Raw genomic sequence first — 455,206 nt, 5'->3', positions numbered from 1 at the left:
ACGTCGTTCAGGGCGTTATCAGGCTCGGCTGCGGGCTTGTCGACCTTGTTCAGCACGACGATGGGACGCAACCCAAGCGCCAAGGCCTTCGAGGTCACGAATTTCGTTTGCGGCATCGGGCCTTCGGCCGCGTCGACCAGCAGACAGACGCCGTCGACCATCGACAGGATGCGTTCCACCTCACCGCCGAAATCGGCGTGGCCGGGGGTGTCGACGATATTGATGCGCGTGCCCTTCCATTCGACCGAAGTCGCCTTCGCCAGAATGGTGATGCCGCGTTCGCGTTCGATGTCGTTGCTGTCCATCGCGCGTTCGGCCACGGCCTGATTTTCACGGAACGCGCCCGACTGACGCAACAACTGGTCAACCAGTGTCGTCTTGCCGTGGTCGACGTGAGCGATAATAGCGATATTCCGGATATCCATTGGGCGGCCCTTATACTTTCGCGGTCGCCCTAACGAAATCTCGACGGAATTGCCAGCGGCAATTCATGTTGCCCTCGCCGCCAGCGGGCTATTTCCCGCGAAAAATGCAAAACGGCGCCGCAAAAGGCGACGCCGCAAGCAATGCTGTCATTGCAGCCGGCACCTGAGATCTGGTCAGCGCAGCCCCAGGAAGGACAGGATGAACAGGACGATGACCACCAGGCCGACGATATAAATGATAGAGTTCATGTTGCCTTTTACTCCTTGCAGGTGTGCCTTGATGCCGGGCTGTTTGGCGGCCGCGGCAATATGGATGCCGTGTAACAAACGGCGACAGGCTGTGTTAGTTCCTTTGATTGAAAGCAAAAAATCAGGCGGTCGCGATCTTGGGCATCCAGCCAAGGCCAAGATCGGTTCGGGTCGCGGGGGTGTAACGTGCGCCGACCCAGCCTTGATAGCCGTATCTGTCCAGCTCCTCGAACAGGTTCGGAAAATTGATACTGCCGGCAAAGGGCTCGTCACGCTTGGGATAGCCCGCGATCTGAACGTGGCGTATCTGATCCGCATACCTGCGCCATGTGCCGATCACATCGCGGGTAAGGGACTGTGCGTGAAAGGTGTCGAACTGGATGCCAAGGTTCCCGGATCCAATTTCTGATATAATATCAGATGCCTGTTGATAGTTATTCAAAAAATTCTCGGCAAATGCGCCACTCGGTGATGACAATGGTTTGATGGCCAGATTCGCGTGGGGCGCACGCTCGGTCGCCCAGCGGAGATTTTCGATAAAGGTTTGGCGCGCCTGTTCACCTTTGGCTTTTCCGGCCAAGACATGAATATGACGAACGTTCAGCCTCTGCGCGACACGCAGCGCGTGGTCGAAATCCTTGCGAAACCGCGCTTCCAAACCCGGCACTGCGGCAAAACCGCGTGGACCGCCGCCCCAATTGGGCGGCGGGCAGTTCAGCAGGATCATGTCCATGTTAAACGCGCGGGCGGTCCTGGTCAGATCGCGCGGATCAATATCATAGGGGTAGGGTATCTCGACACCTTTGAACCCCGCTTCCGCTGCCGCTGCAAAGCGGTCGAGCATCGGCAGTTCGGTGAACAGATAGGTCAGATTGGCGGCAAAGCGCAGCATCTGTGACTAAGGCTCTAACGCAAAGAACTGGCCCGCAGATTGCACGCCGATCTTGCCAGCCACCGCATCGGCGGCAGCCGCCAGCCGATAAAAGGTCTTGCGGTCGATCAAAGCCTCTAGCCCCGCCCGAACATGCACATAGGGACGCGGTTCATGAATGTCTCCGCGAATGATGATCGGGTGGTCCGCATCGGCGACAACCTGATCGCCGACATTCGTGGTAAAGGTGATCTTGTCCGGCGCAATCTCTGCATCCGTTGCAACAAAGGGCGCATCCTGAACGCGGATGCCGACCTTTTCGACAGGCGTGACGAGGAAGAAATCGTCGCCCTCTCGTTTAAGGACCGTCGAAAACAGACGAACCATCGCTGGCCGCCCGATGGGTGTGCCCAGGTAAAACCACGTGCCATCGGCGCGGATTTCCATATCCAGATCGCCGCAGAATGGAGGATTCCATAAATGGACCGGCGGCAGGCCGCCCTTGGATGCCTTGCCCACGGCGGCGGCAATTCCGTCCGCACTCACGCTTTTGTCACTGTCCTGCGGCATTCCCTGTGGTCGCCTTTCCTCAAACTCCTTATGGTTAGCTCTAAAGCAGCAAAAGGACGTTGTCATGAGTTCGAATGAGAATCTGGTGCCAGAGGTCGAACAGCTAGGTCAGCTTTTGACTGATGCACGATCCAGCATCGAACGTCGCTTCGTCGGGCAACACGCTGTTGTTGAACAGGTTCTGGCCGCACTTCTGTCGGGGGGGCACGCGCTTCTGGTCGGCCAGCCGGGCTTGGGTAAAACAATGTTGGTCGATACGCTGGCCACGGTGATGGGGCTGGACAGTCAGCGCATTCAGTTCACGCCCGACCTGATGCCGGCCGATATTCTTGGCTCCGAAGTGCTGGACGTGTTGCCCGATGGCAGTCGTGCCTTTCGCTTTATCGAAGGGCCGGTGTTTACCCAGCTTCTGATGGCGGATGAGATCAACCGCGCCTCGCCCCGAACACAATCGGCGCTGTTGCAGGCGATGCAGGAGCGTGAAGTCACCGTCAGTGGTCAGCATCGCCCGCTGGGCCGCCCATTTCATGTGCTGGCCACCCAGAACCCGATCGAGCAAGAGGGAACCTATCCCTTGCCCGAGGCGCAGCTGGACCGTTTCCTGCTACAGATCAACGTCGACTATCCCGACCGCGACACGGAACGCGACATCCTGTTGGCGACGACGGGTGTTGAAGATGGTCGGGCGCATGCCGCCTTTACCGCCGAAGGCCTGATACAGGCACAGCAGCTGATTCGCCGCATGCCCGTGGGGGAAGCTGTGGTCGAAGCGATTCTGGATCTGGTGCGTGCCTTCCGTGCCGGTTCCCCCGAGGCGGAAAGCTTTGTGGCAGATACATTGGTCTGGGGGCCGGGACCGCGTGCGGCGCAGGCGTTGATGCTGGTGACACGGGCACGCGCCGTGCTGAATGGGCGGTTCGCACCCAGCCTTGACGATGTCGAGGCTTTGGCAGCCCCGGTTTTGCGTCATCGCATGGCGCTGTCTTTTGCGGCGCTGGCACGCGGGGAAACCGTCGAACAGGTGATCGCCCGCGTGCTGGATCGTCGCCTGTCGCGCAAGCAGGCGGCGTGAGGCTGTCTTGAGTTTAGGTCCCGCCGAGCTTCGCGCCCGAGCGCAGGATGCCAGCGCGCATTTGCCGGGGCTGATCCTGTCAGCCGACAGGTTGTCCCGTCTGGTCGCGCCCGGTGCACATGGTTTGCGTCGCGGCGGTCCGGGCGAAGATTTCTGGCAATATCGGCCCGCTGAACAAGGCGAGGCTGCCCGCAATATCGACTGGCGTCGCTCGGCGCGGTCCGACGGGCAGTTCGTTCGCGATCGCGAGGCGCAGACGGCCCAGACCCTCAGCCTATGGGTTTCGGGCGGGCAGGGAATGCGTTTCAGCGGCGATCCCGAACGCGCGACAAAGGGGCAGCGGGCGCAATTGCTGACCTTGGCGCTGGCGATGATTGCTGCACGTGGTGGGGAAAAGGTCGGCCTTCTTGGGCATCCGGCACGGGCGGGAAGGCGACAGATCGACCGGTTGGCGGAATCAATCAGCGCCGCTATCTGGTCCGAAGAAGATGGCGATGCGCCATCCCCGGATCTGCTGCGCCCGAACCAGCGGCTTGTGATCATGTCGGATTTCCTGACTGATCCGGCATGGGTGGATGCGCTGCTGTCGCGCGCGGGCAGTATCGGGGTCAAAGGCGTTCTGCTGCAGATACTGGACCCGGACGAGGAGCAGTTTCCCTATTCCGGCGCGGTCGAATTTCAGTCGCTTTCCGGTGGTTCTCGCCATGACAGCCGCGATGCCGCCGGCTTGCGCGATGCCTATCTGATGCGACTGGCGCAGCGACGGGACTGGTTGCAGGCAACGGCGCAAGGTGCGGGTTGGTATTTCGGGCATCATCGCACCGATACCCCGCCCGCCGTGGCGCTTGGCTGGTTGTATCAGGTTCTGGGGGGCTGATGCTTGTTCTTGGCCCCTTAGGCTTTGCCGTTCCATGGCTTCTGTCTGCATTGATCGTGCTGCCGGTTCTGTGGCTTATCTTGCGCGCCATGCCGCCATCGCCGCGCCGGATCAGTTTTCCGGGGGTCGAGCTGCTGAAGGGCCTTGCCGACAAAAGCCCGATTGCCCTGCGCACGCCGTGGTGGCTGCTATTGCTGCGCATGTTGGCGATCGCAGCATTGATCTTGGCGTTTTCCGGACCGCTGTGGCGACCAGTTGTTCAGTCACAAAGCACCGGGCCGTTGCTGGTGGTTCTGAATGCCGGATGGGCTGCCGCGCCGGAATGGGCCAGCCGCCAGACGCGGGCCGAGCGTGCCTTGACCAAGGCCGCCGCCGATGGTCGTCCGGCGGCGCTGCTGATCGCGGATGGGCGGGCGGCTCCGGGTCCGCTGGAATTCGCGGCGGCTGACACGTTGCTGGCCAGCCTGCGGGCGGCGGAACCGGTGTCATGGCGCTCGGTCTTTCCCGCCGATCCTGCCCAAACGCTGGCGAACGTGCCTGATGGGTCGTTGCAAACGCTGTGGCTTGATGATGGCCTGGACCATCCGCACCGCGTGGCATGGTTGGCCGAATTGACCGCACGCGGCCCGGTAACGGTTGTTGCGCCGTCCAAAGCCGCGCGCAGCCTGACCTTGCATGCCGGCGATACCCCGTCGCTGACGCTGACATCCGCCGATCAAGAGGTGCCCGCGATTTTGGCCATTGGCCCCGACCCGCAGGGGATCGAACGAGAGCTTGCCCGGCTGTCGCCCGGCGACGGCACAATCTCGGGCGGGGTGACAACCCGACCTGTCGCAATCGACCTGCCGCCGGAATTGCGCAATCGCGTGACACGCTTTCAGATCGAAGGTGAAACCCATGCGGGTGCCATTGTGCTGGCGGATGACCGGGTGAAGCGACGCAAGGTGGGGCTGGTTGGCGATGCCGACCGTCAGCTCGAAGGGCAGCAATTGTTGTCGCCGATGCATTACCTGCGTCGTGCGCTTGCACCGACATCCGACGTCGTCGAAGGCGGCCTGGGCGATGTGCTGGACAGTGCGCCGGATGTCATTATCGCTGTCGATCAGGTCAATATGCCCGAAATCGGCGAACTGGCCGAATGGGTCAACGCCGGTGGTTTGCTGATCCGTTTCGCCGGTCCGCATATGGCAGCGGATGAAGATTTGCTGGAAGAACCGCTGCTGCCCGTTGCGCTGCGTCAGGGCGGCCGCGACATCGGCGGTGCGCTAAGTTGGGGTGATCCGCGCGGTCTGGCACCGTTTCCCGCAGACGGTATTTTTGCGGGTTTGACAGCGCCGCAGGACGTGTCGATCCGCGCCCAGCTGATGGCACAGCCCGCACCCGATCTGGCTGCAAAAACCATCGCCTCGCTCAGCGACAATACGCCACTGGTCACACGCGACCGGCTTGGCGAAGGGCAGGTTGTGCTGTTTCACATCACTGCGAATGCCGAATGGTCGAATCTGCCGATCTCTGGCCTGTTCGTCGACATGCTGAACAGGCTGGTGGCGACGGCGCGGGTCACCGCCACCGAAGAACAGGCCGAAGATCGAGAGCAGCCGTTCTGGACGCCGGAAATCGTGCTGGACGGTTTCGGTCGCGAACAGGTGCCCGATGGCCTGTCGCCAGTTCCGGTCGAAGACCTGGCGCAAGGCCCCGGACCCGATCTTCCAGCGGGCATTTATGCCGCCGGTGAACGTCGTCAGGCCTTGAATGCCGGGGTGGAATACCGGCTTTCCAGGTGGCCCGGCGCGACGGTGGAGCTGGTGGACGCCCCTCAGGGGCGTGAGTTGAAGGGGCCGTTATTGGCGATTGCCGCCATGCTGATGGCGCTGGACGCGCTTGGCTCCAGCATCCTGGCGGGGCGCAAGCGGCGCGTCGGGGCGATCACGGGGCTGGCGTTGCTTGCGCTGATGCTGCCGGCGCCAAAGGTCGATGCCCAGGATCTGAATGCCGAAATAACCCGCGCGGCGAATGAGGTTGCACTGGCCTATGTCACGACCGGCGACGAAGAGATCGACGAGACCTCTCGGCAAGGGCTGGAAGGGCTGTCCTATATCCTGCGTGAACGCACGTCGGTTGAACCCGGCAAGCCGGTGGCGATTGATCTGGATCATGACGACCTGTCGGTCCTGACCTTGCTGTATTGGCCGATCACGGATCAACAGCCGTTGCCCTCACCTCAGGCATATCTGCGGCTGAACCACTATCTGCGGTCGGGCGGCATGATCCTGTTCGATACCCGCGACGGCGATCTGGCCGGTGTCGGCGGCCCGAACATGTCGCAGGCTCTGCGTGATCTGGCAGCGCCCTTGGATGTTCCGGCGCTGGCCCCGGTGCCGCAGGATCATGTGCTGACCCGCACCTTCTATCTGCTGCAGGATTTTCCGGGCCGCTGGCAGGGCGATACGGTCTGGATCGAAGCGCCCCCGGTTGGTGCCGAAGCCGCCGAGGGGATGCCATTCCGGCAATTGAATGACGGGGTAAGTCCGGTCGTGATCGGCGGCAATAGCTGGGCCGAGGCCTGGGCGGTCGATGATAATGGCTATCCCGTCTATCCCATCGGCGCAGGCTGGGAAGGCGAACGGCAGCGAGAGATGGCCTATCGCTTTGGCATCAATCTGGTCATGTATGTGCTGACCGGGAATTACAAATCGGATCAGGTGCATGTACCGGCCTTGCTGGATCGCCTGCGCACGGAAGAGGAGGTCGGGCGATGACCCAGATTCGCTTCGATCCCGCGCTGCCGTGGTGGGTAATCGCCGCTTTGACGGTTCTGGCGCTGCTGGTCGCGGGATTTGCCTTGTGGCGTGGGCTGCGCGGATGGGCTTGGCGTGGCTTTGCCGGATTGGCGGCAGCGTTGGCGTTGGCTGGACCTGCCCTGGAACTGGGCAGCAGGACCAGCTTGCGTGATATTGTCATCTTGCTGGATGATCGCTCGGCCAGTCAGACCTTGCCGGGACGCAGCGATCAGACCGATGCTGCTGTCGAACAACTGTCCCAACAGATCGCAGGCCTTCCAAATACGGAATTGCGCCGGATCACGGTCGGTGATGCCGAAGACGGCACGCTTTTGGCGACCAGCCTTAGCCGCGCCATCGCGGCCGAACCGGAAAGCCGTCTGGCAGGTGTCATTGCGATCAGCGACGGTCAAATCCATGACGCGCCGATGGTGCCGAAAACCGCACCCGCGCCGGTTCATCTGCTGCTGACTGGACGCCCGCAGGATTGGGATCGCCGTTTGGTGATCGAGGAAGCCCCGGCCTTTGGTCTGATCGACCAGCAGGTGATAATTCGTCTGCGGGTCGATGACGAAGGCGCAGTTCCCGAAGAATTGCGCGGGCAAGCCGTCAATCTGCGCCTGAGCCTTGACGGAGAGAATGAGCGGCTGGTCTCGGTGCCTGTGGGCGTGCCGCTGGAACTGCCGGTCACTTTGACCCATGCGGGTCGGAACGTTGTCCAGATCGGATTTGACGCCCCCGATGGCGACGAATTGACAGATCGCAACAACGCTGCCGCGATCAGCATCAACGGTGTGCGTGACCGCCTGCGAGTGCTGCTGATTTCGGGCAAGCCGCATGCCGGCGAACGGACATGGCGAAATCTGCTGAAATCCGATGCGGCTGTCGATCTGATCCATTTCACCATCCTGCGCCCCCCGGACAAGGGCGATGGCGTTCCCGTGAACGAAATGGCGCTGATCGCCTTTCCGACGCAGGAATTGTTCATGGAGCGGATCGACGATTTCGACCTGATCATTCTGGACCGCTATCATGTGCAGGGCATCCTGCCGCCGGGATATTACCAGAACATTGTTCGCTACGTTCGGGACGGCGGGGCAATCCTTGTGGCCGCCGGGCCGGAAATGTCGGGCGTCGAAAGCCTGAACCTGTCGCCACTGGGGACAATCCTGCCTGCGCGTCCGACGGGCCGGGTGATCGAAGAGCCGTTTGTTCCACAACTGACCGCAGAAGGGCGGCGCCACCCCGTCACGGCCCAACTGCCCGGCGCGCCGGTCGAGGGGGAGGGGGAGGACGAGGCCGATCACTGGGGACGCTGGCTGCGCATGTCGGACACGACGCCAGTCGGCGACGCGCAGATCGCGATGACTGGGCCGGATGAGGCCCCGTTGCTGCTGTTGGACCGGGTGGGCGAGGGCCGGGTGGCGATGCTGACATCGGATCAGGTCTGGTTATGGGGGCGCGGCTTTGAAGGCGGTGGGCCGCAACTGGAATTGCTGCGCCGCATCGCGCATTGGTCGATGAAAGAGCCGGAGCTGGAAGAGGAATCCCTGCAAGCCGATGTGACGGACGGGCTGGATATTCGCGTTACCCGTCGCACGTTGCTGGAACGCGCCGGTCCCCTGATCATCACCTTGCCGGATGGCACGGAACAATCTGTGACGCTGACGGAAACCGCGCCCGGTCGTTTCACCGCCGAATGGACTGCGCCCGAACCGGGGCTTTACCGGCTGCGCGACGGCGATCAGCGTGCCGTCATTGCTGTCGGACCCGCTGCGCCGAAAGAATTTGAACGGACCATCGCCAGCGACGAACACTTAACCCCGCTGATCGAAGCGACGCATGGCGGGGTGGTGCGCCTGTCCGATGGGGTGCCCGATATCCGCAACGTTGCCCAGGGACGCACAGCGCATGGGCGGAGTGTCGGATCGGACTGGATCGGCATAACGCCACGCGATGCCGCAACCGTCACCGGGCTGCAAAGGCGGTCGATTTTACCGGGTTGGGCATGGCTTCTGCTGATCGCCGGATTGATCCTGATGGGCTGGCTGTCCGAAGGCCGTCGCGGCGGCGGCCAAACGCCAAACAGGCCCGCCTGAGCCACGGAGCGGCGTGATACGCTTGCCAAGCCGAGGCGGCGTTGTTAACCCAAGATAAATCGCGTGAAGGAACAAGAATGGCCGAAGCTGAGCGCAACCCCGCACCCTATACCGAGGCTGATCTGTCGCTGATCAAGCGGATCATCCCACACCGCTATCCGTTCCTGTTCGTTGACAAGGTGCGCGATATCGTCCCCTTCGAGGGCGGCGTTGGCATCAAGAATGTCACCTGCAACGAGCCGCATTTTCAGGGGCATTTCCCCGATCAGCCCATCATGCCGGGCGTCACGATTGTCGAGGCGATGGCGCAGACCTCGGCCATTGTGGTGGGCATCAGCATGAACATCATCGACCAGCCGATGCTGACCTATTTCATGGGCATCGACAAATGCAAGTTCCGTCGCATGGTCGTTCCGGGCGATGTGCTGGAACTGCATTGCAAGGCCATTCGTGGCGGCGGCAAGATCTGGAAATTCGAGGGCAAGGCGATGGTCGATGGCCAGTTGTGCGCCTCGGCTGAATTTACCGCAATGATGGCGCGCGCGGATGATGCGTAAGCCGGGTATCCACCCTTCGGCCATCATCGAGGATGGCGCGCAGATCGGCGAAGGCGTCGAAGTCGGTCCCTTCTGCGTGGTCGGCCCGCAGGTCGATCTTGCCGACAGGGTGGTGCTGAAATCGCATGTCGTGGTGACGGGTGAAACCACGATCGGCGAGGAAACGACGATCTTTCCCTTCGCCTCGATCGGCGAGGTTCCACAGGATCTGAAATTTCGCGGGGAACGTGCACGGCTGGAAATCGGTGCGCGGAACCGGATCCGCGAATATGTGACCATGAACCCCGGCACAGAAGGGGGTGGCGGCGTCACCCGTGTCGGCAATGACGGGTTGTTCATGGCCGGGTCGCATGTCGCCCATGACTGCCAGATCGGTGACCGGGTCATTCTGGTTAACAACGCTTCGGTCGCGGGGCATTGCCATCTGGAAGATGATGTCATTATCGGCGGCTTGTCGGGCGTGCATCAATGGGTGCGCATCGGGCGCGGCGCCATGATTGGTGCCGTGACCATGGTGACGGCGGATGTCATTCCCTATGGATTGGTGCAGGGGCCGCGCGGCCATCTGGACGGGCTGAACCTCGTCGGGCTGAAACGTCGCGGTGCAACACGGGCCGATATTGCCGCATTGCGCGAAATGCTGACCGGACTGTCGCAGACATCCTTCCGCGAAGGCGCAAAGCAATATGCCCGGCAAGATGTCGGCCCAATGCAGCGTGACATGCTGGAGTTCATCCTTGGTCCGTCCGACCGTTCTTTCCTGACCATGAAATCATGACCCGAACCGCTGTAATTGCCGGACAGGGCGGGCTTTCCGCCGCTGTCGTCGAAAACCTGGATGATCCGCTGATCTATGCGCTGGAAGGGTATGAACCGGACTTTCCGGCAGAACCTTTTCGCATCGAACGGCTGGTGCCCTTTCTGGATGGCCTGATCGAAGCGGATGTCAGCCGCGTCGTTTTTGCTGGTGCCATCCGCCGCCCGCGTCTTGACCCGGAATTATTCGATCCGCGCACGGCCCAATTGGTGCCGCGCATCCTGATGGCGATGCAATCGGGCGATGATGCCGCGCTGCGTGCCGTTCTGGACGTATTCGAGGAACATGGCTTGACCATCTGGGGCATCGCCGATGCCGCGCCCGATCTTGTGCCAGCCGAAGGGCTGCTGGTGGGGACGCCCTCGGATGCGGACCGTCGCGATGCTGAACGTGGGGCCGAATTGCTGGCCGCTACGGGCGCATTGGATATCGGGCAGGGTGTGGTCGTGGCGCAGGGCCTGTGCCTTGCGCTAGAGACGCTGCCGGGAACCGAAGCGATGTTGGATTTCTCTGGCCGCTACGCATCGTTGCGGCCCGATCCGAATGGCGCCAAAGGCGTGTTCTACAAAGCGCCTAAAGCCAATCAGGATCGGCGCATCGATCTGCCGACCATTGGCCCCGATACTGTCAGTCAGGTCGCAAACGCCGGACTTGCCGGGATCGCATGGCTGGCTGGCAGCGTTATCCTGTTGGACCGTGACGAGTGTATCCGGCGTGCAAGCGAATCCGGGCTGTTCCTTTGGTCGCGAGGCTAGGCGATCTGTTACAGGCGGCGCGTGTCTATGCCGCGTATCAGGGCACAAAAACGGATGGATGACGCATGAAATTTTTTCTCATTGCGGGTGAACCGTCCGGCGACCAGCTTGGTGCGGCCTTGATGGCGGGCTTGAAGGAACTGGTGCCGGACGTGCAGTTTGTGGGTGTCGGTGGCCCGCTGATGCAAGCGCAAGGCATAAGCAGTCTGTTCCCGATGGATGAACTTAGCCTGATGGGCATTTGGGAGGTTCTGCCCAAATACCGGCATTTGAAACGGCGCATCAAAGAGACCGCAGATGCGGTGATCCAGGAAGCGCCCGATGCGCTGATCACCATCGACAGCCCCGATTTCTGCCTGCGCGTTGCGCGTGCGGTGCGGGATATCCAGCCAAAGATGCGCACAATCCACTATGTCGCCCCGTCTGTCTGGGCGTGGCGTCCGGGGCGTGCCGACAAGATGGCCAAGGTGATAGATCATGTTTTGGCGATCCTGCCGTTCGAGCCACCCTTGATGCGCGCGGCGGGGATGACGTGCGACTTTGTCGGACATCCGATCGCGACAGAGAAGGTTGCCAGCCCCGAAGAGGCATTTGCATTTCGCGCCAAACACGGGATCGACGCCGATGCGCCACTGGTCCTGTGTCTGCCGGGGTCGCGCAAATCCGAAGTCTCGCGGCTTGGCGGGCGTTTTGATGAGGCGTTGATGCGTCTGCGCGACCGCATTCCCGAAATTCGCGTCATTCTGCCGACTGTTCCGGGTGTGTCGCAGATGATCCGGGACATGACGAAACGTTGGCCCACCGACCCCATCGTGATCGAGGACAGCGACGAAAAACGTGCAGCCTTTGCTGCGGCCGATCTGGCGTTGGCGGCATCGGGCACGGTCAGTCTGGAACTGGCTGCCAACAGGGTGCCCATGGTCATCAGCTATGACATGGCGCCGCTGAGCCGCTGGATCATTGGAATGATGATCCGCACGGATACGGTGACGCTGGTCAATCTGGTCAGCGAAACCCGCACCATTCCCGAATATCTGGGCCGTGATTGCCAACCCACTCCTTTGGCCGAGGCTTTGCAGAACGTGCTGGAAGATGATTCCGTGCGCGATGCGCAATATGCCGCCATGGACCTGACCATGGAGCGGTTAGGCAGAGGAGGAGAGGCGCCGGGCCTTCGCGCGGCGCGCTCGGTCCTTGAGGCGATTAAAGAACCGCGGTCACGATGATCTCGACCAGATATTCCGGCGTCGCCAGTGCCGCTTCGCCGGTCGCGCGGGCGGGGGCATGGCCTGCGGGCACCCAGGCGTCCCAGACTTCGTTCATGGCGGCAAAGTCTTTCATGTCTGCCATCCAGATGATGGCCTGAACGATCCTGGTCTTGTCCGTGCCTGCTTCTGCCAGAAGACGATCAATCTCGGCCAGAATCTGACGGGTCTGATCGGCGACGGGCGCGCCCGCTTCGCCAACCTGACCGGCCAGCCAGACAGTGCCGTTGGCCACGACGGCCTGGCTCATCCGTTTGCCGGATTCGAGGCGGTTTATATCAGTCATTTTCAGTCTCCAAACTAAGGGATCGGGATTCGATTTCGTCGCGACGCTAACCAGACGCGCCGTTTGGGGCAAGCGGTGGTTGACTGACCCATCGTTCAGGGGCAATTCATGCCAAGCGCATGTCAAACACCCAAAGACAATGCGCGGACCGACAGGAATGGAGTGACGACGATGCAGACCCTAAGCGCCTTTGGCCCGGATTTTCCTTTCGCCTATGACGACTGGATCAAGCATCCCGCCGGGCTGGGCCAAATCCCCGCCGAGATGCAGGGCGAAAAAGTCGCCATTATCGGGGCAGGGGCGTCAGGCATCATCGCGGCGTTTGAATTGATGAAGATGGGGCTGTGTCCAATCATCTATGAGAGCGATAAATTCGGGGGCCGTCTGCGCTCGGCCACATTCGAGGGCACAAATGGCATTGTTGCGGAACTTGGCGGGATGCGGTTTCCCGTCTCGTCGCGGGGGTTCTTTCACTACCACGATCTTGTCGGTTGCAGGTCCGAACCTTTTCCCAATCCGCTCAGCGGGGCGGCGGGATCGACGGTGATCGACCTTGAGGGGGAAACCCTGTTCGCCCGCAAGCTGGATGATCTGCCCGCCCTGTATCGCGAAATCGCCACCGCCTATGATGCGGCGCTGGCGCAGCACGCCGCCTATCCCGAATTGCGAGAGGCAATTATCGCCCGTGATGCACACCGCGTGAAATCGCTGTGGAACCCGTTGGTGGCGGAATGGGACGAACGCACCTTCTATGACTTCGTGACGCGATCAGATGCGTTTCAGGCCCTTAGTTTCCGGCATCGCGAAGTCTTTGGGCAAGTTGGCTTTGGCACAGGGGGATGGGACAGCGATTTCCCCAACTCGATGCTGGAAATCCTGCGGGTCAATCTGTTGGGCTTTGACGATGATCAACGCTATGTCGTTGGTGGCGTGACCAATGTGCTGTGGCGGCTGTGGCATGCGACGCCTGCCTGCGCCTATTGGCGGGAAGGCACCAGCCTTGCCAGCCTGAACGGCAGTGCAACCCGGTCCCGCGCCACGGCGATTTCGCGCAAACCCGGTGGAGCGATTGTCGTAACCGATCAGTGGGGTAACGAAGATGACTACGCCGCCGTGCTGGCGACCTGTCAAAGCCATCTGTTGACCACAGCGATGGACGTGGACGAGGATTTGTTCGAACAGAAGCTGTGGATGGCGCTGGATCGCACCCGTTACATGCAGGCGGCCAAGACATTCATCATGGTGGATCGCCCCTTCTGGAGGGATGAGGATCCGGTCAGTGGTCGTCCCGCGATGTCTATGACACTGACCGACCGGCTGACGCGCGGCACCTATTTCTTTGATAATGGCGCTGACCAGCCGGGCGTGATCTGCCTGTCCTACAGCTGGATGACCGATGCGCTGAAGGTGCTGCCGCTTTCGGCTGAAAAGCGTGTGGATCTGGCGTTGAAGGCGCTGAAGAAGGTTTATCCCGATGTCGATATCGCCAGCCATATTCGCGGCAAGCCCCTGATCGTCAGCTGGGAAGCGGATGAAAACTTCCTTGGCGCCTTCAAGGGCGCGCTGCCAGGGCATTACCGCTATAACCATCGCGTTTACGGGCATTTCATGCAGGATCGTCTGCCGGAACATCAGCGCGGATTGTTCCTTGCGGGGGATGGCGTCAGCTGGACCCCGGCCTGGGTGGAAGGTGCCGTGCAGACAGGGTTGAACGCCGTCTGGGGAATCATGACCCATCTTGGCGGGACATCATCGGCGGCGAATCCGGGGCCGGGTGATCTTTATCCCGAACTCGGGCCGATTGCGCTGAAGGATTGATCAGGCGCGCAACTCGCCAAGTTGTGTCGACAAGGTATCATCGGCAAAGTCGGTGCGCTTGGGCAGGTCGGCGATCAGGATCGCCGGCGACCTGCCCGCACTGGCCAACGGACGGCCGTCTGGCCCAACGATGACCGAACCGCCTCCGAATGCCATATCGCCGTCCGGGCCGATGTAATTGGCATAGATGATGTTGACTGCATTTTCGCTGGCACGTGCGGGGATCAGATATTCCTGAACATGGTCGTAGCCAACGGGGTTCGCTGTCGGCACGACCAGAATTTCCGCCCCGTGCCGCGCCAATGACCGCGCGTGTTCGGGAAATTCGATGTCATAGCAAACCAGCATTCCGATCCTGTGACCGCGATACTCGAAGACGGGCGGGTCATCGCTGCCATGCTGGAAGCTTTGTCGCTCCATCGGGCCGAAAAGCTGAATCTTGCGGTAATGCCCGCGGATCGCGCCATCCGCACCAATGAAAGACGCGGCATTGTAAACCTGATCGCCGGCCCGCTCTGCCCAGCCAAAGGTGATCGCCAGATTGGCGTCGCGGGCGATACTGCTTATTTGCTGGACCCATCGGCCGCTCAGGGATTGCGACAGATCGCGATGCGCGTCGGGCCGATTATAGCCGGGCAGGATCAGTTCGGGCAGCACCAGAACATCGACGCCCAGATTGCCCAGATTGCGCGCGATAGGGGCCAGCCAGCCCGGATCGGCGCTGTCAGCGTCATCGAGGGGGTGCAACTGAAGAAGCGCAACTTTCATCTGGACCTCGCCGGATCATCGAGTGAAGCAATGGTGGCTAAGCTGGCCCGAAAACGCAACTATGGCTTGGGTCGCGGCCCACGGGGGCGGGCCGCGATGAACTTATGACTGGGCGGATGCCCGTGCGGCCTGACGGCTGGCCACGCGCGCACGAATGGCTTCGACATCGGTGACCGGGGTCGCGGCGAAAAGCTGGCGCGTGTAGGGGTGCTTGGGGTCGGCAAAAACTTCGTCCCGCGTTCCCTGTTCGACTGCCTCGCCCTTGTGCATCACCAGAACATCGTCGGCGATATAGCGCACCACCGACAGATCATGGCTGATGAACACATAGGCCAGATCGAATTCGGCCTGCAGGTCCGCCAACAGGTTCAACACCTGCGCCTGAACCGACAAGTCCAGCGCCGAGACAGGTTCGTCCAGCACCAAAAGTGTCGGGTTCAGCATCAGCGCCCGCGCAATCGCGATCCGCTGCCGCTGCCCGCCCGAGAACATGTGCGGATAGCGGTTATACACCTCGCGCGGCATGCCGACCTTTTCCAACATCTCCTCGGCCCGTTTACGACGTTCTGCCGCAGGCACATTGGTGTTCAGCGCCAAAGGTTCAGTCAGCACATCGCCGATCTTCTGGCGCGGATTCAGACTGCCATAGGGGTTCTGAAACACCATCTGCACCGTCGAACGCATGTCACGGGTGGGCTTTTGCCGAGCGATGTCAACGGGTTTCCCCTCGATCAGCAATTCGCCTTCGGTCGCCGGGTCGATCAGCGCGATGATCCGCGCCAGCGTGGATTTCCCGGAACCGGATTCGCCGACGATGGCCAGCGTCTTGCCCCGTTCGACCGAAAAGCTGATGCCTTTGACCGCACGAACCGATGATGATCCCCGAAAAATCGAGCCGGGGATTTCATAGTCGCGGATCAGGTTGCGGCCTTCTGCTGCAATGGTCATGCCTTGGCCTCCTCAGCCTCTGGGTTGAAGAAGTCCGAAACGGTCGGAAGCCGGTCGCCGGTCGCGTTTTCAGGCAAAGCCGACAGCAGCGCTCGCGTATAATTGCTTTGAGGATTTTCGAACAGCGACAGCACGTCCGCTTCCTCCATCTTCTTGCCCTTATACTGAACCGACACCCGATCAGCGGTTTCCGCGACCACGCCCATGTCATGCGTGATCATGATCAGGGCCATGCCGTAATCCTCTTGCAACTTCATCAGCAGGTCCAGAATTTGCTTCTGGATGGTCACGTCCAAGGCCGTGGTCGGCTCATCCGCGATCAGCAGGCGTGGATTGGTGGCAATCGCCATCGCGATCATCACGCGCTGGCTTTGTCCGCCCGACATCTGGTGGGGATAAACCTTCAGCTTCTGTTCCGGCTCGGGGATGCCGACTGCCGTGAACAGTTCGATCGCGCGGGCGCGGGCCGCGCGGCGGCCCATTCCCATCTTGAAGCGCAAGACCTCTTCGACCTGATAACCGACCGTGAAGGACGGATTCAGCGACGCAATCGGTTCCTGAAAGATCATCGTGATTTCATTGCCGATGATCTTGCGCCGCTGGTTTGGCGACAGGCGTTTCAGGTCCTGGCCGTCAAAGGTCATTTCGTCGGCGGTGATCGTTGCCGTATCGGGCAGAAGCCCCATCACCGCCAGCATGGACACCGACTTGCCCGAGCCGGATTCGCCCACGATGGCCAGGACTTCGCCCTTGTCCACGGTGACGTCGATGCTGTCCACGGCAGTGAAAGATCCGGTCGAGGTGGCAAAGCGGACGGTCAGGTTCTTGATTGTCAAAAGTGCCATGGTCCGCTCAGCTCCGCTTCAGTTTCGGGTCGAACGCGTCACGCAGCCCGTCGCCCATCAGGTTGATGGCAAGAACCGAGATCAGGATCGCCAGACCGGGGAAGGTCACGACCCAGGGTGCGCGGGTGATGAATTCACGCGCTTCTGCCAGCATGGTGCCCCATTCCGGCGCGGGCGGCTGTGCCCCCATGCCCAGAAAACCCAGGGCAGCGGCGTCAAGGATCGCCGAGGAAAACGACAAGGTCGCCTGCACGATCAGTGGCGCCAGACAGTTGGGCAGGATCGTCTTGAACATCAGGCGCAGATTGCCGGCCCCCGCGACACGCGCGGCGGTAACGTATTCGCGCCGTTTTTCGGACATGACTGCAGCGCGGGTCAACCGCGCGAAATGCGGCTGATAGACGATCGCGATGGCAATCATCGCGTTTGTCAGCCCCGGCCCCAGAACGGCGACCAGCACAAGTGCCAGCAGCAGCGACGGAAACGCCAGAATGACATCCATCACCCGCATGATGACCGTATCGACCCAGCCACCATAGAAGCCCGCGACAAGTCCGATGATGATCCCGCCAATCAGTGCCACGCCGACAACGACGATGCCGATGAACAGCGAATATTGCGCCCCATAGATCAGGCGCGACAGCAGGTCACGGCCAACCGCATCCGTGCCCAGCAGGAAACGGGAACTGCCACCATCCTGCCAGACTGGCGGGACAAGCAGCGCATCGCGGAACTGGGTTGCCGGGTTGTAAGGGGCCAGAACCGGGGCGAACACCGCCGTCAGCACCAGCAGGATAAAGACGAACAGCCCGATGACCGCGCCCTTGTTCCGGCTGAAATAGAACCAGAAATCTTTCAGCATCTGCCGACGGATTGCGCCGCTGGATACTTTTACAGTTGTGCTTGCATCGGTCATTTGTGACGAATCCTCGGGTTGATGAGACCGTAGGTCAGGTCAACGATCAGGTTTACGATCATCACGATCAGCGCGATCAACAGCAGACCGCTTTGAACGACCGGGTAGTCGCGACGGGAAATCGAATCGATCATCCATTTGCCAATTCCCGGCCACGAGAAGATCGTTTCGGTCAGGATCGCGCCCGCCATCAGGACTCCGACTTGCAGGCCGATCGTGGTGATGACCGGGATCATTGCGTTACGCAACGCATGGATGCCGACCACGCGGCGCGGCGACAGCCCCTTGGCGCGGGCGGTGCGAACGTAATCTTCGCCCATCACTTCCAGCATGGCCGAGCGGGTCTGTCGCGCAATCACCGCCAGCGGAATCGTCGCCAGCACGATGGACGGCAGGATCAGGTGCGACAGCGCGGATTTGAACGCGCCTTCCTGACCCGACAGCAGGCTATCGATCAGCATGAAGCCCGTCACCGGCTCGAAGTAATACATCAACGAGATGCGACCCGAGACCGGCGTCCAGCCCAGATAGCCCGAGAAGAAGATGATCAGCAGCAGGCCCCACCAGAAGATCGGCATGGAAAAGCCGACCAGCGCACCCGCCATCGAGATCTGGTCGAACCAGGATCCGCGCTTGATCGCTGCCAGAACACCGACGGGAATGCCGATGGCGGCGGCAATAATGATCGCCAGCAGCGCCAGTTCGACGGTTGCCGGGAAAAGCGCCATGAATTCGTCGAGAACAGGTTTTTTGGTGACCAGTGACGTCCCCAGATCACCTTGCAGCAAATTGCCCAGATATTGCAGATATTGCTGCCAGACGGGTTTGTCGAACCCCAGCTGTTCCGTAATGGCGGCATATCGTTCCGGCGAAACGCCGCGCTCACCTGCCATCAGCAGAACCGGATCCCCCGGCAACAAACGAATAAAGCCAAAGGCGACTATCGTGATCCCGATGAAGGTGGGGACCAGATAAAGCAGTTTAGAGATGATGAATTTGAACATCGCATCCTAGCCTGAAGGGCCGCGAAAGAGGTTTTCCAACCCCTCCGCGGCCCCTGCATTGTTACGTCGAGATGGCGACCGTTATTCGGTAATATCTACCGTAGCGAAGGTGTAATCACCAAGCGGCGATTGCACGAAACCGGTCACATTCTTGGACATCGGCACATATTGCGTCGAATGCGCCAGCGTGGCCCATGGTGCCTGATCCTTGAAGATCACCTGTGCTTCTTCATAAAGCTTGGTGCGCTCTGCGACATCGCTGCTGGCTTTCGCCTTGGCCAGCAGGTCCGAGAATTCTTCGTTGCACCAGAAAGCACGGTTTGCGCCGCCTTCGGTTGCGCTGGCACAGGACAGCAGAACCGACAGGAAGTTGTCCGGGTCGCCATTGTCGCCGGTCCAGCCCAGAATCACGGCGCCTTCACGACCGGGTTCCATCGACTTGGCCAGATATTCGCCCCATTCATAGGACACGATCTCGGCGTTGACGCCGACCTTGGCAAAGTCCGACTGCATCATTTCCGCCGCGCGACGCGCGTTGGGCATGTAGGGGCGCTGCACCGGCATTGCCCAGATCTGCATGTTAAGATCGGTCACGCCCGCTTCTTCCAGCATCTTCTTGGCTTCTTCGGGGTTGTATTCGTCGTCCTGAACCGCGTCGTTATAGCTCCACATGGTCGGTGGGATCGGGTTCTTGGCGACTTCGGCGCTGCCCTGATAAACGCCGTCGATCAAGGCGGTCTTGTCGATCGCCATGTTCAGCGCCTTGCGGACCTGCGGGTTGTCGAACGGGGCGATGGTGGTGTTATAGGCCAGATAGCCCACGTTCAGACCCGACTGCTCGTCCATCTTCAGATCCGGGTTGTTGCGGATCGTCTCGAGATCGGCGGGCGAGGGGTAGGGCATCAGGTGACATTCACCCGCGCTGAGCTTTTGCAGGCGGACCGAGCGTCGGGCGTGATCGCAAAGACCAGATCGTCGATTTTCGGCGCTTCGCCCCAGTAATCGGCGTTCTTCTTGTAACGGATCACCGCGTCTTTCTGATAGGCGACGAACTGGAACGGGCCGGTGCCGATGGGCGTGTTGTTCAGCCCTTCGCGCGTGCCTGCAGCGTCCAGCTGATCTGCATATTCCTTGGACGCGATGGACAGGAAGGGCATCGCGGTATTGGCGATAAAGGGTGCCTCGGGCGAGGTCAGCGTGATCTTGACGGTATAGTCGTCGATCTTCTCGATCTTCTCGATCAGCTTGTCCATCGACATCGAGCTGTAATATTCATAGGTGATACCCGGAATATACTGATGCCACGGGCTTTCCGTATCAGCCTGACGGGTATAGCTGAAAATCACGTCATCGGCGTTGAAGTCACGGGTCGGCGTGAACTGGTCGTTCGAGTGGAACTTGACGCCCTTGCGCAGGTGGAAGGTGTATTCCTTGCCATCTTCGGACACGTCCCAGCTTTCGGCCAGGCTAGGCTCGACTTCGGTCGTGCCGGGTTTGAATTCGGTCAGGCGGTTGTAAACGGTATGCGCGGCCGCGTCAAAGGTCGTGCCCGAGGTGTAGGGCGCCGGATCAAAGCCTTCGGGCGAGCCTTCCGAGCAATAAACAAAGGTCTTCGCCGAAAGCGGGGCAGCCGCAATCAAGGCAAAGGCTGATGCGGTCATCAGGGTGCGAATTTTCAACGTAACCTCCCAGAGATGTTTTTAGCGCCAATACAAAATGGCGCGAAGTGCGCAGAATTTGCGGCAAAGCCCATTACGGTGCAAGTGAAAATCTGACAGAAATACTGACTTAACTTGGTATTTTTGCCCGTCGATTGCGCAAACATCGATGCTACGACCACCACAATGCCAACGGATTCAACGCTTGACGCGAATATTTTGGTCCAGCTGGTTTTTCTTTGGCCAAGCGTCGTCACATCCAGAATACAGTGCGCGGAAACGCAGATGAATTCCGCTACAGGCAGGTGGTGTCGATAAAATCTGCGGCGCGCAGAACAAATATCCATCAAACAGGATAGGTTGTCGGCCTTGGCGGAGGCGGTGAAGTCCAAGGTCTGCCGTCATGCGACCTCGATAAGCATCAATTCCGTCATTCAACTTGCTGTAATTGATAAATTACTTCTGTCATTCGGCCTCAATCGGCTGCATGCGGATTTAGGCAAGCGCAGCACGCTTGGATACCCTTTCTCAGTCCGGGTAGCACCCAGAAGGAGAAGACGATGAACCTTACTGTCAAACAAGTCGAAGCCGCCAAGTTCGGCTTCAGCCAGGAACGCCTCAGCGATGGCAATGACCACTATCAGAGGCTCTATCCGTCGGGAAAGAAGGGCTTTCAGGTCCAGATCGCGGTCACCGACGGTCAGCGCCGGCGTGTCTGGATCAATCTCGATGATTTTCCGAAAGTCAGCCTCAGGCAGGCGCGTGACACCGCAGTCTGGGTTCGTATGCAGGCATCGCGCGGCTGGTCGGCAGAGCAGATCCGGGTAGCACTGCAGGGCGACATTGCCGACCCGCAATCGCCGTCGTTGGCAGAGCCTCCCGCTCTGAAACCCCATTCCGGGGCGTCGCGCGGGTCTGGTTCGACCGCAAGCGGGGCGGCCTGAAGAATGGCAAGCACATCGCCCAGAACTGGACGACGATCGAGACCTACGCGTTTCCTACTCTTGCCGAGCGGCCCATCGGGCAGATCGAGCGTCGAGAGGTTGTCGAGGCATTGCGACCGATCTGGCATGGCAAACACGAAACGGCAAAGCGCACGCTTGGCCGGATCCGCGAGATCTTTGAACTTGCCAAGTTGGACTATGACATCTCCGACAATCCTGCCGATTTCAATCCCGGCATCGCCTATGGTCGCTCCCGGCGCTGATACCGTTCGATGATCGCCGTTTCAAAGGTCTGTCGCCGCAGCTTCGGAACCTTCATGCGCATCTGACCGCAGCTTCTTGCGCCGGTTGTAAACCTGCCAGCACGTCGTGCCATCTCCGCAATCGTCGTCTTTGCGCCGATCAGAAGGACTTGGTCAGCGAGACCTTGAACGAGCGGCCCGGTGCCTTGCGGGTCGGCGAGGAAAGGTGGCCGACATAGTCTTTGTCGAAGGCGTTCTCCAGGCCGAAGCGGACGGCGGTGCCATCAAGCCAGCCCTGTGCCTCGGGCTTCCATGTGGCGCGAAGGTTGTGGATGGTGCTGTCCGGCAGATCGACGCCAAGCGCGTCGCGCTGGTCTGCGGTGTGCACGACCTCCCAGCTCAGATCAAGGCGGTCATCCCACTTCCTGCCCAAGGTGAGTTGTACCCGGTCGGCGGCGCCGTTGCGCCAGACCGCACTGGTTCCGTCGGGATTGTACTCGGTCCCTTCACCCAGATGACCGGCCAGATCGACATAGAAGCCGGTGGCCGAGCCATAAGAGGCTTCCAGTTCGAATCCACGTGTCTCGACGCTGTCGAGATCGGTCGATGTGGAACCGGCAACGGTGTAGCTGGTCACATCCCACAACTTGGTCTGGTAGAGGTTCCCGCGGATCGTGAACGTGTCGCCTTGGGCGAAGACCTCCTCACCCGAGTATTCCGCCCCGAGTTCGAAGGTCCGCGACTTTTCGGTCGTATCCAGCCGCGCTTGCGAGGTTGGGGTCGCGCCAAGATCGTCGATCAGTGGAAGCCCCTCGGTATAGGCGGCTGAGCCGAAGACCGACAGGCCGTTGCCAAAATCATAGGCCAAGGCCAGACCGCCCATCAACGCGTCTTTGTCATAGCTGTTGGGAAAGCCGGTCAGTGGCACGGCGCTTTCAATGGTTGATGTTTCATAGCGCAGCGCCGGTGTGATGGTCACATTGCTGACCGTCATTTTGTCGATGACATAGGCCGCGATCCGTCGGTCGGTGCCTCCCGGTGCTGCAGGCGCATCAAGCCGCTTTTTGCGGATCGCCTCGATCCCGGCCAGCATGTCGTGCTCGACCGCGCCGGTCGAGAACAACGCACGGTTCGACACGTTCAGCTTGGTCGTCTCATATTTGTTGTCGGCGCAGATCACTCCGAAGAACGGGTTGGCGCAGAAGACCGCGACCGGCTGCCCGGCCTGGAAGGGTGAACTGCCGTCGATATAGGTCGCGTCGATCTGCTGATCCGCGTAGGACAGGTTCGCGCGCAGGTCTATCAGGTCACTTGCGGGGTCAAATCGGTATTCCAGCGCGGTCTGCCGCGTGTCCGTTATCCGATCGACGCGGCCAAAGGATCCCGCCGTCGTGTCGAACTGGTCATAGGGCACGTCCTTGTCGTCAGCGACGGTGCGCGAATGGCTGAGGGTCAGCGAATGCGCATCATCCTGGCCAAAGGTGAAGCGGCCCTTTGCAAGATAGGAGGGCGTGTTGAACGCGCTGTTGCCGATCGTGGTCCCGTTGCCTGCTTCCAGATCATCGAAATCGCGCCAGGTGTAGTTCATCAGGAATTCGGCCTGTTCATTCGGCATCCAGGCAAGGTTGGTCGAACTGACCCGGCCATTGCCATTCGACGCAAACTCGAAGGTCTGAGATCCGCCAAAGCCCGGAACGCCACCGGTGAAGTCGCTGGCATCCTTGGTCTCCATCAGCACGACGCCGCCCACGATGCCAGAGCCATAGGCAAAGCTGCCAATGGTTCCCCGCAGCACCTCGACCTCTCGGTACAGCAGCGGGTCGGTGAAGAGTTGCGTGCCGATGCGGTAAAGCTCTTCCGAGCCGACGCTGGCGCCGTCGATCTGCACCGCGATTTTCTGGTCCGAGCCATAGGTCGTGTTGGCGCCAAAGCCGCGGATGTTGATGCCCGATCCCTGTGGCGTGGTGCCATTCACCAGGCTCACGCCGGGAACCGAATCGATCAGTTGCGCAACGGTGCTGGCCTGACGGTCCTGAATTTCCTCTTCGCCGACGACGGTGCGCGACAGCGCGGTGCCATATGTCAGATCGCGCTTGCCACCAGTCAGCACCAGCGTGCCAAGAAAGCCGGGATCGGTATCGTCCTGCGCAAAGGCCGGAAAAGCCATTGCCAGGCAGACAAGTGCGGTCGTGCCGCGCAGGAATTGGGTTGACATATTGCGCCGTCCTTCAGGGGTCAGGGCCGTTGCTTGCAGGGGCTGGCGCAGGGAATTGTTGTTGTTGTGGCGACAAGGCCTATCGCGACGGCTTGCAGCCCTATCTTAATCAGACTAAAACAGTCAAGATAAATTCGAGAGCCATGCGAGACCAGGTCACTGCGCAGCCATCGGAGGTTTGCAACCCAAGGATGAACATGTCAGATCAGGCCGCCACACACCCGCAGGATATTCGCGATTTTCTGGCCGGGAATCCAAAGCTTCGTGCCCGCGACGCCGCGAATGCGCTGAACATCTCTGAGGCGCAGCTTGTCGCGGCAGGTGTCGGGCAGGGCGCAACGCGGATCGCGGCGCATCCCGACCAGATCATCGCGGCGGCCGAGAGGCTGGGCGAGGTCATGGCACTGACGCGTGTCGAGGCCTGCGTGCATGAAAAGGTTGGCGAATACGGGAATTATCACCCCGGCGAACACGCGGCCATGACGCTAACCGAGAATATTGACCTGCGTATCTTTCCGTCGCATTGGGTGCATGCCTATGCGGTAGAGGCGGAAGCAGAGGCCGGCAAAGCCCCGCGCCGGTCGTTGCAGGTCTTCGACGCGGCGGGCGATGCGGTCCACAAGATCCATCTGCGCGAGGGGTCGAACCATGCCGAGTGGGGCGGAATCGTCGCCAGTCTCTCGCTGCCCGATCAGTCCGATGTGCTGGAAGTAGAGCCGCGCCGGCCGCTCGAGGGGGCGAAATCCCGTCCTGAAAAGGCCGATATCCTGCGTGACGAATGGAAGCGCCTGACCGACACCCATCAGTTCCTGCGGCTGTGTTCAAAGCTGAAGATGAACCGTCTTGGGGCCTATCGGGTTGCGGGCGAGCCATTCGTGCGGGCGCTGGAAGTCAGGGCCGTCGATGCCATGCTGAACGCCGTTCAGCGCGCGGGGATCGAGGTGATGGTCTTTGTCGGCAATCGCGGTTGCATCCAGATCCATACCGGCCCGATCAGGACGCTGACTCCGATGGGGCCGTGGCAGAACGTGATGGACCCCGGCTTCAACCTGCATCTGCGCTTGGACAAGGTGGCCGAGGTCTGGGCGGTGGATAAACCCACGCAACGCGGTCCGGCCGTATCGGTCGAGGCCTTCGATGCAGAGGGCGGGCTGATCTTTCAGGTCTTCGGCGTCGGCAAGGAGGGGCGCGATTCACGCGCCGAATGGGGCCACATCGTGAACGACCTGCCCTCGCTGACATCGGTGCCGGTATGATGCGGCGGCGACATATCATGGCCGGCCTGACGGCGATCGCAACCACGCTGGCATGGCCGGTCAGCGCCCAAGAGGCCGCGCAGACGGACCCGCAGCCGGACGTTCTGTCAATCGGCGGCTCGGTCACAGAGATTATCGTGGCGCTTGGGCAGGGTCACAGGCTGAAGGCGCGCGATACGACCTCGACCTATCCGCCCGAGGTGACGGAGCTTCCCGATGTCGGCTATATGCGGGCGCTTTCGCCTGAGGGTGTTTTGTCGGTCGGTCCCTCGCTGATCATCTCGGAAGAGGGCGCGGGTCCGCCCGAGGCGCTGGAGGTCATCCGCGCGGCGGATGTGGAGTTCATCGAGGTGCCCGAGGCGTTCACTGCCGACGGGATCTTGCAGAAAATCGATGTCGTCGGCGATGCCCTTGGCGTGCCGGACCGCGCCGATGAACTGGCCGCCGAGGTCAAGGCGGCGCTGGCGGCTGCAACGCAGGATGCGGAGCGACCGGAGGGATCGAAAAAGCGGGTTCTGTTCGTCATCTCCACGCAGGATGGCAAGATCAACGCCTCGGGGACAGGAACGTCTGCTGATGCGATCATCCGCATGGCGGGCGGGGTGAATGCGATCAGCGATTACGAGGGATACAAGCAGATCACTGACGAGGCCGTGGGCCTCGCCGCGCCTGATGTCATCCTGATGATGGACCGAGGTGACGACCATGGCGCAGCGGATGACCAGCTTTTCGCGATGCCAGCCATCAAACTGACCCCCGCCGCCGAAACACGGGCTTCGGTTCGCATCGACGGGCTGCTGCTTCTGGGCTTTGGCCCCCGGACGGCCGAAGCAGTTCGCCAGTTGAATGATGCGCTTTACGACGGCGGCGCGTAGGGGTGGCGACATTGGCCGATACCGCCGCACCTTCGCGCGACCGTTTTGCACGGGCCCGGACCCTGCATTGGCTTCTGGCCGGTGCGCTGATCCTGGCCAGTATCACAAGCCTGCAGGTGGGCGCGACGGATGTGACACTGTCGGCCATGCTTAGCAAGCTGGCGCAGGGAGAGGCGCTGAGCCATATGGAGCGGGTGGTCCTGATCGACATCCGCCTGCCGCGACTGGCCATGGGTGTGCTTGTGGGTGGGGCGTTGGCCGTCTCGGGCACGGTCATGCAAGGCCTGTTTCGCAACCCGCTGGCCGATCCCGGCATCGTCGGAATCAGCATGACCGCCGGTCTTGGCGCGATTGTTTCCATCGTGCTTGGGGGGCTGCTGCCAGTCTGGATCACCGGCCTGACCGGCAACTATCTAACTCCCATTGCTGCCTTTCTTTTTGCGCTTGGCACCACCATCCTGCTCTACCGTGTCTCGACGCGTCACGGGCGCACCTCGGTCGCCACGATGCTGCTGGCGGGGATTGCGCTGGGCGCCTTGTCGGGTGCGGCGTCCGGGGTGCTGGTCTATATGGCCGATGACCAGCAGCTTCGCGATCTGACCTTTTGGCAGATGGGATCGCTTGCGGGGGCAAGCTGGGCCAAGGTCTTGGCCGCCACGCCCCTCATCACGCTTGCCATCGGCGCGGCCATGATGTTGGGGCGTGGCCTGAACGGGCTGGCATTGGGCGAGGCCACCGCGGCCCATATCGGAAGCGACGTGCAACGGATGAAATCCATCGCCGTCCTTTCGGTCGCGGGGGCTACGGGCGCGGCGGTGGCGGTTTCGGGCGGGATCGGCTTTGTCGGCATCGTCGTGCCGCATCTGCTGCGCCTTGCCTCGGGGCCTGATCACCGGACCCTGCTACCGAATGCCGCCCTGCTCGGCGCGACCCTGTTGATCCTTGCCGATGTGATCGCGCGCGTCATCATCGCGCCGGCTGAGTTGCCTATCGGCATAGTCACCGCCATTCTGGGCGCGCCGGTGTTCCTGTGGATTCTGTTGACGCGTCGGGGGCTGGTCGAACAATGAGCCTGATCGCCGAAAGCATCCGCGTCTCCTATGGCCGCCAAGAGGTGCTGCGGGGCATAGACCTGACCGCGCAGCCCGGCAAGGTCACGGCCATCGTCGGCCCCAACGGTTCGGGCAAGTCGACATTGCTGGGCGCGATCACCGCCTCGCTGCCCTTCACCGGCCAAGTCAGCCTTAACGGCCGGGATATCGGCGGGATGAAGCCTTGGGAACTGGCGGCGCAACGCGCGGTTCTTCCGCAGCAGTCGCGCCTCGCCTTTCCTTTTACCGTCATAGAGGTTGTCCGTCTTGGCCTGCAATCCGGCACCGCCGGCGATTGCCCCACGGTGCCCATGCGGGCGCTGGCGCGGGTGGGCCTTGCACATTATGCCGAGCGGGAATTCCACGAATTGTCAGGGGGTGAGGCGCAGCGCGTCATGCTGGCGCGCGTGCTGGCGCAGGTCTGGGCCCCGGTCGAGGACGGGCTGCCGCGCTGGCTGTTGCTTGATGAGCCGGTCTCCAGCCTCGACATCGCGCACCAGTTGCAGGTCATGCAGATCGCCCGCGACTTCGCCCGCGCGGGCGGTGGTGTGATCGCCGTGATGCATGATTTGAACCTGACCGCGATCTATGCGGATCGGGTGGCGATTCTGGCCGAGGGCCGGATGCTTGCCTTCGGCACGCCCTGCGAGGTGCTAACCGACGACATATTGTCGCGCGCCTATGGCTGCGACTTGCGCGTCTCGGCCCCGCCGCAGGACGGTATCCCCTATATCCTGCCTCACGTGGCCTCTGCCTAAAGGAACTGACCATGCGCGTTGCCGCTTTGCTGCTTTGCCTTGCTGGGCCTGCTCTCGCAGAGACGCAGGCGGATATCGTGATCCTTGGCGAAGTTCACGATAATGCAGACGCCCATCTTGGGCAGGCAGAGGAACTGCGCGCGCTGAAACCGACCGCCGTCGTATTCGAGATGCTGACCGCCGATGAGGCCGCGAAAGCCGATGCAGATCGCAGCGTCATCGCCGAGGCTTGGGAGACCAGCGGATGGCGGGATTTCCCAATCTATCAGCCGATTATCGAAGCCCTTGGCGAGGCACGCATCATCGGCGCCGCCGCGCCGCGCGATACGATTTCTGCAGTTTACAGCGACGGCGCCGCCGCGCAGTTCGGGGCCGACGCGGCCCGGTTCGGCCTTGACCAGCCTCTGCCCGCCGATCAGCAATCGGCGCGCGAACAGCTTCAATTCCAGGCGCATTGCGAGGCGATGCCGCTGGAAACCATGGCAGGCATGGTGGTCGTCCAGCGCTATCGCGACGCGGTTTTCGCCCGGGCGGCACTAGAGGCGTTGCAGACCTATGGCCCGCCTGTTGCCGTGATCGCCGGCAACGGACATGCTCGCACCGATTGGGGCGTGCCAGCCGTGATCGCCAAGACCGCGCCCGGCGTGACCACTCACTCCATCGGCTTCGTCGAGGGCGAGCCCGACATGCCATTCGACGAAACGCGGATCGTCCCGACCGCGACGCGCGACGATCCCTGCGCATCACTGCAAAGCAATTGAGGAGAAACCCATGTATCTGGCCATGAACCGCTTTACCGTGCCGCTGGAAAACGCCGCCGCGTTCGAGCAGCTTTGGCTGTCCCGCGAAAGCCGGTTGCAGGACATGGACGGCTTTGTGTCGTTCCATATGCTCAAGGGGCCAGAAGCGGATGGCAATATTCTCTATGCCTCGCATACCGTCTGGCGGTCCGAGGGGCATTTCCGCGCCTGGACCACCAGCGAGGAATTCCGGGCCGCGCACGCACGCGCGGGCCAGACCCGAAAGCTGCATGAGGGTGCGCCGCGTTTCGAGGGCTTCACGGCGATCCAGCATATTGACGCAAAGGAACCGGCGTGACCATGCGGACCGTTCGCACGGCGCCGGTCTTTCGCAGCTTCGACGAAGGCCGGGCGCGGGCCTTTTATGTCGACTGGCTGGGGTTCGCCTGGGAAAATGAGCACCGCTTTCACCCCGGTGCACCCCTTTATGCGTTCTTGCGGCTGGATGCGTTTTACCTGCACCTGAGCGAACATCACGGCGATGCGACACCCGGCTCGACCGCGCTGGTCTATGTCGAGGGGTTGCGGGATTTTCACGCGGCTCTGCCAAGGAATCCGAATATGCGGCCGGGGTTGGAACCCCAGCCTTGGGGGCTTGAAATGACGGTGATCGACCCCTTCGGCAACCGGCTTCGATTTCTTGATCAGGGCGGTGACGCGGGCTGACGCCTCGGGCGGCGAGTTAAAATTTAGTGATTTAGTCGGGTATTGATCCCCGGCTTGTCGGATGATACCAAATTCCGGTCCAGCAAAGGCCGCAGCCTCCGCCAGATCTGCATCAGAACATCGGAGGCCAGGCAAAGATGCCGCGCAGAACCATCAATTATCGGCTTGCCGCCGCGCTTGCCGCAGGATTGTCCGCAAGCGCCGCCAACGCGCAGGACAATCCCGGCGCCCATGTTTCGATCGAACTCAACAGCCTTGAGCCCGTCGAAAATGCCTGCCGGATCAGCTTCCTCATCCAGAACGGACATGCCTTCGATATTGAAAGCGCCGTTTACGAAACCGTGCTGTTCGACACCGAAGGCCGTGTCGAGCGGCTGACCCTGTTCGATCTGGGCACGCTGCCCACCGAACGGCCAAGGGTGCGGCAGTTCCTTGTGCCTGACCTTGCCTGCGCATCGCTTGGTCGGATCCTGATAAACGGCGCCGAGACATGCTCGGGTCCCGGCGTGCCGACAGATGCCTGCACCCGCGACCTTGAACTGCTCAGCAAATCGGATGTGGAGGTGCTGGGATGATGTCCACGATCCAAGACGCCGTGTTGCGGATTTTCGAGCTTGGCGGACCAGTCGTCCTGCTGCTTGGTGTGCTGTCGATTCTGGTATCGAGCGTCGTTCTCTACAAGCTGTGGCAATTCTCGGTCGCGGGGGTCGGGCGGCACAAGGCCCTGCGCGCGGCAATTGACGCCTGGGATGCTGGCGATCGTGGCGCGGCGCGCCAGAATATCGATCAGTCGCGCAGCTATCTGGTGCCGGTCGTGACCATGGCCTTCGATGGCCAGACAGACGTCGCCCGACTGGAGGCCGAGGCCGAGACGCGATTTGCAAGGCTGGAACGCGGCTTTCGTCTGCTCGACTCAATCGGGCAACTTGCGCCGCTTCTGGGTCTTTTCGGGACCGTGCTTGGGATGATCACGGCCTTTCAGGCGCTGCAAGACGCCGGAGCACAGGTTGACCCGTCAATTCTTGCCGGCGGCATCTGGGTCGCGCTGCTGACCACGGCGGTCGGGCTGGCCGTGGCCATGCCGACGGTGGCCGTCCTAAGCTGGTTCGAAGCCCGCATCGACGCTGACCGCGTGCTTGCGCAAAAGGCGATTCATACCGTTCTGGCACCAGAATGCCACAAGCGGGCCGAAAAACCACAAGGCGTTCCGGTTCATGCGTAAACTCCGGCGCAGACGCAGTTTGTCGCTGACCTCGCTGATCGACGTTATCTTCCTGCTGCTGTTGTTCTTCATGTTGTCATCGACCTTCAGCCGCTTTGCCGAGGTCGAATTCGCCTCGGCCAGCGCCGGCGGCGCGGCATCCACCGCACCCCCGGTCTTCCTGTCGCTGGCAGCCGGATCGCTGCGACTGAACGGCGCCGAAGCGGCGATGGACAGTCTGTCAGACACGCTGACGCAGCACCGGACCGGCGATGACCCGCTGCGCGTCGTTGTCGCGGCGCAGGCCGATGTTACGGCCCAACAGCTGACCGATCTGCTGGTGGTGTTGCGTGCCATTCCCAATATCAGCGTCACCGTGCTGGAGGCATCATGATCCGCCGCCGCCGCAAATCGGAAAGCGAGCCGACCATCGCGCTGATCAACGTCGTATTTCTGATGCTGATCTTCTTTCTTGTCGCCGGCACGATTGCGCCTTCGCTGGACAAGGATCTGCAATTGGTCAGGACTGCAGATATCGAAGGTACCGCGCCAGCGGACGCGCTGGTCCTGCATCCTGACGGCCGGATGACCAATCGCGGTCGCGATATCGGCTCGGCCGCAGCTTTTGTCGGCTCGCTGCCCGAGGAGGCGCGGGCCGATATACGCATCATACCCGACCGTGACGTGCCGGCCTCTACGCTCGTCGCCCTGGGGCGGGAGCTGCGCGAGGCTGGGGCAGAGCGTGTCCTGATTGTGACCGAACGCGGGATGCCGTGATGGGGAACCCGGGCATTGCAAAACTCGTCGCCCTGTCGCTGGCACTTACTGTGCACGGCGCGCTTGCCGTGGCACTTGTTGCGCGGGAAGAGGTTCAGATCGAAGGCGGCAATGGCGCCGCCGAGGTCCGGCTTGGCAATGCCTTCGCGGATATGTCCGCCGGCACGCTAAGCGCAGAAGCCCCCGACGCGACCGATGTGACAGAAGCCGCGCGACCGCAGCGGATCGAAGCCGAAAATCCCGCCCCGGTTTCTCCGATCACGCCAACCGAACCGCTTCCCGCAATTCCTTCGCCCCCCGTGCAGGTGGCCACACTGGTGCCATCCGTCCGGCCAGAGCCAACGCTTCCACAGCCGATAGAGGCCCAAACCCCCTTTGAACGGTTGGTGAGCGAGGACCCGGACAGCACCGCCCTGACCCGTTCGGCCCGGCCAACGCCGCGCAGCAGGACAGTTGAACAAGCGTCCAGGCCGCAGGCTCAGGCGAAATCTGCGCCCAAGCCGCAGCAGGCCGCGCCAAGGTCGCAGGCTGCTGCGAAACCGGCACAGGGAAATGCACAGCGCAATGCGCGAGCTGGTGAGGCCACCGGCCAAGCCGATGCGACCGCGCGTCAACGTGGTAGTGGCGGACAGCAGCAGGCAGACGGCAATGCAGCGGCAAGCAACTATCCCGGCCTTGTCATGCAAAAGTTGGCCCGCGTGGGCAAGCCACGCGTCAATGCCCGCGGCGCGGCACTGGTCAGCTTCACGATAGCTGCCAATGGCGGTCTTGCATCGGTCTCGATTGCCCGCAGTTCAGGATCGTCCGCCTTGGATCAGGCCGCGCTGCGTCTGATCCAGCGAGCAAGCCCGTTCCCACGCCCCCCACAGGGCGCGAACCGCAATTTTTCCGTACGGATCGAAGGACGCTGACGCGGGCCCGCAGGAAGTGCTTTCACGCTGCTGCAACTGAATTTCTTCAATCGTCGTCATCTACGTTCCGACCATCCGGTGTCTCGTCAAACTTGATATACGGGGTCTGGCCATCTGTCGCGCTTTCGACGATGCGCCGGTTCTGAATTGTCTGCAGCAAGTTTCGTGTCATTGGCCTGTGCCCAAACTCTGACCGCTATGGCGCGGTGCCTTTGGCGCGGGGCGGGCGATGTCAAAATACTTTCATGCAGTTGCATGATAACGGGGGTTCTGGTAGCAGGCGCGGCAGCCAAGGGTGCCCATCCTCAGCCATTTAACCTGCTGGAGATTGACCATGGCCCCGAACCGTCTGTTTAAGGCAGCTTTGCTGCTTTCCGCGCTGCCGATCTGTATCATGCCCATGCCTGCCCTGACGCAGGGCGCGTCGGAGCAAGCGATCATGCTGGACCCCATCGTCATCCGCGCCCGTGACGATGACGGCAATGCCGCCGATCGGGGGACCAGCGAATACGTCGCCGACGCAGAGCTGGACCGTGCACGGATGGGGGATCTGAAGGATCTATTCAGCGGTATCGCGTCGGTGTCGGTGGGCGGTGGGATTCCGGTCGCGCAGAAGATCTTCGTCAACGGCGTCGATATGCTGAACCTTGCGGTAACGGTCGATGGCGCCGCGCAGAACAATCGCATCTTCCACCATGTTTCGGCCAATGCCTTCGATCCGGGTCTGATGAAATTCGTCCGCGTCGATGCCGGGATCGCCGCTGCGGATGCCGGCCCGAATGCAATGGCCGGTGCCGTAGTCATGGAAACGGTCGATGCAGGCGATGTCCTGATGGACGGGCAGGCGGTGGGCGGCAATGCGCGGCTTTCCTATGGCAGCAATGGCGGCACGCTGGCGGGATCGGTCACATTGGCGGGGCAGCATCAGGGTTTCGAGTGGCTGGCCTATATCAAACGCGCCACCGGCGACGATTATGAAACCGGCGCCGGCGATGTGGTCGAGGGAAGCGCCGCCGATTTGAACGCAGGCCTGCTGAAATTCGCCTATGAGGCGGATACAGGTCATCGGATCGAACTGTCGGGCCAGCGGATGGAGGATAACGCCCTGCGTCCCTATCGCGCCAACATAATCGGTGTCGGACGGCCATTCCCGCTGCGCCGCTATGATACGGAACGCAGCACCTATACGCTGTCCTATCGCAATATGCAGGCCGATGGCGTCTGGGATCCGCGCGTGACCATCGGCTGGTCCGAGGTCGATATCGGCGTTGATCAGCCGCTGGACACGGCTTACGGCGTCAGCCGCGGGTTGAACAAGACCTTCTCGGTCAAGGCCGAGAACCGCTTTCACCTGTCGGCGACCGACAGCATCAGTGCCGGGCTTGATTATTACGACCGCGAAAGCCGTTACAGCGACGCACTGACCAGTGGCATCAGCGAAAACGCGCAGAATATCGGTATCTTCGGGCAGGCCAGGATGGAGCCGTCCGACCCTCTGTCGCTCTCGTTTGGCGCCCGCTGGGACCGGCAGGATTTTGAAGGCACCAGCGGTTGGCAGGATAGCTTCTCGGGCTTCAGCGCCAATGGCTCGGCTTCCTATGCCGTGACCGATACACTCAGCCTGCGCGCAGGCGCCTCGACCGTCTTTGGGGGGCTGACGATGGAGGACAACTTTATCTTCAACCCGGCTTGGGACTATGGGGCGCTGCGCGCTTCGCGCTCGCGAAACTATGCACTCGGCTTCGACTACGACGCGGGCGATCTGCGGCTGGATGGCGAACTGTTCCTGACCCAGATCGACGATGTGCGCTTCAGCAGCTATGCTGCCAATGACAGCGCCGATATGGAAAGCCGCGGTTTCAATCTGGGGCTGGGCTATGGCTGGGCGGACGGGTTCCTGCGCGCGTCCTATTCGCGCAGCAAGGTGAAAGTCGACGGTGCCGGGACCGACAGCTATACCGCCGTCGATCTGGGCGCGCCATTGGGCGGTGTCTTTGCGATCGAGGCGCAACATACGTTGGCGCAATATGATCTGACCGTTGGCGGCAGCATCGAGGCCGCGCAGCGTTATAGCGATACCGAGGTTGATGCCGACCGGGAAATTCCGGGTTATGCGGTGCTGAACCTGTTTGCAGAATACACGCCCGCCGGCTTTGACGGGTTGGTGATCCGGGGTCAGATCGAGAATGTTCTGGACAAGGAATATGCCGACCGCGCGACCTATGGTCAGGATTTCTCATCGGTCGAACCGCTTAATGAGCCAGGTCGGAATATCTCGCTCGTCCTGACGAAACAGTTCTGATTTCAGTCGTAGAGACGGTTGAGCACGCGGACGAGGTCATAGGCTTCGTCCGTCGTCATTTTCGGACCGAGGGCGTCCTGGATATGGCGGACATATACCTGCCAGACCTCGTCCTGCAGCCCGGACGACGCATCGGTCAGATGCAGGCTTTTCGCACGGCCCGCACCGGGCAGCGGCTTGCTGCGGATCAGCCCGGCCTTTTCCATCCGGTCGACATGGCGCGAAAGCGAATATTGCGCGACCGCGAGGCGCTCCTGCAAGGTAAGCATCTGGACGCCATCGGGTCCGGCCTGTTCCACTGCGTATAGAATTTCATACCAGATCGGATGACGGATGCCGAAGCGGGCAAGGCTTTTCTCGATCCGCGGCATCAGGCAACGCTGGACGCGCAGAAGGGCAAAGAAAACCCGATTATAAGCGATGCGCGGGTCGCGGTCGTCGAATTGCGGCGCCCCGGTTTCCCGGGCGGGGTTCGGCTTGAGCGCAGACAAGTGAGATGGCTCCGTCGTAAATATGTCAATCCGGGCTTGACCGAACCTATTCCTGTGCGGCGCGAGATGCGAGTCCCCGCTGCAAGCTGCCATTAGCGTCAGCATAATCCGGACAGGGCAATATGTTTCCCGCCGCTTTTCGTGCCGGGGCGTATGTTGTTGTTCCCGGCTGCTGCTCACAGTCGTCAGTTGGCACGCCTGCATAGACCCCGTCCCTCAATACCGGTTCGTCATGCGAGCCCGGTTCCACTATCCGCTCTTCATGCATCACCACGATGCGATCTGCGTTGCGGATCGTGCCCAGGCGATGGGCGATGACCGGCGTCGTACGACCCTCTGACAACCGGTCCAGCGCCTGCTGAATTTCGCGTTCGGTCTGGCTGTCCAGTGCGCTGGTCGCCTCGTCCAGTATCATGATCGGCGGATTCTTCAGAAAGGCGCGGGCGATGGCAACGCGCTGGCGCTGCCCGCCGGACAGCATCACGCCGCGTTCGCAGACAACTGTATCAAGACCGTCCGGCAAGGCGTGGATCAGGGAAGACAACTGGGCCTGCGCGGCCGCTTGCGTGTTTTCGTCTTCGGACGCGCCAAGGCGAAATCGACGCCATGCTGAACTGGTTGCGGGCCTTCGGCGAGGGCCATTTCGGTGCGGACCCGGAGCGGCTGAACTGGAGCCATGTCGGCAGCCTCGAATATCAGGTGAACCTGCTGAAACAGATCTACGATTTTGCCTCCGTAGAAGCCGCCCGCGATTTGCGGCGGCAATGAACGGAGACCGCCAAGACCAAACTCACCGACACCCAGACCCTGATCTGACCCGCGCCAGCGCCCGGCCGGGCAATCTCGCCCTGCGGCTACCCAACGGGCTGCATGGCGCGGCGGCGAAGATGGCCATCGCCCGGATGATCAAGCTGGGCTTCATCGACGAAGTGGAAGCCAACATCCGGCGCGGCGAGCCGCTCTGGCGGGAAACCGGCGACGGGTAGGGCACTACGCTGATCGCCACCGACGCCGGGCTGGGCGCCATCGGCATCGATTCGTTGGTGGTCAAGGCCATGGCGGGGTTGCGGGACGCCAAGCCTGAGGCCATCGCCGCTGCGCAGCGTCACGGCTCGGAACAGGCGCAGCTGATCGCCATGGTGCAGGCACCGGAGGGCGCGACCATCGCAGAGATCGCAGGCAAACTGGAGTGGCGGTCGCACTCCATTCGGGGCGCGATCTCGGGATCGCTGAAAAAGAAGCTCGGTCTGCGGGTAATCTCCGAGAAAGAACCTGCTCGGGGCCCGGGTCTGCAGGATTTACCCCGCCGAGTAATTGTTCCGGCCACCGCGCTTCCAGGGTGTCGGGGCACGGCATCATCAGCTTATCTCCCGACGCCCAGAGTTCCTTCCTGTGCGTCGCGCCCGTTGGCCCTGCCTCTGATCGGGGACCGGTCGTCAAGGATGGAAGGGCTGTGCAGGGGCGGGTCAAGGGTTCGCGCAGATGGTGATTACATCTTGCAGGAGTGTCTCATGTTACTGATTTCTATCGCGTTTCGCGCCCGTCAGATTAGCCAGCCTGCGTGGCAGATCGGATCGGGTATGCAGAAAATCGATAATGATCACCCGATCGGCATCCTCGATGAAGATGACGAAATGCTGGCCAGCACGGGCGAAACGCAGGTCTGCCTGCAGATCCGGATCGATCAGCCGTCGGCAATCCTGCGTCATGGCTTCACCTGTGGCAATGTCGCGGCAGGTGGTGATCAGATCATCCTCATAGGCGGCGGCCTGCCGCGACCCGAAGGTTTCGACTGTCCATCGGGCAATGTCGATAAGTGAAGCTTCCGCAGCCCGCGTCAGACGCCAGGGTTTCGGCATCAGGACCTTTCACGTGCGACGGCAAAGGCGCGACGGATGGCGTCCTCGCCGCTGCCCTGCGCCAGATCGCCTCGTCGTGCCTGCTCCAGCCCTTCCACCAGCCGGGCGCGAAGGTCGTCAAATTCGGCTTCATCGCGCTCCAGCAGCCGCAGTCCGGCCCGCAACGCTTCGGAGGCATTCTGATAGCGACCGGTTGCGACCAGCCGGTCAACCAGATCGGATTGGGTATCGGTCAGAACGACGTTTCGCGTGGCCATGTCCATCTCCATTCATGCAATTGGCAATATATGCCAAGACAGACAGGGTGTCGATAGGCACACCTCATGCCTCGTTGTTCGCCAGTTTCGCTATCGTCGCCCACCATGCTGGCGGCGATCCGGGAGACCTGATCGGCCCCGTGCATCCTGGCGTTCCGGGCACCGGTCGCGCCGGCGCCCATATCGTCCAGATCGTTCCTCATGCAGCGGGCTTCTTTACTCCTGTACGATCAATGGCGGCGTCCGGAGCGATCTCGAGATCGTTCTGGGCGCGTCAATCTCACCCGCCCTGTAACAGTCGACGTCCCACAGGCAGTCGGTAACGAGGATACGCTCCCCTGACACATGCCGAGTGGTGACCCCCTGATCCTCGCGCAAGTGCGACCCACAAGGTGCGATCCCTGTCAGGCAAGGAGGCTTGTTCGCCCGCCGATCGGCAAGCCCCTGAACGCCCCGCGCCTTACAAACTATAGTCCACACGCGGCGCCTGAAACCCCGTCCCGCCCGGCGAAATGCTACCCCAAATGCTGCCTCGCCGGCCCGAAGACCAGAAAAACGCAACAAGACCATAAGGATGAAAAGGGGTAGTGGCGGAGGCGGTGAGATTCGAACTCACGGTGGGCTTCCACCCACGTCGGTTTTCAAGACCGGTGCATTAAACCACTCTGCCACGCCTCCGACGTGGGCGACTTAACCGCTTGCGCGGCGTCGCGCAACTCCCTTAGCGACGAATTGTGACGACGTTGCTGGCGCCGGTGATTTCGACCGCTGAAATGGGCGCAAGCTGAATGTGCGACAGCGACATCGATGCCGTGATCGTATCGGTCACCGGGTTGGCCGCCATACGGGCTTGCGGACTTTCAGGCAAGGGCGGGACACCGACCAAACGCAGGCGCAACACGCCATCGGCATCCGGGCTGATCCGGCCCGAAGGTTGTGCGCGGGTGGTAATCAGCGCGACCGAGGAATAGCCCTTGGTCGGTGCAAGGCCGGTTACGACAAGCAGACGGCCTTCGTTCAGCGGCTCCCATCGGGCCGACGTGATTTGGGCGATGGCGGGACGCAGGTCGCCGGAAGCCTCGTAACCGCCCTCTGGCTCAAGCGTGCTTGGGCCGCGGCTTCCGCCCGAACCCCACGCAAGCGGGTTCCAGCCGCTGTCACTGAAACGGCCTCCACAGCCAGCCAGTGTCAAGGCAGCGATCAGCAAGGGTGCGGTCAGTTTGTTCATGTCACCATCCCGTAGGCTTTTGACCAGAGTGTTAGGCGAAATCCGGGGCCGGATAAAGGCTCTTTGACCTTTGCTGTGCTACACACTAACTCAAAGACCAAGACAAAGGGAAAGATCATGGCCACCAAAGCCTTTGAAGATATCGCCGATACGTTTGATTTTCTTGATGACTGGGAAGATCGCTATCGTCATGTGATCGAGTTGGGCAGGGCGATGCCGCCAATGGATGATGCGCTGAAAGTGCCGGCAACGAAGGTTGACGGCTGTGCCAGCCAGGTCTGGATCATGCCTGTCATCCAGAACGGCAGCTTTGATTTTCAGGGTGATAGCGATGCCATGATTGTGCGCGGCCTGATTGCCATTCTGCACGCGCTGTATTCAGGCGTTCCGGTTCAGCAGATCAATGGAATCGACGCGCCCGTGGAACTGGCGCGCCTCGGGCTTGATGAACATCTGTCTTCGCAACGATCAAACGGCTTGCGCGCGATGGTCGAGCGGATCAGGCTGCTGGCCGCCGACGCAAGCTGATCCAGCCGCCGCCCAGAACGCGGGTGCCGTCCGTTTCATAGAACACGCAAGCCTGTCCGGGGCTGACGCCGTCTTCGGGGTCAAGCAATTCCACCTCTGCCCGGTTCGCGCCGGTCGGGCGCAGTATCGCCGGGCGCGGTGGTCGGGTTGACCTGATGCGTACCATGCAGGGAATTTCACCTTCGAACGGGATGTCGCCCAGCCAGTTCACTTCGGTAATGGCAACAACACTGGTCGCCAGCGCGGCTTTCGGGCCGACGATGACCTGACGCGTTTCGGGGTCCAGCCGCACCACATAAAGCGGATCGCCCAAACCGCCGATCCCAAGGCCGCGGCGCTGGCCGATGGTATAATGGATCACGCCCCGATGCTGGCCCAGAACATTCCCGTTCATATCGACGATCTCGCCCGGATCAGCCGCACCCGGTCGCAGCTTTTCGATGACCGAGGCGTAATCGCCGTTCGGAACGAAGCAGATGTCCTGACTGTCGGGCTTGTCGGCCACTGACAAACCATATTCTGCCGCCAAGGCACGGGTTTCTGCCTTGCTTTCCAGATGGCCCAGCGGGAAGCGCAGGAAATTCAGCTGCTCCTGCGTGGTCGAGAACAGGAAATAGCTTTGATCGCGATTTGCGTCGGCCGCCATATGCAGCTCGGCCCGGCTATCACCAGCCTTGCGCTGAATGTAATGGCCAGTTGCCATGCAATCGGCATCCAGATCACGCGCCGTTTCCAACAGGTCACGGAACTTGACGCGTTCATTGCAGCGGATACAGGGCACCGGCGTCGCGCCAGCAAGATAGGCATCGGCGAATTCATCGATCACGGATTCGCGGAACTTGTTTTCGTAATCCAGAACGTAATGCGGAAAGCCCATCCGTTCGGCCACACGGCGGGCGTCATGGATATCCTGGCCAGCGCAGCACGCACCTTTTTTGGCCAGGGCCGCTCCGTGGTCATAAAGTTGAAGGGTGACGCCAATGACGTCATAGCCTTCACTTTTCAGCTTTGCTGCGACAACGGAACTGTCAACGCCACCAGACATCGCGACCACCACGCGTGTCTGCGCCGGCGGTTTCGCGAAACCCAAGGAATTCAATTCGACACCACGCGCATCGGCGCGGGCAGGGGCGTGATAGGTCATGATGGGATCTCAACAAGCGCTGAATCCGTCGAAATATAAGCAAATGCTAAGTATTCTCAACCCGCCGAGGGTGGAAAATGTAATTTGGACTAACCGGGGATTAAATCTCGGGCGGTATCTGTTGCGATGAGGTAGCAAGGACAGGTGCCATGTACGTAAAGAAAACTTCTGCGCCGCGGACGGCGACCCTGGCCGATGGCAGCATCTTGACCATTGCCGACCTGCCGTCACGCGGGACCAGATGGGTCGCGCGCCGAAAGGAAATCGTTGTGAATGCGGTTGCTTACGGAATTCTCTCACGCGACGATGCCCTGCGCATGTATGACCTGACCGAGGAAGAGTTCGACAGTTGGTTGCGGGCGATTGCGAAATATGGACGCCCGGCACTGAAGGTCACCAGCTTGCAAAGATTTAGACAACCATAGGTTGAATTATTAAAACATATTCGCCATAAGTAAGGAGATATTAACCTTATCATTTGAAGTTCAGGCATTAGGACGAAGGCGAATCGGGGACGGAATACAATCATGCGAATTCTTCTGGTCGAGGATGATCCCAGCACGGCGCGTGCGATCGAACTCATGCTCTCAGCTGCCAATTTCAACGTCTTCCGCACGGATATGGGTGAGGAAGGGATCGATCTGGCAAAACTTTATGACTACGATCTGATACTGCTGGATCTGGATTTGCCAGATATGCACGGGATGGAGGTGCTGCGCCACCTGCGGATGGAGCGGATCAATACGCCCATCCTGATCCTGACCGGCTCGGACGATACCGAAAGCAAGCTAAAGGGTTTTGGCTTTGGTGCCGACGATTACATGACCAAGCCCTTCAATCGCGAAGAACTGCAGGCGCGTATTCAGGCGATTATCCGCCGCTCGAAAGGGCACAGCCACGCCATTATCCAAACTGGTGACATCGTCGTTAACCTTGATGCGCGTTCTGTGGCCGTTCGGGGTAATCCGGTGAACCTGACGGGCAAGGAATACCAGATACTGGAATTGCTGAGCCTGCGGAAAGGCACCACCCTTACAAAAGAAATGTTCTTAAATCACCTCTATGGTGGTATGGATGAACCGGAACTGAAGATTATCGACGTGTTCATTTGCAAATTGCGAAAAAAGCTGTCGGAAGCATTGGGCGGCGACAGCCACATCGAAACGGTTTGGGGGCGCGGCTATGTGCTGCGCGAGCCAAGCCAGACTGTGGGCAGGTTGGCTATCGGGGCCTAACCGACCTGCCTTTGCCAGGCGAACCGGGGGTCTGCGCCTCCGGTTCGTTTGTTTTCGAGGTCTTTTCGCCACCGGTTTATTGCCGCTGCCCTCTGTCAAAACAGGTTTCGCCCATCGTATAGATTGCACATGGGGCGCGATGCCCGGAGGTCAGGCAGGAAGACGTTGATGGCGCGCAATCACGAAGACGAAACGAATTTGGACAGCACGCAATCGCTGGACGGCCGTGCCGAGGTGCCGACCCTGACCGCAGAGCAAGCCGCCGATGAAATCATGGATTTGTCGACGCGCCTTGTTCAGGCCAACGAAGACTACCATACCCATGATGCACCTGTAATCTCTGACGCCGATTACGATGCGATGAAATTGCGCCTTCAGGCGTTGGAGCAAAGCTTTCCTCAATTGGCCAACCCCGACAGCCCGACGCAAAGGGTGGGCGGCGCAATAGCCGAGGGCTTTGGCAAGATCGTGCATGCACAACGCATGATGTCGCTGGCGAATGCGTTTACAGAAGAAGACGTGACCGATTTCGTTGCGCGCATTCGCAGCTTTCTGGGACTGGGGCCGAATACACCGCTGCAGTTCACCGCAGAGCCAAAGATAGACGGACTGTCCCTGTCCTTGCGCTATGAGAAGGGGAAGCTGGTTCAGGCCGCTACACGTGGCGACGGCAGCGTCGGCGAGAATGTCACAGCCAACGCCCGCACCATTCCCGATATCCCGCAGACGCTGAAGGGCGATTTCCCCGATATTCTGGAAGTTCGGGGCGAAATTTATATGAGCCATCAGGATTTTGACGCGTTGAACAGCGTGGATGGTGGGCGTGTCTTTGCCAATCCGCGCAATGCCGCCGCAGGCTCTCTTCGGCAGTTGGACGCGAAGATCACGGCATCGCGCCCGCTGCGCTATTTCGCCTATAGCTGGGGAGAGGTGTCTGAACCGCTGGCCGCAACCCAAATGCAAGCGGTGGAGCGATTGAACGAATTGGGGTTCCAGATCAATCCACTGACCCGGCTTTGCGATGATGCGCGGCAGATGATCGATGTGTGGAAAAGCATTGAACAACAGCGGGCAACCTTGGGGTATGATATTGATGGCGTCGTCTACAAGGTCAATGACTTGGCCTACCAATCGCGGTTGGGCTTTCGATCCACTACGCCGCGTTGGGCATTGGCGCATAAATTTCCGGCGGAAACTGCATGGACACGATTGGACCGCATTGAAATTCAGGTTGGGCGCACGGGCGCATTATCCCCCGTCGCGCGGTTGGAGCCGGTGACGGTCGGCGGGGTCGTGGTTTCGAATGCGACGCTTCACAACGAAGATTACATCGCCGGAATCGACAATACGGGTGCCCAGATCCGTGAAGGGCGCGATATTCGCGAGGGGGATTGGGTCAAGATTTACCGGGCCGGAGACGTTATTCCAAAAATTGCCGATGTGGATCTGACGCGCCGCCCGGATGACAGTGCGCCTTATGCCTTTCCAACGACTTGCCCTGAATGCGGCTCGGATGCGATCCGCGAGCCCGGGGATTCCGTGCGGCGCTGCACCGGCGGTTTGATCTGCCCGGCGCAGGCTGTTGAAAAGCTGAAGCATTTTGTCAGCCGTGCCGCGTTCGACATTGAAGGATTGGGCGCAAAGCAGATCGAAATGTTCTTTGCCGACGATGCCCTGCCGATCCGTGAACCCGCCGATATCTTTACCTTGCAGATGCGGGACGATGCCAATCTGGCCAAATTGAAGAACCGGGACGGGTTCGGCGAACGCTCGACCGAGAAACTATTCGCGGCAATCAATGAGAAACGTGACATTCCGCTGAAAAAGCTGATTTTTGCGCTTGGCATCCGACATGTGGGTGAGGTCGCCGCCGCGACGCTTGCCCGTCATTTTGGCAGCTGGGATGCGCTGGTCTCGGCAATCGATGCGGCCGCGCAGGAGCCTGCCTTTGCAGCCGCGGATGAAAAATCCCGTCGCGCGGCTTTGCCCGAAAGTCCGAATTGGGCGGATCTGACTGGTATTGACGGCATTGGCGCGGTTTTGGTCCGATCGCTGATCACGACATTTTCTCAATCTGCGGAACGTCAGGGTATCAACCGGCTGGTCGATGAATTGTCCCATATCCAGACCGATGACGGACCGCAGCAGGCGGACAGCGAAATCAGCGGCAAGACACTGGTTTTTACCGGGACGCTGGAAAAGATGTCGCGGGCCGAAGCCAAGGCGCGGGCCGAAGCGATGGGCGCAAAAGTCGCAGGTTCGGTCAGTGCCAAGACCGATCTGGTGATCGCCGGACCCGGTGCCGGATCAAAGGCGAAGAAGGCCGAAGATCTGGGGATCACCGTCATTGATGAGGATGAATGGCTGCGGATCGCCGCGCAATGAACCAGCCCAACGGGCGTCCTCCGGCGCTGTTTCCCCTGTTTGCTGCCATTGATACGCTGCGCGGGATTGGCCCTAAAGGGAGCGTGGCTTTGGCGCAGATGGGGATCGAGACGCCCCGGGATCTGGCGATGACGCTGCCGAACAGTGGCGTGACCCGCCGCCGTATCGAACGCCTTACCGATGCCTTGCCACCCGAAACGGTGACGGTGGCCGTGACGGTCGGACGGCATCATCCGCCAACCTCGCGTGGGCGACCGTGGCGCGTGCATTGCAGCGACGGGACAAGCGATCTGACGCTGGTTTTCTTTCACCCGCGCAAGGACTGGATCGAAAAGCAGTTACCCACAGGTGCGAAGCGCATCGTCAGTGGTAAATTGGAACTGTTCGATGGCGTGGCGCAGATGGTGCATCCCGACCACATCCTGCGCGAGGATGAGCTGCCGCCATCAGCGTTCGAGCCTGTTTATCCGCTGACTGCTGGTCTGACGCAAAAAATGATGACAAAAGCCGTGGATGCGGCACTGGCGCGAGTGCCATCTTTGGGTGAATGGATCGACCCGCAGGTATTGGCCCAACGCGGCTGGCCCACGTTCAATGATGCGCTGCGAATTGCCCATGAGCCGCAGGCCGTCAGGGATCTGTCACCTGACAGTCAGGCGCGGGCGCGGCTGGCCTATGACGAATTTCTGGCCCATCAGATGACGCTGGCCCTGGTCCGTCGAGAGCGTCGTCAAAAACGGGGCCGCGCCAGTCGGGGCGATGGCAAGTTGCGTCAGGCAGTTGTCGCCAGCCTGCCGTGGCCGCAGACGGGTGCGCAACAGCGCGCCGTCGCAGAAATTGCCGAGGATATGGCAAGCGACCGCCGCATGAACCGTCTATTGCAAGGTGATGTGGGCGCAGGCAAAACGCTGGTGGCCATGCTGTCGGCACTGATCGCGGTCGAGGCTGGTGGGCAAGCCGTTCTGATGGCGCCGACCGAAATTCTTGCCCGACAGCATGCGCGGGCGTTGGAACCTTTGGCCCGGGCGGCTGGCGTCCGCCTGGCCGCGCTGACCGGGCGCGACAAGGGGGAAACGCGGCAGCAGCTGCTGGATAATCTTGCGACAGGTCGGATCGATATTCTGGTCGGCACTCATGCTGTCTTTCAGAAAGACGTGCAGTTTCACGACCTGCGGCTGGCGATCATCGACGAGCAGCACCGTTTCGGCGTAGCGCAGCGGTTGGAATTGTCGGCCAAGGGCGACATCCCCCCGGACATGCTGATCATGACGGCGACACCGATTCCGCGGTCGCTTGCGTTGACGCAATATGGCGATCTGGACCTGTCGGTTCTTGATGAGAAACCGCCGGGGCGGCAGCCCATCACGACCGTGATGATCAGCGATCAGCGGTTGGACGAAATCACGGCACGGTTGCACAAGGTCATTGATCAGGGCGCGCGGGCCTATTGGGTCTGCCCCTTGGTCGAAGAAAGCGAGGTCAGCGACCTGACTGCGGCCGAGGCTCGCTTTCAGGCGTTGCGTGCGCAGTTCGGGGATAAGGTCAGGTTGGTTCACGGTCAGATGCCTGCCGAAGCGCGTGATGCGGCGATGTCTGATTTTTCTCAGGGGCGCGCCCAGATTCTGGTGGCGACAACGGTAATCGAGGTCGGCGTGGACGTTCCGGAAGCGACGATCATGGTTATCGAACGCGCAGAAAGCTTTGGACTGGCGCAGTTACACCAGTTGCGCGGTCGCGTGGGCAGGGGGCAGGGCGCGTCGACCTGTGTGTTGATGTATCACGCGCCGTTGGGCCAGTCGGGGGCGCAAAGGCTGACGACGCTGCGCGATACCGAAGATGGCTTCCGGATCGCCGAGGTGGATATGGAGATGCGGGGCGCGGGTGATGTGATTGGCACCGCGCAGTCGGGCTTACCCCGATTCCGCATCGCCGATCTGGAACATCAGGCCGGCCTTATGGCAACGGCCCGGCAAGACGCCCGTGTTCTTTTGGAACGAGAGCCGCAGCTTGATGGCCCGCGTGGAAGAGCCGTGCGACATCTGATGTGGTTAATGCAGCAAGATCAGGCGATTAAGCTGATTTCTGTCGGCTGATCGTTTCTGTCTTCACGAATGTTCCTAAAAAGTTCTTTACTTGTGGTTAAGAATATGAGAACAAAATAGCAACTTACAGGAGTTGCCATGATGTCTCGTGAATTCATCTCTGATCTGCTGAGTGTTTCTGCTTTGGCCGTCACGACTACGGTGGTGCTTTGGTTGCCAGCAATCCTGCAAGCCTGACCGTTATTCGCTTTCTCTGCCCCGCGTTGCTTTGATGGCGTCACCGCCTGTGCGCCAATCTGGTCCCCGCACGCGCAACTTGACCGGCCCCTTCGCGGGCCGGTTTTTTCATGTGGTTTCGACAGCTTTATCCCATGCTTCCAGCGTCGCATCCCATGCCAGCATGATCGAAGTGTGCCGGTTGGGATATTCACGCGCCGGAACCAATGTCTCCAACTCTGCAAAAGGCGGGGCAGGCGGATCCCCGGCCTGTTTAAGCATCGCGGACAATGCGTCGCGTGCTTGGGCGATTTCCTCACGGCTGCGGCCAATGACAGCGCCACCAAGCACGGCGGCTGATGCCTGACCAAGTGCGCAGGCGCGAACCTCTTGCGCGAAATCGGCTATTCTACCGTCTTTCAGGGTCAGAAAAACCGTGACCGACGATCCGCATTGCGGAGAGCGGCGCATAGACGTGCCGTCAAATACCTCTAGCCTGCCCAGATGCGGGATCGCGGTCGTCAGCGCCAGAATACGGCGCGAATAAAGCTGCATCAGATCGCTGTCGGACATCGGTCCTTTTCCCCATCAAGGCTAACCCCTAGATAGGAAGCCGAAACGTGAAAGGAAAGCCGATGTTTGATCCGGCCAAACTGACTTATGACGCCAACGGGTTGATTCCTGTAATCGCGCAGGATGCCGCGACCAACGAGGTTCTGATGATGGCCTGGATGAATGCCGAGGCTGTCGCGCGCACATTGGCCACCGGACACGTCACCTATTGGTCGCGGTCGCGGCAGTCGTTCTGGATCAAGGGCGAAACGTCGGGGCATGCGCAGGAGCTGGTCGAATTGCGGATTGATTGTGACAGTGACGCCCTGTTGGCTCTGGTGCGTCAGGCCGGCCCAGCCTGCCACACAAACCGGCGCAGTTGCTTCTATACTGCGGTTCGAAACGGCGAAGAGGTCGTGATCATGGAGCCGATGACCTAAAGACCAACCATGCGCCGAATGTCTGCGGGTGTCGCGCCGGCTTCCCGATAATAGCGGATGGCGCGGGAATCGTCACGTTTGGCCAAACGCTTTCCGGCGGTGTCGCGGATCAGATGGTGATGATGGTAAAGTGGCGTCGGCAGGCGTAGAAGTTTTTGAAGAAGAACGTGTATCCATGTGGAATCAAATAAATCTTGCCCGCGGGTAACAACTGAAATGTCTTGCGCCGCGTCATCAATGACAACGGCAAGATGATAGGATGTGCCCATCCCGCGACGTGACAGGATCACGTCGCCGATGCTGTCCAGAAATTGCGCGCGGCTCAGAACCTGCGTCTGGCCGGGCATGACAATCTCGTCGCGAAACTGAAGCTGGTCGATGCCAAGCGCGTCAAAGGCACGCGCCGCATCCAGTCGGATCACATCATCCGCCCCGATATCATCCATCGCGCGATCCCGGCATGTGCCGGGATAGATCAACCCATCAGGCCCGGACGGCAAAATCCCTTCCTGCGGGGCGGACAGGGCGGCCCGAATATCTCCGCGACGGCATCGGCAGGGATAGGTCAAAGGCGCAAGCTGAGTCAGCGCAGTGTCATAGGCCGCCATCCGATCAGACTGCCGCAGGACGGGCAAAGGCCAGCTTAACCCCAACCATTGCAAATCTTCGTAAATTGCGGCCTCGTATTCAGGTCTGCAGCGTTCGCGGTCGATATCCTCGATCCGTAGCAGAAACCCTTGCTGATCGGCCTGCTCAGCCGCCGTCAGCGCAGCAAACGCATGGCCCAGATGCAGCAGCCCTGTCGGAGAAGGGGCAAAGCGTGTTCGTCTTATTGTGCTGCCAGCCATGATGAGAAGTCATCCTTGGCGCGTTGCGTATAGGCCGGATAACGGTCTTTGCGACCGCGACGACCGCTGCGGACATCCTCTAGCGGGGGGAAAAGTCCGAAATTGACGTTCATTGGCTGAAAGGTCTTGGCCTCTGCGCCGCCGGTGATGTGATCGATCAGCGCACCCATTGCGGTGGTAAAGGGTGGTGGCGCCAGATCTTGCCCCTTGGCCTGCGCGGCGGCCATTCGCCCCGCCAACAGCCCCATCGAGGCGCTTTCGACATAACCTTCGACGCCAGTTACCTGACCTGCGAAACGCAGGTTGGGTTGCGGACGCAGCCGCATCCGATCATCCAGCAATGTGGGAGAGTTCAGGAATGAATTGCGGTGGATACCGCCCAGGCGTGCAAAACTGGCGTTTTCCAACCCAGGGATCATCCGGAAAACCTCGGTCTGCGCGCCGTATTTCATCTTGGTTTGGAATCCGACGATATTATACAGCGTTCCCAGTGCGTTATCCCGGCGAAGTTGAACAACCGCGTAGGCTTTTTCATCGGGTTTATGGGCGTTTGTCAGGCCGACCGGTTTCATCGGGCCAAAGCGCAAGGTTTCGCGGCCACGTTCGGCCATGACCTCGATCGGCAGGCATCCGTCGAAATAGCCTGCCGTCTCACCCTCGTGAAATTCGGTTTTGTCAGCGGCCAGAAGCGCGTCGATAAAGGCTTCATACTGATCGCGTGTCATCGGGCAGTTGATATAGGCGCGCTGTTCGGCCTCGGTCTCGCCCTTGTCATAGCGGCTCTGCTCCCATGCGACATCCATGTTGATGGTGTCGGCATGAACAATGGGGGCGATGGCGTCAAAGAAAGCCAGCGCATCGGTTCCCGTGACCTTGCGGATCGCCGCGGCAAGATTGTCCGACGTCAGTGGACCAGTCGCCACGATCCAATTGCCGTCGGTCGGGAGTTCCGTGATTTCCGTTGCGCGAATTTCAATCAGAGGATCGGCAGTCAGTGCAGCCGTGACACTTTCTGCGAAGGCTTCGCGATCCACGGCCAGCGCGCCACCTGCGGGCAGCCGGTGCTTGTCAGCCATGGACATGATCAACCCGCCAGCAGTGCGCATTTCCCAATGCAATTGCCCGACCGCATTCATCACGTCATCATCGGACCGGAACGAATTCGAGCAGACCATCTCGGCGCAATTGCCGGTTTTATGGGCGAAGGTTTCGACCTTTGGGCGCATCTCGTGAAGCACCACCGGTACGCCGGCGCGTGCAATTTGCCAGGCGGCCTCTGATCCGGCCAATCCGGCCCCGATGATATTGACGGGCTGCATGACGCCTCCTGCAATTGCGGTTCGGGCTGGCTGGCCCTTGGAAAAGGAAAGGGCGGCGCCAGATGGCACCGCCCGAAATCAGTCGAGAAGGCAGAAGATCACGCTTCTGCTTCTGCCTCATCAGCGGCGTCTTCTGCACCGGCGTCATCGCTGGAGCGCAGTGCCGACGGGGCCGCGATATTCGCGATCACGAAATTGCGGTCGATGGTCGGCTTGGTGCCAGCTGGCAGCTTCACATCCTCAATGTGGATGCTGTCGCCAACTTCATGGCCTTCCAGATCGACGGTGATGTGATCCGGAATATTGCCGGCAGTCACGATCAGCTCGACTTCGTTGCGAACCGTCACCAGCGTGCCGCCTTTTTTCAGGCCGGGGGCTTTGTCCTGATTGATGAATTCAACCGGGATGAACAGGTTCACTTTCGACGTGCGACGCAGGCGCATGAAGTCGATATGGATTGGCAGATCCTTGACGACATCTTTCTGAACGCCGCGGCAGATAACGCGAACGTCTTCCTGACCTTCGACTTTCAGGTTCCACAGCGTGGACATGAAGCGGCCAGCGCGCAGCGTGGTCAGCAGCTTGTTGAAGTCGAATTGAACAGCGACCGGATCTTTGTGGTCACCGTATACAATGCCGGGCACCTTGCCTTCACGGCGAGCTTGACGGGCGGCCCCCTTGCCTGACCCCGTGCGTGCCTCGGCCACCAGATCTGGGATCGTTTTGGCCATGGTATTATTCCTATCAGTTGTTAACGCCGTCACCCTCCAAGGGTGCGTGACAGCAAGTCGCGCCTATAACGCGGGCAGTGCCATTTGTGAAGGGCTAAATCGGGGCTATGCGCCGTATTCGGTCAGGAAACCTTCGGGAAGAAGCAGATTTTGCCGACCCAGGTCCTTTACGTTCCGTTCTCCGCACAAGGCCATGGTGGTGTCCAATTCCTTGTGAATCACCTCAAGCGCCCTGGTGACACCCACTTCGCCCATCGCGCCAAGCCCATGAATGAAAGCACGACCGATCCAGGTTGAATGGGCGCCAAGCGCCAAGGCCTTCAACACATCCTGACCGCTGCGAATACCGCTGTCCATCTGGACCTCGATTCTGTCGCCGACGGCTTCAACGATATGCGGCAGCATCCTGATTGACGACAACGCGCCATCCAGCTGGCGCCCGCCATGATTGGACACGATAATGGCATCCGCGCCGAAATCAGCAGCAATCCGGGCGTCGTCAGGGTCAAGAATTCCCTTCAGGATCAGCTTGCCGCCCCACATGTCGCGAATTTTGGCGATCTTGTCCCAGTCCAGTCGCTCATCAAATTGCTCTGCCGTCCAACTGGACAGGGACGACGTATCGCCAACACCCTTGGCATGCCCAACGATGTTGCCAAAATGACGCCGCTTGGTCTGCATCATGCCGATGCCCCATCTCCACCGCGTTGCCAGATCCAGAAGCGTGGGAAGGGTGAATTTCGGAGGAGCCGATAAACCGTTTTTCATATCCTTGTGGCGCTGACCCAGAATTTGCAGATCCAGTGTCAGAACCAGTGCGCTGCAATTCGCCTGCTTTGCCCGCTCGATGATCGAGGCCAGAAATTCCTGATCCTTCATCACATAAAGCTGAAACATGAAGGGTTTGGTCGTGTTTTCGGCCACATCCTCGATTGAACAGATCGACATGGTGGACAGACAGAAAGGCACGCCGAATTTTTCTGCCGCACGGGCTGCAAGGATTTCACCATCCGCATGCTGCATCCCGGTCAGTCCGACGGGGGCAAGTGCCACCGGCATGGTTGCGGGAAAACCAATGATGTCGGTCGCAGTGCTGCGGTTCGACATGTCGACCGCGACCTTCTGGCGCAGCTTGATCTTGGCGAAATCCGTCGTGTTTTCGTGGAATGTCTGTTCGGTGTAACTGCCCGATTCGGCGTAATCATAGAACATTTTCGGGGTCCGCGCCTTGTGCAGACGCTTGAGGTCTTCGATGCAGGTGATGACAGGCATGGGCACTTCTCCGAAAATTGGTCAAATTTAATTACCGATTTATCGTCAGTGTTTCAATCACTGGTTTTTCTGCATCCTGGCGCGGGTTTCCGCGTCGATTACCGGCTTTTTCAACGCTTGGGCACGGTCGCGTAAAGCATCTGCACGTGCCTTTGCCTGTGTATCGACGGATTCGGGCGATGTAATGGCATCGGTGCTGTGCGTTGGCAGGACAGGTTCGGCCAGCACTTGCGCGGTGGGCAGCAAGGCCGGATAGGTGTTTGCCTGTTTGTCGCAGGCGGTCAGTGCCAGAAGGCTGGCGGCCAGAAACAGAGTGTTTTTCATGCCGGCAGGTTACGGCGCAGCAGGCGCAACAGCAACGGGCTTTCCCCGGTGAAAATGCGTCGATACAATGAGGTATGGCCCGCACTCAAGGTTCCCGATCTGAAATCACCGGTCCGCTTATCCGCGATGTCGCGCGAAGTCTTTTCGCGCGAGAAGGCTATGCGGCCGTCTCCATGCGCCAGATTGCATCGGCCGTGGGGGTGCAGGCTGGCGCGCTTTACGCCTATATCCCCGACAAACAGGCGCTTTTGTTTGATCTTCTGGAAAGCCATATGCAGGATACACTTGCATCCTGGCACGATGATCCGGTCAATCCCCCACTGATTCGACTGGAAGCTTTTGTTCGCTATCACATCGGGTTCAGTCTGGATCGTACGGACGCGGTTTTCCTGTCCTATATGGAGCTGCGCAATCTGACGCCCGAAAATTTTGACCGGATCGCGCGTTTGCGTGGTCAATATGAAGCCGCGTTAGAGGTGATCTTGCGGGATGGTCAAAAAACCGGCGCGATGCAATTCGCAGATGCAAAACTGACGACGCTGGCGCTGATCGCGATGCTGACCGGGGTGACGAACTGGTATCGTGAGGGGGGGCGGCTTGATCGGCAGCGGATCGGCGATATCTATTGGAGTCTGGTGCGCGGCGCAGTCGGCGCGGATTGACCCCTGAGGCAATTGCCCCCACATAATCAAGGCTGACCCCATCATGACCTCGCATCAATAACCACCCATGAGTCTGCCACCCGGCTTCCTTGATGAATTGCGCAATCGTATTCCGATCAGTCGTGTGATCGGACGCAAGGTCGTGTGGGATCTGCGCAAGTCCAATCAGGCCAGGGGGGATTGGTGGGCGCCATGCCCGTTCCATCAGGAAAAATCGGCCAGCTTTCACTGCGACGATCAGAAGGGGTTCTACTATTGCTTTGGCTGCCACGCCAAGGGCGATGCCCTGACCTTTCTGAAGGAAGCTGACGGTTTGGAGTTCATGGAGGCCGTCAAGGTTCTGGCGACCGAGGCCGGGATGCAGGTGCCCGAACCCGACCCGCGTGCCCGAGAACGCACGGATCGCCGCACCCGCCTGTTCGACGTGACCGAGGCTGCCTGCCGATGGTTCCGCTTGCAGCTGCAGACCGGCGCTCGGCCGAGGCACGCGCCTATCTCCTGCGGCGCGGTCTGGACCAAGCGGCGGAGGAACGGTTCGAGATCGGATTCGCCCCGGATCAACGATATGCGCTGACGCAGGCGTTGAAGGATAAAGGCTTTGACGACGGCCTGATCGTGGAATCCGGCATGTCCGCGAAACCGGATGGTGGTGGCCAGATCTATGATCGCTTTCGCGGGCGCATCATTTTTCCGATCCGTGACGGGCAGGGGCGCTGCATCGGCTTTGGTGGCCGGTCAATGGACCCGAATGCCCGTGCGAAATACCTGAACAGCCCAGAGACACCTTTGTTCGACAAGGGGCGCAATCTGTATCATGTTGCCTCCGCCCGCGCGGCTGTCGCCAAAGGAAAGGCGCTGATTGTCGCCGAAGGTTACATGGATGTGATCGCACTGGTGCGTGCCGGATTTGACGGGGCGGTTGCACCGCTGGGCACAGCGATCACCGAGGATCAGCTTCGCCTGATGTGGCGGATCAGCCCCGAACCGGTCATCGCTCTGGACGGTGACGCGGCGGGTCAACGCGCAGCGCAGCGGTTGATCGATCTCGCCCTGCCCATGACCGGGCCCGGGCAGGCGCTGCGCTTTGTCGTGCTGCCCGCCGGGCAAGATCCCGATGATCTGATCAAAGCTGCCGGGGCAGGGGCGATGGGCGCATTGCTGGACAACGCCCGCCCGTTGGTCGATCTGCTATGGGCGCGGGAAATCGAAGGGCAGGTTTTCGATAGTCCCGAACGGAAGGCCGCGTTGGACAAGCGTCTGAATGATGCAATCGGCAAAATCCCCGACGAGGCGACGCGTCGCCATTACGACCGCGAGTTGGGCCAGAAAAAATGGGCCTTGTTTGGCGGCACGACAGGGCGGCGCGGTCAGAAGACTGGACCAAACGGGCGCAAGTCTGCATCAACCGCCGAAGTTAAACTGAACAGTCTCTTGCCCGCCGAAGGGCTGCTGGAGGGGGCAAGCCTGCTGATCTGCGCCCTGCGCCCTGAACTGATCGGCGCGGTTGAAACCCGGATCGAACGGCTGACACCGAAAGATCAAAACCGGGCCGCGCTGCTTTTTGATCTTTTGTCGCATAGCGAAAGCCCCGCTGGTCGTCAGGGCCTTGAAACGCTGCGGGCAGACGCCCATTTGGGCCTGACTCCCAGTGTGATCTGTTCGCAAGATGCTGACGCCGTGGCCGCAATCCTGAATAATCTTTTGGATCGACTGGAGGCGCAACGCGCAGCAGGTGCCGAGCTTGCCCGTGCCGAGGCGGAGATTCAGGGGGAGGCCGATGAGGGGCTGACATGGAGGATGCAGCAGATCGCACGTGCCCGGCACCGCGCCGAACGCCCCGAACTGGAAACCAGTGGCGACATGAATGAAGATCGTGACGCGCTTTCTGCGCAGCTGTCAGGCTGGGTGAATGAGCAGATCTGGCGCAAGCCGCCCAAGCGTTAACGCAAACGATAGAATCACCGCAAACGAATCACGTTGCTGTGGTTGCGAATCATTAAACGATGCTGTCCTTTGATCCGAAGGCAGAGCAGGTTAAAAAGCAAAAAATTCGCGCTGATTCGCATGATTCGCGAATCATCGCCCCGAGAAGGAGCCTTCGATGGCCGTGAAGGACGAAGATACCGACAAGACTGAAAAAGACGATAACGCGCATTCGCTGGATATGAGCCAGGCAGCGGTAAAGCGTATGATCGCCGAAGCGCGTGAGCGTGGTTATATCACCTATGATCAGCTGAACGCCGTCTTGCCGCCCGACCAGGTTGGTAGCGAACAGATCGAAGACGTCATGTCGATGCTGTCCGAAATGGGCATCAACGTCATCGAGGACGAAGAAGAAGCCGAAGACCAGGAAGGCGGTGCCGTTGCCACGACCGGCTCTGGCTCTCGTGAAGTTGCCATTGCATCCAGCGAAACCGAAAAGCTGGACCGCACCGATGACCCGGTGCGCATGTATCTGCGTGAGATGGGCAGCGTCGAGCTTTTGTCGCGCGAAGGCGAAATCGCGATTGCCAAGCGGATCGAAGCTGGTCGCAACACGATGATCGCCGGGCTGTGCGAAAGCCCGCTGACCTTCAAGGCCATCATCATGTGGCATCAGGAACTTCTGGAAGAAGAAATCCTGCTGCGTGACGTGATTGATCTGGAAACGACGTTCGGTCAATCGCTGGATGATGAGGTTGACGAAGAAGAACTGACGGAATCCTCGGAAACTTCCGAGACTTCGCAAAAGCGTGAAGAACTGGATGCCGACGGCAATCCAATGCGCAGCGACGACGACGAAGAAGATGACGAAGGCGCAAATCTTTCGCTGGCTGCGATGGAAGCAAGTCTGAAGCCGAAGGTTTTGGAAACGCTGGAAGAAATCGCGCGCGATTACGAACAGCTTGCCGATATGCAGGATCAGCGGATGTCGGCGACGCTGAACGAAGACAGCAGCTTCTCGGTCGCGGCGGAATCGGCCTATCAGCAACTTCGCAGCAAGATCGTGGCGCTGGTGAACGAACTTCATCTGAATAACAGCCGGATCGAAGCGTTGGTTGACCAACTTTATGGCATCAACCGCCGTATCGTGACCATCGACAGCGGCATGGTGAAACTGGCCGATGCTGCCCGCATCAATCGCCGGGAATTCATCGACGCCTATCGCGGCAGCGAACTTGACCCCGGTTGGGTCGATCGCATGTCCGACAATGCCGGGCGCGGTTGGCAGGCATTGTTCGAACGTTCGCGTGAGAAGGTTGAAGAACTGCGCGTCGAGATGGCTCAGGTCGGTCAATATGTCGGCGTCGACATTGAGGAATTCCGTCGCATCGTTTCCCAAGTGCAGCGCGGCGAAAAGGAAGCCCGTCAGGCCAAGAAGGAAATGGTCGAGGCGAACCTGCGGCTGGTGATCAGCATCGCCAAGAAATACACGAACAGAGGCCTGCAATTCCTTGATCTCATTCAGGAAGGCAATATCGGCCTGATGAAGGCCGTGGACAAGTTCGAATACCGTCGCGGCTACAAGTTCTCGACCTATGCGACCTGGTGGATCCGGCAGGCGATCACCCGCTCGATCGCCGATCAGGCCCGCACCATCCGCATCCCGGTCCACATGATCGAGACGATCAACAAGCTGGTCCGTACCGGCCGCCAGATGCTGCATGAAATCGGCCGCGAGCCGACGCCCGAGGAACTGGCCGAAAAGCTGCAGATGCCGCTGGAAAAGGTCCGCAAGGTGATGAAGATCGCCAAGGAGCCGATCAGCCTTGAAACCCCGATCGGGGACGAGGAAGACAGCCAGCTGGGCGATTTCATCGAGGACAAGAACGCGGTCCTGCCGCTGGACAGCGCCATTCAGGAAAACCTGAAGGAAACCACGACCCGGGTTCTGGCCAGCCTGACCCCGCGCGAGGAGCGCGTCCTGCGTATGCGTTTCGGCATCGGCATGAACACCGACCATACGCTGGAAGAGGTCGGCCAGCAGTTCAGCGTGACCCGTGAACGGATCCGCCAGATCGAGGCCAAGGCACTGCGCAAGCTGAAGCATCCGTCGCGGAGCAGAAAGCTGCGGTCCTTCCTTGACCAGTGATCTGACCCAAATCGACGGCCTTGCCTATCTGGTTTACCGAAGCTCGGCCGTCGACCATCTGAACGATGAAGATCTGCAGGATATTCTGACATCTGCCCGTGACCGTAATGAAGAAAACGCCGTAACTGGTTGTCTTCATTGCGAAGACGGTATGTTCTTTCAGTGGATCGAAGGGCCCGCCCAAGCCATCCATATGATCGGTAATCTGATCCTCAACGATCCGCGCCATTATGACGTGACCGTGCTTGGACAGGGGGCGTTGGATGCACGCCGGTTTCCTGATTGGCGGATGCGGTTTTCGGGCCGTAGTAATGGTTCACTGATGGATTGGTTCGCCAGCAGTGACATTTCGACCTTTGATCGCAAGGAATATGTCGGCGGCGTTGTGACGTTTCTGGCCTCGATCGATATCTGAATTGTTGGGCTTGCCAGTTGGGTACAAAAAGTGAACACTGATAGTCAGATTATGACTTGGAGTGTCTATGCAATCGACGATTAGTGCCATTCAGCGTGCGCTTGGCGATGTGCAAATGCTGCAAATAGCCCTGGGAATCGGCGTTATCATTATGATAGCCCTGATTTTTATGGTTTTTTCTGGTCGTCGCCTGCTGCGGGAAAACGCGGCGCAGCGGCAAGCCGCGCTTGAGCAGATCGGCAGTCTGCAACTGCATGAGAAAGAACTGACGGATCGGGCGCATACACTTGAGCTGCGTCTGAGTCAGCATGAAACTCGATTAGAGGGCCAGACGGCCCGCTTGTCCGAAGTTTCAGAAGAACGCGATGGCCTGACCGATGCCTTGCATCAAGCGCGACAGCATCAGTCGAGCCTTCAGATGCAATTGGCCGAAGCGCAATTGCGGGCTGAGAAGGATCAGGAAGCCGCAACCCGCGAAATCAAGACGCTGCGTGAGTTGCGCGAGGAAATGACCGGTCAATTCAAATTGTTGGCTGCTGAAACCTTGCGTGTTCAGCAGGGCGATATGCAAAAGGCGCAGGGCGAACATCTGTCCGCGCTTCTGAACCCGTTTCGCGATCAGGTGCATCGCTTCCAAACTGAATTACAGACCAGAAACAAGGTTTTGGACGAGGAAGGTGCAAGGCTGCGTGAACAAATCGCGTTTCTGCATCAACGGTCGGAAGATATCTCGCGCGAGGCGGTCAATCTGACCCGTGCGTTGAAAGGCGAAAAACAGCGTCAGGGTGCATGGGGGGAAATGGTCCTTGAACGTCTGCTGGAGGAATCCGGCCTGATTGTCGGCACGCATTATGACATGCAGGCCAGCTGGCGCGACGATGACGGCAAGATGTGGCGCCCGGACGTGGTCGTCCGGATGCCGCGTGAAAAAGTCATGGTGATCGACAGCAAGGTATCACTGAACGATTACGAAACCTCGGTCAATGTCGATGACCCGGCAGAGGCCGAAGCGGCGTTGCGCCGCCATGTTGCCGCTATCCGCAGCCACATCACCACATTGGGCGACAAAGGGTATCATCGGATGGATGATGCCTCGGTCGATTATGTGTTGATGTTCATACCAATCGAGGGCGCATTTTCCGAGGCTTTGCGCGCCGATCCGACGCTTGCCAGTTTTGCCATGGAGCGGCGCGTTGGTCTGACGACACCGACCACCTTGATGCTGACTTTGCGGACGGTCGAACATATCTGGGCCGTCGAACGTCGTGAAACCAATGCGCTGGAGATCGCGCGGCGGGCAGGGCAGCTTTACGACAAGGTCGCCGGCTTTGTTGATTCCATGGAAATTGTCGGCAAATCGCTTGACGCCGCTGCCCGCGCGCATGGTCAGGCTGTTGACCGGCTGTCGCGCGGCCCGGGCAACGTGATCCGGCAAGTCGAGATGCTGCGCGAATTGGGCGCGCGTGCGCAGAAGAAAATTTCACTGGATCATGACGGCGGCGATCTGCCCGTGTTGGACGGCCCCGAGGATCAAGATGGCCGCGAGGCCGCCGAGTGAATACGATCTTCACCATCCAGACCACAGGCCCGGCCTGTTATGAATTTACAGGTCAGGTCAACAAGTGGTTGCGGCGGGTTGCACCCGCAGAAGGACTGCTGACACTGATGGTGCGGCACACCTCTTGCAGTTTGTTGATCCAAGAGAACGCTGACCCCGATGTGCAGATTGATCTGCTGGACTGGCTGAATCGGATTGCGCCGCCGGCTGATCACCCTTCGATGCATTGGTTGCGTCACACAATGGAAGGGCCGGATGATATGCCGGCGCATCTGAAGGCCGCGATCCTACCTGTCAGCCTGCAACTTCCGATCGCTGATGGCCGGATGATGTTGGGAACATGGCAGGGTATCTATGTGGTGGAACATCGGAATGCGCCGCACACCCGTCAGGTAGCGGCGCTGTTTCAGGCGTCCTAGGATTCAGTCATCCAGGACAAAAGTGACCATCATATTGACGCGAAAGTAGGTCGGGGCGCCGTTCTCGCAATCTACCGACTGCTCTTTGATCCACGCGGATTTCACATTTCGCAGCGTCTCATTCGCGCGTTGAATGCCTTGACGAACGGCGTCTTCGAACCCTTTTTCCGACGTTGCCGAAATCTCGGTGACACGGGCTATACTCATTTTCTCCTCCTGTGCTGAAATGATATCAGAGTAGAACAAGGCTGCGCGAGAGATCAATCAAAGTGGGATTGCGAGGGGATTTTTTCTTTAACCCCCTCTAATAACACGACTATAAGGGTTTCCACCGTTCTAAGCGGCATTCGCGCCACAGAAAGTGCAAACTGGATATAGTGGCCTGTGGATAACACTACCCAACCCCTACCAAGCATCCTATACTTTCTGGGGATTGCGGGATAGGGGATCAATAAATGCGCTGTCCGTTTTGCGGAAATGTCGATACGCAGGTCAAGGATTCACGCCCGGCCGAGGATAATGTCGCCATCCGTCGCCGTCGTTTTTGTCCGGCCTGCGGTGGACGCTTTACCACCTATGAACGAGTTCAGCTTCGCGATCTGATCGTGGTCAAATCCAACGGCAAGCGTGAAGATTTCGATCGGGACAAGATGGCGCGATCCATCAGGATTGCGATGCAGAAACGGCCTGTCGAACCTGAACGGATCGAACAGATGATTTCAGGCATCGTGCGGCGTTTGGAAAGCACGGGCGAAACCGATATTCCGTCCAAGACGATTGGTGAAATCGTGATGGAGGCTTTGTCGCGCATCGACAATGTCGGCTATGTCCGCTTCGCCAGCGTTTACAAGAACTTTCAGGACGCGGACGACTTTGACAAATTCGTCGCTGAACTGCGTCCTGGTCAGGTTATCGACTAAGGCGTGAGCAAGGATGAAGACATTCGGCATATGGCCCATGCGCTGCGATTGTCGCAGCGCGGGCTTGGGAATGTCTGGCCGAACCCTGCTGTCGGATGCGTTATCGTTCGCGATGGCGTCATCGTGGGCCGCGGATGGACGCAGTCCGGCGGGCGTCCCCATGCCGAGCGGGTTGCCCTGGATCAGGCTGGGGTTCTTGCGCGTGACGCGACCGCCTATGTGACGCTGGAGCCTTGTGCCCATATTGGCAAGACACCGCCTTGTGCGGTTGGTTTGGTTGAGGCTGGCGTCAAGCGGGTAGTCAGCGCGATGACCGACCCAGACCCACGGGTGGCGGGCCGTGGTCATGCGATCTTGCGCGATGCCGGCGTCGAGGTTGTCGAAGGCGTATCAGAAGACCGCGCCCGTGCGCTGCAGGCGGGATTTTTGTCTCGTGTTACCCATGGTCGGCCTTTTGTAACGTTAAAACTTGCCAGCAGCTTTGATGGGCGCATCGCCACTGCCGATGGGGAAAGTCAGTGGATCACCGGGCCGCTGGCGCGACAGCACGTCCATGCCATGCGAATGACCCATGATGCGATTATGGTTGGGGGCGGAACGGCGCGTGCTGATCTGCCCGCGCTGAATGTGCGCGGATTTCATACGCCAACGCAGCCGGTCAGGATCATCGCCTCATCACGAGCGCTGCCGGATCTCGCGGCCGAGGGGGCAGAGCATGGTGCGATTTGGCAGGTTTCCGGGGCTGTGGACAACATCATGACGGATCTGGCCGCACGTGGGATAACGCGGCTGTTTTGCGAAGGCGGGGGCGTTTTGGCCGCCAGCCTGCTACGGGCCGATATGGTCGATCAGGTCATGGGATACACGGCGGGGGTTATGATCGGTGCCGATGGTCGCGCGTCGATCGGTTCGCTGGCCTTGCAACACTTGTCAGATGCACCGCGCTTCGATCTGGCCGAGACCTGTCCGATCGGCCCCGATCTTTTTCACCGTTGGGTGCGACGACAGGATTAGCGCCGCCATAGCCATGAATAACTGGCCAGCGCACCCTGTATTTTGGCCAATATGCGTAAATCAGGGCCTTGGCGTGTCGCCCCCTCGGTCAGTCTTTGCACCGCAATCTCTGCCGGACAGGGCAACCCGGTGACCGGGTCGCGATAACGCGGATACGCGATCAGGCAAGCGTGGGCCAAGGCCGCAAGCGTGGGCCGTGCGCGTCGCCGTTCAGGGGGGACGCCAAGATCGCGTGTCAGCCCCCAGCCTGCATAAAATGGTGCACCCAAAACCGTTACGGGCACGTTGCGCAAAAGCGCCTCGAACCCCAGGGTCGAGGTTATGGTCCAGACTTCATCGACATGTTTCAGAAGGCTGATTGGATTGCTGTCACGGGCAACATGATCTGCAAGATGTTTCAGGTCCTCCGCAGTGACAGAGCCGATGCGCAGCCCTGCTTCGACATCCGGGTGTGGCTTGTAGATCAGGTAAGCGTTCGGATTTTCCCTCCTGACACGCTGCAATAGCTGAAGGTTGGTTTTTTCTGCGCCGGCACCAAGAAGCACAGATGCATCATCTTCGACCTGTCCCGGCAGCAGAATACGGCGCCGACCGCCGCTGTCGGGTAAGGGCATCGTCGTCACGCTTAGATTGTATTTCGACAATCCGGTGGCATGAATTGTGTCCACCAAACGCCGGGCGCGTTGTTCCGCGCCCGGGGGCAATGGCGACGCGATGATACGCTCAAGACGGCTTTCCTTTGCCGGATCGTAGTAAATTCCCAGATCATCGGCGATCAAAGACAGCGGCGGTATCAGCGTGGCCCCCAAACCGCGAGAGCGCAGAAACCCGTCTTCGACCCGAGCCGCCTGCGGCACGTCGTCCGCTTTACTGGCCCATGCCAAGGTGACCCCCGCAGAAGGTTTTGCGGCGAAACGCAAACCTTTGCTGTCGCCAAAGGTTTGCGTGATGAACCGACGCTTCCAAAGCCGCATACCATAGGCAATGTGGCCATCACGGTCCTGTCGCCATGCTTTCACCTCGGCCTCAAGCTGGTCGACAGCACCGTTGAAATCCGTCAGCTGATCACGGCAGGGATCATACCACGTCGGCGCAAGCAAATGGCTGGCGGCGAAAAGATCTTCTTTGGTGGCCGGTGCGCGACGCCCTTCGGGGAAAGGGGTTTCATCGTCGCTCAGCCCCCATCCGGCATAGAATGGCAGGCCAAATATGCGCGGGCGATGGCCCGCAAGGATTGCCTCATATCCAAGTTGGGACGACATGGCATAGACGGCCTCTGCATTCTGCAGCAACCGCCAGGGCGAAACCTCGCTATCGTTGAACTCATCGCGGGACTGCATATCTGCGGGCGTGAAATGTCCGGGGCGCAATCCGCGGCTGGTTTCCGGGTGGGCACGAACAAGAATGCGTTTCCCCGGATTTTCATCCCGTGCCTTGTTGAGCATGGCCAGAAATTCATCCCGGCCCGCACCGATCAGGGATGCGTCGTTCCGGGTTTGGTCGACCACCAGAACATATCCGGGCATCGGCGCGGGCAAATCAGGCCGATGTGCGTTGTATTTTGACAGATCGAGCGCCTGTAGTCGCGCTATTCCATCGCTGGCCTGATCGCGCAATGTTGTCGTCGCGCCGGATGAAACGATCTTCTCAATCAACGATGGCCTGGACGGATCAGAGTGAAGGCCAGCCGGGTCAATCAACAGACCGATTGGGCCGCGTCTGGCGACGGCACCAGATCCCCGACCCGGCAGGACAGAGCGCAGGAACGCATCCTCGACCGTCAGCAACGATGCCCCGCAGCGTGCGGCGATGGCGCGTCCGCGCCATGCTGTCGGGCTAGCTCCCCACACCCCGACCGTATCGTCGGTGTGGGGCAGCCCAAAGGATGGCCGCCATCCTGCCAGACACATGATCCGATGGATGCGGGGCTTGGTCCAGAAGCCACCATTATAGACAAAAAGCCGCCGGGTCTCTGTCCCGGCGGCTTCAGAGGTCGTTGGCATGATGCGGATCAGTTGCCGATGCTGGTCAGCGAATCCGCAGAGACGGCCGTGCCGGTGATCGACTGCAGTCGTTTCCGCCACTGCACATAAGGTGCTTCGGTGACGTAAACCGTATCGCCATCGCGGATCATGAACTCTCGGGCAAGAAAAATGCCATTCGGGCGCGTCAGATCAAGGACATAGGCCATTCGTTGCGATCCAAAGACCGATTTACCCAACACACGCGAGGCGACCGATTCCGGTTCATCGCGCAGAACGAAAACACCTGTGGGGTCCGCAAGGTTCGAATCCAGGCCACCAACCATTGCAACACCTTCGACCGCGCTGATGACTTCGTTGCCCAGCGGCACGCGAGTTTGCCCCCCGAGTGCGCCAAGTGCGGTAAAGCTGCGCTGGTCCTCTTCCACCAGAACGATGTCGCCGGGGCGCAGGGCGATGTCATTCTGCCCCTTGTAAAGATCGGTCAGCCAGACCTTGCCCTGATCGTTGCCGCGCTTGACGGTCACCACGGCGATTTCAGGTTCGATGGCGACGCCGCCAGCACGGGCCAGCATGGCCGACAAAGTCCGGGTCGGACGCTCGATCGGGTAGACGCCTTGCGCGCCAACCTTGCCCATGACCGAAACGGTCGCACCATCACCGGCCACGCGCGCGACAGTCACCTGCGGATCGGGGGTCTGCGAGCTAAGGCGTTCGGTAATGATCTGGCGCAGACGATCAGGCGTGTTGCCGGCAGCGCGGACGCGCCCGGCATAGGGGACAAAGATATAGCCGTCGCTGTCGACCTGGATTTCCTGAAGATTGGTCGAGCTGCTGCCCAATGAGGTCAGCAGGCCATCATCGACGTTTTCCCAGATGGACAGGCCCAGAACGTCGCCCGCCCGGATTTCGTCAGCACCGACCGCGCCCGCACTGCGGAAACTGTTCGAGAACCCGTAGCTGGGCACAAAATTCGTCGCGCGGTTCACGTGGTCGTTGACATAGATCACATGCGCATTGCCGCCTTTTTCCACGGCGCCAGAGTAAATCTCATTCTTGCTGGGACCAGAACGTGGCAGCGCACACGCCGCCAATAAGGTCATCATCGCCAATAGGGCCAGACGGACCGCCGTAGGTCGGGAGGAAATCACTGTCACCTCAGGAAACTCCTGTCTTCTGAATCCGGTCTTTGTGACCGGTTTAGCCGTAATCTAGCGTCTGATGGCGCAGGATACCACAACTTCCTGTGATCTAATCAAGGCGATCGTCAATTTGCTGCCGATACATTGCCTGTCCTATTTCAAGTGCATGATAAGGATCATGGATTGACAGGATCATATCGGCAATCAACCGCAAAGCATGGGCCCGCGATCGTTTGGCATAGAAGCCGCCAGGAACCTGGCTGGTCTGCAGCAGATAATCGCGGAAGATTTTGTATAAAGCCGGGTCCGGAGGAGAGGGGGTCACGAAAAAATCGTCCAGCGATTGATCTGCGATAAGCCCCGGCTTGCTGTAGACCGCGCGGCCCATTGCCTTGACGGGCAATCCACGCCACATGGCCTGTTGGGCCGCCGTCGAGTTCACCGTGACAATCGAACGGGCGAAACCCAGCATATCGGCCAGCTTGCCGCCGCGGAAATAATGGACGCGATCCTGCAGCCCATGCGCAACCGCAGCATTTCGGATGGCATTGCGGTTATCCGCGCGGCCATCTTCTAACGGATGCGCTTTGAACAGCAGATGGTGATGTTTGGGGGCTGACCGTGCAAAGGCTGCGACCACTTCATCCACGAATTCGCGATTTCTGGTGTATTTGGAATGCCCCAGGAAACTGGAATCATGTTCCAGTTGCATCAAAACAAGTGAATAGGGGTTTCCGGACAGTTTGAATCTGTTCCATTGAAACGCCCGGACGATACTGACAGCAGGCGACATTAGCAGCCGTCGCAGGTTCAGGCGAAATTCCTCGACCACCGACAGGGCGCGATGACCGCGATAACCCGGATAATTGCGGTTCGCCGCGAAGATCAGGAAATGATACAATACGCCATAGAATTTGTGCTGCCGCATATCCCCCCAATGTGCAGGCGGCCGGCGGATCTCGACATCGGATTGTCGCAAGGTCGAGCGCATCTGGGAAAGATTGATGTTCACCAGTGCCGAATGCCCGTTAGAGCCTGCCCGCTCATACGTGATCCAGTAGGGGCGCAGATAACCTTCTTCAAAGACATGCAGCGTTATTCCTTTCTGCGCAGCAGCCATTCGTGCCGTTGCGTGGATCGGGCGGACATCACCGTAAAGGACGATATCTGTTACGCCCCTCTCCGTCAGGATCGCGTTCAGATGTTCAGGCCAATGGGCGGCAGCCCCATCGTGGCGAATGAAATGATCTTTGTCTGACCAGAAAAATTCGTCGCCTGCATTGAAACCACACCGCCAAACGGTCGCACCGGCAGCACGTAGCAGCCGCGCGAGCCCATCGAAGAACGGGCCATGCGGACCCTGCAACAGCAGAAATACCCGCTGTTTCACCGCGCTATCCTGGCCGGACCGGCTCGACGCCGCGACGGGTAGATCGACGGTCATATCCTTTGGCATCCGATAAGGGTCCATCCATGTCGCAATGAACGATGCGCTTTGGTTTACACAAATACGATACTGTTACCAGTATTAGTTAATTCCTAACATGGGATTACCGGGACAAAGCCCGACTTGAACCATCGTTCTGCATCACCTACCTGAAGATCAGCAAACGGGGGCGCACATGTTCACAGGAATCATTACGGATATCGGCAATGTTCGCGCAGTTGAAATGCGTGGAGACATGCGTGCGCGCATCGCCTGCGCCTATCGGATGGACGGCGTTGATCTGGGCGCCTCGATTGCCTGCGACGGTGTTTGCCTGACGGTCGTTGCCAAGGGCGATGATTGGTTCGATGTAGATATCTCGGCCGAGACCTTGTCGAAAACGAATATTGGCACGAACGGGTGGAGCGAGGGTCAGCGGCTTAATCTGGAACGTGCGCTGCGCGTCGGAGATGAGTTGGGCGGCCATATTGTCAGCGGTCATGTTGACGGTGTTGCGCGGGTCGTCGAAATGCATGATGACGGTGACAGTCTGCGCGTCACGTTTGAGGCCCCCAAAGAGCTGGCGCGTTATATCGCGCCCAAGGGGTCTGTCGCGCTGAACGGCACCTCGCTGACCGTGAATGAGGTGTCGGGCAATCGTTTTGGCATCAACCTGATCCCGCATACGCAGGATGTGACGACATGGGGCGATATTCGCGTCGGCGACGCGATCAATCTGGAGATTGATACCCTTGCACGTTATGTGGCGCGTCTGACCGAAGCGCAGGCGGAAATGGCATGACTGCCGGCCTGGGGCACAATGGTGGCCCGGTCCTGGATGGCGTGTCATGGCGGTCGCATTGCTGGCGTCAGGCCAGATCGTCACTGCTACCGGTTCTGCCGGTCGAGATTGTGCGCCTGCGGGTCAAACGGGCCAAGGCACTTGGCCTTGAATACAAAACCTATGCCGGAATTCGCGCCACGACGGGGCGTGATCTGATTGCCTTTCTGTTTTCTTCCAACGCGCTTGGCGTTTTTCGCACTGGCGGCCCATTGGGTCAGGGGCGTTCAGAGAAATTGAGCCAGATCGACCTGTCCCGGCATTTGGGAGCTGGGCCGGGGATTGACGCGAAAAGGCTTGCCGCGCGAATTTCGGCGGAATCGACTTTTGCCATTCCAGACTTCGGTTCCAGCTGGTCGCAGATGCGCGATCAGATGAAATCGTGGTTGCGGGCCCAAAACCTTTCGGGTGATGCTGTCCTGATGATTGGTGAAACGGCGCATGAACGCGAACTTATGACCGCTGGTGGTCTGGCGGGCTTTGTGGATGGCGCAACATATTTCGGTGATGCCGCGCGCGCGCTTTGATTGCAGGTTTGGCGTCGGCGGGGCTTGACGCCTTGAGCATTTCCAGCCATTCCAGCTGCCTTGTTTCAACCTGCCTGATGCGCTGCCAATTTGGTCATATGGCGCAGCGGTGTTGATTAATCTAAAAGCGAAGCAGGGCGTATCACGCCCAGAGAACAACACCATCTTGATTCCGGCCGGGCGTTGATGATGGGCAGATTGGACGGAAAGGGCCGGGCATGAATACCGCCGATGATAACGCCAAGGCAAAAGCGTCAAACCGCCGCGCGCTTAGCAGCGGCGCACGCCTTTATGCTGTGCAAGCCTTGTTTCAAATGGAAGCTGGCGGCCAGTCTGCGGACCGCGTTGCGAAAGAATTTCGGAACTGGCGCATTGGTGCCGAAGATGAAGACGGCCAGTATCTGGAAGCGGACGAAAAGCTGTTTGCACGTATCATCGACGACGTGGTGATGTGGCAGTCAAAGATAGACCAGGCCACGGATCGCGGCCTGGTTGCGAAATGGCCAATTGATCGCATTGATCCCGTGTTGCGCGCCTTGTTCCGTTGCGCAGGTGCAGAACTGGTTTCTCCGAAAGCACCGCCCAAGGTGGTCATCACTGAATATGTGCGGCTGGCCGAAGCGTTCTTTCCTGATGGCAAAGAACCAAAATTCGTCAACGCGGTTCTGGATCACGTCGCCAGAGAGTTGCGCCCGGACGCATTCTGAAAATCCTGACAGCTTGTGCAAAAGGTCCGGTTTATCCGGGCCTTTGTCTTTACACGCAAATCGGTTACATGATTTGAACGGAAGTGAACAGTTCAGCACATCGCGTGGTCCGGGATCAAATTTCCCGATTCGCATAAGCCGCCGGCCAGAGCTGTGTTCAATTTGTGAACGAACGAGATTTCAGCGTGTCGATTGTGCAACAATCCGCTTGCAGGACGGCTCGTTTGAAATGCTCATTTTTTGATCAGTAACATTAATGTTTCAGAAATTGGGCGCACAAAAAGAAAACCGTATTGTTTATAATTGTAAATTTTTTATGTATAATTAAAAGCTTCTAATTGGCGATGAAAAGTTCCTGCGATATCGCTCACAATCATATTTCGGCACTTTTTCGCTGATACCGCTACGCCGGCTTTCCTCTCACGAATTCGCGACTTTTTGCGTTTTTATCACCCCCTTTGAACCTCGGTCGCCTCGGTCTAGTTCATGTTCAGCAGAGATGCTCTGGTGCCCTTTGTGCCAGGACAACGAAACTCAGCTCGTGAGGATATAAAATGAAAAAAGTTACGCTGCTGACCGGCACCGCCGCTCTCGTGGTCGCACTGTCGGCTCCGGCATTTGCTCAAACCGAAATGTCTGCTGGCGCAAACGCCACCGGCGTCGGTGCGATTGATGAACAGATCACGGACGTTCAGGACGATGTTCAAGACGATTTCGATCGTGCGAACGACCCCGAGCGCTTTGGTCCGGCTGACCGTCGTCAGGGCCTGTTCGGCTCGATGTCGCTGACCTATGCAGGCAGCGATGGCAACGACAAGAGCCAGGATTTCGCTCTTGGTGGTCGCGTGTCGTACAACCAGGGTCCGTGGGCACAGACCGTAGGTATGCTGCTGGAATTCGGTGAAGACGAAAACGGCGACAAAGACAAAGAAGACGTCTCGGTCATCTATGATGCCCAGTACTACTTCAACGATCGCTTCTATGCCTTCGCTCTGGGCCGCTTCGAAATCGACGGTCTGGCTGATGGCGAGCCCAACAGCGACAGCGCGACCATCGACGATCTGGCCGAAGAACTGGGCGACTACCGTCGCGATGGCTTCATCGGCGTTGGTCCGGGTTACCGCGTGATCAACAACGACACGACCGCATGGCGCGTTCAGGCCGGTGTTGGCTATCGCTACACCCAGACCGGTGCTCAGCACGCTGGTTACGATCTGGTTGACAACGGTGCTGGTGGCTATGATCGCGTTTCGGTCGACGACTCGTCCAGCAACGGTATCGGCTACATCGTGTCGTCGCGCTTCTACCACCGCTTCAACGACATGATCTTCCTGACCAACGACACCGACTACCTGTCGTCGGACGATGCTGATGATGTGATCACCAACCAGTTGGGCGTCAACTTCCAGATGAACGAGCAGCTGGCAACCCGTGTGAGCTACACCACCGAGTATCAAGAAAACCGTCCGATCCGCACCGACAATACCCTTGGTGTTTCGATCGTGTACGGCTTCTGATCCATCCCTCGGATCAGTCTCTCTGGAAGGGCGGCCAAATTGGTCGCCCTTCTTTGTTTCATGGGCATGAACATGAAAAAACCGCCGCTACCAAAAAGCAGGGCGGTTTTCAGGTGACGGGAACCGCAGCAACCGCGGCGGCGCGAAATTTCCCGAAAGCCTGGATTACCAGGTGGGCGCCAGGTAACGAGACCAGGGTCACGTCAGAGCCAGCCCCCTCGGAAAAGTTATAGGCCAGTGGAAAAATGGCCACGCGCGGGAAGAGCAGAAACCCGTCAGACCCGCAGATAGGCAGCACAGCCCGCGCTTTCAAGTCGGAAGTTGCCGGCCACGGCAGGGTTGCGAAATGTTTTCATTTCGTTCTAATCTGTCTGGATGGACCAATCGCTGATGAATCTGCCACCAATGCCCGGTCAGCGCCTTGCGCGCGGCGTGGCGCGCATGCTGCGCAGTATGGATCATGCAGTGCTGACAGAATTCGTGCCCAGTCGCGGATTGCGTGTCGATGTGATCAGCCTGTCGCCCAAAGGGGAATTCTGGATCGTCGAATGCAAAAGCTGTCGGGCCGATTTCGCGATGGACAGGAAATGGCAGGGCTATCTGGATTGGTGCGACCGTTACTTTTGGGCAGTGGACTGCGATTTTCCGTCTGACCTGTTGCCCGCAGAAACCGGGCTGATCATGGCAGATGCTTATAGCGCCGAAATTCAGCGCATGGCCCCAGAGACACGATTGGCAGGCGCACGCAGAACCAAGGTGCTGCGCGATTTCGCAAGGGCAGGGGCGCAACGCCTGCAGGGCCTGACAGACCCCGAATCGATTAGCGTTTCGGCTTTTTAGGTCCGCCTTTTTTACCCATGCTTCTGACGGCTTCGACTGCGGCCATCAGCTCTTCGGCAATTTCCGTTGCTTCTTCAGGGTCGAAATCCAGCGGCAGATCGATTCCGTCACCTTCTACATAAATCCGCACCATGCCTTGATCTGTCGGCCCGACCTGCAAATTGGCACTGATATTGCTTTGGCTGTTGATGCTCACGGTGGTATCCTCGAATTGACTGTCGCTTTCTGTAACGCGACGACGATTTCACGGCAAGACGGGCTTGCAACTGCATCGAGGCAGCGTTAGAGAACGCATCCATGCCGCCTTAGCTCAGTTGGTTAGAGCGCTAGATTGTGGATCTAGAGGTCCCCCGTTCAAGCCGGGGAGGCGGTACCACTCTTCAAACAAAAATCAGTCGGAGTTTTTCAGGATTTTTAACGATCCTTGGAACAATGCCTTTTCCCGTGTGTTGGTGATATGAAAATCACATGACTTCCGGAAAGGACCCTATCATGGCTGATGCAAAACAATCCGCTGAAGATCTGGCAAAAGATGTCAAGCAGGCTGCAAGTGAAGCACGCGATGAGTTGCAACACGGCGCTCGTCGTGTTGCCGACGATGTGCGTGACACCGCAAGCCGGTTGACGGACAACAGCGGCGTCGATCGCCTGAAAGAACGTGGCACTGAATTTGCGAATACGGCGATTGAAACCGGTCGCGAATATGCAGAACGCGCCCGCCTTGCAGGGGAAGAATACGCCGGACGTGCCCGCGCCGAAGCGGAACATCTGTATGAGCGTGGCCAACAGGCCGCCAAAGAGGTCGGTCACTACGCGGAAGCGCAGTATGATGAAGTTTCCGAAATGGTCCGCCGTCATCCCGCCCAGGCACTGGGGATCGCCGCTGGCGTCGGTTTCCTTGTTGGCTTGATCCTGGCGCGTCGCTGAGGTCAGGATGTTTGATTATGCGCAAAGACTGCAACTTGCGCTGACCGATACGGCCCGCCGCACCGGAATGAAGGTCGCGGCGGGGCTTATCGCAGTCGTGGGTGCAGGGTTTTTGGTAGCCGCGCTTTGGTCTTGGCTGGCCTATCACCTTGACTGGGGCCCGATGCTTGCTTCCTTGGCGGTTGGCGGCGGCTTTCTTGTCCTGGCCCTGATTGTCTTTGCCACCAGCAACCGGACGCGGCACCGCATGCCGACCACCGACGACCTGAAGCAAGAGGTCGAAACGCGTCTGACGCTGGCTGCCGACGCTGCTGCAAATCGTGCGCGAAATGAAGCAAGTCGTGTGCTGGATATGGCCGGAAACAAGGTGACGTCGCTGATGGACGACGCCTCTTACCGAGCGAACAAACTGGCAAGCGATGCAGAGCAGCGAGTCTATGGCGTTGCACAATCGGTCGGTTTGACGTCAGAGAACATCGATCGCACCAAGGCAAAAGCCGCCGAGGTCAAGCAAAAGGTGGCCGAGGCGAGCAACAGCAATGCGGGTAGCATGTTGAAATTGCTGGGGGCATTTGCGATCGGCGTTACAATGGCAGCCAAACTGCGCGAAGCGCGGAACGATGATGACCATTACGACGAAGATGATTTCGTCTGATCGTCAAGATCATTGGCAGAACATGAAAAGGGCCTGCGGAAAGGTACATCCGCAGGCCCTTTTTCTGGCGTGAATTTACTGCAGGATCACGCGTTCGCTTCGCGGATTTTCTCTGCCGCTTCCTTGTTGTAGGCGATGTCCTTCTGCTCGAGCAGTTGATCCAGTTCGCCCGACAAGGTCATTTCGGTGATAATGTCGCATCCGCCGACGAACTCACCCTTGATGTAAAGCTGCGGGATTGTCGGCCAATCCGAAAAATCCTTGATGCCCTGACGAATGGCGTCATCGGCCAGCACGTTCACGTCGCGATAATCGACGCCCATATAATTCAGCACACCGGCGACGCGGCTGGAAAAGCCGCATTGCGGCATTTCCTTGGTGCCTTTCATGAACAGGACGACATCGCTGCCATCGACCATTTCCTGAATCTGTGCGTTTGCATCGCTCATTGCGTCAATCCTTGTCAGTGCTAGTCCACAAGCCGTGGCTCAGTTCCTAAATCTTGTCGACCGGGGCTTATTCGGGGGCTTTGGTGGTCAGCGCAAGCGCATGCAGCTCACCCGCCTTGCCGTCCATCCTACCCTGAAGCGCCGCGTAAACAGCCCGTTGTTGTTGAACACGATTCTGGCCGCGGAAGCTTTCGTCGATCACCTCGGCAGAGTAATGATTTCCGTCGCCGGCCAGATCGGTGATGGTGACCTGCGCGTTCGGGAATGCCGCACGAATGAGGGCTTCGATTTCATGGGCTTCCATTGCCATGGCTTTGTCCTTCTTGCCGTTACACGAAGATGTAGGGGATGCGAGGTTGGCTCGCAAGGCCATGCAAAGAAACGACCGCGCAAGTTTTACGCGGTCGTTTGCACTATTTACGCCAGTTTCGGCTTATTTCGTAGTCGCGGCACCGACCGTTGCACCGGCAACCGCACCAACCGGGCCCGCAACGACCAGACCGCCTACGCCGCCTGTCGCCGCCCGTTCGGTCGCATTATCGCCGCATGCAGCCAGGGTCAGCAGAAATCCGGCGACAATGGTTCCGCAAAGAACTCGCATGTCACGCTCCTTTATGAATGATACTGGTTGGTTATCTTACAGATATAAGACGCTTTTGCGGCGCGTATGGTTCCCCAAACTTCAGACGGGATGTTCTGGTCAGGCTGTCGTCATGTCCTGACGCCGCAAAATATAGCTGTCCATGATCCAGCCGTGACGCAGACGCGACGTTGCCCTCAGATCCACGATGGGTTGGGCGAAGGTCGCCAATGGACCTGCGGCCAGAACCTGTTCCGGCATTCCCAGAAATGCGCCCCACCAGATATGCAGACCGTCCGGGGGCAAATCGCGAAAGCTGCACTGGCTGTCCAGCATCACGGCAACGGTATCGGCCCCCTTTGGCCAGCCGTGATCGCGCAGACGGCGTCCTGTTGTAATGGTGACCGCGCCGTTGAGCGTATTGAACGGAATGGCATGCGCAGCGGTCAGGGCCTGTAAGGCGGTGATACCGGGAACGACCCGCACCCGTGGCGCGGGCTGCAGACGTGCCGCAATCCGCAAGGTCGAATCGTAAAGGCCGGGATCACCCCAGACCAGAAGTGCAACCGGACCCGACAGACCGGATTGCTTGATCGCCGTTGCCCAGATCGTCGCTATTTCGTCATGCCATTTTGTGACACGCTGAAGATAGGGCAGGGTGTCGTCACGCACCGGCATGTCAAATTCGATGATCGGCGCCGTGCTGTCGCAGTTGCGCAGAATCGTGTGACGAAGATCGGCAAGGTCCGCTTTGTCCCGCCCTTTGCGTGGTAACAGGATCAGTGCGGCGTTCCGAATGGCCTGAACCGCTTCAAGCGTGGCATGACGGGGATTTCCCGTACCGATACCGATCAGCCACAAGTCCGTCACGACACCATCCATATTTTGCAACCGGCCGCGTTGCTGCGACCGGTTATCAACAAGTGGTTCACGCCTGATACAGTCTGCGCGTCACCAGTGGCGAATGCGACGTCGGGCGCAATGCTTTGGCAAGGGCAAGTGCGGCGAGGTCGACCAAAGGTTCGATCAGGACCACCATCATATAGACCGCCCCGAAGCTTGCAATCGAGCCCAGGTTCTCGGCCCCCGAACCCTGACCGTAGAATGCCCAGAAGGCGACCCATGCAACCACGCCACCCTGGTAAGCAAGCGAAAGTTTCAGCACGTCCAGATATTTCAGATCAACATAGGCGGTGGTCGCCGGAATGACCCGTTTGGCCACCACATCAATCGCGAATAGCGGCCAAAGCAGGGTCGAGACATTGACGAAATACATCGGCAGATCGGTGGGCGCAAAGAACATGCCCTGCACCAAAAGCCCGGCAGCTAATCCGATTGCTGTGGGGGCTGCGCCAAGGATCAGGAACAGCGTGGTTCCCAGAATGAAATGAACTTCTGATATGCCGACGGGAAAATGAGGCAAGACCTCGAATGAAATGAAAACGCCGATGGCGGCGATCACGGTCCGCACCAGGAATGAACCGAGACTGTGGGTTTTCAGATCGTCGATTGTCAGTTTGACCGTATAGGCGGCGGCGGCCGCCGCTGTGCCATAGGCCAGCGCCATTTTGGGGCCGGCGACGATTCCGGGTTCGATATGCATCTTCTGTTCCTTCTATGACCGCCCCACCGGCGGCTGATTATGCCGCAAGAAGCGGCGTCAGGGTCGTCGGACGGCAGGTCTCCTGACTTGCGGATCACAGCTGATATCGGGCCTTCCCAGTCAATTCTGACCAGTGGCGTTCCGACAGGCTAACCGCTTACAGTTGCGGGGGCAGTCCGGGATTTTCACCCGGTTCCCTATTCACCGCGATATGTCGCGGCACCGTCGGTTTCAGTATCGGGCAGCGGTGTTCGTCATGCAAGCCGGATATGTATTTTCCATTGATTTGCTTGTTGTCTTTCAGGCTTCAGCGGCAATCAGATGAAAGAATGTGCCGGTCGTTTTACCACGCCGTGATCCGGTTTCAGGGACGATGCCGCCGTCTGCGTCAGTCACAACGGCAAGTGGTTCGTCAGGCTGTTCAAGAATTGTCGAATAGTGAAATTCGTGACCGCGCAACGCGGTCGCGGCAGCATGGCCGGGCATGGGCGCGCTCAGCGTGGCACGGCGGTAGCCAAGGTGCAGTCGCCGCGTCTCGTAGGAAGTCACCAACCCCAGCAGTCCGGCCATTCGATGGGCGATGCCATCCTTGTCGATCAATGACTGTCCCAACACCATATAGCCGCCACATTCCCCATGGACCGGTTTGACTTCGGCAAAGCGACGCAACCCCTGCAGGAAACGCGACGCAGCCGCCAAGCGACCTGCATGAAGTTCGGGATAGCCGCCCGGTAACCAAACCAGATCGGTTGACGGATCCGGCGGGTGATCAGAGAGGGGAGAGAAGGGAATGATCTCTGCCCCGCTGTCCCGCCAGCCCTTCAGCACATGAGGGTAGGTGAATGAAAATGCGGCATCCTGCGCCAATGCGATCCGCTGGGCCGGGGGGCGTGGCAGCGGGGCCTGCGCCGTCGGGGTCGTGCCGCTTGCCATCGCGCGGATTGCGGCCAGATCCACATGTTCACGCAGAAAGGCCGCATATCCGGCGATGGCGGCGTCCAGGTCGGGATGCTCTGCCGCCTGTATCAGGCCCAGATGTCGTTCGGGCAGCGTCAGATCACCGCGTCGGGGCAGGGCGCCCAGCACGGGCAGGCCTGCACGCTTCATCCCCAACCGGGTCAGACGTTCATGCCGCAGGCTTGCCACGCGGTTCAGGATCACCCCCGCGACTGTCAGTTCGGGATCATAGCTGGCAAATCCCAATGCCGTCGCGGCCGCAGATTGTGCCTGCCCGCTAACATCCAGAACAAGTATGACCGGCCATCCCATCATCCGCGCCGTTTCCGCGCTGGAGCCGAACCCGATAAACCCGTGTGTCGCCACCCCGTCGAAAAGCCCCATAGAACCTTCTGCCACGCAAATATCCGCGCCCTTTGCCTGCGATGCGATGGCCCCGAACACCCCTTTGTTCATCGCCCATGTGTCAAGGTTGAACGACGCGCGTCCGCATGCGGCGTGATGAAAAGCCGGATCAATGTAATCTGGCCCGGATTTGAATGGTTGAACGATCAGGCCATCATCGGCCAGCGCCCGCAAAAGCCCCAGCATGACCGTTGTTTTCCCGGTTCCCGATGATGGCGCGGAAACCATCAGCCCCGGCGGCCAGCTTCCCGCGCCCTCAGTCATCTGCCGGGCTCCATTCCACCCAAGGGCTGTCTGCGGATTGCGGGCGATAGCGGCGGTCGTAACCTGCGGCATAAAGACGGCTTTGCGAAAAGCCCGTGGCCGACAGCGCGCGCCCGACAAGGATCAGGGCTGTTCGTTCGATCCCTTCGGGCAACCGGGCTTGGATGCTGTCCAGTGTTCCCCGAATGATCCGCTGATCGGGCCAGCTTGCACGCCAGATCACGGCAACGGGGCAATCCGATCCGTAATAGGGTCGCAACTCCGCCGCGATCTGCGGCAGGTTCTGTATCGACAGATGTATCGCAAGGGTTGCGCCGGTTGCGGCAAATGCGGTCAGTGCCTCGCCTTCTGGCATGGCGGATGCGCGACCCTGTGTGCGGGTCAGAACCACCGATTGCGCGATGCCCGGCAAGGTCAGTTCGGTTCCCAATGCGGCCGCTGCGGCCGCAAAGGACGGAACGCCCGGCGTCACCGTATAGGGGATGCCCATGGCTTCCAGTCCTTGAAGCTGTTCGCCCATTGCAGACCATACCGACAGATCACCCGAATGCAGTCGCGCCACATCAAGACCTGCGTGATGGGCCTTGGAAATTTCGGCCATGATCGCGCTCAGGTCCATGGGCGCGGTGTTCACAATCCTTGCGCCGGGCGGGCAGTGCTGCAAGACGGCCTGTGGCACCAGCGATCCCGCATATAGGCAAACCGGGCACGCGGCGATCAAATCGCGACCACGCAGCGTCAACAGATCGGGTGCCCCCGGACCTGCGCCGATGAAATGGACCGTCATGGGTCTTTTCCTTCTGCAAGGGCGCAGGTTGCCAGCCTGTCAGATGAAATGGCGCGTGGTCCAAGCAGATGTGCGTGCGGCCCGGCGGCGGCCAGCGCAGTGGCTTCTGCCACACTTCCTGTGTTGCGGCAGGCCTGCGAGGCCGTCGAATGGGTTATTGTCGGCAGCAATGACAAGCTGTCCCCCTCGATCCCCTGAAGTGGAATATCAAGCTGTCGGGCAAGCTTCTGGAACACCGATGTTCCCGCTTTGTCGGTCACCGTTGCGATAAGGCCGATCGGTGCACCCGATCTGTTGGCTTGCGCCAAGGCATTCAGCAGACTTTCCAAACTGGCGCTTTCACGAAACCCGAAGCCTGCCACGATCACAGCGTCACCCGCCATTGCACAACGGGATAGGCTGATTTCCAGCCCCGCTTTGGTCCAAGGGGCGCGGCCTCAGACAGGGCGACACGCAGCAAATCTCCACCGATGCGCGCCGACCATTTGAACAGCACAGCCTCTGACTCAAGCGTCACGGCATGGCAGACCAGCCGCGTTCCCGTCGGCAGTCTGGTTGTCAGTTCATCCATCAGCGCATCTGACAGGCCGCCCCCGACAAAAACCGCCTGTGGCAAGGGCAGATCTTGCAGGGCGGGCGGCGCGGCCCCCGTGACCACCTGCAGCCGGTCGACGCCCAGCCTGTCGGCATTTGCCCTGATCCGTGCAGCACGATCCGATCGCGGCTCAATGCTGATGGCGTTGCATTTCGGATGCGCAAGGCACCATTCGATCGCGATCGAACCGGAGCCGCCGCCGATATCCCACAACAATTCGCTCGGTTTGGGTGCCAGCGCGGACAGGGCCAACGCCCGCATCGGCTGCTTGGTCATTTGCCCATCAGAATCGAAAAAACCATCACTAATCCCGCTGCAAGACGGCAGAACCAAACCGCTCCCTGCAAATTCCACTGCGGCCGCGACAGGATGCTGAAAGCCGGTATCGGGCAGCGTATCGGCACGGATCTGCGTCACCCGCTCTCGCGGTCCGTCAAGCGCTTCAAGCAGCCAAAGGCGGCTTTCGCCAAAACCGCAATTGCTTAGATAGCGGGCCAATTCGGTGACTGCGCCGCCATCGCGTAGCAGAACGATTGCACGCTGGCCCGGCGCCAAATGGGGGCGCAGGCGCGTCATGGGCGACGCATGCAGCCCGATGCACAAGACATGTTCCAAAGCCCAACCAAGGCGATTTGCCGCCAGTGAAAAGATCGAGGCCGCCGGAAATGATCGCCATTCATCCGCCGAGAATTCGCGTGCGATAATGCTGCCTGCGCCAAACCAGAATGGATCACCCGAGGCCAGGACGGCGACGCGACGCCCCCGCAAGTCTTTCAGGATCGGCAGGCCGTCTGCAAATGGCACCGGCCATCTGATCCGCTGGGCGCTGACATCGGGCAACAGCGACAGATGTCGCGCAGATCCCATGATGACCTCGGCATCTTGCAATGCACCAAGGCTTGCGCCGGACAGGCCAGCCGGTCCATCTTCGCCCAAGCCCACGACCGTCAACCACGGAACATCAGCCATGAACCAAAACCTTCTGATCCTTGGCGGAACCTCCGAGGCAGTTGCACTGGCAAAGGCGGTGGCTGAAATGAACATCGCGACAACCATATCGCTGGCCGGTCGGGTCATGCAGCCACGTCCGCAGCCGGTGCCAATGCGTGTTGGTGGATTTGGTGGTGCGCCTGGATTGGCGGAGTGGTTGCGGGCGCATGCAATCAGCCATGTGATCGACGCCACCCATCCCTTTGCGGCACAGATCAGCGCCAACGCCGTAACCGCCTGCGATCAGGCGGATGTTCCCTTGTTGGCGTTGACCCGACCTGCCTGGACCCCGGTTGCGGGCGACAGTTGGACGCATGTTGCCGACATCCGGGACGCCGCAACGGCGCTGTGTCAACCTGCGCTGCGTGTGATGCTGGCCATCGGCCGGATGCATCTGGGCCAATTCGCCATCAATCCGCAGCACTTCTACCTGCTTCGGCTTGTCGATACGCCAGATGCGGCGCTGCCGCTGCCAAGAACCGATGTCATCGTTGATCGCGGACCGTTTTCGGAAGCGGGTGATCGTGATTTGCTGATGAAGCATGACATCCAGCTTGTCGTGGCAAAGAATGCGGGGGGCGATGCGACCTATTCCAAGATCACCGCCGCACGGTCCTTGGGACTGCGGGTGTTGATGATTGATCGGCCTGCGATACCTGCTCGCCCCGAGGTTCATGATATCGCCGCAGCGCTGGATTGGATTGTTCATTCGGGCACGGATCGCGGGGTGTAGACGTAAGGTGTGCCATCGCGCTGAATGACACGGGTTGCGGATGATCCGACAAGAACGACCGTGCGCATATCCGCCATCTCGGGCGTCGCGTCCGACAGCGCGGCCACATGTATGTTTTCGTCAGGGGTGGAAACCGCGCGCGCAAAGATGAGGGGCCGAGCAGGCGCGCAGACCTGTCGCAGAACCGTCAGCGCATCGGCAAACCTTGCAGGTCGGGCGTTCGAGCGCGGATTATACAGGGCCATCGCGAAGTCCGCTTCGGCGGCAAGCCGCAACCTGCGGGTAATCAGATCCCAGGGCTTCATATTGTCCGAAAGATTGATGGCGCAAAAATCATGCCCGAGTGGCGCACCAATCCGCGCGGCTGCGGCCAGCATCGCCGTGACCCCGGGCAACACCTGAATATCCAGCCTGCGCCATTCCTGCGGCCCGTCTTCGACCGCCTCGAATATGGCGGCAGCCATGGCGAAAACACCCGGATCACCCGAACTGACGACAACGACGCGATGACCTTGCGCGGCCAATGCCAACGCATGGCGGGCGCGGGAAATTTCTTCGCGATTGTCAGTTTCGTGCCGGGTCAGGCCTGGCCGGTCAGCGACGCGACGCACATAGGGGATATAGCCAATCACATCGCTTGCCTGTGCCAGTGCCTGCGTCACCTGCGGTGTGACAAGGCTGTCGTCGCCCGGTCCCAGTCCGGCGATAACCAACCAGCCAGTCATGATGGCCTGCGCCCGTTGCCATGGATCACCACGGTCGAAAAATAGGGCGCCGATTGACCCTCGGCCTGCGCCAGCGGCATGACGCGCTGTTCGGTCATGCTGGCGCATTCAATCAACCATGCGCGGTCCAGTTTGCCCGCCTGGGCGACCGCGTCACGGACCTTTTGCAAATTGCGCCCGATTTTCATGATGACATGTGCGTCGGCGTCGCGCAGATGCCGTGTCAGATCATCCTGCGGCATGGTTCCCAACAGGACCGTCATCACATCATCGCCCCATGTGACAGGAATGCCGGTTGCCGTCCAGGCGGCTGACATTCCGGTGATTGCAGGGATAACGTTGATCGGCACATCATCTTTCAGCCGCGCATAAAGATGCATGAAAGACCCGTAGAAGAACGGATCGCCTTCACATAACACGACCACATCGCAGCCCCGGTTGCTGAGGTCGCGTAGCCGGGTCGTCACGTTCAAATAGAACTTTGACAGGCAATCGGAATAGGCCGGATCGTCAAAGCGGATCTCGGTTGTGACAGGGTATTCCATGGCAAATTCGACCGCGTCCGGTCGCAGCATACCCTCGACAATGGTGCGTGCGCGACCGCGACGCCCCACCTTGCGGAAGAAGGCCACATGTCTTGCGCTGCGCACCAGTCGATCGGCCCGGACACTCATCAACTCGGGATCGCCGGGGCCAAGTCCGACGCCGTAGATTGTCCCCGCACTCATTCCGAACGACTCGCGATGGCGTTGATGGCTGCGACGGTGATTGCGCTGCCGCCCAGACGTCCTTCGACGATCACGCAGGGAACGGGCTGCACCGCCCACAGCGCGGCTTTGGATTCGGCTGCGCCGACAAAACCGACCGGGCAACCGATAATCGCCGCCGGACGAGGGCAGGCGGGATCCTCTAACATCTCCAGCAGATGGAACAGCGCGGTTGGCGCATTCCCGATAGCCACGACCGCGCCGGACAAATGCGGCCGCCACAGTTCGACCGCGGCGGCCGAGCGTGTTGTGCCAAGCATGCGGGCCCGTTCGGGAATCGAGGGATCTTGTAACGTGCAGATCACCGGGTTGTTCGCGGGAAGGCGTGCGCGGGTGACCCCTTCGCTGACCATGCGGGCGTCGCACAGGATGGAAGCGCCCGTCGCCAAAGCGCGCCTTGCGGCACCGACAGCATCCGGTGAAAAGCGGATGTGATGTTCCAACCCGACCATTCCGGCCGCGTGGATCATCCGAACGGCGACCTGCTCCTCGTCGGGGGCAAAGTCGGCCAGTTGTGCTTCGGCTCGGATCGTGGCGAAACTTTCGGCATAGATTGCCGCGCCGTTGGTTTCATATGTATATGGCATAGCTACCTGTAGATAAAATCTGGCACCGTATCTGGAGCGATTGAGCAAACGTCGGGAATGTCCTTTGCGGTGCCATGGCGCACCAGATCAAAGCGACCATTGCGGCCCACCAATGTCACATCGGCAGGGCGCGACCGGGCGCAGCCCTTGCCACAGCCCGAGATGTGAAGTGTTTCCTGCGGCCGAAGAGATGGGGCAAGCTTTCTGGCAAGTGCGCGTGTTTCAACACTGGCCTGCGGGCAGGCGGGGGCACCGGGACAGGCATCCACCCGCAGCAACGGCTGCAGCGGATCGGCAATCAGAGTGCTGGCCCGGGGAAAACCCATTGGCAGCTCCACTATCGGCAGAAACATCATCCGCCACGGTGTGAGCCGCATCCAGGGCGCCCCGCAATCCGCCAGGAAATGCAGATCATCACTGGTTAACTGACCAAAGGCCGCGGCCACGCAATATCCGTTCTGGGTCGGGCCGGGAAGGGGGGGATCCGCAGCCGGGTTTGGGGGCAGGGTGCCCCGTAACGGTTCCGGCGGAACAGCGCCCGAAGCGATAAGATCGGCCATGCGGCCGCGCCCTTCCGCATTGACGCCGCCGGTTTCCAGAAACCAGCGCGTCAGCATCAGGGCGTTTGAAACGGCCTCAGTCACGCTATGGACCGGGCGGCCCATGCGACAGCCATCAGCGCGGACCAGAAGTGTATCGCGATGGGCTTCAATACGAATATCGCCGCTGATATGCCCAAGCCGCCGCGCGGCGCCAGTATCGACGACAAAGCCAAATTTGGCCGGCAGTGAGATCGGTTCCGGATCATGCAGGGCTTCGGACAGCGCAACAGCAATCTTTGCCTGCACATCATTCGACGGCGATGCGCGAAGCGGATCAAGTATAATATTCTGGGCATCGAGACGTGAGTCGTGAGGGACCAGATCCAGCGCGACAAGTCGGTCGAGCATTTTCGCATGATCACTTTCGGCAACCCCGCGAATTTGCAGGTTTGCACGATTGGTCATCTGGATGATCCCATGCCCGTATCGCCGCGCCAGATCGGCCAAACCAATCGCCTGCGATGACGAGAGTTCGCCAAGCGGGGGGCGGATACGCACCACCAGACCATCACCGGATGCCATGGGCCGGTATGCGCCAGGGCACCACCCGCGAAGGATTGGCGCGCTCATGTGACACGCTCCAGTTGGTCGATGATGGCGTTGCGCCGCGTCTGCCACAGGCCAGAAGCGTGCAAATCCGAAAAGCGCGTGCGCATTGCCGCCAACGCCTTGGGGTTTGCCGTTGCCATGAATGCCGTCACGTCGTCGTCGCCCAACGTGGCATCCCAGAACAGATCAAACAGATGCGGCGAAACGACGTCGGCCAGATACGCGAAAGCCGCCAGATTTTCCAATGTCGCGGCGATTTCGGCAGCCCCTCGGAACCCGTGTCGTTGCATCCCTGCAATCCAGCCGGGATGTGCGGCACGGGCATGAAACACGCGGGCGATTTCTTCGCTGAGCGCGCGTGCGCGCGGTTGGTCCGGGTTGGTATTGTCCAGATGATACAGCGCCGCATTGCCACCCGTTATGTGCTGGGCTGCAGCAAATCCGGCTTCGTGGCTGGCATAATCCTGGGCCAGCAGCAGATCGGTTTCGGGCAAGTCTTGTGGATGAACAAAGGCATCCGCATTGACAATGCGTGTGCGCAATCCATCGCGATCATGTGACGCGTGATCCCCGTCCAGCGCCCAATCCGAAGCTGCCAGCCATGCCTGACCGGCATCGTGCCGTGTGCTATCCGAATAATCGCCCCGGATTTGGCCCATTCCCAACCCAAAACTGCCCGGTTCGGGACCGTAAACCCGCGCCTCATCGCGACCGAAAAACGGGTTCCAATCCGGGGCCTCGTCACGTCCCGACAAGGCGCGAACGGCCTGTTGAAACAGCGTCGACAGTGTCGGAAATACATCGCGAAACAGTCCCGACACCCTTAGCGTCACATCGATACGTGGGCGGTCCAGCTCTGCGATGGGCAGGATTTCGATTCCCGAGACGCGCCCGGATCCATCATCCCACACCGGACTTACGCCCAACAGGGCCAGCGCCATGGCAAATTCTTCGCCAGCCGTTCGCATCGTTGCCGAGCCCCATAGATCAACGATGATCGCCCGTGGCCAGTCGCCTTCATCCTGCAGATGCCGCCGGATTAGTTCATCCGCCAGCTTTCGGCCCTGTCGCCATGCCGCACGGGTCGGCACGCTGCGGGGGTCCGTCGTGTAAAGGTTCCGGCCAGTAGGCAGGACATCGCTGCGACCGCGATAGGGCGATCCCGACGGGCCGGGGGGGATGCGTTTGCCTGCCAACGCATCGAGCAGTGATTGCTTTTCGGCGGCAACCGAATGCACGATTTCCAAAGCGTCGTTCGGTGCCGTTCGACCCCAGACATGCAGCCCGTCACCAAACTGGCTTTCCTTTACATCGCAAACGAAACGGTCAATTCGCGTGATCGCATCTGCGGGGCAAGAGGTGGCTTCGATCGCCAGATCACGCTCGACACCAACGGCCTGTGCTTCGTCGCGGATATCGGCAATCAGGCGGTCCCGGCGTTTGGGATCAAGACCATCGGCGTTGGAAAACTCATCCAGCAACGCCTCTAGGCGAGACAGTTTTTCGGGCAGCCCGGAGGTAGTAAGCGGGGGCGGAATATGCCCAAGCGTGACGGCGCCGATACGCCGTTTGGCCTGTGCCGCTTCGCCGGGATCATTGACGATGAACGGATAGATGACCGGCAGATCGCCGACCAATGCTTCGGGCCAACACTCGCCAGACAGGGCCACCGATTTTCCGGGAAGCCATTCCAGTGTGCCATGCGCCCCGACATGGATCAGGGCATCGGCCTGCTGCCGCAGCCAAAGATAGAACGCGACATAGGCATGACGCGGAACGCGGGACAGATCGTGATAATCGGCGTCACGAATGTTCGGATTGCCACGTTCGGGTTGCAGTGCAATCAGGGCGTTGCCGCGCCGGATCGCCGCGAAGGCAAAGCCGTCGGCCGATGCGTCGGGATCATCTTCGGGCGCACCCCAGGCGGATTGCAGATCCTGCTGCAATCGGATGGGCAACGAAGACAGGGCTTTGCGATAATCGCCCATGGGCCAGCGCATTTCATGCAAGGGCAGGGCGGCGTGCAGCGATGCCCCGCTCTGCACCCGATAGCCAGCACCTGCCAGGTCTTCCAGAATCGCCTCGGTCGAGGTCAACGCATCCAGCCCGACAGCATGCGCGATATTCCAGTCTCGACCAGGGTAGGTCGACAGAACCAACGCGACGCGCCGATTTTCAACAGAGGTGACGGTCAGACGATGCCATGCAGAAATCCGATCTGCGATGGCCTCGATACGATCGGGCACCGGGGTATGGGCCTGCGGAGCGAACTGCAAATGCGGATCGGTCCGGTCCGCCTGCTTGAAGGACGCGACGCCGGCAAACAGACGGCCATCAACCTCTGGCAGGACCACATGCATCGCCAGATCGGCGGGAGCAAGCCCGCGCGCCGATTCACGCCATGCTTCGCGGGGAGAGGTCGCCAGCGCGACCTGAAACACAGGCACATCCGCCACATCCAAGGGTGAATGGCCCGCATCGCCACGGCCCGAAAATGCGGTCGCGTTGAGGATCGCTGCCGGGCGTATCTCTGTCAGGCGCGTTTCCAGCCAGCGGGCGGCATCAGGGTCTTTCAGCGATGGCACGAACAGACCTGACACACGGAAATCGCGTTTGCGTAATGCGTTGAACAAGGCGGCAATCGGGGCAAGGTCCGATGCCACAAGAAAGGAACGGTAAAAGACGATGATGGCGCTCGGTTCATCCCGGGATGTGCTGGCAGCATCATCTGCGTTATCAAGAACACCGTCTTCCGGCGTCCAAGCACCAAATTGCGAAAACACATGAGGCGTTTCGACATTGTCGGCTGCCTCTTCGGCCGTCTGGCCTAGCCGCACCAGCACCTGTCGTGCGGCATCGATACCGCCCGCATCACACAGATCGGCAAGATCGCGCAGCAACGCGGCGGATACCGTCGATACGGCATCCAGCCGGGTATCCCTGCGACCATCGGCAGGTAAGACAGCCAATGCGATACCGCGCGAACGGGCAAGCCTTTCGATCTGCTGAATGCCGTAGGGCCAGTAAGCAATCCCGCCGATCAAGCGGATCAGGATGACCTTCGCATGACATAGCGTCCGTTCCAGATAGGTATCAACCGACAACGGATGCTGCAGCGCTCCGATATTGGCCAAACGCAGCGTGGGTAGCAGTCCTGCTGATCCTTGGCCCTCATGCCATGCCTGTGCAAACGCCATCAGGTCACTATCCGAAAATGACAGCACGACGATATCCGCCGGGCTTTGCCGCAGATCCGTGGGGGTGGCTGTTTCAGACAATCCCCGGCTTTCGCGGAAAATGACATGCATCGCCCTGTGCCTGGCTATTTTGCGATGACGAGGTCAGGGATGAGTGCAGCGCGGATGGCTGTTTCATCAATATCATCATGTTCCGCGATGATGACCAAACGACCGCGCCGACCTTCCTGTGGCTGCCATGGCCGGTCGTATTGGTGACGCACCCGCGTGCCGACCGCCTGCACCAACAGCCGCATCGGCTTTCCGGTGATTGCCGCATAACCCTTGATCCGCAGGATGTTCTGACGCTGTGCCAGTTCGGTGATGCGTGCGACCAGTTCCGCAGGGTCGGCCATTTCCGGAATCTCGATCACGACGCTTTCAAAGTCGTCATGCTCGTGATCGTCTGCACCATCGTGATGCGAGGGGCGGGCGTCGATATCTCCTCGGCGGCGGCGCCAAGACCAAGGATCACGCGGGGGTCTACAATCCCTTCGGCCACTTCGATGATCGGAACAGGGCGTGGGGCCTCGGCCTGAATGTATTCTTTGGCCCGCTGAACCCCATCTGCTCCAGCCAGATCCGGCTTTGTCAGCAAGATAAGGTCGGCGCAGGAAATCTGATCCTCGAACACTTCGGACAATGGCGTTTCGTGATCCAGACTGTCATCCGCCAGACGCTGACGGTCCACCGCAGCGACGTTCGGGGCAAAGCGACCCGCAGCAACTGCTTCTGCATCGGCCAGCGCGATAACGCCGTCTACGGTGATCTTTGCGCGAATATCGGGCCAGTCAAAGGCTTTCAGCAGCGGCTTTGGCAGCGCAAGTCCGGATGTTTCGATCACGATGTGATCAGGGCGCGGTTCCAGCGCCATAAGCGCCTCGATCGTTGGAATGAACTCGTCTGCGACCGTGCAGCAGATGCAGCCATTCGCCAGCTCGATGATGTTTTCAGCGGGACAGCCCGGGATGGTGCAACCTTTCAGGATTTCGCCATCGACACCGACATCGCCGAACTCATTGACAACGACTGCAAGACGTTTGCCGCTAGCGGCTTTTATCAGGTTTGCAATCAGGGTCGTTTTTCCAGACCCAAGAAAGCCGGTAACGACGGTGACAGGCACCTTTTGAAGATTGGTCATTCAGCTACGCTCCAAAGGGGGAATGCGGGCAATGCAGTTCTTGCGAAAGTGCTCGGGCCGCTGACGCCATGGCACAAGCCCGTCTGGCGTCGCCAGATAGGCCGTGATCCCGTCGCGGATGGTGTCGAGATGGCTGGCCGCATCAAGCGCGCCATAAATATAAGTCCAGCGACCGGGACCGCGCAGCGCAATGGTGCAGCCACGCGAACAGTTTGACAGGCATTCCACCGGAACAATGGTCACACCTTCAGGCGTGGTATCTGTCAACGCCTGCAGCAGCACCGTCCCTGGGCGGTCGGCGGTATCATTCGGCCCTTCGCTGCCGCAACAGCGAGTGCAGACAAGTAATTCCACCTGTGATTGCGCCTCGGTCACGCAAACTCCATCAATTTGGACAGGGGATGGCGGTGCGAAAACATGGCCAGAACGCCATGCGCCCGACACCCGGATCACCCCGTCCGGTTTCATTCGTCGCGCTGGCAGGTCTCCCGGCTTGCGGATATCAAGGCACTGCCTTGGCGGTCGTCCAGCCTTCCCAACCCGTTACCGGGTCAGTGGCTGCAGGACGACCTCTCCGGTCACGGTCGCGGGGGCGGCTGCGGTTCGGTCCCGGATTTGACCCCAGACCTCGCACATTCCCTTTTCACCTGTTAACACAGGCACCAGCTGTGCTGATATGGTCAGCCACCGCCAACCCTGTCAAGCCGAAAGGAATATGCCATGGATGAGGCAACGCTGCGCCACAACGAGAAGATGAAGCGTATCAAGATTGCGCGCGACAAGATGATGCAGACCAAGACCGAAGAAAAAGGTCTGATCATGGTGCATACCGGGGCAGGGAAGGGTAAATCGTCCTCTGGCTTCGGCATGATCCTGCGCTGCATCGCCCATGGAATGCCTTGCGCGGTGGTGCAATTCATCAAGGGAACCTGGCCCACGGGCGAAAGGCGTTTGCTGGAGGAAAAATTCTCTCAGGAATGCCGTTTTTTCGTTTCAGGAGAAGGGTTTACTTGGGAAACGCAGGATCGTGGCCGCGACATCGCCGCAGCCCGCCATGGCTGGGAAATTGCCAAGGCACAGATTCTGGATCCCGATATCCAATTCGTTCTGCTGGACGAAATTAATATCGCGCTTCGCTATGATTATCTGGACATCGATGAAGTCGTGAACTTCTTGCTGCACAACAAGCCGCACATGACCCATGTTTGCCTGACTGGGCGAAATGCACGGCCTGAGCTGATCGAGGTTGCGGATCTGGTGACAGAGATGACCTTGATCAAACACCCGTTCCGCGACGGCGTGAAGGCGCAGCAGGGTGTGGAATTCTGAGGTATCCAATATCCTGATAATCAGTATTATGGAACTTAAATTCGTGATGCCTCACACATGCTTGCACCGCTGACGTCTTTCCACGAAAGTCTTGCCACGAAAGTTTTGTCACGAAATCCAAGGAGCTTCGCGATGGCTGTTTCACCACCAGTTTGTGATTTTGGCGCGCCGTGGCACGAATTTTCGCTGCCCGGCACCGATGGTGAAATCTACACGCTGGATGATGTCAAAGGACCGAACGGAACGCTGGTTATGTTCATCTGCAATCACTGCCCATATGTTCAATCAATCATCGATCGCATCGTTCGAGACGTGAAAGCGATGCAGGTCGCCGGCATCGGTGTCGTGGCGATTTCAGCGAATGACGTGCGGGACTATCCCGAGGACGCACCAGAGCATATGAAAACCGAAGCTGCGCGTCATGGCTTTACCTTTCCATATCTGTATGACGAAACCCAGGATGTTGCCAAAGCGTATGGCGCGGAATGCACGCCCGATTTCTTTGGTTATAATGCAGATGGTCAGCTTCAGTATCGTGGTCGATTTGATGCATCGACCAGAAAAACCGGCCCCGATGACGCCAAACGTGAGCTGCTTGACGCCATGATTCAAATTTCAGAAACTGGCTTTGGTCCTGAAAATCAAATATCATCAATGGGTTGCTCTATAAAGTGGAAAACAGCATGAATGTTTGTGCAGCGCCCTGCCCGATAGCTTTTGACCTTGATGGAACATTGATCGACAGCGCACCGGATATTCATGCCAGCGTGAATGCGGCGCTGCGTGAACACCGGCAGCCGACGTTGACCCTGTCACAAGTGCGCGGTTTCGTTGGTGGTGGCGTCGATGTCTTGTGGCGTAACATAACGACAGCATTGGATATTTCACATCCGGACCTTCGACGCGATCTGATGGCATCGTTCATGTCCAGATACCACGACGCAACCAAATTGACGCGACTGTATCCCGGCGTGATCGAGGCGCTGAACATTTTGGCCGATCGTGGACATCCATTAGGAATTTGCACCAATAAGCCATTGATTCCAACAGAACATATCTTGAATCACTTCGAGATCAGAGAACTGTTCGGCACGGTCATCGGGGGCGATTCACTCCCTCAGAAAAAGCCGGACCCGACCCCGCTTCGTGTCACGTTTGCAAATCTTGGCAGTGATCCGGACCATCCGCGCGGCATATTCGTCGGTGACAGCGAATTTGATGCAGCCACAGCCGCCGCCGTTCCTGTCCCGCTGCTGCTGTTCACACAAGGCTATCGGCACAAACCGGTCGAAGAATTGCCCCATCATGCGGCATTCGACGATTTCGCGGCTTTGCCCGCACTGGTTGAAGGTGTTCTGATCAGCTGATTCGCGACCAAATGCAGCATGGGGCTGGTATCGCGGACCCGTGCATGACAAAGCTACCCATCAAATCCCAAACTCTCAAAAGGCCCGTCATGGATCTTCGTCAACTTAGCCCCGATCTTGCCGTTTCGCCCCAGATACTGCCCGAGGATCTTCCGCTGCTTTCTGAAGCCGGCTTCAAGACGCTGATCAACAACCGCCCCGATGATGAGGTTGATGCGACCATCGACAATCAGGCAATGGCGATTGCGGCGCAGAATGCGGGCATGGAATATCACTACCTTCCCTTCTCGCCCGGTCAGATTACACCCGATTTGGTAGAAGGTTACGCGAAGGCATTGACCGGCCCACGCCCCGCTGTGGCCTATTGCCGGTCGGGCAACCGTTCGACAATTTTGTGGGCTTTGGCAAATGCGGGCCGAATTCCGCAGGATGATCTGCTGAAAACGGCCGCAGAAGCTGGTTACGACCTGACACCCGTGCTGCCGTTGATACAGTCACTGGCCAATCGGTAATCAAGCCTAGGCTGGAACGCCCAAAGCGCGTTTGACATTCGCGGTCCAGCCCAGCAAGCGCTGATCATCGACGATGATCGCCGGGCGCTTCATCACACTTGGCTTTTCGCCCATCATCTCAACGGGGTCAGCGCTGCGTTCAGCCTCGCTCATCCCGCGCCAGGTCAAACTGGCGCGGTTGATGATCTTTTCGCCAAAATCATCGACAAGTTGCTGACGTTCAGGCTTTGACAAAGGCTGTTTCTGAACGTCGAGAAACTCAACTGTCCAACCATGTTCCGCCAGCGCAGCTTGCGCCTTCTGACAGGTCGAACAATGCGCAAGGCCGAACATTTTCAAAGTCTTTGCCATAATACCCTCGGATAGCTCGGTCAGATGAAGGGAACCAGCGGCACCCCGCAGGCAGACAAAGCCAAAATTGAGGAAAGGGCAAGGATCAGTCGCATGGTCCATCCTGTTGATAAATCAGAATGCGCTTATCGGAACCCCTGCCCGGTTTCACAAGTCAGAAATCATCGCCCGGCGCATGGCGATGCAGCCGCTTGCGAATTTGTCGCATTCCCCCCCAAACCGCCAGGACGACAAGCGGTGTCAGACCAGCAATCAGATAGGCCTTGTCTACCCCCAAATTAGAAGCCACGGGATACAGTGCATAAGACAGCAGCCCAACCGCATAATAGCTGATCGCGACCACGGACAGTCCTTCGACGGTGTGTTGCAGGCGCAATTGCAGATCTGCTCGGCGGTCCATACGGGTCATCAGTTCCTGATTTTGCGCAGATCGTTCCACATCGACCCGTGTCCGCAGCAACTCGGCCGCCCGCGTTGTCCGTTCCAGCATCGTCCGCAGCCGCCCCTCGGCCGAGGCGGTGGTGCGCATCGCAGGCAGATACCGGCGGCGCATGAATTCGGTCAGCATCTGGCGGCCCAGAAAGCGGGTTTCGCGCAATGCCTCGATCCGATCCATGACAATCGCCTGGTAGGCCGTGGTGGCACCAAAGCGGAAAGAATGCTGCATGGCCTGCGCCTCAAGCTCTGCCGAGATGGACAACAGATCCTGCAAGACAGCGTCAGCCGGACGGGAATCGTCATTCATGCTTTCGACGATGGCTGCCAGTTGCACCTCCAGCTCATTCAGTCGGCGGCTCAACTCACGCGCGCGACCAAGGCCCAGCATCGACATGGCGCGATAGGTTTCCAGCTCGACAAGCCGATGCACAAGACGGCCGGTGCGGGCTTCGCCGACATCGCGGCGGACGAACATCGCGAAACGCATCCAGCCATTCGCATCGATGCGGAAATCCGTGGCGATCATGGCGGCTTCTTCCAGCACCCAGACGGCCGTCAGGCTTTCCTGCGCAAACCAGTCGGAAATCTTGCCCAGCACCTCTTCGGGATTGTCGGGCAGAATATCGACCTGCACCATGACCGCCGCGACCCGTTTTCCGGGGGCATGAAGTTGCCACTCTTCAGGAAAGATCGCTGCGGCGCTTGGATCGAACGGACGGATTGGCAGTCCCGGCGTCGTGGCCATGTAGGTCACGAATTCCGTATGGCTTTCCCATTTCAGGGCATAGCGGCCCAACTGCCCCTGATAGTGGCTTTCCTCCGCGTCGGGACGCGGCCCGCCGTGCCGTGTCGTCAATTCTACCAGATGCGCCATGTCGCGATCATAGTCGCGATTGGCCGCATCATGGGGTTCTTTGAATGCCACAAATACGGATGTGGAAGGCGCGGCGAGCCGCGGCGAAGGCCGCGCATGCAGCTCATTCACCAGCGCATAGCGTAGCGGATGTTCAGTGGCTGGGCCCACGCCTTCCCCCTTGTCAGCGACGTTTCGTCAGCAGGATATACAGCACCCCGCCCAGAACCGCACCTATCAGCCAGCCAAAGCCGGACAAAGCCTGCAATGCAGGATGCCAGACGGTGCCGATGGAAAACAGCGCCGCGATGCCGACAGCGATGATCGCGCGCGTGTTCCAGCCATTGTCATAGTAATACGGACCGGATGGATCGGCGCTGAACAGGTGCTTCACCTGCAACTCGCGTTTCTGGACCACATAATAGTCAGCAATCAGAATGCCATAAAGCGGTGCAAGGATCGCGCCCAGCGTATCGACAAAGCCCGCTATCCCCATGGTCGAGATCAGCGACACCCACAGAGCGCCGATCACGAAGGCAATTGCCGCGGTGATCAGCCCGCCTTGCTTTGCGGTAATATTCGCCGGGGACAGGTTGCAAATGTCATAGGCGGCCGGGATGAAGTTCGCGACCAGATTGATCCCAACGGTTGCCGCAAAGAAGGTGACGGCGGCGATCAGCGTCAGGGCAAGGCTGTCGACGCGGGCCACGATCTCGGTCGGATCGGTCAGACGTTCGCCGAACAGAACTACTGCGCCTGCCGTGATGAACAGCGCGATGAAGGAAAAGAACGCCATCGACACCGGCAGTCCCCAGAAGTTGCCCGAACGCATCTGGCCTTCGGTTTTCACGAAGCGAGAGAAGTCGCCGAAGTTGATGACCACGGCCGCGAAATAGGCAACCATTGTTCCGACCACGGCGATGAATCCGGCGATGGTGCTGCGCTCGCTTTCACCGCCCTGAAAGATTGTCCCGATCTCGGTCCAGATCCCGTTTCCGGCTTTCCACCAGATCATCAGGGCCAGCGCAATCATCACGAGATAGACGAACGGACCGGCCCAGTTCAGGAATTTCCCGACCCATTCAATCCCCATCAGGAACAGGCCGATCTGAAATCCCGCGACAATGATATAGGCGACCCAGTCAACGCCGGTCAAACCCAGAAAGCCGCCTGTCCCACGCTCGATGCCGAACAATGCATAGATCGCCAAGGCCACGGCTGTTGACGCAAAATAGGTCTGAACCCCATACCAGAAAATCGCGACGATCCCCCGGACCAACGCTGGAAAACGCGCCCCCTTCACCCCCATCGACGCCCGCGCCATCACAGCATAGGGGATCCCATACCGGACCGAGGGGCGCCCCGACAGGTTCACCAGCCACATCACCAGCAGGCCAGACACGACGATTGCGGCAAAGGTCAGCCAACCGTTCAACCCGTAGGACAGAAACAAGGATGCCGCCAGCGTATAGCCAAACAGGCTTTGAATATCGTTGTTCCAGACGTTGAAAATCTCGAACGCGCCCCAGGTGCGTTTTTCACGCGGAATCGGGGCAAGATCCTCGTTGTAAAGCGAGGCGTCGCCCCCTGCGACATGAGTGGATTCGGTCGGCTGCATGGTTCTGTCCCATTTTGGTTGCCAGCGCATGACAGCCGATTCCGCCGCATGTGAACAGCTGCCGACAGATGCGGCATCTGACCTGCGATTCACTTATCAGCCTCTGCACATACAAGCATGGCTGATTGCTGCTTTTTCAGGCAAGCAAAAAATCAAACGGGACCGGATGGTTACGGCCCCGTTTTCAGTCACAGGCGATGTCGGCTCAGTCGATCATCGGCAGCAGCTTGTTGATCGAATCCTTGGCATCGCCATAGAACATCCGGGTGTTGTCCTTGAAGAACAGCGGGTTTTCGATCCCGGAATAACCGGTGCCCTGGCCGCGCTTCGATACAAACACCTGCTTGGCCTTCCACACTTCCAGAACCGGCATCCCGGCAATGGGACTATTCGGATCGTCCTGCGCGGCAGGGTTCACGATGTCATTGGACCCGATGATGATGACGACATCCGTATTCGGGAAATCGTCGTTGATCTCATCCATCTCAAGCACGATGTCATAGGGAACCTTGGCCTCGGCCAGAAGCACGTTCATGTGCCCCGGCAGCCGCCCCGCAACGGGGTGGATGGCAAAGCGGACCTCTTTGCCGGCCGCACGCAGTTTGCGGGTCAATTCGCTGACCGCGCCCTGAGCTTGCGCAACCGCCATACCATAGCCCGGAACGATCACGACACTGTCGGCATCGTTCAGCGCGGCTGCGACCCCCTCGGCATCAATGGCGATCTGTTCGCCTTCGATTTCCGCTGCCGGTCCTTGCTCACCTCCAAAACCGCCCAGAATGACGCTGACGAAATTCCGGTTCATCGCCTTGCACATAATGTAGGACAGAATGGCACCGGACGAGCCGACAAGCGCGCCGGTCACGATCAGCAGATCGTTCGACAGCGTAAAGCCGATCATCGCCGCCGCCCAGCCGGAATAGCTGTTCAGCATCGACACGACGACCGGCATATCCGCGCCGCCGATGCCCATGATCAGATGATAGCCGATGAAGAAGGCCAGCAGCGTGATCAGGATCAGCCACAGGATCGCAGGGCCGGTGCCCATGCAGTAAAGGATACCCAGCAGGATCGACAGCGCCAACGCAGCCGCATTCAACAGATGGCCGCCGGGCAGCTTTTTCGGCTTGCCATCGACCCGGCCCGACAACTTGCCGAACGCCACGACCGATCCGGTGAACGTCACCGCGCCGATGAAGATGCCCAGAAACACCTCGATCTTCAGCATCGCGATTTCGGCAGGTGTCTTGTGTGCCAGAATGGCCGCGAAACCATGAAATTCTTGGACGACACCTTCGGCCTTGGCACGCAGGACGCGTCCCAGTTCGATTTCCGCGTTGAAGCCCACGAAGACGGCCGCCAGACCGACAAGACTGTGCATGGCGGCGACAAGCTGCGGCATCTCGGTCATCTGGACGCGCTTGGCGACGACCCAACCGACGGCACCGCCAATGGCGATCATGATGACCGACAACAGCCAGTTATCGGCGCCCGGCCCGAACAGCGTCGCCAGCACGGCCAGCGCCATGCCCACGATGCCATACCAGATCGCGCGCTTGGCGCTTTCCTGTCCCGAAAGTCCACCCAGGGAAAGGATGAACAGAACGGATGCGACGACATAGGCCGCAGTGGTAAACCCGTATTCCATCAACCTCTCCTTACGACTTCTGGAACATTGCCAACATGCGACGCGTGACCATGAAGCCACCGAAGATGTTGACGCCGGCCATCAGCACCGCCAGCGCGGCCAGGGCCATGACCCAGATCGACCCTGATCCGATCTGCATCAATGCGCCGAGGATGATGATCGAACTGATCGCGTTGGTTATGGCCATCAGCGGCGTGTGCAGCGAATGGGCCACGTTCCAGATCACGCGGAAGCCGATAAAGCAGGCCAGCACGAACACAATGAAATGCGTCATGAAACTGGCGGGTGCGACCAATCCGATCAGGAGCAGCACGATACCACCACCACCCAGCAACATGATCTGGTTCTTGGTATCGGCGCGGAACGCAGCCGCCTCGGCAGCCTTGCGTTCTTCGGGCGTCAGTTCTTTCTTCTTTTCCTTGGGCTTCTGTGCCGCGATTGCAGCAATCTTTGGCGGCGGTGGCGGCCATGTGACGTCATGGGCATGGGTCACGGTTGCGCCACGGATCACATCGTCTTCCATGTTGTGATTGATGACGCCGTCTTTCTTGGGCGTCAGATCGGTCATGAAATGGCGGATGTTGTTACCGTAAAGCTCGGATGCTTGTGCACCCATGCGTGACGGGAAATCGGTATAGCCGATGATGATGACACCGTTTTCGGTAACGAAGCGTTCGTCCGGAATGGTCAGTTCGCAGTTGCCGCCCTTTTCGGCGGCAAGATCAACGATGACGCTGCCGGGTTTCATCGCCTCGACCATGTCCTTGGTCCACAGCTTTGGCGCATCGCGGCCCGGGATCAGCGCAGTCGTGATGACCACGTCCATCTGCGGGGCCAGCTCGCGGAATTTCTCAAGCTGTTTTTCGCGGAACTCGGGGCTGGACGGCGCCGCATAGCCACCCGTCGCCGCTCCGTCCTGCGCCTGTTCATTGAAGTCGAGGTAAACGAACTCGGCGCCCATCGATTCAATTTGCTCCGCCACTTCGGGACGCACGTCAAAGGCATAGACCTGCGCACCCAGACTGACGGCGGTGCCGATGGCCGCCAGACCCGCGACGCCCGCACCCACGACCAGAACCTTGGCCGGGGGAACCTTGCCCGCAGCCGTGACCTGACCGGTGAAGAAGCGACCAAAGTTATTCGCAGCCTCGATCACGGCGCGATAACCGGCGATGTTGGCCATCGACGACAATGCATCCATTTTCTGTGCGCGGCTGATGCGCGGCACCATGTCCATCGCAATGGCGGTAACACCCTGATCTTTTGCGATGTCCAAAAGCTCCGGGCTCTGCCCCGGATAAAAGAAGGAAATGATCGTCTGACCATCGCGCATCTGGCGCAACTCCGCCTCGGTCGGCTGGCGGACTTTGGCGACAACGTCTGTATCCGCGATCAGCTCTGCGGCAGTCGGTTCGATTGTGACGCCCGCCTTGCGGTAATCCTCATCGGAGAAGCCGGCCTTTTCACCTGCCCTGCTTTCGATGAAAACCTCATGCCCAAGCTTTTGCAGATGCCCGGCGGACGAAGGCGTAATCGCGACCCGCGCTTCGCCATCATAGCTTTCCCTTAACGCGCCAATCCTCATGGCTTCATCGCCCCCAATTCGATAGGTTAACCCGCAGGATGCATAGCATCGCGCAATAATCTTTCACAAGACCATGGGGAAAAAGAAACGGAACAATCGGCAAGTTTGCCGTGGTGAAATAAGAAAACCGCCCAGGACGAAAGCCTTGGGCGGTCGAACTGCGTCAAGAAGCTGCGGATCAGTTGGCCGGAGCGGTGTTTTCCTCACCCTCGACCGAAATCGCGTCGTCAACGGATTCTGCGGCGTCGTTGGTTGCCTCAGCAGCAGCGTCAGCCGCGCTGGATGCAGCATCCGAGGCCGCGTTGGCAGCGTCCGATGCAGCTTCGCCAGCGGCATCTGCGGCGTTGCCAGCAGCCGCAGCGGCGTCATCAACAGCCTCGCCCGTGGCGGTTGCAGCAGAATCAGCCGCACTTGCTGCAGCATCCTGCGCATCCGACGCGGCTTCCGCAGCGGTGTCGGCCGCGCTGTCAGCAGCAGCGGCAGCATCGTCAGCGGCTTCGGTGGTCGCATCGGCAGCCGAATCCATCGCGGCATCCGCTTCGGCAGCGGCATTGTCCGCGGCAGCTTCGGCTTCGGCAGCAGCGTCTTCGGCTGCAACTTCTGCGTCAGTCGCAGCGGCAGCGTCGCTGGCTTCTTCAGTGGTGGTGACTGTCGTGCTGTCGCCTTCAATGGCGGCTTGATCGTCGCCCATGAAGCGTGTCAGCGCGAAATAGGCCAAAGCCAACGCCAGCAGGATACCGATGATCAGCGGCAACGGCGACGAGCGACGCTCTACCGGTTCAACATATGTTTCTTTGGGTGCTGCCGGGTCTTGCTCCGCAGGCTTGGTGCGGGTCGGATCGTTCGGGTCATAGGTCATTTCTGGCCTCCAATTTCCTTTTACAGACACCGGTTTAGCATTGTTTCAACAGCAATCCAGCCCCGATACGGCCATTCTTGCCGCTAACATCAGATACTGAACCGCCCGACTTGCGACCCGGCTCTCAGGCGACTAACACACTGAGACAGTTCGGGTTCCTTGAAGCGAACAGCTTTTTTCTGTCAGAGGACGTCATGGCCCAAGAAAAGCGTCAAATTGTGCAATATCTTGCCGATTACCGCCCCTATCCATTCATCCTGTCCGAAACGCGACTGGATTTTACGCTGGTTCCCGATGCAACGCGCGTCAAAGCGATCCTGTCCTTCGCCCCGCGAGATTCCGGCCAGTCTCAGGATCTGGTCCTTGACGGCGGGGAAGAGGTGAAGCTGATCTCGTTGACCATCGACGGTCATGAACCAGATCCGGCCCATGTCACGCGGCAGGATGAAACCCTGACCATTGCCGCAACCGCCCTGCCCGATGCCCCCTTCACGGTCGAGACCGAGGTCGAGATCAACCCGATGGCGAACACAACCTTTGAAGGGCTTTACATGTCCGGCGGCATGTTCTGCACGCAGTGCGAAGCCCAGGGTTTTCGCCACATCACCTTCTATCCGGACCGCCCGGATGTCATGACGACGTTTCGGGTTGGCATTCACAGCGATCAGAATGTGCTGCTGTCCAACGGCAATCTGATCGGACAAAAGGAATGTGGAACCGAATGGTATGACCCGTGGCCGAAACCGTCCTATCTGTTCGCACTGGTCGCCGGAAATCTGGTCGCGATCAGCGACAGCTTTACCACGCTTTCCGGGCGCAAGGTCGATCTGAACGTCTGGGTCCGACCGGGCGATGAGGATCGCGCGGATTTCGCCATGGAATCGCTGATCCGGTCGATGAAATGGGATGAAGAAGCCTATGGCCGCGAATACGATCTGGAGGTGTTCAATATTGTTGCCGTTGACGACTTCAACATGGGCGCGATGGAAAACAAGGGTCTGAACATCTTCAACTCGAAACTGGTTCTGGCGTCCCCCGAAACCGCGACAGATGGCGACTATGAACGCATCGAGGGCGTGATCGGCCACGAATATTTCCACAACTGGACCGGTAACCGGATCACCTGTCGCGATTGGTTTCAGCTTTGCCTGAAAGAGGGTCTGACGGTCTTCCGCGACCAGCAATTCACCAGCGATATGCGCAGCGCACCGGTCAAACGGATCATGGACGTGCAAACTCTGCGGGCGCGCCAGTTCCGTGAAGACGCTGGACCGCTGGCCCATCCGCCGCGTCCCGACCACTATGAAGAAATCAACAATTTCTACACCGCGACCGTCTATGAAAAAGGTGCCGAGGTGATCGGCATGCTGAAACGCCTGATCGGCGACGACAGTTATCGTCAGGCATTGGATCTGTATTTCGACCGTCACGATGGCGACGCCGCAACCATCGAGGATTGGCTGAACGTGTTCCAGGATGCGACCGGGCGCGATCTGACCCAGTTCAAGCATTGGTATACAGATGCCGGCACCCCGCATCTGAACATGGTCGAGGAGTGGTCGGAAACCACGGCGGGCGGCACGTTGACGCTGACCTTCACGCAAAATACGCCACCGACGCCGGGGCAGCCCGACAAGCCGGCACGCGTCATTCCGATTGCGGTCGGATTGATTGGCCCGAACGGCGATGAGGTGCTGCCGACGCAAATTCTTGAAATGACGCAAGCGAGCCAAGGTTTCAGTTTTGAGGGGTTGGGCGCGCGGCCTGTCGTATCGGCATTGCGGGACTTTTCCGCGCCGGTCATTTTGACGCGAAACATCGACGACGATACCCGTGCTTTCCTGTTGGCGAACGACCCCAATCCCTTCGCCCGTTGGGAAGCAGGTCGTGAACTGGCAATCGCTGCGCTTGTCGCGCTGTCACAGGGACAGCCGGGCGGTGACAGCTATGTCAAAGCCATTGGTCAACTGATCGCCGATGACGATGCCGACCCTGCCTTCCGGGCGCTTTGCCTGAACCTGCCGGGCGACGAGGAAATCGCCACGCGGCTCTCCACGCTTGGGATCGAGCCCGACCCGGATGCAATCTATCAGGCGCGGCAGGATCTGGCCCGCAGGATTGCCGAAACGCATCAGGACCTTCTGGCCCGCATCTATGACAGCATGCAGGTATCGGGGGCCTATTCGCCGGATGCCGAACCCTCGGCCAAACGCGCCTTGCGGATCGCGGCATTAAGCCTGTTGAACAGGATCGACGGTGGGGAACGGGCCGAAATTCTGTTCGGCACGGCCACCAATATGACCGAGAGGATGGCCGCGCTGACTTGCCTGATCCGTCGCGGCCGTGGCCAGACGGCGTTGCAAATCCTGCTGGAGCAGTTTGGCGATAATCGGCTGGTCATGGATAAATGGTTTTCGGTCCAGCCGATGGCTGCGCCGCCGGAAAGCGCGGTTGCCACCGCCCGCGAACTGGCCCAGCGGTCCGATTTCGATTGGAAGAATCCGAACCGATATCGGGCGCTGATTGGGGGGCTGTCGGCCAACCATGCGGCTTTTCACGCCAGAGATGGATCGGGTTACAATTTTGTCGCCGAATGGATCATGAAGATGGACCCGGTCAACCCACAGATTGCAGCCCGGATGTCATCGGTCTTTGAAACCTGGCCGCGATACGACACCGTCAGACGGGCCAAGGCATTGGTGGCACTGGAACAAATCGCTGCTGTCGCGGGTTTGAGTCGCAACACCCGTGAGATGGTCTCGCGGATGATCGCCGCCGGCGCATAAGGCGCTTGTGGTTGTAAATCCGTCGAGGCAGGATGACCCGAATGAATGAACGATACGCTGATGCCCGGGCCGAAATGCAGGCCAGACTTGATCCGCTGATCGCAGAGCGGGCACCATGGCTGTTTTCCGACAAGCTGCATCACCGGATCGCGCGTCAGGCCATGCTGCGCCTGCTGCGCTATCCCCGCACGATCCAGTTGGGCGCCGAGGTCAAGGATCAGCCAACCTCGGAAATCATGCGCCGTGTGTCGGATCTGATGGTCCGTGATGTGCGGGTCGAGGGGATGGAAAATATCCCGGCCTCGGGTCCGGCACTGATCGTGTCGAACCACCCTACGGGCATCGCAGATGGCATTGTCATGCACACGCTGGTGTCGGAACTGCGCGACGATCTGTTCATTTATGCCAACCATGACATGATCCGCGTCCTGCCGCAGACGGCCGACCTGATCGCAGGCGTCGAATGGCGGATTGATAAGCGCAGTCATGCGAAAACCCGCGCGACGATGGATTACACCCGAGAGGCATTGCAGGCGGGACGCATCGGACTGATCTTTCCTTCGGGGCGGCTGGCAAAGCGACAAGGTCTGACCCTGCACGAACGCCCGTGGATGGCCAGTGCGGCGATGATTGCGCGCAAATTCAGCGTTCCGATCATTCCGCTGCATATCCGCGCCCGAAATTCGCTGTTGTTCTATGCCTTGGATGCGATCCATCCGACCTTGCGTGATGTGACGCTTTTCAACGAGGTGCTGAACAAGAAGCGTCAGCCGTATCGCATTACAATCGGATCTGCGATCGATCCGACGGACCTGCCCCGCGGCAGCGAAGAGGCGATCAGCATGCTGCGGGACACGGTGCTTGCGCTGCCAGCTCCGGGACCGGATGCCGCACGCTTGACCCGCGCCAAAACAGGTGCGCGACTGGTGTCAGGATCAAAAAAGATCGCCTAGGCGTGGTGCGCCCGCCGGGGGACTTCACGTCCCCCGGACCCCCTGTGGGATATTTGACGACCCAAGCAGGATGGGGAATTTACCGACTGTCCAGGTGGCCAAGTGCGCGTTCAGGATCGATCTGATCGCGGATGCGTTGCTTCAGCGTCCGGATATCTGGGAAGCCGCCGTCTTTCTTACGCTCCCATATCTGGGTCTGGTCAAGCGTGATGCGGAAAACGCCGCCTGAATCATCCGGGATGATGGTGACCCGGATATCGGTTCCGAAGGTTGACAAGCATTCCTGCGCATACCAGCCCGCACGCAAGAGCCAGTTGCAGCCGGTGCAATAGGTGATTTCCAGATGATGCGACATGTTCGCCCCTTTCAGACCGCCATATCGTCGCGATGGACCAGCGCCGCCCGGCCTGCATAGCCAAGGATGGTGGCAATCTCGGCCGAGTGGTGGCCGGATATTTGACGCGCTTCATCATCGGTATAGCGGGTCAGGCCGGTGGCCAGCGTCTCGCCCTGCGGACCGACGATGCCGACCGGATCGCCTCGGCCAAACTCACCGATCACGGCACGCACACCCGCAGGCAGCAGCGATTTGCCGCGACGCAACGCTGCCGCCGCGCCCTCATCGACGACAAAGGTTCCCTTGGGCTTCATCGCTGCGATCCAGCGTTTCCGCGCAGCCTGCGGATCACCCTCGGGCAAGAACCAACTGCAGCGGGCACCATTCGCGACCGCTGAAAGGGGGCGCATCACAAAGCCTTCGGTGATCGCCATGGCGCAACCGCCGGACACGGCCGTGCGCGCCGCCATCAGCTTGGTTTTCATGCCACCCTTGGACAGCCCGGATACCGGATCGCCACCCATGGCTTCGATTTCCGGCGTCAGATGTTCGATCACCGGCAAGTGACGTGCTGTCGGATCAGTCTTGGGATTGGCGGTATAAAGCCCGTCCACGTCCGAGAGGAGCAGCAGTTGATCTGCGCCGCAGGTCACCGCAATCTGTGCCGCCAGACGGTCATTGTCTCCATAGCGAATTTCGTCAGTTGCGACGGTGTCGTTTTCATTGACGATGGGGACCGCACCAAGACCGAGCAAGGTCTGCATGGTCGCGCGGCTGTTCAGGTAACGGCGGCGGTCTGCACTGTCTTCCAGTGTCAGCAGAACCTGTGCGGTGCGAACACCGTGTGGGGCCAAAGCCTCTTCGTAAGCGCGTGCCAACCGGATCTGACCTACCGCCGCCGAGGCCTGGGCCTGTTCAAGTGGCAGCGGGCCTGCGGGCAACTCCAGCACGCGGCGCCCAAGCGCGATCGAACCGGAAGACACCAGCACGACATCCGTGCCGTGCCGTCGCCATTCGGCCACATCATCGCATAAGGCCCGCAGCCAATCCTGACGCAGGCCGGCCGGGCCAACCAGCAGGGCCGAGCCGATCTTGATCACCAGACGCCGTGCTTTGATCAGCTCGGGTGCTATGGTCGCCATGGTGCGTCAACGTCGTCATTGCTGTCCTGATGGCGCGTCGGCTGGATCCTGGACCAGAGCGCGCGCAACACATCGGTGACGCCCTGCTTTGCCACCGCTGACATCAGCATGACAGGCGTGCCAATTTCGGCTTCCAGCTGAGCCTTGCGTTCAGCGATGGTTTCATCGTCCAGCGCGTCGATCTTGTTCAAGGCGGTCACCCGCGGCTTTGCCATCAGGACTGGGGAATAGGCTTCCAATTCGGTCAGGACGGTCCGCGCGTCGCCAGCGACATCCTCGGAGGTGCCGTCGACCAGATGCAGCAGGGTCGCGCTGCGTTCGATATGGCCAAGGAAGCGGTCGCCGATCCCCCTGCCCTCGCTTGCGCCCTCGATCAGGCCGGGGATATCGGCCATGACGAATTCATGCCCGTCAATGCCGACCACGCCCAGATTGGGGTGCAATGTGGTAAAGGGGTAATCCGCGATCTTGGGGCGGGCGTTGGAGACGGCAGCAAGGAAAGTCGATTTCCCGGCATTTGGCAGACCGACAAGTCCCGCATCGGCGATCAGTTTCAACCGCAGCCATAACGTGCGCTCGACTCCGGCCAGACCCGGATTGGCATTGCGCGGCGCACGGTTGGTCGAGGATTTGAAATGCAGGTTGCCGAAACCGCCATTGCCGCCTTTTGCCAGCAACACACGTTGACCGGGTTCGGTCAGGTCGGCAACGACGGTTTCTTCATCTTCTTCCAGAATTTCGGTGCCAACTGGCACCCGCAGCACGATATCGTCGCCCGATTTGCCGGTCATCTGGCTGCCCATGCCATGTTGGCCCGACTTGGCGAAGAAATGCTGCTGATAGCGGAAATCGATCAGCGTGTTCAGGCCTTCGACCGCCTCCGCCCAGACATCGCCGCCGCGGCCTCCGTCGCCGCCATCGGGGCCACCATATTCGATGAATTTCTCGCGCCGGAAGGACACGCAGCCCGCGCCGCCCCCGCCCGAGCGGATATAGACTTTGGCGAGGTCAAGAAATTTCATGTCGAGGCGCTCCTTTTGCAGGATGCGATACGCGCCAAAGCCCGATTTCGCAAGAGGCTGCCCGTTCAGCCGCGAAGTCAGATTGAAACCGGCGAAACGATGATTGCCGGTTTCGTGATGGCGGGAGTGTGTTCTATATCCAGCAAGGCGATGGCCGAATTCATCGGCACATTCGTTCTGGCACCGCGGGCCGGTGGCCTGCTGGCTGGCGTCCTGCTCGGCGCGGGAATGACCCGTTCGCCCATGTCAGGCCGCGGCGCTAAATGCCATCGGGCTGTGCCGTTCGGCGGCGCGGCCCTTTCACAATGCAACCCGCGCCCTTAAATGAAAAAGCAGGAGGCCGCGATGATTCACTTTGACAACAGCTATGCCCGCCTGCCCGAAGGTTTCTTTGTCCGCGTTGCACCGACACCTGTGGCCGAACCGCATCTGCTTGCATTGAACGATGCGCTGGCTGGCCGACTGGGTCTGGATGGCGATTGGCTACGCAGCCCAGAGGGGCTGGCCATGTTGTCAGGCAACGCCCTGCCCGAAGGTGCTGATCCGATTGCACAGGCCTATGCCGGCCATCAGTTCGGCGGCTTTGTTCCACAGCTTGGCGACGGCCGCGCGGTGCTGTTGGGCGAGGTGGTCACCCCCGACAAGGCGCGCTTTGACATCCAGTTGAAGGGCAGCGGCCCTACGCCGTTTTCCCGTCGCGGCGATGGCCGTGCGTGGATGGGGCCGGTCTTGCGCGAATATCTGGTCAGTGAATTCATGAATGCCATGGGCGTGCCCACGACACGCGCGTTGGCGGCGGTCTCGACCGGCGAAACAGTCTGGCGTGAAAACGGTCTGCCCGGCGCGGTTCTGACCCGTGTCGCCGCCAGCCATATCCGTGTCGGCACATTTCAGTTCTTTGCCGTCCGCGGGGATGAGGCATCATTGAAAGAATTGACGGAGCACGTCATCCAGCGCCACTACCCGACGGCGAACGGCCCCTTGTCGCTGCTGGATCATGTGGTCGCGCGACAGGCAGAAACAATTGCGCAATGGATGGCGCTTGGCTTCATCCATGGGGTGATGAACACCGACAACATGGCTGTGTCAGGGGAAACCATCGACTATGGACCCTGTGCGTTCATGGATGAATATAACCCGAACAAGGTGTTTTCATCCATCGACCGAACCGGCCGCTATGCCTGGGCGCAACAGCCGCAAATCGCGGTCTGGAACCTGGCTCAGCTTGCGACGTGCCTGATCCCGTTGATGGGTGAAAAGGACGCGGCGATAGAAGCGGCGACTAAGTCTGTTCACAGTTTCGCGCCATTGTATCAGGCCGCGTGGCTGCATCGTTTTGGCGAAAAACTGGGCCTGAGCGATCAGGCAAAGGTCCAGCCGCTGGCGGAAGGTTTGCTGACCATCATGGCGCAGCAGGATGCCGATTTTACGCGCGTCTTTGCGGGCCTCGCGACAGGCACGGCGCGGAACGAATTCGCCGATCCTTCAAAATTCGACGAATGGGCGACCGAATGGCGAAACGAAAACCCGGATGCGGCGTTGATGACGCATGCCAATCCTGTCCGCATTCCCCGCAATCACCGGATCGAGGAGATCATCGCGTCAGCGGTTGCGGGCGATCTTGCACCGTTCAACCGTCTGTTTGAGGCTGTCACGCATCCCCGCGAACAGCGGGCGGAATGGGATGACCTTGCCAACGCCCCGGAACCGGCACAGGTCGTGCGTCAGACCTTTTGTGGCACATGATGCCGGTTGCGGTGAATAATCCCTTGTCTAGTGTTGGATCATGACCCTTGTCGACCGCCTCGATGCTTAGAATTGCCAGCTACAATCTCCATAAATGCCGTGGCCTGACCGGCCCGCATGCACCCGAGCGGAACCTTGAGGTTATCGCGGCGCTTAAACCCGATATCATCGCCTTGCAGGAGGTCGATTTTCGCTATGGCGCACGCCCGGAAGCCCTGCCCCGCCGCCTGATCGCCGAAGCGACCGGCCTTGTCCCCGCCGAGATCGTCGGCACTGGCGAAAATTCACTTGGCTGGCATGGTCAAACCATTCTGATGCGTCCCGATCTGGCCCACTCCGCGAGATTGCGCCGGATGCCCCTGCCGGGGATAGAGCCGCGCGGTGCCATCGCGCTGCGCCTGCCCAAGCTGACGGTGATCGGGGTTCATCTGGGGCTGGCGCGGTCATCGCGGCGGGCGCAGCTGGCGCGGATTACGGCACAGGCGGCCCGGATTGCCGAAGACAACATCGTGCTGTTGGGCGATTTCAACGAATGGCGTGATGATCGTGGACTGGAATCATTGGCTGGGTTTCAGGTCATTGCCCCCGGCCCATCCTATCCCGCGCCGATGCCCCGGTTCGCGCTGGATCGGATTGCCATGTCCCGCAATCTGAACCTGATGAAGCACGGCGTGTTTTCTGGTGCCCGTGCGCGTGATGCCTCGGACCACCTGCCGATCTGGGCCGAAATCCGGGTGCCGTGAATTTTGTCGCTTTCGGCTGCGGCTTTCCCTAGGTAAAACAACCCTGACCTGTTTTAACGGAGGGGTTTTTATGACCGCCATCATCGACATTTACGCTCGTGAGATTCTGGACAGCCGTGGCAATCCGACCGTCGAGGTCGATGTCACGCTGGAAGACGGCACCATGGGCCGTGCGGCGGTCCCTTCGGGAGCATCGACCGGCGCACATGAAGCCGTGGAAAAGCGCGACGGCGACAAAGGCCGTTACATGGGAAAAGGCGTGCTGGAAGCCGTCGCCGCCGTGAATGGAGAGATTGCCGAAAACCTGATCGGCGAAGATGCCACCGACCAGCGCACCATCGACGAAATCATGATTGATCTGGACGGCACGCCCAACAAGGCCCGTCTGGGTGCCAACGCGATCCTTGGTGTTTCGCTGGCGACGGCCAAGGCTGCGGCGGATGCGTCCGCATTGCCGCTGTATCGCTATGTCGGCGGTGCGGCTGCACACATTCTGCCGGTGCCGATGATGAACATCATCAATGGCGGCGAACATGCCGATAACCCTATCGACATTCAGGAATTCATGATCATGCCGGTCAGCGCGGAAAACATCCGCGAAGCGGTCCGCATGGGGTCGGAAGTCTTTCACACGCTGAAAAAAGAACTGTCCTCGGCCGGGCTGGCGACGGGCGTTGGCGACGAAGGCGGTTTTGCCCCGAACCTGTCCAGCACCCGCGATGCGCTGGACTTCATCCTGCGTGCCGTTGAGAAAGCTGGCTACAAGCCCGGTGACGACATCATGCTGGCGCTGGATTGTGCCTCGACCGAGTATTTCAAGAACGGCAAATATGAGATGGTCGGCGAAGGCAAATCGCTGACGCCGGGCGAGAATGTCGAATATCTGGCGGCACTGTGCGGCGATTACCCGATCCTGTCGATCGAAGATGGCTGTGCCGAAGATGACTGGGACGGCTGGAAGCTGTTGACCGAACGGCTGGGCGACCGTGTGCAACTGGTCGGCGACGATCTGTTCGTGACCAACCCCGCCCGCCTGGAAGAAGGCATCAAGCGCGGTTGTGCCAACAGTCTGCTGGTCAAGGTGAACCAGATTGGCACCCTGTCCGAAACGCTGGACGCCGTGCGCATGGCTGACCGCGCCGGCTATACCGGCGTGATGTCACACCGTTCGGGCGAGACCGAGGATGCGACCATTGCCGATCTGGCGGTTGCCACGAATTGCGGTCAGATCAAGACCGGCTCGCTGGCGCGTTCCGACCGGTTGGCGAAATATAACCAACTGATCCGGATCGAAGAAATGCTGGGCGCTGCGGCCGTCTATGCAGGCCGTTCGATCCTGCGCTGAAATCAGCCCCGCCCGACACGTTCGGGCGGGGTTTTTCTTTGGGCATACGACCGCCAAAAGTGCAGTCTTTTCTACTTTCAAGTGTCGGAAAAGACGTTACTTCCCGTAAGGTCACATAGATGACGCAGGGGCAACTAAAATTATCCGCTATCGGGGCGGATTGCCCCCTCGACAGACAGCGGCCACTGGCTAAACTGCCCGCATCATGCAGGCCGGAAAGTCGTCGGAGTGATCGCTTTTCCTGGTCTGAGCGGAGGAGTTAAATGAAAGAATCCAAATCACTGGACCGCCGGTCCTTTCTGACCCGCGCATCTGTTGGCGGCGCTGCTGCGGCTGCTGGTGCGACGCTGGCGGCCCCTGCCATCGCGCAGGAAGCACCTGCCGTGACTTGGCGTATGGCCTCGTCCTTCCCGAAATCACTGGACACCATCTATGGTGGCGGGGACGAGCTTTCGACACGCCTGAAAGAAGCAACAGACGGCAAGTTCAACATCCAGGTATTCGCGGCGGGCGAGATCGTTCCCGGTCTGGACGCGATCAACGCGGCAACCGACGGCACCGTGGAATCGGCGCATTCGGTCGGTTATTACAACTGGGGCAAAGACCCGGCATTCGCGTGTGGTGCCGATCTGCCGTTCACTTTCTCGGCCCGTGCCAAAGCTGCCTATAACTATCAGGGCGGCGGCATCGAGAATTACAACGAATTCCTTGAGAAATATAATCTTGTCGGGTTCCCCGGCGGGAACACCGGCGTTCAGATGGGCGGCTGGTATCGGAAGGAAATCAACACCGTCGCCGACATGCAGGGCCTGAAGATGCGAATCTCGGGTCTGGCCGGTCGTGTCATGGAAAAATTGGGTGTTGTGCCGCAGCAGATTGCTGGCGGCGACATTTACCCGTCGCTTGAAAAAGGCACCATCGACGCAGCCGAATGGGTCGGCCCCTATGACGACAACAAGCTGGGCTTCCAGAAAGTCGCGCCCTACTACTACTATCCCGGTTTCTGGGAAGGCGGCCCGACGGTTGGCTTCTTCTTCAACAAGGGCAAATACGACGAACTGCCCGAGAATTATAAATCGCTACTGCGCACCTGCTGTCAGGCAACGGACCAGAACATGCTGGCGAAATATGACATAAAGAACCCGACCGCCCTGAAAGAGCTTGTCGGTTCGGGCGCACAACTGCGTCCGTTCAGCGAAGAAATCCTGACCGCAGCCTTCGCGGCGGCCAACGAAGTCTATGCTGAAATCTCGGCTGAAAATGAATCGTTCAAGAAGCAGTATGAAGCCATGCTGCCCTATCGTGATGACTGGTATCTGTATGCGCAAACTGCGGAATATACCTTTGATACCTTCATGATGATCCAGCAGCGCAACGGCGCGCTGGCTGTTGGCGGACCTGCTGCAGAAGGCGAAGCGCCTTCGCAATAAGCTGTCACACTGCTAAAATATCGAACCGCCGCGATTGATCGCGGCGGTTTTTTCATGGGCGCCCATCGGTGAACTGGATCAGATCCCACAGGTTGCCATACAGATCGCGAAACACTGCGACGATTCCGTAATCAGCTTCTTTCGGTTCACGCACGAATTCGACGCCGCGTGACAGGTATGCTTCATAATCTCGCCAGAAATCATCCGTGCGTAGAAACAGGAATACCCTGCCCCCGGCCTGATCGCCGATATAGCGGGATTGGTGATCGTCCGACGCGCGGGCCAAAAGGATAGAGCTGCCGCTACTCCCCGCCGGACGGACAACGACCCATCGTTTGTCCTGTTCCGGTTGATAGGTGTCATCAACCAGATCGAAGCCAAGCTTTCCTGTGAAAAAGCCGATCGCCTCATCATAGTCGCGAACGACCAGTGCGACATGCGCCAGCGTTTGTGCCATGCAACAATCCCTTCGCGAAGAAAAAAGGCCGGGTTGATACCCGGCCTTTCCAGATCAGTTGCTGCCGCCAAGTCCGGGCGGCGGGCCGCCAAGGCCCAGTCCGCCGGGGGCCGCAGGCTGCGTTTCCTGTGGCGTGGCGGGGGCTTGGGGCGCTGGTGCTGCGGGTGCCGGGGCATCAGGCGCAGGACCGCCGAAATTCGGCGGCGTGCCCAAACCGCCACCTTGTGGTGCGACCTGTCCACCCGCGGGTGCAGAGGGCTGGCCAAAGGGTGACCCCAAACCGCCAAGGCTGCCAAACCCGCCACCAAGCCCGCCGGAACCACCCGACGGAATCTCGATCCTGACGTTCGAGGTATCCACGACCGGTCCCTTGTAGTGCATCACCATCTGCGGAAAGGCGATCACGATGGCGATCATGATCAGCTGGATCGCAACGAAGGGCACTGCCCCCCAATAGATCTGGCTGGATTTGACCGGTGCCATCGTCTTGCCCGTCACCCGATCCGTATAGGGTAATTTGGGCGCGACCGAACGCAGATAGAACAGCGCAAAGCCAAACGGCGGGTGCATAAAGCTGGTCTGCATGTTGACGCCCAGAATGACGCCGAACCAGATCAGATCGATCCCAAGGCTTTCCGCGGCAGGTGCCAGAAGTGGCACGATGATGAAGGCCAGCTCGAAGAAGTCGAGGAAGAAGGCCAGCAGAAAGACCAGCACCGACACCGCGATCAGGAAGCCCAACTCGCCCCCCGGCAACGAGGTCAGCAGATGTTCGACCCAGATATGTCCGTTCACGCCATAGAAGGTCAGCGAGAAGATACGGGCACCGATCAGGATGAACATCACGAAGGCCGAAAGGCGCGTCGTGGCGGCAAGCGCCTGGCTGATGACGGTATAGTTCAGGCGTCCCTTTGCTCCGGCAAGGATCAGTGCGCCGACCGCGCCCATTGCGCCACCTTCGGTCGGAGTCGCGATGCCAAGGAAGATCGTTCCCAGAACAAGAAAGATAAGCGTCAGTGGTGGGATCAGCACGATGATGACCTGTTGGGCCAGTCGTGACATCAGGCCAATTTTGGCGCCCTTGTCGATGACAGCGACCAGATAGATCACCAGGACCGCAACGACCGCAGCCACCACGTCGGCGTTTTTGCCGTAGGTCGGGTGGAAGAAGTGATACAGGCCGTAGAAGATCGCCCCACCAATGGCCAGCGCCACGATCAGCGATGTGACGCCCGAGCCAAGCGTCCGCGCCTCTTTCGGCAATGCGGGCACCGTGTGCGGACGGAAGATCGACATCAGGAAGATGTAAAGCATGTAGATGCCGGTCAGAACCAGACCGGGGATCAACGCGCCTTTATACATGTCACCGACCGAGCGGCCCAATTGGTCAGCCAGCACGATCAGCACCAGCGACGGCGGGATGATCTGCGCCAATGTGCCTGATGCCGCAATCGTCCCTGCCGCGATCCTGCGATCATAACCATAGCGCAGCATGATCGGCAGAGAGATCAGGCCCATGGCGATCACCGATGCCGCAACGACACCTGTTGTTGCCGCAAGCAACGCACCCACGATGATCACCGCATAGGCCAGGCCACCGCGCACCGGTCCGAACAGCTGTCCGATCGTGTCCAGCAGATCCTCGGCCATGCCCGATTTCTCAAGCACGATTCCCATGAAGGTAAAGAATGGGACGGCAAGCAGGGTCTCATTCGCGACCACGCCTCCGAAGAAACGGTCAGGGATGGCGCGTAACAGCGGCCAGCTGAGGTTGATTGTCCCGCCTGACAGCGGAGCCAGTTCAACGCCGATGACAAAGAACAGCAGGCCGCAAGCCGATAGTGCGAATGCGACGGGGTAACCGTAAAGCAGGAAAATGATCAGTGACAGGAACATGATCGGTGCCATGTTCTGCGCAATAAATTCGAGAATCATTTGCGGTCCTCCGGGCGGCGCTTGTCGCCGGCGTCATGCAACATGTCGGCGCGGGCATCATCCTGGGCCACAAAGCCGGCTTGCTCCAGCAGCTCGTCGTCCATTTCCAACGGTGCGTGGTGGCCTGTCTGTGGATGCGGGTCTTCTATGATGCCGCGCATAACCGCGATTTTCTTGATGATTTCGGAAATCCCCTGAAAGAACAGAAGAACAAATCCAGCCACCAACAACGCCCGTGCCGGCCAAAGGACAAGGCCGCCGGCGTTCATTGATCGGTCGCCGCGTTCGATGCTGCCCAGCAACCATGGCCACATATACCACAGCGACACCAGAAGCATCGGCATCAGAAAGAACAGATGCCCCAGCAGGTCCAGCCAATGTTGAGTCCTGCGCGACCAGTTTCCATAGATGATGTCGATGCGGATATGTTCATTTTCCAGCAACGTATACGCCGCTGCCAGCAGGAATGCGCCGCCATACAGATACCACTGCAATTCCAGCCACGCATTGGATGAGATGCTGAAGACCTTGCGGACAATAGCGTTGCCCGCACTGACGAAAATCGCCACCAGGATCAGCCACGACGCAGCGCGTCCGATCGCGGTATTTATGCGGTCAATGCCGCGTGAAAGGGCCAAAAGGCCACCCATGGAAATATCCTCCCTCCCATCCGAGACCACTTGTGGGTCCTGGCCGTGTTTACGTTACGGCTTGTCCAGAATTGGCGGTATGCGCGATGCCCTCGAACCGGTCAAGGATTTCAGGCAATGGCCATACCTGCGAATATCGACAAAACCGCCAGAACGGCGGTTTCCGTTATGATTGACGCCGTGCCCAGCACGTCGCCCGTCTGCCCCCCAAGCCATTGCTTTGCCTTTCGGATCACCAGTCCAAGGGCGATCAGACCGGCAATCGCGGCTGCTATTCCGGGGCCTCCTAAAAATAGCATCGTCAGACCGCCGATCAGCGATGCAATGGCGATATTGGCAGCGTCGGCTCTGCCTGCCGATTTTCCCAGCCCATCGGACCGCGCTGGCGGCAGGATCGCCATGGCGATGACAACGGCCGTTCGGCCAGCGATGGCAGCCGCGATAACGGCCAAAGGCGTAAGCTGCGCGATGGCCGCAATCCGCATCGCGGTGCAAAGGATCAATGCCATGACCCCATAACTGCCTATCGCGGAGTCCCGCATGATACGCAAACGGTCGTGACGATCCTTGCCGCCCGCCGCATCGGCAAAATCGGCAAGCGCGTCTTCGTGCAACGCACCCGTGAACCAGACCGCCAGCGTGACGGAAAGCACTGCAGACAGAAGGCTTGAACCCAATGCCCACAGCGGCAACGCCGCGATCAGTCCGACCAGCAGTCCAGCCAGCGGAAAGGCCCACAGGCTTTGCGACAGCGGTAACATTCGGGCAGGCAAAAAACGTCCCAAAGGCAGGCGGGTCAAAAAGACCAGCGCCAGAACCAGTTGCTGCACCAGTTGCTGCGCCTTAACCAATTCCGGCCTCGGCAAAGGTTGCCATACCGCTGTGGCATGCAATTGCGCCACGCAGCACCATCAGGGCGACCGCCGCGCCCGACCCTTCGCCCAGACGCATGTCCAGCGACAGGATCGGGGACATTTCGAGGCCCGCGATCAGACGCTGATGGCCCGGCTCGGCGCTTTGATGACCGATCAGGCAATGTTCCAGCGCATCGGGATTATCCAATGTCAGAACGGCAGCAGCAGCGGTGCAGATGAACCCGTCCAGAATGACCGGCAGGCCAATCCGCCGAGCCTGCAAAATCGCCCCGCAGATCGCCGCCTGTTCGCGTCCGCCAAAGGCCGCCAAGGCATCGCGTGTGGTTTTCGGCCGGTGCAAGACCAGACCTTCGTCGATGGCGCGACGTTTGTTTGCCATCTCTTCGGGATTGGCGCCCGTCCCGGGGCCGACCCAATCCTTGCCACAGCCGCCAAAAACCAACGCAGATTGGGCAGCGGCGATGGTGGAATTGCCAATCCCCATTTCACCAAGGACCAGAACATCGGCTTTCGGATCCACTGCAGCCGCCCCCGCCGCCATGGTCTGGTCGACCTCGGAAACCGTCATCGCGGACGCTTTGGTGAAATCAGCCGTCGGATGGGCCAAATCAAGCGGCACGACCGATAGTTCAGCACCCGCAACCTTGCAAAGCTGGTTGATTGCCGCGCCGCCATTCCTGAAATTTTCAACCATCAGGGCGGTTACTTCCGGCGGAAAGGGGTTTACACCTTGCGCGACGATTCCGTGATTTCCGGCGAATACGACGACCTGTGCCACGTTCAATCGTGGGATCGCCCGCCCCTGCCAGCCCGCCATGAAGACCGCCAATTCCTCAAGCCTGCCCAGCGATCCTGGCGGTTTGGTCAGGCTGTCCTGACGTGCGCGGGCGCCATTGGCTGCGGCAATGTCAAAGGCTTTCATCAGGGTTCTCTCCCCTTGGCTTCAGACGCAGCGGCATTCCCGATACCGCCATCCAAACCTCATCCGCGATCGTGGCAACGGCTTGATTCATCCATCCGTGCTGATCGCGAAACATGCGGGCCAACTGGTTATCGGGCACGATGCCCTGGCCCAGTTCATTCGTCACCAGCACAACCGGAGAGGTTTGCCGACGCAGTGTTTCGCAAAGTGACGCCACGTCACAATTCCCGAAACTGTTCGACATCCACAGCGTCAGACAATCGACCAACCGCACGCCCTGCCCGTCTGTTTCGCCCAGCACACGAACCAGATCGACCGGTTCTTCCACCGTGGTCCATCCGGCACCGCGATTTTGTTGATGTTGCGCTATTCTTTCGGCCATCTCGCCATCGCCCGCCTGTGCCGTGGCGATATAGATGCGGGGTAAATCGTGCCGCTTTACCAGCCGTTCAGCCAATGCTGACTTGCCCGAGCGCGCGCCGCCCGTAACCATGGTGATATGCCCGAATCGCGTCATTGGTTGCATCTGTTTCACAGCACGCCAGACATGAAAAGCCGGAAATCTGCTTTACCTGAACGTGCGTTTAATTAATTTGCCGGGTTATTCCGGGTGCTACGCCACCCTACCGACATGGAGGACATCATATGACCAAGCTGTTTACGACAACGGCGCTGCTGGCCGCATTGGCCTTGCCCGCTTTTGCGCCCGCCTTGGCAGCACAGCCCGGCGAGGGAGAGACGCTGGCGGAAAATCAGGATCTGAAATTCTGGATTCTTGATGCATTCAAATCGCTTGACCCGCAATTGACATCGTCGCGGACCGACTCGGACATGATCCGTCAGCTGTTCGAAGGTCTGCTGAACGAGGACTCGACAGGTGCAATGGTTCCCGGCGTGGCCGAAACCTGGGATGTCAGCGAAGACGGCCTGACCTATACCTTTCATCTGCGCGATTCGAACTGGTCCAACGGCGAGCCCGTCACGGCAAATGATTTCGTCTATGCGTGGCGTCGCGCGGTGAACCCGGAAACCGCGTCCGAATACGCGTGGTTCATGGAGCTGATGAACCTTGTGAACGCGTCCGAGATCGTGAAGGGCGAAAAAGCCCCGGAAGAATTGGGCGTGACCGCGGTGGACGACAAGACGCTAGAGGTCAAACTGACCAAGCCGACGCCATATTTCCTGAAAACCCTGTCGCATTCGACCACCTATCCTGTGCCGCAAGCGGTGATCGAGGCCGAAGGCGATGCCTGGACGCAGCCCGGCAAGATGGTCGGCAACGGCGCCTATGTCCTGCAAAGCCATGACCTTGGGGTCGAGGCTGTGGCGGTCAAGAACGACCAGTATTGGGATGCCGAACACACCATCATGGATGAGGTGAAGTTCATTACCGTGAACGACCAGAACATCGGCCTGACCCGTTATCTGGCCGGCGAAATCGACTGGATGAACACGCTGCCCGCAGGTCGCCTGCCCCAGTTGCAGCAGGAATACCCGGACGAGGCGATCAGCGCCCCCTGGTCCTGCTCTTATGCCTATATCTTCAACCTGTCCGACAAAGGCCCCGAGGAACTGAAAGATGCGCGTGTCCGTCAGGCTTTGGCCTATGCCATCGACCGCGACATCATCGTGGATCGCGTTTTGCAGGGTGGCCAGCGTCCGGCCTTTAATTGGGTCCACTGGGCAACCGAAGGCTATACCATCCCCGAGGAGGATTGGGGTCAGTGGACGCAGGCCGAGCGTGTCGAAAAGGCCAAGGAATTGTTGGCCGAGGCGGGCTATGGCCCGGATAACCCGCTGAACCTGTCGATCCAGTATAATACCAGCGAAGACCACAAAAAGCTGGCCATCGCCGTTCAGCAGTTCTGGAAGGCCATTGGCGTGAATGTCACGCTGAACAATTACGAATGGAAGGTTCATATCGACCGCCTGAACAATCAGGACTTCGAGGTGGCCCGCTATGCGTGGTGTGGCGATTATAACGAGGCTTCGACCTATCTCGATTACTTCCGCAGCGGTGGTTACAATCAGGGCAAGTGGACCAATGCGGATTACGACAAGTTGCTGGCGGATTCCGCGACGGCCGAAAACCCCAATGACCTGTATCGTCAGGCGGAAGAAATCCTGATCGACGAGATGGCCTTGGCCCCCGTCTATCACTACGCCATGGCGCAGATGATCAAGCCTGACATCCGGGGCGTTCCGTTGGAAAACGTGATGTCGGCCTGGTATGCCAAGGACATGTATCGCGTCGCCGAATAACATCAGCCTTTGACCCGGACGAAAGGGCATGTCCCCTTTCGTCCCCCTCATTTCAACAACGACCGTTCCCGCAGGGAGGCACACCCGATGTTCGCATATATTCTGCGACGATTGGCGGTGGCGATACCTACATTGCTTCTGCTGATCATCTTTTCATTCATTCTGATGCATCTTGCACCGGGCGGCCCCTTTTCGCAGGAACGCGCCCTGCCGCCGCAGGTTCTGGCCAATCTGAACGCCAAATACGGGCTGGATGAACCACTGTGGCGACAGATCTGGAACTATGTCTATGGGATCGTCGTCCATTTCGATTTCGGACCCAGCTTTGTCTATCCCGATCGCACGGTGAACGACCTGATCGCGTCGGGCTTCCCGGTGACGCTGACCTATGGCACGCTGGCCTTTGTTGCCGCGATCATGGTGGGCGTCAGCCTGGGGGTGGTTGCGGCAATCTGGCACAACACCTGGCTGGACTACCTGGCGGTCGGCATTTCCATCGGCGCGCAGGTCCTGCCGAATTTCGTCATGGCCCCCATCCTCGTGCTGATCTTTACGCTGTGGTATCGCATGTTGCCCGGCGGCGGGTGGAGCTTCAACGACCCGTCTTTCTGGGTCATGCCAATCATCGCGCTTGCCACCAGCTATATGGCGTCAATCGCGCGGATCACACGATCCTCGATGCTGGAGGTGTTGGGCAGCAACCACATCCGAACCGCTCGCGCCAAGGGAATACCCGAACATCGCGTCATCCTGCGCCATGCGCTGAAACCTGCGATGTTGCCGGTGATCAGCTATCTTGGGCCGGTTTTCGTGTCGATGATCACCGGATCGGTCGTGATCGACATGTATTTCTCGACCGGGGGAATCGGCAAGGCATTCGTCGATTCCGCGCTGAACCGCGATTATGCGGTGATGATGGGCATTACCATTCTGGTCGGCACGCTGACCATCCTATTCAACCTTGTCGTCGATATCCTTTACGCGTGGATCGACCCGAAGATCCGGTATTGAGCCATGGTGATCGAGCAAAGCAAAATGCAATCGCTGGCCAGCACGATGGTCGAACACGAGGTCAAGGGCCGAAGCCCATGGGCCGACGCACGCAAGCGATTCGTGCGCAACAAGGCCGCGATGTTCGGGCTGTGCATCCTGATCTTCGTCGTGCTGTTTGCCATCTTCGGGAACTGGATCGCCGTCTGGTCGAACGAGGAACTTGACTTCAACGTCATGGGGCAAGTCGCCACGATGGGTCAGCCGTCGATCGAAAACGGTCATTATTTCGGCACTGATGATCTGGGCCGCGATCTGTTTTCACGGACGGTGCAAGGCACGCAGATCAGTCTGATGGTCGGCGTTGTCGGCGCGGCCATCGCTGTGATCGCGGGCACGCTTTATGGCGCAACGGCAGGTTATATCGGTGGCCGCACGGATCAGTTGATGATGCGCGCGGTCGATATCCTGATGTCGATCCCCTACATGTTCGTGCTGATCCTGTTGCTGGTCATGTTCGGCCGGTCCATCGCGATGCTGTTTCTGGGCATCGGGCTGATTTCATGGCTGGATATGTCGCGCATCGTGCGCGGCCAGACCCTGTCCCTGAAGAACCGCGAGTTCATCGAGGCCGCCCGCGCGACCGGCGTTTCCACCTGGAAAATCATCATTCGGCATATCGTCCCGAACCTGCTGGGCGTGGTCGCGGTCTATGCCACATTGCTGGTGCCACTTATGATCCTGACGGAAAGCTTCATCAGCTTTCTTGGCTTGGGCGTGCAGGAGCCGCTGACCTCATGGGGGGCCTTGATCTCGGAAGGGTCGAAAACCATGGCCTATGGCACGCTGTGGCAATTGGCCTTCCCACTGTTCTTCTTTGTCATCACCCTGTTCGGCTTTTTCTTTGTCGGCGACGGGCTGCGTGATGCGCTTGACCCGAAGGAGCGTTGAGCATGGCACTTCTTGAAATCAAGAACCTGAACGTCCGTTTCAAAACCAATGACGGCGCCGTTCACGCGGTCAACAATGTTGACCTATCAGTCGACGCGGGCGAACCTTTGGGCATCGTAGGCGAATCCGGCAGCGGCAAATCACAGCTTTCCTTTGCCATCATGGGCCTCTTGGCGCAGAACGGGCAGGCAACGGGCAGCGTGACATTCGATGGGCAGGAAATCCTGAACGCGCCGCCCAAGGTGCTGAACAGGATCCGCGCCGAAAAGATCGCGATGATCTTTCAGGATCCGATGACCTCGCTGAACCCCTATATGCGCGTCTCGGACCAGATGGCCGAGGTGCTGACCCTGCACAAGGGGCTGAGCAGACGCGATGCCCTGGCCGAGTCGGTCGCGATGCTGGATGCGGTCAAAATCCCCGATGCCAAAGGTCGGGTGCGCCTGTATCCGCACGAATTTTCGGGCGGCATGCGACAGCGCGTGATGATCGCCATGGCGCTGCTGTGCCGTCCGAAACTGCTCATCGCAGATGAACCCACGACCGCGCTGGACGTGACCGTTCAGGCCCAGATCATGACCCTGCTGGCAGATTTGCAGCGCGAATTTGGCATGGCGATGATCCTGATCACCCATGATCTGGGCGTTGTCGCCGGCGCTTGCGAGCGCGTTGCCGTCATGTATGGCGGGCGCATCCGCGAACTTGGGCCGGTCGGTCCATTGTTCAGGGAACCGGCGCATCCCTATACACAGGGGTTGCTGGCGGCGATCCCGCGCGTCGATCAAAATGACGACGAACTGGCCGCGATTCCCGGATCACCGCCCAACATGTCGCATCCGCCGCCCGGCTGCGCCTTTGAACCACGCTGCACCTATCGCCGCGATGGTTGCGCCCAACAGCGCCCCGCGCTTGAATACTTCACCGCAGACCGCGCCCGCGCCTGTTTCGCGCCGCTGAGGATGTTCAGGCAGGCCGCGAAACCATTGTGCTGCCAGATATTGATGCCGCCGCAGAAGAGGTAGCCCAGCCATGACCAGACCGCTTCTTGATGTCCGCGACCTGCACGTGATCTTTCGCATCCATTCGCAGGCCGCGATGCCATGGACCAAGCCGCGCAGCCTTTATGCAGTGAATGGCGTAAACTTTACCTTGAACCAGGGAGAGACCCTTGGGATTGTCGGTGAATCCGGCAGCGGAAAATCCACGCTGGCCCGTGCGTTGATCGGGCTGGCCGATGCGACGGGCAAGGCGGAATGGATCGACGGCAAGGATCTGATCGCCATGTCGCCACGCCAGATGATGAAATATCGCAGCGATATCCAGATGGTGTTTCAGGACCCGCTGGCGAGCCTGAACCCGCGCATGACCGTGGGCCAGATCATTGCCGAACCGCTGATCACGCATCGCCCTGGCCTCAGGAAGGCCGAGGTGAAGGAACGCGTCAAGGCGATGATGGAAAAGGTCGGCCTGCTGCCGAACCAGATCAATCGCTATCCGCATGAATTCAGCGGCGGCCAATGTCAGCGTATCGGCATCGCCCGCGCGTTGATTGTCGAACCAAAGCTGATCATCTGTGATGAGCCCGTTTCGGCGCTGGATGTTTCCATTCAGGCGCAGGTCATCAACCTGCTGATCCGACTGCAACGCGAACTGGGCCTGTCGCTGATCTTCATCGCTCATGATCTGTCGGTGGTGAAGCATATCAGCGACCGGGTGATGGTGCTGTATCTGGGCAAGGTTATGGAGATCGCATCTTCCACCGATCTCTATTCCGCCCCGCAGCATCCCTATACGCAGGCCCTGCTGTCGGCGGTGCCGGTTCCCGACCCCGATTTCGACCCGACAAACACTGTCGTGCCGCTGCATGGTGAGTTGCCATCCCCGTTCAACCCTCCGTCAGGTTGCGTCTTCCGCACGCGCTGCCCAAGGGCGCAGGCCCGGTGCGCATCCGAGGTGCCCCTCCTTCTGGGCAATGACCAACAGGTCGCCTGTCACTTCCCCGGTCCGCTGACCGCCGCGGAAATTGCCCGCGCCCGTCAGTCCGAGGTCGCCTGACATGGCAAAACCGGAACCTGCCAATCCGCAGGTTTACGCCGAACGCTGGGCGGCGCTGAAAAACATCCCGCCATTTCTGGCGATGATCTGGCGCGCCAGTCCGGGCCTGACCAGCGTGATGATCCTGCTGCGCCTGATCCGCGCCTTGACGCCGGTTGCGATGTTATGGGTCGGCAAGCTGATCATCGACGAAGTCGTCCGCCTGATCGCGCTGGAGGGTCACCCATCCCAACTGGGTGACTGGTGGATCACGGGCATGGCCAACCACCTGCTGTGGCTGGTGATTGCGGAATTGGCGCTTGCTCTTGGGTCCGACATCATCGGGCGTTTGGTGACCTATACCGACAGCCTGTTGCAGGAAAAGCTGGTCATCTCACTATCGGTGCGACTGATGGATCATGCCTCTGACCTGGACCTTGCCACGTTCGAAGATGCGGCATTTCAGGACCGGCTGGACCGCGCCCGGCGCCAGACGATGGGACGCATTCCCATCCTCGGCCAGGTCATGCAGCAATTGCAGGACAGTGTGACCGTCATCAGCTTCGGCGCGGGTCTGATCGCCTATAACCCCTGGCTGGTTCTGCTGCTTATGATCGCGCTGATCCCCGCGTTCTGGGGGGAAATGCATTTCAACAGCGAACTTTACATGCTGAACTGGCGACGCGCGGCGGACAGGCGGGAACGCGATTACCTGCGCATGATCGGCAGCGCCGCCGATTCCGCAAAAGAGGTCAAGATATTTGGTCTGAACAGCTTCCTGCGCGACCGCTATCACCTGCTGGCCCAACGCTTCTATCGTGAAAACCGCGCCATCTCTCGCCGCCAACTTGCCGTCATGGCGCTACTGACCTCGCTTGGAACACTGTGCTATTACAGCGCCTATCTGTGGATCATCGGCCGCACACTGACCGGCACACTCAGCCTTGGCGATCTGACCTTTCTGTCGGGGAGTTTCCTCCGCCTGCGTGGCTTGATCGAGGGACTGCTGATTTCCTTTTCCAACATGGCTGGCCAGGCGCTTTATCTGGACGATCTTTATAAATTCTTCGATGAGGAACCGCTGATCCAATCCGGCCCGAATGCCTTGCCCATCCCCAACCCGATCCGCCAAGGCTTCGCGTTCGAAAATGTCGGCTTCAAATATCCCGAGGCCGAACGCTGGGCGGTGCGCGGTCTGTCCTTTGAACTTCATGCCGGTGAAACGGTGGCGCTGGTTGGTGAAAACGGCGCGGGCAAAACGACCATCGTCAAGCTGCTTGCCCGCCTTTACGAGCCGACAGAGGGGCGCATCCTGCTGGATGGCCGCGACCTGCGCGATTACGATCTGGATGATCTGCGCGCCTCCATTGGCGTCATTTTTCAGGATTTTGTCCGCTACGCCATGACGGCGGCGGACAATATCGCCGCGGGCCGGATCGACGCGCGGGATGATCGCGGTCGCATCGAAAACGCCGCCGAACGCGCTTTGGCCGATCAGGTGATCGCCAAACTGCCCGCGGGCTATGATCAGATGGTCGGCAAGCGATTTGCCCGCGGTGTCGAACTCTCGGGTGGCGAATGGCAGAAACTGGCCATTGCCCGCGCCTATATGCGCGATGCACAGGTGCTGATCCTTGATGAGCCAACCGCCGCCCTTGACGCCCGCGCGGAATTCGAGGTGTTTCAGCGGTTCAAAGACCTTTCCTCGGCCAAAACCGCGCTGCTCATCTCGCACCGCTTCAGCAGCGTGCGCATGGCCGACCGCATCCTTGTTCTGGAAGATGGCAAAGTACAGGCTCAGGGCACGCATGAACAACTGCTGGTCCAGAACGGTCGTTATCGCGAACTGTTCGAGCTTCAGGCCCAAGGCTATCGCTAGCCTTTCTTCTTTGCCCAAATACCCCCGCCGGAGGCGAAATCCGCGTCACCGACAGCCGTCAGCGCACCACCAACTGGCCCGTGCCTTCGACGGCGCGGCCAATCACCGTCGCTTCGGCAAAACCGTGATCCGCGAAAATCGCCATCGCGCTTTCAACATCCTGTTCGGCAATCGCGACCAGCAGACCACCGCTTGTCTGCGGATCGGTCAGCACGGCGCGATCAATGTCGGTGATCGCCTCGGACAGCCGAACATCTCCGCCGTAGCTTGCCCAATTACGGCCCGATGCGCCCGTGATGTAGCCCGCCGAGGCAAGGTCGGATACGCCAGCCAAAAGCGGCACAGCCGCCCAATCCAGAACCAGATCGCAGCCCGATCCACGCGCCATTTCCAGCGCATGACCGCCAAGGCCGAAGCCTGTCACATCGGTCATCGCATGAGCGCCGGGCAGCCGCGCCAGATCGGGACCGGCCTTGTTCAGCCGTGTCGTCGCCGCGATCATCTGGGCATAGCCTGCATCGCCAAGCGCCCCTTTTTTCAGCGCAGCAGACATGATGCCCACGCCCAGCGGCTTGCCAAGGATCAGCACATCGCCGGGTCTGGCACCCGAATTCCGCTTCACATGGGCGGGATCCATGATACCAAGCGCAACCAGACCATAGATCGCCTCGACCGAGTCGATGGTGTGGCCCCCTGCTATCGGGATGCCTGCATCACGGCAGGCCATGGCACCGCCCTCGAGGATTTTCGCGATGGTTTCAGATGACAGCGTGTTGATGGGCATGCCCACCAGTGACAAAGCCATGATCGGGGTCGCGCCCATGGCATAGACATCGCTGATCGCATTGGTTGCGGCGATGCGGCCGAAATCCAGCGGGTCGTCCACGATGGGCATGAAAAAATCCGTGGTCGCGACCAACGCCTGATGGTCGTTCAATTGATAGACCGCAGCATCATCCGATGTCTCGATCCCCACCAGAAGCTCATCGGGCACGGGCAGCATTCTGGTTCCGCGCAGCAAACCGGTCAGCACGCCCGGGGCTATCTTGCAGCCGCAGCCGCCGCCATGGGAAAGCGAGGTCAGCCGGGGTTCGGTTGTGCGCGGATCATCCATCGGAACGCCTTTCCTGAATACATGCCGCGACGACTCGCGGCGTTTCAGACAGCATAGGCACAGCCATGCGGGCCAGCAACGTGGCGATCCGCCGCCCCGATCCGCGGCCCCGAACCGCCGCCCCGAACCGCAGCTTGCAAATCCCTGCCGAGATCATTCAACTGCGGCACACGCAGCGGAGGATGAACGATGGATAAATTCGAAGATGGCTTGCAGCGCCGCCCGGCCAACCATCAGCCGATGACACCGATTTCATTTCTTGAACGTGCCGCCCGCGTCTATCCCGATCATGTCGCCATCATTCACGGCAATCTGCGCAGCACCTATCGCGAAATGTGGAGGGATAGCCGCCGCCTGGCCTCGGCTTTTGCGGCTCAGGGGATCGGACGTAGCGATACGGTGGCGGTCATGCTGTCCAATACGCCGCCGATGATCCTGGCCCATTATGCGGTGCCGATGGCCAATGGTGCGGTGCTTTTGTCGCTGAATACGCGGCTTGATGCGGCGACGCTGGCCTTTCAGCTGGATCACGCGGAAACAAAATTTGTGATCGTCGACCGGGAATTTTCGACTGTCATGGCCGAAGCATTGAAACTTGCCACGGTCAAACCCATCATCATCGATTTCGACGATCCGGAATATCCAAGCGATGCACCCGCGCCAAAGGGCGACCGCATCGGCACGCTTGATTTCGCCGAGTTTCTGGCCAGCGGCGATCCTGATTACACCTATTCGCTGCCTCTGGACGAATGGGACGCGATCACGCTGAACTACACCTCGGGGACGACGGGCAACCCGAAAGGCGTGGTCTATCACCATCGTGGCGCGGCGCTGATGTGTCTGAACAACACGATCCACGCAGATATGGGCAAGCATCCGGTCTATCTGTGGACGCTGCCCATGTTCCATTGCAATGGCTGGTGCTTTCCATGGACCCTTTCGGTGCAGGCAGGCACGCATGTTTGCCTTCGGTGGGTCCGGGCCGGGGCGATCTATTCAGCGATTGCCGAACATGGCGTTACCCATTTGTGCGGTGCGCCCATCGTGATGTCCACCCTGCTGGCCGCGTCGCCTGACCAAAAGCGCCCCTTGCCGCATCAGGTGAATTTCAACACGGCCGCCGCGCCGCCGCCCGAATCCATCTTGCAGGCCATGGCCGAGGAAGGCTTTCACGTCACCCATGTTTATGGTCTGACCGAAACCTATGGCCCAAGCGTTGTGAATGACTGGAACGGTGCTTGGGACGATCTGCCCGCCGCCACCCAAGCGGCGTATAAGGCGCGCCAGGGGGTCAGATACCTGTCATTATCCGATCTGGCCGTTCTGGACCCCGAAACGATGCAGCCCGTTCCAGCCGATGGCGAAACGCTGGGCGAGGTGATGCAGCGCGGCAATATCGTGATGAAAGGCTATCTGAAAAATCACGACGCGACCGAGAAAGCTTTTGCAAAAGACTGGTTCCATTCCGGCGATCTGGGCGTGATGCACCCTGACGGCTACATCCAACTGAAAGACCGGTCCAAGGATATCATCATTTCCGGCGGCGAGAACATCTCGTCCATCGAGGTCGAAGAGGCGTTGTATCGCCACCCTGCAGTGGCGGCCTGTGCCGTCGTCGCGATGCCTGACCCAAAATGGGGCGAACGTCCCTGTGCTTTCGTTGAGATCCGGGATGGCAATAACACTGACGAAGCCGCCCTGATCGCGCATTGTCGCAGCCTGCTGGCGGGTTACAAAATACCTGCCCGGATCATGTTCGAGGAATTGCCCAAAACATCGACGGGAAAAATTCAGAAGTTCATGCTGCGCGTCAGGGCCGACGATATCGCCAAAGATCGCTGATCCGTGCCTGTGGTATAGCAAGCGGTAGAGATACTTTCACTTAGTTGCGAATTATTCGCATCTGTATTGACTTTATGAGAATCGTTCGCATTTACTGATCCGAACAACACAGATGCGACGGAAAAAATGCGACGAAGAAAGACCACGCTGATAAACGTGATGGCGATCACCATGCTGACTGCTGGAACGGCTCAGGCTCAGGATAAGCTGAAGGTTGTCACCACCTTCACTGTCTTGGCGGATATGACGCAAAACGTCGCGGGCGACGCGGCCGAGGTTGTGTCGATCACCAAACCGGGCGCGGAAATCCATGGCTATGAACCAACCCCGCAAGATCTGGTGCGTGCCCAGGGCGCTGATCTGATCCTGTGGAACGGGCTTAATCTGGAACGATGGTTCGAACAGTTTCTGGCCAATCTGCGCAACATTCCGGAAGTCACCGTAAGTGACGGGATCACGCCTATTGCGATTGCGGGCGGGGATTATGACGGCAAGCCCAATCCTCATGCATGGATGGGTCTGGAAAACGCTTTGATCTATGTCGACAATATTGAAAAAGCGCTAGCCGCCGCGGATCCGACGAACGCGCAGACCTATGCGTCCAATGCCGCGGCCTATAAGGAACAGCTGCAAGCCACCATCGAACCACTGCGCCAACAGATTGAACAAGTCCCTGCAGAGAAACGCTGGCTGGTTTCCTGCGAAGGGGCTTTCAGCTACCTGGCCCGCGATTTCGCGATGAAAGAGCTTTATCTATGGCCGATCAACGCAGATCAGATGGGCACGCCGCGTCAGATCCGCGAGGTGATCGACGGGATCAAGCAGCACGAGATCCCTGCGGTATTCTGCGAAAGCACGGTGAATACGGGCCCGGCCGAACAGGTCGCGCGGGAAACCGGGGCGCATTATGGGGGCGTGCTGTATGTCGACAGCCTGTCCGAACCCGACGGCCCCGTGCCCACCTATCTGGACCTGCTGAAACTTACCTCGCAAACGCTTGCGGATGGCTTGCAGAATGGCTTGAAACGGGTGGAATAAGATGATGACACGTCAGGCACAGACAGTCGATACAAACGATCCGGGCGGCGGCATCATGGCAGATGATGTCACCGTCACCTATCGCAATGGCCACACCGCATTGCGCCACGCCAGTTTTGAAATTCCGCGCGGCACGGTGACCGCTTTGGTCGGTGTCAATGGTTCTGGCAAATCGACGCTGTTCAAGGCGATCATGGGGTTCATTCCATCGGCCAAGGGCAATATCCGCCTGCTGGGCCTGACCGTCGACGAGGCTTTGAAGCGCAATCTTGTTGCCTATGTGCCGCAAGCCGAAGAAGTCGACTGGTCCTTTCCCGTCTTGGTCGAAGATGTCGTGATGATGGGGCGTTATGGCAAAATGGGCTTGCTGCGCCGTCCATCCGAAGCGGATCACGACGCCGTCGATGCTGCCTTGCGCCGTGTGAACATGCAGGATTACCGCCACCGCCAGATCGGAGAGTTGTCAGGCGGTCAGAAAAAGCGCGTCTTTCTGGCCCGTGCTTTGGCGCAGGATGGTCAGGTCATCCTGCTGGACGAACCGTTCACCGGCGTCGATGTCAAAACCGAAGAACAGATTATACACCTTTTGGGCGAATTGCGCGACGAAGGTCGGGTGATGTTGGTTTCGACCCATAACCTTGGCTCGGTTCCGGAATTTTGCGACCGCGTGGTGCTGGTCAAGGGAACCGTGCTGGCCTATGGCCCGACCGAGACAACCTTTACCCGCGCCAACCTGGAAAAGACCTTTGGCGGGGTCTTGCGTCACTTCACGTTGGGCGGTCAGGCGCTGCATGACGACGACGATCCGCGGCGCATCTCGATCATCAGCGACGACGAACGGCCGCTGGTTCAATATGGCGACAGAACGCATGTGCTGGACAGCGCAGAACACAGTCGCGCGGCGCGAGATCATATGAAATGAACCTGCTGCTGGAGCCATTCACCTATGGCTACATGACCAACGCAATGTGGGTGTCGGCCCTTGTCGGCGGGGTCTGTGCCTTTCTGTCGGCATATCTGATGCTGCGCGGCTGGTCGCTGATTGGTGACGCACTGTCCCATTCGGTCGTGCCGGGTGTGGCGGGCGCCTATATGCTGGGGTTACCCTTTGCGCTTGGTGCGTTCCTGTCAGGTGGACTGGCAGCGGCTGCGATGCTTTTTCTGTCGGATCGGTCGGGGCTAAAGGTCGATGTGGTGATAGGCCTGATCTTCACGGCATTCTTTGGTCTTGGCCTGTTCATGATCTCGATCAATCCGGTGTCGGTGTCGATCCAAAGCATCGTCATGGGCAACATTCTTGCCATCACGCCCGAAGATACGCTGCAACTGGCAATCATCGGTTTCGTGTCATTGGCGGTTCTGCTGCTGAAATGGAAAGACCTGATGGTCGTGTTTTTCGACGAAAACCACGCCCGCACCATCGGCTTGCGTCCACGACTTTTGAAGGGCATGTTTTTCGTCCTGCTGTCAGCCTGCGTCGTTGCGGCGATGCAGACGGTGGGCGCTTTTCTGGTCATAGCCATGGTCGTCACACCGGGCGCCACGGCCTATCTGTTGTGCGACCGCTTTCCGCGCCTGATCGTGATGTCGGTTCTGATCGGCACGCTGACCAGTTTTGTCGGTGCCTATCTCAGTTATTTCCTGGATGGTGCGACGGGCGGGATCATCGTCTGTCTGCAAACATTGATTTTCGTTCTGGTATTCATCTTTGCGCCCAAACACGGACTTCTGGCGGCGCGGGCAAAAGCCGCCGCAGCCTTGCGGGAAGGAGCGGCTGAATGATCGAGACCCTGCTGATGCCGTTCCAGTTTCCCTTCATGCAGAACGCCTTTCTGATCGGGGTGATCGTTGCAGTGCCGACGGCCCTGCTGTCTTGTTTTCTGGTCCTGAAAGGCTGGGCACTGATGGGCGATGCGGTCAGCCATGCGGTTCTGCCCGGCGTCGTTCTGGCCTATATCCTGAACTTCCCGCTGGTCATCGGGGCCTTTCTTGCGGGCATGTTCACCGCGCTTGCCACGGGCTTTCTGTCGGAAAACAGCCGGATCAAGCAGGATACGGTGATGGGCGTGGTCTTTTCGGGAATGTTCGGGTTGGGGATCGTGCTTTATACCTCGATCAACTCGGGCGTGGATCTGGATCATATCCTGTTCGGCAATATGCTGGGGGTCGGACTTCAGGATCTGTTGACGGCAGGGATCATCTCGGTCGCGGTGTCGGCACTGTTGCTGATCTTCTGGAAAGACCTGATGCTGTTCGCCTTTGATCCCATTCAGGCGCGGGCGTCCGGCTTGCGGGTTGGCCTGCTGCATTACGGCCTGCTGATGATCCTGTCGCTGACCATTGTCGCGACGCTGACCGCGACGGGGCTGATCCTTGCCGTCGGCCTGCTGATCGCACCGGGCGCAATTGCCTTTCTGCTGGTGCGCAGCTTTGGACGGATGCTGGTCGTCGCGGTCGCGGTCTGCACGATAGCGATGCTGACCGGAACCTATCTCAGCTTCTTTCTGGACAGCGCCCCTGCCCCGACCGTCATTCTGGTGCTGACGCTGATCTTTATCGTGGCATTCATCTGGCGCAGCGTGCAGGCGCGCAAGGCGACGCAGGCCTGACCCTCTGGTCGGCGCGGCGATTTATGCTTAGGTAACAGGCAAGCAAGCGGCCCAAGGGCCAAGGAAAGGCGATCCGATGCTGAAAACCCGCATCATTCCCTGTCTGGATGTGGCTGATGGCCGCGTCGTCAAGGGCGTCAATTTTGTCGATCTGGTCGATGCCGGCGATCCGGTTCAGGCGGCCCGGGCCTATGACGCAGCGGGGGCAGACGAAATCTGTTTCCTCGACATTCACGCGACCCATGAAAACCGTGGCACGATGTTCGATCTGGTGACGCGGACGGCGGAACAATGCTTCGTGCCCCTGACCGTTGGTGGTGGCGTGCGCAGTCACCATGACGTGCGCAATCTGTTGCTGGCTGGCGCTGACAAGGTCAGCTTCAATTCCGCCGCTGTGGCCAATCCCGATGTGGTGGCCGAAGCGGCAGATCGGTTTGGCAGCCAGTGCATCGTCGTGGCGATAGATGCGAAAACTGTGGCTCCGGGGGAGTGGCAAATATTCACGCATGGTGGGCGCCAACCGACCGGCATCGACGCGGTCGAGTTTGCCCGCACGGTCGCAGCCAGGGGCGCGGGCGAAATCCTGCTGACCTCGATGGACCGCGATGGCACGCGGGCTGGCTTCAACATCCCATTGACCCGCGCGATTGCTGATGCGGTAAACATCCCCGTTATCGCGTCGGGAGGCGTCGGAACGCTGGATCACTTTGTGGAGGGTGTGACCGAAGGCCATGCCTCGGCCGTTCTGGCCGCGTCGATCTTTCACTTCGGCACCTTCACCATTGCCGAAGCCAAGGCCCACATGGCCGCTGCAGGAATCCCGATGAGGTTGACATGACCACCGCCATCCAACGCCTTGCCACCACCATCGAGGCGCGCAAAACCGCCGATCCAGATTCCAGTTGGACCGCCAAGCTGCTGGCAAAAGGCCCGGAAAAATGCGCCGAAAAATTTGGCGAAGAAGCGGTGGAAGCCATTATCGAGGCGGTGAAGGGCGACCGCGATCGGCTGACATCCGAGGCGGCAGACGTGATCTTTCATCTGCTGGTCATGCTCACGTCGCGCGGCGTCACCCTGACCGAAGTCGAGGCGGAACTGACGCGGCGCGAGGGCGTATCCGGGATCGCGGAAAGGGCGAACCGCCCCGCGTGACGACATCGAACCCCTTGAAACGGTGCATTTGCGCGAATCCCTTCCCCTTGGACAGCATACAAGGCTATAAGCAAGCAAACGCTGCTGCTTCGGCAGAAGGCGCGAACAACACATGGCAGAGGACGGCATGAGCAACGACCCCAAACACGACAAACATCATGATGGCGACGTGGCCTTTATTCAGTCGCTGGCCGAGCTTTTGAACGCCAGCAATCTGGCTGATATTTCGGTCAAACGTGAATATGGCGAACATGATCGCCTGACGGTCAGCCTGTCGAAGCAGGGGAAACAAGTCACCTATGCCGCCCCACCGGCCTATGTCGCGCCGACTGCAGCAGCGCCCGTTGCAGCGTCTGTAGCAGCGACTGCGGCGGCCACCCCTGCAGCCGCCGCATCGGAAGATCCGGCAACCTTGCCAGGTGCCGTCACCTCGCCCATGGTCGGGACGGCCTATCTGGCGGCTGAACCCGGTGCCGCGCCCTTCGTGCAGATTGGCCAGACCGTGGCCGAAGGCGATACGCTGATGATCGTCGAAGCCATGAAGACCATGAACCACATCCCTGCCCCGCGCGCAGGCACCGTAAAGCGCATCCTGATTGATGACGGCACCCCGGTCGAATTTGGCTCGCCGCTGATGATCGTCGAGTGAGGCGGTCATGTTTGATAAAATCCTGATCGCCAACCGGGGCGAAATTGCCCTGCGTGTGATCCGCGCCTGCCGCGAGATGGGCATTCAGACCGTTGCTGTTCATTCGGTTGCCGATACTGATGCGATGCATGTGCGCATGGCTGATGAATCGGTCTGTATCGGCCCCAATTCATCCACAGAGAGCTATCTGAACCCGGCGGCGATCATTGCCGCGTGCGAAATCACCGGAGCGCAGGCCGTGCATCCCGGCTATGGCTTCCTGTCCGAGAACGCCAATTTCGTTCAGATGCTGGAAGATCACGACATCACCTTCATTGGCCCCAAGGCCGAACATATCCGCATCATGGGTGATAAAATCACTGCCAAGGATACGGCCAAGGCGCTTGGTATCCCGGTCGTTCCCGGCAGCGATGGCGGCGTTGATGATGTCGATGATGCGAAAAAGGTTGCCGCCCAGATCGGTTATCCGGTCATCATCAAGGCAACGGCTGGCGGTGGCGGTCGCGGCATGAAGGTCGCGCAAGATGAAAAAGGTCTTGAAGTCGCCTTCCGCACCGCACGAAGCGAGGCGAAAGCCGCTTTTGGCAATCCAGATGTCTATATCGAGAAATACCTCCAGAAGCCGCGCCACATCGAAATCCAGGTATTTGGTGATGGCAAGGGCAACGCCGTCCATTTGGGGGAACGCGATTGTTCGTTGCAGCGCCGCCACCAGAAAGTGCTGGAAGAAGCCCCCGGTCCGGTCATCACGCCGGAAGAGCGTGCCCGGATCGGCAAGGTCTGCGCCGATGCGATTGCAAAAATCCAATATGCTGGCGCTGGCACCATCGAATTTCTTTATGAAGATGGTGAATTCTATTTCATCGAAATGAACACCCGCCTTCAGGTCGAACATCCCGTGACCGAGGCCATCTATGGCGTCGATCTGGTTCGCGAACAAATCCGTGTCGCCGCAGGCGAGCCGATGGAGTTGGATCAAGACAAGCTGAAGATCAACGGTCACGCCATCGAAGTTCGCATCAATGCCGAAAAGCTGCCGAATTTCAGCCCGTCTCCGGGCCGGATCACCCAGTTCCACGCCCCGGGGGGTCTGGGTGTTCGGATCGATTCGGCGCTGTATGATGGCTACTCGATCCCGCCCTATTACGACAGTTTGATCGGCAAGCTGATCGTTCATGGCCGTGATCGCCCCGAGGCGCTGGCGCGTCTGAACCGCGCCTTGGGCGAATTGATCATCGACGGCGTGGATACCACCATCCCCTTGTTCCAGGCACTTCTGCAAGAGCCTGATATCCAGTCCGGCAATTACTCGATCCATTGGCTGGAACGCTGGCTGGAAAGGCAAAAAGCGGATCTGTGACCCAATTGACGCCCGCGCTGTTGCTGAACGCCTATGCGCAGGGCGTCTTTCCCATGGCCGAAAGCGCGGATGATCCGCAACTGCATTGGTTCGATCCCGCGCAAAGGGGGATTATCCCCGTCGGACGGGTCCATGCCTCGCGTTCCTTACGGCGCGATCTGCGACGCGGTGAATGGTCCGCCCATCTGAATCGTGATTTCGATGCCGTTGTAAGCGCCTGTTCGAACCGCGAAGCAACCTGGATCAACGGACCGCTATTTGCAATTTATCATGCGCTTCATCAGGCCGGTTACGCCCATTCCATTGAAATTCAGAAGGGCGGGCAGTTTGCCGGCGGCATTTTCGGGGTAACGCTGGGCGGTGCCTTTTTTGGTGAATCCATGGTGTCGGGGCAGACCAATGGATCAAAAATGGCACTGCTCTGGACGTCCAGCCATCTGGCCCGCTGTGGATTCACTTTGTTCGATACGCAGTTTCTGACCCCTCATCTGAAAAATATGGGCGGGATCGAAATTTCACGCGGGATCTATAAGGCGCAGCTGAAACAGGCGTTACAGATCAACGCAGATTTCACCGCAAAGCCGCTGCCTGATGCGGATCAGCTTTGGCAGGAAATGACCCAAACGTCGTAGCGCGCATCATCAAGGGCTGACAAGGCGGGCGAAGACGCAATCATCCACCCCGCAAAAACGGTCGTATTCTGCGTCACGTCCTTGATCGTCAATTGTGCATAGGCATCTGAACTGGGGTCGCCCGCCGGATAGCGGCATTCACCCAGACTGACTTCCAACCGGCCATAAGCCGCGGATTCGCCGACGGCCAGATTGATATCGGTTGTACGCCCGGAAACTTTGTCCAAACCCCGCAGCAATGCACCATCCGCGCGGGCGACCTGTTGCGCAGCCGCAGGCAAAGCCAAGCCGAAAATCAATGTGATGGCGGTCAAAAGACGCATCATCGCGTCACCTCGAATCCTGTATGCAAGCTTATTCAGGCTGCCATGCATCATAATCGCGACGCGCAGCGGGTTCCGCACGATAAAGCGAGCCGGTTGGGTGATAGGCCTCGACCGTGCCGGTCAGGTTCGGCAAATGCGGTTTTTCCCACGGCCGATGTTGCAACGGAGCCTTGGTCGGCGGTTCGGCCCAGGTATGATGCAACCAGCCATGCCATTCCGGCGTGATCCGGCTTGCTTCGGACTCGCCGTTGTAAATTACCCAACGGCGTTTGCCGTCCTTGGTCTGGTAGAAGATATTCCCCTGTTCGTCCTCGCCGACCTTTTGGCCGTGCCGCCAGGTCCAGAACTGCGTGTTCCAGGTCTCACTGTTCCACCAGGTGAAAAAGCGGAGGAAGAGGGATTTGGCAGACATGGATAAGACCTCCTGAGGACGTGCTATCTTGGATATGCAGTAATCCGGACGCAAGGTCCAGACTTCGCGATCAGCGCATGTTCAAATCGGCGCGGCAAGCGAATGCAAGCCATGAAAATGGCCGCCGGTCAGGACCTACCGGCGGCCGGGAAAGTGTCGAAGCTGAAAATATCAGCTGGCCGAGGCGCTTTCCTTTTTCTCATCCGAATGGATCAACAATGGTTTCACCGCTGCATTGGTAACGGCGTCTTCGTTCACAACCACTTCCTTGACACTGTCCATGCCCGGCAGGTCGAACATGGTATCCAGAAGGATATCCTCCATGATCGAGCGCAACCCGCGTGCACCGGTCTTGCGCTGGATCGCGCGCTTGGCGATGGCGCTTAGCGCGTCTTCGGTGAAGGTCAGCTGAACGCCTTCCAGATCGAACAGTCGCTGATACTGTTTCACCAAGGCATTCTTCGGTTTGGTCAAAATGATGATCAGGGCCTCTTCATCCAGGTCGGTCAGCGTGGCAATCACCGGCAGACGGCCGACGAATTCAGGGATCAGGCCGAATTTCAGCAGATCTTCCGGTTCCAATTCCTTGAACAACTCGCCTACGCCACGATCGTCATTTTCCTTGACCGTCGCGCCAAAGCCCATCGCCGTGCCCTTGTTGCGCTGCGCGATGATCCGATCCAATCCGGCAAAAGCACCGCCACAAACGAAAAGAATGTTCGTCGTGTCTACCTGCAGGAATTCCTGCTGGGGATGCTTACGACCGCCCTGCGGCGGAACGCTGGCCACAGTGCCTTCCATGATTTTCAGCAATGCTTGCTGAACCCCCTCGCCCGACACGTCGCGGGTGATCGAGGGATTGTCCGATTTGCGCGTGATCTTGTCGACCTCATCAATATAGACGATGCCGCGCTGTGCGCGTTCGACGTTGTATTCAGATGCCTGCAACAGCTTCAGGATGATGTTCTCTACGTCCTCACCGACATAACCAGCCTCGGTCAGCGTGGTTGCGTCAGCCATGGTGAAGGGAACATCCAGAATCCGGGCCAGTGTCTGGGCCAACAACGTTTTACCGCAGCCAGTCGGGCCAATCAGCAGGATGTTCGACTTCGCCAGCTCGATATCCGATTTCGAGCCGTGGTTCAGACGCTTGTAATGGTTATGGACTGCGACAGACAGAACACGCTTGGCATGTTCCTGCCCGATCACATAATCATCCAGCACGCCGCAGATTTCCTTCGGCGTTGGAACACCATCGCCGGATTTCAGACCGGACGATTTCGTTTCCTCGCGGATGATATCCATGCACAGCTCGACGCATTCATCGCAGATGAAAACGGTCGGGCCTGCAATCAGTTTGCGCACCTCATGCTGGCTCTTGCCGCAAAAGCTGCAATAGAGCGTATTTTTGCTGTCGCCGCCGGACTGGTTCGCCATACGTCCAATTCCTTCGTTGCTGCCCGCCATCAAGGTCGAACAGGCGGACTGGCCAAGCCAGTGCCGCTTTGTCATCTGCTGCGGTGCGTAATGCCACCGCAGCCGTTTCTGCTATGTTAAGGACGACGGCCAGCCGTCACAATCCCTAACGAACCTATTTCTTTTCCGGCTCGGCTTTGCCGCGAGGTTCAAGAACCTCGTCGATCAGGCCCCAGTTTTTCGCCTCTTCCGGCGACATATAGCTGTCACGGTCCAGGGCCGCTTCAACTTCCTCCAGCGTGCGCCCGGTGTGGCGAACATAGATATCATTCAGGCGGCGCTTCAGGCTTTCCGTTTCACGCGCTTGAATCAGAAGATCGCTGGCCGTGCCGCGGAAGCCGCCCGAGGGCTGGTGAACCATGATCCGGCTATTGGGCAGCGAATACCGCAGACCCTTTTCACCTGCGGCCAGCAGCAGTGATCCCATCGACGATGCCTGCCCCACCACCAGCGTAGAGACGCGCGGACGGATATATTGCATCGTGTCATAGATCGACAGGCCCGATGTCACGACACCCCCGGGGCTGTTGATATACATGCTGATGTCTTTCGAGGGGTTTTCTGCCTCGAGAAACAGCAGTTGCGCTGAAATCAGCGTCGACATGCCATCATGGACCGGACCCGATACAAAGATGATCCGTTCTTTCAGAAGGCGTGAGAAAATGTCATAGGCGCGTTCCCCGCGAGAGGTTTGCTCAACCACCATGGGAACGAGGGTATTCATATAAAATTCTGCCGGATCGCTCATCTTCAGTCCTTGCCTGTTATTCCCTGTCCCCGCGATTCGACCGGGCATTGATCCCAACTGATATTCGCGAAAGGTTGACAGAGTCTTAGTAACGGGCAAGGTCCACCGCAAGGGATGCGGTGCAAATCGCCGCTCGCAGGTCGGAATTTAAGAAAGGGTGCGCAGATGAAACTGATCGTCGGCTTGGGTAATCCGGGCGCGAAATATGCCGCCAATCGCCATAATATCGGGTTTATGGCGCTGGATCGCATTGCCGCCGATCACGGTTTCACACCGTGGAAAACGCGTTTTCAGGGACTGTCATCCGAAGGGCGTCTGGGCACTGAACGGGTGATGCTGCTGAAACCTTCGACTTTCATGAACCTGTCTGGGCAATCAGTGGGCGAAGCCATGCGCTATCTTAAGTTGACCCCGGCGGATGTTATCGTGCTGCATGACGAACTGGATCTGGCGCCCGGCAAGTGCCGTGTCAAAACCGGGGGCGGTCATGCTGGACATAATGGTCTGCGTTCGATCCATCAGCACATCGGTGCCGATTACGAACGGGTGCGGTTGGGCATCGGGCATCCGGGCCATAAGGATCGCGTTGCGGGTTACGTGCTGTCTGACTTTGCCAAGGCGGATCAGGACTGGCTTGACGATCTGATGCGCGGCGTTTCCGATGGCGCGGCCTATCTGGCCTCAGGCGATGGCGGTCGGTTCCAGAATGCGGTCGCCGCGCGGACCGTTCCGCCCCGCAACACAGGCACCGAGCCACAGGGCAAGCGTTTATCCCCAGAGGTCAAACCGGCCCCAAAACCATCCGAAGCAGCCCCCGAAGATACTCCGCAAAGCTTCGCCGACAAACTGCGAAGCCTGACGCAGCGCTTCAAATGACCGAGGCCGCAGTCCGTCGTGCTTTCCGCGATCAGGCCACCGCCTGCCGTATGCTGGGATCGGACTTTACCGCCGGGATATGCGATATGCTGGCCAGGGTTTTACAGCCAGATCAAGGCCCGGTTGCCGAACAGGTTCTGGGCTGGCGGGGCGATCCCTCGGGAAAGGCCGACTCGGTGCCGTTGCGTCTGTGCGGTGGATTACACGCGCTGGTTCTGACGGGGCTTTCGCCAGATCTGGTGCGGGCTTACACCAATCGCGAGATCGGACCCGCCTTGTTGATCGACGCGATTCAGCGGCATCGTTGCTTTCTTCATGAATGGCTGCAAAGCCCGCCGCAAACCAACGAGGTTGCCAGGTCTGCCGCAATCATTGCCGCTGCCCGATTTATTCAGCAATTCACGACGCTGCCCATGCGTGCGCTGGAACTTGGGTCTTCGGCCGGTTTGAACCTGAATTTTCATAGATGTGACATCGATATAGACAACAAATATCCAGAAGAACATGACGGCGTTATTCTGCGACCAAAGTGGTCGGGGGAAATCCCCCTGGCCGATCTGTCAGTCGCCACGGCCCGTGGTATCGACCTGAATCCGCTGAACCCCGTGACGCACGCGCTTCGTTTGCGCAGTTATTGCTGGCCAGATCAGAAAGATCGGTTGGCGCGATTGGACGCGGCGCTGACACTTGCGCAGCAACACCCGACCACTGTGGATCAGGGGGATGCTGGTGCGTGGCTTAAGGCGCAACTGGATCATGCCACCTTGGGCCAAACAACCTTCGTCTTTCATACGATAGCCGCGCAGTATTTTCCGCGCGACACCCTGACCACCTGCGAGGCCGCATTGCAAAACGCAGGTCGTGCTGCATCGCGCGGTGCGCCGTTGATCCATTTTTCGATGGAATCCGATGGTGGTGACGGCGCTCGTCTGTCCTTGCGACTTTGGGATGGCGCTGAACGTGCATGGATTTTGGGTCGCGCGGATTTTCATGGTCGCTGGATCACGTGGCAGCCCAAGGAAATACCGCCACAAGATGTGAACCTCTTGGCACTTGGTCATTCGCCGAAGTGATTGTAATCTTTTCATAGAGGCGAGGAGGATCGAAACATGGAGCCATCCGTGAATGTGATCGGAACCAAATTGCAGACATGCTCGGGCAATCCCTTGACCGGGTTCTATCGAAACGGTTGCTGCGACACGGGGCCAGAGGATCAGGGCAGCCATACGGTCTGCGTCGTTGTGACCGCCGAATTTCTGGCAATGTCCAAGTATCTGGGCAATGATCTTTCCACACCTCGACCGGAGTTTCGATTTGCGGGCCTGAAACCCGGTGATCGCTGGTGCCTTTGCGCAGGGCGTTTCATGCAGGCGGCACAGGAATTTGCGGCACCGCAAGTTGTGCTGGAGGCGACACATGCCCGTGCCCTGGACATTATCCCGTTGGAGCTTTTGCGTACCCATGCTGTTGTCAATCCCCAAGATTAAACTGGCGGCGGCGTTGCTGTTGGCATGCGCCCTGCCCGTCGCCGCGCAATCGCAGGAACTGGGCGACGGCACGCCTATCCGAATGGATGACGTGGCGCGGTTGGCGCAATTCGATGCTGCTGCAGGATCGGCGCTTCTGGACATGATGGCGTTCGCGTCCGAGGCAGATCGTAACGCTGTTGCCGCAGCATTGCTGGGTCAGCCAATGCCATCGGAAGATGCCTTGCAGGAATTGCCGGGCACGTGGTCCTGTCAGATGATGAAATTGGGGGGCAATTTGGGGGCGGTCGTGTATCAGCCCTTTAAGTGCTCGGCAGGCAGCGACGGAAGTTTTGAAAAACTGACCGGGTCACAGCGGACCAAAGGCGCGGTTCACCGCGACGGCGACCAGTTGGTTTATCTGGGAACGGGATTCATCTATGACGATCCGCAGCCACCAGCCTATGCCGATCTGCCCGACCCGGTGGACCCACAATCCCTGCCGCAGCGCGTTCCCGAGGTTGGCATTCTGCAAGTCATCAACACCAATCGCGCGCGTATCCTGTTTCCCTATCCCGTTCTTGAATCGAAGTTCAACATCTTGTTGCTGACCCGGTAGAAGAAAACCGGGCGCAATCAGCGCCCGGCTTTTGAGATCTCGGAAGGGTTGGTCAGCCGTTGTTTTCGCCGCCATCACCACCGTCGGAGCCGCCATCACCGCCGTCGGAGCCGCCATCACCACCGTCAGACCCGTCTGAGCCGCCGTCCGAGCCGTCGCTGTCCGAACCGCTGTCGGAACCAGACCCATCCGAGCCGCTATCGCCGTCAGAGGAGCCATCAGATCCGTCGGTGCCATCGGTTCCGGTGCTATCACCATCGCTGTCAGCGTCGCTATCGGTCCCATCGGTTGCGCCGTCGGTATCTGAATCTTCGCCCGCGTCGGTGCCGTCATCAGTCGCGTCATCCGCAGCATCGGTCGAGGTAGCTGCCGCATTTGCATCTTTTTCGCTGCTGGTGTCACCTTCTTCGCGCAATTCAACACCATCGACCGACACAAGACTGCCGTTGGCGATGCTGTAAACCAGTTCGGTTGGAACGCCGTTGCGTTGCGCTGTAACCGTCATCAGTGCGCCTTCACGCAGGATGTGCACGTCACTGAACCCTTGCGCGATCAGTGTTTCGGCTACGGCCTGGTCATTATCGATCTGTTCGATCAAGCGGTATTCGCCCTCGACCACGGCACCTACAGGCGCACCCGGAGTGGCCGCAGTTCCCGGGACCACGGCGGTATTGCCAGCGGGGGTTTCAACAACGGTATCGCTTTCCTCAACCACAATGGTCGTCTGTGCGATGGCGGTGGTGCCCATCAGCGCACCAAGCGCCAGAACTTTCCCACCGATCAACGCAGTGTTAAGACTTTTCTTCAGCATGATTACCTCCTTCACGCATTCGGGGTGCAACCCCGAATGCATGAAACAGGTTCCCATACCGATAACATTATAACGAAATTGGGACGTTACAGGCGCAAGCTGGATCAGGTCTGAATATCGACGCCAAGGTGTTTTGCCACCGTGAAAATATCCTTGTCGCCCCGACCGCACATGTTCATCACGATAAGATGGTCTTTGGGCAGATCTGGCGCGATCTTGATCACATGGGCCAGTGCGTGGCTGGGCTCCAGCGCCGGAATGATCCCTTCAGTCTGACAGCACAGCTGGAACGCGGCAAGCGCTTCTTTGTCGGTGATGCTGACATATTCGGCCCGCCCAATGTCGTTCAGCCATGCATGTTCAGGGCCGATCCCCGGATAGTCCAGACCCGCGCTGATCGAATGGCCTTCAAGGATCTGGCCGTCGGCATCCTGCAACAGATAGGTGCGGTTGCCATGCAGAACCCCGGGACGACCGCCCGACAGGCTGGCGCAATGTTCCATCCGGTCATCTACGCCGTGGCCACCCGCCTCAACCCCGATAATCCGAACCTCTTTGTCATCAAGGAACGGATAAAACAGGCCCATCGCGTTCGATCCGCCGCCAATCGCCGCAATCAGCGTATCGGGCAGCCGGCCTTCACGCGGCATGATCTGTTCCTTGACCTCTTTGCCGATGATCGACTGAAAATCACGCACCATCGCAGGATAAGGGTGCGGGCCAGCAACCGTGCCGATGCAATAGAAGGTATCGCGGACATTCGTCACCCAATCCCGCAACGCATCGTTCATCGCATCCTTCAACGTGCCGCGACCGCTGGTGACTGGCACAACCTCGGCCCCCAGCAGACGCATGCGAAATACGTTCGGTGCCTGACGTTCCACATCGGTCGCGCCCATATAGACGACACATTTCAAACCAAAGCGTGCGCAGACTGTCGCCGTGGCAACACCGTGCTGCCCTGCTCCGGTTTCGGCGATGATCCGAGTCTTGCCCATGCGCATCGCCAGCAAGATCTGGCCAAGGACGTTATTGATCTTATGCGCACCGGTATGGTTCAACTCGTCACGCTTCATATAGATTTTTGCACCGCCCAGACGCTCGGTCAGGCGTTCCGCGTAATACAGCGGCGACGGTCGGCCAACGTAATGGGTCCAAAGATCATCCATCTGCGCCCAGAATTCGGGATCAGTCTTGGCACGCTCATACTCGGCTTCGAGGTCCAGGATCAGCGGCATGAGTGTTTCGCTGACGAAGCGGCCGCCATAGATGCCGAAACGACCCTGATCATCTGGTCCGGTCTTATAGCTGTTTACCAGATCGTCGGCCATGGAATCTGCCCTTTGCTGAATCTTGAATTATGGCCAAAGGCCCTACAGCGCCTTCTTATAACCGATATGGCTTGGGGTGAAGCCCAGCCTGTCGTAGAAGCGATGTGCGTCTTGCCGCGATTTACTGGTGGTGAATTGCAGGATACTGCATCCGGCATTCCGGGCGCGCGCTTCGGCGTCGGCAATCAGCGCTTCACCCAGTTTCTGACCGCGCATTTCGGTCGCGACACGCACACCTTCGATCTGCGCACGGCGCATCCCGCCAAGGGATAAGCCCGAGATGAAGGTGATCTGATAGCAAGCCACGACCATACCATTCAGATCCCCAACAATCAGGTGATTGGCTCCTTCGGTCAGCATCTGATCAAAGGCGCGCAGATACAGGTCCAAATCACCGCGTTCACGGTCACGCCCCAAGACATCATCGGCCAACATCGCAACGACCTCTGCCACGTCGTCGCGGGTGCCGGATCGAAAAACAACCAGTCCCGGCATAAGATCAGCTGGCCGCGCTGATAAAGCTGCGGATCAGGTTCGCATCCTTGATGCCCGGTTCGCTTTCGACGCCAGAGGAAACATCCACGCCCCGCGCACCGGTCAGACGAATTGCCTCGGCGACGTTGCTGGGGGTCAGGCCACCGGCCAGCAACCATGGGCGCAGCCATTTGCGACCGACCAGCAAGCGCCAGTCAAAGACAAGGCCGTTTCCACCGGGCAAAATCGCGTCCTTCGGCGCTTTCGCGTCCACCAACAGCATATCCGCGACCAGACCATAATCTATCAGCGCTGGCAAATCCTCTGGCCCCGAGATGCCGATGGCTTTCATGACCGGAAGCCCGGTCAATTCCTTGACCTGCGCAACCCGATCCACGCTTTCTTGCCCGTGCAACTGGATCACGTCCAAAGGTGCCACAGCCAAAGTCGTGGTCAATTGCTCATCGCTTGGGTTGACGAACAGGCCGACCTTGGCGATGCCGACGGGCACGGCCGCCATCAATGCGGCAGCCTGTTCAGGCGTCACCGCGCGCGGCGATTTGGGGAAAAAGACAAAGCCCAGATAGGTTGCACCGGCCTTGACTGCCGCCTCGATGCTGGCAGGATCGCTTAGACCGCAAATCTTTACCTGAGCCATGGTGTCAGCGGGGCAAGGGCAATGTCGTGCCCGGAGCGGGTTCGGCCGACGCAATCGGCATCGGTTCGGGTGATCGCGTTTTCCTTGGCTGATCGACAATCGCAAGAACTTCATCGCGCGGGGCGGCGTGTTCCTTGCGCAAGCTGCCAACCTCGGTCTGCAGAAGCGCCGCCTTGTTCGCCTCCTCTCGTGCTTGCCGACGGATATGCGATTCACGCATCCACTCCCCGACAAGGCCAAAGATCATGCCAAGCGCGAAGGCCACAAAAATGACCAGAAACAACGGTAGGGTGATGGTCCATTGCCCACCAAGGAAGGTCCCGAAATTCGCTGGAAATACAGAAAGTGTCACCAATTCACGGTTGGCCAAGGCCAGCGCGATCAAAAAGAGTCCAACCAGCACAATGAATATCAAACGGATAAGACGCATCGGCATTCCTTGGTAGTTCTGTAAGGCGGGATGACGGCCGCCGGGTTCAGGCCCTTGTAAGCTGGTCAGGCTTCGCCGTTCAACCGATCACGCAGCAACTTTCCCGTTTTGAAGAAGGGCACGTGCTTTTCATCAACCTCGACCGAATCGCCAGTTCGCGGGTTCCGCCCCGTGCGAGAATCGCGCTTCTTCACAGAAAACGCCCCAAACCCTCGAAGTTCAACTCTGTCGCCGCGCGCCATCGCATCGATAATCTCTTCAAATACGGTGGTCACGATACGCTCCACATCGCGGCGGAACAGATGCGGATTTTCATCCGAAATTTTCTGGATCAATTCAGAGCGGATCATGGCTTCTCCAACAATACGGCAACGGCGTCGATACGAGCTGCGTCGGTTGCGTCGTTCATTACCCTTGGTTAACGTCAGGGCACTGTATTAGTTGCATAGCGTTGCAGTTTTACCGCAGCCGCGCAAGATCTGAGTTTGAGCCAAGTCCCCAAATCCGCACAAAAAAACCCGCCCGGCTGCTATTTGCCGGGCGGATTTCTGTTCTGACAACTGATAAAAATCAGTTATTGCGGTTCAGAGCCGCGCCAAGGATATCGCCCAGCGACGCGCCCGAATCCGAGCTGCCGTATTGGTCGATGGCCTCTTTTTCTTCGGCGATTTCGCGTGCCTTGATCGACAGACCCAGACGGCGGGTCTTGGTGTCGACATTGGTGACGCGCACATCAACCTTGTCGCCGACCTGGAAGCGCTCGGGGCGCTGGTCCTGACGGTCGCGGGCCAGATCGCTGCGACGGATGAACGACTTCACCCCATTGTATTCCACTTCGACGCCGCCATCTTCGATCGCGGTGATTTCCACGGTCACAACCGAGCCACGCTTCACGCCGTCAACGGCTTCGGCCATATGCTCGTTTTCCAGGGCTTTGATCGACAGCGAAATACGCTCTTTCTCGACATCCACGTCTTGAACAACGGCTTTCACCATGTCGCCCTTGCGGTAGTCCTGAATGGCGTCTTCGCCGCGGGCATCCCAGCTGATGTCCGACAGGTGAACCATACCGTCGATATCGCCGTCGAGGCCGATGAACAGACCGAATTCGGTGATGTTCTTGACTTCGCCTTCGATGACGGTGCCCGATGGATGGGTCTCTGCAAAGACTTCCCACGGGTTGCGCTGCGTCTGCTTGAGGCCCAGAGAAACGCGACGCTTGGCTTCGTCGATTTCCAGCACCATGACTTCGACTTCCTGCGAGGTCGAGACGATCTTGCCGGGATGGACGTTCTTCTTGGTCCAGCTCATTTCCGAAACGTGGACCAGACCTTCGACACCGGCTTGCAGCTCAACGAATGCGCCGTAATCGGTGATGTTGGTCACGCGGCCCTGATGGACCGAACCGATCGGGAATTTGTCGCCGACGGTATCCCACGGATCGGCCTGAAGCTGTTTCATGCCCAGGCTGATGCGGTGGCTGTCTTTGTTGATCTTGATGACCTGAACTTTGACGGTTTCACCGATCGTCAGGATTTCCGACGGGTGGTTGACGCGGCGCCATGCCATGTCGGTGACGTGCAGCAGACCGTCAACACCGCCCAGATCGACGAAGGCGCCGTATTCGGTGATGTTCTTGACAACGCCGTCCACCGTCTGACCTTCGGTCAGGTTGGCAATGACTTCCGCGCGCTGTTCGGCGCGGCTTTCTTCCAGAATGGCGCGGCGCGAGACAACGATGTTGCCACGGCGGCGATCCATTTTCAGGATCTGGAATGGCTGCTTCAGACCCATCAACGGGCCAGCGTCGCGAACTGGACGAACGTCCACTTGCGAACCCGGCAGGAACGCGACAGCGCCGCCCAGATCAACCGTGAAGCCGCCCTTGACGCGACCGAAGATGGCGCCTTCGACGCGCTCTTCGTCAGCATAGGCTTTTTCCAGACGATCCCAGGCTTCTTCACGACGCGCTTTTTCGCGCGAGATCGAAGCTTCACCGCGGGCGTTCTCGACGCGGTCCAGATAGACCTCGACTTCGTCGCCGACTGCCAGTTTGGCTTCTTCACCGGGATTTGCGAATTCTTTCAGATCAACGCGGCCTTCCATTTTGTAGCCGACGTCGATGATGGCCTGGCCTGCTTCAATCGCAATGACCTTGCCTTTGACAACCGAACCCTCTTCGGGGGTGTCAATTTCGAAGCTTTCGTTCAGGAGGGCTTCGAATTCCTCCATCGTTGTTTTAGCGCACATGCAGTAACGGTTTCCTTTTTCATCGTTTTTTCTGGCCTGACGGTTGGCTCCGCCGGTCTTTATGGTGTCCTTTGGGAACGACAAAGGGTCGCGGCTGTTCGCCCGACCCATATTTGCAGTGGCCTGTTGTGACCATTTCGCCCGAAAGACTGTCGCCGATATAAGCGTGAAAACAGGGAAACTCAACGATAAATTGCATCTCTTGCGATATGGCCGGTCGGAAATAACTCTTGCGGGCGGAATTCCTGATGTGGTTATGTTCTGCCGGATATATCGCAGCCAGCTCCGGGAGGAAGAATTAATGCGTCCAGGCTCCATCCTACTTGCCACCGCCTTCACCGCGACCGCCCTGCCGGTCTGGGCAGAGGAGATCACCGTTTTCGCCGCCGCATCGCTGAAAAACGCGCTGGACGAGGTTGCCGCCAGCTATACTGAAGACACCGGAAATCATGTCACGATCTCTTATGCCGGGTCGAACCAGCTGGCGCAGCAGATCATTCAGGGGGCGCCTGCCGATATTTTCATTTCGGCCAATGAGGAATGGATGGACGAGGTCGAAAAGGCCGGACTGCTGGCCGAGGGCACGCGCGAAGACCTGCTGGGCAACAAGCTGGTCCTGATCGCGCATGGCCAAGAGGCCGAAGTGCTGTCGGAAGATGCGATGAAAGATCTGGACCTGCCCACCATGCTGGGCGACGGCAAACTGGCGATGGCCCTGGTCGATTCCGTGCCCGCCGGTCAATATGGCAAGGCGGCGCTGGAAACCCTTGGAATCTGGGATGCGGTTGCGCCGGATGTTGCGCAGGTCGACAATGTGCGTGCCGCACTGGCCCTGGTCGCGACCGGCGAGGCGCCTTATGGCATCGTCTATGCCACCGATGCCGCAGCCGAGGACAATGTCACCGTGATCGGAGAATTTCCCGCTGACAGCTATCCCAAGATCATCTATCCGGCCGCGCTGACCAGCGTTGCTGCGGATGAGGCTGACCGCGCATTCTATGATGTGCTATCGTCGGATCAGGCTGCAACAGCCTTCGAGAAACAGGGCTTTACCGTATTGAAGTGATCACGTGACCGACTGGCTGACCCCGCAGGAATGGCAGGCCGTTGCCCTGTCGCTGAAAGTTTCGATCGTCGCGGTGTTGGCCAGCCTGCCGTTGGGCGTGCTGGTGGCCTATGCGCTGGCGCGATGGCGGTTCTGGGGACATGGCGTTCTGAACGGGCTGGTCCATTTGCCGCTGGTGCTGCCCCCCGTCGTGACGGGCTATCTGCTGTTGCTGACCTTCGGACGGCGCGGAACGGTCGGACAGTTTCTGGATCAATGGTTCGGCATCGTCTTTGCCTTCCGCTGGACCGGCGCGGCTTTGGCCGCTGCCGTGATGTCGTTTCCCTTGCTGGTGCGCGCGATCCGTCTGGCGGTCGAGGCGGTCGATCCCCGGTTGGAGGCTGCAGCCTCGACCCTTGGCGCGTCCCGGTTCTGGGTCTTTCTGACCGTGACCCTGCCGCTGATCCTGCCCGGTATTCTGGCAGGCATGGTGCTGGCCTTTGCCAAGGCCATGGGCGAATTCGGGGCAACGATCACATTCGTCTCCAACATTCCAGGTCAGACGCAAACCTTGCCCTCCGCCATCTATTCATTCCTGCAAGTGCCCGGCGGTGAAAGTTCGGCCGCAAAACTGGTGTTGATCGCCATTTTCATCGCCATTGCCGCCCTGGCCTTGTCCGAATGGGTGGCGCAGGCCGTCGCCAAGCGGATCAGGGCAAACTGATGCTGGTGGTCAATATTCAACAGCATTTCTTGGGCTTCGATCTGGATGCAGGGTTCAGTGCGCCCGCAGGGCTGACGGTGCTGTTCGGCCAATCCGGTTCGGGAAAGACAACTATCATCAATGCAATTGCCGGTCTTTCCCGGCCCGATTCCGGCCAGATCGAGGTGGATGGCGTGGTTTTCTATGACAGCGCCAAACGACAGTATCTGCCAGCGCATCGGCGCCAAGTTGGATATGTCTTTCAGGATGCCAGGCTGTTTCCGCATCTGACGGTTCGACAAAACCTGCTTTATGGCGGCTGGTTCGCGAAAACCCGCAAAGCTAGCACGGATTTCGGTCATATCGTCGACATGATGGGAATTGAGCATTTGCTGACGCGTCGCCCCGGTGCCTTGTCGGGCGGTGAAAAACAGCGTGTCGCGATTGGGCGCGCAATCCTGTCGCGTCCCCGGATGCTGTTGATGGATGAACCGCTGGCTGCGCTGGACGATGCCCGCAAGGCCGAAATCCTGCCCTATCTGGAACGCCTGCGGGATGAAACGCACCTGCCGATCCTTTATGTGACCCACTCGGTCAGCGAAGTTGCACGTCTGGCAACCACGGTTGTGATGCTTAATGCGGGACGCGTCGTGGCGGCGGGTCCGACAAGCGAGATTTTCAGCGATCCGGCGACCGCTTCTTTGCTGGGGATGGCCGAGGCGGGGGCGATCATTCGCGCACGGGTCGAGGCGATAGAAGCCGATGGGCTGGCCCGGCTGCAAACATCTGGCGGTTCCCTGTGGCTGGCACAGCATCGGTTACAGCCCGGCGCTGAATTGCGCCTGCGGATCATGGCCAAGGATGTGCTTCTGGCGCTTGAACCGCCAACCGGCATATCTGCGCTGAATATCATCGCAGCACATATCCGCGATCTGTCAGATACGCCCGAGGGCGTTCTGGTGCGGCTGGATATGGGAACAGAGACGATCCTGTCCCACATCACCCGCCGCTCGGCAGCAACCTTGAACCTCCGCCCCGGCAAATCGGTTCATGCAGTTCTGAAGACCGTCTCGGTCGCGCCCGGAAGTGTTTCCGTATCCCGATCCAGCGCAACCCAAACACCCGAAGCGCGGGAATAGTGCTGCAACAAGGGGGGCTGAAATCCCTGCTGGTCCATCGGTGCGATGTGCCGCTCGATGGTCAGTTCGGTCCCGTTTATATCCAGCACCGCAAACTCATTCTGCAGATCACCCGCACGGTCGCATAGCGCCGTCCCTGCCTGAACCTGCAGGATTTCAGGGTAAGCCGTCACCGCCATCAGCATATCCGTATCATACAGATGCAGATGCCCGCTAAGCGCGATCTGAACCCCGGCCTGCGCCATGGATGCCAGGGATTGCGGCGCATTGCGGGCCAACTCCTTATCCACCTGTGGCAACTGCTCCATCGGGTGATGCAGCGCGACGATATTGGTGGCCAGGGGATCCAGCCCGGCAATCACACCCGTAATATCCTTGGGTCGCAGAACGCCGCGCTGAACGGTGAACGGATCGACACTGTTCACGCCGAAAACGCGAACGTCACCTGCCTGCCGGGTTGGCGACAGGTCGGGACTGATCGCTTGTTCATAGTTCCTGTAGGGGATCAGAAAGCGGACCGGAATATTATAAAGCGGAACATCATGGTTGCCCGGAACAGCCATGACCGGAGCGGTTATCTGGTCCAGAAACTCGGCAGCCTTGCGATATTCACCGGGACGCCCGCGATGCGTCAGGTCGCCGGTCACGACGACCAGATCGGCGCGCAGGCGGTTTACCAGTGCCAATAACGGTCCGACCAGTTGTTTCCGCTCAAATCCGAAGTGTAGATCTGACAAATGAAGGATACGCGTCACGACTTAGTCCTTGGTCTTGTTCTCTCCACCGGCGGGCACCAATACGGTCAGGGCATCATGCCAGACCTTCAGATGAAACGGGCTTGCCAGTCGGGTCTTTTCGCCGTCATGCGCAATCAACTGCTGTGGTTTATATGTTTCGATGTTGATTTCGTCGGTGATGATCAGGTCGAAATCGCTATCCTTTGCACTTAGACCAATCGTCAGCCGAAGGGCAGATCGCAGCAAAGGAACGGGTTTGCGCGCCTTTGCAATCAAGACTGCGAAATTGCCATCGCGTATGGCGTCAGCACCTTCCAACCCGAAACTTTCCAGTTGATAGGCGCTGCGTGCGACAAAGGCCAAGGCGGTGGAATAGCTTTTGCTTTCGCCCTCGACACGGGCAGTCAAGTTCATGGGATGGCGCAAACGGCGCAGCGCGACCAGCACCGACCAATAAGCCGCAATGCGAGAGCGCCCCCACCTGCGATAGATGCTTTCCCGCGTTTTCAGGATATGCGGATAGATGCCCAGACTGACGTTGTTCAGGAAAATCAGGTTTTCTATCTGACCGACATCCACCTGTTTCGCGACGCCATTGCGCAAAGTCTGAATGGCGTCTTCCATCGTTTCGCCCACGCCAAGGTCACGCGCGAAATAGTTGAAGGTGCCGCCGGGCAAGACGCCCATCGTTGCATCGCTGCCGGCAAGCGCACCAGCAACGGCAGACTGTGTGCCATCGCCTCCGGCGGCAACGATGATATCGAAACCGTCATCGACAGCTTGTCGTGCCATGTCCAGCAACTGACTGCCTTCATCGGTCTGCCGCAGGTCAAATTCTGCAACAAACGGCTGCAATCCTTCGGTGATTGTCCGGACGACCTGATCGTCCTCTTTCCCTGACCCGCGATTTCGGATCACACAAAGCCGCGCTTTTGAGAGGTCGACTGGCTGGGGGTTTTTCTGCGTCATAACCAGTTCCGTGGCTCTGCTGTTTCAGCCTAACCCGCCAAACCGGTTCCGGTTTCACAATCGCAACGCGGCTTTCGTCACCAATTCGTCAAGCCCCTCGCCCCCTTGCGAGATATAGCTTAACAATTGCTGGCGCATCCGCGGCTCCCAGAAGTCGCGCAGATGGTCAGCAATTTTTTCCGGTGCGTCGCCCGGCTGGGATTTGAAAAAGGTCGCGATCTGGTTCGCCATGCGGATCATCTTGTCAGGCGACATCGGAAATCCTGTCGGAAAGTCGGTGGGGATGTGAAAACAGATCGAAACCATCGCCGCGCGCAAATGCGGCCAGCGTGATCCCGGCCTGTTCGGCCAGACGCAGCGCGTGCAGGGTTGGTGCCGACACCGCGACCAGCACGGCACAGCCCGCCATCGCACTTTTCTGCACCATCTCGACCGAGACGCGGCTGGTCAACACGAACATCCCCTGCCCTGCATCAACACCCTGACGCGCCATCGCACCTATCAGCTTGTCCAGCGCATTGTGGCGGCCCACATCTTCGCGGGCCATCAGGATTCCATGCCCCGGCATCAGAAATCCGGCAGCGTGAACCGCGCGGCTGCGATCATGCAAGGGTTGCCACGCACGCAAGGCGTCGGTGGCGCCGCTGATTTCCGCGACGGTCAAGCCCGGCCCAAGGTTGCTGAGGTCGGGCAGATCCCGCACCGCCTGATCCAGACTGTCGATCCCGCATAGCCCGCAGCCCACTGGTCCGGCCATCGCGCGCCGACGCGCTGAAATCGCCTCGGCCCGGTCTTCGGCCAGCCACATCTGCACTTCCAATCCTTTGGGATGCGCGATCACCTCGGATGAAGCAATCTGATCGGGGTGATCGACGATACCTTCGGTCAGCGAAAAGCCATAGCCGAAGTCCTCCAGATCGGCAGGCGTCGCCATCATCACCGCCTGGGTCGAGCCGTTATAAACCATCGCCACAGCCGTTTCCTCGGGCAACTCGCGGCTGACTGCGGAAACGCTGCTGTTCCGATAATGGCTGGCTTTCGCCCGTGCTGTCGGGTCCGGCAATGTCATTCATTCCGCCGCTGGCAAAATCCGCCGGGCCAATTCGGCCTGCGCGTTATAGCTTTCCTGCCAGTCCGACGGACCATTCGAAGGACTGACCTGCACCGCTGTGACCTTGTATTCCGGGCAGTTCGTGGCCCAATCCGAAAAATCCGTGGTCACGACGTTAGCCTGCGTCGTCGGGTGATGGAAGGTCGTATAAACCACGCCCGCCGCAACCCGGTCCGTCAGTGTCGCACGCAGGGTGGTTTCGCCCGCCCGCGATGCCAGCCGCACCCAATCCCCCTCCTTGACGCCACGCTGTTCGGCGTCATGAGGATGAATTTCCAATATATCCTCGGGATGCCAGACGACATTTTCCGTCCGCCGCGTCTGCGCACCCACATTATAATGCGACAGGATACGCCCCGTGGTCAGCAGCAAGGGGAAGCGAGGCCCGGCGCGTTCGTCGGTCGCGACATATTCCGTGACCATGAAATGCCCCTTTCCGCTGACAAAGCCATCGACATGCATCATCGGCGTGCCTTCGGGGGCAGAGCCATTGCACGGCCACTGGACCGAGCCTTTCTCCTCAAGCAGTTCATAGCTGACATTGGCAAAGCTGGGCGTCGTGGCCGCGATTTCATCCATGATCTGCGACGGGTGGGTATAGGTCCAGTTTCCGCCCATCGCATTGGCCAGCATCTGGGTGATTTCCCAATCCTCATAGCCGTTGCGCGGCGCCATCACGCGACGCACGCGATTGATGCGGCGTTCGGCATTGGTGAATGTGCCGTCCTTTTCCAGAAACGACGAACCGGGCAGGAAGACATGGGCGTAATTTGCCGTCTCATTCAGGAACAGGTCATGGACGATGACGCAATCCATCGCCCGCAAGCCAGCGGCCACGTGGTGTGTATCCGGGTCGGACTGCAAGATATCTTCGCCCTGACAATACAGCCCGCGAAAGGTGCCCTCGACCGCCGCATCCAGCATGTTCGGGATGCGCAGGCCGGGTTCGGGATCGATTTCCACCCCCCACGCGTTTTCATAGATCGCCCGGACCTCGGGCAGTTTCACGTGGCGATAGCCGGGCAATTCATGCGGAAAGCTGCCCATATCGCAGGAGCCCTGCACGTTATTCTGCCCGCGCAAGGGATTCACGCCCACGCCCGCGCGACCGATATTTCCGGTCAGCATGGCCAAATTGGCGATGCCGATGACGGTCGTCGAACCCTGGCTATGTTCGGTGACGCCCAGTCCGTAATAGATCGCCCCATTGCCGCCCGTCGCATAAAGGCGCGCGGCCTGTCGCAAATCATCGGCTGGGACGCCGGTCATTGCCTCGATGTTTTCGGGGGAATGGCGAGGATCGGCGACGAAATCCACATAATACTGAAATTCGTCCCAGTCACAGCGTTCGCGAATAAAGGCTTCGTCGAACAGCCCTTCGGTCACGATCACATGCGCCATTGCCGTCACGACCGCCACATTGGTGCCGGGTTTCAGTGGCAGGTGAAAGGCCGCCTCGACATGGGCGGAACGCACGATATCCGTGCGGCGCGGGTCGATCACGATAAGCTTCGCCCCCTGACGCAGCCGTGCCTTCAGGCGAGAGGCAAAGACCGGGTGCCCATCCGTCGGATTCGCGCCGATGATAACGACGACATCCGCATCCGCAACGCTATCAAAATCCTGCGTCCCGGCCGAGGTGCCATAGGTCTTGCCCAGACCATAGCCGGTCGGCGAATGGCAGACCCGTGCGCAGGTGTCGGTATTGTTGTTGCGAAAGACTGCGCGGGTCAGTTTCTGCACCAGATAGGTTTCCTCATTGGTGCAGCGGCTGGAGGTGATGACGCCGATGGACTGGCGGCCATGATGCTTCTGAATGTCGCGATGCGGCTGGCGGCAAAGGCCATGGCCTCGTCCCAACCCACCTCTCGCCACGGCTCATCAATGCTGTTGCGGATCATCGGGTTCAGGATGCGATCCTTGTGCTTGGCATAGCCATAGGCAAAGCGCCCCTTGACACAGCTATGGCCCCGGTTTGCCTTGCCGTGCTTGTAAGGGACCATGCGCACCAGTTGATCGCCGTTCAGTTCAGCTTTGAACGAACAGCCAACGCCGCAATAGGCGCAGGTCGTGATGATCGAGCGCTGCGGCGTTCCCAGCTCGATCACCGATTTTTCCTGCAAGGTCGCGGTCGGGCAAGCCTGCACGCAAGCGCCGCAACTGACACAATCCGAGGTCAGGAAATCGTCGCCAATCGCGCCCGCACTGACACGGCTGTCAAATCCGCGCCCTTCGATGGTCAGCGCAAAGGTGCCCTGCACTTCCTCGCAGGCACGCACGCAGCGGGAGCAGACAATACATTTCGCCGGGTCATAGCTGAAATAGGGATTGCTGTCGTCCTTGGGGATATAAAGGGCATTCACCTCGGCCCCGTTGCGGCGGGCAAAATGGTTGTCCAGCCTGCCGCCCACAGGCGCTTCATAGCGCACATCGCGCAGCCCCACGGCCCCCGCCGCATCCTGCAATTCGCAATCACCATTGGCCGAACAGGTCAGGCAGTCCAGCGGGTGATCGCTGATATACAGCTCCATGACGCCGCGGCGTAGCTTGCGCAGTTTTTCAGATTGCGTGTGGACCACCATTCCCTCGGCAACCGGCGTCGTGCAGGAGGCAGGCGTGCCACGCCGGCCATCAATCTGAACCACACACAACCGACAAGACCCGAAGGCTTCTATATTGTCGCTGGCGCACAGTTTGGGCACGTCAACGCCCGCTTCGGCAGCGGCGCGCATCACCGACGTGCCCGCAGGCACCGTGACGGCGATCCCGTCGATCACCAGCGATACCGGCGCACCGGTGCCGATTTTCGTGCCCATGTCGCGATCATCGCCGGGCGGGAATTGCGGAATGATGAAATCCTTCATTCGGCTGCCTCTTTCTGGGTCGCAAAGTCATCGGGGAAATGTGTCAGCGCCGACATCACCGGATAAGGGGTAAACCCGCCAAGCGCACAAAGCGACCCGTCGCGCATTGTATCACATAAATCGGTCAACAGTTCGATTGCAGCGGTGTCGCCCTGCGCAATCCGGTCGATCGTTTCGACGCCACGCACCGCACCGATTCGGCAGGGCGTGCATTTGCCGCAGCTTTCCACGGCACAGAACTCCATCGCGAAGCGGGCCATGTGCAGCATATCGGCAGTATCGTCAAAGACGACCAGACCGGCATGGCCGATCAGGCCACCCTGCTGGTCAAATTCCTCGTAGCCAATGGGCGTGTCGAATTTTTCCACCGGCATATAGGCCCCAAGCGGACCGCCCACCTGCACCGCCTTGACCGGACGACCCGAGGCTGTGCCGCCGCCGATCTCATTCACCACCTGTCCCAAGGTCACGCCGAAAGCTGTCTCATACAGGCCGCCATGTTTGATGTTACCCGCGATTTGCAGCGTGACCGTGCCGCGCGACCGGCCCAGCCCGAAATCGGCATAGTGCCCGGCGCCTTTTTCAAAGATCACGGGGATCGTCGCCAGCGAGATGACATTGTTGACCACCGTGGGTTTGCCCATGAACCCTTCCAGTGCAGGCAAAGGCGGCTTGGCGCGGACAGTGCCACGCTTGCCCTCCAGCGAATTCAGCAGCGCGGTCTCCTCGCCGCAGACATAGGCCCCGGCCCCTGTCCGAACCTCGATGTCGAAGGCATGGGGTGAGCCAAGCACATTGGGACCAAGCAACCCGCGCGCCCGCGCGATATCCACCGCATCGGTCAGCACCCTGATCGCGTCTGGATATTCGGACCGCAGATAGACATAGCCACGCGTCGCGCCAACGCCGATCCCGGCAATGGCCATGCCCTCGATCAGGCTGAAGGGATCCCCTTCGATGATCATGCGGTCCGCGAATGTGCCGCTGTCGCCCTCATCCGCGTTGCAGACAATATATTTCTGTGCCGCATCCGCATCCGCCACGGTTTTCCACTTAATCCCGGTCGGAAAGCCCGCGCCGCCGCGACCACGCAGACCGCTGTCCACGACCTCTTGCAAGATATCGCGGGCGCCCATTGCAATGGCCCGCTTCACCCCGACAAGACCGCCATGTGCTTCGTAATCATCTAGATCCAGCGGGTCTATCACGCCGCAGCGGGCAAAGGTCAGTCGGGTTTGACCGGCAAGGAACGGGATTTCCTGAACCGGCCCAAGGCTTTGCAACTTGCCTTCCAGAAGGGCCGGAACGTCGGCAGGTGTGACCGGGCCATAGGCCTGACGCCCCTGTCCCTGCCCCAGATCCACTTCGACCAGCGGTTCCAGCCAGATCATCCCGTAAGAGCCGTTGCGGATCATCTGCACATCCAAGCCACGGGCCCCGGCGTGCTGCAAGATGGCACGGGCCACCTCATCCGCGCCAAGGGCCTTGGCGGCGCTGTCCATTGGGACGTAAATCTTCATGCGCCAACCTCGTCCAGCAGGTGCTGCATCCTTGCCGTATCGACGCGCGCGACAACCTGTCCGTCCAGCATGACGGCAGGCGCACAGGCGCACATGCCCAGACAATAAACCGGCTCTACCGTCACCGCGCCATCGCGGGTGGTTTCGTGCCAGCCGATGCCCAGCTTGTCCAGGGTCGCCTGCGCCAGCGCATCGCAGCCCATCGACTGACAAGCTTCGGCCCGGCAGATCTTCAACACATGCCGACCCGCAGGCGCATCACGGAAATCATGATAAAAGCTGATGACCCCATGCACCTCGGCACGACCAAGGTTCAGCAGATCGGCCAGAACCGGAACGGCACCCTGGGGAATGAACCCGAATTCCTGCTGCAACGCATGCAGCATGGGCAACAGTGGTCCTTCCAACGCGGTCAGAGGCGTGACGATCGCACGAATATCCTCGGACGTCGGGGCTGGCGCATTGAAATGCATGGCTGGCCTTTCACTAAATTCCACCACAAAGAAAACAACCGCAACGATACGAAATCAATATCGTTGTTTCGTTGGATGATAGAAATTATCTATCAGAAACCATCCGCCGCGCCTCGGTCAACAATGCGTCCAGAACGGGTGTATGTGGCTCTCTCCACGGCGCGACCAGGCCGACGCTGTGCCCCGCGCCACCGTCCTGCATCGGGATCAGCCGCAGATCCTTACCCTGCGTCAGAAAGCGCGCGATATCTTCTGGCAGAATGGTCAGCCAACCTCCTTCCATCACATGCGCGACCAGCACGACCGTCGAGGCGGATTCGACCGCAACCTGAGGGGTCACGCCTGCATTTGCCAGATTGCGATTGATGATCCGTCGGTTCTGCATATTCGTCGACAGCAGGCATAAACGGCAGCCGTTCAGGTCTGCCCAGCCGACTTGCTGATGTTCCGCGAAAGCCGATGCCGGATCGCAGACCAGCATGTAACGCTCTTCATAAAGCGAAACAGTGCTGACCTTGCCCAGCGGTTCATTGTCCAGATAGGAAATTCCCGCATCGACATCCAGATCGTCCAGCATTTGCAGAATCTCGATCGAGGTTTTGGACATGATGGTGAAGCTGACATTGGGGTGACGCTGCCCAAACCGGGCCGACAGACGTGCGGCCCATGTCAGCGCGGTTGGAATGGCGGCGATCCGCAATTGACCGGTCAGGCCGTGACGCGTGGCACGCATTTCTTCGCGCAGTTGCCGACTATCCCCGACGATGCGCCGCGCCCAGTTCAGGGCAATCTTGCCTTCTGGCGTCAGGCCGCCAAATCGCGATCCGCGAAAGATCAAAAGGACACCCAGTTGATCCTCAAGCTGCTTGATCCCGGCTGACAGCGTTGGTTGCGTAATTCCAAGGCTGGCAGCAGCACGACCAAAATGCTGCTCTTTGGCAACGGCCAGAAACATTTCCAACTTGTCGATCATCTGCCGCACTCTCCTGATCTCTGCATCAAAACAGAAATGGCGCAGCTTTCAAACGAAGGCTGCGCCATGATTGTGATCTGAACCCGACTTATGTCGTGGGTGCTGTTTCCGGTTCATCCTCGTATTTGTCGCCACGTCCCAACAGGCGGCGCATCAACACATAGAACAGCGGCGCGAACAGGATACCGAATGCCGTCGCCGCCAAAGTCCCGCTCAGCACGGTCGCGCCGATTGCGTTCCGGCCATTCGCACCCGCGCCAGTGGACAATACCAGCGGCAGAACCCCCAGAGAGAAGGCAATCGAGGTCATGATGATCGGGCGGAAACGCTGGCGCGCAGCCTCGACCACGGCGCGATAGAGCGGCACCCCAGACTCGGACTGTTCACGGGCAAATTCCACGATCAGAATGGCGTTCTTGCCGGTCAGACCGATCACCGTCAGCAGGCCAACCTGGAAGAAGACGCCATTGTCGAATTTGCCAAGAAAAGCCCCGATCAGTGCGCCCAGGATACCAATGGGCATGACCAGAATAACCGCAAGCGGGATTGACCAGCTTTCATACAGCGCCGCCAGACACAGGAACACGGCTGCCAGCGACAGGGTATAAAGCAGGGTCGTTTGATCGCCCGAGGATTGTTCCTCCAGCGAAAGACCCGTCCATGCGATGTCGAACCCCTGCGGCAACTGGCTTGCCAGGTTCTCCATCTCGTTCATCGCTTCGCCCGAACTGACGCCCGGAATCGGGCCGCCCTGAATCTGCATCGCCGGAATACCGTTATAGCGGTTCAGGCCCTGCGGTCCGTAAGTCCATTCGCCCTTCGCAAAGTTCGAAAAGGGCACCAATTCCCCACCAGCATTCCGCACGCGCCATTTTTCAAAATCGCTGGGCACGGCCCGGGAATCCGCCTCGCCCTGCACATAAACCTTTTTGATGCGGCCCCGGTCGATGAAGTCATTCACATAAGCCCCGGTCCACGCGATCTGCAGCAAGTTGGCCACGTCGGTCGCCGTCACCGACATCGCACCCGCTTCACGCCAGTCGATATTCAGACGGTATTGCGCCGCATCTTCCAGCCCTGAGGGCATGATTTGCGCGATCAGCGGGCTTTGTGACGCCATGCCCATCAACTGATTGCGCGCATCCAGCAATTGTTCATGCGACTGACCGCCCCGCGCCTGCAGATAGAAGTCAAAGCCGGACACGTTGCCCAATTCAATGACCGACGGCGGGACGATCGGGAAAACCATGGCATCGCGAATGCCGCTCAGGGCCGGGAATGCCCTGCCCGCAATGGCCTGCACCGATTGCGACGGATCGGGACGTTGATCCCAGTCCTTCAACCGCACGAACGCCATGCCCACGTTCTGCCCCATCCCCGAGAAACTGAACCCGGCGACACCGAACATGGATTCGACCGAGTCCTTTTCCTGCGTCATGAAGTAGTCTTCGATCTGGTCGATCACGGCGGCCGTGCGCTCGGTCGTTGCCCCCGTCGGGCCTTGCACCAGAACGAACATGATCCCCTGATCTTCATCCGGCAGGAAGCCTTCTGGTGTGCGCAGGAACAACAGCACCATCACCGCGCCCATGACTCCATACACCACCAATGTCCGCAGGGGCCGGCGCACCAGCCAGCCGACAAGCCCGGTGTATCCGTCCGAAACCCTGTCGAAATTGCGGTTGAACAGGCCAAAGAAGCCGCGCTTTTCACCATGCCCCTTGGCTTTCAGCAAGGATGCGCACAGCGCGGGTGTCAGGGTCAGCGCGACCACCACGGAAAGCCCCATGGCCGACACAATGGTGATGGCGAATTGCTGATAGATCACGCCGGTCGAGCCGGGGAAGAACGCCATTGGCACGAACACCGCAGACAGCACCAGCGCGATGCCGATTAGCGCACCGGTAATCTGACCCATGGATTTGCGGGTCGCATCGCGCGGCTGTAACCCCTCATCTTCCATGATCCGCTCGACGTTTTCGACCACGACGATGGCGTCATCGACCAGCAGGCCGATGGCCAGCACCATGGCCAGCATGGTCAGCGTGTTGATGGTAAAGCCGAACATCGCCATGATCCCGAACGTGCCCAGCAGAACGATCGGCACGGCCAGCGTCGGGATCAGCGTCGCGCGCCAGTTCTGCAGGAACAGATACATGACCAGGAACACCAGCACGATGGCCTCGATCAGCGTCTTGACCACCTCTTCAATCGAAATTTCCACGAAGGGAGAGGTATCGAAGGGGATCACATAATCCATGCCTTCGGGGAAAAATTCCGCGAATTCGACCATGCGTTCTTTGACCAGTTCGGCCGTGTCCAGCGCGTTTGCGCCCGGTGCAAGGCTAAGCGCCATCCCCGTTGCCGGACGTCCGTTATAGGTTGCGTCAGTCGCGTAGTTTTCTGCCCCGATCTCGATCCGCGCAACGTCCTGCAGCAGAACCAGGCCGCCGTCTTCTTCGGCGCGAATAACGATCTGGCGGAAATCATCGGGCGTCGACAACAGCGATTGCGCGGTAACGGTCGCATTCAGCTGTTGCCCCGGAACCGTGGGCAAGGTGCCGAACGCACCTGCCGAAATCTGGGTGTTCTGAGCCGACACCGCACCAACCACGTCCGATGGCGAAATCTCATATGCGGCCAGTTTGGACGGATCCAGCCAGATGCGCATCGCATATTGGGCGCCAAACACCTCGACGCTGCCGATGCCTTCGATCCGGCTGATATCATCCACAAGGTTTGATACCATATAATCCGAAAGGTCGGTCTGATCGTAATTCTCATCCCCGATAAGACCAATCACCATCAGGAAGCTGGATGAGGCTTTTTCGACTGTGATCCCTTGTCTTTGCACCTCTTCGGGCAACAACGCGGTCGCCTGTGACAGCTTGTTCTGCACCTGAACCTGCGCGATGTCGGCGTCGGTGCCTGTCTCGAACGTCAGCGTGGTCGAGGATGTCCCCGCCGAGGTGGAACTCGAGGACATATAGCGCAAGCCATCCAGCCCGGTCATTTCCTGTTCGATGATCTGCGTCACCGTATTGGAAACCGTCTCTGCCGACGCGCCCGGATAGGTGGCGCTGACCGAAACCGATGGCGGGGCGATTTGCGGATATTGCGCAATCGGCAATGTCATGATCGACAAAATCCCGATCCCCATGATCAGGATCGAGATCACCCAGGCGAAAACGGGTCGGTCGATAAAGAAACGTGCCATGATCAGTCTCTTGTCAGTCGCGCGTTAAATATTGGACGGATCAGTTCCCCGACGCTTCGGGCTGATCCTCGGGTTGTTGCTGGCCTTCGGCGGCGGCGGCTTCACCCTCAGTCGCGGGTGCTTCGCCTTCGGCGGCCGGCGCAGCAGGTTCCGCCGCAGGTGCGTCGGCTGCAGGTGTTTCAGCCTGCTCTTCAGGGGTGACCTGCATGCCGGGACCAATGCGCTGAAGTCCTTCGACGATCAGACGGTCGCCGTCGTTCAGACCTTCCTTGACGATCCATCGATTGCCGCGGTCCTGAACAATATCCAGTTGGCGTTCTTCAACCATGTTCTGGTCATTCACAACCATCGCGACCGGACGTCCCCGACGGTCACGGGTGACACCTTCCTGTGGAGCAAGGATTGCATCCGGCAGCTGCGCCTGCGGAATTTCAGCCTGCACATACATGCCGGGCAGCAGAAAGCCTTCGGGGTTTTCAAATTCAACCCGCAGTGTCACCACACCTGTGGTTTCGTTCACATGAGGCTCGGCCCCGGTCAGCGAACCCGTATGTTCATAAATACTGCCATCCGCCAGACGCAACGATACGGTCCGATCCCCCCCCGCTGGCAAAGCAGCCTCGGGGCCCTGACGCTGCCAGCGGATGATATCGGCCGCCGACTGGGTCACATCCACACGCACCGGGTCAATCTTGCGGATCACCGCCAAAGATTCGGCCTGACCAGCGGTCACAAGCGCACCTGCGCTGGCTTGGGCCAGACCGATGACGCCATCGATCGGTGCTGTAATCGTCGTGCGGTCCAGATCAATATTCGCGGCCAGCAATTGGGCTTTCGCAGCTTCGACCGCCGCATCTGCGGCATCCCGCGCGGCAATTGCTGCATCCTGCGCCTGTTCACTGGTGACACGGCGATCACGCAAGGTTTCGGCCCGCGTGGCTTCGCGACGGGCTGCTGCAGCCGCGGCCTCGGCTTGTGCCAGGGCGGCTTGCGCCTGCGCGACGGCAGCTTCGTATGTGCGGGGATCGATCCGGTAAAGCGGATCCCCCTCGGTCACCTGACGGCCCTCCTCGAACAGGCGTTCGATGATCAGGCCGCTGACCTGAGGGCGTAAATTCGCCTCGGACTGCGCGACAACGCGGCCCGGCAGACTCGATGTCAGCGTCACATCTTCCGCTTTCAGCGTCACCACGGTCACCGGCGGAGGCGGCGGTGCTTCGCCTTCCTGCCCCTGTGCCGTGGCCTGTCCAGCAGCTACAAACGCTGACATCAGGCCAGCAAATACATAGATCCGAGTCAGCGTGGTCATGCTGTCCGCCCGTCTGGATGAAAACTCTTTTGGCATTGAGCCGCAGCGGGCGACAACGCATGGTGGTCACGCTAACGTCAAGTTAAATGAAGAACAACCTCTTCCCGCGACGCGCTGGAAACTGCGCGGACAACTCTGTCTTTTCAATGATATGGGTCTAGTCCGCAGCGGAATCGCGGTCAGAAAGTCCCAAAAGTTCAATCGACCGCCTCACCGCCTGCACAAAGATTTGTGAGGCCGCAGATTCGGGCGCATCTGCACGTCTCATCAACCCAACGGGCCCTTCGGTCAGATCGGTGGCGATGGGCAGACGGACCAACAATCCCTCGGCGACCTCACGCGCGACCACCCCGGCCGAAATGAACCAGACCGCGTCACTGCGCCTTGTATGAACGCGGCCAAACGCCCCTGAAACGGTTTCAATTCGGCGGGGCGGCATCGGCACCTGATGCGTGATCAGCATTCGTTCGACAAATGGCCGGATCGCGGCCCAGGGGGCGGGATAGATCACGGGCCAATCGACGATGCGGCGCAGATCGGGGTCGTCAAGGATCGGGTGGCCGGGGCGAACGACAACCGCGACTTCTTCCAGATACAATTGGGTGAAACTAAGATCGCGCATCGTTTCCGGCTCGCCCAGACGTCCGATAACCAGATCAAGCTGCCCTGCCCGCAGCATACCCGTCAGATGTCCGTGCGAACCATCGGCAATGGTCAACCGTAATTCAGCCGCGATCCGGGCCACCTCTGATACAGCTTCGGGCATCAGGCGCGCCGCGACCGAGGGCAAAGCCCCGACCCGCAACTGCATCGCGCCTTCACGACCGGCCTGCTCGATCCCAGCCAACCCCTGCTCTAACGCCGACAGGCTGGTCTGGGCGTAGTTCAGGAAAAACTCCCCCTGCGGCGTCAGCCCAATGCCCCCCCGATCACGGGTCAGCAATTGCGCGCCCACGATCTCCTCAAGCTCTGACAAGGTCCGCGAAATGGCCGGTTGTGTCAGAAACATGCGTTTAGCGGCCTGTTTCATACTGTTCCGGCGGACAATCTCGGTGAAAGCCTGCAGATGGCGTATCTTGATGCGGCGATCCATAGTTTCCCATTTTGATAACTATCGAACCGATTATCTCATTTTACTGATTTATTTCCATATGCAACATTCCGCGTAGGAGGATTATCTGCATGCGCCATCAAGTCGTGATCGTCGGCGGCGGCCCGTCGGGGCTTTTGCTGGGTCAGCTTTTGCATAAGCGCGGCATCGACGCCGTCGTGCTGGAGCGTAAAACCCGCGATTACGTTCTGGGACGTATCCGCGCCGGTGTTCTGGAAACCGGGCTGGTGTCGCTGATGGAGGAAGCCGGCGTAGCAGACAGGCTGCACCGCGAAGGCTATGTCCATGATGGCACACAGATCGCATTTGGTGGCGAAATGTTCCATCTTGATTTCAAGGCGCTGACCGGAAAACCCGTTATCGTTTACGGCCAGACCGAGGTGACGCGCGACCTGTATGACGCCCGCGAGGCCGTTGGTGCCCGCACCGAATTCAACGTCGATCACGTCGTGATCCATGACGCCGACAGCAACCACCCCTATGTGACCTATGACCAGCACGGCGAAAGCCATCGCATTGATTGCGATTTCATCGCGGGCTGTGACGGATTTCACGGCGTCAGCCGTCAGGCGATCCCGCTGAGCGTTCGGCGCGAATATGAAAAGACCTATCCATTTGGCTGGCTGGGCGTGCTATCGCGCACCCCACCCGTGAATGACGAATTGATCTATGCCAATTCCGATCGCGGCTTCGCGCTTTGTTCGATGCGGAACGAAAACCTGTCGCGCTATTACGTGCAATGCGCCCTGTCCGATCACCCCGAGGATTGGACCGATGCGGCTTTCTGGTCGGAACTGAAACGCCGCCTGCCCGAAGAGGTTGCCGGACATCTTGTCACCGGCCCGACCATTGAAAAATCCATCGCTCCGCTGCGGTCCTTTGTGACCGAACCGATGAGATGGGGACGCCTGTTTCTGTGTGGGGACGCGGCTCATATCGTGCCGCCGACCGGGGCCAAGGGACTGAACACTGCGGCCAGTGACGTTCACTACCTGTATCAGGGGCTGGTTCAGCATTATCTGGATCAGGACAACGAAGGCATTGAACGCTATTCTGAACGCGCCTTGCTGCGGGTGTGGAAAGCGGAACGGTTCAGCTGGTGGTTCAGCAGTCTGCTGCATCGCTATCCGCATCAAAGCCCCTTCGACCTGAAGATGCAGCAAGCCGAGATTGCCTTTCTGCGCGACAATTCCTCGCAACAACAGGCATTTGCAGAAAACTATGTGGGGTTGCCATACTGATGGAACATGCACGGATCAACAACGCCGATCTGCATTACGCCGATCAGGGGCCAAAGGACGGCCCGGTGGTGATGTTCGCCAATTCGCTTGGCACAGATTTTCGGGTTTGGGATACGTTTTTGCCGCATCTGCCCGCGGGATTGCGGATCGTCCGCTATGATAAGCGTGGCCATGGTTTGTCCGAAGAAACCTCTGGCCCTTATACGATCGAGCAGCTTGCGGACGACGCGGCCGGGCTTATCCTGCATCTGCAACTGCGTGATGTCGTCTTCGTAGGTTTGTCGATCGGCGGGTTGATCGGACAATCGTTGGCGGCACGTCATGGCGATCTTCTGCGCGGGCTGGTGATTTCCAACAGCGCGGCCAAGATCGGTGATGCCCAGATGTGGCGCGACCGTGTCGCCGCCATCCGCGCCAATGGGCTGGCAAGCATTGGCGCGACGACAATGGAGCGCTGGTTTTCTCCGGCTTTCCGCGCAAGTGGACATGCAGCCCCTTGGCAGCGGATGTTGGAACGTCAGCCGCTAAACGGCTACGCGGCCTGTTGCGAGGCCATTGCCGCCGCCGATTTGCGCAGCAGCAGTGCAAAACTTAGCCTGCCGGTGCAATTGATCGCCGGTGATCTGGACGGATCGACCCCTCCCCAGATCGTGCAAGAGACCGCCGAACTTATTCCGGGGGCGCGCATGGATATCGTTCATGGCGCGGGACATATTCCCTGTGTCGAGGCACCCGAAGCCCATGCCGCCATCCTCATCCGCTTTTTCAAGGAGATTGGCCATGTCTGACCGCTATGATCTTGGAATGTCCGTCCGCCGTCAGGTGCTTGGTGACGCGCATGTTGATCACGCGGAATCCCTCAAGACGGAATTTGATGCACCGTTTCAGGATCTTATTACAAATTCTGCATGGGGGACGGTTTGGGCCGGCGACGGTATCAGCCGCCGCGAACGATCCATGTTGACGCTGGCACTGTTGGCCGCGACAGGAAATTTTGAGGAAATTCCAATGCATATCCGTGCGACCGCCCGGACCGGCGCCAGTAAGCAGGATGTGCAGGAAGCGTTTCAGCATGTCGCCATATATGCGGGCGTGCCCAAGGCCAACCATGCTTTGAAATTGGCAAAGCAAACCTATGCCGAAATGGAATCTGAAGAATGAGCCAGGAAACCAAGCCAAAGAGCGAGGCCGAATTTTATCAGCGTGACCGGCGTTTGCATCCGCCTGCCCTGACCCCGGATTACAAGACATCGGTCGCACGCAGCCCGCGCTATTCCATGATTTCGCTGCAAAACTCGATCAGCGAGATGACCGGCCCGGTTTTCGGCCACAATGACATTGACCCTGTCGATAACGATCTGATCAGCAATTATGCCAAGGCGGGCGATCCGGTTGGCGAAAGGATCATCGTTCACGGTCGGGTGCTGGATGAAAATGCCCACCCTGTCAGGAATACCCTGGTCGAGATATGGCAGGCCAATGCCAGCGGTCGGTATCGTCACAAGAAAGACAATTATCTGGGCGCGCTGGACCCGAATTTTGGCGGTTGCGGGCGTACCATCACCGACGAAAACGGCTATTACTTCTTTCGCACCATCAAGCCTGGCGCCTATCCGTGGCGCAACTGGGTCAACAACTGGAGGCCCGCGCATATCCATGTCTCGGTCTTTGGGTCGGGCTTCGTGCAGCGCCTGATCACGCAGCTGTATTTCGAGGGTGATCCCCTGATCCCGCTTTGCCCCATCGTCAAAACCATTCCTGACCCGGATGCGATTGAACAGTTGATCGCCAAACTGGATCTGAACTCAACCATACCTCTGGATTCAATCGCTTATAAGTTCGACATTGTGCTGCGCGGACGCCGCTCGACCCTGTTCGAGAACCGGCTGGAGGGAAACTGAGATGCCACAGAAACTGGACTATCTCCGCGAATCCGCATCCCAGACGGCTGGCCCCTATGTCCATATCGGCCTTGCTCCCGGTGCAGCTGGTTTTGATATTTATGAACAAGAGCTTGGATGGGATATCGCAGGCCCGAACGCCACAGGTGAACGTATCCGCGTCGAAGGGGTGGTGATCGACGGTATCGGTAGCCCCGTCAAAGACGTGCTGCTAGAGGTTTGGCAGGCCAATGCGAATGGTCATTACGCCCATCCCGACGGCGGTGGCCCGGTCGAGGACGGCTTTCGTGGCTGGGGTCGTGTGATCACCGATTTCGAAACCGGCGAATGGGCCTTTGATACGATCAAGCCGGGGCCTGTGATGGGCCGAAATGGCCGCATGATGGCGCCGCATCTTAACCTGTGGATCGTCGCGCGTGGCATCAATATCGGCCTGAATACACGGATGTATTTCGACGATGAGGCCGAGGCAAACGCCACCGACCCGGTGATCAACCTGATCGAATGGGAAAAACGCCGTGCGACCCTGATTGCCAAACGATCCGAACGGGACGGCAAGCCTGTCTATCGCTTCGACATTCGCCTGCAAGGCGATGATGAAACCGTGTTTTTTGACATCTGAGGCAACAATGACAAATCCCTGCATTATCTGCGTAGCCATCACCGGATCCCTGCCGACCAAGGAAAACAACCCGGCTGTCCCGATCACCGTCAGCGAACAGATCGAGTCGACGCATGAGGCGTTCGAGGCGGGTGCAACCATTGCCCATTGCCACGTCCGAGACGATGACGGCAAAGCGACCAGCGACCCCGACCGCTTCGCCGCGCTGAAGGAAGGTCTGGAAAAGCATTGCCCCGGCCTGATCGTGCAGCTTTCGACGGGTGGCCGATCTGGTGCAGGTCAGACCCGTGGCGGAATGTTACCGCTGCGCCCGGATATGGCGTCCCTGTCCGTCGGGTCGAATAACTTCCCGACGCGCGTCTATGAAAACCCACCGGATCTTGTCGATTGGCTGGCCAGCGAAATGCGCATCTACGACGTGAAGCCCGAGATCGAAGCATTTGATCTGTCTCACATTCTTCAAGCTGCAAAAATGTATGAAGACGGACGGATCAAGGATCGCCCCTATGTGCAATTCGTCATGGGCGTCAAGAATGCCATGCCTGCGGATCGCGAGGTTTTCGACTATTACATCAAGACGGTGCGGCGGCTGTTCGGCGACGACACGCCATGGTGCGCTGCGGGGATTGGTCGAAACCAGATCGTCCTGAACGACTGGGCAGTTTCTGCGGGCGGTCACGCGCGGACCGGTCTGGAGGATAACGTTCGCATCGATCGCGATACATTGGCTGCGTCCAATGCCGCGCTGGTCAAACGGGTCGTGGATCTGTGCGACAAATACGAACGCCCGGTCGCGACATGGCAACAGGCACGCGACATTCTGGCGCTGCGTGCCGCATGAACCTGACCGACGGGCTGTTCAGCGATACCGAACTGGCGGAAATCATGGGCCCGAAAGCCCAGCTTTCGGCGATGCTGGCGGTTGAAGCCTCGCTGGCGCAGGTTCAGGCACGCATGGGCCTCATCCCGCTGGATGCAGCAAATGCCATCGCCGATACTGCCAATTCGCTGACACCCGCGCCGTTTGACCTGCTGGCTGCCACCGCCAAAGCCGGGATTGCAGCGCAGGCGTTGGTGGGGGCGTTGAAAAGCGCCTGTGGCGACAATGGGCAATGGGCGCATTTCGGCGCCACGTCGCAGGACATTCAGGACACCGGACTGGTCCTGCAACTACGCGACGCATTGGTCATTCTTGAATCGCGGCTGATGGCATTGGAAATCACACTGGGTCAGAAAGCGCATGAGTTTTCGGACGCGGCCATTCCCGCCCGGACCCGGTTTCAGATCGCCGCGCCAACAACGCTGGGCGCAAAAATCGCGGTCTGGCGGGCACCGCTGCGGCGCGGATTAGAACGGCTGGAACAGCTTCGCCCGCGTCTGCTGAACGTGTCATTCTACGGCGCGGCCGGAACCGGCGCGGCGCTGGCGCCCAAGATGCCCGACGTTCGGGCCGGTGTGGCCGCCGACCTGGACCTTGGTTCGCCAATGGTGCCTTGGCATGCCGCGCGGGACGGTATTGTTGAACTTGGCGGTTGGCTGGCCCTGCTGACGGGCAGTTTGGGCAAGATCGGCACCGATCTGATCCTGTTGGGCCAATCCGAAATTTCCGAGGTTTCAGCTGGTTCTGGCGGCGGTTCCTCGACCATGCCACAGAAATCGAACCCGGTGATGGCAGAAGCTTTGGTCACGTTGGCGCGGCTGAACGCGGGTGCTGTCGGCACATTACATCAGGCGATGGTCCATGCGCAGGAACGGGATGGAAGCGCATTGGCGATCGAGTGGCAAATTTTGCCTGACATGGTGATCCGCACCGGCGCCGCCCTTCGCTTGGCCCAGAATCTGGCGGAAACGCTGAAGCCGAAAGCGATGAATATCGACGCCAGCTTTGCACAGGATAAAGGCGCGATGCTGGCCGAGGCCGCGGGCTTTTATCTGACGCGCTTCATGTCGCGTGAAGAAGCTTTAAAAATTGTGGCCAGTGCGTTGAAAAATATGAACGACGGTCGCGTCAAAAATCTTTCGTCCGCATTGGAAGAGCTGGCGCCTGATCACGATTGGCCAAGGATACTTGCGCCAGAAAACAACCTTGGCGACGCCGTAAGGCAGGCCAAAAGCTAAGAAGAACCCTGGGAGGATAAACAATGAAGAAAATTTTGCTTGCAACGGTCGCGACACTGACCTTGACCGCAGCCGCCTCGGCGCAAGAGGTCACCTTGCGCGTCCACCACTTCCTGTCGGCTGACGCGCCGATCCATGTGGGCGTGTTGCAGCCGTGGGAAAAGCTGGTTGAAGAACAATCCGGCGGGCGCATCGATGTGCAATTGTTCCCTTCGATGCAGTTGGGGGGCAAACCACCGCAGCTATTCGATCAGGCCCGCGATGGTATTGTCGATGTCAGTTGGACCTTGCTGGGGTATACGCCGGGCCGCTTCCCGATTTCCGAGGTGTTCGAGCTTCCCTTCCTGTCCGGCACGGCGACTGAAACCACCGCTGCATTGCAGGAATTTCAGGTCAAATATCTGGCTGACGAACTGGGTGAAGTGCATCCGCTGATGCTGCATGCGCCCGCCAGCTATAAATTCCACATGCGGGATAAGCCGGTCGCCGCCATGGCTGATCTGAAAGGGCTGAAAGTTCGCGCGCCGTCGCGCACGATGACCGATGGCCTGGCCGCGCTTGGTGCGACGGCTGTCGGCATGCCGGTCCCTGAAGTGACCCAGTCGATCACGACAGGCGTCATCGACGGGGCCGTCATTCCGTGGGAGGTCTTCGGCTCTCTCCGTCTGGAGGAAGTAACCAAGGAACATACCGAATTTGGTCGGGAAAATGGCGGCCTTTCCACGTCCGTCATGGCGCTGGTCATGAACAAGGCCAAGTATGACAGTCTGCCCGATGATCTGAAAAAGGTGATCGACGACAATTCGGGTGCAACGCTGGCCGCGTTGGCCGGTCAGGTGCTGGATGAGGCGGAAACCGCCGAGCGGCAGAAAGCCATTGATGCGGGCGCGAATATTACCGTCATTTCAGAAGACCAGCTGGGCGAATGGAAAGATGCCTCGCAGCCGGTGATCGACAATTGGATCAAGGCGATGACGGATTCCGGTCATGACGGTCAGGCGATTGTCGATGACGCCCGTGCAATGCTGACCAAGGCGCAGGGCGAATAAGCATGGCCGATGCCGATATCATAACCGAACATTCAAAAGCCGTCCCGGTTCCGGGGTGGCTTGCGAAGCTGTGCGGGGTATTCGCCGGTATTGGCGGCATCACCCTGTTGGCGCTGATGTTGATGACGGTTGCCAGCGTGACGCTGCGCGGCGTCATCGGTAAACCCATACCTGGCGATTACGAGATGGTTGAACTGGGCAGCGCGATCGCGATTTTCTGCTTTCTGCCCTGGTGTCAGGTCAATGGCGGCAATGTGCTGGTCGATTTTTTCACCCAGAAATCCTCGGCCAGAACGAACCATCTGCTAGAGGCGATTGGCGATCTGATCTATCTGTTGATCGCGGCGCTGCTGTTGTGGCGGATGTATCATGGCGCGACCGAGATGCGCAGCTATGCCGAGCAGACCATGGTTTTGCGAATCCCCGTCTGGTATAGCTTCATCGCGATCATCCCGGCCATGGCATTGCTGGTCGCGACATGCACCGCAACGATGATCGGACATATCAGGATGGCGCGAGTATGACCGGCATTGCCGCCGGGCTTACGGGTTTCGCTGTTCTGCTGGCCATGATGTTTCTGCGCGTCCCGATTGGGGTGGCGATGCTGGCGGTCGGGATTGGAGGCTACGGGCTGTATACTGGCATGGCCCCCTTGCTGGCCTTCCTGAAAACATCGGCTTTCTATCAATTCTCGACCTATTCGCTGTCGGTCATTCCGCTGTTTGTTCTGATGGGTGAATTCGCGACCCATGCGGGAATGAGCCGCGCATTGTATCGCACGGCGGCCGCCTTTCTGGGTCACCGCAAAGGCGGCCTTGCCATGGCGTCGATCGGCGGCTGTGCGGCCTTTGGCGCGATCTGTGGCAGTTCGCTGGCAACTGCGGCAACCATGGGTCAGGTCGCCCTGCCCGAGATGCGCCGCTATAATTACAGCGGCGCACTGGCTACAGGTTCGCTTGCGGCAGGCGGGACATTGGGCATTCTGATCCCGCCATCGGTCATCTTGGTGCTTTACGCCCTTATGGCCGAACAAAGCATTCCCAAGATGTTCGTGGCTGCCATGGTGCCGGGGGTTCTGGCCGCTGTTGGTTATATGCTTGCCATCGCGGTATTCGTGCGGCGCCACCCCGAGGAAGGCCCCGCCGGTCCACGCGTGGATTGGGCAGGCCGTCTGATTGCGCTGCGCGAGACATGGACCATCATCCTGATTTTCACGCTGGTCATCGTCGGCATGTATCGCGGTTGGTTCACCCCGACCGAGGCTGCGGCCGTTGGTGCATTCGGCGCTGGCGTTCTGGCCGTTTTTCACGGCGGAATGCGGCTGAAAGGGTTGATGGAATGCCTGCGGGGAACGGCCACGACATCGGCGATGATCTTCCTGATCATGCTGGGCGCGGAAACCTTCAACGCCTTTCTTGCTCAGACACAGACACCGATGCTGGCGGCCCAGACGATCCAGAATTCCGGTATGTCGCCGATGCTGATTCTGGCGGCTATCCTGTTGCTGTATATGGCGCTTGGTTGCGTCATGGATTCAATGTCCATGCTGTTGCTGACGATCCCGATCTTCTATCCGATCATCGGCGGGCTGGATTACGGCATGTCGCGTGAAGATACCTTGATCTGGTTCGGAATCCTGGCCGTGGTCGTGGTCGAGGTTGGGCTGATCACCCCGCCCGTCGGGATGAACGTCTTTGTCATCAACGGCATGGCGAGGGATGTGCCGATGTGGGAAAGCTTCCGCGGGGTGCTGCCCTTCCTGATCAGTGACCTGATCCGTATCGTGCTGCTGGTCCTGTTCCCGTTCATCTCGCTGTGGCTGGTGCGGCTATTGGGGTAGCCGCCTGTCCTCGCGCTGAAATGATGGCCCGTCCTGTTGCCGGGGCGGGCCATTCTGCTACAGACAGGTCGTCGGCAGGACCGGCCTGTTTCCCGTAGCCAATGAGTATCGTTTCGCCATGAATTTCACCTTTGACGGCAAAACCATCAACGTGAACATGCCCGACCAGCCAGTATTGCTGACCGAGGTGAAGCGCAGATTTCGGTCTGGCGAAGGGTTTGCATTGGCGACGATCAATCTGGATCATCTGGTCAAACTGCGCAGCGATCCGGCTTTTCTTGACGCATACAGCCGTCAGGATCTGATCGTTGCCGACGGCAACCCGATTGTCTGGCTGTCAAAACTGGCAGAAAAGCCTGTCGCTCTGGTGCCCGGATCGGATCTTGTGCTGCCGCTGACGAAACTGGCCGCGGATGAAGCCATGCCAGTCGCGTTGCTCGGCACGACCGACGCCGCGCTTGAGGCCGCCGCTGCAAGCCTTCAATCACAAGTTCCGAATCTGAAAATTGTCACCAGGATTGCCCCGCCGATGGGGTTTGATCCTGACAGCGAAGATGCGCGCCGCATCCTTCATCAGGTCGAAGCAAGTGGTGCGCGGTTGTGCTTTCTTGCCCTTGGTGCTCCAAAACAGGAACGGCTGGCTGCTCGTGGCCGGATCGAAGCGCCTTCGGTGGGTTTCGCATCAGTTGGCGCGGGTTTGGATTTTCTGGCCGGCAATCAAAACCGCGCCCCCGAATGGGTCCGCAAGATCGCAATGGAATGGGCTTGGCGGATGCTGTCGGCGCCCGGTCGACTGGTGCCGCGATACGCGAAATGCTTTGCCATCCTGCCATCCGAGGCGATGGCCGCAATAAAACAGCGGCGCTGAAGCGCCGCTGATGAAACTGCCAATCAGATTTTAACGATCAGCAACCGGTGCGCGTCAAAACCACGCGAACGGTCTGCATCAGGATGACCACATCGCGCGACATGCTCAATTCGCGCTCATACTGGTCGTCATACCAGGCCCGGGCAGCGAAGGTTGTGCGGTTGCGGCCAGCGATCTGCCAGAAACCGGTAATCCCCGGGCGCAGGCGATAATAGCCATCACCGGCATACATCGCCTCTTGTTCCGGGAGCATGGGACGCGGTCCGACAAGGCTCATATCACCCGTGGCGACATTCCACAGTTGCGGCAGTTCGTCCAACGAGGTAGCCCGCAGAATGCGGCCAAAAACCGTAATGCGTGGATCATGACGCAGCTTTTGCGTCCGTTCCCATTCGTCACGCGCTTCGGGGTTGCTTTCCAGATAGGCGTTCAGATGCGCGTCGGCATCAACCACCATCGTCCGCAGCTTCCACATGCGATAGCTGTTGCCGCCACGCCCGATGCGCAGCTGGGAATAGAATGGATTGCGACGGTCGCGCATCCAGACAAGCAAAGCCAAGACCAGAACGACAGGAACGAATACAGGCGATGCCAACACGACAAGCAATATATCCACAGGACGCTTGAACATGCGGCGATAAAGCCTAGGATTCGATGATTTTTTTGGTTTGCTGTCCGATGCATGAACCAACGCAGCGGTGTGAGTCTCAAAAGCCATAATCGCCTACATTCACTACTAAACAAACACTTCACGGTGAAGCAACTGGCCGGTTCTAGCCCACCCCACGGCGTCGATCACGCGACGCTTCGGATTACTTCCAAGTCAAGCCGAACGATGAAGTCCTCTTACCCGACGACATTACCACTACTGGTGCGCTGCGAGATAGGTAAATTTTTATCTAATTGGAGAATAAAATCAGAATTTTTCATTAAATACATTCAAAAGGACAATCTTACCGATTACCTGAAACGAAGCAGAGCAACTGTCGGTTGAGTTTCATCCTGACCAGGCGATCCGGCACTGTTTCGTCCGAATCGCAGCGGGCTGAAAAATCCCGAGTAAAATTTGTGATTTCCAAATTTTTACATTGTTTGCCATATGTTAGTTAACCGATGACGGCTATATCGTCGCATTATCAAAAGCCCGGAATCCCCACATGCCCGCGCTTCACTTCAGGCATCGAACTCTTTCACAATCTGCAATATCCCGCAGATAAAGACTTTTTTGGTATTTTTCGCAAAACAATAACCCGCCGCGATCGCGACGGGTTTTGGGCGGAAAAAGAACACACTTATTAGCCAAGACGATAGTTGGGGCTCTCCCTCGTGATCTGCACGTCGTGGACATGGCTTTCTTTCAGGCCTGCTCCGGTGATGCGCACGAACTGACAGTTTTTGCGCATTTCTTCGACCGTGGCGCAGCCGGTATAACCCATTGCGGCACGCAGGCCACCGACCAACTGATGGATCACCGTGCCTGCCGGGCCTTTATAGGGCACCTGCCCTTCAATCCCTTCCGGCACCAGCTTGTCGGTCGCGGCATCTTTCTGGAAGTAGCGGTCAGCAGAACCACGCGCCATCGCGCCAAGGCTGCCCATCCCTCGATAGGATTTGAAGCTGCGGCCCTGATACAGGATCACTTCGCCCGGTGATTCATCGGTGCCTGCAATCGCGCTGCCAACCATCGCGCAGCTGGCGCCGGCTGCAATCGCCTTGGCAAAATCACCCGAAAACTTGATGCCACCATCCGCAATTACCGGCGTATCTCCTGCCGCCCCGGCAGCGTCCATGATGGCGGTCAGTTGCGGCACGCCGACACCAGCCACGATGCGCGTGGTGCAGATGCTGCCCGGACCGATCCCAACTTTTACCGCATCCGCACCTGCGTCGATCAACGCCCGCGTTCCCTCGGCTGTGGCGACATTCCCGGCCACGACCTGAACTTCGTTCGAGAATGCCTTGACCCGTTCGACCGCCTTGGCGACGCCGGCTGAATGGCCGTGCGCGGTGTCGATCACCACCATGTCGACGCCAGCTTCGATCAGGGCCTGACTGCGCTCGAAACCCTCATCGCCAACGGTTGAGGCTGCGGCGACACGCAGACGCCCCAGATCATCTTTGCAGGCCAGCGGGTTCAGCACCGACATTTCGGTATCTTTCAACGTCAACAACCCTGTCAATTTGCCCTGCCCGTCCGTGACCAGCAGCTTTTCGATCCGCCGTTCCTTCATCAGGCTGATGGCTTGCTGACGGTCCGCAGGCTCGATCAGCAACGCCAGATTGTCATCGGTCATCAGCGCGCTGACCGGCGTCTTGTCATCGCTGGCGAACCGCATGTCGCGATTGGTCAGGATGCCCAACACCCGGCCCGCATGATCCACGACCGGAAAGCCTGTCACGTTATAACGCGCCTGTAATGCCTTGGCGTCAGCCACGGTCTGTTCGGGGTGCAGAGTGATAGGGTTATAAACGATCCCGGATTCGAACCGCTTGACGCGTCGAACCTCATCCGCCTGCTGTTCGGCCGTCAGGTTGCGGTGGATCACGCCCATGCCCCCCGCCTGGGCCAGCGCAATCGCCATCCGGCTTTCCGTGACCGTATCCATGGCCGAGGACAGCAGCGGGATATTCATCTGGATGGATCTGGTGACGCGTGTGGTGACGTCCGCGGTGGACGGCATGACCGTCGAAGCGGCCGGGACCAATAGAACGTCGTCGAATGTGAGAGCCTCACGAATCTGCATGGCGGGGTTCCTTGCGGCAATTTCGTTTGGCAGTTTCCCCTTTCACGCGCCGACGATTTTGTCCAGAGCGCAGCTATGCTTTCTTCACAACCATCACTTGCTTATTCTGCACATGTCGACCGTTGCGCTGAAAGCACGCTGCCGCAGGTAACGGTCTGGCGACGTTAGGTAACATTGTAGATTCAATTGATTTGACGTTTGTTCACGATATCCTGACTTCATTAGGTCATAAGACCTGCTGAGGGAGGAATTCATGAAAATCGCAATCACGGGCGTTGCTGCTCTGCTGCTTGGCGCTTCGCCGCTTCTGGCCGGCGGTATTGAGCGTGCGCCGCAATCGCTGAACGTGCTGTTCGAAGAAGGTAACTACGTCGAACTTAGCTTCGGCGGGGTTGATCCGACGATCGAAGGCAAAGATTTTGACGCATTTGGTGGTGCTTCGACCGGTGATGTGGCCCAAGGCTACGGCTTCGTTGGCCTTGCTTACAAACATCAGTTCAATCAGAACCTGTCGGCGGCGTTCATCATGGAACAGCCGTTTGGGATGGATGTGCTGTATCCGGGCGACGGGTCCAACATGCTGGGCGGCACCAAGGCCGAGGTGAACTCGACCACTTTCACCGCGTTGGCGCGTTATAAGTTCGATAACAATTTTTCGATCCACGGCGGTCTTCGCGGCTCGCAAGCCGATGCCGAGGTGACGTTGAACGGCTTGGCCTATGTCAACCGCGCAGTCCCCCCCACCCATCCTGCCTTCAGCGGTCTGCAAGGCTATAACGCCAAGTTCGATTCGGCCTGGGGTCTTGGCTATGTCATCGGTGCCGCCTACGAAGTGCCGGACATCGCAGCTCGTGTGTCACTGACTTACAACTCGTCGATCGAGCATGATTTTGACACCGTCGAAACCAACCCGCTGTTCCCCGGCTATAGCCGGAAATCGGAAACAACCGTCAAGACGCCTCAATCGCTGACCCTTGAAGGTCAAAGCGGCATCGCCCCCGACACGCTGGCCTTTGGCTCTATCCGTTGGGTGAAGTGGTCCGAATTCAAGGCAGACCCGAATGGGCTTGTTCGTGCGCCTTCTGCGACCGATCCGTTTGGCTTTGGTGTTTCTGATGGCCTGGTCGATCTTGAAGACACCACGACCTATACCATCGGCGTTGGTCGCAAGTTCACCGATAACTGGTCGGGTTCGGTCGCCTTCATCTATGAACCGACGAATGACGACGAAGTGTCTCCGCTGGCCCCCTATGACGGTCGCAAGGGCATTCAGTTGGCGGCGATCTATACGATGGACAACATCAAAATCACGACTGGCATCACCTATGCCAAGCTTGGCGACGCCAAAGCGTCACCTGGTGGCACGCCCGTTGCCCAGATGGAAGACAGCGATGTCTGGGGTGCGGGTATCCGGATCGGCTACAGCTTCTGATCTGACATAAATGGCATTGAAAACCCCGCTTGCCCAAGCGGGGTTTTTCTTTTGCCCACGCGTATCTGGCAGCGGCACTTCCCTAAAGCTGCTGCGCGTTTTACCTATGCTGCGTCGGCAAGGGGAATCTGATGATCTATAGCACTGGCAGCGACTGGCTTCAGGCGGCGAACAAGCGGATCGTGCTGTTCGGGATGTCGGGTTTGGGCAAGACCTACCTGTCCAACATGCTGCGCGAGGCCGGCGACTGGTTTCACTACTCTGTCGATTACCGCATCGGCACCCGCTATATGGGCGAATTCATCGCCGACAATTTCAAACGCGAGGCGATGAAGGTTCCATTTCTGCGCGAACTGCTGCTGTCTGACAGCGTCTATATCGCCAGCAACATCACTTTTGACAATCTGGCGCCACTCTCTACTTATCTGGGGAAACCGGGTAGCCCAAGCCGGGGCGGATTGCCCTTTGACGAATATTGCCTGCGCCAGAACCAGCACCGTCAGGCCGAAATCGCCTCGCTTCTGGACACCGCGCACTTCATGGATCGGGGGCGCGACATCTATGGCATCCCCAACTTTGTCTGCGACAGTGGCGGATCGATTTGCGAGGTGGTCGACCCCGACAATCCCGATGATCCGGTTCTGTCGACGCTGGAACGCGATCTGCTTCTGATCTGGATCAAGGGATCTGACGCGCATACCGCTGAACTGGTCCGCCGCTTCGACCGCGCGCCCAAGCCCATGTATTATCAGCCGCAGTTTCTGGAAAAGGCCTGGATCGACTATCGGGTTGAAAAAGGGCTGCACGAAGACGAAGTAAACCCAGACGATTTCATCCGCTGGACCTATGCCCGTGCGCTGGCCCATCGCCAACCGCGATATCAAGCAATGGCCCGCCGTGGCGTCACCGTCACCGCAGAGGAAGTGTCCGAAGTCAAAAGCCCCGCCGATTTCAACGACCTGATCGCCCGTGCGATCGACCGCAAGGAAACCTGAAATGCCCATTACCCTGAACGAAAGCCTTCCCGCCTATCGCATCCTGTCGGATGAGGGCGTGATGGTCATGTCGCCGGGGCGCGCGGCAACGCAGGATATCCGGCCGCTGCGGATCGGGCTGCTGAACCTGATGCCCAAGAAAATCCAGACGGAAAACCAGTTCGCCCGCCTGATCGGCGCAACGCCCTTGCAGATCGACTTTCAACTGATCCGCATGTCGGATCATGAAAGTCGCAACACGGCAGCCGATCACATGGAAAGCTTTTATCGGCCGGTCCGCGAAGTGATGGCGACGGGTGAGAAATTTGACGGTTTGCTGATTACCGGCGCCCCGATCGAACATCTGCCATTCGAGGAGGTCACCTATTGGGACGAACTGAAACAGGTCTTTGACTGGACGCAAACCAATGTCCATTCCACTTTCGGCGTCTGCTGGGGTGGCATGGCGATGGCGTGGTATTTTCACGACCTTGGCAAACATCTGCTGGACCGCAAGGCGTTCGGTTGCTTCCGGCACCACAATTACGCGCCGGCATCCCCCTATCTTCGCGGCTTTTCCGACGATGTTCTGGTGCCGGTCAGCCGCTGGACCGAGGTGCGCCAGGACGAGGTGGATGCCCGCCCCGCCCTGAACACGCTGCTGGCAAGCGAGGATGTCGGCCCCTGTCTGATCGAGGATGCCCGACACCGCGCACTGTATGTTCTGAATCACTTTGAATATGACAGCACGACGCTGAAGGACGAATATGACCGGGATATTGCTGGCGGCAAGGCCATCAATGTGCCGCAAAACTATTACCCGGAAGACGACCCGTCAAAACAGCCATCGAACCGCTGGCGCAGCCATGCGCATCTGCTTTACGGGAATTGGATCAACGAAATCTACCAGACGACGTGGTATGACATCACCCGCATCGGAGAGTAAGCCATGAGTAAACTTCCAGATTTGCCGCTGGTGGGCCAGATTACCGAAGCCTTGAAGAAGGCGCCAAAAGACATCCGCAAGGCCGTCAAGGAGGGCCACAAGGATCAGATTCTGGATGCCTCTTATCCCTATCGCGAAGAGATGGATAAGAAAGAATACGAAGATCACATGAAGCGGCTGCAATTACAGCTTGTCCGTATGATGTATGATATCGCGCAAACAGGCAAACGGCTGGTCGTGCTGTTCGAAGGGCGCGATGCCGCAGGCAAGGGTGGCACCATCGAACGCACCCGCGAAAATCTGAACCCGCGTTCGGCCTATATCGTCGCGCTGCCCAAGCCCAGTGAACGAGAGGCAGGGCAATGGTATTTTCAGCGCTATGTCGATTGGTTGCCTGCTGCTGGTGAAATCGCATTGTTCGACCGCAGTTGGTATAACCGCGGGGTTGTCGAGCGCGTCTTCGGCTTCACGACCGAAGCAAAGCAGAAGGCCTTTTTTCGCCAGCTTCCAGATTTCGAACAGATGCTGGTCGATGATGGGGTCATTCTGGTCAAGCTGTGGCTGAATGTCGGGCAAGCCGAACAGTTTCGGCGCTTTCTGGACCGCGAAAAAGATCCGCTGAAACAGTGGAAGCTGTCCAGCATCGACGTGGACGGTCTGGGCAAATGGGACGAATATTCGGAAGCCATCCGCGACACTCTGCAACAATCCCATACCCCGACCGCCCCTTGGACGGTGATCCTGTCCGACGATAAACGCCGCGCCCGTATTGCCGCGATTCAGACCATTCTGAACGCGGTCGATTATGCGGGGAAGGACGAAGACGCCATTGGTCCGCGCGATCCCAAGATCAGCGGCGGGTTAGAGTTGTTGCGCGAATGATCCGCGCGGCGCTGATCTGGCTGCTGCTGGCGCTTCCGGTCGCGGCGCAAAATCTGCCGGATTGGAAACACACCAGCATCAACGACTTTGCCCGCGTCCTGAGCAGCGAAGATACCCAGGTTCTGGATCAGGCTTTGATCAGGCTTTTTGACGAAACCGACATCGAAGGTACGGTCGTGACGCTGACCGATCGCGAGGCCTATGGCGGTCGGGACGGGCTAGAGCCTTTTGCCACGCGCCTGTTCAACCATTGGGGCGTTGGCGATCCTGAACGCAACGACGGTTTCATGCTGCTGGTTCTTGTCAACAACCGCGAAGCACGGATCGAATTGGGCGCAGGCTATCGGCGCGAGGCCGATATTCTTGCGCAAGACATCATCCGCAACCTGATGTTGCCGGAATTTCGGGATGGCCGGATATCGGAAGGCATTCGCAAAGGCACGTTGGCAGCGATCGACGAAATTGCGCGGCCGACTGCAGCAGGGGATCACATTCGCAGCCCGCGCGGGAAATCGTGGGCATGGGTGCCGAATGCCATCGCAATCGGCATGTTCGGCTTTATCTTTGCGCAGATCATCCGAAACCGCATCAAAAAAGCCCAAAGGCAGAAATGCCCCGAATGCGGCGGCAATGGCGTCGTCGAAGAACGCGGGCCAGAGCCTGTTGGCGTCGACGAAACTGGCCAGCAGATCCGACAAAGTTTCTGGCGAACCTGCCCCAGCTGTGGATGGCGTGGCCCGTCTTACTATGGCGGTCACAGCAATTCTGGCCGCAGAAGCCATAATCGAGGTGGCGGCTTTGGCGGCGGGCGATCATCAGGCGGCGGCGCATCCGGGCGCTGGTAGTTTCAGGCATCGGCTGCCTTTGGTTAAGCACGTGTGGAATAACGCTGTCGTCATGGATGCGCGATTCACTTGCGCGGTGTCATTGCGGCGGCTAGCGTTATTGCAAATTCGCTGAATGGAAGGCCAGAATTTATGCGTTTACTGACCACCACCTCACTTGCCGCTCTGATCGCCCTACCCGCCTTTGCGGCCGATGGCGAATTGACGGTCTTTGACTGGGCCGGCTTTGAAGAACCGACGATCTTTCAGGCTTATGTCGATAAGCACGGCGACAATCCGACCTTTGCCTTCTATGGCGACGACGATGAGGCGTTTCAGAAAATGGCCTCGGGGTTCAAGGCTGACCTCGTCCATCCCTGCAGCCAGATGGTCAGCAAATACCGCGACGCGGGGCTGATCGAACCTTGGGACACCTCGAAAATCCCGAACTTCGATAAGATTGACCCCAAATTTCTGGATTCCGAAGTGTTCAAGGATGCAGAGGGCATCTGGTATATCCCGACCGATTGGGGCGCGACTGCCATCGCGTATAATTCCGAATCCGTGCCGGTCGAAGATGTCTCGACCCTGCAGGTTTTCGTGGACCCGAAATATCAGGGTCGGGTGTCGCTGCCCGACAGTTCTGATGACGTCTGGGCGCTGGCCTATCTGGCAACTGGCACGACCGATTGGACCGATGTGACGGATGAGCAGTTCGCCGCCGCCGCGGATTGGCTGCGCAAGGCGCATCAGAACGTCGCCGCCTATTGGGCTGATCCGTCTGAACAGGCCCAATTGATGGCGTCAGGCGCCGTCGATATCGCGTGGTCATGGAATGACGGCGTGGTTTACCTGCAAGAGGACGACTATCCTGTCGGGTTTGAGCGTGCGCCGGTGGAGGGATCTTCGACCTTCTTCTGTGGCTTCGTCAACGTGAAGAACGGCCCGGGAAGCGAGGACAAAGCCTATGATTTCATCAACGCATGGCTGGAACCCTCGGCGGGGAAAGCTCTGCTGGACACCATCGGCTATGGCCATACATCCACCGATGCCATGGCCACCATCGCTGATGAGCCTGCGGTAAAGGAAGGGCTGAGCGACGTGGATGCCCCGATTCTGGCCCAGACCCCCAACGACCCGGCCCAGCGTGAAAAGCAACTTGCCGAGTTCGAGAAAATCAAAGCAGGTTTCTAAACTGGCAAAAGCGGGGGCTATCTGCCCCCGCACCCCCGAGGATATTTGAGCACAGAAGATTTAACCCGTCGTGATTGGCCATTATAAGTGCCGTTCATAATCTTCTGGAAAACTATGAATTTGCCGATACCGGTCAGAGTGCTTATGTTGCGGGCTTCCTGCAATGGGGATGGATATGACCGGACTTGCCAAATCACCCGTATTCGAAGCGCTGAACCGCGCTGCATCCGAGCGTATTCTGATTCTCGATGGCGCGATGGGCACACAGATCCAGCAACTGAACCTGGGCGAGGATGATTACACCGGACATGGCTCGGGTCACGCTTGCAGACATCATTCGGATCATCCGCAGCAAGGCAATAATGACCTGCTGATCCTGACCCAACCTGAAGCAGTCGAGGAAATCCACTATCGCTATGCCAAAGCTGGCGCGGATATTGTCGAGACGAATACCTTTTCCGCGACCACGATCGCGCAGGCCGATTACGGCATGCAGGAGGCGGTTCACGATCTGAACGTGCAAGGTGCGCGCGTGGTGCGGCGCGCATTGGATCGCGCGACCGCAGAAGATGGCAAGCCGCGTTTTGTTGCGGGCGCGATTGGACCGACGAACCGGACGGCCTCGATCAGCCCGGACGTGAATAATCCGGGATATCGTGCCGTCAGTTTTGACGATTTGCGGATCGCCTATTTTCAGCAGGCCAAAGGGCTGATCGCTGGCGGTGCAGATATCTTGCTGATCGAGACAATCTTTGACACGCTGAACGCCAAGGCCGCGATTTTTGCCTGCATTCAGGCGATGGAGGCGCATGGACGCGCCCTGCCCTTGATGATTTCGGGGACCATTACCGACGCTTCGGGCCGCACCCTTTCGGGCCAGACGCCGACGGCGTTCTGGTATTCCGTGCGCCATGCCCAGCCATGGAGCGTCGGGCTGAACTGTGCGCTTGGCGCATCCGCCATGCGTCCGCATCTGGCAGAGCTTTCGGGTGTGGCAGAGACGAATATCTGTGCCTATCCGAATGCCGGCCTGCCCAATGCGTTCGGCCAGTATGATGAAGGCCCGATGGATACCGCCCCTCAGGTCGCTGAATTTGCCCGTGAAGGTTTGGTCAATGTCGTTGGCGGATGCTGCGGCACGACCCCCGATCATATTCGCGCCATTGCAGACGCTGTGGCCGCCTATGTCCCGCGAAAGGTTCCCGAATATGCATGAACGTCTGCTGCGCCTTTCCGGGCTTGAACCCTTTACCCTGACCCGCGACATTCCCTTCGTGAATGTCGGAGAGCGCACGAATGTCACCGGCAGTGCGCGGTTTCGCAAGCTGATCACCAATCGCGATTATGCGGCGGCCCTGGAAGTGGCCCGCGATCAGGTGGAAAACGGCGCCCAGATCATCGACATCAACATGGACGAGGGCCTGATCGACAGTCAGGCCGCGATGGTCGAATTTCTGAACCTGCTGGCGGCCGAACCGGATATTGCGCGCGTGCCGATCATGATCGACAGCTCGAAATGGGAGGTGATCGAGGCGGGGTTGAAATGCGTCCAGGGCAAGCCGGTCGTCAATTCGATCAGCATAAAAGAAGGCGAAGAGCAGTTTATTCATCATGCCAAGCTGTGTCTGGCCTATGGTGCGGCTGTCGTTGTGATGGCTTTTGATGAAGAAGGTCAGGCCGACAGCTTTCAACGCAAGACGGAAATCTGCGCACGCGCCTATAAGATCCTGACCGAAGATGTGGGGTTCCCGCCGGAAGATATCATTTTCGATCCGAATATCTTTGCCGTCGCCACCGGCATTGAAGAACATAACAACTACGGTGTCGATTTTATCGAGGCGTCCCGCTGGATCACCCAGAACCTGCCACATGCGCATGTGTCGGGCGGCGTGTCGAACCTGTCCTTCAGCTTCCGCGGCAATGAGCCGGTGCGCGAGGCGATGCATGCCGTGTTTCTGTATCACGCGATTCAGGCAGGCATGGATATGGGGATCGTCAATGCCGGACAGCTGGCCGTCTATGACCAGATTGACGCAGAGCTTCGCGAAGCCTGTGAAGATGTCGTCCTGAACCGCCGCGACGATGCCACCGAACGGCTGTTAGAGATTGCCGAACGGTTCCGTGGCGAAGGCGGCGAAAAGAAACGGGAAAAGGATCTGTCCTGGCGCGAATGGTCGGTGGAAAAGCGGCTGGAACATGCTTTGGTGAACGGCATCACCGAATATATCGAAGCCGACACCGAGGAAGCGCGCCTTGGCGCCGAACGTCCGCTGCATGTCATCGAAGGGCCGCTGATGGCCGGGATGAATGTCGTGGGCGACCTGTTCGGGGCGGGCAAGATGTTCCTTCCGCAGGTGGTGAAATCCGCCCGCGTGATGAAACAGGCAGTCGCGGTTCTGCTGCCTTATATGGAAGAAGAAAAGGCAGCCAATGGCGGCGGTGAACGCCAGAGCGCGGGCAAGATCTTGATGGCCACGGTCAAGGGTGATGTCCACGACATTGGCAAGAATATCGTCGGCGTTGTGCTGGCCTGCAATAATTATGAGGTCATCGACCTTGGCGTGATGGTGCCTGCGCAAAAAATACTTGAAGTCGCGCGGGAACAGAATGTCGATGTGATCGGCCTGTCCGGCCTTATCACCCCTTCGCTGGACGAGATGGTTCATGTCGCCAACGAGATGGAGCGTGAAGGATTTGATCTGCCGCTGTTGATCGGTGGGGCAACCACCTCGAAGATACACACGGCCGTCAAGATCGCGCCGCGTTACCACAAGGGTGCGGCGGTCTATGTTACCGATGCAAGCCGCGCCGTGGGCGTCGTTTCGTCCTTGCTAAGCCCGACGCAGCAGCAGCACTATGTCGACGGCATTCGCACCGAATATGCCGATGTGGCAGAGCGTCACGAACGTGCTGAAGCCGCGAAACAGCGTTTGCCGCTGCAAACTGCCCGCAACAATGCGTATAAGATCGACTGGACCGATTACCGCGCGACGGCCCCCCGTTTTACCGGCACGCGCGTCATCGACGATTGGGATCTGGCGGAAATTGCGCGGTATATCGACTGGACCCCGTTCTTCCAGACATGGGAGCTGAAGGGCGTTTACCCGCGCATTCTTGAGGATGAGAAGCAGGGCGAAGCAGCCAGATCGCTGTTTGCCGAGGCGCAAGAGATGCTGGTCCGGATCATCGAAGGCAAATGGTTCCGTCCGCGCGCAGTCGTTGGTTTCTGGCCTGCGAATACCGTCGGTGACGATATCCGCCTGTTCACGGGCGAGGATCGCGCCGAAGTTCTGGACACGCTGCATACGCTGCGCCAACAGGTCACGAAACGCGGTGGCCGTCCCAATGTGGCGCTGTCGGATTTCGTCGCACCACAAGGGGCCACGCCGGATTATGTCGGTGGCTTCGTTGTGACCGCAGGTCCGGAAGAAAGCGAAATCGCCGCGCGGTATGAACGTGCAAACGATGATTATGCAGCCATCATGGTCAAGGCGCTTGCTGACCGTTTTGCCGAAGCCATGGCCGAGATGTTGCATGAACGGGTGCGCAAGGATTACTGGGGCTATGCTGCAGACGAAGATTATTCGAATGCAGAACTGGTGGCCGAGGCCTATAGCGGTATTCGCCCCGCCCCCGGCTATCCGGCGCAACCCGATCACACTGAAAAACTGACGCTGTTCCGGTTGCTGGACGCCGAGGCTGCAACAGGTGTGCAGTTGACCGAAAGCATGGCGATGTGGCCCGGGTCATCGGTCTCGGGCCTCTATATCGGGCATCCCGAGGCGTATTATTTCGGTGTGGCCAAGATCGAGGAAGATCAGGCCCGCGACTACGCGGCGCGTAAAGGGATGTCTTTGGAAGAAGCCGAACGGTGGCTGGCCCCGGTTCTGAATTACACCAGGAAACAGGAAGCCTCGAACGCGGCCTGACAATAGAAAAACGGCACGCCGATCCGATCAGCCTGCCGTTTCTTGTTCCCTGAAATCATAGCGGCAAGTTGCGACGCCGCCAGAATTGTCGTCAGTCCGAACTGTCACGCGAATAAACATCCTCGTATCTGATGATGTCATCTTCGCCCAGATAGCTGCCGGTCTGAACCTCGATCAGCACCATCGGCACCTTACCCGGATTTTCCATCCGGTGCACCGCGCCCAGCGGCACATAGATCGACTGGTTTTCGGTCACCAAAGTCACCGTTTCATCGACCGTGACCTTGGCAGTGCCCGAAACCACGATCCAATGTTCGGACCTGTGAACATGGCTTTGCAGCGACAGCGCCGCGCCCGGTTTTACCACGATCCGCTTGACCTGAAAGCGGTCGGCCAAGGCCAGCGTTTCAAACCAGCCCCAGGGGCGGTGATCGCGCGGGAAAGCCTCGGCCTGTTTGCGGCCTTTGGATTTCAATGCACTGACGGCTTTGCGAACCTCTTGCGCGCGCGATTTATCGGCCACCAGCACCGCGTCCGAGGTCGCGATCACCACGTGTCTTTCAGCCCGATGCCCACGACCTGCAAATCATCGCTGTCAGAGCGCAGCAGAACGTCCTGACAATCAATCGCCGTTGAATTTCCGTCAACGACGACACCGCTCTCTGATGGGCTTTCCAGCAGCTGTTCGCGCCACAACGCGTCCCAGCCACCCAGATCCGACCAGCGATCCGAAAAGCGGACAACCGTCAGATTGTCCGCCTTTTCCATCACGGCATAGTCGATCGACGTATCGGGCAGCCTCTCCCACGGTTCGCGGGCAAGGCGCAGGAAGCCAAGATCCGTGCGCGCATTTTGCAAGGCGGCCTGAACAGGCTCAAGATATTCGGGCGCATGGGCGCGGAACGCATCGATCATCGTCCGGGCGCTGAACAGAAAGATGCCCGCATTCCACAGGAAATGACCTTGCGCCAGCATGTCGGCGGCACGGCCCGCATCCGGCTTTTCGACGAACCGGGCCAAAGGCTGCGGGCCATCGCCCTGCCCGGCCAGTTCCAGATAACCATACCCGGTTTCGGGGCGGTCGGGCGTGATGCCAAAGGTCACGATACGACCGTCATTCGCCGCACCGATGCCCTGTTCCACGGCGCGGGCAAAGGCATCCGCGTCGGGGATCACATGATCTGATGGGGCGACCAGCAACAGTTGATCGGGATCTTGATCAGCAACCATCAGGGCGGCAGCCAGAACGGCCGGCGCGGTATTGCGGCCCGCAGGTTCGATAACGATGGCACCGGGATCAATGCCGATCTGATCCAGTTGTTCGGCCACAATGAAGCGAAAATCCGCGTTTGTCATGACCACGGGATCGGTATAGCCGCCCCCGGACAGGCGCCGGGCGGATGCCTGAAACAGTGTTTCTGGCCCGGTCAGGTGGGCGAATTGTTTTGGAAAGCTCTTACGCGATACAGGCCACAGCCGCGTGCCCGAGCCTCCAGCCATCAAAACCGGCGTAATTTTAACCATGACCAACTTCCTCGAAGGCGCAAATTCGCTGCACCTTATCCGCAAGAGTATCCGACGGGAAGTGACAGGTTATTGACGGCGTCATTCCGCCTTCATTGGCTTTCCCGCCACATAGGTTTGTGCAATCGCGCGGTCATCCCCAAGGATTTGCAGGATGAACAACTCCTCGGCCAAGGTTTGGGCGCGTTGCATCCGCAGGGCCATGGCCGGGGTCGCATGTGCATCCAGCACGACGAAATCGGCGTCCGAACCGGGTGCCAGGGTGCCGATCCGGTCTTGCATCCCCAGGGCAACGGCATTTCCGCGCGTCGCCCAATGGAAAGCTGACAGCGGATGCAGCTTTTGTCCCCGCAATTGCAGGATCTTGTAACCTTCGTTCAGCGTTTGCAGCATCGAATAGCTGGTGCCGCCGCCAACATCGGTGGCCACCCCGCTGACGACACCCGCCGCACGCAAGCCAGCCTCATCAAACAACCCCGATCCAAGGAAAAGGTTCGAGGTCGGGCAGAACACCGCCCTGCTGCCGGTTTCCGCCATGCGCTTGATTTCACGTTCACGCAGGTGGATCGAGTGGCCCAGAAGCAGCTTGTCAGACAGCAAGCCATAGGTTTCGTAGATATCCAGATAGTCACGGGCCTTTGGATAAAGGCTAAGCGTATAGTCGATCTCATCAAGGTTTTCGGAGAGATGGGTCTGGATATGGCAATCGGGATATTCGCGGACCAGCTGGCCGGTCATTTCAAGCTGTTCGGGCGTCGAGGTAATGGCGAAGCGTGGCGTGATTGCATAACGCTGACGGCCGCGACCGTGCCACTTTTCCAGCAACGCCTTGCTGTCGTCATAACCCGATTGCGGCGTATCCAGAACCGCTTCGGGGGCGTTGCGATCCATCATCACCTTGCCCGCGACCATCGCCATGTTGCGGGATTCGGCGGCGCTGAACAGCGCCTCGGCGCTTGCTGCATGAACCGAGCAGAAGGCGACGGCGGTGGTCGTGCCATGGCTGGTCAACAAGTCAAGGAAGGCATCGGCCATCGCGGGGGCGTGGCCCTGTTGGGCAAAGCGTGCTTCTTCCGGAAAGGTATAGGTATTCAGCCAATCCAGAAGCTGCGCCCCCCAGGATCCGATCACCTGCACTTGCGGAAAATGGATATGCGTGTCGATGAAACCGGGAAGGATCAGGTGCGGGCGATGGTCGATCTCGGTCAGGTCAGGGTTGGCCAATTCGGCATATTCGCCAACGGCCGCAACCAGCCCGTCGCGGACAAGGATCGCGCCGTCTTCGATATAGCGGTGATTGTCTTCGGTGTCTGCCGGATCGGCATGAAAGTCGAGGACGCGGCCTCGGATCAGCTGTTGCATGGGTATTTGGACAAAGAAGAAGTTGCGGTCAGCCGGGCGATCAATTCGGCGGCCGTAAAGGCCGCGATGATTGCAGGGCGCTTGTCGGGGCTGAAACCTGCACCTATCGGGCAGACCAGCGGAGTTGGATCAATCCCCCGTTCGCGGGCAAAGCGGGTGAATTGTGCGCGTTTGGTCGCACTGCCGATCATTCCGATATAGGATAGATCGTTGCGGGACAGGGCTTCTGCGGCAAGCAGAAAATCAAGTGCGTGATCGTGGGTCAGGATAATAACGGCGCTGCCCGGTCGGGCGTTGCGAATTTCTGCTTCGGGCAGCGGCGTAAGCCGTGTCTCGACCGACGGTTCCGCCAGGGCCAGTGCCTCGGCCCGGCTGTCAATCAGCGTGGTCGCAAGCGGCAGGGGTTGCAGGGCCAGTGCAAGGGCGCGTCCCACATGACCGGCGCCGAAAATCAGGGCATCCGGGTTGGTGACGGGTTCAGGGCCCTTGCGATCCAGTATAAGGGTGACCCGTCCGCCGCAGCATTGACCGATTTCAGGCCCAAGCGGGATGTCCATCCGTGCCTGATCCTCGCCGGTTTTCAGCATCTGGCGGGCGCGGTCGATGGCCATATATTCCAACTGACCGCCGCCTATCGTTCCCTCTATGCGATCCGGGCCGACGAACATTTCGGCGCCGGCATCGCGGGGTGTGGACCCAAGGGCCTGTGTCACCCGAACGCGGATCATCCGCGCAGCTTTTCAATCGCCATCAACACCCGTTCGGGCGTCGCGGGGGCATCAAGCCGGGCGGGTTCGCGATAGTCGTTGAAGGATGCGACTGCCATGTTCAGCGCCTCGAACACGCTGATGCCCAGCATGAAGGGCGGCTCGCCCACGGCCTTTGACCGTTTGATCGAGCGCTCGGCATTTTCCGACCAATCGGCCAGTTTTACGTTGAAAATGCGCGGTTTGTCCGAGGCCAACGGGATTTTATAGGTCGAGGGGGCATGGGTCCGCAGCTGCCCCTTGGCGTCCCACCACAATTCCTCGCAGGTCAGCCAGCCAGCGCCCTGAACGAAGGCGCCTTCGACCTGACCACGGTCGATCGCCGGGTTCAGGCTGCGCCCGACATCATGGATCACATCCGTCCGATCGATGACATATTCGCCGGTCAGCGTATCGACCGAGACTTCGGACACCGCCGCGCCATAGGCGAAATAATAGAACGGCCGTCCTTTGCCCGTCGCGCGATCCCAGTGGATCTTCGGCGTCTTGTAAAAGCCCGCGGCGGACAGATGAATCCGTGCCATATAGGCGGCCCTGATCACCTCATCAAAGGGAATGTGGTGGTTGGCCGCCTTGATATGACCGGGGACGAACGTCACATCCTCGGGTGCGACCTGCCAACGCTCGGCCACGAAATCGACCAGCCGTGCCTTGATCTGATCGGCCGCATCCAACGCCGCCATGCCGTTCAGGTCCGTCCCCGATGAAGCAGCCGTGGCCGAGGTGTTCGGCACCTTTTCCGTCGTCGTCCGGGTGATCTTGATGCGGCTGATATCGCATTGAAATGCCTCGGCGACGATCTGGGCGACCTTGATGTTCAGGCCCTGCCCCATTTCCGTGCCGCCGTGATTCAACGCGATCGAGCCATCGGAATAGATGTGTATCAGCGCCCCTGCCTGATTGAACCAGGTGGCGGTAAAGCTGATGCCGAATTTCACTGGCGTCAGCGCGATTCCCTTGCGGATCACACCGCCTTTGGCGTTCCAGTCCAGCACCGCCTGACGCCGGGCCTGATAATCGCTGCTGACCTCCAGCTCATCAAAGATACGCGGAAGGATCTGGTCGGTGACCTCTTGATGATAGGGGGTCAACTGGCCGTTTTCATACAAGTTCAGCTTGCGGATTTCCAACGGATCACGACCAAGCGCATAGGCGATTTCCTCGATGATGCGTTCGGCCACGATCACACCCTGTGGGCCGCCGAAGCCGCGAAAAGCGGTATTGCTGACCGTATTGGTCCTCATCGGATGGCTGCTGACGCGGACATCGGGGTAATAATAGGCGTTGTCGGCGTGGAACAATGCGCGATCCGTAACCGGGCCGGACAGATCGGCCGAGAACCCGCAGCGGGCATACCAATCCCCCTGCACGGCCAGAATTTTACCGCTGTCGTCAAAGCCGACTTCGTAATCGACGACAAAATCATGACGCTTGCCGGTCGCTGACATATCGTCGTCGCGGTCAGGGCGGATTTTCACCGTTCGGTTCCATTTTTTCGCAGCAATCGCGGCCACGCAGGCGAACAGGTTCATCTGTGTTTCTTTACCACCGAACCCGCCCCCCATACGGCGGACATTCACGACCACGGAATGCGAGGGCACCTGCAACGCATGGGCAACCATGTGCTGCACTTCGGACGGGTGTTGGGTCGAGACGTTGATCGTGATGTCGTCATCCTCACCGGGGACGGCCATGGCGATCTGCCCTTCAAGGTAAAAGTGGTCCTGCCCGCCAATGGCGAAACGGCCCTTGATCCGGCGCGGCGCGGCGGACAGACCTTTGCCGGCATCGCCACGGCGAAGCGTCAGCGGTTCGGTCACATAATCCATGCCTGCATCACGTGCGGCAATCGGGTCCAGCGCGAAGGGCAGTTCCTGATATTCGATCCGGGCCTTGGCGGCGGCGCGGCGGGCCAGATCGCGGGTTTCGGCGATGACGGCAAAGACCGGCTGCCCCCAGAACAGAACCTTGCCATCGGCGAAGATGGGGTCGTCGTGCTTGCCATTCGGGGAAACGTCATTCTCTCCCGGAATATCGTCGACGGTCAGCACGTCGATGACACCACGGCTGGCCCGCACCGCATCCAGATCCATGCTGGCAATCTTGCCATGTGCGCATTTCGACAGCCCCAGATAGGCATGCAGCAGGCCGCTTGGTTCGTTCAGGTCATCGGTATAATCGGCCTGTCCCTGCACCTGCTTGATGGCGGAATCGTGGATCGTGTCGGTATGGGCCAGACCGCGAATATGGGTTTCGTCCTTCATGGTCACGCTCCTACGGCATAGTTCAGGCGCACGGGCAGCCCCGGTTCGCTTTGTTCCAGCCAGAAGCGGCGGAACAGATTGGCAGCAACGGTGCTGCGGTATTCGGCGCTGGCACGCCAATCGCTTAGCGGCTGGAAATCGTCCTGAACCGCCTTGGCAGCGGCATCGAAAGCTGCTGCAGCAAAGGGTTGGCCGACCAGCGCAGCTTCGGCCTTGGCCGCCCGTTTCGGCGTGCCTGCCATGCCGCCAAAGGCGATCCGGGCCGAGCCGATAATACCATTTTCGACACGAATGCAGAACCCGGCAGCAACTGCGGTAATGTCGCTGTCACGGCGTTTTGACACTTTATAGGCGGCGATGGTCGCACCAGCTTGCGTCGGAATGACGATCTGTTCGACAAACTCGCCCGGTGCGCGGTCCTGTTTCCCGTATTCGATGAAGTAATCTTCCAACGCGACCTCTCGACGGGTGTTGCCCTTGCGCAGCACGATCCGCGCACTAAGCGAGATCAGCAGTGGCGGGCTGTCACCAATGGGCGATCCGTTCGCGATATTCGCGCCGATGGTGCCCATATTTCGCACCTGCCAGCCGCCGATCCGCAGCAGGTAATCATAGGCCTGCGGAAGGTGGTCACGAAAGATCGGTGCCGCCTCGCTATAGGTAACGCCCGCACCAAGACGAATTTCGCCATCCGAAACCTCGATCCCCTTCATCAGATGTCCGATGAATACGGCCGGAGAGATGTCGCGAAGAAACTTTGTCACCCAAAGACCAACGTCGGTGGCGCCAGCCACGATAGTCGCCTTTGGTTCCGCCTCAAGAATGGCAGCCAGATCGTCGGTGTCGGCGGGAATGATCGCCCGTTCGTCCTCTTTGACAAGCTCGACACGGGCACCCCACATCGCGCGTAGCCGGGCGGTCACGGCATCGCGTTCGACGCTCAGCGCATCTTGCGCCTGTCCGCCCGCCCGACCGGCCTGCAATGCCGCCTTGATGATCGGCTCATAGCCTGTGCAGCGGCACAGATTACCCTGCAAGGCGGTTTCGATCTGGGTCACGTCCGCCGTCGGATTAGCCATCCACAAGCCATAAAGCGACATGACGATACCCGGCGTGCAGAAGCCGCATTGGCTGCCGTGATTTTCAACCATCGCAGCCTGAATCGGATGCAACCCGCCCTGTGGCGATTTCAGATGTTCAATCGTGACGATATGGGTGCCGTGGCAGGATGCCAGAAAACGAATGCAGGCATTGATCGGCTCATAGACAAGTCCCGAGTCGGTCACGCGGCCCAGCAGAACGGTGCAGGCCCCGCAATCGCCCTCAGCACAGCCTTCTTTGGTGCCTGTCAGCCGTTGCGAAATCCGCAAATGGTCCAGCAACGTATCGGCCGGGCCGACATCCGTCAGGACAATTTCTTGATCATTCAGCAGAAAACGCATCTGGGGCGTCATGGCATTCCTCGTGGCTTTGAACCCGCTTTCCAGATTAGGCCGGAAAAAAACATTGCGAAATCGGTTGTAACACGGAAGACTTTACACGAATCCTTGAAAGCGACCCATCAAAATGTCCTATCTTGAAAGTCTTCGCGTGTTTGTGCGCGTGGTTGAACTGGGCTCGATCACCTCGGGTGGTCGCGACCTGCGGCTGTCCCCTGCGGTCGCATCGAACCGCATCAAGGATCTGGAAAATCGCTTTGGCGTCAGGTTGTTGAACCGCACGACCCGCAAGTTGACGACGACCGAAATCGGTCGCGCCTTCTACGATCACGCTCGCCGGGTGATTGACACCCTGGAAGAGGCAGAGGCGATGGTCTCCACCTTTTCCAGCCGCCCCCAAGGCGTGATCCGGCTGACTGCGCCCTTGGGTCTGGGACGGCGATTGATAGCACCGTTGATCCCGGAATTTTGCGAAGAAAATCCGGGGGTTGAATTTCGCCTGCGCCTGTCGGACCGCAATGTGAATATTGTCGAAGATGCCATTGATCTGGCGTTTTTCCTGGGCGAGCCAACTGATTCCGCCCTGAAATGGCGCAAGATCGCGGATGCGCCGCGGGTGCTTGTCGCATCACCGGATTATCTGAAGGCCAACGGAACCCCGAATATCCCCGAAGATCTTGCCGGCCACAATTGCCTGCTTCTGCGTTATCCACGCAGCCCCGAATTTTTCTGGACGCTGGACACCAATGATGGACCACGCAAGATGATGGTGTCGGGCAAGTTTGATACCGATGACGGCGATGTGCTGACGAATTGGGCGCTGACCGGACAGGGAATCGCGAATCGCCCGCAATATGAGGTGGCAGACGACATCAAAGCCGGTCGCTTGGTGGTAGTCCTGTCAGAGACGCCCCCGGTTTCGGCGCAGTTCGGATGCCTGACACCGCATCGCCGATTGCAGGACCCGAAGGTCCGCATGTTCGCGGATTACGCCGTGCGAGAGTTGAAGAAAGTCTTTTGATCTTTTCGAAAACGCCGCTTTCGCATCTTCACGACAGGCAGGCACCGAAACGCTGCCCCGATCTGGTTTACTTTGTCGCAAGCTGCATTCCGTCGGCTGCGCGGAACCAGCGAATGACCTTGGCCCGTTCCTCGGCCTCCATGAAGCTGACATTGGCCGGGGGCATCGCATCGGTCAGACCCGCCTGCACATAGATTTCCTTGGCATAGCGGGCCACATCCTTGGGCGTCTCAAGAAAGACGCCCTTGGGTGCGTGGTAGATGCCTTCGTAAACCGGCTCTCGGGCGTGGCACATGGAACAGCGACCGCTGATGATGGTTGCCACTTCGTCGAAACCCGCAGCCTGGGCATAGTGGGTTTCGACGGCAGTCATCGGACGGGCCTGCGCTTCCTCATAACTGTCCTGGTTCAACCCCAGAGAGCTGATCCACATGATCAGGACGAACAGCACCGCCGTCACCGCCCATGTCCACCACAATTCGCCCTTACGGGCATGCATGGTGTTGAAGAAATGACGAATGGTGACACCCATCAGGAAAATCAGTGCCGCGATCAGCCAGTTATAGTCGCTGGCGAAGGCAAGCGGATAATGGTTCGACAGCATCAGGAAAATGACCGGCAGGGTCAGGTAGTTGTTGTGCGTCGAACGCAGCTTGGCGATCTTGCCGTATTTCGGATCGGGGGCACGTCCGGCCTTCAGGTCGGCCACCACGATGCGCTGGTTCGGCATGATGATCAGGAACACGTTGGCGGTCATGATCGTTGCCGTGAACGCGCCCAGATGCAGCAGCGCCGCGCGGCCGGTAAAGACCTGATTATAGCCCCATCCCATGATGACCAGCGCCACGAACAGCAGCAGCATCAGCACGGTTGGTTTTTCACCCAGAGGCGATTTGCACAGCGTGTCATAGATCAGCCAGCCGATCGCCAGCGAGCCACCCGAAATCAGGATTGCCTGCCACGTCGCCAGTTCCATCTTGGCCGGGTCGATCAGATACAGATTTGCCCCCGCCCAATAGGTGACCATCAACAGCGCGGCGCCGCTGATCCAGGTCATATAGCTTTCCCATTTGAACCACGTCAGATGTTCCGGCATCCGCTCGGGCGCCACCAGATATTTGTTGATGTGGTAGAAACCGCCGCCATGAACCTGCCATTCCTCTCCATAAGCGCCCTTGGGTAGGCCGGGCACTTTCAGCAGGCCAAGATCCAGCGCAACGAAGTAAAAAGACGATCCAATCCACGCGATGGCGGTGATGACATGGGTCCAGCGAATTGCGACTGACAGCCATTCCCAGATGATGACGTAATCGGGGATCATGTCTCAGCTCCCTCGATAGGTTGAAAATCCGAAGGGAGAAATCAACAGCGGCACATGGTAATGGTCCTGTTGCGACATGCCAAAGCGGATCGGGATCACGTCCAGAAATCGCGGGCTTTCGGCCTCGACCCCGGTGGCATCCATCCATGCGCCTGCATGAAATTCCAGCTCATAGGTGCCGGTGTCGAACGCGGCTTCGGGCAATATCTGCTTGTCGGTGCGGCCATCGCTGTTGGTGCGCATCCGCGCAAGTTCCGTCCGCTGATCGCCGTTCAGGCGAAACAGCACGATGTCCATCCCTTCCGCCGGGCGACCCCGAGCGGTGTCCAGAACATGGGTGGTCAGGTAACCTGGCATCTGGGCCTCCCTCTCATTTTCGTTGTTTTCTTGATAACCTATCCCGTGGTTCGCCCGCGAGAGGGCTGAAACGCAAGGTAGTCTATAAATTTCGTGAATAATCGACGAATGGAGGCTGTCGATCACCCGGCAAGCCGGGCGACCGATTTTTGCGCACGGGCCTGCAAATCCCGCGTGTCAGCGGTCAAAAGACGGTAATCCGCGACGACCGCTCTGCCCTGCACATAGACCGCCTTTGGCCTGATCGGGGCGCAGAATATCAATGCGGCGACGGGATCCCATTGGCCAGCGGCGGGCAGTTCGCTGACATCCCACAGGACCAGATCGGCCTGCATACCGGGTTTCAGCGCACCAATATCGCGACGCCCCAAAACCCGTGCGCCGCCAAGGGTCGCAATCTCCAACGCTTCGCGCGCGCCAAGGGCGGCTGGCCCATCGCGCAGACGCGCAACCAACATGGCCTGTCGCGCCTCGGCCCCCAGATGGCTGCTGTCATTCGAGGCAGACCCATCAACGCCCAGCCCAACCGGCACGCCCGCGTCACGCATCTGACGCACGGGCGCGATGCCGCTGGCAAGACGCGCATTGGAACAGGGGCAATGCGCGACCCCGGTGCCGGTCCGGGCGAACAGGTCGATTTCATCACCCGACAGTTTCACGCAATGGGCGTGCCAGACATCGTCTCCCGTCCAGCCCAGGCTTTCGGCATAATCCCCCGGCAGCATCCCAAAGGTTTCCAACGAATAGCGGATATCTTCGTCATTTTCGGCAAGATGCGTATGCAGCCGCACGCCCTTTTCGCGGGCAAGGATTGCCGCATCGCGCATCAATTCACGGCTGACGGAAAATGGCGAACAGGGCGCAAGTCCGACCTGAACCATCGCGCCTTCGTTCGGGTCATGAAACGCATCGACCACGCGTGCGCTGTCCGTCAGGATTGCGGCCTCATCCTCGACCAGCGCATCGGGCGGCAAGCCGCCCTTGCTTTCGCCAATCGACATCGCGCCGCGCGTGGCGGTAAAGCGGATGCCGATTTTCTGCGCGGCTTCGATACTGTCATCCAGTCGTGATCCGTTCGGGAACATATACAGATGATCCGACGAACAGGTGCAGCCCGACATCGCCAGTTCGGCCAGTCCCACCTCGGCCGACAAGCGAATATCGTCCGGCGTCATCCGCGCCCAGATCGGATATAGCGTCTTCAGCCAGCCAAACAGTGCGGCATTCTGTGCTGCGGGAACCGCGCGGGTCAGCGTCTGAAACAGGTGATGATGGGTATTCACCAACCCCGGCGTCACGACACAGCCTGCGGCCTCGATCACCTTGGCGCCATCGCGCGGCAGGCCTTGGCCCACCGCGACAATCTTTCCGTTTTCAACCAGCACGTCGCCATTGCCGATTTCTTGCCGTGTGTCGTCCATGGTGACGACAACATCGGCATGGCGGATCAGCAACCGATCAGTGCGAGTCGGCGACATGGCCAGCCTCGCGGATGTCGGCTTCGTCGATCTCCGGCGCACCGTTGTAATACCAGTTCAGTAGAACCGCAGACAGCGCCGCCAGCAGGATACCCGAATGGATCAGCGGGTGAATGGCATGCGGCATCCATTGGTTGAAATGCGGCGCCACCATCGGGATCATCCCAATCCCGACCGAGATGGCGACGATGAACAGGTTATGCCGGTTACTCGCAAAATCGACGCGCGCAAGGATGCGGATACCCGTTGCGGCCACCATGCCGAACATGACCAGACCGGCACCGCCCAGAACGGTGGTCGGCAGGCTTTCGACCAGCGCCCCCATCTTCGGGATCAGGCCCAGCACGATCATGATGGCGCCGCCCGCCACGCAGACAAATCGTGACCGGATGCCAGTGACACCGACCAGGCCGACATTCTGGCTGAACGAGGTATAGGGAAAGGTGTTGAACAGCCCGCCAATTGCCGTGCCAAGGCCATCTGCACGCAGACCCGCTGCCAGCCCCTTCTGGCTCAGCGGCTTTTTGCAGATATCGCTGAGCGCAAGGAACATGCCGGTCGATTCAATCAGCGTGACGATCATCACCAGAACCATGGTCAGGATCATGATCGGGTCAAAGGTCGGCATTCCGAAATGCAATGGCTTGATGACCGCGAACCAGCTGGCCTCGCCCACCTTGTCGAAATGCATCATGCCCAGCATGGCCGCGACGACGCCGCCGACAACAATGCCGATCAGCACCGCGACATTGGACAAAAAGCCCTTGGCGAAACGTGAGACCAAAAGGATCGTGCCCAGCACGAGAATCGCGATGATGATGTTGCTGGCCGATGCATAGGCCGGGTTATTCACGGTCGGGGCCAAGGTGACGCTGGCTGGCACATTGCCAGCAGCCCTTGCCGCGTCCAGCCATGCCGCCGCCGCAGGATCGACGATTTGCGGCGCGGTCGGGCCGACCGGCAGACCGAAGATCCAGTTGATGCCGATGGGCATCAGGCTGATGCCGATGGTCAGGATCAGTGTGCCGGTCACGACGGGCGGAAAGAAGCGCAGCATCCGACTGACGATCGGTGCGATGAAAATGCCAATCAGGCCGGCGGCGATGATTGCGCCAAACAACGCCCGTGCGCCCTCGTGCCCCGGGGTCGCCTGTGCGATGGCGACCATCGGGCCAACCGACGCAAAGGTGACACCCATCATCACAGGCAGCTTGATCCCGAAATACTGGGTCGCCCCGAAGCTTTGAATGATTGACACGATGCCGCAGACAAACAGATCGGCCGAGATCAGAAATGCGACCTCTTCGGGCGATAGTTGCAAGGCGCGGCCTACAATAAGCGGAACCGCAATGGCCCCTGCATACATGACCAGCACATGCTGAAAACCAAGTGTGAATAACTTTCCGGCGGGCAACACTTCGTCCACCGGATGAACGCCATTGGCAATGCTCGCATTATAGCTTGCATCAGACATTGCGGACCTCCCTTTCCACGGATGTCAGATCTTTTTCAAATCTCGACTTCGATTGCTTTACCTTGTTGTTTTGCAAGTTTGACAACGGCCGAGGCGACTGCAAGATCCTGCAGGCCGACCCCGGTGCCGTCGAAGATGGTAACCTCTGCATCGCCGCGCCCCGGATGATCACCATTGATGATCCTGCCGAGCGCGATGACATTATCTTCAAGAATGAGTTTCTGCGCCGCAGCATGCTGAAATTCCCCGATGCCAAGCGATTGGGCAACTTCGTCTGTAAACAGCGCGGCGCGGGCAACCAGTGCCGGATCAAGTTCCTGCTTGCCCTGGGTATCGGTGCCCATGGCCGCGATATGCGTCGGCCCCGTGACATGCGCATCCATCAGGATCGGATCATAGGACGACGTGATCGAGATGATGACATCGGCCTGTTCGCCCAGTTGATCCAACCCGACAGTCTGAAACGGCACCCCGAACTCGGCCGCGACATCGGCCAGGCGGGACAGCATTTCCGGGTGCAGGTTCCACCCGATGACTTTCTCGAACTGGCCAAAGCGCAGCGCCGAACGCATCTGGAACGCGGCCTGATGCCCTGCCCCGATCATCCCCAGAACCTTGGCACCCTTGGGGGCCAGATATTTGGTGGATACCGCGCTGGCGGCGGCCGTGCGCAACGCTGTCAGCAGATTGCCCCCCACGGCCGCGCTGACCCGTCCGGTATCGGGGTCAAACAGGAACACCGTTGATTGGTGGTTGATCAGGCCCTGTTCATGGTTATGCGGCCAGTAACCCCCGGCCTTCAAGCCAAGCGACAGACTCTGCGAGTCAAAGCCACCCTTGAAGCCGTAAAGCGCGTCCTTGTGTCCGATCGCCTCGCGGACGACCGGAAAGTTATAGGCATCACCGCTGGCCATGGCTGCAAAAACGGATTCGACTGCGTCAAACGCCGCCTCCAGCGTCATCAGGCCCGCGATTTCCTTTTCAGGAACAACCCACATCAATAGGCCTTTCCGCGTGCGCTGACCGGCCACAGGGTTTCCACCTTGCCGTTGCGGACGCCGACATACCAGTCATGGACGTTGCAGGTCGGATCGCAATGGCCGGGCACAAGGCGCAGCTTGTCATTAACCTTCAACACGCCGCTCTTGTCCTCGATGACACCATGTTCGTCGCTGCATTTGATGTATTTCACATCCTCACGGCCATAGACGACCGGCAGACCGCTATCGACCGATTGCGCCTTGAGGCCCGCATCGCAAACCGCCAGATCGGGTTTTGCGTGGCTCATGACCGAGGTCAGGATGAAAAGTGAGTTTTCCCATTCCCCCTGATCGATCCGCTTGCCATCCTTGTCATGGATACGACCGTAATCCGCATCCATGAAGGCATAGGAACCGCATTGCAATTCGTTATAAACGCCCGAATTGCTTTCGAAATAATATGATCCTGTGCCGCCACCGGACACATATTCAGGCGTCAGCCCTTGGCCATTCAGCGCATCGACAGCCTCTTGCACCTGCGCGACGGCGGCATCCAGTTTCGCCTTGCGGTCATCGTAGTTGTCCATGTGTTGCATCGCGCCCTGATAGGCCTGAATACCCTTGAAGGTCAGGTTGGGTGCTGCCGCGACGGCTTTGGCAATCTCGACCACTTCGGGCGCGGTTTTCACACCGCAGCGGCCCGCACCGCAGTCGATTTCAACGAAAACGCCAAGCTCGGTGCCGTGTTTTTGCGCCGCTGCCGACAGATCCGCGACATTGGTTACGTCATCAACACAAACCGTCACGGTCGCGCCAAGCTTTGGCATGCGGGCCAGACGGTCGATCTTGGCCGGGTCGCGAACCTCGTTCGTGACCAGCACGTCCTTGATACCACCACGGGCAAAGACCTCGGCCTCGCTGACCTTCTGACAGCAGACGCCGACCGCGCCGCCAAGGCTTTCCTGCAATTTCTGCACATCGACGGATTTATGCATCTTGCCATGGCTGCGGTGACGCATGCCATGCGCTTTCGCGTAATCGCCCATCTTCGTGATGTTGCGTTCCAGCGCGTCCAGATCAAGGATCAGGCACGGCGTCTGGATGTCGGCCTCATTCATGCCGGGAAGTGCGGGCACGTCGTAACCGACTTCCAGACCTTTGAGATTGGTGGGTGCGTTCATCGGCTCTCTCCTCAGTTCCAGGGCAGCTTGTCCAGATCGACATTGCCGCCTGTGATGATGACGCCGACACGCTTGCCGGCAAAGATTTCGGGGTTCTTCAGGATCGTGGCCAGCGGCACGGCGCTGGATGGTTCGACCACGATCTTCATGCGCTTCCAGATCAGCTTCATCGCGTCGATGATATCCTGTTCGGATGCCGTCAGGATGTCGGTCACATGGTTCTGGACGAAATGCCAGGTCAGATCCTTTAGCGGAACTTTCAGCCCGTCGGCCACTGTTTCGGGCGCGTCGTCGGCAATGAGGCGACCGGCCTTGAAGCTGCGATAGGCATCGTCTGCCTGTTCCGGTTCGGCGGCATAGATCTTGATGCCCGGCGCAAGGTTCGACAGCGTCAGACAGGTGCCCGAGACCATGCCCCCGCCGCCGATTGGTGCGACCACGGCGTCCAGTCCCTGGACCTGCTCGATCAGTTCTGCGGAACAGGTGGCCTGACCCGCGATCACACGGGGGTCGTTATAGGGATGAACAAATTCGGCGCCGGTATCAGCCACCACTTCGGCAAACACCGCCTCACGGCTGCTGGTCGAGGGTTCGCTTTCCACCACACGGCCGCCATAACCTTGAACCGCGTCCTTTTTGGCCTGCGGCGCGGTTCGCGGCATGACCACGGTGCAGGGAATGCCCCGACGACCGGCAGCATAGGACAGGCAGGTGCCGTGATTGCCGCTGGAATGGGTGGCAACGCCGCGGGCTGCCTGTTCATCGGTCAGGCCGAAAACGGCGTTGCTGGCACCACGCGCCTTGAACGCCCCGGCCTTTTGCAGGTTCTCGCATTTGAAGAACAGATGCGCCCCGGACAATTCATCCAGCATGCGGCTGGTCAAAACCGGGGTCTGGTGGATATGCGGGGCGATCCGTTCACGCGCCGCCAACATGTCGTCCAATGTCGGGATATACATCGCCTGATCCTTCATCACGCGGCCGCCTTTTGGCTGTTTGTGGTGCTTTGGCGGTAATGTTCCTGTGCGGCGGCGACACCGCTGCCCAGTTTCACCTGCAGGCCCAGATCCGCCATGACCATTTCGGCCGTGGCAATCCCTGACAGCGCCATGACATCGGTCAGACTGCCCAGATGGCCGATGCGGAACACCTTGCCCGCGACATCGCCAAGCCCGGTGCCAAAGGCCACGTCATAGGTATTCAAAGCGTGACCGACGATACGGTTCGCGTCGAATCCTTCCGGTGTGCGGATCGCCGTGATCGTGTCGGAGTAAAGCGCGGGCCGGGCGGCGCAAAGCTGCAATCCCCAGGCGGAAATGGCGCGACGCACCCCTTCGGCGATGCGGTGGTGGCGGGCAAAGACATTCTCCAGCCCCTCCTCCAACAGCATGTCGGTCGCGACTTTCAGCCCGTTCAGCAAGCCGACCGGCGGCGTGTAGGGAAAGCCGTTCGCGGCATAACCCTTGACCATATCGCGAATGTCAAAGAAGGTGCGCGGCAGTTTCGCAGCCTCGACCGCAGCCATGGCCTTCGGCGAAAAGCCGATAATGGCCAGCCCCGGCGGCAACATGAAGCCCTTCTGGCTGCCGGTGACGGCAATATCGACGCCCCATTCATCCATGCGGAAATCCATCGACCCGATCGAGCTGACGCCATCGACGAACAGCATCGCCGGATGGTTTGCGGCGTCCAGCGCCCCACGAATGGCGGCAATGTCGGACCGCACGCCCGTGGCGGTTTCGTTATGCGTCGCCAGAACAACCTTGATTTCGTGGTTCTTGTCGGCGGTCAGAATTTCCTCGAACCGGTCTGCGGGGACACCTTCGCCCCATTCCTGCAGGACAACCTGCACATCCAGACCGTGCCGGTGACACATGTCGATCCAACGATGGCTGAACATGCCGTTGCGTGTGGCCAGAACCTTGTCACCCGGTGACAGGGTATTGGTAATGGCGGTTTCCCAGCCACCGGTGCCGGTCGACGGAAAGACGAAAACCTGCCCCGTGGTTGTTTTCAGAACCTTCTTTACCCCCTCCAACGCGGGATGAAGAATCTTGCCGAAAACCGGGCTGCGATGGTCGATGGTTGGCATGTCGACTGCTTTACGCAGGACTTCAGGGATATTCGTGGGCCCCGGAATGAAAATAGGGTTCTGGCTGGTCATGGCGCATCCTCCTCTGCTAGTTCCATGATAGCGAGAGAAAACTTCCGGCACAATTTTTCTGGAAAACCTTTCCATTTCTGCTAAAAAAGCGAAAATAATGACCGTGAACAGTCACTTGGCTTTTTTCACGGAAAAAGAGCGACTTTCGTCGCTGACGCAATGCTTTCTATACCGGGGGTATAAAATGACCGAGCCGACTCGCAAACGCGGCCGCCCACGCAGCAGCAAGGATAATGTCGGCACTGTGCAGGTGCTTGATCGTGCGCTGGATATGCTGGACCTGCTGTCCGCGAACAAGGGGCTGACCCTTAGCGAGGTGGCCGAGCAGATGGATCAGTCGCCATCAACCGTTCATCGCTTGCTGCACTCGCTGGCGGCACGCGGGATGGTTGAAAGCGATCAGGCGACGCAGGCATGGACCATTGGGCCCGCCACGTTCCGCCTTGGCTCGGCGTTCATGCGCCGCTCTGGCATCGTGGAACGCGCCCGCCCCATTCTGCGGGCGTTGATGGAACATACCGGAGAGACTGCAAACCTTGGCATCCTGAACGGCGATTCCGTGATGTTTCTTAGCCAGGTCGAAACGCAGGAAACCATCCGCGCCTTCTTTCCACCGGGCACACGGTCGCCGCTGCATGCTTCGGGGATCGGCAAGGCGCTGTTGGCCTTTGGTGGAGCAGAGGTTCTGGAAACGCTGATGCAAGGTCAGGGATTGAAGAAATTCACCGACAAGACCCTGACGACACCCGAAGCGCTGGAGGCTGATATCAGCCGCACCCGTGCCCGTGGCTTTTCCTTCGATGATGAGGAACGCACCCGCGGCATGCGCTGCATCGCGGCCCCGGTTTTCGATCTGTCAGGGCAAGCCGTCGCGGGAATTTCCGTCAGTGGGCCAACGCACCGGATCGGCCATGAGCATATTAAGACGCTTGGAGCAGTTGTGGCAGCAGCAGCGGCAGAATTAAGTCAAGCAATGGGAAAATAAAAATAGTGCACAACCTAGATTTCAACGATTATTTCGCGATAGGGTTGGCTACAGTTGCACTCAACGCGTTTGAAAACCTTATAATCAGACTGGAGTGCGTTAACTATGATATAAAACGAATTTCAAATAAAAACTACACCAGACAAGATTTGGAAAGAGCGACAAACCTACCATATTCTAATCTATTGAATTCACTACGAAACAAACTAAAAAATCAAGTCAATTTTGAATCTACGTTCATCATCAAAAATTTTTTAGAGGCAGGTATAGATAGCCATGGTCGAAAAATTAGATCTCCTCTGGATTCTTGGCGAAACACGATTCACCATGGACTTTTTGAAAAGAGACCGAACGGAAATATATATATAAATTTCCATGACAGAAATTCATTTTCGTTAATAAACCCTGATGAATCTCTAGTTTCAGGAAGTATAAACATTGAAACAAGCGCAGAAGACTTACGTAAGCTTGCACAAAGTATCAATGCTTTACGTTTAGAAATTATCAAGATATTTGACCCGGACGAGATTTTAGTTGGGATGGCCAACAAAAATAGCCAGCCATCCCAATAACTCGTGCAGATCAATGGCTGCCAAAGAAGGCGAATTTGATCACGAACAGACCGGCCACGATCCAGGTCGCCGCGTGAACCTGCCCTGCCTTGCCGGTCAGCAGCTTGATCACCGCATAGCTGATGAAGCCGAAAGCCAGACCGTTCGCGATGGAATAGGTCAGCGGCATGGCCAGCGCGGTCAGGGCTGCGGGGGCAGCCTCGGTCACGTCATCCCAATTCACCTCGACCAGTTCGCGCATCATCAGTGTCGCCACGAACAACAGCGCAGGTGCGGTGGCATAGGCGGGAACCGATCCAGCCAGCGGGGCAAAGAAGGTCGCAAGCAGAAACAGCGCCGCGACGACCAACGCAGTCAGTCCCGTGCGCCCGCCGGCCTGCACACCCGACGCGCTTTCGACATAGGCCGTGGTCGATGATGTGCCCAGCAGCGAACCAACGGTGATCGCGGTGGAATCCGCCATCAGCGCACGTCCCAGATTGGGGTTCCGATGGGTCGGCCCCTCGGTCAGCAGTCCAGCCCGCTTGGCCACACCGATCAGCGTGCCGGTTGCGTCAAACACCTCGACCAGCACCATCACAAGGATGACGTGGAAGATACCGTAACTTAGCGCCCCCATCACATCCAGTTGCAGGAACGTCGGCATGATCGATGGCGGGGTCGAGATGATGCCGCCAAACTCACTGACGCCCAGCAGGATCGAGGCGACGGTGATGACCAGAATGCCAATCAGGATCGCGCCCTTCACCCGCAACGCATCCAGCGCGACGATGATGAAGAAGCCCGCGATGGTCAGCAGCGTGCCGGGTGCGGTCAGATCGCCGAGGCCCACCAGGGTCGCCGGGTTGTCGACCACGATCCCCGATGTCTTCATGGCGATGATGGCCAGAAACATTCCGATCCCGGCTGCAACACCGCTGCGCATCGACACCGGGATGCCCGCGATCAGCCAGCGTCGGATGCCCGTGATCGACAGGATCAGGAAGATGATCCCGGAAATGAAAACCGCGCCAAGCGCCTGTTGCCACGTAAAGCCCATCGCGCCGACAACGGTGAAAGCAAAAAACGCGTTCAGCCCCATGCCCGGCGCCATCCCGATGGGCCAGTTGGCCCACAGCCCCATCACTGCAGACCCGATGGCCGCCGCAAGACAGGTGGCAATAAAGACCGCATCGCGGTCCATGCCGGTGCTGGACAGGATATCGGGGTTCACGAAGATGATGTAGGCCATTGTCAGAAACGTCGTGATACCTGCGATCACCTCGGTCCTGACATTGCTGCCATGTTCTGACAGCTTGAAGTATTTTTCCATATTCCTCCCTCCGCGCGGATTTGCGCCGCTTTGCCTGCAGCTTAGGGTGCGGGGTTCAAACCCGACAATCATCACAGACCCGTAAGTCTTTCAATGATCACTTGAAACCGGAATGATCTTTTTCGATTCGTATATACAGAATTTTGGTCTAGCGGCCTTGTGTGAACAGCCGGTTAAGGGCTTTCTTGCAGCCAAATCAGTTGTCGAGGGCAAACATGATGCGCTACAGCCGCGATATGCGAGGGTATGGCGAAAACACCCCGGACCCGCAATGGCCCGGCGGGGCAAAAATCGCCGTCCAGATCGTCATGAATTACGAAGAGGGCGGCGAAAACAGCATCGAACATGGCGACAATGCGTCCGAAGCCTTTCTGTCCGAGATTATCGGCGCACAGCCATGGCCGGGCCAGCGGCATTGGAACATGGAATCCATTTACGATTACGGCGCACGCGCAGGCTTCTGGCGTCTGCACCGGATGCTGAAGGATCTGCCGATCACCGTTTACGGTGTGGCAACGGCTTTGGAACGTGCCCCCGAACAGGTCGCCGCCATGCAGGGTGCCGGTTGGGAAATCGCCACGCATGGTCTGAAATGGATCGACTACCGCGATGTCCCGCCCGAGGTTGAGGCCGAACATATCGCCAAGGCCGTTCGCCTGCATACCGCCGTCACGGGCGAACGCCCCCTTGGCTTTTATCAGGGCCGCACGTCGATGAACACGGTGGCGCTTGGCTGTGAAGAAGGCGGTTTTGTCTATCTGGCCGATACGATTGCCGACGACCTGCCCTATTGGCACGTCCATGACGGCAAACCGCAACTGATGGTGCCCTATACGATGGACGCCAATGACATGCGCTTTTCCAGCGGTCAGGGTTTTGGCACCGGGGTCGAATTCTTTGACTATCTGCGCGACAGCTTTGACGTGCTTTACGCCGAAGGTCAGGCAGGTGCGCCAAAGATGATGTCGATTGGCCTGCACTGCCGTCTGGCCGGTCGTCCGGGTCGTGCCATGGCGATTCAGCGGTTTCTTGACCATGCCCGCGCACATGAAGGCGTCTGGTTCGCCAGCCGTCTGGATATCGCGCGTCATTGGGCAGAAACGCATCCCTATCAACCGCGCCAACGACCATCGGAAATGACGCGCGATGATTTCGTGGCAAAATTCGGCAGCATTTATGAACATTCCCCTTGGATCGCCGAGCGTGTCTGGGACGGCGAAATGGGTGCCATCCATGACAGCGCCGAAGGTCTGGCCGCGCGAATGGCTCAGGTCTTTCGAACGTCGTCGGATGCTGAACGTCTGGCTGTGCTGATTGCCCACCCCGATCTGGCGGGCAAACTGGCGCTGGCGAAACGCCTGACCGCCGACAGCACCGCCGAACAGGCCAGCGCCGGTCTGGACAGCCTGACCGATGAAGAACGCGCAGATTTCACCCGGCTGAATGATGAATACACCGCCAAGCACGGCTTTCCCTTCATCATCGCCGTCCGCGATCACGACAAGGCTGGCATCCACAACGCGATGCGCCGCCGCGTGGGGAACGATACCCAAACCGAACGCGCCGAGGCCGAACGACAGGTTATGCGCATCGGAGAGCTTCGCCTGAAGGAGGCTTTGAAATGAACGACCAACCACCCAAGGGCGCGCCCACCGGCGATATCGCGATCATCCCGGAAGAACAGAATCGGCGCATTCCCTATGCTGGCCCGGTTGCCGGTCTGCCGCCGCAAACTGGCCTGACGACCGACACTGCGGTATTCACCGAAGCTTATGCCGTCATTCCACGCACGGTCATGCGTGATATCGTGACCTCTTACCTCCCCGGCTGGGAAGGGATGCGGATGTGGATGCTGGCACGCCCGCTTAGCGGATTCGCGGAAACGTTCAGCCAATACATTGTCGAGCTGGCACCCGGTGGCGGCAGCGATCAGCCTGATGACGACCCCGAGGTTCAACACGCCATTTTCGTAACGGGTGGCGATCTGACGGTTACCATTGACGGAGAACAGCACAAGCTGACGCCGGGCGGCTTTGCCTACGTTCCACCGGGCACAAAATGGAGCGTGCGCAATTCCTGCGACGGGTCTGTGGGTTTTCATTGGTGGCGCAAACGCTGGCAGCCCTGCAACGGCGTGGATAAACCTACGCCTATCGTAGCGCAAGAACAGGACATTCCCCCCTCGCCCATGCCGGACACTGATGGGGCCTGGGCGACCACCCGCTTCATGGACCCCTCCGATCTGCGTCACGACATGCACATTACCGTGGTCACGTTCAAACCCGGCGGCTCGATCCCCTTTGCCGAAACCCATGTGATGGAACACGGCCTGTTCGTTCTGGAAGGCAAGGCCGTCTATCGCCTGAACCGTGACTGGGTCGAAGTCGGTCCCGGCGACTACATGTGGCTGCGCGCGTTTTGCCCGCAGGCATGTTATGCAGGTGGCCCCGGCCCGTTCCGCTATCTGCTTTACAAGGACGTCAACCGTCACGCGCCGTTGTGGCCAAACCGCTGAATTGAAACGGGGGCAGCCTGCCCCCTTTTCATTCCTTGGTGGCAGAGACCGGCGGCGTTTTCAGTCGCGTCCGCATCCGCGCCTCGCGCCATGTGATATAGCTGATGGCACCGATCATGATCCCGCCGCCAAGGATGACCCAACCATCCAACGGTTCGTGAAACAGGGTAACGCCGATCAGACTGGCCCAGATCAATTGCAGGAATGTCACAGGCTGGGTGACCGTCAGGGGCGCGGCGGCGAATGCACGGGTCATGGTGTAATGTCCAAGTGTGGCAAATACCGCGACCAACCCAAGCCACGCCAGCTGTTCCAGCGTTGGCGGCACCCAGACGGCCCAGGCGATTGGCGCCAGCCCGATCGTCACGGTCAGCGACATCATTGCGACGACCACTGCGGCAGGAACCTCGGCCGAGATGCGTTTGGCAATCAGATAGGAACAACCGAAACAGATCGAGGCCAGAACCTGGGACAAGTGCCCTGGATCCAGCGGCCGAAGCCCTGGCCGCAGCACGATCAACGCGCCCAGAACCGCAACGCAGACAGCAACGACCCGCCGCGCAGCCAGTCGTTCGCCCATGAAAATCGCGGCGCCAATGGTCACGACTATGGGATTAAGAAACCCGATTGCCGTCACCTCGGCCACGGTGATGCGCGACATGGCATAAAACCATGCGATCACCGCCACGACATGCAGCGCACCGCGCCCGGTGAACATCCGCCAGATGCGCGGCGCGAAGCCCTGACGCAATGCGGGCAACAACACCGGGCCAAGGAAAACGATTCCGTAGCAGAACCGGATAAAGGCGGATTGTGGCGCGGGCAGTGCACCATCCAGCCCGCGCACGATGGCATTGACCGCCACGAAACAGAACCCGGTGGCCAGCATCCATCCAATGCCAATCAGATCCTGTCGCGTATCGCGGTCGATATTCAAGGAAATTGCCTGTCCGGAGTTGCCTGCCCCATGGACTAGCCAAGGATCAGCTTCAGCGCAATCGACCACATGACAATACCGACACAGATTTCCAGTATCTGCCATGCCCTTGGACGCGCGAAAACAGGGGCCATTAACCGTGCGCCATAACCAAGCGCAAAGAAAAACAGAAACGATCCGCTCATCGCGCCCAGAGCAAAATCCAACTTGCTGGGCCACTGGGCCGAAATCGCCCCCAGCAGAACGACCGTATCCAGCCAGACATGCGGGTTCAGCCATGTCAGCGCAGCGACCGTCAGCAGGGTCGCAGCCAGCCCGGCCTTCAGACCCTCGGGGCGCAGCGCCTCTCCTCCGGCCATGGCCGCCCGGAAAGATCTGGTCCCATACCAGATCAGAAAAGCTACCCCACCCCATTTCATCGCCTCGGCCAGCCAAGGTATTTTTGTCGCGATCGTGGACATGCCCGCCACGCCAAGGGTCACAAGGATCGCATCGGACAATGCGCAAAACAGGCACACCCAGAACACATGCTGCCGCATGATCCCTTGTTTCAGCACAAAAGCATTCTGCGCCCCGATGGCGACGATCAGCGAAAGCCCGGTGCCAAGACCGGCAAAGAAAGACATCATGACTACACCTCTTGCTGGCTTGCTGATGCCACAGGCTTTGCCTTAAATAAAATGAACTGATCTTAATCAGATGTAGTTTTGCTAATGATGGACTATCCCGCCCTTGCTGCTTTGGCCGAGGTGATCCGCCGCGGCTCCTTCGATGCGGCGGCGGCTGCGCTGCACGTCACCCCTTCCGCGATTTCACAACGCATCCGCGCATTAGAGGACCGCATGGGCGCCGTTCTGGTGGATCGTGGCCCACCCGTCACAGGCACGGAAACAGGCAACAGGCTGGCCGCCCATCTGGATCAGGTGCGCCTGCTGGAGGCTTCGCTGGCAAGCTCGGATGCAACGCCACCGATTCTTCGCATCGCGGTCAATGCCGATAGCCTGGCCAGCTGGGTCATGCCAGCTTTCTCATCAGCCCCCGGCTTGATCGACCTCATGATCGACGATCAGGATCACGCACTGGATTTGCTGCGAAGCGGGCAGGTTGTTGGTGCAATCACCAGTGACAGCCGCGCAGTAACCGGCTGCGACAGCATCCCCTTGGGCACAATGCGATACCGCGCCACGGCCAGCACCGGTTTCGCCAAACGCCATTTCGCGGACGGCCTTACCCTCGAAGCCTTGCAAAATGCGCCGATGCTCAGCTTCAACACAAAAGACAGCCTGCAAAACCGCTGGGCCGAGGGCATCTGCGGGCAACGTATCACCGCCCCGCTGCACCGCATCCCCTCATCCCAGGCGTTTGCACAGGCAACCCGGCTTGGCCTTGGCTGGGGTATGAACCCCGAATGCCTGATCCGCAGCGATCTTGACCAAGGCCACCTGATCGACCTCGCCCCCGATCACCCACTGGACATCCCGCTTTACTGGCAATGCAGCAGGATATTGCGTCCCACCCTGCTGCCCCTGACCGATGCCATAAGAAAAACCGCCAGATCAGCCCTGCTGCCCTGACGGTGTCTGCATTGGTCCTGAAATATCCCGGGGGTCCGGGGGCAGCGCCCCCGGGCTTTTCCCCTTGGCCCTACAGCTGCGCTGCAACCTCATCGGACAGATCAAAATTGCCGGTGACGTTCTGCACGTCATCATCATCTTCCAGCGTGTCGATCAGCTTCATCAGCTTTTGCGCGGTTTCCAGATCGGTCACTTCGGTCGGCGCCTGAGGTTTCCAGATCAGTTTGGCCGTCTCGGATTCGCCAAGTGTCGCCTCCAACGCGGTGGAAACTTCGTTCAGCGCGGTGTCGGCACAATAGATCCAATGACCTTCTTCATCGCTTTCGACGTCGTCGGCACCAGCCTCGATCGCAGCCAGCATGACGGTATCTGCATCACCGGCATCGGGGCCGTATTTGATCTCACCCACGCGGTCGAACATGAAACTGACAGATCCGGTCTGACCCAGATCACCGCCCGATTTGGTGAAATAGCTGCGGACATTTGACGCCGTGCGATTGCGGTTATCCGTCATCGCCTCGACCACGAGCGCGATCCCGTTCGGGCCATAACCCTCATAGCGGATCTCGTCATAGTTTTCCGCGTCGCCCCCCATCGACTTCTTGATGGCGCGATCAATGACGTCTTTCGGGACCGAGTTTGACTTGGCCTCTTTCACGGCCAAACGCAGACGCGGGTTCTTTTCCGGGTCCGGGTCGCCCATTTTGGCGGCCACGGTGATTTCCTTGGCGAGTTTCGAAAACAGCTTCGAGCGGATCGCGTCCTGACGACCCTTGCGATGCTGAATGTTGGCCCATTTTGAATGGCCTGCCATGCTCGTTCCTTCGCATACAGTAATTCTGGATTCGGCTGCTTTTAGTCCAGCCACCCCCATCGTCGCAAGACAGGGTGACAGGATAAATGGCGCATTGCGCCAACTCTGACCGGTATCGGCGGCTGAAAAACAAAGCGCCCGACCGATTGGCCAGGCGCTGTTCCTTGGAATCAGACCGTCCAGACGTCACATGGACGAGATGGGGCCGACAATCCGGCGAATCTCGGCAACACGGTTGGTGCCGCGCGCCGCCAGTTCTTCGTCGCTGGTCAGATTCAGGTCGTTCAGCTTTCTGGCATAGGGCGAAGTTTCCGCCGTATGGATCATGAATCGGCCAAAAGCGCGAAACGGAGCTGAGATCAATTGCAGAAAGCTGGCATTGTTCTTGGCTGTAAGGGTTGCAGTGGTCATTGTCATATTCCTTGCGTCACGGTCGTCTTGGCTCCCCTTCAGATGAATATCGGATGGGGAGCCGCTGGCCGCAACCGACAATGCTGCATAGCAGCATTGCAATGAAAATAAGACGTTACGTCAACGTATCAGGGATGCAGTGGCCAGAAGACAGGAATGACCAGCGCCGCGACAATCGCCATCAGCAGGTTCAGCGGCAGACCGACCCAGATAAAATCCGAGAAACGATACCCCCCCGGACCATAGACCAGCGTATTGGTCTGATAGCCGATCGGTGTTGCAAAACTGGCCGATGCCCCCATCATCACCGCAATCACCAGCGGACGCGGATCGACCCCCAGTTGCGTGCCGATGGAAATGGCCACGGGCGTCACGATGACCGCGACCGCATTATTCGTCACTGTTTCTGTCAGCGTGGTTGCCAGCAGATAGACAGCCAGGACCAGCCCCCATGATGGCACGTTTATCAGATAGGGCGCGATTTTCGCCACGATCAGCTCGACGGCGCCCGAGTTTTCCAACCCTGCCCCGACCGCCAGCATTGCAAAGATCAGCGCCATCAACTGCCCGTCGACAAAGCCAAGCGCCTCATCCGCGTCGATGCAGCGGGTGCCCAAAACGACCGCGACGCCAATGAAGGCCAGCAGCAGGATGGGGGCCACATTGAACGCCGACAGGATCACCACGGCGGCCAGGGTCGCCACCACAATCGGCGCATGGCTGCGGCGATAGGCACGGTCTGACGGGGCACTGACCTCGACCATCTGCATGTCGGTGGCCAGACGCTGAATATCTTCGGTCGTGCCTTCCAGCAGCAGCGTATCACCGACCCGCACCACCAGATCATCCAGTTGACGCCCGATATTCTGGTTTTTTCGATGCGCGGCCAGCACGTAAACGCCATAGCGGCGGCGCAGACGCATCGAGCCAAGACGGCGGCCGATCATGTGACAGCCGGGCGTAATCAAAACCTCGACCGTCGATGTCTGGACCGAGCTTAGCTTGTCAACCAGACGCACCGCCTTGTTGCTTTGCAGGCCCAGGACTTCGGACATGGCGGTGCGCATGACGACGCGGTCACCAGCCTCCAGCCGGACGGCGGCCATGTCGCGGCGCAGTGACGCATCGCCGCGCAGAACGTCAATGACCCGCGATCCGTCGCGCGAAAAGATATCAACCTGATCCAGCGCCTTGCCGATCAGTTCCGATCCTTCGGGAACCGCGACCTCGGTAAAGAATTTCATGTTGCTGCGCTGCGATACCAACTGGGATACGGACTCGCGGTCTGGCAACAGACGTGGCGCTGCAATCAGCAGGTAAATCACGCCCACGATCGCCATGGGCAAACCTACCGGCGTGATCTCGAAGATCGAAAACGGCTCCATCCCCGAACGCCGCGCCACACCATCGACCAGCAGGTTGGTCGAGGTGCCGATCATCGTCATCGTGCCGCCCAGAATAGACAGGTAAGACAACGGGATCAGGAGCTTGGAGGGGGACTTTCCCAGTTCCTTTGCCAATTGCATGAAGATCGGCATCATCACGACGACCAACGGAGTGTTGTTCACAAAACCCGACAGACCGCAGACCAGCATCGCCATAGAGGCCAGCGTCAGGTTTGGATGTTCATTTGCGTGCCTCGCCGCCTTCTGACCAATCCAGTCCAATGCGCCGGTCCTGACCAACCCGCCGACGATGATGAACATGAATGCAATCGTCCAGGGGGCCGGGTTGGCCAAAACCTCGGCGATGTGGCTGGTGTCCAGAATCCCAAGGATCAGCAGGACGCAAGCGCCAAGAATTGCCGTCACCTCGGGCGGATAGGTTTCGCGGACAAACAGCGTTAACATGCCCGCGATGATAAAAATCGTCACAATCGCGGACGTCGTTCCAGTCAGTTCAAATCCGAGCATTCAGAACCCATAAATATCGCTACACGCAGCCGGTAAACCGATACGCGTGATTCTTATTATCGTTTGTAACAGGTGAACAACAACTGGCCGCATCAAGTTTGGCCGGCAGGTGTGGCGGTCAAACGCCCCCCTTGCCGCACGGGAATCGCTGATTTTGCAAGCCCGGTCCTATCGTCGGTTTCAACGAAAATCCCAGACAATGTCGCTTCTCCCTCGGCCGGGGTAAAGCGGTCGCGGGTCATGCCAGTGATGAATCGACGCAACGGTTCGGTTTTTTCCATGCCGATTACGCTGTCATAATCGCCACACATGCCCGCGTCAGACTGATACGCTGTGCCCCGTGACAAAATCTGAACATCGGCAGTAGGCACATGAGTGTGGGTGCCCACGACAACACTTGCGCGGCCATCGCAGAAATGTCCGGCTGCCATCTTTTCGCTTGTCGCTTCGGCATGGAAATCAACCAGTGTCGCCTGAACCATGCCCCCCGGCGGGTGCGCACGCAAAACGCCATCCAGCGCCGAAAACGGATCGTCATAGGGGCGCGACATGAATACCTGCCCAAGCGCCTGCGTCACAAGCAGTTTCCGCCCGCGAGCATCGCTGATGATCGTGTGACCACGGCCCGGCGCATCCTTGGCAAAGTTCAGCGGACGCACGATCCGCGGCTCTTTGTCGATAAAGGCCAGCATGTCCTTCTGATCGAAGGCATGATCACCAAGGGTCAGGCAATCCGCGCCCGATTCCAGTAAAAGCTGGGCGTGCCCAGCGGTGCAGCCACGCCCGCCGCTGGTGTTTTCCGCGTTTACCACGACCAGATCGGCCCTCAGGCTGTCCCGCAGTGGCTTTAACCGCTCGACTATCGCCCGACGGCCCGCCCGCCCCATCACATCGCCAAGAAACAAAATCTTCATGAGTGCTGGTTATTCCAAAGACGCTGCCTGCTCAAGCCGCAAGCATCGCTGGACAGCATCGCAGCAGTTGGACATGTTGCGGGCAGATCAGGAACGGGGCCGTGGCAATGTCAGTCGAAACCAAAACCGAATGGGCGGGCGCTGAATTTGACGGCGTCAGATTGCGCGTCTGGATCGATGGGCAGATGTCAGTGCGCACCGTCTCGGGCAAGGCAGAGCTGGTTTTGCAGTCGATACTGGCGGACAGGCAAGCGGAGGCCCGTGCAGTTCTGCGCAGTGGATGGCCTGACGCCCCGCTGAACAGCGTGCCATCTGCGGTCGCATCGACTCCTTTCGACGGCTTGCTTCCCGGCCTGTCGCAAAACTCACCCGCCGATCTGATGCGCTATCAAACGGGCAGGATCCGTGGTTTTCTGGCGGGGTTTCCCGAATTTGACGGCGTTCTGTGTCTGGTCGGTCAAAGCACCGTCTGGGCGCATATCAGCGCGGGCGAGGTTGTCAGCTTTCGCAGCTTTCTGACGGCAGAGCTGTTCAGCATCATCCAGTCTTTCGACGCCTTGCCCGTCACGGACACACTAAATTCGGACGCTTTTACAGCGGCGCTGAACCACGCCATATCGCGGCCCGGCGCGATTGCAGCCGATCTGGCTGGCATCCGCGCGCAACTGGCATTGGGTCAGGCTGACCGAGACGCAGTCGCATCCCGATTGGCCGGATTGCTGATCGGCATCGAGCTGGCCGCTGCCAAGCCTTACTGGCTGGGACAAGACATTGTGGTTGTGGGCAATGGTCCCTGGGCCGGGCATTACCTTGCTGCGCTGACTGCACAGGGTTTGACCGCAAAACAGGCGGATGGTGAGGCAATGGCCCATGCAGGCTTGATCGCGGCATGGCAGGCCATGCAAGGCAAGACCGGCTGATCGTGTCAGAACCGGATCAGCTGCCGAATTGCCGACCCATCTGCCAGACGCTCAAACCCCTCGTTGATCTCATCCAAAGTCAGTTCGTGCGTGACCAGCTTTTCAATGGGCAGTTTGCCCGACATCATCATGTCGGCAAAGCGTGGGATATCGCGCATCGGAACGCATGATCCCATATAACTGCCCTTCAGGGTTTTTTCCCCCGCCGTCAGGGTCACCGGCGCAAAGGCCATCTTGGCATTCGGATGGGGCAAACCCGCGGTGACAATCGTGCCGCCGCGCCGTGCGGCCTCATATGCAAATTCCAACGCCGGCACCACACCGGCAAGTTCGACAGCCAGATCCACGCCGCCGCCCGAGATTTCGCGCAAGTGCGCAAGCGCATCCGGGTCTTTCGAATTGACTGTATGAGTCGCACCCAAATCTTTGGCCGCACGCAGTTTTTCGTCGGATATATCGACGGCAATGACCTGTCGCGCACCCGCGGCCACAGCCCCCAGCAATGCGGCAAGCCCGACCCCGCCCAAGCCTATGATCGCGCAGCTTTGACCCGCTTTCAGTGCCCCCGTGTTGATGACCGCGCCCACGCCGGTCAACACCGCACAGCCCAACAATGCGGCGCGGTCCAACGGGATCGACTTGTCGATTTTTACGCAAGACGCCTCGGACACGACGGCATGTTCCGCAAAGCCTGACACACCGATATGATGATCAATGACCCTGTCACCTTCGTGGATACGCTTTGCCCCGCTGATCAGCGTGCCCTTGCCCCCAGCAATTGCTGCGGGTTCGCACAGTGCTGGACGCCCTTCGGCGCAGGGCATGCAATGGCCGCATGAGGGCGCAAAGATCAACACGACATGATCGCCCGGCGTGAAGCGCGTCACATAAGGGCCCACCGCCTCGACCACGCCGGATGCTTCATGCCCCAGCAAAACCGGCATATCGCGTGGTCTGTCGCCATTGATGGTGGACAGATCGGAATGGCAAAGACCGGCCGCCGTCATTTTGATCCGCAATTCGCCGGGACCGGGTGCATCCAGCTGGACCTCGGCGATACGCAGGGGTTTGCTTTTCCCATAAGGTCTTGGCAATCCCATCTGTTCCAGCACCGCGCCGCGTGTCCGCATGATCCATCCTCCACTTTTCGGCATCACAGTTTCGCCCGACCTTTCAACTGTCAAGCCTTCGCCCTAGGCTGTCCGGGATCAGCGGAAGGACACAGTTTGGACCACAGGGAACCACCACGAGACCGCCGTGCCTATGCCGAATTCCAGCACCTTCAGACGCGCTGGAACGACAATGACCAATTCGGCCATATCTATAACGCGACCTATTATGAGCTTTTCGATGAAGCCATGAATATGTCATTGATCAAACGCGGATTTCTGGACGGATCTTCGGGCGGTCCGATCCAGGTTGTCGTTGAAAACGGCTGCACCTATTTCACTGAACTTTCCTATCCCGACAGGTTGGAGATCGGGGTCAGGATCGACCGGATAGGAAAAAGCTCATTCAGGCTGTCGATGGGCATGTTTCGCGCCGGTCAGGATATCGAATCCGCCCGCAGCCATTTTACCATGGTGACTGTGGACAGCGCGACACGCCGGCCAATGGAAACACCCAAGGCACAAAGAGATGCGCTGGCGACATTGATCGTGCCGCCAGCCCAGAGGCCTATCCTGCCAGATCAGGCAGGACATAATCCTTGAATTGCTGACGAAGCGTCAGTTTGCTGATCTTTCCGGTCGCGGTCAGAGGCAGTTCTTCGACCAAAATCAGATCATCGGGTAGCTGCCAGCGTGCCAGATTCTGCGACAGCATCTGGTTCACATCTTCCAATGTTGGCGGGTCCAACGGATCAACCGGTTTGGCGATCAGCACCGGACGTTCATCCCATTTGGGATGTGGCATCGCGATAACCGCACATTGCGCGATCTTTGGATGCGCCAATGCCAGATTTTCCAGATCAATCGAGCTGATCCACTCACCACCCGATTTGATCAGATCCTTGGCCCGGTCACGTATCGTCAACCGACCACTGGCCGAAATCGAGGCGACATCGCCCGTTCCGAACCAGCCCTCTGCATCCATCGCCTGGTTCGTCGCTGTGTCATTCTTGAAATAGCTTCCCATGACGGTGTTGCCGCGAACGTAAAGCTCGCCAATCGCCTCACCATCCTGCGGCATTGGCTGACCGTCTTCGTCAACGATCTTCATATCCACGCCGAAAACGCGTTTCCCCTGACTGGCCTTCAACGCCATGCGTTCCGTGAAGGGCGCATCGAATTTGTTGACCGGCAGCGCCCCCTGCGTCCCAAGCGGTGAGGTTTCTGTCATCCCCCATGCGTGGTTCACATCAACGCCAACCTGTTCATAGCTTTCGATCAGGCTGCGGGGCATTGCGCTGCCGCCCACGACCATATGGCGCAAGGCATCAGGTTTGCGGCCCCGTTTCTGGATTTCGGTGAACAGCCCCTGCCAGATGGTCGGCACGCCCCAAGCGGTTTCGACGCGCTCACTCTGACATAGATCCCACAGGCTTGCGCCATCCAGAAACGGTCCGGGCATGATCAGACTGCCGCCCACCAGCGGCGCCGTGAAAGGCAGTCCCCAGGCATTGACGTGAAACAGCGGGACAACGGGCAGAATTCGCGGTTCATACCGCAGATCGGGGCCAAGAACCGTCGCAACCGACAATGCATGCAGCACGTTAGAGCGATGTGTATACAGCACCCCCTTGGGATCGCCGGTGGTGCCAGATGTATAGCACAGGCCGGATGCTGTCGTTTCAGGAAATTCGGGCCACAGGCGTTGCGTTGGCTGACCTTCCAACAATTCTTCATAACACAGCGCGTCAAGGGTGGTCTGGGGCATATGCGCACGGTCGGTCATGATGACATAACGCAGCGGCGGAAAATGGTCTTGCAACTTTTCCAGCAGTGGAACGAATGTCAGATCGGTGAACAGAACCTTATCTTCGGCATGGCGGATGATATAAATCATCTGCTCGGCCGAAAGGCGCGGATTAAGCGTGTGACAAACGGCACCGACGCCTGAAATGGCGTAATAAAGCTCAAAATGGCGATAGCCGTTCCATGCCAGCGTGGCGCGCGGTCCCCCATCTGAACCCCAAGGGCGTCCAGCGCGAAGGAAAGTTGCGTCACCCTCTCCCGCGCTTCGGCATAGGTTTCACGGTGCGTGTCCCCTTCCACCCGACGCGAGACGATCTCGGCATCGGGAAAGCTGTCGGCAGCAAAATCCAGAAGCCCGCCCTGCAACAGCGGGCGATGCATCATCAGACCTTCCATAGTCCCCTCCCATATTCCTCGCACATAAATTGTGGAAAGCCATCGTTGGGATCAAGTCTGACGTCGGGACGAGGGCGGAATGTTTGGGCTATCGGGCCGAAATATGTGTTGATGTCAGGTCCATCAACACTTTTCCGTCTGGACTACTGACCAATGTGCGCACTGTCGACACACGTCGCCCGCGCTTGACCCAGGTGGCACGCGCCGTCACCAGACCTTCCCGGCAATTCGCCAGAAGCTGGGCGTTCAGCGTGACTGCCACGGGAAAGCTGTCCATCCCTTCGGTGACTGGCTTTCCGCCCAACACCAGATTGGTTGCAATCACATCCGCGAACCAGACAAGCGCGCCAGCGTGGATCGTGCCGAACGGGTTCTGAATCCCTGCCTGAACCGGCATCTCGCCAAGGGCCTCATCCTCGGTCACCGTGCCGATGGTAAAATTGATCTTGCCGTCCAATTGCCTGCTGACTTCGGTCACAATCCGTCCTCCTGTATCCTCAAAACCGCGGCCTAGTTCGTCAGCCGGGCAATCAGTGACGATGTATCCCACCGACCGCCGCCCATGTTCTGCACGTCCTTGTAGAACTGATCGACCAGCGCCGTCACGGGCAATGAGGCCTTCAGATCATCCGCGGCCGACAAACAGATCCCAAGATCCTTGCGCATCCAATCCACCGCAAAACCATGATTGAATTCGCCCGCTGCCATGGTTTTGTGGCGGTTGACCATCTGCCAGCTCCCTGCTGCGCCCTGGCTGATGACTTCGACGACTTTTTCGACATCCAGACCGGCCTTTTGCGCGAAAGCCAGCGATTCGGACAAAGCCTGCACCAGCCCCGCAATCGCGATCTGGTTGCACATCTTGGTCATTTGTCCCGCCCCGACCGGGCCCATCAGACGGCAGATCTTGGCGTAGGCGTCGATCACGGGCGCAGCTTTGTCAAAATCGCCCTGCGCACCGCCGCACATGACGGAAAGCTGGCCATTTTCGGCCCCCGCCTGACCGCCAGAGATCGGCGCATCGACATAGCCAATCATCATCTCTTGCGCGATGTCGGCCAGTTCGCGGGTAACAGCGGCGGAAACCGTGGTGTGATCCACAAAAATTGCACCTTTGCGCATGCCTGCGAAAGCCCCGTGATCGCCGATGCAGACCTGCCGCAAATCATGGTCATTGCCCACGCAGGCCATTACAAAATCGGCATCCTTGGCCGCATCTTCAGGCGTCTTGGCCCATTTGCCGCCATGCTTCTCTGCCCAGTCCTGCGCCTTGAAGGCCGTGCGGTTATAGACCGTGACGGCGTGTCCTGCGGATTGCAAATGCCCTGCCATCGGGGCGCCCATCACGCCCAGTCCCAAAAACGCCACCTTCGCCATCGCCATCATCCCCTTGTGTTGTATCGCCTCAACATGTCGCGGGCGATTTAAGTTTGTGCTGCAGCCTCGTTGTAAAGCGACTGCGGCTGCCTTATGCAGCACCCGATCACCCCGACGCGCCGTGGTCAAGCGCCACAGGCATCCAGTAGAGAGCTGACCAGCTTATGGACCCCCTTGCGACATGCTGACACTCTTTCGCTGGTTACTCAGGGCAACCGTCGCGCTCATCGTCGTGCTGGTCCTGACCATGGTGCTGACGTGGTATTTTGCGACGCGATCGCTGCCCGACTATAACGCGACCTACCGCGTCCAGGGGATCTCTGCCCCGGTCGAGATTGTCCGTTCTACCGAAAACGTTCCGCATATCTTTGGCTCGAATGACGAGGATGTCTTTTTTGCCCTTGGGCTGGCCCATGCGCAGGATCGCCTTTTTCAGATGACCTTGCTGCGCCGCGCCGCGCAGGGCCGCCTGTCCGAGGTGTATGGCGCCAAGGCCTTTTCCGCCGACGATCTGGCGCGGCGGTTGGAATTGTATCGCAATGCATCGGAATCAGTCGATATGCAGGACGATGCAACCATGGCTGCGCTGACGGCCTATTCTGCCGGTGTGAACCAATGGATCGCCCAGGTGAACGAACAGGCGCTTGGCCGTGGCGCGCCGGAATTTTTCCTGCGCCCACAGAATATTTCCTACTGGCAACCGGCGGATTCACTGGCCATCCTGAAGCTGATTGCCGCTGCAAGCAGCAATTCCGCCGCCACCGAAATCCTGCGCGCACGGTTGTCCATGGCATGGCCGGATCGCGGAACCGATCTGCTGCGCGCCGAAGGTGGCCCTGCCGCGCTACCCGATTACACCTCGCTTTTTCCCGGTGCGCGGTTCGCAATTCCTGAACGCAGATCACGTGCAGATGGCGAACGTTCGGTCGAAAACTTTCTTCGTCCGGGCGATGGCCTGGGTGCGAACGGCTTTGCCGCCTTGCCAGCGCGAACCGCCGCCAACGGTGCTTTGCTGGCGAATGATCCACAAGCGCCGCTGATTTCGCCGTCGCTGTATTATCTGGCGCGATTGCAATTATCCTCGGGCGGGGTGATCGGCGCGACAATTCCGGGCATGCCGGTCATTCTGTCAGGCCGTAATCCACATCTTGCATGGGGTCTGACGCCCGCTCCCATAGATGACGCCGATATCGCGATGGAGGAAATTCAGCCGGGCAGTCCCGACCGCTATCGCGGCCCTACCGGCTGGGTGGATCTGGAATCGCGACGCGAAGTGATCCGCGTTCTGGATGAACCCGATCGCAACATCATGCTGCGTTTCAGCCGCAACGGCCCGCTGGTTCCGGGGTTTGATGCAGGTCTGTCCGATATTACCCCTGCTGGTTTCGTTCCATCTTTGCGCTGGACCGGGTCATCGAATTCGGACACGACCATGTCGGCTTTGATGGGGTTGATGTATGCCAGCAACACCGCCGGCGCAGCCAAAATCGCGGAAGGGGTCATCGCGCCCCCGATGAATGTCACTCTGGCCGACAATGAATCAATACGCCAGCTGACGGTCGGAGCTGCCCCGGAACGCGCGGCCAGTCATCCGACAGGCGGCGCGCTGCCCGTCCCTGGCTGGGAAACCAGCGCCGATTGGACAGGGATTGTCGCACTGAACGGCAGTTCGCAATCCACGGATAACGGCATCGTGCTGGCCACGGAAGAGGCTGGAACGCTGGCCCTGCGCCGTAGCAGGCTAAGCTGGCTGCTACAGGACCGAGAGATCCATTCCCGTGACAGTTTTATCGCCGCGCAACTGGATATGGTCAGCCCGGCCGCCCGCGCGCTGCTGCCGATTGTCGGGGCCGAACTTTGGTTCACCGGCGAACCGGCCGCAGCCGGGTCGCCTGAACGGCAGCGTCAGGATGCGCTGAACCTGCTTGCAGAATGGGACGGCGCAATGAACGAGCATCTGCCCGAGCCGTTGATCTATTCCGCATGGATGGCGGCACTGCAGAACAGGTTGATCCGTGATGAGCTTGGCCCGATGGCCGATGACATCCGCGTTCTGCACCCGGCCTTTATCGACGCAGTATTCCGCAACCGTGACGGAGCGGCGGCATGGTGCGATGTCGTGCAAAGCGCCCCGACCGAGGATTGTACGACCATCGCCCGTCAGTCTCTGGATCGCGCGATCCTTGATCTGTCAGAAAAATACGGCCCCGACGTCACCAGCTGGAGATGGGGCGACGCGCATCAGGCGCGGCATACGCATCCGGTTCTGGGACAGATCGCCGGGCTTCGTTGGGTCGTCAACCTGACGCAATCTCTGTCTGGCGGTCCGTTTACGGTCTCACGCATGCCGGGACTGGGTTACGGCACCGCCCCGTTCGAGACGGCAACCGGCCCCGGTTATCGCGGCGTTTATGATCTGGCCGACCCGGACAGTTCGGTGTTCATCATCTCGACCGGGCAATCGGGGCATCCGCTGTCGCGGCACTATGACGATCTGGCGGATTTGTGGCGACGAGGTGAATATATCGGCATGTCGCTGGACCCGGATCTGGCCCGCGCAGCGGCAACAGGGATCACCCGGCTGGAGCCTGAACAGAACTAAGCCGACCGCAATGACCACGCGAGTGTTATTTACGAGGGAACCATGACGTTAGAGGCAGTTCAGCATCTTTTTGATCCCGGCAAACCCTTGGGGGCCGCGATCCTTGCAGCGTTTTTGTTTCTCGCGGGCTTGATCCTGTCCTGGCTGGTGCGGCGACTGCTGAAAGAGGCGATCCTGCACGATCGTTCAGACCAGATCGACCAGATCGCCCTGTCTTTTGTCAGTCAGCTGTCCATCCTGCTGATCTGGCTGCTGCTGTTCACGCTTTACGCCCATATGGTGCCGGTCCTGCACCGTCTGGGAACCGCGCTTCTGGCCGGTGTCAGCCTCGTATCCGTGGTGATCGGCTTTGCCGCACAGACCACGCTGGGCAACCTTGTCGCCGGGATCAGTCTTGTCCTTTACCGCCCCTTCCGGCGCGGCGACAGGCTGCAGATATCGGCACCGACGCCGCAGGATTGCGAAGTGGGCGTGGTCGAGGACATGTCGCTTGGCTTCACCGTCCTGCGGACGGATGATGGGCGCAAGATCATTGTGGCAAACGGGACGATGGCGCAGAATACGATGATCAAGTTGCCGGAAAATCACGACATGACGCCGCAGAGCTGAACGCAACAGCTGCGCGCGTTGCGGACGATGTCGCGCGATATCCCGCAGCGTTTGGGGCAGCAAATGCTGGGTTTTTGCCTGCACCATCCGTACACAGAGGCGGCACGGGCTGTACACAGGCCGTACACTGGTTTTCTAGGGAATCGACGAGTTGAAGCGCACGCTGCGGGTGGAGCGTAGTTGTAGGGTGCGCTTTAGCGCACAGTCGGGTTTAGTGCGTGGGGATGTTGTAGTGGCAATCCGCCAACGGCTCCGGCTCAAGGGATATGTGGGAGGACACTCGTTGTGTAAGCACGCAAAACGACAGATGGAAGATCATGAAAGATAACCACACACCCCACAGAGAACCAAGGAAAAGATGCCTCGAACGACAGGATAAGCAGAACACCTTGACTGTCGGTGCTGTCGCGGGTGTTTTGGGCGGTTTCATTCTCTCAATGGCCGTAGGCGCATTTCAGATCGGCGAAATAAAGGAAGTGCCGGCGTGGCTGCAAGGTATATCAGGAATGGTAGCCACGCTGATTAGCGTTTATGCTGTGTATCTTGTCGCACAGACACTGAAAGCAACTCGCGAAACACTAGATGCTACTCGCAAGATGGCTGAAGATCAAAATATTATCGGCAATGCGCAAACGAGACCATGGGTAATCATCGATAGGTTCACTGAAGAAATAACCAGAGACGAATTTATAGCAGTTCACCTGAAATTTACATGTTACGGACCCACGCCGGCGAAGTATCTGGATATACAATCAGAACTGACGGGGCGGAGACCAAAAAGCTCTGACGATAGCGAAATAGTATATCAACATTCTTATGACAGTGCATTCAAAATTTATCTTGCTCCAAATGGATCAATTTCCGTTACCATTTCAATACCAATTAGTGACTTAGATGAAAATCTTAACAATACATTAGCGATTATGTGGGGCTACGGTCAGTATAATCAGGATTTATACGAATCTGATCTCGCGCTATTTTCGGTTAAAAAATCTGTATTTAAGTGGAATGTCACGGCAGATGGATAAATCAATCAATAAAAAACCTAGGTTACAACAAAAAACCGGCCCCTAAAGGCCGGTCTCTTCATTCTCAAGCACTTCCACCCCACTCAGAAGTGGATCGCCCGCCCATAAGCGTCCAGCACCGCCTCGTGCATCATCTCCGACAGCGTCGGGTGCGGGAACACCGTCTCCATCAGCTCCGCCTCGGTCGTTTCCAGCGTGCGGCCGACGATGTAGCCCTGGATCAGTTCGGTCACTTCCGCGCCGACCATGTGGGCGCCCAGAAGTTCGCCGGTTTTGGCGTCGAAGACCGTCTTGATCAGCCCCTCGGGTTCGCCAAGGGCGATGGCCTTGCCGTTGCCGATGAAGGGGAAGCGGCCGACCTTGACCTCGTAGCCTTCTTCTTTCGCCTTGGCCTCGGTCAGGCCGACGCTGGCGACTTGCGGGTTGCAATAGGTGCAGCCGGCGATGCTGTTCGGCTTGATCGGATGCGGGTGCTGGCCGGCGATCAGTTCGGCGACCATGACGCCTTCGTGGCTGGCCTTGTGCGCAAGCCAAGGTGCGCCCGCCACATCGCCGATGGCATAGATGCCGTCAACGCCGGTGCGGCAATATTCGTCGGTGACGATATGGGTGCGGTCCACCTTGATCGCGGGCAGGTTTTCAAGGCCGAAACCTTCGACATTGCCGACGATGCCGACAGCGGAAATGACGGTATCAAACTCCATCTGTTCCGATTTGCCGCCGGATTCGATGGTGGCGATGACCTTGTCGGCTTTGCGGTCCAGCGACTTGACCGTCGCCTTTTCCATGATCTTCATGCCCTGCTTGACGAATTGCTTTTTGGCAAAGGTGCTGATTTCAGCATCCTCGACCGGCAGCACGCGGTCCATCACCTCGACCACGGTCGTGTCGGCCCCAAGGGTGTTGTAGAAGCTGGCAAATTCGATGCCAATGGCGCCGGACCCGATGACCAGCAGCTTTTTCGGCATATGGGGCGGCACCAGCGCGTGACGATAGTTCCAGACGCGCTTGCCATCAGGCTCCAGCCCGGGCAATTCGCGGGCACGTGCGCCGGTGGCGATCACGATGCTTTTGGCGGTGACTTCCTCGGTCCCCTTGTCGGTCTTGACGCTGATCTTGCCGGGCGCGGTGATCGTCGCGGCGCCCATGATCGGCGTAACCTTGTTCTTCTTGAACAAATGGCCGATGCCGCCGGAAAGTTGTTTCGCAATGCCGCGCGAACGCTTGACCACGGCGTCGATGTCATAGCCGATCTTGTCGGCGGACAGGCCAAAATCCTTGGCACGTTCCATCAGGTGAAAGACTTCGGCGGAACGCAACAAAGCCTTGGTGGGGATACAGCCCCAGTTGAGGCAAATACCGCCCAGATCCGCGCGTTCGATACAAGCCACTTTCAGGCCAAGTTGCGCAGCTCGGATTGCGGCGACATAGCCGCCCGGACCTGCACCGATAACTACCAAATCGAAATTCTGGGCCATACTTTCCCCCGCTCACTGAAGATAGTTCAGCGTTAAACCATTCTGGACAGCACAGCAAGCAGGCACCCAAAGGTGAGCGGATGGCGGTTATTGCCCGGTTTGGTTGTCTTTCGAAGGGCCGCTGACGGCATCAGCATCAGACTGCGCTTCGTCCAGCGACGCTTCGACAGCCAAGGGACCGGTATTGGGCGTGATGACGGCAAAATTGCCCTGCTCTTGCGGGGTCAGTGCGCGACGCTGTGTTGCGCGCCATGCCGCGTAAATCGCCAGCATCGCCAAAAGAACCGCCATATAGGCCCAGTACCCATTCGGCCCGATCAGCCCCATCAACCAGCCTGTCAGAATCGGCCCGCCCATCGAGCCAAGGCCATAGATGAAAAGCAATCCGGCCGAGGCGGCAGGCATCTCGGATTGATCCAGATAGTCGTTGGTATAGGCCAGCAGCAGCGCATAAATCGGGTTCGCCACGCCGCCCATGACCGCACCGGCCACGACAAGGCTGAACGTGCTGAGGTCCAGCGCGATCACGACAAATCCGCATAGCGCACCAAGCGTTGACAGGATCAACACCAGACGGCGGCGGTCATAACGGTCAGAAATCCAACCGATCGGGTATTGCAGGAACAGCCCGCCCGCATAGATCGCCGCCACGAATAACGAGATCTGCGCGACCGACAGCCCGATTTCGGCACCCCAAACCGATGACATGCCCGACAGCACGGCAAAGACGCCGCCCATCAGAAAAATCCCGACACAGCCCAGCGGAGAGGCCTGGTAAAGGCGTGCAAAGCTCATCCGTTTAATGGTTTCGAATTGCGGTGCGGGCTGGGCCGACAGAAGGATCGGGGTAAAGGCCAGTGACACCAGAACCGATGGGATGATGAACAGCAGATAACCGCGCGGATCAGCCACGTTCAGCAGCGCCTGCGCCACGACGATGCCCAAAAGCTGCACGATCATATAGGCCGACAGGGTCTGCCCGCGGTTTTCGTTCGTCGAACCTGCGTTGAGCCAGCTTTCCGCCGTCACATAGACGCCGCAGAAGCAGTAGCCGATGATGAAGCGCAGAATGGTCCAGGTGATCCAGTGCGGCTCGACCGCATAGACGATCAGCACGGCCGAGATCATCGAACCAAGCGCGGCAAAGACGCGGACATGACCAACATTCTTGATGATCGCCGGGACATGCAGGCTGCCCAGCAGAAAGCCCCCGTAATAGCCCGCCATGACCAGTGACATCTGGAAGGTCGGGATGCCTTCATATCCGCCACGGATCCCCAGCAATGTGCCTTGCATCCCGTTGCCGACCATCAGCAGCAAAATGCCCAGCAGCAACGGCCATGTCGTACGCAATACCGCAATCATCGCGCGTCTCGTCTTCGTCTGGTTGTGAATACCTCAGTCCTTGGCCCTAAAGGTGATGGCCGCATGACGCCAGCCCCTTATTGCCTAAGGGATAAGCAACGACGCGTCACCGTAGCTGAAGAACCTATACGAGCTTTTAACAGCGTGATCATATATTTCATTGATCTTCTGTGTTCCCATCAATGCGGAAACCAGCATCAACAGCGTGGATTTCGGCAGGTGGAAATTCGTCATCAGCCCGTCAGTGATCTGGAAACGATAACCGGGATAGATGAAGATATCGGTCGTGCCCTGAAATGCCTGTATCTGCCCATCGGCCACAGCAGCCGATTCGATCAGCCGCAGGGCCGTGGTGCCGACCGGAATGATCCGCCTGCGCTGCGCTTTTGCCTGATTGATCTTTGCTGCGGCCTCGGCCGTAACTTCGCCCCATTCGGCATGCATCTTGTGGGTGGTCACGTCGTCAACCTTGACCGGCAGGAACGTCCCCGCCCCGACATGCAACGTGACGTGAACGAATTCGACGCCGCGTTGGCGCAGCGCGTCCAGCAGCGCATCATCGAAATGCAGGCTGGCGGTTGGCGCGGCGACGGCGCCCTGACGATTGGCCCAGACGGTCTGGTAATCCTGATGGTCCTGCGCGTCCGGCGCCCGCAGCGCCGCGATATAGGGTGGCAGGGGCATCGCACCGACCTGCGCCAACGCAGCATCAAAGGCCTCTCCGGTCGCATCGAAAATCAGCCGCAGACCCTCTGGTGCGATTTCGGCGACCGTCGCGGACAGGTTGTCACCGAAGCGGATGACCTCATCCCGCTTCAGCTTGCGCATCGGCTTGGCCAATGCGTTCCAACCTTCGGCTGCGGGTTCCAGCAGCGTGACCTCGATCCTGGCCACCGCATCGCCCTGCGGCGTGGCGCGGCTGCGGGTGCCGGTCAAGCGGGCGGGAATGACCTTTGTATCATTCAAGACCAATACGTCGCCTGCCTGCAAAATCTGCGGCAGGTCAAAGACATGCCTATCGGCAATGCCGCCCCCTTCTGCCAGCAGCAAGCGGGCAGCACTGCGCGGTTTTGCAGGGCGCGTGGCAATCAGATCGCGCGGCAGATCAAAGTCGAAATCATCCAGTTTCATGGGCCGCTTTTGCGTCCGCGACCCGTCTGCGTCAAGTCTGCGTCAAGTCGATGTGATGGCCAAGTAAAAAACTAGGACTTTACTTATCCGACGGTTTTGATAGGTTTTGCGCAGTGAGGAACCTGCCATGATCGTCTGCCACTGTAGCCAAATCACAGACCACGAAATCCACTCGGCGATCGAGTGGATGCGCGCATCTGACCCGGATACGATCATCACGCCCGGCAAGATTTATCACGCCCTTGGAAAACGCGCAGATTGTGGCGGTTGTATGCCGCTCTTTCTGGACACCATGCGCCATTCAGCTAGTTTGGGTGTAGCCCCGCCAATTTTGCGGGACAAATCAGACAGCAAGAAGGGCTATTCACATGAAGGGCGACGCCAAGGTCATCGAATTTCTAAACGCAGCGCTACGGTCTGAACTGACCGCGGTCAGCCAGTATTGGCTGCATTACCGTCTGCAGGAAGATTGGGGTTATGGTCGCATTGCCGACAAGTCCCGCGCCGAATCCATCGAGGAAATGAATCACGCGGATCGTCTGATCCAGCGAATCATCTTTCTTGAAGGCCATCCGAATCTGCAAAAGCTGGATCCGCTGCGCATCGGCCAGAACCTGAAGGAAACGCTGGAAGCCGATCTGGCTGGCGAACATGACGCCCGCACATTGTATATCGAAGCCCGCGATCACTGCGAAAGCGTTGGCGACTATGTCAGCAAGGCGCTGTTCGAGGATCTGATTTCAGATGAGGAAGGTCATATCGACTTCCTGGAAACGCAGATCGAACTGTATGACACCATCGGCGTCCAGAACTATGGCCTGCTGAACGCGAAACCTGCAAACGAAGCAGAGTGACGCAATTCATCGCGCCCTGCGCTTGATCGCGGGGCGCGATTATTTCGTGGCCAGTTACTGCGCTTTGGCCGCCTGCTTGCCGCGCCACAAAATAACCAAACCCGATGCGACGATCAGCGCCGATCCAAGCAGCATCGGAAATGTCAGGCTTTCGCCGAACAAGACAATGCCCATCCCGATCCCGAACAGCAGGCGCGTATAGCGAAACGGCGTCACGGCCGAGACTTCGCCGGTCCGCATCGCCTTCATCAGAAAGCTATAAGCGGTCGTGCCCGAGGCAACTGCCCCTGCCAGAAACAGCAATGCCTGAAGGCTTGGCGTCACGAACGCCGCGCCTTGCCAGATCGAAAACAGAATACCCGCAACCATCACAGCCAGAAATCCATAAAACCCAAGGGTAACGGTGCCAAGGCTGCGCGGCGCAGCGCGGCTGGCAAGATCACGGCCGGCAAAGCCGATCATGCCGATGATCGCCAGCACCGACAGCATCGAAAAGCTATCGGTTCCCGGCTGCACGATGATGACCACGCCGATCAGGCCCACGACAATCGCGCTCCACCTGCGCCAGCCGACCTGCTCGCCAAAGACCCATGTGGCACCGGCCACGACGACCAGCGGCGTTGCCTGAAGGATTACCGTCGCCGCGGACAGCGGAATCATGGAAAGCGCAAGAACATAGAACAGGCGTCCCACAACCTCGAACACCATTCGGATTCGCATCGGGCGCGACAATACCTCGGGCACGAAAAGCGGCGTTTTGTTCAGCTGTGCCAGTGCTGCAAACACCACCGCGCCGCCAAGGCCGAACAGGATCAGGACCTGCCCCACGGGCAGGGTCACAGACGCGGCCTTGATAAACGAATCTTCGACCGCGAACAGCCCCATAGAGGCGATCATCCACAGGCTGCCAAGCAGGTTGGCATTGCGATCCGCTGTGAAAGCTGTTGTCACGATTTTCCCGCCAAGATTGCTGTGTGAGAGAATGCCCCACCCTGCACTTTCGTTTGCTGTCGATGCAGCAGTTTCCCCAACCAGTCAATGTCGCACCGATTTCAGCGCCGTGGCGCGACGACATGCCGCAAGCGTTCGGGCATGTGTTGAAACGGTACCGACGGCATTTTGTTGCCGATGGGCGCAATCATGCGCAAACCCTCTCGCCAATTGACCTTGGGTGAGTTAAAGGAGATGGGCATTCTATGTTTCGGACCTGTTCCTGTCGGCTCAGCTTTCGATCTTCAGCTTTGCCAGACCGCCGCGTTGTGTGGGCGGAATTAACAAAAGGAATAACACGATGGCTAATGGCACCGTGAAATGGTTCAACGCTACCAAAGGTTACGGCTTCATCGCGCCCGAAGGTGGCTCGAAAGACGTTTTCGTCCACATCTCGGCTGTTGAGCGTGCAGGTCTGCGTGGTCTGAACGATGGCCAGGCAGTGACCTTCGACGTTGAGACCGACCGCAATGGTCGTGAATCGGCCAGCAACCTCGCGCTCGCATAAGCGTTCAGGTTGACGAACAAGAAAGCGGGGCCGACATCATGTCAGCCCCGCTTTTCTTTTTGGTGGGCCTTAGCCCAGCCATTTTCGCGCAAGGGTGGGCAGTTCCGCAAAGCCGCTGATCACCGCATCCGGGCCAAGGCGGGCGATGGCGTCGCCTTCGGGACCAAAATTGACCAAAGCCACACGAACGCCCGCAGCCGCTGCGGTCTTGCGATCCGTGTCCGTGTCACCGACCAGAAATGACTGTGCCACTGTGCCGCCAACGGCATCAACGGCTGCGCGATAAGGGCGCGGATCGGGCTTGCGAACCGGCAGCGTATCCGCGCCGATCAGGCCGCCGAACAAATGGCGAATACCCAGTTCCGTGAGCAGCGTTTCGGCCAGCCCTTCGGGTTTGTTGGTGCAAACCGTCAGCTTGACCCCATCGGCCTGCAACTGTCGCAGCGCCTCCTCCACCCCTGGATAAAGGCGTGTATGGACGGCGATATTACGGCCGTAATGGTCCAGAAGACGTGGATAATCCTGTTCTTCTGCCCCCGGCGGCAACAGGGTATCGCGGGCCATACGGCTATAGCCCAGACGAAGCATCGCACGTCCACCGTGAAATGCTGTCAGCGCATCGGCCATCGGATCCAGAAGATCGTCAAGGCCGCGTGCCTGAAAACAGGCATTTGCCGCCGCAATCAGGTCGCCTGACGTATCCGCCAGCGTCCCGTCCAGATCAAATACCACCGTTCCCGCCATAGCTCTCTCCGAAATGATCCGTAAACAAAGGTGAACGCAGGGGCCTTTCCTGCCCGCTCAACCCCGATTAGAACGCCGCTTAACAAGAGTGAACAGGCAAACGAGGCGGGCATGTCGTATAAATCCATCGCAGTGGTCATTCTGGCCGCGGGGCAAGGCAGCCGGATGCAGTCCGATCTGCCCAAGGTTCTGCACCGTCTGGGCGGCGTGCCGTTGGTCGGTCACGCACTGAACGCGGCCCATAGCCTGGAACCGGAACAGATCATCGTTGTCGCGGGTCACGGGGCCGAGGCTGTGACCAAGGCCGTTGGCAAGCTGGACCCGGATGCGCGCATCGTCCTGCAATCCGAACAGCTTGGCACCGGACACGCCGTTCGGCAGGCTTTGCCGGAACTGGAAGGGTTCGAAGGCAAGGTGATCGTGCTTTACGGCGATACGCCCTTCATCGGTGAAGATACGCTGGCCGCCCTTGCCTCGCACCACGCGGATGTTGTCGTTCTGGGCTTTGAAGCCAATGATCCGGGCCGTTATGGACGTTTGGTCGTCACCGAACGCGGGCTGGAAAAGATCGTCGAATATAAAGATGCGGACGAGGCGACCCGTCAGATTGCGCTGGTCAATTCGGGCGTCATGGCGCTGGAGGCCGGACTGCTGCGCCAGTTGCTGCCCCGGCTAAGCAATAGCAATGCGTCGGGCGAATACTATCTGACCGATCTGGTCGCATTGGCCCGCGCCGAAGGCCATCGCGCCGATGTCGTCACCTGTGATGAGGATGAGACGCTGGGCATCAACACCCGCGCCGAACTGGCTGCCGCCGAGGCTGCCTTTCAGACGCGGGCGCGGCACGCTGCGCTGGAAAATGGTGTCAGCCTGTCCGACCCCGCGACCGTCTGGTTTTCTCTGGACACGGCGATCGGTCGCGACGCCGTCATCGGGCAGAATGTCGTGTTCGGTCCCGGTGTCACCGTTGAATCAGGCGCGGAAATTCTGCCATTCTGCCATCTGGAGGGTTGCCATGTCTCGGCCGGGGCAACGGTCGGCCCCTTCGCCCGCCTGCGCCCCGGTGCGGAACTGGGCGGCGATGTGCATGTCGGCAATTTCGTCGAAATCAAGAACTCGGTCCTTGATGAAGGGGTCAAGGTTGGCCATCTAACCTACCTGGGTGACGCCCATATCGGTGAGGCGACCAATATCGGCGCAGGAACGATCACCTGCAACTATGACGGGGTATCGAAGCACAAGACCGAAATCGGCCCGCGCGCCTTTATCGGCAGCGACACGATGCTGGTCGCGCCCGTTCGCGTCGGTGCAGATGCCGTCACCGGTTCGGGATCGGTCATCACCGAAGATATCCCGGATGGCGGGTTGGCCATCGCGCGCACGCGCCAGGTGACGAAACCGGGCCTTGGCATTCGGCTGATGCAGGCCCTGCGGATGAAAAAGACGGAGAAACGCTGATGTGTGGCATTATCGGAATCCTGGGCAAGCACGAGGTTTCCCCGCAATTGGTCGATGCCCTGCGTCGGTTGGAATATCGCGGCTATGACAGCGCGGGCGTGGCAACGGTCGATGCCGCTGGCCAGTTGGATCGACGTCGCGCAGTGGGCAAGCTGGTCAATCTGTCCGATCTGCTGGTCCACCATCCCCTGCCCGGCCATTCCGGCATCGGTCACACCCGCTGGGCCACGCATGGCGCCGCGACCGAGGTGAATGCACACCCGCATCGCTCTGGTCCGGTTGCGGTCGTCCATAACGGCATCATCGAAAATTTCCGTGAATTGCGCGAGGAATTGGCCGGATATGGCATTCAGGCGGAATCGCAGACCGATACCGAAACCGTCGCCCTGCTGACCGCCCATTACATGTCGCAGGGCATGGATGAGGTGGAAGCGGCAAGAACCACTCTGTCCCGCCTTCACGGGGCCTTTGCGCTGGCCTTCCTTTTCAACGGTCAGAACGACCTGATGATTGCCGCCCGCAAGGGCAGTCCGCTGGCCATCGGTCATGGTGATGGTGAAAATTTCATCGGATCAGATGCGGTCGCGCTGTCGCCTTTTACCGACCGGATCACGTATCTTGAGGATGGCGATTATGCGGTGCTGACCCGCCATTCTGTGCAGATCTTCGACGCTGACGGCAACCAGACCAACCGCCCGCAAAGCCGCATCGACGTGGGCGCGACGACCATCGACAAGGGCGGCTACCGTCATTTCATGGCCAAGGAGATCGCCGAACAGCCGGTCGTGATTGCCGATGTGCTGAGCCATTATATCAAGGGTGATCGGATCGTCCTGCCGGACGGCTTGAACTTTGCCGAGGCTGACCGCCTGTCCCTGGTCGGTTGCGGGACGGCGCATTACGCGGGCCATGTCGCGAAATACTGGTTTGAACAGATTGCGGGCCTGCCCTGCGACATCGACGTTGCGTCCGAGTTTCGCTATCGCGAGCCGCCCCTGTCACAGAACAGTTGGTTCATCGCGATCAGTCAATCGGGCGAAACGGCCGATACGCTGGCGGCGCTGCACTATGCGCAGAACCATGTAAACCGAACCATCGGACTGGTGAATGTCGGCACCTCGGCGATTGCCCGCGACGCTGATATCGCGCTGCCCACGATGGCGGGGATCGAGGTCAGCGTCGCGTCCTCGAAGGCTTTCACTTGTCAGCTGACCACCTTGGCAATTCTTGCACTGAAAGCGGCCCATGATCGCGGTCGCCTGGATGATGCAGGCCTGGCGGCGCATCTGAAGGACCTGCGGTCGATCCCGGCCCTGTTGCAGCAAACGCTAAGCCTGTCGGACGATTGCCGCAATCTGTCGGAATGGTTGGCCGAGGCGCGGGACGTGCTGTATCTGGGCCGAGGCGCGCTGTTCCCCGTGGCGCTGGAAGGCGCGCTGAAACTGAAAGAGCTTAGCTATATCCATGCCGAAGGATATGCCTCGGGCGAATTGAAGCACGGCCCGATTGCGTTGATCGACCGCGATGTGCCGGTCGTCGTTCTGGCCCCGCATGATGCCCTGTTCGAAAAGACCATCTCGAACATGCAAGAGGTCATGGCACGGCATGGACAGATCCTGCTGATCTCGGACAGTGACGGGATTGCCACTGGCGGCGAGGGCGTGCATGCCACACTGACCATGCCAAAAGGCGGCGGTGCGTTCCAACCGATCCTTTACGCGGTCCCGATGCAATATCTGGCCTATCACACCGCAGTCGCGAAGGGCACGGACGTGGACCAGCCGCGAAATCTGGCGAAGTCCGTCACTGTGGAATAAGATCTTGGGGAATAAGATTTTGGTCGCCCGCTATCGGGCGACCAACGGCCCCATCTCTATTTTGGCAATGCCTGCCCGACAGTCGCGGATGCAGGTTCTTCCGGGCGTTGTTCCGGCTCGACCGCATCATCGCCGGTGATAAGCGATACGACATCCGCAGCCATCGTATCCAACAGCTCAAGCTCTGCCTTGTCCAGCTTGCGCGGCTCGGTGTCCAGCAGGCACAGCGCGCCAAGCACAAATCCATCTGCGGTCATCAGCGGCGCCCCCGCATAGAAACGCGTATCCCAAAGTTGGATTGCGGGATGTTCGGCAAAGCGCGGATCGCGATCGGTATCATTGACAACCAGCGTTTCACCCGAGGCCACGACGTGATCGCAGATCGCCTCATCGCGGGGCATGACAATCATGTCGGTGCCATCCTCGGTGCGTTTTCCGGGCAGGTCCTTGCTTTGCCCGATGATGAATTCCTGCGTCCGGTCGATGGCCGAGATCACGGCGAATTTCACGTCGAACACGTCGGCTGCACGTTTTGCCAGCGCGTCCAGATCTTCGCGGGCATGACCATCCAGCACCTCCGTCGCTTTCAGCGCCGCGACCCGATCGGAATCGTTCCCGGGCGCTTCGGCGGTCTGGCTCGCCTTGATATCTTCAGGGCGCAGCATGTGCTGGATGCGACGCACAGCTTCGTTGATCGAGGTCACGACAGCATCTGCGCCCAAAGCCTGAAAGCCCTCTGGTTCCAGAAGCTCTGCTGGTGCATTCCACAGCGCCAGCACGATTTCCTTGTCCGGCCAGCGATGGCGCAGCCTGCGGATGAAGGTGCGGGCGGAACGCGACGGCTCTCGGCTGAAATAGCTGAGGCAGATGATCTGCACCCCGTCCAGTTCCAGATCGTCGACATATCGCGAGGTGATGACGCCCGCCCGGCGCTGCATGGATGCGATGCCATCCAGCATCAGGGCATGGGACAACATCTCACAGGCGACGCTGTCAATTTCCCACTTCCCGCCAATACAGGCCACGCGCGGCACCGCAGCGGGATCAATCGTCGCGGGATATTCCTGTCTGAGATCATCCAGCAATTCGTCCATGCCATTTGCAACGCGAAGCCGATGCTCGGCGCGTGCATTGGTGAAATAGTCTTCGCTGACCTGCCGCAGGACAGCGATACCGTGTTCGTTGTAAAATTCGGTCACACTGCCGTCTTTTTCGATGACATCGTCGATGATCTCAATCGCTTCATCGGGCTCACCGGCCAGCAGGCGCTGATAGATGCGCGTTGGCACATCAAGCACAGGGGTCGAGCCAAGCAGCGTATCCAGAAACTGCAATTGCGGCAGATTGCGCCCGATCACCAGCAGACAAACGGTCAGCGGTGTGGACAGGATCAGGCCAACCGGTCCCCACAGGGCCGTCCAGAATGTCGCCGCCGCGATCAGCGACAGCGCCGACAGACCGGTGCTGGTTCCATACAATACAGGTTCAAGGACGTTGCCGCTGATGGCCTCTAACGACACGATCAGGACAAGGGTCAGCAAAACCATGCTCCAGCCCGGATCGACGGCAAAGGCAAGGCTAAGCGGAAAGATCGCGGACAGCATTGGGCCGACATAGGGGATAAAGCGCAGAAACGACGCCAGCACAGCCCAAAGCAGCCAACCCGGCACACCGATCAGCCACAACCCAAGGCCCAGCGGAATCGCATAGGCCACGTTCACCATGACCTGCATCAGCAAGTATTTCGAGATACGCTTGCCGGCTTCTTGCAGCGTATCCGTGGATCGGTGCAAGTTCCCGCCCAGCAGATGGATCAGTCGATCACGCAGATCCCCGCGATCCAGCAAGGCCAGAAAGACAAAGACCAAAACAATGCCAGCCGTAGCAAGCGGAGCAACAGCCGGGGTCAACCATTCCAACGCGGTCCGAAATGGTGCGCCCGGCGGGTCGATCACCTGAACGCGCTGCGCAGGCGGTTCATCGCTGTCTTGATCCTGCACCGCATTCACAAGCTCTTTCTGGACGGTATCGACCGTTTGAATCGCACCGTCGAAAATTCCCGGCCCTTCAAACTGCTTGGCGAGATTGTCGATTTTTTCCCGCATCGTCGATTGATAGGTCGGCAGTTCAGCGCTCAGCGCGCGCAGCTGCGATCCCACGATCAATCCCAGTCCGGCGATCAAGGTGAACAATGCGAGCATGACGATGCAGATCGACAATATCCGAGGAATTCCGACCCGCGAAAGCCACCCGACCAACGGACTAAGCGCAAAGCTGATCAGAAAGGCGATTGCCAACGGGATCAGCACCCCCTGCCCAACATAAAGTGCGCCGATGAGAATCGTCGCAACGATCAGCCATGCAGCCAGGCGGACGATGTCACCCTGTTGTCCGTCGCTTGGCCCGACGGGGCGATCGGGAAAAAGGTCGTTTGCCATTATGTGCCCAAAAATCGAGAGTAGTTACGTCAGAACGCCTTTAACGGTCAGTTCGTTGCCTGATCTGACAGCCTGGCGCCCAGAAATTTCGCAGACTGCCGGGTATTTCACGAACTGTCGACCGTATTGTGGACAAACAAATGTCACCCGCAGGTAATCGGGCCTTGGCTTTCGCTGCTGTTACGCGGTCCGGCGTCCGAAACGGAATTCTTCCATAACCCGTTAAACTTATTGTAAATTAAGATTCCATTGATCAAAGTCGCTGTCAGATGAAACAATCACGGGCGTCTCTGTGTCGAAGCTTCCGCGTTCTCGAATGGACACTGATCTGATCCCCGAAAACCAGAGGATTTCGGCGTGGAGAGAAGCTGCAGCACCGGTCTGGGATATCCCCGCGATTACAAGCGGACGGTTCTATGCCAAGGTGGACGCCTATCAGGCACATGAACTGATCTTTGGAACGATCGAAAGCAGCAGCCAGAAAACCGAGCGATCAACGGCACAAATCGCGTCTGACGGGTCCGATTTTTATCTATTGCAGGTCTATCTGCGCGGCAGCCGCGAAGTCGTCGGCAGCGGCCGGGACAACCTGATAAATCAGGGCGACATGTTGGTTTTGGATATGACGCAGGCGGTCAAGACCAATTGTGGTGAATACAAGTCAATCGACATCGCGGTGCCTCGGCGGTTGTTGGAGCCTCATCTGCATGATCCCGACGCGCATGGCGCACGCAAATTGTCCGCCAGCCGACCGCTTGTTTCGCTATTGCGAAGCCATCTGATCGCCTTGCATCAATCCGGTCCGGATCTGACCTGTCAGGACGTCGCCGCATTGCAGGCTCCGACCGTGGCGATGATCGCAACGGCGCTGAACGGCGAGTTCGGGCCAGAAAATACGGCTGCCATGACAGAAGGCATTCGTCTGGCGGTGCGGCGTCATATCGAACAGAATATTGGCGATCTGCGGCTTTCCGTTGATCAGGTCGCGGCACAGTTCGGCATCTCGCGGGCGACGCTTTACCGGATCATGGATACCAAGGGGGGTTTCGTGACCTATGTGCGCCTTCGACGGCTGCACCGCTGCCGCGCGGAAATTGTCGACCCCAAGCTAAGTCACAAGACAATTGGCCAGATTGCCGAACGGTGGGGATTCAACAATCCTTCCACTTTTTCCATTTCATTTCAGCGCGCATTCGGCGTCAGTCCGCGCGAATGCCGTCAGATCGCCTTTGGTCTGACGTTAGCAAGAACGTCTGCACACAAAGATCACGATTGGAGTCATTGGTTATCAAAGGTGAAATAGGTCTGATAACCTGCCAGATTGAGACAGCGAAGAAACTAAATGAGACAAAGGGCAAAAAAGGCAAATAGCCGTGAACGATTGGTTCAGTTTGTGTTGACCCAGCCGTTCGATATCCAGCAAAGAACCCTTGTCGCCGGGTGCTTCATCGAGCGTTCGTGAGGGTTTCAGGTAGTTCTTTCAAAATGTATGCATTCGAATAAGTTCGACGCTTTTGGCGGCTACCCGTTTTGACGGGCAGACCAGCGTTGCTTGGTGCGAAAGCACCGCAACGCTGGTCAAGCCGCTTTCTGCTTCCGGAAAATTGATCGATTCCCCATGGGACGCACCGCTTTTCTTATGGTAATAGAGCGCAATTTTTTTTCATAAGACGGATCTTACCGGTCAGCGCCCATGAAACTTTACCCACGCTACGCCATCTTCATCATTTTCTGCATCACCGCAGTTCTGGCGACCCTACTTGCGATAGTCTACACGAATTTCTGGTGGGCCGCTTTGGCCGTCATTGCAATCGGCATGACATTCCTGGGCATCGGTGACCTGCGTCAGAAACGACATTCGATCCTGCGGAACTATCCCATTATTGGACATATGCGGTTCTTGCTGGAAAGCATCCGTCCTGAAATCCGCCAATACATGATCGAAAGCGATCGCGACGAAGAACCGTTCAGCCGTGAAGCACGGGCTTTGGTCTATCAGCGTGCAAAAGGGGTCGAGGATAAACGCCCCTTCGGCACCACCCAGAACGTCTACAGCTCTGGCTATGCGTGGATCACGCATTCGGCAGCACCGGTCGAGATCAGGGACAACGATTTTCGTGTGAAAATCGGCGGCCCGAACTGCACACAGCCTTATGACGCAAGCATCTACAACATTTCAGCCATGAGCTTTGGCTCTTTGTCGGGAAATGCTATTTTATCAATGAATACAGGGGCAAAGAAGGGTGGCTTCGCCCATGACACGGGCGAAGGTGGCATCAGCCGTTACCACCGTCAGGGTGGCGGCGATCTGATCTATCAGGTCGCGTCGGGGTATTTCGGCTGTCGCAATGATGATGGCACATTCTCGCCCGAAAAATTTGCACAGCAGGCTCGGGATCCGCAGGTCAAGATGATCGAGCTGAAGCTGAGCCAAGGGGCGAAGCCGGGCCATGGGGGGATGCTGCCGGCCTCAAAAATCTCGCCCGAGATTGCCGAGGCGCGCGGAATTCCCATGGGGATCGACTGCATCTCGCCTCCCTCGCACAGTGCTTTTTCCACACCGATCGAGTTGATGAACTTCATCGGTTTGCTGCGCCAGCTTTCTGGTGGCAAACCGGTCGGGTTCAAGCTTTGCATCGGCCACCGTCGCGAATTCATGTGTATGGTCAAGGCGATGTTGGTCACCGGGATCACGCCCGATTTCATCGTCGTGGATGGCAAGGAAGGCGGCACTGGTGCCGCGCCGCTGGAATTTGCGAACCGCGTGGGCATGCCGATGCAGGAAGGGCTGACCTTTGTGCACAACACGCTGCGCGGCGCAGGTTTGCGCAAGGATATTCGGATCGCCGCAGCGGGCAAGATTACGTCGGCGTTTGATATTGCCCGTGCTTTGGCGCTTGGCGCGGACTGGTGCAACTCGGCGCGTGCCTACATGTTCGCCGTCGGCTGCATTCAGGCACAGGCATGCCATACCAACAAATGTCCGGTAGGCATCGCAACGCAGGATCGCAAACGCCAGAAAGCGATTGATGTGGGTGACAAAAGCGACCGTGTCGCGCGTTTTCACCACAACACCATGCACGCACTTGGCGAACTTGCCGGCGCCGCCGGGCTGACCCATCCGGGCGATTTCATGCCCTATCACTTCATGTTCCGTCAGAAAGATAACGAATTCAACGACGGGAACGAGGTTTACGCCTATCTGCCCAATGGCTTTCTGGTCGCAAGCGAAGAAATTCCCGAACTGGGGGAATGGCATGATCGTTGGGACCGCGCGTCGGCAGAGACCTTTGCACCGTCCGAAATCCCCTTCGGACCGTTCCGCAAGAAATCGCGAGCAGCCTAACTTCCCGTCGTGATGCGCGGATCGATCGCAAAACTGATCCGCGCGCACAACCCCTGCCCTTCGGCTCGCTCGTGCAGGCTGAGCTGCGCACCAAACAACCGGGCAATTTCATCGACCACGGGCAACCCAAGGCCCATCCCCTCGCCCGGTGTCTGCCCGCGGGTGAAGCGCCGGACCACGGCACCGCGCTCGTCAGCGGGAATACCCGGTCCGTTGTCTTCGACCTCAAGGATCGCGTGGCCATCTTCTCGGCGGACCCGAACGGTAACGACCGTATCCGGGCCGGTATGAAGGATCGCGTTCGAGATCAGGTTGTGCAGCGCCTCGGCCAGCAGCAGCGGTTCAGCGCGAATGGGCAGGGGGCCCTGGCCTTCAAATCCCAGATCAATACCCGCTTCGGCCGCCGCCGGAATATGTTCTGCGGTCTGTTCACGGGCGAAGACCGTCAGATCCAACGGGTCTGGCTCCAGCCCTGATTCCCCATCAATTTTTGCCAGCAACAAAAGCTGGCCAAGGATGCGTTCGGCATGGGCGACGGCGGCATCCCCTTTCGCAGCGGCGGACTGCGCTTCGGTCAGGTTCGAGGATCGCGCCGCCAGTGCAAGTTGCGTGCGCACCACCGCCAGCGGTGTCCGCAACTGATGCGCAGCGTTGCCGGTGAAATTCCGCAACCCGTCCAGCGCGGAATCAAGCCGTAGCATGAAGGAATTGATCGTGGCGACCAGCCCCCGCACCTCGGACGGAACCGAGGTTTCAACCGGGCTTAGATCATCCGGACTGCGCTCAGCGATCGCTTCACCCAGGCGTCGCAAGGGACGAAGGGATACGGTCACGGCAATCGCCACGATGATCGCGGCGCCCAGCATCATCAGCGCCAGCCGCAGGGCGGATCGCGTCATGATGGCTTGCGTCAACTGTTCGCGTGCGTTCGTCGTTTCGGCCACGGTGACGACGAACGGCACCTCATCGATGCCGGTCGATGCCGCGCGTGCCAGACTTGCCAGACGGACTGGCGCGTCCTTGTAAATTCCGTCCACGAATACCGGCGAACCGCCCTGCTGCGCCTGTTCGGCCGTTGGCAAATCGGGATAACCGGTGACGACATGGCCGGGCGGGCCATCAATTCGATAGAACACGCGGTCCTGAGCGGTCGAGCTTAGCATCTCCAGCGCGCCATAAGGGATATCAATGGTGATGTTGCCGTCGTCATCCAGCGAAGCCCGTTCGGCGATGACCAGCGCCGATCCGGCCAGAACGCGGTCTGACAGCAGGTTCGCCATCCTGACCGCCTCGCGCCATGTATCGATCAGGGCAAGCGTGCCGAACACCGCCGTCGCCACCAGCAGCCACAGCAGAAGTCTGCGTCTGATCGAAAATGGCCGGCGCTGCGTCAAACCTGAACCCGGTCAAGGAAATAGCCGATGCCGCGTGCCGTCTTTACCGTCAAACCGGCGGGGGCCAGGCGTTTGCGCAGCCGGCTGACATATTGTTCGATCGCATTGGCAGACAGATCGTCATCAAGCGAGGTCAGCGACTGGATGATCGCTTCACGCGGGACAACTTTTCCTGCGCGGGTTATCAACAATTCCAGCAAGCCGCGTTCCCGTGCGGGCAGATCCAGCATCTGCGGGCCCAGTGAAAAACTGCGACTGTTCTGGTCAAAGGTCAGTTCACCGAAATTGATCCTCGCGGTGCGCAGCCCGGCCTGACGGCGCAGCAAAGATCGAATCCGCGCCTCGAATTCGCCGATATCAAAGGGCTTGATCAGGTAATCATCCGCCCCCAGATCCAACCCCTTTACGCGCTCCTCGGGAGTTCCGCGTGCGGTCAGGATCATGACGGCGGCCGGATTGCGACGTGCCCGCATGGCGCGCAAAACCTCTAGCCCGTCCATCTGCGGCAGGTTCAGATCAAGGATCACCAGATCGAAATTCTCGACCGATGCCAATGCCTCGGCCGAGACGCCGTCATGGACCACGTCAACCGCATAACCCGCCTGACGCAGCAACGCCGACAAACCATCGGCAAGCGACAGGTTGTCCTCGACAAGTAATATCCGCATCTGTCCCCCTTGATCGAAACCCTAGCGTTCCGCATCACGCTTGTGAACGGGTAACGGCTGGGGCAATCTAAACTATCATGCGTTTGACCGCCCTTGTGCCAGCCATAGCCAGCGTCGCGATCCTGCTGCCGGGGGCTTCCCTGTCAGAGGTTGCGGAATTTCCTGCGCAATCGGGCCAGACAATGCAGGAATTGTCGATCTATTCATCGCTGGACAACGACCTTGCGGCGCCGTTGATCGATGCGTTTCAGAAAACCCGCCCGAATGTGGCTGTGCATTACGAAAATCTGTTGACCGGCGAAATCCATGATCGCGTGGTGGCTGAAACGGAAAACGGTGCGACGGCAGATTTCGTTTTCTCCTCCGCCATGGATTTACAGGTCAAGCTGGCCAATGACGGATTTGCGCGCCCGGTTCAGACACCAGACACGCCGAGTTGGCCAAATTGGGCAAACTGGCGCGACACAGCTTATGCTCTGACGTTCGAACCTGCGGTTTTCGCCTATCACAAACCCAGCTTTGCAGGGCGTGAACCGCCCGCCACCCGCGCCGATCTGGTCCGGTGGGTTGCTGAAAATCCAGAAACCGCCTTTGGTCGCGTCGGCACCTATGACGTGACGCGGTCGGGTGTCGGCTATCTGTTCCTTGCCCGCGATCAGGAACTATACCCCGGCATCTGGTCGGTGATCGAGGCAATGGGCCGCGCCCAGATACAGCAATATCCAACGACCAGCGATCTGTTGGAACGGATCAGTGATGGGCGGCTGGCGCTGGGCTATAACCTGCTGGGCTCTTATGCAGCAGAATGGGCGCGGACACATCCAAATATCGGAATGATTTTGCCCAGAGATTTCACGGTCGTCGTCTCTCGGGTCGCGGTGGTGCCGACGGCAGCGCGGGAGCCGGATCTGGGCGCAGAATTTCTCGCCTTCCTGATGTCACGAGACGGGCAGTTGCTTTTGTCGCAGACATTGCGCCTTTCCGCCGTCAGTCTTGAGGTGGCAGGTCAGCAATCGCCCGCAGGTGGCATGGAGGAACTGTCCGATCTGCGCCTGCGCCCCGTGCCGGTGACCCCGGGCCTGTTGGCTTATCTGGATCAGGCAACGCGGGCGAAGCTGCTTGCCCGCTGGTCCGCCGCGATTTCCACCCGTTAAGTTTTTTCAAAAAATGTCAGGTCCATGACAGGTTCCTGTGCTGTAACCTTCTCAGGCCCGCAATCATGCGGGTTCAGGAGGGTGACTTGCGCTTTGGGAGAGGCGCGGTCCCGATCAACACAAAATAGACCTAACCGGGTGGCAACGCCCGACCCCGGAATCTGTGGAGGAAACACATGAAGCGTTTTGTTCTTGCTGGCCTTTTCGCAAGTGCGATGGCCGTTCCAGCATTTGCCGACTATACCATCATCGCCCCGGCGAACCCCGGCGGTGGCTGGGATCAGACCGCACGCACCATGCAGACGGTGATGCAGGAAGACGGAATCTCGGGCTCGGTGCAGGTTCAGAACGTGCCCGGCGCTGGCGGCACGATTGGTCTGGCGCAATTTGCAAGCCAGAACAAAGGCAATGCAGACGCGCTGATCGTTGGCGGTTATGTCATGGTTGGCGCGATCCTGACCAACAATTCGCCCGTTTCGCTGGCCGACGTCACCCCCATTGCGCGCCTGACCGGCGAATATGAAGCTATCGTGGTTCCGGCAGCCTCTGAAATTCAGGACATGCAGGGTCTTGTCGCGGCGCTGAAGGAAAATCCAGGCGCGGTCAGCTGGGCTGGCGGTTCGGCCGGCGGCACCGATCATATCGCCGTTGGCATGATTGCCAAGGCGGCAGGTGTTGATCCGACCACCATCAACTACATCGCCTATTCGGGTGGCGGCGAAGCCCTGGCCGCGATCCTTGGCAATCAGGTGACCGCTGGTGTGTCCTCGCTGGGCGAGTTCCAACCGCAAATCGAGGCTGGCACATTGCGCCTGCTGGCGGTGTCCTCGCCCGAGCGTCTGGAAGGTGTGGACGCCCCGACGCTGAAAGAAGCCGGTCTGGACATCGACCTGCAAAACTGGCGCATGGTCGCCGCTGGCCCCGATCTGAGCGATGAACAAAAGGCCAAGATTCAGGCCGACATCGAAACGATGGTGAAATCGGAAAACTGGCAGAAACAGCTGGCCGACAAAGGCTGGATGGACACCTATCTGTCGGGTGCCGAGTTTGATGCGCAGCTGGCCGAAGACACTGCCGCGACCGAAGCCATCCTGAAAGAAATCGGTCTGGTGAAATGAGCACCGGCGATCAACAACACGCGCGCCGCCACCCTGTGGCGGCGCTCATCATCGCGGCCGGATTGGCGGCGCTTGCTGGCGTGATGCTGTGGGACAGCGCGCGCCTTGCCGATATGGGCGGCTATTCCGGCGTCGGACCGGCCAGCGTTCCGCGCGTCGTGGCATTCTGTATTCTGGGCCTGTCGATCTGGACCGTGATCGAAGGGTTTCGCGGTGATTTCCGTCATCCCGAACATCAGCGGGTATCCCCCGTGCTGTGGGTCATTGGCGGCCTTGCAGCACAGTTACTGCTGCTGCATCCGGCCGGATTTTCCATTGCGACGGGATTTCTCTTTGCCATGGTCGCCCGCGCCTTTGGCAAGCGCAATCTGGCCATGACCTTGCCCATCGGGATCGCCCTGTCTTTTGTCGTCTGGGTGATTTTTTCGCAACTTCTGATGCTGCATCTGCCCGCCGGGCCGCTTGAGCGTCTGTTCTTCCCCGGAGGTTGAGCCCGTGGGTGCATTCGATTTTCTTCTTCAAGGTCTGGCAACTGCTTCCGAGCCGATGATGCTGCTTTACGCGCTGATCGGGGTGACGCTGGGCACAGCCGTCGGTGTCTTGCCAGGAATTGGCCCGGCCCTGACGGTCGCATTGTTGCTGCCCGTGACCTATCGGCTGGACCCGGCCGGATCGCTGATCATGTTCGCAGGTATTTACTACGGCGGCATGTATGGCGGCTCGACCACCTCTATCCTGCTGAATACTCCGGGCGAAAGTGCCTCCATCATTACCGCGCTTGAGGGGAACAAGATGGCCCGGAAGGGGCGCGGCGGCCCTGCCCTTGCGACCGCGGCCATCGGGTCTTTCGTCGCGGGTCTTATCGCCACGCTGATGCTGGCCTTTCTTGCACCCTGGATCGTCAAGGTGGCGCTGGTCTTTGGTCCGCGTGAATATTTCGCGCTGATGGTGCTGGCCTTCGTCACCGTTTCGGCCGCATTTGGCGATTCGGCACTTCGTGGCCTGACATCGCTGTTCATCGGGCTGGCGTTGGCCTGCATCGGGATTGACCAACTGTCAGGTCAGGCCCGGTTGGCGTTCGGAGTGCCCGAACTGCTGGACGGGATCGAGGTCACGACCATGGCCGTCGCCATGTTCGCCGTGGGCGAGGTTCTGTATGTCGCGGGCAAATCGGGCCAAGAGGACGACAAGGTCGAGGCTGTCAAAGGTTCGGTCTGGATGAATCGTCAGGATTGGGCACGGTCATGGAAACCATGGCTGCGCGGCACCGCAATCGGCTTTCCCATCGGTGCCATGCCTGCGGGCGGGGCCGAAATCGGAACCTTCCTTTCCTACGCGACCGAAAAGAAACTGTCGAAGCATCCCGAAGAATTCGGCGAAGGCGCAATCGAAGGCGTCGCCGGACCCGAGGCCGCAAATAACGCATCCGCCGCAGGCACGCTGGTCCCGCTGCTGACGCTGGGCCTGCCGACCACGGCGACCGCCGCGATCATGCTGGCCGGTTTCCAACAGTTTGGTCTGCAACCCGGACCGCTGCTGTTTGCGACCAATCCGACATTGGTCTGGGGGCTGATCGCCTCGCTTCTGATCGCCAACGCCATGCTGCTGGTTCTGAACCTGCCGCTGATCGGCTTGTGGGTCAAATTGCTGACCATCCCCCGCCCATGGCTTTACGCGGGCATCCTGTTGTTCGCGACCCTGGGCACGATCGGCGCAAACCCATCGACCTTCGAATTGGGGATGCTGCTGGCCTTTGGCGTCGTGGGCTATGTGATGCGGCTTTACGGCTATCCGATTGCGCCGCTGGTCGTGGGCCTGATCCTTGGTCCGATGGCAGAACAGCAACTGCGCCGTGCGCTGTCAATCAGCCAGGGCGACTGGTTCACACTTGTCCAATCCCCCGTTGCGGCAGTGTTGCTGCTGATCGCGCTGCTGGCCCTTGTTGTGCCGCTGATCATGCGGGCGCGTGGCAAAGGGCAGGTTCTGTCGCAATTGGCGGCGGACGAAGACTGAACTCTCAAACGCCCGCTGAACAGGCGGGCGTTTTCGTATCTTGTAAAAATTGCTTCGGAATTTGCCAACTGCCTGCCCAAACGCCATTTACACTTCCCTTAGGGCATGACGGTGGCGGAACCATCGCGTGCCAATCCAACAACGGAGGGAACGACGATGAAGCGCATTATTGCAGCCGGAATTTTCGCCTCACTTGCAGCAACGCAAGCCAGCGCACAGGAAGACCCGGCAACCTGTCAGGCACCCAGCTTTTCGGATGTAGGCTGGACCGATATCACCGCAACGACGGCTGTCGCGACGACTCTGCTGGAAGCATTGGGGTATGAGCCGGACGTCTCGGTCCTGTCTGTCGCGGTGACGTTCGAATCGCTGAAATCCGGCGATACCGACATTTTCCTTGGCAATTGGATGCCCGTTCAGGAGCAAAATCAGAAACCGCTGGTCGAGGCCGGGCAGATCGAGGTCGTCCAGACCAATCTGACAGGCGCGAAGATCGGCTTTGCCGTGCCGAAGAAAAGCTTTGATGCCGGGCTGAAAACCTATTCCGACATTGCGGCCTTCAAGGACCAGCTGGGCAGCCAGATCTATGGGATTGAATCGGGCAGCGGTGCCAACGCAACGATCCTTGAAATGATCGAAGGTGATAAATTCGGCCTGTCCGGGTTCGAACTTGTTGAATCCAGTGAACAGGGCATGCTGGCGCAGGTTCAGCGGACCATCCAGTCCGAAGGTGACATCGTGTTCTTTGGCTGGCGTCCGCACCCGATGAATGTGCGCTATGAGATCGAGTATCTGACCGATGGCGACGATGTATTCGGCCCCGACGATGGCGGTGCACAGGTGTTGACCAATACCCGCGTCGGTTTTTCAAAAGACTGCCCCAATCTTGGCAAGTTCCTGAAAAACCTGATCTTCACCGTCGAGGCCGAGGATGTGATGATGACCTATATCCTTGATGAGGCGATGGCCCCGGACGAGGCCGCCGAACGCTGGTTAAAGGAAAATCCCGCTGCGCTGGATGCGTGGCTGGCGGATGTGACGACCTTGGAGGGCCAGCCTGCCCTGCCCGCCGCAAAGGAAGCCCTAGGTCTTTGATCTGTGCCGGGCGGCAGATGGGGGATGCCCGAACTGCCGCCTGAATGCGCGTGACAGCGATGCGATGGATGAAAAGCCGGTGCGCACGGCCGTTTCCGCCATCGACAAATCCGTGTCCGCAATCAGCCGCCGCGCCGCCTGCAACCGCAGCGACAGATAGTAAGCCCCGGGCGAGATCTGGACAGAATCGCGGAACAGGTTTTCAAGCGTTCGTGCCGAACAACCTGAACGGCTGGCGATCACACTGACCGGCAGGGGCGCTTCCAGATGTTCTTCCATCACGCGGATCGCGTTGGCAACCCGCCTTTCCAGCTTGCCAATACGGCCCATCGACACAAGCGGCTGCGCGTCTGATGGCAGGTGAACTTCTTCGTAGACATACAGGCTGGCGACGTTCAACGCCTCGCCAAAGCCTTGCCTTGCGCGGATCATGGCCAGCATGAAGTCCAGCGCTGGCGCGGCCCCGCCCGTGGTGAAGATGTGATCGTCCACGACCCAACGGTCGGGGATCACCTTGACCAGCGGAAATCGGGTGGCGAAATCCTCCAGATCCTCCCAATGGGTTGTGGCGCGACGGTCATCCAAGAGCCCGGTCATTGCCAATACCCAACTGCCCGCCTCGACCCCGCCGATCATACGGGCATGCTGTGCGCCCTGACGCACTGCCGACAGAACTGTTTGCGTTGCGTGGCGAAACACCCCAAAGGCCGCCACGACAATCAACATGTCAACGCGTTCGCGCGGCGAAAATGGACAATCAACCTGAATCGACAAACCGCAACTGGTAGGGACCGACGCGCCGTCAATCGACACGACCTTCCAGCGATAAGGCATGCCGCCGGAAATCCTGTTCGCCGCCCGCATCGGGTCAAGCGTTGCGGCAAGGCTCATCAAGGATGCCTCGGGCAGGACAAGGATTGTTGCGGTCAGGGTTTCGTCGGTTCGCTCGAAAATCATCTTTGCGCAGTTCGTTAAGTTGATTGCGCAATATGATAAATGAGAAAAAGGCTGATCCGTCAAGCTGATCGAAAGTTTGTTACAGCAAGGACGCGAACCATGGGACTGACCCCGAACCGAGAAGTCTTTATTACCTGCGCCGTCACCGGCGCGGGCGACACGACCGGGCGTTCGGACAAGGTGCCGGTCACGCCACAGCAGATCGCCGAATCCTCGATCGCGGCGGCAAAGGCAGGCGCGGCGATTGCCCATATCCATGTCCGCGACCCCGACACCGGCAAGGGTGCCCGCGACCCGGCCCTGTATCGCGAGGTGGTCGAACGCATCCGCGATTCCGGCGTGGACATGGTGCTGAACCTGACCGCGGGCATGGGCGGCGATCTGGTCCTTGGATCAACCGAATCCCCTTTCCCCGTGAATGCCGAAGGAACCGACATGGTCGGCGCGGCCGAACGTCTGGTCCATATCGCCGAATTGCGCCCTGAAATCTGCACGCTGGATTGCGGCACGATGAATTTCGGTGAAGGCGATTACGTCATGACCAATACTCCGGCCATGTTGAAAGAGATGGGTCGGCAAATACAGGCCCTGGGCGTTCGCCCGGAAATCGAGGTGTTCGATACCGGCCACTTGCTGCTGGCAAAATGGCTGAAGGCGCAGGGCGTGATCGACGATCCGGTGATGATCCAGCTTTGCATGGGTATCCCATGGGGTGCCCCCGATGATCTGGGCACCTTCAAGGCCATCGTCGACAGCGTGCCTGATGACTGGACATTCTCGGCCTTTTCCATCGGTCGCAATCAGCTGCCTTTTGCCGCGCTGGCGATGCTGGCGGGCGGCAATATCCGCGTCGGACTTGAAGATAACATCTGGTTGGACAAGGGCGTTCTGGCGACAAACGAAGATCTGGTCGCGCGTGCGGCGACGGTTGTGCAGACATTGGGCGGTTGTCTGCTAACGCCCGCCGAGGTGCGGCAAAAACTGAAACTGGAGAAACGGTGGTGAGCGGCGTGAAGCTGTCCAAAGCCGCCTGTATCGGGGGCGGCGTCATCGGCGCGGGCTGGATTGCGCGGCTGCTGCTGGCGGGGGTGGATGTCGATGTCTTTGATCCGGCACCCGACGCCCAGCGGATCGTGGCCGAGGTTCTGGCGAATGCGGAACGTGCAACTGTCGCGCTGCTGAATGCACCTTTGCCCGAACGCGGCAGATTGCGCTTTGCCGACAGTCTGGAACAGGCCGTGGCAGGGGCGCATCTGATTCAGGAAAGCGTGCCGGAACGACTGGACCTGAAACACCGCGTCTTGCAGGCGATTGATGCGGCAGCACCCCCGGATGCGATCATCGGGTCATCCACATCGGGCCTGCTGCCCAGCGATCTGCAACAAGGGATGCAGCACCCGGAACGGCTGGTGGTCGCGCATCCCTACAACCCGGTCTATCTGCTGCCGCTGGTCGAGATTGTCGGCGGTCAGCGAACCAGCGCCGAAACAATTCAGCGCGCCACGGAAATTTATACCTCTCTGGGAATGAAGCCCGTGACCATCACGCGAGAGATCGAAGCTTTCGTCGGTGATCGCCTGCTGGAGGCGTTGTGGCGAGAGGCGCTTTGGCTGATCAAGGATGACATCGCCAGCGTGACCGAAATCGACGATGTGATCCGCTATTCCTTCGGCCTTCGCTGGGCACAGATGGGGCTGTTCCAAACCTATCGCATTGCCGGGGGTGAAGCTGGGATGCGACACTTCCTTGGACAGTTTGGCCCGGCGTTGAAATGGCCGTGGACCAAGCTGATGGACGTGCCGGACATGGATCAGGCATTGATCGACAAGATTTCGGATCAATCGGATGCGCAGGCCGAAGGGCGCTCGATCCGCGATCTGGAACGTATCCGCGACGACAATCTGGTGGCGATTTTGCGTGCGCTGGCGGGTCAGCAAGGCGGCAAAGGCTGGGGCGCGGGCGCGGTTTTGCGCCAGCAGGAACAGATGCTTCGCGATACCGCGCCGGACGCCCGGACCGTGCCGCTGCAACTTTTGTCAGGCACAGTCCCGACAGAATGGATCGACTATAACGGCCACATGACCGAACACCGCTATTTGCAGGTTTTTGGCGATACCACGGACGCGCTTCTGGCCCGGATCGGGGTGGATGCGGATTACATCGCCTCGGGTCGCAGCTATTACACGGTCGAAACGCATATCATGCATCTGGGTGAGGCGCATGAGGGGCAGGCCTATCTGACGCAAACCCAGATCCTGCATGCTGACGACAAGCGGATGCACGTTTTCCACCAGATCGTGAATGCGGACACGGGTGAGGTTCTGGCATCCGCCGAACAGATGCTGTTGCATGTCGATGCGCGTGCAAAAAAAGCTGCTGCCGTTTCCGCCGATATTGCTGCAACACTCATGGCCTTGCGCACAGCCACAGCCATCTTTCCCGCCCGCAATCGGCGGGGCGTTTCGTCGGTCAACGCCCTTGATCTGTCGCGCGGCACCCGATGTGGCTGCCGCGCGACAGATCAGGCAGTGAACAGATTGCCGTATTCGGTGCGCAGGGCGGCCTTTTGCACCTTGCCCATGGTGTTGCGGGGCAATTCGTCGATGACGATGATCTTTTTGGGTTGCTTGAATTTCGCCAGCTTGGCTGCAAGCTCGGCAATGATGCCCTCGGGGTTCGGCTCGACATCCTTGGCCCGCGCAATGACGGCCACAACACCTTCGCCAAAATCGGGATGCGGCACGCCGATCACCGCGCTTTCCAGCACACCCGGCATGTCGTCGATCAGCAGTTCAACCTCTTTCGGGTAGATATTGAACCCACCCGAGATGATCAGATCCTTGCCGCGCCCGACGATGGTCACATAGCCATCATCGTCGATCAGGCCCAGATCGCCTGTGGTGAACCAGCCATCCACGGCCAGCTCCTCGGCGGTTTTTTCCGGCATCTGCCAATAGCCCTGAAACACATTGGCACCCCGAACCTCGATCATGCCGATCTGACCTTGCGGCACTTCGACCCCTTCGCTGGTGACGCGCAATTCGACCCCTGGCAAGGGCGGCCCCACCGTGCCCGCGCGGCGATCGCCGTCATAGGGGTTCGAGGTGTTCATATTCGTTTCAGTCATGCCATAGCGTTCAAGAATGCGATGGCCGGTGCGGTCCTGAAAGGCGCGATGCGTTTCCGCCAGCAAGGGCGCACTGCCCGATGTGAACAGCCGCATCCGATCCACCAGTTCGGCCGTGAAATCGGGACGATCCAGCAGACGGGTGTAAAAGGTCGGAACGCCCATCATCGTGGTCGCCTTGGGCAACAGACCCACAATCTGCGCGGCATCGAATTTTGGCAGCCAGATCATTGCCCCGCTGGACAGCATGATGACATTCGATGCCACAAACAGTCCGTGAGTGTGAAAGATCGGCAGCGCATGCAGCAAAACATCGTCCGAGGTAAAGCGCCATGCATCAACCAGCGTGCGTGCATTCGACAGCAGATTGTCATGGCTTAGCATGGCGCCCTTGGACCGCCCCGTGGTGCCAGAGGTGTAAAGGATCGCGGCCAGATCGTTCCCATCACGGTCAACCGGCTGATGTTCGACCGGCTGGGCCTGTGCGGCATCCATAAAGCTGCCCTGCCCGTCAGGCCCCATGGTCCGCAAAGTCGCAGCCTGCGCCATGAATTGATCGCGCAGCACCTCTCGGGCCGGGTCGCAGATCACAAGGGTTGGCGTGGCATCGCCGATGAAATACGCGATCTCGGACGCCGTATAGGCCGTGTTCAGCGGTAGAAAGACGGCACCAATCCGCAGCGTGGCCAAATACAGCGCCAAAGCACTGGGCGATTTTTCAACCTGAACGGCGACGCGATCACCGGGCTTCACGCCAAGCGTTTCCAACTCATTCGCCATCTGGCCGGACAGGTCGTAAATCTGGCGATAGCTCAGGCTGCCGCCGTCGGGCAGGATCAGGAAATCGCGATCCGTTTCCTTGTTCATCTCCATCAAAGCATCAAAAAGCGTATTGGTCATTTTTTCCCGTCCGTCTTCTTTGTCGCAGCCTCGGTCTGGGTCTTGCGGGCAAGGTCCTGCAATCGTTTGGGCGCAGCGATAATTCCACGTTCCGTGAATTCGTCGTGCTGCGCCTCGATCCGTTTGCTGTCGTAAAGATAATTCACCATCATCCCAAGGCTTTGCTTCATGCCGCGCGGCGATGTATTCGCCCCTACGATCACGCGATGCGCTTCGGCCCCATTCCCCAGATGAAAGCGGGCGACAGGATCCAGCGGACGCCCCTTTGCGTCCTTGGCCAGCAGCAGATAGCGGGCGGTCTGCGCCGACAGTGCGGCGGGTTGCGGATCATCCAGCAGCGTCCTGACCGCCGCTTCGCCGGCATCGGCGCGCTGTTGCAGCCATGTCCGCAGGCCGGGAATGGGTGAAAGGGTGACAAAGGTCGTCAGGGTCGGCAGTTCGCGGGAAAGCTCGGCCACGACGTTCTTGATCAGCAGGTTACCAAAACTGATTCCGGCCAGTCCCGCCTGACAGTTCGAAATGGAATAGAACACGGCCGTGTCGACATCATTCGGCGACAAAGCGGCGCGCTTTTCGTCGATCAATGTCTGGACAGAATCGGGCAATCCGTCGGTCAACGCGACTTCGACGAAGATCAACGGCTCGTCCGGCATCGCGGGGTGCATGAAGGCATAGCAGCGACGGTCGGCGGGCAACACGCGGCGCTGGAGATCGTTGAAGTCGTGGATTTCGTGAACCGCTTCGTATTCAATCAGCTTTTCCAGCAAAAGCGCCGGACTGCGCCAGTCGATGCGGACCAGTTGCAGAAAGCCGCGATTGAACCATGATCGCAGCAGGTGGCGAAAATCGGCATCGACACGGGCGAAACCGGGAACGCGTCCCGTCAGGCGCAACAGGTCTGCCCGCATTCTGACCACTTGCACCGTGCCGCCCGGTGCCATGTTCAGCCGCCGCAGCAATTCCTGACGCGGTGGTTCCGCAGCGCGGGACAAGGCCTCCAACGCGTCTGGATCGCGGGCCTTCAGCCAGTCCTGCGCCGCCTGTGCCAATGCGTCGGCGGGGGGATCGAACCCGTCCCGAAGCCCGTCAAAAAACGCGCGCTTTCCCGAATCGTCCAATGCGTCATAACCATTCAGCACATCGGACGCCGCCACCATCACCCGTGGTTCAGAGTTGAGCCCCACCAGAAGACGCGCTTCTTCGATCAGAACATCCGGCGTTGGTGCGGGAGCCGCCCGGCCCCGCCGCCAGCCAGAGCTGACGACAAGGCTGCTGAGCCGGTCGTATATCTGCGCGGTCAATGTCACAATGCAGGCCCCATGATCAGGTTCGGCAGGAACAGGGCAATCTGCGGGAACAGCGCCAGCAGGATCATCCCAACCACCATCATACCAACGAATGGCATCGAACCGTAAAGGATATCGCGCAACGAAATCTGCGGCGCGATGCCGTTGATGACATAGAGGTTCAGGCCGACAGGTGGCGTGATCAGGCCGATCTCCATATTGATCGTCAGGATGACCGCGAACCAATAGGGGTCGAACCCTGCGGAATCGAGGATTGGCATCAGGATTGGCGCCGACATCAGGATGATCGCGACCGGCGGCAGGAAAAACCCTGCGATCAGCAGGAAGATGTTGATGATGATCAGCAACACCCACCGATTGACCTCTAATCCGGCAATCGCGCCCGCCACGGTCTGGGTGATGAACAGCGATGACAGGGCAAAGGCGAACAGCTCTGCCGCGCCGATGATCAGCATGATCATCACCGCTTCGCGGATCGTGTCGCGGAAGATCGTCACCATGGGTCCGGCGCGCCACATGCGATAGATGATGGCCACCAGCAGAATACAGATCAGCGCCCCCGTGCCCGCAGCCTCGGACGGGGTGGCGACGCCGCCGTAAAGCACGAACAGGATCGCCGCAACGATCAACAGGAATGGCAGGACGCGGGGCAGGTTTTCCAACCGCTCGGCCAGGGTAAAGCGGCGGGCGACATCGCCCACCGCGATCCCCTTACGCCAACAGTCAAACAGCGCCCATGCCATGAACAGCGCTGTCAGCATCAGCCCCGGCACAAGCCCGGCAAGGAACAGCCGCCCGATGCTGGTTTCTGTCGAAATGCCATAAACGATCATCGTGACAGAAGGCGGGATCAGGATGCCCAGCGTGCCGCCAGCGGCGATTGAGCCTGCAGCAAGGCTGTCTGGATAGCCACGCCTGGTCATTTCCGGGATGCCCATTTTGCCGATGGCCGCGCAGGTTGCAGGGCTGCTGCCCGACAGCGCCGCGAACAACGCGCAGGCCCCAATATTCGACATGACCATGCCGCCTGGAACGCGATACAGCCAACGGTCCAGCGCCTCATACAGGTCTTTGCCCGCTGGGCTGCTGGCAACAGCCGCGCCCATCAAGATGAACATCGGGACCGAGACCATGCCAAAATTGGCAAGCCCGGCGAAGAAGGTTTCCGACACGCCGTCGATCGCGGAAATGCCGTCGGTCAGGACCAGCGCCGCGATCGCCACAAAGCCAAGTGCGAACGCAATGGGCGTGCCTGCGGCCAGCAGCACAAGCATCGCGATCAAGACGATAGAACCTGCAATGGCTGGGGACATCAGACCGCTCCTTCAGGCTGGGCGTGGGTCAGGGTGACGATCATCTGCGCAATCAGCTGCAGCGCCATCAAGCCCATCGCAAACGGGATCGGCCAGAATGGTATCCACAACGGCAGCGCCCAGATCGTGTCGGTGGTCCAGCCGCGTGTTGCTGCCTGAAACAGGAAATGCGCCCCTGACCAGGCCATCGCGCCGACAAAGCCCAAGGAGGCAAGGCCCGAGATCAGCGCAAGGACACGGCGCAGCCCCGGCCCCGCGGCCTCGACCAGCAGATCGACGCCGACATGCCCTTTCAGCGACAGGACATAGGGTGCCCCCAGCATCATCGCGGCGGTTGTCGCATAGATCACGAATTCGGTCTGCCAGACTGTCGAGGCGCCAAGGAAGTAGCGCACGACGACCATCTGCGTCACGACCAGCACTGCCGCCAGCAGCAGCGCCATTGCAAAAACACCGCTGATACGCGCCAGCAGGTCAAGAAAGCGGATCACGCCGCGCATGTCGAAAGCCCCTGTGTGTTCCTGTCTGTTCAAGTATCGGGCGGGACGCCCAGACGCCCCGCCCCTTTCGCGATCAGTCAACGGCAAGCGCTTGATCAATCAGCTCTTTCCCGCCTTCGACATCTTCCGAGAACACCTTGTAGGACGTGTCCTGCGCGATCTGCAGCCAGGCGTCGTAGTTCTCTTTTGTCATTTCGGTGATTTCGACACCGGCTTGGGTGAACGTGTCGATCATCTTCTGATCCAGACCCGTTGCCTGTTGGGCAAACCAATCCTCGGCCCGTTGCCCGGCATCCATCAATGCCTGCTGCTGTTCGGGCGTCAGGCGGTCATAGACCTTTTTTGAAACGATCACCGGCTCGTACATGAACCAAAGGGCGTTTTCGCCCGGCGCGGTCAGGCATTTGGCCTGTTCAAACAACCGATAACTGACCATCGATCCAGATGAGGTATTGGCCGCATCCAGAACGCCTGTCTGCATCCCAGTATAAATCTCCGACGATGGCATCGAGGAAATCGAGGCCCCTGCCCCGACCAACATCTGTTCGAACGCCGGGCCTGCGGCACGGGTCACCTGCCCCGAGATCGTATCCGGTGCGGTGATGCAATTCTTCTTGCTGACAAAGCCACCGGCCAACCAGGCATTTGCAATGACTAGCGCGCCGTTATCTTCAACCAGCTTGTGAATCGACTCCATGAAGGGCGAATCGTTCAGACGCACCGCCCGTTCATGGTTCTGGACCAATCCAGGCATCAAGGTCACACTGAATTGCGGTACCCGACCAGCCGCATAGTCCAGCGGGAATGAGGTCAAATCCAACTGTCCGCTGGTCACCGCGCCCCATTGTTCACGGGCCTTGTAAAGCGATTCACCCGGATAGACGCGGATTTCCAGATCGACATTGGCGTCGGCAACGTCCTTGGCGATCATTTGCACCATCTCATCCCGCGCATCGCCTTTGCCGCCCGGAAACTGATGGCTTGCGCGTAAAACCTCGGCCCCGGCGGCCAATGGCATCGTCGCCGCGATCAACGCGGCGGTCATCATCTTGGTCATTATTTTTCCTCCCTGAGCGGCGCAAATTGCGCCGATGCCCCTGCCCGACTCTTTGGTCAGGACAGGAAAACTCCTCCGTCATGAATACTGTATCGACTTCTGTGTATACACAAGCGATAATTCTGAAGACGAAGAATGAGGCATGTGATGGGCAGCGTTGCAGACGATATCAGCGAAAAGCTGGAAAGTGAGATCGTCGAGGGCATCCTGCCGCCGGGCACGAGGCTGGAGGAACCGGCGCTTGCAGAACGATTCGGGGTATCCCGAACCCCCGTCAGGGAAGCATTGCAGCGCCTGGCCGCATCGGGGCTGGTGGAACTGAAGCCACGGCGCGGCACACAAGTCCTGAACCCCTCGACCGTTCGTATCGTCGAAATGTTCGAGGTGATGGCAGAGTTAGAGGCCGCCTGTGCCAGATTGTGCGCGCGCCGCGCAACACCCGAACTGATTGCGGAATTGCACGGTTGGCTGCGCAAATGCGAATCTGCGGTTCACGATGTATCCGCCTATTACGCCGCCAATCGCGGTTTCCACAGCGCCATCTATGCGGGTTCAGGCAACAGTTTCTTGACCGAACAGGCCGAACTGCTGCATCTGCGACTGACCCCGTTTCGCCGTCAACAGCTACGCGTTCCTCGGCGTTTACGGCAATCACTGGCCGAACATGCGATGATTGTGGCGGCCATCGAAGCGGGTGACGACGCGGCCGCGGCAATGGCGCAACGCGCCCATATTCTGATTCAGGGCGAACGTTTTACCGATTTCATGGCACAGTTGTCGCGGGGCGATGCGAAACTGCAGCCTCGTTCAAAATGACGATGCCGCTGGCAACGTCGCAGCTCGATCATCGGCTGGAAAATCAATGATCGCATCCGAAATCTGGCCACCACAGGGTCGTGTAGCGGCGGCCGCCGCACCAACCGCCCTCTTCTTCGCCCAGTGCCTTGGTGGTCAGCATCTTGGCACCATTCCCGCTGTCGAAATCTTCATTCGACAGCCTGCGCACCTGATTTTCGTCATTGGCAGCCGTGAAAATCCTAGCTCATGTTGCAGGTCAAAGCAGCGCTCTTTGCCAACAAGAGCTGTTTGACTATCTGACGGGCCGGAAATTCGCTCAATGAGACGCGTGTACCAGGTCGGGATCAGGACATATGAGCCGCCAACAAGCCCATCATTTCCGTGATGGGTTGCACAGCGTCGGCAACTGAATTTTCAGGATTGCGGTGGTACCCGAGGTCGGACTCGAACCGACATGACTTGCGTCGGCGGATTTTGAATCCGCTGCGTCTACCATTCCGCCACTCGGGCAACGGGGGTTGGAATAGCGGGGATTTCGACCCTCGGCAAGGTCCCAAATCATTTGCCGAGGCGATTTTCCGATAAGCCTGCGCGCAAATCAGGCGCGGCTGAATTTCGCCATCCGCGCATCACGCAAGCGCGCAAAATCATCGCCTGCGTGATAGGATGATCGGGTCAGCGGAGTTGCCGAAACCATCAGGAATCCCTTGCCATAGGCAGATTTTTCGTAGCCAGCGAATTCTTCTGGCGTGACGAAACGATCAACCCGATGGTGTTTGGGTGACGGCTGCAAATACTGACCGATGGTCATGAAGTCGATATCGGCTGCGCGCATGTCGTCCATGACCTGCAAGACGCCCTGACGATCCTCGCCCAGACCCACCATGATCCCCGATTTGGTGAACATCGTCGGGTCCAGTTCCTTGACCTTTTGCAGCAGGCGCAGACTGTGGAAATAACGCGCACCGGGACGAACAGTCGGGTAAAGGCCCGGAACCGTCTCAAGATTGTGGTTGAACACATCGGGACGCGCCTCGACCACAGTTTCCAATGCACCCGGCTTGGATTTCAGGAAATCCGGGGTCAACACCTCGATCGTGGATGAGGGTGAGCGGTGGCGAATCGCACGAATGGTCTGGGCGAAATGCTCTGCGCCGCCATCGTCCAGATCGTCGCGATCGACCGAGGTGATGACGACATGTTTCAGGCCCAGTTTCTGGACCGCATGCGCCACACGCCCCGGTTCAAACGCGTCCAACGTATCGGGGCGGCCCGTTGCGACGTTACAAAAGGTGCAACCACGGGTGCAAATCTCACCCATGATCATCATGGTCGCATGGCCTTGCGACCAGCATTCGCCGACATTTGGACAGCCGGCTTCTTCGCATACCGTGGACAGGCGATTTTCACGCATGATGTCACGGGTTTTCTTGTAGCCTTCCGAAATCGGAGCCTTCACACGAATCCAGGAAGGTTTCTTTGGCTGCTCCTGATCGGGCCGATGGGCCTTTTCGGGGTGTCGCTGGTCTGGCATCCGAAGATCGCGCAAGGTCATATCCTTTCGGTCGCGGTTCACTCGAAATTAATCAATAATTGCCGCTAAGGCAACGCGTTGCAGACGGCGTGCCCTGCATGGCTGCACACCGTCTGACGCAAAGGCTATTTGCGATTCTGTTTCCGCAGGCGGGCATTTCGAGCCCACATGTTCAACGCCTCGACAGTGGCCGAGAAGGCCATCGCGGCATAGACATAGCCTTTAGGCACATACACGCCGAACCCTTCTGCAATCAGGGTCGTCCCGATCAACAACAGGAAGGACAGGGCCAGCATCACGATGGTCGGGTTCTTTTCAATGAAATTCGCCAGCGGATTGGCTGCCAGAAGCATCACCGTCACTGCCGTGACAACAGCAACCACCATGATTTCAATATGCGGCGTCATGCCGACGGCGGTGATGATGCTGTCGATCGAAAAGACCAGGTCCAGCACAAGGATCTGGGCAATCACGCCGCCGAATGTGCTTGTTGCGGTCCCGACCATTGTATCTTCGTGATCGGTCGGATCGACGTGGTGGTGAATTTCCTTGGTCGCCTTCCAGACGAGGAACAGACCGCCAACGATCAGGATGATATCTTTCCAGGACAGCTCATTCCCAAGGATCGTGACGACGGGTTGAGTCAATTGAACAATCCACGCGACCGTCGCCAAAAGGCCAAGCCGCATGATCAGCGCCAAGCCAATCCCGATCTTACGCGCCCGTTCGCGTTGATGTTCGGGCAATTTGTTGGTCAAGATCGAGATGAAGATGAGGTTGTCGATGCCAAGCACGACCTCCATCACCATCAAGGTTGCAAGCGCCACCCATGCGGCGGGGTCGTTCATCAAGGCCAGTATACTGTCCATCGGTCCTTTTCCAAAATGACATCAGTCACATGGATATGGGATCACACTAAGATTCTGCAAACGGCAAATTGTGTTTCAGGAAGGTCGGTTCTTAACCAGCTCACGGCCCGTTTGACGCAGAACATCCACCAGTTCTTTGAACCAGCCATCACTTTCGGTTGACGAACGGCGCACCAAAAGCACATCTCGGGCCGGTTGCGGGTCGGGAAAGCGAATGGCCGTCAGGCCAGGTGCAGCCGCAGTTTCCTGTCGCAAGGCGATCTCCGGCAGAAAGGTCAGTCCCATGCCCTGCGCGGCCAATCGGCAAAGCGTCGACAACGATGCCGCCCCAAGGTCAAGCCGGCTGCTGCGGCGGTTCAGCCCACATACCTCAAGCGCCTGATCACCCAGACAGTGCCCTTCATCCAGCAAAAGAAGATTGCCCGGATCCAGGTCATGTGGCTCTAGCGCGCGGCCGCGGAGTTGGTCGATCCGCGCTTCGCTGCCAGCAAGCAAGAACTGATCGGTGAATAAAGGCTGCGCGACGATGTCGTGACGGTCAGGCGGAGACGCGATCACGGCGACGTCCAGACGCCCTGCGGAAAGCTCGTCCAGCAACCGGTCGGTCTGCGCCTCTCGCAAATGCAGATCGCGGCCGATGTCACTGGCGCGAAGAATCGGCAAGGCGCTTGGCAAAAGATAAGGGGCAACGGTTGGAATCATCCCCAACATCAACCGCCCCCCCTGTCCCGGGCGCCGCAAACCCTGCTCCAGCCCGGCCATCGATGCCATGACCTGTCGCGCATGATTTTCCAGGGCCCGACCCTGCGGCGTCAGCACGACACCAGCGGCGGTTCGTTCCACCAACCTTGTGCCGACCGCCTCTTCCAAGGCGCGTATCTGCATTGAAAGTGCAGGCTGGGTGACATGAATGACTTCGGCGGCACGGGTGAAATGCCCCTGCTCGGCCAAAGCCAGAAAATATCTAAGCTGACGTAGCGTGATATTCATAAGCTTAACTGATGATTGAGGGATACCAAAAGCAGTTAAAATTTATGCGTACAATTAAAATCGACACGCTGTCCAGCAAAATTAACTTTTCACAACTCAGGGTTTAATTATTTTTTGTTTTACTTATCAAATACATAACAAAAGAGGCGCCGCAGCGCCTCAACTCGTTACCTGATACCTGCTTATCCGATCAGTCTTGACCCACTTCCATACGTATCCTGATAGTGCCGAGCCAACCGCATCAACGCTAGACGAAGCACGATCTTGCCTGAACGCGCGGACCAGCCCAGGCGCTGTTCAGTCATTTCGATCCCCTCAAGAAAGCAGCAGACCCGCAAGATGATATCACCCATTCCAGGCCCCAGTTCCCGTAACGCACAAGCTACGCGATCACGCGCAGATTCCGATCCGCCCCGGTAGCCACCGCCATTTCGACTGACATCAATGCCCGAGGTCATGAAGCCATCCCAATTCTGGGTGACACGCGGCCCCATTTGGGCCAGTTCAAAATCCTCGCGCAGACGTTCGCCTGCGGCAACCATCTCTGGCGTCAAAAACGCTTCGCCCTTGCTGTCGCGGCGTCGCGCCAACAGAAGCAGCGGGCTTTCGGCGATGTTGACCCGCGTTTTGCGGCGCTGACCATCTTCGGGATCTTTCAGCACTCGGTGCTGCCAGACACGATGTTGTTCGGCAAAGCCATTCGTTTCCTCCACAGGCGTTGCATCGTCAAACGCCTCGGCCGGCGGCTGGACGCCACGCTGTTTGGACGGGTGCAGCATATCGCGCAATGCGGCCCGACCGGCCATCGAAATCACATAACGCTGGTAGCGTGACGGTCCGGGCACCAGAATGACCCAGTTCTTCAGCGCAATCGCTTCGGCCAAATGCCGATCCAGAACTGCAGTCGTGATTTCCTTTCGGGACACAATCGCCCTTGGCATTGCATCCATCACCACCATGATTGCAGATGGCTCGGCCAGTCGGCGCAAGATGCGCAATGCCTGCCTTTCGTCAAACTCGGGCTTTCGGCGCTGCGCTTCGGAGATCGCACGATCGACCAGCGGATCGTCGCGGCGGGCTTCAAACCGGCGAATACGGCGCAGGATGGTTGACGGATGGCAGCCCGCCTCTCTTGCGAGTGCACGGATCGAATGGCCATCCTCGATATGCCGCAGATACAATTTGGCATCTTCTGGCAGCAAGCCATGATCGGACTGTTCAGCTATAGAATAGTGATCCGCAGGGCAGCTTTCGGTCGCGAAATCACCGGTCAAAATTCTCATGGGGCGTCCTTGTCGGCCTTGGGTAGTCCGGCAGAAGACTACCGCATGGGTTGCGTTAATTCCGGTTAATTTCCGGGTGGTTTCTTCACATAGGGGCAACATTCCCTAACAAACCCTAAATATTTATTCGGTCAGCGTTCGCTGCAGACAGGGTTCAGGCAACACCCGTTTAGGTTGTGCCAAGTTGGCATCACACGCCTTTCAGGAGATCGCCCAGATGAGCTACATGCCAAACATCATCCAGTTCCAACCTCGCGTCATGACGTCCGGTCTGCGCCGCCCCCGGATGCTGATCCGGGCGGCCCGCGAGGGGCAATCGGGTTGGCGGCGTGAACGTGATCTTCCGCGTCTGTTGCGCAGCGACGGCTGCCCAAAACCCGGCACATGCCTGCAACGACTGCGGGCGGAAGAGGAAATGCAAAACGCCGCCCGGTTAGAGCGGCGCGCAGATTATGACCTGCACCGACATGTGTTGTTGATGATCGCTATTCTGGCTGAAATGCGCGCGGCCATTGCAACGGTTGCCGTCCCGGCTACACCTGCCAGGCAGGTCTGTCAGGCGGCCCATGAAGCCGCCCTTCAGGTTATCAATCCTAACGACCGCGGAACAACGAGCCCAGAACACCTCTGACCAGCGCCTGCCCGGATTTTGTTCCCAATTGACGGGCCAGGCTTTTCCCGAAGGTTTCCACAATGGTGTCGCTGCGACCGCTGCTGCTACGCTTTGGCTTTGCTTCGGCGCGTGGCTCGTAGCGCCGGGCGTTTTGGTATTCGTCCCGGTTCATATCAAACAGGTCGTCATTTGCCCTGGTCGTTTGGGTCGCTGCTGCCGTTTGTTTGGCCGCATCATCAGCACGCTTGGCCAATACCTCCATCGCGGATTCGCGGTTCAGTAGCTTGTCATATTTCACCCCCATGGAAGAGGCGTTCATCACCGCGCTGCGTTCTGCATCTGAAACAGGCCCCAGTCGGCTATACGGGGGGCGGATCAGTGTTCGCTGAACAATTCCCGGAACGCCTTTCGCCTCCAGAAGTGAGGTCACAGCCTCACCCGTTCCAACCTGTTGGATCGCCTCGGCCGTATTGAACGCGGGGTTTGGCCGGTAATTTTCTGCGGCCATGCGCAAAGCTTTCTGGTCCTTGGCGGTGAACGCGCGCAAGGCATGCTGCACCCGGTTTCCAAGCTGTCCCAGAATTTCTTCGGGAATGTCCGCAGGGTTTTGGCTGATAAACCAGACGCTGACACCTTTTGAGCGGATCAAGCGTGCGACTTGCTCAACCTTGTCGACCAACGCTTTGGGCGCGTCATCAAACAACAGGTGGGCTTCGTCGAAAAAAAACGCGATGCGCGGACGGTCGGGATCGCCAACCTCGGGCAGTTGTTCGAATAGCTCTGACAGCAACCATAGCAGGAAGGTTGCGTAGAGGCGGGGCGAATGCATCAGCCGGTCGGCAGCCAGAATATTAATCATCCCCCGCCCCGAACTGTCCTGACGCATGATGTCAGATAGTTCCAGCGCGGGTTCACCGAACAGTTTCAATCCGCCCTGATTCTCCAACACAAGCAAGGCGCGTTGAATTGCACCGACGCTGGCAGGGCTGACATTGCCATATTTCAGCGACAATTCGCTCGCATTCTGACCGACCCAAACCAGCATGGATTGCAAGTCTTGCAGATCCAGCAGCGCAAGCCCGTCTTCATCCGCGACCCGGAAAGCAATATTCATTACGCCTTCCTGCGCATCCGTCAGATCCAGCAGGCGCGACAGAAGCAGCGGCCCCATTTCGGCCGGAGTGGTGCGGACAGGATGCCCCTTTTCGCCCCAGACATCCCAGAACGTCACCGGAAAAGCCTGATAATCCAGATCAACGCCGATCTGCGTTGCCCGGGTCTGGAACGCTTCGGCCAGCTTAGGATTGTCACCGCCGGTCTGCGACAGGCCGGCAAGATCGCCTTTCACATCTGCAAGAAAGACCGGAACGCCGGCCAATGACAGGCTTTCCGCCAATGTCTGCAAGGTAACTGTCTTGCCCGTGCCCGTCGCCCCGGCAATCAAGCCGTGACGATTGCCGTATTTCAGCAGCAGATTTTGCGCGGTCGCATAATCCGTGCCAGCGCCGCCGACGAAAATCGTGTTTGCATCGTCATCAAGCACCTTTGCCATGACCTGGACCTCAACTTTGCTTTGATCATTTATCCGCGTCGCACAGTGCTGCGTGCGGCAGGAAAATACAATCTTAACCGCTTCATGTCAGTATTCGAATCGTCCGGGGATCGTTCAGGCGATCTGCGGACCTTCCTCCCTGTTGGACTGTCGCGCCTTCGGGCGCGGCTTTTTTCCGTAGGGGTGCCCATCAGCATAATTAATGTGATCGCATCAAACTAATTGAACAGTTGACGGATCACAGCAGCGCGATTAGCTTGCCCGCAATAAAGACCGGCCAGTCCGGCAGGGAGAGAACGCTGCAAATAGCGTTACGGGGCCGCAGCAGCGCTGCGGCCCTTTTTGTATGCATTATTAAATGTCTATCCAAACGGCTGTTGCTGCAAGAAAAGCCTTCGGCAAGGATATTGAACGCTTGCTTATCCCCGCAACCAGCGAAAGACTGCCAGCTTGTAAAGTGGTCAAGGCAAGGTGAAGACAGATGATACCGATGCCGCCTGACAAAGCAGATTGGACGTGTTAGGTCGCGTCAACGCATTGAGCAAAGGGAAGAAACAACCATGCCAATCAAACACTCGCAGGCGCTTATTGCAGCGCTGGCACTGATTGCCGCCCCGGCATTCGCGCAGGATGCCACACCCGAGGCAACCCCTGCCCCGACCCAGACCGAAGCACCGGCAGAAACGCCATCAGCTGAAACGCCCTCAGCTGAAACGCCCGCCACACCGGCACCGGCTGACGCCGCTCCGGCTGCCGATACTCCGGCAGCGACTGACGCAGGCGCAGCGCCTACGGCAGGAACGGCGCCTGCAGCAGGAACACCCGCGGCAGGAACCCCGGCAGCTGCCACCCCGGCAGACGCAGCCGAAACCGCTGCCACACAGGAAGAATCGCAAGTCGGTCAATATTACGCCAAATCGACCAATGGCGAATGGACCACCCGCTGCATTCGCACCGACCAGGGCAAAGACCCGTGCGAGCTGTATCAGTTGATGAAGGATGGCCAAGGAAACTCGGTCGCCGAAATGACGTTGATCCCGCTGAAAAATGGCGAGATTGCAGCCGGTGCAACGCTGATCGCCCCGCTGGAAACCGACCTGATCCAAGGTCTGGGACTGGGAATCGACAACGCACAACCGCGCGCTTACCCGTTCAGCTTCTGCGCCCCGGTTGGCTGTATTTCCCGCATGGGCTTCACCGCTGCAGAACTGTCGGCACTGAAGCGCGGCAATACCGCCAAAGTCTCGCTGCGCCCGTTCGGTGCGACATCGGAAGAACCGATCCAGCTGCAACTGTCGCTGTCGGGCTTCACCGCCGCCTTCGACGAATTGCAGGCATATGCCGACGCGCCAGCCCCCGAGGCCGCCCCGGCCGCTGAAGCGCCTGCCGCAGCAGCAGCCCCGGCTGAAGGCGAAGCAGCCCCGGCAGAATAATCTGCCAGCATCTGACAAAAAGGAAACCGCGCCCGAAAGGCGCGGTTTTTTCGTGTCTGCTTTTAGACGTCGTTAAATGCGGCGCAAGGCTATGACTGCGTTAAGGCCGCCAAAGGCAAAAGCGTTTGACAGGACGGCGTCTACCTTCGCGTCCCGCGCTTCATTCGGAACGACATCCAGCGCACATTCGGGGTCCTGTTCTTCATAGCCGATCGTCGGCGCAATCACCCCGTCGCGCAGCGCCATGATACAGGCCAGCAGTTCCACCGCCCCAGTTCCGCCAATGATATGGCCGTGCATTGCCTTGGTAGACGACATCATCAACTTATCGGCGTGATGGCCAAAAGCATGCGCGACAGCCGCGCATTCGGTTTTGTCATTCGCAGCCGTGCCGGTGCCGTGCGCATTGATATAATCAATATCCTCCGGGTTCAGACCGGCATCCTGCATTGCGCCACGGATCGCGCGTTCGGCGCCTTGCGCGGAAGGCATGACAATGTCCTGCGCGTCCGATGACATGGCAAAGCCCACCACCTCGGCCAGAATATCGGCGCCGCGAGCGCGTGCATTTTCGTAATCTTCGAAGACGAAAACCCCCGCACCTTCGCCCTGCACCATACCATTCCGGTTGGCGCTGAATGGACGGCAGGCGTCCTTGGACATGACGCGCAGACCTTCCCAGGCCTTAACGCCGCCAAAACACAACATCGCCTCGGATCCGCCGGTCAGCATCACCTTGGCTGCGCCAGACCGCACCATCTGGAAGGCAAGGCCCATGGCGTGATTGCTGCTGGCGCAGGCCGTCGCGACGGTAAAGGCCGGACCGCGCAGCCCATATTCCATCGAGACATGGCTTGCGGCGGCGTTATTCATCAGCTTCGGCACGACGAAGGGATGGACGCGGTTTTTCCCTTCCTCATAGACGGTCCGATAGTTTTCATCCCAGGTATTCAGGCCGCCTGCCGCCGTGCCCAGCACGACGCCGGATGACAGGCCAAGCACGCCCTCAAAGTTCAGACCAGATTGCGTGACGGCCTGTTTTGCTGCCAGAAGCGTGAACTGGGTGAATTTGTCGTAAAGCAGGATCTGCTGGCGATTGAAGTAATCTTCTGCGCGCCAGTTATGAACCTGTGCGCCGATCTGGATCGACAAGCGATCGACATCGCGAAAATCAAGCTGGCTGATCCCGCAACGCCCTTCACCAAACGCCTCCAGCGTGCTGGCGACATCGTGGCCAAGCGCATTGATCGTGCCCATCCCCGTAATGACCACACGGCGCAGGCCAGATTGCGTCGTCACCACATCAGAGCCGCCAGATCGTGTGGCCTCAGAGGTCTTCGACTTCTTCGAACTCATGCGGCGTTCTGCGCCACCAGCCGCTCGACAGCCGCGATGATGGTGCCCATGTTCGTAATATCGAATTCTGACTTTTCAGGCTCGTTTGCATTGAAGGGAATCGAAATGTCGAACTCTTCCTCGATCGCAAAGATGGAATCGACCAGGCCAAGGCTATCAATGCCCAGATCCTGTGGTGTCGCGTCATCGGTGACCTGGTCGGGTTCCAGCATGGCCTGTTCGGCAATGATTTCCCTGATGCGTGTCCTGACCATCATATCTATCCTCAAGTGTCTTTTTCCGTCTTTTCCAACAGTCGTGTAACAGTTTCTTGAAGTTTTGCCAGTTGTTGTGCGAAACGTGGCAGTCGCCGCATGGCTTTCTGGATTTCCATCTGCGTTTCCATTTTCACCGCAGGATGGCCCAAAATCACGCGCCCGGCCGGCACGCGGGTGAATATCTTGGATGCGCCGCCTGCAATGACATCATCGCCAATTTCGATATTGTCCGAAACGCCAACCTGCCCCGCCAGAACGACCCTATTGCCGATTTTGGTTGATCCGGCGATGCCAACCAGCCCGCACAGCAGGCAATCGTCACCAACAATGGTATTATGACCAACCTGAACAAGGTTGTCGATCTTGGTGCCAGAGCCGATTCGCGTTGCCCGAATCGTGCCGCGATCGATTGTGGCGTTTGCACCGACCTCGACATCATTCCCGATCTCGACCCCGCCAAGCGAGTGGATACGCGTGTAATGCTGTTCCCGGATATCCTCGCGGCTGCCCAAAGTGCGGCGAATTTCCTCGATTCCAGATTCCTCGGGCGTCACGAAGGAAAAGCCGTCACCGCCGATCGATGCCCCCGGTTGCAGGATCAGACGGTTGCCGGCGTGAACGCCATGCGCGATCCGCGACCCGGGATGCAGCACGATATCATCGCCAAGCGAGGAACCTCGCCCAATAGAAACATGTGACGCGATCCGTGCATTCGCGCCGACTTTCACATCTGCGCCGATCACGACAAAAGGACCAATTGCCGCGTTCGGCCCGATATGTGCGGTTGAATCGATAACGGCAGTCGGATGAATGCCGGGCGCTATTTCCGGCCCAGGATCAAATGCTTTCGTCAGTCCCGCCATAAGCAAGCGTGGCCGTGGCGCAAAGATTGCTGCCTTCAAGCCATAGGCTTCGGGGTCCATCCCCTCGGCCAGGATTGCCATGCTTCCCGGCTTCAGCGTGTCTGCATATTTCGGCGCCATGGCCATGGCTATCGTTCCGCCATCCGTGCCGACGGGTTCGGTCGCCGAAGGTTCAGCAGCACCCGTGACACGCAGACTGGTATCACCCCAACTTCGCGCATCCAGCGCGCGTGCCAAATCGCCAACAGTTACGGTCTGAGTGTCAGCCATGATCGTTCCCCTTACCTGGCTGGAGATCTAATCCCTTCGAACGATCAATTCCACCCCGCCTTCTGCAAAGCTGCCCACACAAGATCGTCACGGCCATAGACATCATTGTAGGTGCGGATCTGCCCGTTCTCATCTGGGAATGCAGTGAAATAAACCAGATGAACCGGGACATTCGGCTTTAGCGCCAGCCAGGTTTCCTTTTCGCTGTCCAGTGCCCGCTGGAACATCGCCTGCGGGTTTTCGGTTTGTTGGGACAAAAGCGCATAGGCCAGATCAAAAGGATCACCGATGCGGATACAGCCGTTCGACAGCGCGCGGTTACGCTGACCGAACAGATGCTTTGACGGCGTGTCGTGCAGATATATATTCCACGCATTCGGGAAGATGAATTTCACCAGCCCAAGCGCATTATCGGTGCCGGGTTTCTGTCGCAGACGATATGGGAAATTCGCGGCATTGAAGCGCGAAAAATCAATCTGGCCCCGCGGAATCACATTCCCATTGCGATCGACCACATCAAGATGACTGACCGCATTCCGGTTTGATTGCAGGCGCGGCAGATAATCACGCACAGCCATCGAGCGTGGCACATTCCAGCGCGGGTTGACGACGACATATTCCATCAGGTCCGAGAATTCCGGCGTCTCATAGTCCGGGCCAAGATTGCCGACGACGGTCCGGGTGCGGAAAACCTCTTGGCCGTTGTCAACGATTTTCGCTGAAAACTCGGGGATATTGACCCAGACATGGCGCGTATTCAGATCTTCGCCGGCCAGCCAGCGCATCCGCTCCAACGAGATGATCAGTGCCCGCGCCCGGCCATCATTGCCCAGATCGCCATTCAGATGCCGGATGGTGTTGGGGCCCGCGATCCCGTCAGAGGGCAATCCGACCGCCTCCTGATACCGCGCAACCGCCTGTGACAGCGCCTCATCATAGCGCAACGGGTCGGTCACTGGCGCGTTGAAACCTATGCTGTCCAATCTGGCACGCAGCAGTGACACCCCGTCGCCCTGCATGCCAACCCGCCAAAGGGCTTCGGGGGCACGCGGGATATCCGCAGGAACAGCAATGGTCTGACCACCAGACAACGCAGCCTGCAAGGCCAGATAGGCAGGATGCTTGGGTTGCAGATCCAGCAGGAAACGCTGCGGATCGGGCGAAGTGGCGAAATCCCTGATCAGTCTGTCAATGCGTGGGCGGTTGACCTCTCGTTTGATCGTCGGCGCGACCGACGTGGGACGCACGACCCCGCCCGTCATGTCGCGCATGTAACGCAACAGAATCGCCGCTTGCTGCACCTCGCTTTGCGCGTCCCGGGCATTGACCCGCAAATGCTCGGGTGTGTAACGCGCCACGGGAATGCCGTGTTCCGGCGCACCAGAGGTTGCGGTCAGCAAGGCCTGTCGCAGCACCTCGCCCCGTTCTCCGGTAAATATCGGCTTCAAATCGTTGCTGCCATAGAATGAGGCGAGATCAGGATTCTGGGCGGCAGCTTCTGCCAGTGCCATCTCGGTCGCCGAGAATTCCAGCCGGGGGGCAGCAGCCACAGTCACGCCGGGTTGCGATTGTGCCGCAGCCAATCCTGCAACCGACACGGTCGCAGCCCAAGCCAATGCCGCCACCTTACTAACACCAAACATGCCCGGACCCCTGTAATTTTAAGGTTTTATGCCACTATCGCACATTTCTGACCACCGATCACATCGGTCAAATCGAAGCCAGAAACACCCTGTGGCTTGAACGTCACAGGCCAAGACCATCTTGCAACAGACAAACGAATATCGGCGGATTTTCGCCAGTCTTTATGATATCAAGGAACCCGAGTGAAGAAACTGTTTCTGACCGTGTCTGGATTTGACATATTGTTTACCAGCCGGGGTTAAATTCGGCACGTCGCAACAATGGCGACAATAAAAAACGAAGCAGGACAGGCGATCTGACATGACAATGGACCTACTCTCCCGCCGGGGTGTCTTGGGCGTGTTTGCCGCGACAACCGTCGCAGCCGCACCGGTAATGGCCAACGCGTTCGGGTTTCTTCGCGGAGCAGGCGACATGCGGCGCGTCCGTATGTATTCTGGCAGAACCGGCGAAAGCATTGATACCGTGTATTGGGTCGATGGCAAATACATCCGCGAAGCTCTGAATGAAATCAACATCTTCATGCGTGACTGGCGGTCCGGCGAAGCCATCGGCATTGACCCTCGCGCGATTGATGTGGCCGCAGCCTCTCATCGGCTGTTGCAGACCAATGAGCCTTATATGATGCTGTCGGGCTATCGCTCGCCACGCACCAACGCGATGTTGCGCCGCAGTTCTTCGGGCGTCGCACGAAACTCGCTGCATATGGTTGGCAAAGCTGCTGATTTGCGTCTGAAATCCCGCTCTGTCGGGCAAATGTATAATGCTGCCATCTCTTGCCGGGCTGGCGGCGTCGGTAAATATTCGCGTTCAAACTTCGTCCATATGGATTGCGGGCCAGTCCGCAATTGGGGCGCATAAGTTTTAGCTGGTTGTAAGCACACTTATCGCTATACCTGCGACGCCGCCCGTTATATTGCGGGTGGCGCAGTGGTTTCCAGTATCCTGTTACTCCCGACATTTTTGCGCCTTGGGTCAATTTATTTCGCTTCCGGCGACAGTCGCGCCGGTGCCCGGTTCATTTCAATCCGGCGACCCATCCGAAGACAGGAATACTGCCATGGCAACCGTGCCGACACGCCGGTATCGCACAGCCAAAAGAATCCAGGAAACAGCTGTTGAATTGGCTGTCCAGAATGGCCTTGCCAACACCACAACCGAAGCCATCGCCCGAGAGGCCGGTATCAGCACGCGCAGCTTTTTCAACTATTATCCCTATAAGGAAGCGGCGATCATGGGGCCTTTGCCGCATTACCCGAAAGATGCGGCCGAAAAATTCGTCATATCTCGGGGGGTCTTGCTGGAAGATCTGAAAGTCCTGATCGCCACCCATCTGCGCCGCTTCGAAGCCGAACGTGACATGATCGCCCATATCCTGACGCTTGCGGCGGATGACCCCAAGCTTGACGCGCTGCGAGGCAGCGCGATTCTGGCGCGGCGGGTGGAAATGCGCGATCTGCTGACACGACGGATGCCTGCGGGCAAAGAAGTTCATATCGAAATTCTGTCAGCCTCGATCATCGCGACCACAAATATTGCGGTGCACCACTGGGCACAGCGCAAGATCGAAGACCTGGTCGGTGCCACTCATAAATATCTGGATATGATCGGGTCTTCTGCCACCCTGCTGGAAAAGCCCGCAAGCAATTAGGGCCCATCATCAATCACGGCCCTTCGCCACTCAAGGCCCTTCGCCGCTCAAGGATCGACCGTCAGCATCCTGCGGTAAAGATTGTTCAGGAAGGGCTCTGCCTCGGCATAGGGGTCATGCCCGGGACCCAGAACAGCATGGACCTGCGTTTCGAAATCGGCGTAATGCTGGGTCAGCGCCCAGATCGAAAAGATCAGATGGTGCGGGTCGGTGCGCCTGATCGCCCCGCGATTCATCCAATCGTTCAATATCGCCACTTTTGCGTCAATCAATGGCTTCAATTTTGTCGTCAGAATGTCGCGAAGCTGTGGTGCGCCCTCCAGAATTTCATGCGCGAACAATCTGCTTTCGTGCGGAAAATCTCTTGCCATACAAAGTTTTGCGCGAACATATTCAAGAAGTTCATTAAGCGGATCACCTGCCGGATCAAGCCTCCTCAGCGGTGCCAGCCAGGTTGCAAGCAATTGTTGCAACAAGGTCTGATAAATTTCATCCTTCGAGGTGAAGTAATACAAGACGTTCGGCTTGGACATACCGGCTGCCTCAGCGATTTGGTCGATTGTAGAGCCTTTGAACCCACCTGCCGAAAAAACCGTCAGGGCCGCCATCAGAATGGCATCGCGATTTTTCTGCTGGATGCGCGTAAAGCGCGTCTCTGCTTGATCAGGCATGACATTTCCAATCGTGGCATGAGCCAAATTTAGGCAGCGGCGAACTTCTGTCGTCTTGCCCAATCAGGGCGCTTGACTGGTAATAGGTCCGTGCTAGCCTGACTTTGACCGTCCGGTCAATAATCTGCAAGGTCGTCGGGATGATACGCATCCGCATCGCACTGTGTAACCCGCAATGAGAACATGACCTTACGACGATTCAGACGTGACGGAACAACGGCGTTAAGCGCCCCGGATGCAGCTTGCGTAGCGGGGTGGTGAACCCATCCAGCCAACCCCGCATCAAGATGGGGTGGTCAGACAGGAAGGATGAAAAATGACCGAGACAGACGGGTCAGTTTCGGCTGCGAACATGAAGGTCGACGGTGACCGTTTGTGGGACAGCCTGATGGAAATGGCCAAGATCGGGCCCGGCGTGGCGGGCGGGAACAACCGCCAGACGCTGACGGACGCTGACGCCGAAGGCCGTGCGCGTTTCAAGGAATGGTGCGAAGCGGCGGGCATGACCATGGCGTTGGACCGCATGGGCAACATGTTCATGCGCCATGAGGGCAACGAACCCGAACTGGACCCGGTTTATATCGGTAGCCATCTGGACACGCAGCCGACAGGCGGAAAATACGACGGTGTGTTGGGCGTGTTGGCGGGGTTAGAGGTCGTCCGCTCAATCCGCGACATGGGCATTCAGACGCGGCGCCCGATTGTCGTCGTGAACTGGACGAACGAAGAAGGCGCCCGTTTCGCCCCTGCGATGCTGGCCAGCGGCGTCTATGCCGGGATGCATACCGAAGATTACGCCAATGCCCGTGAAGATGCCGATGGCAAGAAATTCGGCGATGAGCTGGATCGTATCGGTTGGCGCGGCACCGAAGATGTGGGCGGTCGTCCGATGCACGCCATGTTTGAATACCACATCGAACAGGGTCCTATCCTTGAGGCCGAAGGAAAACAGATCGGCGTTGTGACGCATGGCCAGGGCCTGTGGTGGCTACAGGTTACCTTGACGGGCAAAGATGCGCATACCGGCAGCACGCCGATGAATATGCGGGTGAATGCCGGGCTGGGCATGGCGCGCATCATCGAGGCGGTGCACCGTATCGCCATGGACCATCAACCCGGGGCCGTGGGCGCTGTCGGTCAGGCGAATTTCTATCCCAACAGCCGCAACGTCATCCCCGGCAAGGCGGTGTTTACCATCGACTTTCGCAGCCCCGATCTGGGCAAGCTCACCTCGATGCGTGACCGATTGGAAGCCGAGGCTCCGCAGATCGCGGCCGATCTGGGGCTTGGCATAGAGATCGAACCTGTCGGTCATTTTGACCCCGTCACCTTTGATCCACAGCTGGTCGATATCGTCCGCAACACCGCCCAGAATCTGGGCTACAGCCATATGAACATCGTCTCGGGCGCGGGGCATGACGCCTGCTGGATCAACCGCGTGGCGCCGACGGTGATGATCATGTGCCCATGCGTGGACGGGCTGAGCCATAACGAGGCCGAGGAGATCAGCCCGGAATCGGCGACGGCGGGGGCGGATGTGCTGCTGCATGCGGTGCTGGATGTGGCGGAGGTGGTGCGGTGAAAGAATTCTTGCTTCGAGTTGCAACCGTTGTCGTCATTTTCTTCCTCTTTTATGCGACGCTCCTGAGCCTGATGTCGAACCCGTCGCCCAAATGGTTCGACTTTGTCAGTGCATTTCCAATTTTATATATATGTTACAGCGTGATGCGTGGTGGAACAGCACTTGAGCGCGCCCTAGATCAGCAGCGAGGTGGCATGGTGAGAGTGATCTCAAAAATAACATCCCGCGATAAGAAGGACTGATCCAATGACCACAGTCATCAAAAACGGCACCATCGTCACAGCCGATCTGACCTACAAGGCCGATGTGCTGATCGAGGACGGGAAAATCGCGGCGATCGGCGAGAACCTGACCGGCGACAAGGTGCTGGACGCGACCGGCTGCTACGTCATGCCGGGGGGTATCGACCCGCATACGCATCTGGAAATGCCCTTCATGGGCACCTATTCCGCCGACGATTTTGAATCCGGCACGCGGGCCGCGCTGGCGGGCGGCACCACGATGGTGGTGGATTTCGCCCTGCCCTCGCCCGGTCAGGGGCTGCTCGACGCGCTTCAGATGTGGGACAACAAGGTCGGGCGGGCGCATTGCGATTTTTCGTATCACATGGCGATCACCTGGTGGGGGCAGCAGGTCTTCGATGAAATGGAGGAGGTGGTCAAACGCGGCATCACCAGCTTCAAGCATTTCATGGCCTATAAGGGCGCCCTGATGGTGAATGACGACGAGCTGTTCGCCAGCTTCCGCCGCGTCGGCGATCTGGGCGGCATCGCGCTGGTCCATGCCGAAAACGGCGATGTGGTGGCCGAACTCTCGGCCCGGCTGCTGGCCGAGGGCAATACCGGTCCCGAAGCGCATGCCTATAGCCGTCCCCCGCAGGTCGAGGGCGAGGCGACGAACCGCGCCATCATGGTGGCCGACATGGCCGGCGTGCCGCTTTATGTCGTCCATACCTCCTGCGAGGACAGCCACGAGGCCATCCGCCGCGCCCGCGCCCAAGGTAAGCGGGTCTGGGGCGAGCCGCTGATCCAGCATCTGACGCTGGATGAAAGCGAATATTTCAACAAGGACTGGGACCATGCCGCCCGCCGCGTCATGTCCCCGCCCTTCCGCAACAAGCTGCATCAGGACAGCCTGTGGGCGGGGCTGCAATCGGGGTCGCTGTCGGTGGTGGCGACGGATCATTGCGCCTTTACCACCGATCAGAAACGCACCGGCATCGGCGATTTCACCAAGATCCCCAATGGCACCGGCGGCCTTGAGGACCGGATGCCGATGCTGTGGACGCATGGGGTGAATACCGGGCGGCTGACCCCGAACGAATTCGTGGCCGTCACCTCGACCAATATCGCCAAGATCCTGAACATGTATCCGAAGAAGGGCGCGGTGCTGGTTGGTTCCGACGCCGATCTGGTGGTCTGGGACCCCGAAGCCGAGAAGGTGATCGCGGCCGATACGCAACAATCCTCCATTGATTACAACGTCTTCGAGGGTCAGCATGTAAAGGGCCTGCCGCGCTTCACGCTGACGCGCGGTGTGGTCGCCGTGACCGAGGGGAAGGTCGATAGCCGCGAAGGCCATGGCGAGTTCGTGGCGCGCGAGCCGAGGGGGACGGTGAACCGGGCGCTGTCGGCATGGAAGGAACTGACCGCGCCGAGGCCGGTGGAGCGATCCGGCATTCCGGCGACGGGGGTGTGAGACGCGTCAGATGCGCAAGCCCGGCCTCGCCCCGCTCTTTGAAACGCATGCCTCCAGCTATGGACTGGGGCGCGGCTTCTTCAAGGGCGTCGCGATGACGGCGGTGCTGACACCGGTTCTGATCGCATGTTTCCTAAGTATCGGAATAGTCGTGACAGGCGAGATCCGCGCCGCGTTTGGAGGTTTTGCGTTGATCACCCTTTATGGTCTGATTCTGTCGGCGATATTGCTGGTCATTTTAGCGATACCGATCTTCATGACCTGGGGGATAACCTATCGCCTGTCTCGCGCCCTTGGCCTGCGGGTCCTGAATGCTGCCAGGCTAAGCGTAATGACAATAGCGGCAGTCATCGCAGCCCTGTTCCCGATCGCCACCGCCGTCTGGCGGGGCAGCGCCTTGATTACCGGCTCATTCCCGCCGTCAATGCTGTTCATGATCTGGATCGCGCTTTGCTCAATCGGATTGGTGATGGCACAATTATACTTTCATGGCGATGAGGCAGCATGAAGCCAAATAAAACCGGTGACAGCGGGGGGCGAAGCGTCATCACCGCCCGGAACATCGACCTGACCTTCCAGACCGCCGATGGCCCCGTCCATGCGCTGAAGGATGTGAACCTGACCATCAATCAGGGCGATTTCGTCAGCTTCATCGGGCCTTCGGGCTGCGGCAAGACCACCTTCTTGCGCACCATCGCGGCGCTGGAGACGCCGACCGGAGGCAATCTGACCGTCAACGGGATGAGCCCGGATGAAGCGCGGAAGGCCCGCGCCTATGGCTATGTCTTTCAGGCTCCGGGTCTTTATCCGTGGCGGACGATTTCGGGGAATATCTCGCTTCCGCTGGAAATCATGGGATTTTCCAAAGCCGACAGACAGCAGCGGATTGAGCGGGTGTTGGAACTGGTCGATCTGGCGGGCTTTGGCGGCAAATACCCGTGGCAACTGTCGGGTGGGATGCAGCAACGCGCCAGCATCGCCCGTGCCTTGGCCTTTGACGCCGATATCCTGCTGATGGACGAACCCTTCGGCGCGCTGGATGAAATCGTCCGTGACCGGCTGAACGAAGCATTGTTGGAACTGTGGAAGAAGACGCAGAAGACCATCGGTTTTGTTACGCATTCCATTCCTGAAGCGGTCTACCTGTCGACGAAGATCGTCGTCATGTCGCCCCGTCCCGGCCGCATAACGAAGATCATCAACAGCCCCCTGCCCGCTGAGCGTCCGTTGGAAATCCGCGACACGCCGGACTTCATCGCGCTGGCTCATGAAGTGCGCGAAGGGCTGCGAGAGGGGCATGGCGATGATTAGCCACGCGGTCCTGTTACGCCGGCGCACGCAACTGCACCCTTCCGGAATGGTCAGCCTGCACATTCTGTCCGCGTGGTGGAAAGGATGTGCCGTCTGTGCCGCAGACACCATCCGGCGCGATACCAAACCGGGATTTTCTGCAGGGACCGCGATGACGACGTTGTTCGTGGATCTGTCTGTCGTTCGTTCAAGGCGGGGACGGCCATGACACGCGCCCTGCCCGTTCTGACCGTTCTTCTGGCGATTATTGTCGTCTGGTATGGCGCCGCGGTCTGGATGAATGCGCAGTGGGCACAGGATCAGGCCGCGCGGGCAGATACGACCCTGACAACGGATGAGCTGATCCGGCAAACTCTGACGCAGGAACGTCCGGTGCTGCCAGCACCGCATCAGGTCGCGATGGGCCTTTGGGATGGGTTGTTCGGGCAGAAATTCACGTCAAAGCGCAGCTTGGTCTGGCATGGCTGGATCACGCTGTCGGCAACCATGGCGGGCTTTGCGATCGGCACACTTGCAGGGATCACGCTGGCCGTTGGCATTGTTCACAGCCGCACCATGGATCAGTCGGTCATGCCCTGGGCAGTCGCCAGTCAAAGCATTCCTATTCTGGCCATCGCGCCGATGGTGATTGTGGTCTTTGCCAGCGCGGGCGTCACCGGGCTGTTGCCCAAGGCGATCATCGCAGCGTGGCTTTCGTTCTTTCCAGTGCTGGTCGGCATGGTCAAGGGGCTGCGCACCCCTGATCGGATGCAGCTTGATCTGATGCAATCGTGGAATGCGTCGGCTGCGCAGGTATTCTGGCGGTTGCGTCTGCCGTCGTCCCTGCCCTATCTGTTCGCCAGCCTGAAGGTTGCGGTCGCGGCGTCGCTGGTGGGCACGATTGTGGGGGAATTGCCCGCTGGTGCGACGGCGGGCCTTGGCGCGCGGCTGCTGTCGGGCAGCTATTACGGACAGACGGTGCAGATCTGGTCGGCGCTGTTTGCGGCCGCGATCCTTGCCGCGCTGCTGGTGATGCTGATTGGCGTGGTTGAAAAACTGACCTTGCACCGGATGGGGTTGGCGCGATGACCGCATTGCCGATCCTGATTGTCTGGCTTGGGGCCTGGGGGGTGAATAGCTGGCTGTCGCGTTTCGACACACGGCTGACACGCACGCTGGTTCCAATTGTCTTTGGCACCACCATCCTGCTGCTGTGGGAAATGATCGTGCGGATCTATTCGGTGCCATCGGTCATTCTGCCCGCGCCCAGTCAGATCGGGGCCAGCTTCATGGCGAACCTGCCGGTTCTGTGGACCGATTTTGTGCAAACCATCATCAAGGGTGCATTGACCGGCTGGATCATTGGCGCACTGGCCGCGATTGTGACCGCAATTGCCATCGACCGCAGCACGTTCCTGCGGCGCGGATTGCTGCCCATTGGCAACTTCGTCGCCGCCCTGCCCATCGTTGGCATCGCGCCAATTCTGGTGATGTGGTTCGGGTTTGACTGGCAGTCAAAGGCTGCTGTCGTTGTGGTGATGGTGTTCTTTCCGATCCTTGTGAACATGGTCGCAGGACTGGCTGCGACAGAGGCGATGCAGCGCGATCTTATGGCGACCTGGGCCGCGCCCTATTGGCAATCGCTGTGGAAATTGCGGATGCCCGCTGCGATGCCGTTTCTGTTCAACGGCCTGAAAATCACCACCACGCTTGCCTTGATCGGCGCCATCGTTGCCGAGTTTTTCGGCAGCCCGACAAGGGGCATGGGCTTTCGCATCTCGACCGCCGTGGGGCGGCTGGATTTGCCGCTGGTCTGGGCGGAAATTCTGGCAGCCGCCATCGCGGGATCACTATTCTATGGAATTGTTGCGCTGATCGAAAAGAAGGTGACGTTCTGGCACCCGTCGCAGCGCACTTAACAGGGCCTTGCGCCCAACAGGAGAGGGTAAAATGAAAAGACTGATGATGGGGGTCGCGATCGCCGCCCTGTGTGGCAGCGCCGGTTGGGCGCAAGAGCTGACCTTGCAGTTGAAGTGGGTCACACAGGCCCAGTTCGCGGGCTATTATGTCGCGCTGGACAAGGGTTTTTATGAAGAAGAAGGGCTGGATGTGACCATCCTCCCCGGCGGCCCCGACATCGCGCCCACGCAGGTTCTGGCCGGAGGCGGCGCAGATGTGATCGTTGAATGGATGCCCGCCGCGCTGGCCGCGCGTGAAAAGGGCCTGCCATTGGTCAATATCGCGCAGCCCTTCAAACGGTCCGGGATGATGCTGACCTGCCTGAAGGAAAGCGGCATTACCGACCCCAAGACCGATTTCGCCGGCAAGACCCTGGGCGTCTGGTTTTCGGGGAACGAATATCCGTTCCTCAGCTGGATGAACCATCTTGGTCTGTCAACCGAGGGTGGCACCGATGGGGTGACGGTCCTGAAACAAGGCTTCAACGTCGATCCGCTGCTGCAAAAGCAGGCGGCCTGCATCAGCACGATGACCTATAACGAATATGGGCAGGTTCTGGATGCCGGCCTGACACCCGATGATCTTGTCACCTTCAAATACGAAGATCAGGGCGTCGCGACGCTGGAAGATGGGCTGTATGTTTTGGAAAGCACACTGGACGATCCTGAAAAGGTCACAAGTCTGGTTCAATTCGTGCGGGCCAGTATGAAGGGCTGGGCCTATGCCGCCGAACACCCCGAAGAAGCCGCCGAGATCGTTCTGGAAAATGACGAGACAGGCGCACAGACACTGGAGCATCAGGTTCGCATGGCGCAGGAAGTCGCCAAACTGACCGAGGGCAGCACCGGTGTTCTGGATGAGGCCGATTATCAGCGCACCGTTGATACGCTGCTGTCGGGGGGGTCCGACCCCGTCATCTCGGCCGCGCCAGAAGGGGCATTCAATCACATCATCACAGATCGTGCATTTGACTAATCGCACCTTCGGGAAAGGCCGCCAGTTGGCCTTTCCCTCTTGCCTGCGCGGTATGGTTACGGCATCAGCGGCGCATGCAAACAACTGAAACACCCTACCAAAAGCACGGCTTTATCGACGACATTCAGGGCATTGCCTTTGGCAGTTTCATGTCCAGCGTCGGAGTTTTGTTGCTGACCCATATGGGCTTTGTCACCGGTCAGACCGCTGGGCTTGCGCTGCTGATCAGCTATGCGACGGGCTGGTCCTTTGGTCTTGTATTCTTCATCATCAATATCCCGTTCTACTGGCTGGGCTGGAAGCGTTTTGGCCCGCGTTTCGTTGCGAAAAGCTTTGTCGCCGTGGCGATGCTGTCAGCGATGACACTGATCTTGCCGTCCTATCTGCAATTCGGCGCGGTGCATCCGGCAGTCGCTGCGGTGCTGATCGGCTGCCTGTGCGGGGCCGGGTTGCTGGCCCTGTTCCGGCACGGATCGTCATTGGGCGGTATCGGGATCGTGGGGCTTTATATTCAGGATGCCACCGGCTTCAAAGCCGGTTGGGTCCAGCTGATTTTTGACGCAGTGCTGTTTTTGATTGCGCTGACCTTGCGCGATCCGACCACCGTCGCGTGGAGCTTTCTTGGCGCGGTCGTGCTGAACATGACCATAACGATCAACCACCGCAAAGATCGCTATATCGCATAGACATGATAAAAGGGGCAGTCACCTACCCCTTTTATTTCGCGAAACTGTTGGGCCTTAGCGGGCGGTTTCGCGCACGACGTCTCCATCAGCGCCCAATTCCAGCAGGACATTTTCGCCCTGCGGATTGGTGGCTTCGATCACAACCGAATTGCCTTGCGGGCGCAGGAAACCGAAATTGCTGTAGCCAGCCTCGGTCAAGGTCTTGTTTACCGCAACCGCATCAAAGCTGGGCTGGGCGGGCACCATCCGGGCTTCGTCATTGTCGCGAGGGCCATCGTCCCGAGAACCGTCGCCACGTTGGTCATCACCGCGAGGACCATGCCCATTCCGACCGTGCTTGTCACCGCGATGCCCGTCAGGACCGTGGTCACCTGGGCCATGACGCCCCCAGCCACCACGGTCGTCTCCGCGCGGGCCGTCATCACCAAAGCGCGGACCACGCGGCCGGTCGCCTTCACGCCCGAAACGCAGCACACGCCCGTCCTGATCAAAGGCCGCGCCCATGCCCTTGCCATCGGCATCATCGCCTTTGACAATCAGGATGTCACGCCTCTGGCCGACTTCCTCTACGATTGCGAACTGGGCAAAAATGTCGCCTTCACGCACCGATTGCGGCACCATCTCCTCGATCACCGAAGCAGGCAGCGCCGCGTCGTCAAACTCTGCCTTCACCAACTTGTTTTCTTTATCGAATGCGGCTTCGATATCGTCACCGTTTTCCTGATTTCCACTGACGACGATCAGATCGGGGAGAATATTGATCTCTTCGATCTGAGCGAATGACCCCATGAACGCGTGATCACGCGCGGCCTGCGGCAAATAGGCGTCGATCAGCGATTGTGGCAATACACCGTCGTCCGCTTCAAGTTCGATCACGTTACCAGCCATGTCGAGCTGGGCTTCGATCTTAACGCCCTCTGCGGTCATACCTTCGATCTTGCGAATGCCGTCACGCTTGGTGTCGATCTGCAGATCGGTCAGATTCAGCGCAGCCAGCGGCGCCGGCAATGTCTGTCCCGCTGTCGGTTCAGTCTGGGCGCTTACCGCGCCGCCAAGCCCTGCGATCAGTGCCAGAATGGCGCCCGATGTGATAAACTTGCCTGTGGTCATCTTTGACTACCTTTCTTCGATACGGGTTGCAGTCTTGCCGCAACCGGACGAATCGTTTCTAGCTGTCGGATACCGAATGAAACGCCAATGGGCTGTTTGGTTTCCGTTGGGGTTCAAGAATATAGTGCAGGTCCATGCGCCGATACCTTTATCCCTTTCTGATCCTGATGACGCTGGTTCTGCCAGCGGCGGCGCAGGATACGGCACTTACGACGCAAGACATCGAACAATTTCGCCCACAGCCCTTTCACGAAATGGCCGCATTGGTAGCTCAGCGGTATTCTGGACGCATGGTTGCCGCGCAGATCCAACCGCCCACCGCACAGGAACGTGCCATGGGCGCGTCGCTGATCTATGAATTCCGCCTTGTCACCACGCAGCGAAATTTGCTGAATATTCGGATTGATGCACGTGACGGAAAGTTTCTGGATGTGGCCGGGCGTGGTCAATTGCAAGCGCGACGGAAGTGAACGGTTTTTAACGAGTAATCGCAGCAAGAGTCATCAAGGAAAACACGATGCGAGCTTTAATCATCGAAGATGACCCCATGTTGTCGGGGCAGTTGGCCACGGCGATGCAGGATGCGGGCTTTGTCACCGATTGTGCGGCCAATGGCGACGAAGGCGAATTTCTGGGCTCTACCGAAACTTATGATGTGGCCATCCTTGATCTGGGCCTGCCCGGCATGTCAGGGATTGAAGTCCTGACAGCATGGCGCGATCACGGCGTGACCATGCCGGTGTTGATCCTGACGGCACGCGGCGATTGGACCGACAAAGTCGCGGGTTTTCGCGCGGGTGCGGATGATTATGCCGTCAAACCTTTTCGTCTGGACGAGGTCGTGCTGCGCTGTCAGACATTGATCCGTCGCGCCGCCGGACATGCGCAATCCGTCATTCAGGCCGGACCACTCAAGCTGGACAGCCAGCTTAGCGTCATCACGCTGAACGGCGTCGCGCTGAAACTGACGGCCTTTGAAAACCGTATCCTCAGCTATCTGATCCACCACAAGAACCGCGTGATCGGCCGGATCGAATTGTCCGAGCATCTTTACGAAGCCGACACCGACCGCGATTTCAAATCCATCGAGGTCGTTATCGGTCGTCTGCGCAAAAAGGTCGGTGAGGGTGTTATCGAAACTCGGCGGGGAGAAGGTTACCTGCTGCAGGACGGCCAATGATTCGATCCATTCGCGGGCGGTTATTGTTGCTGGCGGCGGTCTGGATCACCGCCGCGTTGCTGGCCGCGTTTCTGTTCATCTCGTCCCTGCTGAACGATTTTGTCACTGACCGCTTTGATGCCGAGGCCGGGGCAATCGCGGACGGCATCATCGCGGGTCTTGACGTTGATGATAACCGGATCGAGTTGGATGACCGCCCGGTCGACCCCCGCTTTGCCCTGCCTCTCACCGGTTGGTATTGGCAGGTCGCCGCGAACGGCCTTGTCGTCGCACGATCGGATTCACTGCTTGACGGCAAGTTGGAAGGCCCAGCGGGCGATTACCTTGGCGGCCAAGGGGTCGGGGCGGATGGCGCGGCGCTGCGCGTGACGCGCCGTGAAGTCACCATTCCCTATAGCGATGCCGAAATCGCCATCACCGTCACCGCTCCGCAGGAACAGATTGACGCCAGCCTGGCCACGATAAGCCGCCCGCTGGCGATTGCGCTGGCGGTTCTGGGGATCGGCCTGGCGATTGCCAGTGTTGTGCAGGTCATGGGCGGCCTGCAAAGTCTGGACCGGCTGCGCAAGGATTTGTCGCTGGTGCGGGCGGGCAAGGCTGAACGCCTGTCGATGCCCGATGTCACGGAACTACAACCTCTGACGGCCGAGATTAACGCAAGTCTGGATCAGAATGCCGCGTTGCTGGCACGCTCTCGGCAGCATCTGGCAATCTGGCCCATTCGCTGAAAACGCCCCTGGCGGCACTGGCGAATGAGCTTTCGCCCGATCATCATGGACAGGCTCTGATAACCCGCATGGACCGGCTGATCGGCTGGCATCTGCGACGTGCACGGACGGCCGGTCCGCGTCTTCTGGGGCAGCGGACGATGGTGCGGCCGGTCATCGACGACATCCTGCTGGTCCTGCGATGGCCGATGCAGGACAAGGGTATGCAGGCCGAGATTGAATGCCCCGTCGATGCGTTCTTCATGGGCGAGCGTCAGGATCTGGAAGAAATGATCGGAAACCTGTCCGAAAATGCGGTGAAATGGGGACGCGAAAACCTGCGTATCGTGGTGACGCAAACCACCGATGCGCTGCATATCAGCATCGAGGATGATGGCCCCGGCATGACGGAAACGGATGCGCCACGTGCGTTGATCCGGGGGGGAAGGCTGGATGAGCACGGCGCCTCGGGTTCGGGACTGGGGCTTGCCATCGTGGCCGATCTGGCAGCGCTGCATGGCGGCGAGTTGCGGTTGGAGCGTGCGGAAATCGGCGGCCTTGCCGCGAAAATCACCCTTCCAGCCTGAAAAAGACGCAAATCCGGCACGCGCTTAATTTTACCATTTGATAAAAAAAAGAACCTGTGTCAGCCTGAATATTACCAACAGGTGAGCCAGGAGACAGGAATATGTCCCAAGCCAGACTTGCGCCCGGTGTTGTGCCCGGTCGTTTGACCCGCGAAGAACTTGTCGTGAATTTCGTCGATGTCGCGCCCCCGCTGGACGCGCATGAGGCACATGTAGCCGCTGATCGCTGTTATTTCTGCCATGACGCGCCCTGCATCACGGCCTGCCCGACCAGCATCGACATTCCGCTGTTCATTCGCCAGATCGTGACCGGCACGCCCGACGCCGCAGCGATGACCATCTTCCATTCAAATATCCTTGGCGGCATGTGCGCCCGCGTTTGCCCTACCGAAAACCTGTGCGAAGGTTCCTGTGTCCGCATGGATGCCGAGGGCATGCCGGTCGAGATTGGCGCATTGCAGCGCTATGCCACCGATGGCCTCATGGCGCAGCCCGAGCATCCGTTTTCGCGGGCAGAGCCCACGGGCAAGCGCATCGCCATCGTCGGCGCAGGTCCTGCCGGTCTGTCCGCCGCGCATCGTCTGGCCGCCAAAGGCCATGACGTCGTGATCTTCGAGGCACGGGCTAAAGCCGGCGGGCTGAATGAATTCGGGATCGCCAGCTACAAGACCGTTGATGGCTTTGCGCAGGCCGAAGTCGACTGGTTGATGGGCATCGGCGGCATCGAAATACGCTATGACCAACGTCTGGGCAGCAACATCACGCTAGAGGATTTGCGCAATGATTACGACGCCGTGTTCCTTGGCATGGGTCTGGGCGGCGTGAACGCGCTTCGCGCTGATGGCGAGGAGCGCGGCAATGTGCTGGATGCGGTCAGTTTCATTCGGGATTTGCGTCAGGCGGATGATCTGACCACCCTGCCGATTGGCCGCGATGTTGTGGTGATTGGTGGCGGCATGACCGCCGTTGACGCAGCGGTGCAATCCAAATTGCTGGGCGCCGAGAACGTCACCATCGTCTATCGTCGTGGCCAGGAACGGATGAGTGCAAGTGAGCATGAGCAGCATCATGCAACCGCATCCGGCGTGCGCATCATCCACAACGCCTCGCCCTTGGCCGTGCACGGGAATGGCGCGGTGGCCGAGGTCGAGTTCGCCTATACCGAGGAAGTCGACGGCCATCTGGTCGAGACAAATCAGCGGTTCCGGCTGAAAGCCGATCAGCTTTTCCGCGCCATCGGTCAGACGCTGGACCTGATGCCGACCGGGCTGGCGCTGGACGGCGGCAAGATTGCCGTCAATGGCCCGGGTCGCACAAATCTGGATGGTGTCTGGGCGGGGGGCGACTGCGCGGCGGGGGGCGATGATCTGACAGTCACCGCCGTCGCCGAAGGCCGCGACGCCGCCGAAGATATCGACGCTACATTGACGGGTCGCCCGATTGAAATTCCCGGCTGAGGCCGAACCGTTCTTCGCGAAAGGAGCCTGACATGGCTGATCTGCGCAGCAATTTTATCGGAATCAAATCGCCCAATCCGTTCTGGCTGGCCTCGGCCCCGCCTACGGACAAGGAATATAACGTCCGCCGGGCCTTTCAGGCCGGTTGGGGTGGTGTCGTCTGGAAAACCCTCGGCTCGGAAGGGCCGCCGGTGGTCAACGTCAACGGGCCGCGCTACGGCGTGGTCTATGGTGCCGACAGGCGTGTTCTGGGCATCAACAATATCGAGTTGATCACCGACCGTCCGCTAGAGGTGAACCTGCGCGAAATCAAATCGGTCAAGCGTGACTATCCCGACCGGGCGCTGATCATTTCGCTGATGGTGCCCTGTGACGAGGAAAGCTGGAAAGCCATCCTGGCGCAGATCGAAGACACCGGCGCGGATGGTGTGGAACTGAATTTCGGCTGTCCCCACGGGATGAGCGAGCGTGGAATGGGTGCAGCCGTCGGTCAGGTGCCCGAATATATCGAAATGGTCACACGTTGGGTCAAGCAATATTCGCGCATGCCCTGCATCGTGAAGCTGACCCCGAACGTGACCGATGTGCGCAAACCGGCCGAGGCGGCGAAACGCGGTGGCGCAGATGCGGTCAGTTTGATCAACACCATCAATAGCATCACATCTGTCGATCTGGACCTGTTCGCGCCACAACCGACCATTGACGGCAAGGGCGCGCATGGCGGCTATTGCGGGCCAGCGGTCAAGCCGATTGCACTGAACATGGTGGCCGAGATTGCCCGCAGTCCCGAAACGCGCGGTTTACCGATCAGCGGAATTGGCGGCGTAACGACATGGCGCGATGCGGCCGAATTCCTGGCGCTTGGTGCGGGAAACGTGCAGGTCTGCACAGCGGCAATGACCTATGGGTTCAAGGTCGTGCAGGAAATGATCTCGGGGCTGCGCGACTATCTGGACGGTCACGAGATGGAACTGTCCGATCTGATCGGGCGTGCAGTGCCGAATGTGACCGACTGGAACCAGCTGAACCTGAACTATGTCACCAAGGCGGTGATCAATCAGGATGACTGCATCAAATGCGGACGTTGCTATGCCGCCTGCGAGGATACAAGCCATCAGGCGATTGCAATGAAACCGGGCCGCGTCTTCGAGGTGATCGAGGAAGAATGCGTCGCCTGCAACCTGTGCGTCGATGTCTGCCCGGTCGAAAACTGCATCACCATGCGAGAGCTTGAACCGGGTGAGATGGATCTGCGCACCGGTATCAAGCGCGGTGATTATGCGAATTGGACCACGCATCCGAATAACCCGATGGCCAAGGCCGCCGAGTAAAAGCCGGGGGCGCTGCCCCCGGACCCCCGGGATATTTTGGCACAGAAGACGGCAAGGGCCTTGATCAGCGTGCCGAGGCACCTGATTTTCTTGGGCTCAGCAATTTGTCCGCCACGATATAGACGACAATTGCCGTGACGATGCCGTTAAGCGGTGGCACGCCCGGCGAAACATATGCGACGAGGCAGCCGAATGCGTATCCGGCAAGCCCCGGGATGTTGACGGCGGGAAGCCTGGCGGTGGCGATAGCCGGATAGGTGCCGCGATGCTTGTAGACATAATCGGCCATGATCACGCCCCCTATGGGCGGAATGAATGTGCCAAGCATCAGCAGGAACGGGATCAGATACAGATCTATGCGCATCAGGGCCAGGATCGTCCCGATGATCGCGCCAAGGATGGTGACCAATCGGCGCCTGTCTGTCGCCAAGGCCGTGCAGCCCACCGCCGAGAAATTGTAGATCGTGTTGTCCTGCGTGGTCCACAGGTTCAGCACCAGCATGACGATCCCCAGAAGCGTAAGGCCCTGCACGACCAAGACATCGACGATATCGGGTTGCTGATAAACCAAAGCGCCGATCGCCCCGGTCCCGATCATCAGGCCGTTCCCGATAAAGAATGCGGCCAGCGCACCCCAGACGGCATGGCTGGGCTTGCGGGCGAAGCGGGTCCAGTTGGTGGCCTGCGTGCCGCCCGAGACAAAGGTTCCGAAGACGATCGTGATGGCCGTGCCGATACCAAGCGTCGCCGTCGGGGAAATTGCGGCCAGGCCGCGCAAACCGCCTGCATCGCCAATCGCGATCCACAGCGATACCGCCAGCAGCAGGATCATCAGCGGGACCGAAACCAGCGACAGAAGTTCCAACCCGCGATAACCGATATAGGCCGTCCAGCAGAAGGCCATGCCAAAAACCACGATCAGGGTCGAGGTCAGCGCAGGTGCGGCTTCGGCGTCCACACCCAACAATCGCAATAACACGACTGCCATTGTTGCGGTGCCCCAGCCATACCATCCGATCTGGGTAAACCCAAGAATCAGATCGGGCAGACGCGCGCCAATACGCCCAAAGCCGAAGCGGCTGAGCAATGCGGTATTCAGGCCGGTGCGGCTGCCGATCAGGCTGAGGATGGCGACATAAACACCAAGCAGCAGATTGCCTGCCAGGACAATCAGCGCAAGATCGGGCCAGAAGGGAAACGCCACACCAAGTTGCCCACCGGCAAACATCGTCGCGGTAAAAAAAGTGAACCCCAAAAGCACCACGCAAAGCGACCCAAGACTTTTTCGGGCTGACAGGGGAACTTCGGAAAGGGGGAAATCCTGACTGTCGTCGTTTGCTGTCGATGTCTGTTCCGCATCCATCTGTGGTCCTTTTTCTGATCAATCCTCGGAGATGTCTTCGTTCCAGATCGCAAGATTTTCGGGTTTGGAGAGAAAGCGCCGCATCACATCCCTGCAGGAGTCGTCATTCATCAGAACGACCTCGACCCCGCGGGAGCGGAGGAATTCGATGTTGCCGTCAAAGGTATCAGCCTCGCCCACGACGACGCGAGGAATACCGAACTGAACGATGGTTCCGCTGCACATCATGCAGGGGCTAAGCGTGGTATAGAGGACCGTATCGCGATAGCTGCGCTGGCGGCCCGCGTTTCGCAGGCAAGCCATTTCGCCGTGTGCAATGGGGTCGCCCTGCTGGACGCGCTGATTATGGCCACTGGCCACAAGCTGTCCGTCACGGACCAAAGCGGACCCGATTGGGATGCCGCCAGCTGCAAGCCCCATCTCGGCCTCGGCCAAGGCGATGCCCAGAAATTTTTGATCCAAGTCGTCGTTCATGCGAGCCTCAGTCTGGTGTCCTAGCGGTTGATCGCAGCTACAGAAAAGACAGCAATGTCAGAATTATAGATCAATCTTATCAACATTTCCCGTGATCCTGCGCTGTGAAAAGACTTGAACACGAAGCTGTCCCCAAGTCACGCAACAATGCCGACGGATCGGGCAGCTTTTGACCTCCTTGGCAGTCCAGTCGGAATTTCGGGCAGATACACATGAGAAGGGCGGCCGATCTGGCCGCCCTTTGGAGTATCATTTACGACCGCAGTTTAGCTGCGCGGGCGGAATTCATTTCCGGTATAGGTCATATTGCTGACCACAACGATAGCGATCATCGACAAGATGAAGCCCGGGATGATCTCATACAGGCCCGGACCGCCAAGGATGCTGCTGTTCAAACCAAGCGCGATCCACAGAATGACGGTGACAGCACCGACGATCAGGCCGGCAACCGCCCCTGCCCCGGTCATGCGCGGCCAGGTCAGCGACAGGATGATCAGCGGGCCAAAGGCCGCACCGAACCCTGCCCAGGCATTCGACACAAGACCCAGAACGTTGGAATCCGGGTTCTGAGCGATAATTGCGGCGATGATACCGACTGCAAGAACGGCAATACGTCCGACAGTCACCAAAGTCTTGTCGCTGGCTTCGCGGTTCAGGAACAGGTGATAGAAATCCTCGGTCAGGGATGAGGATGCCACCAGCAACTGGCTGGAAATCGTGCTCATGATGGCGGCCAGAAGTGCGGCATAAAGAAAGCCCGTCATCAGCGGGTGGAACAGCAGGTTTGCCAGAACGATGAAGATCGTTTCCGGATCGTCGATTTCAATGCCATTGCGCAGAACATAGGCGCGGCCAAAGACACCGATGCCGATGGCGCCCAACAGTGAGATCAACATCCAGCTCATCCCGATATTGCGGGCCGCGGGAACCGCCTCGACGCTGCGGACCGCCATGAACCGGACGATGATATGGGGTTGGCCGAAATAGCCCAGCCCCCAGGCAATTGCCGAAAGGAAGCCGAACAGTGTCAGGCCCGTCGTCAGCGAGAAATAGTCAGGCCCAAGCTGCGACAGAGTTTCGCGCGCCTGTTCAATCCCGCCGCCACCGGGGCCGTAAAGGACCACCAGCGGCATGATGACCAAAGCCAGCATCATGATGATGCCCTGAACAAAATCGGTCAGGCTGACGGCCAGAAAGCCACCAACGACGGTATAGGCCAGCACGACGCCAAGGGTCAGCCAGATCCCGGTCGAGTAGCTGCCGTTGAAGGCGCTGGCAAACAGCTTACCGCCAGCAACCAGGCCAGAGGCCGTGTAGACGATGAAGAATATGACGATGATCACGGCCGAAACCACACGCAGCAGGGTCGCCTTGCTGGGAAAGCGGTTCGCCAGAAACGCCGGGATCGTCAGAGAGTTGTCATATCGCTCGGTCTGTTCGCGCAGGCGTGGCGCGACGATGATCCAGTTCAGGAATGCGCCGACGAAAAGCCCTATCCCGATCCATGCCTCGACCAGACCGGTGGCATACAGCGCCCCCGGCAGGCCCATCAACAGCCAGCCGCTCATATCCGATGCGCCGGCCGACAGGGCCGCGACCGAGGGCGATAGATTTCGCCCGCCAAGCACGTATTCTTCAGAGTTGGATGTGGATTTGCGCCAAGCATAGACCCCGATGGCCAGCATCAGCGCAAAGTAAAGAATCAGACTGATCCAGATTCCCGTCGCCATAAATTTTCCTCCGATTCGCCATCGTTAAATTTTGCGCGATTGTGTTACAGGCTGCGCCGGGCGGGGTCGAATCGGTTGGGGGGCGCGACATGAATGCCGCGATCCCATGTAGGTTTTGAATGATCCGACAAGCTTTACAGCTTATAGATTGTCGAAAATTTGTCTTCCAGATAATCCAGCAGCGGTTCCGGACTGATATCATCTTCGGTCGCTTCCTCGACCAACTGCCGTGGAGGCAGCAGACCGCCATGGCGGTGGATGTTTTCGCGCAACCATTCAACGCCCGGCGCGGCGTCGCCCTGCGCCAACGTGTCATCCAGATCCGGGGTATCTTCCCGCATGGCAGCATTCAGGCAACCGGCATAGACGTTGCCCAAGGCATATGTCGGAAAGTATCCGAACAGGCCGATGGCCCAATGCACATCCTGCAACACCCCATTGGCAGGACGGTCCACAGCAACACCGAAATCCTTCTGGAAGCGGCTGTTCCAGGCCTCGACCAGATCGCGGGTATCCAGCCGCCCGGCGATCAGGTCACGTTCCAGATCAAAGCGCATCATGATGTGCAGGTTGTATTGAACCTCGTCCGCCTCGGTTCGGATAAAGCCGGGGGTGACACGGTTGACGGTGGCATAGAATGCGTCAGCATCGGTAATGTTCAGTCCGTCGAAAGCATCCGACATCCTGTTGAACAACCAGCCGGTAAAGGCACGGCCCCTGGCCATCTGATTTTCATAGATGCGGCTTTGGCTTTCATGAACGCCCATCGAAACGCCACGGCCAAGTGGCGTAAAGGCGTAATCGGGATCGATACCCAACTCATAGCTGGAATGTCCGACTTCGTGGATCGTGGAATACAGGCAGTTGAACGGATCGGGTTCGACGACGCGCGTTGTGATCCGGCTGTCTTGCCAGCGGCCACTACTGAACGGATGCACGGCCACATCCATCCGGCCGCGCGACCAATCATATCCAAAGGCGGTGGCGCAGGTGCGTGCCAGACGAAGCTGTGTTTCCTGCGGAAAATGGCCGGTCAACTCTTGCGGTTGAACACCCGCACCCAGAATATCCTCGCGCAGCGTGACCAGACGTGGGCGCATGGCATCAAACAGCGACGCGATTTCGGCACCGGTCATTCCCGGTTCGTAGTCGTCCAGCAGCGCATCATAAAGATCACCGCCCTCGGCCAGCGCCGCAGCTTCTTCCCGCTTCAGCATCAGAACCTGATCCAAGGTCGGCAGAAATTCTTCGGCGTCTTCATTGGCACGCGCTTCCGCCCAGATTCCCTGCGAAAGCGAGGTCAGCCGCGCCAATTCCGTCGCAAGGCGCGCGGGCACCCGGTTAGCGCGGTTGAAGTCGCGGGCAATCAGTTCGATGGCCCGGCTCTCAGCCTCGGTCCGGGGCGTGGCCGCTTCCAGCCATTCACCGATACGGGGATCGGTGCGGCGTTCGTGCAGCACAGATTCGATCGCGCCCATCTCTTCGGCGCGCTGTTCGGCGGCGCCGCGCGGCATCACCGTTTCCTGATCCCATCCAAGACGTTCCGCGATCGAGGACAACGCCTCGGTCTGCCGTTGAAAGGCAAGAAGGTCGTTCATGGCGCTCATCGGATGGTCCCCCTGACCGAAGTTGCATAGGGATAGCGGGCGTTATAACGGGCGCGGATAATCAGCACGAACAGGGCGATGGCACCAATTTGGTGGATCAACGCCAATGGCAGCGGTGACGCGTGCAGCACGTTCATGATGCCCAGACCGACCTGAACCGCGACCATCACCAGCATGGCAGTAAACGCCCCCCGTGTCACCGGATGTGGCGATTTTCGGGCACGTATCCAGACGACGACGGCAAAGATCGCCAACAGATAACCGGCCATGCGGTGGACGAATTGCACCAGAGCCGGGTTCTCGAACAGGTTGCGCCAGCCAAGGGCGGGTTCCCAGATGGCGGCGGGTATCCATTCGCCCCCCATGGTCGGCCAGCCGGTATAGGTGCGGCCGGCATCGATACCAGCCACCAAAGCACCAATCAGGATCTGGACAAAGGCAAGATGCATCAGACCGGTGGACATGGAAAACAGTTTTGGCTCGCCCGCGCGGCGGGCGCGAACCGTGTCTGCCTCGGACCGTCCCAACAGCAGGACATACCACGCGATCAAACCCAGAATGACAAAGGCCAGCCCCAGATGGATCGCCAAACGATAGGACGCCACGCTGGTCATCCCTTCGACCAGACCCGAACTGACCATCCACCAGCCGATTGCCCCCTGCAGGCCGCCCAGCACGCCAACGCCCAGCAGCCGCGGGGTCCAGCCCGTCGGGATACGCTTGGTCAGCAGGAAGCCAAAGAAGCCAATCGCCCAGACCAGCCCGACCATCCGGCCCAGAAGACGGTGCGACCATTCCCACCAGTAAATCTGTTTGAAACCGGTCAGATCCATGTTCGGATTAAGCTGCTGGTATTGTGGAATTTGCTGATAGGCTTGGAATTCAGCCTGCCAATCCGCCTGGGTCATAGGGGGCAGCGTGCCCGTGACAGGCGCCCATTCCACAATCGACAAGCCGGAATCAGTCAGACGCGTTGCACCGCCAAGCGCAATCATGGCCGTCACCATCACGAACAGGATGATCAGCCAGATGCGGATCGCGCGACGTGCGCCCTTGGGTGCGGCGTCGATCATGCCTGTTGTGGCAACGGGGCGACTGCTGGCGGTCGGATCCGAAACCTCTTCGAATACGGGGCGTTTGGCCATCGCTTGCTCCTTCAGAACGGGCGGACAGTAGGTTGGGCTTAACGGCGGGTCAATTGCCGCAGGATGCCATGCAGCATCCGCACATCACTTCGGGTCAACGCAAGACGCGCCCACATGTTGCGCAAATTCAGCTTCATATTCGCCGCTTTTTCCTCGGGGAAGAAAAAGCCAGCGCCTTCAAGGCGCTCTTCATAGTGGTCGCCCAGCTTTTCGATCTCGATCCGATCGGCCAGAACCTCGGATTCGGCCCGTTTATGGTGCGGCGAGGGTTCGGGCGGCAACGTATCGCGGCCATATTCATAGCCCATCAACAACACTGCCTGCGCCAGATTAAGCGACGGGAAGTCAGGATTGACCGGCACTGTCACGATGGCATTGGCGCGCGCGACATCTTCGTTTTCCAGACCCGCGCGTTCGGGGCCAAAAAGGATCGCACAGCGGCCATCATGGCTGCGGGCTTTTTCCATCGCCGTGGCCGGGGTAAAGACCGGCTTGGTCAGTTCCCTGCCCCGCGCGGTCGTCGCGAAGGCATAGTCGATGCCCTCCATCGCCTCGGCCAGGGTTGGATAGACGCGGGCGTGATCCAGCACCTTGCCTGCAGCGCCCGACGCCATCGCGACGGCCTTGGGGTTCGGCCAGCCATCGCGTGGCGCGACCAGCCGCATCTCGGTCAAACCGAAATTCAGCATCGCACGCGCTGCGGCACCAATATTTTCACCCATTTGCGGGCGAACCAGAATAATGACGGGTTTCATGGGCAATTGTTCCATCCCCGTCGCATAGTCCGTCTGGCAGCGGGCGGCAAGCTGCGCTATTTGCTAAAGAAAGATGGAGAGCCAGATGACCGATGCGCCGCAACTATACCTGATGACCCCTGCCGGTGCACAAGCGTCGACCCTTGCGCCGCTTTTGTCCGATGTGATGGACCGCTTTCCGGTCGCCTGTCTGCGGATTCGCGGCGGTGCCGAAGAAGACGAGCTGGGTCGGCTGGCCGATCTGGCCCGGGAAATAGCGCATCAGCGTGATGTGGCGGTGGTGATTGACGATCATGTGCGGCTGGCGCAGCGACACGGCCTGGACGGGGTTCACCTGACCGATGGCACGCGCGGCGTCCGCGAGGCGCGCAAAGAACTGGGCACGGATGCCATCGTCGGTGCGTTCTGCGCGGCATCGCGTCACGATGGGATGAACGCCGCCGAAGCGGGTGCCGATTATGTCAGCTTTGGTCCCGTGGGGGACACCGCGCTTGGCCGCGGTGAGCCGGCACCGCTGGATCTGTTTCAATGGTGGTCGGAAATGATCGAAGTGCCGATTGTTGCAGAAGGCGCGGTCACCCGCGATCTGATTCAGCAATTATCGCCGATTACGGATTTTATCGCCATCGGCCCTGAAATTTGGACCAGCGATGATCCGGCAGCGACGCTGAAGGGCCTCTGGGGCTGAACTTCCTGCCTTTATTTGCATAAGCGCGGCCTTACACCGGGTGAAACAAGCCCGACGGTCATGGATACGCCGCTGCAAACCGACTTTTCCGCGCCTTGCGCCAAGGCAAGTGCCCGGCGGCGCAGAAAAGCATGAATTGACCCTCGCGGCCCTTAGGACTGCCCTGCACCTGATGGTTCGGGCAACTGATCCCTTCGACATCCGCAAGGTTTCACGCGGCATGGTGCGCATCCAGACGGCGCGGCACGCGTCCTAAAGATAAAGCGGCGTATGATCGCCCGCGGCAAAGCGCCGCAACGCCGCCGGATACAGCTGATGTTCGCGGACCAGCACCCGTGCGGCCAACGTGTCTGGGGTGTCGCCCGCCAAGACCGGCACGCGCGTCTGCCCAAGGATTGGTCCGGCATCCAGATCAGGGGTCACCAGATGAACGGTCGCCCCGGCCTCGGCGTCGCCTGCCTCGATCGCGCGGGCATGGGTATGCAGGCCCGGATACTTCGGCAAAAGCGACGGGTGTATGTTCAGCATCCGTCCCTGAAACCGCTGCACGAAATCAGGTGTCAGGATGCGCATGAAACCAGCCAGACAGATAATGTCCGGCGCGGCCTGCAGCAGCGGCTCCAACAACGCGGCTTCAAATCCTGCGCGGTCGCCGCGAAAATGGCGATGATCGACAGCGGCGATGGGCACGCCCATTTGGCTGGCCTTTGCCAAGCCCCCCGCTGCCGGATCGTTCGACGCCACCAGAACCGGACGGCAGGGATGATCGCCAGTCATATCCTCGACCAGCCGCAGCATGTTAGAGCCGCCGCCGGAAATCAGAATGGCAACACGTTTCACGCAAGCGTCCCGTTGTACCGCACGCCCTGCCCGGCAGTTACCGTGCCCAGACGTGCGACGGTTTCACCGTCTGCCTGCAATTGTGCGGTCAGCGCATCTGCCCGATCAGCGGCAACCACAAGAATCATTCCGATGCCGCTGTTGAAGGTCTTCAGCATTTCAGAGGTTTCAATGCCGCCCGCGTCGGCCAGCCAACGAAAGACCGGCGGCAGGTTCCACGCGGTCAAATCGATGTCGGCGCCCAGATCCCTGGGCAGCACACGCGGCAGATTTTCGGTGATGCCACCGCCAGTGATATGGGCCAGCGCGTGGACCCCGCCCGCACGGATGGCGGCCAGTGCGGGTTTTACATAAAGCCGTGTCGGGATCAGCAATGCCTCGCCCAAGGCCGCCTGATCAAAGGGGGCAGCGCTATCCCAGGCAAGACCCGCGTGTTCAGCAACCTTGCGCACCAACGAGTAACCGTTGGAATGCACGCCATCCGAAGCAAGGCCCAGCAGAACATCGCCCTCTGCCACGCCCGCTGGAAGCGCTGCACCGCGCTGCATCGCGCCAACTGCGAAACCTGCAAGATCGAAGTCGCCATCGTGATACATGCCCGGCATTTCCGCCGTTTCACCGCCGATCAGCGCACAACCTGCATCCTTGCAGCCGCGTGCGATGCTTTCGACGACCCGTGCACCTTCGTCAACCGACAGCTTGCCGGTCGCGAAATAATCCAGGAAAAACAGCGGTTCGGCCCCCTGACAGACCAGATCATTGACGCACATGGCAACCAGATCCTGCCCTATTCCGTCCAGATGACCGGTATCAATCGCGATGCGCAGCTTGGTGCCAACGCCGTCGGTGGCCGCAACCAGAACCGGGTCGTCATAACCTGCGGCCTTGGGATCGAACAAAGCGCCAAACCCGCCCAATGCGTCCATCACGCCGGGGCGCTTTGTGGCCGCCGCCGCTGGTTTGATCCGTTCCACCAGCGCATTGCCAGCATCAATATCAACACCTGCCTCGGCATAAGACAGACCGTTCTTGCGCTCGGCCATCGGCATCCCCTTTTCGTGCGTTTGGCACCCGATACCCCAAGCCCTGCTTGCTGGCAATCATGCGATGGGCCTATTTGTGCAACGGCTTCCGTGGTTTTCCCGTGGTCGTAAATCTGTCCAGTGTCTGCGTCCCCGCTCGTGGAAACCAAATGCCGTGTCGGGATTTATGGGCGCAGGATAATCCTGCCGGTTGTGCTTGACCGTGACGATCAGGCTGACTAGTCAGGTCCGGACTGTTGACGGGCCTGTAGCTCAATGGTTAGAGCAGGGCGCTCATAACGCCTTGGTTGGGGGTTCGAGTCCCTCCGGGCCTACCAAAAATCCAGAAAATCCTATTGATTGGATGGGCATCCGCGCGCAACAGCCGGATTGAGCATGACAACAGTCCGATCAACATCTCGAATCAAGCCAAACTTACATGCTTATTTGTAGATGCGTCATTGCGCGGCCAAGCCCTTTGAAGCTTGTTGGTGACAACGCCGTGACAGCCCTGATATCTTAAAAAGCACAATTCTGAAAGTTTCGTGATCATAGATCCTGAAAACGCATGTGATATTGATGTATATGACGATTTCATGACAGCTACCAAAATCAGATTAGGTCAGGAGCGCTGATGAGACGCGTTATCACCTACGGAACATTTGACACGATGCATCACGGCCATATCCGCTTGCTGCGTCGCGCCAAGTCGCTTGGCGATTATTTGATTGTTGCGCTTTCGACGGATGAGTTCAATCTGCTCAAGGGCAAGCGCGCAGCCTTTAGTTTTGAAGAGCGCAAAGAGGATCTGGAAGCAATTCGCTTTGTCGATCTCGTCATTCCGGAACAGGAATGGGAACAGAAAGTGCGCGACGTGGACAACTATCATGTCGACGTGTTTGCCATTGGCGACGATTGGAAAGGCAAGTTCGACTTTCTCAAGGATCAGTGCGAGGTGGTCTATCTGCCGCGCACGCCTTTGATTTCAAGCACGTCCATTCGCGGAATGATGAGGACCGCCTGACCCTGGCGTTTCAATGCCCCGGAATTTCTTGCGGTGAAGTGGCCTTCCGCTTCGCCCATTCCTGAAGAGCCTGAAGAATAAGGTCTTCTGCTTCACCCACATAGCGCCCCTCGATCTGCCGGTCTTTTAGAAGCAGTTCGATCTGTTCATCGGGCCATTGCAGCGCGGACGCCAGTTCGTTGTGATAGGACAGACCATAAACGGGCGTGTCCGATCCGCTTCGTTCCGTCCAGTTCTGCTGGAACAACTCTGGATGCCGGGTTTCGAAATCGGACAGGAAGTCGAAGCGATCCTGTTCGGACAGTCGGGCCTTGTTGGCGTGCCGCAGAACCTCGATCCCCAATGCTTTGATGGACTTCGTGTTGGCTTTTCCCGTCGGATCCAGCCCGGAAAGATGATGCGCCATATCGGCAGCGTCAAAGAAGCTGGCGACAGAATCCTGGACCAATGCGTAATTCAAAGCCCGAAGCTGCGGGCCGAAAATTGATCTTAGGCTTCTGACCAGAAACAGATAGTCGAACATGCCGGGCGGACGAAGGAGGTAGGCGTCAAAAGGCAGATGATTGCCGCGCCGGAACGTAAATTCACGATAGTGGCTGATTTTGTAATCGATCAGCCTGCGCAAAAACAGGATTCCCGTGATCTTGTCAAAGCCCAGATCCCTCAACTCTGCAACAAATCCGCCAAGCATGGGCAGATGAAGCGGGTTGGACCAGGATTCGTTTGACAGGATCACGTCCGTCTCTGGTGATTCTTTCAGCTCTTTTTGCAGGGGCTCGACGACATAGGACGACGTGTTCCCTTTCATCACGGGAACAATCAGCCGACGGTGCCGGAAACCAACTTCCTCTTCCTTGACGATCCCCGCTTCGGGATAAAGGACGCCTTTTTCTGCAAGCTGCGTTCGGTTCAGATACAGCAGGTTCTGAATCGAACTGGAGCCTGTCTTGTAGGTTCCAAGGTGCAGGATGGCCGTTCTGCTCCGTTGCATGTTCTTCGCCTTGCTGCTGACGGACGCCGTCCCCCCGAGTGGCAGTCTCTTGGACTGCCCTCGATTATGTCATTATAGTGACATCTGCATGACAGATGCGATCACCAAGACTTTTCGCGTCAGCCCTACAGGACATCTACATTTCATGAACTCACAGACTTTGACAACCCTGGCCGCCGACGCTCAAGCGGCGTCAATCAGCGAGAACTGGCTGGAGGCCGCCCGACTGTGGCAAAAGGTGTCAGAGATTGATCCGGCTTATCCTGACTGCTTCAACAAGGCGGCCGTTGCCCTGCGCAATCTTGGCCGCTTCGATGAATCTGATGCGGTGATTCAGACGGCCATATCGACCCTGGGATCACGCCCCCTGCATCATATCATCCTTGGCGATACGGCCATGGATCGCAAGAAATGGCGAAAAGCACTTGGTCATTGGCAGGATCTGCGCCAAATCGCGCCCGACAGGCCAAAGGGTTATCTTCGTGCGGCACAGGCCTATCTGGCCTTGAATGAGCTGGACCAGGCTGCTTCTGTCTGTGCCGAGGGCTTGGTGCGGTTTCCGGATTCTGCCGCGCTGTTGTCGCACCATGCCGAGATCGCCATTCGTCAGCAACGCCGGCCCGAGGCACGCGCCAGACATGAGGCTGCCGTCAAGCACGCCCCCAACGACATCGTCATCCAGAAGCAACCATCCCGGATTATCGAGGCGCCTGAACCCACAAACGCAGAAGCCGCCAAAGCGCGTTTGCCCAAAAACCTTGATCATCTTTCCGGAACCCTCACGAAGTTGGGACGGTTTTTCCGGGCAGGCTTGATCGCCGCAGTATCGAAAAATCGGACGAAAAATCCGTTGGAACGGGACCTGGATGCGGTCCAGAAACAGGGCTCAAAGGTGCCGTTGCGAGATCGGATAAATCTGGGAAAAACAGCGTGGGAAAAGGGTTATACCAACACCAGGCATCAAGGGCAGCTTCGGCATTTTGACAAGGCGCAGTCGGATGCCCGTTTGTCAGCCATTTTGTCGGGCGACGTAAGACGCAGCCCGCTACGCAATCCCAATGAGGCGATCCGCGTGGTCTTCTACTTCCCGCATGTGACGCAGACCGACAACCTTACGCCTTTGTTTGAAACGATGCACACCGATCCGCGGTTTGAACCGATGATCCTGTGCTCACGCTATGACGGCACGGCGCAAGCGGACGCCTATCCCTTTTTCGCCGCGAAATATCCCGCCGCCGCGGGTTACAAAGTGATTGATGGGGGCGCGCATGTGAATTTCGCCCCCAGTTTCTATGAGCTTGATGCCGATCTGGTCTTTTTCCACACGCCCTACAGCCTGAACGCGCCACTGCCATTTTATCTGCGTGCCGATTTCGCAACCCGACATTGTCGCGTTGCCCATGTGACATATGGTTATCCGCTGCTGTCGCTGGATACCAAAAGCTACCATGTCTACGCGGGCGACCATGTAAAACTGTGCGACTTCGTTTTCGCAGAAAGCCCTGTTTGCGTCGAACCCTATGGCAGACACCTGCAAAAAGATCGCATCCGCGTCACGGGATACACCAAGCTTGATGAGTTTCGCAGGCATCTGGTCAACCGCCCGTTCGAGGAAAAAGCCGCTGACCTTGCGACCAGATTGGACGTGATGTGGACGCCCCATTGGCAGCTTCCCGGCGATTCCAAGGGGGATACTGAAACCTCCAACTTCCTGCGCTATTATCAAACCATGTTGCGTGTTGCCGCCCGGCCCGACATCACCCTGCATGTGCGCCCCCATCCCCTGTTGCGTCTCAGGGCGAATGCCATGGGAATCATGGCGTTTCGGAAATATGACGCCGTGATGGAACAATTCCGCGCTGCCGGGGCAAAGCTGTATCCTGCAGAGGAAGGCGTCAGCTATATTCCCGCCCTGATGCAGGCGGATGTCCTGATTTCGGATTTCAGTTCGCTGGTCGCGGAATACACGATCACGGACAGGCCCATCATTTTCTGTCGCACGGATGACGTCTGGAATAACGAGAAATGGATTGGCGCGTTCGGCAGGCAGCTGATCGAAAACTGCTGCTATGTCGTTGATGACGAAACCATGCTTGAAAGTGCTTTGGATACGATCCTGTCAACACGAAAGCACCCCAAGGCGGATCGGATGGCGCAGTTCGTCAAGGACCACGAATTATTCCCCGAAGGGTCAGCATCCATGCGCATTTGCGACATCATTGCGACAGAACTACGCCAAGGCCAGACAAACGCGCACGGGTAAAGGGCGCGTCCGCGCCCTACCCTCGGCCGCGATATGGCGGAACACCCTGATCGGGGATCCAGACATCGGCGGGCATCGCGCCGCTTTGCCAGAACACATCGATCGGAATGCCGCCGCGCGGATACCAGTAACCGCCGATGCGCAGCCAACGCGGGTCCAGAAATGTGACAAGGCGGCGGGCAATGGAAATCGTGCAATCTTCGTGAAAAGCGCCGTGATTGCGGAATGAACCCAGAAACAGTTTCAGCGACTTCGATTCCACCAGCCAGTCACCCGGCACATAATCGATGACCAGATGTGCGAAATCGGGCTGGCCGGTCATCGGGCAAAGCGAGGTAAATTCCGGCGCGGTAAAGCGGACGTTGTAATTCACGTCGGCTTGCGGGTTCTGAACACGTTCCAACACCGCCTCTTCCGGGCTTTGCGGCATGATCGTATCACCACCAAGCTGCTTCAGATTGCTGTAGATTGTTTCTGACATCATTTGTCCTTTCACGGGTCAAACGCCGCGTTTGTTGCCCCAGATCAGCACGTGCAATTGCGGCAGGATGCGCGGACGCAGCCAGCCCTGCCCCACGGTCTGATCGACCAACCACAGCATCCGGTCGGCAAGATGCTGCGGATCGACGGGTTTTGACGGGTCGGTTTCAGAGTTTCCAGGTTGTAGATAAAGCGGCAGATCGGGATAGCGGGCGGCTGTATCGCGCGCCCAATCCAGATCGCGTTGATCGAAGATAACGATCTTCATCACTGTTTCCGCGCCCTTGGCCGCCGAAATACAGGCGTCAAATGCGGTCCAGTCCACCACCTGCCCGCTGGACGGGGGTTTAGGCGACAGCACCAGCAGGGCCAGATCGGAAAACCAGTCCCGTGCGACCGAGCCTTGGGTTTCGCAGGCAAAGCGATAGCCGCGTGCCTTGCCCAGGGCGATCACCGGCGTGAAATCCTGAATGGCGGGGTTTCCCCCCGAAATGGACACCATCAGCGGCTGATGCCCCGACAGATGTTCGACTTCCGCCATGATCTGATCGGCTTGAATCGGCAGCCATTCGTGCCGAAACCGGCTGTCGACCGCATGCATGCTGTCGCACCAGCTGCATCGGTAATCGCACCCGCCGGCACGAATAAAGACAGTCGGCTGGCCGATCAGCGCCCCTTCGCCCTGAATCGTCGGGCCGAATATTTCGGCGATGCGCAAGGTCATGGCCGATATTCTGCCCATGTCTTTGGCGTTTCCGACACTTTGACCGCCGTCACTTCGGACCAGCGCGCCTTGCTCCAATCGAAAAAATGTCTCGCCATATTCTCGGCGGTTGAGGGGCCGTCCAGCACGTCGTTCAAATGCCGATGATCGAAATTGTCGTCGATATAATCCTTTAACGCCGCAAGTTCATGGTAATCGCGCACAAAGCCGTCGGCGTTCAGACTGGCTGCCGCCAACTCGACGACGACGACATAATTATGCCCATGCAACCGCGCGCATTGGTGATCATCCGGCAAATGCGACAGTTGGTGCGAGGCGGAAAAGTGGAATTCTTTGGATATCCGATACATCAGGCGCCCTCATGCCGGGCAATCGCCGCTTGCCAGAAGTCCGGATCCGCGTAGGCGGTCGGATCTACAACGCCAGCCAGATGGAAGGCCTCGCGACGTTCGACGCAGGTGCCGCAGCGACCGCAATGCAGATCGCCGCCTTTGTAGCAGGACCATGTTTCGGCGAATGGCGTGTTCGCACGCGCACCCGCGGTCACAATGTCCGCTTTGGTCTTGTGGACAAACGGAACATGCAGCGCGACATCGGCATAACCGTCCAGTGCCGCCTTCTGCATCGCTGCAAAGGCAGCGGTGAATTGGGGCCGGCAGTCGGGATAGATGAAGTGATCGCCGCCATGGACAGCGGTGGCAACGGCATCATCGCCTTGGGCTGCGGCGACGCCGAAAGCGATTGTCAGCATGATCGCATTGCGGTTTGGCACAACCGTGATGCGCATGGTGTCTTCGGCGTAATGGCCATCTGGCACGTCAATATCGTCGGTGAGTGCCGATCCTGTCAGTGCCGCGCCGATCGGGCGCATGTCGATCAGGTGGAAAGGCACGTTCAGACGTCGTGCCGCCTGCGCCGCGAAGCCCAACTCCTTGCGATGCCGTTGCCCGTAATCGAACGAAATAATACGAGAGAGGTTGTTTTCCACCGCCAGCACATGTGCCAGCGAAACGGAATCAAGTCCGCCAGAGCAGACGATGGAAGTTTTCATCATGGAACCCTTGTTTTGTTGACCGGGTAGGCTGCGACCGGTGCGGGCCTGATAGGACGTTCGCCCCCATGATGCAAGCAGACAGCAAAATGCCCGCCGGAACAAACCGGCGGGCACACATATCACAAAAGGCGGAAAGCGCGCTTAGGCGTCCAGCTTTTCAACCTTGGCAAAGGATTTTGCGATCTCGATCCGGCGGGGCTTCAATGCCTCGGGGATTTCGCGGATCAGCTCGATATGCAGCATCCCATCGATATGGCTTGCACCTTCGACGCGGACGTGATCGGCCAGCGTGAACTTGCGTTCAAACGCGCGGGTGGCGATGCCGCGATGCAAATAGGTGCGGTCTTTTTCTTCTTCGGCTTTGCGGGCCGACACGATGACGGAACCATCACGCATTTCAACATTCAGATCGTCGGCGGCGAAACCGGCAACGGCAATGGAAATGCGATAGGCATTCTCGCCCGTCTTTTCGATATTGTAGGGAGGATAGGCCGAGGCCGAGACGTCGGCGGACATCGCGCGGTCAACAACGTCAGCCAGACGATCAAAGCCGACAGAGGCGCGGTAAAGCGGGGTCAGGTCAAAGTTACGCATAGGTTACACCCTTTCAAAGCGATGCAGATATGATGCCTCCCAATTGCGGGCAGGCGGTCAACGGCGCCTGTTCTGGCCGCCGTGTCATGTATCTAGGACAGGATGACTGCCCTTCAAGACCTGCAGAATATTCTGACGCAACGAATAAACCGCTTTTGCTTCGATTGATCTCTCGGCATAAAATCAGCTTATGAACGAACATCTCATCAATCTGGTCACGCAATATCCCTTTGATTTCGCTGCGGCGATCCTGCTGTTCGTGGTGTGGCTGGGCATTGGCATCGCCACGGAAAGCCCGCCGAAAAGCAAGCCATCGGTATCGGTGCTGATGAAGCACTATCGCCGTGAATGGATGATGCAATTCGTCACCCGCGATCCACGTATCTTTGACGGCAATATCCTGGCCAGCCTGCGCGAGGGGACCGCCTTTTTCGCGTCCGCCTGCATGATCGCAACCGGCGGTTTGCTGGCGCTGATCCGGAACGCCGATCCGCTGCGCGGGATCGCCCAAGGGTTGGAAATCTCGGAACCGGGCGCCGTCGCGCTTGAGGTCAAGCTGCTGGTGACGATCTTCTTCGTCGTCAACGCCTTCCTGAAATTCGTCTGGGCACACCGGCTGTTTGGCTATTGCGCCATCCTGATGGGCGCGGTGCCAAATGATCCCAACGATCCATTGGCACGCGACCGCGCGATGCAGGCGGCGGATCTGAACATCACCGCCGCGCGCAGCTTCAACGCTGGCTTGCGCAGCGTCTACTTCGCGCTTGGATCGTTAGGTTGGCTGATGGGCCCCTGGGTGTTGCTGATGGGGATCATGGTCGTGCTTTACATCACCTGGCGGCGTGAATTCGCCTCGACCTCGCGTCAGGTTATCTTGCGGACACTGCCGCCATCGGATGTCGCCGCTCGTAACGAAGAGATAGCAGAAGAACGACCGCACCGGCGGCGGTAAGAGCGACGCCCACCAATCCGTTCGACGCATAGCCATAACCCATGCTGAGGCCGATCCCTGCGACAAACGGACCAAGCGCATTTGCCGCATTGAAGGCCGCATGGTTCATCGCCGCTGCCATGTTCTGCGCCCGACCCGCGACATCCATCAGCCGCAATTGCAGCGGAATGACCAGCCCGGCACCAAGCGCCAACAGGAAAGACGACAGGATCATCAAAGGCCAGCTGCCCACCGCGTAAGAGGCAAAGGCCTGCGTCACCGCCATCGATCCAAGATAGAAGAACATCGCCCGGACCTGCCCCAGACGTTCGGTGACGCGTCCCGCGGCCCATGTGCCCAGCGTCGCACCGACGCCGAAGGCGGCCAGCGTGACCGGGATCACCCAGGCTGGCGCATCTGTGGTCTGAAGAATGGCCGAGGTCAGATAGGCGTAAACCGCAAACACACCACCCGTCGCAATCGACCCGACAGCCAGCAACCATAGCACGCGGGCATTGGTCAGGGCCTGCAATTCATCCAATGGACGTGCGTTTGTGTTGCCACCAACGCGCGGTGCCAGTTTCAGGATCAGGACCGACGATAGCGCGGCGATTACGCCCGGAAGGGCGAAGCCCCATCTCCACCCGATTGTCTGACCCATCCAGCCCGCCAAGGGCACCCCGATGATATTGGCCACGGTCAGCCCCATCAGCACCTGCGCCGCACCGCGGGCGCGATGTTCGCGCGGCAGGGCGTCGGCGGCGTAAAGCATGCCCACCCCAAGAAAACCACCATGCGGCAACCCGGCCAGAAACCGCATGCCGGTCAGCGCGAACAAGCCCGGCAGAACCGCAGCCAGCAGGTTCATCACCGCATAAAAGGCCATCAGCGCCGCCAGATAGCGACGACGCGGCAGCTTGGCCCCAAGCAGCGAGGTCAGCGGCGCACCGATCACCACACCAAGCGCATAGGCACTGATGACGTGGCCCGCCTGCGGCTCGGTAATACCAAGATCCGCCGAAAAATACGGCAACAGGCCCATCGCGGCAAATTCCGACGTGCCGATCGCAAATGACCCTAACGCAAGCGCAAGGATGGCGTGACGAAAATCACGGGTCTGGCTCATGGTGCTGTCCTGAAAATAGTCCGACGCTAACATCCGGCACCGGCTGCGCCTTGACAAGCCATTCAATGCGGAATGCAGCCTTGCATCACGCGCAGGGCAAAATAGTCACAGATCGCCGCGCGACACCATCAGCCAGATCACGATGGCAGCCAGCAACAGCAGCCCGAACAGCACCGTGGCCGCGACATTGATCGCCCAGCCCTGCCAGCGGCTGATTTCCCCCAATGGCTGCAGATATCTGGTCAATGCGCGATATCCGCGTGACAGCGTCTGCATATCCTGCTGGCGGGCGATCTTGGGCTGAGCGGCCAGCCGGTCCGCTTCGGCAAGCTGATTTGCGTATTTGCGCAACCGTCGTGGCAAGGCACCTCCGCGACGGCGCAGCATGACATGCAAGGGCGGCTGCTCTCCACGGCGGGCGCCACCAAAGCGAGACGCCATCAGGCGCGATACCTCTTCCGCCATCGGCGAAATATCATCGAATGTTTTTACGTCGCTTGCCATAAAGCCAGCTTAAACAGGATGGTGGCGATGCGCCAGACACCGTAGGATCACAGGATGAAGCTGAATTACACAATCACAGGCTCGGATCCCGGGCTGCCCGTTCTGCTGGTTCATGGCCTATTCGGTCAGGGCCGCAACCTGAATGCACTGGCCCGCAGACTGTCCGAGACACGGCGGGTCGTGACCGTCGATCTGCGCAATCATGGCGACAGTTCCTGGGATGTCGATCACAGCTATCGGGCAATGGCTGATGATCTGGCGCAGGTGATCGGGGATCTGGGTGGCAAGGTCGATCTGGCCGGACACTCGATGGGCGGCAAGACCGCCATGGTGTTGGCGCTGACCCAGCCGGCATTGATTCGGAAGCTGGTGGTCATGGACATCGCGCCCATCGCCTATCGCCATACGCAGGCCGGCTTCATCGACGCGATGGAGGCGCTTGATCTGTCCGCCATCGACCGGCGCAGCGCCGCTGACAAAGCCATGGCGGACCATATCGATGAGCCGGGCATTCGCGCTTTTCTGCTGCAATCGCTGGATCTGAAGGCTGATCCGCCGCGCTGGCGACTGAACCTGCCGGTATTGCGAGAGCAGATGGCGCTAATCATCGGCTGGCCAGAAAATCTGCCACGGGGCGCATTCGAAGGACCAGTGCTTGAAGTCATGGGCGACGAATCCCGTTATGTCAGCGAAGAGCGCCAGGCGGCGCTACGCGAATATTTCCCGCAGGCACGGATCGTTCGGGTGAAAGGCGCGGGTCATTGGCTTCATGCCGACGCCCCCGAGGCCGTGGCAGGTATTCTGTCAACATTCCTGGGCGAAGGCTGATCTAGCAATCCAGTTCGAAACGCGCGACGCCGGAATCGCCCGGCAAACGCGCCGTCATGCTGCCCGGAATGACGCGACATCCCGAAGCCAGTTCCGCTGCCCGGGATATCAGGGCCGGGACGCGGTCACGTTCCTTCATCGTCATATAGCCGCCCATCCGAACAACCTCGGCTTCGTTGAAGTCGTGGAAAACGGTGAAAGTCATCCCATCAACAGTCATTTCGCGGCGCACACTGTCCATCATGTCGGGTGATGGCGTTGCACAACCGGACAGAAGCAGAAGCGACAGGATACGAATAAAGGAAAGGCAGGAATGGCGCATGGGCCAACCCTGCCTCGAAAATTTTAAGAAACGATTAAGATCAGCCTGCTGTCTGCTGTTCTTCCAGCCGTTCGGCCAGCGATTCAGCGCGGGCGGCCAGTTCCGCCATAGCCTCTTTCAAATCCGAGGGAATGATCGGCACTTCCACGCGCTGCGGGTTTGATTGCAACCGGTTCAAATGACGCTCGGCCTTGGTCGCACGCTCTTCCATGGTGGCAAAGCGGTCGGCCAGCATCAGCCCGGCCAGCAGCAACAGGCGCGGCTCGGGGGTGCGGCCCGCCTGTTCCAGGATCTGCTGCGCCTCTCCATCCAGGATCGCGGCCGCACGCTGCAACAGACGTTCTTCACCGTCCTGCGCGCCGATGCGGTATTCTTTATGCCCAATGGTAAATTCGACTTCGGCCATTTATCTGCCCTCGTCCTGATAATCGTCGCCTGTGTGTTCAGCGATCCCTAGGTCTTCAGCCGCGCCGCGGCCATCGGCCAGCAGGCGCTCCAATTCGACCATGATATCGCCCAGCTGTGCGATTTCGGCGGCACGGGCGGCGCGCAATGCCTCGATCTCGGCCTCCAACGCCACGCTGGCAGCTTCGATCATGTCACCCTGTCCTGAAGCCGCTTCGATCAGCGCACGATTGGCGGATGCCAGATCGTCATTTGCTGCGGCAAGTCGGACGGCTTGTTCAACGGCACTGGCAAGTCGGCCATCTTCTGCATCGGCAGCGGCCGGTGCCGTGGTCTCCGCCGTCGACAGTTCGGCTTTGAGACGGCTGTTTTCTGCCAGAACCTCATCAAGACGCGATCGCAGCCCCGAATCATCACCACCATCATCGCGACTGGGCACGACGTGGCGGGACGGGCCCGCTTCCAGAAGTTGGTCAATGCGATCCAGCGCGGCGCTAAGCCGCCGTTCGCTGACAGAAATCTCACTCATCCCGTCGGTCCTTTAGTGGCATCACGATAGTTTGTGGCATTGCCAGCACCATAAAACAAGAACGGGCAGGTTTCCCTGCCCGTTCTGATGGATATCGCCACTGTTTCAGGCAAGTTCTCGCCTTTCGCCCAGCAGGCCTTTCAGCAGCGCCCAGCAGGCCATCAACAGCACGATGGTAAACGGAAAGCCGGTCGATACGGCCATCGCCTGCAAGGCCAGCAGTCCGCCCCCCCACAACAGGGCAATGGCGACCAGCCCTTCGAACGTGCACCAGAAGATCCGCTGCGGCACGGGCGAGTTCACCTTGCCCCCCGCCGCAATCGTATCGATCACCAGCGAGCCGGAATCGGACGAGGTCACGAAGAACACGATGACCAGAATGATGCCCACCAGACTGGTGATCTGCGTCAACGGCAGTTGCGACAGCATTTGGAACAGTTGCAGTTCCAGTGCGGCTTCACGAATCCCTTCGAAACCGCCCAGTGTCACGGTGATTGCCGTGCCGCCAAGCGCCGTCATCCACAGGATCGAGATCAGCGAGGGCACGATCAGCACCCCGATCAGGAATTGACGCACGGTGCGGCCGCGCGACACACGCGCGATGAACATGCCGACAAAGGGTGACCAGCTGATCCACCAGGCCCAGTAAAACGCAGTCCAGCCTTGACGGAAGTTGTCATCGGTGCGTCCGAACGGGTTCGACAGCGGGACAATATCACGCGCATAGGTGACAAGGTTACCGAAAAATCCGGTCAGGATCGACATGGTCGGGCCAACGGCAAGGACGAAGATCAGCAGGATGACCGCCAGAACCATATTGATTTCCGATAGGGTCTTCACGCCTTTTTCCACGCCCAAGGCCACCGACATCGTGGCAATGCCCGTAATGATGACGATCAGCACGACGATCGTGGTCATCGTGTTCGGAATACCGAACAGGAAATTGAAGCCCGCCGCGGCTTGCCCAGCACCAAGGCCCAGCGATGTTGCCAGACCGAACAGCGTCGCCAGCACCGCCAAAACGTCGATAATGTGGCCCGGCCAGCCCCAGACACGTTCGCCAAAGATCGGATAAAAGACCGAACGCAGCGTCAGCGGAAGCCCTTTGTTATACGCAAACAGCGCCAGTGCCAGTGCGACAACCGCGTAGATCGCCCACGGATGCAGGCCCCAGTGAAAGATCGTCGCAGCCATCGCCAGACGTCTTGCGCCCATTTCATCGCCCGCTGCGCCGTCAAGCGGCGCCCAGTCGGTGCGGACACCGTTTTCAACTGTCGGACCGGCAAGCGCGGCATCGAAATGGCCCAACGGCTCACTGACGCCGTAAAACATCAGACCGATGCCCATGCCCGCAGCAAACAGCATCGCGAACCAGCCCGTCAGGCTGAAATCCGGCGTCGCATCCGGGCCGCCCAGACGGATCGAGCCAAGTGGCGATACGACCAGACCAAGGCACAGCACCACGAAAACATTCCCTGACAGAAGGAAGAACCAGTCGAGGTTGCTGGTCAGACCGTTACGCAACCCTTCGAAAACGGGCCCAAGCTGTGCCGGGAAAAGCAGGGTCGCAGCGGTGAACAAAATGACCGCGCCCGCGGATATCCCGAAAACTGGATTGTGGATATCAAAGGCAAAAGGCGCTTTACCCTCGATATTGTCTTGCCCCACCTGATAGTCTGTTTCGATGATTTCCGTCGGACCTTCCGGCGCCGGAATATCTTCCACAGCGGGATCAGGTTCAGGTTCATACCTGCCGCGCAGGGCCTCTTCCTGACGGCGTCGATCGGTGGGATTTCCCTTGTGTCCCTTTTGGATCGGATTTCTGGGTTGCTGTGCCATAAGTCCCTTTCGCAATCGGTTACTGAGTGAAGGGGAAAGCTACGCCAAGGCATGACCAACAGGTCTGCCGCACTCGCATTCGCGAATGTCCCCATATAGATTTTGCTTCTGCGGTGACGTGTATTTCACATTCTGTTCAAAATCGCCACCCAAGCGAAAAAAGGCGGGCAAAACGCGACAGTTGCAGACGCGATTACGACAAATACGGCACCATCCCTCGCTAATATGTGATGATCGCCGCGCATGCTTGGCGCGGCATCCTCCACGGCCTATAAGCGGACGGCGATGAAAGGAAATCCAATGCGCGACGTAACCATCACCCGGAACACCGCTGAAACGCAGATCGAGGTGACGCTGAACCTTGATGGCACCGGCCAATACGACAACCAGACGGGTGTGGGGTTCTTTGATCACATGCTGGATCAGCTGTCGCGCCATTCGCTGATCGATATGACCATCCGCGCCAATGGCGATCTGCATATCGACGATCACCACACGGTCGAGGATACCGGCATTGCCATCGGTCAGGCGCTGGTCAAGGCGCTTGGCGACAAGAAGGGTATCCGTCGCTATGGCAATTTTCTGCTGGCGATGGATGATGCCCTTGTCCGCGCAGCTTTGGATTTGTCCGGTCGTTCCTATCTGGTCTGGAATGTCGAATTTCCGTCGCAGAAGATCGGCACGTTCGACACGGAACTGGTGCGCGAATTCTTTCAGGCGCTGTCCACGCATGGCGGAATCAGCCTGAACATCGCGCGGCTGGACGGCATCAACAGCCACCACATCGCCGAAGCCGCGTTCAAGGCGGTTGCCCGCGCGCTGCGCGAAGCGGTCGAGCCTGATCCGCGCATGGCGGGCGTTCTGCCGTCGACCAAGGGGGCGCTGTAATGCGCCTCGCGCTGATTGATTACGATAGCGGCAATCTGCATTCGGCGCATAAAGCGTTCGAGTTGATGGGCCGCGATGCCGGGGCTGACATCATCCTGACCTCGGACCCCGAAGTTGCCCTGACAGCCGACCGGATCGTGCTGCCGGGCGATGGTGCCTTTCCCGCCTGCCGCGCGGCACTGGGCGAAGTCGATGGCATGGCCGAGGCTTTGCGTGACGCGGTTCTGAACCGCGGGGTGCCGTTCATGGGCATCTGCGTCGGCATGCAGATGCTGGCGACGGTCGGGCACGAATACCGTGAAACCGCCGGCCTTGACTGGATCGGGGGCGAGGTGGTGGCCATCGACGCGCCCGATCTGAAAGTGCCGCATATGGGCTGGAATGAACTCGTCATCGACCGCCCTCATCCCGTTCTGCAAGGGATCAATCCCGGCGATCACGCTTATTTCGTGCATAGCTGGCAGTTCCGCGTCAATGACCCTGCACATCTGCTGGCCCATGCCGATTACGGCCATCCGGTGACGGCCGTGGTTGGGCGCGACAACATCATTGGCACCCAATTTCACCCGGAAAAATCACAAGGCGTCGGTCTGCGCCTGATCAGTAACTTCCTGAACTGGAAGCCTTGACGGATTTGGCGTGCGACCCTTCGCGCGCCACCTCCAACCCTGTGGTCAGCGCCTCTGCAAACAAGCCCAGATCGGAGGAAAGCGAACCGAAATCAAAGCCCTGCCCCAGAACCTCATGCACCCGCGTCGCTGATCCGCAGTGGATGCCCGCCGTCAGTCCGGCCTTGCGGGCCGAGGCCAGAATATCTGCAATCGCCGCCAGAACCGCCGGTTCCTCTGGCATCAGCGTAGGGGGATATCCCATCGACAGACCAAGGTCGGACGGCCCGACATAGACCCCCGAAAGCCCCTCGACCGCCATGATCGCATCACGATTTTCCAGCGCCTCGGCCGTTTCGATCATCGCGAAAACCTGCACCAGCTCGTTCGCACGTTCGACATAGTTCGGATACAGGCTGCCCACGCGCAGCGGCCCAAAACTGCGTGCACCCAAAGGGGCATAGCGCGTCGCCTGAACCAACGCCCGCGCTTCATCCGCAGTGTTGATCATCGGGCAGATGATGCCGGTCGCCCCCGCATCCAGAACCTTCATCGCAATCCCGGGTTCATTCCACGGGATACGCACGATCTTGGGCGCAGGGCTGACAGCCATGACCTGCAGCATTTCCAACGTCACTTGAAAATCGACCAGACCGTGCTGCATATCCACGGTCACCATGTCGAAACCGGCACGCGCCATCGCTTCAGCAGTAACAGTAGACGGAATACCACACCACCCGTTCACAGCCTTGCCGCCTGATCGGAAATAGGAACGGAAATTCTCGGCTGTCAGCGTCATGGTCTCCTCCATCCGATGCCGTTCGTCAGGCAATCATGCCTTCGAAGGAAGGGCAAGCCATAAGCCGAAGGGGCGTTTGACATGCTCCCAAGGATGGTTGTTCGATCAGGCAGCCCGCTTTCTGCGCCGCAGAACCGCAAGTCCGGCAAGACCGACGGGCAGCAACGCGATACCAGCCGGCAAAGGCACAGGGGCAGGTTCCGAAACCGTGAAATAGGTGCTGCGCGTTCTGACATTGATCATTGCAGCGCCCTGCGGAATGTAAAAGCCAGCAGAATTTCCATCATGCACATCGGACACCAGCATCGAATTTGCGGCCCTCTTCGCCTCGCCGAAACTGACGTGGAAAAGTTCATCTCCAAACATCAGCGGCGTGGTGGATGTATAGCTGAAATACGGATCAAACGCGGGCTTGCAGTCAAACGTCCCGATGCTGCAGCTGACAACCGTATCGTCAGTGATTTCGGCACGGAAATCATAGCTGTTTCCGGCAGTCAGTCCCGCAAACAAAAGCGGTAGACCCCAAGGGTCATCAGCCGACGATAACGAAGCGTGATACACATCGCCATCCGATGTGTCGGTGTAGGAGCTGACATCGCTGAACAGCGTGTGGTCATGGGTCAGGCGATAATGAAAGGTCGCAGCATTCGCAGCCCCGGCGACACATCCGGCTAACAACATTGCCGCTAAGAAAAATACGGATCTCATAATCTCCATAAACAAATCTGCACCGAATCAACGATTGATGAACCTTAATCGTTGATTAACAGAGCCGCTCGGTAAAAAATGTATACACAATACATGCAATGGTTGATTAGTTTGCAATATCAAATAGCTAACAAGACTATTGCTTCTTTCCGCTGGATCACGGCATTCCGATAAGATTGGCTGATGCCAAAAAACGCAGGAGAAGACATGGCCAATCTTGAACAACGCATCGCACAGGCAAAAGGCGATGAACCGGCTGATCTGGTTTTGCGTGGTGGTCGTGTCTTTGATCTGATCACCGGCGCGCTGATCGAAGGTGATGTTGCGATCTGTGATGATGTGATCGTGGGCGTGGCGGCCAGCTATGACGGCAAGCATGTCATCGATGTCAGTGGCATGACGTTGGTGCCGGGCTTCATCGACACTCATCTGCATATCGAAAGCAGTCTGGTCACGCCATTTGAATTTGACCGCTGTGTCACGCCACGCGGGATCACCACAGCAATATGCGATCCTCATGAGATTGCGAATGTCATCGGGCTGGACGGCATCCGTTATTTTCAGCAGGCGTCCGAACATGTGTTGATGGATCTTCGCGTGCAGCTTTCCTCCTGCGTGCCCGCAACCGACATGGAAACCTCTGGCGCGCGGATCGAGGCAGAAGATCTCCAGCAGGTGATGGGCCATCCGTCGAATATCGGGTTGGCCGAGTTCATGAATTATCCCGGTGTTATCCATCGCGATCCGTCGGCCATGGCCAAGCTGCGCCTGTTTGAAGGCGGTCATAAAGACGGTCATTGCCCGCAACTGCGCGGCACCGATCTGAACGCCTATATTGCCGCAGGAATTCGCACCGAACACGAAGCGACAACAGCCGAGGAAGCTGCCGAAAAGCTGCGCAAGGGAATGCGAGTCTTGATCCGCGAAGGCTCTGTCAGCAAGGATCTTGAGGCGCTGCAGCCTGTTCTGACCGATCTGACTGCCCCCTATATGTGCCTATGCACGGATGACAGAAACCCGCTTGATATCGCGGATCACGGGCATCTGGACTATATGATCCGGCGATTGATCCAAAAGGGATGTTCGCCCCTGTCGGTCTATCGGGCGGCATCGCTATCTGCGGCAGAAGCCTTTGGGCTGAAGGATCGCGGTCTGATCGCACCTGGATTGCGTGCGGATATCGTTGCACTGGACAGTCTGGAGGATTGCAACGCGCAGTTGGTCATCGTCGGCGGTCGCGTTGCGGATGACAAGGCTGTTGCGTCGCGGCAAACCATTGCGCCGGTGGGTCGGGGGTCAGTCAAGGCGCCGCAGGTGAAAGCCCAGGATTTCCGGTGCAGCGGCAACCGGACGGAAACCGACGTGATCGGTATTCTGGAAGGCAAGATCATTACCGAACATCTGCGCAAGGACATTCAACCACAGGACGGCGACAAACGCCCCGATCCCGAACGCGATCTGATGCGGATTGCTGTCATTGAACGACACGGCAAAAATGGCAATATCGCCACCGGTTTCGTCCATGGATTTGGAATTCGACGCGGGGCGATCGCCTCTACCGTCTGTCATGACCATCACAATATCGCCGTGGTGGGCGCGGATTATTCCGATATGGCGCTGGCCGCGAATCGTCTGTCCGAAATCGAAGGCGGTTTTGTTGTCGCGGAGGGCGGCAAGATACTGGCCGAACTGCCCCTGCCCGTTGCCGGCCTGATGAGCCTTGAACCCTTCGAGGCTGTCCGCGACCAATTGGCGCGAATGCGCGAAGCCGCCTATAGCCTTGGCGTCACGCTGGAAGAGCCGTTCCTGCAACTGACCTTCACCGCCCTGCCCGTCATCCCTGCCCTGAAAATCACAGATCGCGGCATGGTCGATGTGGTCAAGTTCGAGATTATCCCCGGCTGAGCTTCAACGTCGTCAAGCTCGCCTCTGTCCAGAGAGCTGACAATGAAGGTGATCTGGCCAAGCCCCTGAACCAGGTCGTCAGTCGTGCTTGATGACCATTGTGCGGGTCGCCGTAAATTCATACAGCGCGTCAAAGCCCTTTTCACGACCATGCCCGGATTTCTTCATTCCGCCAAAGGGCAATTCGATCCCGCCGCCCGCGCCATAGGCGTTGACGAACACCTGCCCGACCTTGATCAGACGCGCCACACGGATTGCCCGGCTGCCGTCCCGCGACCAGACTCCGGCCACCAATCCGTATTCAGTATCATTGGCCAAAGCGATGGCGTCCGCCTCATCCTTGAAGGTCATCAGGGCCAGAACCGGGCCAAAAACCTCTTCCTGCGCCAGCAGGTGATCGCGCGGCACCGGACCATAGGCTCGCGGTGCGACAAAATTCCCGTCAGGCGCAGCATCGGCGGCGATTTGACCCGCAGCAATCAGCGGAATACCGTCGGCATCAGCCTGTTGGCAAAAACGCTCTACCCGGGCCTTCTGCTTGGGGCTGATCAGTGGGCCAAGATCGTGATCGCCATCCTGCATCCCTGCGGTCAGTTTTGGGAAATCGGTGCGCAGGCGTTCGATCACGCGATCCGCGATGCTTTCCTGAACCAGCAGACGTGCCCCGGCCGAACAGGTCTGTCCCGCATTTTGGGTGATCGCCTTCAACACGATCGGCATGGTCACATCCAGATCGGCGTCCTCAAACACGATCTGCGGGGATTTCCCCCCCAGTTCCAGCGTGCAGCCGATATGGTTCTGCGCCGCCGATGTCTGAACCGCAACGCCAACGGGCGGGCTTCCGGTGAAACTGATGAAGTCGATTCCGCGATGCGCCGACAGCGCCGCTCCGGCCACGTCACCGCGACCGGGAACGCAATTCAACGCCCCGGCTGGCAGACCCGCGTCCCGCAGGATCTCACACAAGCGCATGGGCGTCAGGCAGGCATCCTCGGCAGGCTTCAAAACACAGGCATTGCCCATCGCCAACGCGGCAGAGATCGTGCGCCCGAACATTTGTGCGGGATAATTCCACGGGATGATATGACCCGTGACACCGTGCGGAACGTGTTCTGTCGTGACGAAAAAGCCCGCGGAAAAGGGGATCATGTCGCCATGAACCTTATCCGCAGCGCCACCATAAAACTCCAGATATCGGGCGGTCGCCGTGATGTCGGCCCGCGCCTGAGATATCGGCTGCCGCAATCACGGGCTTCCAGTGCAGCCAGTTCATCAAAGGCCTCGGTCACCAATACGGATGCGCGGGAAAGGATGCGACCGCGTTCAGTCGCGGACATGCGCCCCCATTCCTCGGCCAGCGCACGGCGCGCGGCCTGCACGGCGGCGTCGATATCTTCTGCATTTCCGGCGGCAATCTGCGTGAAAACCTGCCCCGTCGCCGGGTCAATGACGTCCAACAATTGCCCACTGGCCGAGGGGCGCCATTCATTATCAATGAAAACGCCATTAGGTGCCGCAACGGGCGATTGACTGCGGGTCTGGATATTCATGGCTGGTCCTCCTTGCCGCAACAGATTTGCTGATCGCGATCGCTAGAGCAAGCGACGGTTCCACGCCTTGTCGACAATCTCGATCGCAATCGCAATCGCCTGATCTATCGCCAGATCGCTGGTATCAAGAACGACGGCATCATCGGCTGGGCGCAAGGGCGCAGTTGCACGTTCGCTGTCGCGGCGGTCACGTTCCTGCAGTTGCAACAGCATCTCTGCCGGGTCCGCCCCCAATTCTGCGGCGCGTCGCTGTGCGCGAATTTCATCGGAAGCGATGACATACAGCTTTACCTCCGCATCAGGGCAGATGACCGTGCCGATATCACGGCCATCCAGGACGGCACCCGGTTCCCGCGCGGCAAAACGGCGCTGAAAATCGAACAGGGCGGCCCGCACTTCCGGTATCGCAGCAACCCGGCTGGCAGCTTGACCAGCCCCGGCCGAGCGCAGGTCATCGCGGGTCAGGTCTTCGGCCGTCAGGCTTTGCGCCGCCTGCACCGGATCGCCCCCCCTGACGCCTGTGGCGCGATAAAGCAAACCGGTATCCAGGTGATGAAACCCGAAATAAACGGCCAGCGCCCGGGCAATCGTCCCCTTTCCAGAAGCGGCAGGTCCGTCGATGGCGATGGCAAAGCTCATGGGTAAGCCCTTGTTGCTGCTGGAATCGATCACGGCACTTCATTTGCATATCCAAGGCGGCCGGGTCCAGACCTTCCCGGAATAAGAGCCTTGCAAACTTGGGGCTTGGCAAAAGTTCGACCCTGCCGTCTTATTATAGCTGGTTTTAAATGTTTACAGGTTTGGTGAAGTGTGGCGCCACATATCTCAAGATTGATTGACGCAGTTACCGTAGAGGACGTTCAAAAATGCCTTTTTGAAGCCATGGCTTCTTTTGGCTTTCAGCATACCCTGTATGCTGCCCGTTACCTTCTTGAACTCCCAACGACCGTGATTCACGAGGAGTTGGAAGTCTGGAGCAATTTTCCAGATAGCTTTGTCAGCACGTTGACCTCACAGAAAATGCTTCAGGTTTCGTACTGGGCTCAATGGGCCTTGCTGAATGTCGGATTCATCACGACCGAGGAAATCACCCGACTTCACGGACCCGACACCTTGTCCGATTTTGCACGTGACAAGGGCTTTTCGGGGGGGATCTTGTTCAGCTTGAAAGGAAAGGTGCTGCGCAGCAATGGTGCTGTCTGGTTGAATCCTGGTCAGGATGCCACCACCGAGCAGACAATTACGCTATGGGACAAAAAACAGCCATGAGTTGAAGTTGACCTGTTGGGTGGCGCATTTGCGCATGGCAACAATCCGTCGCCGAAAGAAGCGCGCAGCGCTGACCCTACGTCAACGCGAAGTTCTGGAATGGAGCGCAGCCGGCAAGACCATCGCAGAAATCGCAACAATTCTAGGCGTTACTGGCGCGACGGTCGAAAAACATCTGCGTCTGGCCCGCGACAGTCTTGGGGCCGGAAACACAGCACAAGCCATTTTAAAGGCCCATCTGACGAACCAGATTTTTTCCGGCGACGAGCCGACAAAAAATACGCGGTAAGGAATCCCTGACTTTCATTCATACATGCGAATTCGTTCTATTACCCTGTTCCGTGAGTGGTGACACATTTGTGTCAGGAACGCCGCGCCACTTGGTCCGAGTTGCCCGGACCTCGGTGCAGCCTGGAGAACCAGGCAAGGCTTGCCGATGATTTACGTCATCATCGGCAAGCCTTCTTTTTAAGCCAATGGATCATCCATGCCCAAAAGAAAACGCCGGCCCAACGGACCGGCGCGTTCGTCATTTGCGTCAGGTGACTAAAATCAGCCGCCAGCCAGCGTTTTTGCGACTTCGGCCGCGAAATCTTCTTCTTTTTTCTCGATACCTTCGCCAACTGCGACGCGGGCATAGCCGGTCACTTCAACGCCAGCGTCTTTCGCGGCCTGTGCCACGGTGACATCGGGATTGATGACGAACTTCTGGTTCAGCAGGGTCACTTCTTCGAAGAACTTACCCATGCGGCCTTCGATCATCTTTTCGATGACAGCTTCCGGCTTGCCCGATTCGCGTGCCTGCTCGCTCAGAACAGCTTTCTCACGCTCGACCAGTGCAGGGTCCAGATCGGCTTCCGACAGCGAAGCGGGGCTGGTCGCTGCGATGTGCATTGCGATCTGCTTGCCGATTTCTTCTGCCTTGTCCTTGGGGCCATTCAGCGACACCAGAACGCCAATGCGGCCCATGCCTTCGGCAGCAGCATTGTGGACGTAGGACACGATGGTGTCGCCTTCCAGAATGTGCATGCGGCGCAAGGTCATGTTTTCGCCGATACGCGCGATGGCGTCGGTCAGAACATCAGCGACCGGACGGCCGTTCAGATGGGTCTGCTTCAGCACTTCGACGTCTTCATCAACGGTCAGAGCAACATCGGCAATTTCGCGAACCAGCTGCTGGAAATCAGCATTCTTGGCGACGAAGTCGGTTTCCGAGTTCAGCTCGACGGCGACGCCCTTGCCATCGGTCACCGAAACACCGACCAGACCTTCGGCAGCAACGCGACCGGATTTCTTGGCAGCTTTGGCCAGACCCTTGGTGCGCAACCAGTCAACCGCGGCTTCCATGTCGCCGTTGTTTTCGGTCAGCGCCTTTTTGGCGTCCATCATACCTGCGCCGGTGGTTTCGCGCAGCTCTTTCACCATAGCGGCGGTGATAGCCATGACTCGTCTCCTTGTTTCAACGCGTCAGGCGGGGATATCCCCGCCTGACGACAATACGGTAAAAGTCCGTGTCCGCGCCGGATCAGGCGTCGGCGGTCGACTGTTCTTCGGCTGCGACTTCGGCTTCGCCTTCGTCCAGCAGCTCTTCCGGGGCCTCGGTCAGCGCACCAACGTCAACACCAGCAGCACCCATTTGTGCCGACATGCCGTCCAGAGCAGCGCGGCTGGCCAGATCGCAATACAGCGCGATGGCGCGGGCAGCGTCGTCGTTACCCGGGATGATGTAGTCAACGCCTGCAGGCGATGCGTTGCTGTCGACGACAGCCACAACCGGAATGCCCAGTTTCTTGGCTTCCAGGATTGCCAGATCTTCTTTGTTCACGTCGATCACGAACAGCAGGTCCGGCAGACCGCCCATTTCGCGGATCCCGCCCAGCGACGCTTGCAGTTTGGCCTGCTCACGCTCAAGGCCCAGACGCTCTTTCTTGGTCATGCCTTCGGCACCCGAAGCCATGGTTTCGTCAATGGCTTTCAGACGGTTGATCGACTGCGAAACGGTTTTCCAGTTGGTCAGCGTGCCGCCCAGCCAACGGTGGTTCATGTAGAACTGTGCCGAACGCTCTGCCGCATCTGCGACGGGCTTTTGTGCCTGACGCTTGGTGCCGACGAACAGAACGCGGCCGCCTTTGGCGACGGTGTCACGAACGACTTGCAAAGCGGCGTCCAGCATTTGGACGGTTTGCGTCAGATCCATGATGTGAATGCCGTTGCGATCGCCGTAGATAAACTCGGCCATACGCGGGTTCCAGCGTTGCGTCTGGTGACCGTAGTGAACGCCAGCTTCAAGCAGCTGACGCAATGTGAATTCAGGAAGCGCCATATCCATGTTCCTTTCCGGTTTGCGCCTTGGCAGAAGTTTTGAAGGCAAAGCCTCAACCGGTGGACCAACTGCGGATTTCTCCCGCAGCGGCCCTCTTCTGCCTGTGAAGTGAGCGCGAATTAAACAGGATGGGTTGGAAATGCAAGCTGATTCAGGCGCCCGAACCGCCCAAAAACCACTTCCCGACCACGAAAACCTGACGAAACGTCCAATTGTATCACAACCGAGTCGGCCCCATTCTTGATGAATGACCATAAACACGCCGAAATATGACCCCGCGATTCCAATGAAACCACAGTTTTCCTTTGGGCGCCCCCATGATTTTCACGAGCTTCTGGCCGACGGGATCGTTCATGGCGTTGGCGTGGTCTTTGCCCTGATCGGCGGGACAGCGCTGATTTTTTACGCGACGATCTTTGCCAGCCGTCCTGAACAGATTGCCGTCTGGATCTACAGCATCGGGCTGATCGCGTCGCTCGCAATCTCTTTCACCTATAATATGCTGCCGCATTCCCGGCTGAAATGGCATTTTCGACGGCTGGACCATTCTGCAATCTTCATCCTGATTGCGGCGACCTATACCCCCTTTCTGCAACGGGGAGCGCATGATCCATGGGCCATGTGGCTACTGGTCGCCATCTGGCTGATGGCCGCATTCGGAATTGCGTTGAAATGCCTGTTTCCCGGCCGCTATCACCGGCTTGCCATCGGTCTGTATCTGTTGATGGGGTGGAGCGGGCTGATCGCCTTCAAGTCCATTTCGACCATTGTTCCCTCCGTGTCGATGCTGCTGATCGTGTTGGGTGGCCTGATTTATACCATTGGCGTGATCTTCCATGTCTGGGAAAGATTGCGGTTCCAAAACGCGATCTGGCACAGTTTTGTCGTTATCGCTGCGGCAATTCACTATTCTGCGGTCCTGACCTCATTCCAATATACTGCACCCTGAGCCTTGACGTTTCGCATCTTGGGTTTCGAATCCGATAGCGTTAACATTACAGGCATGGCCGCCGCGTGGCTTGCATCGCAGCGGCCTTGACGTCAGTCTGCCATAGCAACCGATCAGAGGTGCCAAGATGACCCCGGAAATCCAATCTCAGAAAACGCGCGAACTGTGCAACCTTGCCCCGGTCATTCCGGTGATCGTGATCAAGGACATCACCAAAGCCGAGGATCTTGCCCGTGCCTTGGTCGCAGGCGGTCTGCCGGTGCTGGAAGTGACATTGCGTTCCGACGCGGCGCTGGATTCGATCCGCGCCATGTCCAGGATTGAGGGCGGCCATGTCGGTGCAGGCACGGTTCTGACGCCAGATGATGCCAAACGCGCCAAGGATGCGGGGGCGAAATTCGCCGTCTCGCCCGGTCTGACGGATCGCCTGATTCAGGCTTGCTCTGACCTTGATCTACCACTGCTGCCCGGTGCCGTGACCGCGTCCGAAGTGATGCGAGCCGCCGATGCCGGCTATGACATGCTGAAATTCTTTCCGGCCGAAGCCGTGGGCGGCGCTCCGGCGTTGAAATCGCTGGCCGGTCCGCTGCCCAAGGTCAGCTTCTGCCCGACCGGTGGTGTGTCGCCTGACAATGCACGCGATTACCTGTCCCTGCCCAATGTGGTATGCGTTGGCGGCAGTTGGGTGGCGACGGATGCGGATGTGACGGCAGAAAACTGGTCCGCGATCGAAGCCCGCGCCCGCACCGCCACGGCATTGCGATAAGGCCGAAAGCCCAATGTCCGCCCAGATCGCCCGCGCCCGCCGGAACGTAATCGTCCTGTTCGCAGCGCAGGCCATTCTGGGCGCACAAATGTCGATGATTTTCATCGTTGGCGGGTTGGCGGGAAAGATGCTTGCCCCCCATCCCTGTATCGTCACCCTGCCCCTGTCGATGATTATTCTGGGCACCGCGCTCAGCGCCCGCCCCTTGGCCCGTTTCATGCAGAATCATGGTCGAAGGGCAGGATTTCTTGTTGCCGTAGGTTCGGGCACGATTGGCGCGATGATATGCGCCTTGGCCATTTGGACCGGATCGTTCTGGCTTTTCATGACGGGGTCGTTACTGACGGGCGTGTATCAGGCGGGTCAGGGATTTTACCGTTTCGCGGCCACCGATACCGCCCCCGAATCCTTCGCACCGCGCGCCATCAGCTGGGTCATGGTTGGCGGGCTTATTGCAGCTATCCTTGGCCCCGCTTTGGTGCGCTACACCGACGGGATAACCGCCGTGCCGTTTCTGGCCACCTATGGCGCGATCTTTTTGCTGAATCTGACCGGCCCGGTTCTTTTCGCATTCCTCGACATCCCCAAACCCGAAGCCCAACCCTTGGCCACGGGCGCAACCCGCTCCATCGGCGATCTGCTTCGATCCCCCAGAATTCTTGTCGCAATGATCTGTGGGACCGTATCTTACGCGCTGATGAATTTGATGATGACCTCGACCTCACTTGCCGTCGTGGGATGCGGGTTCGAACAAAAAGACGCGGCCAACATTATCGGCCTGCATGCCCTGGCTATGTTCGCGCCCAGCTTTTTCACCGGGTCGCTGATTACCCGATTCGGGGCGGAACGGATTGTTGCAATCGGCCTTGCCATCCTGACCCTCGCCGGAGGTATCGCGCTGGCTGGCGTCGATCTGGCCAATTTCTACGTCGCATTGATGTTGTTGGGGGTGGGCTGGAATTTCGGCTATATCGGGGCAACGGCAATGTTGACCGGCACCTATCGCGCGGATGAGCGTGGCCGCGTTCAGGGTATCAACGATGCGGTGGTTTTCAGCGGCGTGTTTCTGGCTTCTCTTTCATCCGGCGGGCTGATGAATTGCGCAGGCGGCAGCGCGCAACAGGGGTGGAGTGCCGTAACCCTTACGATGCTGCCTTTTCTGATGTTGGCCGCCGCTGCACTGATCTGGCTGACCAGATCACAACGGCGTCCGACAACAGTTGGTTAAAACAGGTCTTTTTGTTCCGGTGCCGAAGGGTCGGATTTCTTGCTTGATTTCGGCCCTGATTTTGGTGGCGCGCCCTCGGGGCGAACTGCAGTGCGACCATCAGAAAACTCAATCTCGAAATGCGGGGTGACACGGGCCGTCGCGGCCGAGGTTATCAGACCGTCCGGCCCATGCACCACAGCAAAACCACGCTTCAGCGTTTCCTGGTATCCCAGGGTTTGCCGCATCCGGTCCAACCGCTGCAAGGCATCCCGACGGCCCAGGATTGCCCGCCGGCCCGCCACCTCCAGACGCCCGCCAAGCAGCTGCAACCTTTCACCTTGCGTGACGATCGCCCGTCGGGTCGTTGCCACCATCCGCCCCAGTGACGCATCCAACCGCTCTTGCAAGACATGCAGGCGGTCCTGACGACGCTCGATCCGGCGCTGATTGCCGGTCGTCAGCCGCGCATCAAGACGCTCCAGGGAATGGCGCTTGCGATCGGTGAATTGTCGCAGCATCGCGACGGGCATCGGTCGCGATGCCAACTCCTGCCGTCGTGTCCTGACCAGACCGCGCAGCGCGGGCTCTAATCGTCCGCCCCACAGATCCAGCCGCTGACGCGCACCTTCGGTCAGCGCTGCGGGTCGGCCCATTGCGCGGGCCAGATCACGCAACCGCTGACGCGGCCGGTCAATCCTGTGCGCTGCAGCCCTGCTCATCCGGGCATTGGCTTCGGCAAGCCGCGCGGCCAGTTCCGCCCGCACCGGAACAGCAATCTCGGCAGCCGCCGTCGGAGTAGGTGCCCGGCGATCAGCGGCATAATCGATCAGCGTCGTATCAGTCTCATGCCCGACAGCCGAGATTAACGGAATCTGACTTGCGGCCGCCGCACGGACGACCGCCTCATCATTGAAGCCCCACAAATCCTCAAGACTGCCGCCGCCACGCGCGACGATCAGCAGATCAGGGCGCGGGATCGCTCCGTCCGGCTGCAGCATGTTGAAACCGGCGATTGCCGCCGCCACCTGACCCGCGCTGGCCTCGCCCTGAACAGCGACCGGCCAGATGAGGACATGGGTTGGGAAACGGTCGCGCAGCCGGTGCAGAATATCACGGATAACCGCCCCCGAAGGAGAGGTAACGACCCCGATCACACGCGGCAAAAATGGCAGGGCCCGCTTGCGATCCTGATCGAACAGCCCTTCCGCAGCCAGCGCCTTGCGCCGCCTTTCCAGCATCGCCATCAATGCGCCCGCCCCGGCAGGCTCGATCTGATCGACGATCATCTGATATTTTGACTGCCCGGGGAAGGTGGTCATTCGGCCCGTCGCAACAACCTCCATCCCCTCTTCCGGGCGTTGGATCAGCCGCGCGGCCTGCCCCTTCCATGTAATGGCCGCCAGAACCGCCCGATCATCCTTCAGATCGAAATATAAATGTCCCGAAGAGGGTCGCGATACGCGCCCGATTTCCCCCCGCACACGAACACGCCCGAATTGATCTTCAATGCTGCGCTTTACCGCGCCCGAAAGCTCGGACACGGTGAATTCGTGGGCGTTGTTTCCAGGCCCGTCCAGTGGGCCATCGTCTTCAAGAAGATCCGTCATATTTTCCGCAAGCCATCACATGAATGGATAAAGGTGGATCTCGTTACCACCACCACCAGGATATTTCCAATGCGGCACAGAATGCATCGCAAGCTGATCATTGTCCCAAGGCAAAAAACGCGATGGCGCGAAAAATTCTTGCTGCATCAATACCGTCGGTCGTTCTTAAGCCGGATCGCGCTTACAGTCACCCTGCCCAAACCGAACCGGCAAAATCCTACCGAACATATCTGATGACAGCGCATCAGCGCAGCAACAACATCCCTCTCGTCGGAAAGAATGATGGCAGCCGTTTGAAGCGTCATTCAAACTTCGGGATTGCGCATCACAGGGCCTGCCACTAGTCCATGCAAAATCATGGCAACGCGGCATGACTGCAAGGGAAAGGGCTGCTTATGAATATCCTCATCCTCGGCGGCGGTGGGCGTGAACATGCGCTTGCATGGGCCATTCGGCAAAACCCGAAATGCGACCGTCTGTTTGTCGCGCCGGGCAATGCAGGCATCGCGGCGGTCGCGGAATGCGCCAGCCTGAACCCGAACTCTCGCGCCGAAGTGTTGGAGTTTGCACAGGAAAATGCCGTCGATTTCATTGTCGTCGGCCCCGAGGCTCCGCTGGCCGCAGGTGTATCGGATGCGCTGCGCGACGCAGGCTTTCTGGTTTTTGGCCCTTCGCAAGCCGCCGCCCAACTGGAAGCCTCCAAAGCGTTCACCAAGGAAATCTGCGATGCCTGCGGTGCGCCGACCGCCGCCTGGGCGCGTTTCACCGATGCCGGCAGTGCCCGCGACTATGTCACCCGGCAGGGCGCACCCATCGTGGTCAAGGCAGACGGACTGGCTGCGGGCAAAGGCGTCACCGTCGCAGAAACCGTGGAACAAGCGCATGATGCGATCGACCTGATCTTTGACGGCGAATTTGGCGACATGTCAGTCGTTATCGAAGAATTCATGGATGGCGAAGAAGCCAGCTTCTTTGTCCTCAGCGACGGGACAAATTGTCTGCCGATCGGCACCGCACAGGATCACAAGCGTGTCGGCGAAGGCGATACCGGGCCAAATACCGGCGGCATGGGCGCCTATAGCCCCGCACCAATCATGACGCCGGAACTGCAGGATCAGGTGATGGAGCGGATCGTCCGACCAACCATTTCCGAAATGTCGCGAAGAAACAGCCCCTTCCAGGGTGTTCTTTACGTCGGGTTGATGATCAGGGACGGTCAGGCCCGTTTGGTCGAATACAATGTGCGCTTCGGCGATCCTGAATGTCAGGCGCTGATGATCCGCCTTGGCGCCCAGGCCTTGGATCTGCTTCTGGCCTGCGCACAGTCGCGGCTGGACGAAACCGCTGTCACATGGGCCGACGACCACGCGATGACAGTCGTCCTTGCCGCTGACGGCTATCCTGGAAAATACGATAAAGGAAGCCAAATCAAAAGATTGGATGAAATTCCTGAAAACAGCTTTAACGTTATCTTCCACGCCGGAACCGATATGTGGGACGGCAAGATCGTCGCGACCGGCGGGCGCGTTCTGGCCTGTACCGGCCGTGGCGCGACCCTTCAGCAGGCGCATGACCGCGCTTACGCGCTGGTCGACGCCATCGACTGGCCGCAGGGTTTCTACCGACGCGACATCGGCTGGCGCGCATTATAAAAAACCGGCGCGCCCAAGGGCCACCGGTTTGATGACAAATCTATCTTCTGTGCTCAAATATCCCCGCCGGAGGCATCCGACGGGGCCGATAGCACATCCCTACGAGGTCGAATACAGACCTTCGTAGATCGGCAACAGATTATCCGTTTCGAACAGCGAACTGACCGAAGTGCCGTTCCAGATGTTCAGAATAGCTTGGGTGAACATCGGCGCGGTTGGCACGATACGAATATTCGGCGCATTCTTCACCGCATCAGTCGGCTGGATCGAATCGGTGATGACCAGCGACTTCATGACCGAATTGGTCACCCGCTCGACCGCCGGACCCGACAGCACGCCATGTGTGATATAGGCATGAACCTCGGTCGCGCCGCTATCGGTCAGAACCTGCGCAGCTTTGACCAGCGTTCCGGCCGTGTCGCAGATATCGTCGACAATGATGCAGGCCTTGCCGCGCACATCCCCGATCACCGTCATCTCGGCAATTTCACCGGCCCTTTCACGGCGCTTGTCGACGATCGACAGCGGCGCCCCGATCCGCGTCGCCAACTCGCGTGCCCGCGCCACGCCACCAACGTCGGGCGACACGACCATCAGGTCATCCATCCGCCCCTTGAAATGGTGTTGCACGTCCAGCGCAAAAACCGGCGCGGCATAAAGGTTGTCCACCGGAATATCAAAGAAGCCCTGAATCTGCGCCGCATGCAGGTCCATCGTCAGGACGCGATCGACGCCCGCTTCGGTGATCAGGTTGGCGACCAGTTTTGCGCTGATTGGCGTACGGGCTTTGGCGCGACGATCCTGACGGGCATAGCCGAAATAGGGGATCACAGCCGTGATGCGTGCAGCCGACGAACGCTTCAGCGCATCCGTCATGATCAGCAGCTCCATCAGGTTGTCATTCGCCGGGTTCGAGGTCGACTGAATGATGTACATATCCTCGCCGCGCACATTCTCGAACACTTCAACGAAAATTTCCTGATCGTTGAAACGCTCGACACGTGCATCACACAATCCGACATTCATGCCGCGATGCATCGACATTCGTCGCGCAATAGAGGCTGCAAGGGATTGATTAGCGTTACCGGCGATTAGCTTGGGTTCGGTCATGACGGGCATGGATGGCAGGCCTTTGGCAGGGATTCGTCAGATTGCAAACGCCTTATCACCCGGCTAGCCTGCGGGCAAACCAAGAAGGACCGTCTTTATGGCCAGTATCGACTACTATCTGGGCACGATCAGCCCCTATGTTTACCTTGCAGGCACCCGGTTAGAGGAAATCGCCCAGAAACACGGCGCAACCGTGACCTATAAGCCGGTCGATCTGATGCAATTGTTTGACCGCACCGGCGGGATTCGCCCGGCTGATCGACATGCCAGCCGGATGGAGTATCGGGCACAGGAATTGCAGCGTTGGGCCGATTATCTGGGTGTTCCCTTCAACTTGAAGCCCGCGCATTGGCCGGTGAACATGGCGCCATCCTCTTATGCGGTGATTGCCGCGCAGGACGCGGGCGGTGGCAATCTGGGCGCGTTGGTAAATGGTTTTGCCAATGCCGTCTGGGCCGAAGAGCGCGATATCAGCGATGATGCGGTAATCCGCGATCTGCTTGGCAAGCATGGCTTTGACCCCGAATTGGCAGATAAAGGCCTGTTCATCGGTGCCGAAACCTATGCCCGCAACCTGGAACAGGCGGTCGAGGCAGGGGCGTTCGGTGCGCCGTTTTATGTCGTAAGGGAAACCGGCCAGCGTTTCTGGGGGCAAGATCGCCTGGACTTTCTTGACCGGCATCTGGCTTCGTTGTGAGCGGCGTTTATCAACGACATTGGCCGGGCGACAAGGATCGCCCTGCCCTTGCGCTACACTGCATGCTGGCAAGTGGTAGCTATTGGGGACCAATAGCTGATCGGCTGAATGGCCGGATTGATCTGCAAGCCTTTGACATGCCGGGCCATGGCCGCAGCGGCGACTGGACACCGGAACCCGGCGGACCAGATTACCACACGACCATCACCCGCATCGCGGCCAGCTTCATTGACCGGCCGCTTGATCTGATCGGGCATAGCATGGGCGCAACCGTGGCTTTGCGGATCGCCGTCGCCGCGCCCGAGGCCGTCCGCAGCCTGACCCTGATAGAGCCGGTCTTGTTTGCCGCTGCCCCCGATCCATTACAGCAAGCGCGCGATGCAGAAATCCTGGGACTTGTGGCTGAAGGTCGCGACAAAGATGCTACCCGTGCCTTCATAGATGCCTGGGGTGCACAGTCCTTTGATGACATGGACCCGCGCGCGCAAGTTCAAATGCAGCAAAGGATTGGCATGGTTGCAAACAATGTCGCCGCCTTGTCGCACGACAACGCCGGTATCCTGCGTGACGGCGGGTTAGAGGCGATTGACGCCCCGGTTTTGCTGATCTCGGGTCAGGATTCCACCCCGGTCGTCCATGCAATAGCCGACGCACTCGCCGCGCGCCTACCCGATGTCGGCCGCGCAACTGTGCCGGGTGCCGGGCATATGCTGCCAATCACGCACCCCGATCAGGTCGCAGGGCTGATAAACGTGAATCTGGATCGCGCGTAACTGCCTGACCAACCTCAACGAAGTCTGGCCTGCAGCGAAGGCTGGCCTGCAGGGATGCCGTTGCCACTGGCAGTCACGTCTTCGGCGCCAACCTCCGGCAGACGCTGTCACAACGTAAAATCATCCGCATGCGGCACCGGCCCGATCGCCAACCAGTCCGCCCGAATACGCGCAACGCGTGTGTCGCCCCATGTCCGAAAGACAAGGGTAAAGCCGCTGGCAGTCACGTTTTCGGCCTGCAGATCGGCGCGCTGATTGCTGCCCCCATCAATATCCCACATGCTGATGGATACCTGCACCACAGGCGCGGTAAAAAATGGCTTATCAAATATGATTTGCTTGCGGATGTGACGTGGCCCGTTGCCTGACCACATCGGGGCATCATCCTCGAAGGCAGAAAACATCAACTGGCTGCTGCTGCAGATTCCGACCGCGTGATGACTGAAAACCTGCATTCGTTACCCGCCTGCTGAACCAAAAACAGATTATAGTATCAGCTTTGATATGCAAAAGCCCCGGAAACATCCGAGGCTTTTGCGAACTTATACCTTTGTCGCGAAATCAATCCGGCACACTGGCTTGATTGGGATCCAGACCGATATGGGTGCCAAGGGCTTCCATATCTGCCAGCAACTTGACGGCTGCGGTCACGACATCCTCGCCCACCTGATCGCGGCGATTTTCAGCGTGACGTTTTTGCTTATGCGCATCCGTCAGCATCTCATTGAAGACCTGCTGCGTCATTTCCGCCCGCGGATGACCGCGTTCAGCAAGCAAAGTGACCGACTCGGGATTGATTTCAACGAATCCGCCGCTGACGGCAAATTCGATTTCCGATCCATCATCGCCGATCACGGTCACGAGACCGGGACGAAGGGTCACGATGGTCGGCGCATGCCCAGGCATGGCGGTCAGATCGCCGTCATTGCCCGGCAGGCGCACTTCGCGCACCGGGACAGAGACGAGGCTCCGTTCCGGCGACACAAGGTCGAACTGCATGGTATCGGCCATCTTGCCCCCTTATGCCGCTTCTGCGGCAAGACGCTCGGCTTTCGCCTTCACGTCGTCAATGTCGCCAACCATGTAGAAGGCGGCTTCCGGCAGGTGATCGTATTCGCCAGCCACCACAGCCTTGAACGACTCGATGGTTTTTTCCAGCGGAACCTGAACGCCGTCCGAGCCGGTGAAGACCTTTGCAACGTCGAATGGCTGCGACAGGAAGCGCTGGATCTTGCGTGCGCGGGTCACTGTCAGTTTATCTTCTTCCGACAGCTCATCCATGCCCAGAATGGCAATGATGTCCTGCAGCGATTTGTATTTCTGCAAGATACCCTGCACGTCGCGGGCAACCTGATAATGTTCTTCACCGACAACAGCCGGGTCAAGGATACGCGAGTTCGAGTCGAGCGGGTCAACAGCCGGGTAGATCCCCAGCTCTGAAATCGCGCGCGACAGAACGGTGGTTGCGTCCAGGTGGGCAAAGGTCGTGGCCGGTGCCGGGTCGGTCAAGTCATCGGCCGGAACGTAGACGGCCTGGATCGAGGTGATCGAGCCGTTCTTGGTCGAGGTGATGCGTTCCTGCATCGCGCCCATGTCGGTAGCCAACGTCGGCTGATAACCCACGGCGGACGGGATACGGCCCAACAGCGCCGACACTTCCGAACCCGCCTGGGTAAAGCGGAAGATGTTGTCGACGAAGAACAGAACGTCCGTGCCGGTCGCGTCGCGGAACTGTTCGGCCAGGGTCAGACCGGTCAGCGCGACGCGCATACGGGCCCCCGGAGGCTCGTTCATCTGGCCGTAAACCAGTGCCACCTGCGATTCCGCCAGATTGTCCGGCTTGATAACACCCGACTCCACCATTTCGTGGTAAAGGTCGTTGCCTTCACGGGTCCGTTCACCAACGCCCGCGAACACCGAATAGCCCGAGTGCACTTTTGCGATGTTGTTGATCAGTTCCATGATCAGAACGGTTTTGCCCACACCGGCGCCACCGAACAGGCCGATCTTGCCGCCTTTGGAATAGGGGGCGAGCAGGTCGATAACCTTGATGCCCGTCACCAGGATCTCGGACGAGGTCGCCTGGCTGGCGAAGTCCGGGGCCGGCTGGTGGATGGCGCGTGTCTCGGTCACCTCCAGCGGGGCACCTTCGTCCACGGGCTCGCCCACGACGTTCAGGATGCGGCCCAGCGTCACGTCGCCAACCGGAACCATGATCGGGCCGCCGGTGTCGCGAACAGCCTCGCCACGAACCAGACCTTCGGTCGAGTCCATCGCGATGGTGCGGACGGTGTTTTCGCCCAGATGCTGGGCAACTTCCAACACCAGCTCTTTGCCGTTGTTGGTCGTTACAAGTGCGTTCAGAATTGCGGGCAGCTTGTCTTCGAACTGCACGTCAACGACGGCGCCGATCACCTGCGTGATTTTACCTTTGGCCTCTGCCATGTTGTCACCTCTGCGTTACGGTCAGAGCGCCTCGGCGCCCGAAATGATTTCGATGAGTTCCTTGGTGATCGCTGCCTGACGCGACCGGTTATATTCCGTGGTCAGCCTGTCGATCATATCGCCTGCATTGCGCGTGGCGTTATCCATTGCGCTCATCCGCGCGCCCTGTTCGGACGCCGCATTTTCCAGAAGCGCCGCAAAAATCTGCGTCGCGACCGAGCGTGGCAACAGGTCAGCCAGAATGCCTTCCTCGCCGGGCTCGTAATCATAAAGCGCCGAAGCACCCGCTGCATCGCCCGCATCTTCCGGCATTTCAGCTGGAATGACCTGACGTGCGGTCGGAACCTGACTGATTACCGATTCAAAGCGGTTGTAGAAAATCGTAGCGACATCGTAGTTGCCAGCGTCAAAGCGGTTCAGAACTTCGTCCGCGATGTCGCGGGCGTTTTCGTATCCGACGCGCTTCACCTCGGACAGGTCGACGTGATGGACCAACTGGCTGCCATAATCACGCTTCAGCTGCTCGCGGCCCTTCTTGCCAACGGTCAGAATGGTCACTTCCTTGCCCTCACCGCGCAGCCGTTCGGCATATTGCCGCGCCAGCTTGACGATAGAGCTGTTGAAGCCACCGGCCAGACCGCGTTCCGAGGTCAGGACGACCAACAGTTGCTTCTGATCCGAACCCGTTCCCGCCAGCAGACGGGGCGCGTTTTCCGAACCGGCCGCATTCGCGGTCAGCCCGGCCATCACCGCCGACATTCGATCAGCATAGGGGCGCGCAGCCTCTGCCGCTTCCTGCGCACGGCGCAGTTTCGCGGCAGCGACCATTTGCATCGCCTTGGTGATCTTCCGCGTGTTCTTGACGCTTCCGATCCGGTTTTTTAGGTCCTTGAGACTGGGCATCTATTCCCCCCTCAGGCGCGGGTTTTGCTGTATTCGTCCAGCGCCGCCTTGATCGATTCTTCCAGCTCGCCCGACACCTTGCGGTCATTCCTGGTCATGTCGTCCAAGAGATCGGCTTTCTGATTGCGCAGGAACTGGATCAGGCCCTGTTCCCATGCAACAACCTCGCGCACCGGCACGTTGTCGATATAGCCTTTGGTGCCGGCGTAAATCACGATCACGATTTCCGCGTTGGTCAGCGGCTGGTATTGCGGCTGTTTCATCAGCTCGGTCAGGCGCGCACCACGGTTCAGCAGACGCTGCGTCGCGGCGTCAAGGTCCGAACCGAATTGGGCGAAGGCCGCCATTTCGCGATACTGAGCCAGTTCCAGCTTCACCGGACCCGCGACCGATTTCATCGCCTTGGTTTGTGCAGCCGAACCCACACGAGACACCGACAGACCGGTGTTCACGGCCGGACGGATACCTTGGAAGAACAGTTCGGTTTCCAGGAAGATCTGACCATCGGTGATCGAGATCACGTTGGTCGGAATATAGGCCGACACGTCGCCTGCCTGCGTTTCGATGATCGGCAAGGCGGTCAGCGAACCCGCGCCATTGGCTTCGTTCAGTTTGCAAGCGCGTTCCAGCAGGCGCGAGTGCAGATAGAAAACGTCGCCCGGATAAGCTTCACGTCCCGGCGGACGGCGCAGCAGCAGCGACATCTGACGATAGGCAACGGCTTGCTTCGACAGATCGTCATAGATGATCAGTGCATCCATGCCGTTGTCACGGAAGTATTCGCCAATCGCCGCGCCGGTGAACGGTGCCAGATACTGCATCGGAGCCGGGTCCGAAGCGGTTGCCGCAACAACGGTCGTATAGGCCATTGCACCGGTTTCTTCCAGCTTCTTCACCAACTGCGCAACGGTCGAACGCTTCTGGCCGACAGCAACATAAACGCAATGCAGCGTTTTCATGCCATCGTCTTCGCGGCCATTGTAGTTCAACTGGTTCAGGATCGCGTCCAGAGCAACAGCGGTTTTGCCGGTCTGACGGTCGCCGATGATCAGTTCGCGCTGACCACGGCCAATCGGGATCATGGCGTCAACGGCCTTGATGCCGGTTGCCATCGGTTCGTGAACCGATTTGCGCGGCATGATGCCTGGGGCCTTGACGTCGGCGATGCGGCGTTCGGTCGCGTCGATCGGACCTTTGCCGTCGATCGGGTTGCCAAGCGCGTCGACAACGCGGCCCAGCAGGCCTTTGCCAACCGGCACGTCCACGATGGAACGCGTGCGCTTGACGGTGTCGCCCTCTTTGATGTCGCGGTCGTCACCAAAGATAACCACACCGACGTTGTCGGTTTCGAGGTTCAGAACCATCCCGCGGATACCGCCCGGGAATTCGACCATCTCACCGGCCTGAACTTTGTCCAAGCCATAGACGCGTGCGATCCCGTCACCAACGGACAGCACCTGGCCAACTTCGGCAACCTCGGCCTCCTGACCGAAATTCTTGATCTGATCCTTGAGGATGGCCGAAATTTCGGCAGCCTGGATTCCCATTATCCGACCTCTTTCATAGCGTTCTGGAGGGAGGCGAGCTTCGAGCGGACCGAACTGTCGATCATCTGCGAGCCCATCTTTACAATCATACCGCCGATGAGGCTTTCATCGACGCGGGTTTTCAGTTTGACCTTTTTGCCCGATTTTTCGGACAGCGTATCGGCCAGACGCTTTTGCTGTTCATCGCTCAGCGCGATGGCGCTGGTAACATCGGCGGTAACCTCGCCACGCTCTTGCGCAATCAGATCGCCCAAACGGGTGACGAGTTGCGGCAGAACGAACAGGCGACGATTTTTGCCCATCAGCTTCAAGGTATTTGCCAGCGTTGCCGACAGCCCCATTTTCGAAGCCAGCGCGGTAATCGCATTGGTCTGCTGTTCGCGGTTGTAAAGCGGGGAATTGATCAGATCATTCAGATCGGTGCTGTCCGCCAAAGCGGCGCCCAGATCATCGACCTGCTGGGCCAGAGCATCCAGCCCCCCCTCTTCCTTGACGATGTCAAAGACAGCCTGCGCATAGCGCCCGGCGATACTTTGGGACATGGAAACAGTGTTGGCCACGGTCATCCTTCACGGTTAGCGCATACCCCACTGACGGGCCGGCCATCGGCTGGTCGGTCTGACGCGGGGTAACGGTCAACTGGTGGGCGGTTCCCGACGGGTTCCTCCCTTAAATCTCGGGCGTCTCTAGCAGGTGATTTCGTGCCCTGCAACCGCCTAGGACACGGAAATGAGAGCAGTTGGCGAAGCAATGTCGGAATAGTTATCAGAAAGCATGCCAATCTATTGCGACACGGCTGACGACAGGCATGGATCAAGAATGACCAACTTTTCTTCGGCACGGATATAGCCGCCTGCCAGAACAACCTGGCGGTCAGGGTCCGGCGCCTCCGGGTAATAGGTGATACACATGACCTGAAGGCCATCTGCCGGGCACATCAGAAGATAGGCCAGTGCGCCGTCCCATTGGCTTTCTTCCAACGTCCCTTGAATAGCCATGCTTATTCTGCCGCCATAATCAGGCGCCTGGTCCACCCAGTCCGGCAAGGTCTGACAGGTCGCCGGTTCAAGGGGCATCCCCTCGCCCGGCCGGAACGGGCTGGCAGGATCAATCTGCGGCTCTGCGAATGCAGGACCCGATATCGCCACGGTTGCCAGCGCGATGGAAAACAGCATGGGTTTGGGGGAACGATCGGACATGTCGGGACCTGCCTTTTTCAATGTTTTCGATGCAGGCCCAAACTGACCTATTGGGAAATTGCTGAAAAACGATCATTATATGGGCTTCTCATAAGAAAAATTTATGCCCATGGATCGCCCTCAACTTCCCCTGAACGCCCTTCGCACCTTCGAGGTCGCCGCCCGTCAGGGCAGCTTTACTCAGGCAGCGGTCGAGCTTTGCGTGACACAGGCCGCGGTCAGTCACCAAATCATCGGGTTAGAGCAGTTGTTGGGTGTTCAGCTTTTCAACCGCACATCGAAAGGGCTGGTGCTGACGGATGAGGGCAGTCTGCTATTGCCCAGCCTGACACAATCGCTGGACACCATCGGTACGCTGCTGGATCGCGTTCGCGAAGGCAGGTTCCGGGAAACGCTGAACATTGGTGCGGTGACGACTTTTGCGGTCGGAATGCTTTTGCCGAATCTGCAACGGTTTCAGACGCTTCATCCCAGCATCGACGTCCGGCTGTTCACCAACAACAACCGCGTCGATCTGGCGCGCGAGGGTCTGGATATGGCGATCCGATTCGGTGATGGGCTTTGGCCGGGGCTGCGCGTGATCCCCCTGCCCGCGACACCATTCACGCCGGTCTGTGCCCCCCGGATTGCTGATCGTCTTCGCACGCCCGCCGATTTGGCGGCGATGCCGCTGTTGCGGTCCTACCGCGCGGATGAATGGGACCTGTGGTTCGCGGCCTGCGGCCTGCCCTGTCCCGGCCTGCGCGGCCCGGTGCTGGACAGCTCGCTTGCCATAGCCGAGCTGGCCGAAGCAGGTGCGGGTATTGGATTGGTGCCGATTGCCATGTTTGCTGAACGATTGAGAGCGGGCCGTCTGGTTGCGCCACTGCAGCAGAAAGTCACGCTAGGCCGCTACTGGATCACCATGCAAAGATCGCGCGAACATTCGACCGCGATGGAGCCTTTCTGCGATTGGCTTGAACAAATAATGATGTCCGAAAAACAGGATTAGTCTGTCAGATCCCTGGCGACGCACCGCAGCGCCCCTTGCGGTTTGGGGCGTGGGCGGGCGATGCCACCCAGAACCTCGATCGGGTTGGGGACGTGAACACTGCTGCCGACGCCGGCAGTGCCTTGAACCTGCTTTGTCAACTCGGCCAGCACGACCCCCGCGATCAAGACACGGCTGATCTTGATGCCAGTCCGTTCCCACATATTTGCCGTGCGCAACCAGAAGCGGCGGTCAGAAGGAGGGATGTAAACCGCAGCACTACTCCACCCACTGATAAAGCCCGCTTTACGCGTCTGCGCCTCCAGTTGACCGGCCGTATAGCTGCGGCCGAAGCCAAAGGGCGTATCGTCCGACGCCGCCCACAGTCCGGCCCGGTTCGGCACCATGATCAGCATACGCCCACCAGGGCCAAGGACACGCCACGCCTCGGCCAGCACAGCGGCGGGATGGTCGCTGGTTTCCAGCCCGTGCAACATGACCAGCCGGTCCAGGCTGCCCGTGTCGATGGGCCAGGCCGTTTCGTCGCATAACACGCTGTGGTTGGCCATCCCGGCCGGCCACGCCATGACGCCTTGCGGCCCGGGCATCAACGCCGTCACACGCCGCGCCGTCGACAGGTATGGCCGCAACATCGGCGCCGCAAACCCGAAGCCTGCAACATTCATGCCGGTCGTGGAGGCAGGTGCCCAGCAGTCCGTCAATCGATCGCGCAAAATCCGCTGGACCACCCGGCCCAGTGACCGCTGGTAATAAAACCTGCGCAGATCCTCGATATCATGGTGCATTGCGAACCGGCCCGGCTTTTGTCACTGTCAAACACACCACATGAACAAGGATTTGCCAATGGCGCTGGAATTGGTCACGCTTCGTTGCCTGAAAGATAATTATGCCTACCTGCTGCATGGCGACGTCGGCACCGTCCTGATCGACGCCCCGGAGGCCATGCCGATCCTGACCGAGCTTGAGGCGCGCGGCTGGACGCTGGACGCCATTCTGCTGACCCACCATCACAACGATCACATTGATGGCGTGGCGGAAATCGTCGCGGCAACCGGCGCGAAGGTGATCGGCAATGGCGCCGATGCCAGCCGCCTGCCGCCGTTGGATCAGGCGATCCACGCAGGCCAGACGATCACCATCCTGGGCGAGCCCGTCGATGTCATCGACGTATCGGGCCACACCATCGGCCATGTCGCCTTTTATTTTCCCGAATCCGGCTATGCCTTTACCGCCGACAGCCTGATGGCAATCGGCTGTGGTCGTCTGTTCGAAGGCGATGCCGAAATGATGTGGGAAAGCCTGTCGCGTCTGAACGCCCTGCCCGGCGAAACGCTGATCTGTTCGGGCCATGATTATTGTGCCGGAAACGGGGCCTTCGCGCTGTCGGTCGATCTGGACAACGACGCGTTGCGTGACCGGCTTGAGGCAGTTCAGCAATCGAAAATACCATGCGCCCCGGCGACGCTGGCGGTGGAACGCGCGACCAATCCATTTCTGCGCGTTGCGGCCTTGCGTGACCATCTTGGCATGCCTATCTCCACCGATGCCGAAGTATTCAAGCGACTTCGCGAGATGAAGGACGCGTTCTGAATCCGCTTTGTCCAGCCACAATCACAACCCTCCAAAGCTTGAAATCAGGGCCTCCAAAGCTTGAAATCAGGGCATTGTGTTATCACATCTGCCTCAACCACCGGAAAATCGGGGCATCGGGTTCAAAAAGGACTTGATACCAGCCGCAATCCACCAAATCTTAACTGTATGGTGACAGTCTGGGCAGGTGGGCCGCTAAATGTGCTCATACCGCCAGTCGACTGACAGGAGACGACCCGTGCCAAGTTTCTCAACCTCATTGGAACAGGCCATTCACCAGGCGCTTGCACTGGCGAACGAAAATCGACACGAACTTGCAACACTGGAACATCTGTTGCTGGCGCTGACCGAAGAACCGGATGCGGTCAAGGTCATGCGGGCCTGCAACGTCGATCTGGAAGAACTGCGCAAGCTGCTGATCGAATTTATCGAAGATGACCTTTCTACCCTTATAACCGACGTGGAAGGCTCTGAAGCCGTTCCGACCGCTGCATTTCAGCGGGTGATTCAACGTGCCGCCATCCATGTCCAAAGCTCTGGACGGCAGGAAGTCACCGGGGCAAACGTGCTGGTCGCGATCTTTGCCGAACGCGAATCCAACGCCGCCTTTTTCTTGCAGGAAATGGACATGACCCGTTACGACGCGGTCAATTTCATCGCGCATGGCGTGGCGAAAAATCCGTCTTTCAACGAAAGCCGCAAAGTTGCCGGATCAGATGATCCGTCCGAGGCGAAAGGCGCTGAACCGGCGCAAGAAGCCAAAGACGAAAGCGCGCTGGCAAAATACTGCGTCGACCTGAACGTCAAATCCAAAAAGGGCGATGTCGATCCGCTGATCGGTCGCTCTGATGAGGTTGAGCGTTGCATTCAGGTTCTGTGCCGCCGCCGCAAGAACAACCCGCTTCTGGTGGGCGATCCGGGCGTGGGCAAGACCGCCATTGCCGAAGGTCTGGCCAAGAAGATCGTCGAAGGGGACATCCCCGACGTCTTGGCAGGTGCGACGATCTATTCACTGGACATGGGCGCCCTGCTGGCAGGAACGCGCTATCGTGGTGACTTTGAAGAACGCCTGAAAGCGGTCGTCAAGGAATTGGAAAATCACGAAGATGCGATCTTGTTCATCGACGAAATTCACACGGTGATCGGCGCTGGTGCGACCTCTGGCGGCGCGATGGATGCCAGCAACCTGCTGAAACCCGCGCTGTCGGGTGGCAAGCTGCGCTGCATGGGGTCGACCACCTATAAAGAGTTTCGCCAACATTTCGAAAAGGACCGCGCCCTGTCGCGCCGGTTCCAGAAGATCGATGTGAACGAACCTTCGGTGACTGATGCCATCAAGATCCTGATGGGTCTGAAGCCGCATTTCGAAGAGCATCATGATCTGCGCTACACCAATGACGCGATCAAGACCGCTGTCGAACTGGCTTCGCGCTATATCAACGACCGCAAACTGCCTGACAGCGCCATCGACGTCATTGATGAGGCGGGCGCAGCACAGCATCTGGTGGCCGAAAGCAAACGTCGCAAAACCATCAGCCCGAAAGAGATCGAGGCTGTGGTGGCCAAGATCGCGCGCATTCCGCCAAAGAGTGTCAGCAAGGACGATGCCGAAGTGCTGCGTGATCTGGACGGAACGCTGAAGCGTGTCGTTTTTGGTCAGGACAGCGCGATCGAGGCACTTTCCTCGGCCATCAAGCTGGCCCGTGCCGGCCTGCGCGAACCCGAAAAGCCCATCGGCAACTATCTGTTCGCTGGCCCTACCGGGGTTGGTAAAACCGAAGTGGCCAAGCAATTGGCCTCGACGCTTGGGGTTGAACTGCTGCGCTTCGACATGTCGGAATACATGGAGAAACATGCCGTCAGCCGCCTGATCGGTGCGCCTCCGGGCTATGTCGGTTTCGATCAGGGCGGTCTGTTGACCGACGGCGTTGATCAACATCCGCATTGCGTGCTGCTGCTGGATGAGATCGAGAAAGCGCATCCGGATGTGTTCAACATCCTGTTGCAGGTCATGGACCACGGCAAACTGACTGACCATAACGGTCGTCAGGTGGATTTCCGCAACGTGATCCTGATCATGACCTCGAACGCCGGTGCATCGGACATGCAGAAAGCTGCGATCGGTTTCGGACGCGAGCGCCGCGAGGGCGAGGATACTGCCGCGATCGAGCGGACGTTCACGCCCGAGTTCCGCAACCGTCTGGACGCAGTCATCAGCTTTGCCCCGCTGTCGCGCGAGGTCGTCGTCCACGTGGTCGAGAAATTCGTGCTGCAACTGGAAGCCCAGCTGATGGATCGCAACGTCCATATCGAGCTGACATCGGAAGCTGCCGACTGGCTGGCCGAGAAAGGCTATGATGATAAAATGGGTGCGCGTCCGCTGGGCCGTGTCATTCAGGAATACATCAAGAAGCCGCTGGCCGAGGAACTGCTGTTCGGTCGCCTGCAGAAAGGCGGCATGGTTCTGGTCAAGATCGAAGGCGACAAGCCTGCCTTTGATATTACTGGCCCGGAAGCGCTGCGTATCGGCAAGAAACCGACGCCTTTGCTGACCGCTGATTAAGTTTGAACCGACTGAACCATCAGACCCTCGCCTTCGGGCGGGGGTTTTTCTGTATCGTGGTCAAAAGGGATCTTGAACGACCGCACCAATCAAGCCACGCAACGCGTTGCCCATGATCACCTTGCCGGTTTTCAGGTCATCCGGGTAAAGGACCGCTTCGGTCGCCACGCCGGAATTCAACAGCACTTGCCGCATCACGCCTGGCAGCACACCGCAATCAAGCGGGGGCGTCAGCAGTTTGGCATCCCCCGGTTTACCATCCCGTAATAGGAACAAACTGGTAATCGTGCCCTCGCATAACTCACCCCGCTCATTCATCAGGATCGCTTCGTGCGCACCGTCAGGCAAGGCCGCGCGGGCTGCGGTATAAATCGGGCGATGTGACGTCTTGATCCGCAGCCATGGATCACAGCTGCACAGAATGTGGTTCGATATGACAACGGTCCAGGCGGCGGGGTTCTGCGGCAACGGCTCGCAGGTAACGTCAACCATGCCCGACGCATCGATCGCCAGCCTGACCCGACTGACATCGGTCACGGACAAACGGGCAAGTGCGCGTTCCACTTTGTCCTGATCCAGCGGAAAACCAACTGCGGCACAGCCCCGCCGCAGCCGCGCCAGGTGCAGCGGCCAATGTGCGATCGCACCCGTGGCGGTCGCGCGCATGGTTTCGATGACGGTCAGCCCTTGGGGGACAGGTTCAGAAATGCGGATTTGCATAGCGCCTCTTCCCACTCGGGCCCGGATTCACTGTCATGAACAATCCCCCCGCCGACTTGAATGTGCAGCACGCCCGCCGCATCCAGAACCGGCGATCTGATCGCCACATTGAAGCGCATCGACCCCGCCGGGTCCATCCAGCCAATCGCCCCGCAATAGATATCGCGGGGACGCTGTTCCAATTCAGCAATGATTTCCATTGCGCGAATTTTTGGCGCACCCGTGATCGAGCCACAGGGAAAAAGCGCGGTCAGGATTTCGGGCAGGCCAGCATCATCGCGCAACTGCCCTGTGACCGTCGATGTCATCTGCAACACGGTCGCATAGGTTTCGACCTGGAACAGATGGGGCACCTGCACGCTGCCCGGCTGGCACACCCGGCTGATATCATTGCGCAGCAAATCCACGATCATCAGGTTCTCGGCCCGGTTTTTTTCAGAGGCTGCCAAAGCCTGCTGCATCGCGTGATCCTCGGCCGGCGTTGCGCCACGCGGCATTGTGCCTTTCATCGGCCGGGTCGTGATCCGGCGGTCGGTATCAATGCTGAAAAACACCTCGGGGCTGCGCGACAGGACAACCGGGCCACCCAGATCGACAAAGGCCCCCTCGCCCACCGGCTGCCGCCGCGCCAGCGCCGCGTAAATGGCCAGCGGATCGCCCACCGTCTGTGCCTGCATCGGAAAAGTCAGATTGATCTGATAGCAATCCCCGGCCTCGATATACTGGCGAACCGCATCAATCGCCGCGTCATATTGCTGTCGCGACCAAAGCGGGCGGGGCGTGTCGATCCGCACGCCGGCATCTTCGGGCAGCGGCGGGGCTTGAATGGGCGCATCGAATATCCCCATCAGGATCAAAGGCATGGCCCGATCACGGGGCATCAGATGATGCAATCGCGGCGTCAAAGCGTGGCCCAGCTCATAAGAGAAATATCCCGCCAGCCAAAAGCCCTCGAGTTGCGCCGCGTCGATACGCGCCAAAGCAGGTTCAACTTCGTCAGGATGATCAGCGCGGATCAGGCCGCGCAGATTTTGAAACAGCGTGCCACCAGGCAGTGGTCCCTGATCGAACAGGACACGGCCTGTCACTTTGCAACCTTGGCCTTGGCCGCCAGATCGCGGGCAACGCCGAAGGCCCCCTTGATCTTGTCAGCGTCCGAGGTCCAGTCGCGGCGGATGACGATCTTGTTGTCCGTGACCTTCGCCTGCCCGCGCTGATCGGTGATGAATTCAACCAACCCGACAGGGTTGGGAAATTTGTCGTTGTGAAACTGGACCGTCGCGCCTTTGGGCCCAGCATCCAGACGCGAGATATTGGCCCGCTTGGCCATTGCCTTGATGCGGATCACCAGCAACAGGGTATTCACTTCACGCGGCAGCGGGCCGAAACGGTCGATCAATTCGGCGGCGAAACCTTCCAACTCGACTTTGGTGGTCAAGTCCGCCAAGCGGCGATACAGGCCCAGCCGCACATCCAGATCGGGGATGAAGCTGTCAGGGATGGTCACCGGCACGCCAAGGTTCAGTTGCGGTGCCCATTCATCCTCGGGCGTGCCCTCGATTTCGCCCGACTTCAGCTTGGCAATCGTTTCTTCCAGCATCTGCTGGTAAAGTTCGAACCCGACTTCCTTGATGTGACCTGATTGTTCATCGCCCAGCAGGTTTCCTGCCCCACGCAGATCAAGGTCTTGCGACGCCAGATTGAAACCCGCGCCCAACCCGTCGATAGAGCCAAGGAACTTCAGACGGCGCATGGCCTGTGGCGTCAGCGGCGTGCCGGGCTTGGTCGTCAGATAGCAATAGGCGCGCGTCTTGGAACGGCCCACGCGGCCACGGATCTGATACAGCTGGGCAAGACCGAACATATCCGCCCGCCACACGACCATGGTATTCGCCGTGGGAATATCCAGCCCGGATTCGACGATCGAGGTCGCCACCAGCACGTCATGGCTGCCATCATAAAAGGCGTTCATCCGCTGATCCAGATCGCCCGCAGCCAACTGACCATGGGCGACGATATAGCTGATTTCCGGCACGTTTTCCGCCAGCCAGTGCTCTACATCGGGCAGATCGGACAGTCGCGGCACGACAAAGAAACTTTGCCCGCCGCGATATTTTTCGCGCAAAAGCGCCTCTCGCACCGTGACGCTGTCAAATTCGCTGACATAGGTGCGAATTGCCAGACGATCCACGGGCGGCGTGCCGATGACCGACAGATCGCGCACCCCGGTCAGGGACAGCTGCAATGTGCGCGGGATCGGCGTTGCGGTCAGGGTCAGAACGTGAATGTCGCTGCGCAGCTCTTTCAGGCGTTCCTTGTGGCCGACGCCGAAATGCTGTTCTTCGTCGATGATCAGCAGGCCAAGGTTCTTGAACCGCACCTGCTTGGCCAGCACCGCATGGGTTCCCACGACAATATCGACGCTGCCATCGGCAAGCCCCGCGCGGGTCTGCGCGGCATCCTTGGCGCTGACAAAGCGCGACAGGGGCCGCACATCGATTGCGGTTCCCCGAAAACGTTCGGCAAAGGTCTTGTAATGCTGGCGGGCCAGCAGCGTTGTCGGCGCAACCACCGCGACCTGCATTCCTTGCGAGGCGGCGATAAAGGCCGCGCGCATCGCGACCTCGGTCTTGCCAAAGCCGACATCGCCAACCACCAGACGGTCCATCGGACGCCCTGCCGACAGATCGGTCTGCACATCCTCGATCGCGGCGGCCTGATCGTCGGTTTCGCTATAGGGAAAACGGGCCGAGAAGCTTTGCCAATCATGGGCGTCCGGCTCTAGCACGGCTGCGGGTCGCAGCAGGCGTTCGGCCGCGACACGCATCAGCTTGTCCGCGATCAGCTTGATCCGCTCTTTCAGGCGGGCCTTTCGGGCCTGCCAGGCACCGCCGCCAAGACGATCCAGCAAACCTTCTTCATGGCCATAGCGGGTCAGCAGTTCGATATTCTCGACCGGCAGGAACAACCGGTCCCCGCCTGCATATTCCAACGCGACGCAATCATGCGGCACGCCGGCGGCGGTGATCGTTTCCAGCCCGGTATAACGGCCGATGCCATGTTCGACATGCACGACCAGATCACCCGGCGACAGCGACGTGGTGTCTTTTAGAAAGTTTTCCGCCCGCCGACGCTTTTTTGCGCCGCGGATCAGCCGGTCGCCCAGCACGTCCTGTTCCGAAATGACCGCGATATTGCCCAAAGCCTGACCTTCGGCAACAAAACCTTCTTCCAAGGGCCAGACAGTCAGACCAACCGTGCCCGCCTGCGCGGGCATGTCGCGAATATCGGCGATGGTCTTGACGGCGGTCAGGCCCTCATCGGCCAGCAATCCCTGCAGGCGTTCCCGCGCACCTTCCGAGAAGCTGGCAAGGATCATCCGATGGTCGCGGTTCAGCACTTTGACGTGATCGGCCAGCGCCTTGAACAGATTGATTGCCTCGGCCTGTCGTTCAGGCGCGAAATTGCGACCCGTGCGCCCGCCTGCGTCCAGAACCCCCGGCCCCGGCGGCTGCGGCAACACCGAGAGGCGCAGCGTGCGGTGCGGCGCCAGCCAGGCGGCCCATTCCTCCGGCGTCGGAAACATCTGACTGGGTGGCACGGGCTTATAAACCGTATCGCTGCGCGATTTCGCAGACATCGCAGCCTTTCGCGCCTCGAACTGTTCGCGGATCATGTCGCGGCGGGCGTCGATCACCTGCCCGATATGATCGTCCAGCATGACCGAAGCATCCGGCAGATAGTCGAACAGGCTTTCCATCCGTTCATGGAACCACGGCAACCAATGTTCCATCCCGGCCATCTTGCGACCGGCGCTGACGCCTTCATACAGCGGATCGCTGGTGCCGCCGCCATATTCGGCACGGTAGTTCTGGCGAAAGCGGGTGATCGAGGCTTCATCCAGAATGATTTCGGACATGGGCGCCAGTTCGATCTTGGACAGCTTTTCGGTCGTGCGCTGCGTGCCTGGATCGAACCGGCGCGCGCCGTCCAGCACATCGCCGAACAGGTCCAGCCGAACCGGCCCGGATTCGCCGGGCGGGAAGATGTCGATGATGCCGCCACGCACGGCATAGTCACCGGGTTCAGTCACCGTCGGCGATTGGACAAAGCCCATGCGCACCAGAAAATCGCGCAGGGCCGCTTCGTCCAGACGGCTGCCAACCTTGGCAACAAAACTGGCCTTTGCCACAAGATCACGCGGTGGCACCCGTTGCAGCACAGCATTCAGCGTCGTCAGCAACACGAACGGCCCCGTCACCGCGCCTTGCGCCAGTGCGGCCAGTGTCGCCATTCGCATCGCCTGCAAATCAGCCGAGGGAGAGACGCGGTCATAAGGGGTCGTATCCCACGCCGGAAAATCCAGCACCACTGTCTGCGGCGACATGAACGCCAGTGCAGCCCGCATCGCCGCCATGCGGCGGTCATCGCGGGCGATATGAATGACCGGCTTGCCACGCACAGCTTCGCGCGCGATCAGCGCCGCGTCATAGCCTTCTGGGGCACCGGAAAGGATCAGATGGTCGGACATGCGTTGTCAGGTAAAGTCCCAAATGATGAAGTCAAGCCACGCAGCGGGTCAGGTCATGCTTAAATGCCAAAGGGATGCATGACGACCCAGATTGCGCCCCAAAGTGCCGTGATTGCGACAGAGACCACAGACAGAAAACTGACAAGGCGGCGGTGCCAAACCATGCTGCGAACGGTATGTTGCGCAAGATCGGTCATCGGCAACGCGCCCGCCTCGGCCTGTGCCATCAGCGGCATCAATCGCCGCGCCAGCAGGACACGCAGCCAGAACAACAGCAGGAACGGCGACAGCATCAGGGTCAGCGCCTGCGCCATCTCCAGCCCATAAAGAAAGCCCAGCAAGGCAAGCGAAGACAGACAGAATGCCGCGACCCCCAGAAAGACCGCACCTTCGGTTTTGCCAAGCCGCCAACGCGGCAACGCCAGCGACAGCCAATCCAGCAGCGTCAGCACCGCAGGCGATTCGGGTTCGCCGCGGCGCATGGCCGCGCGGGCGCGGGCAACGGTTTCCGCTGGCACGCCAAGAATGCTGCGCCCGGTCGCAGACCACAGGCCCAGCAGCAAAAGCCAATACCACACGGTGCCAAAGGACCGACTGTCCAGAAAAGCCAACAAGCTATGCAAAATGGCCATGCAGGCTTCCTTGTTCTTATTCGGTCGCGACCTTAAAACGTGCGGCAGCCGAAAGAAAGCGGTCGAAAGAAAGACGAAAGAAAGACATGGGCCGTGATCTTTGTCCGCGCATCGGCCAGCCCCGAAAGGAAGACCCAATGACAACCCCGATCATCGCCCCCTTCCCCGCGACCCGTCTGCGCCGTCTGCGCCGCACGCCCAGCATTCGTGCCATGGTGTCCGAGGTGAATCTGACGACCGACAATCTGATTTGGCCGATCTTCGTGACCGAAATCGCAGGTGCCGAAGGGGAAATCCCGTCGATGCCGGGGGTCGAGCGGTTGACCCTGGACGGGGCGAAACGGGCAGCCGAACGGGCAGCCCAGCTTGGCATCCCCGCGATCTGCATTTTCCCGCATTCGGATCAGGATCTGAAAACCGAAACCTGCGAACGCGCGTGGGATCCTGACAACATTGGAAATCTGGCGATCCGCGCGGTGAAAGAGGTTGCACCCGACCTGACCGTGATGACCGATATCGCGCTTGATCCCTATAACGCGAATGGTCACGACGGCATCGTCGTCGATGGCGAAATCCTGAACGATGAAACTGTCGAGGCTTTGGTCAAGATGGCGCTGGCGCAAGCCGATGCCGGTGCCGACCTGCTTGGCCCCTCGGACATGATGGATGGGCGTATCGCCGCCCTGCGCATGGCGTTGGAATCGGCAGGCCATAAAAACGTCGCGATCCTGTCCTATGCTGCGAAATTTGCCAGTGCCTTCTACGGCCCCTTCCGGGACGCCGTTGGCGCGTCAGGCCGACTGGTCGGTGACAAGAAAACCTATCAGGTGAATCCGGCGAACCGGGACGAGGCGATCCGCTGCGTGGCCCGCGATCTGGCCGAGGGCGCAGATATGGTGATGGTCAAACCGGGTATGCCCTATCTGGACATCTGCCGCGCGGTCAAAGACCAGTTTGGTGCCCCGACATTCGCCTATCAGGTCAGTGGCGAATACGCGATGCTTGAAGGCGCGATCCGCAACGGCTGGCTGTCGCGCGATGCGATGTTTGAAAGCCTGCTGTGCTTCCGCCGTGCGGGCTGTGACGGGGTGCTGACATATTTCGCGCCGCTGGTGGCCGAAGCGTTGGAAAAGTGACGAAGGCCAGAGGTCATCAATTCGAACAAGACGGCAAATAGATCCGAGATATCGACACGACGGCATGCCATATCGTCGTGTCGGAAATATTCCGTTGCCTTTATGTTGTCCGAGGAATTGATGCGACAAGACATCATGTCCGGCTTCACCCTTTGGATGGCAGCGGGATTGACCTTGGCGACACATGAAATGGTCCCAAACCGTAAGTGACGGACGCTTGCAAATCCGATTTCAAACCTGATTTTGCTCATACAATTCAGCCAGCTAACCTTGAGCAATGGTCGAATCCCGCTTTCGCGACCGGCTGCAACCGCCCATCCGCTGATGACGACCGATCCTGGGCATATTCATCATTGCGATCACGGCAACTTGCCGCCGTCAACGGGTGCAACCCCGTGACACTGTGCCCCAAAACCGGTAAGTTCACGTCAACAAGTGGCAAACACAATAAATTTAGCGAGGCGACAACATGAGCGATACCAAGGGCATTTCCAGACGTGGTCTTTTAGCCGGTGGCGGGGCGCTTATTCTGGCCGGATGCAGCAATGCTGTCGGCACGAACGCCACCGCATCGCTGGACGCGCGGGTCGATGCGACGCATCAGTTTCTGGTCCAGAACTATTCCTCGGCTCAGGGGCTGATCGACGGTGCCAAAGGTGTTCTGTATATGCCGCTGATGACGGAAGCAGCCCTTGGCGTGGGCGGTGCCTATGGTCAGGGCGCGTTGCGCATCAATGGTGCCACGGTGGATTATTATTCGGCCACGCAGGCCAGTTTCGGCTTTCAGGCTGGTGCCCAGCAATATGCGCATGTGCTGATCTTCCAATCGGATATGGCACTGGCCGCGTTCCGGGCCGCGCCCGGTTGGGTTGCGGGTGCAGACGCGTTCTATGCCATTCCCGCGGGCGGAATGGCGCTTGGCGCAGATACTGTCACCGCACAATATCCGGTGGTGGCAATGATCTTTGGTCAGGCCGGTTTGATGGCAGGCGCCGCGATCGAGGGCACCAAATACAACCGCATCATTCCCTCATCCATCCCGACCCTTGGGTCATTGGGAATGCCCGTCCGCAGCTAAGACCATCAATCGGTCGCCGTCAGATGGCGCAGCCCATGGGTGACGTCCGCACGAACAGCGAGGCGGAGGGCAGGCTCATCCCCTGCCCTTAATGCTGCCAGGATCATGCGGTGATGGCGCGGCGGCTCATTGCGTTTCACGCGCCCATACAATGCGCGCATCGTTGGCCCCAGCTGAAGCCAGATCGTTTCAAGCATCGCCAGCATCGCCGGTGCCTGTGCGCGAAGATACAGCATGCGATGGAATTCCAGATTGCACCGGATATAACCAACTGCATCGTGATTTTCGACGGCATCGGCAATCCGGGCATTCATCTGCGCAAGACGGTCGATCAACGCGAAATGGGCGCGCGGCAACGCACGAGCGGCCAGTTCAGGTTCGATCAACGCGCGAAGGGCGGCCAGTTCTTCGATCCGGTCATCGGACAAGGCCGGCGTCGTGACCCGCCCCGAGGCAGACAGCGTCAGCGCCCCTTCCGCGACCAGCCTGCGCACCGTTTCACGTGCCGGGGTCATCGACAGGTGATATTCACGCGCAATCCCGCGCAACGTCAGCGCCTTGCCCGGCGGCAACTCTCCCAACATGATGCGACTGCGCAGGCTGCGGTAAAGGCGTTCATGCGCGGCGGGATCTGAAGGGCGGTTGACTGTCATTCGCGAAATGTGATCACAGATCAAGCCATCGTCAAGACCCGTTCAGTCGCTTCGGAATTTCCAGGCCATCAACTCTGCTCCGTGATGGCGCAGCCAGGTCCGAGCACGCCATATCCGGGCATCAGCGCATCCACTGCGGCCCAGAAGCGCGGCGAATGGTCCATATGCGCCAGATGCGCAACTTCATGCGCCGCGACATATTCCAGCACGACCGGCGGGGCCATCGCCAGACGCCACGAAAACATCAGCCGTCCGTCTGATGTGCAACTGCCCCATCGGGATTTCGTGTCCCGCAAGGCGATCGCCCGAACCGGCTTGCCCAGTGCCGCGGCAAAGCGATCACAGGCTGGCCCAAGCCGCTGATGGGCGCGATGCTTCAAAAATGCCTGAATCACCGGCCCGGTCGGACGCGCAGACGGGACCAGCAGATGACCGCCCTCGATCTGCACCATCCGAACGGAAGCCGGTGTCACGATCAGGCGTTGCCCCTCGACCGGCAAAACCGAGCCGTGACCGATGATCGACGGGCCGGGCATTCGCGCAACCGCAGCCTGCAACCATTCGGCTTTGGATTCGGCAAATGCCTGTCCTTCGGACAGCGCGACAGATTTCGGCAAGGTCAGCACCGGCTGGCCTCCGTCGCGCGGAACCCGAAGGGTCATCCGTCGCGCACGGGCAGAACGCCGCACCAGCAGCGTGATCCCCTGGCTGACCGTAATCCTGTTGCCCATAACCCTTTCGCTTTTCTGGCAGCGACATATATTGCCGCAAGGTTTGACCTAGAAAGCCTTTGACACCCCCATTTGCCTGTGGCAGGGGGACCACCAAATTCCCTAAACGCGGCGGAAGGAGAATGCCATGCCCAAAGAAGAATGGGGTACGAAACGCCTGTGCCCGCATTGCGCAACGCGCTTCTATGATCTGAAGAACGATCCGACGACCTGCCCGGCTTGCGGCAGCCAGTTCACGCTGGAAAGCCTGAATGAAGGTCGTGGCAAAGCATTGGTCAGTGAAAAGACATCGGCGAATGACGATGATGATGATCTGGTCGATGATGACGATCTGGATGATGACGGCGGTGATATCGACGATGATCTGCTGGAAGAAGACGATGACGACGGCGATGTATCGCTGGATGACATCGCAGATGTTGCAAACGACGACGAAGATTGACGCAATCTGAAAATTCCTCGACAGTTGCACTGGCAATAAACCGAGGACTTTTCATGCTTTTCAAATCACTTGGGCGATACGAACCCCAGATGCGCAGCGTGCTGCGCATCGTCTCGGCCCTGATCTTCATGGCCCATGGCACCCAAAAAATTCTGGGCATTCCGGCCAGCGATCGTGCCTTTCCGCCGGTTTTCTCACAATTCTGGTTCGCAGGAATCATGGAACTGATCGGCGGCGCACTGCTGGTCATCGGCCTGTTCTCTCGGCCCGTGGCTTTCCTTCTTTCCGGGTTGATGGCGTTTGCCTATTGGATGGTCCATGCCCCGATGAACCCGGTTCCCGCCCTGAACGGCGGTGATGCAGCGATCCTGTTCTGCTTCGTCTTCCTGTATATCGCCGTCGCCGGCCCTGGCCCGATAAGCGTCGACAAACTCACCGGTCGCGATCACTAAGAGACAGACAAAATCGGAAACGGGCGGCTCCGTTTCCGATCCAGAATCGGATGAATCCCGCATATTTCTCCGCTTGCAGAAAATCATTCGATAGAGACGAATTTTTCCCTTGCACCCACCTTGCGCCCCCCCTATACGACCCTCCACAGCGAGGCGCCAAAACGCATCGCAGACCTCCGGTGGGGCCATAGCTCAGTTGGTAGAGCGCTTGAATGGCATTCAAGAGGTCAGGGGTTCGACTCCCCTTGGCTCCACCAATTTATAAAAACTGCTGCATTTCAAATCGTTAGAGAAAAATCTCTGCCTATCCGCCTACGCCATTCCGCCTCATGTTTCCAAGGCGAATGGCCGGAAGGCCCGAAGGCCTCCCAACCTATTGCATCTCTTTCCTATGTCTCGCCTGCTCGTTCTCAGGCGCAGCTGAAATTGATGACGCCAAGCCGCACGGCTTCCCGATAGGAAACCTGACCCATGCCGTTGATGTTCAACAGAATGTTGCCATTCACAGTTGAACGCACATAGGCGATGCCTGACGCGTCCAGAGCCTCAATGACTGACTGCGGGTCCGCGTTGTCCAGTGTTCCGACCAAGCCACGGGCAGCCCGTCAAAGCCACTGGTATCGCCCCACTATCACGCCTCGTGAGGATTTTCGATCAGCGACGAAGCGGCCTTCCGGCCCCGGAAGAACCCTGTGGGACACAGCGGCGTCGCTCGCCGCGCACAGCATCATCCTGCATCCGGCGTCTCCGCCTGCTTTGAGACAAGCCGGAACCGGCGAAACACGGGCGCAACGCGGCCCGATCAGTTCATTGAAATGTATGGGGGTTTTGAATCCGTCTCGCCGGGAGCGCAGGGCGGGTGGAAAGAGACGGTGGGCGTTCGGAGACCGATCTCGCGCGGCTGGCCAGTCTCCGAAGGGCGGATGGTCCCCGCAAACCCCTTTGGCACATAAAGAAAAAGGCCCCGCGATGGACCTGTTTTCGGGTTTGCACTGTGCAAGTGGCGGAGTGGAAGGGATTCGAACCCTCGAGACGGTTTCCCGCCTGCACCCTTAGCAGGGGTGTGCCTTCGACCACTCGGCCACCACTCCGCCGATCCGTCTAAACGTGAGTGCGGGCGGGTGCAAGCGGGTTTTCCGCTTTTTCGCCCGCCCCTTCAGATCAGGCATTGAAAAGGAAGTGAAGGACGTCGCCATCCTTGACTTCATAGGTTTTTCCTTCGACGCGGAACTTGCCTGCCTCGCGTGCACCGGCCTCGCCATTGCCGGCAATATAGTCGTCATAGCCGACGGTTTCGGCGCGGATAAAGCCACGCTCGAAATCGCCGTGAATCACGCCGGCGGCTTGCGGGGCCAGCGTGCCTTTACGGATGGTCCAGGCGCGGGCCTCTTTCGGGCCGACGGTGAAATAGGTTTGCAGGCCCAGCAACGCGTAACCTGCGCGGATCAGGCGATCCAGGCCGGCTTCGTGCAGGCCCATTTCCTCAAGGAACATTTCCGCTTCGTCGCTGGAAAGCTGGCTGATTTCCTCTTCGATCTTGGCCGAGATGACGACCTGCCCTGCCCCCTGTTCGGCTGCCATTTTCGCGACGCGGTCACTTTGGGCATTGCCGGTGGCGGCTTTGTCTTCTTCGACATTGCAGACATAAAGGACCGGCTTGGCGGTCAGAAGTTGCAGCATGTTCCACGCCTTACGGTCATCATCGGCGACGTCAACGGTGCGGGCGGGCCTGCCGGCTTCCAGGGCCTCTTTGGCGGCGTTCATCAGGCGCGCGTCTTCCTTGGCCTGCTTGTCGCCTGCATTGATCTTGCGGCTGATGTTGGACAGCCGCTTTTCCAGACTTTCCAGATCCGCAATCATCAATTCGGTTTCGATGGTTTCGGCATCGGCGATCGGATCGACGCGGCCTTCGACATGGGTCACGTCGCCGTCTTCGAAACAGCGCAGCACATGGGCGATGGCATCGACTTCGCGGATATTGGCAAGAAACTGGTTGCCCAGACCTTCGCCTTTGGATGCGCCTTTCACAAGGCCCGCGATATCGACAAAGGTGATCCGGGTCGGGATGATCTGCTTTGACCCTGCAATGGCGGCCAGCTTGTCCAGCCGCTGATCGGGCACCGCCACTTCGCCGACATTGGGTTCGATCGTGCAGAACGGGAAGTTCGCAGCCTGCGCAGCAGCCGTTTTCGTCAATGCGTTGAACAGGGTCGACTTACCGACATTCGGAAGTCCGACGATACCCATGCGAAAGCCCATTTCTTCACCCTTAGCCTTAGTTCCGCGCACACATAAGATGTGGCCCCCTGCAAGTCCAGCCTGTGCGCATTGCGTATACCGATCATGCGGGCTAGTGCTTGGAGAAACGACAGGGACGGATGCGAGTAACAAGATGACCAGAATCGATGACAGATTTGCGGCGCTGAAGGCCGAGGGCAAAAAGGCGTTCGTGACCTATATCATGGCATCCGACCCCGACGATGCGACCACGTTGCAGATCATGCGCGGCCTGCCCGAAGCCGGTGTTGATGTGATCGAATTGGGCATGCCCTTCACCGACCCGATGGCCGATGGTGCGACCATTCAGGCAGCCGGTCAGCGTGCGTTGGCGGCTGGTGGCAGCGTGACCCGGACGCTGGCGATCCTGAAAGAGTTCCGCAAGACCGATAACGAAACCCCAGTCGTGTTGATGGGCTATTACAACCCGATTTACGCGCGCCAAGGCGGGGTGGATCAGTTTCTTGTCGATGCCGTGGATGCGGGTGTCGATGGCCTGATCATTGTCGATCTGCCGCCCGAGGAAGACGCAGAGCTTTGTCTTCCCGCGCAGAAGGCGGGGTTGAACTTTATCCGTCTGGCCACGCCGACGACCGATGACCGCCGCCTGCCCGCTGTGGTCAGGAACACCAGCGGCTTTGTCTATTACGTCAGCGTGACCGGGATTACCGGCGGCCCGTCCGCCAACGCCGCCGATATTGCCCCCGAAGTGGCCCGCGTCGCCAAGGCCGCCAATCTGCCCGTCGTCGTGGGCTTTGGCATCTCGACCGCCGAAGCGGCGCAACAGACCGCAGCCGTGGCCGATGGTTGCGTCGTGGGCAGCGCCATCGTCAAACATATCGCCGAAGGGCGCCCGGTCCCGGAAATCCTGTCCTTTGTCAAAGAACTTGCAGAGGGAGCGCATCGCGGTTGAAAAGCGGCCCGGCATTCGACCATATCGCAATCGCCACCCGTGATCTGACCGAAGGCGCGGCGTGGTTGCAGGACAAGCTGGGCGTCAGCCCAAGCTCGGGCGGCAAACATCCCCTGATGGGCACGCATAATATGCTGCTGTCGCTTGGGCCCGGCGAATATCTGGAACTGATCGCCTTTGATCCGGCGGCGACTGCGCCCGCACGATACCGCTGGTTTGGTCTGGATGGTTTCGATGGGCCGCCCCGGCTTGCGGGGTGGATCATGCGGGCGGATCTGGACCGGACCCCTGCCCCCAAGGGCACGTCAACGACAGCGCTGAATCGTGGCGATCTGCATTGGCGGCTGACCCTGCCCGGCAGCGGCCAGATGCCCAATGACGGCGCAAGCCCGATGCTGATTGACTGGGGCGACAGCACACATCCCTCATCCCGGTTGCCCGATCTTGGTCTACGACTCAGCCGCCTGCTTCTCCCCATGGCTGCCCCCCTGCCGGATGATCCACGCATCCGATCCGGAGACAAGTTTCAGGCCACGATCACGACCCCGAACGGAGATGTTCTGCTGTGACCCTTATCCGCTCTGCCACGCCGCTTGACGCCGAATCTGTTGCCGAAATCTGGAACGCGATCATCCGCGATACCGTGATCACCTTTTGGCCGACCGAACGCAGCATAACAGAGGTCGGTGAAATCATCGCGGATCGTATAGCAAAGCACGCATTTTATGTCGCGGTGATTAATGACCGTGTGATCGGCTTTGCCGCCTATAAGCAATTCCGCGATGGCGGCGGCTATCGGCACTGCATGGAACACACTGTCTATATCGCGCCCGAAGCCAAGGGCGTGGGCGCAGGCAGGGCACTGATGCGTGCGATCGAAGATCACGCCCGGCAGGCAGGCCACCGGGTGATGATCGGCGCCGTCACCGGGACAAACGACAGCTCGATCCGGTTTCATCGCAAGATGGGCTACTCCGATTGGGGACGCGTGCCCGATGCCGGCTATAAATTCGGTGAATATCATGATGTTGTGCTGATGGGTCGCAAGCTGACCGAATAGTCATCGGTTTGCGGCATCCTGCCCCTACCTTTCCACGCGGTTAGCGGATAACCTTGTGGCATGGATATCTGCGCTTACGCCTCTTGCCCCAATTTGCCAAAGCCTCGCAGCTTCTGGCAGCGCATCGGTGATCGCCTTGCGGCGCTGATGGGCGCGCGGCACACGACCGTTCCGCCGGAACGCTCGGTCGCGTTTACCATTGCGGTGATCGCCCTTGGCGCCAAGCTGGCCAAGGCCGACGGCACTGTCGTCCGCTCGGAAGTGTCTGCATTCCGCCGTCTTTTCGTCATTCCCCGGGCCGAGGAAAAGAACGCCGCCCGCGTCTTTGATCTGGCGCGTCAGGATGTCGCCGGTTTCGATTCCTGGGCAGGACGCATCGCGAAAATGTTCAAGCCCGGCGATCCGGTCCTGAGCGATGTGATCGAAGGGCTGACCATCATCGCATTGGCCGATGGTGATATGCACCAGGCTGAAATCGACTTCATCAACGAAGTCGGAACGATCTTCGGCATGACCGCAGCGCAAGTCGCCGCGATCCGCAAACGACACGATCCAAAGGCAGACTGTCTGCCCAGCGATATTCTGGGCATTCCGGTCGACACCCCCTTGCCCGAAGCCCGCCAACGCTGGCGCACGCTGATCCGCGAGGCGCATCCGGATCATGCAATCGCCCGCGGCCTGCCCCCCGAAGCGATTCGTCTGGCCGAGGCCCGCACCCGCCGCCTGAACGAGGCGTGGGAAACATTTCGGAACATGCACGCCCAACCTGCCACCTGACCAGCCTGCAACCTGATATGCCACCTGCCCTTGTCGGCTGGCTTCGCACGGATTAGGTTCCTGATGACCATCAGACGGACGGAATAATGCCTGCCAGCGACGACGCCAGAACCGCGCCGACCTATCAAGTTCTTGCCCGGAAATACCGGCCCGAGACCTTTGCCGATCTGGTCGGTCAGGACGCCATGGTGCGCACGCTGAAAAACGCCTTCGCGGCGGATCGCATCGCGCAGGCGTTCATCATGACAGGCATTCGCGGCACCGGCAAAACCACCACCGCCCGGATCATCGCCAAGGGCATGAACTGCGTCGGCCCCGATGGAAACGGCGGGCCGACAACGGAACCTTGCGGCCTGTGCGAACATTGCGTCGCGATCAGCGAAGGTCGCCATGTCGATGTGCTGGAAATGGACGCCGCGTCGCGCACCGGCGTGGGCGATATCCGCGAAATCATCGAAAGCGTGCATTACCGGGCGGCGTCTGCCCGTTACAAGATCTACATCATCGACGAAGTTCACATGCTGTCCACCAGCGCCTTCAACGCGCTGCTGAAAACGCTGGAAGAACCGCCGCCCCACGTCAAATTCATCTTCGCCACGACCGAGATCCGCAAGGTGCCGGTCACCGTCCTGTCACGCTGTCAGCGGTTCGACCTGCGCCGGATCGAACCCGAAGTGATGATTGCCTTGCTGCGTAAGATCGCCGCTGCGGAAACCGCGCAGATCACTGATGACGCGCTGGCGCTGATTACCCGCGCGGCGGAAGGCTCCGCCCGAGATGCGACCAGCCTGCTGGATCAGGCAATCAGCCATGGGGCGGGTGAAACCAGCGCCGATCAGGTGCGCGCCATGCTGGGTCTTGCCGATCGGGGCCGCGTGATTGACCTGTTCCAGATGATCCTGCGGGGTGATGCGGCAACCGCCCTGACCGAATTGCAGGGGCAATATGCCGATGGAGCGGACCCCATTGCGGTGCTGCGCGATCTGTCCGAAATCACGCATTGGATTTCCGTGGTCAAGATCACCCCCGCGGCCATCGAAGATCCGACGATTTCGCCGGATGAACGGACGCGCGGCCAAGAGTTGGCGACGAAACTGCCGATGCGCGTGCTGACCCGTATGTGGCAGATGCTGCTGAAAGCGTTGGAAGAGGTTTCGGCTGCGCCCAACGCGATGATGGCTGCCGAAATGGCGATCATCCGTCTGACCCATGTGGCCGATCTGCCCGATCCCGAAGCCCTGATCCGCAAGGTTCAGCAGGCACAGGCGGCGGGTGATTTTGGCCGCCAAGGCGCAGCTGTCGGGACCACCCCATCTCAGGCCCCGCGTGCGGCGCGTCCCGCCCCGACTGTGGCGGTCCAGCGCAACGGCGCGGCGGCCGCGGCGGTGGCTGTCGCACCCGATGCCTTTGCCACCTATCCCGATTTTGCCTCGGTTCTGGAACTGATCCGGCGGATGGGCGATATGCTTTTGCTGGTGCAGGTAGAAAATCACGTCGCACTGATCCGCTATAGCCCCGGACGGATCGAGTTTGAGCCGCGCGGCAATGCACCGGTTGATCTGGCGCAACGGCTGTCCGAACGCCTGCGGGGCTGGACAGGTGGCAATCGCTGGGCCGTCAGCGTCGCCAATAGCGGCGGCCAACCCACGATTTCCGAGACCCGCGCGGCCGAGGAACAGGCAACCCGCGCCCGCGTCTTGGAACTGCCCATCGTGCAGCAGGTTCTGACTGCTTTTCCGGGTGCGTCGCTGAAGAAAGTCTCGCGCGCCGCGCCAGAACCCGAAATGGTCGATGAAATCGACGCCGAGGGCGCGGCCAATCCCCATGACACTCAAGGCCCGGTTGCCGAGGTCGAGGAGTGGGATCCCTTTGAAGATGAGGAATAAGGAATGCTGAAAGGTTTGGGCGGACTTGGCGATATGACCAAGATGATGAAAGCCGCCAAGGACATGCAAGACAAGATGCAGAAGATGCAGGCGGATCTGGAAACCGTCACCGTGACCGGCGAATCCGGTGGCGGGCTGGTTCGGGCCACGGCAACCGCCAAGGGCGAACTGACTGCGCTTGAAATCGACCCCTCGATCTTTGTGCCCAGCGAGAAGGAGGTCGTCGAGGACCTGATCCTTGCCGCCATCAAGGACGCGCAGAAGCGTGCACAGGACAAGATGCAATCTGAAATGTCGCGCATCACGCAGGAACTTGGCCTGCCTGCAGACATGAAATTGCCCTTCTGATCTGATCCATGGCCGAGGGCAGCGACGATATTCAGGCATTGGTCGCGCTGATGGCGCGACTGCCGGGGCTTGGGCCGCGTTCAGCCCGGCGTATCGTGCTGCACCTGATCCGCAAGCGCACCGGCCAGATGACGCAACTGGCCCAGCTTCTGGACAGCGTTGCGGTCAATTCGCGCGAATGCCTCACCTGCGGCAATATCACCGACCGCGACGAATGTGCCATCTGCGCCGACCCGGCCCGCGCCACGCGCGAGATTTGCGTGGTTCAGGATGTGGCAGATCTGTGGGCGCTGGAACGCGGGCAAGCGTTCAAGGGGCGCTATCATGTGCTGGGCGGCACCTTGTCTGCGCTGGATGAAATCGGGCCGGACGATCTGGGCATTCCGTCGCTGATCGACCGGGTCACCCGCGACGACATCCGGGAAGTAATCCTTGCCCTGAACGCAACCGTCGATGGTCAAACCACGGCGCATTACATCGCCGATGCTTTGGCGGGCGCCAATGTCACCGTTACCGGTCTGGCCCAAGGCGTGCCGATTGGCGGCGAACTGGATTATCTGGACGACGGTACCATCAGCGCCGCGTTGCGGGCCAGGAGAAGGTTATGACATCTCTCGTTGATCTGATCGTCTTTGACTGCGATGGCGTCATCGCCGACAGCGAGGTTCTGGCCACAGATGTTCTGATCGACGATCTGAAGGTGATTGGCATGCCAATCACGCGCGATGAGGTTCAGCGCGATTTTCTGGGCCAAAGTTTTCAGTCAATGGCCGCCAAACTTGAACAACGCTTTGGACGCCCCTTGCCCACCGATTTCGCAGACAGCTATCGCGAGCATCTGTTGCAGCGGTTCGAAACCGATCTGCGTCCAACGCCGGGCTTTCCCGATATGTTGCGGGGGATTGTCCGCCCTGTTTGCGTTGCCACCTCATCCGCGCCGCCACGGGTCGAGCGGACGTTGGATCTGCTTGGGCTGAGGGATCTGTTCGGGAAGAACGTCTTTACGGCGTCACAGGTCAAAAACGGCAAGCCCGCGCCGGACCTGTTTCTGTTTGCGGCGGCACAGATGCAAACCGATCCCGCCAATTCTCTGGTGATCGAGGACAGCCCGGCGGGCGTGACCGCCGCGCAAGCTGCCGGAATGCGCGTTCTGCATTATCGCGGCGGATCGCACAGGCCCGCGTCCATTGCAGGCGTGCAGTCGTTCGGCGACTGGCGCGATTTCCCGCAGCTGCTGGCGCAGATCGACGCTGGTGCCTGATATCAGCTTTCCGGGTGCCGCGCTGGCGGGGCTGCTGTCATTCCTGTCGCCCTGCATCCTGCCCATGGTGCCATTCTATCTGTGCTATCTGACCGGCCTCACATTGGAGGATCTGCGGGCAGGCAGAAACAGCCCCCATGTGATTTTGTCCGCCATGGCTTTTGCCGCCGGGGTGACAACCATCTTCGTCCTGCTGGGGATCGGTGCGACAACGGTGGGACAGCTGTTTCTGGAATGGCGCGATCTGCTGCGCTTTGGCGCGGCGGCCATTCTGTTGCTGCTTGGCCTGCACATGTTGGGAATATGGCGATTGGCAGCGCTGGATCAACAGCGCCAATCGCTTCATGTCAGCCGCCCAGCTTCCCTGATCGGAGCTTATGGCATCGGTCTGGCGTTCGGCTTTGGCTGGATCCCCTGCGTCGGTCCGACACTGACCGCAATCCTGTTTCTGGCCGCCAACGGTGACAGCATGTTGCGCGGCGCGGGGCTGCTGCTGGTCTATGGCGTGGCAATGACCCTGCCCTTCGTGCTGGTCGCGGCCTTGGCTGGACATGCGTCTGGCTGGATCACCCGACACAGGCACCTGTTCCGCCATGTCGAACAGGCCTCGGGTGTCATGCTGATCCTGTTCGCGCTGCTGATCGCCAGCGATAAACTCTACCTGATCGCCGACTGGCTGTTGCGGCATGTCAACTGGTCCGGCGTGCTGACCTAACCCAGACCCGTTTCCGTCAGATAGTGCCGCACCGCATCGGCAACATGGCGAAACCTGTCCCCGCCCAGATGCTTGCCGCCATACCAGCGCGTCACGACGATGACGTGATCCTGCAATCCGGCGCGGTCCAGCATTTGCAACATCAATTGCCCCGCACCGGATTCGCCATCATCATCCTTGACCGGCTCGCCGCCCAGAATCGCGGCCCAACTGTTATGCGTCGCCTTGGCAAAGCGTTTGTTCCGCTTCAATTCGGCCAGCATCGCGTCAACCTCGGCCCGGTTGCCTGCAGGACCACCGGAAACCGCATAGCGTGATCCCCGGTCCGAAATGATCTTGTCGAATATCTGCATCACAATCCGATATGGGTCTGGCGGGGATCATGCCCCGCCATCAGTTCTACTCTGCTTCCAGAAAGGCTTTGATCGGACCGGCAGCCTGCGACATGTTCAAGACACCATCCAGATGGCCGTTGATCCCTTCCAGCTCAACAATCTCGACGGGCGTTCCGTCGGATTTGATGATCGCTGCGGTGTCACGCACGGCATTGCCGGGGAAAACCAGATCTTCGTCGGTGTGGATCAGCATCACCGGCACGTCGATATCCAGCAGGCCCTGATAGATATTGCCGTCGGGATGGCCCGCGACAAATTGCTGATTTGCGCGGACCAGATACAGGAAATGGTTCGCATCCGATGTCGCCGCGCGCGTGGCTCCGGCTGCGTTCAGCGTCTCGACAACCAGATAATCATTCGCCCAGTCCTTGCCCGGATCAGCGCCCTCGCTGGCCCAGTTGCGACCGAATTTGCTGTTGGCCCATTCGGCGGAATTTGCGTGCAGCGTCACAATCTTCAATGCCTGAGCCAATCCTGCATTCGGGGCCTCGCCGCCGTAATAGTCGCCGCCGTTCCAATTCGGGTCCAGCCGGATGGGCGAAGCCCAGACATCCAGCCATGCAATCAGATCGGCATCCGCCCAGCCGGATGAAATCACCGGGATCACGCGTTCCAACTTGTCAGGATACCGTGCCGCCCATTCATAGCTTTGCAAGCCGCCCATGGACGCGCCCATGACCGCATGCCATTTCGGAATGCCCAACTGGTCCATCAACCCTTTCTGTGTGTCCACGAAATCGCCAATGGTCAGAATCGGGAAATCCATCCCCCACGGCTCGTTCGTCGCGGGATTGATACTGGCCGGTCCCGTCGTGATGACATTGGGATCGTTGGCCCCCAGATTGACCGGGCTGTCGACCGAGACCACGAACCATTTATCGGTATCAATCGCCTTGCCCGATCCGATGATGGCGTCCCAATACCCCGGGGCGGCATCATCTTCGGCATATTTCCCGGCGGCATGGCTGTTTCCGCTGAAGAAATGCGGGATCAGGATGGCGTTATCCTTGGCCTCGTTCAGCGTGCCATAGGTTTCATAGCCAAGCCGCATTTCGGGAATGGTCTCACCGCCGCGTGTGACAAAGTCATTCAGCGTAAATTCCTGTTTTTCCACCAAAGGCTCATAGGCGAATGCGGGACTGGCCAGCAACAATGCGGCACATAGGGTCAGGCGCATGCGTTTCCTCCCATTTCATGCAGGGCTATGAAACGGGGCCACGACCCGGTTGTCCAGCCGCTAATCCCGGCGACGGCGGCGAACGTAAAGTTCCAGCCGATGATGAACGATCTCATAGCCCATCTCGGCCGCGATTTCGGCCTGCAATCGCTCGATCCGTTCGTTGGTGAATTCCATCACCGCGCCGGTATCAATGTCGATCATGTGGTCATGGTGTTTCTGATCGGCCGCTTCCCACCGGGCCGGCTCGCCCTGAAATTCCAGCTTTTCAATCACGCCCTGCGCCTGAAGCGTCGTCAGCGTGCGATAGACGGTGGCGAGGGAAACACCCGCGCCCACAGCCTCGGCCCGTGCATGCAATTCGGCGGCATCGGGGTGGTCGTCGCTGGCTGCGATCACGCGCAACAAGGCCGCACGCTGCCGTGTCAGCCGCACACCCGCCGACCGCAACGCATTTTCCAGTTCTTTGGCACGCTTTTCGCTCATGCCTTCTGATGCCCCATCATACGGCCAGTTGCAACTGCACATGGTTGCGCGGACGCGCGTCAGCGTCTATCTGCTGCTGCAGGAAAAGATAACCCGGAAGGCACAGATGATCCTTATTGCAGCAGTCGTCATCGGCGCATTTCTGGGTTGGCGCAGGGCCGGTCAGGTGGGTGGAAATACGCGCGACAAGGCACAATATGCTATCGCCTTCGCGCTGGCCTTTGCTATCGTCGGCCTGCTTGCAACCGTCATCATTGATCGGATGATCTGATGTTCATTCCATTCCTGGACAGCCTGCGCCGGCAAGGGGTGCCGGTGTCATTACGGGAATGGCTGGACCTGATGGGCGGGCTGCACGCCGGCGTCGCCGATTGGTCGGTGGATGGCTTCTATCACCTTGCGCGGCTGGTCCTGGTCAAGGACGAACGCCATATCGACCGCTTTGACCGCGCCTTTTCGGAAAGCTTCGCAGGCGTCGAACAAATCCCGGTCGAGGCTTTGGTGACGGAACAGGCCATTCCCCGCGAATGGTTGGAAAAGCTGGCCGAAAAGCTGCTGACGGATGAGGAGAAAGCCCAGATCGCAGGCAGCGGCAGCCTTGAGGCGCTGATGCAAAAGCTGCGCGAACGCCTGGCCGAACAGCAGGGCCGCCATCAAGGCGGCAACAAATGGATCGGCACGGCGGGCACCAGCCCTTTTGGTGCCTATGGCTATAACCCCGAAGGCGTGCGCATCGGTCAGCATGAAAGCCGCCATCGCAAGGCCGTCAAGGTCTGGGATAAACGAGAGTTTCGCGACTTTGACGACAGCGTTGAATTGGGCACCCGCAACATCAAGGTCGCTTTGAAACGTCTGCGCCAATGGGCGCGCCATGGCGCTGCGGATGAACTAGACCTGCCCGCCACCATCCGCGCCACGGCCGATCACGGCTATATCGACGTGAAAACACGGCCCGAGCGTCGCAATGCTGTCAAGGTGCTGCTGTTTTTGGATGTCGGCGGCAGCATGGATGATCATATCCGCATCGTCGATGAGCTGTTTTCGGCAACGCGTGCCGAATTCAAGCACATGGAACATTTCTACTTCCACAATTGCCTTTACGAAGGCGTCTGGACCAATAATCACCGCCGCTGGACCGAACAGATTGCGACATGGGATATTCTGCACCGTTATGGCCGTGATTATAAATGCATCTTCGTGGGTGACGCCTCGATGTCACCTTATGAGATCGCGGTGCCGGGCGGTGCAAACGAACACTGGAACCCGGAATCGGGCGAAATCTGGCTGCGCCGCGCATGCGAAACCTGGCCGGATCATGTTTGGCTGAACCCGGTGCCTGAAGGCCATTGGCGCTATACCCAGTCCATTGGCATGGTCGGCCAGATTTTTGAAAATCGGATGATGCCGCTGACGCTGCACGGGCTGACGCAGGCGATGCGGGTTTTGGGGTGACCTGAACACCGCAACCTTAACCAGCCTTCCCGCCACGGTCTTCGCGCAGGCGATTGACGTGCGCAGCAACCTTGCCCAGATTGGCCTCATGCTGAAATTCACGCCGCTTCTGCTTTTGTTCGCATATATGGCCATCATGTGGTTCTTTTCCGCATGGAGGCTGAAGAAAGAACTGTCCGAAAAATCGACGCCGCTGCAGCATCCCCGCCTGACGCCAATGCTGAACCAGCTTGGACGGGCGATGGACCTGCCGCCAGTGCAGGCCCATGTCTACGAGATCGAGCCGGTCAACGGTCTGGCCGCCCCCGATGGCCGCATTTTCCTGACCCGTGGCTTTCTGCGCAAACTGGATGCGGGCGATGTCACACCAGAAGAACTTGCCAGCGTGATCGCCCATGAATTGGGTCATGTCGCGCATGGTCATTCGCGCCGCCGGATGATCGACTTTGCCGGGCATAACGCGATCCGGATTGCCTTGGCGGGCATTCTTGGCCGGATCATTCCGGGCGTCGGTGGATGGATTGCAAGCGCCGTCGCCACCACCGTTTCCGCCCGGCTGTCGCGACAGGACGAATTCGAAGCCGATCTTTTCGCAAGCGCCCTGATGGTGAAAGCGGGCTTGGGGACAGAGCCGCAAAAATCCCTGTTCCGCAAACTTGAAAAGCTGACCGGCGGGCGACGCGGATCGACACCGGCATGGTTCATGTCCCATCCCCCCGCCGCCCAGCGGATCGCCGCGATCGAGGCGCATGAACGGCGTTGGCAAACCCCTTGATGTCGCGACCTGCCATGCGCGATTTCTTGATGCAATTGGGTTAGCCATCCCCTATGACGCGCCCATTCCGCCGCATCGTTCTGTATATTCCGGGTTTCGACCCCTTTCCCCCGCGACGCTATCGCGAGTTGTTTCGGCGCGAGTCCGTGAAGCAGGCGCAAATTTCCGGCTATTCGATGACAATGACAGGTCGCGGCGGACAGACTGGCTTTGGTTGGACCGCCGCTGGCAGCTTTTCGCAGGGTGACGCCAACACGGCGTTCGAGGTCTTGTTATGGGCTGATCTTGTTCAGCAATCCATGACAACGGGCATCGTCGGCACCTATCGTCAACTGCTGCACACCGCATGGGCCTATATCGGATCGGGCGCCCTGTTGCGGCTGATGCGGCTGCGGCGCGGGCCGGTTCTGGCGGCGCTGTATCCGATTGTCGTGCTGATCCTGCAATTGATCGCAGGGGTTCTGCTGGGCTGGCTGATCGGCTGCGCCGCCACCCGGCTGACCGGCCTGTCATGGCCGGGCTGGCTGATTGCCGTGGCGGTGTTCGGTGCCACGCTGCGGCTGTTCAAATCGCAGGATCATCGCATCTATGCCTATTACCTGATGCATGACTATGCCTTCACAGCGAAACTGAACGGGGCCTATCCGCCGGAACTGGAACAGCGGATCGGCGAATTCGCCGAACGCCTGTCGCAGGTGATGGCGCAAAAGGATGTGGATGAGGTGCTGCTGGTCGGTCACTCTTCGGGCGCTTATCTGGCTGTTTCGGTGCTGGCCGATTATTTGCGTCAGATCAGGATGCCCGCGAATGCACCCGCCCTGTCACTGCTGACGCTTGGCCACGTGGTGCCGATGGCATCATTCCTGCCAGGGGCACAGCGCCTGCGGGCGGATCTGGCGTGGCTGTCCACACGCGACGAAATCTTCTGGCTGGATGTGACGGCCCCCGGCGATGCCTGCAGCTTCGCGTTGTGCGATCCGGTCGCCGTCACGGGCGTGGCAGGCCCGGATCAGCGCTGGCCGCTGGTGATTTCGGCCGCCTATCGGCAAACGCTCTCCGCCAAGCAGCAGTATGCCCTGCGCGGGCATTGGTTCAAACTGCATTTTCAGTATCTTTGCGCGTTCGAGCGCCCGCGTGATTACGACTATTTTGCAATCACCGCAGGACCACTTTCGCTTTCACAACGCTTTGCGGGGCGCAGCCCTTCGCCGGGCCGTATCACCACGCCCGCCGGACCGGGGCTGCCATGATCCCGCCACGCCCCGAAACCAGCGAAGGACGCAGCACCCTTTGGCGTTTCATCCGCGGCTTTCGTCGTGATCTGCTTTCGGCTTTGGCAGAGCGTCTTTACCGCGCATGGATGGCCGAATATCGCAATCCGCTGATCCACAGCTTTGTCTGCAACGATCCCGCGTTGATCCGTCTGATCCTGAAGGAGCGTCCTGGCGATTTTCCCAAATCGGGCAGGCTGCGCGAAGGCTTGGCGCCGCTGTTGGGCAATTCGGTCTTTGTCAGCAATGGTCCCGAATGGGCCTTTCAACGCCGCATCATTGACCCCGCCTTTGAAGGAGGCCGTCTGCGAGAGGTTTTTGCCGCCATAGACGCCGCCGCCGGGGCACTGAGCGATCAACTGCCCGAAGGTCAGATCGACATTGAACCGTTTGCCAGCCTTGGCGCAGCCGATGCCATTTTCCGGGCCATGTTTTCCCTGCCCATCGAACATGAACTGGCATCGCGCATCTATCAGGCGTTCCATGATCATCAGGACGCCCAGCCGATTGTGAATCTGGCCGCGATCATCAGACTGCCCGACTGGTTTCCACGCTGGCATTCGGCCCGGACGCGACGGACTGCGGCGGAAATCCGGGGCCTGATCACGACACTGGTTCAGGGGCGCATGGTTGCAATCAGCAATGGAACCGCGCCCGACGATCTGGCCACGCGCCTGATGACGACGCCGGATCCCGAAACCGGGCGCATCTTCACGCCGCAGGAAATGGTCGATCAGATCGCCATTTTCTTTCTTGCCGGACATGAAACCAGCGCGGCGTCGATATCATGGGCCTTGTGGCTGCTGGCCAACAGCCCTGAATGGCAGGATCGCGTCGCAACCGAGGCCCGGGCTTTCTCGGATATGGCTTCGCTTGCCCAGTTACGGGCGACCCGCGCCGTCTATCGCGAAAGCCTGCGCCTTTATCCTCCCGTCCCGATGATGGTGCGCGAAGCCACGCAGCGGGAAAATTTCCGCAGCCGCGAGGTGCCAAGGGCTGCACAACTGATCCTGTCGCCATGGCATTTGCACCGCCATCAACGCATGTGGGACCGCCCGGACGAATTTGATCCCGGTCGTTGGGACACGCCCGAGGGCAGAGCCAGCGCCCGCGACGCGTTCATCCTGTTTTCGGCGGGCCAACGCGTCTGCCCGGGCGCAGGTTTCGCGATGATGGAAGGCGTGATCATGCTGTCCCGTATCACACGCGCCTTCCACCTGTCGCCGGCCGATACCGCGCCCGTGCCCGTCGCAAGGTTGACAGTTCGCGGCCGCGACGGCATCCTGATCCACCTTGAACGCCGGAGACCCGGGTGAGCCGCGACATCGTCAACAGCATCTGCGCCGCATTGCCCGGGGCCACGGTCAGCGATCCTTGGGGCGGTGGCCATGATTGCTGGAAGGTTGGCGGCAAGATGTTCGCGGTGATTGGTGCCATGACGCCAGCAGTCTCGGTCAAGACCGACAGCATCGAAACCGCAGAAATGCTGATCGACGCGGGCGTCGGGCAACGCGCCGCCTATCTGCACCGGTCCTGGGTCGCGCTGCCGCTGGATACGGACCAAGGCGAATTGCGGCGCCGCATCAGGGCCAGCTACAGCATCATTCGCAATGCGTTACCGAAAAAAGTTCAGGCAACACTGGGCGATTATTAGCGAAACAGGACCAGCGACCCCGGCGACCATGCCACACGCACGCGGGTTCCGACCTCTGGCACATCGCGACCAAAGACATTGCGCATGGAAATCCGCACCGGCCTGGCTTTTTGACCGTTCGGCCCCTCGGCCCCTTCAAGGCGAAGATCGTAATAGGTCATGTCGCCATAATAGACGACCTCATCAATCGTCGCATTTGTTTCGCGCGGCTGAGTGTGGGTCTGGTTCGCCGGAACGATGGTCATGGTTTCGGGACGAAAGCCGATGGTCGGCCCGTCATCATCGGGGTTCGCGCGGCTGATCTGTTTTTCCGGCAATTCAACCATGCCAAGGCCCGGAACCTCGACCGTAACCACACCATCGGTTTCCGAGACCACATTCGCGGGCAGAAAGTTCATCACCCCGATGAAATTCGCCACGCGACGGGTCGCCGGGCGGGCATACAGCGCCTCGGGGCCGTCCAGTTGGGCGATCTGCCCTTCGAACATCACGGCAATCCGGTCGGACATGACCAGTGCTTCCTCCTGATCGTGGGTGACCAGAACAAAGGTGATGCCGACCTGTCGTTGCAGCTTGATCAGTTCGACCTGCATCTGTTCGCGCATCTTGCGATCCAGTGCGGAAAGCGGCTCATCCAGCAACAAGACCTTGGGCTTCAGGATCAGCGCGCGGGCCAGTGCGACACGCTGACGCTGACCGCCCGACAGCGCATGCGCCGCGCGCGCACCATAGCCTTTCAGACCCACCATCGCCAAAGCTTCTTCGACCAATTGTGCCTTTTCAGCCTTGGTGCGCGGATCGCGGCGCAGACCGAAGGCCACGTTTTCCGCCACCGTCAGATGGGGAAAAATCGCGTAGGACTGAAACACCATATTGGTCGGACGCTTGTTTGCGGGCACATCCTCCATATGCTTGCCGTCGATCAGAACGACACCGGAATCAATGTCTTCAAACCCGGCAATGGTTCGCAAAAGCGTCGTCTTGCCACAGCCTGACGGTCCAAGCAGCGAAAAGAACTCGCCCGCGCGGATGGTCAGATCGATGCCGCGCAGCGCGTGATAATCGCCGTAGTATTTGTGAACCTCGCGACATTCGATCATCGGTTTTGCGGCTTCCAGCCGGTCGTAACGGTTATCGCTCACAGGAAGCCCCCGGTAGGTTTGGCACCGATCCGCGCGTTACCGCGGCGGCGGAAGTATTCGCCCAATGCCAAGAGGATGATGGACAGCGCAACCAGCACCGTGCCCAAGGCCATGATCATCGGGATCGCCTTGGGGAAACGAAGCTGGCTGAAGATATAGGTCGGCAAGGTTGGCTGGTTGCCCGCCAGAAAGAAGGCGATGATGAATTCATCCAGGCTGATGGTGAAGGAAATCAACAACGAGGAAATGATCCCCGGCATGACCAGCGGCAGCGTGACCAGCCGGAATGCGCTCCACTTCGTTTCGCCAAGGTCATAGGCCGCCTCTTCCAGCGATTTATCCAGCGTGCCGAAGGCCGTGGACAGCACCGCGATGGCATAGGGCATGCACATCAGCGTGTGACCGACGATCACGGTCAGGATGGACAGCTGCACCCCCATGCCCAGCAGCACGACCAGCAACGACATCGCGACGATGATTTCGGGCAGCACCATGGGCAGCATGATGAAGCCCATGATCCCCGCCTTGCCCGGAAATTCGAATCTGGTCGAGGCACGGGCCGCAAAGATACCAAGGCAGGTCGCAAGGATCGAGGCCGACACCGCAATGGTCAGCGAATTGAACAGCGCCTGCCGCAGCGTGGCATTGCCGATCATCAGATCGAACCATTTCATCGTGAAACCTTCCAGCGGGAAGGCGATAATGGTGCCGGAATTAAAGGCGAACAGCGGCAACAGGATGATCGGCGCATACAGAAACAGCAGATAAAGCACCGTATAGATGCGCAGCCCGCTGCCTTCGAAACGACGCTTGCTCATTGCCGCACCTTCAGGAAACGCCGATTCAGGAACAGGAAGATCAGACAAACGACCGCAACGATCAGCATGGCACTGACCGCCAGGGCCGAACCTTTGGGCCGGTCATCCAGCGCCAGCATCTGCACCTGAATCAGGTTCGCGATCATCGGGATCTTGCCGCCACCGATCAGTTCGGGCGTGACATAATCGCCGATGGTCGGGATGAACACGATCATCGTGGCCGCGATCACCCCCGGCATCGCCAGTGGCAGCGTCACCCGCCAGAAGGTCATCGCCTTGCTTTCGCCCAGATCACGCCCCGCTTCCAACAGCGAGCGGTCGATCTTTTCCAGCGCAATGAAGATCGGCAGGATCGCAAAGGGCGCATAGGCATGCGCCAGCGTCAGAACGATGGAATTCACATTATACAGGATGAAGGTCAGCGGCTCATCGATAATGCCAAGCCCGGTCAGGGACGAGTTGATGACTCCGTTATAGCCAAGGATCACCTTCCACAGAAACACCCGGATCAGATAGCTGGTCCAGAAGGGAATCGTGATCAGAAACAGCCACATGGACTTGCGTTCCGGCCGAACCATGAAGCTGACGTAATAAGCAACCGGAAAGGCCAGCGCGACCGTTACGAGTGTCACCAGCGCCGATACAGCCAGCGACCGCAGCATCACCATCCGCACGATCGGGTCGGTCCACGCGTAGATATAATTATCCCACGTGAAATCCCGCACGACGGTCAGATAGCCGTCAGTCAGAAAGCTGTAGGTCAGGATCGTCAGGATCGGCGCGGCCAATACCAGCAACGCATATATGAAGGGGGGCGAAATCAGGGTCAGCCCCTGTCGCGCTTCCTTGTCCCAACTGGCTTTGGCCATCGCCACCTACCCTGCTACCCGGTTGATCCCGGCTGTTCTTCTTATAATTTTCATAGGATCGCCCCAAGGGGAAGAGGGTTTCGGCCCCGGCCTAGCGCCACCAACGGTTGGTCATCGCCAGTCGGGCGAATGACGCGCGACGCTGAAACGGTGTGATTGCCGGGGTTTCCTTGAAAGGATCGATTTTGCCAGCGGCGACCTGAGCCAGAAACGGGGCCACGCGCGGGCCGGGATATAATGCTGCGGCTGCACGTTTTGGCAGCAGCTTGCGCTGGCCGGCTGCATATTCCAACGCCTCTTGTGCAAGTTTTGCCAGTTTGGCCGCATCTTCGGGTCTGGACAGGGCCATGCCAATGCCAATGGCCTGCAATTGGGGCAAAGCACGCAACCACTTGGCAATGCCGGCGCCGCGCCCCTGCTCTGCCACGACGGAATGGCTGTTCATCGGCGCGCCCAAACGTTGCGCGGCCAGCCACATCAGCAGCCCCGCCGTGGCATCGATATAGTCGACGACCGCCTGCGGATCGGCAAAGGGTTCGCGTGCGCAGTCACGCCGCCGTGCCTCGGCCAGCTCGACCAAAGACCCGGCATTTTGTCCCCAGGCGTCCCATAACGGTGTCAGCACATCATGCAGCGGCGGCGCCACGCCCTGCCCCATTTCGGCCAGCCGGTCCACCCACCATTGCAGGCGCATTTCGGCCAACATGGGTTCGTTTGACTGAAACGGCGCCCGCGCGATTTCAAGGTTCAGCGCGTAAAGCGTAATCAGTGCAGGCCGATCCGACGGCGGGGCGATCAGAACGGCGCCAAAGCGATCAGGATCTTGTGTCCTGACCGCTTCGATGCAGGTTTCAAGCGTCACGAGGCCAGTTCGTCGGCGATACCGACGACCCGGTGCTGATTGGTGCCCGGACGCAGGATCAGCTCGACTCGGGCCTTGGACATCCGCACCTCCAACCCGGCATCGGTCAGGGCGGATTTCAGGTAATCCACGCGGCTGAAATCCTTGGATTGCATGGCTTCGGCCCGGATATCGTCAAAGCGGGCTTCGATCTGCGCAAGCACATCATCGATGCCCCGATATTCTGCCAGACTGTCCAGCACCTGCAGGTCGGCATTCATCCAATCGCCATCGCCCTGTTGCAGCAGCCCCAGGAACCGGGCCGAGGCCAGCAGCAATGCCGGATCGTCGCGCAACCCGTGCAGCACGGCAATCGCGCCCGGCGTGTTCAGGTCATTGGCAATCGCTTCTACCACGCGCGGATCGGGCTGCGCCGCGGGCTGCACATCGCGCGTCAGCTTGCGCCATTCCCACATGATATCGCGGGCCTCATCGGCCTTGGCCTGCGTCCAGTCCATCGGCTTGCGATAATGCGTGGACAGCATGACAAAGCGGATCACCTCGCCCGGATTGCCGCCGTCCAGCAGGTCGCGGACGGTAAAGAAATTGCCCAGCGATTTGGACATCTTCTTGCCTTCGACCTGCAGCATTTCATTGTGCAGCCAGACGCGGGCAAATTCCGCCTTCGGGTGGGCGCAGCAGCTTTGCGCCACCTCATTTTCATGATGCGGAAATTGCAGATCAATCCCGCCGCCATGAATGTCAAAGGATTGCCCCAGCAACGCTTCGGACATGGCCGAGCATTCGATATGCCATCCCGGCCGACCCCGGCCCCACGGGCTGTCCCAACCGGGCAGATCCGCGTCCGAGGGTTTCCACAGCACGAAATCCATCGGGTCGCGCTTGAAGGGTGCAACCTCGACCCGCGCCCCCGCGATCATGTCATCGACAGAACGTCCCGACAGGCGCCCGTATTCGGGGAAGGATCGCACGTCGAACAGCACATGCCCGTCGGCGGCATAGGCATTGCCATTGGCAATCAGCGTTTCGATCATGGCGATCATCTGGGCGATATATTCGGTTGCGCGTGGTTCATGATGCGGGCGGGCCGCACCAAGCGCGTCCATGTCGGCGTGATACCAGGCGATGGTTTCATCGGTGCGTTCGACGATCAGGTCTTCCAGCGACAAATCGCTGCCAGCCGCTTTGCGGCGCTGCGCCTCGGCGTTGATCTTGTCGTCGACATCGGTGAAATTCCGCACATAGGTCACATGATCCGCGCCATAGACGTGGTTCAGCAAACGCAGCAGCACATCGAACACCAGCACCGGACGCGCGTTGCCCAGATGGGCGCGGTCATAGACGGTCGGTCCGCACAGATACATCCGCACGTCATGCGCGTCGATGGGCGTGAACGCCTCTTTCTTGCGGGTGCGGGTATTGGTCAGCCGAATATCGACCATGATGGGCCTCATCATAAAACAACGCCGTGGTTTAGCGCATCGACGCCCGCGATTCCAGCCACTCGATCTGCTTCGGCAGACTTTGGCGTTGCAGGTCATAGCCGTTCAGGATCGTCTGGCGCGCAGCCTCTTTCAGGCGCGGCGCATCGGGGTCGCCCGCCAGCCCCTTGACCAGCGCCGCAGAAAGCGCGGGCACATCAAAAAACGGCACCAGACGGCCATTCTGCCCATCGCGGATCAGTTCCTGCACCGGTGCCGTATCCGATGCGACGACATAGCCCCCCGTCGCCAGGGCTTCGGTCAGGGACCAGCTGAGAACGAAGGGATAGGTCAGATAGCAATGCACCCGCGTCAATTGCATCAGGGACAGATAGTCGTTGTAGGCGACACGACCCAGAAAATGCACGCGGTTGGCGTCGATCTTGTCGCCAAGTTCGGCCAGCATTTTCTGTTTCCAGCTGTCTGCGTCGCGGGGCCCACCGCCATAGCTGACCCCTTCGGCCCCCACGAGCACGATTTGCGCATTTGGCCGCTGGGCCAGAACGCTGGGCAATGCACGCATGCAAATGTGAAAGCCGCGATAGGGTTCCAGTGACCGCGACACGTAGCTGAGAACCTCATCCCCCGTGCGCAATACCCGTCCGTTTGGCAACGTCAGACTGGCCTGTGGATTGGGACAAACCCTGTCCGTATCAATCCCGTCATGGATCACGGTAATCTTCTGCCGCAGTTCGGGCGGAAAACTGTCCGCCTGATAACGCGTTGGCGCGATTGCTGCATCCGCCTGAACGATGCCCTGAATCAGATGCGCCGAACGTGCCACTGTCATGAAGCGGCCTTCATCGGTGGTCGGCTGAAATTCTGTGTCAAAGCCGACATCTTGCCCACGCGTGCGATACATCAGCTCGGCATAAACCAGCAATTTCGCGTCGGGCCAGATTTCCTTCATCAGCAGCGTTTCCCCCCAGCCGGAATGGCCAAGGATGACATCGGGGGCATAACCATGCCGGTCGCGCAGCGCCCGCGCACCGCGTGCAGCCAGATGCGCACGCTCCATGAAATCGGAATAGGTGCGGCCCAAGGCGCCATCCGTTTTGACCTTGTCCGGCGATTTATAACGAACCGTTTCGACCGGGCTGGGCCGCTGGTTCCTTTCATCGGTCAGCGCCAGAACCTGATGCCCACGTTCGACCAGTGCTTTTGACAAATGGGGAAATTGTCCGGGAAAGTTTTGGTGGATGAACAGGATTTTCATTCGGCACCGGCAAATGCGGCATTCAGCAATGCGCGTGTATAGAGATCTTTTGGACTATCAAATATTTCGGCGGTCGTGCCCTGTTCGATCACCTCGCCCGCGCGCATGACCATGATCTTGTGCGACATGGCGCGGACCACGCGCAGATCGTGGCTGATGAACAGAAAGGCAAGCCCGTATTTCTGCTGCAAGCGACGCAACAGATCCACGATCTGCACCTGCACCGTCATATCAAGGGCCGAGGTCGGTTCGTCCAGCACCACCACCTTTGGACGCAGGATCATGGCGCGGGCAATGGCGATCCGCTGACGCTGACCGCCGCTGAATTCATGGGGATAGCGATGCATGGTTTCCGGTTTCAGCCCGACCTCGGCCATGATTTCGGCCACCAGTTTGCGCCGGTCCTGCCCCTTGTCAATGCCGTGAACGCCCAGACCTTCGGCGATGATCTGTTCCACCGTCATGCGCGGCGACAAACTGCCAAAGGGGTCCTGAAACACGATCTGCATATCGCGCCGCAAATGCCGAAGTTTTTTCGAGGTCCAACCCGCAATATCCTGACCCAGAAACAAAATCGGGCCATCGCTTTGTATCAACCGCATGATCGCAAGGGCCAGCGTCGTCTTGCCACTACCGGATTCGCCGACAATGCCCAGCGTCTCGCCCGCCCTGACCGACAGCGTCGCGCCATTCACGGCTTTCACATGCCCGACGACACGGCGCATCAGCCCGCGCTTGATCGGGAACCAGACTTTCAGATCCTTGGTGGCCACCATGGTTTCGGCATCCGCAGGCACGGGATCAGCAAGGCCGCTCGGCTCTGCCGCCAACAGCATTCGGGTATATTCATGCTGGGGATTGGCGAAAATCTGTTCGACCGGCCCCTGTTCAACGATCTGGCCGTCTTTCATCACGCAAACCCGGTCGGCGATACGGCGCACGATGTTCAGATCATGGCTGATGAACAGCATCGACAGACCCTCAGCCGCCTTAAGTTCTGCCAGCAATTCAAGGATTTGCGCCTGAATGGTCACGTCCAGCGCGGTTGTCGGTTCATCCGCGATCAGCAGATCGGGGCCGTTTGCCAGCGCCATCGCGATCATCACCCGCTGACGCTGCCCGCCAGAAAGCTGATGCGGATAATCGGCCAGTCGGGTTTCAGGATCGCGGATGCCCACGCGGGTCAGCAATTCGACGATCCGCGCCCGCGCCTTGTCACCGGTCAGTCCCTGATGCAGGGCAAGGCTTTCGCCAAGCTGCTTTTCCAGCGTGTGCAGGGGGTTCAGCGAGGTCATCGGCTCTTGAAAGATGAAGCTGATGTCATTGCCGCGAATGTCGCGCAGAACCTTTTCCGGGGCGCCGACCATTTCGCGGTTCAGGTATTTCACCGACCCTTCGACACGTGCTGCATCGCCCAGCAGCTGAACCGTGGACAAGGCCGTTACCGACTTGCCGGAACCCGATTCCCCCACAAGCGCGACCGTTTCCCCCTTGTCGATATGAAAGCTGACGCCCTTGACGGCGGGCGTCACCTGTCCCTCTTGCCGGAAGCCGATTTTCAGGTCACGGACCGCCAGCACAGCCCCGGTATCCGGCGACGGCGTTGCGCGCCCCTGTTCCCGTCCGGGCATGCTGCCGCCATGATCCTCGTTCACCGCCGCCGGAACGCCGGGGGCAGGAATGGTCGGGCGCAGGTCGGCTTGTTCCTTACCGCTCATTTGAACGTCTTTCGCGGGTCGAATGCGTCGCGCACACCTTCGAAAATGAAGACCAGCAGCGACAGCATGATGGCAAAGGTGAAAAAGGCGGTAAAGGCCAGCCACGGTGCCTGAAGGTTCTGCTTGGCCTGAAGGGCCAGTTCGCCCAGCGACGGGGCCGAGGTCGGCAGGCCATAGCCCAGGTAATCCAGCGCCGCCAGGCTACTGATCGTGCCCGCCACGACAAAGGGCAGCATGGTCAGCGTCGCCACCATCGCATTGGGCAGAATGTGACGGAACATGATGGTCCGGTCACCGACGCCAAGCGCACGGGCCGCGCGGACATATTCAAAATTCCGCGCCCGAAGGAATTCGGCCCGCACCACACCGACCAGCGCGGGCCAGCCGAACAGGATGCTGACCCCCACCAGCAGCCAGAACCCGCGGCCCAGAATGGCGAACAGGATGATGATGACGTAAAGCGACGGCGTAGACGCCCAGATTTCCAGTATCCGCTGAAACACCAGATCCGTTCGGCCCCCGAAATAGCCCTGAATGGCGCCTGCCGCGATCCCGATAACCGATGATACCGCCGTCACGATCAAAGTGAACAGGATCGACAGCCGAAAGCCATAGATCACCCGCGCCAACACATCGCGCGAGGTATCATCCGTGCCCAACAGGTGATCGCCATTGGGTGCACTGGGTGCGGTGCCGACATTGTTGATGGTTTTGTAGTGATAGGGGATCGGCGGCCAGATCATCCATCCTTGATCGGCGTCGGGAATATCACTGGTGCCATTGCCGACAGCCGCGATCAGGGTTTCCGGGTCGTCCCAGCAATCCTGCACCCCGCCGGTGACGATCAGGCATTGGACGGCTTCGTCCTTGTAGATCGCCTCGGTCTTGAAATCACCGCCGAATGCGGTTTCAGGATAGAAATTATAGACCGGGAAGTATAACTCGCCACGATAGCTGACGACGATGGGCTTATCGTTGGCCACCACTTCGGCGAACATCGCGATCACGAACAGGATCGAGAAGATGATCGCAGACCAGAAAGCCCGCTTGTTGCGACGGAAATTGCGCCACCGGCGACGGTTCAGTTCGGACAACGCCATCAGCCCGCCCTCGATTCAAAATCAATGCGCGGATCGACAAAGACATACATCAGGTCCGACAGGATACCGACGACCAGCGACAGCAGGCCAAAGACGTAAAGCGTGCCGAAAATCACCGGATAGTCGCGCTGCACCGCAGCCTCGAACCCAAGGCGGCCCAGCCCGTCCAGCGAAAAGATCGTTTCGATCAGAATTGAGGCGCCAAAGAACACGCCCAGAAACAGTGCCGGAAAGCCCGCAATTACAATCAGCATGGCATTGCGGAAGACGTGACCGTAAAGCACTTTGCGTTCGGTCAGACCCTTGGCCCGTGCGGTCATCACATATTGCTTGTTGATCTCATCCAGAAAGCTGTTCTTGGTCAGCAAGGTCAGCGTCGCAAAGCCCGAAATGCTGGACGCGATCACGGGCAGCGCGGCGTGCCAGGCGTAATCCTTGATCTTGCCCCAGACCGACAGGTCGGCGAAATTGTCGCTGGTCAGCCCCCGCAGCGGGAAAATCTGCCAATAGCTGCCGCCCGCGAACAGCACCATCAGCAGGACCGCAAACAGAAACGCCGGGATCGCATAGGCCATGATGATAATGCCCGAGGTCCAAGTATCAAACCGGCTGCCATCCCGAACCGCCTTGCGGATACCCAACGGGATCGAGATCACATAGGCCAGAAGCGTGGACCACAGGCCCAGCGTGATCGACACCGGCAGCTTTTCAAGCACAAGATCCATGACGCTGATGGACCGAAACCAGCTATTCCCGAAATCGAAGCTCAGATAGTTGCCCATCATCGTCAGAAACCGCTGCAACGGCGGCTTGTCAAAGCCGAATTCCTTTTCAAGCTGGGCAATAAATTCGGGCGGCAGGCCCCTTGCGCCGACATATTCCTCGGCTCCCGCGGTCGTGGCCTCGGCTCCGCCGCCACCACCGCCCGAGATATTGCGGAACACGTCGCCTTCGCCCTGCAACCGGGCCGCGATCTGTTCGATCGGGCCACCGGGGACGAATTGCGTCAACGTGAAATTGACGACCATGATCCCGATCATCGTCGGAATGATCAGCAGCAACCGCCGCAGGATATAGGCGCCCATTCCTTCTGCCCTCTGCCCATTCCGGGCCTTCGCGACCCTGTTCGAGTTTGACGCCTTGTCCGCTGTCCCAACCGGAAAAGCAAGGTGTTTGACTAGCGCAAGGCCCCTGCCTTCTTCAACGCCGCCTCTTTCTCGGGGTTGACCCACCAGAAGTCTGTCACGCCGGCCGACAGCAGGGGCAAATCCTTGGGATGTTCATACATGTCGTAATAGGCAAAGGTGTAGTTGGTCCGATACCATTGCGGCACCCAGAAGCGCAGCGCACGCAAAACACGGTCCAAGGCGCTGATCGCGACCCTGTTTTCCTGTTCGTTCTGCGCGTTACTGCCAATTTCGATTAAGGCATCCACCGCCGGATCGGCCAATCCCATCGGGTTGAACACATCATTGGAATCCTCGGACCCAAAGGCCTGCGCGGTGCCGCCACCGATCGCATAACCATTGCCAAGCGAATCCCTGACAATATCGAAATCATGCGAGCGTTTGCGCGTCTCCATCTCTGATGGGTCGACGCGGTCAAGGCTGGCATCCACGCCCAGAGCACGAAGGTTCTGGATAAACGGATTGGCAATGCGGTCGAAACTTTGGTTGAAGTCCAGGAACTGCACCTTAAGGGTCTGTCCGGCCGCGTTGCGGCGCATACCGTCTTCGCCCGTCGTCCAGCCCGCCTCGTCCAAGAGGGCCGCCGCTTTTCGCAGATTCCGACGGTCAAGCTGACGATCACCCGAAACGGGCGGAAGAACCGCATCTTCGGTCAGAACACCCGGCGGCAACTGATCCTTCAAGGGTTCAAGCAACGCCAGCTCGGCCTCTGACGGTTTGCCAACGGCTTTCAGGTCACTGTTCGGCCAGAAGCTGTCGACGCGGCTGTTCATACCGTAAAACAGCGCCTGATTGGACCATTCGAAGTTGAACATCAGGCCGATCGCCTCGCGCACGCGCACGTCCTGAAATTTGTCGCGCCGCAGGTTGAAGACCCAGGCATCGCCGCTGGCAATATTGCCGTCTGGAATTTCCTCTTTGACGACCTGACCGCTTTGGAAGGCGGGAAAATCGTATCGCGTGGCCCAGTGCTGTTCCGATGGCTCACTACGGAAGGTATAAACGCCAGCCTTGAACGCCTCGAACGCGGCATCGTAATCGCCGAAATACTCAAAGCGCAGCTTGTCATAGTTGTGGCGCCCCTGATTGATGGGCAGATCCTTTCCCCAGTAGTCCGGGTTGCGCCTCATCGTGATCGACTTGCCGAAATCGGCGCTGTCAAAGACATAAGGGCCTGAACCCAGAAACGGCTTGTTGCTGGTCTGCTCGATATCGCGGGCATTGTCTTCGAAATCCTTGCGCGAAAAGACGATCTGTCCGCCAACCTGGCTGATCACATCGCGACGCGGATAATCGGGCATGAAAGTGAATTTGATGCGATGATCGTCCAGCACCTCGACACTTTGGACCATCTGCTGAATGGCTTGGCGATAAGAGGAAAAGCCGTAATCCCGCAGCAATTCGAACGAGAACCTCACGTCCTCGGCGGTTAGCGGGGTGCCGTCGCTGAACTTCGCCTCGGGGCGCAGATTGAAAATCACCCAATCCCGGCTTTCGGGATACTCCAGCGTCTCGCAGATCAGGCAATATTGCGACAGGGGATCGTCATAAACGTCCTCCATGACGCGCTCCAGCATCATGATGCTGGGCGCGGTCGCGCGACCACGAAAGGTGAAGGGGTTGTAGCTGTCGAAATTGCCGATGCCATGCTGAGAAAGTTCGCCGCCCTTCGGTGCCTCCGGGTTGACATAGGGCAGATGCGTATAGTCGGCGGGCAGTTTGGGCTCGCCGAAAAGGCTGATCCCGTGCGATTTGATGATGCGTTCCTCACCAGAGCCCGCCGGGTTCGGCGCCGCCTGTTCCTGCGCGATGGCGGACCCAAGACCCAAGCCAAGAACCAAACCAAAAACAGGGGTGATCAGACGCATTGCAAGCTCCGTGTCAGTTTCGCCACAGGCTAGGACGGCGTGCCCGGCAGGTTCAAGCCGCGATTTCGTGAACGGCGCCTGAAATGCAAAACGGGCGCGGCAATCGCCGCGCCCGTCGTAAACATTCGGACCGGTCTACGCTTACTGTTGCGATTGCAGATAGCTGATCAGATCGGCGCGATCCTGTGGGTCTTTCAGACCGGCAAAGGTCATCTTGGTGCCGGGAACATCGGCTTTCGGGTTGGCCAGAAATTCCTGCAATGCCTCGGGCGTCCATTGCGGAGCCTCGGCTGCGTGTTCGGTCATCGCCGACGAATAGGCAAAACCAGCGACCGAGGCGACATCGCGACCGACGATACCGTTCAGATGCGGGCCAACGCCATCGCTGCCGTCCAGCTTGTGGCAGGCACGGCATTTGCCGAAGTCTTTTTCGCCCGCTGCCGGATCGGCCTGCGCCATCAGCGCGGCAAAGTCGATCTGCTCTTCGGCTTCGCCACCAGCCGCAGGGGCTTCCTCGACCGGGATGGTATAGGCCTGTGCGTGCTCTTCGCCCTCGCCGCCATGCCCCTCAGGACCAACGTGATACAGCCCACTGGCAGCCCAGGTGGCCAGCATCAAAAACAGCAGCGCACCGATAATTGCGCCAGCAGCTTTGGTCACGGTCATGGTGTCGAACATCGCGCGCAATCCCCGCTTTGGTAAGCTCGTCAATTCGTTGGGTATCTATCCGCTTTCTCTTTCCGGGATCAAGGTATAGTTACCGCCTCGACCGTCAAAAAGTGAAAAGCGGGTGACCGAAATGACCACAAACCGCATCGCATTTCAGGGCGAACTTGGCGCCTATAGCCACGAGGCCTGCCGGAACGCCCGCCCCGACATGGAACCGCTTCCCTGCCGCAGCTTTGAAGACGTCATCAATGCCGTCAGCAGCGGAGAGGCTGATCTGGCGATGTTGCCGGTCGAAAACTCTACCTATGGACGCGTCGCGGATATTCACCGCCTGCTGCCCGAATCCGGTCTGCATATCGTGGATGAGGCGTTCGTGCGCGTGCATATCAGCCTGATGGCCATGCCCGGCGTCGCGATCGAGGATATCAGGAAGGTGCGCGCCCATCTGGTCCTGCTGCCGCAATCCGCAGCCTTTCTGGCCCGCTATGGCATTCGTGGCGAATCCGCCGCCGACAGCGCCGGTGCAGCGGCGGAGCTGGCGGAAAGCGGCGATCTGACCTCGGGAGTGCTGGCATCGGATCTTGCGGCTGACATTCACGGGCTGAACATTCTTGCCCGCCATATCGAAGATCACGCCCATAACACGACCCGTTTTCTGATCATGGCGCGTGAAGCGGATCATTCCCGCCGCGCAAATACGATGGTAACGACCTTCGTATTTCGCGTTCGCAACATTCCGGCCGCACTCTACAAGGCGATGGGCGGCTTTGCGACCAATGGCGTCAACATGACCAAGCTGGAAAGCTATATGGCCGACGGTGTCTTCACCGCGACACAGTTCTATGCCGATATTCAGGGACACCCTGACGATGCAAATGTTCGTCGTGCATTGGACGAACTGGCCTATTTCTCGACCCGGCTCAGCATTCTGGGCGTCTATCCCGCTGATCCGTTGCGGGAAACGCAACTGAAGGATCAGGACGGATAAAGCCTAGACGGTGCGCAGCTGATGCAGTAATTCGCCGACGCGACGGGCGAATTTGGTATCCAGCTGCGGCTTGGCCAGCTTGGCTGTCTGCAACAGCAGTCTTGCCCGCATGTTCCGGGGGCGAACATCCGTTTCAAAGTTCAGCCGGGATCGCGACTTGCTGAGCGCAACGACAGACATGCCTATTTCCACGTCAAACGAGTCGCCCTGCCCGGACATCAAAATCAGTTCGGGGCGATCAAAGCGGGTTACTTTCAGGCGCAGGTTGCGCCGACGACCGCGCCAATTAAAACCGATCACCCAACCAAGCGCCGTTCCGGATTCACGGGCCGGGTCCATCCGCGTGACCGAGGCACCGCGTTGCACCAGCAATTTCTCCAGCTGCTCGGCATTGCCGATCTGATCGAAAAGAACCGTTGCAGGCTCTTCAACATCTAGGCGCGTAGAGAATTTCATGAACCGACTACCACTGGACACAGCGGGAAGCACAGTGCTCAGCCCCGCCTGATCATCGTGATAATCCACCGGCATTCGGGAATTCAACCAAGTATTTAACATGACACATCAACTCACTACGATGAATTCAGAATAGCACAGGATCGTCAGTTGGAAAGCTGTCTTCTGTTCGTTTCAGATCATACTGCAACAAATGACAAGCTTTTCAATCTTTGGTTGTTTAAAGTTTTACCACACAATAGTCTGATTTGCATACGCGAAGAAGGAGCCGCGATCCGCATCCGTCTGCCGCGCCTGACGGAGATATCATGCTTGACGGCCCAGCTTCGGCATCGCGCACAGATGCCCCGGAAAATGCAGAAAGCGACATTGTCGATCTGCGTATTCTTGCAACGACCGACATGCATATGAATGTGTGCCCTTCAATTACCTGACGAATGCGCCATGCGATCGGGTCGGGCTGACCCGCACAGCCTCGCTGATCGCGATTCGACGTGGGGAACGGAAAAACTGCCTGCTCCTGGATAATGGAGACTTCCTGCAAGGAACGCCAATCGGTGATTTTGCAGCGCGTTCCCGGGATGAAGGGCGGTCAAGGTCACTTCATCCGGCGATTGCGGCCATGAACGCGCTGAAATATGACGCCGCCGCGCTTGGAAATCACGATTTCAGTTTCGGCCTGCCATATCTGCGCAGCGTCACCGCTCGGGCAAACTTTCCTTTTCTTGCCGCCAATATGAACATTTTGAAGGGCTCACGATTCGAACGTTATGTCATCCTGCACCGGCAGGTGACGACCACCAGCGGTCACACGGTGCCGCTGAAGATTGGCGTGGTCGGGTTCCTGCCTCCGCAGACGACGGAATGGGACGGCGACCTGTCTGTTTTTGCCGCATGTCAGGACATTGTTCAGTCCGCTCGTCAGATCATACCGAATATGAAAGCCAATGGCGCGCAGATCATTGTAGCGCTGGCGCATACCGGCATTGGTTCACACATTCCCGTTCCCAAAATGGAAAACGCGGCCACGGCGCTTGCCGAAGTCGACGGGATTGATGTGATCGTTGCGGGCCATACGCATGAATTGTTTCCACATCCTGACTTTCCCGCAAAAACCTTTGTCGATCCGATCATGGGAACGCTTTGCGGCAAGCCCGCAGTCATGGCGGGATTTGGCGGCTCTCATCTGGGTGTCATTGATTTGCGACTGGCGAGATCGGCCAATGAGAACTGGAAAATCTGCGGTTTCGACGTGCGATGTGAAAAGGTCGAAGCCGCATTGCCCAGCAATCGCAACATTGAACGCCCCGTCATGGCGATGCACCAGAACACCATCCGCCATCTCCGCCGCCGTGTCGGGCGTTTGGAATCGCCGCTCAACAGTTACTTTTCACTGATTGGCCATGATCCGGGCCTTCGCCTGATCAACATGGCGCAACGCTGGTATGTTCGCAGCCAATTGCGCGAAACCGCGTGGGAGAGGTTGCCGCTGCTGTCAGCCGCGGCCCCGTTTCGTGCCGGAGGTCGTGGCGGGCCGGACCATTACACCGATGTTGCGGCCGGCCGGCTGAACTTGCGCAATCTGGCCGATCTTTACGTTTTTCCGAACCGAATTTGCGCAATACGTATCAATGGGGCGCAATTACGGGATTGGTTGGAGCGTTCGGTAAGCCTGTTCAAGACCGTCACGCCGGGCAGCAATGACACGCAACTGATGGATCCGGCGTTCCCGTGCTATAATTTCGACGTGGTCGATGGCGTAACCTGGCAGGTAGACTTGTCTCAGCCCGCGCGCTTTGCCCCTGATGGTCAGTTGATCGCGCGGGATGCGAACCGGATCACGGATCTGATGTGGCAAGATCAGCTGGTGCAGGAAAGCGACCAGTTTGTCCTGGCGACAAATTCATTCCGACTGGCAAGTTGCGGGCTGTTCAGTCCATTGGTCAGCAACAATCAGGTTGCCCTGAAAGATGATGTCATGACGCGCGATATCCTGCGCCATTATGTGCGCCGCAGACGGCGAATAAATATTGCGCCCAGTCAGCATTGGCATTTCCGGGCGATGGCGGGCACCTCGGTTGTGTTCGAATCCGGTCCTGGCAGCCTGTCCCACCTGGATGCCGTTTCCTTGACGCAAAGCCGTCGGCTGGACTTCACAGGCCATACCCCCGAAGGATTTGCCCGCTTTCGATTGCACCTTTAGGGGGCGTCACGGGGTTGCATCGTCCGACGACAGGTATTATTTAAGTGTTTGAGAGGTTGGCGCGGGTAGACGCCTCGCCAACCCGGTCAGGTCCGGAAGGAAGCAGCCGTAACGAGACTCGTTTGGGTCGTTGTCCAGCCTCTCACCTCATCCCGACAATCTGCGGTTTTCAGCATCGTTACGCTGATGTCATGCATTCAGGCTTGCATTATGGCGGGCGTGAGCCATCTTTACTGCATGATGATACGCCATCTTGTTTTTGTCGTTGCCCTGATTGCCAGTCCGCTTGGATCAGGCAGCCTCGCGCTTGCCCAGGAGTGGACGCCCCCACAGGCAGATTCGCAAGGCGAGGGCGAGTCCAACTGGATGGATGGCATCATGGGAGGCGTCCTGAACAATCTGCTGAACGATGTCGCGCCAGAAATGGGCCAGGTCGAAGACGGCATGGCCGGCATCGCTGGCAAGCTGGGGCCGGTGCTGGCCGATCTGGCGACGCAAATCGATGATTTGCGGAATTATCAGATGCCAGAGAGGCTGGAAAACGGCGACATCATTCTGCGCCGCAAGGCCGATGCCCCACCCCCGCCGCCACTTGGTGACAATCTTGACGGTTATTCGACGCCGAAGAATGATCCTGCATCGCCAGCAGATCCGACAAAGCCAGAAATAGAACTATAGGCTGTTTCAGCCTGGCAAGGCAATTTCGCAGACCGCGGCAAAGGCCGGGTCGTCCTGCGAGACCGTTGCCCAATCGCCATTCGCCGGACGAATCAAGCGTTGCTGGCAGTCGAAATCCTGTGGCACCAACAGGACCGGCGCACGGCGATCCATCAGCATGATCTGTGCCCTCCGGATACCGGATTCGGTTTCTGTGATCCGGGATGGATCAAGCGCGGCGATACGCACGGGAACCGGCCAGATATAGCTCCAGGGTGCCCAAGGCTGACTATCGTGCCCGACCAGCAGAATTTGCACGCCTTCGGGCAATCGTGCAACCGTGCGATCATGCCACGCATAATCATTCCAGACCGAATATATGACCATGGCCAGGCCTATTCCCGCAGGCAGGCTCCGACGTGGCAGCGCAATCCCCATCTTCGACAGCAGATGTTGCAACGCATAAAGCACCGCAGCCGCGCCAATACCAACGGCGATGACGCCCAGAAGTTCGGTTCCTATTCCGGTCATGGCTTTCTTTCAGGCATGAAAAAGCCGCGCCCCGATTTGGCAGGGCGCGGCGTGTTTTTTGCGATCAGTGGCCAGCAGTCGGCCCTACCGCCCCGCGTGGCACGCGGATGCTTTCCACCAGATCGCGAATATGCTCTGGCGGCTCTTCCGTGGCGTTGGACACCAGATAGGCAACCGCGAAATTGATCAGCGCGCCGATCGTGCCAAAGGACGCGGGCGAGATGCCCATGAACCAGTGGGCCGGTGTGTCCGGCAACATGTTGGTATCCGCGATGAAGAACCAGCCCTTGTAGGTAAAGATATAAAGGATGGTCGATACGATCCCCGCCAGCATGCCGGCAATGGCCCCCTGTTTGTTGATCCGGGTCGAGAAGATGCCCATCATCAGCACGGGAAAGATTGAACTTGCCGCCAGACCAAAGGCCAGCGCCACGGTCTGCGCCGCAAATCCGGGCGGATTAAGGCCCAGAAGCGTTGCCACCAAAATCGATACCCCCATCGAGATTCGCGCTGCAAGCAGCTCGTTCTTCTCGCTGATATTGGGATTGATCGCGCCCTTGATCAGGTCGTGGGACACCGCGCCCGAAATCGCCAGCAACAGACCCGCCGCAGTTGAAAGTGCTGCGGCAAGGCCACCAGCAGCGACGATGGCGATCACCCATCCGGGCAGGTTGGCGATTTCCGGGTTGGCCAGAACCATGATGTCGTTATTGACGGTGGGCAGTTCATTCCCGACCAGCCCTTGTTCGGCAATGACACCCGCCAAAGTCTCACCCGGTTCAGCGGCATCATTGTAATACTGAATCATGCCGTCGCCGTTCTTGTCCTCCCAGTTCAGCAGGCCGGTTGTCTGCCAGTTCCGCATCCATGCCAATTCGGGGCTGGTCTCAATCGCGTCCAGCGAAACCGCAGGTTCGCTGAAGGTCTGCCCCGACTGGGCGCCCGGCCACATGGTTGCGGTCAGGTTGAAACGCGCCATCGAGCCAACCGCGGGGGCGACCGTGTAAAGCAGCGCGATGAACACCAACGCCCACCCGGCCGAGCTGCGTGCGTCCGACACTTTCGGCACGGTAAAGAAGCGGATGATCACATGCGGCAAGCCCGCCGTACCGATCATCAGCGCAAGTGTGAACAGCACCATGTCCAGCGTCGAATTGTGATGCCCGGTATAGGACTTGAACCCAAGATCGGTCACGACCTGATCCAGCGTGGCAAGGAACTTGCCGCCACCTTCGTTCAATGTGCCGAACAGACCGGTCTGCGGCAGGACATGGCCGGTCAGCTGCATCGCGATGAACACCGCCGGGATCGTGTAGGCGATGATCAGCACGATATATTGCGCCACCTGCGTATAGGTGATGCCCTTCATCCCGCCCAGAACCGCGTAGCAGAACACCAAAGCCGCCCCGATCCACAGACCGGTCGCGTTTGACACCTCAAGATAGCGAGAGAAGGTCACGCCCACGCCGGTCATCTGCCCGATCACATAGGTGATCGACACCACCAGCAGACAGACCACCGCAATGATCCGCGCCGTTGTGGAATAGAAACGATCACCGATGAATTCGGGCACAGTAAATTTGCCGAACTTGCGCAGATAAGGCGCAAGCAGCAGGGCCAGCAGCACATAGCCGCCCGTCCAGCCCATCAGATAGGTCGAGTTGTCATAGCCAGTAAAGGCGATCAGGCCCGCCATGGAAATGAACGATGCCGCCGACATCCAGTCCGCTGCCGTCGCCATCCCGTTCATCACCGGGCTGACGCCACGGTTGGCCGCATAGAATTCAGCCGTCGATCCGGCCCGCGCCCAGATCGCGATGCCGATATACAGCGCGAAGGACGCACCGATAACGAGAAGATTAAGGGTAAATTGGCTCATCCGATTTTCCCCTTATTCTTCCACGCCGTGCTTGCGGTCGATCTGGTTCATGCGCTTGGCATACCAGAAGATCAGCACAATAAAGACAAGGATCGACCCCTGTTGCGCGAACCAGAATCCCAGATCGGTGCCACCGACCTTGATGCCCGATATCAGCGGTCGAAGAACTATCCCAAAGCCATAAGATACCAATGCCCAGACAATCAGGCACAGCCAGATCACCCGGAGATTGGCCCTCCAATAGCCGCTCCCTCTTCCCTCTACTGCCATGACTTTCGTTCCTCCCTGAACAGCCATTTTACCGCCCCGTGCCTAGCGCCCACCTTCGACGGCCAAGGTGGATAGGCGGTGGCGTTGCTGGTGTGCGGACATATCAGCAACGCCACCATCTGCCCCTTATTTCGGGCAACTGACGTTATAACAGCAAAGTGAGAGGTCGTGTGTCAATTAAATCAATGGGCTGATCTTTATTCCTTCAATGTGATGATGCCGCAGAAGCACCAATACCGGTTTCAGAGCGAACCTGCTGCGCCAGAAAACCATCCCGATCGATGCGTGCGCGTTGGCTGTTATCCATCTTGGAGACGATCCAGATCCCCAGAAACGCAAGCGCCATCGAAAACAGCGCCGGAGAGGTATAGGGGAATGGTGCCGACCCTGCCGGATAGCCAAGCGTGGCTTCCCAGACCGAAGGCGACAGGATCGTCAGCACCACGGACGAAATCAGGCCAAGAAAGCCGCCGACAACAGCACCTTTGGTGGTGCAGTCTTTCCACAGCACCGACATGAACAGCACCGGAAAGTTGGCCGAGGCCGCGACGGCAAAGGCCAGCGACACCATGAATGCGATGTTCTGGTTCTTGAAGGCGATGCCCAGAACCACTGCCACGACCCCAAGACAGATCGTGGTGATCCGCGAAACGCGCAGCTCACTTCCGGGTTCGGGGTGGCCCTTTTTGATGACGGTCGCATAAAGGTCGTGACTGACTGCCGAGGCCCCGGACAGCGTCAACCCCGCCACCACCGCAAGGATCGTCGCAAAGGCCACTGCCGAGATGAAGCCAAGAAAGACATTCCCACCGACAGCCTTGGCAAGATGCACGGCCGCCATGTTGTTTCCGCCAACCAGCGCACCGTCGGCTGACAGAAATTCGGGATTGGTCAGCACAAAGGTGATCGCACCAAAACCGATGATGAAGGTCAGCAGGTAGAAATAGCCGATCCAGGTCGTCGCCCACATCACCGACTTGCGCGCCTCTTTCGCGCTTGGAACGGTGAAGAAACGCATCAGGATATGGGGTAGACCGGCGGTGCCGAACATCAGCGCCATCCCGAAACTGATGGCCGAGATGGGGTCTTTGATGAAGGTGCCCGGCCCCATGATGGACTGGCCAGCGGCGGCCGCCTCCTGTGGTGTTGCGCCGTCCCCGGCCGCGATATCGGCCTTGATGCGAACGGCATCGGCAAACAGTGCTTCGGGACTGAAGCCGTATTTCCACATCACCATGAATGCCATGAAGGACGCGCCGCCCAGCAGCAGACAAGCCTTGATGATCTGCACCCAGGTCGTGGCGGTCATGCCGCCAAACAGCACATAAATCATCATCAGCGCCCCGACGATGACCACGGCGATCCAGTAATCCAACCCGAACAGCAGCTCGATCAGGGATCCTGCCCCAACCATCTGCGCGATCAGATAAAAAGCCACGACCACCAGCGTTCCTGATGCCGCAAAGATGCGCACCGGCGCCTGGGCGAACCGAAACGCCGCCACGTCGGCAAACGTGAATTTGCCAAGATTGCGCAAGCGTTCGGCCATCAGAAACGTCAGGATCGGCCACCCCACAAGAAAGCCGATGGAATAGATCAACCCGTCATAGCCCGTGGTCATCACTGCGGCAGAAATCCCCAGAAAGGATGCTGCCGACATGTAATCGCCCGCGATGGCAAGACCGTTCTGAAATCCGGTGATGCCACCGCCCGCCGTATAGAAATCCGATGCGGATTTGGTTTTCGAGGCGGCCCATTTCGTGATGAAAAGCGTGGCGATCACGAAACAGGCGAACATCGCGATTGCGGTCCAGTTCGTCGCCTGCTTTGCGCCGCCCTGAATGACATCGGCGGCGGATGCGACGCCCGGTATCGCCGACACAGTCAGCGTCGCTGCAAGGGCTGAAATCCGTCTCATTTCAGCACCTCTTTACGGACGCGATCACTCAGCGCGTCAAACTCGCTATTCGCGCGCCGGACATAAACGCCGGTGATCAGGATGGTGAAAATGATGACCCCGAAACCAATCGGGATGCCCCAGGTCGTCACGCCGTCGCCAATGCGGTGCGCCAGCAGTTCCTTGTCGAACGCGATCAGCATGATGTAGCCGTAATAGACGATCAGCATTGCAATCGTCAGGATCCAGCCGAAACGGGACCGCCGCGATTTAAGCAGCTGATAGTCCGGGTTCGCGGCAATTCTTTCCGCCAGTGACTTGTCCATTTTTATGCTCTACCCAAAATGAAATTGTTGTCGTCTCGCAGTCAGGTCCTACAGGCCCGCCGGCGAACCGGCGGGGTCATCTTGTGTCAAGGAAATCGAAATGGTCGAAGGTGGATCGCCACATTTCCGCCAAAGTGGGTCACTTTGGCGGATGGTGGATGCAATAGCGGGTCAACGGACATGCGCCCGCGCCCCGGTCTTTCAGCCGCGGTTCATTCTGTTGTCGATCAGATCATCGACAACTTCCGGTTCGGCCAGGGTCGAAATGTCGCCAAGGCTGCCATAGTCATTTTCCGCAATCTTGCGCAAAATACGACGCATGATCTTGCCCGAGCGGGTCTTGGGCAGGCCCGGCGCCCATTGCAGCAAATCCGGTTTGGCAATCGGGCCGATTTCGTTGCGAACCCAGCTTTCCAGCTCTTTGCGCAGATCCTCGGTCGGATCGACGCCGTTCATCAGCGTGACATAGGCATAGATGCCCTGCCCCTTGACCGGATGCGGATAGCCGACGACAGCAGCTTCGGCCACCTTGTCATGGGCGACCAGTGCGCTTTCAACTTCGGCGGTGCCCATGCGATGACCGCTGACATTGATGACATCGTCAACGCGGCCGGTGATCCAGTAATAGCCATCTTCATCACGGCGGCAGCCGTCGCCAGTGAAGTAATACCCCGGATACTGCTGGAAATACGTTTCCATGAAGCGTTCATGATCGCCCCAGACGGTGCGCATCTGCCCGGGCCAACTGTCACCGATACACAAAACGCCTTCGGCCGGATTGCCCTCTTGCACGGCGGCGGTTTCGGGGTTCAAGACGACCGGCTTCACGCCAAAGAAAGGCACGGTGGCCGAACCGGGCTTGGTTTCCGTCGCACCGGGCAGCGGTGTAATTAGATGCCCGCCGGTCTCGGTCTGCCACCATGTATCGACGATGGGGCAGCGGCCTTTGCCAATATTGCCGTTATACCAGTTCCAGGCCTCGGGGTTGATCGGCTCACCCACGGTGCCAAGAACACGCAGGGTGGACAGATCGTGCTTTTCGACGAACTCGGTCCCCTTGGCCATCAGCGCACGGATGGCCGTCGGTGCGGTATAAAATTGGGTGACCTTGTGCTTGTCACACACCTCCCACATGCGACCTGCGTCAGGATAGGTCGGCACGCCCTCGAACATCAGTGTCGTGGCACCATTCGCCAGCGGGCCATAGATGATATAGCTGTGCCCGGTTACCCAACCCACGTCAGCGGTGCACCAGAAGATGTCGCCATCTTTGTAATCAAAGGTGTATTGGTGCGTCATCGCCGCATAAACCAGATAGCCGCCGGTGGTATGAACAACCCCCTTGGGCTTGCCGGTTGATCCGGATGTATACAGGATGAACAACGGATCTTCAGCGTTCATCGGGCGTGGCGGGCAGTCGGGGCTGACCTCTTTCATCTGCGCCTTGACGTCCACATCGCGACCCTCGACCCATGTGGTCTGATCGCCGGTATGTTTCACCACCAGACAGCGCACGCGATCCGATGTGTGCAGAAGCGCCGCATCGGTATTCGACTTCAATGCCGTCTTGCGCCCCCCTCGCGGGGCAGTGTCGGCGGTGATCACCACTTTGGCGCCACAATCATTGATCCGGTTCGCCAATGCGTCCGGCGAAAATCCTGCAAAAACAATGGAATGAATCGCACCAATCCGCGTGCAGGCCAGCATGGCATAGGCCGCCTCGGGAATCATCGGCAGATAGATAACTACACGGTCACCACGCATGATGCCCTGCGACAGCAGAACATTGGCCATCCGATTCACATTCTCGGACAGCTGGGCATAGGTGATATGCTGTGCGGGTTGCGACGGGTCATCAGGTTCGAAAATAATCGCTGTTTGATCGGCGCGTTCCGGCAGATGCCTGTCAATGCAGTTCACCGAGGCGTTCAGAACGCCATCTTCGAACCACTTGATGCTGACATTGCCAAAGGTGAAATCAGTGTTCTTGACCTTTGTATAAGGCTCGATCCAGTCAAGTCGATGACCCTCGCGGCCCCAAAATCCATCCGGGTCATTGATAGATTCGTCATACAGCGTCTGATAATTGTCAGGCGTGACGAAAGCGTCTTCAAAACCTTCCGGAACTGCATGTTTTTCAATGGCTTCGCTACTCATGTCGTGCCCTCCTCACACTACTCATCAAAGGTCCATTCCGCGGACTTCTCGCCGGAAACGCATCCTCCCCCGAGCGATCCTTGACCCAATGTTAAGCACAAAGGTTGCAGCATGTTAAGCGTGCTGACCGGCACCTGATCAGCCGGCGGGTGACCATCAAGAAGCCCACGAATACGCACGAAAAAAGCCGCCGCTGAAATCAGCGACGGCCAGCAATGATGCTTGTCCGAAGGATTACATCGGTCGATCCATGCGTGCATAGACGCTGACCGATCCCTTAACCGATTGGCCCCAATTCAGGCGAATCTGCCGCTTGGCAGTCCCCGTTTCGGTCTGCACAAAGGGTTGCGCGTCTGAACGTGCCCCACCAGCAGTGGTGATCGGCCCCTCGATCACCAGCGACTGAACGGTGCGGGCCCACCCCTGAAATGGCAATCCATCGATCGCAGGCAACGTCCAGGTGCTCGATGCCGTGTTCTGCTGATGCTGCACCATCAGAGGATTAGAGACGTAATTGACAATTCCGTTGAAAATATTCCCCTCAAACTGGATGTTGCGCATTTTGCCGTAATCCAGATCGGCGATCGAAGTATCGACACGCTCGATCCGGTTTACTTCGCTATAAAGCGCCTTGAAAACATTCCCCATAACCGACAGGCCCTGGATATAGTGACCGCTGCCATAGGGTTTGACCGTCAGCCATGTGAACCAGGGCTTGGTATTGCTGCACAGACAGGTGTTTCCGGTCAATGTCAGTCCGCCAAAGGTGAACTCTTTCCCTGAAAAATCGGGATAGGCATCATGTTCATTCGTCCACTCGATCGAGGCATTGTCGATATAGTTGGCGGTAACCGTGGTCTGGACGTTCGACAGCGTCAGCACCAGGCCCGCATATCGCAACCCATCCCCAAATCCGTCACCCTGAAACCAATGATTGCCCGAAATGATGTGACCCCCGCCATGCGCCACCATGAAATGCGCAAAGCGGACAAAGCGGTTGTCGCGCACCTTTACATCATTGGCATTCACGTTGATGGCAATTGTCGTGCGCTGCTGGGCGGGCAACTCCATCTCATTTGACAGAAAATCGCAGCGGTCGATCAGCATGCCCTGGCAGGCACGGCCGATCGAGGTGATGCCGCGATCCCTGGGCCCTTTCACATAGCAATCACGGATCGAAAAACTTTCGCCAGCCGCGGGCAGCATGATCCCGCTGGCCACGCCTTCACAGTTCAGATCCAGATCCACAAAATTGAACCGCGAAACCTGATCGACGCCGGAAAAGTCGAACAGATAACGATAACGGTCAAAGCTGTAGCTGCGCGTTCCCGCCCCGCCATAGAGCGGCTGCGACAAGGTCAGCGTCTTGTTTTCGACGTCCTTGGCGTTGACGTAAACCTCTCGTCCAACGCCGCTGCCGCTGACCCGGCTGCCGATTTCAATTGCAGCCACATTGGCGACCTTGGTCAGCTTGTAGGGCTGAGCGGGGTCATATGTCGCAATGCTGGTCCATTGGCCGGTTTCCCAGGCAGCGCCTGCAACGGCCAGAATGGCCCCGTTGCTGATCGTGCGGCGGTTAGAAAAGCTTTTCAGATCAGGTGCAAAGCTGCCAAAATCCAGCGGACTGGTCAGATCGACCCGCCTGCCGCACAAATCCAGCGTGACGTGGTCGGTATATCCGAACAGCGCCTGCAACGCCTTTTTCAGACCCAGTGTCTCATCGCCGAACGCCTTGGCATAGGTCGGGAAATCAAAGCTTTGCGTCAACGCCACTTTCGTCGCGACAGGCGTGCGAAGCTTCCCCATGAAGCGGATCGGGCTATTGATCGACAAATCACCGCTGATGAAAAATTCGCCTTCGGGAACCAGAACTGACCCACCATTCGCGGCCTGATCCGCAGCGATGAATGCGGCCCGGTCATTGGTGATGCCGTCCCCCTTGGCGCCGTAATCGCGCACATCGACCCAATCGATAAGGGACGGAACGAAGGCCGCGGTAATGTCCTCGATCTTGATCGACTCTATTCGGACCGCACCGCCGTTCGACCCGATCAGATCAATACCGAAATGGCCATAGATCGGCTCGGTTCCCCAGCTCAGATCGACGCCACGACGCGCGCCGACCCCGATGATCGCGCTGACCTCGACCACTTCGCCGTAAGTGGTCAACGCGGTCGTCGGACCTTGCTCGACCAGACCGTTGACATGGTTGCGCGATCCGTTCCCGGCCCAACCCGCAATCCGGACGTTGCATAATGCACCCGCGACAATTTTTACCCGTGCCGAAACCCGGAAATAAACGCCGGGGATCATGGGAGTTTCCCCCATGAAGCGCAGGCTGGTTGTCGTCGATTGCTTCAGAATTTCCAGACAGGTGCCAAAATCCTGATCGGCCGGAACCAGCGCCGCGTTTGCTGCATTCGCCCAGGTTGCGCTGCCGGATGTGCCATTGCCGCGTGACCAGACACCAAGCCCGGCGCGAAAAGCTGGCGGCATCAGCAACAAACCATTCGTAATCGCGATATTCATCCCCAAATCCTCCAAGCCGTTGCAATGACAGACCGGATTGCGGCCTGCATGAATGCCTGAAGAATTAGTTGAGAAAACATTAACAACGTCTTTGTCGGGCGCCCGTTGCTTCGTGCAGGGTCGCAACGGAAAAGGGGGCCGAAGCCCCCAATTCGTCAACTTGCGGCGGCCAATTCGCCCGCAAGGGCACGCTCGATCAACTCTCGGGTTTCATCGATGCCGTAAAGCGCAATGAAGCCGCCGAAGCGAGGCCCCTGATCGGCGCCCAGCAGAACCTGATACAACGCGCTGAACCAATTCCGCAGCGGCTCGAACCCGTGTTCATTGCCGATGGCAAAGACCATAGTCTGCAACGCCTCGGGATCGGCTGGTTGATCCCATGCGGAAAGCCGCCCGGCCAGCTCTTCCAAGGCACGACGCTCGACATCACTCGGCTCACGGAACTGGCGGGTCGGAGCTACGAAGTCATTGAAGTAGCGCACGGCAAAACCGGCGGCATGGTCCAGTTGCGGATGCGTCTCGGGCGAGGCATCGGGCGCATAGCGCCGGATAAAGCCCCACAACCCGTCCTTGTCCTTGGCCCCGGCGACCGATGCAAGGTTCAGCAGCATCGAGAACGGCACCACCATATCCGAGGCGGGAACCTCCCCGTTATGGATATGCCAGACCGGATTCGCCAATTGCTGTTCCGGCGACTGATCGGGGAAGGCACGCAGCTGCTGATGATATTCATCCACCGCCTTGGGGATCACATCGAAATGCATCCGCTTGGCCGTCTTGGGCTTTTGATACATGAAATAGGACAGGCTTTCGGTCGCCGCATAGGTCAGCCATTCGTCGATCGACAGCCCGTTGCCCTTGGATTTGCTGATCTTCTGACCCTGATCGTCCAGGAACAGCTCATACGTGAAATGCTCGGGCTTGCGGCCGCCCAGTACCTCACAAATCCCGTCATAGATCGGCGTGTTGGTGCTGTGATCCTTGCCATACATCTCGAAGTCGACATCCAGCGCCGCCCAGCGGGCACCGAAATCGGGCTTCCACTGCAACTTCACCTGACCGCCGGTGACTGGAAGCGTCCATTCGCGGCCGGTTTCGTCGTCAAACGTGATCTCACCGTTTTTTGCATCAACATGCTTGATCGGCACATATAGGACCCGCCCGGTTTCCGGGTGGATTGGCAGAAAGCAGGAATAGCTTTGCTGGCGTTCCTCCCGCAGGGATGCCAGCATGATCTTCATGATCGCGTCATAGCGTTCGGCGGCCAGCAGCAATGTCGGATCAAACGCCCCGGATTTGTAATATTCGGTGGCCGACACGAATTCATATTCAAAGCCGAACGTGTCCAGAAAGCGGCGCAGCATGGCGTTGTTGTGGTCACCAAAGCTAGGAAATTCGCCGAAGGGATCGGGCACCGAGGTCAGCGGCTTTTGCAGATTCGCATGCAGCATTTCCTGCTGCGGCACATTTTCGGGCACCTTGCGCATACCGTCCATGTCGTCGGAAAAGCAGAAAAGCCGCGTCGGAATGTCGCTGATCATCTCGAACGCGCGGCGGATCATCGTTGTCCGCGCCACCTCACCAAACGTGCCGATATGAGGCAACCCCGAAGGACCATAGCCCGTCTCGAACAGCACGAAGCCCTTCTCGGGATCCTTCTTTTCATAGCGTTTCAGAACCCGGCGTGCCTCTTCGAACGGCCATGCCTTCGATTGCATTGCGGCATCACGCAAGGTTGTCATCGCTAAATCTCCTGTTCTGAGGTTCAGTCGCCTTATTGAACGCCGCGTGAATCGTCAATAATTTACGGCAAACATCTAGGGAGAATGACATGACAACCGACCTGCCCTCTTTTTCGCCCTGCGACGCGCTAGTGGCGGTCATGGTGGCGGTGTCCGCGTCCGATGAACCGATGCGAACCTCGGAATTGCTTGCGATTCAGCGCAAAGTCGATCATGCGCCGGTTTTTGCAGCGTATGACGACGACCGTATCCGTGCGGTCAGCCAGACTGTCATGACGTTGTTTGAAGAAGAAGAAGGGCTGGACGCCCTTTTCGGCCTGATCCGCGATGCATTACCGGAAAAATTATATGAAACAGCCTATGCGCTGGCCTGTGATGTCGGCGCGGCGGATGGTCGGCTGTATGATGGCGAGGTCGCGATGCTGGCCGAAATCCGTCATCAGCTGAACATTTCACGCCTGCACGCGGCCGCGATCGAGCTGTCGGCCCAAGTGCGCCACCGCGTTCTTTAGGGCGCGGTCTAGGCCACAGCCCATGAATTCAGGATGCGGCGCTGCAGCTTTTTGGCTTCGCGCGTCCAGGTCAGCACACCGGCAGGCAATTCCTGCCCCGATGTCGCTGTATGACGCGGCCCATCCATGCACATGACGGCAAAAGCGCGCTGCGGGCCGTCGCCCTGCGAAATATAGCCTGCAAGGTTGGAGACAAAGTTCAGCGTCCCTGTTTTCGCAACAACCTGAACCGCACCCGTGGGATCGGCGCCAATATCTTCATCCAGCGGATTTTTCTTCAGCAGGGCCGGCAAGCCCGAAGCCAGGCCCGGTCCCGCCAAAAGCTGCGCCATCCCTTGCGCCGTCACACGGCTGTCATCGCTGAGACCCGAATGGTCCGCCAGATGAAAGTCCAGCCCCTGCCCTTGCGCGACCAGCCATGCCTGCATTGCTTGGGCTGATTGCGCGGGCGTCGCCGCACGGCTGGCGTGAAGACCGACGACCTCGGCGGTCAGATTGGTCGAATAGCGCAACATGTCGCGCAAAATCTCGGTCAGGGGCTGGCTGTCAAGGCTTGCAACCACATCACCGGCGGGCAGCGATAAGATGACCTCTGGATTGGGCAAGACCAACCCTTTGGCCCGGCACAGCGTCTGGAACACGTCACCCGCATACAGCTCGGGCTTGCGCACAGGCAACCAACGGCTTCCCGCCTGACCAACGGCAGAGCGGGAGACGGTCCAGCTTTCCCTTGCGCCATCCCCGCTGTAAGAAAACAGATCGCTTTGATCGCCGGGTGCTGCGGTGATCGTATAGGCGCGCGGCGAATTTTTGGATGCCCGCGCCTCGACAGACATCTGAACCCCGCCATTCGCGCGACGCCACCCAAGATGAACCCTGTTGAAATTCAGCACCATCCCAGAAACTGCCGGGTTATAGGCCAGATAATCGGCCTGACCAGGGGCAATTTCGTCGATATTTGGCAACGCGCCACCCCAAACGGCAAATTTGGTCGGGGAACTTTGCCCCTTTTCGACCAGCCGGCCAGCCAGAAGCGCCAGATCATCGGTGGTCAGAACCGGATCTCCGCCGCCGGCCAAGATCAACGTGTCCCCCGCACGGATCACCCGTGTGCGAAAACGGTGATGCGGCCCCAATTGTGAAAGCGCATATAGCGCGGTGATTGCCTTCAGGGTGCTGGCAGGTGGAACCGGCGCACCGGCGGCTTGCCCCTGGATTGCGCGAAAATTACCTGGATCAACCAACGCAAAGCTGACCTGTCCCGGCAGATCAGAGACGACCGCCAGCCTTGACGCATCGATGACAGGACGCGCCGCCGGACGCTTCTGCAGGCTTTGCCCAACCGCACCTGTCGCAAACAGGCCACTTGCCACCATACCCGCCAACAATTGACGACGATTCACATGCTTCATTTTTTCGCCTCTTTCGCCTGCCGCAAGGCGGTCGAAGATAATTTTGACATCGGCAAATTGATCAAAACCCACGCAGGCGGATTTCGGAATGCCAGAGTGGATGCCTCACGCACGGGCAAACGCCAGCGTTGCAGCATATTCGCCGCGACCGAGTTGCGGGCCGCCAGCCTGCTTCCGGGCCGGGCCATCACACCTATCGGGATCGTTTCTGCGATCTCTTGCCAGCGATCCCATTTGTCGAATTGCACCAGATTGTCCGAACCCATCAACCAGACAAAACGCACGCCGGGATAGATCTTCTGCAGCACCTGAATGGTATCCGCGGTCATGCGCGTATCCAGACGAGCTTCTATATCCGTGACAACGACCCGCGGATCTTTCAGCAATTTTTGCGCACCTGCAACGCGCTGTTCAATCGGCGCTGGACCGTGGGCCTTCAGCGGATTTCCGGGCGTCACCAACCACCAGACCCGGTCAAGGCGAAAGACGCGCATCGCGATTTCAGTGATATTCACATGCCCACCATGGGCTGGATCAAAAGATCCGCCCAAAAGCCCGATTTTCATACCGGGCAACCCTGATGGTAAGCCATGCTTCATCACGCCGCTTTAATTCATCGGATTGAACAAGCCAACCGGGCTTGCAATGTCGGCAAGTCACACCTGCGAACCGCTATGCAAAGCGCTTTCTTCCTCGAAAATAGTTGCCCGGCGGCGACCGTTATTCTTGGACCAGTAAAGTGCCGTATCTGCATCCTTCAAAAGTTGCGGTATCGTCCGATCAGGCCTGGCACTTGATCGCGTCATCCCAATGCTGGCCGAAATCTGATGACGATCACCCGTGGAAATCGAAATGGATTCGATTCCAGCGATGATTCTTCGTCCCAGTTGATGCAGCGATTCAGATGAAAACAGTCCCGGCAAGACCACAACAAATTCATCTCCGCCAATCCGGGCAAGGAAATCGTCGGTTCGGATCAATTCTTTCAGCGTTTCGGACACTTCGCACAGGACACGATCACCCGTGTCGTGACCGAACACATCATTGACCTGCTTAAACCCGTCCAGATCAAGATGCATCAGCGCAAAGTTATGATCGCCAACCCCGTCTTGCGGGTGTTTCGCCAACATTGCGGCCGACAGGACAAGATCCAGACCGCGCCTGTTTCCCAACCCGGTCAGGGCGTCGGTATGCGCCTGAATCTCTGCGATCATGCGGGCCTCCTCCAGTTGGCGGCTGAAATCGGACAACTGTCCCAAAACCGCGCGATTGGCTTCGTGCAAGAACAGCAACTCCATCGCCAATTCCGGCGGTGCAAAATCACTGTCACTCAGATCGCAGCGAGAGACGGCTTTTATCAGCTCGATCCCGAACCCCAGATTGATAAGTATTTCATCGGTGTTGGTGAAAACCGCATGCCCTCGCAGCGTCAGTTGCGGCGCGGCCAGCAACCGCAGAAAGAACCTGTCGGATTGCTTGGCCGCCTCTATCATGACATCCAGCACCGAGCCAACCGAATGCGGTCGTGCATCCGAGAAAATATCGAAAACCATCCCCGAAGGATTGATAAGTTTTTCGATGGTCTGGCCGTGCCCGACAATCAAACCATCCTGCCGGACAAGCAGATGCATGGGAAGCAGTCGACCCAAAGAACACCTGTCCAGAAGCACGCCAGACACGCTCATGTTCGACCCTGCTGCGTGTGTTTCGGTGTTCCGGGACTCAGGCTGAAATCACGGCCATCCGCAAATTCCTCATCGGAAATCTGAACCGAGATGACATGCCCCTCGACGGAAATCAGGCCAAGTGCACCGTAATCGTCTGCCATCACCCGAACCATCCCCGCCAGAAGCGCGGTCCAACGGATCGCCCCTGCGGGCAAGGTCACCTGCAGCATTTCCATGCCGCCGCTGCGCACGCTGATCGGAGGCATGGCGAAATTTTCGCTTACCATCTGCGCGCGGCCCGGCAACTCTTCCAGCCGAACCACGAATTCTGCGAAATTCCTGCCCGAAAACCGCAGCAAACGCCGGGTAGGTTCCTGACGCGCCAGCCATGCGCCAAAATCTTCGAACATTTCTTCGACCGGCTTTCCGGTCTGGTGGGCAGCCCAGTCCAACAGATGCTGATCCACCAACCAGTTCTGGCCGGCAACAGGATTGCTTATGGCAACGTTGCGCGCACGCAATATCTCAGCGTGGTTGGACGCCAGAAAATCCTCGATAGCCTTGTTCACAAGCAACTGCATCGCACACCTCGGTTGGCTGCAGATTAGGTGCCAAATGTGAATAAAACGGAAATGTCAGTCCGCTTCCCAACCGAAGCTTCCGGGTCCGGCCAAGGCCGTTCTGGCAGTCAGGAAATCAGCGGCCCTGACCTGCAACGCTTCGGCCGCATCAATCACACGGGCGTCGTCCTCCAGAAGATAATCCAACACATGAATCGCCAGTTCCGGTTGCCCGGACAACTGGCGCAAATCCTCGGGTCGCAAACCGGTCGTTCCCATGAAACCGCTGGCCAGATCGGGGATTTGAAGCACATGCAGCAGCGCCGACATTGCAAGTTCCGCCGCCTGTTCATGTGAAAAAGTCATATCATCAGTCTTTCTTTACCTGATCGAGCCATTTTCACGATTCCCAGAAACCGTTTGTTAAGAAATTCATGTCAGTTTTTCCTTAACGGTATCAAGGGGAAGGAACGTCGGCAGAATGACCGCGCGCATCCTTGTAGCAGATGGATCGGCTACGTCACGCATCATGTTGAAGGTTCGCCTTGCGGCTGCCTGCTATGATATCGTGACGGCATCCACATCACAGCAGCTGATGCAATCCCTGCGGAACGATCAGCCAGACATGGTGCTTTTGGGCACCGCGCTAACGGATTCCGACCAGATATCCGTCTGCAATCTGATCACTCAGCAACAGCCCGGAGTCACCATTCTGGCGCTTGCTCAGGCGTCGATGCGCATTCAGATTCTGCGTGCGGGGGCGACGGCGGTGTTAAGCCCGAACGTAAATGAACAGATGCTTCTGGCGCGAATCCGCTGCTTGTTGCGTGAGGATGCTCGGGATTCGGGGATCCTGTTCTCAATGGCAGAGGCCTCGGCGACGTTTGATGACGGCAGGACAGGCGACATCTGCCTGATCGCAGATTCCCCCGTTCGGGCAGCGCGGTGGCGCCAGCTATTGCAATCGCAACTGAACTGTCGGTTTTCAATCAGCGACCCTGACAACGCACTCGCCTCTGCGGCGATTGGGCGCAGCGCTGATCTGTATATGATCGCTGCCGACATTATGGGGCGCGGTGACGGGCTGCGCCTGATGTCAGAATTGCGGTCGCGCCAGGGATCGCGTGACGCGGCTTTTGTCGTCGCGGCGAATATTGATCACGACGACACGGCGACCTTTGCGCTTGATCTTGGCGCGAGCGATGTGCTGCCGCTTGAATTGTCCGATCGTGGCGGCACAGAAGTTGCGATGCTGACCCTGCGAAAGCAGTTGGACCGTAAGCGTCGCGCTGACCGCCGACGTGACGCTGCCCGCCGCAGCCAGCTATGGGCAATGACAGACTCGCTGACAGGGCTGCACAACCGCCGCTATGCCCGGTCACGCCTGTCCGAAATTGTCGATACGGCGCGGCGACAGGGTGAATCTTTCGCGGTCTTGCTGTTGGATCTGGATCATTTCAAATCCATCAATGATAGCTATGGCCATGCTGCGGGCGATGCCGTCCTTTGCGATGTGGCCCGCAGACTTGAGACGATCGTCTCGGATCGTGGTGTTGCGGCAAGGTTCGGGGGCGAGGAGTTTTTGGTCGTCCTGCCACAAGCCAATGCATGGCATGCTCAGCGGATGGCCGAAGAAATTCGTCGTGCAATCGGACTGCGCGGCACATTGCTACCCAGCCTGTCGGGGGGTGGGGAAATCACAGTCACCATTTCTGCGGGCATCGCGATTTGCGACCATTATCGGCCCGACCGTAGTGTAGAGCAGATTTCAGAACTGGTTCTGGAACGCGCTGATCAAGCGTTGATTGCCGCAAAATCCCGTGGCCGAAACCGTGTCGTCATCGCCCCAAGCGAGGCTTGGCTGCACACGTGACCTGCGACATATCGTCTTCCGGCACTTTCAGATGGACTTCATGCGGACAAAAACTGGCAAATCCACGGACGTTCCCCTAAATTAAGCAGTAACTTTAGCTTCCTGCCGATCAAGGTGCTTCATGCTGCAGTCCACATCCATCAGCGACCAGATCGAGCGTCCGACCGGACGGGCAATGTGGCGCGGGACGCGTGGGCGGTGCCCATCCTGTGGTGAGGGCAAGATGTTTAGATCTTATCTGAAAGTCTCGGATGAATGCCCGGTTTGCGGCGAGGAATTGCACCACCAGCGCGCCGATGACGGCCCGGCCTATCTGACGATTCTCATTGTATCGCATTTGGCCGCACCGATGCTGTTGGCATACTTCATTGCCTTCCGCCCCTCGGCGATAACCATGATCACGGTTTTCGGGATCGGGACCATCATTTCATCCCTGCTGCTGCTGCCACTGATCAAAGGGGCGTTTGTGGGCTTTCAATGGGCGCGCCGCATGCACGGCTTTGACCATGCCGAGGTAAAGAATTGAGCGACAGCGACACGAGCCCGCCGATCCGCAATGCCGCAACGATCATTCTGCTTCGCAGATCGCCCGAAGGGACCAGCGTTCTGATGGGAATGCGCGGGGAAAACGCGACCTTCATGCCGTCGAAATATGTCTTTCCCGGTGGTGCCGTCGACGCCGCAGATGCGACCGCGCCACTGGCCGCCCAGCTTGCTCAACCCCATCGGGGCAGGTTGCTGGCAGAGCCGCGCGCAGGCATTATTCCTGATCCGCACGCCATCGCTGCTGCGGCCTTGCGCGAACTGGCCGAGGAAACCGGTCAGTTGATCGGCAACGACTGCGGGCCGAAAAGCGATTGGCCCGGCTATGCGGAAACCGGTTTAAGCCCCGATCCATCCGCATTGATTTATTTGGCACGCGCCATTACCCCGCCTGCTCGTCCGCGCCGCTTTGACGCATATTTCTTTGCCATCGACGCGAATGCACTGGCAGGCGATCCCGATGATTTCAGCCGCGCCTGTGATGAACTTTCTCATCTGCATTGGGTGGCGCTGTCCGATGTCAGGGGGCTTAATCTGCCCTTCATCACAGAAGTCGTTCTGGCCGAACTTTCTGAGCTGGTCGGCAGCGTGCCCCATGATGCACCGCTGCCGATCCCTGATACTGTTCCCTTCTTTGACAATCGTGGCCCTTCGCCACGATTTTCGCAGATCGTGTGATCGTCGTCGGACTCAATGCCCGGTGAATTTTGCCGGGCGCTTTTCCAAAAACGCGGTCACACCTTCGACAAAGTCCGTGGTTCGTCCGGCCTCGCCCTGCAGCTTTGCCTCCAGCGCAAGCTGGGCGTCCAGATCGTTTTGCGACGTTTCGGTGATTGCCTTGCGAATCGCGCGATAGGCCAGAGTTGGTCCCTGGGCCAGCTTGCGGGCACGGGCCGCCACGCCTTCCGCGAAATCATCATCCGGCAAGGCTTCCCAGATCAGGCCCCACTCCATGGCCTGACGCGCTGTCACGGGTTCGGCGAACAACATCATGCCCATTGCACGCGCGTTTCCGATGGCCCGCGGAATAATGAACGTGCCGCCTGCGTCCGGGATCAGGCCAATCCGGGTGAAGGCCTGAATAAAGGTCGCGCTTTCAGCAGCAATCACGACATCCGCCGCCAGCGCCAGGTTTGCGCCGGCCCCTGCAGCCACGCCGTTCACCGCAGCAATGATCGGCACCGGACAATTGGTCATCGCGCGCAACATCGGTTCGTACTCATCGCGCAAGGTCGCTTCCAGATTCGTCGCGGCAACCCGGTCCGTCAAATCCTGTCCTGAACAAAACCCCCGCCCAGATCCCGTCAGGACAACGCACCGCACCTCTGAGGGCAATGTGGTCAGCGCGTCGGTGATCTCCAGGCGCATCTGGCTGCTCAGCGCGTTCATCACCTGCGGTCGGTTCAAAATCAGCGTCGCGATACCGTCTTTGATACCGAATTGAATGGATTCATAGCTCATGGTGCCCCCCTTGCTTGCGCGCATGATGCCCGAAATTGCGGTCAGGAAAAGTGCGACCCGGCGTCAGTCCCGCATGATTTCGTCCAGTCGGGCCTGTTCGGACGCATTCAGGGCATCAACCGCACCATCGGTCGGCCTGCGACCACGCAAGAACACCCAGGCGATCAGCAACCCGATCAGAAGCATCGCCGGCCCTGCAAGCCACAGCAGCAGGTTACCGCCACGGGCGCGCGGCTCGAACAGGACAAACTCACCAAAACGGTCCACGACCGCGTCGATCACCTGATCATCGGCATCGCCTGCCACCAGCCGTTCGCGCACATAAAGCCGCAGGTCACGGCTGATCGCCGCGTTGGATTCATCGATATTCTCGCCCTGACAAATCGGGCAGCGCAACTTTTGTGAGATATGACGCGCCCTTGCCTCCATTGCGGGATCGCTCAGCACTTCGTCCGGCTGGACCGCCAATGCCGCGATCGGAGCCATCAAAGCCAGGGCCAAAATGAAAATCAGGCGCTTCATTCTGCGGGCACCGCATTTACCGCAGCCCGTTTTGCACCAACCGCGACCCGATAGCGACGGTCTGACAAGCTGACCATTCCACCAAGCGCCATGAGGATCGCGCCAGCCCAGATCCAGTTCGCAAACGGTTTGACATAGGTGCGCACCGCCCAACTGCCGTCCGCCTGCTCATCCCCGATGACCACGTAGATGTCGCGGAAGATGCCGTTATCAATCGCGGCTTCCGTGGTCGGCATGGCCTGCACCGGATAGATCCGTTTTTCAGGATGAAGCACCGCGACCGAGGCGCCGTCACGGTTCACATCAATCGTCGCCAGTGTCGAAAGGTAGTTCGGCCCTTGAACCTGATCGACCTGCCGCAATGTGAAATCGTAGCCGCCCAAATCGAAGGGCTGGCCTATTTTCGCGACGCGAATATCCTCCAGCTGCCAAGCGGTCAGCAGGCCCACACCGATGAATGTGACGCCAACACCCGCATGGGCAATCGCCTTGCCCCAATCGGCGCGTGGCAGGCGAAACAAGCGCGACAGACCAGAATTTCCGACGCGATGCAGCAAATCGGCCACCGAACCCGCAATCAGCCATGCCCCCAGACCCGCACCGATGACGGCAATTGCCGACCGGCCAGTTGAAACCGCAAAGACCAGCACCATTACTGCCAGCGCAAAAATGAATGCGCCCCGTAATGGCCGGGCGGCGCGTGCGAAAACCGCGCGTTTCCAAGGCATGATCGCGCCGAAAGGCAAGGCGATGGCCAACGCGATCATGAAGGGTGTGAACGCTTTGTTAAAGAACGGCGCACCAACCGACAGCTTCCGATCCCACAAAAATTCCGCGGCCAGCGGCCAGATGGTTCCGATGAAGACGACGAAAGCCGAAACGGCCAACAAAAGATTGTTCAGCACCAATGCACCTTCGCGCGACATTGGTGTAAACACCCCCTTTGCCGTCATACTGGAAGCTCGCACCGCATAAAGTGTCAGCGCCCCCCCCGTAAATACGGCAAGAATTCCAAGGATGAAAATCCCCCGTGTCGGGTCGCTGGCAAAGCTGTGGACCGATGTGATAACGCCGGAGCGAACGATAAAGGTGCCGATCATGGAAAAGCCGAACGCCATGATCGCCAGCAGGATCGTCCAGCTTTTCAGCGCCTCTCGTTTTTCGACGACAATCGCGGAATGCAGCAGGGCGGCAGAAAGCAGCCATGGCATAAAGCTGGCGTTTTCCACCGGATCCCAGAACCAGAATCCACCCCAGCCAAGCTCATAATAGGCCCACCACGATCCCAGGGCGATACCGATGGTAAGAAACATCCACGCGGCCAACGTCCATGGGCGCACCCATCTGGCCCATGCTGCGTCCACGCGCCCTTCGATCAGGGCCGCAACGGCAAAGCTGAATGCCATCGAAAGCCCGACATAGCCCAGATACAGAAACGGCGGATGGAAGGCCAAACCCGGATCTTGCAGCAATGGATTCAGGTCGCGCCCGTCAAAGGGTGGATTTTCCAGCCGCAGAAAGGGGTTGGAAGTAAAGATGATAAAGGCGAAAAACGCCGCGCCAATAGAAGCCTGAACCGCCAGCACCCGCGCCCGCAACTGTGGCGGAAGATTGTCACCAAACACCGCCGCCGCTGCGCCAAACAACGCCAGGATCAGCACCCATAACAGCATCGACCCTTCGTGATTGCCCCAGACTCCGCTGATTTTATACAGCATCGGCTTGGCGGTATGAGAGTTCTCATAGACCAGCTTCAACGAAAAATCCGAGGTGACGAAGGCCATGGTCAGCGCGGCGAAGGAGACACCCACCAACAGAAACTGCGCCAATGCCGCCGGTCGTGCGCTGTCCATCCAGCCCAGCCAACCTTTGGCCGCGCCGACCAATGGCACTGTCATCTGAAACAGGGACACCATAAAGGCGAGGATGAGGGCGAAATGGCCGAATTCAGCGATCATGAGAAGTCCTTTTGTCACCCGCACAATAGGCGCATGAAAAAAGGGGGGAAAGTCCCCCCTTGCTTATTGACAACTCTTTTACCGCTTGGGCCGCTGTAACGGGACCTAATTCCGCAAGCCTGCGGCCCAATCACGCAGGGCCGCATTGTCGCTGAAGTCGTCGGCAGGACGTGGCGCCCCTTGCACGGTTGCCGCGGATTGCGCCGCTTCTGTCGTGCCGACAGGCTTTCGCGTGGGCCAAACCCTGTCACGCAGATAATGCGCCTCTCTCGCGCCGAAATAGAACCCGACGATCGCTCCCAGCAGCCACCAAAGCGGCTCGGGCACCTGCTGCAGCCCCTCCATGCGCAGACCGAAGCCTGACGGTTCGACCATCGCATAGATGAACAATGCCATCGTCCCCAGGGCCAATAGCGGTCGCGGCAGACGGTTCAGTCCGTTGACAAACCCGTCAAACCAGCCCGCGCGGGCCTGCTGAAACTCTTGTCCCAGTTGGGTGACCGCATGGGCATAGGCCTGCTCATCCAGCTCCATCCGCCGGGTCGCATTCTGGGTAAAAATTTCGGCCACACCGCCCACCGCGCTGCCAAGCGCAGTCGCCGTCGCCCCCATGCCAATGAAACGATCAATCATACCCATTTGGCAGTCCTTTCGCGATGCTCGGCGGTGGTCAGGTGGTAGCGGGCATTGACGAACTGTTCCGCACGGATGATCCATCCTCCCTTCCCGCCTGCCTTGGCCCTGGCATATTTGCGGCTTGCCGGTCGCTGATCGGCCAAAGCGTAGTAGTAATTCCGGCGCGCAATCCCATAGGCATCGGCCAGATGATCCGGCGCGAGCAGCGCAGCATCATGCACGGCAGCAATGGTTTGCGGACCGACCACACCGTCTGCACTGATGGCAAAGCCCATCCGCGTCACCAGCTTTTGCAGGATTTTCACGGCATTGGCACCCGCATTCACATACATATCGAACACGCTGGCCTGCAACGCATCAGGCAATTCCTCAAGGCGTGGTTTCTTGAAGTAGTGATCGATGAAAATCTGTTGCGCCTGCGCGCGGGTCAGCGATTTGACGTCGCTGATATCAACCTTGCCGTCGCGATTCAGGTCCAGCCCCAGCGAGCGCATCGTCCCGATTGTGACACCGTAATTCGTGGCTCCGCCCGGATCATCCGGGTCATTGACGAAGCCTCCCTCTCGCGCGACGATTTCCCGCGCGATTTCCTCGACAGTTTGCATGGCACCCCCTTTTGGCCAGCAGCCGGACGGGCTGCGAACCGGCCAAAACTGCCGGGGGCGCGTTAATCCATTCTTAACGGATCGGGCGTTGTCGTTCAGGAATTGGGGTCTTGGTAAACCCCCGCTTCCTTCAGCGTATCCACGACTTCACGCGGCATATAGGTTTCGTCGTGCTTGGCCAGCAGATCCTGCGCCTCGAACCGCCCATTGCGGAAGTAGCCTTTGGCAATCGTGCCCTGGCCTTCACTGAACAGATCGGGACGTGGATCACGACCGATATAGCTGACAGGCAATTCAACCGCGCCATCGGTAATGACGAAATCAAAGGCCACACCATCGCGATTGACGATAGAGCCGTCCTTGACCAACCCGCCAAGCTGAAAATACTCATCGGGGTCGGGCGCGGTTTCAGCCACTTGCGATGGCGAACGATACAGATTGATGCCGTCTCTGAAACCGAAACCGATCAGCCCGACCGCCAGCAGCAGCGCTATCGCGGCAACGATCAACACCTGAATGCGGCGGCGTTTTCTAAGGGATTTCAGCCCGGCCATCCGTCAGGCCGCCTCGAACCGCAGCGGGCGGCGCAGGAACTGCGTCGCTTTGCCCGAAACCCGCACCGGATCGCCAGTCGTCAGGTTTCTCGATTCCGTTCCCGAACCCAGAAACTCTGGGTGTCTTTGCAGATAATCCGCAAGGCTTTCCGCAACCAGACCGGCCTGTGAATAGACCTTGACCTGCGGGCCAAGCGCCTTCTGAAATGCGTCCTCCACCAGCGGATAATGTGTGCAGCCCAAGATCGCCGCTTCGGGATACGGCATCCGGCGCAACAATGCCTCGACATGGCTGGTCACCAGCGCCTCGGCCAGAATTTCGTCGCCCTGCTCGATGGCATCGACGACCCCGCCACAAGGCTGCGCCTCGACATCGACACCGACGGCGCGGAACGCCAATTCACGCTGGAATGCGCGGCTGGCAACGGTGGCGGGTGTCGCAAACAGTGCGACATGTTTCACCGCGACCTCTCGGGGTGGCGAGTTGTCGCCCCACCGACGTTCGGTCAGCGCCTCGATCATCGGAACGAACACGCCCAGAACGCGCTTGTCAGCCGGCAGCCATTTTTCCTGCATCCGCTTCAATGCCGCGGCCGAGGCCGTGTTGCACGCAAGGATCACCAGATCGCAGCCCTCCGCCCAAAGGCGTTCAACGCCCGCGCAAGTCAGATCGAAAATATCGTCGGCCGTCCGCACCCCGTAAGGCGTGTTGGCATTGTCACCCAGATAGACCAGTGGCAAATCGGGCAGCCGCGCCGCGATGGCCTGATGAACTGTCAGCCCACCCAGACCGGAATCGAAAACGCCCACTGCCATGTCGCATCCCCATATTAATCGCGAGACATCTTTTAAGATGTCCCGCGACGATTGGAAATGACCGAAGTTATTCGGCAGCTTCACGTATTGGCGCGCGGCCCGAACGAAACTGCGCCAGCAATTCCTCCCGGCGTTCTGCAGCACGGTCGGCGGCTTCGTCCTTGACCGGACCGTAACCGCGAATGCCCAACGGAAGTTCGGCCAGTTCAATCGCAATCGGCATGGTTGCGTCGGACACTTTGGCCAGCACTTCGCGCATGTCGTTTTCGTAATCGCGGATCATGGCACGTTCGCGTTTCCGTTCGGCCGAGTAGCCAAACGGGTCCAGCGGCGTGCCCCGCAGCCCCTTCATCGCGGCCAGAACCTTGAACGCTTTCAACATCCACGGTCCGAAATCACGCTTTTTCGGACGGCCATTCGCGTCCTTGCCGCCAAGCATCGGCGGCGCCAGATGGAACGTCAGACCGGTATCACCTTCCCATGTCTGCGCGATCTGTTCGGCAGTGGTCAGATGAAGCCGGGCAACTTCATATTCATCCTTATACGCCAACAGCTTATAGTAACCTCTTGCGACACTCTCACGCAGCGGTTTCGGCGCTTCGTCAACCAGCTTGCGGAAGCGGTTCGACAAACGCTTGCCCTGATAGTCGATCAGACGGGCGGCGCGATATTCGACCGGATCGGGTGGCAGTTGCGTCACCTCGGCCGGTTTCCGGGTCTGTTCGGGAAAGGCCATCGCCCAGCGACCGATCTGAAAGGCACGCTGGTTTTCCGCAATCTTGGCACCGTTCAGGCGGATCGCCTCCATGATCGCTTCTTCCGACAGCGGGATCAGCCCCTGCTGCCAGCAGGCCCCCAGAACCAGCATGTTGGAATAGATTGAATCGCCCAGGAAACGCAGCGCCAATTCATTGGCATCAAAGAAGGCGACCTGACCGCCCAACCGCGCCTCGAGCGACAGTTTCAGCCGATCCGCGGGCACCTGAAAATCGCGGAAACGTGTGAAATCACCGGTGATGATTTCGTGGTCGTTCACAACTGCACCGGTGCGACCGTTGGTCATCAGGCCAATGGTCTTGGCCCCTGCCGTCACAACCAGATCGCCGCCGATCACGCAGTCAGCCTCGCCCACGGCAACACGGATGGCGCTGATGTCATCGGGCTGATTGGCCAGACGCAGGTGGATATGCACCGCACCGCCCTTCTGGGCCAGACCGGCCATTTCCATCATGCCGGCGCCCTTGCCGTCGATATGCGCCGCCTGCGCCAGAACGGCACCGATCGTCACGACGCCAGTTCCGCCAACACCGGTAATCACGACGTTATGGGTGCCCGTGATCTCGGGCAGCGTGGGCGCTGGCAATTCCGGCAGGTCAAACGCCTCGGCCTTGGGTTTGCGCAGCTTGCCCCCCTTGACCGAGACGAAGCTGGGGCAGAACCCTTTGACGCAACTGAAATCCTTGTTGCAACTGGACTGGTCGATCTGACGCTTGCGGCCCAGTTCCGTATCCAGCGGCACAACCGACACGCAGTTCGATTGGACCGAGCAATCGCCGCAGCCCTCGCAAACCTCTGGGTTGATCCAGACGCGGCGATCCGGGTCGGGGAATTGCCCTTTCTTGCGGCGGCGACGCTTTTCCGCCGCGCAGGTCTGGATATACAGAATGGCGCTGACGCCAGATTGTTTTTCCAGCTCTTTCTGAACGGAAATCATCTGGTCGCGCTCTTCAAACCGCAGGCCGGACGGGAACTGCCCGCGGTTCACGTCTTCCTTCTCGTCATAGACGACGATGACTGGCTTCACGCCCATCGCGACCAGTTCCTGCGCGATTTGTGGTGCGGTCAGGCCGCCTTCGTTCGGCTGGCCGCCGGTCATGGCGACCGCATCATTATACAGGATCTTGTAGGTGATGTTCGTGTCAGCCGCCAAAGCAGCGCGGATCGCCAAAGACCCAGAATGATTATAAGTTCCGTCGCCAAGGTTTTGAAAAACATGGGGACGATTGCTAAACGGCGCCTCACCAACCCAGTTTACACCTTCGGCCCCCATATGGGTAAAGCCGGTCGTTTCGCGCCCCATCCACTGCACCATGTAGTGACAGCCGATCCCGGCATAGGCGCGGCTGCCCTCGGGCAGTTTCGTTGAGCTGTTATGCGGACAACCGGAACAAAACCAAGGTGTTCTGGTCGCTATCTCAGGTGCATTGTCATTACGGCGCACCTCGTTCAGGCGCTCCAACCCCGCCTTGATCCGGTCGGTTCCACGACCCTCTTCGACCAGGATGCCACCGATCTTTTGCGCGATCATCACCGGATCAAGTGCATAGCGGGTCGGGAACAGCTCTTCGCCGGTGCGGTCATGCTTCCAACCATGGACACGGCGACCGTGGCGGTTGTCGAAAATCGCCTCTTTCAGCTGCACCTCGATCAGCTTCCGCTTCTCTTCGACGCAAACGATAATATCAAGGTTTTCAGACCATTCCTGCATGGACTTCATGTCCAGCGGCCATGTCTGCCCAACCTTGTAGATGGTCAGGCCCAGATGTTCGGCCTCTGCCTCGTCAATGCCCAGCAAGGACAGCGCATGAACCAGATCCAACCAGTTCTTGCCCGCTGCGACAAAGCCAATTTTCGCCCCCGGCTTGCCCCAAATCTGGCGGTCGATCCGGTTGGCGCGGCTGAAGGCCTCGGCCGCCCAGCGTTTATAGTCGATCATCCGGGCTTCTTGCGCGACCGGCGTATCGCCCAGCCGGATATTCAATCCGCCTTCTGGCATCGCGAAATCGGGGATCACGAATTTCAGCCGGTCGGGATCACCATTGACCACGGCCGTCGCCTCGACCGTGTCTTTCATGGTTTTCAAGCCGGTCCATACACCCGCAAATCGCGACAGCGCGAAACCGTAAAGACCGTAATCAAGGATTTCCTGCACGCCAGCTGGCGACAGCACCGGGATATAGGCGTCGATCATCGCCCAATCCGACTGATGCAGCACGGTGGAACTTTCGCCGGTATGATCATCGCCCATCGCCATGACCACGCCACCATGTGGCGATGAACCCGCCATATTGGCGTGGCGCATCACGTCGCCGCTGCGGTCTACGCCCGGCCCCTTGCCATACCAAAGACCAAAGACGCCGTCATATTTGCCTTCACCGCGCAGCTCGGCCTGCTGGCTGCCCCAGATTGCCGTCGCGGCAAGATCTTCGTTCAGGCCGGGCTGAAACAGAACGTTGGACTCCGCCAGACGCTTGCTTTCGCGCATCATTTGCAGATCAACCCCCCCAAGAGGTGAGCCGCGATAGCCAGTCACAAAACCAGCGGTATTCAAACCCGCCTGTTTGTCCCGCGCGGCCTGCATCAACATCAGGCGCACCAAAGCCTGCGTGCCGTTCAACAAAACATGCGACTTCGACAGATCAAAACGGTCAGCTAGCGAAAATTCTTGCTTGCTCATCCAAAATTCCTCCAATGCCTATCGGCGTGCTTCATTATAGGTCAGACATGCTGACTAATGAAGAAAAAAATGATCTCGGTCTGGTCACTTGCCGGAGACTCGCTTTCAGGTTAGGTCTGCAAAAAACGCATGGCAGCCTTGATAGGATTGTAACAGTATGGACTGGGACAAGCTCAGAATATTTCACGCGGTTGCCGATGCGGGCAGCCTGACCCATGCCGGCGATACGTTGCACCTGTCGCAATCGGCCGTCAGCCGGCAAATCCGCGCATTGGAAGAATCGCTTGGGACAACCCTGTTCCACCGGCATGCGCGCGGGTTGATTCTGACGGAACAGGGCGAATTGCTGTTTGACGCGACCTCATCCATGGCGCGCAAGCTGGACGGCGCCGCCGCCCGCATTCGCGACAGCGAAGAACATGTGTTGGGCGAATTGAAAGTGACGACCGCGGTTGGCTTTGGCACGCTGTGGCTGGCACCGCGTCTGGGCAAGCTTTATGCGAAATACCCCGACCTGAAAATCGACCTGCTGCTGGAAGAGCGTGTACTGGATCTGCCGATGCGCGAAGCGGATGTCGCCATCCGCATGAAGGAACCGACCCAGTCCGATCTGATCCGCCGCCGTCTGCTGAACATCCGCATGCGGCTTTATGCGACACCGGAATATCTGCAACAGGCGGGCGTTCCCGAAACGCTTGAGGAGCTGACGCAGCACCGGCTGATCTCACAAAAGCCGGACCAGCCGCAGGTGGCCGCTGGCGCCCGGCTGGTGCAACAGATCCTGGCACAAAACATCGCCTCGACGCTGACGGTCAACAATTACTTCGGCGTCCTGCAAGGCGTGCTGGCGAATGTGGGCATCGGCGTTCTGCCGGACTATTTGACGGCTGACCATGAGCGCCTTGTCCGCGTTTTGCCCGATGTCGATTCGGATGAGGTGCCGGTTTTCCTCGCCTATCCCGAAGAACTGCGTCAGACCCGTCGGGTTGCCGCTTTTCGCGACTTTGTGCTTGAAGAAATTCAGGGCTATCGCCGGATGCAAAGCGAAGCCTTGATTTCCTGAAAATCGCATCGGCAAAGTTTCGCTTATTGCATGCACATATAGGGCGATTTTTCGCCCATAATACAACCTTTCCGTGTAGCCATTCCACAACTGCATAGCCGCCTTGCCGCACACGCAGCACGTTAACACTTGATCACTTCGCATACTGCACATAAATCCAGCTACGAGGGTGATGAAACGCTCAGGTGTTCATTTCCTTCTACCTCCCTGTTGGACTTAGGCCGGGCTATTGCCCGGCTTTTTTTTGTCCAGCGGACGGGCGCATTGGCGTTGTTACCCTTTCCCTGACGAGCATCTGGCCATAAAAGGCGGCAAACTTACCGTCTGGAAGGGCTTCAGGATGCAGGAACCGTCGATCACCCCCGATCTGATCGCCGCACACGGGCTTAAGCCCGATGAATACGAACGTATCCTGCAGATCATCGGCCGAGAGCCCAGCTTTACCGAATTGGGCATTTTCAGCGCGATGTGGAACGAACATTGCTCCTACAAGTCCTCCAAGAAATGGCTGCGCACCTTGCCGACCGAAGGTCCGCAGGTCATCTGCGGACCGGGCGAAAACGCTGGCGTCGTTGATATCGGCGACGGCCAGGCCGTGGTCTTTAAAATGGAAAGCCACAACCACCCCAGCTATATCGAGCCGCATCAGGGTGCGGCGACCGGCGTGGGCGGCATTTTGCGCGACGTTTTTACCATGGGCGCGCGTCCGATTGCGGCCATGAATTCGCTGTCCTTTGGACGCCCCGCCCACCCCAAGACTCCACATCTGGTGAAAGGCGTGGTCGAGGGCATCGGTGCCTATGGCAACGCGTTTGGCGTGCCAAATGTTGGGGGCGAGGTTCGCTTTCACAAATCCTATGACGGTAACTGTCTGGTCAACGCGTTTGCCGCAGGTCTGGCAGATGCCGACAAGATTTTTTATTCCGCCGCTTCGGGTGTGGGGATGCCGGTTGTCTATCTGGGCGCGAAAACCGGGCGCGACGGCGTTGGCGGCGCGACCATGGCATCGGCTGAATTTGATGACACGATCGAGGAAAAGCGCCCCACCGTTCAGGTCGGCGATCCCTTTACCGAAAAATGCCTGCTGGAAGCCTGTCTTGAACTGATGAAGACCGACAGCGTCATCTCGATTCAGGATATGGGCGCGGCTGGCCTGACCTGCTCGGCGGTCGAGATGGGCGACAAGGGCGGTCTGGGCATCAAGCTGGTGCTGGATCATGTTCCGCAACGCGAAACCAACATGACGGCATATGAAATGATGCTGTCGGAATCGCAGGAACGCATGCTGATGGTGCTGAAACCTGAAAAAGAGGATGAAGCACGGGCAATCTTTGAAAAATGGGATTGGATTTTGCCATCGTCGGCGAAACCATTGCCGAGGATCGTTTCCTGATCGTGCATGGCAATGAAACCATGGCAGACCTGCCGCTGTCCAAACTATCCTCAAGTGCGCCGGAATATGATCGCCCGTGGGTTGAAACGCCTGCCGCCGACGCTGCACCGGCGCTGCCGGAAATTGCACCGCTGGACGCGTTGAAAGCCCTGATCGGTAGCCCGAATTATGCGCACAAAGCATGGGTCTGGGAACAATATGACACGCAGGTTGGCGCAGATACGATCCGTCGTCCCGGCATGGGCGCAGGCGTCGTGCGTGTTCACGGCACCAACAAGGCACTGGCGTTCACCAGTGACGTGACCCCGCGTTACGTCCGCGCGAACCCGTTCGAGGGTGGTAAACAGGCCGTGGCCGAGGCCTATCGCAACCTGTGCGCCGTCGGTGCCCTGCCTTTGGCCACGACTGACAACCTGAATTTCGGCAATCCCGAAAAACCCGAGATCATGGGCCAGCTTGTCGGCGCGATCAAGGGCATTGGCGAGGCTTGCCGCGGGTTGGATTTTCCCATCGTGTCGGGCAACGTCTCACTTTACAATGAAACCGATGGCAAGGGGATCCTGCCGACCCCGACGATTGGCGGTGTCGGGCTTATCGACGATCTGTCGAACCTGATCGCCGGTCTGCCGCGCGATGGTGATGTCGCTTTGGTCATCGGCAAGACCGACGGCCATCTGGGACAATCCGCGTTGGCCTATGAGGCTTTTGGCCGGGAAACCGGCGATGCCCCCCATGTTGATCTGGCGGCTGAACGCAAGCATGGCGAATTCCTGCGCGACAATCGCAAGCTGGTTCGGGGCGTGACGGATCTGTCGGATGGCGGTCTTGCGCTGGCAGCTTTCGAAATGGCCGAGAGCGCGGGCATTGGCGTGCTTCTGGAAACCGGCGATATCGGCCAGCTTTTCGGTGAAGATCAGGCCCGCTATCTGGTGGCCGCATCGCGCGACAATGCCAAGGCCCTGGTCGAGGCTGGCAAGAAAGCCGGTGTCGCGGTCGCGCGCGTCGGAAGCTTTGGCGGTGATACCGTTTCGATGGGCGATGATGCACAGCCACTGTCGCAACTGTCGAGACTGTATCGCAGTGCCTTTGCCAAGGCGATCAGGGGCGACATGCCCGACCACATATGACGGTGAATGCGCCAGCAGGCTTTGCCGCCATCGTAACGGCGGCAGGCCGGGGCAACCGGGCGGGTGGCGATACGCCAAAGCAATGGCGCGACCTTGGCGGGCGCAGCGTCCTTGCGCGTGCGCTGGATGCTTTTGCGGGCTTTGACCGGGTCGTGCTGGTGGTTCATCCAGACGATATGGCACAGGCCATAGCCGCGTTTGCCGGTCGCGTGACGATTGTGACCGGTGCGGAAACGCGCTCCGCCAGCGTGTTGGCCGGCCTGTCCGTGCTAGAGGGTCAGGCAACCCACGTCCTGATCCATGACGGCGCACGACCCTTGGTCGACGCCGTCGTGATTCAAGGGGTCATCGACGCCTTGCAGAAGGGTGCCGTTGCCGCCGCGCCTGCCCTGCCCGTATCGGATGCGCTTTGGCGCGGTCAGGACGGGTTGGTCAGCGGGACGGCACCGCGCGATGGACTTTACCGGGCGCAAACGCCGCAGGGATTCCGGCTACAGGACATACTTGCCGCGCATCGTGCCTATCCCGACGGCGCTGCCGATGACGTGGAACTGGCCTTGCGCATGGGCCATCCGGTTGCCATCACACAGGGCAGCGAGCACAATCTGAAAATCACATGGCCCGATGATTTCGCGCGGGCCGAACGACTTCTGGGGACCACAATGGACATCAGGCTTGGCAATGGTTTCGACGTTCACGCCTTTGGGCCGGGCGACCATGTCTGGCTCTGCGGCATCCAGATTGCGCATGATGCCGGTCTGGTTGGCCATTCCGATGCAGATGTCGGCATGCACGCCCTGACGGATGCGATCTATGGGGCGCTGGCCGAGGGCGATATTGGCCGCCACTTCCCGCCATCGGACCCACAATGGAAAGGCGCCGACAGCGCGATTTTTCTGAAACATGCCGCCGATCTGGCGCGCCAGCACGGCTTCAGCTTTGGCAATGCCGATGTCACGCTGATCTGTGAAACCCCAAAGATCGGCCCGCATGCTGCCGCGATGCAGGCGCGATTGGCGGAAATCATGGGCGTCGAACAGGCCCGTATCAGCGTCAAGGCCACCACATCCGAACAGCTTGGCTTTACCGGACGCCGCGAAGGCATTGCCAGCATCGCCACGGTCGCATTGATGAAGGACTAAGCCATGGATCGCTTGCTTTCCACATGGTTCGGCGCGGGCTTTCTGCGCCCGGCATCCGGCACCTGGGCTTCGGCGATCGCCGTTGTCCTGGGCCTGCTTTTGCACCGGTTCGGCCATTTTCCGTTGCTTGCCATTGCCACCATCGCCGTGACGGCTGTCGGTTTCCGGGTTGTGCCACGCTATACGGCGGGCATGGCCGACCCGGACCGAAGCGAGATCGTGATCGACGAGGTCGCGGGACAATGGCTGGCGCTGTGCTTCCCCTCGTTCGGGTTCTGGATGATGGGATTGCCCGCTGACAATTTTCCCTATCCGGGTTGGGTTGCTGCCTTCGTGTTCTTCCGCCTGTTCGACATCTGGAAACCGTGGCTGGTCGGTCGTGCCGACCGCGAAGGCGGCGTGGCGGGCGTGATGAAGGACGATCTCTGGGCCGGGCTGTTTGCCGGCATCGCCACGATGATCGCAGCCGCCGCGTTCCATATCCCGATGATCCTTGCAGCATCATGAGGCTGGCCCAAGACGTTCTTGACGCCGCACGGGCGAAAGATGTGATGATCGCCACCGCCGAAAGCTGCACAGGTGGGCTGATCATTGCCGCGCTGACGGATATTCCCGGCTCGTCCGATGCGGTGGATCGCGGGTTCATCACCTATTCCAATGCGGCCAAACGTGACATGCTGGGCGTTCGCGACGAAACTTTGCGCACATACGGTGCGGTCAGCGAGGAAACTGCGGCAGAAATGGCTGCTGGCGCATTGGACAGTTCAGCTGCCGGGATCGCGGTGGCCGTCACCGGGATCGCGGGTCCGGGCGGATCTGAACACAAGCCCGAAGGCCGCGTCTGCTTTGGTCTGGCCCTGCCGTCAGGGGTAACCACAGAAACCGTGGAGTTTGGCGCGATTGGGCGCGGCAACGTTCGCGCGGCAACGGTCCGACATGCGCTGACGCTGTTGCATCGGGCATTGACCGCCTAGCCTTCCGTCAGCACCCTGCAAAAACGCTCGACATCCTCTTCCGGCGTATTCCATGCCGTGACCAGCCGCAACGGGACCGGGTCCAGCCCCTCGGCTGTCTTGTCCGGCCACAGGTGATAGATCGCACCGGCTGCACGGGCCTTGCGATGCAATTCGGCGGGAAGTGTGGCAAACACGGAATTCGTCTGCCGGGGAACCAGCAAACCGCCACCCGCCGCCAAAACGCCCTCGGCCAGCCGTTCAGCCAGCGCATTCGCTTGCGTCGCCAGCTTCAGCCACAATCCATCTGTCGCCAGCGCCAACATCTGTGCAGCCAGAAAACGCTGTTTCGAGAAAACATGGCCCGTTTGCTTGCGGCGATAGTCGAACCCTTCGGCCAAAGCCGGATCGAAGAAAATCACCGCTTCTGCCGCCATTGCACCGTTTTTCGTGCCACCAAAACACAGGGCATCGACGCCAGCCTTCCACGTCATTTCGGCGGCAGAGCATCCCTGCGATGCCACGGCATTGGCGAAACGCGCCCCGTCCATGTGCAGGGGCAAGCCGCCAGCATGGGTGATCTGCGCCAGCGCCGCGACCTCATCAACGGAATAAACCGTGCCCCATTCCGTCGCGTTGGTGATGGACACAGCAGCGTTTCGCCCGCCAGTCAGGCCGCCCCCGGCACCACGTTTGATCGCCGCAGCCAGAACCTGTGGCGCAAGCTTTCCATCCTCCCCCGGCAGCGCAACCAGCTTGGCCCCGCCCGAGATGAATTCCGGTGCGCCGCATTCGCTGGTTTCGATATGGGCGTCTTCGTGGCAGTAGATACGGCCGAATGCAGGCGAAAGCTGCGACAGCGCCAATGCGTTGGCCGCTGTTCCGGTCGCGACGAATCGGACGACGGCATCGGGCGCCTGCAGCACATCGCGGAAAACAGCCTCGGTTTGCGCGGTTACGGGATCGGCGCCATAGGCCATCGCGGCGCCCTCGTTGCACTCGGCCAAGCTTGCCAGCACGGCGGGATGCGCACCCCAAGCGTTATCGGATGAGAAGTTCATGCCAGATCCTCGACGATGTAATCGTCCCAATCATCCTCGGTCACCGTCAATTCGTTGACCGTCCAGCCACGGACGCTGACGCCTGCGGAATGCACAGTCTCACGATCGCCAGAGATCAGATAATGCCACTTGTAAAGCGGCCGCCCCTCGTATCGCAGACGATAGGCGCAGGTTGCTGGCAGCCAATAGGCGACCTGCTTCACCTTGTCAGGGGTCAGCACCACGCAATCCGGCACGAACTGATGCCGGTTGGCATAGTTGCTGCACTGACAGGTTTCGCCGTCCAGCAGCTTGCAGGCCACGCGGGTAAAGGCCAGCTCACCCGTATCTTCATATTCGATCTTGTTCAGACAGCATTTGCCGCAGCCATCGCACAGGGCCTCCCACTCATCGGGGGCCAGGTTGGACAAAGGCAATTCCCAGAATTTGTCACGCATTACACGTCAGCCAAAATGGCCCGCGCCTGATCCGCGTCGCGGGCGATCTGTTCGATCAGCGTCTCGACGCTGTCAAATTTCTCTTCATCCCGCAGGAATTCAACCAGCGCGACCGACAAATGCTGACCATAAAGATCGCCGTCGAAATCGAACAGGTGGACCTCTAGATTAGGCTCGTTACGGCCAAACATCGGGCGCACACCGATACTGGCAACGCCGCCGCAGGACAGCCGATTTGGCCCCGTCAGCACGTCGACCAGCACGGCATAGACGCCCAGACGCGGCAGATGCAGATCATCGATTTTCATGTTGGCCGTGGGCCAGCCGAATTCGCGTCCACGTTTATTGCCGTGAATGACCTCTCCCTCGATCCGGTGCAGATGACCCAGCATCCGGTTGGCATCACGCACGCGGCCTTCGGACAGCGCCGTGCGGATCGCAGTAGAGCTGTAGTCCAGCCCGTCCTCTGCCAGAACCAGCGGCACCGAGGTGACGCCAAAGCCAAGCGCATTTCCCAATTCGGTCAGCGTCTGGACATCGCCACTACGCCCCTTGCCGAAGCAGAAATCCGCCCCCACGGTGACATGGCTGACGCCAAGCCCGTCGACCAATACCTGTCTGGCAAACGCCTCGGGCGACAGTCCGGCCAGAACGGGACCAAAAGGCAGTTCATAAAGCTGCTGCACCCCAAGCCGGGCCAGCCGGTTGGCCCGCGATTCAGCATTCATAAGCCGGAACGGTGGCGCGTCGGGCGCAAAGAACTGACGCGGATGCGGCTCGAATGTCAGTATCCCCAAGGGTGCGCCACAGGCTTCGCGTGCGGCGTCAATCACCGCTCGGTGCCCCAGATGGATACCGTCAAAGTTTCCCATGGCAACCGAAGCCCCACGGGCATCGATCGGCAAACCTGTCCAATCGTGATGGATCTGCAATGCGCCCCCAATGAGGCGCCCGCGCCCCGTCAGTCGAACTTCCGGCTTGGCGCCAATACAACCGCCTCACCTTTCAGAACGACCGTATCACCTACGTAACAGCAGGTTGCAAGCGTGACCCGCCGTTTTGAGTGATGGATTTCTTCAACCCTCACTTCCGCACGGACCATATCGCCGGGACGAACGGGCGCCATGAATTTCAACGTCTGCGACAGATAGACTGTGCCATGCCCCGGCAGCTGTTCCCCGATCACAGCCGAAACCAGACCAGCCGTCAGCATGCCATGCGCAATCCGCCCTTCAAAAATCGTATCCTGGGCATAGCTATCGTCAAGATGCACCGGGTTATGATCCGTCGAAATCTTGGCGAAACCTTCGATATCCTCATCGGTGATCTGCTTTTGCAGATAGCGCATCATGCCGATTTCCAGATCTTCGATGACGATTGTGCCGCGTGGCAGATTGTCCAGCATGTCGCGCCCCATTGTGTTTACCTTGGCTGACCATGGGAATGCTGCATAGCAGCATAAAATCCGAGAAGCAACTATATAACCAAAATTATACCATTATTGTTATCTTGTTTCTCGATGAAATTTTCTCGGTGAAATCTTCCCACCCAGAATGAAAAAGCCCGCGTCACGGACACGGGCTTCTCAAGACGTGCGGATGCAGGGATCAGCGCAAACGGCCGATACTGTATTCCGGGTTCATCATGTGGATGGTCAGCCATTCCTGAAGCATCTCTGCATCGGGGTTTTCGACATCATTGCCGAAATTCTCGGCTGCCAGACCGCCCGTCACGAACAGGCAATCGATCCCCTCTTGCTGGGCGCCACGCACATCGGTGTTGATCCCGTCGCCAATCGCCAGATAACGGGCATTGGCAGGCAGGTTCAGCAATTGTCGGGCACGTTCATAGATCGGCGGATGCGGCTTGCCGAAATACAGCGACTTGCCGCCCATCTCCTCATAGAACTCGGCCAGTGCGCCGGCGCAGTAGATGCGCGTTTCGCCCATGTCGACGACCACATCCGGGTTGGCGCAAAGCAGCTTCAAGCCGCGATCGAGTGCCTGCTTGAAGCGCATGCGATAATCCTCGGGCGCTTCATTCAGCTCATCAAAGGGACCGGTCGCAACAATACCATCAGCCTGCTCCAGCGGAACACGGATCACCTCTGGCGCGTCGTTCCATTCTGACGGGATATCGGAAAAGAACCCGTCATCCTTTTCGGTGCCGATATGCCAGACCTTCCGGCCGACAGCCCCTGCGAACATCGCATCCTGCGCAGCGTCGCCCGAACTGACCACCAGATCCCAGGCATCGCGTGGAACGCCCATGCGGTCCAATTGCGCGATAATATATTGGTTGGGACGCGGCGCGTTGGTCATCAGCACCACGCGCCCACCTGCACGACGATAGTCCTGCAGGGCTTTGATAGCCGCCGGATAAGGCACCTTGCCATTATGCAGGCAGCCCCAAAGGTCACAAAACACCGCATCATAATTCAGCGAGATCTGCGACAGCGATGAAATGACCCGTGTCATCAGACCGCCAGAACCGGGATGATCTGTTTCTTGCGGCTCATCACGCCGGGCAGAACCACAGTGTCACCGCTCACAGCGACGCCAAAGCTTTTCTCGGCGATTTGCTTCACATAGTCGTTCGGCACCAGCAAGGTGGCTTGCTCATTCAGAATATCGACGACGAACAGCAGAACCTGATCGGCGCCGTCAGCGGCCGCGACGACCGGCATTGCAGCAACCAGCGCGTCCTTGCGATCCAGCAGAACCTGCGGTGCGGTGGTTTCCAGAACCGACACACGCAATTGCTTGCCGTTCAACTCGTATTCCTTGCTGTCCATGCGCAGCAGGGCCTCGTCCGAGAATGCGCTGACGTCGGATTTTGCCGCGAACATTTCGGCTGCGTAATCAGTGACGTTGACGCCAAGCTCTGCGGCCAGCTTCTCGGCAATCGCGCGATCATGTGCGGTCGTGGTCGGGCTGCGAAATTCCAACGTATCGGACAGGATGCAGGTCAGCATTGCGCCTTTGATGTTTTCCGGCATGCGCGCCATGTCATCGCCAATCAGATCATGCATGATCGTTGCCGTGCAGGCCAACGGGCGGATGGTGATATTGATGGGCGAACGGGTTTTGATGCCGCCAGCCAGCATATGGTGGTCGATGATCTCGATCACGTCGGCATCGTTGATGCTGGCCGGCAGTTCGCCCGGATTGTTGGTATCGACGATCACGCATTGATCGCCCGCGGCGACATCGGCGATGATTTCCGGTTTGTCGAGATTCCAGCGGGTCAGCATCCATGCCGCCTCGGTGTTCGGTTCACCCTGCAGCACCGCCTGTGCCGGGGTTTTGCGAATATCATTCAGAAACCAGGCCCAGATGATGGGCGAGCCGGTCGAGTCGGTGTCGGGGGCGGTATGGCCGAAAACCTTGATCATGGATGAACCTTTGTGGGGATTTATAAGTCGCGGGACTTATAGGGCCGTCCCCCTTCCTTGTCCACAAAGCCTGTCACGCCCCCGATCACCCCCCTATTGCCCGACGCCGATCTGTTGCATCAGCGTTGCGTTATCCCAGAACAGATATTCCTCGGCCATCGTGCCATCGGCGTTCCAGCGGCCAAGGGTGGCCATCGGCAAATGATAGGCTTTGCCGGTGGGTTCGATCGTCGTGCCGTCAGGCAGGACCATCGGTTCGGTAAATGTGCCATCCAGATAGCCCATGACCGCCGTCCAACCACCATCCGCAGTGCCAAAACGCACCGGATGTTCGGTAATCCGGTTGTCAGGCGCGAAAGTCCACATGAAGGCCAGTTCCTTGATGTGATCAGGATTGCCGGTCGTCGTGTGCCCATCGGGATAATGCACCAGAATATCTTCCGCATGGCTTTTATGCAGGTTTTCCCAATCCTGCTTGGTATAGACGTTGAAATCCAGATCATCGAAATTGGCCAGATTCCGGGCCAGCAATTCGGGCATCCCCTCGACCTGAGGCGGGGGTTCGCCAGCCTTGCTTCCGGGCCATTCCTGCGCATGGGCCACAATCGGCAGGGCGGCAATCAAGGCGCCCAGCACGGCCCGTGCCGCATAGGTCGATCCAAAACCGTTAATCATAACATCTCTCCCTGTGCAGAAACCGTCCCTAAAAAATTCAGACATATGGAAAACAAGCGGTCTTATTCAAATGAAAGCAAGGCATAGAAAAAGGGCGCCCTTTGTGGAACGCCCTTCAAAACAGTTTCAGACAAACTTACGCAGCGCGCGAGGTCAGCACGTCTTCCAGGCTTTTCTGGGCCGCGCCTTCATCCAGACCTTTGACCGCTGCAACTTCGCGGGTCAGACGGTCCAGCGCCGCTTCATACAACTGACGCTCGGAATAGGATTGTTCGCGTTGGTCATCATTGCGATGCAGGTCGCGCACCACTTCGGCAATTGACATCAGATCGCCGGAATTGATCTTTTGATCGTATTCCTGTGCGCGGCGCGACCACATGGCACGCTTGACGCGGGCCTTGCCTTTCAACGTCTCCAGCGCACGGTCGATCAGGTCGGGCGTTGACAGGCCCCGCATCCCGATTTCGGTTGCGCGCGCCGTCGGCACGCGAAGGGTCATCTTGTCCTTTTCGAACGAGATGACGAACATTTCCAGCCGCAACCCAGCTACTTCCTGCTCTTCAATCGATACGATCCGGCCAACACCATGGGCGGGATAAACGACAAAGTCATCGGGACGGAATTCGTTCTTTTTGGATTTCGACATCTGGCTTCCTCTAGGTGGCGCCCTGTTTCAAGGACACAAAGAACCGCGAGCGGCGCAAACCGCCTCGGTCCGTTTTAACCATGAATTTTTGCCCTTGCCCGGCAGCGGGTAGGGAGTGACAGCGTTACCGCACAAAATCGAAACCCGTTATTTGACAGGGTTTCGACCAAACGCGTTTATAACGATTGTATAACACAAAAATCCGCCTAAAAAAAGCGGTGCGAAGCAGACGAAAAAACTGTTTATTCTACACTTATATCAAAAGCATAACGAAAATCGCATGCGATCCAAAAAACGAATCGCCCACATTTTTCTGACGGCTTCAACCCATAGTCTTCGGTCGGCGGATGCTTAATCGCCGTCGCCCGGCAGTGGCGAAAAATATTTCTCCAGCTTGTCAGGCGTGCCGTCCATCTCGGCAGCAGTGGGCATGGGGTCTTTTTTCTGGGTAATGACAGGCCATTGTTCCGAATATTTGCGATTGAACTCGACCCATTTTTCCATATCCGGTTCGGTATCGGGCCGGATGGCATCTGCCGGACATTCGGGTTCGCATACACCGCAGTCAATGCATTCGTCGGGATGGATTACCAAGGTATTCTCACCCTCGTAGAAGCAATCGACCGGACAGACCTCGACGCAGTCGGTATATTTGCACATGATGCAATTATCGGTGACGACGTAGGTCATGGCACACTCCAGCTTGATCCGGTGCGGTAGTTACGCCCGGCCACGCAATCAATCAAGGCCACCCTATCTGAAAAGACCGCATTTTCGAACAGAAACGCGCTGCCCGAACATGCGTTCGTCAGAATAATCGACCCGACGAATTTCAGTCCTGATCGCCTGAGCGCCCCTCAAACGGGCGCTTCGGCGTGACCTTCGTCAATATCCTCAAACAGTTCCTGTGCTTCCGTGGCCGGTCCGCGCCGTGTGCCAAGATCGCGGATACGCACAGCCCGCACCCGGCCAAAAGCCGAAATCACCAACTCATCCCCGACCCTGACCGATTTCCCCGGCTTGCGGCAGGGCTGTCCGTTCAATCGGATGCCCCCGCCTTCGATCCGCTCGGCCGCCAATCCGCGCGATTTGAACAGCCGCGCGAAAAACAGCCATTTGTCCAGACGCTGTTCCGGCGACGCCTGAACGCCATCTTTGGGACTTTCGGATTTCAAAAGAATGCCTGCTTTGTATCCGTTTTCAGCATGCCGCGCCGCCATTCAGGGACAGGATAAGGATCAGGCCAGAATTCTGTCTGATGATGGATAAGACCATTTCTGACATGATGGAAAGTGATCGCACGCGCAACTATTGCAAGCGCATCCTGAACGATCCGCGTATCGGTTACGATCTGATCTTCTTGGGCGACAAGGCTGATGACCTGAAACCGCCAGCCTCCCTGCCCCGGAAAAGCCCCGTTCACCTGCGCAAATTGCGCAGGCCCCTCGATCACTTCTTCGGTCTGAGGCCAATGGCTGGTAAAGTCTTCAGACAAAAACCGAATGGCAACGGCTGTCCAGTCGTTGCCATTCATCGCGTGCCAGAATTCCCGGACCAATTGACCTGAAACGATCATGAGGCTTTTATTTTTTGTCCTTAAGCGCCGCGAGGATCGCGAACGGGCTGTCAGGATCGGCCTTCTTCTCGGGGCGGGACGAATAGGTCTTTGGCCCCTGATGCGCAGGCTTGCCGCCCTTTTTGCCGCCTTTGCCGCGCTGCGGCTTGCCGCCTTCACGGTCGGGCTTGCCACCGCCTTCGCCACGCTCGCCGCGGTTTTCACGGCGCTGGCCCTGACCGCCGGCATTGCGACGGCCTTGGCCTTGCCCCTCGCCCTGCGGAGGACGGCGGTTGGCGCGCGGTTTCGGCGCCCAGCGGAAGGTGTAGAACACTTCCATTTCCTGCTCCGGCGCTTCCACCTCGGCTTCGGCGTCAGTTGCGGCCTCTCCGGCGGCTTCCGCCTGGGCGCGGCGCTTCTCGGCCTGCTCGGCCTCCCATTTGGCGCGGGTTTCGGCGGCCAGAACGCTTTCTTCCTCGGTCATCGGGTTAGCCGACGCCTCGACCTCCGGCGCGGCTTCCGCCACCGGGGTATCAGCCGCCTTGATCTTGGCCCGCTCACCCTTTTCGGCGGCATAACCAAGCCCCTGCATCAGACCCGAAAACTGCTCCAGCGTCATGCCGGTGATCGACAGCATGTCGGGATTGGCCTCAAATCCACCGCGCGTATCCTGGGCGCGCAGCAGATCGGCCAGACGTTCCAGCATGTCGATGCGGATCGCACGCTCGCCCGCCGGGCGATAGCCCGACAGCGTGTAATATCCATCCGGCACTCCCGGGATATGCGGAATCGTCACCAGACCCGGCGGCGGGCTTTCGGGGAATTCGTCCAGATTTTCGTTCAGCGACCACAAAACCAGACGCAAGCGCGTCGGAGCGGGCTTCAGCAGCGCGGGCATGAAGATCGTGAACTGACCGAACCGAACGCCGTGTTTGCGCAGTGCGCCGCGGGATTCCTGATCCAGATCCTTGACTTCACTGGCCACGCCTTCACGCGACAGGACGCCAAGCGCCTCGACCAGACGGAAGGCAAAGCCGCGGGCCAGACCGGTCAGCGCCTCGTCCTTTTGCAAGGTGATCAGCGGCTCGAACAATGCGGCGACCTTGCGGTCGATGAAGTGCTGCAGGCGACGGCGCACCTTGTCCGCAATGTCGGTCCCGGCTTCTTCATCGACAAAGACCTGCACGGCGGGATGCAGCGCATCGGCACCCTTGACCAGCTTGCCGACAGCGGCATTGCCCCACATCAGGCCGCCCTGCTCGGTAAAATCAAGCTCGGTATCGGGCGAGTTGTAGAAGCGGTCAGCCCGCAGATTGAACTCGGGGCGCAGCGCCTCATAGCTGGCGCGGTTCAGCATCTTTGCTTCATCCGCAGTCGCCGTCTGATCGGGACGGAAACGGAAGCCCTCGAGACGACCGGCAAACTCGCCCTCGACCGTCACTTCGCCCTTGTCGTTCACTTCAGCCACAAGGCTCTCCTTCTGCTTGAGCCGCCGCAACAGCACGGATGTGCGCCGGTCCACAAATCTTTGCGTCAATGCCGCATGCAGGGCATCTGACAGTCGGTCTTCTACAGCGCGAGTTTCGCCGCGCCAATGACTTTCGTCGTCAACCCAGCCATTCCTTTGCGCGACATAAGTCCAAGTGCGGATATAGGCCAGCCGTTTCGAGATGGCGTCGATATCGCCATGCGACCGATCAATCCGCCTGACCGCGCGGGCAAGCCATTCCGACGGGATGCCGCCATCTTGCAGAAATCCAAAGATCCGCGCCAGCAAGGTTGTATGCTCAACAGGTGAAATTCCCCGGAAATCAGGCACCCTGCACACATCCCACAACAGTCGGACATCCTTGCCGCCCTGAACGCGGTCGCGAATTTCGGGCATCTCGCGCAGCACCTTCAGCGCGTGCAGATCGTCAGCCTCGCGCCCCCGGCCCAGCAACTCGTGCCCCGACGGCGCCTCAAGGCTTTGCACCAGACGGTCCATCGTGCCGAATTCCAGCCGGTCATTGCGCCATGTCAACCGCTGGATCGGCGCGAAACGATGGTTTTCGATGGCGTCGATCAGACCTTCGTCCAGAATTTCAGCCTCACCCGTGACGCCAAATGTGCCGGATTCGGTATGCCGCCCTGCCCGTCCGGCAATCTGGCCCAATTCATGCGGGAACAGGGGACGGACCCGGCGGCCATCGAATTTATGGGTCGCGCTGAAGGCCACGTGCTTGATGTCAAGGTTTAGCCCCATTCCGATGGCATCGGTGGCCACCAGATAATCGACCTCTCCGGCCTGATACATCTCGACCTGGGCATTTCGCGTTCGCGGCGACAGCGCCCCCATGACAACCGCACAACCGCCCTTCTGGCGGCGGATCAGTTCGGCCATGGCATAAACGTCATCGACGCTGAACCCGACGATGGCCGAACGCGCGGGCATCCGGCTCAGCTTTTTCGACCCGGCCCAAGTCAATGAGGAAAAGCGTTCGCGGCGTTGAAACTGCACATCCGGCACAAGGGCGGCAATCGCAGGCCGCATGGTGTCGCTGCCCAGAAAAAGCGTTTCATGCAGTCCACGCATATGCAGCAGTCGGTCGGTAAAGACATGGCCACGTTCCGGGTCGGCACATAGCTGGATCTCATCAATCGCCACGAAATCGGCGGCGATATCGGGCATGGCTTCGGTGGTGGCCACCCAGTATTGCACACGTTCCGGAACAATTCGTTCCTCGCCCGTGACCAGTGCCACGACCGACGGACCACGCGCCTTGACGATGCGGTCATAGACCTCGCGCGCCAGCAAACGCAGCGGCAGACCGATTACGCCCGTGCGATGCGCCAGCATCCGTTCAATCGCGTAATGCGTCTTGCCCGTGTTCGTGGGTCCAAGGACGGCCGTCACCCGGCCACGTTCATGAAGTGTCATGTGTTAAATTTCGGTGCCCGATTGCAGACGTTCCAGACGCTCCACACCGTCAATCGCCTCTTGCTGATGCGGATGAATTTTCAAGCTTGCCCGATAGGCGGCCAGTGCCCGTTCGGTATCGCCGCTTTCCTCCAGCATGGCGCCCAGTTGTGTCAGCGCCGCGAAGTGGCGCGGTTCAAGTTGCAGGGCTTTCGCAAGATCCGCAAGTGCAGGTCCGAATTGGCCAGCAGTGGCATAAGCCGCCGCACGGGTCTGAAATCCTTCTGCAAATTCAGGGGCATGATCCGTCAGCGCCGTCAGATGGCCGATGGCGACTTCGATTTCGCCTTCATCCAGCGCCGCTTGCCCGCGCTGCAACAGCAAATCCATGGAAGCAGAGCCGGACTTCGACCATTCCCGCAGGATATCCGATTCGGCGATCCGCCACCCCTCACCCTCTGGTTTCGCAAGTTGCTGGAACAGCGCGTCCATATCCGGGCGTTCCTGCGCCGAGAGAGTGGAGGACATTCCGGACAAAAGGAAAAGCGTTGCGAATATGTGCAAAATCGTCAGAACTCTGTGAAAGGGTTCCGTCACGAAATACTGGAAATTGATGGCGCAAGTGGGCATATCGTCAATGTAACTACCCCGCTGGCCCAATGCCAGTCATACCACGATGAGAGGAATGAAATGAGCGATGTTGTGAACGCCGCAGTCGAGAAGCTGGGCCAAAAGATTGATAGCTTCGGGTCGACCGCGAAATTCGTGATCGAAGGCGAAGGTGCCATCATGATCGACGAAAATGGCGTTCGCGCCGGCGACGAAGAGGCGGACGTTACCCTGACGGCCAACCGCGAAACATTCGAGGCAATCCTGAACGGCAGCGTGAACCCCGCAACCGCGTTCATGACCGGCAAGCTGAAACTGGACGGCTCGATGCCCGTCGCGATGCAATTGGGTCAGGCCCTGTCCTGATGCCTTGGGGGCAGCGTCGATGATGCAACCCGCCCCCTTTCGTCAATTGCCGGGCGATCCGCTTCGCCCGGCGAATGCTTATTGGGTCCAGACCGAAGATGACCTGCGCATCCGCGTGGCACATTGGGCGGCCCAGGGCGATCCGCGCGGCACTGTTCTTCTATGCCCCGGACGCACCGAATACATCGAAAAATATGCCGAAACCGCCGATCATCTGACCACCCATGGTTATGAGGTGATCTCGATCGACTGGCGTGGTCAGGGGCTTTCCACCCGCCTGCAGGATGATCCCCTGCCCGGTCACATCCACAGCTTTGCCGATTATCAAAACGATCTGGTCGAACTGGTTATCGCGGCGACGGAACTGAACCTGCCGCGGCCGTGGCATTGGCTGGCCCATTCCATGGGCGGCTGCATTACCCTTGCCGGCCTGCATGCCGGCCTGGAGGTGCAATCCGCCGTCTTTTCGGCGCCAATGTGGGGGATCAACCTTCGGCAGATGCCGCATGGCGTAGCGATTGGCCTGGCCTATCTGGCCGGTCGCATGGGTCGTGGTGGGCGCCAAGTCTATCGTGGCGGCGGCACCTATGCGCTGGACGAATCCTTCAGCGCGAACCTTTTGACCGAAGACGCTGACCAATGGTGCCGAATGCTGCGCGAGGCTGCCGCCTGGCCCGACATGACAGTTGGTGGCGCAAGCTATAACTGGGTCCGCGAAGCGCTGAACGAATGCGCCCGCCTGTCGCAACTGGATTCGCCCAATGTGCCCGCGCTGGTGTCGCTGGGCAGTCAGGAAAAGGTCGTCTCCGCCGCTGCGATCCGCGACCGCGTTTCGCGCTGGTCAGGGGCCGAATTGCTGGAAATCGACGGCGCGCGGCACGAGGTGATGATGTGCACCCCCGAACGCCGCGCGACATTTCTTGATGCCGCAGTCGCGCATTTTGCGAAAAACCATACATCATAAATGAAGTCGGTTCTGGCCGGTGCCTCACCTGCCAAGCTGTTCGCAAAAGTCAGCTGTCGTGCGGCTTCACAACCTCTTTTGTCTGGCTCTGCGTCGCGGCGACCAGATCGGCCGGCAGGCGCATACGGACACGCTTTATCCGGCGCGGGTCGGCCTCGACGACTTCGAACTGGATACCCGCGTCGTTCGTGATCACCTCACCCCGCTGCGGGACACGACCGGCAAGAACGACGACCAGACCGCCAAGCGTGTCAACGTCCTCTTCATCCTCGACATTGTCCAGCTTGAAGCCGGTCTTTGCCTCGATCTCGTCCAGCGGCATTCGCGCCTGCACAAGCCACTGACCGGGCTTTTCGGCGAGACACATGGTGCCTTCGGCCTCATCATGCTCATCTTCAATCTCGCCGATAACCTGTTCGATCAGGTCTTCAATCGTGACCAGACCATCGACCCCGCCATATTCATCAATGACCAGCGCCATATGGATACGGCGCTGCTGCATCTGCTGCAACAGCACGCCGATATACATGGACGGCGGAACATAAAGAACTTCGCGCAGCATCGAGAGCAGATCGAACGGCCCCTTGGCGCCAAACCCATGCTTCAGCGCAAGATCTTTCAGATGGATCATCCCTAACGGATGGTCCAGGGTTTCGTGATAGACGGGAATGCGCGAAAATCCATGTTCCCGGAACAGTTCCACCAGATCGTTCAGCGCAATATCGTCCGGCGCTGCGATCATTTCTGCCTTCGGAACCGCCACATCATCGACGCGCATCCGGCGCAGGTTGATAATGCTGGGGGTCGAACCGGTCTGCGGCTTGCTTTCATCATGCGACGGATCGTCTTCGGCCCCTGTCAACGCATCGAAAAAGCGCCCGAAAAAACTGCGAGAGCTGGGCAGATCACGGCCATCCCCTCCGACGCCATCAGCCGCAGATGCGGCGGCGTCACCAAGGGATGGAACAGGTAATCGGGGTTCGGAACTCATCGGACCTTCTCAATATAGGGATCAGGAATATTCAACTGGGCAAGGATTGAACGCTCGGCCGCTTCCATGGTTTCAGCGTCAGGATCATTCAAATGATCATAGCCCAGCAAATGCAGGGTAGCATGAACCAGCAAATGGGTCACGTGATCGGCGACCGGCTTTTGTTGTGCCAATGCCTCGGCCAGACAGGTTTCATAGGCGATGGCGATATCGCCCAACTCTTCCTCATCAGGAAGATCCGGCATCGCACCCGGTTCATGCGGCAAATGTTCGACCGAGGGCCATGACAGCACATTCGTGGCGCGCGGCTTGCCCCGGAAATCGGCGTTCAGCGCCGCGATGCGGGCGTCGTCGCAGCCCAGAACAACAACCTCGCCGCCAATCCGATGCCAGCTTAGCGCAGCGGCAACGGCCCGCTGCGCCAAGTCTTCAAGGCCCAGTTCGTCCCATCGGTCATCCTCGATGACGCAATCAGTGGATATCTCGTCAGGCATCGCTGCGTTTGTCACGTCGCGGGATATAACCGCCACGGTGCTCCTGTGTTTCGCCACGGGCCAACGCCGCGACATCCTCGGCGTCATACGCTTCGATGATGCGCGCGACAAGCGGGTGACGGACAACATCCTTGGCGGTGAAATAGCTGAAGCTGATCCCCTTGACGCCATCAAGGATGCGTTCGGCATCGACAAGGCCGGACTGCATCCCGCGCGGCAGGTCGATCTGCGTGCGGTCGCCGGTAATGACCATGCGCGATCCTTCGCCCAGGCGGGTCAGGAACATCTTCATCTGCATGGTGGTGGCGTTCTGCGCCTCGTCCAGAACGACGAAGGCATTGGCCAGAGTGCGCCCGCGCATGAAGGCCAGCGGAGCGATCTCGATCCGCTTTTCTTCCATCAACTTCTGCATCTGCTTTCCGGGCAGAAAATCGTTCAGCGCGTCATAAAGGGGCTGCATATAGGGATCGACTTTTTCCTTCATGTCGCCGGGCAGAAAGCCCAGACGCTCGCCCGCCTCGACGGCGGGGCGCGACAGGATGATCTTGTCGACATGGCCACCGATCAGCATTGTCACGCCAACTGCAACCGCCAGATAGGTCTTGCCGGTGCCAGCCGGACCGATGCCAAAGGCCAGTTCGTTTTCGAACAGCGACCGGACATAGGCTTTCTGGGCATCGGTGCGTGGCTCGACCGATTTCTTGCGGGTGCGAAGTTCGTAATTGCCCGCGCCAAACATTTCGATCTGGTCCGCGGGGGTGATTTCATCGCCGGAATCCACGCCCATGCGCAGCGCCGCATCAACCTCGGCCATTTCGACAGGGCGCCCCTGTTCCAGCCGCGCATAAAGTCCGCGCAGGATCAGCGCGGCTTCGGACTGCGCCTCGGCCGAGCCGACAACCGCCAGTTGGTTGCCGCGTCGCAGGATATGAACGTTAAGGGCTTCTTCAATCCTTGCAAGGTGGCGGTCATTTGCACCGCACAGATCGATCAGCAACCGATTGTCGGGAAATTCCAGCAAGGTTTCGGCGGACGGGGTCGAAACAGATGACGTAGGCGTAAGGCCCAAATTCTTCTCCAACTAAGGCGTCTACATTCCATGGTGGCGATCCAAGGGGATTCGCACAAGGTCATGCGTCGCAGAATGTGCCGATTCCATGACATTTTCATGGCGGCATCGGCCAAAAACAGCGCATTGCATCCGCTTTCAGCCAGCCAGAAAACGATCTAGATATAGGTTCGGGAATAACGCGCGCCCAATGATGTCAGGATTTCATAGCCGATCGTGCCGGCATAATCAGCCAGTCTATCAATCGGTTGCTCAGGACAGATCAGATCAAGCTGCGCCGGAACCGTGGCCAGTGCCGTCACATCCACGGTCATCAGATCCATCGAGATCCGCCCCACAACCGGGCAAGCCGTCTGCCCTGCATAAAGGCTGAAGCCGCTGGACGACAGCGAACGCAGAATACCGTCAGCATAGCCTGCGGCGACGGTTGCAATCCGGAGTGGGCCTTCAGCGGTCCAGGTCGCGCTGTAACCACAAAACTCACCCGCCTGAACCTCGCGAGTCTGGATCACGTCCAGCGCCAAAGTGACAACCGGCTGCGCATCTGCAAAAGGCATGCCGCCATATATTCCGACGCCGGGCCGGATCATATCAAAATGAAATTGCGGCCCCAATAGAATGCCGCCGGTCGCGGCCAGCGAACGCGGCACGCCACAGCCATCCGTCATCTGATGAAATGCCGCCAGCTGCGCGGCATTGGCAGGATGGTCGGGTTCATCGGCGCAGGCCAGATGCGACATGATGAAGGCGGGACCAGCGGCCAAGGCCTCGGCCCGGATCGCCGCCCATTCCGCCGCTTCAAGCCCCAGACGGTTCATGCCCGTGTCCAACTGAATCGCGAAAGGCTGCCCCGGACGCATCGCGCGGTCGCGAAAGAATTGCTCGGTGCTGTTCAGCACCGGCACCAAACCTGACAGATTCTGACCCGCCATGTGGCCGGACAGGATGTTGATTACTGCATCCCGAGGCAAGGTTTCGCGCAGGGCGCGGCCTTCGGATGCCAGCGCGACAAAGAAATCGCGTGCGCCCGCGTCATACAGCGCCTGCGCAACACGATCAGCGCCCAGACCATAGGCATCGGCCTTGACCACGGCAGCGGCGCGGGCGTTCGGCGCCATGGCCGCCAGCGTTTGCCAGTTCGTGACAATCGCGGAAAGATCGATCTGCAAAGCCATGCTGCGTCAGCCTTCTGAACCCATGGGCACGAACGCCCCAATCGGGGCTTAATACTTTGCCGCCCGATGTCAATTCCGGGGCGCTCACGATCACGGATCAGACCCCGCGAATGACCCCGCCATCCACGCGCAGGTTCTGTCCGGTGATATAGCCCGCCCCATCCGACAGCAGAAAGGCAATGGTCGCCGCCACCTCATCTTCGCTGCCATAGCGGCCCATCGGCACCTGATCGCGTCGCGCATCGGTTTGCGGCAAGCTGTCGATCCAGCCCGGCATGACGTTATTCATGCGGATATTTTGGGACGCGAACTGGTTTGCAAATAGCTTGGTAAAGCTGGTCAGACCGGCACGAAAGACAACCGAGGTCGGGAAATGTTCGGACGGTTCATCCACCCATGCTGTCGAGATATTGACGATGGCCCCGCCGCCCTGCGCTTCCATGATGGGTGTCACCAACCGCGTGGGGCGCACGACATTCAGGAAATAGACCTCCATTCCCAGATGCCAGTCATCATCGCTGATTTCCAGAACCGGGGCGCGCGGGCCGTGCCCGGCCGAGTTCACCAGCGCGTCGATACGCCCCCACTTCTGCATCGCCGCATCAACCAAACGCCGCAGATCATCATTTGACCGGTTGGACCCGGTGACACCGACGCCACCCAGCTCGTGCGCCAATGCCTCACCCTTGCCGGATGATGACAGGATCGCCACATGGTATCCGTCAGCCGCCAGACGACGCGCCGCAGCCGCGCCCATGCCCGATCCGCCAGCGGTAATGACTGCTACTTTTTCCATCGCCCTCTCCCGATGATTTACCCAGTGATCTTTTCGCCCTGAGCGATAGCGTCCACCATTTCCGTGGATGGCACAAAAAACAGGCATCCGGTGACGGCGTTGCTGACATCCAGGATACGGTCATAATTGCCCGGCGGATCCCCGATGAACATGTTGTTCAACATCCGCTCGGTCCGCTCCGGCTCGCAAGAGTAGCCGATGAAATAGGTGCCGAACTCCTTATGCGAGGGGCTGCCGAAGGGCATGTTATCGCGCAGGATCTGAAGCTGATTACCCTCGGCATCGTTGATATTCGTCAGCACGTTATGCGCATAGGACGCCTTTTTATCATCGGGGAATTCGATATCGCTCAGTTTCTGACGGCCTATGATCTGCTCTTGCCGTTCGACCGTCATGGCTTTCCATGCCGTCAGATCATGCATGTATTTCTGGGTGATGACATAGCTGCCGCCACGAAAGACCGCGTCTTCGTCGCCGATCAGAACCGCCTCTGTCAGCGCCAGTCCGGCGGGATTTTCCGTGCCATCGACGAAGCCCAGAAGATCGCGATTGTCAAAAAACTTGAACCCCTGCGTTTCGTCCTGAAGGGTAATCGCGCCTTCCAGCCGCGACATGATTTCGGCGGCCAGCTCGAAGCAGAAATCGGTTCGGCTGGCGCGGATATGGAACAACACGTCCGCAGGGGTCGAGGGCGCGTGATGCACCCCATTGATTTCGCGAAACGGATGCAGCCCGGCCGGGGTCGCGCCCGTCTCCAGACGCTGCCACAGGTCCGCGCCCAGACCGACAATGCAGGTCAAACCCGCGCTTGGGCTGCGGAAACTGACCGCACGGATCAGCGACGGCAGATCGCCGCACAGGTCGCGGAATTTTTGCAGATCATCCGCGCCCTGATTGACCGTAAGCGTAATGAATATCGCTGAATGGGTCAGCGCACCTTCGACGGGCTGGCTTACAACTGGCGTCATCAAATTTCCCCCAACAATTTCACCTTACGCTAGCTGATGCATTTCGCCTGTCCAAGGTTTTTACATCCCGACAATCTGGTCAATTTGCAATTTCGCAACTTACCTTTCTGCAATGCAGAATATTTTGCAAATTTTCTTGTTTTTGCTTTCATGTCCCAGTTTGACAAATTAGTTTACGTCAACCCGGTCCTGAGGAGGTTCGTCATGAAAGACATTCTGCAAGAGTTGGAACACCGCCGTGACAAGGCCCGACTGGGGGGTGGCCAACGACGGATCGACGCTCAGCACGCGCGCGGCAAGCTGACCGCGCGCGAAAGGGTCGAACTGCTGCTGGACGAAGGCAGCTTTGAAGAATTCGACATGTTCAAGACGCATCGCAGCACCGATTTCGGGATCGAGGCCGATCGCCCCTATGGCGACGGCGTGGTGACCGGCTGGGGCACGATCAACGGCCGTATGGTCTATGTCTTTTCGCAGGACTTCACCGTCTTTGGTGGGTCGCTTTCAGAAACTCACGCTGAAAAAATCTGCAAGATCATGGATATGGCAATGCAGAATGGCGCCCCTGTGATCGGGTTGAACGATTCGGGCGGTGCGCGCATTCAGGAAGGCGTGGCGTCCCTTGCAGGCTATGCCGAGGTCTTTCAGCGCAACATCATGGCCTCGGGCGTGGTGCCGCAGATCAGCGTCATCATGGGCCCTTGCGCAGGTGGCGCGGTCTATTCCCCGGCGATGACCGACTTTATCTATATGGTGAAAGACACCAGCTACATGTTCGTCACCGGCCCGGATGTCGTGAAAACCGTCACGAACGAGGTGGTGACCGCAGAACAGCTTGGCGGTGCGTCAACCCATACGAAGAAAAGTTCTGTCGCGGACGGCGCATTTGAAAATGACGTCGAAGCATTGTCGGAAATCCGCCGATTGTTCGATTTCCTGCCGCTGAACAACCGCGACGGCGTGCCCGTTCGTCCGTTCTTTGACGACCCAAACCGGATCGAAGAAAGTCTGGACACGCTGATCCCCGACAACCCGAACCAGCCCTATGACATGAAAGAGCTGATCGTGAAGATCGCCGATGAGGGCGACTTCTACGAGGTGCAGAAGGATTACGCGGGCAATATCATCATCGGCTTCATTCGCATCGAAGGCCGCACGGTCGGCATCGTCGCGAACCAGCCGATGGTTCTGGCCGGCTGTCTGGATATCGACAGCAGCCGCAAGGCCGCCCGCTTTGTCCGTTTCTGCGACGCATTTGAAATTCCGATCCTGACGCTGGTTGATGTTCCGGGCTTCCTGCCCGGCACCTCGCAGGAATATGGCGGCGTCATCAAGCACGGCGCGAAACTGCTGTTCGCCTATGGCGAGGCGACGGTGCCGAAGGTCACGGTCATCACGCGCAAAGCCTATGGTGGCGCCTATGATGTCATGTCGTCGAAACACCTGCGCGGCGATATGAACTATGCTTGGCCCACGGCGGAAATCGCGGTGATGGGCGCCAAGGGCGCGGTAGAAATCCTGTATCGCAACGAATTGGGCGATCCCGAAAAAATCGCCGCGCGAACCAGGGATTACGAAGACCGTTTCGCCAATCCTTTCGTGGCGGCGGAAAAGGGCTTCATTGACGAAGTGATCCAGCCCCACTCGACCCGCCGCCGTGTCGCCCGCGCCTTTGCCGCGCTTCGCAACAAGAAGCTGAGCAACCCATGGAAAAAACACGACAACATTCCGCTGTAAGTGTCCGGTTTCACATGTTGATGCACAAAAGCGTGAATGATGCAGCGCCGCCACAGGCGGCAGGACTTCTGTCGCTGGCAGCCCTCGCCGACTGTCTGCAAGAGTCGCCCATTGCTATGATGGCCTCCGGGTCGGTGCGTCCAAGCGCCGACTGTCAATCGAGCAGTCGGGCGGAAAATCGCCCGCGATACAGGAGAGACAATTCATGTCGAAGAAAATCATCCTCGGCCTCGTGCTGGTTTCCGCTTTCGCCGCTTGCCAGCGCCAAGAGCCTGACGTCTACGTGCCGCCGGCCCCTACTGCCGTCACGACCGAGCCGGTCTTCCAGGGCAAATACGGCAACTAATCCTTCGATTAGCCCAACTTTGCGCGGGCGGTTTCGCTGCCCGCGCATCGCGCCCGCCGTCACCTTCATCAGACGAGGCGCAGCATGCTGAAGCATCGCGGTTTTCCAGGCCGCCTTCCCGGCACCGATTTTCAATTCACCATCCGTCGCGAAAACCGCAAGAAGGGGGCAACCCCGATCACGCGGCGCGAACGGTTTCGCGACCGCAAGGTTGTGGACAAACGCGCGGATGCAGCCTTCCTGTCCGCATTGATCACCAATTTCGGCGATGAGCCGTTCGAACGCGGCAATCTGGATGCAGGCCGCCTTGGCTGGCTGATCGGCCGCGAGGTTAAAGCGGTTGGCAATTTCGATCCGGCAGATTACGAACAGTTGCTGCAAGTCGACATGGCCGCCGCCGAAGCGTCATTCCCCGAACTGTTTGCGCAGGACTCTCCGCCCGACTTTGGCTGGGATGATGACGCAGGCTGGGACGACGACGAGGATGAGCGTTAATGCGCGATTTGCTGCTTAATGCTTTGATCTCACGGGCATGTCAGTTTGACGCAGTATGGCCGTGTGACATAGTTAAGCAGAATATCCAACCGATTCCGGACGGGATCCTCAATACAGGCAATGTTAAATGCAAGTATCTTTCATCACCCGCATCTCCGCTGGCGCACTGGTTCTGCTGGGTCTGGCCGCATGTGACCCGAACTACCAGACCGGCCTGTCGCCCGACGCTCAGCGCGCGGCTGGTGGTGCCGTTGCAGGTGCTGTCATCGCAAAAGCTCTGGACGAAAACATCGCGACCGGTGCGGCGATTGGCGCAGGCGCAGGCGCACTGTGTGATGACGCGGGCGTCTGCCGCCGTCGTTACTAATCGTTACGGATATCGCGAAACGATCCGGCGCGGTGCGCGTTATCACCGCGCCACTTTTTCGAAAGGATATCTAACATGGCAAAGATCTATCTTCTGGCCGCTGTCGTTGGTGCAACCGCTGTTTCTGGCTGCACGCAGGGTATCAACCCGACCGACACCGACCGCGCAATCATCGGCGCAGCCGTCGGCGCGACCGCTGCCCATGTTGGCGGACGCAAGGAAAGCGACTACTACAAATACGCGGCTGTCGGTGCTGCCGGCGGCGCGCTGTGCGACGACGTCCGTCTGTGCCAGTAACGCACTAGGCAACGCCACCGCGACGCGCGGCGTCACCGCTTATTCCACGACCGTTCGAGGCCTTGTCGCTTCGGACGGTTTTTTCATGTCTTCTGGCCGGGGGTAGCCCATGTTCAAGAAAATCCTGATCGCCAACCGTGGCGAAATTGCCTGCCGTGTCATCAAGACCGCCCGCAAGATGGGCATCAAGACCGTGGCCGTCTATTCCGATGCAGACCGAAACGCATTGCACGTCAAGATGGCGGACGAGGCTGTCCATATCGGCCCTTCGCCCGCGAACCAGTCCTATATCGTGATCGACAAGATCATGGATGCCGTGCGCCAGACCGGTGCCGAGGCTGTCCATCCGGGCTATGGCTTTCTGTCCGAAAACATGAAATTCGCCGAGGCGCTGGAGGCCGCAGGCGTCGCCTTTATCGGCCCGCCCTCGCCCGCGATCGAAGCGATGGGCGACAAGATCACCAGTAAGAAGATCGCACAGGAAGCCGGCGTCAGCACCGTTCCGGGCTATATGGGCCTGATCGCGGATGCCGAAGAGGCTGTGACGATCTCGAACCAGATCGGTTACCCGGTGATGATCAAGGCATCGGCGGGTGGCGGCGGCAAGGGCATGCGCATCGCCTGGAATGACCAAGAGGCGCGTGAGGGTTTTGAATCCTCGAAGAACGAGGCCGCCAACAGCTTTGGCGACGACCGCATCTTCATCGAGAAATTCGTGACGCAGCCGCGCCATATCGAAATTCAGGTGCTGGCCGACAAGCATGGCAACGCGGTCTACCTGCACGAACGCGAATGCTCGATCCAGCGCCGCAACCAGAAGGTCATCGAGGAAGCCCCCTCACCCTTCCTTGATCCCGAAACCCGCAAAGCCATGGGCGAACAGGCCGTGGCGCTGGCCAAGGCCGTTGGATACAACAGTGCAGGCACAGTGGAATTCATTGTTGATGGCGACCGGAATTTCTACTTCCTGGAAATGAACACGCGCCTGCAGGTGGAACACCCGGTCACGGAACTGATTACCGGCGTCGATCTGGTCGAACAGATGATCCGCGTGGCCGATGGTGAAACGCTGCCCTTCACGCAAAGCGATCTGAAAATCAACGGTTGGGCAATGGAAAGCCGGCTATATGCCGAGGACCCCTATCGTGGCTTCCTGCCGTCGATCGGTCGTCTGTCCCGCTATCGCCCGCCGACCGAAATCGCCGCCGGTCCGTTGCTGGAAACGGGGAATTGGGTCAATGACAGCGATGGGCGCGACAGCGCGACCGCCGTCAGAAACGATACCGGCGTCTTTGAGGGCGGCGAGATCAGCATGTTCTATGACCCGATGATCGCCAAGCTTTGCACATGGGCCCCGACCCGTGGCGACGCAATCGAAGCAATGCGAACCGCACTGGATGAGTTCGAAGTGGAAGGCATCGGCCATAACCTGCCCTTCCTGTCGGCCGTGATGGATCACCCTAAATTCGTTGCAGGCGACATCACCACAGCCTTCATCGCCGAAGAATATCCCGAAGGTTTTACCGGCGTTACGCTGGATCAGGACGAACGCAACCGCGTCGCCGCCGCCGTCGCTGCCATGCACCGCGTGGCCGAAATCCGTCGCGCGCGGATCACGGGCCGGTTGGACAACCACGAACGCAAAGTCGGGGAAGACTGGGTGGTCGCGTTCGGAAAGGACGAGGTTCCGGTAAAAATCCACGCCGACCGCACGGGATCAACCGTAACCGTGGGCGGTCGCGATCTGCGTGTCGAAGGGAACTGGAACCCCGGAATGACGCTGGCCCGCATGATGGTCGATGGCAAACCGCTGGTCATGAAGGTCGATCGCATTCCCGCCGGCATTCGCTTGCGCACGCGCGGGGCCGATATGAACGTCTATATCCGCCGCCCGAACAGCGCCAAGATGGCCCGTCTGATGCCCGAAAAAGTCGCGCCCGACACCTCGAAATTCCTGCTTTGTCCAATGCCCGGTCTGCTGGTCAAGGTGAATGTCGCCCCTGGCGACGAGGTTCAGGAAGGCCAGGCTTTGGCCACGGTCGAGGCCATGAAGATGGAAAACATCCTGCGTGCCGAACGCAAATCCATCGTGAAATCCATCAGCGCCGAGCCGGGTCAAAGCCTGAAGGTCGATGAAATCATCATGGAATTTGAATGATACAGAAGAACCCGGTTTACCGTTTTATCATGACGTTTCTGGCTTTGCTGGGAACGTTTGTGATCTACGGCATCATGGCCATGCTTCATTACATGGCATGGACCGGTCAAATCCTGCCGCTTGATGCGCCCTATGCCGGGGGGCTTTTTCTGTTTGGTGTGCCGACATTTGGGGGTGCGCCCATAGGCATACATGTGTTCAATCACGCCTTATGGGGCATTCCCGCCGCCCTTGCTTATGCGGTCTTTCTGCGCATCATGCTGGGCGGATCGATCCACTGGTTGCGGCTGTTGTGCCTTTATGTGGCGACGGTCGCGATGGGCTATATCTTTGCCATGTATGACTGGTCCGGCATCTTGCGCCCCGGTGAAGCACTTCTTTGGGCTTACGGGCTTTGGTTCCTGGTGGGGTTGCTTATCGTCCGGGATTGGGTGGTCCGGCCATGAGGAAAGGGCGCTGACGAATGGATTGGCAGGCGCTTTGGATCAACGACCGGGTGGCTGCGGCCCTTGTCACCGCCGTTGTGGGTGGTGGCGTGGTGGCCGTGGGTTGGGTCATTACCCATCTGTTGTCCCGCAGCCGCGACCGGGCCCTGCGCGAGGAACGGATTGCCGATATTCAACGCGCACTTCTGGCCGAAATCCGCGCCCATGTCTTTGCGCTGGAAGAACAGCAGACGGCACGGGAAATGGCCACGACCGACGCGGTGACGGATCAGGACTATTTGCCGATCCTGCCGCATGACGCCAATGACCGAATGTTCCGCGCGATTGTGGAAGAGGTTCATCAGCTGCCCGAATGGGCGATCGATCCGGTTGTGCGCTATTACCGGCTGCTGGCCGTCCGCGCGGCCCTGGCGCAAGATATTCGCAGCAATGCCAAGGAATATCCGCGCCGCGCTGCGCTGATGTTCCGCGATTATCTGGAGATCACGGATGAGACCTGGGATACCGGGTTGGAGGCGGTCGAAATCCTGACAGCCAGCGTCAAAGGCGGTCCCAGGATGTCATCCAGTCAGGCAGAAGTGGCGGCGCATCTGAAACGCAGGCAGGAAATCATCACCCGCCAACTGGCGACCGATCTGCCGCGAGAGCTGGAAGAACTTCGCGCCGGACTTAATAAGCGATCCTTGGACCGGAGCGGCCAGTGATGGGCGTTAATCCGATGGAATTGGTAATCTCATTCACGCGGCGGCGCACAGGCTTGGGGTTTGGGCGCACAAGCTCGGACGCATCACGGTTTTCGCGCCCTGCACGCGTTGCGCGTGGGCGTGCGTCCTGCGACGGAGTGCGGCCTTCAGTGGTGGACTTCGCCATAACCAAACCTCATGTCACGGCAGCAGATATGCCGCCTGTTACGAAGAATATAGGAATGCAGGGGCAAATCCACAATATTTTGTTTGGACTACCGCATCTAAGTGGCGGGCCTGTCCACAAGACCGCTCAGCGCCCGATTTCTTGCCGCCGCAGCGGAAACTTATCGATCGTGCGGGTGATTTCACGCACATCCCAGGGCAACGGCTTGCGGGCCTTTACCTGCCCGTCCTTGTCGATGATGACCAATGAAAAGCCGCGTGGATGCAACTGTCGACGCCACTCGCTGCCTGCTGCGGGATCCGTGTCAACCACCACAACCACGTCGCGTTCGATCAGGTCATTCGGTCGTGCCTGCAATGCTCGGGATTGCTGCCGAAAGGACGGATCGTCCGGTGAATCCGCAAAAATCACCACGGGACGCATGTTCCACAGAAAGTCAGCCATTGCGACGGTGGACGCATCCACGATCCGCAATTCAGGCGATGGTGTTTCTGGCGGTTCTTCTGACGCTGCCGTTTCGGGCAGCTCTTCGGGGCTCATGGGCCGATCGGTCACAGATTCCGCCGCTGGTGGCTCGGCCTCTCGTGCGGGGCCCATTGCCGCCGACATCACTACGAATATCAGGAATTTCAATTTCATCGGCACCTCATCCTTATCTGAATATAGGGTGAAGCTGGCTGGGGGAAAGGACAGAAAATGACGAAACCGACGCTGGACGAATGGCGCAAGCTGGCCGAGAAGGAACTGAAAGGCCGCGACCCCGACAGCCTGACATGGGACACGCTGGAGGGTATTCCGGTGAAACCGCTATATACGGCGGAAGACACCGACGGGCTTGACCATCTGGGCAGCCTGCCCGGCATCGCCCCCTTTACCCGTGGCCCACGCGCCACGATGTATGCGGGCCGACCCTGGACCATCCGCCAATATGCGGGCTTTTCCACGGCCGAGGAATCGAACGCGTTCTATCGCAGGGCATTGGATGCCGGACAGCAGGGTGTCTCGGTCGCCTTCGATCTGGCAACGCATCGCGGCTATGACAGCGATCATCCCCGCGTTGTCGGGGATGTCGGCAAGGCGGGCGTTGCCATCGACAGCGTCGAGGATATGAAGATCCTGTTCGATGGCATCCCGCTGGACAAGGTTTCGGTCAGCATGACCATGAACGGCGCGGTCATCCCGATCCTTGCGAATTTCATCGTCACCGGCGAGGAACAGGGCCATCCGCGCGCCATGCTGTCTGGCACCATTCAGAATGACATTCTGAAAGAATTCATGGTCCGCAACACCTATATCTATCCGCCCGAGCCTTCGATGCGGATCATCAGCGACATCATCGAATATACCTCGGATGAAATGCCGCGTTTCAACAGCATCTCGATTTCCGGCTATCACATGCAGGAAGCCGGGGCGAATTTGGTGCAGGAACTGGCCTATACGCTGGCGGACGGGCGCGAATATGTGCGCGCGGCGATTGCGGCGGGAATGGATGTGGATGCCTTTGCGGGGCGGTTGTCATTCTTCTTTGCCATCGGCATGAACTTCTTCATGGAAATCGCCAAGCTGCGGGCCGCACGCCTGCTGTGGCACCGGATCATGACGGAATTCGCGCCTAGGAAGTCATCTTCGCTGATGCTGCGGACGCATTGTCAGACCTCTGGCGTGTCGTTGCAGGAACAGGATCCCTATAACAACGTGATCCGCACCGCCTATGAGGCCATGTCAGCCGCGCTTGGCGGCACGCAATCGCTGCACACCAACGCGCTGGACGAAGCCATCGCCCTGCCCACGGAATTCAGCGCCCGCATCGCGCGGAACACGCAACTGATCCTGCAGGAAGAAACCGGCATCACCAATGTCATCGACCCGCTGGCCGGCAGCTATTACATCGAAAGCCTGACCGCTGAACTGGCGGAAAAAGCATGGGCCTTGATCGAAGAGGTCGAAGAACTGGGCGGCATGACCAAGGCCGTTGCCAGCGGCATGCCCAAGCTGCGGATAGAAGAAACCGCTGCCCGCCGTCAGGCCATGATCGACCGGGGCGAGGAAGTGATCGTCGGCGTCAACAAATACCGCAAGGCCAAGGAAGACCCGATCGACATTCTGGATATCGACAACATGAAGGTCCGCGACGCCCAGATTGCCCGACTGCAACATATCCGCGCCACCCGGAACGAGGCGGCGTGTCAGGCCGCCCTGGACGAACTGTCCCGCCGCGCCGAACAGGGCGGCAACCTGCTGGAAGCCGCGGTCGAAGCCGCCCGCGCCCGCGCATCTGTAGGAGAGATCAGCATGGCCATGGAAAAGATGTTTGGTCGCCACCGCGCCGAGGTCAAGACCTTGGCCGGTGTCTATGGCGCGGCCTATGAAGGCGACGAAGGCTTTGCCCAGATCCAGCGCGATGTGGAAACATTCGCCGAAACCGAAGGCCGGCGTCCACGGATGCTGGTCGTCAAGATGGGTCAGGACGGCCATGATCGCGGCGCCAAGGTGATCGCCACAGCCTTTGCCGATATCGGCTTTGACGTGGATGTCGGGCCGCTGTTCCAGACCCCCGAAGAAGCCGCCCAGGATGCCGTGGACAATGACGTGCATGTGGTCGGTATCAGCTCTCAGGCGGCGGGGCACAAGACGCTGGCGCCCAAATTGATCGAGGCGCTGAAGGCCCAAGGGGCCGAAGATATTCTGGTCATCTGCGGCGGCGTCATTCCGCAACAAGACTATGATTATCTGCGCAAGGCGGGCGTCAAGGCCATCTTCGGGCCGGGCACGAATATCCCGGCCGCCGCCGCAGACATCCTGCGTCTTATTCAGGAATCGCGTGCGGCATAGCCAGCGATTGACGGGATTTCGGGCCGCGCGTCGCTGATGCGCGGCCCGAAATCCCGTCAATCGCTCATTTCAGCTTCACCTTGCCCTTCAACAGCGGCTGTGCCAGCTTTCCGCTAAGCACGAGCACCGGAAGATCATGTCGGATATCAAGCAGATCATCTGCATCAAATGGGGCACCAAGTTCGGTCCCGAATATGTCAACCGCCTGCACGGGATGATCTCTCGCAATATCACCCCGCCATTCAGGCTGTTCTGCTTTACCGATGACGGTGCGGGGCTGCATCCTGATGTTGCCGTGCGCCCCCTGCCAGAGTTTCACTATGACGCCCCGCAACGAACACGTGGCAAATGGCCTAAATCGCGCCTGTGGGGCGATCTGGGCGATGTGACGGGCGTCGTCCTGTTTCTGGATCTGGACGTCATCATCACCGGCAATCTGGATGATTTCTTTACCTATGGCGATCCAGAGGACACCATCCTTGGCCGCAATCCGAACACGCCGTTTGAAAAGCTGGGCCAAACCTCGGTCTACCGGATGAAGGTTGGCAATCTGCGCCCTTTGCAGGATATTTTCCGCGCCGACCCGCAGGCCGCGGCGGATACCTACAAATACGAGCAGCGCTTCGTGACCCGCAACGCACCGGGCGGCGTGAAATTCTGGCCCAAAGGCTGGCTGGCCCATTTCCGGATGCACTGCGTGCCGAATTTCCCGCTGAACTATGTCAAGGAAGCCCGGATTCCGCCGAACGCCAAGATCGTCATTTTCCCCGGCAACCTGAACCCACCCGACGCCATCGCCGGTCGGTGGAGCGAGGATGACGAACATCGCAGCCCCGCCGAGCATCTTCGGGCCGCATTCTCGGCCGGACGGCGCGAAAGCCTTGGCAAGCATCTGCGCCACTACGTTTTGCCAACCACTTGGGTCAAGGACCTGTGGAAAGAGTAGCCAGCACACGATGACCCTGCCCCGCGCCCCTGACAGATTATCGGATGAAATGGCCATTGCCATTGGTCACGCCGTTTCCGGTTTTGGCTTTCTGGAAGAGGCGCTGAAACGCGCCATCTTTTCGCTGACCCGTCAAGGGCTTGGCGAAGCAGCCGATGACGCGGCCCTGCACCGCTGGCTAAAGCGGATGGAGGATATCGCCGACGACACGCTTGGCACCCTGATCGACAGCTTCCTTGCCGCCATGCGTCAGGCGCAGGCGGGCAGGACAGAAGACCTGGCGAAAAGACTGGCGATATTGCGCAATCAGCGAAACCTGTTGTGTCATGCGTCATGGCGACCGGGAAAAGAGCCAGGCTATTGGCACCCGACTTTCATCAACACAAAGGGCGAACGCTATCCGGATGACATGCACCCAAGGGATGTTCTGGCCATCCGCGATGAGACCCTGACCGTTGCCCGCCGCGTCGTGTCGATCATGCGCGGCACAGGGATCGAGGGGGAATGGGCCGGCTGGGAAGAAGAAGCGCCGGACAAGGCCGGGGGCTAGCCAAGCTTTCACGCGTTGCAACGCCGCCCTGACCGCGCTAACACCCACTGCATTACAGAAACGAGGCTTCCATGTCGTCCCCTCTTCGCCTTGGCATCGCCGGGCTGGGCACCGTAGGGATCGGTGTCGTCAAGATCGTTCAGAAACACGCTGATCTGATCAGCAAACGAACCGGTCGACCGGTAGAAATTACCGCGATCAGCGCACGTGACCGCATGAAAAACCGCGATGCCGATCTGTCGGCCTACCGGTGGGAAGACGACCCCATGGCTGTCGCTATGGCTGACGATGTCGATGTCTATATCGAACTGGTCGGTGGCGACGAAGGCATCGCCAGGGACAGCATGAAGCTGCATTGCGCGCGGGCAAAGACGTGGTCACCGCGAACAAGGCGTTGCTGGCGATCCACGGCCAGGAACTGGCGGTCCTGGCGGAACGGTTGGGTCGCGTGATCCGCTTTGAAGCCGCCGTTGCAGGCGGCATTCCCGTCATCAAGACCATGACGGAATCACTGGCCGGAAATCAGATCCAGCGCGTCATGGGCGTGATGAACGGGACTTGCAACTATATCTTGACCCGCATGGAAGGCGCCGGCCTGCCCTATGCGGCCGTGTTCGAAGAAGCGCGCCAGCTGGGCTACCTTGAGGCTGACCCGACCCTTGACGTCGGCGGTATCGATGCTGGCCACAAACTGGCGATCCTTTCCTCGATCGCCTTCGGCACGCAGGTCGATTTCGACGCAGTCGAGATCGAAGGGATCGAACGTGTCAGCATCGACGATATCCGCCGTGCCGCCGATATGGGCTATCGCATCAAACTTCTGGGCGTCGCACAGATGACCGCGCGCGGGCTGGAACAGCGGATGTCACCTTGCCTTGTCCCCGAAGACAGTCCCTTGGGGCAATTGACGGGCGGAACCAACATGGTCGTGGTCGAGGGCGATCAGGTTGGCCAGATCGTCTTGCGCGGCGCGGGCGCAGGCGCAGGTCCAACCGCCAGTGCCGTCATGTCCGACATTGTCGAAATCGCACGTGGCATCCGGATGCCGGTATTCGGACAACCTGCCAACGATCTGAAATCTGCGCAACCCGCCCGGACGGCAGTGCCAGCCGCCTATTATATCAGATTGGCGCTGCAGGACAAACCGGGCGCATTGGCAAAGGTCGCTTCGGTCCTGGGCGATGCGGGTATTTCGATCGATCGGATGCGCCAATATGGGCATCATGACGATAACAGCGTGCCGGTTCTGGTGGTGACCCACAAAACCACACCGGAAGCCATTGACCACGCCATCGAAGCCCTGCCCAAAACCGGCGTGCTGGTCAGTGATCCGGTCGAATTACGGATCGAAGAAGTCTGATGGACAAAAAAGGGGGGGCTCGCGCCCCCTCTTGCGTCCCAAAGATGCAATTCGCCCCCAGGGGTATTTTCACAAAGAAGAAAGACCGGGCAATGACCCGATCTTCTGTGTTCAAATATCCTGGGGGAGGCGCCGTCAGGCGGCGGGGGCAAAGCCCCCATGACGTCAACCGCCTGCGATGACGCGCACATAATTGCGCGTTTCACGATAGGGCGGGATGCCACCATATTTCTGAACCGCGCCCGGCCCTGCATTATAAGCTGCCAGCGCAAGGCTCCAATTGCCGAACTGATTATACATCATTCGCAGGTAACGCGCGCCGCCATTCAGGTTCTGCACCGGATCGTGTGGATTGACGCCCAGCTTGGCCGCCGTACCGGGCATCAACTGTGCCAGGCCCGTTGCGCCCTTGTGCGAGCGCGCGCGCGCGTTCCAGCCCGATTCTTGCTGGATCAGACGCAAAAACAGATCTTCGGGGATGCCATATCGCCGTGCGGCCGCGCGGGCATGCGGGATGAAATCGCTGCGGCGCCCACGATATGCCGGAATGGCTTCGGTGTTCAGGGCGATTTCAACGGCGCTGCGGTTGGAACCGCCCGGCCGCAGTCGTGCTGATTGCTGATACTGCCCCGCGAGTCTCGAGTCCATCAACCTCGTCTGGCGTGCAAATTGCTCGGCCCGGGATTTCGATGAACTGCCGGACAGACGCAACCCTTCGGCGGCGGCTGGTACGGCAACACCGGTCATCAGTGTCGCGCACAAAGCTGCCTTCATGATTGAGATGATCTTCAACGCCCCGCCCTCGTTCTTATTCCTTTTAACGGGACTATACAGAAAAATACGGCTTTCGCCAGCGGCAGGTTTTTGACCTCTGGATGAACCCGCCGATCGGCAGGTTCCCGCCGACACGACTGCATTAACCCGACAGAAAGGAATTATCTTGTTTGCTTGCCGCAAAACACCGCGTGAGATAGACCACCGGAAATTCAGGACAACACCAAGGAACCCGATATGGCAGGCAGCGTAAACAAGGTCATTCTGATCGGCAATCTGGGCCGTGATCCCGAAATCCGCACCTTCCAGAATGGCGGCAAAGTCGCCAACCTGCGTATTGCCACGTCGGAACAATGGAAGGATCGCAATTCCGGGGAACGTCGTGAGCGGACGGAATGGCATTCCGTCGCGGTCATGTCCGAAGGTTTGGTGAATGTGGTCGAACGCTTCCTGAAAAAGGGCAGCAAGGTCTATGTCGAGGGCCAGTTGGAAACCCGCAAATGGCAGGATCAATCCGGCCAGGATCGCTATACCACCGAAGTAGTGCTGCGCGGCTTCAACGGCACATTGCAGATGCTGGATGGTCGCGGCGAAGGCGGTGGCGGCGGGGGTCGTGATCAGGGCGGCTATGGCAGTGGCGGCGGTTACAGTGGCGGCGGCGATGATTATGGCCAGCCCGCGTCATCATCCTCTTCGTCGGGCGGTGGTCGCAGCGACTATGACGATGAAATCCCGTTCTGATTTTCAGGAATAGAATTTGCCAGACAAAGCCCCGGCCAAGGTCGGGGTTTTTGCGGTGACATTATCTGTTCAGCCAGCTTTGGATCATCGGGGCAAAATCGCGCACGCCCTCGAACAACATGCTCAAGGCCACATAAACGATAATGGCCAGACCCACATATGCGATCCAGCGGTGACGGTTCAGCAATCCTGCAATGAAGTTGGCGGCAAGGCCCATCATCGCGATCGAGAATATCAGCCCGACAACCAGAACCGTCGGATGGTCGCGTGCGGCGCCCGCGACGGCCAGCACGTTATCCAGCGACATTGACAGATCGGCGATGACGATCTGCAAAGCGGCCTGACCAAAGGTCTTGCGCCTGACCGGGCGTGCACCATCGGTGGCGTCATGATCTTCATGCGGACCTTGGCGTAGCTCTGTCCACATCTTCCAGCAGACCCAGCAGAGCAATAGACCCCCCACAAAGATCACACCGGGTATATCCATGATCCACGTGGCGATCAGGGCAAGCGTGATGCGCAGAACCGTCGCCGCCAGAATCCCGACCATGATTGCACGTGAGCGCAGTTCCGGCGCCAATCCTGCGGCGGCAAGACCGATGACAACAGCGTTGTCGCCGGCCAGCACAAGGTCAATACCAATCACTTGAATCAAAGCAGCCAAGCCGTTGGCTGTAAAAATTTCCATAGCCCCTCCGGTCCGGAACACCATGTTGGAATGGCGCACAATCGGGGTCAAGGGTGGGGTGAATGGTCACAGGCGTCGCAGAGTTTAACCACCGCGAAATATCGCAGAGGAGTTCAGCGAGAATCCGACAGAACCGCGCTTAACTGATCGCGTTGCACGTCGTCGCTGACGAACGCCGCACCAATATCGCGCGCCAGAACGAAACGCAGGTGACCATCGACGACCTTCTTGTCCTGCCCCATCAGATCAATCAGCGTTTCATTATCCGGCAAATCCCCCGGAATATCGCGCAGCGCGGCCGGCATGCCCATGTTGCGCAGATGGTCCAGCACGCGTGAGGGCGCTTCCTGACTGCACAGGCCCATACGGGCCGAAAGATCAAAGGCCAGGGCGCAACCGATGGCCACGCCTTCACCATGCAACAGGCGGTCGGAATAACCCGTCGCGGATTCCAGCGCGTGCCCGAATGTATGGCCAAGGTTCAGCAGCGCTCTTTCACCCTGTTCCGTCTCATCGCGTGTGACAATTCCCACTTTCATGACGACGGAATGGGCGATTGCCTGCTGGCGCAGCGCCAGATCATCGCGCAGGCGCGGCCCGTTTTCTTCCAGCCAGTCAAAAAACGTGGCGTCGCCCAAAAGGCCGTATTTGGCAACCTCTCCGTAGCCCGCCAGAAAATCGCGCGGCGACAACGTGTCCAGAACGGCAATATCGGCCAATACCAGCGTGGGCTGATGGAACGCGCCGATCAGGTTCTTGCCATGCGGGCTGTTGATCCCGGTCTTGCCGCCGACGCTGCTGTCTACCTGTGCCAGCAACGTTGTCGGAATTTGCACAAAACGGACGCCGCGCCGCAAGATCGCGGCGGCAAAGCCAACCAGATCGCCGATGACACCGCCGCCAAAGGCCACGACGATGTCGCGACGCTCGACCCGCTGTTCCAACAGCCACTCTACCGTGCGGGTCAGGTTTGGCCAGCTTTTGGTGCTTTCCCCTGCGGGCAGGACCAGCGCTTCTGACGCGATGCCCTGCGCAGCCAACGCGTCTTGCAGGCGTTTCAGATGCAGCGGCGCAACGGTTTCGTCCGTCACAACGGCCACCCGCGCACGGCGCAGGAACGGCGCGATTTCCTGACCGGCCCGATCGATCAGACCTGCCCCGATCCGAACATCATAGGCGCGGTCGCCCAACGGCACATGAACGGTTACGGGATCGGGGATCAATGCAGCTTGCGTCATTTCGGCTCGACAATCAGTTCTGGATCGGCGTTTCGGATGGCCTGGATCAGGCGGAGGGTCGTCTCCTCGACCGTTCCCGGAAGGGCCGGGAAATCAAGATCGGCCCTGGCATAGACGGGGTAGCGTTCGGCCATCAGACGTTCCAGCGTGCCCTTGGGGTCAGCGGTCTGCAACAGCGGTCGGGTGCTGCGCATCTTGACCCGATGCCACAGGGTTTCAAGGTCACAGTTCAACCAGACTGCCATTCCGCGCGCGCGAATCGCCTCGCGGTTGCGGGCTTGCAGCCACGCCCCGCCGCCGGTCGAAATGATCCCGTTCGCGCCGTCCAGAATGCGGGCAATCACTTCGGCTTCGCGATTGCGAAAGAATGCCTCGCCATCGCGGGCAAAAATTTCCGAGATTGACATCGCCGCAGCAGATTCGATTTCGGCATCCGAGTCGGTGAAAGGAACGTGCAAACGCCGGGCCAATTCGGTCCCGATCGCGGTTTTACCCGCCCCCATCATGCCTATCAGCACGATATGCCGCCGCAGCCGCTGCCTCATCACCCCTCCGGTTGTCGATTGGCTGACTGAATGGCGTGATCTTTCGGGAATTGCCATATATATTCGGGGACGAACCGGCAAAAGACCGGTGAAAAAACGACTTAACACACGCGAATGAGGCATAATTCGATGCGGCTCTTGAAGGTTTTGGTGGCGCTGATTCTGTTGGCGGTGATTGCGCTGGCCGGTTACGCCTATTTTGGCGATATGGAGCCGACCCGGACCGAGGTGCGTCAGCCCATCGCCGTCGGCGCTGGTAGCGCAGCCACCTCACCCGCCGTCGCAACGGAAGCAGAAGCGCCGACAACGGCAGAAGGCGCGGCGCCCGCAAGTGAAGAACCGACCGGCAACGGTAATCTTGACTGATCTGCGGACATATCTGCACTCAGCCATGCTGATTGCCTGTTTTTCGCTGCCTGCCGCCGCGCAAGAGCCGCTGTCGGCAAGCGATTGGCTATCGGGCAGCGTAAGAGGTCCGCAGCGCGAGGCATCGGCATGGCGTCCCGGCGATGAACGCCCCCCCACAGTGCCGGGTGGCCGGTCGATCAAGCCGGTTGCGGAAAGCGGTTTGGTGGGGCCGGTGCAGGTGACACGGCTGGACGGCGGCGATCCCGATGCCGCCGGCATTTCAACGGCGCGGCGTGCCGGCCTGCCGCCGGACCTGTGGCTGGGCAGCGATCCGGAAACGCTGACGGGCCTGATCTTGCGGACCCCTGCCCGTCTGCCGGCCATGACGGCGTTGCTGGACCGTGTCCTGACGACCCAGTTGATTCCGCCTCAGACGCAGAACCCTGGCAAGCGTGGGCAATTGTTCATGGCCCGCGCCGACCGTCTGCTGGACATGGGTGCGCTGAACCGCGCACAAGCACTGTTGATTGCGGCGGGCCAGAACGATCCCGAGATCTTTCGCCGTCTGTTTGACATCGCGCTGTTGGAGGGGGATGAGGCCCGCGCCTGCGATATCATGAACACCACGCCGGGCATCGCGCCCAGCTTTGCGGCGCGTGTTTTCTGTCTTGCGCAAACGGGCGATTGGGCAGCCGCTGCGATCAGCCTGCACGGAGCTGAAGCCTTGGGTCTGATCGAAGAGAAACAGGCCGTTTTGCTAACGCATTTCCTTGATGATGCCTTTGTCGATGATGGTCAGGAACTGGAAATCAACGACCGCATCTCTCCGCTGGATTTCCGCATTCATGAAGCCATTGGGCAGCCTTTGCCCACAGCACCCCTGCCAATCGCTTTCGCCCATTCGGACCTGCGCCTGAACAATGGTTGGAAAGCGCGGCTGGAGGCGGCCGAACGTCTGGCCCGCGCAGGCTCGATCCCGGCGGCGGATCTGCGCGCGATCTATGCCGAACAGAAACCCGCGGCATCCGGTGGGGTCTGGGAACGCACGGGTGCCATGCGGACACTGGAAGCGGCGCTGGCCAATAATGATCCGGCCGTTGCCCTGCCGGCAGCCTTTGATCAATTCCGGCAAGCGAATATGGCCGACGTTCTGGCCGCGATGATTGCCAAGGATCTGCCCGACAGCGGTGAGGGTCGCGCAGCGGAAATCACAAGATGGCTGCGTCAGTGGCAAGGGTTGTTGGTTGCCACCCCCGTGCCCGCCCCGGAAATGCTGACAGCCGAGGCAGTCACTGCGCCCGAAACCCAGAAGGGAGAGGTCTTGCTGGCGGCGATGGCCGATGTCGATGCCGCGCTGGACGGTGATCTGGCTCGCGCAGGTCGCGGCCTTGCCACGTTGCGCGCCCTTGGGCTAAAGGGTGATGCGGACCTTGCGCAGGCGCAGATTTCCCTGCTGCCGGTCATGTCGCCCGAATATCAGTGATGCTGGACAATCGCGCAATCTCGGCCTTTCTGGATGCGCAGGCGGCCGAAGCCGGGGCCGCGCGAAACACCCTGCTGGCCTATGGGCGCGATTTGCAGGATCTGTCCGAATGGTTGTCCGGGCGTCGCGCATCGCTGTCCGATTTGACGCGCGAACTGGTCGAGGACTATCTGACCCATTGCGATGCGCAGGGCCTGTCACGGGCCACACGGGCGCGGCGGTTGTCCTCGATCCGGCAATTCACCCGTTTTGCGTTGGAAGAAGGATGGCGAGAGGATGATCCCGCCATTCGCATTCACGGCCCCGGCCGGGCGCAACGACTGCCAAAGACGTTGGATCACGACGAAATCGATGCGCTGCTGACCACAGCCCCCACAGTTGGGCGCGGCGAGGTCGAGCGAACCCGCAACCGCTGCCTGATCGAGCTTCTTTATGCCACGGGAATGCGGGTCAGCGAACTGGTCGGCCTGCCTGTCGCCGGGACACGCGGTAATCCCGCAGTGCTTTTGATCCGAGGCAAAGGAAATAAAGAGCGCATGGTTCCGCTGACACCTGCTGCCAGAAATGCCCTGTCGGATTGGCTGCAACTGCGCGACAGCGCCCCAAAGGACAGCCCGCTTGGCAAGCTGATTGCAAGCCATGGCGCACGTTGGCTGTTTCCGGCACCGGGCGCCGCAGGGCATATGCCACGGCAAAGTTTCGGACGCCTGCTGAACGACATGGCGGTGCAGGCGGGTGTCGATCCCAAGCGGGTCACACCGCATATCATCCGCCACGCCTTTGCCACACATCTGCTGGAAGGCGGCGCCGATCTGCGCAGCATCCAGTCCCTGCTGGGCCACGCCGATCTGGGCACGACCGAAATCTATACGCATGTGCTGGATGAACGGATGCGCGATCTGGTGTTGAATCATCACCCGCTGGCCAACAAGGCCAAGGGCTGACCTTTACAAGCTTCTGAAAATCACAGCAAATATCCATGCGGAAATTGATGGCATTCTCCGTCGATGATCGCCCCACCCCCTTTAGCCAAGGACAGCAGATGCGTGCACTGGCCCGTTCTTTTGCCCTGATGGACCGTAAAAAAGATGATGTGCGCCATCCCGGTCATGATCAGGCGACGGGCATCGCGCTTTTGTTGGCGGCCATCGTCGGCTTTACGTTGATGGATGCAACGGCGAAACATCTGACGGCCAGCTATCCCGTGGCACAGGTCATCTGGGCACGGTTCTTTGGCAATCTGCTGATCTTCGTGCTGATCTTCCGCAGCCGGATCTTTCCGCTGATGCGCACACGGCAACCCGGCTTGCAACTGGCCCGGGCGGCAATGCAACTTGGCTCGGTCGGGCTGTTCTTCACATCGCTGCAATTCATCGGGCTGGCGGAATCAACCGCGATCATGGACACCAATCCGGTGCTGATCACCCTGGGCGCGGCGCTTTTCCTGGGCGAAAGAATCGGTCTGCGCCGGATCGTCGGAATCGCTGCGGCATTGATCGGTGCAATGATCATCATCCGGCCCGGTTTGGGGGTGTTTCAGCCAGCGGCGCTGCTGCCTTTGGCCGGTGCCTTTACCTATGCCGCCGGGGCTTTGCTGACCCGGATGGTGCGGGCAGATTCCGTCTCGACTTCGGTTCTATGGTCGGCGGTGATCGGAACGCTGGTCATGTCCTGCATCGTTCCGTTCTATTGGCAACCGATCGCGCTCGGTGACCTGTGGGCCTTTGCATTGCTGGGTATTTTCGGCACACTTAGTCAGTGGCTGCTGGTCCGTGCATTTACACAGGCCGAAGCGGGGGTATTGGCGCCATTCGGCTATACCGGCCTGATCTGGGCCGGTTTCTGGGGCTGGCTGTTCTTTGACCAGCTACCGGATCGCTGGACCATTCTGGGTGCTGCTATTATCGTGACAGCGGGCCTGTATGTCTGGTCGCGCGAGGCCCGTGCGGCACGAAAGAACCAATGAGCCAAGACGACAAGTCATCTTTTCTGGACCGTATCGGCAACGCAGCCTTTCTCGCGGTGATCCGACTGGCCAAGCTGCTGCCCTATGAGCAGCGCATTCCCGCAGTTGGCTGGTTGTTTGCGAACCTTCTTGCCCCGATTGCCGGGTGGCGCGGCCGGGTGCGTGACAATCTGGCCTTGGCGCGTCCAGACCTGAGCGCGGACGAGGTGACCGAGCTGACCCGCGCGGTGCCCAACAACGCCGGTCGATCCGTGGCCGAGATTTATTCTGGAGAAGAATTTACCCGCCGCATCCATCAGACAGAGCCGCTGGATGGTCCGGGCCTGCCCGCACTGGAAGAGGCATTCGAGAACCACCGCCCGGTCATCATCGCCTGTGCCCATTTCGGCAATTACGACGCCATGCGGGCCGCCCTTGCCGGTCGCGGCTATCCGGTAGGCGCACTGTATCGCCCGATGAACAACGAAGCGTTCAATCAACATTACATCCCCGCCATACACGCGATTGCCGAACCGCTTTTCCCGCGTGGCCGTGCGGGCCTGACCTCGATGCTGCGCTTTCTGAAAGGAGGCGGCTGGCTGGCGCTTGGCTTTGATCAATACGATCGCCATTCCCCCGAACTGCGCTATTTCGATCTGCCCAGCCGCACCGTTCTGACACCTGCCGAACTGGCCT

General features: G+C 59.2%; 448 protein-coding genes, 6 tRNA genes, 1 other RNA gene, 12 pseudogenes and 2 riboswitches (2 of these 469 running past the window's edge). Of the genes and pseudogenes, 222 read left to right on the top strand and 245 right to left on the bottom strand.

Translation table 11 applies throughout. From position 1 onward, the window contains the following. From typA to H4P12_RS04645, 4 genes are all read right to left on the bottom strand, one after another. Nucleotides 1-425, bottom strand: the 5' end (the start) of a protein-coding gene (typA, locus tag H4P12_RS04660; RefSeq protein ID WP_187792386.1) for a translational GTPase TypA. It extends 1,396 nt beyond the left edge of the window; the window shows 425 of its 1,821 coding nt (coding positions 1-425); the start codon lies at nt 423-425; its stop codon lies off the left edge, out of view. 174 nt (nt 426-599) lie between these two features. Next, the gene (locus tag H4P12_RS04655; protein ID WP_187792504.1) at nt 600-752 is read right to left on the bottom strand and encodes a hypothetical protein; all 153 of its coding nucleotides are present in this window, start codon (nt 750-752) and stop codon (nt 600-602) included. Nucleotides 753-795: 43 nt separating this feature from the next. Continuing rightward, entirely contained in the window at nt 796-1,566 is a 771-nt protein-coding gene (locus H4P12_RS04650; protein ID WP_187792385.1) for a hydroxypyruvate isomerase family protein, read from the bottom strand. 6 nt (nt 1,567-1,572) lie between these two features. Next, on the bottom strand, nt 1,573-2,115 hold the full coding sequence (locus H4P12_RS04645) for a DUF1285 domain-containing protein (RefSeq protein WP_187792384.1): 543 nt from the start codon (nt 2,113-2,115) through the stop codon (nt 1,573-1,575). Between the two features lie 64 nt (nt 2,116-2,179). Here H4P12_RS04645 and H4P12_RS04640 point away from each other — a divergent pair, with 64 nt between their 5' ends. The 8 genes from H4P12_RS04640 (at nt 2,180) to lpxB (ending at nt 12,298) form a co-directional block, all read left to right on the top strand. Beyond that, nucleotides 2,180-3,187 (top strand): AAA family ATPase, encoded by a 1,008-nt coding sequence (locus H4P12_RS04640; protein ID WP_187792383.1) that lies wholly within the window; start codon nt 2,180-2,182, stop codon nt 3,185-3,187. 7 nt (nt 3,188-3,194) lie between these two features. Next, nucleotides 3,195-4,064 carry a DUF58 domain-containing protein gene (locus H4P12_RS04635; protein ID WP_187792382.1) on the top strand — a complete coding sequence of 290 codons (870 nt, stop codon included), beginning with the start codon at nt 3,195-3,197 and terminating at the stop codon, nt 4,062-4,064. Further along, entirely contained in the window at nt 4,064-6,823 is a 2,760-nt protein-coding gene (locus H4P12_RS04630) for a DUF4159 domain-containing protein (protein WP_187792381.1), read from the top strand. Before H4P12_RS04635 ends, H4P12_RS04630 begins: the two co-directional genes overlap by 1 nt. After that, a complete protein-coding gene (locus tag H4P12_RS04625) occupies nt 6,820-8,943 on the top strand; it encodes a hypothetical protein (protein ID WP_187792380.1) in 2,124 nt (707 codons plus the stop codon). The genes H4P12_RS04630 and H4P12_RS04625 overlap by 4 nt, the downstream gene beginning before the upstream one ends. A gap of 77 nt (nt 8,944-9,020) precedes the next feature. Beyond that, nucleotides 9,021-9,500 carry a 3-hydroxyacyl-ACP dehydratase FabZ gene (gene fabZ / locus H4P12_RS04620; RefSeq protein WP_187792379.1) on the top strand — a complete coding sequence of 160 codons (480 nt, stop codon included), beginning with the start codon at nt 9,021-9,023 and terminating at the stop codon, nt 9,498-9,500. Continuing rightward, a complete protein-coding gene (gene lpxA, locus H4P12_RS04615; RefSeq protein ID WP_187792378.1) occupies nt 9,493-10,278 on the top strand; it encodes an acyl-ACP--UDP-N-acetylglucosamine O-acyltransferase in 786 nt (261 codons plus the stop codon). Before fabZ ends, lpxA begins: the two co-directional genes overlap by 8 nt. Continuing rightward, nucleotides 10,275-11,072 carry an LpxI family protein gene (locus tag H4P12_RS04610; RefSeq protein ID WP_187792377.1) on the top strand — a complete coding sequence of 266 codons (798 nt, stop codon included), beginning with the start codon at nt 10,275-10,277 and terminating at the stop codon, nt 11,070-11,072. Before lpxA ends, H4P12_RS04610 begins: the two co-directional genes overlap by 4 nt. A 65-nt stretch (nt 11,073-11,137) precedes the next feature. Next, nucleotides 11,138-12,298 carry a lipid-A-disaccharide synthase gene (gene lpxB / locus H4P12_RS04605; protein ID WP_187792376.1) on the top strand — a complete coding sequence of 387 codons (1,161 nt, stop codon included), beginning with the start codon at nt 11,138-11,140 and terminating at the stop codon, nt 12,296-12,298. Here the strand turns inward: lpxB and H4P12_RS04600 are convergent. After that, nucleotides 12,276-12,623: a RidA family protein gene (locus H4P12_RS04600; protein WP_187792375.1), complete on the bottom strand. Its 348-nt coding sequence runs from the start codon at nt 12,621-12,623 to the stop codon at nt 12,276-12,278. The two genes, lpxB and H4P12_RS04600, sit on opposite strands and share 23 nt — an antisense overlap. A gap of 171 nt (nt 12,624-12,794) precedes the next feature. On the opposite strand from H4P12_RS04600, the gene H4P12_RS04595 reads away from it, so the two are divergent. Further along, nucleotides 12,795-14,441: a flavin monoamine oxidase family protein gene (locus H4P12_RS04595; RefSeq protein WP_187792374.1), complete on the top strand. Its 1,647-nt coding sequence runs from the start codon at nt 12,795-12,797 to the stop codon at nt 14,439-14,441. On the opposite strand, the gene H4P12_RS04590 is transcribed toward H4P12_RS04595, so the two are convergent. The 7 genes and pseudogenes from H4P12_RS04590 to H4P12_RS04560 all read right to left on the bottom strand — a co-directional run bounded on the left by H4P12_RS04590 (nt 14,442) and on the right by H4P12_RS04560 (nt 20,972). Beyond that, nucleotides 14,442-15,209 (bottom strand): carbon-nitrogen hydrolase family protein, encoded by a 768-nt coding sequence (locus tag H4P12_RS04590; protein WP_187792373.1) that lies wholly within the window; start codon nt 15,207-15,209, stop codon nt 14,442-14,444. A 102-nt stretch (nt 15,210-15,311) separates the two neighbouring features. After that, nucleotides 15,312-16,157, bottom strand: coding sequence for an ATP-binding cassette domain-containing protein (locus H4P12_RS04585; RefSeq protein WP_187792372.1), 846 nt, complete (start codon nt 16,155-16,157; stop codon nt 15,312-15,314). Then, complete coding sequence (locus tag H4P12_RS04580; RefSeq protein ID WP_187792371.1) at nt 16,154-17,002, bottom strand: ABC transporter ATP-binding protein; 849 nt, start codon at nt 17,000-17,002, stop codon at nt 16,154-16,156. The genes H4P12_RS04585 and H4P12_RS04580 overlap by 4 nt, the downstream gene beginning before the upstream one ends. A 7-nt stretch (nt 17,003-17,009) precedes the next feature. After that, nucleotides 17,010-17,918: an ABC transporter permease subunit gene (locus H4P12_RS04575; RefSeq protein WP_187792370.1), complete on the bottom strand. Its 909-nt coding sequence runs from the start codon at nt 17,916-17,918 to the stop codon at nt 17,010-17,012. Beyond that, nucleotides 17,915-18,922 carry an ABC transporter permease subunit gene (locus H4P12_RS04570; RefSeq protein ID WP_187792369.1) on the bottom strand — a complete coding sequence of 336 codons (1,008 nt, stop codon included), beginning with the start codon at nt 18,920-18,922 and terminating at the stop codon, nt 17,915-17,917. Before H4P12_RS04570 ends, H4P12_RS04575 begins: the two co-directional genes overlap by 4 nt. A gap of 81 nt (nt 18,923-19,003) precedes the next feature. Beyond that, a pseudogene (locus H4P12_RS04565) lies at nt 19,004-20,583 on the bottom strand (ABC transporter substrate-binding protein). Nucleotides 20,584-20,597: 14 nt separating this feature from the next. Continuing rightward, nucleotides 20,598-20,972: a hypothetical protein gene (locus tag H4P12_RS04560; RefSeq protein ID WP_187792368.1), complete on the bottom strand. Its 375-nt coding sequence runs from the start codon at nt 20,970-20,972 to the stop codon at nt 20,598-20,600. A 168-nt stretch (nt 20,973-21,140) separates the two neighbouring features. Here H4P12_RS04560 and H4P12_RS04555 point away from each other — a divergent pair, with 168 nt between their 5' ends. Both H4P12_RS04555 and H4P12_RS19240 read left to right on the top strand, forming a co-directional pair. Then, nucleotides 21,141-21,524 carry an Arm DNA-binding domain-containing protein gene (locus tag H4P12_RS04555; protein WP_187792367.1) on the top strand — a complete coding sequence of 128 codons (384 nt, stop codon included), beginning with the start codon at nt 21,141-21,143 and terminating at the stop codon, nt 21,522-21,524. Beyond that, nucleotides 21,437-21,787 (top strand): phage integrase central domain-containing protein, encoded by a 351-nt coding sequence (locus H4P12_RS19240; protein ID WP_425498203.1) that lies wholly within the window; start codon nt 21,437-21,439, stop codon nt 21,785-21,787. The genes H4P12_RS04555 and H4P12_RS19240 overlap by 88 nt, the downstream gene beginning before the upstream one ends. On the opposite strand, the pseudogene H4P12_RS19235 reads toward H4P12_RS19240, so the two are convergent. Together H4P12_RS19235 and H4P12_RS04540 are read right to left on the bottom strand one after the other, a co-directional pair. Further along, a pseudogene (locus tag H4P12_RS19235) lies at nt 21,775-21,846 on the bottom strand (hypothetical protein); the annotation flags it as partial. The gene H4P12_RS19240 and the pseudogene H4P12_RS19235 sit on opposite strands and share 13 nt — an antisense overlap. Before the next feature lie 80 nt (nt 21,847-21,926). Then, a complete protein-coding gene (locus H4P12_RS04540) occupies nt 21,927-23,981 on the bottom strand; it encodes a TonB-dependent receptor domain-containing protein (protein ID WP_187792365.1) in 2,055 nt (684 codons plus the stop codon). A gap of 197 nt (nt 23,982-24,178) precedes the next feature. On the opposite strand from H4P12_RS04540, the gene H4P12_RS04535 reads away from it, so the two are divergent. The 13 genes from H4P12_RS04535 to H4P12_RS04475 all read left to right on the top strand — a co-directional run bounded on the left by H4P12_RS04535 (nt 24,179) and on the right by H4P12_RS04475 (nt 34,618). After that, nucleotides 24,179-25,237, top strand: coding sequence for a hemin-degrading factor (locus H4P12_RS04535; RefSeq protein WP_187792364.1), 1,059 nt, complete (start codon nt 24,179-24,181; stop codon nt 25,235-25,237). Nucleotides 25,238-25,254: 17 nt separating this feature from the next. After that, entirely contained in the window at nt 25,255-26,112 is an 858-nt protein-coding gene (locus H4P12_RS04530; RefSeq protein WP_246448856.1) for a heme/hemin ABC transporter substrate-binding protein, read from the top strand. Between the two features lie 11 nt (nt 26,113-26,123). Further along, nucleotides 26,124-27,182: a FecCD family ABC transporter permease gene (locus H4P12_RS04525; RefSeq protein ID WP_223115677.1), complete on the top strand. Its 1,059-nt coding sequence runs from the start codon at nt 26,124-26,126 to the stop codon at nt 27,180-27,182. Next, nucleotides 27,179-27,961 carry a heme ABC transporter ATP-binding protein gene (locus tag H4P12_RS04520; RefSeq protein WP_187792361.1) on the top strand — a complete coding sequence of 261 codons (783 nt, stop codon included), beginning with the start codon at nt 27,179-27,181 and terminating at the stop codon, nt 27,959-27,961. The genes H4P12_RS04525 and H4P12_RS04520 overlap by 4 nt, the downstream gene beginning before the upstream one ends. An 11-nt stretch (nt 27,962-27,972) precedes the next feature. After that, complete coding sequence (locus H4P12_RS04515; RefSeq protein ID WP_187792360.1) at nt 27,973-28,722, top strand: ChaN family lipoprotein; 750 nt, start codon at nt 27,973-27,975, stop codon at nt 28,720-28,722. A gap of 10 nt (nt 28,723-28,732) precedes the next feature. Further along, nucleotides 28,733-29,059, top strand: a complete 327-nt coding sequence (gene hmuQ / locus H4P12_RS04510) for a heme-degrading protein HmuQ (protein ID WP_187792359.1) — start codon at nt 28,733-28,735, stop codon at nt 29,057-29,059. 2 nt (nt 29,060-29,061) lie between these two features. Further along, nucleotides 29,062-29,427: a glyoxalase superfamily protein gene (locus H4P12_RS04505; RefSeq protein ID WP_187792495.1), complete on the top strand. Its 366-nt coding sequence runs from the start codon at nt 29,062-29,064 to the stop codon at nt 29,425-29,427. 137 nt (nt 29,428-29,564) lie between these two features. Next, nucleotides 29,565-30,002, top strand: a complete 438-nt coding sequence (locus tag H4P12_RS04500; RefSeq protein ID WP_187792358.1) for a hypothetical protein — start codon at nt 29,565-29,567, stop codon at nt 30,000-30,002. Then, entirely contained in the window at nt 29,999-30,649 is a 651-nt protein-coding gene (locus H4P12_RS04495; protein ID WP_187792357.1) for a MotA/TolQ/ExbB proton channel family protein, read from the top strand. Before H4P12_RS04500 ends, H4P12_RS04495 begins: the two co-directional genes overlap by 4 nt. Continuing rightward, nucleotides 30,642-31,022 (top strand): biopolymer transporter ExbD, encoded by a 381-nt coding sequence (locus H4P12_RS04490; RefSeq protein WP_187792356.1) that lies wholly within the window; start codon nt 30,642-30,644, stop codon nt 31,020-31,022. Before H4P12_RS04495 ends, H4P12_RS04490 begins: the two co-directional genes overlap by 8 nt. Next, a complete protein-coding gene (locus H4P12_RS04485) occupies nt 31,019-31,405 on the top strand; it encodes an ExbD/TolR family protein (RefSeq protein ID WP_187792355.1) in 387 nt (128 codons plus the stop codon). The genes H4P12_RS04490 and H4P12_RS04485 overlap by 4 nt, the downstream gene beginning before the upstream one ends. Further along, a complete protein-coding gene (tolA, locus tag H4P12_RS04480) occupies nt 31,405-32,316 on the top strand; it encodes a cell envelope integrity protein TolA (RefSeq protein WP_187792354.1) in 912 nt (303 codons plus the stop codon). The genes H4P12_RS04485 and tolA overlap by 1 nt, the downstream gene beginning before the upstream one ends. Before the next feature lie 334 nt (nt 32,317-32,650). Beyond that, nucleotides 32,651-34,618: a TonB-dependent receptor plug domain-containing protein gene (locus H4P12_RS04475; RefSeq protein ID WP_187792353.1), complete on the top strand. Its 1,968-nt coding sequence runs from the start codon at nt 32,651-32,653 to the stop codon at nt 34,616-34,618. A gap of 2 nt (nt 34,619-34,620) precedes the next feature. On the opposite strand, the gene H4P12_RS04470 is transcribed toward H4P12_RS04475, so the two are convergent. Beyond that, on the bottom strand, nt 34,621-35,109 hold the full coding sequence (locus H4P12_RS04470; RefSeq protein WP_246448854.1) for a MarR family winged helix-turn-helix transcriptional regulator: 489 nt from the start codon (nt 35,107-35,109) through the stop codon (nt 34,621-34,623). Between the two features lie 199 nt (nt 35,110-35,308). Then, nucleotides 35,309-35,704: pseudogene (locus H4P12_RS04465) on the bottom strand (ATP-binding cassette domain-containing protein); the annotation flags it as partial. 11 nt (nt 35,705-35,715) lie between these two features. Between H4P12_RS04465 and H4P12_RS18560 the strand changes: the two are divergent. The 3 genes and pseudogenes from H4P12_RS18560 to H4P12_RS19140 all read left to right on the top strand — a co-directional run. Further along, nucleotides 35,716-35,877 carry a hypothetical protein gene (locus H4P12_RS18560; RefSeq protein WP_223115675.1) on the top strand — a complete coding sequence of 54 codons (162 nt, stop codon included), beginning with the start codon at nt 35,716-35,718 and terminating at the stop codon, nt 35,875-35,877. Next, nucleotides 35,874-36,095, top strand: coding sequence for a hypothetical protein (locus tag H4P12_RS18675; protein WP_246448848.1), 222 nt, complete (start codon nt 35,874-35,876; stop codon nt 36,093-36,095). Before H4P12_RS18560 ends, H4P12_RS18675 begins: the two co-directional genes overlap by 4 nt. A gap of 69 nt (nt 36,096-36,164) precedes the next feature. Then, nucleotides 36,165-36,320 (top strand): annotated as a pseudogene (locus tag H4P12_RS19140) (DUF3489 domain-containing protein); the annotation flags it as partial. 303 nt (nt 36,321-36,623) lie between these two features. On the opposite strand, the gene H4P12_RS04455 reads toward H4P12_RS19140, so the two are convergent. The 4 genes from H4P12_RS04455 to H4P12_RS04440 form a co-directional block, all read right to left on the bottom strand. After that, entirely contained in the window at nt 36,624-36,968 is a 345-nt protein-coding gene (locus H4P12_RS04455; RefSeq protein WP_187792352.1) for a type II toxin-antitoxin system RelE/ParE family toxin, read from the bottom strand. Next, on the bottom strand, nt 36,968-37,225 hold the full coding sequence (locus H4P12_RS04450; RefSeq protein ID WP_187792351.1) for a type II toxin-antitoxin system ParD family antitoxin: 258 nt from the start codon (nt 37,223-37,225) through the stop codon (nt 36,968-36,970). Before H4P12_RS04450 ends, H4P12_RS04455 begins: the two co-directional genes overlap by 1 nt. Nucleotides 37,226-37,813: 588 nt before the next feature. After that, nucleotides 37,814-37,903: transfer RNA gene (locus H4P12_RS04445), tRNA-Ser, on the bottom strand. A 43-nt stretch (nt 37,904-37,946) separates the two neighbouring features. After that, on the bottom strand, nt 37,947-38,453 hold the full coding sequence (locus tag H4P12_RS04440) for a hypothetical protein (RefSeq protein ID WP_187792350.1): 507 nt from the start codon (nt 38,451-38,453) through the stop codon (nt 37,947-37,949). Nucleotides 38,454-38,570: 117 nt separating this feature from the next. Between H4P12_RS04440 and H4P12_RS04435 the strand changes: the two genes are divergently transcribed. After that, nucleotides 38,571-38,981, top strand: coding sequence for a SufE family protein (locus H4P12_RS04435; protein WP_187792349.1), 411 nt, complete (start codon nt 38,571-38,573; stop codon nt 38,979-38,981). Here H4P12_RS04435 and mnmA read toward each other — a convergent pair. After that, entirely contained in the window at nt 38,953-40,125 is a 1,173-nt protein-coding gene (gene mnmA / locus H4P12_RS04430; RefSeq protein WP_187792348.1) for a tRNA 2-thiouridine(34) synthase MnmA, read from the bottom strand. The genes H4P12_RS04435 and mnmA overlap by 29 nt on opposite strands. Before the next feature lie 149 nt (nt 40,126-40,274). Between mnmA and sciP the strand changes: the two genes are divergently transcribed. From sciP to recG, 4 genes are all read left to right on the top strand, one after another. Beyond that, nucleotides 40,275-40,550 carry a CtrA inhibitor SciP gene (gene sciP / locus H4P12_RS04425; protein WP_187792347.1) on the top strand — a complete coding sequence of 92 codons (276 nt, stop codon included), beginning with the start codon at nt 40,275-40,277 and terminating at the stop codon, nt 40,548-40,550. Between the two features lie 102 nt (nt 40,551-40,652). Next, nucleotides 40,653-41,360 (top strand): response regulator transcription factor CtrA, encoded by a 708-nt coding sequence (gene ctrA / locus H4P12_RS04420; RefSeq protein ID WP_187792346.1) that lies wholly within the window; start codon nt 40,653-40,655, stop codon nt 41,358-41,360. Nucleotides 41,361-41,528: 168 nt separating this feature from the next. Beyond that, nucleotides 41,529-43,745, top strand: a complete 2,217-nt coding sequence (gene ligA / locus H4P12_RS04415) for an NAD-dependent DNA ligase LigA (protein ID WP_187792345.1) — start codon at nt 41,529-41,531, stop codon at nt 43,743-43,745. Further along, nucleotides 43,721-45,838 (top strand): ATP-dependent DNA helicase RecG, encoded by a 2,118-nt coding sequence (gene recG, locus H4P12_RS04410; protein WP_187792344.1) that lies wholly within the window; start codon nt 43,721-43,723, stop codon nt 45,836-45,838. Before ligA ends, recG begins: the two co-directional genes overlap by 25 nt. Nucleotides 45,839-46,132: 294 nt before the next feature. On the opposite strand, the gene H4P12_RS04405 is transcribed toward recG, so the two are convergent. After that, nucleotides 46,133-46,576: an iron-sulfur cluster assembly scaffold protein gene (locus H4P12_RS04405; protein WP_187792343.1), complete on the bottom strand. Its 444-nt coding sequence runs from the start codon at nt 46,574-46,576 to the stop codon at nt 46,133-46,135. A 62-nt stretch (nt 46,577-46,638) separates the two neighbouring features. Between H4P12_RS04405 and hisI the strand changes: the two genes are divergently transcribed. Next, nucleotides 46,639-46,995 (top strand): phosphoribosyl-AMP cyclohydrolase, encoded by a 357-nt coding sequence (gene hisI, locus H4P12_RS04400; protein WP_187792342.1) that lies wholly within the window; start codon nt 46,639-46,641, stop codon nt 46,993-46,995. Here hisI and gluQRS read toward each other — a convergent pair. The 5 genes from gluQRS to H4P12_RS04375 all read right to left on the bottom strand — a co-directional run bounded on the left by gluQRS (nt 46,992) and on the right by H4P12_RS04375 (nt 51,489). Further along, entirely contained in the window at nt 46,992-47,843 is an 852-nt protein-coding gene (gene gluQRS, locus H4P12_RS04395) for a tRNA glutamyl-Q(34) synthetase GluQRS (protein WP_187792341.1), read from the bottom strand. The two genes, hisI and gluQRS, sit on opposite strands and share 4 nt — an antisense overlap. After that, nucleotides 47,825-49,231: a methylenetetrahydrofolate--tRNA-(uracil(54)-C(5))-methyltransferase (FADH(2)-oxidizing) TrmFO gene (trmFO, locus tag H4P12_RS04390; RefSeq protein WP_187792340.1), complete on the bottom strand. Its 1,407-nt coding sequence runs from the start codon at nt 49,229-49,231 to the stop codon at nt 47,825-47,827. Before trmFO ends, gluQRS begins: the two co-directional genes overlap by 19 nt. 29 nt (nt 49,232-49,260) lie before the next feature. Continuing rightward, entirely contained in the window at nt 49,261-49,893 is a 633-nt protein-coding gene (locus H4P12_RS04385) for a 50S ribosomal protein L25/general stress protein Ctc (protein WP_187792339.1), read from the bottom strand. Nucleotides 49,894-49,998: 105 nt separating this feature from the next. Beyond that, nucleotides 49,999-51,165, bottom strand: a complete 1,167-nt coding sequence (locus H4P12_RS04380) for an alpha-hydroxy acid oxidase (RefSeq protein WP_187792338.1) — start codon at nt 51,163-51,165, stop codon at nt 49,999-50,001. 57 nt (nt 51,166-51,222) lie between these two features. Then, nucleotides 51,223-51,489 (bottom strand): hypothetical protein, encoded by a 267-nt coding sequence (locus H4P12_RS04375; RefSeq protein WP_246448844.1) that lies wholly within the window; start codon nt 51,487-51,489, stop codon nt 51,223-51,225. Nucleotides 51,490-51,563: 74 nt separating this feature from the next. Between H4P12_RS04375 and H4P12_RS04370 the strand changes: the two genes are divergently transcribed. The 6 genes and pseudogenes from H4P12_RS04370 (at nt 51,564) to H4P12_RS04345 (ending at nt 58,615) form a co-directional block, all read left to right on the top strand. After that, the gene (locus tag H4P12_RS04370; RefSeq protein WP_187792337.1) at nt 51,564-52,151 is read left to right on the top strand and encodes a TetR/AcrR family transcriptional regulator; all 588 of its coding nucleotides are present in this window, start codon (nt 51,564-51,566) and stop codon (nt 52,149-52,151) included. Between the two features lie 67 nt (nt 52,152-52,218). Next, nucleotides 52,219-54,095: pseudogene (gene dnaG / locus H4P12_RS04365) on the top strand (DNA primase). Between the two features lie 157 nt (nt 54,096-54,252). Further along, the gene (gene rpoD, locus H4P12_RS04360; protein ID WP_187792336.1) at nt 54,253-56,223 is read left to right on the top strand and encodes an RNA polymerase sigma factor RpoD; all 1,971 of its coding nucleotides are present in this window, start codon (nt 54,253-54,255) and stop codon (nt 56,221-56,223) included. Continuing rightward, entirely contained in the window at nt 56,213-56,638 is a 426-nt protein-coding gene (locus H4P12_RS04355; RefSeq protein WP_187792335.1) for a BLUF domain-containing protein, read from the top strand. Before rpoD ends, H4P12_RS04355 begins: the two co-directional genes overlap by 11 nt. 67 nt (nt 56,639-56,705) lie before the next feature. Continuing rightward, on the top strand, nt 56,706-58,196 hold the full coding sequence (locus H4P12_RS04350) for a DNA recombination protein RmuC (protein ID WP_246448842.1): 1,491 nt from the start codon (nt 56,706-56,708) through the stop codon (nt 58,194-58,196). Next, a complete protein-coding gene (locus H4P12_RS04345) occupies nt 58,193-58,615 on the top strand; it encodes a secondary thiamine-phosphate synthase enzyme YjbQ (protein WP_187792334.1) in 423 nt (140 codons plus the stop codon). Before H4P12_RS04350 ends, H4P12_RS04345 begins: the two co-directional genes overlap by 4 nt. A 3-nt stretch (nt 58,616-58,618) precedes the next feature. Here H4P12_RS04345 and H4P12_RS04340 read toward each other — a convergent pair whose 3' ends face one another. After that, nucleotides 58,619-58,822 (bottom strand): dodecin family protein, encoded by a 204-nt coding sequence (locus H4P12_RS04340; RefSeq protein ID WP_187792333.1) that lies wholly within the window; start codon nt 58,820-58,822, stop codon nt 58,619-58,621. A gap of 248 nt (nt 58,823-59,070) precedes the next feature. On the opposite strand from H4P12_RS04340, the gene nrdR reads away from it, so the two are divergent. Continuing rightward, nucleotides 59,071-59,535, top strand: a complete 465-nt coding sequence (nrdR, locus tag H4P12_RS04335; protein WP_187792332.1) for a transcriptional regulator NrdR — start codon at nt 59,071-59,073, stop codon at nt 59,533-59,535. A 3-nt stretch (nt 59,536-59,538) separates the two neighbouring features. Next, complete coding sequence (gene ribD / locus H4P12_RS04330; RefSeq protein ID WP_343069759.1) at nt 59,539-60,549, top strand: bifunctional diaminohydroxyphosphoribosylaminopyrimidine deaminase/5-amino-6-(5-phosphoribosylamino)uracil reductase RibD; 1,011 nt, start codon at nt 59,539-59,541, stop codon at nt 60,547-60,549. On the opposite strand, the gene H4P12_RS04325 is transcribed toward ribD, so the two are convergent. From H4P12_RS04325 to H4P12_RS04315, 3 genes are all read right to left on the bottom strand, one after another. Then, nucleotides 60,546-62,552 carry a capsular polysaccharide biosynthesis protein gene (locus H4P12_RS04325; protein ID WP_187792331.1) on the bottom strand — a complete coding sequence of 669 codons (2,007 nt, stop codon included), beginning with the start codon at nt 62,550-62,552 and terminating at the stop codon, nt 60,546-60,548. The two genes, ribD and H4P12_RS04325, sit on opposite strands and share 4 nt — an antisense overlap. A gap of 8 nt (nt 62,553-62,560) precedes the next feature. Further along, nucleotides 62,561-63,637, bottom strand: coding sequence for a polysaccharide biosynthesis/export family protein (locus H4P12_RS04320; protein ID WP_484555957.1), 1,077 nt, complete (start codon nt 63,635-63,637; stop codon nt 62,561-62,563). A gap of 145 nt (nt 63,638-63,782) precedes the next feature. After that, the gene (locus tag H4P12_RS04315; RefSeq protein ID WP_187792330.1) at nt 63,783-65,117 is read right to left on the bottom strand and encodes a capsule biosynthesis protein; all 1,335 of its coding nucleotides are present in this window, start codon (nt 65,115-65,117) and stop codon (nt 63,783-63,785) included. A gap of 178 nt (nt 65,118-65,295) precedes the next feature. Between H4P12_RS04315 and H4P12_RS04310 the strand changes: the two genes are divergently transcribed. From H4P12_RS04310 to H4P12_RS04290, 5 genes are all read left to right on the top strand, one after another. Further along, complete coding sequence (locus H4P12_RS04310) at nt 65,296-65,901, top strand: riboflavin synthase (RefSeq protein ID WP_187792329.1); 606 nt, start codon at nt 65,296-65,298, stop codon at nt 65,899-65,901. Then, on the top strand, nt 65,898-66,467 hold the full coding sequence (locus tag H4P12_RS04305; protein ID WP_187792328.1) for a hypothetical protein: 570 nt from the start codon (nt 65,898-65,900) through the stop codon (nt 66,465-66,467). The genes H4P12_RS04310 and H4P12_RS04305 overlap by 4 nt, the downstream gene beginning before the upstream one ends. Before the next feature lie 218 nt (nt 66,468-66,685). After that, entirely contained in the window at nt 66,686-67,174 is a 489-nt protein-coding gene (gene nusB, locus H4P12_RS04300) for a transcription antitermination factor NusB (protein WP_187792327.1), read from the top strand. Between the two features lie 554 nt (nt 67,175-67,728). After that, nucleotides 67,729-68,691 (top strand): DUF481 domain-containing protein, encoded by a 963-nt coding sequence (locus tag H4P12_RS04295; RefSeq protein ID WP_187792326.1) that lies wholly within the window; start codon nt 67,729-67,731, stop codon nt 68,689-68,691. Nucleotides 68,692-69,066: 375 nt separating this feature from the next. After that, the gene (locus H4P12_RS04290; RefSeq protein WP_246448840.1) at nt 69,067-69,531 is read left to right on the top strand and encodes an MmcB family DNA repair protein; all 465 of its coding nucleotides are present in this window, start codon (nt 69,067-69,069) and stop codon (nt 69,529-69,531) included. Here H4P12_RS04290 and H4P12_RS04285 read toward each other — a convergent pair. Beyond that, nucleotides 69,512-69,727: a DUF6324 family protein gene (locus H4P12_RS04285; RefSeq protein ID WP_187792325.1), complete on the bottom strand. Its 216-nt coding sequence runs from the start codon at nt 69,725-69,727 to the stop codon at nt 69,512-69,514. The genes H4P12_RS04290 and H4P12_RS04285 overlap by 20 nt on opposite strands. A gap of 103 nt (nt 69,728-69,830) precedes the next feature. Here H4P12_RS04285 and H4P12_RS04280 point away from each other — a divergent pair. The 3 genes from H4P12_RS04280 (at nt 69,831) to H4P12_RS04270 (ending at nt 71,113) form a co-directional block, all read left to right on the top strand. Next, nucleotides 69,831-69,907 (top strand) — tRNA-His (locus tag H4P12_RS04280). Between the two features lie 116 nt (nt 69,908-70,023). Continuing rightward, nucleotides 70,024-70,458: an ElaB/YgaM/YqjD family protein gene (locus H4P12_RS04275; RefSeq protein WP_187792324.1), complete on the top strand. Its 435-nt coding sequence runs from the start codon at nt 70,024-70,026 to the stop codon at nt 70,456-70,458. Nucleotides 70,459-70,465: 7 nt separating this feature from the next. Next, nucleotides 70,466-71,113, top strand: coding sequence for a phage holin family protein (locus tag H4P12_RS04270; protein ID WP_187792323.1), 648 nt, complete (start codon nt 70,466-70,468; stop codon nt 71,111-71,113). 86 nt (nt 71,114-71,199) lie between these two features. Here H4P12_RS04270 and grxD read toward each other — a convergent pair whose 3' ends face one another. The 9 genes from grxD to cbiE all read right to left on the bottom strand — a co-directional run bounded on the left by grxD (nt 71,200) and on the right by cbiE (nt 77,722). Further along, nucleotides 71,200-71,562, bottom strand: a complete 363-nt coding sequence (gene grxD / locus H4P12_RS04265; RefSeq protein WP_187792322.1) for a Grx4 family monothiol glutaredoxin — start codon at nt 71,560-71,562, stop codon at nt 71,200-71,202. Nucleotides 71,563-71,629: 67 nt separating this feature from the next. Beyond that, on the bottom strand, nt 71,630-71,872 hold the full coding sequence (locus H4P12_RS04260; protein WP_187792321.1) for a BolA/IbaG family iron-sulfur metabolism protein: 243 nt from the start codon (nt 71,870-71,872) through the stop codon (nt 71,630-71,632). 123 nt (nt 71,873-71,995) lie between these two features. Further along, a complete protein-coding gene (locus tag H4P12_RS04255) occupies nt 71,996-72,163 on the bottom strand; it encodes a hypothetical protein (RefSeq protein ID WP_187792320.1) in 168 nt (55 codons plus the stop codon). A 99-nt stretch (nt 72,164-72,262) separates the two neighbouring features. After that, complete coding sequence (gene cobF, locus H4P12_RS04250; protein WP_343069756.1) at nt 72,263-73,012, bottom strand: precorrin-6A synthase (deacetylating); 750 nt, start codon at nt 73,010-73,012, stop codon at nt 72,263-72,265. A 58-nt stretch (nt 73,013-73,070) separates the two neighbouring features. Then, complete coding sequence (locus H4P12_RS04245) at nt 73,071-73,745, bottom strand: energy-coupling factor ABC transporter permease (protein ID WP_187792319.1); 675 nt, start codon at nt 73,743-73,745, stop codon at nt 73,071-73,073. Between the two features lie 55 nt (nt 73,746-73,800). After that, nucleotides 73,801-73,987, bottom strand: a riboswitch (cobalamin riboswitch). A gap of 58 nt (nt 73,988-74,045) precedes the next feature. After that, entirely contained in the window at nt 74,046-75,371 is a 1,326-nt protein-coding gene (locus H4P12_RS04240; protein WP_187792318.1) for a cobyrinic acid a,c-diamide synthase CobB, read from the bottom strand. Next, on the bottom strand, nt 75,364-76,158 hold the full coding sequence (gene cobM, locus H4P12_RS04235; protein WP_187792317.1) for a precorrin-4 C(11)-methyltransferase: 795 nt from the start codon (nt 76,156-76,158) through the stop codon (nt 75,364-75,366). Before cobM ends, H4P12_RS04240 begins: the two co-directional genes overlap by 8 nt. Beyond that, nucleotides 76,155-76,541, bottom strand: coding sequence for a cobalamin biosynthesis protein (locus H4P12_RS04230; RefSeq protein ID WP_223115674.1), 387 nt, complete (start codon nt 76,539-76,541; stop codon nt 76,155-76,157). The genes cobM and H4P12_RS04230 overlap by 4 nt, the downstream gene beginning before the upstream one ends. Beyond that, on the bottom strand, nt 76,523-77,722 hold the full coding sequence (gene cbiE, locus H4P12_RS04225; protein ID WP_187792316.1) for a precorrin-6y C5,15-methyltransferase (decarboxylating) subunit CbiE: 1,200 nt from the start codon (nt 77,720-77,722) through the stop codon (nt 76,523-76,525). The genes H4P12_RS04230 and cbiE overlap by 19 nt, the downstream gene beginning before the upstream one ends. On the opposite strand from cbiE, the gene H4P12_RS04220 reads away from it, so the two are divergent. After that, complete coding sequence (locus H4P12_RS04220; RefSeq protein WP_187792315.1) at nt 77,721-78,476, top strand: cobalt-precorrin-6A reductase; 756 nt, start codon at nt 77,721-77,723, stop codon at nt 78,474-78,476. The two genes, cbiE and H4P12_RS04220, sit on opposite strands and share 2 nt — an antisense overlap. Here H4P12_RS04220 and cobJ read toward each other — a convergent pair. From cobJ to H4P12_RS04185, 7 genes and pseudogenes are all read right to left on the bottom strand, one after another. Next, nucleotides 78,449-79,201 (bottom strand): precorrin-3B C(17)-methyltransferase, encoded by a 753-nt coding sequence (gene cobJ, locus H4P12_RS04215; RefSeq protein WP_187792314.1) that lies wholly within the window; start codon nt 79,199-79,201, stop codon nt 78,449-78,451. The two genes, H4P12_RS04220 and cobJ, sit on opposite strands and share 28 nt — an antisense overlap. Continuing rightward, nucleotides 79,198-79,929: a precorrin-2 C(20)-methyltransferase gene (locus H4P12_RS04210; RefSeq protein WP_187792313.1), complete on the bottom strand. Its 732-nt coding sequence runs from the start codon at nt 79,927-79,929 to the stop codon at nt 79,198-79,200. Before H4P12_RS04210 ends, cobJ begins: the two co-directional genes overlap by 4 nt. Next, nucleotides 79,926-80,555 (bottom strand): precorrin-8X methylmutase, encoded by a 630-nt coding sequence (locus H4P12_RS04205; RefSeq protein ID WP_187792312.1) that lies wholly within the window; start codon nt 80,553-80,555, stop codon nt 79,926-79,928. Before H4P12_RS04205 ends, H4P12_RS04210 begins: the two co-directional genes overlap by 4 nt. A gap of 2 nt (nt 80,556-80,557) precedes the next feature. Beyond that, on the bottom strand, nt 80,558-81,727 hold the full coding sequence (cobG, locus tag H4P12_RS04200) for a precorrin-3B synthase (RefSeq protein WP_187792311.1): 1,170 nt from the start codon (nt 81,725-81,727) through the stop codon (nt 80,558-80,560). Next, nucleotides 81,724-85,014 (bottom strand): cobaltochelatase subunit CobN, encoded by a 3,291-nt coding sequence (cobN, locus tag H4P12_RS04195; RefSeq protein ID WP_187792310.1) that lies wholly within the window; start codon nt 85,012-85,014, stop codon nt 81,724-81,726. The genes cobG and cobN overlap by 4 nt, the downstream gene beginning before the upstream one ends. A gap of 14 nt (nt 85,015-85,028) precedes the next feature. Next, nucleotides 85,029-86,083 (bottom strand): annotated as a pseudogene (gene cobW, locus H4P12_RS04190) (cobalamin biosynthesis protein CobW). Next, nucleotides 86,084-86,551 carry a DUF1636 family protein gene (locus tag H4P12_RS04185; RefSeq protein WP_187792309.1) on the bottom strand — a complete coding sequence of 156 codons (468 nt, stop codon included), beginning with the start codon at nt 86,549-86,551 and terminating at the stop codon, nt 86,084-86,086. Next, nucleotides 86,545-86,765, bottom strand: a riboswitch (cobalamin riboswitch). It overlaps the preceding gene by 7 nt. A gap of 38 nt (nt 86,766-86,803) precedes the next feature. Here H4P12_RS04185 and cobO point away from each other — a divergent pair. The 4 genes from cobO to H4P12_RS04165 all read left to right on the top strand — a co-directional run bounded on the left by cobO (nt 86,804) and on the right by H4P12_RS04165 (nt 89,291). After that, the gene (gene cobO, locus H4P12_RS04180) at nt 86,804-87,412 is read left to right on the top strand and encodes a cob(I)yrinic acid a,c-diamide adenosyltransferase (RefSeq protein ID WP_187792308.1); all 609 of its coding nucleotides are present in this window, start codon (nt 86,804-86,806) and stop codon (nt 87,410-87,412) included. A gap of 132 nt (nt 87,413-87,544) precedes the next feature. Then, entirely contained in the window at nt 87,545-88,099 is a 555-nt protein-coding gene (locus H4P12_RS04175; RefSeq protein ID WP_187792485.1) for a thioredoxin family protein, read from the top strand. Next, nucleotides 88,084-88,779, top strand: a complete 696-nt coding sequence (gene gph / locus H4P12_RS04170) for a phosphoglycolate phosphatase (RefSeq protein ID WP_425498198.1) — start codon at nt 88,084-88,086, stop codon at nt 88,777-88,779. Before H4P12_RS04175 ends, gph begins: the two co-directional genes overlap by 16 nt. A gap of 89 nt (nt 88,780-88,868) precedes the next feature. After that, nucleotides 88,869-89,291 carry a protein tyrosine phosphatase family protein gene (locus tag H4P12_RS04165; protein WP_187792307.1) on the top strand — a complete coding sequence of 141 codons (423 nt, stop codon included), beginning with the start codon at nt 88,869-88,871 and terminating at the stop codon, nt 89,289-89,291. 6 nt (nt 89,292-89,297) lie between these two features. Here H4P12_RS04165 and H4P12_RS04160 read toward each other — a convergent pair whose 3' ends face one another. The 6 genes from H4P12_RS04160 to H4P12_RS04135 all read right to left on the bottom strand — a co-directional run bounded on the left by H4P12_RS04160 (nt 89,298) and on the right by H4P12_RS04135 (nt 96,643). Further along, complete coding sequence (locus tag H4P12_RS04160; RefSeq protein ID WP_187792306.1) at nt 89,298-89,624, bottom strand: arsenate reductase family protein; 327 nt, start codon at nt 89,622-89,624, stop codon at nt 89,298-89,300. A 172-nt stretch (nt 89,625-89,796) separates the two neighbouring features. Continuing rightward, nucleotides 89,797-91,104, bottom strand: coding sequence for a DUF3422 family protein (locus H4P12_RS04155; protein ID WP_187792305.1), 1,308 nt, complete (start codon nt 91,102-91,104; stop codon nt 89,797-89,799). A 13-nt stretch (nt 91,105-91,117) separates the two neighbouring features. Next, nucleotides 91,118-92,551, bottom strand: coding sequence for an NCS1 family nucleobase:cation symporter-1 (locus tag H4P12_RS04150; RefSeq protein WP_187792304.1), 1,434 nt, complete (start codon nt 92,549-92,551; stop codon nt 91,118-91,120). 205 nt (nt 92,552-92,756) lie between these two features. Continuing rightward, complete coding sequence (locus H4P12_RS04145) at nt 92,757-94,199, bottom strand: NAD(P)(+) transhydrogenase (Re/Si-specific) subunit beta (protein ID WP_187792303.1); 1,443 nt, start codon at nt 94,197-94,199, stop codon at nt 92,757-92,759. A gap of 10 nt (nt 94,200-94,209) precedes the next feature. Next, nucleotides 94,210-95,784, bottom strand: a complete 1,575-nt coding sequence (locus H4P12_RS04140; protein WP_187792302.1) for a Re/Si-specific NAD(P)(+) transhydrogenase subunit alpha — start codon at nt 95,782-95,784, stop codon at nt 94,210-94,212. Nucleotides 95,785-95,962: 178 nt separating this feature from the next. Next, on the bottom strand, nt 95,963-96,643 hold the full coding sequence (locus tag H4P12_RS04135) for a hypothetical protein (RefSeq protein ID WP_187792301.1): 681 nt from the start codon (nt 96,641-96,643) through the stop codon (nt 95,963-95,965). A gap of 194 nt (nt 96,644-96,837) precedes the next feature. Here H4P12_RS04135 and pepN point away from each other — a divergent pair, with 194 nt between their 5' ends. Together pepN and H4P12_RS04125 are read left to right on the top strand one after the other, a co-directional pair. Next, entirely contained in the window at nt 96,838-99,429 is a 2,592-nt protein-coding gene (pepN, locus tag H4P12_RS04130; protein WP_187792300.1) for an aminopeptidase N, read from the top strand. A gap of 41 nt (nt 99,430-99,470) precedes the next feature. Next, on the top strand, nt 99,471-100,382 hold the full coding sequence (locus tag H4P12_RS04125; RefSeq protein ID WP_187792299.1) for a lysophospholipid acyltransferase family protein: 912 nt from the start codon (nt 99,471-99,473) through the stop codon (nt 100,380-100,382). Between the two features lie 79 nt (nt 100,383-100,461). Here the strand turns inward: H4P12_RS04125 and H4P12_RS04120 are convergent, their stop codons facing one another. From H4P12_RS04120 to obgE, 3 genes are read right to left on the bottom strand one after another with little or no spacing between them, the layout of a single operon-like run. Continuing rightward, nucleotides 100,462-100,737, bottom strand: coding sequence for an Rdx family protein (locus H4P12_RS04120; protein ID WP_187792298.1), 276 nt, complete (start codon nt 100,735-100,737; stop codon nt 100,462-100,464). 11 nt (nt 100,738-100,748) lie between these two features. Beyond that, nucleotides 100,749-101,861, bottom strand: coding sequence for a glutamate 5-kinase (gene proB / locus H4P12_RS04115; RefSeq protein WP_187792297.1), 1,113 nt, complete (start codon nt 101,859-101,861; stop codon nt 100,749-100,751). Next, nucleotides 101,849-102,883: a GTPase ObgE gene (gene obgE, locus H4P12_RS04110; RefSeq protein WP_187792296.1), complete on the bottom strand. Its 1,035-nt coding sequence runs from the start codon at nt 102,881-102,883 to the stop codon at nt 101,849-101,851. Before obgE ends, proB begins: the two co-directional genes overlap by 13 nt. Nucleotides 102,884-102,982: 99 nt before the next feature. Between obgE and H4P12_RS04105 the strand changes: the two genes are divergently transcribed. From H4P12_RS04105 to H4P12_RS04085, 5 genes are all read left to right on the top strand, one after another. Then, nucleotides 102,983-103,207, top strand: a complete 225-nt coding sequence (locus H4P12_RS04105) for a hypothetical protein (protein ID WP_187792295.1) — start codon at nt 102,983-102,985, stop codon at nt 103,205-103,207. Between the two features lie 21 nt (nt 103,208-103,228). Continuing rightward, nucleotides 103,229-104,629 (top strand): protein adenylyltransferase SelO, encoded by a 1,401-nt coding sequence (locus tag H4P12_RS04100; RefSeq protein ID WP_187792294.1) that lies wholly within the window; start codon nt 103,229-103,231, stop codon nt 104,627-104,629. Nucleotides 104,630-104,691: 62 nt separating this feature from the next. Then, a complete protein-coding gene (locus H4P12_RS04095) occupies nt 104,692-105,372 on the top strand; it encodes an endonuclease/exonuclease/phosphatase family protein (RefSeq protein ID WP_187792293.1) in 681 nt (226 codons plus the stop codon). A gap of 70 nt (nt 105,373-105,442) precedes the next feature. Next, on the top strand, nt 105,443-106,717 hold the full coding sequence (gene eno, locus H4P12_RS04090) for a phosphopyruvate hydratase (RefSeq protein WP_187792292.1): 1,275 nt from the start codon (nt 105,443-105,445) through the stop codon (nt 106,715-106,717). A 281-nt stretch (nt 106,718-106,998) separates the two neighbouring features. After that, on the top strand, nt 106,999-108,147 hold the full coding sequence (locus H4P12_RS04085) for a TRAP transporter substrate-binding protein (RefSeq protein WP_187792483.1): 1,149 nt from the start codon (nt 106,999-107,001) through the stop codon (nt 108,145-108,147). A 52-nt stretch (nt 108,148-108,199) separates the two neighbouring features. On the opposite strand, the gene H4P12_RS04080 is transcribed toward H4P12_RS04085, so the two are convergent. The 6 genes from H4P12_RS04080 to cobU all read right to left on the bottom strand — a co-directional run bounded on the left by H4P12_RS04080 (nt 108,200) and on the right by cobU (nt 113,503). Next, on the bottom strand, nt 108,200-108,604 hold the full coding sequence (locus H4P12_RS04080) for a VOC family protein (protein WP_187792291.1): 405 nt from the start codon (nt 108,602-108,604) through the stop codon (nt 108,200-108,202). Between the two features lie 54 nt (nt 108,605-108,658). Continuing rightward, a complete protein-coding gene (locus H4P12_RS04075) occupies nt 108,659-110,536 on the bottom strand; it encodes a TRAP transporter large permease subunit (protein ID WP_187792482.1) in 1,878 nt (625 codons plus the stop codon). Further along, a complete protein-coding gene (locus H4P12_RS04070) occupies nt 110,536-111,189 on the bottom strand; it encodes a TRAP transporter small permease subunit (protein ID WP_187792290.1) in 654 nt (217 codons plus the stop codon). Before H4P12_RS04070 ends, H4P12_RS04075 begins: the two co-directional genes overlap by 1 nt. Nucleotides 111,190-111,299: 110 nt before the next feature. Then, complete coding sequence (gene cobS, locus H4P12_RS04065; RefSeq protein WP_343069755.1) at nt 111,300-112,019, bottom strand: adenosylcobinamide-GDP ribazoletransferase; 720 nt, start codon at nt 112,017-112,019, stop codon at nt 111,300-111,302. A 13-nt stretch (nt 112,020-112,032) separates the two neighbouring features. Then, entirely contained in the window at nt 112,033-112,986 is a 954-nt protein-coding gene (cobT, locus tag H4P12_RS04060) for a nicotinate-nucleotide--dimethylbenzimidazole phosphoribosyltransferase (protein WP_187792289.1), read from the bottom strand. Beyond that, complete coding sequence (cobU, locus tag H4P12_RS04055; protein WP_246448836.1) at nt 112,973-113,503, bottom strand: bifunctional adenosylcobinamide kinase/adenosylcobinamide-phosphate guanylyltransferase; 531 nt, start codon at nt 113,501-113,503, stop codon at nt 112,973-112,975. The genes cobT and cobU overlap by 14 nt, the downstream gene beginning before the upstream one ends. Nucleotides 113,504-113,631: 128 nt before the next feature. On the opposite strand from cobU, the gene H4P12_RS04050 reads away from it, so the two are divergent. From H4P12_RS04050 to H4P12_RS04025, 6 genes are all read left to right on the top strand, one after another. Continuing rightward, complete coding sequence (locus tag H4P12_RS04050) at nt 113,632-115,248, top strand: peptide ABC transporter substrate-binding protein (RefSeq protein WP_187792288.1); 1,617 nt, start codon at nt 113,632-113,634, stop codon at nt 115,246-115,248. An 87-nt stretch (nt 115,249-115,335) separates the two neighbouring features. Beyond that, complete coding sequence (oppB, locus tag H4P12_RS04045) at nt 115,336-116,259, top strand: oligopeptide ABC transporter permease OppB (protein WP_187792287.1); 924 nt, start codon at nt 115,336-115,338, stop codon at nt 116,257-116,259. Between the two features lie 3 nt (nt 116,260-116,262). Continuing rightward, a complete protein-coding gene (locus H4P12_RS04040) occupies nt 116,263-117,189 on the top strand; it encodes an ABC transporter permease subunit (RefSeq protein WP_187792286.1) in 927 nt (308 codons plus the stop codon). 2 nt (nt 117,190-117,191) lie between these two features. Next, the gene (locus H4P12_RS04035) at nt 117,192-118,211 is read left to right on the top strand and encodes an oligopeptide/dipeptide ABC transporter ATP-binding protein (protein ID WP_187792285.1); all 1,020 of its coding nucleotides are present in this window, start codon (nt 117,192-117,194) and stop codon (nt 118,209-118,211) included. Between the two features lie 7 nt (nt 118,212-118,218). Continuing rightward, nucleotides 118,219-119,244, top strand: a complete 1,026-nt coding sequence (locus tag H4P12_RS04030; protein ID WP_187792284.1) for an oligopeptide/dipeptide ABC transporter ATP-binding protein — start codon at nt 118,219-118,221, stop codon at nt 119,242-119,244. A gap of 1 nt (nt 119,245) precedes the next feature. Further along, nucleotides 119,246-121,102, top strand: coding sequence for an ABC transporter ATP-binding protein (locus H4P12_RS04025; RefSeq protein ID WP_187792283.1), 1,857 nt, complete (start codon nt 119,246-119,248; stop codon nt 121,100-121,102). A gap of 58 nt (nt 121,103-121,160) precedes the next feature. Here the strand turns inward: H4P12_RS04025 and selD are convergent, their stop codons facing one another. Beyond that, nucleotides 121,161-122,216 carry a selenide, water dikinase SelD gene (selD, locus tag H4P12_RS04020; RefSeq protein ID WP_187792282.1) on the bottom strand — a complete coding sequence of 352 codons (1,056 nt, stop codon included), beginning with the start codon at nt 122,214-122,216 and terminating at the stop codon, nt 121,161-121,163. A 189-nt stretch (nt 122,217-122,405) separates the two neighbouring features. On the opposite strand from selD, the gene H4P12_RS04015 reads away from it, so the two are divergent. The 10 genes from H4P12_RS04015 to aat all read left to right on the top strand — a co-directional run bounded on the left by H4P12_RS04015 (nt 122,406) and on the right by aat (nt 131,498). Beyond that, entirely contained in the window at nt 122,406-124,058 is a 1,653-nt protein-coding gene (locus tag H4P12_RS04015; protein WP_187792281.1) for an acyl-CoA synthetase, read from the top strand. Nucleotides 124,059-124,217: 159 nt separating this feature from the next. Next, nucleotides 124,218-125,096 carry a metal ABC transporter substrate-binding protein gene (locus H4P12_RS04010; RefSeq protein WP_246448913.1) on the top strand — a complete coding sequence of 293 codons (879 nt, stop codon included), beginning with the start codon at nt 124,218-124,220 and terminating at the stop codon, nt 125,094-125,096. 4 nt (nt 125,097-125,100) lie between these two features. After that, nucleotides 125,101-126,018, top strand: coding sequence for a manganese/iron ABC transporter ATP-binding protein (locus tag H4P12_RS04005; RefSeq protein WP_187792279.1), 918 nt, complete (start codon nt 125,101-125,103; stop codon nt 126,016-126,018). Then, complete coding sequence (locus tag H4P12_RS04000) at nt 126,015-126,878, top strand: metal ABC transporter permease (RefSeq protein WP_187792278.1); 864 nt, start codon at nt 126,015-126,017, stop codon at nt 126,876-126,878. Before H4P12_RS04005 ends, H4P12_RS04000 begins: the two co-directional genes overlap by 4 nt. After that, the gene (locus H4P12_RS03995; RefSeq protein ID WP_187792277.1) at nt 126,875-127,705 is read left to right on the top strand and encodes a metal ABC transporter permease; all 831 of its coding nucleotides are present in this window, start codon (nt 126,875-126,877) and stop codon (nt 127,703-127,705) included. Before H4P12_RS04000 ends, H4P12_RS03995 begins: the two co-directional genes overlap by 4 nt. 76 nt (nt 127,706-127,781) lie before the next feature. Then, on the top strand, nt 127,782-128,543 hold the full coding sequence (gene hisF / locus H4P12_RS03990; RefSeq protein ID WP_187792276.1) for an imidazole glycerol phosphate synthase subunit HisF: 762 nt from the start codon (nt 127,782-127,784) through the stop codon (nt 128,541-128,543). After that, nucleotides 128,540-128,857, top strand: coding sequence for a phosphoribosyl-ATP diphosphatase (locus tag H4P12_RS03985; RefSeq protein WP_187792275.1), 318 nt, complete (start codon nt 128,540-128,542; stop codon nt 128,855-128,857). The genes hisF and H4P12_RS03985 overlap by 4 nt, the downstream gene beginning before the upstream one ends. Before the next feature lie 127 nt (nt 128,858-128,984). After that, nucleotides 128,985-129,506: an acetyl-CoA carboxylase biotin carboxyl carrier protein gene (gene accB / locus H4P12_RS03980; RefSeq protein ID WP_187792274.1), complete on the top strand. Its 522-nt coding sequence runs from the start codon at nt 128,985-128,987 to the stop codon at nt 129,504-129,506. 7 nt (nt 129,507-129,513) lie between these two features. Beyond that, complete coding sequence (accC, locus tag H4P12_RS03975) at nt 129,514-130,866, top strand: acetyl-CoA carboxylase biotin carboxylase subunit (protein ID WP_187792273.1); 1,353 nt, start codon at nt 129,514-129,516, stop codon at nt 130,864-130,866. Continuing rightward, nucleotides 130,863-131,498, top strand: coding sequence for a leucyl/phenylalanyl-tRNA--protein transferase (gene aat / locus H4P12_RS03970; protein ID WP_187792272.1), 636 nt, complete (start codon nt 130,863-130,865; stop codon nt 131,496-131,498). The genes accC and aat overlap by 4 nt, the downstream gene beginning before the upstream one ends. On the opposite strand, the gene H4P12_RS03965 is transcribed toward aat, so the two are convergent. From H4P12_RS03965 to H4P12_RS03950, 4 genes are all read right to left on the bottom strand, one after another. Next, complete coding sequence (locus H4P12_RS03965; protein ID WP_246448834.1) at nt 131,465-131,824, bottom strand: DUF2155 domain-containing protein; 360 nt, start codon at nt 131,822-131,824, stop codon at nt 131,465-131,467. The genes aat and H4P12_RS03965 overlap by 34 nt on opposite strands. A 28-nt stretch (nt 131,825-131,852) precedes the next feature. Beyond that, on the bottom strand, nt 131,853-132,236 hold the full coding sequence (locus tag H4P12_RS03960) for an NADH:ubiquinone oxidoreductase subunit NDUFA12 (RefSeq protein ID WP_187792271.1): 384 nt from the start codon (nt 132,234-132,236) through the stop codon (nt 131,853-131,855). Between the two features lie 171 nt (nt 132,237-132,407). Then, nucleotides 132,408-133,673, bottom strand: a complete 1,266-nt coding sequence (gene clpX, locus H4P12_RS03955; protein WP_187792478.1) for an ATP-dependent Clp protease ATP-binding subunit ClpX — start codon at nt 133,671-133,673, stop codon at nt 132,408-132,410. A 154-nt stretch (nt 133,674-133,827) separates the two neighbouring features. After that, nucleotides 133,828-134,460, bottom strand: a complete 633-nt coding sequence (locus H4P12_RS03950; RefSeq protein WP_187792270.1) for an ATP-dependent Clp protease proteolytic subunit — start codon at nt 134,458-134,460, stop codon at nt 133,828-133,830. A gap of 165 nt (nt 134,461-134,625) precedes the next feature. Between H4P12_RS03950 and pth the strand changes: the two genes are divergently transcribed. The 4 genes from pth to H4P12_RS03930 are packed head-to-tail and all read left to right on the top strand — an operon-like array spanning nt 134,626 to nt 137,421. After that, nucleotides 134,626-135,336 (top strand): aminoacyl-tRNA hydrolase, encoded by a 711-nt coding sequence (gene pth / locus H4P12_RS03945; protein ID WP_187792269.1) that lies wholly within the window; start codon nt 134,626-134,628, stop codon nt 135,334-135,336. Continuing rightward, nucleotides 135,333-136,409, top strand: a complete 1,077-nt coding sequence (locus tag H4P12_RS03940; RefSeq protein WP_187792268.1) for a DUF2332 domain-containing protein — start codon at nt 135,333-135,335, stop codon at nt 136,407-136,409. Before pth ends, H4P12_RS03940 begins: the two co-directional genes overlap by 4 nt. Nucleotides 136,410-136,445: 36 nt before the next feature. Then, on the top strand, nt 136,446-136,823 hold the full coding sequence (locus H4P12_RS03935) for a DUF2237 family protein (protein WP_187792267.1): 378 nt from the start codon (nt 136,446-136,448) through the stop codon (nt 136,821-136,823). Beyond that, entirely contained in the window at nt 136,798-137,421 is a 624-nt protein-coding gene (locus H4P12_RS03930) for a DUF4893 domain-containing protein (protein ID WP_187792266.1), read from the top strand. Before H4P12_RS03935 ends, H4P12_RS03930 begins: the two co-directional genes overlap by 26 nt. Before the next feature lie 52 nt (nt 137,422-137,473). Here H4P12_RS03930 and H4P12_RS03925 read toward each other — a convergent pair whose 3' ends face one another. From H4P12_RS03925 to rpsA, 7 genes are all read right to left on the bottom strand, one after another. Then, a complete protein-coding gene (locus tag H4P12_RS03925; RefSeq protein WP_187792265.1) occupies nt 137,474-138,232 on the bottom strand; it encodes a hypothetical protein in 759 nt (252 codons plus the stop codon). 104 nt (nt 138,233-138,336) lie between these two features. Beyond that, nucleotides 138,337-139,563 (bottom strand): tryptophan synthase subunit beta, encoded by a 1,227-nt coding sequence (gene trpB / locus H4P12_RS03920; RefSeq protein WP_187792264.1) that lies wholly within the window; start codon nt 139,561-139,563, stop codon nt 138,337-138,339. Nucleotides 139,564-139,605: 42 nt separating this feature from the next. Then, complete coding sequence (locus H4P12_RS03915) at nt 139,606-140,058, bottom strand: GNAT family N-acetyltransferase (RefSeq protein ID WP_187792263.1); 453 nt, start codon at nt 140,056-140,058, stop codon at nt 139,606-139,608. A 4-nt stretch (nt 140,059-140,062) separates the two neighbouring features. Continuing rightward, nucleotides 140,063-140,695, bottom strand: coding sequence for a phosphoribosylanthranilate isomerase (locus H4P12_RS03910; RefSeq protein ID WP_187792262.1), 633 nt, complete (start codon nt 140,693-140,695; stop codon nt 140,063-140,065). Nucleotides 140,696-140,699: 4 nt separating this feature from the next. Beyond that, on the bottom strand, nt 140,700-141,125 hold the full coding sequence (locus H4P12_RS03905; protein WP_187792261.1) for a LapA family protein: 426 nt from the start codon (nt 141,123-141,125) through the stop codon (nt 140,700-140,702). 65 nt (nt 141,126-141,190) lie between these two features. Further along, nucleotides 141,191-141,475: an integration host factor subunit beta gene (gene ihfB, locus H4P12_RS03900; protein WP_187792260.1), complete on the bottom strand. Its 285-nt coding sequence runs from the start codon at nt 141,473-141,475 to the stop codon at nt 141,191-141,193. A gap of 220 nt (nt 141,476-141,695) precedes the next feature. After that, entirely contained in the window at nt 141,696-143,375 is a 1,680-nt protein-coding gene (rpsA, locus tag H4P12_RS03895; RefSeq protein ID WP_187792259.1) for a 30S ribosomal protein S1, read from the bottom strand. A 301-nt stretch (nt 143,376-143,676) separates the two neighbouring features. On the opposite strand from rpsA, the gene modA reads away from it, so the two are divergent. From modA to modC, 3 genes are read left to right on the top strand one after another with little or no spacing between them, the layout of a single operon-like run. After that, nucleotides 143,677-144,441: a molybdate ABC transporter substrate-binding protein gene (modA, locus tag H4P12_RS03890; protein WP_187792258.1), complete on the top strand. Its 765-nt coding sequence runs from the start codon at nt 143,677-143,679 to the stop codon at nt 144,439-144,441. A 4-nt stretch (nt 144,442-144,445) separates the two neighbouring features. After that, the gene (gene modB / locus H4P12_RS03885) at nt 144,446-145,144 is read left to right on the top strand and encodes a molybdate ABC transporter permease subunit (RefSeq protein WP_187792257.1); all 699 of its coding nucleotides are present in this window, start codon (nt 144,446-144,448) and stop codon (nt 145,142-145,144) included. Continuing rightward, complete coding sequence (modC, locus tag H4P12_RS03880) at nt 145,141-146,262, top strand: molybdenum ABC transporter ATP-binding protein (RefSeq protein ID WP_425498202.1); 1,122 nt, start codon at nt 145,141-145,143, stop codon at nt 146,260-146,262. The genes modB and modC overlap by 4 nt, the downstream gene beginning before the upstream one ends. On the opposite strand, the gene H4P12_RS03875 is transcribed toward modC, so the two are convergent. From H4P12_RS03875 to pcaQ, 11 genes and pseudogenes are all read right to left on the bottom strand, one after another. Continuing rightward, nucleotides 146,172-147,017: a metallophosphoesterase gene (locus H4P12_RS03875; protein ID WP_187792256.1), complete on the bottom strand. Its 846-nt coding sequence runs from the start codon at nt 147,015-147,017 to the stop codon at nt 146,172-146,174. The two genes, modC and H4P12_RS03875, sit on opposite strands and share 91 nt — an antisense overlap. 3 nt (nt 147,018-147,020) lie before the next feature. After that, nucleotides 147,021-147,968, bottom strand: coding sequence for a diacylglycerol/lipid kinase family protein (locus H4P12_RS03870; protein WP_187792255.1), 948 nt, complete (start codon nt 147,966-147,968; stop codon nt 147,021-147,023). Nucleotides 147,969-148,022: 54 nt separating this feature from the next. Further along, on the bottom strand, nt 148,023-148,223 hold the full coding sequence (locus tag H4P12_RS03865; protein WP_187792254.1) for a formate dehydrogenase subunit delta: 201 nt from the start codon (nt 148,221-148,223) through the stop codon (nt 148,023-148,025). Next, nucleotides 148,213-149,037, bottom strand: coding sequence for a formate dehydrogenase accessory sulfurtransferase FdhD (fdhD, locus tag H4P12_RS03860; RefSeq protein WP_187792253.1), 825 nt, complete (start codon nt 149,035-149,037; stop codon nt 148,213-148,215). Before fdhD ends, H4P12_RS03865 begins: the two co-directional genes overlap by 11 nt. Beyond that, a pseudogene (gene fdhF / locus H4P12_RS03855) lies at nt 149,038-151,943 on the bottom strand (formate dehydrogenase subunit alpha). Continuing rightward, entirely contained in the window at nt 151,940-153,463 is a 1,524-nt protein-coding gene (locus tag H4P12_RS03850) for a formate dehydrogenase beta subunit (protein WP_187792252.1), read from the bottom strand. Before H4P12_RS03850 ends, fdhF begins: the two are co-directional and overlap by 4 nt. Next, nucleotides 153,460-153,936 (bottom strand): formate dehydrogenase subunit gamma, encoded by a 477-nt coding sequence (locus tag H4P12_RS03845; RefSeq protein ID WP_187792251.1) that lies wholly within the window; start codon nt 153,934-153,936, stop codon nt 153,460-153,462. Before H4P12_RS03845 ends, H4P12_RS03850 begins: the two co-directional genes overlap by 4 nt. 85 nt (nt 153,937-154,021) lie before the next feature. After that, nucleotides 154,022-154,909: a LysR family transcriptional regulator gene (locus tag H4P12_RS03840; protein WP_187792250.1), complete on the bottom strand. Its 888-nt coding sequence runs from the start codon at nt 154,907-154,909 to the stop codon at nt 154,022-154,024. Nucleotides 154,910-154,997: 88 nt separating this feature from the next. Continuing rightward, nucleotides 154,998-158,126, bottom strand: a complete 3,129-nt coding sequence (locus tag H4P12_RS03835; protein WP_187792249.1) for an efflux RND transporter permease subunit — start codon at nt 158,124-158,126, stop codon at nt 154,998-155,000. 40 nt (nt 158,127-158,166) lie between these two features. Next, nucleotides 158,167-159,435 carry an efflux RND transporter periplasmic adaptor subunit gene (locus H4P12_RS03830; RefSeq protein WP_187792248.1) on the bottom strand — a complete coding sequence of 423 codons (1,269 nt, stop codon included), beginning with the start codon at nt 159,433-159,435 and terminating at the stop codon, nt 158,167-158,169. A gap of 157 nt (nt 159,436-159,592) precedes the next feature. After that, nucleotides 159,593-160,528 carry a pca operon transcription factor PcaQ gene (gene pcaQ / locus H4P12_RS03825; protein WP_187792247.1) on the bottom strand — a complete coding sequence of 312 codons (936 nt, stop codon included), beginning with the start codon at nt 160,526-160,528 and terminating at the stop codon, nt 159,593-159,595. An 89-nt stretch (nt 160,529-160,617) separates the two neighbouring features. Between pcaQ and pobA the strand changes: the two genes are divergently transcribed. The 11 genes from pobA to H4P12_RS03770 all read left to right on the top strand — a co-directional run bounded on the left by pobA (nt 160,618) and on the right by H4P12_RS03770 (nt 170,185). Then, nucleotides 160,618-161,787 carry a 4-hydroxybenzoate 3-monooxygenase gene (pobA, locus tag H4P12_RS03820; RefSeq protein ID WP_187792246.1) on the top strand — a complete coding sequence of 390 codons (1,170 nt, stop codon included), beginning with the start codon at nt 160,618-160,620 and terminating at the stop codon, nt 161,785-161,787. Continuing rightward, a complete protein-coding gene (gene pcaD, locus H4P12_RS03815; protein WP_187792245.1) occupies nt 161,787-162,575 on the top strand; it encodes a 3-oxoadipate enol-lactonase in 789 nt (262 codons plus the stop codon). Before pobA ends, pcaD begins: the two co-directional genes overlap by 1 nt. Beyond that, entirely contained in the window at nt 162,568-162,948 is a 381-nt protein-coding gene (pcaC, locus tag H4P12_RS03810) for a 4-carboxymuconolactone decarboxylase (RefSeq protein ID WP_187792244.1), read from the top strand. Before pcaD ends, pcaC begins: the two co-directional genes overlap by 8 nt. Beyond that, nucleotides 162,945-163,688 (top strand): protocatechuate 3,4-dioxygenase subunit beta, encoded by a 744-nt coding sequence (gene pcaH, locus H4P12_RS03805; protein WP_187792243.1) that lies wholly within the window; start codon nt 162,945-162,947, stop codon nt 163,686-163,688. Before pcaC ends, pcaH begins: the two co-directional genes overlap by 4 nt. A 1-nt stretch (nt 163,689) precedes the next feature. Then, nucleotides 163,690-164,310: a protocatechuate 3,4-dioxygenase subunit alpha gene (gene pcaG / locus H4P12_RS03800; RefSeq protein ID WP_187792242.1), complete on the top strand. Its 621-nt coding sequence runs from the start codon at nt 163,690-163,692 to the stop codon at nt 164,308-164,310. A 7-nt stretch (nt 164,311-164,317) separates the two neighbouring features. Then, nucleotides 164,318-165,151 carry a 3-oxoadipate:acetyl-CoA acetyltransferase gene (locus H4P12_RS03795; RefSeq protein WP_187792241.1) on the top strand — a complete coding sequence of 278 codons (834 nt, stop codon included), beginning with the start codon at nt 164,318-164,320 and terminating at the stop codon, nt 165,149-165,151. Beyond that, on the top strand, nt 165,148-166,428 hold the full coding sequence (locus tag H4P12_RS03790) for a lyase family protein (RefSeq protein WP_187792240.1): 1,281 nt from the start codon (nt 165,148-165,150) through the stop codon (nt 166,426-166,428). The genes H4P12_RS03795 and H4P12_RS03790 overlap by 4 nt, the downstream gene beginning before the upstream one ends. A gap of 23 nt (nt 166,429-166,451) precedes the next feature. After that, nucleotides 166,452-167,477 (top strand): TRAP transporter substrate-binding protein, encoded by a 1,026-nt coding sequence (locus H4P12_RS03785; RefSeq protein WP_187792239.1) that lies wholly within the window; start codon nt 166,452-166,454, stop codon nt 167,475-167,477. Nucleotides 167,478-167,479: 2 nt separating this feature from the next. After that, on the top strand, nt 167,480-168,001 hold the full coding sequence (locus H4P12_RS03780; RefSeq protein ID WP_187792238.1) for a TRAP transporter small permease: 522 nt from the start codon (nt 167,480-167,482) through the stop codon (nt 167,999-168,001). Then, nucleotides 167,998-169,317, top strand: a complete 1,320-nt coding sequence (locus H4P12_RS03775) for a TRAP transporter large permease (RefSeq protein WP_187792237.1) — start codon at nt 167,998-168,000, stop codon at nt 169,315-169,317. The genes H4P12_RS03780 and H4P12_RS03775 overlap by 4 nt, the downstream gene beginning before the upstream one ends. 118 nt (nt 169,318-169,435) lie before the next feature. Beyond that, nucleotides 169,436-170,185: a WecB/TagA/CpsF family glycosyltransferase gene (locus H4P12_RS03770; protein ID WP_187792236.1), complete on the top strand. Its 750-nt coding sequence runs from the start codon at nt 169,436-169,438 to the stop codon at nt 170,183-170,185. Nucleotides 170,186-170,222: 37 nt separating this feature from the next. On the opposite strand, the gene H4P12_RS03765 is transcribed toward H4P12_RS03770, so the two are convergent. After that, nucleotides 170,223-170,816 carry a sugar transferase gene (locus H4P12_RS03765; RefSeq protein WP_246448833.1) on the bottom strand — a complete coding sequence of 198 codons (594 nt, stop codon included), beginning with the start codon at nt 170,814-170,816 and terminating at the stop codon, nt 170,223-170,225. A gap of 664 nt (nt 170,817-171,480) precedes the next feature. Next, nucleotides 171,481-172,929 carry an IMP dehydrogenase gene (gene guaB / locus H4P12_RS03760; RefSeq protein WP_187792234.1) on the bottom strand — a complete coding sequence of 483 codons (1,449 nt, stop codon included), beginning with the start codon at nt 172,927-172,929 and terminating at the stop codon, nt 171,481-171,483. A 253-nt stretch (nt 172,930-173,182) separates the two neighbouring features. Here guaB and H4P12_RS03755 point away from each other — a divergent pair, with 253 nt between their 5' ends. The 8 genes from H4P12_RS03755 (at nt 173,183) to metH (ending at nt 183,110) form a co-directional block, all read left to right on the top strand. Next, the gene (locus H4P12_RS03755) at nt 173,183-174,361 is read left to right on the top strand and encodes an OmpP1/FadL family transporter (protein WP_187792233.1); all 1,179 of its coding nucleotides are present in this window, start codon (nt 173,183-173,185) and stop codon (nt 174,359-174,361) included. Between the two features lie 131 nt (nt 174,362-174,492). Beyond that, on the top strand, nt 174,493-175,356 hold the full coding sequence (locus tag H4P12_RS03750; RefSeq protein ID WP_187792232.1) for an ATPase: 864 nt from the start codon (nt 174,493-174,495) through the stop codon (nt 175,354-175,356). Nucleotide 175,357: 1 nt separating this feature from the next. Beyond that, nucleotides 175,358-176,281, top strand: a complete 924-nt coding sequence (locus H4P12_RS03745; protein ID WP_187792231.1) for a homoserine O-succinyltransferase — start codon at nt 175,358-175,360, stop codon at nt 176,279-176,281. 3 nt (nt 176,282-176,284) lie between these two features. Beyond that, a complete protein-coding gene (ppk2, locus tag H4P12_RS03740; RefSeq protein ID WP_187792230.1) occupies nt 176,285-177,163 on the top strand; it encodes a polyphosphate kinase 2 in 879 nt (292 codons plus the stop codon). Beyond that, entirely contained in the window at nt 177,160-178,008 is an 849-nt protein-coding gene (locus tag H4P12_RS03735) for a TPM domain-containing protein (protein WP_187792229.1), read from the top strand. Before ppk2 ends, H4P12_RS03735 begins: the two co-directional genes overlap by 4 nt. A gap of 132 nt (nt 178,009-178,140) precedes the next feature. Beyond that, on the top strand, nt 178,141-179,181 hold the full coding sequence (locus H4P12_RS03730; RefSeq protein ID WP_187792228.1) for an ABC transporter substrate-binding protein: 1,041 nt from the start codon (nt 178,141-178,143) through the stop codon (nt 179,179-179,181). A gap of 175 nt (nt 179,182-179,356) precedes the next feature. Beyond that, complete coding sequence (locus H4P12_RS03725; RefSeq protein ID WP_246448831.1) at nt 179,357-180,397, top strand: homocysteine S-methyltransferase family protein; 1,041 nt, start codon at nt 179,357-179,359, stop codon at nt 180,395-180,397. After that, nucleotides 180,390-183,110, top strand: coding sequence for a methionine synthase (metH, locus tag H4P12_RS03720; protein WP_187792226.1), 2,721 nt, complete (start codon nt 180,390-180,392; stop codon nt 183,108-183,110). Before H4P12_RS03725 ends, metH begins: the two co-directional genes overlap by 8 nt. A 91-nt stretch (nt 183,111-183,201) precedes the next feature. Here metH and H4P12_RS03715 read toward each other — a convergent pair. The 5 genes and pseudogenes from H4P12_RS03715 to xdhA form a co-directional block, all read right to left on the bottom strand. After that, a pseudogene (locus H4P12_RS03715) lies at nt 183,202-184,634 on the bottom strand (mannose-1-phosphate guanylyltransferase/mannose-6-phosphate isomerase). Between the two features lie 81 nt (nt 184,635-184,715). Next, complete coding sequence (gene guaD / locus H4P12_RS03710) at nt 184,716-185,996, bottom strand: guanine deaminase (protein ID WP_187792225.1); 1,281 nt, start codon at nt 185,994-185,996, stop codon at nt 184,716-184,718. Then, entirely contained in the window at nt 185,984-186,724 is a 741-nt protein-coding gene (gene xdhC / locus H4P12_RS03705) for a xanthine dehydrogenase accessory protein XdhC (protein ID WP_187792224.1), read from the bottom strand. Before xdhC ends, guaD begins: the two co-directional genes overlap by 13 nt. After that, entirely contained in the window at nt 186,721-189,027 is a 2,307-nt protein-coding gene (xdhB, locus tag H4P12_RS03700) for a xanthine dehydrogenase molybdopterin binding subunit (protein WP_187792223.1), read from the bottom strand. Before xdhB ends, xdhC begins: the two co-directional genes overlap by 4 nt. 2 nt (nt 189,028-189,029) lie before the next feature. Next, nucleotides 189,030-190,469, bottom strand: a complete 1,440-nt coding sequence (xdhA, locus tag H4P12_RS03695) for a xanthine dehydrogenase small subunit (protein ID WP_425498197.1) — start codon at nt 190,467-190,469, stop codon at nt 189,030-189,032. Between the two features lie 124 nt (nt 190,470-190,593). On the opposite strand from xdhA, the gene H4P12_RS03690 reads away from it, so the two are divergent. After that, nucleotides 190,594-191,487 carry a LysR family transcriptional regulator gene (locus H4P12_RS03690; protein WP_187792221.1) on the top strand — a complete coding sequence of 298 codons (894 nt, stop codon included), beginning with the start codon at nt 190,594-190,596 and terminating at the stop codon, nt 191,485-191,487. Nucleotides 191,488-191,554: 67 nt separating this feature from the next. Here the strand turns inward: H4P12_RS03690 and H4P12_RS03685 are convergent, their stop codons facing one another. The 8 genes from H4P12_RS03685 to bhcA form a co-directional block, all read right to left on the bottom strand. Continuing rightward, nucleotides 191,555-192,808, bottom strand: a complete 1,254-nt coding sequence (locus H4P12_RS03685; RefSeq protein WP_223115672.1) for a urate hydroxylase PuuD — start codon at nt 192,806-192,808, stop codon at nt 191,555-191,557. A 3-nt stretch (nt 192,809-192,811) separates the two neighbouring features. Next, nucleotides 192,812-193,165, bottom strand: a complete 354-nt coding sequence (gene uraH, locus H4P12_RS03680) for a hydroxyisourate hydrolase (protein WP_187792220.1) — start codon at nt 193,163-193,165, stop codon at nt 192,812-192,814. Between the two features lie 122 nt (nt 193,166-193,287). Next, nucleotides 193,288-194,643 carry an 8-oxoguanine deaminase gene (locus tag H4P12_RS03675; protein ID WP_187792219.1) on the bottom strand — a complete coding sequence of 452 codons (1,356 nt, stop codon included), beginning with the start codon at nt 194,641-194,643 and terminating at the stop codon, nt 193,288-193,290. After that, a complete protein-coding gene (locus H4P12_RS03670) occupies nt 194,624-196,117 on the bottom strand; it encodes a nucleobase:cation symporter-2 family protein (RefSeq protein WP_187792218.1) in 1,494 nt (497 codons plus the stop codon). The genes H4P12_RS03675 and H4P12_RS03670 overlap by 20 nt, the downstream gene beginning before the upstream one ends. A 35-nt stretch (nt 196,118-196,152) precedes the next feature. Continuing rightward, nucleotides 196,153-197,115: an iminosuccinate reductase BhcD gene (gene bhcD, locus H4P12_RS03665; RefSeq protein ID WP_187792217.1), complete on the bottom strand. Its 963-nt coding sequence runs from the start codon at nt 197,113-197,115 to the stop codon at nt 196,153-196,155. Next, nucleotides 197,115-198,278: a 3-hydroxy-D-aspartate aldolase BhcC gene (gene bhcC, locus H4P12_RS03660; RefSeq protein WP_187792216.1), complete on the bottom strand. Its 1,164-nt coding sequence runs from the start codon at nt 198,276-198,278 to the stop codon at nt 197,115-197,117. The genes bhcD and bhcC overlap by 1 nt, the downstream gene beginning before the upstream one ends. Nucleotides 198,279-198,289: 11 nt before the next feature. After that, complete coding sequence (gene bhcB, locus H4P12_RS03655; RefSeq protein WP_223115709.1) at nt 198,290-199,252, bottom strand: beta-hydroxyaspartate dehydratase BhcB; 963 nt, start codon at nt 199,250-199,252, stop codon at nt 198,290-198,292. Further along, on the bottom strand, nt 199,252-200,442 hold the full coding sequence (gene bhcA, locus H4P12_RS03650) for an L-aspartate--glyoxylate aminotransferase BhcA (RefSeq protein ID WP_187792215.1): 1,191 nt from the start codon (nt 200,440-200,442) through the stop codon (nt 199,252-199,254). Before bhcA ends, bhcB begins: the two co-directional genes overlap by 1 nt. 184 nt (nt 200,443-200,626) lie before the next feature. On the opposite strand from bhcA, the gene bhcR reads away from it, so the two are divergent. Next, nucleotides 200,627-201,427: an HTH-type transcriptional regulator BhcR gene (bhcR, locus tag H4P12_RS03645; protein WP_187792214.1), complete on the top strand. Its 801-nt coding sequence runs from the start codon at nt 200,627-200,629 to the stop codon at nt 201,425-201,427. Nucleotides 201,428-201,471: 44 nt separating this feature from the next. After that, nucleotides 201,472-201,999: a hypothetical protein gene (locus H4P12_RS03640; RefSeq protein WP_187792213.1), complete on the top strand. Its 528-nt coding sequence runs from the start codon at nt 201,472-201,474 to the stop codon at nt 201,997-201,999. Between the two features lie 10 nt (nt 202,000-202,009). Here H4P12_RS03640 and H4P12_RS03635 read toward each other — a convergent pair whose 3' ends face one another. Further along, the gene (locus H4P12_RS03635; protein ID WP_187792212.1) at nt 202,010-203,311 is read right to left on the bottom strand and encodes an NCS2 family permease; all 1,302 of its coding nucleotides are present in this window, start codon (nt 203,309-203,311) and stop codon (nt 202,010-202,012) included. 215 nt (nt 203,312-203,526) lie between these two features. On the opposite strand from H4P12_RS03635, the gene puuE reads away from it, so the two are divergent. Then, nucleotides 203,527-204,936: an allantoinase PuuE gene (gene puuE, locus H4P12_RS03630; RefSeq protein WP_425498196.1), complete on the top strand. Its 1,410-nt coding sequence runs from the start codon at nt 203,527-203,529 to the stop codon at nt 204,934-204,936. Further along, nucleotides 204,933-205,826: a bifunctional allantoicase/(S)-ureidoglycine aminohydrolase gene (locus tag H4P12_RS03625; RefSeq protein WP_187792211.1), complete on the top strand. Its 894-nt coding sequence runs from the start codon at nt 204,933-204,935 to the stop codon at nt 205,824-205,826. The genes puuE and H4P12_RS03625 overlap by 4 nt, the downstream gene beginning before the upstream one ends. Nucleotides 205,827-205,854: 28 nt before the next feature. Here H4P12_RS03625 and H4P12_RS03620 read toward each other — a convergent pair whose 3' ends face one another. Continuing rightward, nucleotides 205,855-206,763, bottom strand: a complete 909-nt coding sequence (locus tag H4P12_RS03620) for a DMT family transporter (protein ID WP_281390367.1) — start codon at nt 206,761-206,763, stop codon at nt 205,855-205,857. Between the two features lie 35 nt (nt 206,764-206,798). Next, entirely contained in the window at nt 206,799-207,392 is a 594-nt protein-coding gene (locus H4P12_RS03615; protein WP_187792210.1) for a LysE/ArgO family amino acid transporter, read from the bottom strand. 87 nt (nt 207,393-207,479) lie between these two features. Here H4P12_RS03615 and H4P12_RS03610 point away from each other — a divergent pair, with 87 nt between their 5' ends. Next, entirely contained in the window at nt 207,480-208,337 is an 858-nt protein-coding gene (locus H4P12_RS03610) for a LysR family transcriptional regulator ArgP (protein ID WP_343069754.1), read from the top strand. Nucleotides 208,338-208,407: 70 nt separating this feature from the next. Here H4P12_RS03610 and H4P12_RS03605 read toward each other — a convergent pair whose 3' ends face one another. The 4 genes from H4P12_RS03605 to H4P12_RS03590 all read right to left on the bottom strand — a co-directional run bounded on the left by H4P12_RS03605 (nt 208,408) and on the right by H4P12_RS03590 (nt 212,389). Continuing rightward, entirely contained in the window at nt 208,408-209,151 is a 744-nt protein-coding gene (locus tag H4P12_RS03605; RefSeq protein ID WP_187792208.1) for a YebC/PmpR family DNA-binding transcriptional regulator, read from the bottom strand. A gap of 186 nt (nt 209,152-209,337) precedes the next feature. Continuing rightward, nucleotides 209,338-209,562: a hypothetical protein gene (locus H4P12_RS03600; RefSeq protein ID WP_187792207.1), complete on the bottom strand. Its 225-nt coding sequence runs from the start codon at nt 209,560-209,562 to the stop codon at nt 209,338-209,340. Nucleotides 209,563-209,690: 128 nt separating this feature from the next. Continuing rightward, a complete protein-coding gene (locus H4P12_RS03595; protein WP_187792206.1) occupies nt 209,691-211,475 on the bottom strand; it encodes an SLC13 family permease in 1,785 nt (594 codons plus the stop codon). Between the two features lie 92 nt (nt 211,476-211,567). Beyond that, nucleotides 211,568-212,389, bottom strand: a complete 822-nt coding sequence (locus H4P12_RS03590) for a TIGR00282 family metallophosphoesterase (protein WP_187792205.1) — start codon at nt 212,387-212,389, stop codon at nt 211,568-211,570. 107 nt (nt 212,390-212,496) lie between these two features. Here H4P12_RS03590 and H4P12_RS03585 point away from each other — a divergent pair, with 107 nt between their 5' ends. Continuing rightward, nucleotides 212,497-213,309 (top strand): 2-dehydro-3-deoxygalactonokinase, encoded by an 813-nt coding sequence (locus tag H4P12_RS03585; RefSeq protein WP_187792204.1) that lies wholly within the window; start codon nt 212,497-212,499, stop codon nt 213,307-213,309. Between the two features lie 5 nt (nt 213,310-213,314). On the opposite strand, the gene H4P12_RS03580 is transcribed toward H4P12_RS03585, so the two are convergent. Further along, nucleotides 213,315-214,439 carry a zinc-dependent alcohol dehydrogenase family protein gene (locus H4P12_RS03580; RefSeq protein WP_187792203.1) on the bottom strand — a complete coding sequence of 375 codons (1,125 nt, stop codon included), beginning with the start codon at nt 214,437-214,439 and terminating at the stop codon, nt 213,315-213,317. 96 nt (nt 214,440-214,535) lie between these two features. On the opposite strand from H4P12_RS03580, the gene H4P12_RS03575 reads away from it, so the two are divergent. Continuing rightward, the gene (locus H4P12_RS03575) at nt 214,536-215,021 is read left to right on the top strand and encodes an acyl-CoA thioesterase (RefSeq protein WP_187792202.1); all 486 of its coding nucleotides are present in this window, start codon (nt 214,536-214,538) and stop codon (nt 215,019-215,021) included. Here the strand turns inward: H4P12_RS03575 and H4P12_RS03570 are convergent. The 4 genes from H4P12_RS03570 to H4P12_RS03560 form a co-directional block, all read right to left on the bottom strand. Then, complete coding sequence (locus tag H4P12_RS03570; RefSeq protein ID WP_343069766.1) at nt 214,987-216,372, bottom strand: AMP-binding protein; 1,386 nt, start codon at nt 216,370-216,372, stop codon at nt 214,987-214,989. The genes H4P12_RS03575 and H4P12_RS03570 overlap by 35 nt on opposite strands. After that, nucleotides 216,312-216,605 carry a hypothetical protein gene (locus H4P12_RS19130; RefSeq protein ID WP_343069753.1) on the bottom strand — a complete coding sequence of 98 codons (294 nt, stop codon included), beginning with the start codon at nt 216,603-216,605 and terminating at the stop codon, nt 216,312-216,314. Before H4P12_RS19130 ends, H4P12_RS03570 begins: the two co-directional genes overlap by 61 nt. 103 nt (nt 216,606-216,708) lie before the next feature. Continuing rightward, complete coding sequence (locus H4P12_RS03565) at nt 216,709-217,098, bottom strand: PaaI family thioesterase (protein WP_223115671.1); 390 nt, start codon at nt 217,096-217,098, stop codon at nt 216,709-216,711. Between the two features lie 32 nt (nt 217,099-217,130). Then, on the bottom strand, nt 217,131-218,003 hold the full coding sequence (locus H4P12_RS03560; RefSeq protein WP_281390365.1) for an NAD(P)-dependent oxidoreductase: 873 nt from the start codon (nt 218,001-218,003) through the stop codon (nt 217,131-217,133). 175 nt (nt 218,004-218,178) lie between these two features. On the opposite strand from H4P12_RS03560, the gene H4P12_RS03555 reads away from it, so the two are divergent. The 3 genes from H4P12_RS03555 (at nt 218,179) to H4P12_RS03545 (ending at nt 222,236) form a co-directional block, all read left to right on the top strand. Further along, nucleotides 218,179-220,599, top strand: coding sequence for a penicillin acylase family protein (locus H4P12_RS03555; RefSeq protein WP_187792201.1), 2,421 nt, complete (start codon nt 218,179-218,181; stop codon nt 220,597-220,599). Nucleotides 220,600-220,641: 42 nt separating this feature from the next. Next, nucleotides 220,642-221,208, top strand: coding sequence for a mechanosensitive ion channel family protein (locus tag H4P12_RS03550; protein ID WP_187792200.1), 567 nt, complete (start codon nt 220,642-220,644; stop codon nt 221,206-221,208). 317 nt (nt 221,209-221,525) lie between these two features. Then, a complete protein-coding gene (locus H4P12_RS03545) occupies nt 221,526-222,236 on the top strand; it encodes a hypothetical protein (protein WP_187792199.1) in 711 nt (236 codons plus the stop codon). Nucleotides 222,237-222,319: 83 nt separating this feature from the next. Here the strand turns inward: H4P12_RS03545 and lpdA are convergent, their stop codons facing one another. The 3 genes from lpdA to queA all read right to left on the bottom strand — a co-directional run bounded on the left by lpdA (nt 222,320) and on the right by queA (nt 226,210). Beyond that, the gene (lpdA, locus tag H4P12_RS03540) at nt 222,320-223,714 is read right to left on the bottom strand and encodes a dihydrolipoyl dehydrogenase (protein ID WP_187792198.1); all 1,395 of its coding nucleotides are present in this window, start codon (nt 223,712-223,714) and stop codon (nt 222,320-222,322) included. 87 nt (nt 223,715-223,801) lie between these two features. Then, the gene (locus H4P12_RS03535) at nt 223,802-225,079 is read right to left on the bottom strand and encodes an MFS transporter (protein ID WP_187792197.1); all 1,278 of its coding nucleotides are present in this window, start codon (nt 225,077-225,079) and stop codon (nt 223,802-223,804) included. Between the two features lie 84 nt (nt 225,080-225,163). Next, the gene (queA, locus tag H4P12_RS03530) at nt 225,164-226,210 is read right to left on the bottom strand and encodes a tRNA preQ1(34) S-adenosylmethionine ribosyltransferase-isomerase QueA (protein WP_187792196.1); all 1,047 of its coding nucleotides are present in this window, start codon (nt 226,208-226,210) and stop codon (nt 225,164-225,166) included. A 127-nt stretch (nt 226,211-226,337) separates the two neighbouring features. Here queA and H4P12_RS03525 point away from each other — a divergent pair, with 127 nt between their 5' ends. Both H4P12_RS03525 and bfr read left to right on the top strand, forming a co-directional pair. Then, nucleotides 226,338-226,631: a (2Fe-2S)-binding protein gene (locus H4P12_RS03525; RefSeq protein ID WP_187792195.1), complete on the top strand. Its 294-nt coding sequence runs from the start codon at nt 226,338-226,340 to the stop codon at nt 226,629-226,631. Further along, a complete protein-coding gene (gene bfr, locus H4P12_RS03520; RefSeq protein ID WP_187792194.1) occupies nt 226,579-227,064 on the top strand; it encodes a bacterioferritin in 486 nt (161 codons plus the stop codon). The genes H4P12_RS03525 and bfr overlap by 53 nt, the downstream gene beginning before the upstream one ends. A gap of 54 nt (nt 227,065-227,118) precedes the next feature. On the opposite strand, the gene H4P12_RS03515 is transcribed toward bfr, so the two are convergent. Then, nucleotides 227,119-228,015, bottom strand: coding sequence for a DMT family transporter (locus H4P12_RS03515; protein WP_343069752.1), 897 nt, complete (start codon nt 228,013-228,015; stop codon nt 227,119-227,121). A 340-nt stretch (nt 228,016-228,355) separates the two neighbouring features. On the opposite strand from H4P12_RS03515, the gene H4P12_RS03510 reads away from it, so the two are divergent. Then, nucleotides 228,356-228,562, top strand: coding sequence for a cold-shock protein (locus H4P12_RS03510; protein WP_187792193.1), 207 nt, complete (start codon nt 228,356-228,358; stop codon nt 228,560-228,562). Nucleotides 228,563-228,631: 69 nt separating this feature from the next. Here H4P12_RS03510 and H4P12_RS03505 read toward each other — a convergent pair whose 3' ends face one another. Beyond that, nucleotides 228,632-229,306 carry an HAD hydrolase-like protein gene (locus H4P12_RS03505; protein WP_187792192.1) on the bottom strand — a complete coding sequence of 225 codons (675 nt, stop codon included), beginning with the start codon at nt 229,304-229,306 and terminating at the stop codon, nt 228,632-228,634. Nucleotides 229,307-229,417: 111 nt separating this feature from the next. Between H4P12_RS03505 and glmU the strand changes: the two genes are divergently transcribed. Beyond that, complete coding sequence (glmU, locus tag H4P12_RS03500; protein ID WP_187792191.1) at nt 229,418-230,764, top strand: bifunctional UDP-N-acetylglucosamine diphosphorylase/glucosamine-1-phosphate N-acetyltransferase GlmU; 1,347 nt, start codon at nt 229,418-229,420, stop codon at nt 230,762-230,764. Further along, entirely contained in the window at nt 230,764-232,581 is a 1,818-nt protein-coding gene (glmS, locus tag H4P12_RS03495) for a glutamine--fructose-6-phosphate transaminase (isomerizing) (protein WP_187792190.1), read from the top strand. Before glmU ends, glmS begins: the two co-directional genes overlap by 1 nt. A gap of 56 nt (nt 232,582-232,637) precedes the next feature. On the opposite strand, the gene H4P12_RS03490 is transcribed toward glmS, so the two are convergent. Next, nucleotides 232,638-235,019, bottom strand: a complete 2,382-nt coding sequence (locus tag H4P12_RS03490) for an AI-2E family transporter (RefSeq protein WP_187792189.1) — start codon at nt 235,017-235,019, stop codon at nt 232,638-232,640. Between the two features lie 316 nt (nt 235,020-235,335). On the opposite strand from H4P12_RS03490, the gene H4P12_RS03485 reads away from it, so the two are divergent. Then, complete coding sequence (locus H4P12_RS03485) at nt 235,336-236,322, top strand: helix-turn-helix domain-containing protein (protein ID WP_187792188.1); 987 nt, start codon at nt 235,336-235,338, stop codon at nt 236,320-236,322. A gap of 390 nt (nt 236,323-236,712) precedes the next feature. After that, on the top strand, nt 236,713-238,365 hold the full coding sequence (locus H4P12_RS03480; protein ID WP_187792187.1) for an FMN-binding glutamate synthase family protein: 1,653 nt from the start codon (nt 236,713-236,715) through the stop codon (nt 238,363-238,365). Here H4P12_RS03480 and H4P12_RS03475 read toward each other — a convergent pair. Both H4P12_RS03475 and H4P12_RS03470 read right to left on the bottom strand, forming a co-directional pair. Further along, a complete protein-coding gene (locus tag H4P12_RS03475; RefSeq protein WP_187792186.1) occupies nt 238,362-239,759 on the bottom strand; it encodes a sensor histidine kinase in 1,398 nt (465 codons plus the stop codon). The genes H4P12_RS03480 and H4P12_RS03475 overlap by 4 nt on opposite strands. Next, nucleotides 239,756-240,427 (bottom strand): response regulator transcription factor, encoded by a 672-nt coding sequence (locus H4P12_RS03470; RefSeq protein ID WP_187792185.1) that lies wholly within the window; start codon nt 240,425-240,427, stop codon nt 239,756-239,758. Before H4P12_RS03470 ends, H4P12_RS03475 begins: the two co-directional genes overlap by 4 nt. Nucleotides 240,428-240,504: 77 nt before the next feature. Here H4P12_RS03470 and H4P12_RS03465 point away from each other — a divergent pair, with 77 nt between their 5' ends. The 5 genes from H4P12_RS03465 (at nt 240,505) to choX (ending at nt 245,807) form a co-directional block, all read left to right on the top strand. Beyond that, nucleotides 240,505-241,581, top strand: a complete 1,077-nt coding sequence (locus tag H4P12_RS03465) for an ABC transporter substrate-binding protein (protein ID WP_187792184.1) — start codon at nt 240,505-240,507, stop codon at nt 241,579-241,581. 176 nt (nt 241,582-241,757) lie between these two features. After that, nucleotides 241,758-242,699 (top strand): Bug family tripartite tricarboxylate transporter substrate binding protein, encoded by a 942-nt coding sequence (locus H4P12_RS03460; protein WP_187792183.1) that lies wholly within the window; start codon nt 241,758-241,760, stop codon nt 242,697-242,699. Continuing rightward, entirely contained in the window at nt 242,696-243,190 is a 495-nt protein-coding gene (locus H4P12_RS03455; protein ID WP_187792182.1) for a tripartite tricarboxylate transporter TctB family protein, read from the top strand. The genes H4P12_RS03460 and H4P12_RS03455 overlap by 4 nt, the downstream gene beginning before the upstream one ends. Nucleotides 243,191-243,194: 4 nt before the next feature. Beyond that, entirely contained in the window at nt 243,195-244,712 is a 1,518-nt protein-coding gene (locus H4P12_RS03450; protein WP_187792181.1) for a tripartite tricarboxylate transporter permease, read from the top strand. A 156-nt stretch (nt 244,713-244,868) separates the two neighbouring features. Next, the gene (gene choX / locus H4P12_RS03445) at nt 244,869-245,807 is read left to right on the top strand and encodes a choline ABC transporter substrate-binding protein (protein WP_187792180.1); all 939 of its coding nucleotides are present in this window, start codon (nt 244,869-244,871) and stop codon (nt 245,805-245,807) included. On the opposite strand, the gene H4P12_RS03440 is transcribed toward choX, so the two are convergent. After that, nucleotides 245,796-246,764: a GlxA family transcriptional regulator gene (locus H4P12_RS03440; protein ID WP_187792179.1), complete on the bottom strand. Its 969-nt coding sequence runs from the start codon at nt 246,762-246,764 to the stop codon at nt 245,796-245,798. The two genes, choX and H4P12_RS03440, sit on opposite strands and share 12 nt — an antisense overlap. 99 nt (nt 246,765-246,863) lie before the next feature. Between H4P12_RS03440 and H4P12_RS03435 the strand changes: the two genes are divergently transcribed. Both H4P12_RS03435 and H4P12_RS03430 read left to right on the top strand, forming a co-directional pair. Further along, nucleotides 246,864-247,769, top strand: a complete 906-nt coding sequence (locus H4P12_RS03435) for a beta-keto acid cleavage family enzyme (protein WP_187792178.1) — start codon at nt 246,864-246,866, stop codon at nt 247,767-247,769. After that, nucleotides 247,763-249,154 (top strand): annotated as a pseudogene (locus H4P12_RS03430) (carnitine 3-dehydrogenase); the annotation flags it as partial. The gene H4P12_RS03435 and the pseudogene H4P12_RS03430, both read left to right, overlap by 7 nt. Before the next feature lie 131 nt (nt 249,155-249,285). On the opposite strand, the gene H4P12_RS03425 reads toward H4P12_RS03430, so the two are convergent. The 5 genes from H4P12_RS03425 to dctP all read right to left on the bottom strand — a co-directional run bounded on the left by H4P12_RS03425 (nt 249,286) and on the right by dctP (nt 254,968). Continuing rightward, on the bottom strand, nt 249,286-250,791 hold the full coding sequence (locus H4P12_RS03425; protein WP_187792177.1) for a malonate--CoA ligase: 1,506 nt from the start codon (nt 250,789-250,791) through the stop codon (nt 249,286-249,288). Next, on the bottom strand, nt 250,788-252,098 hold the full coding sequence (locus H4P12_RS03420) for a malonyl-CoA decarboxylase (RefSeq protein ID WP_425498195.1): 1,311 nt from the start codon (nt 252,096-252,098) through the stop codon (nt 250,788-250,790). The genes H4P12_RS03425 and H4P12_RS03420 overlap by 4 nt, the downstream gene beginning before the upstream one ends. Beyond that, on the bottom strand, nt 252,095-253,411 hold the full coding sequence (locus tag H4P12_RS03415) for a TRAP transporter large permease (protein WP_187792176.1): 1,317 nt from the start codon (nt 253,409-253,411) through the stop codon (nt 252,095-252,097). Before H4P12_RS03415 ends, H4P12_RS03420 begins: the two co-directional genes overlap by 4 nt. Further along, nucleotides 253,411-253,911, bottom strand: a complete 501-nt coding sequence (locus H4P12_RS03410) for a TRAP transporter small permease (protein WP_187792175.1) — start codon at nt 253,909-253,911, stop codon at nt 253,411-253,413. The genes H4P12_RS03415 and H4P12_RS03410 overlap by 1 nt, the downstream gene beginning before the upstream one ends. A 73-nt stretch (nt 253,912-253,984) precedes the next feature. Continuing rightward, nucleotides 253,985-254,968: a TRAP transporter substrate-binding protein DctP gene (gene dctP / locus H4P12_RS03405; RefSeq protein ID WP_223115670.1), complete on the bottom strand. Its 984-nt coding sequence runs from the start codon at nt 254,966-254,968 to the stop codon at nt 253,985-253,987. A 147-nt stretch (nt 254,969-255,115) separates the two neighbouring features. Between dctP and H4P12_RS03400 the strand changes: the two genes are divergently transcribed. Continuing rightward, the gene (locus H4P12_RS03400; protein ID WP_187792174.1) at nt 255,116-255,784 is read left to right on the top strand and encodes a GntR family transcriptional regulator; all 669 of its coding nucleotides are present in this window, start codon (nt 255,116-255,118) and stop codon (nt 255,782-255,784) included. A 43-nt stretch (nt 255,785-255,827) separates the two neighbouring features. Here the strand turns inward: H4P12_RS03400 and H4P12_RS03395 are convergent, their stop codons facing one another. The 6 genes from H4P12_RS03395 to H4P12_RS03370 all read right to left on the bottom strand — a co-directional run bounded on the left by H4P12_RS03395 (nt 255,828) and on the right by H4P12_RS03370 (nt 260,442). After that, nucleotides 255,828-255,974 (bottom strand): hypothetical protein, encoded by a 147-nt coding sequence (locus H4P12_RS03395; protein ID WP_187792173.1) that lies wholly within the window; start codon nt 255,972-255,974, stop codon nt 255,828-255,830. Nucleotides 255,975-256,192: 218 nt separating this feature from the next. Further along, a tRNA-Leu gene (locus tag H4P12_RS03390) sits at nt 256,193-256,276 on the bottom strand. Nucleotides 256,277-256,364: 88 nt separating this feature from the next. Then, nucleotides 256,365-257,321, bottom strand: a complete 957-nt coding sequence (gene lipA / locus H4P12_RS03385) for a lipoyl synthase (protein ID WP_187792172.1) — start codon at nt 257,319-257,321, stop codon at nt 256,365-256,367. Between the two features lie 104 nt (nt 257,322-257,425). Next, entirely contained in the window at nt 257,426-258,169 is a 744-nt protein-coding gene (locus H4P12_RS03380) for a TerC family protein (protein WP_187792171.1), read from the bottom strand. Between the two features lie 75 nt (nt 258,170-258,244). Beyond that, a complete protein-coding gene (locus H4P12_RS03375; protein ID WP_187792170.1) occupies nt 258,245-259,159 on the bottom strand; it encodes a hydrogen peroxide-inducible genes activator in 915 nt (304 codons plus the stop codon). A 182-nt stretch (nt 259,160-259,341) separates the two neighbouring features. Next, nucleotides 259,342-260,442, bottom strand: a complete 1,101-nt coding sequence (locus H4P12_RS03370; RefSeq protein WP_187792169.1) for a DUF6456 domain-containing protein — start codon at nt 260,440-260,442, stop codon at nt 259,342-259,344. A gap of 217 nt (nt 260,443-260,659) precedes the next feature. On the opposite strand from H4P12_RS03370, the gene H4P12_RS03365 reads away from it, so the two are divergent. Further along, entirely contained in the window at nt 260,660-261,073 is a 414-nt protein-coding gene (locus H4P12_RS03365; protein ID WP_187792168.1) for a DUF6477 family protein, read from the top strand. Here H4P12_RS03365 and H4P12_RS03360 read toward each other — a convergent pair. Continuing rightward, on the bottom strand, nt 261,036-262,607 hold the full coding sequence (locus H4P12_RS03360; protein ID WP_187792167.1) for a helicase HerA-like domain-containing protein: 1,572 nt from the start codon (nt 262,605-262,607) through the stop codon (nt 261,036-261,038). The two genes, H4P12_RS03365 and H4P12_RS03360, sit on opposite strands and share 38 nt — an antisense overlap. A gap of 560 nt (nt 262,608-263,167) precedes the next feature. On the opposite strand from H4P12_RS03360, the gene H4P12_RS03355 reads away from it, so the two are divergent. After that, nucleotides 263,168-264,040 (top strand): invasion associated locus B family protein, encoded by an 873-nt coding sequence (locus H4P12_RS03355; RefSeq protein WP_187792166.1) that lies wholly within the window; start codon nt 263,168-263,170, stop codon nt 264,038-264,040. Nucleotides 264,041-264,112: 72 nt separating this feature from the next. Here the strand turns inward: H4P12_RS03355 and H4P12_RS03350 are convergent, their stop codons facing one another. The 4 genes from H4P12_RS03350 to H4P12_RS03335 form a co-directional block, all read right to left on the bottom strand. Beyond that, nucleotides 264,113-265,321 (bottom strand): beta-ketoacyl-[acyl-carrier-protein] synthase family protein, encoded by a 1,209-nt coding sequence (locus H4P12_RS03350; RefSeq protein ID WP_187792467.1) that lies wholly within the window; start codon nt 265,319-265,321, stop codon nt 264,113-264,115. A gap of 71 nt (nt 265,322-265,392) precedes the next feature. Next, nucleotides 265,393-265,653 (bottom strand): acyl carrier protein, encoded by a 261-nt coding sequence (locus tag H4P12_RS03345; protein ID WP_187792165.1) that lies wholly within the window; start codon nt 265,651-265,653, stop codon nt 265,393-265,395. Between the two features lie 8 nt (nt 265,654-265,661). Further along, nucleotides 265,662-266,786, bottom strand: coding sequence for a UDP-3-O-(3-hydroxymyristoyl)glucosamine N-acyltransferase (lpxD, locus tag H4P12_RS03340; protein ID WP_187792164.1), 1,125 nt, complete (start codon nt 266,784-266,786; stop codon nt 265,662-265,664). 44 nt (nt 266,787-266,830) lie between these two features. Further along, nucleotides 266,831-268,429: a L,D-transpeptidase family protein gene (locus tag H4P12_RS03335; RefSeq protein WP_187792163.1), complete on the bottom strand. Its 1,599-nt coding sequence runs from the start codon at nt 268,427-268,429 to the stop codon at nt 266,831-266,833. A 301-nt stretch (nt 268,430-268,730) separates the two neighbouring features. Between H4P12_RS03335 and mepK the strand changes: the two genes are divergently transcribed. Together mepK and H4P12_RS03325 are read left to right on the top strand one after the other, a co-directional pair. Further along, nucleotides 268,731-269,291, top strand: coding sequence for a peptidoglycan L,D-endopeptidase MepK (mepK, locus tag H4P12_RS03330; protein WP_187792162.1), 561 nt, complete (start codon nt 268,731-268,733; stop codon nt 269,289-269,291). 199 nt (nt 269,292-269,490) lie between these two features. Then, the gene (locus H4P12_RS03325; RefSeq protein ID WP_187792161.1) at nt 269,491-270,081 is read left to right on the top strand and encodes a TetR/AcrR family transcriptional regulator; all 591 of its coding nucleotides are present in this window, start codon (nt 269,491-269,493) and stop codon (nt 270,079-270,081) included. 47 nt (nt 270,082-270,128) lie between these two features. On the opposite strand, the gene H4P12_RS03320 is transcribed toward H4P12_RS03325, so the two are convergent. Next, nucleotides 270,129-270,752, bottom strand: coding sequence for a TetR family transcriptional regulator C-terminal domain-containing protein (locus H4P12_RS03320; RefSeq protein ID WP_187792160.1), 624 nt, complete (start codon nt 270,750-270,752; stop codon nt 270,129-270,131). 316 nt (nt 270,753-271,068) lie between these two features. On the opposite strand from H4P12_RS03320, the gene H4P12_RS03315 reads away from it, so the two are divergent. The 9 genes from H4P12_RS03315 (at nt 271,069) to H4P12_RS03275 (ending at nt 278,942) form a co-directional block, all read left to right on the top strand. Beyond that, nucleotides 271,069-272,334: a Zn-dependent hydrolase gene (locus H4P12_RS03315; protein WP_187792159.1), complete on the top strand. Its 1,266-nt coding sequence runs from the start codon at nt 271,069-271,071 to the stop codon at nt 272,332-272,334. Then, complete coding sequence (locus H4P12_RS03310; RefSeq protein WP_187792158.1) at nt 272,331-272,576, top strand: hypothetical protein; 246 nt, start codon at nt 272,331-272,333, stop codon at nt 272,574-272,576. The genes H4P12_RS03315 and H4P12_RS03310 overlap by 4 nt, the downstream gene beginning before the upstream one ends. A 4-nt stretch (nt 272,577-272,580) precedes the next feature. Continuing rightward, nucleotides 272,581-274,032 carry a dihydropyrimidinase gene (hydA, locus tag H4P12_RS03305; RefSeq protein WP_187792157.1) on the top strand — a complete coding sequence of 484 codons (1,452 nt, stop codon included), beginning with the start codon at nt 272,581-272,583 and terminating at the stop codon, nt 274,030-274,032. A gap of 10 nt (nt 274,033-274,042) precedes the next feature. Continuing rightward, nucleotides 274,043-274,540 (top strand): hypothetical protein, encoded by a 498-nt coding sequence (locus H4P12_RS03300; protein WP_187792156.1) that lies wholly within the window; start codon nt 274,043-274,045, stop codon nt 274,538-274,540. Next, the gene (locus H4P12_RS03295) at nt 274,537-275,343 is read left to right on the top strand and encodes an ABC transporter ATP-binding protein (RefSeq protein WP_187792155.1); all 807 of its coding nucleotides are present in this window, start codon (nt 274,537-274,539) and stop codon (nt 275,341-275,343) included. The genes H4P12_RS03300 and H4P12_RS03295 overlap by 4 nt, the downstream gene beginning before the upstream one ends. A 204-nt stretch (nt 275,344-275,547) precedes the next feature. Then, the gene (locus H4P12_RS03290; protein WP_187792154.1) at nt 275,548-276,411 is read left to right on the top strand and encodes an ABC transporter permease; all 864 of its coding nucleotides are present in this window, start codon (nt 275,548-275,550) and stop codon (nt 276,409-276,411) included. Then, nucleotides 276,408-277,241, top strand: coding sequence for an ABC transporter permease (locus H4P12_RS03285; RefSeq protein WP_187792153.1), 834 nt, complete (start codon nt 276,408-276,410; stop codon nt 277,239-277,241). The genes H4P12_RS03290 and H4P12_RS03285 overlap by 4 nt, the downstream gene beginning before the upstream one ends. Before the next feature lie 31 nt (nt 277,242-277,272). Continuing rightward, entirely contained in the window at nt 277,273-278,256 is a 984-nt protein-coding gene (locus H4P12_RS03280; RefSeq protein ID WP_187792152.1) for an ABC transporter substrate-binding protein, read from the top strand. A 74-nt stretch (nt 278,257-278,330) separates the two neighbouring features. Beyond that, nucleotides 278,331-278,942, top strand: coding sequence for a YitT family protein (locus H4P12_RS03275; RefSeq protein WP_187792151.1), 612 nt, complete (start codon nt 278,331-278,333; stop codon nt 278,940-278,942). A 54-nt stretch (nt 278,943-278,996) separates the two neighbouring features. On the opposite strand, the gene H4P12_RS03270 is transcribed toward H4P12_RS03275, so the two are convergent. Next, on the bottom strand, nt 278,997-280,052 hold the full coding sequence (locus H4P12_RS03270; protein WP_187792150.1) for a hypothetical protein: 1,056 nt from the start codon (nt 280,050-280,052) through the stop codon (nt 278,997-278,999). 134 nt (nt 280,053-280,186) lie between these two features. On the opposite strand from H4P12_RS03270, the gene H4P12_RS03265 reads away from it, so the two are divergent. The 6 genes from H4P12_RS03265 (at nt 280,187) to preA (ending at nt 285,314) form a co-directional block, all read left to right on the top strand. After that, nucleotides 280,187-280,522, top strand: a complete 336-nt coding sequence (locus tag H4P12_RS03265; RefSeq protein ID WP_187792149.1) for a PepSY domain-containing protein — start codon at nt 280,187-280,189, stop codon at nt 280,520-280,522. 47 nt (nt 280,523-280,569) lie between these two features. Next, entirely contained in the window at nt 280,570-281,232 is a 663-nt protein-coding gene (locus H4P12_RS03260; protein WP_187792148.1) for a response regulator transcription factor, read from the top strand. Further along, nucleotides 281,229-281,960 (top strand): hypothetical protein, encoded by a 732-nt coding sequence (locus H4P12_RS18665; RefSeq protein ID WP_246448822.1) that lies wholly within the window; start codon nt 281,229-281,231, stop codon nt 281,958-281,960. Before H4P12_RS03260 ends, H4P12_RS18665 begins: the two co-directional genes overlap by 4 nt. Nucleotides 281,961-282,028: 68 nt before the next feature. Continuing rightward, nucleotides 282,029-282,526, top strand: a complete 498-nt coding sequence (locus tag H4P12_RS18660; RefSeq protein WP_246448820.1) for an ATP-binding protein — start codon at nt 282,029-282,031, stop codon at nt 282,524-282,526. Nucleotides 282,527-282,627: 101 nt separating this feature from the next. Next, nucleotides 282,628-283,983: an NAD(P)-dependent oxidoreductase gene (locus H4P12_RS03250; protein ID WP_187792147.1), complete on the top strand. Its 1,356-nt coding sequence runs from the start codon at nt 282,628-282,630 to the stop codon at nt 283,981-283,983. Between the two features lie 32 nt (nt 283,984-284,015). After that, nucleotides 284,016-285,314, top strand: a complete 1,299-nt coding sequence (gene preA, locus H4P12_RS03245; RefSeq protein ID WP_187792146.1) for an NAD-dependent dihydropyrimidine dehydrogenase subunit PreA — start codon at nt 284,016-284,018, stop codon at nt 285,312-285,314. A gap of 64 nt (nt 285,315-285,378) precedes the next feature. Here preA and codB read toward each other — a convergent pair whose 3' ends face one another. The 6 genes from codB to H4P12_RS03215 form a co-directional block, all read right to left on the bottom strand. Continuing rightward, entirely contained in the window at nt 285,379-286,677 is a 1,299-nt protein-coding gene (gene codB / locus H4P12_RS03240; RefSeq protein WP_187792145.1) for a cytosine permease, read from the bottom strand. An 18-nt stretch (nt 286,678-286,695) separates the two neighbouring features. Continuing rightward, the gene (locus H4P12_RS03235; RefSeq protein ID WP_187792144.1) at nt 286,696-287,151 is read right to left on the bottom strand and encodes a nucleoside deaminase; all 456 of its coding nucleotides are present in this window, start codon (nt 287,149-287,151) and stop codon (nt 286,696-286,698) included. Nucleotides 287,152-287,417: 266 nt separating this feature from the next. Next, on the bottom strand, nt 287,418-288,881 hold the full coding sequence (gene putP / locus H4P12_RS03230) for a sodium/proline symporter PutP (RefSeq protein ID WP_187792143.1): 1,464 nt from the start codon (nt 288,879-288,881) through the stop codon (nt 287,418-287,420). Nucleotides 288,882-289,015: 134 nt separating this feature from the next. Then, nucleotides 289,016-290,488, bottom strand: a complete 1,473-nt coding sequence (locus tag H4P12_RS03225) for a carboxypeptidase M32 (RefSeq protein ID WP_187792142.1) — start codon at nt 290,486-290,488, stop codon at nt 289,016-289,018. Then, complete coding sequence (gene ctaA, locus H4P12_RS03220; protein ID WP_187792141.1) at nt 290,485-291,633, bottom strand: heme A synthase; 1,149 nt, start codon at nt 291,631-291,633, stop codon at nt 290,485-290,487. The genes H4P12_RS03225 and ctaA overlap by 4 nt, the downstream gene beginning before the upstream one ends. Nucleotides 291,634-291,671: 38 nt before the next feature. Then, nucleotides 291,672-292,394, bottom strand: a complete 723-nt coding sequence (locus H4P12_RS03215; RefSeq protein ID WP_187792466.1) for an RNA methyltransferase — start codon at nt 292,392-292,394, stop codon at nt 291,672-291,674. A gap of 79 nt (nt 292,395-292,473) precedes the next feature. On the opposite strand from H4P12_RS03215, the gene H4P12_RS03210 reads away from it, so the two are divergent. Beyond that, a complete protein-coding gene (locus H4P12_RS03210) occupies nt 292,474-293,076 on the top strand; it encodes a thiamine phosphate synthase (RefSeq protein ID WP_187792140.1) in 603 nt (200 codons plus the stop codon). A 252-nt stretch (nt 293,077-293,328) separates the two neighbouring features. Here H4P12_RS03210 and purN read toward each other — a convergent pair whose 3' ends face one another. Continuing rightward, nucleotides 293,329-293,916 (bottom strand): phosphoribosylglycinamide formyltransferase, encoded by a 588-nt coding sequence (purN, locus tag H4P12_RS03205; RefSeq protein WP_187792139.1) that lies wholly within the window; start codon nt 293,914-293,916, stop codon nt 293,329-293,331. After that, entirely contained in the window at nt 293,913-294,959 is a 1,047-nt protein-coding gene (gene purM, locus H4P12_RS03200) for a phosphoribosylformylglycinamidine cyclo-ligase (protein WP_187792138.1), read from the bottom strand. The genes purN and purM overlap by 4 nt, the downstream gene beginning before the upstream one ends. Nucleotides 294,960-295,200: 241 nt before the next feature. On the opposite strand from purM, the gene H4P12_RS03195 reads away from it, so the two are divergent. After that, nucleotides 295,201-295,276: transfer RNA gene (locus tag H4P12_RS03195), tRNA-Ile, on the top strand. A 296-nt stretch (nt 295,277-295,572) separates the two neighbouring features. Continuing rightward, nucleotides 295,573-295,962: a glycerol-3-phosphate cytidylyltransferase gene (tagD, locus tag H4P12_RS03190; RefSeq protein WP_187792137.1), complete on the top strand. Its 390-nt coding sequence runs from the start codon at nt 295,573-295,575 to the stop codon at nt 295,960-295,962. Nucleotides 295,963-295,972: 10 nt separating this feature from the next. Here tagD and H4P12_RS03185 read toward each other — a convergent pair whose 3' ends face one another. Further along, nucleotides 295,973-296,953 carry a hypothetical protein gene (locus H4P12_RS03185; protein WP_187792136.1) on the bottom strand — a complete coding sequence of 327 codons (981 nt, stop codon included), beginning with the start codon at nt 296,951-296,953 and terminating at the stop codon, nt 295,973-295,975. A gap of 145 nt (nt 296,954-297,098) precedes the next feature. Here H4P12_RS03185 and H4P12_RS03180 point away from each other — a divergent pair, with 145 nt between their 5' ends. Beyond that, nucleotides 297,099-299,216: a CDP-glycerol glycerophosphotransferase family protein gene (locus H4P12_RS03180; protein ID WP_187792135.1), complete on the top strand. Its 2,118-nt coding sequence runs from the start codon at nt 297,099-297,101 to the stop codon at nt 299,214-299,216. Between the two features lie 16 nt (nt 299,217-299,232). On the opposite strand, the gene queF is transcribed toward H4P12_RS03180, so the two are convergent. The 5 genes from queF to H4P12_RS03155 form a co-directional block, all read right to left on the bottom strand. Then, nucleotides 299,233-299,697, bottom strand: a complete 465-nt coding sequence (gene queF / locus H4P12_RS03175) for a preQ(1) synthase (RefSeq protein ID WP_187792134.1) — start codon at nt 299,695-299,697, stop codon at nt 299,233-299,235. 18 nt (nt 299,698-299,715) lie between these two features. Continuing rightward, entirely contained in the window at nt 299,716-300,420 is a 705-nt protein-coding gene (gene queE / locus H4P12_RS03170) for a 7-carboxy-7-deazaguanine synthase QueE (protein WP_187792133.1), read from the bottom strand. Continuing rightward, entirely contained in the window at nt 300,417-300,770 is a 354-nt protein-coding gene (queD, locus tag H4P12_RS03165; protein ID WP_187792132.1) for a 6-carboxytetrahydropterin synthase QueD, read from the bottom strand. The genes queE and queD overlap by 4 nt, the downstream gene beginning before the upstream one ends. Then, nucleotides 300,770-301,471, bottom strand: coding sequence for a 7-cyano-7-deazaguanine synthase QueC (gene queC / locus H4P12_RS03160; protein WP_187792131.1), 702 nt, complete (start codon nt 301,469-301,471; stop codon nt 300,770-300,772). Before queC ends, queD begins: the two co-directional genes overlap by 1 nt. Before the next feature lie 144 nt (nt 301,472-301,615). Next, complete coding sequence (locus tag H4P12_RS03155; RefSeq protein ID WP_187792130.1) at nt 301,616-302,068, bottom strand: Hsp20 family protein; 453 nt, start codon at nt 302,066-302,068, stop codon at nt 301,616-301,618. Nucleotides 302,069-302,258: 190 nt separating this feature from the next. On the opposite strand from H4P12_RS03155, the gene H4P12_RS03150 reads away from it, so the two are divergent. Continuing rightward, entirely contained in the window at nt 302,259-303,020 is a 762-nt protein-coding gene (locus tag H4P12_RS03150) for a DUF599 domain-containing protein (protein ID WP_187792129.1), read from the top strand. Here H4P12_RS03150 and H4P12_RS03145 read toward each other — a convergent pair. Next, nucleotides 302,938-304,125: an MFS transporter gene (locus H4P12_RS03145; RefSeq protein WP_187792128.1), complete on the bottom strand. Its 1,188-nt coding sequence runs from the start codon at nt 304,123-304,125 to the stop codon at nt 302,938-302,940. The genes H4P12_RS03150 and H4P12_RS03145 overlap by 83 nt on opposite strands. Before the next feature lie 105 nt (nt 304,126-304,230). Continuing rightward, entirely contained in the window at nt 304,231-304,629 is a 399-nt protein-coding gene (locus H4P12_RS03140; protein ID WP_187792127.1) for a hypothetical protein, read from the bottom strand. Between the two features lie 54 nt (nt 304,630-304,683). Between H4P12_RS03140 and H4P12_RS03135 the strand changes: the two genes are divergently transcribed. Further along, nucleotides 304,684-305,457 carry an alpha/beta fold hydrolase gene (locus tag H4P12_RS03135; protein ID WP_187792126.1) on the top strand — a complete coding sequence of 258 codons (774 nt, stop codon included), beginning with the start codon at nt 304,684-304,686 and terminating at the stop codon, nt 305,455-305,457. A 1-nt stretch (nt 305,458) separates the two neighbouring features. Here H4P12_RS03135 and H4P12_RS03130 read toward each other — a convergent pair whose 3' ends face one another. The 4 genes from H4P12_RS03130 to H4P12_RS03115 form a co-directional block, all read right to left on the bottom strand. Continuing rightward, nucleotides 305,459-305,779: a hypothetical protein gene (locus tag H4P12_RS03130; protein WP_187792125.1), complete on the bottom strand. Its 321-nt coding sequence runs from the start codon at nt 305,777-305,779 to the stop codon at nt 305,459-305,461. Between the two features lie 40 nt (nt 305,780-305,819). Continuing rightward, a complete protein-coding gene (zapA, locus tag H4P12_RS03125) occupies nt 305,820-306,185 on the bottom strand; it encodes a cell division protein ZapA (protein ID WP_187792124.1) in 366 nt (121 codons plus the stop codon). Continuing rightward, entirely contained in the window at nt 306,186-306,713 is a 528-nt protein-coding gene (locus tag H4P12_RS03120) for a hypothetical protein (protein ID WP_187792123.1), read from the bottom strand. It abuts the gene before it with no gap. Between the two features lie 105 nt (nt 306,714-306,818). Next, nucleotides 306,819-308,552 (bottom strand): BCCT family transporter, encoded by a 1,734-nt coding sequence (locus tag H4P12_RS03115; RefSeq protein WP_187792122.1) that lies wholly within the window; start codon nt 308,550-308,552, stop codon nt 306,819-306,821. A 300-nt stretch (nt 308,553-308,852) separates the two neighbouring features. Between H4P12_RS03115 and hisB the strand changes: the two genes are divergently transcribed. Further along, the gene (gene hisB, locus H4P12_RS03110; protein WP_187792121.1) at nt 308,853-309,440 is read left to right on the top strand and encodes an imidazoleglycerol-phosphate dehydratase HisB; all 588 of its coding nucleotides are present in this window, start codon (nt 308,853-308,855) and stop codon (nt 309,438-309,440) included. Next, nucleotides 309,440-310,069, top strand: coding sequence for an imidazole glycerol phosphate synthase subunit HisH (gene hisH / locus H4P12_RS03105; protein WP_187792120.1), 630 nt, complete (start codon nt 309,440-309,442; stop codon nt 310,067-310,069). The genes hisB and hisH overlap by 1 nt, the downstream gene beginning before the upstream one ends. Here hisH and H4P12_RS03100 read toward each other — a convergent pair. Together H4P12_RS03100 and H4P12_RS03095 are read right to left on the bottom strand one after the other, a co-directional pair. After that, nucleotides 310,041-310,847 carry an HpcH/HpaI aldolase family protein gene (locus tag H4P12_RS03100; protein WP_187792119.1) on the bottom strand — a complete coding sequence of 269 codons (807 nt, stop codon included), beginning with the start codon at nt 310,845-310,847 and terminating at the stop codon, nt 310,041-310,043. The genes hisH and H4P12_RS03100 overlap by 29 nt on opposite strands. 105 nt (nt 310,848-310,952) lie before the next feature. Next, nucleotides 310,953-311,528 carry a VPLPA-CTERM sorting domain-containing protein gene (locus H4P12_RS03095; RefSeq protein WP_246448815.1) on the bottom strand — a complete coding sequence of 192 codons (576 nt, stop codon included), beginning with the start codon at nt 311,526-311,528 and terminating at the stop codon, nt 310,953-310,955. A 234-nt stretch (nt 311,529-311,762) separates the two neighbouring features. Here H4P12_RS03095 and ade point away from each other — a divergent pair, with 234 nt between their 5' ends. Then, entirely contained in the window at nt 311,763-313,460 is a 1,698-nt protein-coding gene (gene ade, locus H4P12_RS03090) for an adenine deaminase (protein WP_187792117.1), read from the top strand. A gap of 78 nt (nt 313,461-313,538) precedes the next feature. Here ade and H4P12_RS03085 read toward each other — a convergent pair. Both H4P12_RS03085 and H4P12_RS03080 read right to left on the bottom strand, forming a co-directional pair. Then, nucleotides 313,539-315,010 (bottom strand): annotated as a pseudogene (locus tag H4P12_RS03085) (aldehyde dehydrogenase family protein). A gap of 42 nt (nt 315,011-315,052) precedes the next feature. Beyond that, complete coding sequence (locus tag H4P12_RS03080; RefSeq protein WP_187792116.1) at nt 315,053-315,649, bottom strand: (d)CMP kinase; 597 nt, start codon at nt 315,647-315,649, stop codon at nt 315,053-315,055. A gap of 171 nt (nt 315,650-315,820) precedes the next feature. Between H4P12_RS03080 and H4P12_RS03075 the strand changes: the two genes are divergently transcribed. Both H4P12_RS03075 and H4P12_RS18990 read left to right on the top strand, forming a co-directional pair. After that, nucleotides 315,821-316,279: an autoinducer binding domain-containing protein gene (locus H4P12_RS03075; RefSeq protein ID WP_187792115.1), complete on the top strand. Its 459-nt coding sequence runs from the start codon at nt 315,821-315,823 to the stop codon at nt 316,277-316,279. A 19-nt stretch (nt 316,280-316,298) separates the two neighbouring features. Beyond that, nucleotides 316,299-316,568, top strand: a complete 270-nt coding sequence (locus H4P12_RS18990) for a response regulator transcription factor (protein ID WP_343069751.1) — start codon at nt 316,299-316,301, stop codon at nt 316,566-316,568. A gap of 263 nt (nt 316,569-316,831) precedes the next feature. Here H4P12_RS18990 and tsf read toward each other — a convergent pair whose 3' ends face one another. After that, the gene (gene tsf / locus H4P12_RS03065; protein WP_187792113.1) at nt 316,832-317,722 is read right to left on the bottom strand and encodes a translation elongation factor Ts; all 891 of its coding nucleotides are present in this window, start codon (nt 317,720-317,722) and stop codon (nt 316,832-316,834) included. 82 nt (nt 317,723-317,804) lie between these two features. Next, nucleotides 317,805-318,608 carry a 30S ribosomal protein S2 gene (gene rpsB, locus H4P12_RS03060; RefSeq protein ID WP_187792112.1) on the bottom strand — a complete coding sequence of 268 codons (804 nt, stop codon included), beginning with the start codon at nt 318,606-318,608 and terminating at the stop codon, nt 317,805-317,807. A gap of 280 nt (nt 318,609-318,888) precedes the next feature. Between rpsB and trhA the strand changes: the two genes are divergently transcribed. From trhA to H4P12_RS03045, 3 genes are all read left to right on the top strand, one after another. Further along, nucleotides 318,889-319,551: a PAQR family membrane homeostasis protein TrhA gene (gene trhA, locus H4P12_RS03055; protein ID WP_187792111.1), complete on the top strand. Its 663-nt coding sequence runs from the start codon at nt 318,889-318,891 to the stop codon at nt 319,549-319,551. Between the two features lie 127 nt (nt 319,552-319,678). Then, nucleotides 319,679-320,317, top strand: a complete 639-nt coding sequence (locus H4P12_RS03050; protein ID WP_187792110.1) for a bifunctional 4-hydroxy-2-oxoglutarate aldolase/2-dehydro-3-deoxy-phosphogluconate aldolase — start codon at nt 319,679-319,681, stop codon at nt 320,315-320,317. Nucleotides 320,318-320,330: 13 nt separating this feature from the next. Beyond that, nucleotides 320,331-321,545 carry an MFS transporter gene (locus tag H4P12_RS03045; RefSeq protein ID WP_187792109.1) on the top strand — a complete coding sequence of 405 codons (1,215 nt, stop codon included), beginning with the start codon at nt 320,331-320,333 and terminating at the stop codon, nt 321,543-321,545. Here the strand turns inward: H4P12_RS03045 and xseA are convergent. Next, nucleotides 321,542-323,134, bottom strand: coding sequence for an exodeoxyribonuclease VII large subunit (gene xseA, locus H4P12_RS03040; protein ID WP_187792108.1), 1,593 nt, complete (start codon nt 323,132-323,134; stop codon nt 321,542-321,544). The two genes, H4P12_RS03045 and xseA, sit on opposite strands and share 4 nt — an antisense overlap. Nucleotides 323,135-323,157: 23 nt before the next feature. Between xseA and H4P12_RS03035 the strand changes: the two genes are divergently transcribed. Together H4P12_RS03035 and purD are read left to right on the top strand one after the other, a co-directional pair. Beyond that, entirely contained in the window at nt 323,158-323,478 is a 321-nt protein-coding gene (locus H4P12_RS03035; protein ID WP_187792107.1) for a hypothetical protein, read from the top strand. 51 nt (nt 323,479-323,529) lie between these two features. After that, nucleotides 323,530-324,786 (top strand): phosphoribosylamine--glycine ligase, encoded by a 1,257-nt coding sequence (gene purD, locus H4P12_RS03030; protein WP_187792106.1) that lies wholly within the window; start codon nt 323,530-323,532, stop codon nt 324,784-324,786. A 99-nt stretch (nt 324,787-324,885) separates the two neighbouring features. On the opposite strand, the gene H4P12_RS03025 is transcribed toward purD, so the two are convergent. Further along, complete coding sequence (locus tag H4P12_RS03025) at nt 324,886-325,905, bottom strand: ribose-phosphate pyrophosphokinase (RefSeq protein ID WP_187792105.1); 1,020 nt, start codon at nt 325,903-325,905, stop codon at nt 324,886-324,888. A gap of 88 nt (nt 325,906-325,993) precedes the next feature. On the opposite strand from H4P12_RS03025, the gene H4P12_RS03020 reads away from it, so the two are divergent. After that, nucleotides 325,994-326,593 (top strand): 2-hydroxychromene-2-carboxylate isomerase, encoded by a 600-nt coding sequence (locus tag H4P12_RS03020; protein WP_187792104.1) that lies wholly within the window; start codon nt 325,994-325,996, stop codon nt 326,591-326,593. After that, entirely contained in the window at nt 326,590-327,366 is a 777-nt protein-coding gene (locus tag H4P12_RS03015; protein ID WP_187792103.1) for an alpha/beta fold hydrolase, read from the top strand. Before H4P12_RS03020 ends, H4P12_RS03015 begins: the two co-directional genes overlap by 4 nt. Before the next feature lie 107 nt (nt 327,367-327,473). Here the strand turns inward: H4P12_RS03015 and H4P12_RS03010 are convergent, their stop codons facing one another. The 7 genes from H4P12_RS03010 to H4P12_RS02980 all read right to left on the bottom strand — a co-directional run bounded on the left by H4P12_RS03010 (nt 327,474) and on the right by H4P12_RS02980 (nt 333,460). Further along, nucleotides 327,474-327,770 (bottom strand): H-type lectin domain-containing protein, encoded by a 297-nt coding sequence (locus H4P12_RS03010; protein ID WP_246448814.1) that lies wholly within the window; start codon nt 327,768-327,770, stop codon nt 327,474-327,476. Nucleotides 327,771-327,927: 157 nt separating this feature from the next. Further along, nucleotides 327,928-328,377: a F0F1 ATP synthase subunit epsilon gene (locus H4P12_RS03005; RefSeq protein WP_187792101.1), complete on the bottom strand. Its 450-nt coding sequence runs from the start codon at nt 328,375-328,377 to the stop codon at nt 327,928-327,930. A 9-nt stretch (nt 328,378-328,386) separates the two neighbouring features. Continuing rightward, on the bottom strand, nt 328,387-329,811 hold the full coding sequence (atpD, locus tag H4P12_RS03000) for a F0F1 ATP synthase subunit beta (RefSeq protein ID WP_187792100.1): 1,425 nt from the start codon (nt 329,809-329,811) through the stop codon (nt 328,387-328,389). Nucleotides 329,812-329,832: 21 nt separating this feature from the next. Next, on the bottom strand, nt 329,833-330,714 hold the full coding sequence (locus tag H4P12_RS02995) for a F0F1 ATP synthase subunit gamma (RefSeq protein ID WP_187792099.1): 882 nt from the start codon (nt 330,712-330,714) through the stop codon (nt 329,833-329,835). A gap of 11 nt (nt 330,715-330,725) precedes the next feature. After that, nucleotides 330,726-332,261: a F0F1 ATP synthase subunit alpha gene (gene atpA / locus H4P12_RS02990; RefSeq protein ID WP_187792098.1), complete on the bottom strand. Its 1,536-nt coding sequence runs from the start codon at nt 332,259-332,261 to the stop codon at nt 330,726-330,728. Next, nucleotides 332,261-332,821: a F0F1 ATP synthase subunit delta gene (locus tag H4P12_RS02985; protein WP_187792097.1), complete on the bottom strand. Its 561-nt coding sequence runs from the start codon at nt 332,819-332,821 to the stop codon at nt 332,261-332,263. Before H4P12_RS02985 ends, atpA begins: the two co-directional genes overlap by 1 nt. A 222-nt stretch (nt 332,822-333,043) precedes the next feature. Then, nucleotides 333,044-333,460 carry a hypothetical protein gene (locus H4P12_RS02980; RefSeq protein ID WP_187792096.1) on the bottom strand — a complete coding sequence of 139 codons (417 nt, stop codon included), beginning with the start codon at nt 333,458-333,460 and terminating at the stop codon, nt 333,044-333,046. A 109-nt stretch (nt 333,461-333,569) separates the two neighbouring features. Between H4P12_RS02980 and H4P12_RS02975 the strand changes: the two genes are divergently transcribed. Further along, the gene (locus tag H4P12_RS02975) at nt 333,570-334,451 is read left to right on the top strand and encodes a LysR family transcriptional regulator (RefSeq protein ID WP_187792095.1); all 882 of its coding nucleotides are present in this window, start codon (nt 333,570-333,572) and stop codon (nt 334,449-334,451) included. Here the strand turns inward: H4P12_RS02975 and H4P12_RS02970 are convergent. Further along, a complete protein-coding gene (locus tag H4P12_RS02970; RefSeq protein WP_187792094.1) occupies nt 334,448-335,236 on the bottom strand; it encodes a class I SAM-dependent methyltransferase in 789 nt (262 codons plus the stop codon). The genes H4P12_RS02975 and H4P12_RS02970 overlap by 4 nt on opposite strands. A 58-nt stretch (nt 335,237-335,294) precedes the next feature. On the opposite strand from H4P12_RS02970, the gene gloB reads away from it, so the two are divergent. Both gloB and clpA read left to right on the top strand, forming a co-directional pair. After that, entirely contained in the window at nt 335,295-336,041 is a 747-nt protein-coding gene (gloB, locus tag H4P12_RS02965; protein WP_187792093.1) for a hydroxyacylglutathione hydrolase, read from the top strand. Between the two features lie 238 nt (nt 336,042-336,279). Continuing rightward, nucleotides 336,280-338,604 (top strand): ATP-dependent Clp protease ATP-binding subunit ClpA, encoded by a 2,325-nt coding sequence (gene clpA, locus H4P12_RS02960; protein WP_187792092.1) that lies wholly within the window; start codon nt 336,280-336,282, stop codon nt 338,602-338,604. A 60-nt stretch (nt 338,605-338,664) separates the two neighbouring features. On the opposite strand, the gene H4P12_RS02955 is transcribed toward clpA, so the two are convergent. Genes H4P12_RS02955 through H4P12_RS02940 form a run of 4 tightly spaced genes read right to left on the bottom strand, consistent with a single transcriptional unit; the run spans nt 338,665 to nt 344,487 of the window. Further along, nucleotides 338,665-339,270, bottom strand: a complete 606-nt coding sequence (locus H4P12_RS02955; protein ID WP_187792091.1) for an aminotransferase class IV — start codon at nt 339,268-339,270, stop codon at nt 338,665-338,667. 14 nt (nt 339,271-339,284) lie between these two features. Beyond that, nucleotides 339,285-340,412 carry an aminodeoxychorismate synthase component I gene (locus H4P12_RS02950; protein ID WP_187792090.1) on the bottom strand — a complete coding sequence of 376 codons (1,128 nt, stop codon included), beginning with the start codon at nt 340,410-340,412 and terminating at the stop codon, nt 339,285-339,287. Continuing rightward, the gene (gene mfd / locus H4P12_RS02945; protein ID WP_187792089.1) at nt 340,409-343,855 is read right to left on the bottom strand and encodes a transcription-repair coupling factor; all 3,447 of its coding nucleotides are present in this window, start codon (nt 343,853-343,855) and stop codon (nt 340,409-340,411) included. The genes H4P12_RS02950 and mfd overlap by 4 nt, the downstream gene beginning before the upstream one ends. Before the next feature lie 59 nt (nt 343,856-343,914). Continuing rightward, nucleotides 343,915-344,487 carry a hypothetical protein gene (locus H4P12_RS02940; RefSeq protein ID WP_187792088.1) on the bottom strand — a complete coding sequence of 191 codons (573 nt, stop codon included), beginning with the start codon at nt 344,485-344,487 and terminating at the stop codon, nt 343,915-343,917. 137 nt (nt 344,488-344,624) lie between these two features. On the opposite strand from H4P12_RS02940, the gene hemB reads away from it, so the two are divergent. Next, the gene (gene hemB / locus H4P12_RS02935; protein ID WP_187792087.1) at nt 344,625-345,623 is read left to right on the top strand and encodes a porphobilinogen synthase; all 999 of its coding nucleotides are present in this window, start codon (nt 344,625-344,627) and stop codon (nt 345,621-345,623) included. A 469-nt stretch (nt 345,624-346,092) separates the two neighbouring features. Continuing rightward, nucleotides 346,093-346,701: a lipid-binding SYLF domain-containing protein gene (locus H4P12_RS02930; protein WP_187792086.1), complete on the top strand. Its 609-nt coding sequence runs from the start codon at nt 346,093-346,095 to the stop codon at nt 346,699-346,701. A 5-nt stretch (nt 346,702-346,706) separates the two neighbouring features. Here the strand turns inward: H4P12_RS02930 and H4P12_RS02925 are convergent, their stop codons facing one another. After that, nucleotides 346,707-347,354 (bottom strand): GntR family transcriptional regulator, encoded by a 648-nt coding sequence (locus H4P12_RS02925; protein WP_187792085.1) that lies wholly within the window; start codon nt 347,352-347,354, stop codon nt 346,707-346,709. A gap of 68 nt (nt 347,355-347,422) precedes the next feature. Continuing rightward, nucleotides 347,423-348,085, bottom strand: a complete 663-nt coding sequence (locus tag H4P12_RS02920; RefSeq protein ID WP_246448812.1) for a M48 family metallopeptidase — start codon at nt 348,083-348,085, stop codon at nt 347,423-347,425. Nucleotides 348,086-348,212: 127 nt separating this feature from the next. Between H4P12_RS02920 and H4P12_RS02915 the strand changes: the two genes are divergently transcribed. From H4P12_RS02915 to H4P12_RS02905, 3 genes are all read left to right on the top strand, one after another. Continuing rightward, nucleotides 348,213-348,527 (top strand): FYDLN acid domain-containing protein, encoded by a 315-nt coding sequence (locus H4P12_RS02915; RefSeq protein ID WP_187792084.1) that lies wholly within the window; start codon nt 348,213-348,215, stop codon nt 348,525-348,527. Between the two features lie 53 nt (nt 348,528-348,580). Then, nucleotides 348,581-348,979 carry a DoxX family protein gene (locus H4P12_RS02910; RefSeq protein ID WP_187792083.1) on the top strand — a complete coding sequence of 133 codons (399 nt, stop codon included), beginning with the start codon at nt 348,581-348,583 and terminating at the stop codon, nt 348,977-348,979. 181 nt (nt 348,980-349,160) lie between these two features. Then, nucleotides 349,161-349,236 (top strand) — tRNA-Ala (locus tag H4P12_RS02905). Nucleotides 349,237-349,389: 153 nt separating this feature from the next. On the opposite strand, the gene H4P12_RS02900 is transcribed toward H4P12_RS02905, so the two are convergent. The 3 genes from H4P12_RS02900 to ychF form a co-directional block, all read right to left on the bottom strand. Next, complete coding sequence (locus tag H4P12_RS02900) at nt 349,390-349,569, bottom strand: hypothetical protein (RefSeq protein ID WP_187792082.1); 180 nt, start codon at nt 349,567-349,569, stop codon at nt 349,390-349,392. A gap of 411 nt (nt 349,570-349,980) precedes the next feature. Continuing rightward, a tRNA-Ser gene (locus tag H4P12_RS02895) sits at nt 349,981-350,070 on the bottom strand. 70 nt (nt 350,071-350,140) lie between these two features. Continuing rightward, a complete protein-coding gene (gene ychF, locus H4P12_RS02890) occupies nt 350,141-351,238 on the bottom strand; it encodes a redox-regulated ATPase YchF (RefSeq protein WP_187792081.1) in 1,098 nt (365 codons plus the stop codon). Nucleotides 351,239-351,371: 133 nt separating this feature from the next. Between ychF and trpA the strand changes: the two genes are divergently transcribed. From trpA to H4P12_RS02845, 9 genes are all read left to right on the top strand, one after another. After that, entirely contained in the window at nt 351,372-352,169 is a 798-nt protein-coding gene (trpA, locus tag H4P12_RS02885; RefSeq protein WP_187792080.1) for a tryptophan synthase subunit alpha, read from the top strand. Next, the gene (locus H4P12_RS02880; protein WP_187792079.1) at nt 352,166-352,738 is read left to right on the top strand and encodes a VOC family protein; all 573 of its coding nucleotides are present in this window, start codon (nt 352,166-352,168) and stop codon (nt 352,736-352,738) included. The genes trpA and H4P12_RS02880 overlap by 4 nt, the downstream gene beginning before the upstream one ends. Then, the gene (locus H4P12_RS02875) at nt 352,735-353,229 is read left to right on the top strand and encodes a GNAT family N-acetyltransferase (RefSeq protein WP_343069750.1); all 495 of its coding nucleotides are present in this window, start codon (nt 352,735-352,737) and stop codon (nt 353,227-353,229) included. Before H4P12_RS02880 ends, H4P12_RS02875 begins: the two co-directional genes overlap by 4 nt. 60 nt (nt 353,230-353,289) lie before the next feature. Further along, the gene (locus tag H4P12_RS02870; RefSeq protein WP_187792078.1) at nt 353,290-354,006 is read left to right on the top strand and encodes a molecular chaperone DjiA; all 717 of its coding nucleotides are present in this window, start codon (nt 353,290-353,292) and stop codon (nt 354,004-354,006) included. Between the two features lie 86 nt (nt 354,007-354,092). Further along, nucleotides 354,093-355,892 (top strand): DNA polymerase III subunit gamma/tau, encoded by a 1,800-nt coding sequence (locus H4P12_RS02865; protein ID WP_187792077.1) that lies wholly within the window; start codon nt 354,093-354,095, stop codon nt 355,890-355,892. 3 nt (nt 355,893-355,895) lie between these two features. Further along, on the top strand, nt 355,896-356,240 hold the full coding sequence (locus tag H4P12_RS02860; protein WP_187792076.1) for a YbaB/EbfC family nucleoid-associated protein: 345 nt from the start codon (nt 355,896-355,898) through the stop codon (nt 356,238-356,240). Nucleotides 356,241-356,248: 8 nt separating this feature from the next. Next, nucleotides 356,249-356,848: a recombination mediator RecR gene (gene recR / locus H4P12_RS02855; RefSeq protein ID WP_187792075.1), complete on the top strand. Its 600-nt coding sequence runs from the start codon at nt 356,249-356,251 to the stop codon at nt 356,846-356,848. Next, nucleotides 356,845-357,501 carry an HAD family hydrolase gene (locus H4P12_RS02850; RefSeq protein ID WP_187792074.1) on the top strand — a complete coding sequence of 219 codons (657 nt, stop codon included), beginning with the start codon at nt 356,845-356,847 and terminating at the stop codon, nt 357,499-357,501. Before recR ends, H4P12_RS02850 begins: the two co-directional genes overlap by 4 nt. Continuing rightward, nucleotides 357,494-358,216 carry a cytochrome c biogenesis protein CcdA gene (locus H4P12_RS02845; RefSeq protein ID WP_187792073.1) on the top strand — a complete coding sequence of 241 codons (723 nt, stop codon included), beginning with the start codon at nt 357,494-357,496 and terminating at the stop codon, nt 358,214-358,216. The genes H4P12_RS02850 and H4P12_RS02845 overlap by 8 nt, the downstream gene beginning before the upstream one ends. Here H4P12_RS02845 and H4P12_RS02840 read toward each other — a convergent pair. Genes H4P12_RS02840 through H4P12_RS02830 form a run of 3 tightly spaced genes read right to left on the bottom strand, consistent with a single transcriptional unit; the run spans nt 358,213 to nt 360,274 of the window. Further along, nucleotides 358,213-358,569, bottom strand: a complete 357-nt coding sequence (locus H4P12_RS02840) for a YigZ family protein (RefSeq protein ID WP_187792072.1) — start codon at nt 358,567-358,569, stop codon at nt 358,213-358,215. The genes H4P12_RS02845 and H4P12_RS02840 overlap by 4 nt on opposite strands. A 46-nt stretch (nt 358,570-358,615) precedes the next feature. Further along, entirely contained in the window at nt 358,616-359,788 is a 1,173-nt protein-coding gene (locus tag H4P12_RS02835) for an E22 family MetX-like putative esterase (RefSeq protein ID WP_187792071.1), read from the bottom strand. Nucleotides 359,789-359,848: 60 nt separating this feature from the next. Next, nucleotides 359,849-360,274 carry a Fur family transcriptional regulator gene (locus tag H4P12_RS02830; protein ID WP_187792070.1) on the bottom strand — a complete coding sequence of 142 codons (426 nt, stop codon included), beginning with the start codon at nt 360,272-360,274 and terminating at the stop codon, nt 359,849-359,851. Here H4P12_RS02830 and H4P12_RS02825 point away from each other — a divergent pair. From H4P12_RS02825 to H4P12_RS02800, 6 genes are all read left to right on the top strand, one after another. Continuing rightward, nucleotides 360,273-360,545 (top strand): hypothetical protein, encoded by a 273-nt coding sequence (locus H4P12_RS02825; RefSeq protein ID WP_187792503.1) that lies wholly within the window; start codon nt 360,273-360,275, stop codon nt 360,543-360,545. The two genes, H4P12_RS02830 and H4P12_RS02825, sit on opposite strands and share 2 nt — an antisense overlap. Next, on the top strand, nt 360,545-361,726 hold the full coding sequence (locus H4P12_RS02820) for a vWA domain-containing protein (protein ID WP_187792069.1): 1,182 nt from the start codon (nt 360,545-360,547) through the stop codon (nt 361,724-361,726). Before H4P12_RS02825 ends, H4P12_RS02820 begins: the two co-directional genes overlap by 1 nt. Before the next feature lie 88 nt (nt 361,727-361,814). Beyond that, on the top strand, nt 361,815-362,501 hold the full coding sequence (locus H4P12_RS02815; protein ID WP_187792464.1) for a M48 family metallopeptidase: 687 nt from the start codon (nt 361,815-361,817) through the stop codon (nt 362,499-362,501). A 53-nt stretch (nt 362,502-362,554) separates the two neighbouring features. After that, nucleotides 362,555-363,751, top strand: a complete 1,197-nt coding sequence (locus tag H4P12_RS02810; protein WP_187792068.1) for an alpha/beta fold hydrolase — start codon at nt 362,555-362,557, stop codon at nt 363,749-363,751. Beyond that, the gene (locus tag H4P12_RS02805) at nt 363,748-365,088 is read left to right on the top strand and encodes a cytochrome P450 (protein WP_187792067.1); all 1,341 of its coding nucleotides are present in this window, start codon (nt 363,748-363,750) and stop codon (nt 365,086-365,088) included. The genes H4P12_RS02810 and H4P12_RS02805 overlap by 4 nt, the downstream gene beginning before the upstream one ends. Continuing rightward, on the top strand, nt 365,085-365,426 hold the full coding sequence (locus H4P12_RS02800; protein ID WP_187792066.1) for an MmcQ/YjbR family DNA-binding protein: 342 nt from the start codon (nt 365,085-365,087) through the stop codon (nt 365,424-365,426). The genes H4P12_RS02805 and H4P12_RS02800 overlap by 4 nt, the downstream gene beginning before the upstream one ends. On the opposite strand, the gene H4P12_RS02795 is transcribed toward H4P12_RS02800, so the two are convergent. The 11 genes from H4P12_RS02795 to H4P12_RS02745 all read right to left on the bottom strand — a co-directional run bounded on the left by H4P12_RS02795 (nt 365,423) and on the right by H4P12_RS02745 (nt 378,365). Continuing rightward, nucleotides 365,423-366,526: an ABC transporter ATP-binding protein gene (locus H4P12_RS02795; RefSeq protein ID WP_187792463.1), complete on the bottom strand. Its 1,104-nt coding sequence runs from the start codon at nt 366,524-366,526 to the stop codon at nt 365,423-365,425. The genes H4P12_RS02800 and H4P12_RS02795 overlap by 4 nt on opposite strands. A 38-nt stretch (nt 366,527-366,564) precedes the next feature. Continuing rightward, nucleotides 366,565-367,386, bottom strand: coding sequence for an ABC transporter permease (locus H4P12_RS02790; RefSeq protein WP_187792065.1), 822 nt, complete (start codon nt 367,384-367,386; stop codon nt 366,565-366,567). Then, complete coding sequence (locus H4P12_RS02785; RefSeq protein ID WP_187792064.1) at nt 367,383-368,255, bottom strand: ABC transporter permease; 873 nt, start codon at nt 368,253-368,255, stop codon at nt 367,383-367,385. The genes H4P12_RS02790 and H4P12_RS02785 overlap by 4 nt, the downstream gene beginning before the upstream one ends. Before the next feature lie 91 nt (nt 368,256-368,346). After that, nucleotides 368,347-369,117, bottom strand: coding sequence for a squalene/phytoene synthase family protein (locus H4P12_RS02780; protein WP_187792063.1), 771 nt, complete (start codon nt 369,115-369,117; stop codon nt 368,347-368,349). Further along, entirely contained in the window at nt 369,114-370,559 is a 1,446-nt protein-coding gene (gene cysS, locus H4P12_RS02775; RefSeq protein WP_187792062.1) for a cysteine--tRNA ligase, read from the bottom strand. The genes H4P12_RS02780 and cysS overlap by 4 nt, the downstream gene beginning before the upstream one ends. A gap of 31 nt (nt 370,560-370,590) precedes the next feature. After that, nucleotides 370,591-371,814, bottom strand: coding sequence for a glycosyltransferase (locus H4P12_RS02770; RefSeq protein ID WP_187792061.1), 1,224 nt, complete (start codon nt 371,812-371,814; stop codon nt 370,591-370,593). Further along, a complete protein-coding gene (locus tag H4P12_RS02765; RefSeq protein ID WP_187792462.1) occupies nt 371,811-373,445 on the bottom strand; it encodes an ABC transporter ATP-binding protein in 1,635 nt (544 codons plus the stop codon). Before H4P12_RS02765 ends, H4P12_RS02770 begins: the two co-directional genes overlap by 4 nt. An 83-nt stretch (nt 373,446-373,528) precedes the next feature. After that, nucleotides 373,529-374,632 (bottom strand): ABC transporter permease, encoded by a 1,104-nt coding sequence (locus H4P12_RS02760; RefSeq protein ID WP_187792060.1) that lies wholly within the window; start codon nt 374,630-374,632, stop codon nt 373,529-373,531. Then, nucleotides 374,632-375,717 carry a microcin C ABC transporter permease YejB gene (locus H4P12_RS02755; RefSeq protein ID WP_187792059.1) on the bottom strand — a complete coding sequence of 362 codons (1,086 nt, stop codon included), beginning with the start codon at nt 375,715-375,717 and terminating at the stop codon, nt 374,632-374,634. The genes H4P12_RS02760 and H4P12_RS02755 overlap by 1 nt, the downstream gene beginning before the upstream one ends. 92 nt (nt 375,718-375,809) lie before the next feature. Further along, nucleotides 375,810-377,687: an extracellular solute-binding protein gene (locus tag H4P12_RS02750; protein WP_187792058.1), complete on the bottom strand. Its 1,878-nt coding sequence runs from the start codon at nt 377,685-377,687 to the stop codon at nt 375,810-375,812. 141 nt (nt 377,688-377,828) lie between these two features. After that, nucleotides 377,829-378,365 carry a c-type cytochrome gene (locus tag H4P12_RS02745; protein WP_187792057.1) on the bottom strand — a complete coding sequence of 179 codons (537 nt, stop codon included), beginning with the start codon at nt 378,363-378,365 and terminating at the stop codon, nt 377,829-377,831. 121 nt (nt 378,366-378,486) lie between these two features. Here H4P12_RS02745 and H4P12_RS02740 point away from each other — a divergent pair, with 121 nt between their 5' ends. Beyond that, nucleotides 378,487-379,344 carry a prephenate dehydratase gene (locus H4P12_RS02740; protein WP_187792056.1) on the top strand — a complete coding sequence of 286 codons (858 nt, stop codon included), beginning with the start codon at nt 378,487-378,489 and terminating at the stop codon, nt 379,342-379,344. A gap of 3 nt (nt 379,345-379,347) precedes the next feature. Here the strand turns inward: H4P12_RS02740 and H4P12_RS02735 are convergent, their stop codons facing one another. Continuing rightward, the gene (locus H4P12_RS02735) at nt 379,348-379,800 is read right to left on the bottom strand and encodes an SRPBCC family protein (RefSeq protein ID WP_187792055.1); all 453 of its coding nucleotides are present in this window, start codon (nt 379,798-379,800) and stop codon (nt 379,348-379,350) included. A gap of 415 nt (nt 379,801-380,215) precedes the next feature. Here H4P12_RS02735 and H4P12_RS02730 point away from each other — a divergent pair, with 415 nt between their 5' ends. The 3 genes from H4P12_RS02730 to H4P12_RS02720 all read left to right on the top strand — a co-directional run bounded on the left by H4P12_RS02730 (nt 380,216) and on the right by H4P12_RS02720 (nt 382,681). Beyond that, on the top strand, nt 380,216-382,003 hold the full coding sequence (locus H4P12_RS02730; RefSeq protein ID WP_187792054.1) for a bifunctional 2',3'-cyclic-nucleotide 2'-phosphodiesterase/3'-nucleotidase: 1,788 nt from the start codon (nt 380,216-380,218) through the stop codon (nt 382,001-382,003). A 49-nt stretch (nt 382,004-382,052) separates the two neighbouring features. Beyond that, nucleotides 382,053-382,151: signal recognition particle sRNA small type (ffs, locus tag H4P12_RS02725), an RNA gene on the top strand. Between the two features lie 92 nt (nt 382,152-382,243). Next, entirely contained in the window at nt 382,244-382,681 is a 438-nt protein-coding gene (locus H4P12_RS02720; protein WP_187792053.1) for a hypothetical protein, read from the top strand. Between the two features lie 6 nt (nt 382,682-382,687). Here H4P12_RS02720 and H4P12_RS02715 read toward each other — a convergent pair whose 3' ends face one another. The 8 genes from H4P12_RS02715 to H4P12_RS02680 all read right to left on the bottom strand — a co-directional run bounded on the left by H4P12_RS02715 (nt 382,688) and on the right by H4P12_RS02680 (nt 393,991). Continuing rightward, nucleotides 382,688-383,191, bottom strand: a complete 504-nt coding sequence (locus tag H4P12_RS02715; protein WP_187792052.1) for a hypothetical protein — start codon at nt 383,189-383,191, stop codon at nt 382,688-382,690. A gap of 64 nt (nt 383,192-383,255) precedes the next feature. Next, nucleotides 383,256-385,070, bottom strand: a complete 1,815-nt coding sequence (locus H4P12_RS02710) for a sodium:solute symporter family protein (protein ID WP_187792051.1) — start codon at nt 385,068-385,070, stop codon at nt 383,256-383,258. A gap of 12 nt (nt 385,071-385,082) precedes the next feature. Further along, on the bottom strand, nt 385,083-385,340 hold the full coding sequence (locus H4P12_RS02705) for a DUF4212 domain-containing protein (RefSeq protein ID WP_187792050.1): 258 nt from the start codon (nt 385,338-385,340) through the stop codon (nt 385,083-385,085). A 205-nt stretch (nt 385,341-385,545) separates the two neighbouring features. Next, nucleotides 385,546-387,258: a cation acetate symporter gene (locus tag H4P12_RS02700; RefSeq protein WP_187792049.1), complete on the bottom strand. Its 1,713-nt coding sequence runs from the start codon at nt 387,256-387,258 to the stop codon at nt 385,546-385,548. After that, entirely contained in the window at nt 387,255-387,563 is a 309-nt protein-coding gene (locus tag H4P12_RS02695; protein ID WP_187792048.1) for a DUF485 domain-containing protein, read from the bottom strand. The genes H4P12_RS02700 and H4P12_RS02695 overlap by 4 nt, the downstream gene beginning before the upstream one ends. Nucleotides 387,564-387,764: 201 nt before the next feature. Continuing rightward, the gene (acs, locus tag H4P12_RS02690; RefSeq protein WP_187792047.1) at nt 387,765-389,720 is read right to left on the bottom strand and encodes an acetate--CoA ligase; all 1,956 of its coding nucleotides are present in this window, start codon (nt 389,718-389,720) and stop codon (nt 387,765-387,767) included. 234 nt (nt 389,721-389,954) lie between these two features. Further along, a complete protein-coding gene (locus H4P12_RS02685) occupies nt 389,955-392,249 on the bottom strand; it encodes a glycosyl hydrolase family 28-related protein (protein ID WP_187792046.1) in 2,295 nt (764 codons plus the stop codon). 155 nt (nt 392,250-392,404) lie between these two features. Next, complete coding sequence (locus tag H4P12_RS02680; protein WP_187792045.1) at nt 392,405-393,991, bottom strand: lysine--tRNA ligase; 1,587 nt, start codon at nt 393,989-393,991, stop codon at nt 392,405-392,407. An 89-nt stretch (nt 393,992-394,080) separates the two neighbouring features. Between H4P12_RS02680 and H4P12_RS02675 the strand changes: the two genes are divergently transcribed. Beyond that, the gene (locus tag H4P12_RS02675) at nt 394,081-394,503 is read left to right on the top strand and encodes a tellurite resistance TerB family protein (RefSeq protein ID WP_187792044.1); all 423 of its coding nucleotides are present in this window, start codon (nt 394,081-394,083) and stop codon (nt 394,501-394,503) included. Nucleotides 394,504-394,511: 8 nt separating this feature from the next. Here H4P12_RS02675 and dacB read toward each other — a convergent pair whose 3' ends face one another. The 5 genes from dacB to H4P12_RS02650 are packed head-to-tail and all read right to left on the bottom strand — an operon-like array spanning nt 394,512 to nt 398,508. After that, a complete protein-coding gene (dacB, locus tag H4P12_RS02670) occupies nt 394,512-395,915 on the bottom strand; it encodes a D-alanyl-D-alanine carboxypeptidase/D-alanyl-D-alanine endopeptidase (protein ID WP_187792043.1) in 1,404 nt (467 codons plus the stop codon). After that, nucleotides 395,912-396,514, bottom strand: a complete 603-nt coding sequence (locus tag H4P12_RS02665) for a nicotinate-nucleotide adenylyltransferase (protein ID WP_187792042.1) — start codon at nt 396,512-396,514, stop codon at nt 395,912-395,914. Before H4P12_RS02665 ends, dacB begins: the two co-directional genes overlap by 4 nt. Nucleotides 396,515-396,571: 57 nt before the next feature. Continuing rightward, entirely contained in the window at nt 396,572-397,546 is a 975-nt protein-coding gene (locus H4P12_RS02660) for a GGDEF domain-containing protein (RefSeq protein WP_187792041.1), read from the bottom strand. A 50-nt stretch (nt 397,547-397,596) separates the two neighbouring features. After that, the gene (locus H4P12_RS02655; RefSeq protein ID WP_187792040.1) at nt 397,597-398,163 is read right to left on the bottom strand and encodes a heme NO-binding protein; all 567 of its coding nucleotides are present in this window, start codon (nt 398,161-398,163) and stop codon (nt 397,597-397,599) included. A gap of 54 nt (nt 398,164-398,217) precedes the next feature. Then, on the bottom strand, nt 398,218-398,508 hold the full coding sequence (locus tag H4P12_RS02650; RefSeq protein ID WP_187792039.1) for a DUF3572 family protein: 291 nt from the start codon (nt 398,506-398,508) through the stop codon (nt 398,218-398,220). Between the two features lie 115 nt (nt 398,509-398,623). Here H4P12_RS02650 and H4P12_RS02645 point away from each other — a divergent pair, with 115 nt between their 5' ends. The 3 genes from H4P12_RS02645 (at nt 398,624) to H4P12_RS02635 (ending at nt 401,236) form a co-directional block, all read left to right on the top strand. Then, nucleotides 398,624-400,015, top strand: a complete 1,392-nt coding sequence (locus tag H4P12_RS02645) for a diguanylate cyclase domain-containing protein (protein WP_187792038.1) — start codon at nt 398,624-398,626, stop codon at nt 400,013-400,015. 121 nt (nt 400,016-400,136) lie between these two features. Next, complete coding sequence (locus H4P12_RS02640) at nt 400,137-400,541, top strand: DUF983 domain-containing protein (protein WP_187792037.1); 405 nt, start codon at nt 400,137-400,139, stop codon at nt 400,539-400,541. Further along, nucleotides 400,538-401,236 carry an NUDIX hydrolase gene (locus tag H4P12_RS02635; RefSeq protein WP_187792036.1) on the top strand — a complete coding sequence of 233 codons (699 nt, stop codon included), beginning with the start codon at nt 400,538-400,540 and terminating at the stop codon, nt 401,234-401,236. Before H4P12_RS02640 ends, H4P12_RS02635 begins: the two co-directional genes overlap by 4 nt. Nucleotides 401,237-401,248: 12 nt before the next feature. Here the strand turns inward: H4P12_RS02635 and H4P12_RS02630 are convergent, their stop codons facing one another. The 8 genes from H4P12_RS02630 to H4P12_RS02595 all read right to left on the bottom strand — a co-directional run bounded on the left by H4P12_RS02630 (nt 401,249) and on the right by H4P12_RS02595 (nt 410,567). Continuing rightward, nucleotides 401,249-402,019: an enoyl-CoA hydratase-related protein gene (locus H4P12_RS02630; RefSeq protein WP_187792035.1), complete on the bottom strand. Its 771-nt coding sequence runs from the start codon at nt 402,017-402,019 to the stop codon at nt 401,249-401,251. 63 nt (nt 402,020-402,082) lie between these two features. Next, nucleotides 402,083-402,541 carry a cytochrome c-type biogenesis protein gene (locus tag H4P12_RS02625; protein ID WP_187792034.1) on the bottom strand — a complete coding sequence of 153 codons (459 nt, stop codon included), beginning with the start codon at nt 402,539-402,541 and terminating at the stop codon, nt 402,083-402,085. Then, complete coding sequence (locus H4P12_RS02620) at nt 402,538-404,499, bottom strand: heme lyase CcmF/NrfE family subunit (protein ID WP_187792033.1); 1,962 nt, start codon at nt 404,497-404,499, stop codon at nt 402,538-402,540. Before H4P12_RS02620 ends, H4P12_RS02625 begins: the two co-directional genes overlap by 4 nt. A gap of 105 nt (nt 404,500-404,604) precedes the next feature. Further along, a complete protein-coding gene (locus H4P12_RS02615) occupies nt 404,605-405,138 on the bottom strand; it encodes a holin family protein (protein ID WP_187792032.1) in 534 nt (177 codons plus the stop codon). Then, on the bottom strand, nt 405,129-405,740 hold the full coding sequence (locus H4P12_RS02610; RefSeq protein WP_187792031.1) for a holin-associated N-acetylmuramidase: 612 nt from the start codon (nt 405,738-405,740) through the stop codon (nt 405,129-405,131). Before H4P12_RS02610 ends, H4P12_RS02615 begins: the two co-directional genes overlap by 10 nt. Before the next feature lie 95 nt (nt 405,741-405,835). Beyond that, nucleotides 405,836-406,285 (bottom strand): cytochrome c maturation protein CcmE, encoded by a 450-nt coding sequence (gene ccmE / locus H4P12_RS02605; protein WP_187792461.1) that lies wholly within the window; start codon nt 406,283-406,285, stop codon nt 405,836-405,838. Between the two features lie 12 nt (nt 406,286-406,297). Continuing rightward, nucleotides 406,298-407,110 carry a glutamate racemase gene (locus tag H4P12_RS02600; RefSeq protein WP_187792030.1) on the bottom strand — a complete coding sequence of 271 codons (813 nt, stop codon included), beginning with the start codon at nt 407,108-407,110 and terminating at the stop codon, nt 406,298-406,300. A 67-nt stretch (nt 407,111-407,177) separates the two neighbouring features. After that, nucleotides 407,178-410,567, bottom strand: coding sequence for an indolepyruvate ferredoxin oxidoreductase family protein (locus H4P12_RS02595; protein WP_187792029.1), 3,390 nt, complete (start codon nt 410,565-410,567; stop codon nt 407,178-407,180). Nucleotides 410,568-410,724: 157 nt separating this feature from the next. Between H4P12_RS02595 and H4P12_RS02590 the strand changes: the two genes are divergently transcribed. The 5 genes and pseudogenes from H4P12_RS02590 to H4P12_RS02570 all read left to right on the top strand — a co-directional run bounded on the left by H4P12_RS02590 (nt 410,725) and on the right by H4P12_RS02570 (nt 416,266). Continuing rightward, the gene (locus tag H4P12_RS02590) at nt 410,725-411,630 is read left to right on the top strand and encodes a LysR family transcriptional regulator (protein WP_187792028.1); all 906 of its coding nucleotides are present in this window, start codon (nt 410,725-410,727) and stop codon (nt 411,628-411,630) included. A gap of 340 nt (nt 411,631-411,970) precedes the next feature. Beyond that, nucleotides 411,971-414,150, top strand: a pseudogene (gene purL / locus H4P12_RS02585) (phosphoribosylformylglycinamidine synthase subunit PurL). After that, nucleotides 414,147-415,292, top strand: a complete 1,146-nt coding sequence (locus H4P12_RS02580) for a bifunctional 2-C-methyl-D-erythritol 4-phosphate cytidylyltransferase/2-C-methyl-D-erythritol 2,4-cyclodiphosphate synthase (protein ID WP_187792027.1) — start codon at nt 414,147-414,149, stop codon at nt 415,290-415,292. The pseudogene purL and the gene H4P12_RS02580 overlap by 4 nt, the downstream one beginning before the upstream one ends. 3 nt (nt 415,293-415,295) lie before the next feature. Then, nucleotides 415,296-415,799, top strand: coding sequence for a phosphatidylglycerophosphatase A family protein (locus H4P12_RS02575; RefSeq protein WP_187792026.1), 504 nt, complete (start codon nt 415,296-415,298; stop codon nt 415,797-415,799). Then, nucleotides 415,796-416,266, top strand: a complete 471-nt coding sequence (locus tag H4P12_RS02570) for a CinA family protein (RefSeq protein ID WP_187792025.1) — start codon at nt 415,796-415,798, stop codon at nt 416,264-416,266. The genes H4P12_RS02575 and H4P12_RS02570 overlap by 4 nt, the downstream gene beginning before the upstream one ends. Here the strand turns inward: H4P12_RS02570 and H4P12_RS02565 are convergent. The 13 genes from H4P12_RS02565 to H4P12_RS02505 all read right to left on the bottom strand — a co-directional run bounded on the left by H4P12_RS02565 (nt 416,263) and on the right by H4P12_RS02505 (nt 427,440). Beyond that, entirely contained in the window at nt 416,263-417,306 is a 1,044-nt protein-coding gene (locus H4P12_RS02565) for a threonine aldolase family protein (RefSeq protein WP_187792024.1), read from the bottom strand. The genes H4P12_RS02570 and H4P12_RS02565 overlap by 4 nt on opposite strands. Continuing rightward, entirely contained in the window at nt 417,303-417,743 is a 441-nt protein-coding gene (locus tag H4P12_RS02560; protein ID WP_187792023.1) for a YcgN family cysteine cluster protein, read from the bottom strand. Before H4P12_RS02560 ends, H4P12_RS02565 begins: the two co-directional genes overlap by 4 nt. Then, nucleotides 417,743-418,675: a bifunctional riboflavin kinase/FAD synthetase gene (locus H4P12_RS02555; RefSeq protein WP_187792022.1), complete on the bottom strand. Its 933-nt coding sequence runs from the start codon at nt 418,673-418,675 to the stop codon at nt 417,743-417,745. The genes H4P12_RS02560 and H4P12_RS02555 overlap by 1 nt, the downstream gene beginning before the upstream one ends. A gap of 29 nt (nt 418,676-418,704) precedes the next feature. After that, nucleotides 418,705-419,148: a MaoC family dehydratase gene (locus H4P12_RS02550; RefSeq protein ID WP_187792021.1), complete on the bottom strand. Its 444-nt coding sequence runs from the start codon at nt 419,146-419,148 to the stop codon at nt 418,705-418,707. 202 nt (nt 419,149-419,350) lie between these two features. Further along, on the bottom strand, nt 419,351-420,220 hold the full coding sequence (locus H4P12_RS02545) for a TIGR01459 family HAD-type hydrolase (RefSeq protein WP_187792020.1): 870 nt from the start codon (nt 420,218-420,220) through the stop codon (nt 419,351-419,353). Further along, complete coding sequence (locus tag H4P12_RS02540; RefSeq protein WP_187792019.1) at nt 420,220-421,137, bottom strand: manganese-dependent inorganic pyrophosphatase; 918 nt, start codon at nt 421,135-421,137, stop codon at nt 420,220-420,222. The genes H4P12_RS02545 and H4P12_RS02540 overlap by 1 nt, the downstream gene beginning before the upstream one ends. Nucleotides 421,138-421,230: 93 nt before the next feature. Then, nucleotides 421,231-421,812, bottom strand: coding sequence for an ester cyclase (locus H4P12_RS02535; RefSeq protein WP_187792018.1), 582 nt, complete (start codon nt 421,810-421,812; stop codon nt 421,231-421,233). Between the two features lie 136 nt (nt 421,813-421,948). Next, entirely contained in the window at nt 421,949-422,458 is a 510-nt protein-coding gene (locus tag H4P12_RS02530) for a CarD family transcriptional regulator (protein ID WP_187792017.1), read from the bottom strand. Nucleotides 422,459-422,809: 351 nt separating this feature from the next. Further along, nucleotides 422,810-423,148, bottom strand: coding sequence for a ferredoxin FdxA (gene fdxA / locus H4P12_RS02525; protein ID WP_187792016.1), 339 nt, complete (start codon nt 423,146-423,148; stop codon nt 422,810-422,812). Between the two features lie 167 nt (nt 423,149-423,315). Next, complete coding sequence (locus H4P12_RS02520) at nt 423,316-423,633, bottom strand: RNA-binding S4 domain-containing protein (RefSeq protein WP_246448808.1); 318 nt, start codon at nt 423,631-423,633, stop codon at nt 423,316-423,318. Then, a complete protein-coding gene (locus H4P12_RS02515) occupies nt 423,630-423,992 on the bottom strand; it encodes a nuclear transport factor 2 family protein (protein WP_246448896.1) in 363 nt (120 codons plus the stop codon). Before H4P12_RS02515 ends, H4P12_RS02520 begins: the two co-directional genes overlap by 4 nt. 49 nt (nt 423,993-424,041) lie before the next feature. Further along, complete coding sequence (locus tag H4P12_RS02510; protein WP_246448807.1) at nt 424,042-426,933, bottom strand: helicase-related protein; 2,892 nt, start codon at nt 426,931-426,933, stop codon at nt 424,042-424,044. A 3-nt stretch (nt 426,934-426,936) separates the two neighbouring features. Then, nucleotides 426,937-427,440, bottom strand: coding sequence for a tetratricopeptide repeat protein (locus H4P12_RS02505; protein WP_187792013.1), 504 nt, complete (start codon nt 427,438-427,440; stop codon nt 426,937-426,939). A 162-nt stretch (nt 427,441-427,602) separates the two neighbouring features. Between H4P12_RS02505 and H4P12_RS02500 the strand changes: the two genes are divergently transcribed. Together H4P12_RS02500 and H4P12_RS02495 are read left to right on the top strand one after the other, a co-directional pair. Further along, a complete protein-coding gene (locus H4P12_RS02500; RefSeq protein ID WP_187792012.1) occupies nt 427,603-427,887 on the top strand; it encodes an SCP2 sterol-binding domain-containing protein in 285 nt (94 codons plus the stop codon). A 19-nt stretch (nt 427,888-427,906) separates the two neighbouring features. Further along, nucleotides 427,907-428,851, top strand: coding sequence for an alpha/beta fold hydrolase (locus H4P12_RS02495; RefSeq protein WP_246448805.1), 945 nt, complete (start codon nt 427,907-427,909; stop codon nt 428,849-428,851). A gap of 49 nt (nt 428,852-428,900) precedes the next feature. Here the strand turns inward: H4P12_RS02495 and H4P12_RS02490 are convergent, their stop codons facing one another. The 6 genes from H4P12_RS02490 to H4P12_RS02465 all read right to left on the bottom strand — a co-directional run bounded on the left by H4P12_RS02490 (nt 428,901) and on the right by H4P12_RS02465 (nt 434,344). Continuing rightward, nucleotides 428,901-429,842 (bottom strand): hemolysin family protein, encoded by a 942-nt coding sequence (locus tag H4P12_RS02490; RefSeq protein ID WP_187792011.1) that lies wholly within the window; start codon nt 429,840-429,842, stop codon nt 428,901-428,903. Beyond that, nucleotides 429,839-430,336 carry an rRNA maturation RNase YbeY gene (gene ybeY, locus H4P12_RS02485; protein ID WP_223115702.1) on the bottom strand — a complete coding sequence of 166 codons (498 nt, stop codon included), beginning with the start codon at nt 430,334-430,336 and terminating at the stop codon, nt 429,839-429,841. The genes H4P12_RS02490 and ybeY overlap by 4 nt, the downstream gene beginning before the upstream one ends. Continuing rightward, nucleotides 430,329-431,405: a PhoH family protein gene (locus H4P12_RS02480; RefSeq protein ID WP_187792010.1), complete on the bottom strand. Its 1,077-nt coding sequence runs from the start codon at nt 431,403-431,405 to the stop codon at nt 430,329-430,331. Before H4P12_RS02480 ends, ybeY begins: the two co-directional genes overlap by 8 nt. Before the next feature lie 158 nt (nt 431,406-431,563). Next, nucleotides 431,564-432,580, bottom strand: coding sequence for an alanine racemase (alr, locus tag H4P12_RS02475; RefSeq protein ID WP_187792009.1), 1,017 nt, complete (start codon nt 432,578-432,580; stop codon nt 431,564-431,566). 97 nt (nt 432,581-432,677) lie between these two features. Then, nucleotides 432,678-433,376: an SDR family oxidoreductase gene (locus H4P12_RS02470; protein ID WP_187792008.1), complete on the bottom strand. Its 699-nt coding sequence runs from the start codon at nt 433,374-433,376 to the stop codon at nt 432,678-432,680. A gap of 17 nt (nt 433,377-433,393) precedes the next feature. Then, a complete protein-coding gene (locus tag H4P12_RS02465) occupies nt 433,394-434,344 on the bottom strand; it encodes a Dyp-type peroxidase (RefSeq protein WP_187792007.1) in 951 nt (316 codons plus the stop codon). A gap of 204 nt (nt 434,345-434,548) precedes the next feature. Here H4P12_RS02465 and H4P12_RS02460 point away from each other — a divergent pair, with 204 nt between their 5' ends. The 8 genes from H4P12_RS02460 to H4P12_RS02425 all read left to right on the top strand — a co-directional run bounded on the left by H4P12_RS02460 (nt 434,549) and on the right by H4P12_RS02425 (nt 440,894). Continuing rightward, nucleotides 434,549-436,081 (top strand): acyl-CoA carboxylase subunit beta, encoded by a 1,533-nt coding sequence (locus tag H4P12_RS02460; RefSeq protein WP_187792006.1) that lies wholly within the window; start codon nt 434,549-434,551, stop codon nt 436,079-436,081. Between the two features lie 205 nt (nt 436,082-436,286). After that, entirely contained in the window at nt 436,287-436,427 is a 141-nt protein-coding gene (locus tag H4P12_RS02455) for a hypothetical protein (RefSeq protein WP_187792005.1), read from the top strand. 84 nt (nt 436,428-436,511) lie between these two features. Continuing rightward, nucleotides 436,512-436,922: a hypothetical protein gene (locus H4P12_RS02450; protein ID WP_187792004.1), complete on the top strand. Its 411-nt coding sequence runs from the start codon at nt 436,512-436,514 to the stop codon at nt 436,920-436,922. Between the two features lie 127 nt (nt 436,923-437,049). Next, nucleotides 437,050-437,289 carry a hypothetical protein gene (locus H4P12_RS02445; RefSeq protein WP_187792003.1) on the top strand — a complete coding sequence of 80 codons (240 nt, stop codon included), beginning with the start codon at nt 437,050-437,052 and terminating at the stop codon, nt 437,287-437,289. A gap of 75 nt (nt 437,290-437,364) precedes the next feature. Further along, a complete protein-coding gene (locus H4P12_RS02440) occupies nt 437,365-437,586 on the top strand; it encodes a hypothetical protein (protein ID WP_187792002.1) in 222 nt (73 codons plus the stop codon). A 109-nt stretch (nt 437,587-437,695) separates the two neighbouring features. After that, the gene (locus H4P12_RS02435) at nt 437,696-439,744 is read left to right on the top strand and encodes an acetyl-CoA carboxylase biotin carboxylase subunit (protein WP_187792001.1); all 2,049 of its coding nucleotides are present in this window, start codon (nt 437,696-437,698) and stop codon (nt 439,742-439,744) included. Next, a complete protein-coding gene (locus H4P12_RS02430; protein ID WP_187792000.1) occupies nt 439,741-440,190 on the top strand; it encodes a hypothetical protein in 450 nt (149 codons plus the stop codon). The genes H4P12_RS02435 and H4P12_RS02430 overlap by 4 nt, the downstream gene beginning before the upstream one ends. Nucleotides 440,191-440,207: 17 nt before the next feature. Further along, nucleotides 440,208-440,894 (top strand): hypothetical protein, encoded by a 687-nt coding sequence (locus H4P12_RS02425; protein WP_187791999.1) that lies wholly within the window; start codon nt 440,208-440,210, stop codon nt 440,892-440,894. Between the two features lie 292 nt (nt 440,895-441,186). On the opposite strand, the gene H4P12_RS02420 is transcribed toward H4P12_RS02425, so the two are convergent. Continuing rightward, the gene (locus H4P12_RS02420) at nt 441,187-441,699 is read right to left on the bottom strand and encodes a DUF4174 domain-containing protein (protein WP_187791998.1); all 513 of its coding nucleotides are present in this window, start codon (nt 441,697-441,699) and stop codon (nt 441,187-441,189) included. A gap of 57 nt (nt 441,700-441,756) precedes the next feature. On the opposite strand from H4P12_RS02420, the gene scpA reads away from it, so the two are divergent. The 4 genes and pseudogenes from scpA to H4P12_RS02400 all read left to right on the top strand — a co-directional run bounded on the left by scpA (nt 441,757) and on the right by H4P12_RS02400 (nt 446,748). Continuing rightward, the gene (gene scpA / locus H4P12_RS02415) at nt 441,757-443,892 is read left to right on the top strand and encodes a methylmalonyl-CoA mutase (RefSeq protein WP_187791997.1); all 2,136 of its coding nucleotides are present in this window, start codon (nt 441,757-441,759) and stop codon (nt 443,890-443,892) included. Between the two features lie 136 nt (nt 443,893-444,028). After that, complete coding sequence (locus H4P12_RS02410) at nt 444,029-444,838, top strand: glycosyl transferase (protein ID WP_187791996.1); 810 nt, start codon at nt 444,029-444,031, stop codon at nt 444,836-444,838. A 10-nt stretch (nt 444,839-444,848) separates the two neighbouring features. Then, a complete protein-coding gene (locus H4P12_RS02405) occupies nt 444,849-445,388 on the top strand; it encodes a hypothetical protein (RefSeq protein WP_187791995.1) in 540 nt (179 codons plus the stop codon). 71 nt (nt 445,389-445,459) lie between these two features. After that, nucleotides 445,460-446,748 (top strand): annotated as a pseudogene (locus H4P12_RS02400) (homoserine dehydrogenase). A gap of 165 nt (nt 446,749-446,913) precedes the next feature. Here the strand turns inward: H4P12_RS02400 and H4P12_RS02395 are convergent. Then, complete coding sequence (locus tag H4P12_RS02395) at nt 446,914-447,522, bottom strand: lytic transglycosylase domain-containing protein (RefSeq protein ID WP_187791994.1); 609 nt, start codon at nt 447,520-447,522, stop codon at nt 446,914-446,916. 237 nt (nt 447,523-447,759) lie between these two features. Here H4P12_RS02395 and ssb point away from each other — a divergent pair, with 237 nt between their 5' ends. Beyond that, a complete protein-coding gene (ssb, locus tag H4P12_RS02390) occupies nt 447,760-448,263 on the top strand; it encodes a single-stranded DNA-binding protein (RefSeq protein ID WP_187791993.1) in 504 nt (167 codons plus the stop codon). 61 nt (nt 448,264-448,324) lie between these two features. On the opposite strand, the gene H4P12_RS02385 is transcribed toward ssb, so the two are convergent. The 3 genes from H4P12_RS02385 to H4P12_RS02375 form a co-directional block, all read right to left on the bottom strand. Then, nucleotides 448,325-448,951: a TerC family protein gene (locus tag H4P12_RS02385; protein WP_187791992.1), complete on the bottom strand. Its 627-nt coding sequence runs from the start codon at nt 448,949-448,951 to the stop codon at nt 448,325-448,327. Between the two features lie 113 nt (nt 448,952-449,064). Next, nucleotides 449,065-450,189: a 3-dehydroquinate synthase gene (gene aroB / locus H4P12_RS02380; RefSeq protein ID WP_187791991.1), complete on the bottom strand. Its 1,125-nt coding sequence runs from the start codon at nt 450,187-450,189 to the stop codon at nt 449,065-449,067. After that, the gene (locus H4P12_RS02375; RefSeq protein WP_187791990.1) at nt 450,186-450,791 is read right to left on the bottom strand and encodes a shikimate kinase; all 606 of its coding nucleotides are present in this window, start codon (nt 450,789-450,791) and stop codon (nt 450,186-450,188) included. The genes aroB and H4P12_RS02375 overlap by 4 nt, the downstream gene beginning before the upstream one ends. Before the next feature lie 72 nt (nt 450,792-450,863). Here H4P12_RS02375 and H4P12_RS02370 point away from each other — a divergent pair, with 72 nt between their 5' ends. The 5 genes in view from H4P12_RS02370 to H4P12_RS02350 are tightly spaced (at most 47 nt apart) and all read left to right on the top strand, a layout consistent with a single transcriptional unit that may run on beyond the window. Continuing rightward, nucleotides 450,864-451,100, top strand: a complete 237-nt coding sequence (locus H4P12_RS02370; RefSeq protein WP_187791989.1) for a hypothetical protein — start codon at nt 450,864-450,866, stop codon at nt 451,098-451,100. After that, on the top strand, nt 451,093-452,565 hold the full coding sequence (locus H4P12_RS02365) for a hypothetical protein (RefSeq protein ID WP_246448802.1): 1,473 nt from the start codon (nt 451,093-451,095) through the stop codon (nt 452,563-452,565). Before H4P12_RS02370 ends, H4P12_RS02365 begins: the two co-directional genes overlap by 8 nt. After that, a complete protein-coding gene (locus tag H4P12_RS02360) occupies nt 452,565-453,509 on the top strand; it encodes a tyrosine recombinase (protein WP_187791988.1) in 945 nt (314 codons plus the stop codon). The genes H4P12_RS02365 and H4P12_RS02360 overlap by 1 nt, the downstream gene beginning before the upstream one ends. A gap of 47 nt (nt 453,510-453,556) precedes the next feature. Further along, nucleotides 453,557-454,531 carry a DMT family transporter gene (locus H4P12_RS02355; protein ID WP_246448800.1) on the top strand — a complete coding sequence of 325 codons (975 nt, stop codon included), beginning with the start codon at nt 453,557-453,559 and terminating at the stop codon, nt 454,529-454,531. After that, nucleotides 454,528-455,206, top strand: partial view of a lysophospholipid acyltransferase family protein gene (locus H4P12_RS02350; RefSeq protein ID WP_187791987.1) — the 5' portion only. 194 nt of this gene lie beyond the right edge of the window; 679 of the gene's 873 nt are visible here — the first part of the coding sequence; it begins with the start codon at nt 454,528-454,530; its stop codon lies beyond the right edge, outside the window. Before H4P12_RS02355 ends, H4P12_RS02350 begins: the two co-directional genes overlap by 4 nt.

The organism is Paracoccus amoyensis (assembly GCF_014490725.1).
GTDB lineage: Bacteria > Pseudomonadota > Alphaproteobacteria > Rhodobacterales > Rhodobacteraceae > Paracoccus > Paracoccus amoyensis.
The sequence above is the reverse complement of the archived record's forward strand: the minus strand, read 5'-3'. Positions and strand labels throughout refer to the sequence as shown.

Bases quoted from the DNA above. Each gene is read 5' to 3' on its own strand.
- H4P12_RS04650 (WP_187792385.1), bottom strand. From the start codon at position 1,566: ATGCTGCGCTTTGCCGCCAATCTGACCTATCTGTTCACCGAACTGCCG.
- H4P12_RS04645 (WP_187792384.1), bottom strand. From the start codon at position 2,115: ATGCCGCAGGACAGTGACAAAAGCGTGAGTGCGGACGGAATTGCCGCC.
- H4P12_RS04640 (WP_187792383.1), top strand. From the start codon at position 2,180: ATGAGTTCGAATGAGAATCTGGTGCCAGAGGTCGAACAGCTAGGTCAG.
- H4P12_RS04630 (WP_187792381.1), top strand. From the start codon at position 4,064: ATGCTTGTTCTTGGCCCCTTAGGCTTTGCCGTTCCATGGCTTCTGTCT.
- H4P12_RS04625 (WP_187792380.1), top strand. From the start codon at position 6,820: ATGACCCAGATTCGCTTCGATCCCGCGCTGCCGTGGTGGGTAATCGCC.
- fabZ (WP_187792379.1), top strand. From the start codon at position 9,021: ATGGCCGAAGCTGAGCGCAACCCCGCACCCTATACCGAGGCTGATCTG.
- lpxA (WP_187792378.1), top strand. From the start codon at position 9,493: ATGCGTAAGCCGGGTATCCACCCTTCGGCCATCATCGAGGATGGCGCG.
- H4P12_RS04610 (WP_187792377.1), top strand. From the start codon at position 10,275: ATGACCCGAACCGCTGTAATTGCCGGACAGGGCGGGCTTTCCGCCGCT.
- lpxB (WP_187792376.1), top strand. From the start codon at position 11,138: ATGAAATTTTTTCTCATTGCGGGTGAACCGTCCGGCGACCAGCTTGGT.
- H4P12_RS04600 (WP_187792375.1), bottom strand. From the start codon at position 12,623: ATGACTGATATAAACCGCCTCGAATCCGGCAAACGGATGAGCCAGGCC.
- H4P12_RS04595 (WP_187792374.1), top strand. From the start codon at position 12,795: ATGCAGACCCTAAGCGCCTTTGGCCCGGATTTTCCTTTCGCCTATGAC.
- H4P12_RS04590 (WP_187792373.1), bottom strand. From the start codon at position 15,209: ATGAAAGTTGCGCTTCTTCAGTTGCACCCCCTCGATGACGCTGACAGC.
- H4P12_RS04585 (WP_187792372.1), bottom strand. From the start codon at position 16,157: ATGACCATTGCAGCAGAAGGCCGCAACCTGATCCGCGACTATGAAATC.
- H4P12_RS04580 (WP_187792371.1), bottom strand. From the start codon at position 17,002: ATGGCACTTTTGACAATCAAGAACCTGACCGTCCGCTTTGCCACCTCG.
- H4P12_RS04575 (WP_187792370.1), bottom strand. From the start codon at position 17,918: ATGACCGATGCAAGCACAACTGTAAAAGTATCCAGCGGCGCAATCCGT.
- H4P12_RS04570 (WP_187792369.1), bottom strand. From the start codon at position 18,922: ATGTTCAAATTCATCATCTCTAAACTGCTTTATCTGGTCCCCACCTTC.
- H4P12_RS04555 (WP_187792367.1), top strand. From the start codon at position 21,141: ATGAACCTTACTGTCAAACAAGTCGAAGCCGCCAAGTTCGGCTTCAGC.
- H4P12_RS04540 (WP_187792365.1), bottom strand. From the start codon at position 23,981: ATGTCAACCCAATTCCTGCGCGGCACGACCGCACTTGTCTGCCTGGCA.
- H4P12_RS04535 (WP_187792364.1), top strand. From the start codon at position 24,179: ATGTCAGATCAGGCCGCCACACACCCGCAGGATATTCGCGATTTTCTG.
- H4P12_RS04530 (WP_246448856.1), top strand. From the start codon at position 25,255: ATGGCCGGCCTGACGGCGATCGCAACCACGCTGGCATGGCCGGTCAGC.
- H4P12_RS04520 (WP_187792361.1), top strand. From the start codon at position 27,179: ATGAGCCTGATCGCCGAAAGCATCCGCGTCTCCTATGGCCGCCAAGAG.
- H4P12_RS04515 (WP_187792360.1), top strand. From the start codon at position 27,973: ATGCGCGTTGCCGCTTTGCTGCTTTGCCTTGCTGGGCCTGCTCTCGCA.
- hmuQ (WP_187792359.1), top strand. From the start codon at position 28,733: ATGTATCTGGCCATGAACCGCTTTACCGTGCCGCTGGAAAACGCCGCC.
- H4P12_RS04505 (WP_187792495.1), top strand. From the start codon at position 29,062: ATGCGGACCGTTCGCACGGCGCCGGTCTTTCGCAGCTTCGACGAAGGC.
- H4P12_RS04500 (WP_187792358.1), top strand. From the start codon at position 29,565: ATGCCGCGCAGAACCATCAATTATCGGCTTGCCGCCGCGCTTGCCGCA.
- H4P12_RS04495 (WP_187792357.1), top strand. From the start codon at position 29,999: ATGATGTCCACGATCCAAGACGCCGTGTTGCGGATTTTCGAGCTTGGC.
- H4P12_RS04490 (WP_187792356.1), top strand. From the start codon at position 30,642: ATGCGTAAACTCCGGCGCAGACGCAGTTTGTCGCTGACCTCGCTGATC.
- H4P12_RS04485 (WP_187792355.1), top strand. From the start codon at position 31,019: ATGATCCGCCGCCGCCGCAAATCGGAAAGCGAGCCGACCATCGCGCTG.
- tolA (WP_187792354.1), top strand. From the start codon at position 31,405: ATGGGGAACCCGGGCATTGCAAAACTCGTCGCCCTGTCGCTGGCACTT.
- H4P12_RS04475 (WP_187792353.1), top strand. From the start codon at position 32,651: ATGGCCCCGAACCGTCTGTTTAAGGCAGCTTTGCTGCTTTCCGCGCTG.
- H4P12_RS18560 (WP_223115675.1), top strand. From the start codon at position 35,716: ATGCTGAACTGGTTGCGGGCCTTCGGCGAGGGCCATTTCGGTGCGGAC.
- H4P12_RS18675 (WP_246448848.1), top strand. From the start codon at position 35,874: ATGAACGGAGACCGCCAAGACCAAACTCACCGACACCCAGACCCTGAT.
- H4P12_RS04455 (WP_187792352.1), bottom strand. From the start codon at position 36,968: ATGCCGAAACCCTGGCGTCTGACGCGGGCTGCGGAAGCTTCACTTATC.
- H4P12_RS04450 (WP_187792351.1), bottom strand. From the start codon at position 37,225: ATGGCCACGCGAAACGTCGTTCTGACCGATACCCAATCCGATCTGGTT.
- H4P12_RS04440 (WP_187792350.1), bottom strand. From the start codon at position 38,453: ATGAACAAACTGACCGCACCCTTGCTGATCGCTGCCTTGACACTGGCT.
- H4P12_RS04435 (WP_187792349.1), top strand. From the start codon at position 38,571: ATGGCCACCAAAGCCTTTGAAGATATCGCCGATACGTTTGATTTTCTT.
- mnmA (WP_187792348.1), bottom strand. From the start codon at position 40,125: ATGACCTATCACGCCCCTGCCCGCGCCGATGCGCGTGGTGTCGAATTG.
- sciP (WP_187792347.1), top strand. From the start codon at position 40,275: ATGTACGTAAAGAAAACTTCTGCGCCGCGGACGGCGACCCTGGCCGAT.
- ctrA (WP_187792346.1), top strand. From the start codon at position 40,653: ATGCGAATTCTTCTGGTCGAGGATGATCCCAGCACGGCGCGTGCGATC.
- ligA (WP_187792345.1), top strand. From the start codon at position 41,529: ATGGCGCGCAATCACGAAGACGAAACGAATTTGGACAGCACGCAATCG.
- recG (WP_187792344.1), top strand. From the start codon at position 43,721: ATGGCTGCGGATCGCCGCGCAATGAACCAGCCCAACGGGCGTCCTCCG.
- H4P12_RS04405 (WP_187792343.1), bottom strand. From the start codon at position 46,576: ATGTCCGACAGCGATCTGATGCAGCTTTATTCGCGCCGTATTCTGGCG.
- hisI (WP_187792342.1), top strand. From the start codon at position 46,639: ATGTTTGATCCGGCCAAACTGACTTATGACGCCAACGGGTTGATTCCT.
- gluQRS (WP_187792341.1), bottom strand. From the start codon at position 47,843: ATGGCTGGCAGCACAATAAGACGAACACGCTTTGCCCCTTCTCCGACA.
- H4P12_RS04385 (WP_187792339.1), bottom strand. From the start codon at position 49,893: ATGGCCAAAACGATCCCAGATCTGGTGGCCGAGGCACGCACGGGGTCA.
- H4P12_RS04380 (WP_187792338.1), bottom strand. From the start codon at position 51,165: ATGCCTGTCATCACCTGCATCGAAGACCTCAAGCGTCTGCACAAGGCG.
- H4P12_RS04375 (WP_246448844.1), bottom strand. From the start codon at position 51,489: ATGAAAAACACTCTGTTTCTGGCCGCCAGCCTTCTGGCACTGACCGCC.
- H4P12_RS04370 (WP_187792337.1), top strand. From the start codon at position 51,564: ATGGCCCGCACTCAAGGTTCCCGATCTGAAATCACCGGTCCGCTTATC.
- rpoD (WP_187792336.1), top strand. From the start codon at position 54,253: ATGGCCGTGAAGGACGAAGATACCGACAAGACTGAAAAAGACGATAAC.
- H4P12_RS04350 (WP_246448842.1), top strand. From the start codon at position 56,706: ATGCAATCGACGATTAGTGCCATTCAGCGTGCGCTTGGCGATGTGCAA.
- H4P12_RS04340 (WP_187792333.1), bottom strand. From the start codon at position 58,822: ATGAGTATAGCCCGTGTCACCGAGATTTCGGCAACGTCGGAAAAAGGG.
- nrdR (WP_187792332.1), top strand. From the start codon at position 59,071: ATGCGCTGTCCGTTTTGCGGAAATGTCGATACGCAGGTCAAGGATTCA.
- H4P12_RS04325 (WP_187792331.1), bottom strand. From the start codon at position 62,552: ATGCCAACGACCTCTGAAGCCGCCGGGACAGAGACCCGGCGGCTTTTT.
- H4P12_RS04320 (WP_484555957.1), bottom strand. From the start codon at position 63,637: ATGATGACCTTATTGGCGGCGTGTGCGCTGCCACGTTCTGGTCCCAGC.
- H4P12_RS04315 (WP_187792330.1), bottom strand. From the start codon at position 65,117: ATGACCGTCGATCTACCCGTCGCGGCGTCGAGCCGGTCCGGCCAGGAT.
- H4P12_RS04310 (WP_187792329.1), top strand. From the start codon at position 65,296: ATGTTCACAGGAATCATTACGGATATCGGCAATGTTCGCGCAGTTGAA.
- H4P12_RS04305 (WP_187792328.1), top strand. From the start codon at position 65,898: ATGACTGCCGGCCTGGGGCACAATGGTGGCCCGGTCCTGGATGGCGTG.
- nusB (WP_187792327.1), top strand. From the start codon at position 66,686: ATGAATACCGCCGATGATAACGCCAAGGCAAAAGCGTCAAACCGCCGC.
- H4P12_RS04295 (WP_187792326.1), top strand. From the start codon at position 67,729: ATGAAAAAAGTTACGCTGCTGACCGGCACCGCCGCTCTCGTGGTCGCA.
- H4P12_RS04290 (WP_246448840.1), top strand. From the start codon at position 69,067: ATGGACCAATCGCTGATGAATCTGCCACCAATGCCCGGTCAGCGCCTT.
- H4P12_RS04275 (WP_187792324.1), top strand. From the start codon at position 70,024: ATGGCTGATGCAAAACAATCCGCTGAAGATCTGGCAAAAGATGTCAAG.
- H4P12_RS04270 (WP_187792323.1), top strand. From the start codon at position 70,466: ATGTTTGATTATGCGCAAAGACTGCAACTTGCGCTGACCGATACGGCC.
- grxD (WP_187792322.1), bottom strand. From the start codon at position 71,562: ATGAGCGATGCAAACGCACAGATTCAGGAAATGGTCGATGGCAGCGAT.
- H4P12_RS04260 (WP_187792321.1), bottom strand. From the start codon at position 71,872: ATGGCAATGGAAGCCCATGAAATCGAAGCCCTCATTCGTGCGGCATTC.
- H4P12_RS04255 (WP_187792320.1), bottom strand. From the start codon at position 72,163: ATGCGAGTTCTTTGCGGAACCATTGTCGCCGGATTTCTGCTGACCCTG.
- H4P12_RS04245 (WP_187792319.1), bottom strand. From the start codon at position 73,745: ATGCATATCGAACCCGGAATCGTCGCCGGCCCCAAAATGGCGCTGGCC.
- H4P12_RS04240 (WP_187792318.1), bottom strand. From the start codon at position 75,371: ATGACTGAGGGCGCGGGAAGCTGGCCGCCGGGGCTGATGGTTTCCGCG.
- cobM (WP_187792317.1), bottom strand. From the start codon at position 76,158: ATGACGGTCCATTTCATCGGCGCAGGTCCGGGGGCACCCGATCTGTTG.
- H4P12_RS04230 (WP_223115674.1), bottom strand. From the start codon at position 76,541: ATGGCGGGTGACGCTGTGATCGTGGCAGGCTTCGGGTTTCGTGAAAGC.
- H4P12_RS04220 (WP_187792315.1), top strand. From the start codon at position 77,721: ATGAACCAAAACCTTCTGATCCTTGGCGGAACCTCCGAGGCAGTTGCA.
- cbiE (WP_187792316.1), bottom strand. From the start codon at position 77,722: ATGGCTGATGTTCCGTGGTTGACGGTCGTGGGCTTGGGCGAAGATGGA.
- cobJ (WP_187792314.1), bottom strand. From the start codon at position 79,201: ATGACTGGCTGGTTGGTTATCGCCGGACTGGGACCGGGCGACGACAGC.
- H4P12_RS04210 (WP_187792313.1), bottom strand. From the start codon at position 79,929: ATGAGTGCGGGGACAATCTACGGCGTCGGACTTGGCCCCGGCGATCCC.
- H4P12_RS04205 (WP_187792312.1), bottom strand. From the start codon at position 80,555: ATGCCATATACATATGAAACCAACGGCGCGGCAATCTATGCCGAAAGT.
- cobG (WP_187792311.1), bottom strand. From the start codon at position 81,727: ATGAGCGCGCCAATCCTTCGCGGGTGGTGCCCTGGCGCATACCGGCCC.
- cobN (WP_187792310.1), bottom strand. From the start codon at position 85,014: ATGCATGTCATTTTCCGCGAAAGCCGGGGATTGTCTGAAACAGCCACC.
- H4P12_RS04185 (WP_187792309.1), bottom strand. From the start codon at position 86,551: ATGAAACCGGACGGGGTGATCCGGGTGTCGGGCGCATGGCGTTCTGGC.
- cobO (WP_187792308.1), top strand. From the start codon at position 86,804: ATGGATGAGGCAACGCTGCGCCACAACGAGAAGATGAAGCGTATCAAG.
- H4P12_RS04175 (WP_187792485.1), top strand. From the start codon at position 87,545: ATGGCTGTTTCACCACCAGTTTGTGATTTTGGCGCGCCGTGGCACGAA.
- H4P12_RS04165 (WP_187792307.1), top strand. From the start codon at position 88,869: ATGGATCTTCGTCAACTTAGCCCCGATCTTGCCGTTTCGCCCCAGATA.
- H4P12_RS04160 (WP_187792306.1), bottom strand. From the start codon at position 89,624: ATGTTCGGCCTTGCGCATTGTTCGACCTGTCAGAAGGCGCAAGCTGCG.
- H4P12_RS04150 (WP_187792304.1), bottom strand. From the start codon at position 92,551: ATGCAGCCGACCGAATCCACTCATGTCGCAGGGGGCGACGCCTCGCTT.
- H4P12_RS04145 (WP_187792303.1), bottom strand. From the start codon at position 94,199: ATGGAATACGGGTTTACCACTGCGGCCTATGTCGTCGCATCCGTTCTG.
- H4P12_RS04140 (WP_187792302.1), bottom strand. From the start codon at position 95,784: ATGAGGATTGGCGCGTTAAGGGAAAGCTATGATGGCGAAGCGCGGGTC.
- H4P12_RS04135 (WP_187792301.1), bottom strand. From the start codon at position 96,643: ATGACCTATGACCCGAACGATCCGACCCGCACCAAGCCTGCGGAGCAA.
- pepN (WP_187792300.1), top strand. From the start codon at position 96,838: ATGGCCCAAGAAAAGCGTCAAATTGTGCAATATCTTGCCGATTACCGC.
- H4P12_RS04125 (WP_187792299.1), top strand. From the start codon at position 99,471: ATGAATGAACGATACGCTGATGCCCGGGCCGAAATGCAGGCCAGACTT.
- H4P12_RS04120 (WP_187792298.1), bottom strand. From the start codon at position 100,737: ATGTCGCATCATCTGGAAATCACCTATTGCACCGGCTGCAACTGGCTC.
- proB (WP_187792297.1), bottom strand. From the start codon at position 101,861: ATGGCGACCATAGCACCCGAGCTGATCAAAGCACGGCGTCTGGTGATC.
- obgE (WP_187792296.1), bottom strand. From the start codon at position 102,883: ATGAAATTTCTTGACCTCGCCAAAGTCTATATCCGCTCGGGCGGGGGC.
- H4P12_RS04105 (WP_187792295.1), top strand. From the start codon at position 102,983: ATGATTGCCGGTTTCGTGATGGCGGGAGTGTGTTCTATATCCAGCAAG.
- H4P12_RS04100 (WP_187792294.1), top strand. From the start codon at position 103,229: ATGATTCACTTTGACAACAGCTATGCCCGCCTGCCCGAAGGTTTCTTT.
- H4P12_RS04095 (WP_187792293.1), top strand. From the start codon at position 104,692: ATGCTTAGAATTGCCAGCTACAATCTCCATAAATGCCGTGGCCTGACC.
- eno (WP_187792292.1), top strand. From the start codon at position 105,443: ATGACCGCCATCATCGACATTTACGCTCGTGAGATTCTGGACAGCCGT.
- H4P12_RS04080 (WP_187792291.1), bottom strand. From the start codon at position 108,604: ATGGCACAAACGCTGGCGCATGTCGCACTGGTCGTTCGCGACTATGAT.
- H4P12_RS04070 (WP_187792290.1), bottom strand. From the start codon at position 111,189: ATGGGTGGCCTTTTGGCCCTTTCACGCGGCATTGACCGCATAAATACC.
- cobT (WP_187792289.1), bottom strand. From the start codon at position 112,986: ATGAAAGCCTTTGACATTGCCGCAGCCAATGGCGCCCGCGCACGTCAG.
- cobU (WP_246448836.1), bottom strand. From the start codon at position 113,503: ATGACGCGATTCGGGCATATCACCATGGTTACGGGCGGCGCGCGCTCG.
- H4P12_RS04050 (WP_187792288.1), top strand. From the start codon at position 113,632: ATGACCAAGCTGTTTACGACAACGGCGCTGCTGGCCGCATTGGCCTTG.
- oppB (WP_187792287.1), top strand. From the start codon at position 115,336: ATGTTCGCATATATTCTGCGACGATTGGCGGTGGCGATACCTACATTG.
- H4P12_RS04040 (WP_187792286.1), top strand. From the start codon at position 116,263: ATGGTGATCGAGCAAAGCAAAATGCAATCGCTGGCCAGCACGATGGTC.
- H4P12_RS04035 (WP_187792285.1), top strand. From the start codon at position 117,192: ATGGCACTTCTTGAAATCAAGAACCTGAACGTCCGTTTCAAAACCAAT.
- H4P12_RS04030 (WP_187792284.1), top strand. From the start codon at position 118,219: ATGACCAGACCGCTTCTTGATGTCCGCGACCTGCACGTGATCTTTCGC.
- H4P12_RS04025 (WP_187792283.1), top strand. From the start codon at position 119,246: ATGGCAAAACCGGAACCTGCCAATCCGCAGGTTTACGCCGAACGCTGG.
- selD (WP_187792282.1), bottom strand. From the start codon at position 122,216: ATGGATGATCCGCGCACAACCGAACCCCGGCTGACCTCGCTTTCCCAT.
- H4P12_RS04015 (WP_187792281.1), top strand. From the start codon at position 122,406: ATGGATAAATTCGAAGATGGCTTGCAGCGCCGCCCGGCCAACCATCAG.
- H4P12_RS04010 (WP_246448913.1), top strand. From the start codon at position 124,218: ATGGCGATCACCATGCTGACTGCTGGAACGGCTCAGGCTCAGGATAAG.
- H4P12_RS04005 (WP_187792279.1), top strand. From the start codon at position 125,101: ATGACACGTCAGGCACAGACAGTCGATACAAACGATCCGGGCGGCGGC.
- H4P12_RS04000 (WP_187792278.1), top strand. From the start codon at position 126,015: ATGAACCTGCTGCTGGAGCCATTCACCTATGGCTACATGACCAACGCA.
- H4P12_RS03995 (WP_187792277.1), top strand. From the start codon at position 126,875: ATGATCGAGACCCTGCTGATGCCGTTCCAGTTTCCCTTCATGCAGAAC.
- hisF (WP_187792276.1), top strand. From the start codon at position 127,782: ATGCTGAAAACCCGCATCATTCCCTGTCTGGATGTGGCTGATGGCCGC.
- H4P12_RS03985 (WP_187792275.1), top strand. From the start codon at position 128,540: ATGACCACCGCCATCCAACGCCTTGCCACCACCATCGAGGCGCGCAAA.
- accB (WP_187792274.1), top strand. From the start codon at position 128,985: ATGAGCAACGACCCCAAACACGACAAACATCATGATGGCGACGTGGCC.
- accC (WP_187792273.1), top strand. From the start codon at position 129,514: ATGTTTGATAAAATCCTGATCGCCAACCGGGGCGAAATTGCCCTGCGT.
- H4P12_RS03965 (WP_246448834.1), bottom strand. From the start codon at position 131,824: ATGATGCGTCTTTTGACCGCCATCACATTGATTTTCGGCTTGGCTTTG.
- H4P12_RS03960 (WP_187792271.1), bottom strand. From the start codon at position 132,236: ATGTCTGCCAAATCCCTCTTCCTCCGCTTTTTCACCTGGTGGAACAGT.
- clpX (WP_187792478.1), bottom strand. From the start codon at position 133,673: ATGGCGAACCAGTCCGGCGGCGACAGCAAAAATACGCTCTATTGCAGC.
- H4P12_RS03950 (WP_187792270.1), bottom strand. From the start codon at position 134,460: ATGAGCGATCCGGCAGAATTTTATATGAATACCCTCGTTCCCATGGTG.
- pth (WP_187792269.1), top strand. From the start codon at position 134,626: ATGAAACTGATCGTCGGCTTGGGTAATCCGGGCGCGAAATATGCCGCC.
- H4P12_RS03940 (WP_187792268.1), top strand. From the start codon at position 135,333: ATGACCGAGGCCGCAGTCCGTCGTGCTTTCCGCGATCAGGCCACCGCC.
- H4P12_RS03935 (WP_187792267.1), top strand. From the start codon at position 136,446: ATGGAGCCATCCGTGAATGTGATCGGAACCAAATTGCAGACATGCTCG.
- H4P12_RS03930 (WP_187792266.1), top strand. From the start codon at position 136,798: ATGCTGTTGTCAATCCCCAAGATTAAACTGGCGGCGGCGTTGCTGTTG.
- H4P12_RS03925 (WP_187792265.1), bottom strand. From the start codon at position 138,232: ATGCTGAAGAAAAGTCTTAACACTGCGTTGATCGGTGGGAAAGTTCTG.
- trpB (WP_187792264.1), bottom strand. From the start codon at position 139,563: ATGGCCGACGATCTGGTAAACAGCTATAAGACCGGACCAGATGATCAG.
- H4P12_RS03915 (WP_187792263.1), bottom strand. From the start codon at position 140,058: ATGCCGGGACTGGTTGTTTTTCGATCCGGCACCCGCGACGACGTGGCA.
- H4P12_RS03910 (WP_187792262.1), bottom strand. From the start codon at position 140,695: ATGGCTCAGGTAAAGATTTGCGGTCTAAGCGATCCTGCCAGCATCGAG.
- H4P12_RS03905 (WP_187792261.1), bottom strand. From the start codon at position 141,125: ATGCGTCTTATCCGTTTGATATTCATTGTGCTGGTTGGACTCTTTTTG.
- ihfB (WP_187792260.1), bottom strand. From the start codon at position 141,475: ATGATCCGCTCTGAATTGATCCAGAAAATTTCGGATGAAAATCCGCAT.
- rpsA (WP_187792259.1), bottom strand. From the start codon at position 143,375: ATGTGCGCTAAAACAACGATGGAGGAATTCGAAGCCCTCCTGAACGAA.
- modA (WP_187792258.1), top strand. From the start codon at position 143,677: ATGCGTCCAGGCTCCATCCTACTTGCCACCGCCTTCACCGCGACCGCC.
- H4P12_RS03870 (WP_187792255.1), bottom strand. From the start codon at position 147,968: ATGACGCAGAAAAACCCCCAGCCAGTCGACCTCTCAAAAGCGCGGCTT.
- H4P12_RS03865 (WP_187792254.1), bottom strand. From the start codon at position 148,223: ATGTCGCCTGACAAGATGATCCGCATGGCGAACCAGATCGCGACCTTT.
- fdhD (WP_187792253.1), bottom strand. From the start codon at position 149,037: ATGACATTGCCGGACCCGACAGCACGGGCGAAAGCCAGCCATTATCGG.
- H4P12_RS03850 (WP_187792252.1), bottom strand. From the start codon at position 153,463: ATGAAGATTTACGTCCCAATGGACAGCGCCGCCAAGGCCCTTGGCGCG.
- H4P12_RS03845 (WP_187792251.1), bottom strand. From the start codon at position 153,936: ATGCATTTCAATGCGCCAGCCCCGACGTCCGAGGATATTCGTGCGATC.
- H4P12_RS03840 (WP_187792250.1), bottom strand. From the start codon at position 154,909: ATGATCGACAAGTTGGAAATGTTTCTGGCCGTTGCCAAAGAGCAGCAT.
- H4P12_RS03835 (WP_187792249.1), bottom strand. From the start codon at position 158,126: ATGGCACGTTTCTTTATCGACCGACCCGTTTTCGCCTGGGTGATCTCG.
- H4P12_RS03830 (WP_187792248.1), bottom strand. From the start codon at position 159,435: ATGACCACGCTGACTCGGATCTATGTATTTGCTGGCCTGATGTCAGCG.
- pcaQ (WP_187792247.1), bottom strand. From the start codon at position 160,528: ATGGATCGCCGCATCAAGATACGCCATCTGCAGGCTTTCACCGAGATT.
- pobA (WP_187792246.1), top strand. From the start codon at position 160,618: ATGCGCCATCAAGTCGTGATCGTCGGCGGCGGCCCGTCGGGGCTTTTG.
- pcaD (WP_187792245.1), top strand. From the start codon at position 161,787: ATGGAACATGCACGGATCAACAACGCCGATCTGCATTACGCCGATCAG.
- pcaC (WP_187792244.1), top strand. From the start codon at position 162,568: ATGTCTGACCGCTATGATCTTGGAATGTCCGTCCGCCGTCAGGTGCTT.
- pcaH (WP_187792243.1), top strand. From the start codon at position 162,945: ATGAGCCAGGAAACCAAGCCAAAGAGCGAGGCCGAATTTTATCAGCGT.
- pcaG (WP_187792242.1), top strand. From the start codon at position 163,690: ATGCCACAGAAACTGGACTATCTCCGCGAATCCGCATCCCAGACGGCT.
- H4P12_RS03795 (WP_187792241.1), top strand. From the start codon at position 164,318: ATGACAAATCCCTGCATTATCTGCGTAGCCATCACCGGATCCCTGCCG.
- H4P12_RS03790 (WP_187792240.1), top strand. From the start codon at position 165,148: ATGAACCTGACCGACGGGCTGTTCAGCGATACCGAACTGGCGGAAATC.
- H4P12_RS03785 (WP_187792239.1), top strand. From the start codon at position 166,452: ATGAAGAAAATTTTGCTTGCAACGGTCGCGACACTGACCTTGACCGCA.
- H4P12_RS03780 (WP_187792238.1), top strand. From the start codon at position 167,480: ATGGCCGATGCCGATATCATAACCGAACATTCAAAAGCCGTCCCGGTT.
- H4P12_RS03775 (WP_187792237.1), top strand. From the start codon at position 167,998: ATGACCGGCATTGCCGCCGGGCTTACGGGTTTCGCTGTTCTGCTGGCC.
- H4P12_RS03770 (WP_187792236.1), top strand. From the start codon at position 169,436: ATGAATTTCACCTTTGACGGCAAAACCATCAACGTGAACATGCCCGAC.
- H4P12_RS03765 (WP_246448833.1), bottom strand. From the start codon at position 170,816: ATGTTCAAGCGTCCTGTGGATATATTGCTTGTCGTGTTGGCATCGCCT.
- guaB (WP_187792234.1), bottom strand. From the start codon at position 172,929: ATGCAGATTCGTGAGGCTCTCACATTCGACGACGTTCTATTGGTCCCG.
- H4P12_RS03755 (WP_187792233.1), top strand. From the start codon at position 173,183: ATGAAAATCGCAATCACGGGCGTTGCTGCTCTGCTGCTTGGCGCTTCG.
- H4P12_RS03750 (WP_187792232.1), top strand. From the start codon at position 174,493: ATGATCTATAGCACTGGCAGCGACTGGCTTCAGGCGGCGAACAAGCGG.
- H4P12_RS03745 (WP_187792231.1), top strand. From the start codon at position 175,358: ATGCCCATTACCCTGAACGAAAGCCTTCCCGCCTATCGCATCCTGTCG.
- ppk2 (WP_187792230.1), top strand. From the start codon at position 176,285: ATGAGTAAACTTCCAGATTTGCCGCTGGTGGGCCAGATTACCGAAGCC.
- H4P12_RS03735 (WP_187792229.1), top strand. From the start codon at position 177,160: ATGATCCGCGCGGCGCTGATCTGGCTGCTGCTGGCGCTTCCGGTCGCG.
- H4P12_RS03730 (WP_187792228.1), top strand. From the start codon at position 178,141: ATGCGTTTACTGACCACCACCTCACTTGCCGCTCTGATCGCCCTACCC.
- H4P12_RS03725 (WP_246448831.1), top strand. From the start codon at position 179,357: ATGACCGGACTTGCCAAATCACCCGTATTCGAAGCGCTGAACCGCGCT.
- metH (WP_187792226.1), top strand. From the start codon at position 180,390: ATGCATGAACGTCTGCTGCGCCTTTCCGGGCTTGAACCCTTTACCCTG.
- guaD (WP_187792225.1), bottom strand. From the start codon at position 185,996: ATGCAACAGCTGATCCGAGGCCGCGTCCTCGACTTTCATGCCGATCCG.
- xdhC (WP_187792224.1), bottom strand. From the start codon at position 186,724: ATGATCCGCGTTCGGGTGACACAGGCCCTTGGGTCCACACCCCGCGAT.
- xdhB (WP_187792223.1), bottom strand. From the start codon at position 189,027: ATGAAGGACGAAACCCATATTCGCGGTCTGGCCCATACCGACACGATC.
- xdhA (WP_425498197.1), bottom strand. From the start codon at position 190,469: ATGCGTTTTCTGCTGAATGATCAAGAAATTGTCCTGACGGATGTCGGC.
- H4P12_RS03690 (WP_187792221.1), top strand. From the start codon at position 190,594: ATGTCCTATCTTGAAAGTCTTCGCGTGTTTGTGCGCGTGGTTGAACTG.
- H4P12_RS03685 (WP_223115672.1), bottom strand. From the start codon at position 192,808: ATGATCCCCGATTACGTCATCATCTGGGAATGGCTGTCAGTCGCAATT.
- uraH (WP_187792220.1), bottom strand. From the start codon at position 193,165: ATGCCAGGTTACCTGACCACCCATGTTCTGGACACCGCTCGGGGTCGC.
- H4P12_RS03675 (WP_187792219.1), bottom strand. From the start codon at position 194,643: ATGTCGCCGACTCGCACTGATCGGTTGCTGATCCGCCATGCCGATGTT.
- H4P12_RS03670 (WP_187792218.1), bottom strand. From the start codon at position 196,117: ATGTCTGATGCAAGCTATAATGCGAGCATTGCCAATGGCGTTCATCCG.
- bhcD (WP_187792217.1), bottom strand. From the start codon at position 197,115: ATGTGGGTTGTTCCTGAAAAGGAAATCGCGGGCCTGATGACGCTGGAG.
- bhcC (WP_187792216.1), bottom strand. From the start codon at position 198,278: ATGAACGCACCCACCAATCTCAAAGGTCTGGAAGTCGGTTACGACGTG.
- bhcB (WP_223115709.1), bottom strand. From the start codon at position 199,252: ATGAAGGATCAGGCGATGTATATCCCGACATTGGACGACATGTTGGCG.
- bhcA (WP_187792215.1), bottom strand. From the start codon at position 200,442: ATGACCAGCCAGAACCCTATTTTCATTCCGGGGCCCACGAATATCCCT.
- bhcR (WP_187792214.1), top strand. From the start codon at position 200,627: ATGACCGAGCCGACTCGCAAACGCGGCCGCCCACGCAGCAGCAAGGAT.
- H4P12_RS03635 (WP_187792212.1), bottom strand. From the start codon at position 203,311: ATGGAAAAATACTTCAAGCTGTCAGAACATGGCAGCAATGTCAGGACC.
- puuE (WP_425498196.1), top strand. From the start codon at position 203,527: ATGATGCGCTACAGCCGCGATATGCGAGGGTATGGCGAAAACACCCCG.
- H4P12_RS03625 (WP_187792211.1), top strand. From the start codon at position 204,933: ATGAACGACCAACCACCCAAGGGCGCGCCCACCGGCGATATCGCGATC.
- H4P12_RS03615 (WP_187792210.1), bottom strand. From the start codon at position 207,392: ATGATGTCTTTCTTTGCCGGTCTTGGCACCGGGCTTTCGCTGATCGTC.
- H4P12_RS03610 (WP_343069754.1), top strand. From the start codon at position 207,480: ATGGACTATCCCGCCCTTGCTGCTTTGGCCGAGGTGATCCGCCGCGGC.
- H4P12_RS03605 (WP_187792208.1), bottom strand. From the start codon at position 209,151: ATGGCAGGCCATTCAAAATGGGCCAACATTCAGCATCGCAAGGGTCGT.
- H4P12_RS03600 (WP_187792207.1), bottom strand. From the start codon at position 209,562: ATGACCACTGCAACCCTTACAGCCAAGAACAATGCCAGCTTTCTGCAA.
- H4P12_RS03595 (WP_187792206.1), bottom strand. From the start codon at position 211,475: ATGCTCGGATTTGAACTGACTGGAACGACGTCCGCGATTGTGACGATT.
- H4P12_RS03590 (WP_187792205.1), bottom strand. From the start codon at position 212,389: ATGAAGATTTTGTTTCTTGGCGATGTGATGGGGCGGGCGGGCCGTCGG.
- H4P12_RS03585 (WP_187792204.1), top strand. From the start codon at position 212,497: ATGTCAGTCGAAACCAAAACCGAATGGGCGGGCGCTGAATTTGACGGC.
- H4P12_RS03580 (WP_187792203.1), bottom strand. From the start codon at position 214,439: ATGCGGACACGCGGCGCGGTGCTGGAACAGATGGGATTGCCAAGACCT.
- H4P12_RS19130 (WP_343069753.1), bottom strand. From the start codon at position 216,605: ATGCATCGCCCGCTGTTGCAGGGCGGGCTTCTGGATTTTGCTGCCGAC.
- H4P12_RS03560 (WP_281390365.1), bottom strand. From the start codon at position 218,003: ATGGCGATGGCGAAGGTGGCGTTTTTGGGACTGGGCGTGATGGGCGCC.
- H4P12_RS03555 (WP_187792201.1), top strand. From the start codon at position 218,179: ATGCTGACACTCTTTCGCTGGTTACTCAGGGCAACCGTCGCGCTCATC.
- H4P12_RS03550 (WP_187792200.1), top strand. From the start codon at position 220,642: ATGACGTTAGAGGCAGTTCAGCATCTTTTTGATCCCGGCAAACCCTTG.
- H4P12_RS03545 (WP_187792199.1), top strand. From the start codon at position 221,526: ATGAAAGATAACCACACACCCCACAGAGAACCAAGGAAAAGATGCCTC.
- lpdA (WP_187792198.1), bottom strand. From the start codon at position 223,714: ATGGCCCAGAATTTCGATTTGGTAGTTATCGGTGCAGGTCCGGGCGGC.
- H4P12_RS03535 (WP_187792197.1), bottom strand. From the start codon at position 225,079: ATGATTGCGGTATTGCGTACGACATGGCCGTTGCTGCTGGGCATTTTG.
- queA (WP_187792196.1), bottom strand. From the start codon at position 226,210: ATGAAACTGGATGATTTCGACTTTGATCTGCCGCGCGATCTGATTGCC.
- H4P12_RS03525 (WP_187792195.1), top strand. From the start codon at position 226,338: ATGATCGTCTGCCACTGTAGCCAAATCACAGACCACGAAATCCACTCG.
- bfr (WP_187792194.1), top strand. From the start codon at position 226,579: ATGAAGGGCGACGCCAAGGTCATCGAATTTCTAAACGCAGCGCTACGG.
- H4P12_RS03510 (WP_187792193.1), top strand. From the start codon at position 228,356: ATGGCTAATGGCACCGTGAAATGGTTCAACGCTACCAAAGGTTACGGC.
- H4P12_RS03505 (WP_187792192.1), bottom strand. From the start codon at position 229,306: ATGGCGGGAACGGTGGTATTTGATCTGGACGGGACGCTGGCGGATACG.
- glmU (WP_187792191.1), top strand. From the start codon at position 229,418: ATGTCGTATAAATCCATCGCAGTGGTCATTCTGGCCGCGGGGCAAGGC.
- glmS (WP_187792190.1), top strand. From the start codon at position 230,764: ATGTGTGGCATTATCGGAATCCTGGGCAAGCACGAGGTTTCCCCGCAA.
- H4P12_RS03490 (WP_187792189.1), bottom strand. From the start codon at position 235,019: ATGGCAAACGACCTTTTTCCCGATCGCCCCGTCGGGCCAAGCGACGGA.
- H4P12_RS03485 (WP_187792188.1), top strand. From the start codon at position 235,336: ATGGACACTGATCTGATCCCCGAAAACCAGAGGATTTCGGCGTGGAGA.
- H4P12_RS03480 (WP_187792187.1), top strand. From the start codon at position 236,713: ATGAAACTTTACCCACGCTACGCCATCTTCATCATTTTCTGCATCACC.
- H4P12_RS03470 (WP_187792185.1), bottom strand. From the start codon at position 240,427: ATGCGGATATTACTTGTCGAGGACAACCTGTCGCTTGCCGATGGTTTG.
- H4P12_RS03465 (WP_187792184.1), top strand. From the start codon at position 240,505: ATGCGTTTGACCGCCCTTGTGCCAGCCATAGCCAGCGTCGCGATCCTG.
- H4P12_RS03460 (WP_187792183.1), top strand. From the start codon at position 241,758: ATGAAGCGTTTTGTTCTTGCTGGCCTTTTCGCAAGTGCGATGGCCGTT.
- H4P12_RS03455 (WP_187792182.1), top strand. From the start codon at position 242,696: ATGAGCACCGGCGATCAACAACACGCGCGCCGCCACCCTGTGGCGGCG.
- choX (WP_187792180.1), top strand. From the start codon at position 244,869: ATGAAGCGCATTATTGCAGCCGGAATTTTCGCCTCACTTGCAGCAACG.
- H4P12_RS03440 (WP_187792179.1), bottom strand. From the start codon at position 246,764: ATGATTTTCGAGCGAACCGACGAAACCCTGACCGCAACAATCCTTGTC.
- H4P12_RS03435 (WP_187792178.1), top strand. From the start codon at position 246,864: ATGGGACTGACCCCGAACCGAGAAGTCTTTATTACCTGCGCCGTCACC.
- H4P12_RS03425 (WP_187792177.1), bottom strand. From the start codon at position 250,791: ATGACCAATACGCTTTTTGATGCTTTGATGGAGATGAACAAGGAAACG.
- H4P12_RS03415 (WP_187792176.1), bottom strand. From the start codon at position 253,411: ATGTCCCCAGCCATTGCAGGTTCTATCGTCTTGATCGCGATGCTTGTG.
- H4P12_RS03410 (WP_187792175.1), bottom strand. From the start codon at position 253,911: ATGCGCGGCGTGATCCGCTTTCTTGACCTGCTGGCGCGTATCAGCGGT.
- dctP (WP_223115670.1), bottom strand. From the start codon at position 254,968: ATGACCAAGATGATGACCGCCGCGTTGATCGCGGCGACGATGCCATTG.
- H4P12_RS03400 (WP_187792174.1), top strand. From the start codon at position 255,116: ATGGGCAGCGTTGCAGACGATATCAGCGAAAAGCTGGAAAGTGAGATC.
- lipA (WP_187792172.1), bottom strand. From the start codon at position 257,321: ATGACCTTGCGCGATCTTCGGATGCCAGACCAGCGACACCCCGAAAAG.
- H4P12_RS03380 (WP_187792171.1), bottom strand. From the start codon at position 258,169: ATGGACAGTATACTGGCCTTGATGAACGACCCCGCCGCATGGGTGGCG.
- H4P12_RS03375 (WP_187792170.1), bottom strand. From the start codon at position 259,159: ATGAATATCACGCTACGTCAGCTTAGATATTTTCTGGCTTTGGCCGAG.
- H4P12_RS03370 (WP_187792169.1), bottom strand. From the start codon at position 260,442: ATGAGAATTTTGACCGGTGATTTCGCGACCGAAAGCTGCCCTGCGGAT.
- H4P12_RS03365 (WP_187792168.1), top strand. From the start codon at position 260,660: ATGAGCTACATGCCAAACATCATCCAGTTCCAACCTCGCGTCATGACG.
- H4P12_RS03360 (WP_187792167.1), bottom strand. From the start codon at position 262,607: ATGGCAAAGGTGCTTGATGACGATGCAAACACGATTTTCGTCGGCGGC.
- H4P12_RS03355 (WP_187792166.1), top strand. From the start codon at position 263,168: ATGCCAATCAAACACTCGCAGGCGCTTATTGCAGCGCTGGCACTGATT.
- H4P12_RS03345 (WP_187792165.1), bottom strand. From the start codon at position 265,653: ATGATGGTCAGGACACGCATCAGGGAAATCATTGCCGAACAGGCCATG.
- lpxD (WP_187792164.1), bottom strand. From the start codon at position 266,786: ATGGCTGACACTCAGACCGTAACTGTTGGCGATTTGGCACGCGCGCTG.
- H4P12_RS03335 (WP_187792163.1), bottom strand. From the start codon at position 268,429: ATGTTTGGTGTTAGTAAGGTGGCGGCATTGGCTTGGGCTGCGACCGTG.
- mepK (WP_187792162.1), top strand. From the start codon at position 268,731: ATGACAATGGACCTACTCTCCCGCCGGGGTGTCTTGGGCGTGTTTGCC.
- H4P12_RS03325 (WP_187792161.1), top strand. From the start codon at position 269,491: ATGGCAACCGTGCCGACACGCCGGTATCGCACAGCCAAAAGAATCCAG.
- H4P12_RS03320 (WP_187792160.1), bottom strand. From the start codon at position 270,752: ATGCCTGATCAAGCAGAGACGCGCTTTACGCGCATCCAGCAGAAAAAT.
- H4P12_RS03315 (WP_187792159.1), top strand. From the start codon at position 271,069: ATGACCGAGACAGACGGGTCAGTTTCGGCTGCGAACATGAAGGTCGAC.
- hydA (WP_187792157.1), top strand. From the start codon at position 272,581: ATGACCACAGTCATCAAAAACGGCACCATCGTCACAGCCGATCTGACC.
- H4P12_RS03300 (WP_187792156.1), top strand. From the start codon at position 274,043: ATGCGCAAGCCCGGCCTCGCCCCGCTCTTTGAAACGCATGCCTCCAGC.
- H4P12_RS03295 (WP_187792155.1), top strand. From the start codon at position 274,537: ATGAAGCCAAATAAAACCGGTGACAGCGGGGGGCGAAGCGTCATCACC.
- H4P12_RS03290 (WP_187792154.1), top strand. From the start codon at position 275,548: ATGACACGCGCCCTGCCCGTTCTGACCGTTCTTCTGGCGATTATTGTC.
- H4P12_RS03285 (WP_187792153.1), top strand. From the start codon at position 276,408: ATGACCGCATTGCCGATCCTGATTGTCTGGCTTGGGGCCTGGGGGGTG.
- H4P12_RS03280 (WP_187792152.1), top strand. From the start codon at position 277,273: ATGAAAAGACTGATGATGGGGGTCGCGATCGCCGCCCTGTGTGGCAGC.
- H4P12_RS03275 (WP_187792151.1), top strand. From the start codon at position 278,331: ATGCAAACAACTGAAACACCCTACCAAAAGCACGGCTTTATCGACGAC.
- H4P12_RS03270 (WP_187792150.1), bottom strand. From the start codon at position 280,052: ATGACCACAGGCAAGTTTATCACATCGGGCGCCATTCTGGCACTGATC.
- H4P12_RS03265 (WP_187792149.1), top strand. From the start codon at position 280,187: ATGCGCCGATACCTTTATCCCTTTCTGATCCTGATGACGCTGGTTCTG.
- H4P12_RS03260 (WP_187792148.1), top strand. From the start codon at position 280,570: ATGCGAGCTTTAATCATCGAAGATGACCCCATGTTGTCGGGGCAGTTG.
- H4P12_RS18665 (WP_246448822.1), top strand. From the start codon at position 281,229: ATGATTCGATCCATTCGCGGGCGGTTATTGTTGCTGGCGGCGGTCTGG.
- H4P12_RS18660 (WP_246448820.1), top strand. From the start codon at position 282,029: ATGGACCGGCTGATCGGCTGGCATCTGCGACGTGCACGGACGGCCGGT.
- H4P12_RS03250 (WP_187792147.1), top strand. From the start codon at position 282,628: ATGTCCCAAGCCAGACTTGCGCCCGGTGTTGTGCCCGGTCGTTTGACC.
- preA (WP_187792146.1), top strand. From the start codon at position 284,016: ATGGCTGATCTGCGCAGCAATTTTATCGGAATCAAATCGCCCAATCCG.
- codB (WP_187792145.1), bottom strand. From the start codon at position 286,677: ATGGATGCGGAACAGACATCGACAGCAAACGACGACAGTCAGGATTTC.
- H4P12_RS03235 (WP_187792144.1), bottom strand. From the start codon at position 287,151: ATGAACGACGACTTGGATCAAAAATTTCTGGGCATCGCCTTGGCCGAG.
- putP (WP_187792143.1), bottom strand. From the start codon at position 288,881: ATGGCGACGGGAATCTGGATCAGTCTGATTCTTTACTTTGCGCTGATG.
- H4P12_RS03225 (WP_187792142.1), bottom strand. From the start codon at position 290,488: ATGAGCGCCATGAACGACCTTCTTGCCTTTCAACGGCAGACCGAGGCG.
- ctaA (WP_187792141.1), bottom strand. From the start codon at position 291,633: ATGGCCAAACGCCCCGTATTCGAAGAGGTTTCGGATCCGACCGCCAGC.
- H4P12_RS03210 (WP_187792140.1), top strand. From the start codon at position 292,474: ATGACCGATGCGCCGCAACTATACCTGATGACCCCTGCCGGTGCACAA.
- purM (WP_187792138.1), bottom strand. From the start codon at position 294,959: ATGGCCGAGCGCAAGAACGGTCTGTCTTATGCCGAGGCAGGTGTTGAT.
- tagD (WP_187792137.1), top strand. From the start codon at position 295,573: ATGAGACGCGTTATCACCTACGGAACATTTGACACGATGCATCACGGC.
- H4P12_RS03185 (WP_187792136.1), bottom strand. From the start codon at position 296,953: ATGCAACGGAGCAGAACGGCCATCCTGCACCTTGGAACCTACAAGACA.
- H4P12_RS03180 (WP_187792135.1), top strand. From the start codon at position 297,099: ATGAACTCACAGACTTTGACAACCCTGGCCGCCGACGCTCAAGCGGCG.
- queF (WP_187792134.1), bottom strand. From the start codon at position 299,697: ATGTCAGAAACAATCTACAGCAATCTGAAGCAGCTTGGTGGTGATACG.
- queE (WP_187792133.1), bottom strand. From the start codon at position 300,420: ATGACCTTGCGCATCGCCGAAATATTCGGCCCGACGATTCAGGGCGAA.
- queD (WP_187792132.1), bottom strand. From the start codon at position 300,770: ATGTATCGGATATCCAAAGAATTCCACTTTTCCGCCTCGCACCAACTG.
- queC (WP_187792131.1), bottom strand. From the start codon at position 301,471: ATGAAAACTTCCATCGTCTGCTCTGGCGGACTTGATTCCGTTTCGCTG.
- H4P12_RS03155 (WP_187792130.1), bottom strand. From the start codon at position 302,068: ATGCGTAACTTTGACCTGACCCCGCTTTACCGCGCCTCTGTCGGCTTT.
- H4P12_RS03150 (WP_187792129.1), top strand. From the start codon at position 302,259: ATGAACGAACATCTCATCAATCTGGTCACGCAATATCCCTTTGATTTC.
- H4P12_RS03145 (WP_187792128.1), bottom strand. From the start codon at position 304,125: ATGAGCCAGACCCGTGATTTTCGTCACGCCATCCTTGCGCTTGCGTTA.
- H4P12_RS03140 (WP_187792127.1), bottom strand. From the start codon at position 304,629: ATGGCAAGCGACGTAAAAACATTCGATGATATTTCGCCGATGGCGGAA.
- H4P12_RS03135 (WP_187792126.1), top strand. From the start codon at position 304,684: ATGAAGCTGAATTACACAATCACAGGCTCGGATCCCGGGCTGCCCGTT.
- H4P12_RS03130 (WP_187792125.1), bottom strand. From the start codon at position 305,779: ATGCGCCATTCCTGCCTTTCCTTTATTCGTATCCTGTCGCTTCTGCTT.
- zapA (WP_187792124.1), bottom strand. From the start codon at position 306,185: ATGGCCGAAGTCGAATTTACCATTGGGCATAAAGAATACCGCATCGGC.
- H4P12_RS03120 (WP_187792123.1), bottom strand. From the start codon at position 306,713: ATGAGTGAGATTTCTGTCAGCGAACGGCGGCTTAGCGCCGCGCTGGAT.
- H4P12_RS03115 (WP_187792122.1), bottom strand. From the start codon at position 308,552: ATGGCACAGCAACCCAGAAATCCGATCCAAAAGGGACACAAGGGAAAT.
- hisB (WP_187792121.1), top strand. From the start codon at position 308,853: ATGCGCGACGTAACCATCACCCGGAACACCGCTGAAACGCAGATCGAG.
- hisH (WP_187792120.1), top strand. From the start codon at position 309,440: ATGCGCCTCGCGCTGATTGATTACGATAGCGGCAATCTGCATTCGGCG.
- H4P12_RS03100 (WP_187792119.1), bottom strand. From the start codon at position 310,847: ATGACGCTGACAGCCGAGAATTTCCGTTCCTATTTCCGATCAGGCGGC.
- H4P12_RS03095 (WP_246448815.1), bottom strand. From the start codon at position 311,528: ATGTTGTTAGCCGGATGTGTCGCCGGGGCTGCGAATGCTGCGACCTTT.
- ade (WP_187792117.1), top strand. From the start codon at position 311,763: ATGGCCAATCTTGAACAACGCATCGCACAGGCAAAAGGCGATGAACCG.
- H4P12_RS03080 (WP_187792116.1), bottom strand. From the start codon at position 315,649: ATGAGCTTTGCCATCGCCATCGACGGACCTGCCGCTTCTGGAAAGGGG.
- tsf (WP_187792113.1), bottom strand. From the start codon at position 317,722: ATGGCTATCACCGCCGCTATGGTGAAAGAGCTGCGCGAAACCACCGGC.
- rpsB (WP_187792112.1), bottom strand. From the start codon at position 318,608: ATGGATATGGCGCTTCCTGAATTCACATTGCGTCAGCTGCTTGAAGCT.
- trhA (WP_187792111.1), top strand. From the start codon at position 318,889: ATGAAACCACAGTTTTCCTTTGGGCGCCCCCATGATTTTCACGAGCTT.
- H4P12_RS03050 (WP_187792110.1), top strand. From the start codon at position 319,679: ATGACCCCGGAAATCCAATCTCAGAAAACGCGCGAACTGTGCAACCTT.
- H4P12_RS03045 (WP_187792109.1), top strand. From the start codon at position 320,331: ATGTCCGCCCAGATCGCCCGCGCCCGCCGGAACGTAATCGTCCTGTTC.
- xseA (WP_187792108.1), bottom strand. From the start codon at position 323,134: ATGACGGATCTTCTTGAAGACGATGGCCCACTGGACGGGCCTGGAAAC.
- H4P12_RS03035 (WP_187792107.1), top strand. From the start codon at position 323,158: ATGGATAAAGGTGGATCTCGTTACCACCACCACCAGGATATTTCCAAT.
- purD (WP_187792106.1), top strand. From the start codon at position 323,530: ATGAATATCCTCATCCTCGGCGGCGGTGGGCGTGAACATGCGCTTGCA.
- H4P12_RS03025 (WP_187792105.1), bottom strand. From the start codon at position 325,905: ATGCCCGTCATGACCGAACCCAAGCTAATCGCCGGTAACGCTAATCAA.
- H4P12_RS03020 (WP_187792104.1), top strand. From the start codon at position 325,994: ATGGCCAGTATCGACTACTATCTGGGCACGATCAGCCCCTATGTTTAC.
- H4P12_RS03010 (WP_246448814.1), bottom strand. From the start codon at position 327,770: ATGTTTTCTGCCTTCGAGGATGATGCCCCGATGTGGTCAGGCAACGGG.
- H4P12_RS03005 (WP_187792101.1), bottom strand. From the start codon at position 328,377: ATGGCCGATACCATGCAGTTCGACCTTGTGTCGCCGGAACGGAGCCTC.
- atpD (WP_187792100.1), bottom strand. From the start codon at position 329,811: ATGGCAGAGGCCAAAGGTAAAATCACGCAGGTGATCGGCGCCGTCGTT.
- H4P12_RS02995 (WP_187792099.1), bottom strand. From the start codon at position 330,714: ATGCCCAGTCTCAAGGACCTAAAAAACCGGATCGGAAGCGTCAAGAAC.
- atpA (WP_187792098.1), bottom strand. From the start codon at position 332,261: ATGGGAATCCAGGCTGCCGAAATTTCGGCCATCCTCAAGGATCAGATC.
- H4P12_RS02980 (WP_187792096.1), bottom strand. From the start codon at position 333,460: ATGTCCGATCGTTCCCCCAAACCCATGCTGTTTTCCATCGCGCTGGCA.
- H4P12_RS02975 (WP_187792095.1), top strand. From the start codon at position 333,570: ATGGATCGCCCTCAACTTCCCCTGAACGCCCTTCGCACCTTCGAGGTC.
- H4P12_RS02970 (WP_187792094.1), bottom strand. From the start codon at position 335,236: ATGCACCATGATATCGAGGATCTGCGCAGGTTTTATTACCAGCGGTCA.
- gloB (WP_187792093.1), top strand. From the start codon at position 335,295: ATGGCGCTGGAATTGGTCACGCTTCGTTGCCTGAAAGATAATTATGCC.
- H4P12_RS02955 (WP_187792091.1), bottom strand. From the start codon at position 339,270: ATGCGCGCGACCGCCACGGGTGCGATCGCACATTGGCCGCTGCACCTG.
- mfd (WP_187792089.1), bottom strand. From the start codon at position 343,855: ATGTCCGACCATCTGATCCTTTCCGGTGCCCCAGAAGGCTATGACGCG.
- H4P12_RS02940 (WP_187792088.1), bottom strand. From the start codon at position 344,487: ATGGCCATTTTGCATAGCTTGTTGGCTTTTCTGGACAGTCGGTCCTTT.
- hemB (WP_187792087.1), top strand. From the start codon at position 344,625: ATGACAACCCCGATCATCGCCCCCTTCCCCGCGACCCGTCTGCGCCGT.
- H4P12_RS02930 (WP_187792086.1), top strand. From the start codon at position 346,093: ATGAGCGATACCAAGGGCATTTCCAGACGTGGTCTTTTAGCCGGTGGC.
- H4P12_RS02925 (WP_187792085.1), bottom strand. From the start codon at position 347,354: ATGACAGTCAACCGCCCTTCAGATCCCGCCGCGCATGAACGCCTTTAC.
- H4P12_RS02920 (WP_246448812.1), bottom strand. From the start codon at position 348,085: ATGGGCAACAGGATTACGGTCAGCCAGGGGATCACGCTGCTGGTGCGG.
- H4P12_RS02915 (WP_187792084.1), top strand. From the start codon at position 348,213: ATGCCCAAAGAAGAATGGGGTACGAAACGCCTGTGCCCGCATTGCGCA.
- H4P12_RS02910 (WP_187792083.1), top strand. From the start codon at position 348,581: ATGCTTTTCAAATCACTTGGGCGATACGAACCCCAGATGCGCAGCGTG.
- ychF (WP_187792081.1), bottom strand. From the start codon at position 351,238: ATGGGCTTTCGCATGGGTATCGTCGGACTTCCGAATGTCGGTAAGTCG.
- trpA (WP_187792080.1), top strand. From the start codon at position 351,372: ATGACCAGAATCGATGACAGATTTGCGGCGCTGAAGGCCGAGGGCAAA.
- H4P12_RS02870 (WP_187792078.1), top strand. From the start codon at position 353,290: ATGGATATCTGCGCTTACGCCTCTTGCCCCAATTTGCCAAAGCCTCGC.
- H4P12_RS02865 (WP_187792077.1), top strand. From the start codon at position 354,093: ATGCCTGCCAGCGACGACGCCAGAACCGCGCCGACCTATCAAGTTCTT.
- H4P12_RS02860 (WP_187792076.1), top strand. From the start codon at position 355,896: ATGCTGAAAGGTTTGGGCGGACTTGGCGATATGACCAAGATGATGAAA.
- recR (WP_187792075.1), top strand. From the start codon at position 356,249: ATGGCCGAGGGCAGCGACGATATTCAGGCATTGGTCGCGCTGATGGCG.
- H4P12_RS02850 (WP_187792074.1), top strand. From the start codon at position 356,845: ATGACATCTCTCGTTGATCTGATCGTCTTTGACTGCGATGGCGTCATC.
- H4P12_RS02840 (WP_187792072.1), bottom strand. From the start codon at position 358,569: ATGCAGATATTCGACAAGATCATTTCGGACCGGGGATCACGCTATGCG.
- H4P12_RS02835 (WP_187792071.1), bottom strand. From the start codon at position 359,788: ATGCGCCTGACCCTATGTGCCGCATTGTTGCTGGCCAGTCCCGCATTC.
- H4P12_RS02825 (WP_187792503.1), top strand. From the start codon at position 360,273: ATGCCTTCTGATGCCCCATCATACGGCCAGTTGCAACTGCACATGGTT.
- H4P12_RS02830 (WP_187792070.1), bottom strand. From the start codon at position 360,274: ATGAGCGAAAAGCGTGCCAAAGAACTGGAAAATGCGTTGCGGTCGGCG.
- H4P12_RS02820 (WP_187792069.1), top strand. From the start codon at position 360,545: ATGTTCATTCCATTCCTGGACAGCCTGCGCCGGCAAGGGGTGCCGGTG.
- H4P12_RS02815 (WP_187792464.1), top strand. From the start codon at position 361,815: ATGCTGAAATTCACGCCGCTTCTGCTTTTGTTCGCATATATGGCCATC.
- H4P12_RS02810 (WP_187792068.1), top strand. From the start codon at position 362,555: ATGACGCGCCCATTCCGCCGCATCGTTCTGTATATTCCGGGTTTCGAC.
- H4P12_RS02805 (WP_187792067.1), top strand. From the start codon at position 363,748: ATGATCCCGCCACGCCCCGAAACCAGCGAAGGACGCAGCACCCTTTGG.
- H4P12_RS02795 (WP_187792463.1), bottom strand. From the start codon at position 366,526: ATGATCGAATGTCGCGAGGTTCACAAATACTACGGCGATTATCACGCG.
- H4P12_RS02790 (WP_187792065.1), bottom strand. From the start codon at position 367,386: ATGAGCAAGCGTCGTTTCGAAGGCAGCGGGCTGCGCATCTATACGGTG.
- H4P12_RS02785 (WP_187792064.1), bottom strand. From the start codon at position 368,255: ATGGCCAAAGCCAGTTGGGACAAGGAAGCGCGACAGGGGCTGACCCTG.
- cysS (WP_187792062.1), bottom strand. From the start codon at position 370,559: ATGGTCGATATTCGGCTGACCAATACCCGCACCCGCAAGAAAGAGGCG.
- H4P12_RS02770 (WP_187792061.1), bottom strand. From the start codon at position 371,814: ATGAAAATCCTGTTCATCCACCAAAACTTTCCCGGACAATTTCCCCAT.
- H4P12_RS02765 (WP_187792462.1), bottom strand. From the start codon at position 373,445: ATGCCCGGACGGGAACAGGGGCGCGCAACGCCGTCGCCGGATACCGGG.
- H4P12_RS02760 (WP_187792060.1), bottom strand. From the start codon at position 374,632: ATGGCGTTGTCCGAACTGAACCGTCGCCGGTGGCGCAATTTCCGTCGC.
- H4P12_RS02755 (WP_187792059.1), bottom strand. From the start codon at position 375,717: ATGGGCGCCTATATCCTGCGGCGGTTGCTGCTGATCATTCCGACGATG.
- H4P12_RS02750 (WP_187792058.1), bottom strand. From the start codon at position 377,687: ATGCGTCTGATCACCCCTGTTTTTGGTTTGGTTCTTGGCTTGGGTCTT.
- H4P12_RS02745 (WP_187792057.1), bottom strand. From the start codon at position 378,365: ATGTTCGACACCATGACCGTGACCAAAGCTGCTGGCGCAATTATCGGT.
- H4P12_RS02740 (WP_187792056.1), top strand. From the start codon at position 378,487: ATGACCACAAACCGCATCGCATTTCAGGGCGAACTTGGCGCCTATAGC.
- H4P12_RS02735 (WP_187792055.1), bottom strand. From the start codon at position 379,800: ATGAAATTCTCTACGCGCCTAGATGTTGAAGAGCCTGCAACGGTTCTT.
- H4P12_RS02720 (WP_187792053.1), top strand. From the start codon at position 382,244: ATGATACGCCATCTTGTTTTTGTCGTTGCCCTGATTGCCAGTCCGCTT.
- H4P12_RS02715 (WP_187792052.1), bottom strand. From the start codon at position 383,191: ATGACCGGAATAGGAACCGAACTTCTGGGCGTCATCGCCGTTGGTATT.
- H4P12_RS02710 (WP_187792051.1), bottom strand. From the start codon at position 385,070: ATGAGCCAATTTACCCTTAATCTTCTCGTTATCGGTGCGTCCTTCGCG.
- H4P12_RS02705 (WP_187792050.1), bottom strand. From the start codon at position 385,340: ATGGCAGTAGAGGGAAGAGGGAGCGGCTATTGGAGGGCCAATCTCCGG.
- H4P12_RS02700 (WP_187792049.1), bottom strand. From the start codon at position 387,258: ATGAGACGGATTTCAGCCCTTGCAGCGACGCTGACTGTGTCGGCGATA.
- H4P12_RS02695 (WP_187792048.1), bottom strand. From the start codon at position 387,563: ATGGACAAGTCACTGGCGGAAAGAATTGCCGCGAACCCGGACTATCAG.
- acs (WP_187792047.1), bottom strand. From the start codon at position 389,720: ATGAGTAGCGAAGCCATTGAAAAACATGCAGTTCCGGAAGGTTTTGAA.
- H4P12_RS02685 (WP_187792046.1), bottom strand. From the start codon at position 392,249: ATGAATATCGCGATTACGAATGGTTTGTTGCTGATGCCGCCAGCTTTT.
- H4P12_RS02680 (WP_187792045.1), bottom strand. From the start codon at position 393,991: ATGACAACCTTGCGTGATGCCGCAATGCAATCGAAGGCATGGCCGTTC.
- H4P12_RS02675 (WP_187792044.1), top strand. From the start codon at position 394,081: ATGACAACCGACCTGCCCTCTTTTTCGCCCTGCGACGCGCTAGTGGCG.
- dacB (WP_187792043.1), bottom strand. From the start codon at position 395,915: ATGAAGCATGTGAATCGTCGTCAATTGTTGGCGGGTATGGTGGCAAGT.
- H4P12_RS02665 (WP_187792042.1), bottom strand. From the start codon at position 396,514: ATGAAGCATGGCTTACCATCAGGGTTGCCCGGTATGAAAATCGGGCTT.
- H4P12_RS02660 (WP_187792041.1), bottom strand. From the start codon at position 397,546: ATGCATCTGCTTGTCCGGCAGGATGGTTTGATTGTCGGGCACGGCCAG.
- H4P12_RS02655 (WP_187792040.1), bottom strand. From the start codon at position 398,163: ATGCAGTTGCTTGTGAACAAGGCTATCGAGGATTTTCTGGCGTCCAAC.
- H4P12_RS02650 (WP_187792039.1), bottom strand. From the start codon at position 398,508: ATGACTTTTTCACATGAACAGGCGGCGGAACTTGCAATGTCGGCGCTG.
- H4P12_RS02645 (WP_187792038.1), top strand. From the start codon at position 398,624: ATGACCGCGCGCATCCTTGTAGCAGATGGATCGGCTACGTCACGCATC.
- H4P12_RS02640 (WP_187792037.1), top strand. From the start codon at position 400,137: ATGCTGCAGTCCACATCCATCAGCGACCAGATCGAGCGTCCGACCGGA.
- H4P12_RS02630 (WP_187792035.1), bottom strand. From the start codon at position 402,019: ATGAGCTATGAATCCATTCAATTCGGTATCAAAGACGGTATCGCGACG.
- H4P12_RS02625 (WP_187792034.1), bottom strand. From the start codon at position 402,541: ATGAAGCGCCTGATTTTCATTTTGGCCCTGGCTTTGATGGCTCCGATC.
- H4P12_RS02620 (WP_187792033.1), bottom strand. From the start codon at position 404,499: ATGATCGCTGAATTCGGCCATTTCGCCCTCATCCTCGCCTTTATGGTG.
- H4P12_RS02615 (WP_187792032.1), bottom strand. From the start codon at position 405,138: ATGGGTATGATTGATCGTTTCATTGGCATGGGGGCGACGGCGACTGCG.
- H4P12_RS02610 (WP_187792031.1), bottom strand. From the start codon at position 405,740: ATGCAAACTGTCGAGGAAATCGCGCGGGAAATCGTCGCGCGAGAGGGA.
- H4P12_RS02600 (WP_187792030.1), bottom strand. From the start codon at position 407,110: ATGGCAGTGGGCGTTTTCGATTCCGGTCTGGGTGGGCTGACAGTTCAT.
- H4P12_RS02595 (WP_187792029.1), bottom strand. From the start codon at position 410,567: ATGAGCAAGCAAGAATTTTCGCTAGCTGACCGTTTTGATCTGTCGAAG.
- H4P12_RS02590 (WP_187792028.1), top strand. From the start codon at position 410,725: ATGGACTGGGACAAGCTCAGAATATTTCACGCGGTTGCCGATGCGGGC.
- H4P12_RS02580 (WP_187792027.1), top strand. From the start codon at position 414,147: ATGACGGTGAATGCGCCAGCAGGCTTTGCCGCCATCGTAACGGCGGCA.
- H4P12_RS02575 (WP_187792026.1), top strand. From the start codon at position 415,296: ATGGATCGCTTGCTTTCCACATGGTTCGGCGCGGGCTTTCTGCGCCCG.
- H4P12_RS02570 (WP_187792025.1), top strand. From the start codon at position 415,796: ATGAGGCTGGCCCAAGACGTTCTTGACGCCGCACGGGCGAAAGATGTG.
- H4P12_RS02565 (WP_187792024.1), bottom strand. From the start codon at position 417,306: ATGAACTTCTCATCCGATAACGCTTGGGGTGCGCATCCCGCCGTGCTG.
- H4P12_RS02560 (WP_187792023.1), bottom strand. From the start codon at position 417,743: ATGCGTGACAAATTCTGGGAATTGCCTTTGTCCAACCTGGCCCCCGAT.
- H4P12_RS02550 (WP_187792021.1), bottom strand. From the start codon at position 419,148: ATGCTGGACAATCTGCCACGCGGCACAATCGTCATCGAAGATCTGGAA.
- H4P12_RS02545 (WP_187792020.1), bottom strand. From the start codon at position 420,220: ATGACACGGGTCATTTCATCGCTGTCGCAGATCTCGCTGAATTATGAT.
- H4P12_RS02540 (WP_187792019.1), bottom strand. From the start codon at position 421,137: ATGATCAAGGTTTTCGGCCATACCGCCCCCGACACCGACTCGACCGGC.
- H4P12_RS02535 (WP_187792018.1), bottom strand. From the start codon at position 421,812: ATGATTAACGGTTTTGGATCGACCTATGCGGCACGGGCCGTGCTGGGC.
- H4P12_RS02530 (WP_187792017.1), bottom strand. From the start codon at position 422,458: ATGTCGAAATCCAAAAAGAACGAATTCCGTCCCGATGACTTTGTCGTT.
- fdxA (WP_187792016.1), bottom strand. From the start codon at position 423,148: ATGACCTACGTCGTCACCGATAATTGCATCATGTGCAAATATACCGAC.
- H4P12_RS02515 (WP_246448896.1), bottom strand. From the start codon at position 423,992: ATGAATGGCAACGACTGGACAGCCGTTGCCATTCGGTTTTTGTCTGAA.
- H4P12_RS02510 (WP_246448807.1), bottom strand. From the start codon at position 426,933: ATGACACTTCATGAACGTGGCCGGGTGACGGCCGTCCTTGGACCCACG.
- H4P12_RS02505 (WP_187792013.1), bottom strand. From the start codon at position 427,440: ATGTCCTCCACTCTCTCGGCGCAGGAACGCCCGGATATGGACGCGCTG.
- H4P12_RS02500 (WP_187792012.1), top strand. From the start codon at position 427,603: ATGAGCGATGTTGTGAACGCCGCAGTCGAGAAGCTGGGCCAAAAGATT.
- H4P12_RS02495 (WP_246448805.1), top strand. From the start codon at position 427,907: ATGATGCAACCCGCCCCCTTTCGTCAATTGCCGGGCGATCCGCTTCGC.
- H4P12_RS02490 (WP_187792011.1), bottom strand. From the start codon at position 429,842: ATGAGTTCCGAACCCCGATTACCTGTTCCATCCCTTGGTGACGCCGCC.
- ybeY (WP_223115702.1), bottom strand. From the start codon at position 430,336: ATGCCTGACGAGATATCCACTGATTGCGTCATCGAGGATGACCGATGG.
- alr (WP_187792009.1), bottom strand. From the start codon at position 432,580: ATGGCTTTGCAGATCGATCTTTCCGCGATTGTCACGAACTGGCAAACG.
- H4P12_RS02470 (WP_187792008.1), bottom strand. From the start codon at position 433,376: ATGGAAAAAGTAGCAGTCATTACCGCTGGCGGATCGGGCATGGGCGCG.
- H4P12_RS02465 (WP_187792007.1), bottom strand. From the start codon at position 434,344: ATGACGCCAGTTGTAAGCCAGCCCGTCGAAGGTGCGCTGACCCATTCA.
- H4P12_RS02460 (WP_187792006.1), top strand. From the start codon at position 434,549: ATGAAAGACATTCTGCAAGAGTTGGAACACCGCCGTGACAAGGCCCGA.
- H4P12_RS02455 (WP_187792005.1), top strand. From the start codon at position 436,287: ATGTCGAAGAAAATCATCCTCGGCCTCGTGCTGGTTTCCGCTTTCGCC.
- H4P12_RS02450 (WP_187792004.1), top strand. From the start codon at position 436,512: ATGCTGAAGCATCGCGGTTTTCCAGGCCGCCTTCCCGGCACCGATTTT.
- H4P12_RS02445 (WP_187792003.1), top strand. From the start codon at position 437,050: ATGCAAGTATCTTTCATCACCCGCATCTCCGCTGGCGCACTGGTTCTG.
- H4P12_RS02440 (WP_187792002.1), top strand. From the start codon at position 437,365: ATGGCAAAGATCTATCTTCTGGCCGCTGTCGTTGGTGCAACCGCTGTT.
- H4P12_RS02435 (WP_187792001.1), top strand. From the start codon at position 437,696: ATGTTCAAGAAAATCCTGATCGCCAACCGTGGCGAAATTGCCTGCCGT.
- H4P12_RS02430 (WP_187792000.1), top strand. From the start codon at position 439,741: ATGATACAGAAGAACCCGGTTTACCGTTTTATCATGACGTTTCTGGCT.
- H4P12_RS02425 (WP_187791999.1), top strand. From the start codon at position 440,208: ATGGATTGGCAGGCGCTTTGGATCAACGACCGGGTGGCTGCGGCCCTT.
- H4P12_RS02420 (WP_187791998.1), bottom strand. From the start codon at position 441,699: ATGAAATTGAAATTCCTGATATTCGTAGTGATGTCGGCGGCAATGGGC.
- scpA (WP_187791997.1), top strand. From the start codon at position 441,757: ATGACGAAACCGACGCTGGACGAATGGCGCAAGCTGGCCGAGAAGGAA.
- H4P12_RS02410 (WP_187791996.1), top strand. From the start codon at position 444,029: ATGTCGGATATCAAGCAGATCATCTGCATCAAATGGGGCACCAAGTTC.
- H4P12_RS02405 (WP_187791995.1), top strand. From the start codon at position 444,849: ATGACCCTGCCCCGCGCCCCTGACAGATTATCGGATGAAATGGCCATT.
- H4P12_RS02395 (WP_187791994.1), bottom strand. From the start codon at position 447,522: ATGAAGGCAGCTTTGTGCGCGACACTGATGACCGGTGTTGCCGTACCA.
- ssb (WP_187791993.1), top strand. From the start codon at position 447,760: ATGGCAGGCAGCGTAAACAAGGTCATTCTGATCGGCAATCTGGGCCGT.
- H4P12_RS02385 (WP_187791992.1), bottom strand. From the start codon at position 448,951: ATGGAAATTTTTACAGCCAACGGCTTGGCTGCTTTGATTCAAGTGATT.
- aroB (WP_187791991.1), bottom strand. From the start codon at position 450,189: ATGACGCAAGCTGCATTGATCCCCGATCCCGTAACCGTTCATGTGCCG.
- H4P12_RS02375 (WP_187791990.1), bottom strand. From the start codon at position 450,791: ATGGCAATTCCCGAAAGATCACGCCATTCAGTCAGCCAATCGACAACC.
- H4P12_RS02370 (WP_187791989.1), top strand. From the start codon at position 450,864: ATGCGGCTCTTGAAGGTTTTGGTGGCGCTGATTCTGTTGGCGGTGATT.
- H4P12_RS02360 (WP_187791988.1), top strand. From the start codon at position 452,565: ATGCTGGACAATCGCGCAATCTCGGCCTTTCTGGATGCGCAGGCGGCC.
- H4P12_RS02355 (WP_246448800.1), top strand. From the start codon at position 453,557: ATGGCATTCTCCGTCGATGATCGCCCCACCCCCTTTAGCCAAGGACAG.